The following is a 461,373-nucleotide window of genomic DNA, read 5'->3' on the forward strand; positions in this document are numbered from 1 at the left end:
TGCGTAGAGCTGAGCCGTACTAATGACCCCGGGAGCGTGTGCTGGGGCTTATAGGTCCGTCGTTGAGCGGGGCTGGTTGGTTTAGCCGCTGGGGTTAGCGGGCTGGGTCTGGGTAAAGGAAGTCTCTCTCTGTGGGGTTCAAAGCAGGAACAGGTCTTGATGGCCCTGCGGTTGCGCGGGGTTGTCGTTGAGCTTCAGTCAGGTTGGTGCCGTCAAGGCGGGTGTGCACCTCTCTTCCATTTCGAACAGAGCCGTTAAGCCCCGTACTGCCGATGGTACTGCTGTCACAAGCGGGAGAGTAGGCAGGTGCCACCTGAGTGATATTGCAGCGGAAGCTGGCCGTGAGCCGTTCTTCGAGAGAGGAACGGCTTCTGTGCGTCTAAACGGGTAGATACTCTGTTGAATAGAGTTATATAGATTCCCAAAACTCGCTTATCATCCGCAAAACCTCATCCACTGAATTTGCCACCAGCAAAAGAATGCGGTTTTCAGCTTTCAGAAACCCGTCATCTACCATACGGTCAAGTTGTTTGAGCATAAGGTCGTAATAACCGTTTGTATTCACGATGGCAATGGGCCCTTCGTAAAGTTTAAGTTGTCGCCACGCCAAAATTTCAAATAATTCGTCCATCGTTCCATAACCGCCAGGTAAGGCAATTACACCTTTTGCCAATTGCACCATTTTAAACTTTCGTTCGTGCATAGTTTCTACAAAATGTAATTCCGTTAAGGTGCGGTGAGCTACTTCAAGGTCAGCTAAAAAATTTGGAATCACCCCAGTTACTTCGCCCCCATTTTGCAAAACAGCATTAGCTACATTGCCCATCAACCCAAAACCGCCACCGCCATAAATAAGACGAATATTACGGGCCGCCATTTTCTCACCAAGCTCAACAGCGACTTCATTATAAACTGGATTTGTGCCGAGGCTTGACGCACAGTAAACAACAATACTTTGCATAGATAATGTGGGCTTGAAACTCGTCGCTTATTTATAAAAAACTGTCTGAAAAATTATTCTCAGACAGTCTCTAAGGAATTAATAGTTTGGTTATTGCTTTCAGATCCAATCCCCCGAAGGTTCCGGAACTCATCAGCAAAAATACCTGGGCTGCATTGCGTTGTTCTAATAGGTAATCCTGTAAGGCAATAACGTCAGTGAAAACGCGCAAATCTGGCCTATCGAAAGCTGCCATAATATCGTTTGGCGTGATTGAGATCTGGTGATTTTCTGTTAACGGTTGAACTTCAGCAAAGACTATGGCTTTATCAGCGGCATCCATTGTATCTTTATACTGCTCCAGAAAGGCTTTGTTCAGGCTGCTAACAGTGTGGAGTTCAACAGCAGCAAGGAGTTTCTTGTCGGAATATTGTTGCTTCACAGCTTCGGTTGTTGCTTCGACTTTAGCAGGCGAATGGGCGAAATCGCGAAAGAGAATTCGCCCATTATTTTCTGCAACTTTCTCTAATCGTTCGCTTACACCCTTAAAGCTCGGAATAGCTTCATAAAACTGGTCCTCAGTAATGCCAATACGGTCGCAGACAGTTATGGCTCCGGCGATATTTTTTAGATTATGCTGACCGAATAAGTTAATCGGTATGCGTTTATTAAGCTTGGTTATCAGATACGTATGGCCGTCGACAACCTCACTTGGATGCGGAAAATAAGGAATCTTCGTAATATCGGTGCGTTCCTTCTGGCCGATTACGTCAAGCATATCGTCCGATTCATCAAAAATCAGGATACCCGCTTTAGGCATAGCTTCGGCGAGTGACTCGAATTGGTCGACATATTCATCCCAGGTTGGGTAAAGATTTATATGGTCCCAGGCAATGCCACTAATAAGCGCAATATGAGGCTGATAGTGCAGAAATTTCGGGCGGGAGTCGATAGGTGACGATGCATATTCATCCCCTTCGATAATGATAAGGGGGGCCGTTGAGGATAATCGAACCGTTGTATCGAAGCCGTCAATGGGGTCCCCAATCCAATAATCGAATGTTCTGTTATGGTGCGTCAATACATGCAAAATTATAGCTGTAATGGTTGTTTTACCATGACTACCGGCTATCACCACGCGCTGTTTCTGCTGACTTTGCTGATAGATAAATTCAGGATAGGAATAAACAGGCAATCCCAGTTCCAGTGCCTTAACCAGCTCGGGGTTGTCTTTACCCGCGTGCATACCAACGATAACAGCATCTAAACCCGACTGACCATTCTTTAAATTAATTTTATCGGGAAACCAACCCGTTTCGGTAGGGAGCAAATTTTGTTGTTGCAGACGCGTCCGCGAAGGCTCGTAAATCGTTTCGTCGGAGCCAGTAACGATATGACCCTGTTGCTGAAGCGCCAGCGCAAGATTGTGCATGGCACTGCCGCCAATAGAAATGAAATGGATGGATTGAGGCATTCTATAAATCATCAATGTCGGGACACAAAAGTACAGCTTCTTTTCGGTTTGATGGACTACCTTAAGTCAATGGCTGACCCGGCATGTTTTTCTACTATTAAATTTCTGCAATTCCCGAATCAAACCCTCCACTTTTTCGTTAACTACCTTGCGAATACTCTTCACTTGCAAACCCCGACTTTCGGGGCCAAATTCGCGCCTGTTTTTGGAATAACAACCGCAGCAGCGGGCCACCGGAGTGCCGGACCACCTTTTTTATGGCCGAATGTAGGGATGAAGACATACTATGACCTGATTGACCAAACGTTTGAGTTTCCTACACGGGAATTCAACGTGGAGAACAACGAACTGATGTTCAACAATGTCCCGTTGATGGATATTGTCAATGAGTACGGTACACCGCTGAAACTAACGTACTTACCGAAAATTACGGAGCATATAGAGCATGCTAAACTGTTGTTTAGGAACGCCCTGAAGCGGTATAATTACAAAGGAAATTATACCTACTGCTATTGCACAAAGTCATCCCACTTTCGGTTTGTGCTCGATGAGGTGCTTAAAAATAACGTTCACCTCGAAACCTCATCGGCCTACGACATGCCCATTTTGCGGGAGTTGTATAAGGCCAATAAGATAAATAAGAGTACGTACATTATCTGCAACGGTTATAAACGGCCCCTGTACACCCAATACATTAGCGAGCTCATCAATGAAGGGTTCACGAACTGTATTCCCGTACTCGACAACCTGAAGGAAATTGAGGCTTACGAAAACTCTATAACCGCCGATACGGTCAACTTCGGTCTCCGAATCGCGACGGACGAGGAACCTAATTTTGCGTTCTATACCTCACGTCTGGGGATTCGCTACAGCGATGTGAATGAACTGTACCGAAGCAAAATTCAGCCGAATGAGAAGTTTAAGCTGAAAATGCTTCACTTCTTCATCAACACAGGTATTAAAGACAGTGCCTATTACTGGAGCGAACTCAGCCGCTTTATGTATAAGTACTGTGAGCTGCGGAAAATGTGCCCCGACCTCGATTCGATTGATATTGGGGGCGGTATGCCAATCCAAACATCGTTTCAGTTCACGTATGACTACCAGGCCATGATTGACCAGATTGTGGAGAGTATTCAGTGGATTTGTAATAAGAGTAATGTGCCGGTGCCGCATATCTTCACCGAATTTGGTTCGTACACAGTTGGCGAAAGTGGCGCAGTGATTTACAAGGTGATTGACCAGAAGTTGCAGAACGACAAGGAGTTATGGTATATGATTGATGGCTCGTTTATTACGCAACTGCCCGATTCGTGGGGTTTGGGTCAGAAATACATTATGCTGTCGGTCAATAACTGGGATAACCCCTACCAAAAAGTAAACCTCGGCGGGCTAACCTGCGACTCGCACGATTTCTATAATACCGAGGCCCACAGTGCCGATTTATACCTGCCAATTTTTGATCAGGAGGCCGAAGACCAGTACATCGGCCTGTTTCATACTGGTGCGTATCAGGAATCACTGGGCGGTTATGGGGGCATTCAGCATTGCCTGATTCCGGCCCCGCAACACGTTATTGTGGACAAAGACGCAGAAGGCAATCTGCGAACCCGGCTATTTGCCCCCGAACAAAACAGCGAAGTAATGCTCAAAATTCTGGGTTATGGCGGTGCCGAACCCGGCATGACAGAACTCGAAGCAACCGAAGCCGCCGAAGAACGCGAAGAGGAAGCGGAGCTGGTGAAGGAAGAAAATTAATTTCTTTGTCAGGCTGGTGTTGGTCCAGCCTGACAAAGAAATTAATAACTGTACAGTTTTTGGTATTATTTTCGTTTAACAATCTGACGCGTTAACAAAATAAACGACGAGATCTTCATGAAAAAACTACTGATTTTTGGGGCTGTGCTGGCAACACTTTCGCTTAGTTCCTGTGCACGCAAAGCGAATTGTCCGGCCTATGGCAGCGTGCAGAAGCCCGCATCAGCGCAGGTACGGGCGTAGGGAAAAGAAGTTATTTGATGAAATGTCTCCGAAATTTTTAAAATCTGGAGACATTTTGTGTTTCACGCGTAGGTTAGCACCAACCGCGACGCTTCCAGCAGGTTTGGCGCGTAGCCATCACACTCCGCCGAAAGTTGGGCTTGCGGTGCAATACGGACCGTTCGAACGCCAACGCGCTTACCCGCCTGCATATCACGCAGTGCATCGCCAATCATCCAGGATCCGTCGGGTTTAATGTTATACTTAGCCATTGCCTTTTCGAGCAGCAACGAACCAGGCTTGCGGGTAAGCGATTCTGTCGTGTATTTGGGGTGATGAGGAGAATAGTAGATGTCATCGATGAGCTGGCCGCACTGCTCCTGCAAATAATTATAACAGATCATCACATCGTTGCGGGTATAGAGTCCCTTAGCAATACCCGCCTGGTTCGTAATAACGATAAGCAGATAGCCCGCATCTTTCAATAAGCGCAATGCTTCGGGCACGCCATCGGGAATGATAAAATCTTCAACGCGATAGACGTAGTCAGTTCGGTCTTCGTTCAAAACACCGTCGCGGTCCAGAAAAATGCACTTGTTCATTGACGAGGATGAATGGTATAGAAAGCAATAATACAATTATTTGACCAAATAATTGTATTATTGCTTTAGAAAACAGCGTTAATTTTTACAGATAGCTGGCATAACGTTCATAATCAGGCAATAAACATGATGAAAACGGATAGGTGGCTACGCACTTAAGTCCTGTAGTCGCTGTTCCAGAGCCTGAATTTTAGCCTCAGCATCAGCGAGTTTCTGGCGTTCACGGTCAATAATTTCGGGTTTAGCATTAGCAACGAACTTCTCATTCGCTAATTTTTTCAGGATGGAGTCGCGGAAGCCGATGTAATAATCGAGTTCCTTTTGGGTATTGGTAATTTCCTGGTCTATATCAACCTCTCCCGCTATGTCGACGAAAAATTCATTGCTCTTAATCAGGAAAGAAAGCCCATCGGCTTTTTCCTGAACATAACTGATGGCGGACACATTGGCCATTTTCTTCAGTAGCCATGCAAGCTTCTCAAAGCGTTCCGCTGATTGGGTTTTGATAGCCAGTGGTAAGGCAATCTTCGGTGAAATCTGTTTAGAGTTACGAATGTTGCGAACGTTGGAAATTACCTCAAACAATAGCTCAAAATCAGTTAGCCTCTGGTCGTCAACGGCACCAGCTTCTGGGAAGGGGGCAATACAAATGCTGTCGCCCGGTTGCCGTTCGCGAATATCCTGCCAGATTTCTTCGGTAATGAACGGCATGAACGGATGCGCTAAGCACATAAGCCGGTCGAAAAAATTAATCGTTGATTCGTAAGTCCTTTGATCAATAGGCTGTGAAGTGCCTGTCGCTGCGTCAAACGCAGGCTTGATTAACTCCAGATACTGCGAGCAGAAATCATCCCAAATGAGTTTATAAACTGCCTGCAGTGCATCTGAAATGCGAAACTTACTAAAATCATCGTCAATCTGAATCAGAGTAGCATTCAGTTTCGATTCAAACCATTGGATAGCTAATGAATTACTGTCATTCCCCGTCAATTTTTTATAAACCCGATCAGCAATAGCCGCATCGCTAACCGTCCACCCCTTCACCAATCGAAACGCATTCCAGATTTTGTTGCTGAAATTACGCCCCTGTTCCACCAATTTTTCGTCGAACATCAGGTCGTTGCCAGCCGCCGAACTGAACAGCATCCCTGTTCGCACGCCATCGGCTCCGTATTGCTCGATGAGGTCAAGCGGGTCGGGCGAGTTACCCAGCGATTTCGACATCTTACGACCCAATTTGTCGCGGACGATACCCGTCAGGTACACGTTTTTGAAGGGTGCTTCGCCCCGGTATTCGTAGCCGGCAATAATCATTCGGGCAACCCAGAAAAACAGGATTTCAGGGGCTGTAACGAGGTCGTTTGTTGGATAGTAATAAGAAATGTCTTTATTATTCGGGTCTTTCAACCCATCGAACACCGACATAGGCCAAAGCCACGACGAGAACCACGTGTCCAGCACGTCTTCATCCTGCGTCAAATCGGCCTCAGTCATGGCAAAGAGCAGCCTTTCGTGCTGCACTTTTTCCAATGCCTCGTGCTTGTTTTTGGCCACGATGATGGTTCCATCCTGCATGTAAAACGCCGGAATTCGCTGGCCCCACCACAATTGACGGCTGATGCACCAATCATGCACGTTCTCCATCCAGACCCGGTACATGTTTTTGAACTTGGGTGGAAGAAGCTGGATGGTATCGTCCATGACGTTCTTAAGCGCGGGCTTCGACAGTTCCTCCATTTTCAGGAACCATTGCAGAGAAAGTTTCGGCTCAATAACAGCCCCCGTCCGCTCCGAAGTACCAACGTTCGATTTATAATCTTCCGTTTTTACCAGATTTCCCGACTCTTCCAGCAGTTTGATAATCGCCTTCCGGGCCGCAAATCGGTCCATGCCGACCAGAATCTGCGCTTTCTCGTTTAGTGTACCATCGTCATTCAGCGTATCAATCACCGGTAAGTTGTGCTTAATGCCCAGCGCGTAATCGTTCGGGTCGTGAGCGGGCGTAACCTTCAGCCCACCTGTTCCAAAATCCATGGTCACATATTCGTCCGTGATAATGGGAATTTGGCGGTTGATGAGCGGAATCAGCGCTTTTTTGCCGTGCAGATGTTTGTAGCGCTCGTCATTCGGATTAACCGCGATCGCTGCATCGGCCATAATCGTCTCTGGCCGAACGGTAGCGATAGTAATATAGCTTGGAGCGGAGGGCACGGGGCTGGGCGCTTGCTCATTCCCTGCTCCGTGCTCCGTGCTCCCGGCAATCTCATACCGAATATAAACCAGCTTTTGCTGAATTTCTTTCGTGATAACTTCCTCGTCAGACACGGCCGTTTGGCCCTGCGGGTCCCAGTTGACCATGCGAACACCCCGATAAATCTGGCCTTTGTTGTAGAGATCGACAAAGACGTCGATAACGGAGTCGTGCAGCGCCGGTTCCATCGTAAAGCGGGTACGGTTCCAATCGCAGGACGCGCCGAGTTTACGGAGTTGCTGGAGAATAATACCACCGTATTTATGGGTCCACTCCCAGGCATATTCTATAAATTCTTCGCGGGTTAAGTCTTTCTTACTGATGCCCTTTTCTTTCAGCATGGCTACTACTTTGGCTTCGGTAGCAATGCTGGCATGGTCGGTACCCGGTACCCAGCAGGCGTTTTTGCCTTCCATGCGGGCCTTGCGGACCAGCACGTCCTGGATGGTATTGTTGAGCATGTGGCCCATGTGCAGCACCCCCGTTACGTTTGGGGGTGGAATAACGACCGTGTACGGTTCGCGGTTGTCGGGAATAGAGGTAAAAAATTGGTTATCAAGCCAGTATTGATACCATTTCGCTTCAATTTCCTGGGGGGCGTATGTTTTTGAAATCATAATCTATGGAAACCCTACGTCTTGTTGCTTACAGCAGCGAATGCTACATGGCAAAAATCGGCTGGGGAATTACGGATAAAAAGCAAAATTAGCTAAATTGGATAGGGCGAAAAAACGAAAGCAGGTCTTTGCCCGTTTTACGGCTATACTTCCGCTTCGGGGCGGCCCGTGCCGTCCGACTCAACTCAGCTATGGAATTTGGAAAACTACAGAACCCTGATGCCGTAAATTTCAACCTGCCACCCGGTTCGGCGTTCAACGCCCGCATCTGGGCGGCTGTTGAACCGGCCCATAGATCGACCGTGTTCATTGGTGGGCCAATATGGGCCAATAAAGATTACGTCGGCAAAGTCTATCCGTCCACGGCGAAGGAACGTGATTTTCTGCATTACTATACCCGGCAATTCAACACGATTGAATTAAATCTGACCCACTACCAGATTCCGACGTCGGGCATGATTGCCAAATGGAAAGCTGAAGCGTCAACGGGTTTTACCTACTGCCCTAAGTTTCCCCAGATTATCAGCCATGAACGGCAATTAGTCGCTTCGGAAGGATTAACTGAGGAATTTGTCAATGCGGTGTTGAGTTTGGAAGAGTTTCTGGGCATGACCTTCCTGCAACTGCCCCCAACCTTTGGCCCTAATAAGTGGCCTGTTCTGGAAACTTACCTTAAAAGTCTTCCCGACGAACTTGATGTAGCCGTAGAATTTCGCCATCCCGACTGGTTCAGTAAAGCCATTATATGGCAGCAAACCCTCGAACGATTGTACTTACTTCGTCGGCATGTCGTCATCACCGACGTTGCAGGCCGACGCGATGTGCTGCATATGGGCCTGAGCAGCCCCGTGCTGACACTCCGCTTTATTGCCAACGAAGGTCACCCAACTGATTACAGCCGCACTGATGCCTGGGTGCAGCGGCTAAAAACGTGGTTTGAGAAAGGCCTGCAAACGGCGTATCTATTCATTCACGGCGGGGGCGACAACGATACGGCCCCTGAACTGATTCTGTACTGGGTTCGGGAACTGAACAAGCATTGTGGCCTGAATTTACGCGAACCAGTACTACAGCCTAAAGTGGTGCAGGGGAGTTTGTTTTGATTTGCAGCCGTAAGCCTATACCTTTGCTATATGATTTTAATTACATCCAACCATCGGCATCACCCTTCTGAGCGGTAACGCAGCAGAACGAGATGCGCTTGGTTGTGAGTTCGGAGAGATAATCCTGATGTCCACAATAAAAAAAGCCCGGTTCTGCGAAGGAGCCGGGCTTTTTTACTGAATAATGGATACTGTAGAGTGTCGCCTGCTGCACTATTCATTATCCATTCTACATTATCCATTCTATCATGAAAACCGTCATTATCAAATACAACGCGGGCAATGTTCAGTCGGTTATGTACGCACTGGAACGCATAGGAGCCAATTACCTGCTCACGGACGACGAAACTGAAATCCGCTCGGCAGATAAAGTCATTTTTCCGGGTGTAGGTGAGGCCAGTACGACAATGGCTTATCTGCGGGAGCGTGGCCTGGATAAGCTGATTCCGTCCCTAAAACAGCCCGTGCTGGGGACCTGCGTGGGCATGCAACTCATGTGCCGCTATTCAGAAGAAAATAACACGACCTGCATGGGCATTTTCGATATTGACGTTCGGCGTTTTCCATCTCAACCTGGTTTTAAAGTGCCGCACACGGGCTGGAACAATATCCATACGTTACGTGGTCCGCTGACAGAAGGCTTGCCCGAAAATGCTTACGTCTATTTCGTTCATAGTTATGCCGCCGATGTTTGCTCCGAAACAACCGCCATTTGTGATTACGTCAGGCCCTTCAGTGCCATGTTGCACCGCGATAACTTCTATGCGGCTCAGTTTCACGCTGAAATCAGCGGGAATGCCGGGCAGCGAATTCTGGAGAATTTTCTGAAATTGTAGGTTAAACCCGGAGGTTTCACGGAGAACACCGAGTTCTCGATGTTCTCCGTGAAACCTCCGTTTACTCTGTCTTTAAAACATGCATATCATCCCCGCAATCGACATCATCGAAGGCAAAGCCGTCCGACTAACGCAGGGCGACTATCGGCAAAAGAAAGAATACAATGCCCGACCGCTCGAAGTAGCCCAGCTATTTGAAGGGGCGGGTATGACACGCCTGCATCTTGTTGACCTCGACGGGGCGAAAGAGAAGCGCGTTATCAACTGGAAGGTACTTGAACTAATTGCGTCCAAAACCACCCTGCACGTTGACTTTGGCGGGGGCGTTCAGTCCGACGAGGATTTGCGGATGGTGTTCGAGTGCGGTGCCAAACAGGTTACGGGCGGAAGCATTGCCGTGAAGCAACCCGATGTGCTGGAACGGTGGCTCTCTCGACACGGTTCGGAAAAGATTATTTTGGGAGCTGATGCCAAAAACGAGAAAATTGCCGTTAGCGGCTGGGAAGAAGGCACCGATGTCTGGATTTATGATTTCGTGGAGAAATGGGCTGAAAAAGGTATTCGTCACGTTATCAGCACCGACGTCGCGAAGGACGGCCTGTTGCAAGGTCCATCATTCGACTTATACAGAAATTTACAGGATCGTTTCCCAAAACTGAACATTATTGCCAGTGGGGGGGTCAGCAGCATGTCTGATATTGAGATGCTGGCCGACATGGACCTTTTCGGCGTAATCGTTGGCAAGGCGATTTACGAGGGACGGGTGACATTGAAGGAATTACAACTCGTAAATGGATAAAGTAAAATGAATAATGGCTACATCATCAGTACAGATAAAACCAAACTCAATCTTGCGGTTATTCAGCAATTTCTGAGCCAGGAATCGTATTGGAGCCGAAATATTCCGGTTGATATTGTCCAGCGTGCCATAGAGAACTCGGTTTGCTTTGGTGTTTATCAGGCTGAAGATCAGATTGGTTTTGCCCGAGTCATAACTGATTATGCCACATTCGGGTATCTGGCCGATGTATTTATTCTGCCAGAACACCGGGGTCAGGGGTTGTCGAAACAACTTATGGCCTTCATTATGAGTTATCCGCCGTTGCAGGGTTTACGCCGAATCATGCTCGTTACGCAGGATGCTCATGGCTTATATGCCCAATTTGGTTTTAAACCCATTGAAACCCCCGAAAATACGATGTCCATTAAAGCTTTTACCGCCTACTAATGCTTACAAAACGCATTATACCCTGCCTTGACATTAAGGACGGTCGCACCGTGAAAGGAACCAACTTCGTCAACCTGCGCGACGCGGGCGACCCGGTTGCTCTTGCTGCCATATATGCAGAGCAGGGAGCCGACGAACTCGTTTTTCTGGACATCACGGCCACAGTCGATAAGCGAAAAACCCTGATTGACCTCGTCCGAAACGTGGCTCAAACCATCAACATTCCATTTACGGTTGGGGGTGGCATTTCGTCGGTAGCGGACGTTTCGGTATTGCTGAATGCGGGTGCCGATAAAATTTCGATTAATTCCTCCGCCGTTCGCAACCCCGATTTAGTTAACGAGCTGGCTTTAGAGTTTGGGAGTCAATGCGTAGTGGTGGCGATTGATACGCGCTGGATTAGCACGGAGCAAGGTGCCTGGTGCGCGGGGCAGGGAGAGCCTCCGGCTTTGGCCCGTATTCCGCGCTCGGGGCCCTATGCTCACATTGTCCATACGCACGGCGGGCGCAAGCCTACGGCGTTACGTACCAGTACCTGGGCGAAAGAAGTGGAAGACCGGGGCGCAGGCGAGATTTTGCTGACCTCAATGGACACCGACGGCACCAAAGCGGGCTTTGCAATTGAGTTAACTGCCCAAATTTCGGGCATGGCTACTATTCCCGTCATTGCATCGGGCGGGGCGGGTTCGATGGCGCATTTCGTGGACGTATTCACCACAGGTAAAGCCGACGCTGGGCTGGCCGCCAGTATTTTTCACTTCAAGAAAATTGAGATTCCCGCTTTGAAGAGTTATCTGCGGGAAAGGGGAATTGAAATGCGGATTTAGCTTGTGGTATAGACGGCCACGTCCGCGATACTCAAAACTTAAATCCTAATTCCAGGGAGACGACCCGATTTTTAGACGTCAGGTTATTGGCTCGCACAACGTTGATTAAGCCGCGCTGATAGCTCAGACCAATATTGAAGGCGTTAGTCTGATTGATTTTATACTGAACTCCCGTTCCAAGAAGTAACTCAATATCGCCAAAACCATATTGCCGCCGGTCGCCCGCGCCTTCAGCCGTGTACAGGCCATTGCGTGCCTGATCCAGGGCTTTTTCGGCCAACTTCAGACTTAACAATCCGCCCGTCTGCAAATACAGCCGGATGTTGGGGGCGATGTTGTTGGCAAGCAGTTTCACCGTCACCGGAACTTGTAAATACTGTAAATTATAGAGCGATTCTTTTTCGGGCGAACCCGGATTCCAGCGCGTTACGCCGAACGAACCAGGCATCTGAAAACCCGACCGCTTGATGGTGTACCAAAGCCCCGTACTCAGCGCATAACGGTCTTTAAAGAAAAAATAATCCAGCGACGGCCCAACGCTCATCCGAACACCCGCCCCGTTGTTACGGAAGCCCGCGTAAGTACCAACGCCTTCAGCCGTGTTGAGGTCGAGCGAAGGCGCGAACCGGATGCTCATTTCGATGAGACGACTTGGCGAAGCATAATCCGGGCCAGACCCGTATCCATTGTTTTCAGTGGATTCATTCGTAGTCTGTTGTTGCTTCTTCCGGCGACGTTTGCGGTCATCGTCATAATCCCGGCGGTTCTGGTCCTGCCCATCGTAGTTTTCGCCCAGAATTTTGCGGAATCGCTTCTCCGTCACGCTCGACTCTTTGGTTCGCATCTGGTAGAGCGCGGGTGTTTTAGACTGCGCCCAACTGATGCTCATGGTCAGCATGACCAAAATCAAACCCAACCCTGCAACTTTTTTCATAATTTTGCACGTTTTCTATATCGAAAACCTGTGATTTTCATGCGACTACACTGGGCCTTCCTGGGGCTATTTTGTTTGTATTTATTGACTTCGTGCAAGAAGAACGAAGATATTACGCTTCTCCGATTAGACCAGCAACTTTTTTCCGGCAAATCGCCTGATAAAATCCAGGCTTTTCTGAACCGAAATTCGGCTGTGTCTCAATTGTACTTTAACGCGAATGGAGCCGTAAATGATACAGCCCTCGTTCGGGAATTGACTAACCGGGTAAACAATCCAGCCCTCAACCAACTCAACACGCAGATTCAGGCCGAGTTTAGCGATATGGCCGACCTGAAAAAGCAATTGGCCGACGCGTTCACGAATATTAAAAAAGATTTTCCAGACTTTCATTCGCCTAAAGTTGCTACCATTGTGACGGGCTTCCTCGGGCCGGATTTGGTCGTTACGGATAGTCTCATCATTATCGGTCTCGACTATTTTGCCGGTCCGAAAGCCAAATACCGCCCACCAAGACAAGAGTTTCCGGAATACATCCTTCGGCGGTATGCAAAAGAATACATTGTTCCGGCTATCGTCTTTGCCATCTCTGACAAATACAATGCCACGAACCACCAGGACCAAACGATGCTGGCCGATATGATCTATTATGGCAAAGGATACATCTTTACTAAAACGATGCTACCCGACATGGGTGGCGAACCGGTAGCGGATAGCTTAGTCATCGGCTATTCAGACAAGCAACTGACTCAAACGTTTAACGCACAGGATATTGTCTGGGCGCATTTTATTGATAATCAGTTGCTGTATCAAACGAATCCGGCCGTAAAACAGCGATATTTGAACGAACGGCCCTTTACGGCTGAAATTGGGCAGGCTTGCCCCGGCGCCATTGGACGCTGGTTAGGCTGGCGAATGGTTGGCATGTATCACGATGAACATAGCAGCGTTAGCCTGGCCGACCTGATGCGTAATTCGGATGCCCGGCAGATTTTTGAGCAGTCGGGGTATAAAGGACAAAAAGAATAAGACGTGTGGTGTCGGGTTCTCAAACCCGACGCGCTACTAATGTCGGGTTTGAGAACCCGACACCACTAAAAAATGGCAAAACGGGGACGAAGTTTTGGCGAAGAAGCCAAAGAAGAGGATAAAAAGAAGCTGAGCAGCGAGGGCTTAAAAAAAGCCCTGAGCATATTCCGGTTTATCAGGCCTTACCGGGTTCAGTACACAATTGGGTTTGTGTTTCTGATTTTATCGACGGGAACGACAATGAGCTTCGGGTTGCTGATTGGGCAAATCACGAGCGTTATTCAGGGCAAGTCGGCGTTTACGCTCAACCAGGTGACGCTGTTTTTTGTGGGCGTGTTAATCGCACAGGCCATTTTCTCCTTCTGCCGCATTTACTTTTTCTCGCAGGTAAGTGAGCGGGCGATGGCTGATGTTCGCCGGGCAACCTACAGCAAAATCATTACCCTGCCGATTCCGTTTTTTGAGCAACGGCGCGTGGGCGAATTAACCAGTCGCATCTCGTCCGATATCTCTCAATTACAGGATGTTCTGACGCTTACTGTAGCGGAGTTATTCCGGCAAATAGGCACGCTCACTATCGGCACGGCTATTATTTTTTATGTATCCTGGAAGCTGACCTTGTTCATGCTGGCGACCTTCCCGGTTATGATTGTGGCGGCTATGTTCTTCGGTCGGTTCATCCGACGACTGTCGAAGAAGGCGCAGGACTTGTTGGCGCAGGCAAATGTCATTGTTGAGGAAACCTTACAGTCTATAAATGTGGTGAAGGCGTTTACCAACGAGAAATTAGAAATTAATCGGTATGGAACGGCCTTACAGCGGGTGGTTGAGACCGCTCTGTACGCAGTTAAGTATCGGGGTATATTCGTCTCCTTCATCATCTTCACGCTTTTCGGCGGCATTATTGGCGTGGTTTGGTATGGCGGTTCCTTGGTGATGGCCAACGAAATGCCTTTTGCTGACTTGCTGACATTCATTGTTTACACCACCTTTATTGGCGGCTCAGTGGCCGGTATGGGCGATTTGTATGCTCAATTGCAGAAAACAATCGGCTCGTCGGAGCGTATTCTGGAAATTCTGGAGGAGCCATCGGAAGTAAATGCCACCGAAGAGTTGCCGCTGTTTGTACCGGTGCAGGGCAACGTTAAATTTGATACTATCCGCTTCGCCTATCCGTCGCGTCCTGATATCCAGGTGTTAAAAGGCATTTCGTTTGATGTAGCTGCCGGACGCAAAATTGCGCTGGTTGGCCAGAGTGGGGCTGGCAAATCGACCATCGTGCAATTGCTCATGCGCTATTATCCCCTCGGCGGTGGCCAGATAACCATCGATGGCCGCGATTTGGCCGGTTTTAACGTTACCGAACTACGCAAAAATATTGCCGTTGTGCCGCAGGAAGTGATGCTGTTTGGCGGTACGATTCTGGAGAATATCCAATACGGCAAGCCTGGTGCTACGGAAACTGACGTTCGCGAAGCGGCCCGAAAAGCCAATGCTCTGCAATTTATCGATTCCTTTCCCGAAGGGTTGCAAACCATTGTGGGCGAGCGGGGCGTTAAATTATCGGGTGGACAGCGGCAGCGGATTGCCATTGCCCGCGCCATCCTAAAAGACCCGGCTATCCTGATTCTGGACGAAGCCACGAGTTCGCTCGATGCCGAGTCGGAGAGGTTAGTGCAGGAAGCCCTGGATGAACTGATGCAAAACCGCACCACGATTATTATTGCCCACCGGCTGGCAACCATTCGCAAAGTCGACATGATTTACGTCATGCGCGAAGGTCAGATTGCCGAGTCGGGCACCCACGATGAACTGGCTATGCAGGAAGACGGCATCTACGCGAATCTGGTTAAATTGCAGTTTGAAACGATAGAATAAAAAGCGTCGTTAGTTATCAGTCGATAGATTTTAGTAAGTAGCAGGCAATCGACTGACCGCCACGGCGGACCGTGACTATTGACTAAAAACCATGACTCCCGCTTCTAAAACCCTGAAAGAGTTCAGCCTCCGGCACACGAATGGCCGCGAGGAAGTCCTGGATTTGTTTCTAAACGCTGGTCATGCCCTGGCGCACCACGATGTGGAAAACGGCCTTGGACCCGACCACGACCGCGTAACGATTTATCGAACACTTCGGACGTTTCTGGACAAGGGACTGCTTCACAAAGTACTTGACGATGAGGGTGGGACAAAATACGCCCTGTGCCGAGAAACCTGCACCGATGGCCACCATCACCACGACCACGTCCATTTTAAATGCGAAACCTGCGGCCAGACGACCTGCTTAGATAACGTTAACATCCCTGCCATTGCGCTGCCTGAAGGGTACAATCGCAAAGAAATGAATCTGCTGATTCAGGGCGTTTGCCAGGATTGCAATAAGTAACGCGGGCGGTCGGGATGCCGCACCACCGCCGTTGCGCGGGGCCGCCCATGCGGTGGAACCCCACTACTATGTTTAAAATCGCGGGGTTTCACCCGCGTTACCGTATGCCCCCCGAAACTCTTTTCCACGAACGTCAACAAAAATTTAGTCAGGCCGAACAAGCTGCCCAGCGTCGGTACAACCAACTGGCTTTCTGGCGGCTTGTCTTGTTTATAGCCAGTGTAACCACCGTTTGGGTATGTATCCGGCTTAATGAGCAGCTCTATGCTATAATTGTCCTGATAATCGGTGTAGCAGTTTTTTTAATACTGCTGAAAAAGCACCAGAGTGTCCGGCGTGAGCGCGATTTGAATCACCAGTTGGTCTTTATTAATCAGGATGAAGCCGCCCGGCTTAAACGGCAGTACCTGCGTCCCGAAACAGGCGAAGAATTTGCCAGCCCAACCCATTATTATTCCGGCGATTTAGACGTTTTTGGTAAACATTCTCTCTTTCGGCTGCTTAATCGGACACATTCTTACAAAGGTCAGAACCGGCTGGCTACCTGGCTCAAGGTGCCGTCAAACCCCGATGCCATCCGACTCCGTCAGCAGGCCATTGCCGAACTGAACCCGCAAACTGAGTGGCGGCAACAGGTTGAAGCATTGGCGTATCTGGAAGAAACCGTTGGTTGCTCACCCGATGCATTAGTCAACTGGGCCACTGCCAGTGTTTCACCCTTGCCGGGCTATTTACCTGTTGTTCGATTTTTGTTTCCGGCTATTACGTTAAGTTTGTTTATTGCCTGGCTGCTGGGCTATTTACCAGGTGGTTCTGTTCTGTTAGGGCTGGCTGTTCATGGGTTAGTCCTCAGCCAAACATCAGTACGGGCTAAAGACGTGAGTGAACAAACGTTCGAGATTTCGGCAGCACTACGGGCGTTTCAGGCCTTGTTTCAGCAGGCCGAAACAGTGAAAGGTGAGACCGTTCGCCTACGGGCTATTCAGCAGGCATTAACGTCGCACGACCGGTTGGCATCGGAGGCCATTAGCCAGCTTAGTCAGTTGACTGAGGGATTAAATTACCGGCGTAATCCATATTTCTACCTGTTATTCGGCATCGCGACGCTCTGGGATGTTCACTACCTGTTCCGGCTCGAACGCTGGCGAAAACAGCACGGACCTGACCTTAACCAGTGGTTTGACGCATTGGGCGAACTGGAAGCGCTCAATAGCCTGGCCGGATTTGCCTATGCCCACCCAACCTACGCAACGCCCGATATTGTTGATGACCAACTGCTGATCGACATCCAATCGGCAGCGCACCCTTTATTGCCAGCCGCCCGGTCTGTTAGCAACTCCCTCACGCTAACCGGCACAGGTCAAACAGTTTTGATTACGGGGTCCAACATGTCGGGGAAAAGCACATTTCTGCGGACAGTAGGTGCTAATGTGGTGCTGGCGCTGGCGGGAGCCGTTGTGAGTGCTGAACGATTCTCGTGCTCACCCGTGCGGGTATTCACCAGTATGCGAACGCAGGACTCGCTCGAAGAGAGCACCTCCTCATTCTACGCCGAACTAAAGCGGCTTCAAACGCTTATTGGCCTGACAAAACAACCAACTGCCGTTCCGCAGGAACGCCTGCCGCAGGGTCGCCTGCCAGTCTTATATTTTCTGGATGAAATTCTGAAAGGTACAAACTCGGCTGACCGCCACCGGGGAGCCGAAGCCCTGATTCGGCAACTACACCAGACCACAGCTTCAGGCTTTGTTTCGACCCACGACCTCGAATTAGGCCAACTCACCGACGCCGATGGGTTTGTGCGAAACTTCCATTTTCAATCTGACCTGCAAAACGGTGAGTTGGTATTTGATTACAGGCTCCGGGATGGTATTTGCGAGAGTTTCAACGCCAGCCAACTCATGCAGGCAATTGGTATTGAGATGGACGCAGTTCAGAAATAAAACCAGTGCCAGCGCAGTTTCGGGCCAATCTGTAAAGTCGGGGCTGGAATTTTGATGTACTTCAACGCGCACAAAATTGCCTTTGCCACCGAACTTCGTGGTTTCAACAGTTTAATTAAATTGATGTCTGGCGAAATATACCACTCGTGCCGACCGCCCAGGCCGTCGTGATGCTGGCTCCAGGTTTCCGCTTCGAGTCCCACACCCACCGACAGTTGCAGCCAGTCGGGACAGGTACGCTGCCAGCGTTGGCCACCCAATCGTTCCGGCGAAAACGAAAACCAGTACGTTTGATTAATGTAATCGTCAATGGAAAATCGTTGTGCTGGAATTCCCCGTTCCGTAAAGTATTTAGGCGTCTGTTGCCAATAACTTACTTTCCATTGGGCATCGCGCAGAAAACCCGACCGATGTTGTGCCATTGGCCAGAAACCCCCCAGCGTTCCGGCGGCAACATCGCGCCAGCTAAAGCCATATGTTGGGGAATAGGCGTCTTTCAACTCAATCCCTATTTCAACAAAAGCCGCTGAACCAAGCGCCAGCCATTCTGCCTTCCGCTCCGAAACGCCCGCCCACCGAAAGGCCTTGTCGTAAGTTTCCGATACAAAAACTCCGCCCGCCAGGTGCGCCACTTTGTCTAAACCACCGGCGTAGGTCAAATCCCGGCCTGCATCAAAATGAAACGGAACCCCTTTTCCGTGCCACCAGGTTCGGTCAAGGTATACATACGTAGAGCCAAGCGTAAGCAGGGAGGTAGCCCCAACGGTCCGTATCCGACCTTTTTGTCGAACAGGCTTTTGAGATGAGATGCTATCCCGGCAAATTGGTAACGAATCTGCCAAAACATCGCCATTCAGGAAATGCAACAAAACGAGGAGTTTTAAACCCATGCGTTCTTTGACTCATTGAGTCAAAACAAGTTACATCACGAAGGCCGAAAATAATCCCAACCAGGCGCTGTCACCACTTGTTAGATATACTGAAAGCAGTATATTTGCTGATATAAAAATAGTATGCTTGCATACTGTTAATGCAGCTTGATAAATAGAGGAATCGGGTTTTGACTCAGGAAACAATAAAAAAAGCCCTCCCAATTGGGAAGGCTTACGTTAAGGTGGTGGTGATGGACGGAATCGAACCGCCGACACAAGGATTTTCAGTCCTTTGCTCTACCAACTGAGCTACATCACCGAAACGTGGGTGCAAAACTACGCCATTGATTAGCTTTTTACAACATATCGACCGGAATATTTTCAAATCAGCTATGGTCTTTGCTCCCATTTAGTTGATAGTCAGACTCAAAAAGCCCAGTACTTTATGGAGATTTTCCAGCAAATTTTGTTCGTTACAGCCCTTGCTCTAACAGCCTGGTACATCACGAAACGCGTTAAACTCATTGCCCGCGCTATCAATCTGGGCCGACATGAGAACCGCTCGGACCATGCCGGCGAGCGATTGAAAACAATGTTGTTGGTTGCGTTCGGCCAGAAAAAAATGTTTACCAATCCGTTCGTTGGCATACTTCACTTTGTTATCTACGCGGGTTTCCTAATTATCAATATCGAAATTCTCGAAATTATTCTGGATGGCATTTTAGGGACGCACCGTTTGTTTGCGCCCTATATTACGCCCGTCTACCCAATTCTGATTACTATTTTTGAACTGCTGGCGTTCGGTGTTCTAACCGTCTGCGTAGTGTTTTTATGCCGCCGGTTTGTTGCCCGCGTGAGTCGTCTGCAAGCCGAACATCACCGTGAATTACGGGGCTGGCCAGTTTCTGATGCTACAATTATTCTGACCGCCGAGATTCTGTTGATGATTGCCTTCCTGACCTGGAATGCGTCTGACAGCGTTCTGCGCGACCGGGGCGTTGGGCATTATGGCGACTTGCAGGGCGTTGTGCCTGATTTCCTCATCAGCCAGTTTCTGAAACCGCTCTTCATCAATTTCAGCGATACAACCTTAGTTGCGTATGAGCGAACAGCCTGGTGGCTGCACATTCTGGGTATTCTGGCGTTTGCGGTCTATGTAACTTACTCTAAACACCTGCATATTGCCCTCGGCTTTCCAAACGTCTATTTTTCCGACCTCCAGCCAAAGGGTGAAATGCAGAACATGCCCGAAATCACGAAAGAGGTGCAACTCGCCCTTGGCTTACCCGTAACAACGGAACCTGACGACTCTCAAACGAATGACAATGGTGGGCAACCCCCTGAAGTTGGCCGGTTTGGGGCGAAAGATGTCCAGGATTTGACCTGGATTAACCTCATGAATGCCTATAGTTGTACCGAATGTGGGCGTTGCACGGCGGCTTGCCCGGCCAACATTACGGGCAAAAAACTGTCGCCCCGTAAAATCATGATGGATACCCGCGACCGGCTCGAAGAAATTCAGCAGGGTTGGAAAGCCAATGGCAACGACTATCAGGACGATAAATCCCTATTAGGCGATTACATTACCGCCGAGGAGTTAAACGCCTGTACAACTTGTCAGGCGTGCATAAATGCCTGCCCAATCAACATCAATCCGCTGGATATTATTCTGCAACTGCGCCGGTATCGGGTCATGGAAGAGTCGCAGGCACCGGCCTCCTGGAATGCCATGTTCAGCAATATCGAGAATAATATGGCTCCCTGGAAGTTCTCACCCAGCGACCGCTTCAACTGGGCCGAACAGGTAAATGAATAATTGGTTCAGGTTCAACGTTTCATTCAGCAATATCGAACGTTGAACCTGAAGCCTGAAACAGATAAATATGTCAACTACTAAAGCATACACCGTACCGATAATGGCCGATATGGCCGCATCGGGCGAAGAACCGGAGATTTTGTTTTGGGTCGGTTGCGCTGGCTCATTCGATGATCGGTACAAACGCGTGACGATTGCCTTCGTGCGTATCCTAAACCATGTTGGCATCAAGTTCGCCGTGTTGGGACCCGAAGAAGCCTGTACAGGCGACCCGGCGCGTCGGGCTGGCAACGAGTTTTTGTTTCAGATGCAGGCAATGGCAAACATTCAGGTGCTGAACGGTTATAACATAAAGAAAATCGTGACAGCCTGCCCACACTGTTTCAACACGCTCAAGAACGAATATCCTGAATTAGGAGGTACTTACGAAGTTATTCACCATTCGCAGTTTTTGCAGGGCCTTATCAACGAGGGGCGCGTTCGGGTTAAAGACGGACAGTCGTTTAAAGGGCGACGAATAACCTTCCATGATTCGTGCTATCTGGGCCGTGCGAACAAAATTTATGAAGCTCCTCGCGAAGTGCTGGCCGCACTGGATGCTGATTTGGTCGAAATGAAGCGTGTTCGGGCGAATGGCCTCTGTTGCGGAGCCGGTGGCGGGCAATATTTTAAAGAACCAGAGCCGGGCAAAAAAGATGTGAACGTTGAGCGGGTCGAAGAAGCCCTTAGTACAGGCGCAGATACCATTGCCGTGGCCTGCCCCTTTTGCATGACCATGATGTCTGACGGAGTGAAAAACAAAAACCGTGAAGATTCCGTCCGGGTCTACGACATTTCGGAACTCATCGCACAGAGGCAGGGGTTGTGATGTTAATGAATACTGTCTAATGAACAGTAGGTGAACCTGCCCGATTTTATCATTCTACAGTATTCATTGTACATTTTACATTAATCTTATGTACGTTGACTTCGATAAACTGCCTGATAACGCCCGCGTGTGGGTGTATCAGGCGAACCGCTCACTCACTGAAAGTGAAGTAAAAACGATTGAGAAGTCTCTGCAACCGGCTCTGAGCCAATGGGTTGCCCATGGGCAACCATTGCTGGCATCGGCGCAGGTAATTGACAATCGATTTGTGGTCGTTGGTGTCGACGAAGGATATAACTTACCCAGCGGCTGCTCAATTGATGCCTCGGTGCGGACGATACGAGAGATTGGCAATCAGGCAACTATTGATTTTTTCGACCGCTCGGCAGCTATTCAGCTAGTCGATGGGTCTGTGCAGACGTTTGCTTTGCCAGCAATTAAAGCCGCCGTAACTGAGGGAGTTATAACCCCCGACACAACTGTCCTGAATACTTTAGTGAAAACTAAATCGGAGTTTCTGGCACATTGGCATATCCGGGCCGCCGATTCGTGGTTGAAGCGCTATTTTAAATCTATAACGGTTTAAACACGCATTGTAACGTTAAAAGCCGACTGATTTACTACTCATGAGTAGTAAATCAGTCGGCTTTTAACGTTGTCAGGTGGGGAAACGTTCACTGCCAAATAGTCATATTCGACTGATTTTAAACCTTCTTTTTGAACAAAGGATTAATTTTTGCAGTGAAGTAGAATACAACTCAGCGATTTGGTCGGCTATCTTATCGAATTCGTTGGGTATTGCCAACGGTAAACGGCAATAAACGCTTACTTTTATGGCGACTATACACCAAGTTATGTCAGATACGCCAACTCGCGATGACCGGGACCGCCCCGGCGGACCGGCCGGACCGGACCAATTATTACCCGAAGGCGAGGCTATTGAACAGCCCTCGGAAGACACACCTGCCCGCCGATATACGGAAGAGCAGAAGTATCAGGTATTTAATAAGGAGTTTATGCCTCACATCGACTCCATGTACAACTTTGCCTTTCGGCTAACCATGGACGAGGACGATGCCAACGACCTCGTGCAGGATACCTATTTAAAGGCATTCCGGTTTATTTCGTCATTTGAGCAAGGAACTAACGCCAAAGCCTGGCTGTTTCGGATCCTGAAGAACAGCTTCATTAATGATTATCGGAAAAAAAGTAAAGAACCGGCAAAAGTAGATTATCAGGACGTTGAGACGACGTATAATTCTGAAGATGCCGAATCTGAACATACAGTCGACCTCCGGGCCGAATCTGTTTCTGATTTAATTGGCGATGAAGTAGCGAATGCTCTGAATTCGCTGCCCGTTGATTTTCGAACCGTTATTATTCTCTGCGACATCGAAGGATTCACGTATGAGGAAATGGCGAAGATTCTGGATATTCCAATTGGTACTGTTCGGTCCCGCTTGCATCGCGCCCGTAACCTGTTGAAAGAAAAATTGCGTGATTATGCTTCTTCGATGGGATATAATGATGAAAATGATGACTAAAGCCGAACTTTTTCTATCTGTATATTGGTTCTCCTGATAACTTAATGTTATTATTATTCTTGGAATAAATACAATTTTTCCAATGCAGACCTCGTTACCATCATCTTCATCCAGCGCTAAGCCTGAGATGAAAGAGCATTGCAGTCACCGGGCCGACTGCCTGAAGATGATTCAGTTAATTCTGGATGGAGAAGCTACCGACCAGCAACTCGCCAAATTGAAAGTCAATCTTGAATCCTGTCAACCCTGTATCGAGATGTATCACCTTGAAAAGGAAGTTAAGGAACTATTGACGAAGCGTATGGAAAAGCGTTGCTGTCCCGACCAGTTAGTCGCAACGATCAAAGCTAAGATTTTGACATTTAGTTAAGCATAAAATTCTACGATTGGGGTAACTGAGGACGAGGCAACGGCCTACCTTAGTTACCCCAATTCAGTTTAAGTGGTTTATAGTTTATGGTTAACTGACGCGAGCGGTCTTAATACGTCAGCTAACCATAAACCGCTCCGGCGGCCCGGCAAAAACTGTAAACCAAAAACCACAAATTCTTTTGGACGGCAAACTCATCATTTTTTCGGCCCCCTCTGGTTCAGGCAAGACCACCATTGTCAGGCATCTGCTGGCCGAGAATACCAATCTCGGCTTTTCTATTTCCGCCTGCACCCGCGACCGCCGGGGCCGAACCGAACAAAACGGCAAAGACTACTACTTTCTGACTCCCGAAGAATTCAAGCAGAAAATTGACAACGACGAATTTGTCGAATGGGAAGAGGTATATACCGGTGCCTTCTACGGCACGTTAAAATCGGAAATTCAGCGGCTTTGGGACAATGGGCAACATGTGCTGTTCGACGTAGATGTGCAGGGTGGTCTGAAATTGAAAGAATTCTATGGCGACAAAGCGTTAGCCGTTTTTGTGAAGGTGCCGGATGAAGAAACACTCCGCCAACGCTTGATTGGACGTGGTTCTGAAACGGAGGAAAGCCTGTCGAAACGACTCTTTAAAGTTCACTTTGAAATGAGTTTTCAAAATCGCTTTGATGTAGTTTTAGTGAACGATGATTTGGAAACGTCGCTTCAGAAAGCGCAGAAATTAGTGGATGATTTTGTGCTGGGCAACAACGTACCAGCAAAGGCAACGGTAGTATGAGTGGTCAGTCGTTAGTGGGCAGCTAAGAACGGTACCACTAACAACTGACCACTAATGACTAATCATGAAAATCGGCTTATTCTTCGGTTCCTTCAATCCTATTCACGTCGGGCATCTGATCGTTGCTAATATAATAGCCACTACGACCGACCTCGAACAGGTGTGGTTTGTGGTGTCACCCCAGAATCCGTTCAAGAAGACCAAAAGCTTACTGCATGAGTTCGACCGGCTCGACATGGTAGAACGGGCTATTGCCGACAATAGTCATCTGAAAGCTACGAATATTGAGTTCTCGATGCCGAAACCCAGCTACACAATTGATACGCTGACACGCCTGAGCGAGAAGTTTCCGCAGCACACCTTCAACCTTATTATGGGCGAGGACAATCTGGAGCAGTTTGCCAACTGGAAAAACCACGATAAAATTCTGGAGTATTATGGCTTGTATGTGTATCCGCGTCCGCGCTCGGCCGAAAGTTCGTTCAGAACGCACCCCAGTGTTCGCCTGGTTGAAGCGCCGTTGTTAGATATTTCGGCGACATTTATTCGGGATAGTATTCGGGCCAACCGCTCCATCCGTTATATGGTGCCGGAGGTTGTAGAGGAAATGATTGAACGGAAGAAGTTTTACATATGAGTGTAGCCTGGACGGTCACGTCCGGATGAGTAATAGTTTACCACTTCATATCCGGACGTGGCCGTTCAGGCTACGATTATTCACGGAATGCCATTCTGAAACGTAATCTCTGTTGCCAAACCAATCGCGCTCATCCGAATCGCCACCGACCGGCTCTGCGACTTAATGCCCGATTGATTACACTGAGCCCCTTTTTCTAAAAAATAAATATAGAATTTCTGGTTTCGGTCGGCAATTTGATTCACATCGGGCCGGCCGAGCAACTCACCGATGGTATTGGCTGTTTTGCCTTTAAGGTTCTGAATTTCGGCCCTAAAACCGGGTACCAGCGTAGCCCGAATGCCATTACAGCCGCCCCGGTCGCTTCGCCATTTTTTCAGGTCAAGCTGGCCGAACTGGTCAGGTGCCGGGCTACAGCCAGCTAACAAGATGCATAAAACACTACTGAAAAAGAGTATTCGAGAACTCCATTCGGTTCGGCCTTTCTTCGCTCGTTCACTCGTTCGCTCTCTCACTTTTTCACTCATTATAAAGCACCTGCAACAGCGTTTGTCCTACGGCTTTGAGGGTTCCCCGGTCAATGTTACTCATATCGTCCTCAGCCGTGTGCCAGGCCGGAAAGAAACCACCCGTGCCAATGTTGGTATGAATTATATCAATCATTGGAATTTTGGCAATGGTATTTGGCGCAACATGGTCGTCGGTGATTTGGTTACCGGGCGTATCGACAAAATACTGGCTATAGCCACTCCGGCTGGCCGTTTGCCAGACCGTATTGACAACTGTAGGGGCAAACTGCATCGAAAGCCCTTCTCTCGTAAATGTAGCCCCTTTAGCACCGACCATGTCTAATAAAATACCGTAATAGGCCGAATAGCCGGGCTTATGAAGGTGTTTAGCCCAGTAGCGCGAACCTAAACAGAACCCAATATAATCATACTGATTACCAGTAGCCTGCTCAAAGTCACCGGACGCTTTTTCGCCATTACCCCAGTCTTCAGCATCGAAGAAAATAATGTCGACACCAATGGTTGGTTTTTGCTGACTCTGTTGAATCGTGCGGGCCAGTTCCAGCAAAACGCCAACGCCACTGGCTCCATCGTTGGCTGCCGTAACGGCCTTCTTTTGGTCGGCTTTATCCGGGTCATTGTCGGCATACGGGCGCGAATCCCAGTGGGCCGCCAGCAAAACTCGTTTGGTTGCCTGTGGATTAATGCTGCCAATGATATTACGGGCATTTAATTTCTTGCCATCCCAGGTGTTTCCCACAAACGATTGCTCCGTAACCTCACAGCCAAATTGCTTTAACTTAGCGGCCAGATAGTTGCCGGTCTGCACATGGGCGGGGGTATTAGGGACTCGTGGGCCAAACTTCACCTGCCGGTCAATGTAATCGTAGGCAGAGTCAGCATTGAATGCTGGAGCCGAGACTGTAGCTGGCTGTTTAGCGGTTTGGGTAGCTTCACCTTGTTTAGGCTTCTCTTTGCAGGAAAACAGGCTTAGCGTAAGGGCGAGAAGAAATAAGGTGGATTTGCTCATAGCTGTACGTTACTCTTCATAAGCCCAGTCAATCTGGTGTTTCATGTCTTTGATGGCCAAACCCTGCGCTTTGAAATACGAACGAATTTGGTCCACTTTGTCGTATTGACGCTGTTCTTTATACTCGCGGTAGAGCGTGAGCAGCCCTTCCAGAACGGGTTGGTTGTCAGTTCCTTCTTCGTGCAGGCCAAGCACATCCTGCAGAAAGGTCACGAATGATTCTTTCAGCAACTTGAAGACCTCTTCGCCCAGTACCGACGCCTGAAGCTGGTTCAGGTAAATCATGTTTATGTATTTGAGCAGGGTGAACAATTGAGCAATTCCAACGGCCGTATTCAGATCGTCGTTCATCGCTTCGTAAAACTGCTGCACAGCCAGCCGGATGTCCTGTTGCCTGTCTTCACTGACAGTTGCACTTTCGTCCGCCTGGTAAGTCAGTAGTTTCACAATACGCAATCCATTGGCTAATCGCCGATAGCCTTTCTGGGCCGCTTTAAGGGCATCGTTCGAGAAGTCGAGGGTGCTCCGATAATGCGACTGAAGCATGAAAAATCGGACCGTCATGGGGCTATACGGTTGTTCGAGCAGTTGGTGGCTACCCGCAAACAGTTCGACGGGCAGGAAAGAATTACCCAGCGACTTCGACATTTTCTGTCCATTAACGGTCAGCATATTCGAGTGCATCCAGTAGCGCACGGGGTCGTGGCCAGTCAATCCGTCGCCCTGGGCGATTTCGCATTCGTGGTGCGGGAATTTCAAATCCATACCCCCCCCATGAATATCGAATTGTTTGCCTAAGTATTTGGTACTCATGCAACTGCACTCTAAATGCCAGCCCGGAAAGCCTTCGCCCCAGGGGGAGTTCCAGCGCATCAGATGGTCGGGAGAGGCCCGCTTCCAGATGGCGAAATCGAGCGGGTTTCGTTTTTCGGATTGCCCGTCTAATTCGCGGGTTTCATTCAGCAGGTCGTCCAGAATCCGGCCCGATAATTTGCCGTAATTTCCGCCCCGTTTATTATACGTCTCAATGTCGAAATATACCGAGCCGTTCGATTCGTAGGCCAGATCTTTTGCCAGCAATGCCTGCACTGCTTCGATTTGCTCAACCATGTGGCCCGTTGCCGTTGGCTCAATACTGGGCGGAATGGCGTTGAACTGCGTCATTACCGTATGGAAATCGTTGGTGAACCGCTGCACAATTTCCATGGGCTCCACCTTCTCCAGCTTGGCCATCCGGCCAATTTTGTCCTCGCCCTCATCGCCATCGCCAACCAAGTGGCCAACATCAGTCAGATTACGAACATAGCGCACTTTATAACCGATAAACGTTAGGTAGCGGTAGAGGGTGTCGAAAGTCAGAAACGTGCGGACGTTGCCGAGGTGGACGTAGTTGTAAACCGTTGGACCACACACATACATGCCTACGTAAGGCGGGTTGATGGGTTCAAACAGTTCTTTTTTGCGGGAAAGCGTATTGTATAAATGAAGCGGTTGCATCGGTTGATTAACTAATTCTGGACACTGATAAAGGAAGCGGACTGCCAGGTGGCATCGGTAGGGTAAGGTTAATCGGTCAGCGACAACAGGGTGCTCGTAGACCGTAAATTTCCTTCATCAGCATGACAATAGGGTCCTGTTTGTGAGAGCGAAGTTACGGATTGTTCAGCGTAAAACGGTAGGTCGGCAAAGCGGCTCCGTCACTTTTGTCTATATTCGCATTTTGTTTTCAGATTTGACCCGCTTCGGTTCCGTAATGCAGGTAGTTGACGTAGGCGAAAACGCCCGATACCAAAAAGAATTTATCCAGTTTCCCGTGCGGCTCTATAAACATGACCCGTGCTGGATTCGCCCGTTGGATGCCGATGTGGAGGAGGTTTTCGACCCAGCCCGCAACAAACGGTTTGAGCATGGCGAATGCGTTCGGTTTTTGCTGTTGACTGATAAAAGCGAAACCATTGGACGAATGGCGGCCTTTATCGACCACGAAATCGCCAATCTCGACAACGACCAGCCAACGGGTGGAATCGGGTTTTTCGAGTGCATTAACGAGCAGTCAGCCGCTTTCCTGCTTTTTGACGCGGGCAAAGCGTGGCTTCAGCAACGGGGTATGGAAGCCATGGACGGCCCTATTAACTTCGGTGACCGCGACCGCTGGTGGGGTTTGCTGGTCGATGGGTTCGACCGCGAGCCTAATTATTGTATGCCCTATACCAAGTCCTACTACATTTCTTTTTTTGAGCAGTACGGCTTTCAGAATTATTTTAAACAGTTTACGTTTGGCATTCCAACAACCTGGGCTAAACTGACCGATATGTCGCAGGCGGTGAAAGACCGCGCCCAGCGTATTTTTCAGAACCCGGATTATAGTTTTCGGACGATTGATAAGAAACATCTACCTGCAGCCGCCGAGCAGTTTCGGCATATTTATAACGCGGCCTGGGCCGGACATAGTGGCGTAAAAGAGATGTCGACGGGGCAGGCACAACTGCTCATGCAGAAGTTGAAGCCGGTCATTGACGAAAAAATTATCTACTTCGCTTATTACCTCGATGAGCCAGTTGCTTTTTTTGTCTGCCTGCCCGAACTGAACCAGGTTTTCAAGCACGTAAACGGCAAACTTGATTTGATTGGCAAGCTGAAATTTTTGTGGCACATGCTGCTGAAAACCAACCACAAAGCCTTTGGCGTCGTGTTTGGCGTAGCACCCGAACATCAGGGAAAAGGCGTTGAAGCGGCCATTGCCCTCCGAATGCCACACGAAGCAGACCACAACCCCAACTTTCAATACACCGAACTGGAAATGAACTGGGTTGGTGATTTTAACCCAATTATGGTGCGGTTTGTGAGTCAGTTAGGGTCGCGCATCGTCAAAACGCATAGTACGTACCGGTACTTATTTGACCAGACCAAACCCTTTAAACGCTGCCCGGTCATTGGACGGAAGAAGTAAAAATTGTTTCATGTTTCAAGTTCCACGTTTCAACCGGCACTTGAACATGGAACCTGAAACTTGAAACCTGAAATAAACTAATGAGCTTACTTACAATCGGTTCCGTAGCGTTCGACGCGCTGGAAACCCCGTTCGGCAAGACCGACAAGATTATCGGTGGTGCTGCTACCTACATCACGCTTTCGGCATCCTACTTTACTAAAGAGAATAACCTGGTGGCCGTGGTGGGGGATGATTTCCCACAAACTATGATCGACGACCTCAATCAGCACGGGGTCAATACCGAAGGGCTGCAGGTTCGGGTGGGTGAGAAGACCTTCTTCTGGTCGGGTAAGTACCATAACGACATGAACACCCGCGACACGGTGGAGGTGCAGTTGAACGTGATGGAAGATTTTGACCCGGTCATTCCTGATTCGTATCAGGATTGCCAGTACTTAATGCTGGGCAATTGCGCCCCTGCCCTTCAGCAAATGGTTGTTGAGCGGTTGCACCAGCGACCCAAACTGATTGTGCTCGACACAATGAATCTATGGATTGAAATTGCCAATCCTGATCTGATGAACCTGCTCAAACTGGTTGATGTGTTGGTGGTGAACGACGAGGAGGCTCGCCAATTGACCCACGAGTATTCGATAGTGAGAGCGGCTGCCAAAATCCGAACGATGGGGCCCAAGACGGTTATTATTAAGAAAGGAGAGCATGGAGCACTTCTGTTTAGTGAGGATCAAATCTTCTTTGCGCCCGCTCTGCCGCTCGAAGAAGTATTTGACCCAACCGGCGCGGGTGATACCTTCGCAGGGGGCTTTATCGGCTACTTAGCCAAAACCGGCGATAGTTCGTTCGACAATATGAAGCGTGCCATTATTTACGGCTCGGCGATGGCCTCATTCTGCGTCGAAAAGTTTGGGGCCGAGCGAATCATGAACCTAACGCAGGAGGAAATCAAGGCGCGGGTGGGCGAGTTCGTGACGCTGTCGGCGTTTGGGTTAGTCTAAAAAATACAGCAGCTATTTATGCAACAAGCCGTTGGTCATGACCAACGGCTTGTTTGTTTGTTGACAAATTTACGCGTAATCGTTAGGCAAAGAAGGGTGCCACAGCATCCAACACCTGTTGTTTGGTTAGCGGTTCGTCGAAGGATTCGGTAATCATATCCATGGTTATAGGAATTTTAAACGAATTCCCAACCAGTCCACCCAAATTGTTGGTGTTCTCTTCTCCGGCATAATTGGCATTCACAGCGGCAGGAACGCCTGACATCATTGCGGTACCGCCCGTAATCCAGCCCTTCTGACCACGCAGGTAGCGTACATTAGCCGCGTGGGCTGCTTCAGTGGCATGGATCTGTAATGCAACCTCCAGAATAGCTGGTGCATTCATCAGATTTGCTGCCTGGCCTTTATAAGCCCGAACACCGGTGTCTTCAAACGTTTGTGAAACAGCCAAAAACGTTTGGAAATTGCTGAACGTATCGTTAAAGAGTCCTTTCGCTGAGAAATCGAACTTCGGTTCGGGAACGGCCTGTGGACCAATTACCCCTTTTAACAACCGAACGTGTACCTGTTCGTGCCGACGGATCACCTCGAATGCCTCTTTGTACTGAGCCGGAATCATAGTCAGGTTGTTGGCATTATCGTAAAAGCGATACTCCAAATGTTCCAGCGTAAGGGCAAAATTCAGTACATCAATCACATTCTGTGGCAAGGCCTGGCCATATGCTTTAGTAAAAGCAGATGCCATAATGGCTGGTGCTGCAACAGCTATCGTTTTCTTGGTCAGCGAGCTAAATAAGCCCCGACGGGAGACGTGGGCCAGACGATCAAAAATTTCGCCATCCACTTTCTCAATTTCGCTGAATAAGTTCTGTAAGTTCATTGGAGTTAAGTGGTTTATGCTGCCTTTAGGCTGGCTACTAATGCGCTGGCATCAATTGTTTCTAAAATAAATTTCTGTACGATAGGCAACACGAACGTTGGTTCGTAAGCTTTATGCAACCCTGTATCGCTGGTGACGATAGTTGGACCCGCAAACGCATCCGAACGTGGATATTGCAATTCACGGATAATGGAGTGGTGACGAGCTTCAACCGATACAATTTTGCCAGCCACCGTCAAAAGACCACCATCCTTGAAGTACTTACCGGCGCCGTTATAAGCGCCAACACCTGTTAGTTCGAAGTCAGCCGCTGCCTGCATCACTGATCCCTTGTCATTAAAATCAATACCTGCGAAGTTAAATGTCAGGTTAGGTACCTGGCCCCCAACAACTGATCTGAAAAATTCGCGGTGAATAATTTCATGACCGCCAATATCTGTAAAAATTTGTTTTTGTCCCGCAGTCATACCCATGAAAGGTTTGGCCACCACCAGCTCATAGAAAGCGGCTTCAAGTTGTTCCAGCACATAGGCGTAAGCCAATATACCGGTATCACCGGTTGGTAGTTTGACGACGTCGCCAGCAGCACGGGCGCTACCAGTAGGCATAACAGAAGTTTCGTCCGCGTTGGAGCAGGCTGTTAACAGACCACCGGTTACGGCTGCTGCCCCCGCTACTCGCAGAAACGACCGGCGGCTGGCTGCCGCTTCCGACGTCGTTTCGGGTCGATTCGTAACGTTTTTCATTGAGTGAAATAGTTAAGTTATTTAATTTAATGTCAGCTATTTGGCGGCTGAGGTAACGTACATACGCTGTCTAACGGAGAAATAGATTTTACTGTTTACTAAAAAAAGTGTAAATGCAAATCGTTCTGCACTGAATCGCCTGATAGATAGCGTTATAAGCTATTTTTTAATTAAAAAAATGTTGAAAAAACATAATTAATCTCTATGCTAACACACTGACTAATACATTAGTGAACATCGCCTTATCTGGTACCTTTTTTTTGTGCACGCTTAGTTGTCGGCGCGAATTTTACGTTCATAAGGTTTTTCGCTACTTAATCGCTTATTTTTAGTCTACATATCTGAACCCTATACGACAGTAAATTATGCCAGATTTTAGTAATCAGATTGCCTTCATCACGGGCGCCGGGTCAGGCATTGGCCGGGCAACAGCGATGGCCTTTGCCAAACATAAGGCGCGCATTATTGTGGCTGAAATTAACGAAGCATCCGGTCGAGAAACGGTTGAGCAAATCAGGCAGAAGGGTGGCGAAGCGTTATTTATTGCCTGCAATGTTGCCGACCAAGAGCACATTGAAGCCGCCGTTCGGCAAACGGTTGCCATCTATGGTCGATTAGATATTGGCATCAACAATGCCGGTATCGGGGGTAAATATGGGCGGCTGCTCGACCAAACACCGGCGGATTTTGACCAGATGATGGCTGTCAACGTTGGCAGCGTATTTTATGGAATGCAAGCCCAGATCCGGCAGATGCTGATGCAAAATCCGGCGGGAGGCAAAATCGTAAACGTATCGAGTATTGCCGGTGTTCGGGGTATGCCGATGGGCGCCCCATACAGCGCATCAAAACATGCCGTAATTGGCCTGACAAAAACAGCCGCCTTAGAGTATGTTCGCCAGAACATTCGCATCAACGCCATTTGTCCGGTCTATACGCATTCGACAATGGTCGATGAGTTAATCAATACGGCTCCTGCTATGGAGGAGCGGATGCGCCGGTTGATTCCGATGGGCAGATTTGGCCAGCCCGAAGAAATTGCTCAGGCAATTCTGTGGCTCTGTTCTGACGAAAACAGCTTCTGTACGGGTCAGGCGCTTCAGATGGATGGCGGAATGACAGCAGGGTGAGCCTATAATTTTCGGTTGGCCAGTTCCTCTATCGGGGCCGGAACTTCGGGTTCGCCCCTAAAAAACGCACCTTTTTTTCCTTGCGTCAACGCCCAGCGGTGCAGCCACGATATGCCTCCTTTACCAACGTATTGGTCTTTGGAACGATAGGCGTTATCGGTCAGGGCTTCCTTTAAGGAAACAAAGGCATACCCGCGTTGCTTTAGCCTTGCCAGGAGTTTATGAAGAAAATCCGCGTTGATGGCGTTGGCATGTATGAGTAGCGTGTGCGAAATCGGCCGCCCGAAAAGTGAATCGCTTTGAGCTTCGTAATACACAATGCAATCGTTCATGTAGCTTACATAACGGTCGCCCACGCTGGCTGAAAGGGCCGTGTCGCCCAATAAAAGAGCGTTGTCATAAGCCCGCGAAAACACCCAATCCGAATTGTCGACCGTAACGGGAGCTTCCTGATAGCCCTGCTGCTGTAGAAAGGCTTCCAGCGAATCTTTTTTGGCCTGCGTATTGCCTTTATGGAGGTACGGATGCCTGAAATAGCGGAAAAGGTTGCCCCGTTGCTGCACAAAGTTTTTCACGGCAAGTTCGCCCGCCAGCACATCCGCTTTCAACTCCCCGAAGGAGACAACACTGTAATCTTTGTGGGCAGATGTGTGGTTACCCAGTTCCAGACCGGCGTTTAACCACTTGGTTAACAAGGCGAACTGAGCCGAATCGGGTTGGCCATTTGTTTGTAATAAATTGCCGATAACGAACCCAATAGCCGGAACCTGATAGGCTTTGCAGTGCGAAAGGAGTTGTTGCGTGATGTGTAAACGACCGGCGGCTGTAGCGTAATAGCGCGACGACGTTGGCAAGTCGTCGATGGTAATGGCTATTTTTTTCTGAGCGAGCGCGGTCGTCAGTAGCAGAGACAGGAAAACGACCAGGCGCATCATCCGTAGTGTTGGTTAAGAACTATAATTAGTTAGCCATTCTTCTTCTTTTGCCCGCATGTGCGCGGCCTGTTCATCCGTTTTGTCGCCATAACCGCAGAGGTGGAGCAGTCCGTGCGCCAGTACCCGACGCATTTCCTGTTCTGCCGATATGTTTACCTGGATTGCATTGTCGGCTACGCGCTCAACGCTGACGAAAATATCCCCCTCGATTTTTCCCTCCGTTTCGCTCTGGTCGAATGTGATAATGTCGGTATAATAGTCGTGCTGAAGGTAATCCCGATTGACTTCCAGCACGTATTCGTCGGAGCAGAAAATATAATTTAACTCACCCACGGCGTAACCTTCCTGCGCGGCCTGCTGTTTAAGCCACTGGCGAAGAGCTTGCTTTTGCGGAAGTTTGTAGGGTACGTCTTCGTTGAAAAACCGAATCATCTACTCGTTTTTACGGACAAATATACACGATGAAAGCCGCCCTGCTTGCCGAAACCCATAAACCTGTTCAACTTATCGACGCGCCCATGCCTGTTGCCGGACCGGGTCAGGTGCTACTAAAAGTGGAAGCTGCTGCCCTGAATCACCGCGATATATTTATTCAGCAGGGCTTATATCCAGGCATTAAATTGCCTGCTATTTTAGGTTCTGATGGAGCCGGCGTTGTGGCTGATGTTGGCGAAGGTGTTGACCCTGTATGGCGAGGTCAGGCTGTTGTTATCAATCCTGCCTTGCATTGGGGAAATAATCCGAAGTTTTACGGTTCCGACTTCCGAATTCTGGGCATGCCTGACAACGGCACGTTTGCCGAGTATATAGCCATTGATGCGACAAATATCTACCACAAACCCGCTCACCTATCGTTTGAGCAGGCGGCTGCCCTGCCGTTGGTTGGGCTGACGGTCTGGCGGGCACTCGTAACACGCGCGGGTTTACACACAGGTGGCACACCCGAAAAAGTATTGATTACGGGCATTGGCGGAGGGGCTGCTTTAGTGGCTTTGCAAATTGCTGTTGCCGCCGGTTCTGAGGTATGGGTAACGTCGGGTTCGGATGATAAAGTAGCAAAGGCAATGGAATTAGGCGCGACGGGTGGTGTTAACTACCGGGAGCCTGACTGGCATAAAACACTGATGGCCCGGACCGGGGCCGGACGACCTGGCTATTTCGATGTGATTATCGACAGTGCAGGCGGACCAGGCTTTGCCAGGCTGATTGATCTGGCCGCACCCGGTGGCCGTATTGCCTTCTTTGGCGGTACGACGGGTACGATCACCGACATCAGCCCGCCGAAAGTATTTTTCAAACAACTTTCCATTTTCGGCTCGACGATGGGTACCGAAAAAGAATTTGCCAGCCTGATGACCTTCGTTGCCGATAACCAGCTTGTACCTGTTATAGACGAAATTTTACCATTGACCAGCATCGAGCAGGCTATGCAACGAATGGACGCTGGCAAGCAGTTTGGTAAGATTATACTTAAGATTGCCTAAAACTATGTCTATAGTTGTAATTTTTTCATTTATCCAGTTAATTTTAGGATAATTAGTTGCTTACCTTAAAGTTATCCACAATCGGTTTGTGGATAAGTAGGTACTTACGCACATTTTCTCGTTTGATGGTATCAGCGTGTGACTCATTTCAGTTGACCCTGCTACCTTTGTTACTATGCCTACAGCAACACAGCAGGTAACAGACACCTTGGCAAAGCGATTAACCGCTTATCGGCAAAACGGTCTGTTGCGCCAACTCAATACAGCAGATGAGTTGGTTGATTTCTGCTCGAACGACTATCTGGGGTTTGCCCGTTCGGCTGCACTCAAAGCGAGCATTCAACGGGCCGATAGTGACAGGATCACCCTACGCACCGGCGCAACTGGTTCCCGGCTTCTGGCTGGTCAGACACAACTTGCCGATGCTGTGGAACAGGAACTGTCTCTGTTTTATAAAACAGAGTCGGCTTTGATCTTCAACTCAGGGTACGATGCCAATCTTGGTCTTCTGGCCTGTTTGCCGAAAGCGGGTGACACCCTCCTCACGGATGAGCTGGTTCATGCCAGCATGATTGACGGCGCCCGGTTGAGTTACGCCAGTCGGTATCGGTTTCAGCACAATGATCTGAGCGATTTAGAAACCAAATTACAGGAAGCAGCCAACAGAAACAGCGGGCAAATTTTTGTGGGTGTCGAGTCGGTTTATTCAATGGATGGCGATGTTGCGCCCTTAGCCGAACTGGCCGACCTCTGCGAACGCTTCGGCGCGGCTCTGCTGGTCGATGAAGCGCATGCAACGGGGTTGTATGGCCCGAAGGGGGAAGGCTTAGTGGTGGCTCTGAATTTGCAGGATCGGGTACTGGCCCGCGTGCATACCTTTGGCAAAGGGTTGGGCGTTCATGGCGCGGCTGTTGCTGGCCCGGCCATACTGCGTCAATACCTCATCAATTTTGCCCGTCCGTTCATTTATACGACTGCCCTGCCACCCCATATCCTGCTGGCCATTCGCTGCGCCCACGAACATATGCAGGCACAGCCCGAGGCCCGGCGACGGCTTTATGAACAGCTTGCCTACTTTCGTCTACAGCGCGAGGAACGTTTGCCCAATACCCACTGGACCGATAGCGAGTCGCCCATTCAATGCCTGATTATAGCGGGCAACGAACAGGCGCGTTATGTGGCTGCTCAAGCGCAGCGAACAGGCCTGGATGTACGGGCCATCCTTAGTCCAACGGTTCCGGCGGGGCAGGAGCGTCTACGGCTGTGTATTCATGCGTTTAACACAACCGACGAAATAGACCAGTTGGTCAGCATTTTGCAGATTGCTTTAGCCAGCCGACTCAGCGTATGAATCAGCATCGACTGCCCATCCAACTAATTGTGGCCGGAATCGGTACCGAAGTGGGTAAAACCATTGCATCGGCGGTGTTGGTCGAAGCGTTGCAGGCTGACTACTGGAAGCCCGTGCAGTCGGGTGCATTGGAGGACTCCGATACAAATACAGTACGCCAACTTGTGAGCAATCGAACGTCGGTTTTCCACCCGGAAGCTTACCGACTGAAACAGCCGCTTTCGCCCCACGCAGCGGCTGAATTGGAAGGGGTTGTGATTGAACTGGAAAAACTGACGTTGCCACAAACAGCCAATTCATTAGTCGTTGAACTGGCTGGCGGGCTTATGGTGCCGCTGAATCAGAATGACCTGAACATCGACCTGGTGCAGCAACTGAAGCTGCCGGTCGTGCTGGTATCACGCAATTACTTAGGCAGTATTAACCACACGTTGTTGTCCGTCGAAGCATGCCGCAGCCGGAATATTCAACTTGCGGGTCTGTTGTTTAACGGGCCGACCGTTCCAGCAACAGAGACGTTAATCTTAAACTATACGGGTCTGCCCTGCCTTGGCCGAATAGGGCAGGAGGAGAGTATCACAAAGGAAGTGATTCGAAAATACACGCAACTTATAGACCTAAAAAGTTTCTGAAACCGCTCCGGCGGCCCGGCTTTTAGGTCTTGTCATCTACCAGGCCTCAACTAAATCATCAAATCGCTCTAAGAGAAATTTCGATGTAGGGCCAACATGCCCGTCGCCAATGGTGAGGTCGCCAATTTGGGTAATGGGCAGCACTTTTTTGGTCGAGCTGGTAGTAAAAGCTTCGTCGGCATCGTAGAGTTCAGAAAGCAAAACGGGCCGTTCTTCCACCTGAAAATCGCTTTGGGCTAACTGCAGTATGGTTCTGCGGGTAATACCGTGCAAAATATGCCGGTCTGGGGTGATTAAGCGCGCGCTCTTCACAATAAAGAAATTGCTTCGGCTCAGTTCACTGATTTCCCCACCTTTCTGGTACAGCAAATCTGATGCTCTGGCGGACCGAATGGCCTGGGCCATTAAAATAACGCGCTTGTAATCCGTGCTCTTTACTTCGGCCATTTCCCGGACATATTCATCCAGAATGACCTTTATACCCTGTTCATACTGAATTGGCGGCACAGGGTGAATGGGTTCGGTTAAAATGAGCAGGTTCGGTTTTTCGATGCTGATGCTATCGGCCGAGTAGCCACCTGTTAAGACAAACCGGAAACCTACGTCACCCAGCCCCCCCGACTCGGCGTGCCGCTCCACCAACGCCATCACAATCGCATGGACTTCGTCTTTACCAAGTGGTAGTGACAGGTGCATGCGCGAGGCCGAGTTCTGAAAACGTTCCCAATACCAGTCCCACTGAAACGGTTTGCCGTTATAGGTCAGGAAATAATCGAAAAGGCCGTAACCCCGCAACAGGCCGAGGTCCATGACGCCGACGGCAAGCTGGTCGACGGGGGCACTGGTGCCGTTGAAATAGCCGTAGTACATGAAAAAAATGATTTTGCCTGACTCAAAGATACAGAAAAGAGACTCGATGCCCGATACGGAGCAAACGCTTACCCCAAATCTTTAACGACCAATTGCACCGTGTTGCGACTTTTCTGCTCCAGCAATAACCGCTTGTTTACCAGAACGCGGTCAATTGTGCTCTGGTCGTAATAGCGAATCGTGATAAGTTCCAGCCCATCGTTGTAACTAACCCGAAAATCCTGTTTTAACTGAACCAGCAAAGCAGGTACACGGTCGGGATTATTGTCGACCACTACCGAAAAACTGATGGCGGTATTTTGCATCAGGTTGATTTTTACCCCCGCCTGCGAAAAACGGCCGAAAATCCGGCTTAGGTTATCCTCCGCAATAAACGAAAAATCGTTAGGGCGAAGCGAAATCAGTACCTGATTTATCTTGAAGATAAACGACGGTATCAGGAGGGATTGTTCATAATTGCCAATGGCCGTTCCGGGCGCATCAGGTTGCAAAAACGATCGAACATACAGCGGTATGCCTTTGTTTTGGAGGGGCTTGATCGTTTTTGGGTGAATTACCGTCGCCCCGTAATAAGCCAGTTCAATGGCATCCTGATACGTTATTTTCTTTAAGAGCACAGTGTCATCAAACCATTTTGGGTCGGCATTCAGTACGCCCGGTACGTCTTTCCAGATGGTAACGCCTTCGGCATTGAGACAATAGGCAAAAATAGCGGCTGTATAATCGGAGCCTTCGCGCCCAAGCGTTGTTGTGCGCTGATCCGGGCGATCTGTCGTAACGGCCTGACCAATAAACCCCTGCGTTATTTTTACCCCTGTTTCCGTCACGGCAAGGCTGATCCGTCGGTTCGTTTCGTCCCAGTCAACCCGGCCTTCGCGAAATGTGGCGTCGGTGCAGATCAACTCGCGGGCATCGAGCCAGTGAACGGGTAAGCCGGTTTGCTGTAAATAGGCCGCAATAATTTGCGTCGACAAGATCTCCCCCAGCGAAACGACTTGGTCATAAATTTCATCGTAAGAGCCCGTTGGCGGTTGCTCCAGATAGCTTTCAAGATAGGCAATCGTCCGCTGTACCTGGTCGAAGTTGCCGGTTAAGTCAGCCATGATACCCGCATGGTAGGCTGTTATGGTTGCCAGTGTTTCCTGAACGGCATTGACTTGCTGGTTTACATAAGCCCGGACAAGCGTCTCCAGCGCATTCGTCGTTTTCCCCATGGCCGACACAACAACCACGGCATTCTGGCCCTGAACCTGAACAATTTGGGCCATATTCCGAACACCAGCCGCATCTCTAACCGAGGCACCCCCAAACTTGAAAACGTGCATAATCACTAAAAAATAGACAGGATTACAGGATTAACAGGGTTTATCCGGATGATAATCCTGCAATTCTATAATCCTGTCAGAAACAGAAAATTAAACAGGGATGGCCCGTCCTGTAAATAGCAATTCACGAACAGCATCAGCAATGCCCGCCGGATCAAATCCACATTCGCGGTGAAGTTCGATTTGTTCGCCGTGTTCAATTACCGCATCGGGGATGCCGAGTCGTTTGACACGAGCCAAATAGCCATGATTAGCCATAAATTCCAGCACGGCACTGCCAAACCCACCCATCACACAGCCGTCCTCAACGGTCAGAATGCGGTCAAACCGGCTGAAAATCTGGTGAAGTAATACCTCATCGAGGGGCTTCACATAGCGCATATCAAAATGAGCAGGCCGGATGCCTTCTTTTGTCAATAGCGCTGTAGCCTGAACAGCATAATTACCAATATGACCAATGGTTAGAATGGCTACTTCCTGCCCATCAGCAATCATGCGGCCTTTGCCAATCTCCTGCTTTTCAAATGGCGTTTGCCAGTTGGGCATTACACCCTCACCGCGTGGGTAGCGAATCGTGAATGCCTGTTTGCCATGCTGTACCTCATCTGACTGAGCGGTGAACATCATGTTTCGCAGTTCCTGCTCATTCATGGGCGCGGCCACAATCATGTTTGGAATGCAGCGCATGTAGGCCAAATCGTAAGCGCCATGATGGGTAGGTCCATCGGCGCCGGCAAAGCCCGCCCGGTCGAGGCAAAAAATAACGGGAAGTTCCTGAATACAAACGTCATGAATGACCTGATCATAGGCCCGCTGCATGAACGTTGAATAAATGTTACAGAAAACAACTTCGCCCTGCGTGGCCATCCCGGCAGAGAACGTTACCGCATGTTGCTCAGCAATACCCACATCGAAGGCCCGTTTTGGCATTGCCTTCATCATGATATTCATTGACGAGCCAGAGGGCATGGCGGGGGTAACGCCCACGATGCGGGCATTTTGCCTGGCCAGCTCAACCAACGTATTGCCAAATACATCCTGATACTTTGGTGGCTGAGGTGTATCATAAATCTTTTTCTGAATGACTCCCGTCACTTTATCGAACAAACCAGGCGCATGCCATTTGGTCTGGTCTTTTTCTGCGGGAGCATATCCTTTTCCTTTTACGGTTAGAATATGCAGCAACTTGGGACCCGGAATGTGTTTAAGGTCGTCTAAAACACTAACTAAATGGTCGATGTCATGCCCATCGATGGGGCCAAAGTAGCGCAGATGCAACGATTCAAATAAGTTGCTCTGCTCCAGCAATGAACTTTTAATGCCCGACTGCACCTGTGATACCAGGTCCTGGGCGGTCTTGCCCAGTTTATCCATCTTACCGAGCAAATTCCAGACTTCGTCTTTAACTTTATTATACGTTTGCGAGGTAGTAATATCGGTCAGGTATTCGCGCAGAGCACCCACGTTGGGGTCGATGCTCATGCAGTTGTCGTTCAGCACAATGAGCAGGTTGCTGTCCGTTGCACCGGCATGATTCATGCCTTCAAAGGCTTCGCCGGCAGTCATGGCTCCATCGCCGATAACCGCAATGTGATTGCGCCGTGTATTACCCTGTAATTGTGAGGCTACAGCCATACCTAAAGCCGCCGAGATTGACGTGGATGAATGCCCAACGCCAAAAGCATCGTAAGTACTTTCTTTTCGTTTCGGAAACCCCGACAGGCCTTTGTAGAAACGATTGGTATGAAACTGCTCCCGCCGACCGGTCAGAATTTTGTGACCGTAAGCCTGATGACCCACGTCCCAAACTAATTGATCATCGGGCGTATTGAAAACGTAATGCAGGGCAACGGTCAATTCAACAACGCCGAGGCTGGCACCGAAGTGACCCCCATACACGGAAACATCGTCAATAATAAACTGACGTAATTCGTCGGCAACCTGAGGCAGGAAAGATTTATCGAGTTTACGAAGATCGTCGGGGGTATTGATGGTGGCCAGTAGACTGCCAGGGGTAATCAGCATGGTGGTAGCAGATAAACGTATGTCTTACAACATACGTATAGACTACAATGTTCTATAGGTGTAATGCCTGTTCAATAAAGCAACGAAGCTACTATATTTTTTACTAATTATAAAAAATCTAAGTCTCTGGGCGTCCGTATATATACGTGGGCACCAGAGACTTAGATTTTACAGGGAATTCGCGTTGCTGATAAGGTGGCCCACCAACGCCTTAAACGTGGTTTTTAACACATGAATGGGTCGCTGCATGACCATCCAGGAGTTTATCAGTTCCGCTGACTGGCCCGGAAAAGTTTTTGTTTTTCTTCGCGGGTCAGACTCTCGTAGCCTGATCGCGAGATTTTATCCAGAATCATATCTACTTCGTCCTGATCGGGCGTAGATATGGACGACGAGGAACCCGTTGTGGATGCATATGAACTGGCTTGTGTATTGGCACTGCTCCGCTGCCGGTACGAGACTTTAACGGCGGGTTTAGGCTTCAGTAAATTGCTCCAGCCATCGGCTATCCAGTAGATGGGCCGCCCTAAATCCGTACCGTTCTGCAATAACTTGACATAGAAAAATCCCATGACTGCACCGCCGATGTGGGCCAGATTACCGCCTGCATTTGTGCCAGCCGTCTGAGCTATCGACAAAATGATAAAGAAGAAGACAATGTATTTGATGCGTACCGGGCCAAAAAACAAGAGATGAAACGTGTAGTTTGGCAATAAAGTAGCTGCACCAACGGCTACAGAAAAGGCGGCTGCCGATGCCCCCAGCAACCGGGCCGTTTCGACCTGATTATGAAAGTACGGAACCAGATTATAAACGATTAAATAAAGCAGGCCTCCTGCCAGGCCGCCCATAATATAGAGACCAATTAATCGGCGGTTGCCCAGATACTCATCAATTAACCGGCCAAACCAGTACAAAAACAGCATGTTGTAGAGAATGTGAAAAATCTCATCATGCGCGAAGAAATACGTGAGCAGTGTCCAGGGTTTACGTAAAAAGGCGTTAATACCACCGGGCAGCATGAGCTGCTCCCGCATGAAATGATAAATGCCTGTTTCCTCGGCCATTGTCAGGCTTACTTTAGCCAGCAACAGCACCAGAAAGACGACTGTATTAATAAGAATTAACTGCACCAACGTGTTGTTGGGCTTATTGAATTCGCTTCGAAAATCCTCGAACAACCCGCTCATCACTAATAAAACGTTTTTCGTTGGGAACCCCAGTATTTCACCAGTATGTATGCAAACAACATGCCGCCTATATGGGCGAAATGAGCAACGTTGTCGGCCTGCGCTTGATAAACACCCGAGTAAAGCTCAAAGGCTCCGTAGAAGATAACGAGGTATTTTGCTTTAATCGGTATAGGTGGGAACAATAAAAACAGTTGAGTGTTCGGAAATAATAGCCCGAACCCCATTATCACCCCAAAAATCGCACCAGAAGCACCTACCATGGGTTGATCGACCTGATTCACCCCAATCTTATTGACAATAGCCAGGCTATCCTGGATGTTTTTGCTATCGTCTGGATAGCTTTTAAACTTGTCGATAAATGGCACTAATTGATCATAATAAGAACCCGCATGTTGATCGATAAAGACCGAAAACGTTTCGTAGCCGGGATCAGTCTTATACGTCTGAACTGCCTGATATACGTCTCGCATTTCAAAATAGTTTATGCCTGAGAATAATAACGCAGCTCCTAAGCCGGTGAAAAAGTAAAAGAACGTAAATCGGCGAGGGCCCCAGAATCGTTCCAGCATCGGTCCAAAAACGACTAAGCCGATCATGTTGCTGAACAGGTGGTTGAATCCACCATGCAGAAACATGTGCGTAAGTAGCTGAATTGGGTTAAACGCATCCGATAAAAATGAGTGCAGCCCAAACCGCTCAATAACAGCTTCATTCGTTACCAAAAATACTAATACATTGATTACTAACAGAACGCGAACTACCGGCGAAAGATTAAACATCCTGATGTACAATTTATGCTAATAAACGCAATTATCAGCGAAAAAGTCCTGTAATTTTATCCAACGTCAGAACAACCGTTACTGGTTCACCAGCAGGCGTATAACTGGGATTGCTTGAGGCAAATAGTTGATTTACCAGTGCCCTGCGTTCTGGCAGGCCTAAACGCGTCGCATGCCGCATTGCCGCCCGCCGGGCCAGCGACCTCGCCATCGACTCAATCTTATCTAATTTTAACCGTCCCGTATCGGCCCTCAATTGCGCCAGCAAGTTTGCAAATAATTCTTCTTCATTTTCGCCCATCGTTAAGGTGGGGATGCCGCGTATAACAAAGGTATTCGCGCCCAATTCATCGAATTCAAACCCCAGATTAATCAGGTCGCTGCGTAGGTCGAGCGCCAGTTGAAAATCAATGGGCATCAGCGTAATTGTTTTAGGAAACAACAACTGCTGCGAGGCACCATTCTTGGTCGTAAGTGCGGTGTGGAACTGGTCATACAGAATTCGCTCATACGCCCGACGCTGGTCAATCAGTATCATTCCTGACTTAATAGGCGCCAAAAGGTAACGATTCTGCACTTGCAGGATAGTGTCATCATCAACCAGTACAGGCTCATTCTGTTCCTCGGAGTCCGCAGGTACCTGCAACTGATTGGCCCGACTTCCCAGCGTGATTGGTTTATTATCGCCGAAAGGCTCACCGGCAGGTACCGGCTCTTGCTTTGTCGGCCCTAACCAATCGTTTTCTTCATCGGTGTTACCCTTTTGTCTGGAGAGGTTATCCGCCCCGGCAGCGCCCTCCTGCAGGGTTTGCCAGTTGTTTACTGATGGCTTTGGCAAACTGGTAAAACTGCTTCCGGCAGCATTGTCTAACGCATTGTTTCGCACCGCACCTCGTTCATTGACCGGTGTTGCGCCACCCCATGCCCATGAGGGCGTAACGGGCCGAGCCACTGGATTTGGTTCGGTTGCCGGTTTTGAGGCTACGGGCCGCCGAGTGCCGGAAAGAAAATTAACATCCGATTCAAAATCAAGCGACGGGGAAAGGTTATAAAGGCCAACGGCTTTCCGCACAGCCGCCATCATAATAGCATAAACGGAGCGTTCATCGTCAAATTTTATCTCGGTTTTAGTAGGGTGAATATTAATGTCGATATGCGACGGGTCAATGTCGATAAACAGCACATAAAATGGGTGGCTGCCCTCGGGCAGGGTGCCTTCGTAAGCGCCCACTACGGCATGATGCAGGTAGTTATGTTTGATGTATCGGTTATTGACAAAGAAAAACTGTTCATTTCGGGCCTTTTTCGCCGACTCTGGCTTGCCGATGTACCCATGCACGGTCACGTAAGGCGTTTGCTCGTCGCAGAAATTCAACTGTTCGCGATAACTCTTGCCAAACATGTCGACAATTCGGCGGCTGAGTTTTCCGGCAGGCAGGTTATAGATCTCCTGGTCGTTATGAAACAATGAAAACGCTACTTCGGGATTGGCCAGTGACACCCGCTGAAATTCGTCAAGGATATGGCGCATCTCCACCGAATTGGATTTGAGGAAGTTGCGCCGGGCGGGCACATTGAAGAAGAGATTTTTAATGAGCAGGTTTGTTCCCGGCAGACACGAAATGGACTCCTGCGCCTTGATGTCGGACCCTTCAATTCGAATCAGTGTACCTAACTCTTCTTCGGCCCGGCGGGTCCGCATTTCGATTTGAGCCACAGCCGCAATAGAGGCTAATGCCTCGCCCCGGAAGCCCATCGTGCGGATACGAAATAAATCGTCGGACGAACGGATTTTAGAGGTAGCGTGGCGTTCAAAACTCATGCGGGCGTCGGTCTCGGTCATGCCAACGCCATCATCCACAATCTGAATCAGGTTACGACCCGCTTCCCGGATGATGACCTGTACGGATTTCGCTTTGGCATCGACTGAGTTTTCGAGTAACTCTTTCACCACCGACGCAGGCCGCTGCACCACCTCCCCGGCTGCAATCTGGTTCGCTATTGAGTCGGGCAGTAGCTGAATAACATTTAACATAGTGAAGAAAATCTCCCGGCACGGCTGTTTACTGTGACGTACAAGATACAAAAATAACAGGCAGGCGCGTCTTATAATTCAGATAAAATAGAGAAGAGTTCCCTGTTCCTGGGTTCACGTTTCAGGGTCAACGTTATCGAATCTGAAACGTGAACCCAGGAACAGAGAACAATAAAAAAGCCGCAAGTCCGAACCACTTAGGTTTCGGGCTTGCGGCTTTTACTGCCTTAGAATAATTGTCGTTAGACTTTAATTTCTACGTCGACACCACTGGGCAGTTCGAGTTTCATTAGCGCATCGACCGTTTTAGCGCTGCTGCTATAGATGTCCACTAACCGCTTATAGGTGCAAAGCTGGAATTGTTCCCGTGCCTTCTTATTGACGTGGGGCGACCGCAACACCGTGTAGATTTCTTTGTTGGTTGGCAGTGGGATGGGGCCGCTTACGATGGCACCCGTCGACTTAACCGCTTTCACGATTTTCTCCGCCGACTTGTCAACCAGCATGTGGTCGAAGGACTTCAGTTTAATCCGAATTTTTTGGCTCATTGTGTTGTGGTTCGTTATCTGTTAACACCCGCCGAAAGAACCATTTACTCCGGTCGGGTGGGCAAATGCGGGTGCAAAGGTACGGAGAATTGTGTAGGTAGAAAAGCTATAACTGTGATTTTGTGGAAATTACTTTATAGGTCATTTAATAAGTTATCCAATTCACCCGGTTCCAGGTCGGCTTTGTCTTTCTTGTTGTAGATAGTCAGCAAAATAACTTATTCATCGTCTTTAACAACATAGGTGACGACTCGTGAGCCACCCCGTTTGCCGGTTCCTTTACTTCGAATGGCAAGCCGGATTTTATAGCAATTTTGGCCGAGTGAAGTACCTTGCGTGGGATTTTCTTCAAGCGAGTTAATCAATTCCGCTAACTCATTCTTTAACGACTTATATTTCTTTGCCAACTTTTTGATGTCCCGGTCAAATCGGCCAGAGGCTTCCACTTTATAGTTCATCAAGAAGTTCTCTCGCCGATTCTAATTTAATTTTCCCCTGCTTATACAATTTAACTTCCTCCAACGCTTCCTTTACATCGGCCAGCAAGGCGGCTTTGGTCAGCGGCAGCCCATCCTCGTCCCTTTCCTCTCGGTCGTCGGGCAGGTCAAGTTGTGCCTTTATTTTATTCCACTCTTTAATGGGAAGCACAACGGCAGTGCGTTTTCCTTTTCGGTTAGAAATATATTGCACGTTCATGTTCGCCTTACTTTATGTATGCTACTAAACTATGAAAACTATCTCGAAAGTTCAAGCACTCCTAAACAACAAAAGGACACCCGGTTAGCCGAATGTCCTTTTGTTGTACTCTATTTCTATCCGGCTCTTACGCCTTCACGGTACCTTTTTCTTTGGCTACAACCGTATCCGCAAGGTTCTGCGGAACAACTTCGTAGTGAGCAAACGTCAGGTTAGCCGTAGCACGACCCGACGACATCGTCCGCAGGTCGGTTACATACCCGAACAGTTCCGATAGGGGAACGTCGGCCCGAATTACCTGCGACCCCGCTTTCGTATCCATGCCTTTCATGACACCCCGGCGACGGTTCAAATCACCAGTTATGGGGCCGGTATATTCTTCCGGTGTCAGCACTTCAACGGCCATGATGGGTTCGAGCAGTTTTGGCCCGGCCTGACGAGCTGCTTCGCGGAAGCCCAGACGGGCCGCCATTTCGAACGACAGCGAATCGGAGTCAACGTCGTGGTACGAACCGTGAAACAACCGGACTTTCATACTTTGGAGCGGAAAGCCAGCCAATGGACCGTTCTTCAACGATTCATCAAAGCCTTTCTGTACGGCGGGGATAAATTCCCGGGGAATTACCCCACCTACAATACCATTTACGAATTCCAAACCTGGCTGTATAACGCCGGTTTCGTCTTCGCCACGTGGTCCGAGTTCAAATACGATGTCGGCAAACTTACCACGACCACCCGTTTGTTTTTTGTAAACCTCGCGGTGTTCGACGTTTTTGGTCAGTTTTTCTTTGTAAGCCACCTGTGGCGCACCCTGGTTCACTTCTACCTTGAACTCCCGACGCATCCGGTCGATGATGATTTCGAGGTGAAGTTCGCCCATACCCCGAATGATGGTTTGGCCGGTTTCTTCGTTCGACTCAACTTTGAGGGTTGGGTCTTCTTCAATCAGTTTGCCAATCGCCTTTGAGAAGTTATCCTGGTCAGCAGATTTCTTCGGCTCAATGGCATACCCAATAACCGGTTCCGGGAATACCATCGACTCCAGCACAATTGGGTGCTTTTCATCCGACAGTGTATCACCGGTTTTGATGTCTTTGAAACCAACGACAGCACCAATGTCGCCTGCTTCCAGCCGATCAATCTGGTTCTGCTTGTTGGCGTGCATCTGGAAAATCCGCGAAATTCGCTCCTTGTTGCCCGAACGGTTGTTAAGGACATAGGAACCTGACTCAAGCACACCCGAGTAGGAGCGCACAAAACACAGGCGACCAACGTAAGGGTCGGTTGCAATTTTGAATGCCAGCGCCGAGAACGGTTCCAGCGATGAGGGCTTTCGCGAAATCTCTTCGCCCGTATTTGGGTTGGTTCCTTTGATGCTCTCTTTGTCCATTGGCGATGGCAACAGGGCCATCACGTAGTCGAGCATGGTTTGCACACCCTTATTTTTGAACGATGAACCGCACAGCATCGGCACGATTTTCATGGCAACGGTTGCTTTACGCAAGGCGGCTATAATTTCGGCTTCCGAAATAGAGGTTGGGTCGTCGAAATACTTCTCCATCAGATGGTCGTCGAATTCGGCAACCGCTTCAAGGAGTTTCTCGCGCCATTCGGTCGCTTCTTCCACCATATCGGCTGGAATCGGCACTTCCCGAAAGGTCATACCTTTGTCGTCTTCATTCCACTCGATGCCCCGGAAGTTAACGAGGTCAACGACACCTTTGAAGTTATCTTCTTCGCCAATGGGCAACTGAAGCGGAACGGCATAGCTACCCAGCATTTCCTTCACCTGCTTGCACACGTTGAGGAAATCGGCACCGGAGCGGTCCATCTTGTTCACGAAGCCCAAACGGGCTACGTTGTAGTTGTTGGCCAGACGCCAGTTGGTTTCCGACTGCGGCTCAACACCATCGACGGCACTGAACAAAAACACCAGCCCATCGAGTACACGCAGGGAGCGGTTTACTTCAACTGTGAAGTCAACGTGGCCAGGCGTGTCGATGATGTTGATGTGGTATTTTTGATCCCGGTAGGTCCAGTCAACAGTCGTAGCGGCCGAGGTGATGGTAATACCCCGTTCCTGCTCTTGCTCCATCCAGTCCATGGTAGCGGCACCGTCGTGTACCTCACCAATCTTGTGACTTACGCCGGCGTAATAGAGAATGCGTTCGGTTGTGGTCGTCTTACCCGCATCAATGTGGGCAGCGATACCGATGTTTCTCGTGAAATTTAAATCGCGAGCCATTAGCTTGTTATACTGAAAGTTATATTATTCTAAAATCGAAGGAAGGGGCTGCTACAGTTAGTAGACGGCCTCTCTGCAAATCAGGTCGCAAAATTACTGAAAGTCAATCACAAAACCAACCTATGGGCAAAGAATGTAGGGAAAAGCCTTCACCTTTTTTGTCAACTTTGCGCCCGGAATTCGTTCTGGAAATGAGGCCGTAACTTAGAATCTTACAAAATCCATACACAGCCTTACTGCGTATGGCCTGGACTTATGTCCGGCATGAAAAACGGCAGTATGTGTTGGTCGATTTTCTGTTTATCCGGGCGTATATACCCTTGTCCAACTATAGTAATATCAGGTAAAATAGTAAGATTGTCAGCGCAGCGTTATTTTGGGGAAATGTGGCTGCAAAAGAAATAGGTAACGGAAGAAAGCGAAGACGTTGTGACGATGTAAATGGGTAAAGAAATAGAACGCAGATTCTTATGATTGATATGATGTTAAATGATTTTAATCAGCATGAATCATATTAATCATAAAAATCCGCGTTCTATCTTACGCTTACATTTCACTCAACCGGTGCTTCCACAATCGTCACAATTTTCCAGATGCCCCGAATATCCTGCAATGGCACCGTCACGTTGCCGCCATTAGGATTGTCAGAGTGAAGCGTGAGGTATTTGCGGGTAATGAGTTCATTATCGCGAATGCGCTTAACGACGAAATAATCCCGGTACATAACGGCATACACACCACCTGACTGGTATTCCCAGTTACTTTCGTTAACCGGCACCGCCAGCACTTTGGCCCCGTGCGCCAGTTGCGGACTCATGCTGTTTCCTGAAATTTCCAGCACAACCGCATTCTTATGCCCTTTTGTAACGGGTTTGCGGACGCGAAACAATTCGCCATCCGTTGTGCTGCTCCCTTCTGCATAACTCTCGACAAAACTGGCGTAGAATTTAACCGGCACGAAAGGAACTTCAACCGTATCGTCATCCGATATCATCAACCGAACGTTTGTTTCGGTCGTGTTCAGCACAGGTGTGATGCCCCGAATCAGGTAGTCGGCACTGATTTGAGGATAGCAGGCCAGCAAACTCATGATTGTGTCATACGATGGTTTGGCCCGACCGTTCAAAATGTTGTAAAACTTCGATGGATTTTCGCCTAACTCTTTGGCAATCTGATAGATAGTTATGCCTAAAGCGTCGAAAATATGCTTGAGTCGGTCCTGGATAGTCACAGCATTATCAATTTTTTTTGAACAATTTTCTGCCATTGGGGGATAGATTAGTAGCAGATATAATATAAGTAAAATATATTGCACTTGTATTATAGCAAATATACTACAAATACAGACGAATACCTTCACCAAAGGCCACTTTATTATCTGAAAATTGATGAACCGGAACCGACTCACGACGCATATCCTTCCTACTGTGCTGTTTGTTGACATGAACAGTTTCTTTGCCTCCTGCGAACAGCAGGATAATTATTGGCTGCGTGGCAGGCCGGTGGGCGTGTGCGTCTATACAGGCCGGCATGGTTGTGTGATAGCGCCCTCCGTAGAAGCCAAGTTGCGGGGGGTGAAAACAGGGATGCGATTAGATGAAGCTATCGTCCTGTGCCCCGACCTGGTACCTGTAGAAACGCATCCGGGTCGCTATCGGGAATACCATGTCAAAATCATTAACGTACTCCGTACTTTTTCGGATGATGTGCTGCCCAAAAGTATCGACGAAGCCGTTGTGGATTTGACGAACTATCAGTTGGCTTATAAAGACATGCAGCAAACGGCCCGGGCTATTAAACAAGCCATCAGGCACAAGGTTGGCGACTGGCTATGCTGTTCCATTGGCATTGCACCTAATGTGTTCCTGGCCAAATTAGCGTCGGATATTCAGAAACCCGATGGCCTGACGGTTATTACGCCCGAGACGATTGACGATGTGCTGAAAACGCTGACCCTTACCGACCTGCCCGGTATTGGCTATCGAATGGCCAGTCGTTTGCAGGCAGGTGGGGTGCATACGCCCCTCGATCTGCGTTATGCGTCGCCAACTCATTTGCGGGCCGTGTGCAAAAGCATTGTGGGCTGGCACTGGCATCTACGGCTCAATTTTGGTGGCGAAGTCGATCTGGACGCCAACGAAGACAACAAGAGTATGTCAGCCATGCGGACAATCTCGGCCGAGCAGAGGCACACCCCCGACCGCCTGGATGAACTGTTGCAATCGCTTTGCCTGACTCTCGAACGCCGGATGGTTCAAAAGGGGCTGTTCTGTCAGGATATGTCATTTTCCTGCCGCTATCATACTGGCAAGATCTATAACTACGAAGCGCATTTCTCAGAACCTAAGCAGGATGGCCCCGAACTATACCAGATTATTAAGGAGCGATTAGAAAAGTTTCAGCGAGCGCATGGCTGCGAACCCGTACTGAATGAACACCTGCGGAGCATGTGCGTGGCGGTTTTTCGGTTCATCCCCGCCGAGGTAGTGCCGCTAAGCCTGTTTAGCCGGGACACCCGCAAAAGCAAACTCCGACAGACCTTATATGACCTGAAAACAAAATTTGGCGCTGATAAACTTATCCGGGCAACCGAACTGCACGATAACCCGGTTTACAAAGATGTGATTGGGTTTGGGAACATTAAGGATTTGTGAAGTGTCTCAGCTAACCTGGTGGACCAGCAGGTTAGCTGAGACAATCCGATTTAAGTTAATACACCCATTCGCCCGGCCTCAAAATCACTGAAGGCTTCAATGAGTTCTTCGCGGGTGTTCATCACAAATGGGCCATAAACGGCCAGCGGCTCCCGAATGGGTTCACCAGCCAGAATCAGCAATTTGGCATTGACACTGGCTGAAAAGGTTAGCGCATCGCCATCGTTAGCCATGAGCGCAATTTGCCCACGGACTAACTCATCACCAGAAAGCGTTACAGAACCACTTAGCACATAAGCCATTGCGGTATAGCTGGCTGGCATGGCAAGCGTTTCTATCTGGCCACTTGTGAGCGTCAGGTCGGCTACGACAACGGGGCTAAACGTGTTCGCCGGACCGCGAACGCCTGCCAGTTCACCCGCTATCACGCGTAGATGTCCACCACCAGGCAAAACAGTTGCCGGAATCCGCGACGAGGAAATGTCCTGGTAGCGGGGTGGATTCATTTTGTCTTTAGCGGGTAGGTTAACCCACAACTGCACAAAATCCAGATCGCCACCCCGACGCGAAAACTCCCGCTCGTGTTTTTCTTCGTGGATGATGCCCGACGCGGCTGTCATCCATTGCACATCCCCCGCAAAAAGTTTACCGTAGTTTCCTGCCGAATCGCGGTGTTCCAGAGCGCCTTCATAAACAATTGTTACCGTCTCGAAGCCCCGGTGGGGGTGCTGGTCAACACCTTTTGGCTTCGTGGAGGGCGGCACCTTCATGGGGCCATGATGGTCCAGGAGCAAAAACGGATTGAAGGGCCTTGATCCCTGCGGATGAAAGGCATTCAACCCAACGAACCCGTCGCCCACATTGTTCGGGGTAGCGGTCCGTATATCGGAAATAGTGCGTTGTGTTACCATAATTCATGTATCTACATGTAATTTCAAAACCAACTGAATTATTGATAAGTTCATGACTAATCAGGCCGACGTTTTGGACTTATGTTATCAGCGAAGTTCCTGTTCTTTTGGACAGAAGAAGGTGGTGCGGCCACCAACTATAGAGCGTTCGATGCGGGTACGGCAACGGGGGCAGAATTTGTGGGCTTCAACATCATCATACGGCGAATCGTCCCATTCCCGAACGTGAATCAGAAAACTGTTCGGAAAATCCCGGTAGGTGGCTTCGTAGCGGATAGCCGTTTCAAGAACGAGCTGAATTGCCTGGTGGAGTTCACGCATCTGCCAATCAGTAAGTGAATCAGCCCGCTGTTTGGGGTGAATATGGGCCTGAAACAGCACCTCATCGACAATCCAGTTGCCTAAGCCAGCGACAATATTCTGGTCCAGTAAAACGGGTTTTATAAATGCTTTTTTGCGCTGAACTCGTTCACATAGTTCAGCCAGTGAAATTGCCAGGCCATCGGGGCCAATTTTCTTTCGTTGTAGAAACGCATTGATATCCTCTACCAGACCGACACGCTCAAACTTACGCGGACACAGAAAACCCAGATTAAAGCCGTTCGTAAACTCAAACACAATTCGGGCAAAGCGCGGGCGGTCGAGCGACGAGTGATAATAGTCAAGGTCGCCCGTCATGCCGAAGTGCATATGAACAATCACTCCGGGCGAGTCGGTCAGGACAAACAGATTTTTTCCAATCCGGCGTGTTCCGGTAAATTGCCGTCCGGTCAGGGTGTTCAGCAGGGTGGTATAATCCGTTGTGAGCAATTTCCTATCTTCAACCTCAATGTGATGGATAGGCTGGAAGAGCGAGGAGGTTTCGAGGTACTGCCGTCTTATTTCAACTTCAGGAAGTTCGGGCATGGGGGCTGCTTATTTGCACCATAACCAGCCGTGGTATTTGGTTGTTATATACGTAGCTGTTTCTACTACTAAGCCTATAGTTTGCTTATGTCAAAACAATATATTTATTTTGCGGTATAGAAGGTTGATAATCAGCAAGCTTTGTTGCCGCTTTTACTGGGTAAATAAAAAACCTTTTTTACCGGCAATCAGTTGTGCGTTACAATAGGTTGATGGAAATAGTCGTTCCGATACTATTGGGCGGGGAAATTTGTCTGGGAATGTCGTACCCGTTTATCTAATAATAAGTAGCCAATGGAGTAACCTCTACACAACCGCACTAGCGGCTTTTTTAAAATTTGTGCATGTTTAATTCTTAAACTGAAATTTTTTATGGAAAATACTCCGCAAAAATCCAGAACAAACGGCGCTCTACTGGCTGGCCTGATTATTATGACCGGCCTGGCAGGGGTTTCGAGTTATCTGTATTTCGATCAGAAGAAAGTGTCTGAAAATCAGGAAGTGACCATTTCTGAACGGGTTGAAGAACTGTCGACCACCCGTGTTAAACTGGATTCGATATCGACGGCCCTGGATGCCAAAATCGCTGAAGTACAAAAACTGGGTGGCGACGTTTCTGAACTGGAGAAAGTGAAAGCGCAGTTAGAACTGGACAAAGCATCGCTCAAAAAAGGAAATCGTATATCAATTGCCAAGTACGATGCTAAAATCAAGCAATATGAAGCGTTCTTAATTGAAAAAGACACGCTCATTTCCAACCTACAGCGCGAAAACGTAACACTGGCTACTAATGTTAAGGTGCTTGACGAAGAGAACACCGGCTTAAAAACCGAGAAACAAAAGTTAACGGATTCTGTCACCACTGTGGTTAGCCAGAATCAGGAACTGTCAACGAAAGTTACCCGCGCTGCTGCTCTGAAAGCGCAGAACGTGAAAGTTTTTGCGGTTAATGCGAAAGGGAAAGTTAAAGAAGATGACGCGTATAAAGCCAAGCGTTTAGACAAAATTAAACTGGTTTATACCCTCCTGGACAATCCGCTGACGAAAGAAGAGCCTAAAGATGTGTTTGTGCGGGTACTTGACCCCACTGGCGCTGTTGTATCCGATATGGCCAATGGCTCGGGTACCTTTACCGTGGATGGCAACGAAACCATCTACACAACAAAGCAAACTGTCAACTACACCAGCAACGGGCAAAATGTAGAACTGCTCTATACACGGGGTATTCCTTACAAACCAGGGAAATATACCATTGAACTCTATTCGGAAGGCTTCCGCATCGGTTCGGGTGAGTTTGCCGTTCGGTAAGCACTGACAAAAATACGCTATCCATAAAAAAAGCGCAATGCCCAACGGCATTGCGCTTTTTTTATGGATGTCTATTTCTACCTGAAACCAGCGAAATAAAGCGGGTTTTTCGAATCATTCTGGAGATTTACCCGGAGTAGCTTCCCTTCTTTTTCCATGCCGTTGTTCGTGAAAATACGATCGGTCTGGAGCATGCCGATGCTCGAATCGGCCAGGCGTAGCCGAACCCCGTCGGTCTGTCGGCTTACGTGTACATGCTGTATGGTACGCTGCGTTTTGGTTGGATAAAGCCGGGTGTAAATGAAGCTTACCGTGCTGTCAGACTCGGCCTGCAGTTCGGCAAAGGGCATCTGGTCGGCGGGGATGGCCACGCAGGAAGGGTCGAGATAGAAATTCGTGCGATAGGTGCCAACGACCTCCGCTGCCAGCGTGGCCGAATTGGGTTGTACGTCACCCTCGTGCTGACAGGCTGTTAGTGCGCTTATCAACGAGCAGAAAAGCAGTCGTTTCTTCATGGTGCCTTATCTATTTGTTGGTCAGAAGACCCTACCGAAGCTGAAAGGGTTGGAGCGTCATCCGCTTTTTTTTCGCTTTCGTTCGCATCGGTCTGCGCCATTTCGACCCACACCTTCATTTCGTTAAGTTGCATAGGTCCAAATTGCGTTGTGAACGCTACGTCGGCGGCATCCCGCCCATAAGCCACCGTGATTCGATTTCCACGCGGCTTCTCCTGGGTGGCATCGAACGTAAACCAGCGGCCGTCTACGTAGGCTTCAAACCAGGCGTGTAAATCCATCGGGTCGAGCTGGTGTAAATACCCAACAACCATTCGGGCCGGAATATTTAACGCCCGGCAAAGAGAAATGCCCAAATGCGTAAAATCGCGGCACACACCGACTCGTTTGTCAGCCGTATCAACTGCCGAAGTGCTGGCATCGCTGGTGCCATACTGGTACTTGACGTTCTCGTGAATCCACTTCCGGATGGCCTCGGCCTGGTCGTAGCCGGGTTCGGCGGTTTTAGTAATTTCAGCGGCTAAATTACCTAACTGATCAGACTGGCAGTATCGGCTTGGCAATGTGTAGTGCAAGACGTCGTCGGGCAGGTCTTCAACGGGCGTATAAGGCGCACCGGGGGAAACATCGATCAGATCGGCCGTTTGAACGGTAGCCGAAAAATGAATCGAAAACAGACCTTCGGGCGCTACAACACGCTGGCAAAGGTTACCATACATGTCGGTAAATTCAGTTACATTAACTGCTGGTAAAATCTGGTATTCTTCCCGGATAATCCACTGACCGGCCCCTGAACGTGGGCGAAGCATGAGTATTAATGGAGTCGGTGTTTCTGCCTCAAAAGAGAGTTCGCAGCCAGCATCGAGTTGCATAAGGTAGGTGAGAGAGTGGTTGATTAAGGTAAAAGGTTAACTCAAACGGCTTCGTATGGTTGACAGATTCACAAATAAATCGTTGACGGGCCAGTTATTTCTTCACGATAACGAACTCTACCCGCCGGTTTTGTTGCCGTCCTTCATCGGTATCATTGGTGGCAACGGGTTTTGTTGAGGCAAAGCCTTTGCTGGCAACGCGGTCGGGTTCAATACCTTTGCTGACAAAATATTCGCGAACGGCATCGGCGCGATCCTGCGAGAGTTTGGTGTTGATTTCGCTGGAACCCGTATTGTCGGTATGCCCACGCACTTCGATAACTATTTTCGGGGCTTCGTTCAGGGTGGTAACCAGTCGATCCAGTTCGGGACCAGATTCGGGCCTGAGCTCAGATTTGCCGGTATCGAAAAAGATGTTGTTCAACCGAACCGACCGGCCTACTTCAATGGGCACTAATTTGAGGTCATTGCCTTTGATTTCCTGAAAACCTTTGGGTTGAGTCAGATCCACATTGCCACCTTCCGCGATGAAATCTTTAGCAATGGCCCGCATGGTGTATTTCTGGCCATACGGAAGCACAATTTTGTATTCGCCCGTGATGGGATCGGAATTGGCCTCACCGGCTTCGGCCCCATCGGGCAGAGTTTGATAAATGATGCGGGCTTCAATCGGTTTTCCGGTAGTCTGGTCAATCACTTTTCCGCTGATGAGCGCAACCGGATCGGGGCGGGTTATAGCGGGTTTAGCTGCTACATCATCGCCACCACCCACTTTACCCGGTTCGTTGGCCGGGCGGTCATCCGTAAGTTTAACCCGCACGATGTCGCCTTTGCCGAAGGTATTTTTGAAGGTAGTCAGGTACGCATAATCGCCCGAAGCCGACAGGGTGTAGTAGGCATCGTAGCCATCCGTATTGACGTTCGGACCAAGATTGACCGGCTTCGACCAATGCTTCCAGGTTTTATCGACCCGCTTACAGACGTAGATATCGTTATTGCCTAAGCCTCCTTCACGATTACTCGAAAAATACAGCGTAGCGCCATCGGGGGCCAGAAAGGGCGTTGTTTCCGTAAATTTGGTGTTTACTTCCGGGCCGAGGTCCATTGGCTTTGTCCACGAGCCGTCTTTCTGCCGGAAGCTGACGTAGATGTCATCTTCTTTGCTGTTTTTCTTTTCACTGAACGCCATCAGTAACACTTTCCCGTCGGCCGACATAAACCCACAGTCGAACTGCCCCTTGCTCATGCTGACGTAGTTAGGAATGTCCATTTTCTGCGGTGGCGACCAGCCGGTGGCGGTTTTCTTACTCAATGAAAACCCGCGCGTCTCATAATTGCCATTCGCGTACTGACCTTTAATCAGCATTGTATTCCCATCGGGCGTAATGCTGTAGGCACAGTTGTATTCGTCTTTGTTAAGCGGAAAGCCCATGCGTCGGGCGGGCCCCCATTTGCTGCCATCGAGTTCGGAGTACCAGATATCCTGACTGCCTTTAACACCGTGGGTATTGTTGGGATGGCTGATTCGGGCAAAATAGAGCATCCTGCCATCGGGCGAAATCATCGGATTAATCTCATTATATTCCGAATTGACCTGAATACCAAGATTTTCGACTCGCGGATTTGCTGTTCCGGCAGAGTCAGGCTTAGGCTGTCCCTGGGTAGCAATAGGAAGTAAAAGAAAAATCAGGCTGGCGGCAATGGCCCCAATAGCATTCATAAAACAAGGTAACGGATAGTGGGATACTGTATATAGAAAACGACGGGAAGGAGCAGTTTTGTATTTTAAATCTGGTACCCTTTTATCTTAATCAATTATCAATCCAGATTCGATGTGTCGATGCCAGCGTCTTTGAAAACCCCCATAAACGTGCCTTTTTTCATGTCCTTAGCGTGAAGAGGCACCGGAACTGTAGATTTTCAAATCAGGATTGTAATAGATTTGATGGCTCCCGTTACCCATCCGCTTTAGATAGAACCCGTTCGCTTCCAGGGTTTTAATCAACCGCTTTAGCGATAAATTCATGCCAATTCGGTGGTCATACTAAGTGAATAGTCAAGCGTTTGGCTGTCATCGGGCGGGATTGGTTGTCCTTACTCCTTTAACACTTCCAGACAACCTTCAATAGCATCCCTCGCCATAGCATTTGCTTCTTCAATCGTTTCGCCATACGTAATACACCCACGAATGGCCGGTACGTTCACAGTGTAACCTCCTTGGGGTTCGGGTGTTAAAATTAAACGGTATTGTAACGTTTTCATACGTTAAGATTATTAAACCAGTTTATTGATGCACTTAATATAAAATTGGCCCGAGCCAAAGATACCAAAATAGCCAGCCCAGGCTACCCGCCATTGCACCCGCTGTAAATATATGCTTGCGGAATGCAGGAGGCCAGTAGTAAAAAACGACTCGGTAAGCCAAAGCGCATAACAACAAGAGACTAATCCAGTCAATACAGAAAGAGAACCATTGAAATACATACAAATTACCGAAAACTGGTACGGCTCTTTGCTCAGCATAAGCTTTGCGATTTATGAACCAAAGCGGATTCCACTGATTGATTAGATGCAAAACAATCAGAATACATCGATCAGCAATTGGATATAGCAACGCAGCACTGGCTGTCAATTTGGCAAAAGAATACTTTGGTTGTTCTTTCCCATTGAGCAGCCAATAACCACACCCGGCAAACAGTGCCGTTATGAACTGATTGGCAAAGAACGTTACGGGTTGCATCCAGGTTTGGGGCAAACAACCAAAAAGCGTCCAGTACGTAATTTTAGCTGGTGTAAACTCAATTAGTCGATACACAGATACCATACAAGCCAGCCAAAGATTTATCCACACGGCAGGAGCCAGAAAACACACTATTGCGATAACCTGTGAATGGCTTTTTAACGAATATTGATTTAAGCGTTGCGTATTCACGGTGATTACTGTCTCTAATTTTGTTCAGTAAAGAAACAGTAATTCACTCTCTTTAATAATTATTTTTAATTTTTTAATATACTTATGGAGAGTTTGCACTTCACACGACCACCCGCAATTTCGCGAAACTCAGCAGCAGCGTTTTCTCGCCCACGCCCGTTGCTTCAAACTGAATCGTAGCCTTACGGTCAGTGCCGTTAATATCGACCACTTTAACCGTGCCAAAACCAAATTTTGCGTGTTCGACGCGCTGCCCGACGGCAAGTTCTGCCGTGCTGGTTGGCGCAAAGTCGGGCGAGGGTGTGTGTGAGACGGTAGGTTGGGGAGCCTGCCGCTGTGCCGTTTTCTGCGCCAGCGACCGAACAAACGCCATCGAACCGGTCGAAGTCGTTTCACTTTTGTCGCGTTCGGGTCGGTCGAAGTCCATCCGGCTGGGTGCCGAACGCAACGTTGATATCTTCAGAAACCGCTGGTCGATTTCCAGCAGAAACCGGCTTGGTTCGCACATCTTCAGCCGACCATAGTGATAGCGCGTCTCGGCATATGACATGGTCAGGCGTTTTTCGGCGCGGGTGATGGCCACGTAGAACAGCCGACGTTCTTCTTCCAGGTCGTTGCGGCTTTCGAGCATCATCTGGCTGGGAAACAGGTCTTCCTCCAGCCCAACGATATGCACATTCTTGAATTCCAGCCCTTTGGCGGCATGGATGGTCATCAGTGTTACTTTGTCATTATCGCCATCGTCCTCTTTTTCGTCGGCGGTGGTCAGCAGCGAAACCGATTGCAGGAACGCCCCAAGACTTTTTTCTTCGTTATCGGGGTTATCGACAAACTCCTTGATGGCGTTCAGCAATTCCTGCACGTTTTCGTAGCGGGCCAGCCCTTCAACGGTCTTGTCGTCATACAACTCCTTCAGCAAACCCGACGCTTTGGCAATATGGGAAGCTACTTCAAAGGCATCTTTCTGGTCCAGCAGGAGTTTAAAGCTCTTAATTAAATCGGCAAATCCTTCGATGGCGATGGCCGCACGCCCAGCTACGTGTTTGCTGATTTCGGCCACAATTTCCCAAACCGAGTCTTCTTTTTCAGCCGCAATCACGCTGATTTTGGCAACGGTTGTGTCGCCAATACCGCGTTTGGGCAGGTTGATAATGCGCTTGAAGGCTTCTTCGTCCTGCTGGTTAACCGTGAAGCGCAGATACGCAATGAGGTCCTTGATTTCCTTCCGCTGATAAAACGAGAGGCCACCAATAATCCGGTACTTGATGCTCACCCTCCGCAGGGCTTCTTCAAACGCCCGCGACTGGGCGTTGGTGCGGTACAAAATGGCGAAGTCGTTATTAACCAGCGACTCGTTCATCTTGGTCTCAAAAATAGCCGAAGCCACCAGGCGTCCTTCTTCGTTATCCGACGACGCTTTGATTACGTCAATTAGCGGACCCGCTTCGTTATCGGTGAAGACGTGCTTCTCCAACTGATTTTTGTTGCGGGCAATAACCGAATTGGCAGCCTCAACAATGGTTTTGGTGGAGCGGTAATTCTGCTCCAGCTTCACGATTTTGACGTTTTCCTTACCGTAATCACGCTGAAAATTCAGAATATTTTCGATGTTGGCGCCCCGGAACGCGTAAATACTCTGAGCATCGTCGCCCACGATGCAGATGTTCTGGTGAACAGCCGCCAGTTTGCGTGTGATGAGGTACTGCGAGACGTTGGTATCCTGAAACTCATCGACCATGACGTGCTGAAACTTGTGCTGGTACTTATTCAGAATGTCTAAATGGTCGCGGAAGAGAACGTTTGTGTTGAAGAGCAGGTCGTCGAAGTCCATCGCATTGGCCGCAAAGCACCGCAGACTATACTGCTTGTAAATTCGGCCAATGTGCGGCATCCGGGCCGATTCGTCATCGGCCAGAATAACGGCGTTATTGAGATAATCATCCGGGCCAATGAGCCGGTTTTTGGCGCCCGAAATTCGCCCAAAAACACTATTGACCCGATAAACTTTATCGTCCAGCCCCATTTCTTTGATGATGCTCCGCAGCAATGACTTCGAATCGTCGGTATCGTAGATGGAGAAGTTGCTGGTGTAGCCAATGGCTTTGGCTTCGATGCGTAGAATCTTGGCAAACACCGAGTGAAAGGTGCCCATCCAGATGTTGCGGGCCTCCAGGCCAACCACCTTTTCGATGCGGCTCCGCATCTCGCCAGCGGCTTTGTTGGTAAACGTCAGCGACAGAATCCGAAACGGGTCAATGCCATTTTCAATCAGGTAAGCAATGCGGTAGGTCAATACACGGGTTTTACCCGAACCGGCACCGGCTATAATCATCAACGGGCCGTCGCCGTGCATGACGGCTTCCCGCTGGGGGTCATTCAATCCAGAAATATAATCAACCATTAACGTCGCTTCTATCCTTGTATAACAAGTAAAAGTAGGAAAAAATTTGGTCGGGGCCGTGCCAGAAATGGGTATCTTTGGTAACGGTAATATCCTCTCGGATTCGGAGTCTGAGGAAAATGTACAGGGATACTTCGATGCGGGCGCTCAGATCGACTGGTACGTTCCTCTGAATAGACAACGAATTGGCGCGTATTCGTGACCCGACGGATTGAACGCTTATAAAGCAATAGATGTCATTTCAGCCGCGCCATAGGTGCCCAATTTTCGATTCACCTACTGGATTTAGTTGCTTAAGCGAAAGCCACAAATTCTGAACAGGCCCGAACCGAACAAATAGAATAAATTAATTAGGCAAACGCCCCGATGCCCTTATCGCAAGGGTATCGGGGCGTCTCGTATGGTTGCCAGCTACTACCTATTTTTTACTGTTCCCGGGACACAGTTTGCAGGTGCCCGTTCAGAATGCGCTGCATGTGCTCCCAGGTATTTTTCCAGGATTGCTCGCGCAGGAAGCGGTCCAGTTCGGGGTGGTCGACTCCCACCGAGTTATTCAGTACTACCGATAGGCCATTTTCAAACGCTGAAACCGAATCGGCAATGACAACGCGGTCCCAACTGCCATAAGTACGCAGGACGTCGCGAATGGGCGTTGATACCACCGGCAGGCCAGCCGCTAAATATTCTGGCGTTTTGGTGGGGCTGATGTACCGGGTAGCCTCGTTAATGGCAAAGGGCATCATGGCTGCCTGCCAGTTGCTAAAATAAGCGGGGAGGTCGTTGTAGGCTTTCATGCCCAGATAGTGCAGGTTCGGTCCCTTCGGCAAGTCATTTGGATTGATCTTGACGACTGGGCCCAGAAAAACGAACTGCCAGTCGGGCCGACGGTGAGCTAATTCAGAAATGAGGGTCAGGTCCAGCCGCTCATCAAGAACGCCACTATACCCAATTCGTGGCCCCTGAATGGCTTGCTGGTCTGTTGGGTTAGGCAGGCCAGGCTGTTGGTCTGTTGAGGGACCCAGGCCAGACTTATTCTGGATTGACCGGGCCTGAGCGAAATGCTCGTAATCAATGCAGCTCGGAAACGCATAGACTTCCGGGTGGCGTTTTTGCTTTGCCTCGTAGAGACTGTAGCCCCCCGTGAAGATGACATCAGCCCGATTTATCAACCGACGTTCCTGCTCAATGAGCAATGGGGGCGCGCCCAGAAAAGCCGACAGTTCATCCATGCAGTCAAATACCGTTAGCCGGGGCTGGAGGTGGTCGCTGAAGGACAGGGCCATCGGTGTGTAATACCACAACGCGTAGTTATGAATGCGTTGTTCGGAGAGGAGTTGGTCGACCATTGCCCGTTGTTGCCGAATGGCTTCATCCGGGCCGGTGCCATGGGACAGGTGGGGAACCACCACCGAAAGCTGGTGGCTTACCTGACGTACCACTAAGCCAGGGGTATCGCTCCAGACCGGTTCCTCGATGTACCACACCCGCCAGCGCCGGGCGGCCCGGCTAAGCAGGTGCTGTGGCCTCTGGTAAACAAAGTTCCAGCGCAGGTGCGAGAAGCAAACCAGATCATTGAGTTCATTGAGGGTACCTGGCTTAATAAGCCGGTCTGTTGGTCTTGCCGTTGAGGATAAACCGCTGCCTAAGTTTATGTGTGGAGTTGCTGTTGATGAAGGGGATTCGAGTAATTCGTTTAAGTCATCCATAATTGTTTTGGGTCGTTGAGTGTTGCTTACTTTAGGGCCAACGAAGCAGAAACCATCAGGCTCCGTTGATGAAGCGTTCTTTTTCAGTAAACACCAGAGGCAGGATCAGGTAATTGACCTCCGATAAAAAGTGAGGGAACGGTTACTACCCTATCATTTTTATATGCTAATTATCGTGTACATTTGTTATAATAACCTGCTTCGTCAGATGAATGTTTTGCAGATACTTTTATGATCGCAACGAGCCGCGAAAATTTTAAAAATGCCACATTACTTATTATTGACGATAGCTCTGACCATAGGGTTATTATTGCTAATGCCGCCCGGCAGTGTTTGCCCGAGGTGAGGATTATATTAGTTGCCAGCGAAGAAGAAGCCGTTGCGTATTTTGATACATGCCGACTGGAAGAGTGGGACGTGCCCAAATTAATTCTGCTTGATCTGTATTTACCTGACCGGACGACCGGCTGGCGATTGCTGGAGCAAATTAAGGCTATTCCGACCGCTTTAGGGAAAATACCGGTGGTGTTGCTGAGCAATTCAACCAGCCCCGCCGATATTGCCGAAGCGTATGAACGGGGCTGCTCGTCGTACATAATCAAGCCGGGTAATTTCGATAATTGGCTGGAGTATTTTCGGACACTTCGCAGCTACTGGTGGGAAACCGTTACGCTGCCCAAAGCCGGGGTTTCCTTGTTTTAACTTCCTGCTTAGCTGCGTTCCGGTGGGAGTTGAACCAGCATAAGCCAGTAGCGGCAGAGTTGTTCGATGGCCTGCACGAATGATTCCGGTTCATTGGGAACCACCACCACGGAGTTAGCCTGTAGCGTATAAGCCTGCATCGTATCGTCGCCGGGAGAGGTCAGCCAAACTACCGGAATGGCCCGCAATCTGGCGTGGCTTTTGAGCGCCCGCAGCGTCAGAATTCGATCTGGCCAGTTCATTCGGGCATCCAGCAGAATCAGGGCGGGCCGATCCTGAGCCGGATTGAGCAGCAAGGCGTTGGCCAGTTCAACGCCCCATTCGAGATGATGCAGCCGAAAGGGCAGACCAAAGGCTTCGATGCATTGGCGGGTTATCCGAAGGCTATTGCTCTCCATAACTGCCAGCACCGCCAGCGGGGGCGTCGTATAGGGAATGCCCATGTTTAGATCCCGCTCACCGTCAGTCAGTTCGTTGGGCGAAACCAAGTCTGGGCTGGCTTCCTCTACATTACTTTGCAGCAATCGGCTTACATCGTTCCAGCGCCGACGGCTCACCGGCAGCTCGGTTCCGTCCTGCATCTCTACAGTGCCGGGCATCTTAGGATGGGGTGGATGCTGTAGACGGCCGACACAGGCCGGGTTAATGAGCGCTGTTTTATGAATCCTGACAAATTCAGGTAAGCGTTCTTCAAAATACGTCAACGGCTTAGACAGCAGTCGCCGTTCGCCATTTCGGAACCGAAGCCACGTATAATTATTCGCGCCGGCGAAGTAAGCAATTAACGATGGATGTTCGAGAAGTTGGCTGATAGCGGGCACCCGACGGTTTAGTTTTTGTTTTCAACATTCTTAGCGACGACCACTCCAACTTCATCAGGCATAAATGGGCTGGTTCGTATCTAACCAACAATGAACCTATTCACGCTTACAGAAAGCGAGGGAGAGGTGTTCTGGGCCAGGCCATGGAACTTCTATTTAACCAACGAGTCGCCGGTTAGTTTAAGCGACTTGCCTGTAATCGTGGCGAACGTGGAAACTAAGCCTGTATGACTACCTGATTGATGCGTTTATGTACTCTTTCAAGGAAGCACTCAGTCAGGCCATAGTTGCTAAGGACAAGACACGCCTAACTGCTGAACCCTACTCTACCGCCCCCCGCTTTGCAAAAAAGCTGCCATTTCCATGCCCCAGGCAATGCCAACGTGAATGAGCAGGCCACCCCAGATGCTGCGCGTGCTGAGGGCCAGCACTCCCAGTAAATACCCGCCGAATAAGGACGAAACGGCCTCGCCTAAGGGTCGGCCAAAGTGAATGGCGCAATACCAAATCACCATGGGCAGTACTGCTCCACCCCCCAGGACCCGGCTCATGCCAATCACCAGAAAACCCCGGAACATCAACTCGGTAGGTACAAAGTCCCAGCCGTAGCAAAGTTCATAAACGAGGGCGGTTACCCACTCTGGCACACCGAAGAATTCATTGGCGTTAGTGTCGCGGTAGGTCGGGTAGGATTGCAGAAAATCGGGCTGGAAGGAGGCCAGCGTAATCAACGGAATCATCAGGGCCAGCAGAATTGCATAGAGCACTAAGCCTTTCCGTTTGGGCGCAATGCCATAGAAATTACTCGGATACGGGTCTGCCAGTTTATAAAACAGATACAGCGGCAACACAATGGTTAACACCGATTGCAGGTTGTGCAGGCAGTAGTAGGCAAAGACGTAAATCTGCCCGTCAAACAATTGTCGACTCCATTCGCTGTGCCCCCAAAAGCCAGCATAGATGGAATAGCTCAGTAAGGCAACCCCGGAGCGGAGCCAGAAGTCGCGGTTTCGCCAGATGCCGGGCCGTCGGTGATAATGCGTCCAGAGCCAAACGCTGACGTAATAGGCTGTAGCATACAGTAGGAAATAGAGCACCGGCCAGAGGGGTTTCCCCTGAAACGAGTCGATGTAGCGGTCTTCGAGGTCGACGTAAAAATTTACGGTGAGCAGCAGTGCGGCCCAGAGTGCCGTTGCCGCGTAAAGGTCGGGCCGGAAATCAGTACGGAGATGCAGGCGCAGGTCTTGCCAGAGGGATTTCACGGTAGTATGAGCTAACTGCTCCCCGTGTCTGTGTCCTCACAGACACCTTACCGGTAGGGAATGCATTCAGCACAGACAAAGTAAACCGAATATTTATGACAAATAAACAGAAATCAGAACCCTTCTTTCTCGGCTTCCTTGTCTTTTTTCTTCTCGTCTTTCTTTTTCTCGTCTTTCACAACCTTCTGGCCCCGCGTGGATTCGCCTGGGAGTACTTTCGGTTTTGGGGCGGGTTTGGCTTTGGTTTTGTACTGGTCGAGATAGCGGTCAACAAAAATCGTTTTCTCGTCAGCCGTAGCCGCCACCACGTCGAGTGCGGTTTTTGCACTGTTTTTGCTGCTGGCCAGCAATCGGTCGTTGATATCCTGTTCGGAGGTCACGATGGCCAACTGGCCGCGCGAGGTGGGCGTGCTGCCCGGCCTGTAATCGTAGAACACCCACACATCGGGCGACGATTCGAGGTAAATGCTGGCTTCATCGCCATTGCCCGTCTTCCTGATTTCGATAAAGCCGTCCAGTTGGGCGTTAATGTCGGTTGCCATAATATTCGATACGCCGAGCCGCCCGGTGCTGTAAAACGAATTAAACTTGTCGGACCAGCGGAGATTGGCATTCGCCAGCACGAGCATGGCGTTCAGCTTTGGCGACGCCTGACTTAACGGAGCGTGCTGATTCTGCGCCTTAACCCGATAACTATCCACCGCCTGCTGGCCAATCAGCGGCACCAATTTATCCGAAAGCCGGTTCAGGTCGTCATCTGCGGCTTCGTCATTCTTTTCCTCGAGGTTCGTTTTGACCAGCTTATCGGAAATAAGCGCGTTTATCGGGTCCGGCACCGGAAACGCAAACGCAAGCAGTGTGTTGAACCGATACTGGCTGCTGTCGATGTTAATCCGCGCCGATCCCGCCGATAGCAGGTATTCGTTGGGGGCCGTGTTCATCAGGTTTATTTTGCCCTTAAACGTCATCAGTCCGCGTGCATCGTTGAACATGAAGGCGTTCTCTACCTCGTCGGTACTTTCGGTTGTGGCCAGGGTCGCCGTGCTGTCGACCTTCATACTATCGGTCTTAGCGATGCTGGTCTTTGCGCTATCCGTCTTCGCGCTATTGGTGGTTGTTGGTGCCGGAGCGGCTGCGAGGGCTGTCGGTTCGGTGGGCAGGTCACTGGCTTTCGAGGTAATCCGGTATACTTTGTCTTTCTCGTCGTAGCGCATGATGCCCGTTGCCGAAAAAAGGTCATCATCCCGTGAGTCTTCTTTTGGCGAAAGGAATGTTGGATACAGGCCCGCGTTGCCGACCCGAAAATGAATACCGGCGACCAACTGCCGCCCTCCTTCGTTTTTGAGGGCTTTATCCACCTTTATTTCAAGCCGTTCGGCGACTTTCTCTTTGAATGGAATCCAGCCGCCCACGAGGTCCCGGCGTTTTTTCAGGGCGGGCTTGATAAAGCCTTCCATCGCTAAATCGGGCGAGGGAGCCTGCATGGATATGTTCCCTTTAAACAGCATTTTCGGGGCTAATTGCAGGTTATCAGTCTCGTCAACCTCGGCACGGGCAATGGTGAAATAGGTTTTTGCTGCTTTCGGAGCAGCAGCCCGCTTGCTGCGGGCCGATTTCTTAGTGTCCGCCGTCAGTGAGGTTGGTTCAGGCTTCGTCACGGCTACGGCTGGCGCTTCTTTCAACTCGAAACTGCCCATTTTAATACTGGCCGTGTCGCCTTTGGCCGTGGCGAACTGATAGGTCGCATCACCGGCGAAGCGCGTCCGGGAGAGAATCTGGATATTTCCGTTCCTGAGCCGGTGGAACAGGTTGATGGTGTCTAACTCCAGCCGGGCATTTTTCAGGGGCATCATCTCTCCGTTCCGGCGAATGGCCACTAAACCTTTATCGGGATAAATGCGGGCATCCGCCGAAATCACATACGGTACGCCGGTAATATTCAGCGTTCGTTTTTCGGTGTCATACATCGCCCCCGATGCGTTGAACGTCATGCCCTCCTGCTCTTCTGCCATGGCCGTGAACGTGGAGGTTTTTACGTCCCCTTTCATGGCTATAGTCTTGGCGTTTATGTTCCACTGCGCCCGGTTGATGTTGGTTTTGTAGGCGGCAAAGGGGAATTCCATACTTGCCTGCACGGTATCGCCGAGGCTTTCTTTTTTATTGATTGACAACCCCACAAGTCCTTTTACCTGATTGAAATCTACGTCGATGCCATTTCCCAGCAGGATTGGTTTACCGACGGGTGTGCCGGGAATTTCTTTGTCTGCCAGGATTTTATACTGAGCGTTGCTGGCGATAAATCCCTCTTTGTTAAACTTGATGCTGCTGGAGATGGCTTCTGAATCTTTCCGGCGCAGGGTGCCGTTGCCAAACAGCCCCAATGAGCGCAGCACCAGCCCGCCTTCGAGGTTGGTGGTGGCATTGTAGAAGTTGAACTTATTTTTCTGAGTCGTAATGACCATGCTGTCGGCTTTGGGCCACCATTTGAGGCTGAAATTGTTCAACTGCACCTGCGGAAAATAGACCTGCGAAGCCCCCACTTTTCCCAGCGCGCCTTCTTTAATCTCGCCCTTGTCGCCGGAGGCCAGCAGCGAATCGGTCATGAACACCATGCCCGTTGTGTTCAGGCTGGCTGTCAGGTGGTTAAGAACGCCCTCAGCGTGCAGGCCACTCTTGTCCATCGTCAGTTCGCCGGTAAACTTCACGTTCGACGGGGCGGCTCCTTTCCGGCCACTGTACACGGGGTAGCCGGTAGCGGGGGCCTTATGCACAAACCCGAGCGTATTGTCGGGCATGGTTTTGAGTTCGGCTTTGAAGGGCGGAAAAATACCGTCGGAGTAAAACGTGCCGATAAAAGCGATGTCGCCTTTGCCGAGGCTGTCGTTGTCGATGGCCGGGATTTTGAAATAGACTTTCTGATTGTAGGTAAGGTTGCCGCGAACGGGCTGATTGAAATAAACGGTCATGCCTTCGGGCATAACCAGGCGCTGCGTGGTTTTTTTGCCCGCTATCCGCCCGGATTTATTATCGGCGCTGCCCAGATAAACTGTTCCTGAGTTTTCGTATTTTATGTCGCCCCCAATCTCCCCCTCTTTGCCCTCAGCCGCCAGTTTCTGCGACGAGAAGGTAATGGAATCAATCTTGTTGAGGCTCATGCCGAACTTATCGTAGTCGAATTTAAGGTCGCGGCCCGCGTAGCGCTGATTGCCCGCCTTAAGCTGACCGTTTAGCGTAAACGACCGGCCCTTGCCCACCCGAAGCATCTTGTCGGAGGGGAAGCCAACGATTTTCAGCGAGTCGGACAGGGTAAACCGGTCTACTCCCCGAATCGTCAGAATTTTGTCGTCGAGGTTAATGCTTGCATTTTTGATGCTGTCATTCGACGCAAACAGCGACTGAACCTGGAAATTATCATAATCGCGTTTCTGGGTGTAGGCCAACACATACAGATACCCTTTTCGGCTCAGGCGCATCTGAGCAGTAACCGGGTCGCGGTCGAGGTAGCCTTCCAGCACCATACGGCCCAATGCACCCCGCAGGGCCACCGGACTAACCGTTTTGGCCGACTGCGTAATATCGTCGTCATAAAAGGTTTGCTGCTTTGTGGTCGAGATGTAGTTAGCGACGATTTGCAGCGGGTGAAAACCATAGTCGACCGTCAGGTCGGTATAACGCTGCGGCTGGAAATAATCGAACGACTCGAAGCGCACCGGCACTTCCCGCTTGGCGCCAACCTGATAAAAATCCACTTTTCGGCGGGGTAAATCCCAACGCACTACTTCGGGCATAATGTAGAATTTATGGTACGAGTCGGCATACGGAACGCGGGCGTACTCGGTGCGCTGCTGACGGTCGAGCCAGGCAATGCGCTGGTTTTTGTCGTAGCGGAACGTCACCGACGGGTGTGTAATGGAGTCTGTATCAACATAGCCTACGAACGCGACCGAACTGGCCGTAATCATCGGGCGGGAACCGGCAGATTTTGCAGACTTTACTGGCTCTGTCGTGTTGAAGCCACCCTGAGCCGGGCCTACCTGCGTTGAATCTGTCGGCTTGCCGCCAAACCCGGTTGAATCGCTCACGCTGAAATCGAACCGGCGGCTACTGGCCTTAAAGGCAGGCTTGCCATTGTACTTCACCGTTATCTGCGCGGGTTGTCCGCTGGCCGATGCGCCAACCACCTGCGTTCCCGACAGGGCCAAACCGCCCCGATAGTCCACATCTGGGCCTAAGTCCGGCAGTTTTACGTCATTTTGCCACGACATAAAGCGCGGGTAGGTAACTGGCCCCCCTTTCTTCCTGCTAACGTATTCAAATACGCCTTTGATGGGTTTGGCCGATGCGCCCGCCTGCGTCGCATAGGTTAGCGTCACGTCGTCGGCCTGCAAACGCGGGCTTATGATCGGGAAGGCATACTCGCTCAGGGTCACAAAAATATCGGGCCGACCGGCTGTTGCCCAGGTGAATTTGCCGCCCTGCCCAACCAGAACGCCTTCTTTAAGCATCAAATCGCCGTTGGTATTGGCTAAAACTGCCGAATCACCGTTGGCAATCATGGCCAGCGTTACGTCCTTCAGGCTGATAACCGCCCCCGAAACCGCCGGAATTGGACGGCGCTGTGGAATGTATTGAACACCCAGCGAACGCGGCTGCGTAGAGTCGGAGGTGGCTGGCGTATCCCAGCCATCGAAGCGAGACCGTTCGGCAGCCGCTTTAGCCGCGGCAATGGAGTCGGCGGGGGTTTGAACTGCACCCGGTTGAAGTGGCTGCATCCGTTCGACGAAGCGAAACTCAAATGAGCCACCCAGGGCGTAGAGTTTATTGTAGGTGCTGGCGTAGAGTTCATGCCGCTCCAGGAATCGCCGGGTGGTTTCCAAACTGCGGGCAAGCGTTTTGGGGTCGTTGGCCTCAACCAGTTTTTCGGCCACGGTAAGCAGGCCGTCGATGTTGGTGGCGGGTTGTTGCTGGGCCGCGAGGTAAAGGGATTCGTAGAAGGGAACAAAGTACGTAGCTGCCTGAAGTCGTTTCTGGTTCATTTTTCGACTCAGGGTCATCACGCGCTCCTGCTGTTGGGCCGACAAGCGGTTTTCAGTCCAGAGCGACTGCAGGTTTGTGCCCGCCCGAACGCCCGCCGGTCCGCCGGTTGCCATCAGCTTTTGTAGCTCGTCCATAAACTGCTCAGGCTTATCGGAAAGCCGAACCGCCTGACCGAACGTAGACGATACTGTTAAAAAAAATAACAGTGCCACCGAGGTCTGTGTCCTCACAGACCTTGCAAACGATTGCTGACGCGAATGAGGTCTGTGAGGACACAACCCCCGGACAAGTGTAAGAATCAGAGTACAATAAATACGATTCATAGTCGATGGCTGATGGGAACACGGATTGACTATTCCATCAACGTTTATAAAATGACAACGAAGTCCATTGGTTCATAGTTGCCCGATTGGTCACGACCAGTCCGGCGTCAACTGCTTTTTGCTCGATGTCGGGCGCATCGTGTTCATAAAAACCACTAACGACAAGATGCCCATTTTGTCTCAACAACGTCGCATAGGTGGGAATTTCAGCCAGCAGCACGTTCCGGTTGATGTTAGCAAGCACGATGTCGTACTGATTAGCCGGGTTAACATCGTTAATCGTTCCCTGAAACACAGTAACCTGTGGGCAGGTATTTACGTCAGCGTTTTCGCGGGCGTTTTCAACGGCCCATTCCTCAATGTCGAAGGCCAGCACGGCGGTGGCCCCCATTTTGGCCGCCAGGATCGCCAGGATGCCCGTACCGCTGCCTACATCGAGCACTGTTTTCCGGGAAAAATCGAGGCTAAGCTCCTGTTCCAGCATCATGGCTGTTGTTTCGTGATGCCCCGTCCCGAACGACATTTTCGGGTTGACAATAATGTCATAACGAAACCGGGCATCCGACTGATGGAAGGATGCCCGGACCCGGACTTGACCCGCCACGTCTATCGGCTCATATTCGCGTTCCCACTCGGCGTTCCAGTTTCGTTTCTCTAACGAACTGACTTGATAGGCTATTGCGGTCTGCGGTTCGTATTTCGTAATCAATTCCTGGATGGCTTTCTCATCGAAATCAGGTTCGGTGATGTAGGCGTTCAGGCCTTCGTCGGTATCAACAAATGACTCGAAGCCAAGCTCGGCCAGTTCGGCGGTGAGGATGTCGGTATAGTCGGGCGACACGCTCAGTTGGAGTTCAATGTAATTCATGGGTCAAAGTAACAAAAAAGGGATAAGTTCATTTTAGATTCTGTTTCGGCCCCGGTTAACTAACGCCGTATCCTCATTTTACGAAAACCCCTGGCTCACTCATTCAGTTAGGGTGCAAAAAAATACTCCACGTATATGAGTCAACTCCACGTAAAACAAAAAGGGAACCTTCGCTGGCTCCGCCCGGTGGCCGCATGTTTCGTCACCTTAGCTCTCATCTCCTGCGAAGACCACCGCGCACCGCTGCCGGGGCAGTCGATCCAGTCCAACAGCCCAAAGCCCGATTGGGGGCCGACCATCACCCCGCAGAATCTGGCTGTTATTGAGGAACTGGGGCGACTTAGCCCAACCCCACTCAATTTGCTGCCTCCGCCAGAGGCTCGGAAACAGCCCTCGTTTAAGGATGCGGTCAACTCGCTACTCGACAAGAACAAAATTCCACGTCCAACGGCCAACGTCACGGTGAGCCAGCGCATGATTCCAGGGGCTGGGGGTGTTCCCATTCGGATTGTGGTTTATACGCCCAACAACGCACCGGCGGGTCCGTTGCCGGTTATCGTTTACTACCATGGGGGGGGCTGGGTTATTGGCAGCCCGGAGGTGTATGAATACTCAACGCTGGCCCTGGCCGAAGAAGTCAACGCTGTCGTCGTTTCGGTCGATTACCGGCTCGCGCCCGAGAACAAGTTTCCGACGGCGCATAATGACGCTTTTGCGGCTTATCAGTGGGTGAAAAACAACGCGGCAACCATCAACGGCAACCCCGCTAAAGTAGCCGTGGCCGGCGAAAGCGCCGGGGGCAATATGGCCATTACAGTTGCTATGATGGCTCGCGATCAGGGCATACCACCCGTGCATATTCTGTCGGTATTCCCGGTGGCCAACAATTACCTGTTCACAGACTCTTATAACAAGTATGCGAATGCTAAACCGCTCAATCGCCCATTGGTGGAGTATTTCACGGCGAATTATTTTAACACACCTGCCGATGGCGACAGTCCGCTGATTTCGTTGGTAGACGACCCACTTAAGCCCAGCACGGCTAATTTGAGTGGGCTGGCCCCCACAACAATCATCGCTGCCGAAATTGACCCGTTACAGACCGAAGGGATGCAGTTGCGTGATAAGTTGCAGGCGCTTAATGTACCCGTTACGTACCGGCTCTACGCGGGTGTTACGCATGAGTTTTTTGGTATGTATGCCATTTTGCCGGAAGCGCAGCAGGCGCAGGAACTGGCCGCTACGCAACTGCGTCAGGCATTTAAATAACCACTCGCTTTGTTATAAACTTCTCCCCAACGGCCTGTCTATATCTACGGGCGGGCCGTTGGGCTGCTGGCAAGCCCAGGCAGCAGTCGGCTAACTCCATCCGTTGAATTAGTTTAGTAAACCAATCGAATCATTGGCCGTTAGAGGTAGTGTTCATTACCTGATTTACTCAATTCATTCATTTTCTTTTCTCCTCATGAAGGCAGCCGTATTTCACAAAGTGGGCGACATCCGTTATGAACACGTTGATGATCCCAAAATTGAAGACTCCCGCGACGCCATTATTCGCATTACGTCCACCGCCATCTGTGGCTCTGACCTTCACATTTACAACGGGTTTTTGCCACAACTCCGCCCGGAAGTGCTCGGTCACGAGTTTATGGGCATCGTGGAAGATGTTGGTTCAGGCGTGACGAATCTCAGGAAAGGCGACCGCGTGGTGGTGCCTTTTACCATCTCCTGTGGCAAGTGTTACTTCTGTGAGCATAACCTCCAGATGCACTGCGAAAACTCCAATCATGAGGCCTACGGGCCGGACGGTGGTTTGCTATCCGAAAAAGGCGGGGCGCTCTTTGGGTATTCCGACCTGTATGGCGGCTACAATGGCGGGCAGGCCGAAGCGGTGCGGGTGCCCTATGCCGACTATGGCCTGCGCCACGTACCCGAACAACTCAAAGATGAGCAGGTGCTGTTTCTGAGTGATATTTTCCCAACCGGCTGGAGTTCCATCGAATGGGGCGAACTGAAAGGGGGCGAAACGGTCGCTATTTTCGGATCGGGCCCGGTGGGTCTTATGGCGCAGAAATCGGCCTGGATACAGGGCGCTGGTCGGGTCATTGCCATCGATACGGTCAACTACCGGCTGGAACGGGCCAAACGGGTAAACAACGTGGAAACGCTCAACCCGAATGACGTCGACATTGTCGAGGCTATTCGCAGCATGACTGAAGGGCGCGGGGCCGACCTCTGCGTAGATGCGGTGGGTATGGAGGCCGACCGGTCTCTGCTCGACCGGGCTAAAGCCGTCATCAATCTCGAAAAAGGCACAATCAGCGTTCTGGAAACATGCTTTCGGGCGGTGCGTCGGGGCGGTGTTGTGTCGGTAGTTGGCGTTTATGGTACTCCGTTTGACAACTTCCCGATTGGCCGGATGTTCGACAAGGGCATAACGATGCGAATGGGACAGTCGTTTGTTCACAAGAACATTGATCACCTGCTGGATTTGGTCGTACAGGGCAAAGTGGTGCTCGATGATATTGTCTCGCATGTGCTGCCCTTAACCGAGATTTCGCGGGCCTACGACATCTTCAAGAAAAAAGAAGACGACTGCACGAAAGTAGTTCTCAAACCTTAAAAAAATTTAGACTTAGCTGGCACAAAGGCAACCCAGCGTCAGCTAACCCAAACAGCTTTTAAATCATAAACTTTAGTCATACACTGAACAAATGGAAACCCAACAAAATGCTAAAACAGCCCTTATCACGGGCGCATCCAGTGGCATTGGTCGTGAATTAACCCGGCTCTTTGCCAAAGATGGCTATAATTTAGTGCTCGTTGGCCGCGATGAAGATACCCTGGAGCAACAAGCCGGTAATTTTCAGAATCAGTACGGCACCCAGACAACCATTCTAAGTAAAGACCTGTCGGACCCCAAAGCGCCCGACGAAATCTATGCTGAGACCAATGAAAAAGGGTTGCAAATTGATGTTTTAGTTAATGATGCAGGTTTCGGTGAGTACGGCCAATTTGCCACGGAAACCGACCTGCAACGCGAGCTGGATATTGTTCAGACCAACGCCACGGCGCTGATGCATCTGACCAAGCTATATCTGAAAGACATGGTCGCCCGCAACGATGGCAAGATTCTGATGCTGGGGTCGGAGGTGTCGGTTGCGCCCAGTCCGATGATGGCCGTGTATGGAGCAACGAAAGCGTTTATTAAGTCCTTTGGGGAGTCAATTCGCAGCGAACTGAAAGGCAACGGTTCCAACGTCACCATTACGGTACTCATGCCGGGGGCAACAAACACCAACTTCTTTAAAACGGCTGGAGCTGCTCATGTTAAAGGAGCCGATCCAAATAAAACGGCCAACCCCGCCGACGTTGCAAAAGTTGGCTACGACGCCCTGATGGCAGGCGATGACCATGTTGTGGCGGGTTGGATGAACAAAGCACGGGTAGCGATGGCGCATATTCTGCCCGACCCGTTGGTGGCAGCCAACGCCCGGCGGGATATGATGCCTAAAGAAGAAGCCGATCAGCAGCAAAAACAAGCCACCATGGCCATTGTGGTGGGCGCATTGGTGCTCACGGGCATCTGGCTATTGGCCCGTAATCGTTCGTCGGTCATACCCATCAGCACCTACGACAAAGCCCGGTATCGCTATAAGGCCTACAACGCGGGCAAATCGGCGAAAAAGGCAATGGCGTCGGTAGGCGATTCGGTGAAAGGCGTTTATCAAAACGCTAAAGAAACCGTTGAGGATGCGCTGGCTTAATCGCTGCGAATGGCGAATGGTTCTTACGTAGCTTTTTCATGGGCTGGGTAAGAACTATTTTTTTTGTGTTCGTTTACGCCAGGCCAAGCCAAAACTACGGCTTAGCTTCAGCCGTGGAGTTCACTACATTTGGGGCGTGAATTAACTGCATCAATGGCTCACTTTGCCCCATGACAAACGCTTTTTTGATTATCGACGCCCAGTTTGACTTCTGCCAACGGGATGGCTCCCTGTTCGTGCCGGGAGCGGAGCAGGACATTGCCCGCATCGCCAGGCTTATTCAACAACATACCGACCAGATTGACCATATCGTCGTTACACTCGATACGCATCAGATGCTCGATATTGCTCATCCGCTGTTCTGGCAGGATGCAGGTGGTAATCACCCTGACCCGTTCACGCGCATCACCACCGAAGATGTCGATGCTGAACGCTGGATTCCCCGGTTTTCGCCCGATAAGGCCCGTCAGTACCTTCATGATCTTGACGCTGATGGTCAATTCGCGCACCTTATCTGGCCCGAACACTGCCTGATAGGCTCCAGAGGGGCTGCTTTGCACGACACCCTGCTCGATGCGCTGAAAGACTGGTCGCGCCAGCGTAATCGGGATTATATCGCCCTACAAAAAGGGTTATATCCCTTATCGGAACACTTTGGCATTTTTCGGGCGCAGGTTCCGGACCCCGCCATACCCGAAACGCAGCTCAACACAACGTTGATCGCCGATTTGAACCGATTCGATACCGTTTATCTGATGGGAGAAGCCAAATCGCACTGCGTGGCCAATAGTCTTAAACAGATGCTGGATTTTGCGCCGGAACTGATTCCAAAACTATCCGTTGTAACTGATTGTATGTCGGATGTGACAGGTCTGGGGCACCTCGCCGACCCGATTTATGCCGAAGCCCGCGCCAGGAAAGTTCGTTTTAGGGAGTCGGAAGCAGTTTTCGATTAAAAACCGTACCTTTTGGGCGTTATGGAAAAGACGCTTGCCCTGTTTCCCCTCAGTCTGATTGTTTATCCCGGCGAGGATTTGAATCTGCATATTTTTGAACCGCGCTATCGCCAGCTTATCAACGAATGCATCGAAGAAGAGCGGACCTTTGGCATTCCCGCCTTCATCAATAATAAATTGCCCGGCTACGGTACTGAGATGCACGTGACAACGCTGCACAAGCGTTACCCCGATGGCCGGATGGACATCAAATCGAAAGGCTTGGGCGTGTTTCGGTTGGTAAATTTTGAGAATCCTGTAGCCGGAAAACTCTATGCTGGTGGTCAGGTAGAATTAGTTGAACCCGGCGACGGTTTCAGCGCGCATGCATCAGCCCTGACGGAACGTCTCGAAAAACTTTATAGTCTCCTGCAAATCGAAACGGACTATACCCCACAGGCCGAAAATTTCTCGTATCGGGTAGCACATAAAGTTGGCTTGTCGGTCGAGCAGGAGTATGATTTATTGACACTCGACAGTGAAGCCGAACGCCAGCTTTTTTTGATCCAGCACCTCAACAATGTCCTGCCCGTGGTGTCGGACATGGAGCGCACCAAGCAGCGTATCCGCATGAACGGCCATTTCAAGAACCTCGACCCGCTCAATTTTTAAAGAGCGAAAAGCTGACGCGGAAGTCACTCTTTCACTCTTTCACTCTTTGTACCTTTCTCCTCCATCTTCCCGACTTTTTTCACCCGTTTGGGAAGTTGGTCGGCTAACTCCTGTAGGTTTTTTATGGGCGGTCGTGGTTTTTCGGCCTCACCAATCAAAAACCCATACGGCTTGAGTGGGCCAACTGAATCGAAAATAACCTTCAGAATAGCGGTCATGGGCAGGGCCAGCACGAGGCCGGGTAAACCCCAGACGTTTTCCCACAGAATCAGCACAATAATGGCCGCCAGCGGATTGATACTGACCTTCGAGCCGACAATGTAGGGCGTGATAAAATTACCCTCCAGGGCCTGAACAAACAGAAAAACGCCAATGACTCCCAGCGCCTTGAGCGGATTGTCCTGCGTAATGAGCGTATACGCTGCCGGTAACAGAGACCCCAGCGAAATACCAAAATAAGGTATCAGCACTAAGCAGGCCCCCAGAAACCCAAAGAACACGGCATAATCGACGCCCAGAATAAGTAGGCCGATGGTCATCAGCGTACCAATAATCAAAATGACCAGCACCAGCCCGGCCAGGTAGTCTTTCACCACGTCATAAATGCCCGCAAGTACACGATCGACCTTCGACCGACGGGTGTTACTAAATACTTTGTAGAAGAATGACCGGAAAAAATCGCGGTAGAGCAGGAAAAAAAAGCCAAATAGTAGAATTAGAAACGCGTTGGAGAGCAGACTGGTGGTGGCCAGTAATGTGCTTGTCAGAATGGCGCCACCCTCGGTTAATGCCTGATTCAGGTATTTGCGAATTTCGTCGACCTGGCGTTTGCGGTCAATATTCAGTTGTTCGTCGGCAAATGTCCGAATGCTGTTAATGTACTCATTTGCCCGTTTCGCAAATTGCGGAAACACCTCAGCAAAGCTGCTGATTTGCACCGAAATCGCCCAGAATAAGACGGTCAGCACACCCAGGGCCAGCAATAAGCAGAGCATAATAGCCAGCACTCTGGGCACCCGCCAGTTTTCGAGCCGCTGCACTAACGGAAACAGTAACACAGAAAATAAGATGGCAAACACTAATGGAATCAGCAGCCCGGCCAGTGCGTGCAGGCTGTAGGCAATAATGACCAGAGAAATTAGTGTGCAGGCTAACTTAACATAAGAAGGAAGCTGCACTTCCGTTGTGCGATTATCCATAATGGTCGATAACAACCGATGATGCGTCTGCCCGGCTGGCCGTTGGTAGGATTACCTGCGTCGCCAGCGCAATGCTTTTCAGCTTTGTTCAGTGGCAATATGAGGTTTAATTGCGAATTTGTGATCTCGGCTTCCGATAAAATCCCTGTGCCGGTTACTGAGCGGGCTGTTAAGTTTTTGTTAAGTATTCGGTTTGCATTGGTAACGTTGCGGATAACCCACGTAACTTCGGGCTGCCAATACACCGGCAAGCTACTAACAAGTAGTTCATTCTCACCAACTTTACTTCGTATGAGTGCTGCCAAAGCTGCTCAATCTCTACACCGGATTTTAGTCGTCGACGACGACGCCGACATCGTTGAAATGCTCGAATACAACCTCGCCAAAGAGGGGTATGATGTCCGAACGGCCACCGACGGCCGAAAAGCACTCGAAGTTGCCAAAACCTATTTGCCCGAATTAGTTTTGCTCGACATTATGATGCCCCATCTGGATGGCATTGAAGCTGGCCGGCAACTGCGCGATATTCCTGAACTGCGCCAGACCTATATTCTCTACCTGACGGCCCGCTCGGAAGAATATTCTGAAGTGGCCGCTTTCGACGTGGGAGCCGATGATTACATCATGAAGCCGATTAAGCCCCGCGCCCTGATGAGCCGTATCAACGCCCTGTTTCGGCGCGAAGCGCAGAAAGCCGATCCGGGCGAACAGATTAATATTAGTGAACTGATAATCAACCGAAAAAATTATTCGGTGAGTCAGAATGACAAATCGGTCATTTTGCCAAAAAAAGAATTTGAATTGCTGTTTTTTCTTGCCCAGCACCCCAACAAAGTGTTCAGCCGCGAAGAACTGCTTCAGAAAATTTGGGGGGCCGACATCTACGTGCTCGAACGAACGGTAGACGTTCACATCCGTAAACTCCGCGAAAAAATAGGCGACACGCACATCCGAACCCTCAAAGGCGTGGGCTATATGTTTACCGACCAAAATGAATGAGTGAATTAGTGAATGAGCGAATTAATTTTACGATACGTTGTGCGCCTGAGTGTTCTATTCACTCATTCACTCATTCGCTCATTCACTCATTGACCTGATGTCCCTCAGTCCCCGCGTTATTGCGCTTTTGCTGGCCTGCCTGATTTCGGCGCTCACGCTGGCATTTTTGTCATTTGTGGACGGCGTAACCAGCAGCATTTTATTTGTGGCGGGGGCTTCTTCATTTGTCATCTCGTTTTTTCTGGTGCTGTATGCCATCGAACTCCTGGTGTTTCGCGAGGTGAATAAAATGTATAAAACCATTCACAAACTGAAGATTCGCGACTTTACCATTACCCGTAAATCCATCATCAAGAACACCAATCCGTTCAAGAAGCTGAACGACGAAATTTTCGTTTATGTAGCCCGGAAACAAAAAGAAATCGACGAACTGAAGCGTTTAGAGCAGTTTCGGCGCGAGTTTCTGGCCGATGTGTCGCACGAATTGAAAACGCCCATTTTTGCAGCGCAGGGGTTCATTCATACCCTCATCGACGGTGCTGTTGACGACGAGCGCGTTCGCGACAAGTTTCTGGCCAAAGCAGCCAAAAGTCTGGATGGACTCGACGCCTTAGTGAAGGATTTGGTCGCTCTTTCGCAGTTGGAAACCGGCGAAGTGCGAATGAGTTTTGAGCGGGTAGACATCGCCCATATTACCCAGGAGGTTTTCGACCAGTTAGAAACCATTACGCGCACGAAACACATAGTACTTCAGCTAAGAAGGCCACAGCCTGGCCCGGTTTGGGTAAAAGCCGACGCGCAGCGTATCATGCAGGTAATGACCAATTTAATTGAGAACGCCGTAAAATATGGTAACGAAAACGGGCGGGTTCAGGTCAATTTGGAAGAGGATAAAAAACATATACTCATCTCCGTTCGCGATAATGGCCCCGGTATTCCGCCGGAGCATCTGAGCCGAATTTTTGAGCGATTCTACCGCGTCGAGAAAAGCCGTTCTAAAGATCGGGGCGGCACGGGCCTGGGGCTGGCTATTGTGAAGCACATTCTGAACGCACACAAAGCCAAAATTTCGGTAATGAGTAAAGTAGAAAAGGGAACTACGTTCCGGTTTAAACTGGAACGGATGGAGTAAACCGTTCAACGGTTCAAGTTCCAGGTTGGTGTACCTAATGGAACCTTAAACTTGAAATTTTGCCCTCAGATAAGTCGTTTCAATACAAAATGCGCGATAAGAATCTGTCCGTTTCGGCGGGCCAATACGGAGACTTCTTTCCCCTCACCCCGCTGAAGCATTTTGTAGATCTCACTGATGGTGAGGTCTTTGGTCGAGTTGTTATTAACGAACAGCACTTCGTCGCCTTCTTCTAAGCCCGCAATAGCGGCTGGCGACCCATCAACTATTTTATCGACATAATAATTGCGATACTGTTCGCCCCTTGCCCGAAGTTCAAGCCCGCTCATGTCGTGTTCAAAACTCTCCCGCATGAGCCGTTTAATGGGCTTCATGACAATGTATTGGTCGGGGTAGTTAAAGGTGACATCAAATCGGCGCAGTAACTCGCAGCCCACATTTCCCTGCCGTTCGGGCATGTTCACCAGCTTCATGCCGAACGCCATGCTGTCGGGAAAGGAAGCCAGAATATTGTCGAGTTCGTAGCGGCCAAAGCGAATTTTCTGAATCCGGCCTAAGCAACCGTTAATGACGCCATTCAGGCCCCGGCCCAACTGCGCCCGAATGCTTTTTTCGGGCATCGGCATCGCCACCGTACTGCGCGACCGGTCAAGCAGCAGCGCGTGCCCGGCTCCCGTGTCTAAAACTACCCGCAGAGGCAATACCTTTTCGCCATCAAACACCGATATGGCATCGGTATAGGCTTTCGTATCCTGAATTGTAATGGGATACCGGTCGCCCTTCCGTTTGCGGTATTTGTATTTATCGGGCCGCGTAATCGTAATTTCATGCCGTTGGAAATCAACATTTACGACGAAGTTGGCAAAGATTTCGTACCCAAAAATCCCATGTACGGGTGTTCCGACATACTCTGAGAGTTTCAGAATGTCTTCGTCCAGGATAACCAGATTATGGTGAGACGCCCGCAATCCACCCAGGTTCAGGTTATTGTCGATAGCAATGGACGCCGTTAAGTTGCCGCCTTCACCTGCGCCACTCAGTTTAACTTTACGGGTGAGCGTCAGAGGTTTCTTTTTAAAGGCTGACGGGTCGGTGATGATGGTGTTACTGACGCCGGTATCTAAAATAAAATGCAGCGTATCGGACCCATTGATTTGAACCGGAACGATAATCAGATTGGAATGAAGCTGAAACGGGATGCGTGTCCAGGTACGATTGCCCGTAATAAAAAAACCGTAGCGGTCTTTATCGGGTATGCGCTGATTATCATCTCCCCGCGCAGCTATGCCCGCACAGACCAGTCCGATTATCAACAGCAGCGTTTTCATACCTAAACGTCTTTACAGACATTGAATTTACGCATTTATTATCCGAATAACACAAAAAAAATGTAGTTAGTTTATGGGTTTGGCATACAGTTATTTCTACTTAGTGCTGAGTCAACAAAATTTAGACCAACTGTAGCGAACTCGTTCGGTTGAAAAGCTCTAATTTCGCCCGGAATTAGGGAACAAGTGGCCTGCTCATTTAATTCAGACAATTGATTTTGACCTCATTACTTACTAATTTATTATGCGTACGAAAATTGTTGCCGGTAATTGGAAAATGAACAAGACCGCCGACGAAGCCAAAGCGCTACTGTCGGAGGTAGTGAATATGATTAAAGATGAGGTTGTCGGTGAGGTTGAAGTGGTTCTTTGCCCACCGGCTCTTTATCTGACAACGGCGCGACAGTATGTAACGCCCGGTGGCCGAATTTTCCTGGGAGCGCAGAACTGCCACGAGAAAGCATCGGGTGCCTATACCGGCGAAATTTCTGCGGCTATGCTACAGTCCATTGGGGTTGAGTATGTTATTCTGGGTCATAGCGAACGGCGGCAATATTATGAAGAAACCAACGCGCAATTAGCCGAAAAAGTAAACAGTGCGCTCGAAAGCGGCCTGGTACCCATTTTTTGCTGTGGCGAATCGCGCGACTTACGCGAAAACGGTGATTTCATTGGCTTTGTAAAAAAGCAGCTCACCGAAAGCCTGTTCCATCTTTCCGCCGAGTCATTTGGCAAGGTGGTGATTGCCTACGAACCCATCTGGGCCATTGGCACGGGCCTAACGGCGTCATCGGCACAGGCCCAGGATATGCACTTTGAACTACGTCGGCACATTGCCGGTCATTACGGCGATGAGGTAGCCCAGGCTACCCGTATTCTGTATGGCGGCAGTGCCAATGCCCAAAACGCTGCTGAACTCTTTGCCCAACCCGACGTCGACGGCGGGTTAATTGGCGGAGCCTCCCTCAAATCGCGCGATTTCACAACGGTGGTAAAAGCGGCACAATAATTAATGAGTGAATGGTAGAATGAGTGAATAGCTGGCGTAAAATCTATTCACTCATTCTACCATTCACTCATTCAACATTAATCATGACCGCAGCGTATTACGTCCAAACCCTCCACATGCAGCCTCACCCGGAGGGCGGCTACTTTGCGGAAACCTATCGCTCGGCCGAGGTCATTCCGCAGTTGGCTTTGCCTGAACGGTTTCGTGGCTCGCGGCCGTTCGGAACGGCCATTTATTTTTTGCTGGAAAAGCATCACGTTTCGGCGTTCCACCGCATCCACTCCGACGAAATATGGCATTTCTACGCCGGTGGCCCTCTGGAGATTTTCGTTATCAAGCCAGACAGCACATTAACCGTTATTCGGCTGGGTACTAATCTCGACCGGGGCGAGGTATTTCAGGCAGTTGTTCCGGCGGGGTGCTGGTTCGGCGCCAGGCCCGTCGTGGATTCGACCGTCGTGGATTCGACCGTTACTGGCACTGCTTTCTCATTAGTTGGCTGCACCGTTGCGCCGGGTTTCGATTTCGCCGATTTCGACATGGCCGACCGGGCTATGCTACTGGAAGAGTTTCCGCAGCACCGGGAGGTGGTTGAGGTGTTGACCCTTTAATAGTTACTGAAAATTCACATTGCCAAATTTCGATACGACCCGTACTTTGGTGCCGGCGCCATTGCCAACTTTGCCAACGTACTGCTTGATTAGGCGGGCACCACGGTTGTTATTATCACTCGGCTGGCTCTTGAAGTGCATGGTTGAGCCAGACCCATAATTGAAATTGCCATAACTGACCGTGACGTCGAAATCGCAGTCGCTATCATGGTCCATTGGTAAAGCGACCGACGAATAAGCCGCCTGAATATCAACGTTATCGGCTGTTTTGGGCAGTTGCTCGATGCGAAATCCACCGGAGAAATCAAGTTTAATTCGACCAGACTCGCGCAGTGTGCCGATTTTAGCCCCTGAATAATTGATATCGGCATCTAATTTGCCGACATCACCAATGTTCATTTTACCAAATTTATTGTTGAGTATCAGCACATTCGCCCGCACTAATTCCAGCGTGGCGTAGGCAATATCCAGTTTGCCCTGGCCGAGGGTGCGAATATCCGCTTTGCCATACGCTACGTCGATATCATTCTGATTCCCAGTGAGTTGGTCGGCGCTAAAGTTGCCATAGCGGCAATGCACCGTCAATGGAGCGTAGAAAGCCGGAATGCTGGTGTTACCAAACTTATTCTTTACCGACAGCGCGTTTTGTTTGGGCATCATCACGTCGTAGTTGATTTTAACGAAATTACGCTCACCACCCTCCTTCCATTTTCCTAAACTCCAGTTCGAGAGGCTGCTCTGGCTAAAATTCGTGCGAACACTAATCTGATTTCCAGTCCGCTTTTCTTCAATCGAAACGGCGTCGAAGAACTTCTGTACCCGTTCGTCGGAATCAGAATTTGCTATAATCGTAATCTGAACGCGGATTTCTTTCTTCTCCCACAGCCCTACCGTTACTTGCCCAAATTGATTATCGATAACCAGATTATCCGTATCGACTACATCGAAAAGTTTGATAATCGTCTTTTTCTTTTCAACGGTAACATCAGGCATGGGATCCTCTGCCCAGGTAATTAGTGGGCTGAGGCAAAGTAATAGGCTATACAGGATTCGTTTCATTGGTTTGTTGTTTAATTCGCTCAATCACGCGTAGCTGTTCATTAAGTAAGTTGATCTGGAGTTGCAGATTCTGAATCATCGCCTGGATCAACACTTCCTGATTCGGGTTTTGGGGCAGTTCGCCTTTCAATGACTGGTACGACCGTTCGAGTCGGTCCAGGTCGGTTGCAAACTCCTCATATAACGCTGGATTGCCTTCGGCCATTTGTTTTAACTCAGCCCGTTTGTCGTCAATCAACTGCGTGTACTGCACCACTTCTTTCGCATAGGTTGGGTTTGCCGCCACAATCTCCGGCTGCTTTGTCACGCCGTATTGCCGGTTCATATACAGAAAACAACCGGCCAGCAACAGCACGGCAATAGAAGCCGCAACACGCCAGTCTAACGTTGGCCAGCCGATTTGTCGGCTTCCAGCCAGTGCGGGATTTTTATATACCTGTAAGAAAGGTGATGCCATGTCGGAACGGGGCTGGTCAGGTTGTTGCCTGTTGAGACCGGTTTCCAGTTTGTTCCACAAGTCAACCGGTGGTTCTTTGTCGTCAAAGGCTTCACGGTTATCCCGCACAAAACGTTCAAGATTATCCTTTTTCATAATTGTGTCGACTTCTTAGCAGGTCGTCGTTCGTGTTTGTTGTTCGTGTTTTCTTCGTTGGGCTTAGCGGCCCGATTTTATAATAACTCTAACAACCGCTTTTTGCCCCGTAAATATTGTGTTCTTGATGTTGTTTCACTGATGTTCAGTACATTCCCAATTTCTTCGTGGTCGTATCCCTCAAATAAATAGAGCGAAAGCACCACCCGGTAGCCTTCTGGCAGTTGCTGCATGGCCCGCCGAACCCGCTCAACTTCCAACTGAATGCCTTCCTCATCATATGGCTCGGCATCGGCAAAGTCGGGACCATCGTCTTCGCCGAGTCGGTGCGATTCTAAATCGACCAGTTCTAACCGACGACTGCGGAGATGGTTAATCGCCCGATTCACGACAATCTGCTTCAGCCATGCCCCAAACGTACTCTGCCCGCGAAATGACCCAATATGACTAAACGCGTCCATAAAGGCTTCCTGCAGCACATCTTCGGCTTCGGCCTCATGATTCAGAATACGAAGGCAAACGTTGTACATTGCCTTAACGTAATGCTGGTAAAGGTCATACTGCGCCCGTCGCTCACCCTGTTGGCAGCGTTTGACCAGCTCAGCATGACGGTCTGGGTAGGGCGGTCCGACGCTTCGGTTGGATTCCAACAGGTTCAGATACGGGTGATTAAGAATGATATCGGTAGAAAGATGCAGGAAAATTGGAGATGTTGCACAATAATTCAGAAAAAGTGATCGTTTCTGGCTGCACGGCTATTTATGGCCTGTTTTCTGTGTATCTAGCCTGATAAGTAGCTTTTTACACCCAATGAGTAAGCGACCAGTATGCAGGTCCCTTATTTTGGCAGGGTAAACCAGACTTCCATGGATTCAGAACCTAACCTGAAACGATTTTTAGACGCCCAGGACGCGGCCTACTCTAATGCATTAGCCGAACTAAAGAATGGGCGGAAACAAAGCCATTGGATGTGGTATATCTTCCCACAGATTGCCGGGTTAGGTTTTAGCGAGACAGCAAAATTTTATGCCATCAAAGACCTGTCTGAAGCCCGTGCCTATTTAGCCCATCCCGTTTTGGGTAGCCGGCTCATTGAGATAACGACCGCTCTACTTGCCATAACGACTAAAACGGCTAATCAACTAATGGGCAGTCCCGATGACTTGAAATTAAGATCCAGCATGACCTTATTTAGTTTACTGGACAACGCGGACCCGGTCTTTCAAACAGTTTTAGCCCGGTATTTTGATGGTGTGCCCGACCAGCGAACACTGGCTATTGTCAAAAATGGTCTATAGCCACAGGAACTTGTCGGCGGCTAAGCGTTGATCCTCGATGTGCTACTTTTTGGGTAATCTGGGTGTAGGCATGCTTATGCAGCTTCCACGCAGGACATTTAGCGTTGCTCCTGCAGACGAAGCATATCCCGGTAGCAAAGTTTGACCGCTTCGACAACTCGATAAAAACCGGCAGAGCTAACCGGCTTAACCATATAGAGATGAATTCCCTGCTCGTAGGCCCGTTGCTTGAGCGGCTCAGCCATTGAGGAGGTCAGCATCACTACAGGCATGTAAGGCAGCACACTCATGTCGCCTAACAATTGCAGGGTTTCCAGGCCTGTAAGTTTAGGCATGTGCATATCCAGTAAAATAATGGTCATTGTTGACGGGTCTTTCTCCGACTCACCCGATGGTAGACTTCGCTGCTGTTCGAGCCAGGTAATTAACTCCTGACCTGATGTCATTTCCTCAATAATGACTTGTGGTAGAGCATCGGTCAATGCCCAGCGAATCAGTTGCCGATCTTCCTCGTCATCATCTACCAGCAATACTCGTAAAGACAGCGTATTCATAACGAACTGGTCGTAGATATAAGCTACCCTATCAGTACAAAAATATAAAAGAATTGTTCTATAAAAATGTTTTTTTTGACTTAAAAATAAGATTTTGGGCGGAAACAGATTTTTATGGTTACATGGTTAATTGGCCACTGAATAGTTTAGCCAGTTAGTAAAGTCGTCGGACACACTCGTCACCGATTAAAACCCAGCCTCCCACACTACATTTGTATAAAACAGCCCACCCACTGCCGGGCCACCAATAAAGGTATAATAGGGCTGATTGGTGATATTGGTGCCGCCCACTTTTACCAGGAGATTAATCTTCTTAAGCCGGTAACTCACCTGAACATCCAGCGTGTTGATGGCCGATACGTTGCCCGTGGCCAACTCCGACTGCCACAAAAAAGCGTCCTGATGTTTGTAGTTGACGGAGAAGCCAACGCCCTGCCACAGATTGCCATTCGAGACAGTCAGGTTCGTAATCCAACGCGGGGTATTAAATGAACTCTCCAGGCCGTCGCCGTTTTCGGCCCGGTCAAGTCGGGCAAACGAGGCATTGCCGCCAACCGACCAGTTTTGGGTCAGGCTATAGCGAAGGCCTAAGCTAGCCCCGTAAGTATAGACCTGAGTTTGCGAGTTGGTCCAGAGCCGGTATCGGTCCTGGGTAGGCGATGCCGAGAAATAATAAGCCAGAGAGTCCACATTCCTGCCTTTAGCCAGGTTGGCATTTACCTGGGCAATGAAGTCCTGATAATTCGTGTAGTACACGTCGGCGTCCGCATAAAGCCGACCCGCCAAAAACAACCCTTTATAGCCTAATTCTACACTCTTTACCTGTTCGGGTTTCAGATAGGTGTAGGGGCTTTGCTTTAGGATCCCTTTGTTTTTCTGGATAGCCTGATCGGTGGTGAGTTTGCTGGTGTTGACATCGGTGGTGATGGCCGCCTGAAACGCGTTGATGGAGGTGACCAGGTACGCGTTTTCGTAAATGCCCTGCGACATGATCGGTAAGCCACCAACTCGTTTGACCCCGCCCGAGTTGATGTTGGTGAAACCCTCGAACAACGAGGGGAACCGGTAGCCATTCTGGTACGAAAGGCGAAGGTTATGCGCGTCTGCAGGCGAATACACCACCGACAGCCGGGGGTTCAGCCGGGCGGCAAAGTAGGTGTTTTTATCGAGTCGCAACGAGCCAGCCACCTTTAGCTTATTATCCAGAAACTGGCGACTAAACTGCACAAAACCCCCGGTTTTGCCATAAACCAGATTCTGGCCCGGCTCGGTAGGATTGATGAAATAATTGCCATCGGGGAAGACTACGTACCGCCGAAAGTCGAACCCCGCCTGAATCGTCAGGCCCGTCTGCTGACGAAACCGCTGCCAGAGCACCCGCGTTGGTTCAACTTGTCCTTCGACGTGGTACATCCAGGATTGCACCCGAAGGGCCGCGCCAATGTCCCAGTTGTTGATGTCGCGGAGTTTAGCAATCAAGTCGTTAAAGCCGGGTGTACCCGGTACCGGGCGGCCTTTGTCGGCTGTGGAGCGGGCATTACGTAAGGCATCGGGCACGGCTAAACCTGCCCTGGTATCGGCGTTAAACTGGTTGGTAAAATCGGTAAACCACTGGTTATCGGTTTTGACCGACTTGTCGATGTTTTCGGCCATGGACCGGATATTGTAGGAATCACCCGTGTTTTCATGGGTTCGGTAGGCCCGGATTTGCAGGGAGGGTGTGGTTAAGGCCAGACTGTGCTGGTCGAGTTGGTAGTTGTCGAGCCGAAAGCGGTTAGTGCGCTGATAAACATTGTCTGAGGTAGCCCCCTGATAGGTATAGGCCAGTTCGACCGTTGGTGAGAACCGGTAATGCAACGAGAAATCACCCCGCAGGTTCTGCAAACGGTAGTCCGTGGCCTCGGCTTCGTAGTAGCCCGTTCGGCCAATGCTATAGCGTTTGCCGCCCAGCATCAGCGTTCGTCGGTTAGCCGCTTCGTTGCCATAGCCGTTCACCGGATCGTAGGCCGGGTTATCGGCCCCAAACAAACTGAGCGATGCATTACCATTGGGGTTCAGGTCATTGCGGTTGCCAGCTATCCAGTCGTAGCCCCGCTGATACACCAGGTTCACTTTGAGGGCGAAACGGTTGCCAAGCCGATGGGCATACCGGAGGCTGGTTTCGGAATAAAGCCTGGACGAGAGGGCCGCATCCCCTACGTGGTTGAGTCCGGTTTTTTGCCCCACACTGAGTCCTTCCGAATCGAAGGGATTGCGCGTCAAAATATTGACCAGGCCGTTCAGCGCGTTCAGGCCGTATAGCGCCGAAGCAACTCCCGGCACCAGCTCGACTTGTCGAATGTCTAAGTCCGAGGGGGCCAGGGCGCTGGCAATCGGAGCACCGATATGGGGAGCCTGATTATCGCGGCCATCGACAAGTTGAACAAAGCGGACGTTGGTGGTGGCGGCAAAGCCGCGCGTGTTATAGACTTTGAAGCCCAGGCTGGAGGTAAGCAACTGAACGCCTTTGATAGTTTCGATGGCATCAAAATACGACGGCTGGGCGGAGAGCCGGATGCGCCGGGTATCAATTATGTCAATGCTGACGGGCGATTTTAAGATGCTTTCCGCTACTCGGGATGCGGAGATAACCACTTCAGCCAGTTCAATTTTGGGCAGCGAATCGGTTGGTGTTATCGTGCTGTCGGGCTGAACAGCCGCCTGCAGGCCTGAACTAAGCAGGAGCAAAACCAGGAAGATGTTGTTCATAAAAGCGCTATTTCTGAACAAATATAACGAATCGTTCTATTCATACAGACATAACGCTTGGCGAGTGTGCAGCAAGGGATGCTACCGCTTGTTCCCTACAGAGGCTGATGTTCAACTTCTATAAAATCGGTTTATGGTCATAGACAGATTCTACTAAGACTGGTCGATACCCTAATTTGTTGGTATTGACTAATCTCCTGCTTGATATTTCCTATTGACGCTGTTCATATTTGTTTTTGCAACCCAATAACCTGTTAACTTAACGGCACCGGCCGCCGGTGCCGTTAAGTTAACAGGTTAAACAACTTCATTCTTAACTCAGGGCATTGCGGCAAAAACTCACACATTTTTTCACTTCGGCGACTGCGCTTGAGCCAGCCGGTATCTGGTATTCCAACTCGACCGTAGCCGGAAAATTATATTTCTGATCACGCATTAACTTTAGCACCTGGAGCAAAGGGGTGTCGCCCTGGCCCCAGGGTAAATTGCCTTTGCCGTGGTCGGGCGTTTGGCGATCCTTGATGTGCATACTGGCGATGCGGTCATGCTTCTGCTTCAGGAAGACCAGCGGGTCGGGGTTCCCGGCCGCTACGTAGTGGCCCAGGTCGAAGTTGATGGCATTACCTGCTGATTGGGCGAGAGCGGTATCCCAGAACGTAGGCGTTTGCTGCTCATGCCCATGATAGCCTACGCGTAAACCCTGTTTGTGGGCCATCGTGCCTAACTTAAGGGTATGGGTGTCATTGCCCGGATGTTCTACCGTGACCTGACTGGCGCCCACCAGTTTAGCTGCCTTCAGGCCGTATTCAATTTCGGCGTCCGAACGCTGCATACCAAACGTATCGGGCTTAAACCCATAAATTTTTACCCCCGCCTGATTGTATAGTTTACGCACCTGCTCAAACTTGGCCATGGGTGCCGAGAGCCGCCATTTGGTCATTTCCTCCTGGTAAGCTTTCATCTGAGCATCTGCATCGGCCAGCGTTTTCTTCTCATCGTCGGTAAGGTCCTGTTTCTCGCGTCGTTTCCGCATCAACGGGAAGATGGACTTCATATCGACCGAATTTTTTGGAGCGCCGACAAACGATTCGGCTGGGCCACCCATCAGCTCAATGGCGCTGACTCCAGAATCCAGGACGTATTGCAGGGTGGCTTCGGCGCTTTGGTCGGGCATATCCCGAAAGGAATAAGTAATGACGCCAATCTGGACCCCGTCGATCAACGAATTCGGTTTATCCCCCAGACTACGGATAAGGGCGGGTGCGCCAAACAGTTTGTGGCTACCAACCACGGCTGTTGACACAAGAGCAGCCGTAGTTCCCAAAAACTGACGGCGGGTAGGTTGGTTTTTCATGGTTCTACAGGCTATCTAATTGATTGGATTATAGGGACGTAAAGCACTTAGTTCTGAGTAAATACTTTTAGCCGGCCCATCGACCCCGTAACATCATCCGGCTCATCCACTAAATTCTGGTCATAAGGCACTATACATGAACAAGGCTACGTAAAAATCCTAAACCTATCATGAGCCAGCAACCCACATTCGTCGAGTCACCGATCCCGTCAGGCAAAAATTCGATACGATTGTCGTCGGGTCGGGCCTTAGCGGAGATTGGTCGGCAAAAGAACGGTGCGAAAAAGGACTGAATGTGCTGCTTCCTGAACGGGGCGTATGATTGAGCACGTCACCGACTATCACACGGCGACCATGTATCCCTGGGAGTTTGAGCACCATGACCAGGTTATGCCGATTGACTTGCTATAACGGTATCCCATGCAGAACCGAACGGGCTTTGCCATCACTGCCAGAATCCATCACTAACCCACATGGCGCTCTCGGCGCGGGCGGCTGATTATGCCGTAAAAGCACTGAAACAGAGCGATATTCCACGATAAGACGAATTTTGTGGGCGCATCCGGCCAACCTATGGAGTAAGAGTTTACGAACGCCATCTTTTGGTAGTAGTTGACACTCACGCGGATGAAACGAACGCTTTGGCTATCGGGCCTGCTCACTTTTTCGGTATTGACAATTGCGGCAATCCCGGATAGCCTTGCCCAACCCAATCCTGACCGCCCTGATTTATGCCAGGGAGCCTACTTCACGGAGGAGCAGGGCGCTAAGGCGTTGCAGATGTTCGCCGGTACGTACCACGACCGTGCCAGTTGGGAAACCCGCGCTTCGCTGATTCGGAGGGGACTGCGGGAGGGAATGAACCTGCCCTCAACACCAAAATTTGCCCTGCTTCAACCCATTCGGCACAGTCTGCGGAAACTGAGTGGTTATACGGTCGAGAATGTGGCGTTTGAAAGTTTGCCGGGGCTTTTTGTGACGGGCAATCTCTATCGCCCACTAAATCTGGCCGGTAAATCAGCGGGGGTTCTTTGTCCGCATGGACACACGGCGAATTCAGATGCTCGCTTTGTGGAGCAAACCCAGCAACGGTGTGCAACGATGGCCCGCCTGGGAGCCGTCGTGTTTGTGTATGACATGCTCGGCTATGGCGACTCAAAACAATCCGATCACAAACTGGCGAAGGCCCTGACTCTGCAAACCTTAAATGGCATCCGGGCACTGGACTTTCTGACGAGTTTGCCAGACGTAGACACCAGCCGGATTGCGATGTCGGGGGAGTCGGGTGGGGGAACGCAGACATTTCTACTTACCGCGCTCGATTCGCGGATAAAAGTATCGGTGCCGGTTGTGATGGTGTCCGCTCACTTTTTCGGCGGGTGCGTCTGCGAAAGTGGTATGCCAATTCATAAACGGCCTACCCACCAAACCAGCAACGTAGACATTGCGGCCCTGGCGGCTCCCCGGCCTATGTTGCTGGTATCGGACGGGAAGGACTGGACGAAAAATACGCCCAATGTGGAATACCCATACATTCAGAAAATTTATGGGTATTATAACGCACAAAATCGGGTCGAAAATGTTCATCTACCCACCGAGGGCCACGATTACGGTCCCAGCAAACGCGCAGCCGCTTACCGGTTCCTGGCCAGGCACCTGAAACTTAATTTGAACCGTGTTCTCAAAGATGGTCAAATCGACGAAGCGCCAAATACCTTACTCCCTGCAACTGATTTACAGGTATTTACTGCTGAACACCCGCGTCCGGCTCGTGCCGTTGTAGGCGACGAGGCTGTGACAGCGCTTCTAAACTAAAAATTTCACCTAAACCACTGGCTTTGCTGCCTGAAACCCCCAATTCGAATGGAACTCTTTAACATTAACCGCCGTCGTTTTATACAAGGCACCACGGCTTCGCTCGCTCTTTCGGCTTTTGGCGCCAGGGGTATGGATTTGATTAACCCGCCCCAGGCCTATCGGGTCGCCTTGATTGGTACTGGCTGGTATGGTAAAAGCGATCTATTGCGCCTGATTCAGGTTGCTCCTGTCGACGTAGTGGCCCTGTGCGATGTCGATAAAAATATGCTGGCCGGAGCGGCCAAATTGGTAAGCCAGCGACAAAAGTCGGGTAAAACCCCTAAACTCTACGGCGACTACCAAAAAATGCTGGCCGAAAACCAACTGGATATTATTCTTATCGGCACTCCCGACCACTGGCACGCCCTGCAAATGATTGACTGCGTGAAAGCAGGCTCACATGTGTATGTGCAAAAGCCGATCAGTGTGGATGTTATGGAAGGTGAAGCGATGGTGGCGGCTGCCCGGAAATACAATAAGGTTGTGCAGGTGGGCACGCAGCGCAAAAGCACGCCACACCTGATTGAGGCCAAGAAAACGATTGTCGATGCCGGTTTGCTCGGTAAAATATCGCACGTTGAGATGTCGTGCGATCTGCACATGCGTAACAACGGCAATCCGCCCGTACAGGCCGTTCCTGATTTTCTGGATTACAACATGTGGACCGGCCCCGCTCCATTGCGCCCTTACGATGGCCTGCCTCATGTGCGCTGGTGGCGGACATTCATGGAGTATGGCAACGGCATTACGGGCGATATGTGCGTTCACATGCTCGATACGGTTCGCTGGATGCTAAAACTGGGCTGGCCGAAGCGCATTAGCTCACATGGCGGCATTTATGTTCAGAAAGAAGGTAAGTCGAACATCTCCGATACGCAATCGGCTCTGTTCGAATATGATGAACTGAATTGTGTCTGGCATCATAAAACATGGGGCACGGCCAACAATCCTGATTACCCCTGGTCGTTTACGCTATACGGCGAAAAAGGAACGTTGTGGGGTAGCACGATGCAATGTGATTTTATTCCGGATGATAAAAATGGCAAGAAAATCCACTTGGATGTGGTCTATGAAAAGGAGAAATATCCGGAGGATGTGACGGAAGATACAACCCCCAAAATTGAATTGAATGCGGCTCCGGCAACTCGCCTGCATATGCTCAATTTCCTGGATGCCATCGACAAAAAATCCCGGCCCGTTGCCGACATCGAGGAAGGACACATCTCAACCTCCAGTTGCATTCTGGCAAACATGGCTATGAAAACAGGCCGCCCTATGGTCTATGACCCGGTTAAGCGGGAAGTTGTTGGCGACAAAGAGGCTACCAAAATGCTCGCAAGAGACTACCGGAGTCCGTATGTGCATCCCGACCCGAAGAAGGTGTAATTTCACGGGTCAACGTATAAGAACAAAAGCAGGTAATCATTCTTTTTGGAGAAAGAATGATTACCTGCTTTTGTTTACCCCAAACTCACCAGTTCCTTCAACTCGGCATCGCTCAGGTCTCCCAACCAGGTTTCGCCGGTTTTAATGGCGAGGTCGGCCAGTTCGCGCTTGGAACGGATCATGGCGTCAATTTTCTCTTCGAGCGTTCCCTGATTCATGAGTCGATACACCAGCACGTTTTTGGTCTGCCCAATACGAAACGCCCGGTCAGTAGCCTGCGACTCAACCGCCGGGTTCCACCATAAATCGTAGTGAATGACGTGGTTCGCCTGCGTCAGATTCAGGCCTGTACCGCCTGCTTTGAGCGACAGAATAAACGTGTGGTCGCTGCGGTTGCGCTGAAACTGCTCCACCATCCGGTCGCGCTCGGGCCGGGACGTGCCGCCATGCAGAAACAACGGTTGCTGACCGAATGCCTCCTGAATAAACCTGGCTAACAACTCACCCATTTCGCGGTACTGCGTGAAAATGAGCACTTTCTCGTGACTGGCGTAAATATTTTCGAGCAGGTTGAGCAACAGTATGGCTTTGCCCGACAGGGCGGCCGTGTGATTACCCCGTTTAAGATACTGATGCGGGTGATTGCCAATTTGCTTGAGAGCAGTCATGAGTTTAAGCACCAGACCCCGGCGGGCAATACCGTCTTTTTGCTCGATGGCGCGTAGACTTTCCTGTACCACACTTTCGTAGAGAGCCGCCTGCTCGGTAGTAAGTGTACAGAACTGATTAGTCTCGATTTTGTCTGGCAAGTCGCTAATGATGCTGCGGTCGGTTTTGACCCGCCGAAGCAGAAACGGGCTGGTGATACGCCGAAACTGGTCGAGTTTCTGATGGTCGCGTTCTTGCTGAATGGGCTTGCCAAATTCCTCATTGAACTTGCTCAACCCACCCAGATACCCCTTGTTAACGAAGTCCATGATGCTCCAGAACTCCGACAGCCGGTTTTCGACGGGCGTACCACTCAGCGCAATCCGAATTGGGGCTTTCAGGGCCTTAACGGCTTTCGTCTGCTCGGTATCCGAGTTTTTGATGTTCTGCGCTTCGTCGATAACCACAACCGCCCAGGTCGTTTTTTTGAGCGTATCCAGGTCAGAGCGCACAACGCCATACGTGGTTAACAGCAGATCATATTTGTCTGCTTCGGCCGGAAGTTTACGATTTGGGCCGTGATAGACCCGTTCCTGCAATTCCGGGGCGAATCGGGCAATTTCTTTTTGCCAGTTCGTAAGCAGCGTTGTTGGGAGCACAACCAGCCCCTTCTGCTTCGTAAACCGTCCCTCCTGCTTAAATTTTAGCAGTAATGTGATGATTTGCAGCGTTTTACCCAAGCCCATGTCATCGGCCAGCAGACTGCCCATGCCGAGGGCTGTGTTCTTAATGAGCCAGTCATACCCGCGATGCTGGTAAGGACGAAGGATGGCGTTCAGGGCATCGGGCAGGGGTTGAGCAGCACTTTCGGTAAACTGTTTTAGTAATTTCCGTACCTCCGCCGATAACCCTAACCGGCCACCCTTGTATTCTTCTGACAGGGCCGCTTTGAGCAGTTCAGAGCCGGTTAGTTCGGGTGGATTTTCGAGTTGTTTGTAGAGTTTGGTAAGGTCGTTCGGGTCGATCAACACGTATTGGTCTTTAATTTTAACCAACCCGGTTGTGCGGCCAACCAGTTTTTGAAATTCTTTCACGCTCACCATCTCGTCGCCGAGGGCCACCTGCCAGTCGAAAGTAAGCATGTCGTCCAATCGCATAAAGGCATTGTTCGCCGTGACTTTGGCCTTGAGCCGCCCGCCCACCTGCGGACGAACCCAGTGCTGGAGCGACTTGGGCAGCCAGAGCGCAATGCCCAGTAATTGCATCCGGGGCAATGTGTCGAGCAGGATTTGTACAAAGGCCGTGGGTGAATACGAAAGGTAAGGCGGGCCACCCGTCTTCGTTAGTTTCGCTAAATCCGGAAAATGCCGCGATAGCACCAGCAAATCCTGCAAAACTGCCATTCGGATACGTTCATGTCTTTTTTTGGACAGCAGTTCGGGCAAGGGAATGGGAGCGGTGGGCGTGCCGGCTGTTTCGGTCGTTTGGCGGTCGCGGATGAGCAAACTCAGGCGAAACTCATCGCCAAATTCAGTATCCTCGACCGCCAGAATGGGCACGAATCGTTTGTGAGACAGGAAAAAATCACTGAGCCAAAGCTGCATGGCGAATGGCATTTCCTTGCGGCCAAAGCCCTCAAAGCGCAGCGTTTCAACCCCAAAAAAGAGCCGGTCGGCGTCTTCCAGTGGCCAGCGTTCCCAGAGTTCGATGGTTGTTGGTTTGATAATCCGGCGCAGGAACAGCGAACAGAGTGTCAGCGTCAGTTGATTGTCGGGCAGGGCCAGCCATTCTTTTTGCCAGCGCACCGTCAGTAGCGTTGGCGGAATCTGACTGGTTAACAAATCAGTGAGGTGTTTGACCTGTTCGTTAAGCGTTGCGGGGAGCCACCGCACCCGATACTGGTCTTCGGCAGGGCCAACGCGCAGGAGTTGAGGCACCACCGCTCCCCGGCGCAGCAAAGCCGCCGAAAACTGATGCGTCAGGTACAAGGCGCGCACGGAATCGCTCATTTCAGGCCAGTCGGCTTCGGTAAGCTGACCAATCCAGCCGACTAAGTCGCTCATTTTGAAATTCGTGAGCGGGCGGGGTTCGCCATGTTCGCTGAAAAGGCCGATTTTCTTCACCGACATTACCTCGTCCAATTGCAGTTCAATGCTGTCGCTGAAGTCGGGCCGTTGCGTGTGAGAAAATGGGTTTTCGTCGGCGATGGGTTTACTGAACAGTTTATACGCTTTCGTCAATGACTTATGGAAATCACCCTTCGCAAACGTAACCTCCGTTGAAAGTAACCCCAGCAGTTGCTCCGAAAGGGGTGGTATGGTGGCAAAGTCCAGGTTGGCGCGGGCTTTTTCGTCGGCCTGCCAGTCGTCATCATCGGGCAGGTCGTCGGTGCAGAGTTCTCTGAACGACAGTACGTTTCCCAGGCTGCCGCCCACCATGCCAGCCTGATCTTTCTGAACATCAGCCAGAATATCTAAGCCTTTTAACTGAAAAACTAAGAACGGATTTCGGTCGATTTCGTTGGCGATAACATAAACAACAGCCGCGAGGTGTTTGCAGGGAACGGCAAAATCGGGGCAGGAACAGCCCATACTTAAATCCCGGAAGGAGCGCGGAAAGAGTTGAATTCCCCGTCGGTTGGTAAATTCGGTCAGTTCGGGTGGAAGCTGGCGATTCAGGAGTTGAGCCAGTGTGGACGGATTCTCGCGGATTTCGGTCAGCAGCCAGTCTTTTTCCTGTCCGGTAAACAACGGCACTGATAGTTTGGCTTTATAGGGCCGGGGCGCCGACCCTTTGATCGACGCGCTAATCTGATTATTGGCAATAGTTAGCCCCTGAACGGCTCCTTTATTGGCGTAGGTTTTTCCGCGCGGCAGACGGTTGGCCATGTCAATGCTTGTCAGGGCATTGAGCCACTGTTGCCCCCACCACGTTTTACCGTAACTGACACGTTCCGCCATGTATACCAAAATCAATAGATTCAGGTGCAAAAATAAAGGATTCGCCATTCAGCAACGCATAGTGCTTAATTTGGCAGGCTTAGGTTCAGCAATTCGTTTTTCGACAGGATTACAGGATTTTCAGGGTAAATTCAAAAAACCTGAAATCCTGTAATCCTGTCGAAAATCACCAAATTCCATTCGACTCACGCCTGGTTAATTGGTTGACAAATGCGGACCTGTCATCTACAAAAAAGGCGAATCGGGAAACCCCTTTTTTTAGTCCATAAGGTCCCAGGAAAGACACCGGCTTGCTGAAGGTTAGCAATACATTCGGCGTAGTCAGAAAAGCCCCATTTAAAAGGTCCGGTTGTTTCACGGGTTTCTCATGAAGCAGCGAGACCTGAGCAATAGCAGAGCGGGGAATAATGGCTCGCCAGCGAATTCCCAACCGAATACGTACCTGATTATCCGTTAGATACGAAGGGCGTTTAACGGTCGCTATGGCATCGGCTACAAAAAATAACAGGCCGTACCCACTGAGTATTGTGACCCAGAAGGCGGCTGTCGGACTCCAGCGGCTTAACAGCAAATGAACCGCAACACCCTCAATTGCCCCAACTAAGAGTAACCCCACGAGTAGAGCTGTCTGCCCCGATTGCCGGTGAATAGTAACGGTTTTAGCCCCGGCTGGAACGTCGGAACTAAGCCACCAGCCCAACAGTGCATAATACAGTGTCAGAATTTCCCCAAGAACGGCCCCGGCCATTCGTTCGCCGAAAACAGTTGCCAGACTTTCGTGCAGGGCGGTTTCTGCATCGGTCCTCTGGCGCAAACGCTGATACGTTCGTATAAGGGTACGAATGCGTACTCCGGCAATAATCAGCATCGTACCCTCGGCGAAAAGCAACAACAGAGGCCAGAGTTGGTTAGGTAGAAACGACCCTTGTGGTGAAATCAATAAGGCCACCCGCACCATTAGCAGCGCTACTAACCCTAAGCGACTGATCGCCAAGCGAAGCGGACGGGCTACAAGCCAGTAAAACAGGGCTGTCGGTACGAAAACCAAATCGAAAAGCACGGCCAGCGATAAGCCCACCGGCTGTCGGCTAAAGGCTGATGTATGCGTAATGACGACTTCTACCCAAATGAGCAGAGCGGTGAGAAGTACAAAAGCAACGACTCGGAGCGAGGTGTAGGAACGGAGTAAAGCCATACGGCAAAAATATTCACAAAAAGCTCATTCGGGCCAAGATACTCATTCATAAGCAGGACTTTTTTGCGTACTTTTACTTACTCCGCATGGTCAACTAACCCGTCTGTTTGTATGGTTCTGAACACCCCCGCCACCGATACGCCCCTCGGCCGAGGCATTAAACATATTGGTATCGGTAAGTACGGCAGTAAGCCGCTCACGCCCGAATTACTAATCGAGTGCCGGGCCGCCCTGATCGACCCAAGCACGCATCCGCTTCAGAAAGGGGCATTCCTGGGAGCATTGCTGGCAAAGGGGCCAACGCCCGACGAAAAAACGCTGGAAGAAGTTATCGGTAAAGGAGCGTTCTCGCACCCGACATTTTTTGTCAATAAGATTTGCCCCGACTTACCCCTCGGTATGCACCCAATTGCTACGAAACTGGTTCGGGGGGCAAACCTGCAGGTAACGGAGGCTGAGCAATTGGGCGATTATTTATTTAGCAATCATCCCTGCGAAGTTTTCCGGGGGCTGGCCGCCAGTATCATGCGCGTTCGGCACGAGACCAACGAAGAATACCAGGGTCTGATGCGGGCTGCCGAGCGCACATTTACGCCGGGTTTTGGACCAATAAGCTGCGCCGACCGGCCGTTGGTGCAACTGGCCGAGCCGTTCGACGGCGTCGAGAATAGTTATTTGATTACGCCCTTGCTGGGCCGGTTTTTTCAGAAGCGGGGCTACGGAGCCGTGTCGCTCGTCGGGCGGTCGGGCGGGCCAAAGTTTACGCTCAATGCGCTGGATGTCTACATGCACCTCGGTTGTCAGTTTCTGCTGGGTAATCACGAACTCGACACGCCCTTAAACGCCTTTGGCTGGGTACTCGACCAGAAGGCACTTTCCCCCGCCCTTCATCGCTGGGTCGACCGGCGGCAGATAATCATTAAACGCCCTTTTCTGGCTACGCTCGAGAAGGTGTTGAATCCCTGCCATGCGCGTATTCTGGTTACGTCGGTATTTCACATTACCTATCAGATGAAAATGGCTGAACTGGCGATGATGGCTGGTTTTGACGGGGTCATCGTGCTCAAGCGGGGGCTGGAGGGCAGCCTGGCACCCTCAACGAGCCGGGCATGTGGGATTTTGTGCGCCGTCAGAACACCACGCGGGCATTTGTTCTACCAACACTTTGAGGGTGACACGCCCGCCTTTGCGTCGTTCCGCACCGAAGTCGAACCCGAGTACGAGCAGCCCCAGGCCCGCGATAATGCCCGGCTTATCCGCCAGTTTATGACTGACGGGTCTACCTCAACTGCCGACTTCGACAACCGGGTACGGTTTGCCCATGCGCTCTATGGCCGGGGACTCGACTGGATTGAAGGGCAACTGCGGTAACGTCTGACCCGAAAGCCGTACCTTTGCGATTAGGATTTAGTCAGGATGGCATGACAGACGTAGTGATTATTGGCGGGGGCATTGTTGGCTTAGCCACCGCCCTGCAATTAAAACAGCAACGACCTGACCTCAGGGTCGTTTTGATTGAGAAAGAACCGGCCGTTGCCCGGCATCAGACCGGCCACAACAGCGGTGTTATTCATTCGGGTTTATACTACAGACCCGGAAGCCTGAAAGCCACCAACTGCATTCGGGGTTACCGGATGCTCATCGACTTCTGCGATGCTGAGGGAATCCCCTACGACCTCTGCGGCAAAATTGTTGTGGCAACCAAAGCCGACGAGTTGCCTCAGTTAGAAACACTTTACGAACGTGGTCAGCAGAATGGATTGAGTGGCCTGAAAAAGCTCTCGCTTACCGAAATGCACGAGATTGAACCACACGTTAATGGCGTGGCCGGGATGTTCGTGCCGCAAACGGGCATTATTGATTATAAGCAGGTTAGCGATAAATACGCTGAGAAATTTGAGGCATTGGGGGGCGAAATTCGGCTGGCCGAGCGAGTTGAGCAGGTAACGCCAGGCACAAGCATCAGTATTGTTGTGACGGATAAAGGCCGCTACGAAACTAAACTCGTCGTTAATTGCGCTGGGCTGTATTCTGACAAAATTGCCCAACTAACCCAGCGCGAAGCCGTTGACGTCAGGATTGTACCGTTTCGGGGGGAGTATTTCAAGATACGCCCCGAAAAACAGTATTTGGTTAAAAACCTGATTTATCCCGTTCCGGATCCGAATTTTCCGTTCCTCGGTGTTCATTTTACCCGCATGATTCACGGCGGGATAGAAGCCGGTCCGAACGCAGTGTTGGCATTTCAGCGGGAAGGCTATACCAAATCGGACATCAATTTAAAAGAGTTATTTGAAACGCTTTCGTGGCCGGGCTTTCAGAAAGTAGCCGCCAAATACTGGCAAACGGGCTTAGGCGAAATGTATCGCTCGTTCTCGAAGTCGGCATTTACAAAAGCCCTGCAGAACTTAATCCCTGCTATTCAGGAGGCCGACCTCGAAGATGGGGGGGCAGGGGTGCGGGCGCAGGCCTGCGACCGTTCGGGTGGACTACTCGACGATTTTGCGATTCTGGAAACTGACAAAGCCATCAACGTCGTCAATGCACCGTCGCCAGCCGCTACTTCGTCATTATCCATCGGTAAAACCGTATCAGAGAAGGTGTTAGCCCGTTTTTGAGTCAGTTTAGCCAAACAAAATCAGGTACATCACGTTTGTCTGTGAAAGAAACCTTTGGCTCACTAACTGATTACTCACATGAAAGCTCTCAATCCAATAGAAGCATTAGATACACCGTCTGACCTGAAGGAGAAAAGCCGGGAGAAAGTAGCTGATGCGCTGAATTGCTTGGTTGCCGATGCCTTTGGCTTGTATATCAAGACGAAAAACTTCCATTGGCATGTGTCTGGCCGGCATTTCCGCGATTATCATTTGCTGTTAGACGAACAGGCCGACCAGATTTTCGCCACCATTGATCCCCTGGCTGAACGTGTACGAAAAATTGGCGCAAACACAATCCGGTCGGTGGCGCACATCGCCCAGTTGCAGCGGGTAAAAGACAACGACGAGGATTTTGTGGCTCCCAAAGATATGCTGCTGGAACTCATCGCCGAAAACAAAAAGATGGCCCAGAACATGCGCGATGCCCACAAAATTGCGGATGATGCCGATGATGTAGCCACCGCCAGCTTACTTGAAGTTTATATTGACGAGACCGAACGGCGCATCTGGTTCCTGTTTGAAACCACGCGGGAATTGAATTAACGTAGAGGTGGTGTCGGGTTTGAGAACCCGACACCATAATGAGACTTAGTTAACGAACATTATTTATGTAAGCAGGTCAATTAGAAAGTGCCTTTGTACTGGCCTTAACTTTGAAAAATAATACATATCCCATGTTATTTCTATATGTTGAACTGAAGTATAGTCTTCGCTCTCCGTAATTTGCAGAAACAGTTTTTGTTGATATTCACCTTTGTACTCAAACTCAGCTAATACATAAGCAAATATTTTTTGGTCAAAAGAATTATCTTTAGCATTTACAGGAATTTCATTCTCGTCTAGCCGAAAAGACTGCAAAATTCTAGTGCAACCTATAAATTTATGAATGTCTGATATCATGACCTTTTCACGCCAGTGTATAAATTGTATGAGAGAGGGATCGGTAGAAGGCTTAAATATATTCTTAAGAATTGAAAAGGTGGTATTTCGATTGACTAAAACAGTTACATAGTCAGTTGAGGAAATTACAGTATTTGCCACTATTCCCTTTATACTATGTCTAAGTCTATCGAAGCTATTTAAATTATTTAAATACGTATGGTCATGGATTAGGTCATTAAGCAAATAATAGCTTTGGTATTTTTCACTTTTCAAAACAGTGAATTGCTGCTTAAAATAATAATCCTCTAAAACGCCTATCTTGGTGAATGTATCGTTCATATCCCTTACAATATTAAAAATTTAACTATATATGATGTAACTTGTACTACGTACTGCTTCTCTATTTCGAACTCTCCAATTAGATTCACTAAATTAATAAATATCTCATATGCTCTTCGAAGGTGGCGGAGTTTGATGTTATTAATAGTCTAAGAATAGTCATCAGCATATCATAAACTGGAAAAACTGACCGCTTTTTTTGTAAGTTGGCTGCATGAAAGTTCGACCCTCTGCGCTGATCTGGCGGCAAAACGCCAATCAAACGGAAGTGCTGCTCATGCGCTACTCATATGGCGGGCAGGACGTATTTGCCCTGCCCGGCGGCAGCCCCGACCGGGGAGAAATACTCACCGAAACCATCGTGCGGGAAATTCGGGAAGAATTAGGCGTATCGGTCGAGGTTGGGGAGATGATTCTGGCGGGCGAAATGCTGCTAACCCAGCGCAACGACGATGTGCTGCATGTTGTCTTTGCGGCCCGCAACCTCAAAGGCGAACCAACCCTGAATCCGGCCGAAACAACTGCCCTTGAGTTGGTCTGGAAACCCATTTCAGAAGTAGATAAACTCAACTTATACCCAAACATTGGCGCGAGAATCCAGCCCTGGTTCAGCAGCGCTACCTATCTGGGCTACATCGGCCGCATCGAGCAGCAGTATTTTGGGTAATGACCCAATAGTCTCCAGCTTCGGTTTGCATATTCGCTAAATATGTAACTCATTTACAGTTAGTTCGAATAATCCTCTTTTTTCTACCAATGCGACTAAGTAGGGGCATCTACTTTCTACTGCTGTGCCTGGGGACCCTGCTCCAGACCAGTTGGGCGCAGTCGGTGTCGTTGGCGAACACGGCGGTTTTTCGGGTCGATCACATCGGCGTAAGTGACGGATTAACGCAGGGATCGGTTTATTCGATGCTGAAAGATAGCCGGGGGTTTCTTTGGTTTGGCACCCAGGACGGGCTGAATCGCTACGATGGGCACCGGTTCCGAACTTATCGCCCGGCCATTGGGGCGCGTGGATCCATTCAGCCCGGCACCATTCGGGGCGTTAATGTTTTCGGGATTGTCGAAGACCCGGCTGGTAATTTGTGGGTTGGCACCGAAGAGGGGTTAAATCGCTATGACCGGCAACGCGATCGCTTCGACTGCTTTTTTGCGAGAGGACCCGGCAAAAAGCCACTCACCAGCCGTAACATGCCCTTTTTTGCTGACCAGAATGAAGTACTTTACCTTAGCGATTCGGAAGGTTTAGTGCGATTCGAGTACAAAAAACGGCATAAAACGATTCTGGCGGCTACTTTGCGCTTACCCAATGCGTATGATTTACAAAGCTCAACGGTCAGGACGCCGACGGGGGATGTATGGCTACAGGCGCCAATGGGCCTGATGCGCTACAGTCCCCGTACCAATACAATCGCTCATTATTTCAGTGATGATCCAACCAACCGGTTTGGCCCGGCACAGAGTGTCCTTTCCTTCTGGATTGATGCCGACGAAATTGCCTGGATCGGCACCGACACCGGCCTGATTCGGTTTGATTATCGGCACAATACGTATGAAACGTATGCAACCGTTGGTCGCACGCCTATCAGCGCCATTTATAGCATTGCGCCTGATCAGCGCGGTCGGCTGTGGCTCGGCACACAGCGAAATGGTGTTCTTTATTTCGATAAGCGGTCACGGATGTTTGGTCAGGCAACTGACTTCATAACTAATACGCAGCGACTGAGTGAGTTTAAGATCAGCAAGGTCTATGTCGATAATACGGGTATTGTGTGGGCCAATACTGACCCCGATGGCTTAGCCCGCATTATTCCCGACGCTTTTTTGTTCGGTGGCCTGGTCAAACGGCTGGGTGTCGATACACTACCCGCTAATCAACGGTTAAGCAACTACACCGTTCGGGGGTTTCTGGAGGAACGATTCGACCGGCTCTGGGTGCTTACCGAAAATGGTATCAATGTTATTGACCCACGTACCAACCGCGTTACTGAACGGTTTCTGACCCGGTCGTCAGCAGCCAAAGGACCGAACCAACCTCTCATTAAAAGCCTGTACCGCGATCCACAACGTCGCATCTGGGTTGGTCGAACGGGGGGTGTGCTGGCCTATGAGCCGTTAACCAAAACGTTTGATCCCATCTTATTCACCGCTTCCTCAGGCAGTTTAAGCACGCCCAATTATGTTCGTAATTTGGTCAGCATCACCGACACGCTATTGATTGCGGCAACCGAAGATGGCCTGTATGCGCTGAATACCCTTCGCCGTCAGTGGCGAAAGGTGCCGGTTCTGAACCATCAGAATATTTTTAGCGTCTGGTATGAGGCCACTACCCGGCAACTTTGGGTGGGTACGTATCTGAATGGGTATTACAGCTACCGGCTACCTCAAACTGCATGGCCTGCCGCAGGCAATCGGAAGCCGTCAGTGTGGCCGTTGGTTAAATCCGGTTTGAAAGGCTATACTATACTGCATATCCGGCCCGATGCCAGCGGTCAGCACCTGTGGCTTTCCTGCGACCGGGGATTAGTGGCTCTGAATGCGTCGACAAGCAGGTTTCGCTTATACGCTGAGCGTCAGGGGTTAGCTAATTCATTTGTTTACGGCTCGTTCATCGATGCCCGGAATAACATCTGGATGAGCACAAACCGGGGCGTGTCCCGCTTAGACCCGGTTACCCAAACCCTAAAAAACTTCACGCCGGATGATGGGCTTCAGGGTTATGAATTTAACGGGAATGCCTTTCTACACGCTGCGAATGGCGAGTTATACTTTGGTGGTGTCAATGGCTTCAATCGTTTTCGGCCCGATGACTTTCGAATAAGTTCGGTTAACCCATACGCTCACATCTATTCGCTGACCATCAATGAAGAGCCGTTCAGCACGGAAACCTACATTGGCGAAGCCCGTCAGATTGACCTGGACCATACGCAAACTACGCTGGCCTTAGAGTTCGCTGCCCTCGACTTCACCAGCAATGGTCACAACGCCTACCAGTATCAACTCATGAATTACGATGAGCAGTGGGTAGATGCCGGTGAGCGTAACTACGTTCGGTATGCAAACCTTCCTCCTGGCAACTACGTTTTTCAGGTGAGAGCCGCTAATCGGGATGGCCATTGGAGCACGCATCTTCGGAAGCTATTCATTCATATTGAGCCGCCCTTCTGGCAAAAAATACCGTTTATCCTGCTGGTCATTCTGAGCTGTATCGGTGCCGTCTGGGTGTGGATAAAACAGCGGGAGAATGCCATTCGGCGGCAGCAGGCCGACCGGGTGCGGTTAGCCTATGACATTCAGGAGCAGGTAAAAAAAGACATTGCCCGCGATATACACGATGAAATAGGCACCCGGCTGGCAACCATCAAACTCTATACCACCCAACTCACTCAGCAGGCGGGCGAAACACCAACGATTCTATCCCTTAAAAACACAATATTCCAGCTAATCAATGATACCATCGGCGATGTACGGAATCTGCTCCGGAAGCTGAACCCGCAAACCTTAGAGCGGCATGGCTATGTGGCTGCCGTTGACGAATTATTCTCGCGGATTGATGCAACCGGCGTTATAAATGCCCATTTCGAGCCGAGTGATCCCGCCGAGCCCATCGACCGGTTACCGGCTGATATGGAGGTAATGCTGTATCGTATTACGCAGGAGTTGGTCAACAATTCACTCAAACACGCCAATGCTCACCAAATAGACTTACACATAAGCCAACAAACCGATCAGCTCTTGCTGACGTATCAGGACGACGGGCAGGGATTCAACTACGAACAGACCCAGAAAAAATCGAGCGGTTTAGGTATCGGCAATATCGAATCGCGGGTCGCTATTTTAGGCGGACAAATTTCCTGGCAAAGTGGGCCGGGCCAGGGGTTGCAGGCCACGATTAAAGTCCCACTTGGTCTGAGTAGCAAACGACATTTTTTCGACCCGACCCCTCGTCAGCCCCTGTCGACTTAAGTAGTGAGTAGCGCTCAATAGGGTTGCTCGATCTGAGAACTCACGCGCGGAATTAGTCCCTTTGAGTCATGGCGGAGCAACATTTCAAATAACAAAACTGTAGCGGCAGCATCGCCCTGAGCGCGGTGGCGCCCATGCAGGGGAATATCGAGCGAGCGGCAAAGTTTACCCAAACTGTAGGACGGATACCCCGGAATCAGCTTACGGCTCGTTCTGACAGTGCAGAGGGTTCGCCGGAAATACTCATGGCCCAACCAGTTCAGTTCTTTCTGGATAAAATTAAAATCGAACCCAACATTATGCGCTACAAAAACAGCGTCCTGGGTAATACGCAACACGTGGTGGGCCACTTCGGCAAAGGTTGGCGCGTCCCGAACCAGTTCGTCCGAAATGCCGGTCAGGTGCCGGATAAAGGGCGGGATGGGGCAGCCGGGATTAAGCAGTGAATGAAAGGAGTCAACAACTCGCTGCCCATCATGACGAAAGATGGCAATTTCAGTAAGGCGGGTGGGCCCTTTTACGCCCCCGGTCGTTTCAACGTCAACAATACAATACACACGATAAAGGTAAGGGTATTTTGTGAAAAAGTCAGCGCGATGCCTGCAAAGGCCAGGTTTGCATAGGCTGGCGGGCCACAACGCCTTCTCGAATGAGCCGCAGTGCATAATCCAGCACATAATCCCGATTGCTCATCAGGTCTTCATAGCTGCGCGAAACAATGAAATCGGGTTCTACCGTGAATCCGTTGGCCCGCTCGGCCACCACCGAATGGGTCATTTTTTTGAGCGGTATCCGAATCTGAAGCCTTGAGTTGGGTAAGGTTATGGTTTTAAAATGGCCGGCAAAGTCACCCCAATAGGCACTGCCGCTTGCCTCGCCCACATACGTACCCAAACCCGCATCGAGGGTTTTGGCCAGCACCGTTGTGGCCGCCGAAAACGAAGCGCCATTCATAAGAAAATACAAATTTCCGTTGAATCCCCGTTGTCTGTACGGTCGATAGCGATGGTGCGATGAGCGGCTGGCAAAACCACCCGCCTTGTTGGCTTTGTATTGCAGACTAAAATTTAGTGCCGAGATGGGATTCCAGCGCGTTACCAGTTCAGCACGGGCGGCCCGCTTCATTTCCTCATGCTCCATCATTCGGAACGACTTCGGCATCCAGTAGCGCAGCAATCGGGCGGAGTTTAAAACAATTCCTCCACCGTTGCCCTGCAAATCGACTACCAGGTTTTTCACGTTTTCCTGCCGCAACTCCCTGAACGCACGTTTCAGCCGACGATTGAAAGCCCACTGAAACGGATCTGTTTTTTTGAGACCCATGAACGACGAAACCCGCAGCACGGCCGTATGGGTGAGCGTATCGATGACCCGCACCGAGAGATTGGCACGCCGGTCAATTTCGACTCCATACCGACGCTGAATCGTAGCCCGGAACGCCTGTAACGTTGGGCAGCGCAGGCGCGTGTGCCGAACAAGTGTGTCGCCCGTCAGCCGGTAGGTTATCCGGATGGAATCTGCCGAACCATACCAGGCCGCATAATAATCGGCAAACTGCACTAAACTCCATTGCCGGCGGCCTGTCAGGTTATCTCCGTCGGAGCCGGAGTGGTCGGCGCTCATCAGTTCCTGGTGAAGGTCGGCCACGCAACGATCGTTAATCGCGAGCAGTTCGGTCCCGCGCTGCAGGCTTGTATCGGCCGACACGTTGTGGCTGATGTAGTACTGCGACCCAACGGGCCGGATGTAAAACGGAATAAACCGGGTTTGCCGGCTAATAAAATTCCGGCGATGATTCAGGTTCGTGTGTCCATCTTTAAGCGCACTTACGAACGGACTGACGTGATGGAAAAACGCCAGGTAGTCCATAGGTGCTGTCAATCGGTTGTAAAGCGAATCATAGAGTTGCTCCATGCGGGGTTGGGGGGTATAATAGCCCATGCCCGGATGGAGCAAATCCAGCCTGCGTTTCAGGTAAGTTAAATCGGTGCGGGCTTGCTCGGGCGTTAGGCGCTGAGCTTCGGCATTCAGGCAGACCAGACCCATCAACAGGCTGGATATCAGCAGCATTTGACCAATCTTCATCTTCACACGTTACGGTAGTAACCGCCCTTCGAGGTAGCAGGCAGTATTCGTTCGGTGAAGATACAAATCGGCGTAACTATAATCAATGAAAATTGTTCACAACTTCCTGAAAATTTTGTTTTCGGTACTTTACTCAGATTTTCTGCCTGATACCGCAGCCCGATTATCAGCTATCTTTTCGGTGCGGAATGACCGTCCAGTGTTTGGCATCAGACAAATGTTCGGCAACGATGCTGGCTGCAACCTGTTCCAGATTTTCATCGTTCGTCGTGAAAAACAGGCTCTTGGGCTGCCCGTCCGTCTGTGTGGTCCGTACTTCATAGTATTCGTTATGATGCTCAATGGCGTGCTTTTCGACAAGTTGGTAGTGTCCCATACTGGAGAAGTGGTTAAGTAACGATAACCGGATTCCGGGCCAATGGTTATTCCGGCTCACCGATCCATACCACCCCGGCAACCCTGAAGTGGCCGGGGTAGGATAACGCATGAACCATACAGGCTGCATTAACTGACAAACTGCCGCCTGAATTCCTGCGGATTTACTCCCTTCACTGATCGGAATTGGCGGTTGAAATTTGACAGGTTGTTAAACCCACTATCGTAGGCAATCTCCGAAATAGTTTTCCCCGATTGCATCAGTAACGAGCAGGCCCGGCTAATTTTCAGTTCATTGATGAATTCAATCGGCGTTTTGCGCGTCCGCTTTTTGAAAAACCGGCATACCGACGGCACGGACATACTTACTTCAGATGCCAGTTCATCGAGCGTAATTTGACGTTTGGCGTGCTTTGAAATAAACGTCATGATCCGAGTCAATTTCTCATCTTCCTCTGGATTGTTCCCTTCAATTGGTTGCGTTGAAAGAGGCATCAGGTCATTGGAAAGCGCTATGCTGCGCTCGGCGAGCAACGTCATAATGGTTAAGAAACCCACTAATCGCTGCATTCCGTGCTGCTCAAACAACCCGACCAACTGTTGGGCAACCGTATCGCGGGTTGCACCCGTAATGGATAAACCAACGGCTGCCCGCTGCACCAAAGCCCGAACGGGAGCCATTTCGGGGCTTTGCCAAAATGGTTCTCCCAGAAAGTGAGGCAAAAAATGAATCACTATCGACTCTGCTACCAACGTTGAATCAGGCTCATAATAGACTTCATCGTTCCGATAAATGTGTGGCAGGCTGGGGCCAATGAGCGCCAGGTCGCCATTCGTGAAATCGGTGATGTGGTTACCAATAATTCGCTTGCCACTACTTTTGGTTACCAAAACCAGCTCAATATCAGGATGATAATGCCAGGGCGTTGGATAATACCGATAGCTGAACTGGTATAATTTGAACGAACTATCGTCAGAAGGGGCCAACTTCTCCAGTAGTGCTTTCATTGGGTTAAAATAGTATGCGTGATTGATGAGGTAAAGATAATTTCCTGCCTGTTTTACCCGTCAAATTGAGTTACCAATAACTTTTTAACCGATGACTACTACAAAATTAACACATCAGCAAGTCATGCAATGTCGTGCCGGAGATTACCTGATAGGCCGGATTGCTTTCAGCCCGAAGAAACAAACGGGCTACATGCAGTAGCACCCCTAATCGTTGACTGACAACTGCCGACTTTTTTTCGCTACCACTTTCCTGATTCACAAATGTTTCGTACCTTTGCGGTCTTATTTTTGAGGAGGAGATACGGGGTGAATCCATTACGCGCATACGACATCCACATTGTTGGACTTGACAACAAACGGTATGAATACGATTTCACATCGGACAATTCGTTTTTTGCCGCGCTGGAGCAGGAATTAATCAGGAAAGGCACTGTCAGCACACACTTAGTGCTCGACAAGTCGGAAACGATGATTCGGCTGGATTTTCACATCGTTGGCACGGTTGAACAAACTTGCGACCGGAGCCTCGATGACTATGATGAGCCAGTGGACACCCAGCAGACGATGCTGCTGAAATTTGGCGACCACAACGAGGAGTTGAGCGACGAAATTGAACTCATTGAACGGAATACGTCGACTGTCAATGTAGCCCGTTATATTTTTGAGTTTATCGGCCTCTCGCTCCCCATGAAGCGGCTTCACCCCCGGTTTCGGGATGAAGATGATTCAGAAGATGATGGACAGAATGGTAAACTCATTTATCGCTCTGATGCTGAACCGAATGAAGACGTAGACGACCAGCCGGCCATTGACCCGCGCTGGGAAGCTCTGCGAAAATTGAACGACAATTAAAGTAAGTTGTAGAGTTACAGAGTAGTAGGGCTATCGAGTTTATAGCCCCTGCACCAACAAACTCTACTACTTTATAACACTACAACTGTATAACTTAAGACAATGGCACACCCCAAACGACGCCACTCTAAAACACGGCGCGATAAACGCAGAACCCATTACAAGGCTGTACCTGTGACCCTCTCGACCGATGCCCAAACCGGCGAAGTTCATGAGCGGCACCATGCCCACATTTTTGAAGGGAATCTGTTCTACAAAGGACAAATGATTGTTGAGAATTACGCGAAAACCGCCTAAATCTCCGCCCTTTCCTGAAAGTATTTCGCCGACGTCTCTCCGAAGATGAACGTGAAATACTTTTTTATTGCCTGCCACCTCCCTATTTTTACGCGTATTTTTTTTGCAGTCAAGCCTGACTGGGAGGTATTGAACACACAGAGTCAATGAAAATTGCAGTAGACGCAATGGGTGGCGATTTTGCTCCCGAAGCTATTGTAGAAGGTGTACTAATGGCCGCTGCTGAATTGCCGGAACATGTGTCTATTGTATTGGTTGGCAAACTGGTGGTAATGCAGGCATTAATTAAGAAACATAGTACGCAGACCTTTACCAATATCGAACTGGTAAATGCTGATGACGTGATTGATATGAATGAGCACCCCACCAAGGCGCTCTCTCAAAAACCCAACTCCAGTATTGGAGTTGGGTTTAAGCTTTTGAAGGATGGTCAGGTTCAGGCGTTTTGTAGTGCCGGTAATACTGGTGCGATGCACGTAGGAGCCTTATTTAGTATCAAGGCAATTGAGGGCATTTTTCGGCCATGCATTGCCGGTTTTGTTCCGCAAATCACCGGCGGCCATGCAATCATGCTCGATATTGGGGCCAATGCCGACTGCAAGCCCGAAATGCTGGCTCAATTTGGCGAAATCGGCTCTATTTACGCTCAATACACGTTCCAGCTCGAACGCCCCCGCGTTGCTTTAATGAACATCGGTACCGAAGATCAAAAAGGATCGCTCATAGCCCAGGCGGCTCATCAACAGCTAAAAGAAAACCGACGGATTAATTTTGTTGGTAATGTTGAAGGTGGAGACTTTTTCCTGGGTAAAGCCGATGTTATTGTGACAGACGGCTTCACGGGGAACGCCATGTTCAAATTGGGTGAGTCATTTTATAACGTAGCTGACCAGCGGGGAATCAGCGATGAGTTCTTAGGTAAAACCAACTACGAATCGGTAGGGGGCAGTCCCATTCTGGGCGTTAACGGGAATGTGATTATCGCGCATGGTATCTCCTCGCCATTAGCCATAAGAAATATGATTAACCTGGCTATCCGGCAGGTCGAGTCCAACGCGTTCACTAAAATTGCACAGGCACTGAGTTAGTTTACCGTTTTCAGTTTTCAGTTGGCTGATGCAGCAGCTATCTCTACGTTAGCCAACTGAAAACTGTGAACTGAAAACTGTAAACTTTTTATTTCATTATGAGTAAAGCTGCCATAACTGGAATCCACGGCTACGTTCCCGACTATGTGCTAACCAATGCGGAGTTGGAGCGTATGGTGGATACGAACGATGAATGGATTACGAGCCGCACCGGTATTAAAGAACGGCATATTCTGAAAGGCGAGGGCCTGGGATCCTCCCACATGGGAGCCAAAGCGGTGGCAGGCTTACTTACTAAATTGACGATTAAGCCCGAAGAAATTGATCTGCTGATTTGCGCGACCACCACGCCTGATTATGTGTTTCCATGCACCGCTAATTTAATTTGCGACATGGTCGGTATTCGTAATGTTGGGAGTTTCGATATTCAGGCGGCCTGCTCCGGATTTTTGTATGCGCTTACGGTTGGTTCACAGTTTATCGAAACCGGTAAATACAAAAAAGTGGTCGTCGTTGGAGCGGATAAAATGTCGGCCATTGTTGATTATACAGACCGAACCACCTGTATTTTATTTGGCGATGGAGCCGGCGCCGTCCTGCTCGAACCCAATCCAGAGGGCTTAGGCGTCCTCGACTCGATTATTAAATCAGATGGAACGGGGCAAAATCACTTACTCCAGAAAGCAGGCGGCAGCCGATACCCGCCCACCCATGAAACCGTGGAGAAGCGCTGGCATTACGTGTATCAGGACGGCCCGTCTGTATTTAAATTTGCTGTGAAAAACATGGCCGACGTATCCGCCGAAATCATGGAACGGAATCACCTTTCAGGCAATGATGTCGCCTGGTTGGTGCCGCATCAGGCTAATAAACGCATTATTGATGCCACCGCCAATCGAATGGGTATTGATTCGGAGAAGGTCATGCTGAACATTCATAAATATGGCAACACCACAGCCGCGACCATTCCGCTCTGTTTGTTCGACTATGAGCCGCAACTGAAAAAGGGCGATAACCTGATACTGGCTGCCTTTGGCGGAGGCTTCACATGGGGAGCCGCTTACGTGAAGTGGGCGTACTAATTTTTAGAATAAATAATGTAGAATGGATAATGGCTCCACACCAAGAAGAGCAACTGTCATTTTCATTATTCATTTTACATTAACCATTATACATTAAAACCAATGGCAACGACCGCAGATATCCGGAACGGACTGGTCCTTAACTTCAACAACGACCTTTTTCAAATTACTGAATTTCAACACGTAAAGCCTGGCAAAGGCGCGGCTTTTGTTCGCACCAAGTTGAAAAGCCTCACAACAGGCCGCGTCATCGACAATACATTCAACTCGGGCGTAACAATTTATCCAGTTCGGGTTGAACGCCGGAAATTCCAATACCTTTACAAAGACGAAGCAGGCTATAACTTTATGGACCAGGAGTCGTTCGACCAGATAAACATCGATGAAAAACTCGTGGATGGGGCCGACCTGATGAAGGAGGGCCAGGAAGTCGAAATTCTGATTAATGCCGAAAGTGACACGCCCCTGTCGTGCGAATTACCACCCTTTGTTGAACTGGAAGTAACCTATGCCGAACCAGGTATCAAGGGAGATACCGCCAACAGCCCCAAAAAGCGGGTTGAAGTAGAGTCGGGTGCTAAAATTATGGTGCCTCTTTTCATTGAGTCAGGTCAGAAAATTCGGGTTGATACCCGCACACGCGATTACGTAGAACGAGTGAAGTAATTATGAGCACACAAGACATTCAGCAACTTATCGACTTCATCTCGCAATCGGGTTTAGATGAAGTAAACATTGAAACGACCGACCTGAAAATCAGCGTCAGGCGATACGGTCAGGGTGCTTCGGCACCCCTACTGGCTGCACCGGCTCCTATGGCGGTTCAGGCGCCACAACTGCAGGCCACCGCACCAATGGCCCCAGCAGCTTCGATGCCAGCGATGGCCCCTAAAGCCGAGACCTCTACTTATATTACCATCAAGTCGCCTATGATTGGCACGTTCTATCGGTCGGCCAATCCGGAAACGCCGATGCTCGTTGAAGTGGGCGATAGTGTAAGCGAGGGAAAAGTTGTTTGCATTATCGAAGCCATGAAATTGTTCAACGAAATCGAATCAGAAGTGTCCGGTCGAATCGTGAAAGTGCTCGTTGAGAACGCTACCCCCGTCGAATACGATCAGCCGCTGTTTTTGGTAGAACCCATTTAATTGGTGAATGAGCGAATGAGTGAATGAGTGAATGATTTCCGAGAAACTATTCACTCATTCGCTCATTCGCTCATTCGCTCATTTTGACTATGTTCAAGAAAATATTAATTGCTAACCGGGGCGAAATTGCACTGCGGATTATCCGTACCTGCCGTGAGATGGGCATTAAAACGGTTGCCGTTTATTCAACTGCCGACCGCGACAGTCTGCACGTGCGCTTTGCCGACGAGGCCGTTTGCATTGGCCCGCCCATCAGCAAGCTATCCTACCTGAGTATTCCCAGCATCATCTCGGCTGCCGAAGTAACCGGCGCCGATGCCATTCATCCCGGTTACGGGTTTTTGTCGGAGAACGCCGAGTTTTCGCAAATCTGTGCTGACTATGGCATCAAGTTTATTGGCGCGACGGCCGAGCAAATCAATGGCATGGGCGACAAAGCGACGGCCAAAGCGACCATGAGAGCTGCTGGTGTGCCGGTCATTCCCGGTTCGGAGGGCCTGCTCGAGTCGGTGGAGCAGGGTAAGAAATTATCGGCTGGCATGGGCTATCCGGTCATTGTGAAAGCCACAGCCGGTGGGGGTGGTCGCGGCATGCGAATTGTTCGGGCCGAAGAAGAGTTCGAGAAAGCCTGGAACGATGCCCGTACCGAAGCCGGTGCTGCCTTTGGCAACGACGGCTTATATCTGGAGAAGTATGTGGAGGAACCCCGCCACATCGAAATTCAGATTGTGGGCGACCAGTTTGGCACGGTTTGTCATCTTTCTGAACGCGACTGCTCGATTCAGCGCCGGCACCAGAAATTGATCGAAGAAACCCCTTCACCCATTGTCTCTGCCGAACTGCGGGAACGAATGGGCGAAGCAGCCATTAAAGGCGCTCAGGCAATCGGCTACGAAGGGGCCGGAACGGTCGAGTTTCTGGTCGATAAGCACGGGGACTTCTATTTCATGGAAATGAATACCCGGATTCAGGTAGAGCACCCAATTACGGAAGAAGTAACTGACTTTGACCTGATTAAAGAGCAAATTAAAGTGGCAGCCGGCGCTGAAATCTCAGGCCGCAACTACACGCCCAAACTCTTTGCGATGGAGTGTCGTATCAATGCCGAAGACCCGGCCAATGGGTTTCGGCCATCACCCGGTAAGATCACGAACCTGCATTTCCCCGGCGGGCATGGCATTCGGATCGACAGCCACGTGTATAGCGGCTACACCATTCCACCTAACTACGACTCCATGATTGCCAAACTAATCGTGTCGGGGCAGTCGCGGGAGGAAGTCATTACGCGCATGAAGCGAGCACTTCAGGAGTTTGTTATCGAGGGCATTAAAACCACGATTCCGTTTCATATCAAACTGATGGATGATGCCAAATTCCGCTCTGGTCAGTTTACTACAGCGTTTTTAGAGACGTTTGATTTCAGTAAGTTGTAGCCTTGTACGGCTACAACTTACAATAGAAAAACGGGGTGTCTTGCTTTAGTGACAAGACGCCCCGTTTTTCTATATTGCCCGCATGAATCATCTCGCAACTGCCGATTACATCGTTTTCTTCGTTTATTTCATCATTGTCGTCGGGTATGGCTATTGGGTTTATCAGCGGAAACGCGCTGCCCAAATGAACACAACCGACTTTTTCCTGGCCGAGGGGTCGCTGACGTGGTGGGCCATCGGAGCCTCCCTGATTGCCTCGAATATCTCGGCAGAGCATTTTATTGGCATGGCCGGGTCGGGCTTTGCCATGGGGTTGGCCATTTCGTCCTACGAATGGTTCGCTGCCGCAACGCTGGTCATTGTAGCCATATTTTTCATTCCCATTTACCTCCGAAACCATATCTATACCATGCCGCAATTTCTGGCACAACGGTATAGCGATACCGTTAGCACAATTCTGGCGGTGTTCTGGTTAGTGGTGTATGTGCTGGTTAACCTCACGTCGATTTTGTATCTGGGGGCCATTGCCATCGAGTCGTTGGTAGGAATCCCGTTCACCACCTGCACCATTGGGCTGGCAATTTTCGCTATCTTCATTACGCTTGGTGGAATGAAAGTTATCGGCTACACCGATGTCATTCAGGTAGTTGTTCTGATTTTTGGCGGCCTGGTTGTCACGTATCTGGCCCTGCAGTTAGTCGCTCAGGAATCAAATGGTCCGGGCATCTGGAATGGCTTGTTGTCGATTCGTGAACGGGCCGACGACCATTTTCACATGTTCTTTGCCAAAGGTCATCCGCATTATGAAGTGCTGCCGGGCATGGCCTTAGTAACGGGCGGTATGTGGCTTAATAATCTTTACTATTGGGGCTGTAATCAATACATTGTGCAGCGGGCGCTGGGCGCTGACCTTAAAACAGCCCGCAGCGGAATACTATTTGCCGCTTTTCTAAAGTTAATAATCCCGTTAATTGTGGTTATTCCCGGTATTGCGGCTTATGTACTTTACCAGAGTGGCCCGTTTCGCCAGGCGATGACCGATGCGTCGGGCGTGGTAAAACCCGATTATGCGTATCCCGTGCTGATGAATCTCCTCCCTGTTGGCATGAAAGGCCTGGCATTTGCCGCGCTGACAGCCGCTATTGTGGCGTCGCTGGCGGGCAAGTGTAATTCTATTTCAACCATTTTTACGCTTGACCTCTACAAGAAATACGTGGATAAAACCGCATCAGAACAGAAATTAGTCAATGTCGGGCGGTGGGCAATAATTGTATCATTTATGGTTGCCATTGCCATTGCGCCCATGTTGCGGTCACTGGATCAGGTGTATCAATACATTCAGGAATATACCAACTTCATTACGCCGGGTATTTTTGCCATTTTTCTGCTGGGATTCTTCTGGAAACGTGCCACAAATAGGGCCGCGCTAACAGTGGCTATTTTGACGCTGCCCTTATCGTTGTTGCTTAAATTCTGGCCGGATGTGATGAACGCGGTAGGTGTTCAGGCCGAATCTATTCCGTTTCTTCACCGGACAACCTGGGTATTTTGCATTGACATACTGCTGATGATACTTGTGTCGCTAACGGACCCCGCCGGATATATAAACAACAAAAGCGTTATTGTTGAGCGGCAGATGTTCCGCGTGTCGCCTTCGTTTGTGGTGGGTTCAGTAGGAATTTTTGGTATTCTGGCTGTCTTGTACACGGTATTTTGGTAACACAAAAAAATGCAAACGTTTGCGTGGCTATATCCAGTGATTTTGTCGGCGAACGCGTGCTCTATCTTGCTGATAAACAGCGATAAGGTTGTAGATTTACCGCTTAAACGTTCAGTTGACCATGATTAGCGAAACTGCCCCTCTTGCCAGTCTCGATCAGTGGGAAGACGACTTGCTCAGCCGCTACCCTGAACCCGACCATAAAGCCAAAGAAGACTATCGGAACTACGACGCCCCGGAGCGTGATACCGTTCGGGAGTTTTACCGGCTGAATCATACCTGCCAGACTTACGATTTCGTGCGCGAAAAAGAACGCGAATTTCTGGCGTTCGACAAAAAAGAATTGCCCGTCTGGGGAGCAATGGAGTTTTTGAATACCCTCGTTGACGACTCCGACCCCGATACCGACCTCGACCAACTTCAACACCTGCTGCAAACTGCCGAAGCCATCCGTGCCGACGGGCACCCCGACTGGTTCGTACTGACGGGCTTCCTGCACGACATGGGCAAGGTATTATGCCTGTTTGGCGAACCCCAATGGGCCGTTGTGGGCGATACTTTCCCGGTCGGTTGCCAGCATTCGGACAAGATTGTCTATCCCGAATTTTTCGTGAACAATCCCGATAGTTACGATGAACGGTACAACACCAAATACGGTGTGTACGATCCCAACTGTGGCTTACGGAATGTGCATATGTCCTGGGGCCACGACGAGTATCTGTACCAAATCATGAAGAAGTATATGCCCGAACCGGCTCTCTACATGATGCGTTACCACTCGTTTTATTCGCAGCACCGCGAGGAAGCCTATAATCACCTCATGGACGGCCATGACCACGAGATGTTTAAGTGGGTACGGAAATTCAATCCATATGATTTGTACTCGAAAAGCCCGAAACCCCCGGTTGTGAGCGAGTTGAAGCCGTATTATGAGGATTTAATTGCGAAATATTTACCCGCTACGCTGCGGTTGTAATTGTTTTAAACACGGAGATAACGGAGATTGGCACGGAGAACACGGAAGTTTATAAACTCTCCGTGTTCTCCGTGCCAATCTCCGTTATCTCCGTGTTTAACCGTTTTTTATGCTCCTTTTCTTCATCGCTCTTTATCTCCTCTTCAACGTTGCCGTCGGAGCCTGGGCGGCCCGGCGCGTTACCACGTCGCAGGATTTTGTGCTGGCGGGTCGGCGGTTGCCCCTATTTCTGGCAGCATCAGTAACGTTCGCTACCTGGTTTGGCTCCGAAACGATTATGGGCGCACCTGCCATGTTTGTAGAAGGTGGCCTTCTGGCCGTTATTGAGGAGCCGTTTGGGTCGGCGCTGTGTTTATTTCTGGTCGGTGCTTTTTTTGCGCGGCCACTCTACCGACTCAACATCACCACCTTTTGCGATTATTTCCGTATTCGATTTGGGCGGTCGGCAGAATTGCTATCGGCGGTGATGGTAATTCCCTCGTACTTTAGCTGGATTTCGGCGCAACTCGTAGCTATCGGTATTGTACTAAGTGTTGTAACCGACGTTCCCCGCGAATACTGCATCATTGCCAGTGCAGCTATTGTCATGATTTACACCCTGCTGGGCGGCATGTGGTCTATCTCCATCACCGATTTCTTTCATAACCTCATCATCATTCTGGCCCTGGCCGTGCTGGGCGTTCTTCTGTGGAACGATGTGGGCGGTTGGGAAACCATTGAGAAGCGTACTCCGGCGGGATTTTTCCGGATCCTGCCCAATTCGACCGGTAAAGACTGGCTGGCCTACATTGCCGCCTGGATAACCATCGGGCTGGGGTCTATTCCACAGCAGGACGTTTTTCAGCGCGTGATGGCCGCTAAAACGGAGAAGACAGCGGTGCAGGCTTCGTTTTTAGCATCGGGTATGTATCTGACAATAGCCCTGCTACCGCTCTTTATCGCTCTCAGTGCCAAACTGCTTCACCCCGATTTGCCGAAAGATAATCAGCTTATTATTCCAAACATGGTGATGCGGCACGGAAGTTTACCGTTGCAGGTGTTGTTTTTCGGGGCCGTCACGTCGGCTATTTTAAGTGTGTCGAGTGGGGCGATTCTGGCCCCTTCGACAGTCTTCGGGGAGAACGTGGTGAAATTTTTCCGGCCCGATATCAGCGATAGAGATCTGCTTAAAACCATCCGCTGGGCCGTTGTTATCATCACCGTCATTTGTGTGCTTATGAGCACCACCCGCGACACGAACATTTTCGACCTTGTGGGCGAATCGTCGGCATTCAGTCTGGTGTCGCTGTTTGTGCCATTAACGGCTGGTATCTACTGGAAACAGGCTAACTTAACGGGCTGCCTGTGTTCAATGACCATTGGATTTGGGGTATGGCTACTGTGTTTATGGCTCGAAACGGAGCATTCACCCATGTTATGGGGCCTGCTGGCGAGTGCGCTTGGGATGATAGTCGGTAGTTTATTTAGTCATGAATCCAGCAATCGCCGGTGATAGTTTACCTGCCCTAAATGATAAGTCAAGTGGGTGGCTAAATGCACTAAAAAATAGCCTGTCGACGTCTTTTCGGTAAAAACCAACAGGGGGTATTCAGCATCAAGCTGTGCGTCGGTCACGTTGGTAAGGGATTTATCGACAACATCAATGGTTGCGTCGACTTTCTCAAGAAGTTCCTCTCTGGGAACATCTTTTAAAGAAAATTCGAGTTCGCGATGCCTGATGTAGCCCGTCTTGCCCAATTCTGCGCCAATGTAGGTGTTCAGGTTGCCAATTAAATGCAGGCATAGGTTTCCGGCAGAGTTGGCAATACCTTTATCAACATACCAAATTATTTTCTCGTCCCGATACAGGGTAATTTCATTCTTTAGTCGCTCAAGGTCCCGGTGAAACAGAACTTTTAGGGTTTGTATGATCATGTTGGGCTTGCCAGGAAATAGCGTGTAGAATATGATGAAAAACTGTAAACAATAGGTCAGTAGAGAGTTAAACCGAATTAGGCTAAAGCGGCTCCAGTTCGGTTATATTTTCGTCGATAATCCTGTGGTGTAAGGCCGGTAATTTGTTTGAAAACTTTACGAAATGTTTTCACATCATTATAGCCGGTATTATACATTATTGAGCTTAAATCGGCTGCATTTTTTTCGAGCGCTTTTTTTGCAGATTCTACCTTCACCCGTTGCAGGTATTCTAACGGTGTGTTTTGGGTGGCATTTTTAAATCGCCGAATAAAATTTCGTTTACTCATATTGCTTTGCTCAGCAATTTGTTCCACTGAAATCGGTAGGTGATAATTCTTTTCAATAAACGCCTGTGCTCTTAAAATATCCTCGTCTTCGTGTTTCCGCTGGCCTTCAAATACCACAAAATGCGACTGGCTAACCCGATCCAGGTCGATATTGAACATTCGGCTTACGCTGATACAGACGTCCCGGCCACAGAATTTCTCAATCAGGTATAAAATCAAATTCCAGGATAGTAAGGCTCCTCCGCTTGTATAAATTCCATCCTTATCGGTCATAACACTATCGGTAAGTACGTTAACATCCGTATACCGGCGCTGCATATCATCCATAGCCATCCAGTGTGATGTGCAGGATTTTCCCGCCAGTAACCCTGCTTCGGCCAGGAAATAACTACCCAAACACAAACTGGCGATTTCGGTACCATTTGCTTTCATTATTTTAAGCCAGTCGACTATCGCTCTGTTTTTGGCCAACGCCTGGTCGGGGCTTACGTAGAATGCAGGAACAATAATCAAATCCGTATGGGTAACCTCTTCCAGTGTTTTGGAACAGCTAAACTGAGCGGGCACATTCAATTGAATATTTTTTTCTTTTTCACTAATCAATTCAATCGTAAACGCTGCTGGTTTCCCTTGTTGTACCAAATATCCATTGGTTGCCATTAGCAAGTCGATAACGCCCGATACTGAAGCTAAAACGGCATCCTCATAGATAAGTAAAGAGATAGTTTTCATCGGATTTTTGTTAAACGTTTATAAGTCAAATATACAGTTTTTTATGGCATAAAATCACCTTAATTTAGGCATTTATACACCCTGTTTATATGAATTTTTTTTTCGAAATTTATACAAATAAACCTAAAGAATAGAGCAGATAAATTTTCACGCCAATGTTAAGAAATCAGTAGCTTGGTGTGCCTGTCTTTCATCACCAGCCTGTCAACTAATCCCGAAGAGAACTATGGTTGAGGTTTTCAAAACAAACGTTCTGTGCCGCGAACAGGCATCGACGATTCTGTTAATTCTGGCGGAGCAGTTTCCCCGGTTTAAACTAAATTTTGATTTAGAGGATTGCGACAAAATTCTGCGGGTAGAGGGGAGGGATATTTTATCCCACCAAATAATCCTTTTAGTAAACGCAACCGGTTATCACTGCGAGGTGCTGGTATAGTTGAACGAACAGCAAAAAAAAAGGCTATCCTAACATCAGGATAGCCTTTTTTTTGAACGAATAACCTACTTAAAACTTGAACGTAACGCCTAACATAGCCGGAGAAACGCCTGTGCCCAATTCAAGAAAAGCGCCTACGCTTTCGGTGAAGAAATAGCGTCCGCCGAGGTGAATAGGTACGTAAATGCCACTGCCGAACGTGTTAAAGCCTGTACCATAGCTGTCACTGTATGAAACACTTTGATAGCCAAGACCCAGGCCAGCATAAATATCAGCTTTATCCGTGCCCAGATTTAATAATTCGTTGAAGTGGTATGACCCACGAGCGGCAAAATAGAGGTAATTGATTTTATCATTAAAGCCGAGATAGCCATAGCTAAAGCTGCGGTAGGCTATCTGCCCACCTACTGTGATATTAGGCGCAACACCAAAGTCAGCCGAACCGCCAAAGGCTATTCCGCTTGTGCCACTGTAACCGCCAACGCCGATGCCGAGGTTGATAAGTTTGGTTCCTTTGTCAATCGACAACTGAGCAAATGATTGGGTACCCGCTAACAGACCAATAGCCAGCAAAATAGAAAAGTGGATTTTTTTCATGTGATTCAACTGATTTATGTTAAAATTTGAGACAAAGTAAATGCGAATCTGTGGCCCTACCAAGTACAAAGGTAAACCTCTTATTATTCGGTCATATACTGGAATACGGCACAAACATAATAAACCCGTATTAATAGGTCTATATATTCAGCACTGACAACTAAATTTAATGTTTATGGACCGGTGATAGACAACGGGTTAACAGTTAACGTACTGATATAAAGCAACAAAAAAGACTCCTCAAACTGAGGAGCCTTTTTTGTTGCCAGTCATGAAACGGAGGATTAATGAGCCGCTTCGGCCTTTAATTTCTCTTTAAAGACTTTTTTGAACTTGTCGAGCTTCGGGGCAATCACAAACGCGCAATAGCCCTGATTCGGATTAGTCGCAAAATAACTCTGATGATAAGCCTCCGCTTCGTAGAACGTTTCGGCTGGACTGATCTCCGTTACGATGGGATCAGCGTAAGCTCCCGACTTATTTAATTCATTTTTAGCCGTTTCGGCTAACCGCTTCTGCTCATCCGTATGATAAAAAATTACGGAGCGATACTGGGTGCCCACATCAGCCCCCTGCCGGTTCAGCGTGGTTGGGTCATGGCTGCGGAAAAACGCTTCCAGCAACTCCTGATAGGTGATTTTCGTTGGGTCGTAGGTCACTTCAACGCATTCGGCATGGCCCGTTGTGCCAGTGCATACCTCATTATACGTCGGATTCGGCTTTTGGCCGCCTTCATAGCCCGATACCGCCGAAAGAACACCGTCGAGTGATTCATAAAGCGCTTCCGTACACCAGAAGCAGCCCGTTCCAAACGTCGCTTTGGCCAGGTTGGCCGGTTGATTTGTGGTCATAGGGATTGATTTAGTTTGAGTTGCCGATTGCGCGTACCCAGCCAGACCAAAGGCCGAAATGACTATCGTTGTCAGCGCAGTAAGTTGTTTCTGAAAGGTCATCGCAACCATTCGGTAGGTTTGTGGTTGTTAAGTCAACTAAAGAACATAACTGACTTGCGTAAAGTTTGCGCCCTATGCCTGTGAATGACTTCGACATCGACCAGTTCCGCTACGACGGAAACAAATCGATAAAGCTGAAAAAAGTGCCTACCAAAGTAAACGATTTTTACACGGATGAGGCTCATTACGAAGCACTTCTGCGCCAGCAGGCTGCTGAAATCGACAAGTGGCAGGAGCGAATGTATACCCATAACCGCTATGGCTTCCTAACCGTCTTTCAGGCGTTGGATGCCGCTGGTAAGGATGGTACCATTCAGCATGTGTTTACCGGGACCAACCCTGCCGGAGTGCGCGTTTATTCGTTCAAACGGCCGACTGAGCAGGAACTTGACCACGATTTTTTGTGGCGTAGCTGGCGCGAACTGCCTGAACGGGGCACTATCGGCATTTTTAACCGCTCCTATTACGAGGAGGTGCTGGTGACCAAAGTTCACCCGGAAATTCTGACGCAAAGCCAGCGACTGCCCGAAAAACTAACGGAGGACTTCGATAAACTCTTCAAACACCGCTACGAGGCTATCCGGCAAATGGAAACATTTTTATACCGGAATGGCTTCCCAACCGTGAAATTCTACCTGCACGTATCCAAAGAGGAACAGGCTGACCGGCTCATTGCCCGGATTGAGGATACTGAAAAAAACTGGAAATTTGAGGAAGGCGATGTAAAAGAACGTGATTTCTGGGACAATTATCAGGAGGCATACGAGACCTGTATTAATGAAACCGCCACCGATAAATGTCCCTGGTATGTGATTCCCGCCGACGATAAGAAGAATATGCGGTTACTTGTAGGCCGAATCATTATTGAGGAGCTTAAAAAACTGCCCATCGCCGAACCCGAGCCCGATGAGAAACGATTTAAGGCCCTCCAGAAACTTATCCCCATCATTCGGGCGCAATAGTAACGCGGCCGGAAAGCCGCTTTTTTAGTTACAGGCTCTCCAGCCGCAGTACATCTATGAAAAAACCAACTGCCAGTGCGTTTCGATACGACGGTCAGAGATCCTTCTCAAGCACAGAGACCCCAACCTTAATCGAACCGTTCTATACAGACGAAGCCGATCAAAATCGCCAGGTCGACGCGTTGGCTGCCCGAATGGATCAGGCCCAGAACCGGATGCACGCCGATGAGCAGTATGGAATCTTAGTGATTTTTCAGGCGATGGATGCCGCCGGGAAAGACAGCAGCATCCGGCGGGTTTTTAAGGGCGTAAACCCGTCGCGGTTTCAGATGGCGCCGTTCAAAAAACCGGAAAAGGAAGACCTGAAACACGACTTTCTGTGGCGGTTCTGGCAGGAGTTGCCCGAACGGGGGAACATTGGCGTCTTCAACCGGTCGTACTACGAAGAAGTGCTGGCCCTGCGTGTTCATCCGGAGCGACTACAGGAGCAATCAATTCCACCAGAGCTGCTGCCTAAAAATGACACAACCCTTTGGAAACAGCGTTTTGGTGATATTGTCCATTTTGAAGATTACCTGTTTCGAAATGGCTTTCCAGTTGTGAAATTCTATCTCCACGTAGCCAGGCAGGAGCAGGGAAAGCGGCTTATCGCCCGCCTGGAAGACACCGAAAAGCAATGGAAGTTCAGCGAAAATGACTTGGAAGAGCGGGAGTTCTGGCTTGCCTATATGCAGGCATACGAAGACACCATCAACGCAACGGCCACCAAACAAAATCCCTGGTACGTTATTCCAAGTGACGACCGGCCTAATCAGCAACTCATTATCGCCCATATTCTGACCGAGTTTCTGGAGTCGCTGCCGACACATTTCCCCAAAACAGACAAAAAAGAAGCCCAGGCCCTAATCCGGCAGATTAAGAAGCAGGATGGGAAGCTTTAATTCGACTTTATAGACATATCTTGTTTATTGATTTTGTCCAATGTCTAATGCCGTTCAACGCATAAATTAGCGGGTTCATCTATTTTTTAACTAATCGTAAGTTAAGCAGAAGTACGTTTGCATAAACAACCTGAAGCCGCCACTAAACGGGTAGGCAACTAATTAATAATGCAATGAAAATCAACGTACTTCCCTGGCTATTCGGCCTGCTTACGGCCCTGCTACCCTTGAGTGAAAGCAGAGCGCAGAATTCACCAACCGTTAACACCATTGGTAACTCACCGACGACTGCTACCCGCGCCGGGCTAACGGTTAGCGGCTATATAAAAGATGCCGCTAATGGTGAAGGGCTAATCGGCGTCTCCATCTACGTTAAAGAAACGGCCACCGGAGCCGTAACGAACAGCTACGGTTTCTATGCTGTAACGATTCCGCCGGGCAGCTATAACCTCATTATCAGCTACGTTGGTTATGGCAAACAAAGCAAAACGGTTGACCTCACCGACCGGAATGTGCGCCTTGACCTTGAGTTAAGTCAGGAAGGAAAACAACTTCAGGAAGTTACGGTTTCGACCAAACGAGAGGACGATAATGTCAAGAACATCGAAATGAGCGTGAACCGCATCGACGTGAAAACGCTACAGCGGATTCCGGCTCTGCTTGGCGAAGTCGATGTGATTCGGAGTATTCAACTGTTGCCGGGTGTTTCGACGGTGGGCGAGGGAGCCACCGGCTTCAACGTTCGGGGCGGCAGCATCGACCAGAATCTGGTGCTCTTAGACGAAGCCCCGGTGTATAATTCCTCCCATTTGTTTGGCTTCTTTTCGGTATTTAACCCCGATGCCGTAAAGGACGTGAAACTCATCAAAGGAGGTATTCCGTCGAATTACGGCGGACGGATTGCCTCCATTTTAGACGTTCGTCTGAAAGAAGGCAACGCCAAAAAGCCCGAACTAAACGGCGGTATTGGTCTGATTTTTAGCCGACTATCCTATGAGCGGCCTCTGTTTAACGGAAAGGGTTCGTTTATTGTGGCCGCCCGGCGCTCGTATGCCGACATTCTGGCACAACCGTTTTTGAACGGCGATTTGAAAGGCTCTAAATTTTACTTTTACGACCTGACAGCGAAGGGTAATTACCGCATCAACGAGAAGAATACAGTGTTTTTGTCGGGCTATCTGGGCCGCGACGTGTTCGGGTCTGATTTTGGGTTCAATTGGGGTAACACCACACTGTCGGCCCGCTGGAATCACGTTTTTAGCGACCGGCTGTTTTTGAACACAACGGCTTACTACAGCAACTATGATTACTCGCTGAATACGGACCTGAAACAAAAAACACCGAACGATTATTTCCGCACCGACTCCCGCATCGTCGACTACAGCCTGAAGCCGGATTTCTCGCTGTTTCTGGGTAAAAACACCATCACCTTTGGTGGCCAGGCTATTATCCACAATTTTCAGCCCGGAACCGCCACAGCTGCCAGTGCGGGGAGTGTGCTCACATTTGGCTTAGAAAGCAAGTATGCGCTCGAAAACGCGCTTTACGTGGGGAATGAACAGCAGGTAACCCCCAAATTGCAGCTTCAGTATGGGCTGCGCTACTCCTTGTTCAACTACATCGGGCCGGGCGAAGCTTATTCCTTTCAGACAGAAGTTCCACTCGGAAGCCGGCGCGAAGTAATCCGAACGATAGCGTATCGTGGCGGGAAGAATATACAAACCTATGGCAACCTTGAACCCCGTTTTGCGGCCAAATATGAACTGAATGACAACAGTTCACTTAAATTGAGCTACAACCGGCTGGCGCAGTATATCCACCTGATTTCCAACACAACCGCGTCGACACCGCTGGATATCTGGACCCCGTCGACCAACAACATCAAACCTCAGATTGGTGATCAGCTTGCCGGAGGCTATTTCAAAAATTTCGGAAACACGGGCCGCGAGTTTGAGGTATCGGTGGAGGTGTATTACAAATGGCTTCAGAATCAGATTGATTACATCGACGGGGCCAGTCTGATTCTAAACAAATACCTCGAAGGCGATTTGATAAATGGAAAAGGCCGGGCCTACGGAGCCGAATTTTTCATCAAACGCAATACGGGCGTGGTCAATGGCTGGGTTAGCTACACGCTGGCCAAAACCGAACGGCAGGTGGCCGGTATCAACAACGACAACTGGTATCCGACCCGCTTCGACAAACGGCACACACTGACCTCGGTGTTATTGATCGATCCACCACAGGCAAAGCGATGGAATTTCTCGGCCACCTTCACCCTTGCCAGTGGCACGCCCGGCACCTTCCCAACCAACCGGTTTGAGTATGGCGGATTTGTAATACCGCATAACACTGAGAATTCCCGGAATAATTACCGCGTTCCGGCTTATCATCGGCTTGACCTGGCAGCCACGTTGCAGGGCCGCAAACGGCCGGGCAAGCGCAAAGAGGATAACTGGGTCTTTTCGGTGTATAATGTGTATGCCCGGAAGAATGCGTTCTCGGTGTATTTCCAGCCGAACGAAGATAACCCTCGTGTGACGGAAGCCATTCGCTACTCAGTTTTTGCAACCATCATCCCCTCCGTGACCTACAACTTTAAATTCTAAGAGCCTGATGACTAATCGGCTGAATTGACGATATATCTGCCATGAAACCAACTCATACTATCTTACTACTTGCCTGTGTCGGGATGTGCGCCCTAACCAGTTGCGAGACGGTTATTGATGCAAAACTCGATACAGGGCCAATCCAGCTTTCGGTAGACGCCAACCTGACCGATCAGCCCGGCCCACAAACAATCCGGCTAACGCAAACAGCCGCTTATTTTAATAACAGCGCGCCACCGGCAGTAATCAGCGCGACGGTTACCGTAACCGACGATGCCGGGAAAACCTACCCATTTCTGGACCCCGATATGGACGGATATTACGTCTGGCAACCCACCGGGAAAGATACGCTGGGGCATATCGGGCGGGCGTATCAACTCAACGTCTCATTCAATGGGGAAACCTACCGGGCTAGCTCAAAAATGAACCGGGTTCCCCTTGTCGATTCGCTTATTTTCGTGAAACGAAAAATCACGCCAATCTCAACAACGGAAGGATACAGGGGTGAGTTTTATGCCCGCGACATTTCCGGTGCAGCCGACTATTACCGGGTTAAGTTTTTTCGGAACGGCGAGTTGCAGAATAAGCCTGGCAACATTATTATTTCGCAGGATGGCGTGTTTCGGAGTAATGCGTCTGTGGCCGACGGGCTGGTCTTTATCGTGCCCATTCGCCAGGCTATCAATCCTGACAGTTTATACAAGTTAAACGACGTGGTGAAGGTTGAAGTCCATTCCTTAACGCCCGAAGCCTATGACTTCTGGGAGCAGGTGCAGTCGCAGATAACCAATGGCGGGTTGTTTGCCACCCCCCCAAACAATGTACCGACCAACATCACGAACCTGAATGCCAGCGGGCGGAAAGCAACGGGATTTTTTATTACGTCGGCCGTTCGCAGCCGGAGTGCTACCGTTTCGGAAGCCAATATTCGGGTTCGGGAAGATTGATTTACAGAAGGTTGCTGTGGGGTCGGGTTCTCAAACCCGACCCCCATAATGTCAGTTATTTCTTAACAATCACTTCCCCAGGCAATAACCATACGCCCCGCGCCGACTGTGAATAGAACGATGTACCAAACGGAATTTCCTGCCGTCGGGTGCGCCCGTTTTTCAGACGAACCGTAACCGCCGTGGTGCGGGCATCGACCGGGCTGAACGTTTGCGGCTGCTGAACAGCAAAAACACGCAGCGGTCCCCGGTTTTCGGTGGCCGCAATCTGCAGGCGGCCCTTTGGGTCGGGGAAGCTAACCAGGGCTTTGGCATTGCCGGGAACGTAAAACCCGGTTTGAGACATCGGCAGCGGTACGAATTCGCCCTTCCCGTTTCCTTTGAGCACCAGTCCATTAAAAGCGTCCATCCGTCCCGCAACCAAATCGCTGCCGTGTTCGTTGCCCAACAATATGGCATCTTCGTTCCCGTCGCCATCGACATCCTGCGCCAGCATACCAAATATGGGGGCGGCCTGCGCCACGACCGGCAATGGCTTAACCTCAAATTGCGGAGCGCCGGAACGTCCATTACCTTTATTTTCAATAAAACTGCTCATCAGGTAATTAGCCGATAATTTCAGGGCCTGGCCACGTTCGTCTTCGGTCAGAACCTGACTCATCGTGGCTTCGCCGAAGGGACCGTATTTAAGGTACCGTCGTTTGATCCCAATTAATTGCTTCACCATGTCATCCCAGCCGAAGTATGGATATTCGTCGTACTGCCCGTTGGCGTTTTTGAAGTAAACTGACGGAAACGCATCATAAAAGCCGTTGTTGTCGAAGTCGCCCGCATATATCCGCACGGGCCGTTCGGTGGTGGCCCGAAGCAGATTGTTTTGCCCCAGATTGCCCGCCAGGTAATCAATGTCGCCGTCATTGTCGAAATCGCCGGGCGTCAGGCTGTTCCAGAATCCTGCTTTATCGGCCAGCCCACTGTTGTCGAGTAGCTGCAGACGTCCTTTTGCATTCCGGAGCATGGTTAACGGCGCCCACTCGCTGGCCAGCAGCAAATCAGCATAGCCATCGTTGTCGTAGTCGGTCCAGAGCGCGTCGCAGGTAAGGCCAGCTTTGGTAAGGGCGGGCGCCAACTGGGCCGTAACGTCCGCAAAGCGGGGTTTCCCGGCCGTACTTTCATTGCGAAGTAAATAACTCGGTACGCCCATTGGATACTTGTAGGGCTCTACCCGGCCTCCAACAAACAAATCGAGGTCGCCGTCGCGGTCGAAGTCGGCGGCTTTTACACATGAGCCATTCACCCGGAAGTTCGGCAGCGCGTTCGGGTCTAGGGTAAAATTGCCTTTACCGTCATTTACGTAAAGCCGGTGGCGCATAGCTTCGGGCATCTGTTCGGGCGAAAATTCCGGGCTTCCGCTGGCAGCATATAAATCCAAATCACCGTCGGCGTCAGCATCGAACAACAGCAGGCCAGTATCTTCGGCGAGCTTGGTCGGCAGTGATTTTAAGATAAACCGGCCCGTTGGCTGTTGCAGGAGCAGTTCCGTTGCATAGTTTGAACTTCCTCCAACAACCATGTCGGTCAGGCCATCGCCGTTTACGTCGCCCACGGCCAGGGCCGGGCCAAATTCGGTGAGTTTGTGCAGGAGGGTTTTCTGCCCATTAAAATCAATGATGTCGGTCTCTTCGTGCCGGTAAGTAATGCCAAGAGCCGCCGTTACATCCTGCAATAAGACTTTTTGAGTGAGATTACCCGGTACCGACGTGGCCGGGCGGGCATCGGTGGCCCTAAGGGTAATGGTTTGGTCAGCGTTAACACTCGGCACTACCTGCACCTGCCCACCGGGCCAGGTGACTTTCAGGTTTTTAATGACGTTAATCTTGCCTAACCCTAAATGGGCTATCGGCTCAACACTCGACAGAAAGCCCCGATAGGGCGTATGCTCGTAAAACTCCTTCCGACCATCAGTCAACTCATACTCTACCAGAGCACCCAGACCCATCCGGTTGGCTCCATTGCCCTCAAACCGAATGCGGAGGTAATGGGCATTCTCCGATTTTTTGTCAGTCAGGTTGTTGCGGTAGACAAAGGCCTCGTCGTTGATGTTGTTGACAACATAATCCAAATCGCCATCACCGTCGAAATCGGCGTATGCCGCACCGTTCGAGAAACTGGCCTCGGTCATACCCCAGCGGTCAGTAACGTTCTCAAACGCCGGGCCACCAGGGGCGCTGCCTTCCGACCGTATAGTGCCCTTGTTTCGGAAGGCATAGTTACTCACTTTAACCTGGGGCATTTTGTCGGTTAACCCTTTCCGCAGTTCGTCACTTAGGTATGTATTGACCGAACTATAATAAGCCATAAAGTCCCGGTCGGTTACGTCGCGCGGGAAACCGTTGGTAATCAACAGGTCACGATACCCATCATGGTCGAAATCGGCCAGCAAAGGCGACCAGCTCCACTCGGTTTCAGCTACGCCCGCCAGCATACTAATCTCGCTGAAAACCGGCATTCGGGCACCTGAGGTGTCGGTAGGCCGCGCCCCCTGATTTAGCTGCAGCGTGTTTCGGGCATACTGGTGTTCATAACCCAGCCGGTCCCACTCCTGATAGGCAAAATAATTGCCACTACCCATGAGACTCTTCTTGCGGAGGTTATCTTCGGGCAGCATATCCACCGCCATAATGTCGGCCAGACCATCGTTATTGATGTCGGCCACGTCACTACCCATCGCGGAGTAACTGGTGTGCTTGAGCGACTCATGGGCCCGGTTAGTGAAGGTCGGTCCGTCGCCACGGTCGTTGTGGTTATTCACATACAGCACGTCGTTGGTCGAGAAATCGTTGGTCACATAAATATCCTTCCAGCCGTCACGGTTAATGTCGCAGATGTTCACGCCCAGGCCAAAACCATCGGCCAGTATACCCGCCTGTCTGGTCACATCGGTGAAGTAAGCGTGGCCGCGTTTGGAGTCAAAATCGTTGCGGTAGAGCCGGTCGGTGTTGGGCGAGGTGCCATCCGTTATCCGAACGTTGAGGTTGGTTGGGCTGCGCGGGTCGGCGATTTGATCGACAAGCACAAAGAGGTCTAAATCACCGTCGTTGTCGTAGTCGAAAAAGGCGGAATGCGTCGTGTACGTCGTATCGGCGATACCATACTCAGTGGCCATTTCGCGGAATTTGGGTGAGCCATTGGCATCATTTCCCTGATTGACATACAGCAAATTTGCCCGTTGCGCGGCCTTTTTATGCAGCGTGTTCGATACATACACGTCTAATTTGCCGTCGGCGTTGATGTCTACCACCGACACGCCCGAACACCACCGCCCGCCCCCGCCAACTCCTGCTGACGGGGTTACGTCGTTGAAATGTAGCTGGCTGCTGCCGGTTTCAGTTTCATTGATATACAGCCGATTAGACACCTGGTTGCCCGCGAAAAATACATCGGGTTTCTGGTCGCCGTTGAAATCGCCGATACCGACTCCGCCCCCGTTGTAGATGTACTGGTAATTCAGAATATTAAGCGTATCGCTGTCGGTGATGGTGTTGGCAAACGTAATCCCGGTTTCTGACGAGTCGAGCCGCTCGAACAGGGGTTTTTCACGGCAGGCGGAGAGGAAAAACAGAAACGCGACAGGCAGGAGCCATACACCATTTTGAAAATGCAGTTTCATACAGTAAGAACGTACCGTTTCCGGGGGCAGTATTAACAGATTTGGTCAAATTTATCCATAAAAAATGCCCTAACCATAGGGCCGCTATTTTTTATAGGGATGAGTTTTTGGCTGGCTGCTGTGTGACGTTGGCCGGTCGCTGGCTACGGGCGATTTAGGTTTCCGAAACCGTCGTACCATGGGCCGGATCGTGTCGCGTTCAACAAAGAGCACGACGAAGATAAACAACCCGAAAAGTGCCATGTGAATAGGGACGCCAATCCATAAATCAGCGATGGGGAACTGCCAGGATGCCCAGATCAAAAGCCCGGCTCCAACAAGATACCCCACGGCTGACAGCACGTTATAAGGAACCGGATAATACTTGTTGCCCAAGGCATAGCAAAGCACCAGCATGACAAAACTGGAAGCCAGAAATGCCACAGCACACCCCATATAGCCTATAATGGGAATCAGAACGATGTTGCCGACAATGGTAATGGCGGCTCCCACGACGGTGAAAAATGTTCCGAATTTGGTTTTGTCGGTCAGTTTAAACCAGAGACCGATGTTTTGGTAAACGCCCAAAAATAAGTTGCCAAGCAACAGAAGCGGCACAATAACTAAACCCTGCCGGTAAGCTGGCGCCAGCATAACCACCCCAATAATATCGGCGTTCAGGCTCACACCGACCCAAATCAGGACGCAAACAATCGTAAACCACTTGTTGACGAGTGCCAGCAAATCGGGCGAATTTTTGTCTTCGGCGCGGGAAAAGAAAAACGGGTCGGCGGCAAACCGAAACGACTGAGTGGCCAGGGCCATAAACACCGATAATTTAAAGCAGTTGCCATAAATACCCAGCGCATCCTCGTTTGTCAGCGGGAGACCATTAAGCCCTGTATAAAATCCTTCGGGCAGATAACGACGCAGAAAAACCCTATCCGTTACGATGTTAACCACATTGGCTAATCCCGTCAGCATAATCGGGTAAGCATATACGTAGAGCAGTTGCACATCGGGCCAGATGAGCCGAAACCGGAATCCCCGAAACGCATCCCGCAGCAGTAAAAAGTAAAAGGCATTGCCCAGTAAATTGGCTAAGAAAATATAGCCAGGACCAATCGTCGGGCCATACACAAGCCGGATAAGTGGCTGTAGGCCAGTAAGGTAATTGCCCCGGTCAATGTCGGGGCAGATGACTAAAAAGAACACATTAAAGAGTACGACCAGCCCAACGTTGAGCATTTTGATTTGTACAAACTGCCGCGCCTTGTTTTCAACCCGCAGCCGGGCAAATGGAATGGCCACGATAGCATCGATAGCGACAATCAATGCCGACCACCGGATGAACGTCGTTTGACCCGGATAATTAAGCCAGACGGCGATATTGGGTGCTAAGTAGAGCAGCAGGGCCGTGCCGATACCCGTAATAACCAGGATCAGGCTTAGCGTGTCGCTTAAGGTTTTGGTCAGAATTTCGGGCTTGCGGGCTGAAAACCGAAAGAAAGCAGTTTCTAAACCAAAGGTATAAATGACCAAAAGCAGGCCGATGTAACTGTAAAACTCAACGTTTGAGGAGAGTTCTCTGGGCTTCGCAAACGCATAGGTCTGAATGGGTACCAGCACATAATTGAGCAACCGACCCAGAATTGTACTAACACCATAGAGGGCTGTGTCGCCAGCTAATTTTTTGAACGTACTCATTTGAGCGAAAGAAGCCCCAACACGGTTGACTTACCAGGTTGGGCAGACAAAGTTAAGACCTTTGGTTATCTTTGCCCTTTGTCTATTAGAAACCTTCTGCGGATGGTTTCACGTAACTTGTTCAATCCATTTCAGAAGCAGCCAGGGAAACTGGCTCGCCACCCATTATGTCGCTGAACATTTCCTCTGCCTTAATCTCTGTTTTCTACAAAGACGGCCTCGAACCTTTAGTTCGGCTGTTGCACCAGCAACACGTCAACCTGTACTCGACCGGTGGTACACAGGCGTTCATTGAACAGTTAGGCATTCCGGTTACCGCCGTTGAAGACCTCACGGGTTATCCGTCCATTTTCGGAGGGCGGGTCAAAACGCTCCACCCCGCCGTTATGGGGGGCATTCTTTACCGTCGGGAATTGCCCGAAGACCTCGCCCAGGCGGAACGGCATCGGATTCCGCCCATCGATCTGGTTGTGGTAGACCTTTATCCATTTGAGGAGACAGTTGCATCGGGCGCGTCGGATGAGGACGTTATTGAGAAAATTGATATTGGCGGTATTTCGCTCATTCGGGCGGCTGCCAAAAATTATAATGATGTGTTGATTGTTTCTTCGCGGAGCCAATATGCCGACGTAGTGGAGTTGCTGACCCGGAAAAATGGCAGAACCGATTTGAGCGACCGCCGACAGTATGCGGGTGAAGCGTTCGCCATTACGTCGCACTACGACATGGCGATTCAGTCTTATTTTAGGAATAGGAATGACCCAAAACCGGAATCTACCGGGGTTATTTATGACTTTAAAACCCTCACCGGCAATCATCTGCGGTATGGCGAAAATCCGCATCAGCAGGCCACGTTCTACGGCGATCTGGACGCCATGTTCGACAAACTGCATGGCAAGGAATTGTCGTATAACAACTTAGTTGACGTGGATGCCTGTGTAAATCTGATTGATGAATTCCCACTGGCTGATGGCTCTGCGTTTGCCATTATCAAGCATACCAATGCCTGCGGAATTGCCATGTCGTCAACGCCCAAAGAAGCCTATCTGGATGCTCTTGCCTGCGATCCGGTTTCGGCATTTGGGGGCGTTGTAATTACGAACGCGCCGGTTGATTTGGCAACCGCCGAAGAACTGAACAAACTGTTCATGGAAATCCTGATTGCGCCCGATTACGCGCCCGAAGCCCTGGCATTACTGAAGTCGAAAAAGAACCGGATTTTATTAAAACGTAATCGGGTTGCCCTGCCAACAGTGATGTTCAAAACCATTCTGAACGGCGTATTGGAGCAGGACAAAGATAACCAGACCGAAACGGCTGCTGAGTTCAAAACCGTGACGCAAAAAACACCGACCGACAGCGAATTGCGGGCACTGGAGTTTGCGCTGAAGGTTTGCAAGCACACCAAATCGAATACCATTGTATTGACCAACGAACATCAGCTATTGGCCAGTGGGGTAGGGCAAACTTCGCGCGTGGATGCGTTGCGGCAGGCTATCGAAAAAGCGCATGCTTTCGGGTTTGATCTGAACGGAGCGGTCATGGCATCGGACGCGTTTTTCCCATTCTCCGACTGTGTTGAAATTGCGGGGAAAGCCGGTATTACGGCGGTGGTGCAGCCGGGAGGCTCCATCCGTGATCAGGATTCCATCGACTACTGCAATCAGCACGGCCTGGCCATGGTTATAACGGGCGTGCGCCACTTTAAACACTAATTATTTTGTCATGCTGACGAAGCCGGGCCGCCGGAGCGGAAGCATCTTAACATTTCTTTGCTAATTGTTGGGAAACGTATAAGATGCTTCCGCTCCGTCGGCCCGGCTTCGTCAGCATGACAAAAGCTACATGTATGAGGCTGCTTTACACAATCTGGTGTTGCGTTTATTTCGTGGCGTTATACCTCGTCCTGTTTCCTATCCAGTTTGTGTTTTTGCAACGCGAAGCCTGGAAACCCATCGCGCACAAAATCAATTACCTGTGGGGATCGCTGTTTTTCATCGGGGCCGGTATTCCCGTTCGGGTGGCGCAACGGTTCCGGCCTGATCCGAACCAGACCTATGTGTTTTGCGCGAACCATTTTTCGTACTTAGACATTGCCGCCATGGGCGTGATTGTGACAAATTACTACGCCTTCGTTGGTAAAAGTGACGTGAAGAATATTCCATTGCTGGGCTACATGTTTGCGAAACTGCACGTTCAGGTGGACCGTAACCAGCCCAATAGCCGGGCGTATTCGTTAGCCAAATCCATTCGGACACTGGCGTCGGGGCGAAGTATCATGATCTTCCCGGAAGGTGGCATTCGGGCTACGGAGCCACCCCAGATGGTGCCCTTTAAAGATGGCGCTTTCACGATGGCCATTCAGCAGCAGGTGCCTATTGTGCCGGTTACGCTCCTGAATACGTACCAGATTTTGCCTGATAAAAGCCCAATACGGTTCCATTGGCATCCGTTGCGGGCAATCATCCATCCGCCTATTGAAACCAAAGGCATGACCCAGGATGATGTCGAACGATTAAAACAGGAAACGTACCGAGTTATAAATTCAGAGTTGATGAGCGAAAAGAAGGTCGTTGTATAAAACCAACTATTCACTCATTCGCTCTTTCGCGTTGAATTATGAAAGTAGATCAGGAAACGCTGCATAAAATTGCTCATTTGGCCCGACTCGACGTCCGGCCCGAAGAAGAAGCCGACTTGCTCAATAGCCTGAATGGTGTGTTGACCTGGATGGAGCAACTCAATGAAGTTGATACGACCGGCGTTGAACCATTAACCCATATCTCCGCCGAAACCAATGTCCTTCGCGATGATGTGGCTGGCAATCACCTCCCGCGCGAACAGGCGCTCGCCAATGCGCCCCAGCACGACGAGCAGTTTTTTGAAGTTCCTAAAGTGCTGGAATAGAGCGGGTCGGGCGAGAAATAGACTACTTGCTCACTGGCACTTTACCCGTTCGGTGCAGGGCTACTCGGCAGGGCCAGTTAGTTTCAGGCCAACAATACCGATGGCGATAAGCAGAATAAAAAACAGCTCCGCCCATGACCAGCTAATCTTCAGCCACAAAACATCGGCCGCTTTAAGGAATACCAGCGACAGGGCCGTCCAGACAGCAAAAGCGGTTGTGGTTGGAATGACACGCATGGCAATGGCCAACAGTACCGTATTGACAACTCCGAAAACGACATAGGCTACCCAGGGAAGAAGGGCGGGCAACCCTCCGTCGAGTCGGTAAAATGTTGCCCAGCGAAGCGTTTTTAACGCATCCCAACTCAGGTATTTGAGTGAGTATGTCCAGGCCATCATACAAACTGCCGCACCAATCAGGTACAGCCAGGAGAGCGTTGTTTGAGAAAGCATGGCCTTTACGCCAAAATGGGCTTCACAATCTTACCCGCCACATCGGTCAGCCGGAACGGGCGACCCTGAAACTGGTAGGTTAGTTTCAGGTGGTCGAAGCCCAGCAGATGCAGAATGGTGGCCTGCAAGTCGTGAACATGAACTTTATCCTTCACGCCATAATAGCCAATGTCGTCGGTTTCGCCATACGAAAAGCCGCGCTTAACCCCACCACCGGCCATCCAGACCGTGAATGCTTCGAGGTGGTGGTCGCGCCCCATGAACGGCAACACCTGGCCATCGCGGTTCTCCTGCATGGGTGTCCGGCCAAATTCGCCACCCCAAACCACCAGCGTATCGTCTAACAAGCCCCGTTGTTTGAGGTCTTTCAGCAACGCCGTAACGGCCTGATCAGATTCCTTACACTTATTCTTGAGACCAATCTCAATGGCCCCATCGGCACTGGTGCCGTGGGTATCCCAGCCCCAGTCGAATAACTGAATGAAGCGAACCCCGCGTTCGGCCAACCGGCGGGCCAGCAGGCAGTTGCGGGCAAAGGACCCTTTGTTGGGGTCAACGCCGTAGCTGTCTAAAATATACTGCGGTTCGCTCTTGATGTCCATCGCGTCGGGAACGGACATCTGCATCCGAAAGGCCAGTTCATACTGGGCGATACGGGTCAGAATTTCTGGGTCTTTTACGTCGTCGTACTGTTGCTGATTGATCTGGCTGATGGCCTCTATCGTCTGTTTTCGAACGTCGCGGCTAATACCCGACGGGTCTGATGCATAGAGAACCGGGTCGCCATCCGTGCGGCACTGAACGCCCTGATAAACCGTTGGCAGAAAGCCGCTTCCCCACACTGACTTCCCCGCATCGGGCGATTTCCCGCCCGACGCCAATACGATGAAACCCGGCAGATTGTCGTTTTCGGTACCGAGTCCATACGTCACCCACGACCCAATGCTGGGTCGGCCTAAGCGGGCGCTTCCCGTGTGCATGAGCAACTGCGCGGGCGCGTGGTTGAACTGGTCGGTGTGCATCGCTTTCAGGAACGAAATGTCATCCGCTACCCCCTGTAAGTGAGGCAGGTAGTCCGATATCCACGCGCCCGACTTTCCATGCTGGGCGAACTTGCCCTGTGGCCCCAGCATTTTGGGAACCCCCCGGATAAAGGCGAATTTCTTTCCTTCCAGCAGGGCTTGCGGGCAGTCTTTGCCGTTGTATTTCGCCAGTTCGGGTTTATAGTCGAACAACTCCAACTGACTCGGCGAACCGGCCATGTGGATGTAAATAATTCGCTTGGCTTTCGGCAGATACTGCGACGGGTGCGGGGCGGTGGCCGGGCCGTCGCTATGGGCCCCTGATTGGAAAGACGCAGCGCCAACCTCGTTGCTTTGCGAGTTTTCTTTATCGAAAAAGCCGCAGCTTCCTAAAACCGAGCTGAGTGCCATAGCCCCCAGACCGGATGAGCAGGTATGCAGAAAATGCCGCCGGGTTTCACGTTCGGCGGCTGCCTGTTGGAGTTCTTGCCGGAGTTTGTTCATGTCGTTTACTCTTTCGTGATCACTTCATCCAGATTCAACATCGTATTCGCCGTTACCGTTAGTGCCGCCAACTGGGGCGAAATAGTGGCACAGTCGATGCCGGGCCTATCCAGTAAATTCTCTGCTTCGCCGGGCTTCCGCCGATAATAGGTTTCGGTTGTTTGGTAGAGACGAACCAGTACCGCCAGCTTTTTCGGGGGCAGGTCGCGCAGCATGATTTGCCGGAAACCAGCCTGAATCTGACGTTCGGGCGATTGGCCGTGTCCGCGCATGTAGTCGGCTAACTGCTGAGCGGCTTCTACGTATACCGGATCGTTGAGAGTCACCAAAGCCTGCAAGGGCGTGTTGGTGCGGAGTCGGCGCAGTTGACAGAACTCCCGGCTGGGGCTGTCAAATGTCACCATCGACGGGTAGGGCGCCGTTCGTTTCCAGTAGGTGTATAAAGCGCGTCGATGAAGGTCTTCGCCAGTGCTTTGTTTCCAGGTGTCGCCATCGTAGGGCGACTGCCAGATACCGCTGGGCTGGATGGGCATCACACTGGGGCCGTACATCTTCTGACTCAACAAGCCACTCACTGCCAGTGCCTGGTCGTGTACAGCCTCGGCCGATAAGCGAACGCGTGGCCCGCGAGCCAGCCATTTGTTAAACGGGTCTTTGGCTACTAACTCCGGTGAGACACTGGACTGCTGACGATACGTTGCCGACATAACCATCCGTTTCAGGAGTTTCTTGATGCTCCACTGGTCGGTTTCCATGAACTCAACGGCCAGATAGTCGAGCAGTTCGCGATGAGTGGGCTGAATGCCCTGCGTGCCCATGTCCTCGACGGTCTCAACAATACCCGTACCGAACAACTGCTCCCAGAAGCGATTGACTGCCACGCGCGCCGTCAGCGGGTGTTCCCGACTGACCATCCACTGCGCCAGACCGAGCCGGTTTTTGGGTAGTTTGGGGTCCATTTCGGGGAACGATTTTGGTACATCGGGTAACACACGCTTCCCTTTCACCAGCCAGTTCCCCCGCTCAAACACATGCGTTTTCCGGGCCAGGTCGCCTGACCCATCGACCATAATGGGCGTTTGCTCGGCCTCGGCGTTCAGCACATCGAGCAGGAGTTTATCCTGCTCCCCAAGGGCGTTCACGGGTTGGCCCGGCAGCGTGGGCTGAAACGACACCCATTTAATGAGCACCCAGTCTTTTGGCGTTTTCGGGCTGTTCAGGGACAGGTATAGATTATGTTTACCCTGCACCTGGGGCAAGGGAAACATTTGAATGGAATCGTTCCACTGATTTCCGGTTTTGGGAACGGGCAGCGTGGCCAATACCGGCCCGTCGGGCTTATCCTGACGGACTGTAACGGTTGCGTTGTCGGCTTTTGTTCCCCAGGAAACCAACAGCCGGGGGCGGCCCGTCATGGTCACGTTTTTGATGAGGGCCAGCCCCTTATCCTGAAAGCCGAAATATTTGGCGTCTAATAGGGACGCATTGGCAAGCTGGTCGAAATCGTGCGAGTTAATTTTTGGCTCAATGGTCCTGGCAAATTTTGTAACGTAGTCAGCTTCTCTACGAGCCTGCTGTCGATTTGGAATACGGGCAGCAATAAACTGCCGGAGGGTCAGCATTTTCAGCGAATCGGCGGGTTTAAAAAAGCGAAGGGTGGGCGTATCGCTGGTTACATCTTCATCACGGGCATTGTTGAAAAATGCGACGTATTTGTAATACTCTTCGTTGACGAACGGGTCATAGGGATGGCTATGGCATTGCACACAGGAGAACGTTGTTCCCTGCCAGACATCCCAGGTCGTATTAACCCGGTCGAGCACGGCAGCTATCCGAAACTCTTCGTCCTGGGTGCCGCCCTCGTCATTATTCATCGTGTTGCGGTGAAAACCAGTGGCTACGAGCTGGTCATCAGTAGGCGACCCGCCGTTGCGGTCAGGAAGCAAATCGCCGGCTAACTGCTCGATGGTGAACTGATTGAAGGGTTTATCCGCGTTGAAGGCTTTGATTAGCCAATCGCGGTAACGCCAGATTTTACGGCCGGGGTCGCGCTCGTAGCCTTTCGTGTCGGCATACCGGGCGAGATCGAGCCACATTCCCGTCCATCGTTCGCCATAAGCAGGCGATTTCAGCAGCCGGTCTACTACTTTTTCATAAGCCTCCGCCAATGTATCGTTCACAAATTCAGTCACTTCGATTTCCGTCGGTGGCAGTCCCGTCAGATCGAGCGATACCCGGCGAATGAGGGTAATGCGGTCGGCTTCAGGCGAAGGCTTCAGGTTCTCGGCCTTCAGCCTGTCAAGAATAAACGGGTCGATCTCATTTTTGGCCCACTTGGTCCCCTCATCTTCAGTCAGACCCAGACGGCTCCAGAAGGATCCTATCTGCGGAACTTCGGGCTTCCGGACCGTCTGATAAGCCCAGTGATCGCCCCATTCGGCCCCCTGGTCAATCCAGTTACGAAGCAGTTCGATCTCGTCCGGTTTGAGGGGCGGGTGGTCGAGGGGCATTCGTTCGTCGGTGTCGGTTAGCGTCAGTCGGCGAATCAGTTCGCTGCCATCGGCGTCGCCCGGAATGATTGCCAGTTTTCCTGATTTAGCCGGAGCAAGGGCCTCATGCCTGAACAGCAGCGAAAAATTCGCTGCTTTTTTGACCCCGCCATGGCAGACAATGCAATTCTTGTTGAGCAACGGTTTGATCTGGGTATTATAGTCTACCCGGCTCCCGAAAATACCGGGAAATGATGAAAGCAGTAACGTTAGAGCGACAACGCCGGTACTGATAAGAATCCACTGAGTTTTCATGAAACAACCACTAATAAACAGTATATCAATCAATAAAAGCAACGAGTCAGATTATTGTACTATAAAAATTACGGATATATGTATTTTCAACAGAACGGAAGCCTAAACCGTTCAGGATGAGTAGGTACTCTAAGCTATCGGCCCGGAAACGCAGACCCCTGCAGTCGTCTGCGTTTCCGGCCAGCCTTATCGGACTCTTACGTCAACCCGGCCGGTATCGTCTTCGCCGTTACTAACGCCGTTGCCGGGCGTAGAGTCGGGGTCGGGGCTACTGGCGGCTGTTACCTGAGCCATGCAAATTCCCCGGCCCGTTGCCGTTGCGGTAGTCCGAAAGCGCAAGTCAATGCTGCTGCCAGCCGCCAGGTTGCTGATACCACTCACCAGATTTCCCCCCGACAGGCCAAAATCATCGCCCGGAACGAAACTCTGACCGGCGGGCAGGTAAGCGGTGATGCTTAGGCCCGTTGCTGATTGGCCACCTGCATTGCTGATCGTCACTGTATAGATTAACATGTCGTTTAGGCGGGGGGCCAGGTTGTTAACTACCAGGCACAGACTCACGTCGGCTTTATTGGGGTCGGGCGAAGGCTGGTTGCTGCTGACGGGCGGCAACGGCACCTGATTGGGGTTTGGTGAACTAAAAACGGCTGAACTGCTCTGGCGGGTCCGAAAATCAACCTGGGCTGTATCATCCTGCCCATCGCCCGTACCCGAATTGGGTTGACTATCGGGGTCAATGGTTGTTGCCGAGGCAATTTCAGCAGCGTTTTGGAACGTGCCAGCGGCTGTTGGCTGAGCCACAAAACTCAACAGTTGGGTGGCTCCCGGCTCGATATCAGTGGCTGTACTGGTCAGCACATTTCCACTGATAGAGAAATTAGCCGACGAAACGAAAGCAAGATTACCGGGCAGTCGATTTCGGACAATTATGCCTTTTGCCTGAAGGGGTCCCTCGTTATGAACCAGCAGACGAATGCTGATGGGCGTATTTACGTCGGGCACTCTTTGGTTAATCGTTATGGCCAGATTCACATCGGCCTGAGTCGTAATCTGGAAAAGGTTTGAAGGCACGGCGGGTATGGCAGGCGACGTGGCCACCACCCGAATTTGAAAACGGCCACTTTGCAGCGAGCCGGGAAGCGTTACGGTTATAGGACTGGCCGAGCCGCTGCCCAGAACGCTCTTATACTGCCCCAGGGAATCGAGCAACTGCACCTGCCATTGGTTGCCCGCATTGAAGGTGCCGAGGGTAGCAAACGATACGCTTAGGGTAGCGCCGGGCGATACATAATTGGCCAGATTGCCCGTTACGGCAAATTGCGTGGGGGTTATAGGCTGAGCATTCTGAAAAAAAGTGTCAGTCAGGCTGTTGTTCCAGTTGCGGGCAAAACGCGACAGGCCCATATCCTGCGGAATAGCGCCTGGGTTCTGGTAGTATTGGGGGTGGGGCAATGGGCGCAAGACATTGCGGAAGTGGACATCGGTCGTTCCGGCATTCCGGTTGATAATCGTGTCGTTCAGCGGCCCCTGGAAAACGTTTAAGCCCGCTGTATTGATCACCTGTTGTTGAGCAGTAATGACATCAGGACGTGTTGTTGTACCATCAAACGAGGCCCGCGCGACCATCCAGGCCAGGTTGCGCCCGCCGAAATCCTGCCGCGACTTCTGGATAAGGTTCGTCAGATTGCTCGCATAAGCGGGAATACTGCCGGATGACGCATCGCCAAATTCTGCTTCACCCTGATGCCATAGCACCGCCCGAACTCCGGCAACGGACAGGTAATACTGCATCACGTTTTTGAGATTGGTGTAGGGTTGCAGATTAGGCCAGTTTTCTACGCAGTAGTAGCGGTTGCAGGCTGGAATGCCATTCGCCGAATTAATCCAGTTCTCCACGGTTGCGCCGTCCCAGCCGGTTACATAGAAAGCTACGGGCACGTTGTAGCGGTTAACCACATAGTCACCCAGTTCACCCCAACCCCACGAACTCTCGGCCATGGGGAAGATGCGCCGGGTAGCGGTCAAGGCGTTGAAAACGGGCACCGGTGACGGGTCGCCCGAAGACACAAGTGCCTGAGCACCGGGTGGATACGAATGGTTAATAGAGTCAATCGCGTTGACGCGGTCGGTGTTAGTACCCAGGTCGTTATCGCCAATGCCCAAACCGCGTGCATTCGACTGACCTGCCGTGACGAAGACCTCACCAATGCCAACCGGCTGCAGGGTAGCCTGCGCGGTGACGGTGGCGCCTACCATTGTTCGCACCGTGAGGACATACCAGCCGCCCGCGCCGGTCACATACCCCAGAAAAAGATCATTCGTCGGATTGGTTTGTACCGTTTGCCAGCCCGTTGCTACACCCTGCCCCACCGACACGGGCGTTAGTTGGGCCTCCACCCGATCAGCCGCGCCCGTGAACCGCCCTGACACATAAAGTTGTCCATTGCCATCGGCTCCGCGCTGTACCACAAACCGGGCCATCGGGTGCGAAATCTGGAGTTGTGCCTGAGCAAACAAAGGCCAGATGACGAATAAAAAAAGCCATTTTGTCGATGTGGACATGGGAACACCACTTTGGTGGACTTTGCTCTAATCGGTAAATAACGCCACCAACGTAGTGCAAACAAGCTGGCTGTCCGGATAATATCAGCGATGTGTAAGCTTACCGTAAAGATAAGCAGAAGTTAGTTTGAGTGGCTAATTTTAGTTATGGTTGTCTTTATCACCTTACGGCAAAATCCATATAATATGTTTCGTCGTCCACCTTATAAAATGATACATCTGTCCGACCGTATTTTAGCAAATCTTCAACATAAACCTTTGCGCCGTTTGGCAGCCCTAACCGATTACGAAAATACTCCCCCAGTAAGGAGTTGTTTAATGTTGAATGCAATGCTTTCCCACTATCCTGCGCTCGTACCAGCACTAATTGTTTGTCGTCATCTGTTTGGATAGTGAAAGGAAGGTAGCGTTCGGGGAAGAAACCCGAACGGCCAATGTCAGCAGGAACGGATATATAAGCCTGATTCGGTTCTCTGCCCGGACGTTGTCCCCAATTTAAACCAGACCGATCCGGCACGACACCATACCGGTCGATTAATGGAAGATTTACGTTTTCTGCATCAATAATCGCTGGTAATGCGGCTACTCCAGACTCTGATTCAACAACATCCTGCTCAGTCTGAATAACAACCCGTTCAATGTCCTTGCGCTTATATATTTCGAGTAGCTGTGGTACATGTTCGTCGGCGCAGTTGATGGTTTCGCCAAGCAATTGCTGATAATAATTGTAGCATTCTGTCGGGTCAACTGGCGAAAGCACTTCCCGCATAGATGTACTAAACGCATTAAGCGTATAGTTCGCCGACCCTATAAAGCCTGCATCTGGATCACTCCCCTGATACCACGCATAAACTTTCGAGTGGACTGGTGGGCGATTTTGAATGTAATCACATTTGAAATCGACATCATAAACCGGTGACTGTAACTTCTTGAACTGATTGTGGTTGTTGACTTCAATTCCATCCTGCGGACACATGCCGTATAACCATTGCCGCCTTAGCATGGCCCGCCACCACATACAAAGTAGTATAGCCTCCTGCTCAACTAACCTTATAATTAAATACCAATAATGAATGCAACAGCGTATATTTAGTAGATTAAAGTAGAGCAAAATGAAACATGACAATTACGAAATATTGAATTTGATTGGTTATGGCTTAGCCAAGTTTGATACAGCTTTTGTATATAGTTTTGGATATAAATCTAAGGCCGAATTCTTCAACCAATTGGTAAAAGATGGCTTGGCAGAAACAACTGGAGTTATTAAAAATAGGCAAGATTTATTCGACCCCTTTTTCGAAAATGGGAGAAAGGGATGGTGGCAGAAAGGAGATGCGTATATTCACCGTAAACAACTCATAGATAGTTTATTTGGTGACTTAGGCGTTAGGGATTATACTGATATTATTAAATTATATCTGCATACTATGAAACCGGAAGAACCGCTTCAGGAAAATCTTCAACCAATTATTAAGTCTAAATTTAGAAGATTACAAGAAACGGGATTGGAAGCAGAGTTATATTTTATAAGTAATTACTCATCTACTAATCTTCTCAATGGTGGTCTAATATCAGATGCAAGGCTCTTTGGTGATGGTTATGATTTTCAAATTCAAGTAGATTCATACTTTTATTTAGTGGAGGTAAAAGGAGTAAAGTCAAAAACGGGTGGTTTACGACTCACATCCAATGAGTTTAAAAAAGCTGAAACTTACCAAGAGAAATTCGTCTTGGCTGTAGTAAGTAACTTGGTTGATTTGCCTAAGTTAACGCTCATTCAAAATCCACTCAACGTCTTTAACTTTGAGCGCCGAGAACAGATAGTTTCCCAAACGTTTCACTATACACAATTAATAAAATGGTAGATAAACAGCCACGCAATATCTTCGAAGAATTTAAGCGTTCACTACGTAACTCAGTACCATTTACTGGGAGTGATGAATCATGGCAAAGTTACCATGGCGATAAATGGCAAGAGGCAAAAGAACAATACCTTAAAGAGCTTAGGGACAGGACCGATAAATTGCGAAGGAAGTATTTGTAGGAATTCTATATCACTTATAAAACCAAAGTCCATTTGCATGGAGAAATCGCCTTACAATCATCTCAGGTTTTGTGTCCTTCGAGCGAATGCGGCTCATATTGTATCTGCGAACTTCCTTTGTCAGATTGTCAGCCATAGCAAACTGAATACATGAATCTTATTTACTTTGTTTAACAAAAAGGCGGATATTACTATCCGCCTTTCCCATGTACGTTGCATAAACATTATACCTTTCCTTTCAGATACTCTGCCGTATAATTCCCATCGGTTAGTTTCACCATGTCTTCGGGGGTGCCGGTGAAGGTCACGTAGCCGCCGGTTTCGCCACCTTCGGGGCCGAGGTCGATGATGTGGTCGGCATTCTTGATAACTTCCATGTTGTGCTCGATAATAATGACCGAATCGCCCTGATCGACCAGCGCGTTGATGGCCGAGAGCAGTTTACGGATGTCGTGGAAGTGCAGGCCCGTTGTGGGTTCATCGAAGATAAACAGTGTGCTGCCTTTGTTAGTGTTACCCTTACCCAGAAACGAAGCCAGCTTTACCCGTTGGGCCTCTCCCCCCGATAGCGTATTGGCCGACTGCCCCAGCCCAATATAGCCTAAGCCCACATCCTGCAGAGGCTGGAGTTTATCCGCCATTTTGGGGTCGGCTTTGCGGAAAAAGCCGATGGCTTCATCGACGGTCATGTCTAAGATTTCCGAGATGTTTTTGTCGTTCATGGTCACTTCCAGCACTTCCTGCTTGAAGCGTTTACCCCCACACCCTTCGCATTTGAGGTAAATATCGGCCATGAACTGCATCTCTATTTTCACCTCGCCCTCACCCTGGCATACCTCGCAACGCCCCCCGTCGACGTTGAACGAGAAATGACTCGGTTTGTAGCCACGCGATTTGGCAACTGCCTGATCAGCCATTGCCTGCCGCAGATAATCGTAGGCTTTGATGTAGGTGACCGGGTTCGACCGGCTCGACTTGCCGATGGGATTCTGGTCAATCATCTCAATGGCTGAAATTCGGTCAATTGAGCCGCTAATGCTGGTGTACTTCCCGGCTTCTTCGGCGGCATCGCCTTTCTGGCGCATCAGCGCCGGGTACAGCACTTTCCGAATCAGCGTACTCTTGCCCGATCCCGACACGCCCGTTACGACGGTCAGCGTGTTGAGCGGAAACCGAACATCCACATCTTTCAGGTTATTCTCCCGCGCGCCGGTCAGCTCAATGAAATTAGTTGCTTTCCGCCGAAACGAAGGTACAGGAACGGTTTCCCGGCCCGTCAGGAAGTCGAGGGTGTGAGAAGGCAGGGCGCGGGGCGCGGGGAGCAGGGAGTTAATGTGCAGATTGGCAAATTCTTCGGCATTCGTGCTCCGCGCTCCCTGCCCCATGCCTTCTGCAATTTCCGCCCATGTTCCCTGAAACACCAGATGCCCACCCAGCGAACCGGCGTCGGGACCGATGTCGATGAGCTGATCGGCGGCCCGCATCACTTCTTCTTCGTGTTCAACCACAATAACGGTGTTGCCCATGTCGCGTAGAGATTCCAGCACGCTCACCAACCGTTTTGTGTCGCGCGGGTGCAGGCCAATGCTCGGCTCATCCAAAATATACATTGAGCCAACCAACGCCGAACCGAGGGATGTAGCCAGCTTAATCCGCTGATACTCACCACCTGATAACGAATTGGTCAGTCGATTGAGTGTCAGATAGCCTAAGCCGACCCGCTCCATATAATCTAAGCGATTCCGAATTTCAATCAGTATCCGGTTGGCCACCTGCTGTTGGGCGTCGGGTAGTTCAAGGTCATGGAAAAAAGCTGTCACCTTCGTAAGCGGCATCAATACCAAATCCGTGATCGACTTGCCGCCCACTTTCACATAGCCCGCATCTTTTCGAAGCCTCGACCCGCGACACTCCGGGCAGGTCGTTTTGCCCCGGTAGCGCGAAAGCATCACGCGGTATTGTACTTTAAACGTCTGGCTCTCAACATAATCGAAAAAGGCGTTCAGCCCATCGAAGTAGGTATTGCCCGTCCAGAGCAATTCCTGTTCAGCAGGCGTCAGGTCTTTGTGGGGCCGATGAATGGGGAAGTCGAACCGGATGCCATTTTTGAGCAGGGGTTTCAAAAACTCCTCACTCATTTTCTCGCTTCGCCAGGGGGCAATGGCTCCCTCAAATACGGACAGACTCTTGTCGGGGACAACCAAATCCGGGTCGATGCCCAGCACTTTGCCGAAGCCATCGCACCGACGGCAGGCACCGTAAGGATTATTGAACGTAAACAGATTCACACTCGGCTCCTCGAAAACAATACCATCCAACTCAAATTTATCGGAGAAAACGCGCGATTCCCGACCCACAATATCGACCCGGCAGGTGCCCTCTCCCTCGCTGAACGCGGTCTGAACGGAATCCGAAAGCCGGTACTGATTATCCTCATCCGGCTCACCGGTTTCACTGTAAAGGACTGTACCCCGGTCAACAAGGATTTCCAGCCCCCCACCGGCAGCAGCCGACCGCCCCAGAGGGGACTTTTGGTCTGGCGCCAGCAACGCCCCCTCTGGGGCGGTCGGCCGCTGCCGGTGGGGGGCCTCCAGCATATCTTCAATCTGCAGCACCTGCTCATCGGCCACAATGCGTGTATAGCCTTTCTGGAGCAGGATGTTCAGTTCGTAGGCTAAGGTTCGCCCTTCGCGGATGTGCAGCGGAGCCATAATCAGTACCCGCTGTGGAGCGCCACCCGGACCAGCCTCAAAGCCGTACATGTAGTTGACAACATCGGTAACGGTATCTTTACGGACTTCATGACCCGAAACCGGCGAGTAAGTAATGCCCACCCGTCCGAAAAGCAGTTTCAGGTAGTCGTATATTTCGGTGGAGGTGCCAACGGTTGAGCGGGGATTGCGGGTCGAAACTTTTTGTTCGATGGCAATTGCGGGCGAAACCCCCTTGATGTATTCGACTTCGGGTTTTTCCATCCGCCCCAGAAACTGCCGGGCGTAGCTGCTCAAGCTTTCGACGTACATGCGCTGTCCCTCCGCAAACAAGGTATCGAAAGCCAGTGATGATTTGCCCGAACCGGACAAACCCGTCAAAACCACCAGCTTGTTGCGGGGTATGGCAACGTCAATTCCTTTAAGATTATGTACTTTCGCCCCTTTGATGATGATGAACTGCCGGGGGTCGAGTTGGTCAACCGAACGAAGCGGTCCGGCGTTCCGGGGTTCGGTTTCTGGGGTGTGCGTCATTCTAAATCAATGAGGGTAAACTCTATCTAAATTTTAACGGTTTATTCACTAAGATGGTTTCTCCCGCCTGCTAATCTTAACTGGTGAATGCAACGGGATGAAGGCTGCCTTCGTAGTAGTTAATCAGGGAAATGGATTTTGCACAGGAAGATATTATTCGGCTGAGTATTGCGCTGGTAATTGGCGGGCTGATTGGCGCCGAACGCGAGTATCATGGCAAAGCGGCTGGGTTTCGCACCATGATTATGATTTGTGTCGGGTCAACGCTGTTTACGATGGTGTCGGCCCGGATCGGCAACTCCGACGACCGAATCGCGGCCAATATTGTGAACGGCATTGGTTTTCTGGGCGCGGGCATCATCTTTCGCGACGACAACCGGATTAAGGGCCTGACAACGGCTGCCACTGTTTGGGCTGTATCGGCCTTAGGTATGTGCGTTGGGTCGGGTCACTACGACATTGCCATTGTTGGGTTTGTCTTTATTCTGGGATCATTGCTGCTGTTGGTCGGCTTTGCGAATCGAATTCAGAAATTCAACCAAACCCGCAACTATAAAATCGTAACGGCTTTTCATAACAAGACCCTGAATCAGTATGAGAAATTCTTTGTAGAGTGCGGCCTGTCGCCAACGCGAAGCCAGCAACAGCGGATTGGTACGGAGATTATTGGTCACTGGCAGGTAGATGGGGCCGAAAAGAATCATGAAAAGTGCATCAAACGGTTGCTGAACGACCCAAACGTAAAAGAATTTACCTTTTGATTTCGTTATGTAGAATGAGTTTTTATTTTGTATCAATCAACATGAATCATATCCAGAAGTTACTGTTTCTCACGGCTTTATTGAGTAGTAGCCTTGCCTTCGGTCAACTTACCGAAGACCCCGACGAGCGCCGGGACCAGGGCCGCGATCCACTACGAACGCAAACGCCCGAAGGCCGCCCGTTGCCGTTTGGTCAGCGGCTGCGGTTTGGGGGTGGCATCAACGGGTTTCGCTTCGGCAATCCGTTTAGTTTAGGCGTTTCGCCGGTCATTGCTTATCAGGCTACCGAGCGCCTGATTGTGGGCCTTGGCGGAACCTACACCTACACCCGCTATAAAGGCTACACGAGTACGGGCACAACGGTGCCGCTGCAAACGTATAACCAATATGGTGGCCGGGCCTTTGTGATGTATGAGTTTATTCCGTCGATTTTGGCGAACCTGTATCTGCACGGTGAGATAGAAAACACCTCAATATCGGTCAAGTACGATCAAACAGGCCAGAAGGCGACCGATGGGCTAACGTCTCCGCTGGTTGGCATAACCTATTCGCAGCCCATTTCCCGCCGGTTTGGTGTTAACCTGACGGCGTTGTATAATCTGAATTACAGTGACAATAGCCTGGCGCGCACAATTTATGGCAGCCCCTTTGTGCTTCGCTTATCCTTCTTTTAATTTACCTGCGCTTGTCTAACAAAACAAGGCGTTTCCAGACTGGAAACGCCTTGTTTTGTTAGACAAGGGTTATCACTGAATTTTGTCCCAGATTAAATCAGCAATCTTCTGCATACCCGCGTCATTCGGGTGAGCTGCAACGCCCGGATTTGCATACTGACTGGCAAAATACGGCCCTTGCCCCACTAAGCAACTTAAATCAACGAGCGAATAGCCTCTTTCATTAATTACTTTACGGATAACCGCATCCGTCTTTGGTCGTTCCCAGACACTGGTTGTGCTGACGATTTTGACCCGTTGGCCAGCGTTGGCCAGCCGCTCTAAAAGTTGCCGAAACTGCATTTCAAACTGACGCCCCTGCACATCGCCATCCTCTACGTTTTCCCCAATCCGAATAAGTATCAAATCCGGCTTAAATTCCTGAAGGACCTGATTAAATTCATCAAGGCTGTAGTTGGGTTTGCCAAAATCACGTTCAAAACCTCCGCCCGACTGGAGCTTAACGGTCGTGGGCGGGTGAAGCAGTTGCAAACGGCTGGTTAGAAGATGAACGAAGTCTTTTTCGGGGGCTGACGCAGCCATGCCATTGAAGTTAAACCAACCCAGGTCGGGGGCTGGTCCATGGCTCATAATACTGTTGCCAATCACTAACATCCGCTGGTAATAAAGACTAAACGAAGCCGCGCGACTTCGGGAGGTTTTATCGCCAACGCGAAAGCGTGTTAATACCTTCCCGCCAGTTGTCAAGGTAACTTGTTGACCTGTCCGCCAACTTTGCCCATTGTCCAGCGAGTATTCATAGACTGCCTGAGCAGGTAACGTATCGGTTGTAAGCTGGATCGTTGTGCTGAAATAAAAATTCCCGCCATTCGGGTTAAACTGTGGGGGCGATGCGGCCAACGTGTCGACCCTGGGCGGATCAACGACCGGGCTGGCCGTTGATGACGAAACGGGCGTTGTTGTGGCGCTACCGGGCGTAGTGCTAACTGGCACTGAAGTTGTAGTGCTATTGGTAGGTGAGGTGGTGCAGGAGCAAACCGATGTCGACGTAGCTGGCTTCGATGACTTGTCGGGCGGACTTTTGGAGCCAATAAGTGCCGGATAGTCTTTAACGCAACTACTTAGGCCAAGTAGGATGACCAGAAAAGGAAGGATCACTGTATGGCTTTCCAAAGACAAGACAATACGTCTGCGCTGAAGATGCATCAGGTAAGGTCAGTTAAACTTGCTATATATTTTACCCTGTAAAGTAAATGAAAATTCGATTGTTTGGTTCAACAGGATAATTTCTGCTAAATCAATTTACGTGATGCGTAGACCGGAAGTTCTATCTGGATTTATTATCGCTTATGTAGAATAAGCGATTGCGTATGGGTTTCATTATCAACTATAATGAGAATATAGAACAATTTTTTTATAAAATTAGTAGTTTTGCAATCATTTATTTCCCAGGCACTATGCTGTTTAGTTCAGCAATTTTTTTGTTTCTCTATCTGCCATCTTTTTTACTTGTTTATTATTTATTACCCAAACGATGGCATAATGCGTTTCTGTTTGCCGCAAGCCTGCTTTTTTATGCGTGGGGTGAAGGACTTGTCGTGTTGGTATTGTTGTTGTCCGCCTTTATTAATTTTGTTGCCGGTCGGCTGGTGGAAAAAGGCCAGCGAAAGGCTGGTTTATTGTTGTCTTTGAGCGGCAGTTTATCACTTCTGTTTTATTATAAGTACACCAACTTTCTTGTTAATTCGCTCCAGGGTTTTGCCGAATCATTTGGACTGCCAATTGCTGAAAATTTAACAATAACGCAAATTGCATTGCCTATTGGTATCAGTTTCTATACGTTTCAGGGTATTTCCTACACACTTGATATTTATTGGGGACGCATTCGGGCAAATCGTAGCTTTCTGGATTATGGAACGTATGTGGCCATGTTTCCGCATCAGATTGCCGGGCCAATTGTTCGCTATGCCGATATTGCTCCCGAACTCGCAGACCGCACAACTACGATTGAGCGATTTGGCATTGGCGCTGAGCGGTTTATTATCGGACTTGCTAAGAAAATACTCCTGGCTAATACATTTGCCAGTTTAGCTGATACAATTTTCAATGCACCTTCCGACAGCTATTCCTGGGAAACTGCCTGGCTTGGCATCATAGCCTATGCCCTGCAAATTTATTTTGACTTCTCTGGCTACTCCGACATGGCTATTGGTTTAGGCAAAATGGTTGGTTTTGATTTTAAGGAAAACTTCAACTACCCCTATATTTCCACGTCCATTCAGGACTTCTGGCGACGCTGGCATATATCGCTATCGAGCTGGTTCCGCGATTATGTATACATTCCACTGGGGGGTAATCGGGGCAGCAAAGCGCGCACCTATCGTAATCTTCTGATTGTATTTTTTGTGACAGGGTTATGGCACGGAGCCAGTTGGAATTTCATTGTCTGGGGCCTGTATCATGGTGTGTTTCTGCTTGTTGAACGGGCTGGCTTTGGCAAACGTCTGGACCGCATCTGGTCACCTTTTGCACACGGATATACGATTTTGGTCGTGCTGATAGGCTGGGTATTTTTTCGGGCTGAAACCTTGACGTCGGCCCTAACTTATCTGCAAAAAATGATAGGTTTTGGCAGCCATACATCAGCTCAATTACTTTATCCGGTAGCCTATTTCCTGAACACAGAAAACAGTATCTCATTACTTATTGGAGTCGTACTGGCAACGCCGGTTTATCATCATTTTCAGCGGGCTTTGCTGCGGTTGGACGCACGATTGGTCTACCCACTAATGCGCCATCTTGTAAGCACTTTATACGTTGTCAGTCTGTTTAGTTTATTTATTATGGCTGTTATGTATTTAGCCGCTGACACATATAATCCATTCATTTATTTTCGGTTTTAATAAAACAGTTAATTAGTTGTTTTATTAAAATCAATTTTTGTGAAAAAATATGGAAATAAATTATCAAAACCAGCTTAATAAAGAGCCGAAGCCAAATCGGTATCGTGTTCTTCTTACCGGCATTGGCTTTGCAATTAGTATGCTCTTGCCTGCCTTTGACCAGTGGGTTGGTTTTTCGTCCAGTTTCAAAAGTACCGAGAAACGAATTTTAACCCCCTTTCCAACATTTAATTTCCCCCACGTAAAAACGTATATTCACGAATTTAATCAATATTATAGAGAAAATTTTGGCTGGCGAAATGCGCTGTTTTATCAGTATAGCCAGCTAAAATACCGGCTGATGGACGTTTCGCCATTGCCCCAAAAAGTTATTCTTGGCAAACACAACTGGTTTTATCCCGGAAACAGTTTAAATAACGTAGCAAATCAACATCAGGGATTATTACCAATAACCCCCGCTACGCTGCAGGCAATTGCCAGCCGATTGACAACTCACCAGCAGGAACTGGCTACGCTGGGCATTCATTTTTACGTAATGGTTGCGCCGGACTCCTACACGATATACCCTGAGAATTTGCCAGCCTATATACGGCGGAATCCCCTAAACTCTAACTTTGACTGTTTAAAGCGGCACCTGGCAAAATACACAACCATTCCGCTTATTGACGTTCGGGTGGCCTTGCGGAATGCTAAATCCACCCACCTGACCTATTGCCAAACGGATACTCATTGGAATGATTATGGTGCGCTGATTGCAAGCCTGACCGCCATCAGGCGGGTGCGGCAGGACTTTCCCTGCATGCCGATGCCTATCCTACAGGACTATAAAATTCGGGCTGAAGAAGGCGCTGGCGGAGATTTAGTTACCATGCTGGCCCTGAATCGGGAAATTACAGATTCGGTCAACTACAGCATACAGCCTCCCTGCTATTTAAAATCCCGGCAAACAGAAAGTAGGGAAAGCAGTCCGATGAAACTTCCATCGCAACGGTTTGTTAGTATAAATAAAAATTTACCCAACTTATTGTTAGTGGGCGATTCATTCGGTTTCGCCATGGCTAAATTTGTGCCAGGCTATTTCTCAGAATCTTATTTTGTATATACCAACTCCCTTAAAAAAGAATTAATTCGTTCCGAAAAACCAGATGCTGTAGTCATTGTGATTGTTGAGCGGAATTTAACTGATCTGGCCAGGTTATAATACAGAATAACGATACTTGCTAAACAGTAAGTTACTCCATCTCGTTAGCACTATAAATGAATAATACTATTACCCGTATTACGGCCATCCTCTTCGCTATCATGATGCTTTTACCCACGTTTGGTCAAGTATCAGGGCTGTCGGCGGGATTTAGCAGTACCGAGAATCGACAATTGAAAGAAATGCCCGCGTTGAATTTCCCGCACGTTCGAAATTTTTCCCATCAGTTTGACCAGTATTACAAGGAGAGTTTTGGCTGGCGAAATGCGCTGTTTTATGTCTATAGCCGCTGGAAATTTAAGGTGCTGCGCCAATCGCCGTTGCCCGAAAAAGTAGTCATCGGTAAAAACGGCTGGCTTTATCTGGGCAATAGCTATAATCGGGTAGTCGACCAGCACCGGGGTTTTTTGCCGCTCTCTGCCGACTCGGCCCGGATCATGGCTACCCATCTGGCATCCCTCCAACAGGAATTAGCCCGGCAGGGTACCCGCCTGTACGTATTCGTTGCCCCTGATTCGCATAGCATTTATCCCGAATACCTGCCCAACCAGTTGCAGGCGTCTACAGGTCCATCCCGTTTGGATGTGCTTAAAGCGGCAATGCAACACACGAATGTGCCCTTTGTGGATATTCGCGATACGTTACGGGCTGCTAAAAAAGACAATGTCGTTTATTACCAAACCGATACACATTGGAACGATTATGGAACCCTGGTCGGTTGTGCGGCCCTGTTGAACCGGATTCGGCAGGACCTGCCCATGATGCCGCCTGTTCGCCAGTCAGATTTTCACATCGAAAAGCAGCGCGGGTTAAGTGGCGATCTGAGCACAATGCTTATGCTTCAGGAGCAGATGAGCGACCCGGTTTATTATTACATTAAACCCATTGCCAGCCGGGCGGGAAAACAGACTGCCGTTGAGAAGAGTCCTAAGTTAGATTTCCCATCCACCCGTTTCGCAGGCCCGGCTACCGACCGGCTGCTGTTCATTGGCGATTCATTCAGTCACAGCATGATGGCGTTCCTGCCGGGTTATTTTCGGGAATCTTATTTTATTCGGGACAGTAAACTGGACCCTGCCGTACTCAGAGTCCAACAACCGGCTGTAGTGGTTATCGAAATTGTCGAACGAAACATCGACAAACTGGCCACTTTCTGATGACGAAGTAAGTAACGGACTGAGACAGTCGACTTGGTTTACCCATTCCACTGCGTTCGCTTACTTCCATATACCGACTATTTCCTCCCCAGGATTGAATCAGCCGCTTTCTCGGCAATCATAATAACGGGCGCGTTGGTATTACCAGCCACAATGGTCGGCATGATAGAGGCATCGACCACGCGTAACCCCTCGATCCCATGCACCCGAAGATTGGCATCAACCACAGCCATGTTGTCAGATGCCGGCCCCATTTTGCACGTACCAACCGGGTGATACACCGTTTCGAGTACGGCCAGAATATGGTGCCACAGGTCGTCGTCGGACTGGTGAACGAGTGGCAAATTGATTCCCTGGCTAAACGACCCGAATGCGTCGGCCTGCATCACTTCAATTGCTTTCCGAAGGCCGCTAATCAGCACCAGCCGGTCGGCTTCGTCGGCTAAGTAGTTGGGTTGAATAACGGGCGCATCGAGTGGATTAGCCGACCGCAGGCCAATATGCCCCCGGCTTTGGGGTTTCAATAATGTGGGCAGAATGGTATAGCCGTCGGAGCGTGGATAGGTTTTGTCGTCGTAAAAATCTGCTTTTCCGTCATTGCCAAAATGAACCGGTGCAAAATGAAACTGCATGTCGATTCGGTCCTGGAGAGGAACGGCTGAATTGCTCTCCGTAATCCCGCTTCCCGTTTTCAGAAACGCAACGGCTTCGAGCGGGCTTGTGGTCAAGGGGCCCTTCCGGTTTATGAAAAACTGCGCCAGCCCTTTTAGTTGATTCAGCGGCTTGAGATAGGAATTTGCCGATACACCTCGCTGCGAACTTAAACTGCTAACGCCCGTAAAGACATGATCCTGTAAATTCTGACCCACACCGGGTAACTCTTTTTTCACCTGGATTCCTGCCGAACGGAGTGCGTCGACCGGCCCAATGCCCGACAGCATCAGGAGTTGTGGTGATTGAAACGCACCCGCCGACAAAATAACGTCCCGGCGGGCCGTAGCTTGCTGGGTTTGGTTTTTGCCGATAATAAACTCGACACCCGTTACACGGTCAGTTTGGAGTAAAAGCTGCGTTGTATGGGCGTGCGTAAGGACGGTTAGGTTTGAACGGTTCAGCACCGGTTTTAGGAATGCCGATGCCACACTGTGCCGACGCCCGTTTTTGATTGTAAACTGGAACAAACCCGCGCCTTCCTGTGTGGCCCCATTATAATCTGTGTTAGACCGAATGCCCGACTCAGCGCAAGCCTCGACAAACGCATTCGCCAAAGGCGTTTGAAATCGAGTGGCAAAGGTAACGTTCAAGGGGCCGCTCCGGCCATGATAGCGCGAATCGAGCTGGTCATATTGCTCGTTGTGCTCCGACCGAATGAAATATGGTAGTACTTCCTGATAACTCCAGCCTGGATTACCCAGGGCAGCCCAGTTGTCGTAATCGAGAGGATTGCCACGAACATAGGCCATGGCGTTGGTCGACGAACAGCCGCCAAGTGTTTTACCACGAGGCTGGTACATTCGACGGCCCTGCAAGGCGGATTGTGGCTCGGTCCAGAAGCCCCAGTCGACCGTCGATTTATGAAGCTTGGCGTAAGCTGCCGGAATATGGATTTCCATTTTTGTATCTGGTCCGCCCGCTTCGAGCAGCAACACCGACGTGGCGGGGTCGGCAGAGAGCCGGTTCGCCAGCACACAGCCCGCTGATCCGGCACCAATAATGATATAGTCGAAAACCATAATCAAAAGTTAAGCGTAAACGCATTATGCACAAAAGAATAGCAAACGTGTAAGGCGTCGATGAAGGAGTTGCTCTGGAACTTATCGCTTTGCACCCTAACGTTTATAAACAAAAGACGGGCTTTTTTATTTAACTACTACGGCGTGTTTATTCAAATGGTGTTGTCAGGGTGTGTGTGATGAATAAAATACAGCTACTGAAATGGATGATGTACGTGTATTAGCCAAAGGATTGCGCTTTCCCGAAGGGCCAGCGTTTGATATAGACGGTAATCTCTGGTGTGTGGAGCAGGAGGGTGGCAGCTTGTTTTGCCGATCGAAACAGGGTGATACAAAACGTGTTCATACAGGCGGGCGACCCAACGGGATGGTTTGCCATCAAGGTCTGCTTTGGTTCTGCGATTCGGGTGAAAACAGCATCCGTCGTCTGAATATTCACACGGGTCGTATTGATACTGTCGTAAGCCACATCAGCGGACAACCGCTTGATCACCCCAACGATTTACTCTTCGATAGCCATAACAACCTGATCATCACCTGCCCCGGTCCACCCGATGGGCAGCAATCAGGCTATGTGGCAGTGTATACGGCTAACGGCTCTATTGATGTGATTGCCGAAGGGCTAACCTATCCCAACGGGCTTGAATTCTACCCCGATCGGCAAACGCTGTTGATTGCCGAAACGCATGAGCAACGAATTTGGGGGGGCTATTGGGATCCGGAAGCGTTGAGTTGGGAGACGTTGCACGTCTGGGCGACAGTAACGGATGCTCCAGCCGGAGCGAAGATGCCCGGCCCGGACGGTATGGTTGTTGGTCCTGACAAAAACCTGTATGTAGCGGTATTTGGAGAGGGTATTATTCGGGTGTTTTCAGCAGATGGTCAGCCGATTCGCGACATTCATTTACCCGGCCAGAATCCGTCCAACTGTTTTTTCGACCCAACAGGCGAACTGGGTCTTATCGTCACCGAGACCGAACGGGGAGAGTTGCTAAGCATACTTGTGTAGCTGCTGAAATAAAGAAAGTAGCGCAGCAGGTGCGTTTACAGAGACTATGCTACTTTCACTTTGTACTATTCCTTCAGTTCGGCTATTACGGTTACGCCCCCTTTGGTCACGTCGCCGATTTTAACTTTTATAGCAGCATCTAACGGCAGAAAAACATCTACCCGCGAGCCGAATTTTATAAAGCCAAACTCGTCGCCCTGCTTAACCGGCTGGCCCTCTTTCACATACCATATTATGCGCCGGGCCACTGCCCCGGCAATCTGTCGAAACAGAACCTGCACACCACTCGCCAGTTCAATGACCACTGTTGTCCGTTCGTTCTCGGTGCTTGATTTAGGATGCCAGGCTACTAAATACTTACCCGGAAAATACTTAAAATACCGAACAATGCCCGATACGGGGTTTCGATTGACGTGAACATTGAGGGGCGACATGAAAATGGAAATCTGCCGCCGGCGGTCCTTAAAATATTCGCTTTCTTCTGTTTCTTCAATAACAACAACTTTACCATCGGCGGGGGCAATAACCTGAGTGTCGCCCGTAGTGAGCACACGGGTTGGAATGCGAAAAAACTGAACGACCAGCACCAACAAAACCAGGCTAATGATCGCCAGCAATGTAGTTGCGGTCGGATTATCCGAAAAAAGATAAATATAAGCGAGCAGATTCAGAGCCAGCAGAACCAGCCCGGTTGTCAGCATTATCGTGGTGCCTTCGCGATGTAAGCGCATGAATATGGATGAGATATGATGTACGATGTATTAATGGCGTGGCCAGTATGGGCAAAATTATACACCATACATCATACATCATACATATTGGCGTAAATCAGTAGCCGCCCCGGTATTTATAGGTGCTGGCTACTTTATCAATAGCCACAATATAAGCGGCTAAGCGCATAGGTACCTGATAGCGCTGCGAGGTTTCAAAAACCCGGTCGAATGCATCTTTCATCACACGGTCGGCCCGGCGGTTAATTCGGTCAAGTGTCCACTTATACCCAATTCGGTTTTGCACCCATTCAAAATAGGAGACTGTTACGCCACCTGCGTTAGCCAGGATATCAGGTACAACTAAAATTCCTTTGCCATTAATAATCTCATCGGCGCTGGCTGATGTTGGTCCGTTGGCGCCTTCCACAATCATTTTGGCCTGAATCGACCCCGCATTGTCGTCAGTAATCACGTCTTCCTTTGCGGCCGGTACCAGCACATCGACGGCCAGCGATAACAATTCTTCATTGGTAATTTTTTCGGCGCCCGCAAAGCCTTCCAGGGTTCCTTTGTTGGCGTTCCGGTAGCTGACGGCAGCGGTAATGTCAATACCGCTTTTGTTGTAATAACCGCCCGAAATATCGCTCACCGCCACCACCGTAACCCCCCGCTCATGGAGCAGTTCAGCCGCAAACGACCCTACGTTGCCAAATCCCTGGATGGCCGCCGTAGCGCGGTAGGGGTTCATCCGCAATTTATCCATGGCTGCCAGAGCGGCCACCGTAACTCCTCGACCTGTGGCCTCTGTGCGTCCCAGGGATCCGCCCAGCACAAGCGGTTTGCCCGTTACCACATTGTTGACCGTCATTCCTTTTGCCTTCGAGTACTCGTCCACAATCCAGGCCATCTCGCGCGGGCCGGTGCCCATATCCGGGGCCGGAATATCCCGGTCAGGTCCAATAACGTCGAGCATGGCAACGGTGTACTGGCGAATAAGTCGCTCAATTTCGCCCGCCGACATGTCGCGCGGGTTGCAGGCGATCCCCCCTTTCGCACCGCCATACGGAATATCGACAACAGCGCACTTCCAGGTCATCCAGGCGGCCAATGCCCGAACTTCGTCGAGGTGTACTGCCGGATCGAGCCGTATGCCGCCTTTGGCGGGTCCCAGAATATTGGAGTGAATAACCCGGTAGCCTTCAAAAACTTTGATGGCTCCATTATCCATCGTAACGGGCAGACCAACAATCACTTGCCGGGCTGGTACTTTTAGAATGTCGTACATCTCGTCGGAGATGCCCACCAGTTTGGCTGCAGCATCGAAACGAGACATCATCGACTCAAGTGGATTCTCTTTATCTTTTATCGGAGCTGGTTCAATATATCCCATGACTTTAGCTAAATGCCTGTTTTAAAAACAAAATTTGTTGTGAAGTGTGTTGCAAACTTAGCGAATCAACCAATTACATGCTGAAAAGTATATTTTTTCTTTGATTATTATAATTATCCAAATTCAGTAGAATTGTTAAATATTTGTTTTCTAATCCAAAGAGTTTTTCATGATTAGTGCAGGGAACCGAATATTAATCTGCTAAATGCGAGAAAGGCAGATGGATAAATTCTAAAAAAAAGTACTTATAGTTTATAGGTTCATTGATAAACCAATCATAAACCATTAATTTTGTGCCCAAAACAATAGCACACCATTAAACGACTATACATGCTATGGTTCAGGAAGAGAAAAAACGATACTCAGAAGAAGATCTAAAGGAATTCGAAGAGCTGATTGGCCAGAAACTCGACGGCACCCGCTCTGAGTTGAACTATATTAAAGAAACGCTCAGTAAACGCAACGACAGCGGCACCGACAATACATCCGGTAATTCTAAATTGCTGGAAGATGGCGCCGATACCAGCGAACGCGAAAATTTGAGCCAATTAGCCGCCCGACTACAAAAATTTATTCAGCAGTTGGATGCAGCTATGGTACGCATTAAAAACGGTACATACGGCATCTGCAAAGATACGGGCAAGCTAATACCGAAAGAGCGGCTTCGGGCGGTGCCACACACACAGCAGACAATAGAAGCTAAATTGCGTCAGTCAAGGTAGGACAAGCGCTCACTCAACATAGCGTACTATCAATTAGGATAATTGATGTAGTATTTGCCTATGCATAAAAAAGCAGCTTTGGGAAGCCCCAAAGCTGCTTTTTTATGCATAGGCAAGACATTTCGATGAAAATGGAGTTATCTTGATAGAGCCGGAGCCAAAACCTACATTTCTTAAACAAAATACCTGTTTTTTTGTCATTACGGCAAGCAAAGTTTAACTATCAATTATTATGCTGGAACGCCTGGAAGAAATTCGGGAAAATATATTTCGCTATCTGGAAGCCCGCATCGAACTATTTACACTGGAGAGCCGTGGCAAACTTGAAGAAGGTGTCGTTGTTGGTGTTCACGGCATTGTTTTAGGGTTGCTGAGCACACTGACTATGGTGTTTTTGTTTAGTTTGCTGGCGGCTTACCTAAACGAAGTAACTGAGAGTCGGTATGTCGGTTTTTTAATCGTAGCTGCTTTCTTTCTGCTGTTAACAATTTTGTGGGTAGCCGCTAAAGATTTCTTTAAATCGAAAATCCGTGGAGCAGCTTATAGCGCCATGAAAAAAAGTCAGGAGAAAAAACACGAAGAGAAGTCGGAGGCTGTTGAAGAATTAATGGCCCAGGCTCGCTCGACCATGAATGAGCCTGGGAACTAACCAAAAGCGTTTATTAACCCTGTAAGGCTTTGATAAAGAGTCTACTAAGCTATCAGTATTTGATTGACTATTTTAAAAATTAGCAGGACAAATGGAAGACCCCAAGATATTATTCGCTGATACGACGGCCCGCCGTGCTCAGTTAATGGCTGCTACTGAGCGGTTCAAAACCTCAATTTCTGATAGTGTAGACTCTATCAAAGATGATGCTACTGAAGTTGGTAAAACAACTGCATTTGTCGCAGGTGCCGCTTTAGCCGTATATTTGGTTATAAATGCCATTTTGCCAAAATCCGATGAATACCGATATGCCGAGAAATACGGCGAACGCGACGATCTGGATGACGATGATTTTGATGACTATGCGGATGAAGCTAATGAGGATGACGAAGTTGCTCCCCATCCGTCCAATCGCAAAGTTGCCAGGCAGCAGGCCAATAAAATGCAGAAGTCGGCAGCCGCGAGCGGTCTCATTGGTGGAATTGTTACATCGGTTTTAACCAACATTGCTCGTGAGCAGCTAACTGGATTCTTAGCCCGCATTCGTACTAATAATGCCATCAACCCAACTGCCGAACCAACCGAATACCACGAACAGGCACCAACCCAGCCTGTTGACTACACTTCGTGATTACAAGCTATCTGGCCGAAAGGCCTTCGCCGTCCTGCTCGATCCTGACAAAATCGAGCAGGACGTATTGGCTAACTTATTAATTCGCACTACTGACTATCCTGTCGATTTTTTTCTGGTTGGGGGTAGTCTGGTAACCCAATATGCTCATAAAGAAGTCATTACCACACTTCGTCACTATACAAATACGCCCATCATTCTATTCCCCGGCAATCCGCTGCATATTGAGCCATCAGCTGATGCTATCTTCTTTTTATCACTCATTTCAGGCCGAAATCCAGAGTTTCTTATTGGTCAGCATGTAATTGCGGCTCCTTTGCTCAGGAAAAGTAACCTCGAAATTCTGCCAACAGGGTACATGCTTGTTGATAGTGGCATGCAAACAACCGTCTCCTACGTTAGCGGGACGATGCCCCTTCCCTACGATAAGCCCGGTGTGGCTGCCTGTACGGCTATGGCTGGCGAAATGCTGGGTCTCCAATTGATGTATTTAGATGCGGGCAGTGGTGCACGCCGGGCCGTATCGCCCGAAATGATTGCTGCCGTCCGGGCCGTAGTTGACCTGCCCATTATCGTTGGGGGAGGTATCAACTCAGGTGAAAAAGCGTATGCGGCCCTAAAAGCGGGTGCCGATATGATTGTCATCGGGAACGGCATTGAACAGGACCCCGACCTGTTGCCGCAATTGTCGACTGTGGTTCGGGCGTTTAATCAATCTGTCCTACAAGCCTAATCTTATGAAAAGTTTTGCCCGTGTATGGCTACAATTAATTCTGGTAGCGTTCACCTGTCTGTTTGTTCAGCATAAGGCTGGTGCTCAATCGACCAGCCGAAAAGTTTATACCGTTGTTGAACAGGACCCTGAATTTCCAGGTGGAAAAGCAGCTCTAAGCCGTTATTTAGCGGAAAATATACAGGTTACGGGTTCGATGATACGTAAGAATTACAATGCCGGTCCAATAGCCGCTAAATTTATTATTGACGAACTCGGCTATATACACGATGTTCGGGTTACGACCAAACCGCTTGACAAAAAAACATTTAAACGACTGGAAGGTTTTATGGCCACCATCATTGCGGCAATCGAAAAAATGCCCCGATGGGTACCGGGTGAGGTGGGTGGCAAAGCCGTTCCCGTATTCTATACGCTACCCATTGAAGTGAATATTTAATAAGTGATAAGTGGCTGACGCAGAGGTTTTATTCCGCTCCAGCCACTTACTACTTATTACTGATTTTACACATTCATCAGCGATTCCCGACGGCGCATTTTACCGGCTGGAATACCAAACATCATCTTAAATCGACGGCAAAAGTAAGCGGTATCTTTGTAACCCACTTCGGCACCGATAGCCCGGATGCTCTTTTTGCTCGTTCTGAGTAAGCCTACTGCCGCTTCCATGCGCTGGTACTCAATATAATCCTGCGGATTAATACCGGTTAGCATTTTAAAGTACTGCCCAACATAATCTTCAGAAACGTTCGCTACGTTAGCCAGCACTTTGTTCGACAGGTCGCCCCCAAGATTTTCTTTGATATAGGCGAAAATGTCAATCAGGCGCGGGTCTTTAAAATAGGTGCTATTGGTAACTAACTGCTCGACAAACAGGTGATTTTTGAGAATGTACCGAACAACTTCAATAACAATCTCCTCCGTTTTAATCTTAATAATTCGCCCTTTACCCGCCAGATCGGTCATGTCCTCGGCCAAAATCTGGTCGATGGTGGTGGCTAAATGTTCCTGCCGCTTTATAATAAATGGCGGTACATCGAGCGAGTTAAAGAAATTAACCGAATCAAATACTTTGGCTTCAAACGACACGTAGCCGAATGAGTTGGGCAGGTGACTGATTAATTTGGGGTCATGGTTACCTTCCCAATAGGATTCCCGATGAGTCATAAACTCCTCATTCGAGACAGTTTTTGGATTTGACGGGTCGCCATAGGTAACCGTAACGTGTTTGCCGCCCGGAATAAATAGCATATCACCTACCTCTACCTTTATTTTTTCATCACCGATGGACACATCACCATTGTATAAAATCAATAGCGTATTCTCGACATCGTAAAAATTTTTTATCGTAATCGGCTGCAAAATCCGAATATTGCGGGCTTTGATGAACTTCACGCCCAACGATTCGATTATTTTATTATAATCTTCCATAGCTGAAAGGAGTAGGTGCGTAAATCAGAACTTCACTAAATTTGCACAAAACTAATAATTTGTACAAAACTAATACAAGTATAAATATTTCCAAAAAAATCAAAAAAATAATGCGTATTCAGTATGAACACGCATTATCTGATTGGAAAAATTCTATTTTAGGCTGAAATAGGCTATCGTATAATCTCCCGAGCAATCACTAATTTTTGGATTTCAGATGTACCCTCGTAAATCTGAGTGATTTTTGCGTCGCGCATGAGCCGCTCAACATGAAATTCTTTTACATACCCATAGCCACCATGAATCTGCACGGCCTCGGTGGTGGCCCACATGGCCACATCCGACGCGAATAACTTGGCCATTGCGGCAGCCTGTACGTAATCTTTGTGCTCATCTTTAAGCCGGGCAGCTTTATAAACCAGTAACCGGGCGGCTTCTATCTTCGTCGCCATTTCTGCTAATTTGAACTGAATCGCCTGATGCTCAAAAATTTGCTTACCGAATGATTTGCGCTCCTGGCTGTATTTCAATGCGAGTTCATAGGCTCCGGCGGCAATACCCAACGCCTGAGCCGCAATGCCAATACGGCCCCCGTTCAGGGTCGTCATCGCAAATTTGAAGCCAAAGCCGTCTTCGCCAATGCGGTTTTCTTTGGGCACGTTCACGTCGGTGAAGAGCAGCGAATGGGTGTCAGATGCCCGAATACCCATTTTATCTTCTTTTTTACCCACCACAAAACCAGACGTTCCTTTCTCAATAATCAGACAATTGATGCCCCGGTGTTTTTTCTCGCGGTCGGTTTGGGCAATGACCAGACAAATGCCTGACGAGTTGCCGTTTGTAATCCAGTTTTTTGTCCCGTTCACGACATAGTAATCTCCTTTATCGTCGGCGGTGGTAGCCTGGGAAGTAGCATCAGAGCCTGCTTCAGGCTCCGACAGGCAAAAGGCGCCGATAGTTTCGCCAGTAGCCAAGCGAGTTAGGTATTTCTGTTTTTGATCCTCGGTACCGTAGGCGTCAAGACCGTAACAAACAAGCGAGTTATTAACCGACATGATTACTGACGCCGACGCATCAATCTTGGAAATCTCCTCCATCGCCAGTACGTAGGACACGGTATCCATGCCACCTCCGCCATAGTCCGGCGAAACCATCATGCCCAAGAACCCCAGTTCGCCCATACGCTTGACTTGCTCTGCCGGGAAGCGGGCTTCATTGTCGCGCTCAACTATGCCGGGTAAAAGTTCGCTTTGGGCAAAATCGCGGGCCGCTTCCTGCACGGCAAGATGCTCCTCCGATAAATTAAAGTTCAGTCCCTGTAGCTCTGCTGCTGCCGTTGCCATCATTAAATGTGTTAATTGGATGCGTCTGCCGATTATATGGTAAAGGTAGGAAATTGTTGGATTAATGGTATGCGTGCATACTACTCAACAAACAAGGTAATTAACTCAGCTATGCAGGCGGGTTTGTGATTTCCCTCCACTTCAAACACGCATTCGACAATAACTCGTGTAGTATTTCCTTGAGGTTCAACGTGATGCACCCATGCTTTCATACGCAAACGGCTACCCACCGGAACCGCGTTTGTAAACCGGATTTTATTCGCTCCGTAGTTTATGCCCATCTTCACCGACTCAATCCGGTAGAGTTCGGCCAGTAGTTTGGGGGCCAACGAAAGCGTCAGAAAGCCATGAGCGATTGGCGTTTTATAGGGTGATTCGCGAGTAGCCCGTTCGGGGTCAGTATGAATCCACTGGTGGTCGCCGGTGGCTTGGGCAAAAAGATTGACCATTTCCTGGGTGATGGTCGTGTATTCAGTTTCGCCGAGTGACTGTCCGGCATGGGCCGAAAATTCAGCCAGATTGGTAAAGGTTAGCATGAGTGTTCGGGTTTTATGAACTTTGCTGGTATGAATGCAACCAAAGTTCACACGTTTACTGTAGAAGGTAATCAACTGGGCTATCAAAAGTTTGGGAGTGGTCCTGCTATATTACTGGCCTTTCATGGGTTTGGGCAGAGTAATCGGATATTTATGCCCCTGGAGCCATCGCTGGGAGCACAATTCACTATCTTTTCCATTGATTTATTCTTTCACGGACGGAGCCGTTACGCCACGAATCAACTCCTTACAAAAGCCAATTGGCAACGGTATATCACCGCTTTTTTACAGACCCAAAATATAGAACGCTTTTCGCTAATGGGGTTTAGCCTCGGTGGGCGATTTACTTTGGTCACGGCAGAAGCTTTCGCAGACCGGCTTGACCAACTTTTTCTCATTGCCCCCGATGGCATTACGCACATTCCCTGGTATCGGCTGGCAACGAGTTCAGGCGTGGGGCGGTGGTTGTTTGGTTATGTGCTGCATCATTTGCCCATATTAATAACAGCGGGTCATGCGCTGACTCGCTTAGGCTTACTCAATCGAATGGCTATGCGCTTTGCCGAAATTTCGTTGGCCACCTCCGAACAACGCGCCTTGGTCTACCAAACCTGGACGCAATTTCGGTTGATAGATCCAGAGTTGACGAAACTCGCCAATGTGTTGAATGCCAATCCAGTACGCGTGCGTTTTTTCACCGGTGCGTTCGACAAAATTGTACCAGGCTCTTTTATTCTTCCCCTCACAAAACGGCTGCGGCACTATGAACTAACGGTGTTGCAAACCGGGCATAATCACCTGATTGAACTCCTGGACACTACTTTAACGACTTTTTGATAACCTGCCAAAGCCCGATAATTGAGGCCATAATCAGGCCGACGACAATCACCTGCGTCCAGGTACTTTGGTTTGGGTTTTCTAACAACGTTTTGATTTCGCGGGCTTCGTGCCCCGACCAGATAGCCAGTAAGGTGCGGGGCGTCATGCCCAGAAACCCACCCAGTAAAATATTTCTGAGTTTCGCGCCCGACAGCGCGAACAGCAAATTTGTTAGCCCGAAAGGGAGGATAGGCGAGAGTTTGGCAAAAAAGATGACCTGTAATTCGTTGGTCAGAATCCGGTCAAGCACCGATTGAGCTTTTGGATTTCGGCGAATATAAGCCAGAAAGCGATCGTGGTCGATCCAGCGAACAAGGAGATTGATGAACAGAATGCCGCCAAAGTTGATGACAAACATGGGTAAAATGGCCTGCCAGCCCAGAAAATACCCAAAAATCAAAGCCAGCATGGTTGGCGGAGTCAATCCTGCCGACGTGATGGCGCAGGCAATTGTAATGCCTACCCATTGCCAGACCGTAAAGCCTGAAATGGTAGCTTCCTGAACCACCGCAACGTAAGTAAGCACAGACGTAAAAACGATGGGTGTCGCTGATAAAATGATGCCGATAAAGGCCGGTCCGGCAACTGTTTTTAACTGAGTTGATTCCACAAGTAATCAAACGGGGAAAGGGTGGCTGTGGTTTGATTTCCACAGGTATGCCAGCCCGGCCACGTTACATTATTCGCTACTTTTGAGCATGAAATTCGGAACCAAAGCCATCCATGCCGGTATTGAGCCGGACCCCACAACGGGCGCCATCATGACACCCATCTACCAAACCTCAACCTACGTGCAGGAATCGCCGGGCAAGCATAAAGGCTACGAATACGCCCGGACACAGAACCCTACCCGAACGGTGCTGCAAAATAACCTCGCTGCGCTTGAAAACGGTAAACATGGCATCTGCTACGCATCGGGCCTCGGCGCAACAGACGCTATTCTGAAACTGTTCAAGCCCGGCGACGAGATTATTGCCAGCAATGACCTCTACGGCGGCACCTACCGCATTATGGTGCGCGTATTTCAGGAATTTGGCCTCAAATTCAAATTTGTCGATTTGTCGGATTCAGACAATCTGGAAGCGTTGATTACGCCCACCACCAAAATGGTCTGGATTGAAACGCCGACGAATCCGCTGCTTCGGTTGGTGGATATTGCTACCATTGCCGCCATTACGAAACAGCATACCATTCAACTCGTCGTCGATAATACGTTTGCATCGCCCTATCTGCAAAACCCGCTCGATTTAGGGGCCGACATGGTAATGCACTCGGTTACGAAATACCTCGGCGGCCACTCCGATACAGTGATGGGAGCCATTGTCCTGAACGACGACGAAACCGCCCAGCGGTTAGCTTTCATTCAAAACGCCTGTGGGGCCGTGCCGGGACCACAGGACTGTTTTCTGGTGTTGCGTGGCATTAAAACCCTGCACGTTCGAATGCAACGACACTGCGAGAATGCCATGAAGGTTGCTCAGTATCTGCAACAGCACCCTAAGGTAAGCCAGGTATATTATCCTGGTCTGGAGTCGCACGCTGGTCATGACCTGGCTAAAAAGCAAATGCGTGACTTCGGCGGTATGCTTTCCTTTGAACTCAAAGGCGATTCGATGCCCGAAGCCGTGCGCGTGATGGAAAGTTTTGAGGTGTTTTCGCTGGGCGAGTCGCTGGGGGGCGTCGAGTCGCTTTGCACGCACCCGGCCAGCATGACCCACGCCAGCATTCCCAAAGAAGAACGTCAGCGTAACGGACTGAAAGACACGCTCATCCGGCTTAGCGTTGGCATTGAAGATGTAGAGGATTTAATTCAGGATTTGGAGCGGGCGATTGGCTGAGGACTTTGACAAAGTTTTGAACTTTGTCAAAGTCCTCAGCTATTAGAATCTCACCCGAATCCCCGCCAGAAAATTCCGCCCGGCCTGCGGATAATAGCCGTTGTCGGCAGCTATTTTTCCTTCGGAGATATACGCATACGTGTAGCCGTTCGACTCGTAGCGTTCGTTCAGAATATTGTTGAACAGCAGCGTAAACGCGATTTCCTGAGCGAATTTTGTTTTTAGACTGTAAATCAAACGGATGTCATTTGTGAAATACGGATTCAGTTTCCGGCTGTCATTCGAGGTGTTGTCCAGGTACTGCTTGCCCACATATTTCGAGAGTAAGGCGAGTTCTAGCCCCTTCGCGGGCGTAAACAGCAACTGCGACCCAGCGATGACATTCGGAGAAAATGAAATATCGGTCTGGCTGTATTGACGGCTTTCCTGAGTGCCGTTGTCAAAATTGTCTACATACTCCGTAAAGTTCCTGACTTTGTTCTGACTAACCGTTGCATTCACGTTCCAGCGCAGTTGTTTGGCTAACCGGACACCTGCTTCGAGTTCCAGCCCGGCACGGTAACTGACTGGAATATTCACCCGATTGTAGGCCCCAACATCGTTTAACTGCCCTGAAAGCACCAACTGATTCTGATAATTCATGTAATAGGCATTGGCCGTGAAAGCAATTTTCTCGGTCTGCACTTTATAACCCGCTTCATAGTCAATCAGTCGTTCGGCTTTTGGGCGGCTCTCCGGCGTCGATTGGGTGTAATCGTTGCGGTTCGGTTCGCGACGCCCAACACCGACCGATGCGTAGAGCGTACTCCGGTCATTGAGTGTATAGGTTAAGCCAGCTTTCGGATTGAAAAACGTCAATGTGGCATTCTGCTGCACATTCTGTAATTGGCTGTTAAAACCCAGGAACGAATAACTTATTCTCCGCACCTGCAAATCCAGAAAGCCGTTGAGCGATTTACTTACCTGATAAAAAGCTTTGGCGTACAGGTTGAAATCCTTTTTGGCGGCCTTATCGGTATAATACCGGTCGCGAATGTTGGTAGGTCCGGCTACCCGCGCCCAGATAAGTTCGCCAAAGTGCTCACCCTTATACTGATTCCACCCCCCACCAATATTGGCCGTTAGTTTACCGAAACTCGTATAGTCGAACGAGAAAACGGTGCCATAGAAGTGATTATCTAACCACAACCGCCGAATGAAATCGGTCTGCGTTAGTATCGAATCACCGATTACAACATTGGGCAGGCCATAGTTACTATATAGGTCGCCCCCCTTAAATTCTTCATAATAGCCACGACCTTTCGTGTAAAAGAAAGACAAATTCGTCCGCCAGTTCTTACTTAACTCATGCGAACTGATTAGTTGATAATTATCCTGTTGGTAGTTATCAGTCTGGTTATCATAAGTAAACGAATTGTAGGTCCGATTCGTCGTTAGCAGATTTTCCGGTACGCCGTTCCAGGCCTGGTAGGTTTTCTCCTGACCCGAAAAGATGTTTAGCCGCACAAAACTTCTCTTCGCATAATACCCTCCTGATACATAAAACGATTTCAGGTCCGAGAATGCCCGGTCGATGTAGCCATCTGAGTAAATTTTCGACAGGCGGGCATCCAGAACAAAATGATTGCTCAGCAAGCCCGTTCCAGCCAGCACGTTCACCTTGCGCGTACCAAACGACCCGGCAGCCAAGTTCGTTTCGGTATAAGGTTTCTCTTCCAGCTTGTTAGTTTGAATATTCACCGACGCGCCAAAAGCACCCGCGCCATTGGTCGATGTACCCACACCCCGCTGAATCTGCACACTACTCACCGATGAAGCAAAATCGGGCATGTTCACGAAAAACGTCCCCTGCGATTCGGCATCGTTGTAGGGAATGCCATTGAGCGTAACGTTCACCCGCGTGGCATCGGACCCACGAATGCGAATGCCCGTGTAGCCAACGCCCGCCCCGGCGTCGGAGGTGGTTACAATGGAGGGCGTGAAGTTGAGCAGTTGCGGAATATCCTGACCTAAATTTAATTTATCTAAGTCCCGGCGCGTAACATCGGTGTAGGCAATGGCTGATTTTTGATTCGCCCGCGTCGCACTAACGACAACTTCATCAACGGCCACCGCTGTTTTGGATAAAGTAAACATAAGTTTGACGGTGTGGACGGGGTCAACCGTCTGCGTCTGGGGTTCATAACCCAATAAGGATACCCGCAATGAAATCGGTCCCGCCTTTACATTCGTAAGTTGAAAGGCACCCTGAGCATCGGTAAACGTGCCTTTGTACGTGCCTTCGATAACGACAGCCGCACCAGGCAAGGTACCCCCATCAGCATCGTTGACTGTGCCCGAAATGGATAACTGCGCCCAGGCGGGCAGGGTCGATAGCCATAACATGGCCACGAGAAAAACAAGATAGATAGAATGCCCGCAATGGCGGGGACGCGGCCTTCCGACCGGTCCATTCGTCGGTTTTTTCATAACGAAAAAGCGTGACGATAGGCAAGGGGCCAAACCTATCTTTGATTAGGTATGATTTTTGTAAACACGCATAGACACCATCTGTGCGTACATTTCCCTTCGCGGCATTACCCGCGCAGGTTCAATGGGTATAATCTCAGCCCGTTGTTATAAGGCACCCCTTAGAAGATTAGCAGAACAAAGTTAACGCAATTTTAACAAAACAAGAGGCCGAGTCCGTCGTTTCTCTTTTGAACCAGTGCATTTTACCCATGAGTGAGTTTGATTTAGTAGTGCTCCAGGAAGACGTGGCCGACGGAAGGCTAAGGGCCGGTGACGTTGGCACGATTTTGACAGTTTATAATGAAGGCCGTGCTTTTGAAGTCGAATTTGTGACGCTTACCGGCGAAGCTGTAGCCATAGAGACCCTGTTGCCCCATCAAATTCGGGAAGTGCGGCCATCTGAAGTGATGGCCGTTCGTGATATGGCCTTACAGGAAGAAAGCAATTCGTAAACTTTTGAGGTTTACGCTTTTCCGCAATGGTAAATATTCCTAATTTTGCACTCCAAATTGCAAAAGCATGAGCAAGAAGAATCCCGGACTGGACTTTTTAGAAGACCCAGACGCATTAGAAGGAAAGTTAGAGGACGTTGGCGATTACTTCCAACAGAATAAAAATATTGTGTTGGGTGTACTTGGCGGCATTTTGTTACTCGTTGCCGGTTTCTTTGGCTATCGGTATTACGTGAGCAGCCAGGACGAGACAGCGCAAATCGAATTGTTTCCATCAGTTTATCAACTTGAAGCCGATTCGCTGAAAAAAGCCCTGAACGGCGATGGGAAAACGCCCGGTTTGCTGGCTGTTGCCAATAATTATGGCTCGACACCGGGCGGTAATCTGGCCGAGTTTTATGCGGGCCTCGGTTTGCTGAAACAAGGCAAATACGACGAAGCCATCGCGCATTTGAACAACTTCAGTTCGTCGGACCTGCTGGTTCAGGCGCGGGCCTACGCCCTCACCGGTGATGCCTACATGGAGAAGAAAAGCTACGACGAAGCGGCTGACTACTACCGGAAAGCGGCTGATTATAAAGCAAATAAGTTTTTTACGCCGGGCTATTTACTGAAGCTGGCCATTGCTTATGAGCAGGCTAAGCAGACTGATAAAGCAATGGAGACTTACAACGAGATCATTGAGAAGTACGGCCAATCGGCTGAAGCTGGGAGTGCTAAAAAGTACAAATCCGTACTGGAAGCAACCATCGGTGAGTCGTAAGCGTACTTGAACAGTCAATACAGCAAAGGACAAAGCCGAGGCCGGTTTTGTCCTTTTTTGTTGGTTTTTATCATGCTGGTGAACCGGCATAAAAAAGCGAAAAATGGCATCTGACTTAAAAAACCTTAGCGTCTTTTCAACAGACGAACTACCTGACATTAGCCACCGCCGATTCGCAATTCTGGTTTCGGAGTGGAACACCGACGTGACCGAGGCCCTCTTTGAGGGAGCTTATCAAACACTTCTGCAACATGGCGCGAAATCCGAACACATTATTCGGGGCAACGTACCGGGGAGTTATGAGTTGAGTTTAGGGGCACAGTGGTTCGCCCAGCGCGATGATATTGACGCGGTGATTGCACTTGGTTGCGTCATACAGGGCGAAACCAAACACAATGATTACATCAATCATGCTGTTGCCCAGGGCTTAACGAACGTTGGCCTGAAAACCGGTAAGCCCGTTATTTTTGGCGTTCTAACTCCCAACGACCAGCAACAGGCCCTCGACCGGGCAGGCGGCAAGCACGGGAACAAAGGCGATGAAGCCGCCATCACAGCTATTAAAATGCTTGGATTACAGGAACAGGTTTACAGTAAGTTTTAATGACTGAATTAATGAATGAGCGAATGAGCGAATAGTATCTCGCCATAGCCATTCACTCATTCGCTCATTCATTAATTCACCATTAATTATGCACGTCTGGAAATTTGGCGGCACGTCGGTCGGGAAGCCCGAGCGTATGCAGTCCATCCGCCACCTGATTACGAAAGACAACACCCGCAAAATTGTCGTCCTGTCGGCCTTGTCCGGCTCAACCAACGCCTTGTTAGCCATCGGCGAATCGTTCAAAGCAAATGACGATGATGAGGCAAATGCTAAAATCGATGCCCTCAAGGCGCATTATGACCGCTTTATTAGCGAACTCTATAAAACGACTGAAGGTAAAGCTGCCGGATTGAAAATTATCGACGATGAGTTTTCGTTTATCCGGTCGCTGAAGGGCATTAAACCTTTCACGCTAAAGCAGGAAAAGGAGTTAGTTGCCGAAGGCGAACTGCTGAGTACGCAGCTTTTTCAGGCGTATCTGGTTGAGGAAGGCGTTTCATCTACGCTGTTGCCCGCGCTGGAATTCATGCGGATTGATGCCGATAATGAGCCGGAAATTCAGTACACAGAGGAGAAATTAGCTGGAATGTTGCCCCAGCACGCTGACAAACAGATTATCGTTACGCAGGGCTTTATCTGCCGGAATCCACATGGCGAGGTCGACAATCTCAAACGTGGTGGTTCCGATTATACGGCATCATTAATTGGCGGAGCTATCCGCGCCGAGGAAATCCAGATTTGGACTGACATCGACGGGATGCACAACAACGACCCACGCATTGTGAAAAACACCTTTCCCGTCCGCGAACTGACGTTCGATGAAGCGGCTGAGTTGGCGTATTTCGGCGCGAAAATTCTGCATCCGTCCACCATTACCCCTGCCCGGATGTTTGGCGTGCCAGTACGGCTAAAAAATACAATGGAACCCAGCGCACCCGGTACGCTCATCGCCGACCGAACTTCGAGCGAGGTATTCAAGGCCATTGCGGCTAAAGACGGCATTACGGCCTTGTATATTCACTCAACTCGTATGCTGAATGCATATGGGTTTCTGCGTCGGATTTTTGAGATTTTCGAGAAATACAAAACCCCCGTCGATATGCTGGCTACGTCGGAAGTGTCTGTGTCGGTTACGATTGACAATACGGAGCGTATTCAGGAAATTACCGACGAACTCAGCACCTTTTGCAGTCTCGAAGAGCCTGACTACGACCAGACCATCATCTGCATTGTCGGGAATTTCAGCGCCGATAACGAAGGCGTAGCAGTTCGGGTATTCAACGCCATGAAAAACATCCCTATTCGGATGATTTCCTACGGCGGCACCGAAAGTAATCTGTCGCTGCTGGTTCATGGCAAATACAAAGCCGATGCACTGAATGCGTTGAACGATGGGTTGTTTTCGGTGTAACTTTGCTGTTTATCAAACCTAAAAGGTTTCAAAAACCTTTTAGGTTTGAACGAAATTTTCAAAACATGACCGACGAACTATTCTTACAGGAAGTTAAGCGGTACGTCCACGAGATTGACCCGCAGGCGGAAGTGTGGCTGTTCGGGTCGCGGGCGCGGGGAGATGCACGCGAGGATTCGGATTGGGATTTTTTAGTCCTTACGGAGCAGTCAGCTAACTGGGCATTCAAAAGTCGATTACGATATCACCTGTATGATGTTGGCTTTAAGGCGAATCATATAATAAGCACAGTCATTCAGTCTAAGAAAGACGTGCCGTTTCTAACGGTTACTGAGTTATATCGGAACGTAATGGATGAAGGTAAAAGACTATGAATGACGACAAACAGGCTTTGATTTCCTACCGACTTGAATGCTCAAACGAAATGATGAGCGATGCCCGGTCACTTATCGCAGAAGGAAGGTGGAAATCAGCCGTTAATCGTTTGTATTATGCTGTCTTCCAAGCCGTATCAGCGCTAATGATTCAGGAGAGTATCCGAATCAAATCACACTCTGGTGCCAAAGCGATGCTTGAACTACATTTTATAAAAACTGAGCGTATAGATAAGAAATGGAGTAAATTTTACATCAACTTATCCGACAGCCGTGAAGAAAGTGATTATGGTGCATTTGTCGAGTTCACACAGGAAGACGTGCTGCCTTTACTCCCACAAACCGAAGAATTTATCGACGTCATCAAACGTCTTATCAACACCAACTAATGCTTCAACTCAATTTCATCCGCGAGAATAAAGAAACTGTCCTGGCGGGGCTTCGTAAGCGTCATTTTGCCAGTGCTGAGAATACCGTTGAGCAGGTACTTAGACTTGACCAGCAACGGCGCGATACCCAGCGCGAACTCGACGACGTACTTTCTCAGTCCAATGCCAAAGCGGGGCAGATTGGCGCTTTGATGAAAGCGGGCGACAAAACGGCTGCCGAAGCCGCTAAAGTTGAAACTGCCGAGTTGAAAACCCGCTCGAAAGACCTCGCCGACGCGCTTCGCCAACTCGAATCGGATTTGCAAACAGTGCTGGTAACAATTCCCAACATTCCTCACAGCAGCGTTCCCGAGGGCCGAACACCCGACGATAACGAGGTTGTACTCGAACATGGCCAGAAACCGACACTTCATGACAAAGCGCAGCCGCACTGGGAATTGATTAAGAAATACGACATTATCGACTTCGAGTTGGGTGTCAAAATCGCAGGGGCGGGGTTTCCGGTGTATAAGGGGAAAGGCGCGCGGATTCAGCGGGCAATGATTAATTTCTTTCTGGACGAAGCCCTGAAAGCCGGGTACGTTGAAGTGCAGCCGCCCATTGTCGTCAATGAAAATTCGGGTTTTGGAACGGGAAACCTGCCTGATAAAGAAGGGCAGATGTATTATGTGACCGAAGACAAACTCTATCTGATTCCAACCGCCGAAGTGCCCATTACGAACATTTATCGGGATGTTATTCTGCCCGAAAATCAACTTCCGGTTAAAAATGTGGGCTACACACCCTGCTTCCGGCGGGAAGCTGGTTCGTGGGGGGCGCACGTCCGGGGGTTGAACCGGCTGCATCAGTTCGATAAGATCGAAATCGTCCGAATCGAGAAGCCCGAAAATTCGTATGCGGCTCTGGAAGAAATGAGTCTGCATGTGCAGAGCCTACTGCAAAAGCTCGAATTGCCTTACCGCGTCCTGCGGCTTTGCGGGGGCGATATGGGCTTTACGTCGGCGTTGACGTATGACATGGAAGTCTGGTCGGCCGCCCAACAACGTTGGTTAGAGGTTAGTTCGGTCTCAAATTTTGAAACCTATCAGGCTAACCGGCTCAAACTCCGCTCGAAGATTGACCGTGGCGACGGACCGGGGAAAATGGAGCTTATGCACACGCTAAACGGCTCTGCCTTAGCGTTGCCGCGCGTTTTGGCGTCTATTCTGGAAAATAACCAAACGCCGGAGGGCATCCGAATGCCAGACGTATTAGTGCCGTACTGCGGGTTTGATAGGATTGATTAACAATCGCATGAGTAGTTGCCGTAGCCGGGGTAGCGGGGTGACAGTTTGCCCGAAACGCTTACTACACGGTCGAGCGGGACAACCTCGCCGGTCGCTAATTCGAGCCAGTCGGCGCCGTCCTTACGAACGAGTTGCTTAATCATTACGTCGGCTTTGATGAACTCATTCAGGTCAGTCAAATACTCAAGCCGAACGAATTTACCGGGAACAATGGCCGACCGAAAATCGGTATCGGCCGTAAGAAAGTCAGGTTGATGTAGGTTCGTTTCCATAGTATCAGAACAATCCTGAAATGCGAAACGTGCCACCGTTCTGAACGGTGGCACGTTTCGCATTTACTCTATCATCCTAACGAAAAGCCTTAATAGCCTGCGGTTTCCAATTGCTTCTGCAACTCACGCAGGATCGTTTCTTTCATGGCGATTTTGCGCTTTTGGGTATTGATTTTGTTCAGGATTTGTTTGTCTTCGTCCTTATAGGGGTCGAGACCGTCGGCATCCTGCAAGGCAAACTGAAGGTCGTTTTTCTCGCGCTTAACAAGGTATTCCATCTCCCGAATCTTCGTCCGAATCTGCTCCGACTGACTTTTGAGTTCAAACGCCGGATACTTGCGTGATAGCACGCGACCGAGGTAGCTCAATTCAAAAATTTTGTCGCAGGCTGCCCGGAAGCGTTCGTTAACAGCTTTATCCTGTAGTTTGAAGGGCACCCGAATTTCTTTCCAGCTATTCAGCAGTACTTTCGCCCGCTCGGCAGCCGCAAAAATATCGGACTGTTTCGACAACTTCTCGGCTTCGTCGGCCATTTTCATCTGAGCCTCGATGCGCGGGTCAACCTTCGGCACGATAACGATACCTTTGGCATCGTTATACTTCGTGTAGAACATCGTCGTGGCTTTCTTAAACTGCTTATACAGCTTGCCACTTTTCTTGATTGGCACTTCGCCAACGGCCTTCCAGGCATTATTGAGTTTCCTGACCTCCTGAAAAGCCGCATCCAGATCGCCTAAGCGATTGGCCCGGAACGCCAGCCGGATCAGTTCGTCGTACTTATCCAACCGCTCCTGAATAACCTTATTCTGTTCGTTGAAAAACTCGCGCCGACGCTGAAAGAACCCATCCAGCAGGGCCTGAAAGCGACCCTCCACATCGGCATCGTCGGCTTTATCGACTGGTCCGGTTTTAATCCATTTGGTCTTGATTTCCTGTAGGGCATCTGCCGTTGTGCGCCAGTCGGTGCTGTCGGCAATGGCTTCGGCTTCGGCAATCAAGGCCCGCTTGATGTCGTGGTTTTTCCGCTGATTAACCGTGATTAAATCAGCCAGCAGCTTCTCCTGAGCATCCAGACGGTCGAGCAGGGGCGGAAAATCGCCCAGCGCATCGAAGCCGATAAGCTTTTTGCGAAGTTGAACCAATTTTGTCAGATACGAGCCTTTATTCTGGGCTTCGTCAATATCTTTCTCTAACTGACCGACTTTGTTCTCCGCAATGATGAAGCGATTTTTGAAATAATCGAGCGCTTCCTGCTCGGTGCGTTTGACTTCGCCAATCTGGCGGTCTTCGTAATTCAGGTAGCCTTTCAAAAATACCTTTCCGTCTTTGACGTAACCGTATTCATCTACCAGTGAAGCGTTTTCCATTACTGTGCTTGGTTAAGGCTGCGCTGTGGGTTAAATTTGAGGAATCTTGCCAACCACAAATCTATTAGAAATTAATGAGTCAGGAAACCATAATTTTCTCTATGGCCGGCGTGAGTAAAAATATTCCGCCCAACCGACAAATCCTAAAGAACATTTACCTTTCCTTTTTTTATGGGGCTAAAATTGGCGTTTTGGGACTGAATGGTTCCGGGAAATCAACCTTACTCCGCATCATTGCAGGTATAGACAAAAATTATACCGGAGAAGTTGTTTTCTCGCCCGGTTACTCAGTAGGGATGCTCGAACAGGAACCAAAATTCGAAGTGGGCAAGACTGTTCGGGAGGTTGTGGAGGAAGGTGTTCAGGAAGTGGTGAGACTCCTGAAAGAGTTTGATGAGATAAATGAAGCCTTTGGTGACCCCGATGCGGACTTCGATAAATTGATTGCCCGGCAGGGTGAGGTGCAGGAAAAACTTGACCACTACAACGCCTGGGAACTCGACCAAAAACTCGAGCGGGCTATGGATGCCCTGCGTTGCCCGCCCTCCGACGCGCTGATTGACAACCTATCCGGGGGCGAAAGGCGTCGGGTTGCACTCTGCCGCCTGCTGCTACAACAACCGGATGTGTTGCTGCTCGATGAGCCGACCAATCACCTCGATGCCGAGTCGGTGTTGTGGCTGGAAGAACATTTACGGCAATACACCGGCACCGTTATTGCTGTAACCCACGACCGCTATTTTTTAGACAATGTTGCCGGGTGGATTCTCGAACTCGACCGGGGCGAAGGTATTCCCTGGAAAGGCAATTATTCGTCGTGGCTCGACCAGAAACAACAACGGTTAGCCAAAGAAGAAAAGACCGAATCGAAGCGGCAAAAGACGCTCCAACGCGAATTGGAATGGGTTCGGATGGCCCCAAAAGCCCGGCAGGCTAAATCCAGAGCAAGGCTTGGCGCCTACGAGCGGCTGTTGGACGAAGACAATCGACAGAAGGAAGAACGGCTCGAAATCTTTATTCCATCGGGACCTCGGTTAGGTGCAAAAGTTATTGAGGCTGACGATGTGGCCAAAGCCTTCGGCGACCGGCTGCTGTTCGAGCATCTGGGTTTCCGGCTGCCGCAGGGTGGTATTGTCGGCATTATCGGACCAAACGGCGCCGGGAAAACCACACTTTTTAAGCTCATTACGGGTCGCGACAAGCCGGATTCCGGTACGTTCGATGTAGGCGATACGGTGAAAGTAGCTTATGTTGACCAGGAACATGACGGGTTGGACCCCAATAAGTCTGTTTATGAAACCATTTCGGGTGGTAATGACTGGATTATGATGGGCGGAAAGCAATCAAACGCCCGCGCCTACGTAAGCCGGTTTAATTTTGCCGGTGCCGACCAGGAAAAGAAAATCGGGACGTTGTCGGGTGGTGAGCGCAACCGCGTTCATTTAGCCATGACCCTTAAGGAGGGCGCCAATTTGCTGTTGCTGGATGAGCCAACGAATGACTTGGACATCAATACGTTACGGGCATTGGAGGAAGGTCTGGAAAACTTCGCGGGCTGCGCCGTTGTCATCAGCCACGACCGGTGGTTTCTGGACCGCATTGCCACCCACATTCTGGCCTTTGAGGGCGATTCGCAGGTGTACTGGTTCGAGGGCAATTTTTCGGACTACGAGGAAAACCGGCGCAAACGATTGGGCAGCGATGCAACACCGACAAGGATTCGGTATAAGAAGCTGGGATGACTATGTCTCGAAATATCCGCCGAGCGCATCACTCGGAAACTGTGAAGTACATTCGGGTCGTTGATGCGGTATATGAAGGAGACTATACTGTTCGGGTGTTATTTAGTGATGACACCTCGCAAGTAATCAATTTTGGCCCTTTTTTAATGGAAAATCCGCATCCTCAATATAATAAACACCGCGATATTGAGCCGTTTAAGACGTTTTCAGTTGAAATGGGAACCTGGTTTGGGGGAGAACTGGGATTTGATTTTTCCGGTAGAGCAATTGTACAGTGGCTATATTTATAACTGACAGGATTAGAAAATAAACCAATAATTCGGTTCACTTCGCAAATCCCAACCTCTGAAAAGCAGGCATTTTCCGTCCGCCCTCCTCGGCTGAAAAAATTCGGTACGTTACCTCAAAATCAGCAGGATGTGCAAATAGTTCTGAATAAGGAATATGCATTACAAAATCACATTCTTCGACCGCAACAATGGATTTAACTGAAAACTACAGCCTGGCATAACCTCCACTGTATCGTCCCAATCAGTCAGAATCCAGCGGTCGTTCGGTACTGCAATTAAGGTTCGGCGGGTTTTGGTTAGTATCCAGATGACTTTATGGACGCCGAAGTCAAGCATTTTTTGGGTTTTATCGTAAACGTATTCGGTTTCGCTGAGGTTAGCAGGCAGGTCAATCTTGACATCAACCTCGATCACGACCTTAGGCGGTACCGAAAAGTATTTGTCGTCTAAAGGCGTGGGTAAACTGCTTTGGTCAAAAATAGCAATATCGTTGGAAAGATTGCTTCCTGTAGCTAAGTGAAGGCCCGGCTCGTTCGTCGCAATCAGATAATCATCGAATGGGAGGTATTTGTATAAAACATGAATAATCAGCGAAACAACCGCTGATTGCAACGCACTGGCCCCCATAATATCTTCTTTGGTTTTTTGCCGCGACAATACCGACCGATACCCCCGGTAATAATAGGGAACACCGTCGATTTCTTCGTACACCAACGAAGCCGGTATCTTACGGGCTGTCGGCGAGTTTCGCGACTCTGTTCGGGGCGTTACGCTCATTTACCGGGTCTTTATAGTTCAGTAAAGATAAACCTTTTGACCGTATGCCGGATTTTACTGCTGTCAGGAGCGGTCAGCAAGCTCCACTAAAACTTCGGGCAGGGCAATTTTTTATTCCGCTTTTTCACGCCGGGCCGCCTACCTTCGGGTTTGTCAAAGATGTAGGAGAGCGATAATTCGTGCGAGCCTCCGCTGTTACCCAGGGTAGATATGGTAAAGTCGTAGCTATAGCCAATCGAAAATTTTTCCATCCGCCAGCCCGCCAGCAGCGCAATGGCATCGTGGTTGTTAATCGTCTGATCGTATTTTTTGAAGGGAATTCCACGGTAATAAGCGCCTACCGTCAACGGCGAATACGTCAGGTAAGCACCCAAATCTAACTGGTCGTACTTGCCCTGGTGTTTGTACATGATCACCGGCGAGAAACTTATTTCACGGTCCTGTTCATCGGCCAGCCCCGTGAAGCCGCCGAGGGGAATCCGTAAACCGGCATGAATGCTGGTTTTCATGGGCAGTCGCTCGCGTCCGGTAACGAAAAACCCCTGGTCGGGCCGGTTAAGATGGCTCACCGCAGCCCCAATCCAGAACCAGTCGGAGTAAAACAGACCGCCTGTGGAGAAGTCGAGGTACTTGTTTCGGGGCGAACCGCCTTGTAAGGTTGGGTCGCCCGAGACGCTGCCGGTGATGAAGCCGCGATCTGTGAACTGATCGCCGGTGGTCAGGCCAAAATAATTAATATTCCGGTTTACATAAGAGCCTTGTAGCCCTAATCGCACAAATGACTCCTGACCCACCTGAAATTGGTATGAGTATTGCAACCCAATGTCGGTGGACTGAATCCGTCCCTGCCCCTGGTTGTCGCTTTGAATCATCAGGCCTAAGCCACTATTGAATTTCTCGAAGAAATGATCGACCGACACCATCGTTGTCACATAATTCGTGATGGCGGGCCATTGGTTGCGGTAATTGGCCGTAATGCGCGGTGCCAGCGCCGACCCCGCAAAGGCAGGGTTCAGATAGAGGGGAGCCGCATAAAACTGAGTGAATTGGGGGTCCTGCGCGAAGGCCATCCGGCTAAGGGCCAGGGTTAACATCGTCAGTACATAGTTCTTGATCATAATGGCAAAATCATGGCAAAGACTGGGCCAATTTTATTGTTGCAACGTTAGCCGGGTAAATGAAGTATCTACCAGTGTAGTAACCTATAAAATTAAATGGATTTTAGGTGCTTTTACGACTATCTGTTAATAAAATTTTAACTAAGCACCTTCGTTTATACTAACGTAATGCACCCGTTGATGTTATGTGAGCAGAGAATTTGCGGGGGTGACTTTATTCAGCGTTTCTCCATGTTAACGTTTCGCAGTAGTATACGAATAATTGGCCTTTGGACGGTGCTGTTCCTGTTGGCAGGCGTGAGCATGTCCTGGGCGCAGTCAATTAAAATCAGAGGTAAAGCCTGCATCCCCGATCAGGAGTGCCGGGCTGACTCGCTGACATTTACGGATAGTGTACAGACCGGCGTAACGACACGAGTCTGGGATTTTGGCGATGGCACAACCATTACGAAGCAAAATGACTCGACAGCCCGCCATGTATATCAGAATCCGGGTACTTATAGAATCACGCTGACTCGAACTGTTAATGGTATTACGCGGATCGACCAACGGCCAATTGATATCAGAGTTCCCCCGCAGCCCTTTGCAAACTGGCGGACCGATACGACCATTTGCAAAGGCGAAACCATCACGCTTGATCCCTATCAGGGAAGTCCCCAGTCTGGCTATAAATTTATCTGGTATCCAAAGGGCGACACCACCCAGAGTATACAGGTCGATAGTTCGGGTTGTTATTCGGTTGAAGCCATCAGTCCCAATGGTTGTTCCTATCAGGACCGAATCAATGTGGATGTGTGCGGAGAGAAAAAAGAATCGCAGGGCGTGAAGTGGTATTTTGGTGGCAATGCCGGGCTTGATTTTAGCGGAGGAGGCACACCCAAACCCATCACGGATGGCAAACTGAACACCATTGAAGGATCGTCGTCGATAGCAAATACAAAGGGTATTCTACTGTTTTATACCGACGGAATCACGATCTACGATAAAGATGGGAAGCCTCTCAAATCGCTCGATCCACGCGACTCAGCCGCTACCGCGACCCCAATTCCGCTGGGCGGTAACAGCCATTCAACGCAATCGGCCCTGATTGTGCCGAAACCTACCTGCCGGGGCTGCGAATATCTCTACTACGTTTACACGACCTCTGAAATCCGGGGACGGAAAACCCTGACGTATAGTGTCGTCGATATGCGCCAGAATGGGGGTAAAGGAGCTATTGTTGAGAAAAATATTCCGGTATCGACGCAGGGAACTGAGCAATCCGTATCGGTTGCCAACGAACGGGATTCGACCTACTGGGTTATTTCGCGGGTGTATGGCACCAACCGCTTTGAAATCAGGCACCTCACGCGGGCCGAAACGCCAACGCTGACAACCTACGAAGGAGGCCAGAAAATTGACTCGCTGGCACAGGCCGAAGGGTACATTAAGATCGGCCCTGCCGATACAACGGGCGGTAATGAAGGCAATCGACCAATGGCCGTTGTGATTCCCGGCCCGCCCAAAAACTCGGTTGATCTATATACGTTTAATGACTCAACGGGGCAAATGACCTTTAATCGAACGCTCGATTTGGGGCCTGCTCCGCCCAAAGCCTATGGGGTGGAGTTTTCGCCCGATGGCAAGAGTTTATACGTAACCATGCTGGCCGATACCAATGCCGATGGCAGTCAGAAAGGGGCGTCCTACATTCTGAAATACGACCTGAATCAAAAAGATTCGCTGCTAACAAGGTCAAAAACGGTTGTCGACAGCAGTACAACCCGGCAATACGGCTCCATACAGATCGGGCCGGATGGACGGCTATACGTAGCCATTGAAGGCAGCAAGTCGCTGGGCACTATCGAAAATCCGAATGGTGGACTGCTCGACAGTTTGATTTACAATCCGTCGGGCCAAACGCTGGGCGGGCAAACCAGTCAGTTAGGCTTACCCAATTTAGTTGCTAATTTCAACGATAATTCAAGCGGGCCGGGGCTAACCTACGCCGATACGTGCGTTAACGCGCCAACAGTGTTCCAGATTGGCCCAAACTGTCCTAAATTAAAAGAGGCATATACACTGGACTATGGCGATGGAAGCCGCCCCTATTCAACAACGTCCGCCCAACCCGTTACCCACGCTTATACGAAGCCCGGTCAATACTCAGTTAGCCTGCGTATAGTTACCAGAACCAGTGCGGGAGGAATCTGCAAAGACACGCTGATAAAAGATACGCTCACCATTCTGGAAACGCCCCCCGACATAAAATTGGGAGCCGATACGGCCATTTGTAACAAGAAAGGCATTACCCTTGATTTGAAAGTGCAGGCAAAAGTCTATGTCTGGCTCGTTAACGGGGCCGTTGCAGGCAGGCAAAAGACGATAAATCTTGTCAGGCCGGGTTATTATTTTGTGGTTGGCCTGGCAGCCAATGGCGAGTGTTTCAAAAGCGACACCATCGAAGTGCAGATTAAACCAACACCATCACTCGACCTGGGGCCCGACACACTTTTCTGTTATCGCTCGTCGGTTACGCTAACAGTGCCGCAGCGAACCTGGACCCAGTTTCAGTGGAGCAACGGAGAAACTACCCGCGATGTGTCGATAGCGAAAGCAGGAACGTATACCGTTACCGCGCAGGCAACGGTCAACGGAACCACCTGCGAAAACTCCGACACCATCAAGGTGGCCGAACTGCCTCAGTTGCGCCTGGCGGCAGCGCTGACCGGGCCTACAACCTGTACCTCAGCCGACGGGTCAATTGTGCTGACGCCTACGCCCATGGGCATCTACCGGTACGACTGGACCCGCACCGATGGGGGAGTGTTGCCCAACGCCGGGAACCAGCAAACCAACCTGGCCGAAGGAGGCTACACAATCAGCGTGACGGATACTGTGTATTCGTGCAACGCCGATACGGCCTTCACCCTGAAATCGCCTGCTAACCAACTGAAACTTGCGCCAAACGTTAGGGACGCGTTATGCAGCATTCCCAACAGTGGAACCATCAACGTAACCGTTTCGGGTGGTATGCCCGCGAGTTACATCTGGTTAGATGTGAACAACAACCCATTAGCCACAACGCCCGCGTTTGGGCAGGCTTCGCCAGGGCTGTATGGCGTTCAGGTGACCGATAATCTGGGTTGTAAGGCATTAATAGACAGCATTAACGTTGGTTTAGATAGTACGGGGTTTGCCCGCCTGGCACCGGATACGCTCAAGTGCGTCGGCCTTGCGGTTGTGCTGGCTCCCCGAACCGGCGATCAACCCGGCAACGTGTATCAGTGGAGTACCGGCGCGTCATCGCCTACGATTTCGGTCGATCAGCCGGGATCATACAGTCTCATTGTTAGAAATACCGTAACGGGCTGCGTGGGGCGGAGTAGCACGCGCGTTGGCGACCGACCACCCCCTCAGTTTTCACTAACGCAGCAGGCGTCACTTTGCGAGGGCGATTTGGGGAAAGCCCAACTGTCGGCGAATGGCGCGGCCGGGCTACGGTATTTGTGGATAAACCGGAATGATACCACAAAGTCCATAACGGTCGACCGGGCGGGCAACTACCAGGTGCGCGTAACGGATCCGCAGGGCTGCACGGCCACTGGTTTGGCGCGGGTGCTTAATTTATGTGAACCGCGGGTCAACGTACCCGACGCCTTCACGCCCAACAGTGACGGCATGAACGATGTGCTCCAAATTTTCACGGCCTATATTACCGACTACGAATTCAGAGTGTATAACCGGTGGGGTGAGGTGATTTTTTTGAGCAATAACCCGGAGCAGAAATGGGACGGCACCTATAAGGGATCTACCTATCCGTCTATGTTGTATCCCTATGTTGTGGTCTTCAAAAGCGAGTCATTTCCCGAGCGCGGACAGTCCGTAAAACACGGCTCTGTCTTGCTGATTCGATAGCGATTTTGTGCGGTTTTTTTCGTAAATTTGACCTAAACGACCCGGTCAAAATAGCCTCCTGTTGACTTGAAATCTGACCGGGTTTGCACGAATCAAAACCATGCGAAACGACTTTTTGAAAGGTTCAAACGACGGTATGACGGCTACCGACAAAGAAATTGAACGGGCGTTGCGGCCGCTCTCATTCGATGATTTCACGGGGCAGGCTAAAATACTCGAAAACCTCGAAGTGTTTGTCCGGGCAACCATGCAGCGGGGTGAGGCACTCGACCATGTGCTGCTTCACGGACCGCCGGGCTTAGGCAAAACAACGCTCTCGCACATCATCTCGAACGAGCTGAATGCCAGCATCAAAATGACCTCCGGGCCGGTGTTGGATAAGCCCAGCGATTTGGCTGGTTTGCTAACAAACCTACAGCCAAACGATGTGCTCTTTATCGACGAAATTCACCGGCTCAACCCCATTGTGGAAGAGTACCTGTATTCGGCCATGGAGGATTACAAGATTGACATCATGCTCGACTCCGGCCCCAACGCCCGGACTGTGCAGATAAAACTCAATCCATTCACGCTGATTGGCGCCACGACCCGTGCCGGTATGCTGACATCACCCCTGCGGGCACGTTTTGGTATTAGCTGTCGATTAGAGTATTATGATGCTAAACTACTAACCACCATTGTACAGCGCTCTGCTGCCATTCTGGGAACCGCAATTGATGAAACGGGTGCGTATGAAATAGCACGCCGGAGCCGGGGAACACCCCGCATTGCCAACAATCTCCTGCGCCGAACCCGCGATTTCGCTCAGGTGAAAGGCAACGGCTACATCAATGTGGAAATTGCAGAAATTGCCCTGAGTGCGCTGGAAGTGGATCAGAATGGCTTAGATGATATGGATATCCGCATTCTATCCACAATTATCGAAAAGTTCAAGGGGGGACCCGTGGGCCTGACAACCATTGCGACCGCCTGTGGCGAAGAAGCCGAAACGATTGAGGAAGTTTACGAACCATTCCTGATTCAGGAAGGGTTTTTAATGCGAACCGCTCGTGGCCGGGAAGCTACCCACAGAGCCTATATGCACCTCGGAATTGTTCCCCCAAACCGAAATGGTGAATTGTTTGGGTAGGCATTTAAAACCAAACCGCCGAGCCGCCGGAAGAATGCCTTCCGGCGGCTCGGCGGTTTGGTGCTGCCCGCATTAATTCAGAATCTTACTTTTATAGATACAGTCGATAATCTCCGACACCGCCGTATCGACCAGAAAATAATAGATGTTTTTACCACTCCGGCGAATGTCCAGAATGCCTTTGTCGCGCATATTAATTAAGTGGTGTGAAATAAGCGACTGCTCGGCATTGAGGTTTTTATAAATCGCTGACACGTTCAGTTCTTTATTTTCATTCAGCATCTGAATGATTTTGATTCGCAGAGGGTGCGCTACCGCTTTAAGCACATAGGCAGCCTTATCGATGCGTTTTTCGTCGTCTAAAACTATATCGGTAGCCATAATAGGAATGGTAAATAAGGAGTTAAGAGTGAGAACCAGACTGTAAATTGGTATAAATTAATGACTAACAGGCTGAATGTGAGTGCGAATTTATTTAATGGTTGTTTTCCCAATCCTATTATACCATGAAAAGACGTTTATGTATTAAAGCGGTTACTTGTACGTAAGTATTGACTGTTTTGATATACTTATTTGGTTGTCCTAACCCTTGATTATGCAATCTGTTGGCAACCACGACAACCAATCAGAAAGATACCTGCCAGCACAAAGAACGTCCCTGTAATCTGCCCGACACTTATGGTCTCCCGCAAAACAGTTGTTGATAAAACAATCGTAAAAATGGGGCCGTACTTGAGTTGATGGATGCATTGCCAGACTCCACCGTTTTATGCCTTCGGCAATCAAAAACGTCGGGATTACCGTCACAAAAATACCCATGCCAGGCCCTAAGCCAACTTGAACATTTTATTTTTGCCGGAAGAACAATGTGAGCGGCACCCCCGTAAAATCGAAGTGTTCGCGCAGTCGGTTCTCCAGAAACCGCGTGTAGGATTCCTGGACGTATTGCGGCAGGTTGCAGAAAAACACAAACGTTGGCGAAGGAGTTGGCACCTGGAGCATGTACTTAATTTTAATATGCTTCCCTTTCAGAGCGGGTGGTGGGTATTTTTCGATTTCGGGTTGCATAGCCTCGTTTAATTTGGAGGTCGTCACCCGCTTGGTCTTGTTTTCATACACCTCCATTGCCTTCTCCATCACCTGAAAAATGCGTTGCTTTTCGTGAACCGATGCGAAAATTATGGGCAGGTAATCAATGGGCATCATCCGCTGAATCATTTCTTTCCGCAACACATCGGCGGTATGTTGATCTTTTTCAACGGCGTCCCACTTATTAACCATGATCACAACGCCCTTTCTGGCTTTGATAGCCTGGCCGATAATAGTCAGGTCCTGGGCTTCGAGGCCCCGCGTGGCATCGAGCAGAATAATGCACACATCCGAATCTTCCATGGCTTTAATCGATCGCAGGGTAGAATAAAACTCAATGTTGTCCTGAATGCGGGCTTTGCGCCGGAGACCGGCCGTATCGGTCAGAATAAAATCTTTACCGTAAGCTCTATAGCGGGTATCGATCGCATCGCGGGTGGTGCCGGCAATGTCGGTAACAATGCTGCGCTCCTGCCCGGTCAGTACATTCAGGAACGATGATTTTCCAACGTTTGGCCGACCCAAGATCGCAATGCGCGGAATCCCCGCATCGGGATTCTCGACACCTGCGTTCGGGAAGTGTTTAATCACTTCATCGAGCAGATCGCCCGTGCCCGTGCCGGTTTGCGATGAAATTGGGTATGGGTCGCCAAGCCCAAGCCCGTAAAATTCGGTAGCCGCGTGGGCCCGTTCCCCCGTTTCGGCCTTATTGGCCACCACATATACTGGCTTTTTCGTCCGGCGCAGCACGTTGGCAAAATCTTCATCCAGGCCCGTAATGCCCGTTTGCGTATCGACCACAAAGAGAAGCACCGTCGATTCCTGAATGGCAATTTCGACCTGTTCGCGAATGGATTCCTCAAACACATCTTCGGAGCCAACCACATAACCGCCGGTATCAATGACTGTGAAGTAGCTGTTGTTCCACTCCGCCGTGCCATAGTGCCGGTCACGCGTAACCCCACTTTGGTTATCCATAATCGCCTGCCGCTGTTCGGTCAGGCGGTTAAATAGCGTTGACTTGCCTACATTCGGGCGTCCAACGATTGCAACAATGTTTGCCATAATTTAGTGGCAATGATGACTGATGACTGATGAATGTTCGCGTCAGCCCACCCATCAGTCATCAGTCATCATTGCATTTTATTCATCATATCCCAACCGCTTGAGCATGCGCTCTTTCTGCCGCCAGTCGGGTTCTACTTTGACGAATTGTTCTAAGTATACTTTTTTACCAAAGAACCGTTCGAGTTCTTCGCGGGCCATAATGCCCGTTTTTTTAATCATTTTTCCCCCTTCACCCAGCAGAATAGCCCGCTGCGTAGCTCGTTCGACCAGAATTTCGGCCTGAATAACAATGATGTCTTCTTTTTCTTTGAAACCCGTTACAACCACCTCCGTGCTATAGGGTACCTCACGTTTGTAGTTCAGGAAAATCTTCTCCCGAATAATCTCCGACGCGAAAAACCGCTCGGGTTTATCGGTCAGTTCATCTTTCGGGAAATAGGGCGGATGCTGGGGCAGCCGGCTAATGATTCCTTCAAATACCCGGTCGATGTTGAAGTTGTTAAGGGCCGAAAGCGGAATGATTTCCTGCGCGTTAATGAAGTGCTCCTGCCAGTAAGTGATTTTCTCGTTAACCTGCTCCTGGGTGGCCTGGTCAATTTTGTTAATGAGCAGCAGAACCGGCACGTCCGATTTTTTCAGCCGGTCAATCACGTCGTTTTCGTCGTGCTGCTCGAAGATGTCCGTCACGAACAGAACCACGTCGGCATCTTCAATTGAGCCACGCACAAAACTCATCATTGACTCATGAAGTTTGTACATTGGCTTGATGATGCCGGGCGTGTCGGAGTAAACAAGCTGGAATTCCTGGCCGTTATGAGTCCCGTTCAGGATACCCATGATACGGTGGCGGGTGGTCTGGGCTTTTGCGGTGATGATCGACAGCCGCTGCCCTACGAGTTGATTCATCAGGGTGGACTTGCCGACATTGGGCTTTCCAACAATACTGACGAAACCGGCTTTATGGTCAGCCGGGAAATCCTGGATAATTTCCGTATTCATTTTTGAGGTGATCCCGCTGGCTGATTACCAGTGGCTTTCATGAAACAACTCCCTCCTGAACGAAAACGTTTCGAGAGACAGTAAAACTTTTTTTAACAAAGGTACTTGTTTTTTCAGAGAATCGCCGTACTTTTGCAGTCCAAACATCGCGGGATGGAGCAGTTGGTAGCTCGTTGGGCTCATAACCCAAAGGTCGCTGGTTCGAGTCCAGCTCCCGCTACTAAGTAAAGGCCACTGAATTTCAGTGGCCTTTTTGTTTTGGTAAGATTCACTCTATTTTTCCTGAAGAATAACAAAGCTAAAAGGAGATATTGCCGAACAGGCCGTTATTCTACAAGCTTTACGCTTAGGCTGGGGCGTTTGTAAGCCAGGTGGGGACGGCTGCCTTATGATTCGGAGATTCACATCGTTGAAGCCGACAAGTGGCAGCGCAAGCCAAAATCACTTCTTTCCGGGAGGCATGGCAATTTGTTGCAGGCAATGGTACCGGAACGCGTTTTGCCGCTCAGTAAGTACCCCATCCTTCAGTTTACAACATAATCCCTCAAAACTCGGTTTATTGAATCTGATTCATGACTTATCGCGTTAATCTGTAAGTGACCAGACTTCGACAAACGTTTATTGGCCTGTGTTTCGCCCTTGGAGGGCTGGTGTCGGCAATACCAATCGCTGAGGCACAGACGGCAAAAACCGTGCGTGACCAGCAGCGACGTCGGAGTGCTTTTTTGTTCCGGCTTGGTCGGCAGCGGGATAGCCTGCGGGCGAAGCGCGAAAAACCCGAACAACCCTGCATTTATTTTCCGCAGGCACCCGCTCCTAACGAGTGGCGCAGGTCCATCGGTTTGGTATTCACCTCAACGCCCCCGGAAATCACTGAAGAAGTCAGGATTTCAATTCCTGCCATTGACCTCAACCTTCAGCGCGGGTTAACGAAGCGTTTGTATGTTGTAGGCCGATTACAGACCCAACTTATTCAGAGCAACTTAACGGTAGGCGTGCGATGGGCAAAACCCCTCAATGAGAAATTCTTTATCTCGGTGGGTGATGATATGAGTGGGTGGTTTGGTGCGCTGAAAGTGAAAGATGTGTTTAATAGCCAGGCGTATGGATTCACCAATACGCCGAACATATCGGTTGGATACAGGCTTACGCGAACGCTTCAGTTGATGGCAAAAACCGAAGCTATTTTCGATTTTTATGACCGGTCGCAGGTGGGCACTCTGGCGGTTATTTACAACCAGAATCAGCTCAATGGTATGGCCTTTACTTTTGTGTTAGAACAGCCATTCTACAACAAACAGCACGTATCCCTGGGTTTGCGGGCAGCCTATTCGCAACGCAACTGGCAGTTCTGGTCGCTCTACGAAACGTTTGATCAGCCCTTGTTTTATCCACAACTTATCTTTGGTTTTATCTTATGAAACGGCCCTGCTATTGGCTGCTTACGCTGGCGTGTCTGCTGGGGTCAGGATGCCGGAGAGAATACGAAGCCCCTGTCCCCTATGAGTTCCTCAACGCTCCGGGGTCAGGGCGATTTTCGGCCCTCATCCGGAAGTCAATGGAGGGTGTATATGCTGTTTCAGAAGGTAAGGCAGAGTTTGGCGACCTGATGGTACTGAAATGGACTTATCTCAGGCAGGGTACTGACACGACGCACTACCTGTCGATGTTTTCTGCTCAGGATGCTACTTTTTTTTCGTTGGAAAGCCAGCCCAAGACCGACAGTCTGGCCTTAACGGGCTATTGGCGTAAATTAGCCAGTACCGAAACCGGCCTGGCTCAATTCACTATCCGAACCCAAAACAGAGGCCGCCTGAAACCTTATACAGGTCGATTAACCGATGGCGACACGCTGGTGCTGGATGGGCTGTTCGATGACAATAAAGACCAGCCGAGCCGTGTCTTACGGTTGACTTATCGTCGGCCACTGAATCCAGAACCCTTTGCTGTTCTGGCCCACCGTGGCGGGGGCCGCACATCCGATTTACTGCCTGCGTCAGAAAATTCAGTCGAAATTATTAAACTCGCATCCCGGTTAGGAGCAACTGGTGTTGAGATCGATGTTCGCTATACGAAAGATGGAGTTCCCATTCTCTACCATGACAATACGCTGAATTTGCGATTGATTAAGAAGAACGGTTTGTCGGGCCCGATTGAAAATTATACCTATAAGCAACTAACCGCAATGGTAGAGCTTATCAATGGTGAAAAAGTGCCAACGTTAGAGCAGGCCCTGGACGTTGTGGTTGCCAATACGTCGTTAACGTTCGTCTGGCTCGATACGAAATACATTGGTCCGATGGACGAGATACAGGCTATCCAGCGTAAATACCGACAAAAAGCTGCCCAGGCTGGCCGTAAACTCGACATTGTTATTGGGTTACCCACTGAGGACGCCCTGGCTTCTTATAACGCATTGACCGATAAGCGCGATACGCCAATTCTTTGTGAGCTGGACACGGCCATCACGCGCAGCATAAACGCCCGGATATGGGCGCCACGCTGGACACTTGGCCCATTAACAGACGAAGTAAAAGCCATGCGGGAAATGGGTAATACCGTATACGTCTGGACGCTCGATGAACCTCAGTTTATCCGGGAATTTATCAACGAGGGCCAGTTCGATGGTATTTTATCAAACTACTCGACATTAGTGGCCTACTATCATTATACGAAGCAATGACCTCAATGAAAACCTGGATCAACTCGCTAATCTGGCTGGGCATTCTGAGCATTAGCTGGCTGGAAAGCTGGGCACAGCCTGTACTTTTTCCTGATTCTTTATTGGAGCGTCGTACACCCTATGCCATAGTTGTAACGGCTGGCGGGGGGCTGTCGTATTATTCAACAAACCTCGGCGTGCCGCCCACACTTGAGGGAGCACGAATTAGTCGGTTTGGTTTTCCGGCCTCGCTGCGTGTCATGTGGCATCCTGATCATCGGTTGCGGGTAGGGCTGGAAACGGGCTGGACAACGATATACAGTTATCGGGGTTTTGTTGGGGGCGAACGTTCTCAGGTGTATGTATCGGGCGTGCCAATTTTGTTGGTATTTTCGATGCCGCTGGCCTGGCTAAGCGGTACGGACCGCAGTTTGTTCCGGCGGTTGGCGTTAACGGGCGGAACTGGCGCTTATGTTATCCAGTCGCGGTTAAATTATGACGGCATAGTCAAGGCTACTACCGTTAGCATCGGCTGGATGGCCGCCGGATCATACACCTATCCAATTGGCCGACGGTTTAGAGTGGCGGCTGAACTCAAATGGTTTGACGCCGTTGCCGCTGAGAACGCGGTTTTTGCTGCACAGCTTCAGGTAGTCTGGCGGGCATTTTCGTGGTGAATAAGTTTGTTCACCTATCCATAAACAAGTATGGAACAAGAGAGAGACAAGTCGGATATTTTGTTTTTAAGCGATACCCAGGCCCCGATGCTGGTTGAGCGATTGGTGCTGAAAGCCCATCAGAACACAAAAGCAACGACGACCATTTTTAACGAAATTATCCGGCGAAAACCGCCCGTACTCTATTGGTTAGGCGACATTGTGTCGTTGGGCTATCGCAATAACAAGTGGCGGGTAATCGACCAGTTTCTGCTGAAATGTACCGACGTGAGGACAGCCGTATATGCCATTATGGGTAATCACGACGTGATGGGACGCCCACGAAAAGGAGCCAAAAATTTTCAGCAGCGTTTTCCTGAACATAGCCCTACGGGTTATGTTCACATAACCGATGCCATTGCCGTCGTGATGCTGAACTCCAATTTTAGTATTCTGTCGGTTGCTGATTTGGTTAAACAGCAAACCTGGTACGAGCAAATCTTAACCGACTTGGATGCTGACCCGGCCGTGAAAGTCGTTATCGTAACCTGCCACCACGCACCTTACTCGAACAGCAAATTAGTCGGTTCCTCTAAATTAGTTCAGCAACGCTTTGTGCCGGCGTATGTACGTTCGCATAAAGCACGATTGTTCATTACCGGCCATTCGCACGCCTTTGAGCGGTATGAATTTGAAGGTAAAACGTTTTTGGTTATTGGCGGGGGCGGGGGGTTGCGTCAGCCACTAAACACCTCGCCGAGCCGCCTGCCCGATTTGGCAACCAACTACAAACCCATGTTCCACTACCTCGCTGTTCGGCGCGAAGGCGAAGGGTTGGCGTTGACATCCTATTGCCTGAAAAATGATTTTTCAGGCTTCGAGGTGGGCTATCAGTTTGCCATTCCGGCAAGCGCCGAGGTATCTGTGTCCTAAATACGCCTACTCCTCGGTCACCGTTCCTACGCCCAGTTCCGCAAACAACGTCTGCCAGTATTGCGTCACGGCGGGGTTATTTTCCTTAACCGATGCGTTCGGCTCAAAAGGAAGAATCATAGCAATCTCCGGGCTGCCAAGGGTGTAGCGTTTCAGTTGTTTGGCGTCGGTTTTAGCCCATTCATCGGCCTGAGCATTATCTTTGGGCGGCTTCACCTGAAAATCCCGCCGGCCGTTGCCTTTTACACTCTCAACCATGTCGCTGAGGTAATAGACCTTCACGGTCGCGCCGGTTTCGTTGGCTTTGGTAATCACGGGCAGGCTGGCCCAAATGTCGGTTTCCTGACTCGATGCGCCCAAATTCTGCGCGACCAACTGCTGGAGTACCCGCTGGCGAATCAGGGCTTTTTCGCGGGTCAGCATCAAGTTGAATTCCGTTTCGGCGGCTTCGCGGTCGGTGGGGCTGGCGGCCGAAACGTCCTCCATTTCAGAGCGAACGGTCAGGTTCAGGGCGCGGGCTTTGGATGTGTTTTCATGGATAAAATAAACTTCCAGTCGGTCGCCTTTTTGCCGGATGTTCTGCTCGATAATGTCGGTTAATGCCTGCTGGTATTTTTGGCCGATAAACGCTTTGTCAACATTGACACTTCGGGTCTTATCCAGGAAAATCAGCGTGTAGACTGGCTCATCGGTGCTGGTTTTGGCTTTATCGGCAGCGGGTGAGCAGGAAAAGAAAAGGCTGTGCCACAGAGATACACAGAGAAGACACAGAGATGCACAGAATTTTCTTTGTGTTGGGCTGAATGATTGCATAGGATTATTTCATTAATTCTGCCCGTAACGTGCTGTCGGCGGGGGCGTTGTGGTTCCGGTAATCCAGTTGAATCGTATTGGTTAAAACGGCTCTGGAGGTCAGAAGGTTGTCTTTGCTGTCGTAGGTTTCTTCCCAGCCCACGATTTTATGCGGAAACTGGCTCTCAAAAATGATGACCAACGTTCGGTCGTCGGTTGGGTATTCAATCGTATAGGCTTTCAGGAATTTGCCAGGGAACAGAATGCCTTCGTAGGGGGCCAGGCTCAGGTTAGCTGCCAGCGGCTGTAGCGATTTGTGGCGCAAACGGGCGGTCATTGTGCCGGGAATCAGTTGAACATCACCCGCAGGCAATTTATCGGGATTCAGTCGAATGCGGTTCCAGATTTCATCTTCCAACATAACTTTTGCAATCGTGTAATCCTCATCCATTTCCTTCTCAAGATACGACCTGCCACTAACCTGATACCCATTATTCCGGTAGTTCACCTGCCGATAGCTGTGTCCTTGCCAATTTTGCACCGATGTGCTTACCTTCAGTGTATTTGGAAAAAGGGGGTTATTAACGGGCGTGAAAACTGAGGTGAAAAGGGAGTAGTCAGACATACTTGTTACAAACTTCGTTGTGGTGGTTGTTTTCAGCACCGGCACCGACTTGTCGCGACCGATTCCCGTATCGGCTTCCACCTGCTTATCTGCCCGAAAATCTTTGGTTTCAAAAATCAGTACTACCTCGCCGGGGTTCAATGCACCAGCGTACGCCTGTTCGAGCCGATACCTGTTGAGTTCAGCTTTACCCCCAAACCAGTATCTGTTGAAATTAGCCGGGAGCGTCTCTGCCGGTTTGGTTTTAGTATCCGGCTGCTTCTGAAAAATGGTCGCTTTCATGGCAAAAGCAAAGGCAACCGCGAGGATAAGAACAACCAGCAGAAAGTTTTTGATGATGACCTGTTTCATAAGGATGGTAGCCCGGCTACGCTGCAAAAGTCCGGTAGTTTCGCTTATCTTACAACTCTTTATCAAACGAACTCCTCATCATGAAGCGCTTTTACGCACGCTCCCTCCTCATTGTTCATTGTACATTCTTCATTGGGTCCGTCCTCACGGTTCATTCTTTACTGGCCCAAGTCGAAAAAGCCCCGGCCCGTCAGGAAGGCGATGGCCCGTTTGGCAAACTTATCATTCGGGGCGTCACGCTGGTCAACAGCACGGGCGCACCACCAATTGGGCCGGTTGACATTGTGGTGGAGAAGAATCGGATTACGCAGATTAAGCAGGTTGGCTATCCCGGCGTTCCCATTGACTCAAAAAGCCGCCCGAAAGCCGATGCGGGCGACAAAGAGTTGAACTGCGAAGGCATGTATCTGATGCCCGGCTTTGTGGACATGCACGGCCACATTGGCGGGCAGGCGCAGGGAGCCAATGCCGAATATGTTTTCAAACTCTGGCTCGGTCACGGTATCACCACCATCCGCGACCCGTCGTGCGGCAACGGCCTCGATTGGGTGCTGGAACACCGCGCCAAAAGCGAGCGCAACGAAATTACGGCCCCGCGCATTAAAGCCTATACCGTGTTTGGGCAGGGAGCAAAAGACCCCATCAGCACGCCCGAACAGGCCCGCGCCTGGGTGCAGCAGAACGCCAAACGCGGAGCCGATGGGATTAAATTTTTTGGGGCCGAACCGAACATCTTCCGGGCGGCACTGGAGGAGAATAAGAAACTCGGCTTGCGGTCGGCCTGCCACCACGCGCAGTTGGAAGTGGCCCGGATGAATGCCTTAGCCACCGCCAAAGCGGGCCTGACCTCGCTCGAACACTGGTATGGCCTGCCCGAAGCCTTATTTGATGATAAAACTGTTCAGAATTACCCCGCCGATTACAATTACAACAACGAGCAGAACCGCTTTACCGAAGCCGGTAATCTCTGGCAACAAGCTGCTAAACCCGGCACCGACCGCTGGAACAAGGTCATGGACGAACTCATTGCCCTGGACTTTACCCTCGACCCGACGTTCAATATCTACGAAGCCAACCGCGAACTGATGCTGGCCCGGCGGGCCGAGTGGCATGAGGACTACACCCTGCCGAGCCTGTGGCGGTTCTACGGCCCCAGCCGGATTTCGCACGGGTCATACTGGCACTCGTGGGGAACCGAGCAGGAAGTGGCATGGAAGAAAAATTACCAACTTTGGATGGCGTTCATCAACGAGTACAAAAACCGGGGTGGGCGCGTCACGACGGGGTCCGATTCGGGCTTTATTTACCAACTGTACGGCTTTGCCTACATCCGGGAACTCGAACTCCTGCGCGAGGCCGGTTTCCACCCGCTCGAAGTGATCCGGGCCGCTACCCTGAAAGGAGCCGAAGCCCTCGGCATGGCCGACCAGATTGGCTCGGTAGAAGTCGGCAAACTGGCTGATTTCGTGATTGTTGACCAAAATCCACTCGCGAATCTGAAAGTGCTTTACGGCACTGGCGCCATTCATCTGAACGACAAAAACGAGGTTGAGCGGGTTGGGGGTGTCACTTATACCGTGAAAGATGGCGTAGTCTACGACGCCAAAAAACTTTTAGCCGATGTGCGGAAACTGGTAGCCGACGCCAAGCAAAAAGAGAATTTCGAGATTACCCAACCGGGTGTTCCACCCAAAGCGGGAAAAGTTGGCGGAGGGAAAAACTAAGCAACTGGCTTCTCCACTTGTTTCGACCGCTGCCGAAGCAGAAACGGTACAATTAGAAAACTGGCACTGCTTAGTATCAGGTTAATTCCAACGCCCACGGCGTGCAAAAACGTAGCCACTACGGCCCCCTCCGCCGGGGTGAAGCCGTAGAGTACCAGCACCCGGCTGACCAGAAAGTGATACGTGCCAATACCGCCCTGCGTTGGTACAGCCAGCCCGCCAAGTGAACTGACGGTCAGAATCGTTAGCGCGGCTGTGAGCGGTAGGGCAACCGTACTGGCTGTGGCGAAAAACAGCAGGTAGGTAGTCAGAAAAGCCAGGACGTAGCCAGCTACCGTCAGGCCAATAAATAAGCCGGGGTGTTCGAGTTGCCGGATGGCCATAAACCCCCGGCCAGTATCCCGGCCAATCCGTAAAATCCGAATCATAAACGGGTGCTGCCGAACTGCCTGATTTCGGAAAAGTACATAAGAAAGGCCCAGCAAAAGCAACCCGAAAATCAGTAAACCTACAAGTACAAGAGTTGACTGGCCATTCGGAGCGATGCGCGTTAGTAGGGGCGTTAGCAGCGCGATAATGTACTGCCCCACCCGTTTAAACTCAAAAACGAGCGTCAGCCCAATCAAAACAACCAGCATTACTAAATCAACAACGCGTTCGGCCACAACGGAACCCAAACTCTGGGCCAGCGGAATGCCATCGGTTCGCTGGAGGGTGCCGCAGCGGGTTAGTTCGCCCGCACCGGGGATGAGCATACTGGCTAAGGACCCGGCCAGCAGCGCCACCGCCGTTCGGAACAGCGACGGATGATAACCGAGGGCCTGTAGCGTAAGTTGCCAGCGGGCGGCACGGGTGAGGTGGTATAGCCCGGCAACCAGCCCCACAACGGCCAGCCATCGGTAGTCGGCCCGGCTAAACTGCAACGCCAGTTCAGCAAGCGGAACGTCTTTGAGAACGTACCACAGTAAGCCAATAGCCAGGATAACTGGCACTACCTGCCGTACAAACGCTTTATTCATACGGGCAAATTAGCTATTTTGAGAAAGACAACACGGGGTCTTAGAAAATTTGGCACGGTATTAGTAAGTTTGATAAGGTATTAGCAAATACCAGTCCAAGCCCATAAATCGATCGAATCGAGTCGAAACTCATGTCGAAAAAAAGAAAAGGCTCGCCTGCCGTTGCTTCCTCTGGCCCGGTGAGTAGGCAAGCTAAACCGCAACCCAACATTGACCCGTATCAGCCGGTTAAGCTTCCCAAGCCTGCCGTTTCTGAAATCGAGCCGGAAGAGCGGCCGTTTGAATTAATCCGGTTCGACAGGCGGGTGAAATGGTTTCTGGGTATTTGTATCGGGTTGTTTATCCTGCTAACACTGGCCAAGATTAACTACTCGTCGATAGGCATGTGGAATACCGTCATTCCTGACGGTTCGGATGCCCGGCGGGGCATTATTTCCGGAACGCCCAAACCCATACGGATGGATGAATGGGCGATTCTGGCTCCGTTCATGCTCTCGCAGGCGAATCAGGGTTTTCCGCTGGAGAACCCCGCCATTGGTGGCGAAAAAGTGGCGCTGGTCGGCTATTTTCCCATCAATCACTTTGTCTCGTTTTTTCGTCCCGACTATTGGGGATTTTATCTGTTCGATGTAGAGCATGGGTTTGCCTGGCGCTGGAATTTCATTCTTTGTTTCGGGCTAATCTCGGTTATGCTGGCGTTTATGCTTCTGACCCGAAACCAGTTCTGGCTATCGGTGTTGGGCGCATTCTGGTTGGTTTTTTCGCCGGGTCTGGCGTGGTGGTCATTTTTCTTCCTGACCAGTATTTACGCTGGGTTTGGAATGCTGGTGGCGTCGGCGTATATGTTCTTTTCGACAAAAAGCCGAACGATAGCCATTGCGGGGGTGCTGTTCTTCTGGTGCTTTGCCATGTTTGCCCTAACGCTGTATCCGCCCTACCAGGTACCATTGGGCTATCTACTCCTGTTCCTGCTGGTTGGCTACACCTGGCGGCACTACAACAAACAATTGCTACTGAGTAAGGTATGGTTAAAATTAGGTGTGTTTGCGCTGGCTTTTGCCCTGATGGGAGCGATTTTTTACACCTATTATGTGGACGCCAAGTCAACCATCGACGTGATGTCCAACACGGTGTATCCGGGCAAACGGAGCGAAACGGGCGGCACGGGCTTTATCGCCAACTGGTTCTCCGAATATTTTGCCGGTTGGCTGCTTACCGACCAGTTATTTCCGAAAAGCTGGCTCAATATCTGCGAGTTTTCGCACTTCATCACGTTCACGCCCGTCATCGCCGTTTGCACGCTGATCTATTTTGCCCGTACCAAAAAAGTTGACCCGTTGCTGGCGATTATTCTGGGCTATGTGGTGATTTTATTGCTTTGGATTGAAGTCGGCTTTCCGCCTTTTCTGGCCAAAGCAACCTTGCTTGATGTAAGCCCCACCCGCCGGACACAAATCCCGTTTGGCATCGGCAATGTGGTGTTGGCGGTGTTGTACTTCAGCTACATCCATGCGAAGAAAATTACCGTTAGCGGTTCAGTAGCTACGCTGCTTTCGGTTGGCGTAGTTGGTTTTATGATTTATGCTGCCTGGCTGAATCTGGACGACGCCCAGGGCATCTACAAGTCGCATCAGCTCTTTTTGCCCACGCTCTTTTTCATGGGGCTTAATTTTTTGCTGCTGCCCATTGCCACGTTTCGCTACAAAGAACTGGTCGTTGTGGGGGCTATTGCTCTCTTCACGCTGCCTAACCTGAAAATTAACCCCGTTAGTAAAGGCATGGTGCCCATTACCGAAAATGCGTTGTATCAGAAAGTGCGGGAACTCCACCTACAGGAGCCTAAAGCCCGGTGGGTTGTGCTTGGCAGTCAATACATTACGTACTTAGTGACCGCTACGGGCGTTAATCAGTTAAGCGGAGTGAAAAACCAGCCTGATTTTAAAACCATGCGGGTGCTGGACCCAACCGCCAAACGCGACTCGGCCTATAACCGATACGCTCACGCAGTATATGGCAGCTATATCGACCCGGCTCACCCCGATACGGTTATCATTCAGAACGGGTATGAAGATGGCTATCAGGTGGCGATTGACCCCTGTTCGGCTAAACTCAGGAAACTCGATGTGCGCTACATTATTTTCGACCGGGTTCCACAACCCGTAGAAATTCGGTGCATGAAGCAAGTGGCAAAAATGGGTAACATTGAAATCTACCGGACTAATGACTGACCAGGTATTTATTGTAATTCCGTCGTACAACGAAGGCAAAGTAATTCGGCAGTCGATCCGTTCGCTGGGCAGTCAGTACCATATTGTGCTGGTCGATGATGCCTCCACCGACGATACGGCCAGCATTGTCCGTGACTTGCCAATTTACTACCTGCGTCATGACATTAATCTTGGTCAGGGGGCCGCTTTGCAAACGGGCATGGACTTTGCCCGGCAGCAGGGGGCCGACGTAGTTGTTCACTTCGATGCCGACGGGCAACACAATCCGGCGGATATTGACCGGTTTATCGACGTACTGAAGACGCAAAAGGTCGATGTGGTGCTGGGGTCACGCTTTCTTCGGCAGGATGATTTAATGGCCATTCCCCGGCTTCGGCGTTTGCTGCTGCGGGTGGCCCGTGTTATTAACGGGTTGCTGACCGGCCTATGGCTGTCCGATGCCCACAATGGTTTCCGGGTTATGAACCGGAAGTGCCTGACAGCCATTCAACTCAAGGAGAATCGGATGGCTCATGCCAGTGAGATTCTGATGCAGATTCGACGCCAGGAACTGCGGTATGTAGAGATGCCCACCCACATTATCTACACGGATTATTCGCAGGTGAAAGGGCAACGCTGGCAGGGCGCTCTTGATATTTTAATCGACGTATTTATCAATAAATATTTCCGCTAATGAACGCCGACATTCAACTTACGTTAACGCCCATTCAGTTACTGCTGTCAGCGTTGTTGCTGGTTGTGGCAGTAGCATCGCTACGACTCTTCAGAAACCGCCTGCTCTACCGATTATTCTTTATCGCCATTGTGATGACGGGCATTCTGTTCGTAGCCGTCCCCCAATTACCGTATTATATAGCCAATCGGCTTGGCGTAGGCCGGGGCGTTGACCTGGTATTTTACCTGTTGTTCACCGGGTTTCTCTTGCTGATTGCCGTATTGTACCGTCGGTTACTTCAGCACGATACCATTTTAACTCAGATTATCCGGCAAAACGCCATCAAGAATCACCGCTCCCCGGTTACAGCCCACAAAGTGAGAGCTTAGTCAAGCATAGTCTGGCTAAATCAGAATCCAGTCAGGAGGAACGACGGCAGGGTAAACTGACTTATCGGCGGCAAACCACCGCTGAGGAGCCACAACAATACGATTTGTCTGACTGTTCAGCCAGGCACCCCACCAGCTAAACGAACTGTTCGCCACAATGGCGTGGCGGCACAAACGCATCAGATACATATCCTGCCAGCTATCAGCTCCTGTGTTGTGCTCGACAAAGGTGGCCGGGCCAAGTAACGCCCCTAACTCCCGTTTAACCCAATTCTGGTCGTCGGAAAAGACAAAAAAATGAGCGTCGGACACCCGTTCGCGCAGATACGCAACCGAATGATGATAATACGCTTCATCACAAACGCCATGATGCTGATTGGCGTTGGCATTGGTTACGTAGTCGCCCCGGCGAATGTGGACAAACGTGGCATTCTGCCCTGACCGTATGATTTCGGCGACACGCAGAGTTTTGTCGGAAGGGCATTTTTGGAAAACTAACTGCTTCCGCAGGGCGTCGGCTTCTGGTTTAAAATAAACTTCAGACTGCCAATAGCCGAAGCACAGCGCGTGCTGAGTTCGGGCAGTAGGCTGGGTTAACGTATGTAAGCTTGTAGGGTCAGATTCGCGCAAAAGAACGGCCTGATGGCCCGGCAACAGCGTTCGGCTCAGGCAGCGCAGCGTGTCAGACAACGATGCGTCCATCTGCTCTATTCCAAAAACATTCAGTTCATATTGCCGGGGCGTGTAGTTTCGTAGCCGGGCCAGGGTTCGGCTCTCCAGCAGGTGGCGTTCCAGCCGGAGGTCGGTCTGAAGTTGCCGGGCCAGCCGGAAGCCAAACGCGTATTGAAATAGCTGATTGCCTAACCCGCCCGCAAGAACAGAGATAACCATACTTATCGGCTGCTTGAAAACAGGCTTCTCATTTACGTTCGGCCAGAAAATTGACGGTCACGAATATTTCCAGAAATTCGGAGTAGGCATCAATCCGGCGCAAGCCGTTTCCGACAATTCGATACAGGGTGTAATTTGGCGAGAGCAGGTTCCAGAAATCCCGGAAGTAGGTTCGTGAATCAAGGCTGGTGCCGCCAAATTCAAATTGAATGAATCGGATTCGCTGCTCCTCAATCATTCGGCTGGCTCCTTTCAGCACGGCTAATTCATGCCCTTCTACGTCAATTTTCAATAAATCAATCTGCCGGATGTTCTGATTGGCCGAAAACTCATCGACCGTACTGAAGGTGGCTACTTCCTGCTGGGCAAACGCCACGTTGATGTGTTGCAAATCGCGCTCATACACCGAGGTCATGCCCGACTGTTCGGCATCGGTGTATAGGGCCAGTTCGCCAGCCTGATCACTCAGGCCGATGTTGTGTTTTCTGACGTTTGGTTCGGGAACGTTTGCTTTCAGGGTTTGATAGGTAGCCTGCGAAGGTTCAAAACAATGAATAATGGCTCTGTCGCCCAGGCCGTTCAGCAGCATCCGGGCATAACTCCCGACGTTGGCCCCCACATCGAAGATCGAGACGGGATTGGGTTGTTGCGCCGTTTTACGTGCCACATACCGAACAACGTGCTGCTCACCGCTATCGTCCGTAAACGAGCCTCCGCCATAATTCATGGCGTAAAGCGTGAACATGTACAGTTTTTCGTAAAAAGGCTGTAGCTGCGTGATGCGGATAGGCGCCAGCAGCCATTGCAGAAATTTCTTCATACGGTTAAGTCGATTCGTCGGGTCATCTCAAAAATACCACAGCCGTAACTACAGCCAAAATTGGTCTGGGCGGCATCCGAACGCCAATCAGCATTTTCGACAAACTGCTCAGTATCATCAATATATGAAAACCGTTCGATGGTGTAATGCGGCTCGAACAACTTGACGAGATAGCTGATCGCAAACACCCGGTGGGCATTGTAAACGATTCCCTGCGGACCAATGGGCGACGAAAAATAGAAGGTTCCCCCCGGCTTGATAATCTGCCGAATATTATCCAGCGCTTTAATATGCCCATCGGCATCAATCGGGTCGCCATAACGACCTAAGCCAAAGTGTTCAATGGCGTGCAGGGCCGAAATTGAGTCGGTCGAATGGATCAGGTCAGCGGGTAAGTTCATTAAATCGGCCTGCCGGAAACTGACGTTGGGAATGGGTCGGGTCAGTGGCCGGATATCAATGATTTCGATGGGTCGGTAAGCCGCCACATGCCCCACAAATCCGTCGATGCGGGAGCCAATATCCATGTGCCGAACGGGATTCTTTTTGAAGATACGCTGGGCCACATACAGGTCCTGAAGGAAATAATGCTTTACCAACTCACCACTCTCCGCATATCGGTCGAAAATGGCCGGATAATAACTGCGAATCGGAAAGTCCGAATGGCCATTAAGCTGCCTTTTTAGCGTAAAATAATCGTTTATGTAGGCGGGCGTGGCTTTCACCCCACCCCAAACGATTTGCGAACCGATTTTCAGGATGCGTCCGATCATGGTCGATTAGGCGTTGATTAACTGGCGGGCTTTGTTCATTGACTTAATGAGAATCTGTTCAGGAAACAGGTTAATTACACGGGTAATAGCCGCTATTTTAACCCGGTGTGTCCAGGGAGCCGAATAGCCAAACTCCCGAACAAACGTTTGTTTGATGGCTACATTACTGCGCCATTTGGCCCTCAGATTCGTAAATACGGTATTCGTTGTATGAATTCGGTAGGCTGTCAGGGCTTCGGGCAGGTTATGCAGTCGGTACCCTGCCTGGATTAACCGAAACAGACTATAGTAATCGTTAAAATGAGCGAATCGTATCTGGTACAAATCGTCTTTCAGGCAATTCCGATAGAGCACTGCTGGGTTCGCTATTGGAAACCGAAGGTAAAATTCGTTATAGATTTCCTCGTGCGTAAGCGGATAAGCCCGCCTACCCGTAACCCGGCCCGACTCGTCGATAATCGTCAACTGACTACCAACCAGAAATACATCTGGATGGGCTGTCAGGTAGCTGACCTGCTTAGTCAACCGGTCGGGCATGGCCACGTCATCGGCATCGAGTTTGGCAATAAATTCCCCCTTTGCCTGACGAGCCGCTATATTACTCGCCACTTCGCCCCCATACCCCAGCGGTTTTGGTTCGTGCAGTAACCGAATCCGCCTGTCGAGTTGGGCAAACCGGGCCAGTAGGTCAGGTGTTCCATCGGTTGACCCATTATCCAGAATCAGCAGTTCGAGATTCGTGTACTGTTGGCTCAAAATACTCTCCACCGCTTCCGTAATGTAGCGCTCACCGTTATAAACCGGCATCACAACCGACACTAAAGGTACATTATTTTGAGGCATCAGTTTAAGGGCTGGCAATTATCGGGCCACAATATTCAGGAGTTATACTGGAGTTTGCACCTTCTGCCGTAAATTTGAGTTTCTACTAAAACGAAAACGTGGGCGATCCCGGCATGAAATTAACTCTTCAGCAAACAGACCTATTTGAAGACCGTCATCACGGCCAGACAGACGCGGCTCAGGCCGAAATGCTTCAAACACTTGGGGTAGACTCGATTGACGAACTAATTGGCCAGACTATACCCGATGCCATCCGGCTGACAAAGCCTCTCAACTTACCGGCTGCTAAATCAGAAATGCAGTTTCTGGCTGATTTTAAAAAAATAGCCGGGCAAAATAAAGTCTTTAAATCGTATATCGGCACGGGCTACTACGACACGCTCACGCCGAACGTTATTCTTCGTAATATTCTGGAAAATCCAGCCTGGTATACCGCTTATACGCCCTACCAGGCCGAAATTGCCCAGGGACGGCTCGAAGCCCTGTTGAATTTCCAGACGGTTGTGTCGGATCTGACGGGCATGGACTTAGCCAACGCATCGCTGTTGGACGAAGCAACCGCTGCCGCCGAAGCCATGACGATGCTGCACGCTACGCGACCAGTCACCCGCAAAAGTGCCAGCACCTTTTTTGTGTCGCAGCAGTGCCACCCCCAAACGATTGATGTTGTACTGACACGGGCTACCCCTTTGAATATCAGCGTATTGGTAGGTGATCACCGCACAATGGACCTAACCACCGGTGACATTTTTGGTATGCTGCTGCAGTATCCTGCTTCGGACGGTGACGTGTTCGATTATACCGATTTGATTTCGGCCGCTCACGAACTGGGTATCACGGTTGCCGTGGCGTCCGATTTGCTGGCCCTGACGTTGCTAACGTCTCCCGGCGAAATGGGGGCTGATGTGGTCGTCGGTTCGTCGCAGCGGTTTGGCGTACCAATGGGCTACGGTGGCCCTCACGCGGCTTTTTTTGCCACCCGCGATTCGTTCAGGCGGCATATTCCGGGTCGTATTATCGGCGTGTCGCAGGATGCTGAGGGGAAGCCTGCCCTGCGTATGGCCCTGCAAACCCGTGAGCAGCACATTCGTCGCGAGAAAGCTACCAGCAACATCTGCACGGCGCAGGTGTTGCTGGCCGTTATGGCTGGAAGTTATGCGGTTTATCACGGCCCCCAACGGCTCCGGGCCATTGCTGAGCAGGTTCATGCCCTGACCAAAGTCTTCGCGACGGCCCTGCGCTGGAGTGGCTATGAGGTGAACACCGATCAGTATTTCGATACCATCACCGTTCGGGTTGATGATATTGAATCGCTCAGGAAATCGGCGCGGGCGGCTCAGATCAACCTGCGTTACCTCGCTGATGACGAACACGTTGGTGTTTCCTTTGACGAAGCCAAAACGCTGCACGACGTAACTGAACTGCTGACCGTTTTTGGCATAAAAGCCGATATAGAGTCTATTCTCGACGGGCTGGAGATTACGTGGCCTGATTCATTGATTCGTCAGTCGGATTATCTAACGCATCCGGTCTTCAACACCCATCACACAGAGCATGAGATGCTGCGGTACCTGAAATCGTTGGAAGAAAAAGACCTGTCGCTGGTGCATTCGATGATTCCGCTGGGGAGTTGCACTATGAAGTTGAACGCCACTGCCGAGATGATTCCGGTTACGTGGCCTGAGTTTGGTAAACTGCACCCGTTTGCCCCGAAGGACCAGACGATTGGCTATCAGCAGCTATTTGCCGACCTGAATGAATCGCTCTGTGAGATTACGGGCTTTGCTGCCATGTCGCTGCAACCCAATTCCGGGGCGCAGGGCGAATATGCCGGGCTGATGGTCATTCGGGCGTATCACGAAAGCCGGGGCGACCATCACCGCAACATCGCTCTGATTCCGCAGTCGGCGCACGGCACCAACCCGGCCAGCGCAGTCATGGCGGGTATGAAAGTCGTGATTGTGAAGTGCGATGAGCGCGGCAACATCGACGTAGCCGATCTGAAAGCCAAGGCCGAACAATATAGCCCTGACCTCTCGTGCCTGATGGTAACCTATCCCTCAACCCACGGTGTTTTTGAAGAAAGTATCAAGGAAATCTGTGAAACCATTCACCAGCATGGCGGGCAGGTGTATATGGATGGTGCGAACATGAATGCTCAGGTTGGGCTGACCTCACCAGCCACAATTGGCGCGGACGTTTGCCACCTGAATCTGCACAAAACTTTTTGTATACCGCACGGCGGGGGCGGGCCGGGCATGGGACCGATTGGCGTGGCATCGCAGTTAGTTCCATTTTTACCAGGACATGTTTCCCTCACCCCACGGCCCTCTCTCCCAGGGGGAGAAGGGGAGCAGATAGACTCCCCTCGCTCTTTGGGAGAGGGGTTGGGGCGGTCCGACGGGTCGGTGAGGGGCGCCGTTTCGGCGGCTCCGTATGGTTCGGCCAGCATCCTGACCATTTCCTATGCCTACATTGCTATGATGGGTGGCGATGGGCTGAGCAATGCAACCAAACGGGCCATTCTGAACGCCAACTATATCAAAGCGCGGTTAAAGGGTCATTATGAAACGCTCTACACCGGCACAAATGGCCGCTGCGCGCACGAAATGATTATTGATTGTCGTCCGTTCAAATTGGCGGTGGGGGTTGAGGTCGAGGACATTGCCAAGCGGTTGATGGACTACGGTTTCCACGCGCCAACGGTGTCGTTTCCGGTAGCGGGCACGATGATGATTGAGCCAACCGAATCCGAATCGAAAGCCGAACTCGACCGTTTCTGCGACGCGTTGATTGCCATCCGTAACGAAATCCGCGAAATCGAAACCGGCGAAGCTGATCGGGCATCGAACGTCCTGAAACACGCACCCCATACAGCTACGGTTGTTTTGTCTGACAATTGGAACCGGCCTTACAGTCGTGAAAAGGCTGTTTACCCACTGCCCCAGGTTCGTGCCCGCAAATTCTGGCCAAGTGTCAGCCGTATCGATTCGGCCTATGGCGACCGGAATCTGGTTTGCTCCTGCGTACCGACAGATGCGTATGCGACGGAGGTGGCCGAAGAGGTGAGTGTGGCGCAGCAGTTGTAATCAGTAAATTTATGATTAGAGGCCACTCGTTTAGAAAAAACGGGTGGCCTTTTTATGCGTTTTATGTCCTGAATTAACCTCAATAAAAAGCCACGTATATTCGTTAAAAGTAAGACCCGTCCAACTTTGCAGTATCTTGGGCGCAAAATACTGATTTGCTTTTTTACCTATATGAGAATCAATACGTTATCTGGGCTGCTCGTGATGTCGTGTCTGGCCCTTGGACTAACGGGCTGCAATTCGGCCATGCAGGCGTATAAAAAAGGTGTCCGTCATTACGATGCCGGGGAATATAACCTGGCCCTCAACCAGTTTCAGAAGGCCTCAAAGGGGACCATTGACCCCGCCCGCCTAAATTATTACATGGCGGAATCCTACCGGCTGTCGAACCGCTTTGGTGAAGCTGCGCCCTTTTATCAGAAAGCCATTGCCGCAAATACCACCGAACCCGATGCCCGGTTCAATTATGCCTATGCGCTGAAATCGCAGGGGCAGTATGGTGATGCGCTGGAGCAGTTACAAAGCTACGTAGCCAATGCGCCAAAAACGGTCGCCAAAACCACGCTCGACAAGGCTCGACGGGAGGTGGAAACCCTGCGGGCGATTGATGTCATCTCAAAAAATAAGTTGCTCATCAACCTGCGGAACATGAACAACCTAAACTCGCCGGGGGCCGAATTTGCGCCCGTTGTGCGGGGCGAAGAGTTGATTTTCACGTCTTCGCGGAAGGAACAGGTGTACAAGAACAACGGTCAGCAAATGCTGGGTCTGTATAAGGCAAAACTTAATCAAAATCCCGACGAAACAGGCACGACGCCCGCCCCTGAGTTGTTCAGCACAACTATTTTTCAGGGTGATGTAAACGAAGGCACGCCCGCGTTCTCGAAAGATGGTAAAACGATGGTGCTGGCGCGGGGCAATAATGGTAAGCGCAAGGGTGGTTTGGATGTTGACCTGTATATCAGCCGGTTAGGTGAAGCAAATGCCTGGAGTCAGCCGCTCCGGTTGCCCATCAGCGATTCGACCGCCTGGGATGGTTCGCCCGCCTTTTCGGGGGATGGCAAAACCCTTTACTTTGCTTCCAACCGGGCGGGTGGCGCCGGTGGCATTGACCTCTATCGCACCAGCATTGATGCATCGGGCCGGTTTAGCCGCCCGGTCAATATGGGCCGCGACATCAATACGCCCGGCGATGAAATGTTTCCGTATGTAGCACCGAACGCCAAACTGTACTTTGCCTCAGATGGGCATCCGGGTTTGGGTAAATTAGACGTTTTCGTAGCTACGCGCTCCGGGGGCGTTACGCGGGTCGAAAACATGGGCCAGCCAATTAACTCGTCCGCCGACGATTTCGGTCTGATTTATACCGACGCTACAAAGGGTTTCCTGGCCTCAAACCGAACGGGGGGCAAAGGCGACGACGATATTTATTTCTTCCAGGAAGGCCCAGCCACCGATACATCGACCATTGCGAAAAATCCACCCGCCGACGCGCCCAAAACGGTGCGGTACTTCATTGCCGGAACGGTTTCGGCCAATGAAACGCCAATTGCTCCGCTCGATTCGGCGCGGGTCAGAATTCTGGATGATGCCACCGGCCAACCCATTGCCGAAGTGACAACCGGGCAACCCGGCACGTTTGGTAAATACCCATTGCAGGAAGGGAAAGATTATACCCTTCTGGCCGAACGCCGGGGCTATTTAACGCGCCGGGAAGCGTTTACGATGCAGGGAAAAAGTATTCCACCCGTTTTCCTGACGAAGGCTCAAACCGATACGACCTTCAACGTGGCAATTCTGCTCGACAAAGCAACACTGAACAAGACGTTCGTGCTGGAGAACATTTACTATGATCTCGACAAATACAACATCCGTACCGATGCGGCTGAAGAACTCGATAAATTGGTGACGATTCTAAAAGACAATCCAACCCTGAAAATTGAGTTGGGGTCGCATACCGATACGCGGGCTAGCAATGCCTATAACAATACGCTCTCGCAGAATCGGGCAAAGTCGGCCGTAGAATACATCGTTTCGAAAGGCATCGACGCCAGCCGCATGGTGGCAAAGGGCTATGGCGAAACCGTATTGATTGTTAAAAACGCCCAAACCGAAGAAGAGCACCAGCGTAACCGCCGAACCGAGTTTAAGATTCTGGAGTTGTAAAGAGCAAAAACCTAAAAGGTCTTTTGGAGACCTTTCAGGTTTGGTCACGCAAACACAATACATCTGGGGTTGGTTGATAGCCATATCAACCAACCCTTTTTTATGCAAAATGACAAACTCCGGCAGGTCATGGTCGTGCTCAGCATTGTTGCCATGATTGCCCTGAACTACCTGTCCAATGCCGGGATGTTTGGCGGCAAAACCAACGGCGAAATTTCAGACAAATACCATACGCTGATAACTCCGGCTGGATACGCCTTTTCGATATGGGGACTTATTTTTCTGGGCCTGCTGGCCTTTGCCGTTTATCAGGCGTTACCGGCACAGCAAACAACCCCGCGTTTTCGGGCAATTGGCTGGTGGGTGGTCCTCAATGCGGTGTGCAATGGCATCTGGAGTCCATTGTTCAACAACGAGCGCATTGGTATTGCCCTGCTTGTTATTCTGGTCATGCTGTTCTCCTTAGTCGTTATTGAGCAGCGATTGCTGGAGAAGCCCCACGTTCCGCTCATCCCAACCGACCGCGACGCCACCCTGCCCGAATCGGCGACTTCCGCAACGCAAACCTGGCTCGCCCGGATTCCGTTTTCTATCTATTTTGGCTGGTTAACCGTTGCGACTATTCTGAATACAGCCGTTTTTTTGAAAGCCACCGAATTTAGCCTGATGGAACTATCTGAGCAAACCTGGGCAACTGCTATCCTGATTGTGGGGCTACTGGTTGGCGCTATTGTGTTTAACCGCTTTCGGTCGGTGGCGTATATTCTGGTGTTTGCCTGGGCTTACGCGGCTATTGCGGTGGAGCAGGAAGGGTATGGGCAAATTCCATTGGTTGCCGGGGCCGGTGCAATTGTAGCAGTGTTGCTGGCCATCACGGGTTTAATCTCCCGGAAAACACCGGTTTACAGTTAAGTAACGCGGTGGTGCGGCATACCGACGGAAGCCCGTGAAGCCGCAGGCTAAGTTGTAATTAGCTTGTCACTACAACTTAGCCTGCGGCTTCACGGGCTTCCGTCGGTATGCCGCACCACCGCGTTACGATTACTCTTCCAGAATGGTGATACTCTTTATTTTATCGCCCTGGCGGATTTCATCAATTATATCTAACCCATCGACAACTTTGCCAAAAACCGTATGGTTGCGGTCGAGGTGAGCTGTGTTCTGGCGGTTATGACAAATGAAAAACTGGGAGCCGCCCGTATTCCGACCCCGGTGGGCCATCGATAAAACGCCCCGGTCGTGGTATTGATTCTCGCCCGTCAGTTCGCAATCAATGGTGTAGCCCGGCCCGCCCGACCCCGTGCCGGTGGGGTCGCCACCCTGAATCATAAAATTTGGAATAACCCGGTGGAAGGCAACTCCATCGTAAAATCCCTTTTTCGCAAGTGAAATAAAATTAGTAACCGCTTTAGGCGCATCTTTCTCATAGAATTCAATGAGCATAGTGCCTTTATCGGTGTTCATTTGTGCGGTTGGCATGACTGAATCAATTTTTGTTGTGACGACAAAATTACAATGATTTCCGCGTAAAGTTGATTTACCGCCCAACGGTTCTATACAACAAGGACAATTACGAATCAGGACAAGTTGTTCTTTGAATAAGTCAATTGTATGAGTATATATTTTAGAAAAATACAATTAGATTGCCTACTATTTAGTTGGAAGCAGAATCGATTCATTAAGAAGTTCCTGCTTTTGTGCAATTCTACTTACCCTGGTTCGCGTCTTTGAGTAGTATTACATCCGCAGTTTCCGCTATTTCCTCGTTTTTGCCCGACTCGTCATGTGGATTGTCCGATTAGCCTTAGAAAAAAAATACACCATCGCCGTTATGGCGTTGCTGATTATGATTATGGGCGGGCTGGCTGTAACGCAGATGCCCACCGATATTTTTCCGCGCATCAACATCCCCGTCGTATCGGTTATTTGGGGCTATAGCGGCCTGTCGACGAATGAAATGGAGAAGATGATTACTAACTTCTCCGAAACATCACTTATCAACAACGTCAGCGATATTCAGCGGCTCGAATCGCAAACCTACAATGGCACGGCGGTACTAAAAATCTTTTTTCAGCCAACGGTAAAAATTGAAGAAGCACTGGCTCAGGTAACGGCTATTTCCCAGACGATACTGGTCCGAATGCCGCCTGGCACGCAGCCCCCGCTGATTGTGCGTTACAACGCCACCGATGTGCCAGTGCTGCAATTAGGCCTCTCGTCGGACAGTCTGACCGAATCCCAGATTACTGATTATGCCCAGACGCGCGTTCGTCCGCAGATTTCGACGGTGCCGGGCAGTCGGCTCTCGCAGGCATTTGGTGGCAAAACCCGGCAAATTGCGGTAGACCTGGAGCCTGACCAGTTGGTGGCCTACAATGTTACGCCCGAAGAGGTCCTGAACGCGGTTTCTGTTCAGAACCTGACCCTGCCCGGTGGCTCACTGCGGCTGGCCGAACGCGAATATAACGTCCGGCTTAACTCAAAGCCCGATGTCATTACAACCCTCAACGACATTCCGATCAAGAATGTCGGCGGCACAACGGTTCACATGCGCGACGTGGCGAATGTGCATGACGGGTCGGCGGTGCAGTCAAACATTGTGAAACAGGACGGCAGTAAGGGAATCCTGATGCGGATTGTGAAGACGGGGAATGCCTCCACAACGGAGATTGTCGATAAAATTCGGAACCAGATTCTGCCAACTGTGCGGGCGGCTGCACCGGCTAATCTTCGCATCGAAGCCCTCTTCGACCAGTCGTTGTTTGTACGGGCATCTATCAAAGGCGTTCTAATTGAAGGCATGATTGCCGCCCTGCTAACGGCCGCTTTGATTCTGCTTTTTCTGGGGAGCTGGCGGAGTACGCTTATTGTGGCTATTTCGATTCCCCTGTCGATTCTGGCATCGCTCATTGTGCTCTATCTGCTGGGCGAAACCCTTAATATTCAAACGCTTGGCGGGCTGGCCCTGGCTATCGGTATTCTGGTCGATGATGCGACCGTAACCATCGAAAATATTCACCGCAATGAAGAATTAGGGATGCCCCTGCGGCAGGCTATTCTGGAAGGAGCACAGCAAATTGCCACCCCAACGCTGGTGTCAACCCTGACGATTTGTATCGTTTTCACGTCCGTACTTTTCCTCGAAGGCCCGGCCCGTTTCCTGTTTGGGCCATTGGCCGAAGCAGTCGTGTTTGCCATGCTGGCCTCTTATGTGCTTTCCCGGACGCTGGTTCCGGCCCTGGCAGACATGATGCTCAAAGGGGAAAAGGGGCATGGGGCCGGGAATGCGGAGCCGTCAGCGGGGAGCCTGGAGCAGGGGACAGAGCGTGCAGAGGTGGAAAACCATTCCATGCCTCATGCGCCCCGCTTCCTTCCCCCCGCTCCGCGTCCTCTGCCCCATGCCTTAATTTATGACCGGTTTAACGCAGGCTTCGAGCGTTTTCAGGGCCGCTATATTCGGGCGCTGGAATGGGTGCTTACCAATCGCCGTACGGTGCTGGGCGTATTTTTAACCGTACTTATTTTTACGGGTCTATTGCTGCCTTTTGTTGGGCGGGATTTCTTTCCACAGGTCGATGGGGGGCAAATGCGGCTTCACCTGCGTGCTCCCGCCGGAACCAGACTCGAAGCCACAGAGATCGTTGCCGCCAAAACGGCTGAAATTGTCCGTGAGGTGATCCCGGAAGATGAAGTTGGCTCGATAATCACGAACATCGGTCTGACATCCGAGCGGTATAATTTCTTTTTCTCGGATAACTCTACGGCCAGCGCTGCCGATGCGGAACTGCTGATTTCGCTCAGCGAAGAGCGGTCTGGCTTAACCCTTGACTATGTACGCGAACTGCGGGCGCGGCTACGCGAGGAAATGCCCGACGTAACGTATTTCTTCCTGCCCGCCGACATTGTGAGTCAGATTCTGAATTTCGGCCTGACGGCTCCCATCGACGTACAGGTGTCGGGATTCGACCGGGCAAATAATCTGAAAGTAGCCCACGAACTACAGGATAAAATCGCGCAGATTCCCGGCGCGGTTGATGTACACCTGCACCAGGTTCTCGACGCCCCCGAATTGTTTCTGAATGTGGACCGGGAACGCGCCGGGCAATTTGGCCTGACCGAGCAGCGCGTGGCGACAAATCTCAATATCTCGCTCAGCGGTACCGGGCAAACCCGCCCCAACTTCTGGCCCGACCCAAACACGGGGTTTCCCTACATCATTGCCGTACAAACACCACCCTACAAGCTGGATTCCTACGAAAAATTGCTGCGGACGCCGGTCATTCCTGGCCAGCAGGTAAATGCAACTCCTCAGTTGCTGAGCAACGTGATGACCATGAAGCGCACGACGGCGCCCGTCATCATCAACCGGGTGAATACCCAGCCAAGTTATGATGTGTATGCGTCGGTCGAAAAAACGGATTTAGGCTCAGTGGCAAAAGCCCTGAACGAACTGGCTGCCGACTACAGAACGCAACTCAAGCCCGGCAACGTGATTTCAATCCGGGGGCAGGTCGAGAGCATGGAAAGTGCGTTTAACCGGCTGGGATTGGGTATCGTCTTTGCTGCGTTGCTGGTTTATCTGCTCATGGTGGTCAACTTCCAGTCGTTTCGGTATCCGTTTATTATCATTACGGCCCTGCCGGGAGCCTTATGCGGCATGGTTTGGATGCTGTTTCTGACCGGCACAACGTTCAGCATTCCGTCGCTGATGGGGGCCATTATGAGCGTAGGCGTGGCAACGGCAAACAGTATTTTGTTAGTTAGTTTTGCCAAAGATCACCTTCCCGAAGTGGCCGGAAATGCCTACGAAGCCGCGCTCGAAGCGGGCCGGACGCGCCTGCGGCCTATTCTGATGACCGCCATTGCCATGATTATCGGGATGTTGCCGATGTCGCTGGGCCTGGGTGAAGGAGGTGAACAGAACGCGCCCTTAGGCCGGGCAGTTATTGGCGGTTTGCTAATGGCCACCTTCACGACGTTGTTGTTTGTACCGGTTGTCTTTAGCTACCTGGCACGGAAACTTAAAACAGTTGCCTGATGAACCTACTTTACCACATTGTTCCGGCCAGCGACTGGGTTGAGCAGGAAAAAAAATCAACCTACACGGCTGCGAGTTTAGGGTCTGAAGGTTTCATTCATTTGTCTGAAAAAGAGCAGGTTGCCGGTGTGCTGGATCGCTATTATCAGGGCATAACCAACTTATTGATACTACATATTGACTCAACCAGGTTAGCCCATGAACTACGATACGAAGCTTCCGCAACTAACGAATTATTTCCGCACCTCTACGGCCCACTCAACAAAGAGGCTGTCGTGAATATTGAGCGGTTGACTTAACGTCATTATCAATGAAAGCATTAAGAATTTTCCTACTTCTACTCCTGTTGATTACGGTATTCGTCGTGTTCGGCGTGCTACCTCGTTTAAAAAATAATCAGGCACTGAAAGCGGAGGCTAATGAAGGCAGGAACCGCGAGCCAATCGTTACTGCCGTGCTATTGAAACAAACCTCCGACACGACGGGACTGACACTACCCGGTCAGATTCAGCCTTATCGGCAAACTCCGTTATATGCACGAACGCAGGGTTTTTTGCGTCGGTGGTATGTCGATATTGGCGGGCAGGTAAAACAAGGGCAGCTTTTAGCCACCATTGACGCGCCCGAACTCGACCAGGATATTGCCCGCGCCAAAGCCGACCAGCAATTGGCTCAGGCCAACCTCGACCGCCTGCTAAGTGTTCAACTGCCCGGTGCCATTGCCAAACAGGATGTCGATACCCGGCGGTCGGCGGTGACGGTTGCTCAAGCCAACCTGGGACGGCTCGAAGCGCTAAAGAACCTACAGCAGATTCGGGCGCCCTTCGGCGGAGTCATCACCAGCCGAACGGCTGAGAATGGCACACTCGTGTCGCCGGGTGTGGGGCAACCTTTATTCACCCTTTCAGAATTGGGCACGCTGCGGGTGTTCGTTGATGTGCCACAAACATACTTTCAGTACGTAAAGGTTGGCCTTCCCGCAACGGTGATTATACCTGAACTGAAGAATCGAACCTTTAAAGGCAAAGTCGTGCGAACATCGGGGGCGTTGCGAAACGAGTCCCGCACGCTGCTGGCCGAAGTGGTGATTCCAAACCCAAAGCAGGAACTGCCATCGGGATTATACAGCCAGGTAAAATTTGACATGATCACAGCAAAAGCACCCGTGCTGATTCCGGCGAATGCCCTGCAAATAACGCCCGAAGGCCCTCGGGTAGTTGTCGTTGGCACCGATTTACGGGTCCGGTTTGTGCCCATCACGCTGGGCCGCGACTATGGCACAACGCTGGAAGCCATCGGTGGGCTGACGGGGCAGGAGCGGGTTGTAACCAACCCCAACGACCGCCTGCGCGATGGGCAGAAAGTTCGATTTCGGAAAACCGTAGCCGAAAAAACGGTAGCGCAACGATGAACAAATCTACTGTTTATGGTGTATGGTGTATGGTTTGTGGCTATGCAGCGCAGGCCCAAACGACGCCTGTTAATCCAACCGGGGGTGCCGTGACTGTTCAGCCGGGTACCCTACCGGCCGGAACCACCGGTACTGCTCAGCCGCAGCCGCCAACTACTACATCGACGTTAACTCTACCCACAGCAGCTTCCAACGCTAACGGATCAACACCTTTAGTGGCAATCAGCGGTTTTCGCCGATTTGCGGATCCGTTGCTTAATTCGCTCATTGAGTTAGGTTTAGCGAACAGCCCCAATCTGCGGGCGGCTCTGAGCCGATTGGAGGAAGCCCGGATTCGGGTGAAAGTGGCGCAGTCGTTTCAATCGCCATCGCTTCGAAGTTCAGCCCTGATTACCACGCAAAGCCTGTCGGAGCGCCGGCCGCTTGCCATTCCCAACCCGGCCGACCAGTTGCCGCGTTCTCAGTTAAGCACGTTTCAGTTGCTGCCCATCGATGCCAGTTACGAGCTGGATTTATTCCGGCGCATTCGGGCTGGAATAACGGTGGCTGATTTACAGGCCCAGTCCAGTGATGCCGATTATCAGGCATTCCGGCTGTCGCTGGCTGCCGACATTGCCCGAACCTATTTGCTCATTCGGGGAAACGATGCTGAGCAGGCCGTTTTTCGCCGGAATATGCAATCGCGCGATACGACGCTTTCCATCCTGCGCGAACGGTTCCGGGTTGGCTTAATCAACCAGATTGATATCCAACGGGCCGAAACCGATTATGCTGGCCTACAGGTCACGCTGAAAGGGCTTGAGCGCCTTCGCGTCGAGCTGGTAAACAGCTTGGCCCAACTTTGCGGACAGAATCCAACTGAATTTTCAGTACCCGTGGGCGCTATGCCAACCGCTGTGCCGACCTATCCGTATGCCAGTGTCTCGGCTGAGCAGTTGCAGCGTCGTCCCGATTTGCTGCAATTTAGTCGGCTGAATCAGCTTGCAGATGCTCAGATAACGCTTCAGCAGAACAGTACCCTGCCTCGGGTCACATTAATCGCGACGGGTGGTTTATTGTCGGGCCGGATTGGCCCCTGGTTCACACCAGGCAGTGCAACCTATTTAGTGGGCATTAATGCATCGGTGCCGCTCTACGAAGGGCATCGCGCCCGTCAGAATGTTGCGTTGGCGAAGCAACAGGCGCAAACGAACCAGCAGACCTATCAGCAGGCGCTACAACTGGCGCAACGCGATGCCGAAACGGCTTTAGATAACCTGACGATCCTACGCCAGCAACTTGATTTGCAGACGCAAACACTGGTATTGGCCCGACGAACTGAACAGTACAATCGGGAACTTTATGTTCGGGGCCTGGCAACTTACCTGGAAGTTCTCGACGCCCAGCGAACAATTCTGGCTGCTGAACAGCAACTGGTTCAACTTCGCAATCAGGAGGTGCAGTTCGCGGTGGCTTTGCTTCGGGCCATTGGCGGGAACTATTAGAATTTACAAACTATAAAGCAGGCTTTAGGGACTAGGCGTTCGTTCAAGTGTAAAATCAGGATGACCGCTAAATCGTAAAATGGTCCTTCGTGCTTCGTAAATCAGTTCGTTAGTGGCAACTTTGCCCTAAAATCACTAAACATATCCATGAGCCATACCTATGTTATTATTATGGCGGGAGGAGTTGGAACCCGGTTCTGGCCCTTCAGCCGGACGAGTTACCCGAAGCAGTTTCACGATGTGCTGGGCACGGGCCGGACACTGCTTCAACAAACTGCCGACCGTTTTGAGGGGGTTTGCCCGCCCGAAAACATATTTATTGTTACCAGTTCACTCTACAAAGACCTTTGCCAGCAGCAACTTCCGTCTCTCTCCGACGATCAGGTGCTTTGCGAACCCATTGCCCGCAATACGGCTCCCTGCATTGCCTATGCCTGCTATAAAATTGCACAGAAAGACCCGGAAGCCAATATTGTGGTGGCTCCTGCCGATCATATTATCCTGAAAGAAGAGGAGTTTAAACGCACCATACAGGCCGCGCTCGATGCGACAGCACAACAGGATATTCTGGTGACGCTGGGTATTCAGCCAAGCCGCCCCGATACCGGATACGGCTATATTCAATACATTCCTGAAGCGGGCAAGGCAATTAACCGGGTAAAAACATTCACCGAGAAGCCACACCTCGAGCTGGCGCAACAGTTTCTGGAAAGTGGCGAATTCGTCTGGAATGCGGGCATTTTTGTTTGGAACGTGCAAGCCATCATCAACGCGTTTGAGACCTGCCTGCCCGAAATTGCCGAGATTTTTGAGGAAGGTAAAGAAGCTTATTATACGGACCGTGAAGAACCGTTCATCAATAAAGCCTATTCACTCACCAAAAGCATTTCGATTGACAATGGCGTAATGGAAAAAGCTGGTAATGTGTACGTTGTTTTGAGCGACTTCGGCTGGTCGGACCTCGGTACGTGGAAATCATTGTATGAAGTATCTGATAAGAACGATGACCTGAACGTGATTGACGGCCACATTATGCTCTATGACACCAAAAACTGCATTATCAAAACGCCGAAGGATCGGCTGGTTGTGGTTAATGGGCTGGATGGCTATATCGTGGCCGAGTATGATAACGTATTAATGATTTGCCGGAAGGAAGAAGAGCAGAAGGTAAAGAACTTTGTGGCCGACGCCAAAGAACAAGGCATGGAGTTTGTGTAGTGTTTCGTGGAGGCCCTCACCCCAACCCCTCTCCCAAAAGGCGAGGGGCTTTTCAATCTCCCGTTTAGCCACTCGCCTTTGAGAGCGGGGTGAGGGTGACATAGCACCTATCTGCCAAGGCAATGGCTGTATCACTCTGTTCGTTACCCATACGACCCGCCGACTAATCCGTGAGAAAAGTTTTATATTTAAGTTTGACACTGCTGTTAACCACTCTGCTTATGGAGTGTGCCGATAAAACGACTGGGTTCTCACCCGGCGCGGGCGATATGCGTATAACCGGTGTTTGGCAATTGGTCGAACGGGGTTTTGTCAGGGATTCCATTAAGTCTGTGCCAACCGAAACGTTTATCACCCGGCGCGATTCGGTAAAGGTGCAGGTGGGTGGTCAGACCATCCTGAAAGACACGTTGATTACTGAACGGGTTATCGTTAATATTCGACGCGACACCTCCTTTTACCGAACGCAGCGTTATCCGGCCAGCCCACCACAAACGCTCGCCTTTGAAACTGATGGCAAACTAATCGCCAACGGCCCCGAAATGACGTATTACAGCTCCATTAAACATTACCGGGTCGATACTACATACCCCGACAGCCTTGGCATTAATTTTTTTATAGGCACCAACGGAGCTACCGTTGCTTTTCGGCAGGGATTGGCGTTCCGGCGCGACACCTTGCTTCTGCTGCCCCGCTGCGAGCAGAAATGTTACTCAAAATTTGTGCGGGTAAAGTGAACATACTTACGATTTCTATTGGGCCATTTTGTCCCACCCCTGCGCCCGAATCGGTGTCTGCTGACCGGCTTTCGTGGAGAGCACAATCTGCGATGGGTCGGCGGTGAGATAGCCAATAGCCGTAATGCGGGCGTTGTTCGCCAGCTTCTCAAATTCCTGCGGTCGGACAGTAAACAGCAGTTCATAATCTTCGCCCCCGTTCAGGGCAGCCGTTATGGGGCTAATCTTAAACTCGTCGGCGGCTAAATGCGTCTGGTCATCAATCGGTACGTTTTCGTCAAAAATCACTGCGCCCGTGCCCGATTGGCGGCACAAATGTAACAATTCGGAAGCCAGCCCGTCCGAGATGTCAATCATTGCGGAGGGCCGGATACCGAGGTCGCGGAGTTCGTGGACAATGTCGGTGCGGGCATCGGGGCGCAGTTGCCGCTGCACCAGATAGGCCCGCTCCTCAGACAGACTTGGCTGCATATTCGGGTCGGCCAGGAACACCTGCTTTTCCCGCTCCAGCAATTGTAAACCCAAATAAGCTGCGCCGAGGTCGCCCGTTACGCAAACCACATCGCTGGGTTGAGCCGTAGTTCGGTACGTAATCAGGTCTTTTGGCACTTTGCCCAGGACCGATACGGAGATAAGTAAACCTGAGCGTGAAGCCGTTGTGTCGCCACCAACCAAATCTACGGAGTACGCTTCGCAGGCGGCCCGAATACCTTCATACAACTCATCGACGGCCTCAACGGGGAAGCGGCTGCTCAGCCCGATGCTCACAGTTACCTGCACCGGCAACCCATTCATGGCGGCAATATCCGAAACTCCGAAGGTTATGGCTTTATAGCCGAGGTGCTTCAGGGGCACATACGTTAAGTCAAAATGAATACCTTCTACGAGTAAATCGGTTGCCAGCAGGCCATAATTATCACCCCAGTCGAATACGGCCGCATCGTCGCCAATGCCAAGGACGGTTTCGGGATGAGTGGGCAGTGGCGTTGCCTGCCGGATTCGGTCAATCAGCCCAATTTCGCCAAGTTTGTTTAAGTCGGTCATAATAATGGATAATGGATAATGGATAATGGGAGCGGTTAAGTAAGCATTGTTCATTATCCATTATTCATTAAAAAAGCCGCTCCGGGTTTAAACGGAACGGCTTTCTGGTAAGATTGGTTTGCTCCAAATTTATGGGTTGGTCAGCGTATAGGCATTCGTTGTATTGCCGGTTTTCTGGCTGGCCGTTGTGCGGGTAAGTTTCAGATTTGTATCGTCGATGGAGTCAATCCTAAATTCGATGGTGCCATTGGCAACCCCTGTCGGCGAGGGACTTAAATTGGTCAGAACAAGCTTGTCGTCAGACGGAACGGAATACTGACCGGTAAAGGTGTTGCCGTCGAACTCGGTATACGTAACGGTTGGCGCTTTACTGAGGTCGAGTTTAAAGCTGGCGTAGTTACGAACATTGGCCGTGCCACCCCGCGAATAAACCGTTGTGCTGTTTTCATCCACTTTGCTGGCCGTCCAGACTTTGGCAATCCGTTCCGAAACGGGAGCAACCTTACTACCACCACAGCCCATCAACAGGCTAAATAACGTTACTACGGAAAGAAAAGCGATAAAATGGGTCTTTCTCATGGTTAATCGGATGCAGGATAATCTGAAGTGGCTAAAGTACGCTATTTTTGTTATTACTCGCAAAAGTTATGCCTAATTATTGGCCTGATTGACTTAACGGACGTATGTTGCCCACCAACGCTCACCAGTTACCCACCTACACGCAGTCGCAGTTGGCCTTAAGGAACGGACAGGACCGCGACGAAATCTGGTGCGCTTATGAAGGCGTCATCTACGACCTGTCGGCCTCGCGATTGTGGCGCAATGGCAAACACTACGAACATTGGGCCGGGCAGGACCTCACCGACGAACTGGCCGATGCCCCCCATACGAAACGCGTTTTTGAACGATTTTCGGCAGTTGGGAAATTAGTTTAATGGTTCAGGTTCCCTATTTCGTAACCAACATGGAACTTGAAACATAGAACGTGAAACACGGAACGTTAACCCTGAAACCTGATTTTATGCTGCTTATTGCCGACAGTGGCTCCACAAAAACTGACTGGCGACTCGTTTCTGCCGATGGTCAGGCCCGTGTTATACAAACGGATGGATTCAGCCCATATTATCAAACTGCCGACCAAATGGCGACTGTTTTGCGGGGGCAACTGTTGCCAGAGCTAGCCGATGTGCCGGTTACGCAGGTATTTTTCTATGGAGCGGGTTGCACCGGTCCGCCAGTCAATGATGGGGTAGCCAATGCGTTGCAGGTGGTCTTGCCCGGTTTACAAACGGTTTCAGTGAACAGCGATATGCTGGGGGCGGCACGGGGAGCGGCCGGGCATCAACCGGGCATTGTTTGTATTCTGGGTACCGGCTCGAATGCCTGCTGCTACGATGGTCAGGCTATTACGCGGGGCATTCAGTCGCTGGGTTTCTGGCTGGGCGACGAAGGCAGCGGAGGCTACTTAGGTAAAACACTCGTTCGCGATTTTTTTCAGGAACGTCTGCCCGCCGACCTGCGCGTAGCCTTCCAGAATCGTTACGCCCTTGCCCGCCCGGCACTGCTGGAAAACGCCTACCAAAAACCGTTTCCAAACCGATATTTCGCTTCATTTACGCCTTTTCTGGCCGAGCATCTCGCGCATCCGTATATAGCGGGTCTGGTGATCGACGCTTTCTCCCTCTTTCTGACAACCTACGTTAGCCGGTTTCCCGAAGCCGCTCAATGGCTGGTTCACTTTGTGGGGTCAATTGCTCATTATTTCGCTCCGCAGTTGAGTCTGGCTGTCGAAAAAACGGGACTAACGATGGGCCGGATTGTGAAGGCACCCGCCGAACGGTTAGTCGAATTTCATCAATCAGCCACTTGATGTACCTTTGTAAAATGATTTCTACCACAGAGAAACACAGAAGAATAGCAATAATTGCAGAATTTCTGGCTGTTCTTCGTCCTTTTCTCCGTTCCTCTGTGTTTAGAAGATAACAACCTGAGAATAGGAATGGCAAATCGGTATTTTTTGAAAATAAAAGATGTCGTTCGGGAAACGCCCGACGCTGTGACAATAAGTTTCTGGCACCCCATCAACGAAGAAATTCGCTATCAACCTGGTCAGTTTCTGACGTTTTTACTGACTATAAACGGGCAGAAAATACGCCGGTCGTACTCGATGGCGTCGTCGCCCCACGTCGATGTATCGCTGGCGGTATCGGTGAAGAGGGTTCCGGGCGGACTGGCCTCTAATTACCTTTGCGACCGGGTGCGATCCGGCGATATTCTCGAAACGCTGGAGCCAATGGGCACCTTTGTTCCAAAACTCGACCCGCAGAATCGCCGGACGCTGGTGCTGATTGGGGCCGGCAGCGGCATCACGCCCCTGTTTTCGATGGCAAAATCAATTCTGCACGTCGAGCCAAACAGCCGCGTGTGGCTTGTCTATGGCAACCGCAATCAGGCGTCGATTATCTACAAAGCACATGTAGACGCGATGGAGCAGGCATACGGCCGCTCACGCTTTCAGGTGACGCATATTCTGAGCCAGCCTACGGGAAACTGGTCAGGTGCCGAAGGCCGGTTGAACCAACACACGCTAACGAAACTGCTCGATCAGTTGCCGCCTGCCGAACGTCAGAATGCGAGTTTTTACCTGTGTGGCCCGGATGGTATGATGGCCGAAGCCCGCTCGGCGTTGGCGCTGGTGGGTGTTGCGGCTGAGCGCGTACACAAGGAGAGTTATGCCCATGCGCCCGTTGCTGCCGGCGACGTGGTGGAAGAGCCATTCACGGCTGCCGACAGTAGTTCCCCCGAAGTGACGGTACTCTATGAAGGCAGCGAATACAAATTTGCCGTAGCTCCCCACCAGACCATTCTGGAAGCGGCTTTAGACTCAGACATCGATTTGCCCTATTCATGTCAGGCGGGTATGTGTACGGCCTGTTTGGGCAGGTGTATTTCCGGCAAGGTGAAATTAGACGAAGAAGACGGTCTCTCCGAATCTGAATTGAAGGCCGGGTATGTACTCACCTGTGTCGCCCACCCCGTTGGAAATGATGTGGTGATTGAAATTGAGTAAGTAATCGTAAAGTAATCTTTGACAAAGCTGATAACTCTGATAATCAATGGAATGTAGTATCAGCTTTGTCAAAGATTTTTGATTAGGGCCTGGGTGGTGTTGGGGCAATAACCGGCTTAGGCTTTGGTTCAGAACGTGGAGTAGCAGGCACTACTGGTGTAGGGGCAAGCGCGGGCGTAGCACGTATTCTTGCCGGTGCGGGTGGTGCTGGCGGATGAATCACATTAGGTGCTATGACGGGCCGGATGGTGCGGTAAGGACGTGAAGCACGGGCTGGGTACGGGGGACGCGCCGGACGAATTCTCCGCACCGCATTTTCATAATTAAGCTTTGCCTCTTCCATCGGAATCATGCGGGCCATACCCTCATCGTGTTTGCTCATTTCTCTCGATAATTCCTCCACCTGCTCATTCAGTTGCTCGGCTTCCCGCTCCAATTTTTCGAGGGGTTGCTGACTACTTTTAATTTTTGCCTCTGCCTCTTCAAGTTGCCTGTTCAGCGCATCGATGCTGGTTTCCTGCTTCTTGATTTCTGGCTCAAGGGCAGCTAACTGTTTTTCGACCTCAGTCAGGTTTAGTTTTTGTTTACCATCATTGTGCATCAACTGCTGATGTTTCTCAATCAGTGTATGACGTTGCTCCTCCAGCTTTTCTTTGCGCCATTCCAGAACCTGCTGGCTCCGTTCGGCCTCTTCAACCGGAAACCGGAGATTTTCCATTTGGCGATGCAGTGCCTCAACCTGTTGCGCCCGCTGGTCAATAAGTCTGGTAAGGCTGTCCATCTGGCGTTGGTGGAAAGCGCGCTGGCGGTCGAGGGTGTCATTAGGGATACGAAGATGAGAGACAGAGGCCATCGCCCCATTGATGATGTTGTTATAGTCAATCTTCTCTACTTCTTTCAAGACTTCATCTACGTTAACCGGAAATGTGCCAGCCGCATTGGCGGCATCCATGCCAGTCTTTATAATTGTGTTGTAATCAAGATGCGCCAACCCATCCGACAGCGATTCCATGCCCTCATCAAACGACTCATTTTTTTCAATGATGGTCAGCAGAATATCGCGGTCAGCCTGCGGAACATCGTCGAGGGAAAGTTGTCCGGTCATCACCTGATCGAGTTGACGTTGTAGTTTAGCGACCCGAGCAGTAGGTAATTTTTGCCCTTTCCAGACAATGTAGCTAACTTTTTTGTTGCCCGCCATCCCGTATTCCGAATTGCCATCGACTTTATGGCGTCGCGTAGGCTTCGGCTGAGTCGTTTTTCGCTTCGGCTCATCCTGCTTTTGAACGGCATACACCGACACACTCATCAAGAGTAAGGTTGCCAGCGTTAGCCCCGCCAAACTGCCATTGGACACAAAAGGCCGGGTCGGAACGCCCAGCATCCGCCGAACCCGATGCAGTAAATGCTGACGTTTTGAGGCAAAAGCCATTGCCAGCGCGGGCGTCTGGTCCATCTGTGCCAGCCGCAATTCCTCCACACGGGCGAGGGCCTGCGCCAGAATATGCCCATCGCCCCCACATACCTGCACGGCCAGATCGTCGCAGCAATGTTCGCGCTCTTCGCGGACCCGCGCCGACAGCCACCAGAGTGCCGGGTGGAAAAAATACAGCACCTCAACTACCGATTGAAGCAGGTTCACGGCATAATCATGCCGTTTGATATGCGCCAGCTCGTGCGCCAGAACGGCTTCGATTTCACGCATGGACAAACTCGTGGCCAGCCCAATGGGTAGGAGTAAAACTGGTTTCAGGACGCCTACCACCATTGGCACGGCAATCCGGGCCGACTCGCGCACCTGAACGACAGCCCGAATCGCTAACGCCGACCGAAGGCGATCGGTCAATTGACCCCAGCCTTTATTGACAGGTGGTGTGGCGGTCCGGCTTAAGCGTTGCAGATAAACCCAGCCACCCGCCAGCCGCAACCCAAACAGAGCCACGCCGATCAGGTAAATCAGCACAAACTGACTTAGGTGCTCTTCCAGAAAATAGTGTGTCTGTTGGTGCCACGGCAGCGTTTGAGTTACGGTTTGCCAACTGATTTGTGTCGCAAAACGAACACTGACAGACGGCAGTAGTGGCTGGTTTGTAACGGTCGGCTGGTAACACCAGATAAACGTTGCGGCTGATACGACTAATTGGGTCAGTAAGGTCAGTACACCAACGCGATAACGCAGCGCACTCGCCTGATTTCGGAACAGATGCAACGTTGCGGCTATGGGCAAGACCAGGGCAAAGCCCTGCCAGATGGCATGAAGTAACGTCCAGCCTAACGCATCTGCCACCGGACTTGACAGGAAATTAATAGCGTTCATGAGGTATAGGAAATCGTTAAGTTTGAGCAAAATGAGTGACTGATAAACGCAGAGAAATTCATTAATCTGTTAATCCAGCCGGGCCACCGGAGCGATTCAGATTATTCAGCAGGGTTTTGATCTCGTCTAATTCTTCGCGCGACGCTTTATGCTGCCCCAACACCTGCATAATCAGCTTTGAGGCTGAGCCCCGAAAGGCCGTTTCAACGAACCGATCCACTAAGTTTCGTTGTGTATCTTCCTGGCCAACAGCCGCCGTGTAGGTGTGCGAACGAGCATCTTCCAGACGGGAAAGTAACCCTTTCTCGTACATGATCTGCATGAGTTTCAGTGCCGTTGTGTAGCCAATGTCGCGGGTCTGGCTCAACGTCTCGTGTACATGCCGCACCGTGCTGGGGCCATTAGCCCAAAGCACATGCAGGATTTCCAGTTCAGCGTCGGTTGGTTTCATATTTTTTGTTCTACGAATAATTTCGTAGTAAACATATACGAAGATTTTCGTAGATGCAAATTTGTGAACAAAAAAGTTTTAGAATGGCTTATATAGCTTGGTGATAAGGCATTCCGGCGGCCACGTCCGGGCGAAAAATACTAATTCACTATATACTCCATTCCCGGACGTGGCCGTCCAGGTTACGCTATATCAATGACCGCCAACGAATCCTTAGTTATTCCTACCCGTCCCGCCCGCCCGTTTATTGGCGAAACACTCGAACTGACAAGCTGGGATGATGTGAAGCCACTTTTCGATGATTTGCGCGAACGGCCTATCCACAACGCCGACGACCTTCGGCAGTGGCTGCTCGACCGAAGCGAACTGGAATCTTATCTGTCCGAAAACTTTGCCTGGCGGTACATCCGCATGACCTGCGACACCGCCAGCGAAGACTTAGTGAATCAACTCAATTTTTTCATTGCCGAGATTCAGCCGCCCATGACGGCCTACAGCAACGACCTCGACCTGAAAGCCGTGAACAGCCCGTATTTGAGCCAGTTAACTGACGATGGCTACGAGGTGATGGTGCGGGGCATGAAGAAGGCCATTGAGATTTTTCGGGACGAAAACATTCCGCTCCAGACCGAGCTTCAGACCGAAGAGCGGAAGTACGGGGCTATTGCCGGGGCTATGATGGTAACCATCGATGGCCGCGAAATGACCCTGCCTGAAGCCAGTGACCGGCTCCAGTCGACCGACCGGGCCGTGCGTGAAGAAGCCTGGCGAAAAATCTGGGAACGGCGCTATAAAGACCATGAAGCCCTCGACCAATTGTTTGACCGGCTGCGGACTCTACGGCATCAGATAGCCGTGAACGCCGGATTTGCCAACTTCCGCGATTATTCATTTGCCGCCCTGGGCCGGTTCGACTACACGCCCGATGATTGCGTCAACTTTCATGAATCGGTGGCCGAGGCTGTAGTACCGCTGCTGAACGAACTGGCTCAGGAACGTAAAGCAAAGTTAGTGGTGGAGCCGCTTCGCCCGTGGGATGCTAAAGTCGATGTTGAAGGCCGTCCTGCCCTGAAACCTTTTAGCACCGGCGAAGAACTCATCGAAAAAACCATCCTCTGCTTCGATCAGCTTGATAAAGAATTAGGGGATGACCTGCGGATTATGCAGGCTATGGGCCATGTCGATTTGGCCTCGCGGAAAGGCAAAGCGCCCGGCGGCTATAATTACCCGCTGGAAGAAATTGGCGTGCCGTTTATTTTCATGAATGCCACCTCAAGCCTGCGCGACCTGGTCACGATGGTGCATGAGGGTGGCCATGCGGTGCATTCCTTCCTGACGCGCGACTTGTCACTGAAAGCCTTCCGCAACCCGCCCATGGAAGTGGCCGAACTGGCCTCCATGAGCATGGAACTGCTGTCGATGGATCATTGGGACGTATTTTTCGAGAATCCCGATGAGTTGCGCCGGGCTAAGCTACAGCACCTCGAATCCATTATCGAAACCTTACCCTGGGTGGCTACCATCGACAAATTTCAACACTGGATCTACGAGAACCCTACGCATACTGACGCGGAACGGCGGGAAAACTGGCTGCGTATTTATCGGGAGTTTGCCGACTCGGTCACGAATTGGGATGGCTTTGCTTTTTATCAGGAATACCTCTGGCAGCGGCAGTTGCACTTGTACGAAGTTCCTTTTTATTATATCGAGTATGGTATTGCCCAGTTAGGTGCTATTGGCGTGTGGCGCAACTACCGGCACGACCCAGCAGCAGGGCTGGCAGGCTACAAAAAAGCCCTGAGCCTGGGTTATAAGGCGCCTATGCGGGAGATTTATGCAGCCGCCAATGTACCGTTTGATTTTTCCCGGGAGCACATCCGTGAACTGATGGCGTTTGTTTGGGCCGAAATCGATATCCTTAGAAGGTAGTAGTTGGTCGCAAAAAAAAACAGCTACTAACCACTAACTGCTGAGCACTAATCACTAATTTTGCCGAATCAATTCGTAATCAAGTAGCTATGAAGCGCGTAGTTAATATAGGTTTGTTTGCCGTAGTGGTGATGACAATGGCATCCTGCGACTATCAGAAATACAATACAATCCGTCAGAATGATTACCGGTCCGACGATTACCGGGACGATTACCGGGCGGGAGATGCTGAAGTATACGGAAAGGGTCGGGACTCGGCGGCTGTGCAATCAAACTATAAATACACCCCCAATCCGGCACTGGAAGAACGCACACAAAAAATTCGCGAGAAACTATTCGGCGCCAGTGCATCGAGCCAGGGCGCTTAACCTACGTAGTAATTGAAGGAATAAAGGCGATGAATGAGCAAATAGCCGCTGATTCATCGCTTTTATTTTTCCTGCCAGCTCAAACCCATCTGCCTGGTTAGTTCCTAACCAGGACATAAGAAACTGTACATGTAGATTTTTTACGTTACTTTGTCTATTCAAACGGATTAGTTAAGTAGTACTATTTGGTGAAGCGAGCTGCTTTACACACTGAAAATCATATGAAAATTGCATTAGTTACGGGTTCAGCCGGATTGATAGGCAGCGAAGCGGTTGCCTTTTTTGCTGACAAATTCGACCTCATTGTTGGGATAGACAACAACATGCGACAGTATTTCTTTGGGGCCGATGGCTCCACCGAATGGAATCGCAATCGGTTGGCAGACACCTACACGAATTATCAACACCGCACCGCCGATATTCGGGAAGTGCCGCAGTTGGAAGCGATTTTTACCGAATTTGGCTCCGACATCAAATTAGTACTCCATACCGCAGCCCAGCCAAGCCACGACTGGGCCGCCCGTGAACCATTTACTGATTTCGGCGTCAATGCGGTTGGCACCCTGAATATGCTCGAAATGACCCGGCTGCACTGTCCTGAAGCCGTGTTTATTTTCACCTCGACCAACAAAGTGTACGGCGACAATCCAAATTTCCTGCCGCTGATCGAAACCGAAACACGCTGGGAAATCGATCAGAACCACCCGTATTTCCAGAATGGCATCGATGAGCACATGAGCCTCGACCATACCAAGCACTCTGTTTTCGGGGCCTCAAAAGTAGCCGCCGACATAATGGTGCAGGAGTATGGCCGCTATTTCGGCATGAACACGGGCGTGTTCCGGGGTGGGTGCCTGACGGGACCAAATCATTCGGGTGCACAACTGCACGGGTTTTTATCGTATCTCATGAAATGTGCTATTACGGGCAATCAGTACACTATTTTTGGGTATAAAGGCAAACAGGTTCGCGATAATATTCATAGCTGGGATTTAGTGAACATGTTCTGGCATTTTTATCAGAACCCGCGCCCCGGCGAAGTTTATAACGCGGGTGGTGGTCGTTACGCCAACTGCTCCATGCTGGAAGCCATTGCCCTTTGCGAAGAAATTTCGGGCAATAAAATGAACTATCAGTATTCGGAAACTAACCGTAGCGGTGACCATATCTGGTACATCTCGGACCTGACAAAGTTCAAACAGCATTACCCCGGCTGGAACTGGACCTACGATTTGAAAGAAACAATGGTGCAAATCCACGACAGCATGGTTGCGCGCTTATTACCGACAACCTGACAGGACAACTTTTCATGACGGGGTGACGCAATTTTCGATCAACTAAAATCCCGCCACCCCATCAAAACAAGAGCAAAATCTGGATTTGATGACCTGGATAAAAAAGAATTTAATTTATAAACCCGACGGCTCGCTACCGTTTAGCCGCACCCACGCACAGGTGCCCTTTGGTTACCCCATAGCCGATAAGCTGCGCGTTTACTTCTCAACCCGTGATGAAAATAGCTCGTCGGCAGTCTCGTTTGTTGAACTCAATCCCGATAACCTGTCGGAAGTAACCTACGTTCACAACAAACCCTGCCTGAGCAAAGGTGCAGTGGGCATGTTCGACGAAACCGGCACCATGCCCTCCTGGTTTTTACCGGTTCGGTCTGCCGATGGAGGGGACGAAATCTGGCTGTACTACACCGGCTGGAACAAAAGCGAAACGGCCAGCTATCGGTTGGGAATTGGGTTGGCAATTAGCCGCGACGGTGGGCTGACGTTCGAACGTAAGTTTACAGGGCCACTGCTCGACCGATACATATTCGACCAGGTTTGGGTGGCACAGCCGTGCGTTATGCGCGAGGAGCAGCCCGATGGGTCTGTTCGCTGGCGGATGTGGTACCTATCCTGCACCAAAATTGAGGTCATTAATGGCCACCCCGAACCGTTTTATGACGTAAAGTACGCTGAATCGACGGATGGCATCCATTGGGAGCGCACAGGCCATGTTTGCGTGGGCTACGATGAGTTTACGGATGCCATTGGCCGGCCAACGGTTTATAAGGACGGAAATTTGTACAAAATGTATTTTTCGTACCGGAACGCCCTGAACTACCGCACCGATGTTGAGCGGAGCTACCGAATTGGCTATGCCGAATCGACAGATGGTATAACGTGGGAGCGGAAAGACGAACTGGCCGGTATTGAGCGGTCGGTGGCGGGCTGGGATTCACTAATGATGGATTATTGCCATATTTTTTCGCACCGAGGGGAATGGGTTATGTTCTACAACGGCAACGGTTTTGGCGCATCAGGATTTGGGTATGCCACGCAGCCGTCCGCAAACTAAATCAACGTCCGCAAATTTGTATTTTAAAAGGATACAGCCCTATTTTGTAGTAAATTAGTTCGTGCATAACCATGAAAGAAGCAGCAAAATACATTATAAAAGTTGATGCCGAATTTAGGGGCGGGCAGATAGTGCCGGAGATTCCGTATGAGGAAGTGATGCGATTGGTGAATGAGCCGAACATTGTTATCATTAAAACGGGTCTTCCGGCAACGACACTTCGTGGGGTGATCGATGCCACGCTTGCCTGGGCCGCTACGGTTCCACTGGCCGAAGGACCTGACCCTTTCGACAACAACCAGCACAAGCAGCGATTGCACATTGCCAAGATTCAGCAGGCTCCGCAGTTATTCCACGATCATACATTCGACGCCATTCTTGACCTCGGCGAACCGACCAGGAAATCATTGCTGGAGGTGTTTACTCCCATGCGTCAGTTCTGGAATAGTTTGACGGGCAATAATGAAGAATACGGCATCCGCAAAGGCCAGCCATTTTTCCATCCTCAGGTCACTCATTATCCGCTGGGTGGCAGCTTCTTTGGGCGGCACTGGCATCCACTCAATCCGCAAAAGGTAGGCACCATTCTTGCCCTGAATCAATACGGAGAAGACTATAATTCGGGCGGCACAGGCTACGTCATTAACGACCATATTGTTGAAACGGAGGGTTATCAGGATATGGGCGACCTGATTTTATTTCGATATGACCTCCCGCATTGGGTTAGTCCGTCGAGTTTTGCCGACCGTTTCAGTTGGGATGATCCCGCAGGGCGCTGGGTGGCCATTCTGCCCTTTTATGACCCCTGGGCAAAACCCGCCGATAAAGACGAGCCGCAGGGCTGGAAAGCTCAGATTCAGCCAGCTAAAGAAGTAACTGTGTAAGTCTTCGGTTTTTGAGTTTACGGTTTTCAGTTGGTTAGTACAGGCATACGTGTATTACGAATCAATCGGCTGAAAACTGTAAACCGAAAGCTGTAAATGCTATATCATGCCAAAAGTTAGTGTTCTGATTATCACCTACAATCAGCAGAAATTCATCCGCCAGGCCATCGACAGCGTACTGGCTCAGCAGACGACATTTCCGTTTGAGATACTGGTTGGTGATGATTTTTCGAGCGATGGCACGCGGGAAATTATTCAGGAGTACGAGCAACAGCATCCTGGCCTGGTTGTTGGTGTTCTGCACCCGCGAAATCTGGGTAAAAATGGCGGCATTAACTTTTTGGAGACGCTGAAACGGGCTACAGGGGAATACTATGCCTTGATCGATGGCGATGATTATTTGACCGACCCGCTTAAATTACAAAAGCAGGCCGACATGCTGGATGCCCATCCCGATTATTCCATGGTGTTTCATAATGCCCTAATCACCTACGAAGATGGCAGCCCTTCCTACATCCTCAATGGGGAGAATATGAAGCCGTTTTATACGGTTGAAGATTTGATTGGCGAGGATGAAATCTGGTTTATGGCGACATCGAGTACCATGTACCGAAATACTATCAGCGAGTATCCCGCCTGGTTTCGGGAGTCGATGAGTGGCGACATTCCGCGCCTGATTCTAAAAGCTAAGCTGGGCAAAATTGGCTATCTCCCCGATGTCATGTCGGTATATCGGAAAAACAGGAATGGCGCGAGTTTTCATGATCGCTACGATGATGCCGGTTTTCTGCAAAACCGGATTGATATGTACAGTAACATCAATCGTGAACTGAACTATCAATATGATCGCCTGCTGAAGAAAAATATAGCCCGGTATTATCGGATGATGATGAACAGTCATCAACACCGTAATTCATATCTGGCGAAACTGCGGTTGGTTGCCCAGTATTATTCCTTAGCGAAACCGAATTGGGGCGACCTGAAATCGGTTGTCTACGACCACTTGACCCCTCCCGCTGTACAACGCCTTTACGGAGCCGTCGCGATTGGTCTGCACCGAATCCTCAATAATTAGATTCCTTTGCTTATTGGTGTGCTTATCTGGCCAACGCCCGCTGCCTGAGCAGTTTTTTAAATTGTTTTGTTAACCTACTGGTTTCCGCCCTGAATTCTCTCTAAAAAGCAGTTAAGTTCTGTTCCAAATAGAATTCAGGGTGGAGCGCAGTTGGAAAAATGGAATCCTAAATAGGCTTACCGTGTCGTTTGATGGCTATGCGGCCAAATGTTTACGTGCAGAAGTACATCAGTTTAAACTAATTTTGTTAATTCTTTAGTTTCTACTGACTTAGCCCCAATAGTACAGACTTAAAAAGTCATCTTAAGATTTACCCTGCCTGCATTTTGTATGAAATTAAGCGTTGTTATACCAGCCTATAATGAAGAGGAGTCGTTGCCGCCCACACTGCGAGCACTTTACCAGTCGTTAGCCAAACACGGGATTCCGCATGAAATCTGCGTTACGAACGACAATTCAAAAGATGGCACCCTGCACGTGCTGGAGCAGTTGGCGGCTACCGAAATTCCGACGTTAGTCTATTATACGAATCCTGGCCCTAACGGATTTGGCTATGCCGTTCGCTATGGTCTGGAACGGTTTTCGGGCGATTGCGTAGCGGTGTTCATGGCGGATTTGTCGGACGACCCCGAAGATTTGGTGCGGTACTATACTAAAATGCAGGAAACGGGTGTCGACGCTGTTTTTGGGTCGCGTTGGGGGAAAGGCGGGAAAGTGGTTGACTATCCGCCCCTCAAAAAATTTATTAACCGAATTGCCAACTTCATTGTGAAGATGGTAATGGGTATTAACTACAATGATACCACAAATGCCTTCAAACTCTATAAACGGGAAACCATCGAAGGTATCAAACCTTTTCTGGCACCTCATTTCAACCTAACAGTTGAACTCCCTTTAAAAGCTATCGTGCGTGGCTATAGCTTTGCGGTTGTACCCAACAGTTGGACAAATCGCAAATACGGGGAGTCAAAACTGAAGATCAAGGAAATGGGCAGCCGGTACTTTTTTATTCTGATGTATTGCCTAATCGAAAAATACTTCTCGCAGGGCGATTATCATAAGAAACCGGCCTCTGCAGTTCAGTCGACCGTGAGCCGGTGACCCCAGATCGTATAGCAGGCTATAAAAATGCAGATGACTGTGACCTCATTGGCCGATAAGGCCGTGTAAGCCGGGAATCTGATACAAGGCAAGTGTCTGGATAGCTGCCCAAAAAACCGCGCTAATGAGCATGTAAAGGAGTAATGTCCCTTTACCCACCCGAAAAGAGACCGCCAGCACAGTGCCACCAATGGGGGTAAGCAGCAGGGGCGTTAAGAATGCGATACCAGCCATACCGGCTCGTTTCCAAATACGAACAGCCAGGCGAGTGCGTTTGGTGAACCGTTTGGGCGGCTCTTTCCGATATCGCTGCACTAAAGCCTGTAAGGCAGCACCGGCAAATGTAATTACAATGACACTCAGCATCATACCAATGACTGTGCATATGGCAGTTTCGATCCAGGACAGGCCAAGCGCAGCCCCTGTTAGTGGCCCACCAACGAACTTTAGCGTACTGGCCAACAGAACAGAAGCATATTTAGCGAATTGCATGAGGCATTTGAGTCTGAAATACAGCTTAAAAGTAGTTGTTTTTTAATTTTATGCCGCTCATTTCTTCCGCTTATCCGGGGCCACCGGCCTATCAATATAATGGGCATCTGCAAACGATCATTCCGGGCCTTACCCGTCATGTTGCTAACCTGAGTTACGAACGCGAACGGCTTACACTGGCCGATGGCGATTTTGTTGACCTCGATTGGGTCGATACGGGCCGAAAGCGGCTGGTCTTACTGACGCATGGGTTAGAGGGTGACAGTAACCGACAATACATTCGGGGAACAGCTAAGCTTTTCGCCCGGCACCACTACGATATATTGGCCTGGAACTGTCGCTCGTGCAGCGGTGAAATGAATCGGGCGTTCCGGTTGTATAATCATGGTGAAATTGGCGATTTTGGTGAAGTCATTGCCCACGCGCTACAGACAAAACAGTATGAAGAAGTTGTGCTGATTGGCTACAGCATGGGTGGTAACATAACCTTGAAATACCTCGGCGTTCACGGGAAAACCCTTCCCGACGTTATCAAACGTGGTATGGCTATCTCGGCTCCAACCGATTTGGGAGCCAGTGCAGGACTGCTTGACCGGCCTGCAAACCGCTTTTACCGGAATCGGTTTATGAAAAAACTTGTTGCTAAACTGAGCTACAAAGCAAAGCAGTTTCCGGGGCGGTTAGATATGAGTAAGCTAAAGCAGGTGAATCTATGGCGCGATTTCGATGAATTTTTCTCGGCGCCGGTGAATAATTACCGCGATGCCGAGGATTTTTACACCCAGGCATCGGCCGTTAATTTTATGTCCGGCATTGCTGTGCCGACACTCTTGCTAAATGCACAAAACGACCCGCTGCTGTCGCCGGAGTGTTCGCCGGGGTGGCTGGCCAAAACGCACCCGCATATTTTTCTGGAAACACCCCGGCTGGGTGGGCATGTTGGTTTTCAACTCACCCGCGATACCCACACCTATGCCGAACGGCGGGCATTGGCTTTCGCTCAAAACCTGATTTAACCACCTGACCAAATGACTATTGTTTACACGGATGCTTACACGCTTAACCCCGGCGATCTGGATTGGGCACCCATTCAGTCGCTCGGTCAGGTAACATTTTATGATCGAACTGCGCCTAACCAACTACTGGGGCGGCTTCAGCAGGTCGATGCCGTGCTGGTTAATAAAGTTAAACTCACCCGCGAAACCCTGGCCCAACTTCCTAACCTGCGTTACATTGGGGTAACCGCTACTGGCTATGACATTGTCGATGTGGCAGCCGCTCATGAGCAGGGTATTGTGGTAACAAACGTGAAGGGATATAGCACCGACTCGGTAGCGCAGCTAACCTTTGCCTTGCTGCTGGAACTGACCCATCAGGTTGGCCGTCATGACCAGAGCGCTCACGCAGGCGATTGGGTGCGGTCGCTGGATTTCAGTTATTCAAAAAGTCCACTTATCGAATTGGCAGGTAAAACGCTCGGCCTGGTCGGTTACGGCGACATTGGCCGAAAAGTAGCCGCTATTGGGCAGGCGTTCGGGATGCGGGTGCTGGTAAATCGGCGGACGACCGACAAAGTAGCCGAGTCGGGCGTCATCTTTGTTGACCGTCAGACGCTGTTCGCCCAGAGTGATGTGGTATCGTTACACTGCCCAGCCACACCCGATACGATTGGTTTTGTCAATAAGGAACTACTGGCTTCTATGAAACCAGCGGCATATCTCCTGAATACCAGCCGGGGGAGTCTACTGAATGAGCGCGACGTGGCCGACGCGCTAAGTAAAGGTCAACTGGCGGGTGCCGGGCTGGATGTGTTATCGGTTGAACCACCAACCGCTGATAACCCCTTGCTCACTGCCCGAAATTGTGTCATTACCCCTCATATTGCCTGGGCCAGCTTTGAGGCTCGCCGTCGATTGATGCACGAGGTAGCCAGTAACCTGCGGGCTTTTCTGGCCGGACACCCGATAAATACAGTCTGATTAATTACTAATCAAGCGTACTAAATCGCTTATTTGATTGATAATCACCGTATTTTCGTGTGTCTCAATATCCTGGCCAACTACCTGGTAGCCCGTTAATAGTATGGTTGCTTTAGGAAACGAGTTGGCCAACTGATTAACATAAGGCTGGACTTCGTGGTTGGCTGGCACTGTGGTCAGAACCGTAAAAATACAGTCGGGTTGGTGGCGTGCGTAAGCAAATGTTAATTCAGGAAAGGGTAAACTTTGCCCCAGATAAATCACTTTGTTAGCGCGGGCCCGGATAATATAGTTGGCAAACAGCAGACTAATTTCGTGAAATTCACCTTCGGGCAAAAACAGCATATACTTTTTGCTATTGGTGCGGTAATTAGTTGCCAGCCCGTCGATAGCCACGATGATTTTTTGTCGAATCAGGCTCGTAATGAAATGCTCCTGGGCTGGCCCAATCGACCCCGTTACCCATAACATACCAATGCGGCTTAAAAACGGATAAACGATATTAATCATCGTGTTTTCAAATCCGAACTGGTGGCTATTCGCACTGATAATTTTTTCAAATCGTTCTTCATCCAAATCAATCATCGAGAGCGTAAGTGCCTGAATTTGATCGGGGTAGTTAAGTTGTTTATCGGATAGTTTAACTACTTCGCGGGACAATTCCTCTGCTGGCAGTTTGGCTATCTCTGAAATCTTGTAACCGTGATCTTTCAACAGCGAAATATTCAGTACTAAGCGCAGATCGCGGTCGTCGTAGGACCTGATGTTGGTGTCGGTCCGTTGCGGAGCAAGGATAGCATAACGTTGCTCCCAAATTCGCAGGGTGTGCGCCTTTATCCCCGAAAGCTGCTCTAAATCTCGAATGGAATAAGTACTCATGATATAAGTTGGCGATAAGCAGTTGGCTTGGTACGTATGAAACTGGTTTCAGGGAATTGTGATTACTCAGTTCCTATGAAACCTTGTTTCCAGGTAAATTTTTTACACAACAAGTTAATAAATAGTATTAACCTAATAACGCAGAAATTTGTGTTTTGTTTAAGCTTGTTGCTAAAAACTTAAACAAAATTCGGTAATACAAATTACTAAACGACTACTCGACCACAATAGATTTTGTGGATTCTATTGTCCTGATTGTCAGATACAATAGCATCAACAGAATCGATAGTAGCTAAACGGGACGAGGATTACTGGATCATGTTGCTAATCAGTTTCTAAATTAGAAAAAGGTATAAACAAAAAAGGCCCTGCCGTAAGCAGGACCTTTTCTAAGCAGGGTGAAAGACGGGGCTCGAACCCGCGACCTCCGGAACCACAATCCGGCGCTCTAACCGACTGAGCTACAATCACCGTTTTTAGAAGTGCAAAAGTAATGAATAATGTAGAATGTACAATGAAAATTAGCGTCAGCCATTCTACATTCTACATTATTACGCCTGCTTTCCCTGCTGGTAGCGCTTGTCGGCAGCGTTCCAGTCAACAACATTAAAGTAAGCGGCAATGTAATCGGGTCGACGGTTTTGATATTTTAGGTAATAAGCGTGCTCCCACACATCAAGTCCAATAATTGGAAATCCTTTTACTTCGGCAATATCCATCAGCGGATTATCCTGATTAGGGCTTGACGTTAAGGCTAACTCGCCTTCCGGGGTGACAATTAGCCAGGCCCAGCCCGAACCAAAACGTGTGGTGGCGGCTTTTGTAAACTCTTCTTTAAAGGCGTCGAACGAGCCAAACGTCTGCGTAATGGCATCGGCTAATTTACCGGTTGGCTGGCCACCTCCACTACCCGAAATCGTGTTCCAGAATAATGTATGATTATAGTGACCTCCTCCGTTGTTCCGAACGGCAACAGGTGCTTTGCTTACGCCGGTCAGCAGGTCTTCAATGGATTTATTTTCCATATCAGTACCGGCAATAGCGTTATTTAGGTTGGTCACGTAGGCGTTGTGATGCTTGCCATGGTGAATTTCCATTGTCTGCTTATCAATATTCGGTTCGAGCGAATCGCTCGGGTAGGGAAGTGGGTCTAATACAAAAGCCATTTTACTTGGTTAGTTAAAATGTAACATGATTCGGTTCAGTTAACAAGCCTGTGTCAAATTATGTTCTTAGGCGGAAAAAAAACTTCGCCAGTAAGGTCTGGCTTTCCTCGGCGAGCAAACCCGTTTCGAGCCGTGTTTTCGGATGCAGCACCAACGGTTCGACCCGACTGTACCCGCGCTTTGGATCAGGAGCGCCAATTACTAAGCGCCCCAGTTGCGCCCAGAACAGGGCACCCGCGCACATCACACAGGGTTCCAGCGTCACATACAGGGTGCAGTCTGTCAGGTATTTACTGCCGAGGTATTGAGTAGCAGCCGTGATGGCTAAAATTTCGGCATGGGCCGTCACGTCGGTTAATTGTTCGGTCTGGTTAGCCGCTTTCGCAATAATCCGGTTGCGGCAAACAACAACAGCACCCACTGGTATTTCGCCGTTTGCAGCCGCTTCTTCAGCCAGCCCAAGCGCAATTTCCATGAAATAGTCGTCAGGCATAAAGGTCGATAGTCGTCAGTTGTCAGTCGATAGTCATTAGCATCTACAACTATTGGCTAATAACCATCGGCTAATGACTCTTTTACTGTTTCAATACTTTCCGAACCGTTTGCCGGTCACCGACTTGTATCCGCAGTATATACACGCCGTTAGGTTGCGTAGTCAGATCAAGTTCATTGAGCGGTTTGCGGGTTTTTTGCTGCATTACCGGTCGGCCCTGGGCATCTGTCAGCGATAGGATTGCTGGCTCGCGCGTTAAGGGCATCCTTACTTCAACGACAAGCGTTGTTTGGGTTGGTACAGGATAAGCCTTTACGAATGGATCAAGCGAACCATCATCCGTTCCCAGTACGGTCAGGACGGTGACGGTGGCCGTACCAGCAAATGATCCGGTGCCACAATTATTCGTCACACCTGTCAGCCGATACGTGGTTGTGCGGATAGGTCTCATCTCAACCACATAAGGACTGGTAGCTGTTGTGGCTGAGTAGCTCGTCAAACTATCGGCATAAGCAACGGTCCATGGGCCATCACCCCCAAACGTAAAGGTTAAACTGGCGGGTATACCGTCGGCAATTTCCTGCGTGCCCGTTAAAGTAGCTACCGGCAATGAGCGCACCGTTAGCAGCGTAGGACTATTACTACCCAGAACGCCTATTGCTGGATTGTTGGCTTTCACATGCACAAAGTACTGCCCGCTGGCCAGGGTGAGTGGCAATGGGCCAGTTATAGGGGAACTGGCGGCTATTGCCGAAATCTCATATTTTTTCGATGTGTCTGCCACACTCACCACCTCAATACCAAACGTATTTCCCTGGTTAAACTCCCCTGTTGTTGTGAAGGGTACAGTAAGCGACGCACCGGCACATAAGGTTGACGTTGGCAGTGAACTCGTAACCACGGTTGGTGTCCGAACCAGGATGGTTGCTGTTGCCGGATTACCGGGCAAGCCCAGCCCACAGGCATTGGTAACGGCCGCTACCTGATAGGTCGTGTTGCCACGGGGCAGTACGGCAATGGTTGTATCGGAGGTACGTGAGGTACCAGCATATCCCCCCGTAAGGCTATAGCTGTAAGGGCCGGAACCCGTAAATTTGAGTCGTAAAGGCGCATTTTGTCCGAGATTTACACTGGCTGTAGGCGCCAGCAGACCCAGTGTTGGTACGGTATTTACGATGGCTCTGATCGTTGAACGGGCGCTATAACAACCGCTGGTGCCGATTTGATAGACATAAAATTCGTCACCCTCGGGCTTAACGTTTGTATTGAGCGTCGACGGGGTAGGAGCTTCGTTTGTCACTCGTCCGTAGGGGTCAATCCATTTCAGTTGGCTGCCCGTCTCGCCAACGGCCTCCAGCGGAACCGCGTTTTGGTTGATGCAGTACACAACTAATGACTTTGGCAGCAACGGGGTGGCTGGTGTTGTAACCGTCACCTGAATGATGGCTTTCTGGCTTTCGCAAGTATTAACAGTCTGGGTAACCTGATAGGATTGGGTACCCGCTCTGTCAATTGACGGCAGGGGCGCATTACCGAGTGGTTTGTTATCGCCCGTGTACCATTTCAGGCTCTGTCCACTGGCAGTTAAGGGCGACAAATTCTGCGGTGGCTGATCCTGCTGAGTCTGGCAATACGTAAGATTCGACACCAGCGGCCGATCAGGCGACGGGTTGACACTAACCGTCAAACTTGCTTTTGGCCCTTCGCAATTCTCGTTGGATGTCTGCGATACTTTAAATACCTGACTACCCACCGTACCGGTATTTGGCGTTGGGGGGCCACCAAGAGGACTATCCGACGATGTATACCATTTCAGATTTGAGCCGGTAGCACTTAAGGGTTGAGCCGGACCGTTGCTACAAAAACTAACTGGGCTTACAACCGGAGCGCCTGGAATTGCCTTCACACGAACGCTCAGGCTGGCACGGGGACTTTCGCAACCTGCCAATACCTGGCTGACATAATACGTAGTTGTGCCGACCGTAGTATTCGTCGGCACGGGAGCATTGGCTGTTGCTGTGCCTCCACTGACATTGGCGCCATACCATTTTGGCGTAGCACTCGCCACCAGCGTAACGGTTAAGGCTGGTACAGAGCTGCCCAGGCAAAATTCAACTCCGGGGGCACCCGGTGCATTGGGCGTATCGTTTACCTGTACCGGGATGGCGGCCCGGTCGCTTTCGCAGCCGTTAATAGTCTGCGTTACATAATAATTGGTTATGCCGACGAGATTCGTCTTCGGAACTGTTGGTGTTCCCGATGAACTTCCTGCTGTTGCATTTGTTCCGTACCATTTCAGGCTCTGCCCCGCGGCTGATAGGGCCTGGGCTATGGCCCCTTCGCAATAAGCACCGGGGGCTCCCGTCGATGGTAAGGCAGGTACAGCATTAATAGTAACCGTTAGGGCCGCACGAGGTCCTTCGCACCCATTAACTAACTGGCTAACATAGTATGTAGCTGAGCCTAATGTGCTGGTTGAGAGCGCTGCCGGTGCAGGCGTGGCGGTTCCACCGGTGGCGGCTGTTCCATACCACTTCAAGGTGCCGCCGACAGTGGGAGTTGCCGTCAGGGCATAACCGGTTCGATTCTGGCAAGCAATAAGTGGACTGGCAACCGATGGCGCTGCAGGCGTTGGTTTCACCGTAATGGCAATTGCAGTGCGTTCGCTTTCGCATTCGTTAAGCGTTTGACTTACGTAATAATTAACCGTTCCTGCCGAAACGGTGCTGGGGGTAGTAGCTGTTGCGGAGGCTACTCCGCCGGTGGCTGCCGTACCGTACCAGTTAAGGGTTGCGCCGGTCGAAGGTGTTGCGGCCAAAACAGTAGCTGGCTGATTTGGGCAGTATAACGTAGTGGGCGCGGTAGTTGGTGCCGCAGGCGTTGGTTTTACCGTGACGGCAATCGCAGTGCGTGCGCTTTCGCAGCCGCCAACGGTCTGACTCACGTAATAAGTAGCTGTTCCCAGAGTATTTGTATTGACTGAGGTTGGGGTAGATGATCCGATTCCACCCATAGCACTGGTGCCGTACCATTTTAAATTCTGCCCGATAGCCGAGAGTGGGGGTGCCACAACGCCTTCACAATAAGGCGGAGGTGCGGTGGCGGTGGGCGCGGCTGGCATTGCGCTAACGGTAACGACAAGGCTGGCGCGTAGGCTTTCGCAGCCATCAACCGTTTGGCTGACATAATAAACTGCCGTTCCGACACCTGTCGTCGCTGGCGTAGGAGCGACTGAGGAAGCGGTACCGCCCGTTGCATTCGTGCCATACCAATTCAGTGTGCCTCCTGTTGCTGGGGTTGCCGTTAAGGCGGTGGCCGGTTTTCCCACACAAAAATTTGCAGGGCTGGTACCGGGCGCATTAGGCTTATCTTTGACTAAAACAAATATAGCTACCCGCGGACTTTCGCACCCGCCTATGGTTTGACTCACATAATAGGGCGTGTTGCCAACAATAGTTGTATTTGGTACTGTTGGCATAGCTGAGGCCGACCCACCCATTGCATTCGTGCCATACCAATTCAGTGTGCCCCCGGCCGCTGGTGTGGCTGCTAAGGCCAATGCTGACGCTCCTTCGCAATAGAGCGGAGCCGGAGTCGGGCTGGGGGCAGCAGGGGTATTGACCGTCAGCGCTGCTAAACTTGTTGAGCCGGTTCTGGCTGGATTGCTGGACGAAACCCGGATGCGATAACCGGTACCACCTACAGTTGATGCAGGAATTGTTGCGTTGATGGCTCCACCCGTTACTCTGGAAACGGTGCCTATAACTGGCGAACTGGCCGAAAAGGCGCCGGTAACATCTGAAAGTTGCGCTGAGAATACATTTGACGCTGCGAACGATCCTGACACCGTATAGGAAATGGCTACGGCTCCACCAGAGCAGACGCTGGCTGGAGTAATGGTCCCGGTCGTAATGGTTTGAGCAACGCCACGAATCGGTAGCCCCGCAATACATAGGCAGGCTATCAAACAGGTGTGAAAAATACGTTCCTTCATAAAGTTGTAGCAAGAATGCTGTTATGGGTCCTTAAAGTTAACGCATTTATACACGATCCAACGACACTTAAAGGCCGTTGCATTGGTCTGTTAAACCTGCTTACTTAACTGATTTACTAAGAAATGTCTTGATTTTCAATAGATTAAATATAGTTTTTTCTTGAAAACTGTACTTAACCAAAAACACATAGCAATAAAAATGCCACTTCCTGTATGAAGTGGCATTTAATGACGCAACAACCGTAGGTAACCTGATGATACTATACCGTTTAATAAAGAAATCTTATTGAACGGCACTATAGATTACTTCATGAATCCGTCGACGGAGTTTCGTTGTGTTGATGGCGTTGTTGCCAGCGGTGGGGTAAATTCGGTTGGAAAGGAAAACAAAAATTAATTCCTGGTCGGGGTCAACCCAAACAACGTTTCCAGTAAAGCCCGTATGCCCAAACGAACGGGGCGAGGCCTGAGCGGCCATGTAAACGCTGCTGGCACTCTCTGGATTCGGCTTGTCCCAGCCCAGCGCCCGGTGGCTGCGGTTACTGAGGGTCTGGGTAAAATAGGGAACGGTCATTGGGTTAAGAATACGCTGGTTCCCATACAATCCTTTCTGAAGGTTCATTTGCAGTAGGGTTGCAATGTCGCGGGCATTGCCAAACAGACCGGCATGGCCTGAAACTCCCCCCTGCACAGCCGCCATCTGGTCGTGAACCGTGCCCACTAAAAGCTGATTTCGATAATACGTGTCCTGTTCCGTTGGTGCACAGATCGGGTGTGGCAGTCGTTGCAATGGCGTAAAGCCTAATTGATGCAGCCCTAAGGGTTTATACACAAGTTCGGTAACGAACTTGTCTAATGGCTGTTTGCTAACCCGCTCCACAAGCTTCTGCAATGTCAGAAAGTTAAGGTCGCTATACACAAAAGGCGGTTTACCTGATTCACCCGTTTTGCGCGACATTGGCGACTGGACCACCCATTTCCAGACAGAATCTTTCAGGGCTGGCACCCCCCAAAGGGTGGGAGCAATCTGAAGCGTGTGCAGACTATCGGGTGTTGCGTTGTAATACTCGGCTTTCAGCCCGCCACCGGGCATCCGGGTACGATCCCAGGTGGTTGGGTAAAACGAAACCATGCCGGACTGATGCCAGAGTAAATCCTGAATGGTAATGTTCTGTTTGTTGCTGCCCCGCAGTTCGGGCAGATAGGCCGATGCTTTCTGGCTTAGGTCGATCAGTTTCTGATCATACAGGACCATCACGGCCTGTAGGGTAGCCAATACCTTCGTCAGCGACGCCAGATCGTAAAGCGTTTCGTCGGTAACTTTCTCGGCGCCGGGTAAATACGTAAGCGCACCAAAGTTTTTGCTGTACACAACTTTACCTTTGCGAGCCACCAGAATCTCGCATCCGGGCACAACACGACTTTTTACGGCTCCCTGGGCAATGGCATCAATCTGACTTAATACGGTCGATTTCATGCCAACGCTTTCCGGCGAACCAACGGATAACCGTCCTTCAGGGTTTAGGGAGAGGCCCGTGCCCATCTGTAGATCGCCAATCGAAATGGGCAGCATACCCCGCGCGCCAAGTCCGCCAAATAGTATTTGCGGAACGACCCGCTGCATGTCGTCAAGTTCCTGATAAGCGCAGACAAGTGCATCGGCACCGGCAAATTGCGGCAGGCTATACGGCGACCCGAAGGCGGTAACAATCACATTGGCTCCGCGCTGCTTCAGGCGGGTGATTAAATCAAGTGAAGGCTTCGTGATGCCGTATTTTCGGGCAGTTGACTCGCTCATCCGGTGAAAACTCACTACCACGGTATTCGCGTCGCCTACCTGGGTCAGAATGTTGGTTAGGTCGGCTTCTGAAATGGGTTTATCGGGAAAAGCTACGGTCTGAAAGGGAGCGTATTGGTTCAGGGTTTTCTGAAATACATTACCCGGTTCGGCGCCAATGGCAACGGAAGCCAGCCGCAGCGTATCTAACCGGTTTAGCGGCAGTAGACTGTTGCGATTCTCGACCACCGTAACGGAGTGTTCGCAAAGTTCCTGTTTTAGCAGTTTCGCTTCGGCTGAGTTAAGATCGGCCGCTAAACCGCTCAGATTGACTGGTTTGTAATGATGAAGACCTGCCCAGTACTTGGCCCGCAGAATTTTTTTGACTTTCTCATCAATAAATTCCTGCGAAATAATGCCCTGCTGAACGGCATCCTGAATGTGGGTTATGGCATCGCGAACATTCTCCGGGTACAGTAAAATATCGTTTCCGGCAATCAAAGCCCGCAAATTAATATCCATGGCTTTCGGCGACCGGCTAATGCCTCCCATATTCAACGCATCGGTAAAAACCAGCCCCCGGAAGCCTAACTCTTTTTTGAGCAGTTCGGTAACGATCTTTTCCGACAGGGTTGCTGCCAGGGCGGGCGTATTATCCATAACGGGTACGTGCAAATGGCCCGTCACAACGCCCATCAAACTGTCGGCAATGAGTTTACGGAATGGATACAGGTCAATGTCGCGCATCTCCTCCGACGACCGGCTGACCGTTGGCAGCGTGTGGTGCGAGTCGGCATTGGTATCGCCATGACCAGGAAAGTGTTTAGCCGTTGCAATGACGCGGGTTTGCTGTAGCCCACGCATATATGCCGACGCTTTCAGGGCTACATTTTCTTTCGATCCACCAAACGATCGGACACCAATAACCGGGTTGGACGGATTACTGTTGATGTCAGATACAGGGGCAAAATTGATGTGAATACCCAATCGCTGACATTGTCGCCCAATTTCGGCTCCCATTCGATAAATCAACTCGTTATCCCGAATGGCGCCGAGGGACATCTGCTTCGGGAAGTCCATGGCACTGTCTAACCGCATTCCCAGCCCCCATTCGCCGTCGATTCCCACCAGCAGCGGCACTTTCGATTGCGCCTGATAGCGGTTAGTCAGAATTGCCTGCCGATAGGGACCGCCCTGAAAGAAGATTAAGCCGCCAATATGATTCGACTGGATGAGGTGATCAATGTACTGATAATGATTCTCATGGCGGTTCGAAAATGTAGCTACCATGAAAAACTGCCCAATTTTTTGTTCAGGCGACAGCGTCTGGAAAACACTATCGACCCAATGCTGACCGCTATCCGACATGACAAATACCTCGACCGGGCGGGCGGCCGGGCCGAATTTGTACGAAGAAATAGCTTTATTTATAGACGCTACCGGCCGTTTAATGACTGGTTTGTAGATCGCCGTGTGAGAGAGTCGAGTCCAAAAACCGCGTCCTGGCTTCATTAAGCCGAATGCCGTTAACAAACTGACGAACAGGAGGCCGACAAGCAAAATTGGTCGTACAACAATGTTCCGCATGGGTACTCGAGAAGTAAAAAGTTACAGTCAGTGCCGAAGGTTTTTGGCTAAACCATAAAAATAGCCAAAGCCTATCGAAAATCAGCACTAATCACTGAATTATCTAAGTTTTTAACGAAATAATATCCATTAGTTGTCTTTTGCAACGGATTAATACAAAATTAAAAATAGAGAAATGCGCCTGTTTATTGATAACCTCTTTATTCATCGGCAATTAGCAATGAAATTAGTCTGTATGTACGGGAAAAGAAGAGGATGGTATTTGGCTGACAGAAATGCAGACAAGGAACAAATCCCGGTAATTACACCTGAACCGTGCCCAGACTTGGAAAAAGAAGGCAAAAATTATGCCGTTGGGTAAACTTAACGAAGTAGAAAAGAAGGAGTGTACTGCCCTGCTGAGATAGCCAGGTGAGGGAAAATAAAGGGGCAGTAAAAAATCTGACGAGTATGTATGCAGTAGTAAGGCGCGTTACTGTGTGTAGGCCAGCCAATCAGCGCAGAGCGTAAATGTAAGTATATATTAATTAGATTGTGCCGGACGTACCTGCTTCAGTGCCGTCATCAGCCGTTCACTAAGCGTAGCTTTGCTTAGTTTCACCATTTGCTGTAGGGAAACGGATGACGTTACCTTACATTTTGTGACAGATGCCGACGTTTTAGCCTTCATTTGCTTGCGGGCCGCGAATACGTTGTGCGGATGCCCCATACTAAACGACTGACCGCTAACGCCCAACAGTAAAATACCAGCAACAAGGATAGTCTTCATGGCCTTTAGTTTTCTTATGACTATGCAAAGATATAGGTTTAGTTTGGTATCTTGCAATACATAGTACTAAATTTCTTTAATTATTTTTTGTCTTAAGCGTAAAGGAGCGATTGAGCGATTTATTATTAATACGCTCAATCGCTCCTTTACTCGGTTCTTATTCAATAACAATCCGTTTAACAGCCCCGTCTTCGTTTTGTGTGACGGTAATAAAGTAGATTCCCTCCGCTTTTTTTCCGAGATCAATCTGCCCAACAAACTCGCCGGAGAAGTCTTTAAGCTCGCGCTTGGCTACCTCTTTTCCCTTTGGGTTCGTCACAATAATGCTGACATCGCCTTTGGCAGGAGCCATGAAACGAACGTTCAGTTGGTCACGGTCTGGATTGTTGGGATAGGCATCCAGGCTGCGAATGGTGGATGGTTTACCGTTGAAATTTTTGGCCCAATTTTCAAACGGACGGGCAAACTGACGGTCGAAGTCTCTGGGAAATTCAAATTTAAACCGGTTCATCCGGTCGGCTAATGAATCGAAACCCTGCCGAAACTCATACTTCCAGGCATTGTTGTCCCAAAAGTCACGGTCGGTCTTGGGTGATTTACCCCGGTACACATAGGCATCGCCCGGCATACGTTTTTTGCCGGAGTTCATCCGTTCACGCGTGACAGTGTGGTCGCCGTCGTTGTCTTCCACAATAATGGTCATCTGTCGACTACTGCCATCTTTCCGCGAGGCTTTGAGCGAGTCAACTAATTTCGTTACCAGCTTATCCCGCTCTGAATCACTCATGCCATCGACATGATACGTGCGTTTAATTTCCCGAACATCATCGCCATTGCGATCGATGATTCGGACGTTCACCTCATTTTTCTCTGATTTTTTCGACGGGGCCGCAGGCTTTTGGGCGAAGGCAGCGCCACTAAAGGCAACCACCAGCAGCAGGGCCGGAACGAACCGGGAGACTGCTAAAACTGTTTTTTTCATAGTAGAAAATAGGTACAACGAAGGAACAATAAGTTGTCGAACCGATTGATAACGCGGGTGTTAAAGTTTGTTAATGAGCCAATGAGGAGTCAATAGGGTTCGTACTTTTACTGAGTGCCCCACCGGTTTCTAATAGATGAAAAAAGCGGTTAAAGGTTGCATGAGGAAGCAAAAAAATGTCTAAACAACGCATACAGTGGATTGTTGCTCTAATGGCCATCGCGCTGCTGGGTCTGGTGGGCCTGCAGTTGTACTGGAATAGCAGCGCCCTGCGGTTGCAGAAAGAACAGTTTGCGTATAAAGTAACTGACGCGTTGCAGGAAGTCGTCCGAACACTCGAACGCCAGGAAATCGCCTACCTCACCAAACAGCATATTCAAGCCCGGGAGCAGCAAAATCGGTTGATGGCCATTGCCAAAAAAGAAGGTAAGTCCGTAACGAAAAGAGCCGATGGGCAGCTTATTGTCTCGGCTAAACCTGCAGAACCAGTTCAGCCAATACGGTCGAATCGCTCGGCCAATGGGCAAATAGCCATGCGGCAACGAATCTTGTCTGACAGGGCGCCCTCCGGTGCGATGGTTGTGCAGTCCGATGTATTGCAACCCACAGTACACCCGCTTTCAGCCGAGCAAATGGCTGTTGTGGAGGAGTTTTTCCGTCAGCAGGACGAACTGATGGCGGTTGGTGACTGGCAAACGCAACTAGCGCAGCAACAGCAGTTTGATCAGTGGGTTGAGAATGTGCTGAATACTGAAATGAGCCGCCTGAACAGCCAGGTAAAGCGTGACTCACTAATGCGGGTTAATAAAAATAGAATTCGGCGAACGATTAAACAACGTAAAGAGCAACTGGGTAATCGCATAGGGTTAGCGAATTCGGGCTTAGCTACTCGCCCGGCGAGTATGAGCCATACTAAGTCGGATGAGCAATCGCACATGATTAAAGACGTACTTAAGAGTCTGCTCATGTCCGACCGGCCTCTTGAAGACCGAATCAATCGACTGGCGCTCGATACGCTGCTTCGGCAGGCACTCGATGAGCGGGGAATCAGTATCCCGTTTGCCTATGCCGTTCGGACGAGCCAACAACCCCGTTTTCTGTTTGCTTCGGCCAATATGGATGTTCAACAGCTCACTGCGGAGGGCTACAAAGTCGCTTTGTTTCCGAATAATTTGCTTGAAAGGGGGAATTACATGTACGTGTATTTCCCAACTCAGCAGCAGTTTATATTGAGTCGGCTGGGCTTCACATTTGCCGCATCGGTGGTATTGATTCTGGTGATTCTGGCGTGTTTTTACATTGCCATCAGCACAATTGTTCGACAGAAAAAATTAGCCGACATCAAGAACGACTTCATTAACAACATGACTCATGAGTTCAAAACGCCTATTTCAACCATTTCACTGGCGGTTGAAATGGCGCAGGAACAACTACAGTCAGCAGGAACGATCCCTGCCAGGGTGTCTTCAGGCGGCCATGATTTACCTGATGATTCTGAACCTGCCGGGCAAGTCGACTCGCGGCTAAACCGCTACATGAGCATCATCCGCGATGAAACCCGGCGGCTTGGTTCGCATGTCGAAAAGGTATTGCAGATGGCTCTGTTAGACCGGGGTGAAATTAAACTCAACCTGTCGCCGGTGAACGTGCATGATGTTATCGAAAAAGTTCTGAACAATCTTAGTCTCCAGATTGAGCAGCGCGGGGGCGAGGTTGATTTGCACTTCGATGCCGACCAGGAAGTTGTTGAAGCTGATGAACTCCATTTGACCAACATCGTCTATAATTTATTAGACAACGCGCTTAAATATTCACCTGAAAGCCCACACATTACCCTCAGTACCCGCAGCCTGCCCGAAGCCGTAAGCATCACCGTTGCCGACCAGGGTGTTGGCATGACCAAAGACCAGACGAGCCGGATTTTTGAGAAATTCTACCGGGTACCGACCGGCAACCGACACGATGTAAAAGGATTTGGGCTGGGACTTAGTTATGTCAAAAAAATAATTGACCAGCATCAGGGGCAGATTCTGGTCGAAAGCCACCCTGGTAAAGGCAGTTCATTTGAGATTATTTTACCCTATACTAGTAGAGAAAGAGAGAAAGAATGAAAGAGCGAAATCCACCGGATGGATTTCGCTCTTTCATTCTTTCTCTCTTTCTCTCTTTCTCTCTTTCGCTTATGCCAAGCATTCTACTTGTTGAAGACGACCCCAACCTGGGTCTATTGGTGCAGGAATACCTGACCATGAAAGGCTACACTACCGACCGGGCGACCGATGGTAATGAGGGTCTAAAACTATTTATGGCGGGCGAATACGACCTCTGTCTTTTCGATGTGATGATGCCCAGGAAAGATGGATTTACGCTCGCTAAAGAAGTTCGGATGGACAGCCGCGATGTACCCATTATTTTCCTCACGGCCAAATCCATGCAGGAAGACACTATCCAGGGGTTTAAGGTCGGGGCCGACGATTACGTCACCAAGCCTTTCAGCATGGAGGAATTATTGCTACGAATCCAGGCTATTCTTCGCCGATACCAGCGTTCGACTGATTTGGCCGAACAAACCACGTTTCAGATCGGCTCATTTTCATTCGATTATCCCCATCAATTGCTCTCCCGAATCGCCAATGATTCAGCCGAAGCGCAGGCGCAGAAACTGACCAGTAAAGAGTCGGAATTATTAAAATTGCTGGCACAGAACCTCAATCAGCCCGTCAGTCGTAGTTTTGCCTTGAAAATGGTTTGGGGCGACGATTCGTACTTTAACGCCCGAAGCATGGACGTGTACGTGACCAAACTGCGGAAGTACCTCAAAGAAGACCCTGCCGTTCAGTTAGTTAATGTACATGGTGAGGGATTTAAACTGATTGTTTGAAAAGAGTCGTAAAATCATAGTACGGTCCGCCGTAGCGGTTATAAGGTTGTAAAGTTAGCTGACGCCCCGAACAATAGTTAACTCTATAACTCTACGACTTCATAACTTTATAACTTAATGAACCTAACTCGTCGTCCGCGCCGGAACCGTCAGTCGGCGGTTATCCGCGACATGGTGCAGGAAACCCGCCTGTCGGTCACTGATTTTATATTGCCGCTCTTCGTCATGGAAGGGCAACACGTTCGGTCAGCAGTAACCTCTATGCCCGGTATTTACCGCTTATCGCTCGACTTAGTGCTGGACGAGATTCAGGAATGCGTAGACCTCGGTATTCAAACATTCGACCTGTTTCCAAACCTGCCCGAATCGAAGAAAGACAAATACGCTACGGAGAGCTACAATCCTGATGGGCTGTATCTGCAAACCGTTCGCGCCATCAAAGACCGCTTCCCTGATGTGGTAATCATGACCGATGTCGCGATGGACCCGTACAGTTCCGATGGGCACGATGGCGTTGTCGAAAATGGTAAAATCCTGAATGACCCCACGCTGGAAGTTCTGGGAAAAATGGCGCTTGCACAGGCGCAGGCCGGAGCCAATATCATTGGCCCGTCAGACATGATGGACGGGCGGGTGGGCTACCTCCGTCAGGTACTTGATGCGGGCAGTTTTCAGGACGTGGCTATCATGTCCTACGCAGCTAAATACGCCAGTGCATTTTATGGGCCTTTCCGTGACGCACTGGACTCAGCCCCGAAATTTGGCGATAAGAAAACATATCAGATGAATCCGGCCAATAGCCGTGAGGCCCTCATCGAAGCCCAGCTTGACTACGACGAAGGAGCCGATTTCCTGATGGTAAAACCGGCTCTGGCCTATCTGGATATCATTAAACTGTTGCGGGATAACTTTCATTTACCCATCGCTGCCTACAACGTTAGTGGCGAATATGCCATGATTAAAGCAGCCGCCCAAAATGGCTGGCTCGACGGCGAGCGTGCCATGATGGAATCATTAATGTCCATCAAACGGGCCGGGGCTACGGTGATTTTGACGTACTTTGCCAAAGAAGCCGCCCGAATTTTATGAGTAAACTCCTGATTCGCAACGCCCGGTTAGTGAATGAAGGGTATATTGTTGAGACTGATGTACTGCTCGAAAACGGATTCATTGCCCAAATCCAGCCGGGCCTGTCTGACACCGCTATCAACCAGATTATTGACGCTAATGGACAGTATCTGTTGCCGGGCGTTATTGATGATCAGGTGCATTTTCGCGAGCCGGGGCTAACCCATAAAGCCACCATTCAGTCCGAATCGCGGGCGGCTGTGGCGGGGGGCGTCACCTCGTTTATGGAGATGCCCAACACCGTTCCCAATGCCCTAACGCAGGCATTGCTGGCCGATAAGTATACGATTGCCGCCCGGACATCGCTGGCAAACTACTCGTTTTTCATGGGTGCGTCGAACGATAATCTCGACGAGGTGCTGCGTACTGACCCGCTCACTGTCTGCGGCATCAAAGTATTCATGGGGTCATCGACCGGTAATATGCTCGTCGATAAGGAAGAGGTTCTGGATGCCCTGTTCCGGCAAAGCCCTATGCTCATTGCCACCCACTGCGAAGACGAAGCCTCTATCCGCGCCAACACTGAGCGTTACAAAGCCGAGTACGGCGACACCGCAACTGCCGAACTGCATCCGCTGATTCGCAATGAGGAAGCCTGCCTGAAGTCGTCGTCGCTGGCTGTTGAACTGGCCCGGCGGCATAACGCTCGTTTGCATGTTCTGCATATCTCGACTGCCGACGAACTGGTCCTGTTCGAGAATAAACTGCCGCTTTCGGAGAAGCGGATTACGGCGGAAGTGTGTGTACATCACCTTTGGTTTGACAGCCATGACTATGCAACGCTGGGCAACCAAATCAAATGCAACCCGGCCATTAAAGCCCCGCGTCACAGAGCAGCACTACTTGCCGCCCTGGTAGACGACCGCTTAGACATCATCGCTACCGATCATGCTCCGCACACCTGGGCTGAAAAGCAACAAGACTATTGGCAGGCTCCATCGGGCCTGCCGTTGGTGCAACATCCGTTGTTGATGATGCTCGAATTTGTGAAGCAGGGCAAGCTCTCGCTCGAAACGGTCGTGCGTAAAATGAGCCATGCCCCCGCCGACTGTTTTCAGATTAATCGGCGTGGCTATGTTCGTGAGGGCTACTGGGCCGACCTTGTATTAGTAGACATGAACCAGCCAGCAACGGTTTCCAAACAAAATATTATCTATCAGTGTGCCTGGTCGCCTTTAGAAGGGCGGACATTCGGGTCTGCCGTGACGCATACGCTCATATCAGGCGAACTGGTTTATCAAAATGGTAAATTCCTGACTGAGCAACCGGGGAAGCGGTTACTATTTAACCGGTAACCACGAAAAAATTTAGTGAAAAGCCTTGCGTGTACGGCAGGGTGAACCGTATCTTTGCAATCCCAATCCGGAGAACAAACTGCCGAAGTGGTGAAATTGGTAGACACGCACGTTTCAGGGGCGTGTGTCTTTACGGACATGCGAGTTCGAGTCTCGCCTTCGGCACATTACAACAGCCTGTAAGTCAAGTACTTACAGGCTGTTTCTTTGTCGTTTCGGCGGCAATGGCAAGAAAATGGCAGATTCGACTGTCAAAATCAATTACTCAAGTTACGGTGAAATACCCCTTTAAAGAGCCATTCATCTCCCGGCCCGCTGACGATGATCTAAAAAAGCAGTGGGTAGTCGAATACGGAATCTGGTCTGAGCGGGAGCAGAAACTTAAGCGCAAGCGGGTTGTTCTCAAAGGAGTCAGCGTTGCCGAGCGCATAGCCGACGGGCGGGAGGTTATCGCTGAATTAAAAAAAGTACTTAAAGAGGGTGCCTGCGTGGATGCCCTAAAGAAAGCACCCGTCCGGGCGTTTGAGGTAGAATCCGTTCAGCTTCATACGCCGATTAGAAAGGCAATTGATGTTTACTTGGACTATAAGAAGAAAACGACCAAACACAACTCCTGGCGAACTTACCGCTCCAGTTTGGGCACCTTCCGCCAATACCTGCTCGACACGCCTGGGCTAAAAAATGCCGCCCTTAGCAACTTTCATGCTGGCGATGCAATTGACTTTTTAGATCAGGCCATTATGAAGTACGGCCTGACGAACCGGGGCCATAATAACGTGAAAGACAATGCGGGTATGTTCTTTCGGCACTGGTGTAAGCGGTTGAACCGGCCCAATGCCAGCCTGTTACTGGTTAATCCGTTTGAAGACATTCCCGACAAGCGCACGACCTCGAATAAACACACGGCCTACACTGACGATCAACGAATTGACTTTAAACACGTGGCCAGGCAGCAGGGTGAAGATCAACTGTTGCTATTTGTCCAATTTATGTACTATACGTTCCTGCGGCCCAGGATAGAATTACGCCTGCTACGGGTATATGACCTGAAGGAAAATACCATTTACATCAATGGGACCAATGCTAAAGATAACGCAGGTGAACACATTGAAATAGCGCCCGCATTGGCCCGGCTGATTGATGAGCAGAAGCTACGCGCCTATCCAGCTTCTTATTATCTCTTTTCACCTACCGGCGTGCCTGGTCCTGACCCGGTCGGGCCGGATTACTTTTATCACCATCACCGGCGCATACTGGAAAAGATGGGCCTGCCTCTTAATGCAGGCTACGATATGTATAGCTGGAAACATACGGGCGTGATTGCTCTATGGAGTGCGACCCAGAACATTCGGCTCATTCAGCAGCAGTGCCGGCACTCAACAGCCGCCCAGACGGAAGACTACCTGCGCGACCTGGGCATCATCGTTCGCCACACTCAAATTCAGGATTTCCCGGAATTTTAGCAGGAACAAATAAGCCTGACCCGTTTGGTCAGGCTTCTTAATTAGGCGGCTTCCCGCACCGTCACGGCTTGAAACGCATCCTCCATTGAGTGTAGGTCACGATACAGATCCGCTATGTGTTTAACGGGAGATACATCCTGATCGTGGACCGTGACATTGAGCGTCCGAATCGTTCGGTGAAGCACATCACTGACCCCCGCGCAGGGGTGAGAATTAGGCGGGGCATCTAACTCGTCAAGCAACAAAATCAACGGAGCAACATTGATCTCTTTGCCACTTGTCGGATGTTTGACCCAAATTGTAGAAGTAGGCACCATAAATCTGTGGTTGATGAGAATGTGGTTTTAGAATGAATAATTTGAATTCCATAATCTAAAGGTAAATAAGAGGGACTGTAAACCGCTAATAAGTCACCAATTGTTCATTAATTTATTTTTTTAGAAACTCTGTTTACCTGATTATCAATTTGTTTAACATTAAGCTTACTAAAAATATCATATTAGGCTACTTCATATATACTCGATTTTTGTTTAATGGCTATTACACAGGTTGTTTCAGGTTAATCAAAAAGTTACTACCTCCTGCTACCCAGGTCTTCAAAAAATTAGTGACCTCGTTGCATTTTTCAAAGCTGGCCGGTTGCCCGCAGGCTTTAGCATTTTGCTAACATATATGACAAAATTCACATAACATAACATTGGTTATAAAACACCCCTCGGAATAGTGCTATGATTTTCACTATTCCGGGGGGTATCCTGTTTGTTGTACTTTTCTTCTTTGGCCCTTAAAATTCCCCCGTTATCTCAAAAATCTGTTTGGCCTGCGGGAAACCGACCCACTTGCCGGTTTGGTCACAGCCCCGTCCGGCCAGCGCGATTTGCGCCATGCGCTGGTAGTCGATTTCTCCGCTGGCGATGCAGGCCAGCAGGTCATTGCTCATCAGGCCCGTCAGGTTATCGTCGGAGCGGAAGTGGTCGAGGGTGGCTTGCTTGGTTTTCATACGGTATATAGGAAGTTAGTAGGCCCGGTCAGTACTGACCGGGCCAGTGGATTAGGCAATGCTCAACACAACGCTGTCGGCTCCGCTTTTGGCCGGTGGGTAAGCCCGGTATTCTTCGCCCGTCGTTTCATCCATCATCATGCGCCCACCATAGGGCAGGCTCTTTAGAATTTCCTCCTGCTCTTTGCGTTTGGCAGTGGCCTCGCTTACGGCTTGATTGAGTTCGACCCAGACCGGGTCAAGGCTATAGTCATTGGTAACACCCACCGCTTTGATAGTCATCGAAACCCCTAACCTGGCAACGCCCTCGCGCCCGTAGGTGCTGACTTCATTCAGGCTAACCGCTTTGGCCTTCTCTTTGATGCGGGCCGCGAGCAGTTCAAGTTTGGCCGCTTCAGCCATCAAATTCAGCAGGTCATACCCTTCTCCATCGTAGGTGTTCACCAGCGTATCTGCATAGGCGAAAAGTTCTTTTTTAGTCGAGTTGGTCAGCGAGTGAACAGGTACGGTAATGGTGGCGGTAATCGTGTTCATAAGGCTTTTTGCTGTTTGTTTACCCTATAAAGATAGTAATTGTTTAACAGTTAAACAAATAATAAGGCAAGAAATATTTGCTCTAATTTTTCTTAAAAAAAGATGTAAAATACTTGCCTTATAATTTGTTTAACTCATAAACAAATGTGATATTTGTAAGGTCATCACGGGGATGGCACTTAATCCTTATCGCACATGAGCAAATTTGTAGAAGGTCACATCAAAGAGCAGGAAGCGAACCTAAACGCGGTTCGGGACTTGATAACCGACAAAGGGGAAACCACCCCGAAGGTTCAGGAAGTCATCGACAAAGCACTTGACAAATTAGAAGGCTGGTACGGAATGAGAGATATGTTTAAATAGACCACCGGGGGCCGAAAGGCCCCCACAAATCAAAACTGATATGACTGATGACGAACTGATTGCCCGCATTCAGGCCATTGCCAATTCGGAGGATATGGCCTGCGTCTCCGCCCTGATCCGGGAGCAGCCTGGCAAGATGGCTCCCGCCGTGCAGGACGCGCTCTTGGATAAATTGTCGGAACTGACTGATAAAAGCGAAGCTGCCCGGCAGGACGCGATTTCGGTGCTGAAGGTACACGGGGTCGAATATCCCCTGACGGACTGGCTCACGCCCGCCAACTATGCCCGCAGCTTCCATATTGCGAACGTAGCAACAGTGACGAACTGGATTAACCGGGGTATCATTCCGGCAGACAACGTAAAAGAAATACCTGAACTGGGTCTGCGCCTTGTGAAGGCAGTGGAATATAGCCCCCGGCCTTATACTGCCCCGGCAGGTGAGGAGAAAGACGCTGCTTAGGGCGTGACGCACGACCTTAAGCACATTTGCGATAAGGCAAATACCCCGACTGGTTTCCGGTCGGGGTATTTTTATAGCTATGAAAAAGTGATGCTGCCTGACATCCTGCTCAATAATATTCTCACCAGCGAGTAACTTCGGTTTTACTTAATCATATATTTATCACACACTTAGTAACTAACTTGTGCCAGAACTATCCCTAATTATGAGGCCCTCCGACAAATTTCTAATTCTAATAGTTGATGATGATACCTCGCTGGTTGAGGTATTAAACCATGCGTCACAGTTTGGATTTCCCGAAGCCACGTACATTCAGGTAACTAACTCGGCTGACGCCAAAACCTACATTAAAAACCTGCATGGGTATGGGCCAAAATTAGTTCTGCTGGATATCAATTTAGGAGAACAGGTAGACGGATTAGACTTTCTGGTGTTCCTGCGCGATTATCCGCAAACCCATGCCTTACCCGTCATTATGCTTACGGTCAGTGAATTACCCGCACACATTGAGAGGGCATACTCAATCGGTGCTTCTTCTTTTACCAACAAACCCAATAATTTTGAGGAGTGGGTTAGCTATCTAAGCCGCTTACGAATCTTTTGGTTTGAAACGGCTACTCTTCCATCTATCCTGTTTTATAAAGCTAACGAGTAAATACGAGCGATGCTGATGGATACGAAAAAGCCCGGTCGAGGAATGGACCGGGCTTTTATTATTTATTTCCGAAAAGGGGGTGCTGCCTGACCCGTTGCTCAAGTTTCCCCGCCTACAGGACAAACCTACTTACACCATTACAATGCAAGTACGGGAGAACAGCACCGCCTACTCGACAAGGCGGCACCATTCTCCTGTAAGCGTACAAACTGAAACTTGAGCAGGGCAAAATTACAAAAAAGCCCGGCCAATATGACTGGGCTTTCACTTATATAGGAAAGATTTACTAAATGATGTACATGGCCAGTAACATGTCCAAAAATGAGTGGGGTTTTTTTATAGCTTTGGTAGGCTATTAAACAACTTTCCTTTTATGAAGCATATTCTATTCGCTTTCCTTCTTACCACTACAGTTAGTGTTGCCCAAACAAGTATCGAACCTGTCTACTTGCCAATCGACAGCACTACTGGCAATGTTCAGTTTCGGGAAGTTATCTCCTTAAGTCCCGATTTAGACACAAAAGCAATTGCACAGAAGGCCCGAACGTGGGTGGCCGTTGCTTATCGCAATGCAAAAGATGTCGTTCAGCAATACGATCCTGAAGCTGGTATCATTATCGTGAAGGGGCAATTTGCGAATAGAGTCTTTTATAAAGGGGTTGCTCAGTCTACCAGCGTTACCGTCCATCATATGCTTACAATTGAAGCCAAGCCTGGACGCTACAGAGTAACTATGAATAATCTTGAGCAGGAGGCAGGAGGCATGAAGGCATTCATTAAAGCCAATCATGGCTCAATGAGTGAGCAAGAGTATTTAGCAGAAGTTCAAAAATATTCGTCCGGTAAGGGTATGGAAAAAATGGTCATGCGCTCCGCTCAGAAAAACGTTACTACGACGCTAACGGACAATCGGCTGTACACATCTGAATTCAAAAAAAATGCTACAGCCTTGTTAGAAAGCCTAAAACAGTATATGCAGAAGAAGGGTGAGAAAGACTGGTAATAAGCCTTTTCCTATATGCAATAAAGAAGCCTGGTCAATTGACCAGGCTTCTTTATTGCATATAGGAAAACTACAGTGAGGTATCTTCATTAATCTCATCGACATAGTCTCGCTGCTCCCGAACCTTGAAATAATTGTAGTTCACTGGCCGCTGGGCAATCGCTTCCATCTTAACATTATTGGCCTGAAGTTGCTGATAAATTTGCACAAGAATTTGATCGCTCAACCCGGAACCGACGGAGCCAGCCTGGTTAGCCGAGGCCGCACCAGGCTGATTCTGAAACGACAGGTTACGCCAGCCACCCGATGCCTGGAGTGCCTGAAGCGCACCGGCCAGATTCGCCATAACCGGGTTCTGAAGCATCGGGGAAGACATAATCCACTCCCGTCCGGCTTCTCCGGCAACGTAGCTGCGGCCACCCTGATTGTACAGCGTTGGCCCACTGGTAAAGCCCGATGGATTTCCGCCGTACAATTCCCGCATACCCGTAAACCCACCATCTGCTTTTTGGGCAAGTTCGCCAATACCCTGCGCGGCAATCGAGGCAATGCTGATACCCGCCCGAACCTTTGCGGCTGTCGCATTGGTCGTCTTCAGGGTCAGCCCTCCGTCGGGCAATAGTGACCAGGTGGGGTTGGCATAAATCTGGGCAATTTCCCGGTTCATATCCACAATCACCTGCGCGATGGCGAAGGCTTTTTGTCCGGCAATGGCCAGTTTATACGCCGTTGAGCCTTGTTTGAGGAATCCTTTGAGCACATTGATACCTTCCGACATGGCCGAACGCTTGGCATCCTGAAGGGCGTATTCAGCCTGCTTCATCTGCTCAGCATAGGCGTGCTCGGTGGTTGCTCTCAGCTTAACCTGCTCGTTCCAGTTCTCCGTAAGCTGACGCTGGGTATCTGCCGATTCCTGGGCGAAGGTCTGCTCTAGCAAGAGCTTCTGGGTCAGGTAGGCTTCATCCGCCTGCAACTTTAGCTGTTGCACCTCCGCATCCCCAATGGCAGTCGGGGCTGCAGCCTGACTGCGCTCGATACCACCCATCTCATCGGTGCGCTGTTGATCAGCCGCATTCATGGCCGCGTCGAGCCCTACCTTATTGTCGTTTTCAGCCTGCTTCCGCCTGCGCTCATCCTCTTTTTCATCAGCCGCCTGTTGGATAGCCGCCATCTCCAGCAGACTTAACCGCTCGATCTCCTTAATTTTTTCGGTGTTATTTTTAGCCAGTTCATACATTTTGGTGTACTTCTCGGCAAAGGCAAACACGGCCTTGTCGTAATCCGACTGCTCCGCTTTTAGGGCATCCTGCCGGGCATCAGCCAGCATCTTTTCCAACTCATCGGCATCGTGCTTCGCATCGGTCTGCCGTTTCTTGGCAGCCTTCTTTTGCTCCTCCGATAGTCCCCCACCCCCTCCAGTTATTGTAGCGGTTGGACTTTCGTGACTCATCACCTGCCGCAGAAGGTTATCGTAGTTTTTCAAATCACTTTCCGCCTGACTAATACCGGCTGCATACTGCTCACGAATAGCCATTGCATTCTGTACGCCTTGTTCGACCAATGCGGTAGGAATGGCCGCAGCATTACCTCCTGATTTAATCACCGCCCAGAGTTTCTGCCATAAACTCGGTTCCAACGCCAGCATCTCCAGGTGTTTCTCCTTCGCTTTCAGGAGCGCAAGGTTGCTTTCGATTTCATAGCGACGAACGGCTATATTCTTCACGTACTCAGCCCGCTCCTGCTGATTCATTGCGTTATAATCCTGAAGCTGCCTCGTAAATCCCTCCAGCAATTGGGTGTGCTTTTCGGTCAATTTTTGCAAATCCCGCTGCAACCGAAGCTTTTCCCGCTCCAGTCGTAGGGCTTGCTCTGTGTTGTCGGAGTAGGTTTTTACGGCAAAGGCCAGAGCCGACAGGCCAGCCACCACAACACCAATCGGATTGGCTAACATAATGGCACTCAGAGCCGCCCATGCACCCCTGGCCAGCGTGACCGCTGCCGTTTGCAGACTTATCTGACCTGTTAAGACCCCCGTTGCCAGGGCGTATGCTTTAGTTGCTACTTCCGTTACAACCAGCATCCGAAAGCCCAACTCGTAGGCGGCTTTCCGGGCCAGTTCAGCGGCTGTATTGGCAATGGTCGAAATGGTCGCTTTAATGGTGGCTCCGGAGTAGGCCACGACTGCCAGACCCACTGCATAAAAGTAGGTGGCATTCTTGCTCAGCCAGCCCCCCAACTGCGGTAAGGCTGTAAGTAGGTCAGTGCCCACTTTGACCACCTGCGTGAAGGCCGGGGCCAACTTTGTACCCAGCGATACGGCCAACCCATCCACTTTCGCCCAGAACATTTCTGTTTGATGCTCCAGGGTCGCATTATTTTTAGCAGCCATGTCATAGGCCGCTGAGGTGCCGGTTAGCCCTTTGGTAAATTCCGCAACCCGGTCCCGGTGGTTAATCAGGGATAGGGCTGCCGTTACGTTTTCTTTCCCAAATAGTTTAGTTGCCTCTGCCGAACTCAGGTTCTTTTTGGCCAAGTTCTCAAGCGCCTTCTCCAACCCGACAACTCGCGGATTCGTATCATCTGCGCCCTTCTGAAGGTCAAGCAAAATATTACGAAACATCGTACCCGCCTGCTCCCCTTTCAGCGATTCTTTGGAAAGGCTCTGGAGCGCACCATTGGTTACCTCGAATGATAACCCAGCCTGATGAGCTACAATCCCGGATGCTTTGAGGGCCATTGCCATATCGCCAATTTCGGCTGAGCCGACCTGAGCACCACCTGCCATAACATTGATAAAGCGGGTGGACTGTTCGGCACCGGCGTCGAACTGATTCATCGAACCAACCAGCGAGGCCGTCGCATCAGCCAGTGTCATTTTGGATGCCTGGCTAAGCGTCACCGCCTGCCTGGTAACATCCGCCAATAATTCAGGCGTTTTGATTAAATCTGAATTAGCCGAACCGACGAGTTTGAATCCCTCAAGCATTTCAGCGGCACTTTTGCCCAACGCTGGCCCCATCGCTTCGGCCTGCTTATTGAAGTAGGCAACATCCTTAGCCGCCAAGCCCAGGTTAGCCGACATATCAGCCGAGGCTGAATTGAAGCTCTGATAAGCATCCTTAAGTTTAACAGGCAGGGAAAGGAGCGTTTGAAGGCCCGCCGTGACCACATTGCCACCAATCACGCCAGCCATGACCCCGCTACCCAGCGACTTGAATTTCTCCCAGGCAGTTTTTTCCTCATGAATCCGGACGATGCGCTGTTGCTGCGCCCGCATCAGGGATTCCAGTTCAGCCTTCTGCCGTTTGTAACCCGGATCGGTCTCCGACAGCGAATACAGAGCTTTGCGCTGATTGATGGTAGCCGCCGTGAGGGTCTTCATGGTGACCTCACTCTGTTTGCCGTTAATGACTAAATCAATAACCGCCCGTTCGTTCTGGGTACCCATAGTACAAGTTACAAGTTGAGGTGGACGCTGAGGCTCAGGGCCGTTTCCAGGCTGTCGAGCATCAGGTGAATATTCTGTTCGGCCAGGATTTCCCGAAGCCGTTTGATTTCGTAGGATTTGCGCTTCGAATACCAGGGCTTGCGGGTTCGGCCCACCTGCCCGATTTTCAACTGACGAGCCACTAAGCGATCCGTATGGCTGGTCCCCCGGCCCACACCCATGTCCAGAAAGCGGCCATACAGCAGGAATTGAATCATTACTTTATCAATTCCAGCCCCTTCGGATACGGACTGATACCAGGTGCGACGCAGGGCGTTGGTGCGGCTCTTTTTGGTGCCAAACCGGTAGTTGCCGAGCGAGCTGCGCTGCACCCCTTTTTTAGTGGTGCGGAGGCCATACACTTTCTTGTCGAGGTCGGCCTGAAAGTGCTGGATGCTGTAGGTCAGCCAGGCCCGAATAGCCGCTTTGGTTTGAATTTTCTGGTTAATATCCAGTTCGGCGTAGGTCATCAGGTCAGGATGTTATAGCCCTCACCCGGATCGAGGGAAATGCCCAGCTTATAATCCAGCAGCGTGATGTCGCGCACGTGATTGATCAGTCTGGTTTCAACCAGCAGGTTCGGCTCCAGCACCACACTGGCACTGGGCAGCGTGTAGTAGTCGACCGATTCCACATAGGTCGTATCGGCCACGGTCGCCAGGTTAACCAGCGTTGATTTACCCTGTTGTTTCTTTCGTAAACTGAGCAGTAACCCGGCTACCGTGGCCGGAGCCGACCGCTGGGCATCAGTCCACGCCAGTAGCGTCAGGGTTGAATACACCTCATAACCCGATACGTTCTGATTGCCAATGGGCTGCTGAGCAGTCGTGACCCGCTTTAACTCAATCCAGACAACTGGCTCATCATTATCGGCAGCCTGGTCGAGGCCATCGGGTAAGCTCAGGGCAAACAGCTTGCAGGGCATAATCCCGGATGGACCGGGACTCTCAGCCTGTAGTTTGTCGATGAGGTAGGTGCGCCGGGCCTGCCCGTCGAGTTTGAGGGCAATCGGTTCGTGCAGCTTCAGCCCGGCAGCGATGCCCACCGGCAAATCCAGCGGTACCGTCACAGAGCGGGTCTGATCCCGAAAGTAATAAAAAGCCCGCAGCACACGCCGGAATTCACCCCTGCGCCCACCCAGCATGGCGGCTTTCGTGCCCACCTGCACCTGCCTGCCGTCGTTCACATCGGGCGTTCCCAGCGGATACAGGCTCCCGTTTGAACTCTGAACCATGCCCCGGTAGGAGATAATCCGCAGGGCCGTCTGGTACTTGAGCGTAACCTGCGTTTCGCCCGGTTTGGGCGACTCCGGGTAGCGGTCGGTATCTTTATAGGCAAGGTCGAGGATATTGCCTGCCTGACGAAGCGTGGGCACCATCCAGTTGCCACCGCTCATCCCCGATGGCTCGTACATTAACTGGGTGGCACACACGCCCAGCTTCACCTCGTCCCGCTCGGCACCAATGGCGCCACCGCCAACCGCCAACCCCACCGGCACGAGACTGGCTCCGGTGCTGTCTTTATACAATTCATCGGCGGCATCAATGCCATCAACGATGGAAAAGCCACGACTGGCAGGGGATTCGATGCCCCACTTTCCGGCAATGTAGGGCGTCAGGTCACGCGCCGGTGTGCGAACCACATCGGTGAACCGGCGAATGGTGACGGTCTGTAAATTGCCATCAAAATCATACAGCAGGCCGTACCGCTGCCGGATGATTTTCAGAAAATCACCCACATTAAGTTTGGGGACGTGCTGACCCGCAATGACCGAACTGACCACGCCCGAAAACAGACCCGGACTTTTACTGGAGATGGCCGTCTGATTGAGAATAACCAGCCGCTGCACCTCCTCATCGGCAATCCAGTCGCCATCGATGCGATAGCCCGCGCGGGCGAAAATGCGCTGGAGCACCCACGTCAAATAAAACTGGGGACTGATTGGATAGCCCTTTATGGTGTCCGAATCCAGTAGAAAGCCGTATCCGCCACCAGGCAGCGGGCCCCATGCATTCACATACGGCTGACGCACAAAACCGGGTAGTTTGGTGGCATCGAGTTCAGGCTCAAAAAAGCCCTCGTTGCGAATGGGAAAGAACGTGCAGGGAAATTCACCGGGTGCCATCGCTGCAATGGCCTTCAGCTTCAGCACGAGCGGGTCCAGAAAGAAACTCGTCAGCACCACCTCATCGGGCAGCGCATCGGCCAGGCTCAGTTTTTTAAGCTGACTGAAGACCTCTCCCCCATCAATCTTGAGGTAGCCGGTGCCTTTGCCCTCGGTAATCCGATAGTTGAGCAGGCACCTCCTATACAGCACCCCAGCCAGCCGAACCGTGACCGGAAACTCCATGCGGGGCCGGGCGTGACCGGGCCGGTAGCCTGACTGAAGAAAGGCTTCATTGGGTTGAACCGGAAATTCAATCGGGTAGCTCTTGGCACCGGGTAATACGTCATCGGCCATCCAGCCCGCCGACCGCTCCAGGGTCATCGACTGGTCGGCGGGTAGGGTAAGCCGGAGACCCTGATCGTTGGTGATGGCAATCATGATTAGTTAGCGGCTCCCCGCGCGATAGCCGCAATAGCAGCCAGGATGATGATGCCCCAGAAACGGGCTTCTTTGCTCTGTAGCCGTTCATTTTGCTCATGGAGCAGCGTGTTCTCCGAAGCGGACTGGAGGAACTGTTTCCGTTCAGCATTCAGCGTATCCCGAACGGCCATCACGTTTTCGGCGGGTGGTGGCCAGTAGGTGCTATCCGTTTGGGCCAGCACGGGAGCCGACAGCAATAGGAATAAACAAAGGAGTCGTTTCATGGCGCTAAGGCGTTGGTGACTGCATTCGGAATGTTGGGTCAAAAGAGCATGGAGACCTACCTGCCCACGCTTGTAGCCTTGCCCCTGCTGCTCTTCCTCTACTTTTTGCCCAGGATATGGCGAAAAATCAAACAAGCCCGAAAGGAGCGAAAGGACAATTCGTGGCCCGAACGGGGGCTGGATTAATCCCCTGCCAGCATGAGAACTGACAGGGGAGTGAGGGTTAATTTTCTTTAACGTGCGATGTGCTGGTGACGAGAGTAGCGGCTAAGTTGACCCCCGTAATGCTTAAGTGAGTACCGTCCGAAGTACAGCCTGAACAGGGAACACACGAGTTAGAGAACGCAGGGGTTTCCGTTTTGCCGCCTACGTCATATACGCCCGTCACGAGCGGTGTGCCATCGGCCCGAAACAGCGTTGGCGCGGTCGCCTGCAACCTGATCCAATCGTTAAGCTGACCCCGTAGTGTTATCTGGGTCGAGTTAGCCGCTGTGGAGGGTGAAATGGTCGTTACCCAGAGATCGGCCCCGTTGAGGGCTGCCAATTTTGTCCACCAGGCGGTCAGCGCGGCCTGGGCCTGGGCAAGCGTCGTCCAGCTAAACGAGTTGTTGTTGCCAATATCGGTGATGATGACCTTGTACTTGGCAACCTGATTGAGTACGAAGGCTGTGTTGTTATTATCGAAGGTGCCAATCACCGACGAACCAACCGCGTACCGCGCCCAGGGGATACCATTATCATCCAACCCCTTGCGAATCCAGCCCATTTCGGAGCCTTCGACCCCGATGCCCTGGGAGTCAAAGACCAGCGCCACCGACTCTTTAGCGGGCGTCGCTGTGGGTTTCACCAGCAGTTCCAGCGGGGCATACCCCGACACGACCGTTGTGGTCATCGTGCCCGATGGCACCGCATCAGTGATACTGAACTGGTTCGTTTGAGTGCCCACAACGACCTTGTCAGACGAGCCTTTCAGAATATGGACGCGAAGGTTGGCCGTTGCTGTCGTGTAGAGAGGAAGGGGTAAGGGGTCGTTTAGAACCGTTGCCCCTGGCTGAATGGTTACGGTTGTGGAGCCGTTCCAGGTCAACTGCTGGGTGGCCGTGCCGTTCGAGACCGACGCTTCAATGGTAAGCGGATTAAGTCCGGCGGCTTCTAAGGGTGCGCCACTGACCCACAGCGTCCAGTTAGGCCAGCTAAAGCGCAGGCCGGTGCTATTGACGTTGGGCGTGAAATTGTAGCCATACGTTAAGTCCGTTTCGGTGCCAGCATAGGCATTCTGGTTGGGTGCGGAAAATCGACCCGTACCCAGAATTGCCGTTCCAGCAGACCGGGCCAGGCGTTTGGTTGCCTTCAGTAAGTCCGAAAGAACTTTCCCCTGTGCCGCATCGAGAGCCGTTCCGGTCGCGGTCGTTGTCAGGTTGTTGGTAAGGCTGGTTGAGGTGCCACCGCTGACGCCACTCACGGCTGCGTCTACATACGCCTTTACCCCGCCCGATGTGACCGGGTTTATACTCGACGTGGTTGGCGTTGAATCGAAGGTCAGCGCGGCTTGCTTGGCATTCCACGTATTTTTTTCGGTATCGGTAACAAACCGATTGGACGCATCCTGCGAAATCTTACTGGCTGCTAAAGCCGTCAGCCAGCTTGGATTGCTGTAGCTGCCCGAAAGCGCAACATACAGGGCGTTGTTTGCCGTTGTGGTCGAGTAAGCCGATAACGCATTGGTAATCGCCTGAGCGGTTCTGAGTGAACTCATGTAGGCCGAGTTATCGGTACCCCCTGTGGCCTGAGCCTGCGTCGCTAAGGCAGGTCCACTTCCGGCAGTTGCATTCCAGGCCGCTCGTTCAGCATCGGTAATGAACCGGTGCGATGCATCTTCAGTAATTTTTGTAGCGGCTAACGCGGTTAGCCAGCTTGGGTTAGAATAACTCCCGGATAGAGCCACATACAGGGCGTTATTGGCGGTAGTAGTCGAATAGCCGGACAAGGCGTTGTTAATCGCCTGCGTCGTGCGAAGCGCACTCATGTAGGCTGAATTGTCCGTTCCGGTTGTTGCCTGCGACTGGGTCGCTAAGGTCAGGTTGCCCGCATTCCACGCGGTTCGCTCGGCATCCGTCAGGAATCGGTGCGTGGCATCCTCGGTAATTTTGGCCGCTGCCAGTGCCGATAGCCAGCTCGGATTCGAGTACGTGCCGGTGGTCTGCACAACGGTCGACCCATAGCGGGCTGTTGGAATTGTGCCACTGGTCAGCCCGGCTGCATTGCCGTCGAAGGAAGAACCGCCCGATACGTTGTTGCTCGGCAGGCCACTGAGCAGGAAGCCACTCAGCGCGTCAGAGACAGTGGCCCCGTAAGCCGCTCCGGAGCCATCCCGGAATTTGGCCGGAATGTAGTATTTGTACGGTCTCGACAGGCCAACCTCGATGAGCACCCCACTTGCTCTGGCATAGATGGGTGAATAGGCAAACGATTTTAGATTGCCCCCCACCGAATCGGCGGTGAAGAGCTGTTCGCCCACCCGGTAAATGCGGAGGGGTTCAGGAGTTGGCGTCTGGGCCTGGCCACTGAAGCTGGCCAGCAGCAACAGCGAAAGAAGGAACTGTCTCATTTTGGAATTATTGGATTACGGTGAATACGTGATTAAGAAATGGACTACGATGCCGGGCGGGTCAGCTCAATCCAGTCGTGCATGTAGACGGTGCCATCTTTCCAGCGGAACTCGATGGTGTTGGCTCCAGCTACCAATTGAATCGTGGTCGAGAGCGTGGTGGTACGTACCCCCCCATCGGCTCCTTCGAGGTTGAAGTCAACCCATCCACCCGAATTGACACGATACTGACCTGTACCCGTCTGAGCCGTGTTGGTCTGGTACTTATGCTTCAGGCTTACTCCTGAAATGGTCACCCCGTTGGGATTGGTCGCCGTATATGCCAGTGCAGTCAACGAACCGCCCTGACCGATTGGCCCTCTTTGGGTTCCATCCAACGGAATGCTGCCAGTCGCGTTCTCCGCTTCGAGGTGCAGGTTCAGGGCCGGAATTGAGCTACCCCCGCCCGGCGCGGCTGGCTTCACCAGAGGGGGCACGGTATTGGCCGGAATGATGGCCCCATTATCGACCGTCAGCGGACCAGCGTAGGTGCCGCCCTTGACCGCATTTTTAAAGGCATTCTTCCCCGTCGTCGTGAGCGGGTAGGTAGCCGTATTGACCTCAGCGGTCACTCCGTAGAGCAGTACATTGTCCGAATTCCTTCGGATGTTAGCGTGTTTGGTTTCGATTGCCATGGTTAATCAGGATTTGTCGACCCGATGTAGGTCGGAATGAATTTTTCGGTACCAGAATAGTTCGTTGGGAATGGATAGACGTTCTGAATGCGAATCGTGCCAATCATGCCATTCCAGTTTGCTACACCCGACATCGGTATTTGAATGGTGCGCTCAACGCCGTCGAAGGTGGCCTGAAAGGTGGTGTTGTTATTCTGAGCCGCCGATGACTCGGTATCCCCCGGCTTTTTCCATTGCAGGTTGAGCGTGCGCGTCTGGCCGTTTCCGATCCATCTTCCCTTGACGTAAGTGACCGGAATCTCACTGGCCTTCCAGCGACCATGTGGCGAATTGAACGCCCCATTGGGATCACCGCCCGAACTCTTTCCGCCTATCGAGAACTCGTATTTATTATCCGAGTTGAATTTTGCCGGTTGATTGCCTGACCACCAGCCGCCCGTCGTGCCGGTTCTAAAGGTCCAGTCGAAACCAACGTGCGTGATGTTCTTGGCATTATACCAGGGGCGAAAGCTCGACAGCAGATTGCCCACGTAGATATAGCCGGAAACCGCCGTTGCCACGTTGACATCGTAGTTCATCATCACCGCACTGTTGATGTAACTGGTGGCGTTGCTGAACTCATCGCCAGAGCGCGAAAGCACCTGACGGGCCACGACGCGGGTGTTATGCTGCGGTACCAGAATCACCCCATTGCCCGCATCGTTGGTTGAAGAAATCCAGCCTTCCGTAGCAATGAGTGCGTCCGTGACTTTATCATTTTCAGGACATCCACACTCCTGCGGCTCATCGGGGCCGATGTCGGTTATTGAGCCATTGGTACCGGGCGAATTGCCATCGTAAATGTGGTGGTGCCACAGGTCGGCGGTGGTGAAGATGAAGGGGAACTCATTCTCCCGGCCTTCATAAATGCGCTGGTTATCGTCGCGCCCATTTTCAACGATGTAGAAATAGCGAATGGCGTTCTGACTGTCGAACCAATACCACATGTGATGGATCGTTTTCGACAATACGCCGTTCAACGCCCACATATAGGGTTTTGACTCAAAGTAGACTACCTCGCCGAATCCGGGTACCGTCCGACGTTCGTACCACTGAAGCGGGCTGTAGTTTCGATAAGCTGACCCGCCGACAACCGGGTTATAGCCTGTATCGTAATAGACGCTCGTGCTCTGGCCAGCCTCCTGATAATCGTGGCCCGGTGTGCCGTACATGGAGGGGCCACCCGACCGACCGGGGTCGGGAGCAGCAATACCGTCATAGTTGCCCTGATAGCCGTCCGCGTTGGTGTTTACCCAGTTTTTCCCGCCATTCAGTGATAAGTGGGTAATGGCCCCGCCCAACGCTTTGAGAAAGCCAATCTTTACGGTGCCATTGTCAAGGTACTGACTTGAGATGCCTCCACTGCCATTACTGGAATTCCACGAACTAAGCTGGTTTGTCTGGGGCACAAACGGAGCCGAGTTGACGAGTTGCGCGTAAGTACCCTCGCCGAAGCCATCCGCGAAATAAGCGGTCGTGGCCGGAATACCACCGCCCCCGCTGGTTGTCGTTGAACTGGGTGGCGTGGTGGTTGTTGAACTGGGCGGGGAGGTATTGCTGCCCGTCAGCACTATCCGATTGGCAGCCGTAGTGGGCGTCAGGGTATAACTGTAGGTGGCCGTCGCACTGGCCTGCTGCGCGGTTATTCTGAGCGCGGGGCCGGTATAATTCAGCGTCCATTCCTTGTCATAGACTCCCTGGCCGCTGAGCGTTCCGGGATTGTAGTAGTTGCCGGAAGTGATGGTGACACCCCCCGGATTGTTGGTGGTGAACGACTGCCCATCGATGCGCTCGAATTTGAGTTTACCAATTCCGCCAGCCCCTTCAAACGTTAAGAGCGGAGACGCGTAGGAATACCGAAACCCGCCGACCCACGAGGGAGCGGCCACCGTCTGGCTGCACGTCGGAGCCACTAAGGGTGGTATCGTTCCGGCGGCAATGACGCAGCCCGAATTGACCACCGTCAGGTTGAAGGCACCCGATGCGATGGCGGCTGTCCAGGAGTTCAGCCCCGACGTGGTGGGCGGGTAGGTGTTCCAGTTGCGAATTGACCAAACGGTGTAGCTGGTACCCGTTTTGCCTGGCTTCGGGGCGATGGTCGCCGTTTTGGAGGTGATGCTGGTTGTCGTCTGGGCCTGCGCGGTAAAGCTGGCCAGTGCCCAGACTGATAAGAGGAGACTGAGGAACTTCTTCATTAGGCTAATTCGGGGGGTGTTGGGTGATTGGTAATTTTTGCTTCACGGTAGTCGCCCCGCCACGTAATGGTCTCATCGAGCAGACTGGGAAATTGGGCATACACGTCTTTGCCGTCGAAGTCGGGGAAGTCGTCAGGCAGATGGAAATAATCGAGGTAGGTCCGCCGACCGGCTAAGCGGATTTTGTAGCCTGGTGAGCGCGTACCCGCTTTATCGACCCACAGGATGACATCGGTGTTGCGGTCTTCATCCTGACAGGGCCATTCTCCCCGCAGCCAGATGGTTCGTTTGCCCTGATGGGTGGCAATGCCTCCGCGCAGGATCGGTTTACGCCCAAAATGTTCATCCGGTTCGGCGTTGGAGACAATGCCCTGATTCTTCAGCCACAGCTTGAATTCAATCGGTTTGTAGACCGTATCGAATAGCCAGTTGAGGTTAGCCGCCCGCTGAAAGCCCTTCTGATACAGCTCGACACTGGCGCGGGCTTTGGACCCTTTGTTGTTATTGGCACCCAGGTCCGTGCGGTTCTGGGTTTCCATCCAGCCCCGCACGTAGCTTGAATTGAGGTACATCCGAATGGCATTGCCTTCCACCCAGTTGGGGTAAAGGGGCCGCTCATTGAGCATATTAAATTCAGCCTGGCTGAGACCGTTATAGCCCGGTGCCAATTCCGTATTACCGGTGTCGGATTCGGTATCGAGCCGGAATTGCGCCGAAAACTGAATGTTTTCATAGCCAGCCCCCCGCACATTCGACGCGGCCAGGTGGACGCTGCCCGCCCGCAGGAAATAGTTGGCGTAGTCACTGGCTTCGTAACCATAGCGTTTAATCATGGCCATGAAATTGTCGTCTTTGTAGACCACGCTGGCCTGGCCGCAAATCGTCGCGGCCCGTTTGTCGGTACGCCACACGGGATTTCCGGAGACGACCTTCATCGACCCATCCGGGTTTTTCTCGAACATGCTCTGCCCGTCGTGGGTGTGCTGCATGTAGCGACCCACGCCCACGAAGGCTTTGCCTGCCAGCACCAGTGCGCCCAAATCCGACGGTGCGCCCAGGGGATTGCTCTGGCTGGTGCCCCGGTAGGGTTCCATCACCTGGCCAAAACTCATGTAGCGGGGATAGCCGGTATCCCCGTCCGTATCATCCCGGAAATGGGGAGCCACGAACGAGAGGTTGCCCCAGTCGGTCATACCCGACTTCAGGTCAGGCCCATCCGGGTCAGCCTCACTTTCGGCGATGATGTGCTTGGTAATCCAGCCCACGTGCCGGTACCACTGCATGTAGGGATCGGAACCCGCACGCGCCTGCCAGACTTCGTGGTTAACACTGAAGTATTCCACCCCACCGCCTTTCCAGTCACTCTGTTTGAAAAGCTGATACCATTTTTTGGCATATAAAATGGCGGCTGCTTCGGTCTGAAGGAAAATATGGGTACCCTCGAAGGCGGGGTTCGTTGTGGACCACTCCAGTAATTCCTGCCGCAGGTTTGCCGGGCAGTCTGGCTCATCAGCCGCTTGTTTGGCAGCCGCGTAATTAGCCAGTTCGAGGGCACGTTTGAGGGTAGTGGGATACGGCTCGCCTGGTGTCCATTTGGCCGATTCAGAGGTGTGTGTCCAGCCCCGCCCCATCAGATCGTCATCCTGCTCGTCGGTGTACAAGCCACCGGGATAAATCAGGATTTTTGAGGGATGAATCGTAAACGTGGGGATGCGCTTGAACAGGGCCGTATTGAGGGCGGGTTGCGCTGTAAACGCAAAGTTGTTACCCAGCAGCCGGGGTTTGGCCTGGCTGACGGCGGTCAATCGGGGAGCCGGAGTACTCACAAAGGCATTGCCCGCAAAGTCGGCACCGACTCGGGCGAAGGCGTAGGAGGTATCGAAGCCATCGCCCGTGATAACCTCCTCCCCCGGATAGTCCGTATTATCCCCAATAACCAGAATATCACCATCCCCAGGATAACCTGAATTATCCGCGATGACGATAATATCACCGTCATCACAGATACGGACAACCCAGTGCTTGCCGGCAGCGGCATTGGGGGCTGCGGTGATACACTGCGCCCGGAGGACCAGTGCAGCCTCAGTGGTCAGGTTCGCAAACAGAGCCTCCGCCTGGGCGCAGGTGTACGTGTTTTCGTTATAGACCAGATAGACCGTCTCGCTGATGTCAACCGCGATGAGGCCGCTCACTAATTTATACGTCCTGAATCGTGTGCGTAAGTAGGCCATGTCGGTTAGGGGGTTGGGGCGGTGTAGACAATCGTGCCAGCATCAACGGGGTTGCTGGCCATTGCAGGCATTTCGTAATCGAGGTGAATGGCATTACTGCCATCCACTGACAGAGAAAATTCGATGCTGAAGGAGAAGGCAGCTCCGCTTTCCTGGTAGTACTGGCCGTAACTCAAATGATGGTAGCCGTCGTCGTAGGCAGAAGGATCGAAAATAAATGCGTCCGGATCGGTCCCATTCGGCCCCAGGGTGTAGAGTTCACTCCAGGCGTTATAGCCGGTAGTGCCTTCTTCGTCGGTGATCGTGCTTCGGTAATAAATGCTGGTGAAATTCCCCGTTGCGAACGTTTCGGGTGAGGTGCGGACGTAAAACATGATGTTACTGTTCCGTACTTCCCGTAAAATGCTCTCAATAATCAGGGCGGGCGGGCTGGCCACGTTTACGGCCGTAATAATTCCCTCAATAAATTCATTATCGGGGAAGGTAAACCGGTACGTTACGGGGACGTTGGCGGTAATGCTGTCTTCGGCAACGTGAGCAACGGCGGTGGCATTTGCCCCCGCCGTCAGGGTCATATCATCGGGGTACGGGGCGGTCAGGGAATAATCACCAGCCCCGGTGTATTGGGTCGAGGAACCATCCGAGAAATGCGCCGTTACCTGAATTTCGGGGCTGCTATCGCCCTCCGAAACGTCTATGTCAGGCAGGCTGTAGCCGGTCAGGGTTGGGGGTCCATTCAGAATGATTAAGGTGTTGCCAATGATACCCCCGCCCACCTCGGATGGGAATGTGAAGCGAATCACGAGTTCGGTGTCTGCGTTGACTACATCGTCTCCGACCGTTATCGCGCCTTCGGCATTGGGTTCAGTGGTTACACCAACTCCGGCTAAGGGGATAGGGAAACCATACGTTCCGCCCCCGGTGTACTGCTGTTCAGAACCATCCGAATATTCCTGGATGACTTTTGCGAGGGCCGTTCCGCCTTCGGCAATCGTAAGCGATGGTGTGACGTCAAGCCGGGAATCAGTAATGGTTGGAGCAATGGGCGTCCATTCGCTGTCGACCACTTCCACGTCGATGCTGTCAGCCACGATAACCGGCTCCCATTCACTGTCAACGACCTCGACATCAATCGAATCGACCACCACGACGGGTGTCCACTCGCTATCGACCACCTCAACATCAATGCTGTCGACCACAACCACCACGTCAGGCACTTCGATGTAGTGAATGAACATATCGAAGGTGGGTGCAGGAATAACCGGGTCAGGATCGGGGTCAACCGGGCAGGAACGAAGAATAGCACACAGGATGGCCTTCGATACCGGGTCGCTGTCGACCGCCTGCAGCATGAGCAGGAATGCCGCCCGGCGTTCAGCCAGCGTTGCCGATTTAGTCAGATTGGGCAGCGTATCGTCATTGGTCGACTCCCCAAAAATGATGGTCGAAATCGCCACCGCATTCTGAGGAATGTTGCGGCAGTACACCAGATAGGCTGTATCGACCACAAAGGCAGCGCCACCCGGCTGGGTCGTAAAGACCCGGCTGGCCTGCCAGTCGACCTGATTTAAGCTGTATTCCCAGCCATCGCCCCTGGGCGTATTTACACGGATACCTGCCATAGTTTAAAGGGGTTCTGCCGGAATGTCGGTGCCTGTCCAGGAGGAGAGGTGCGGTTTGATTTTGATCAGTGAAAACAGGTCCCGGCGCGTGGGCACGTCGAGCAGGCCAGCGCCATCGCGCGTGGTTGGGGTGTTGGCTATCTCGCTATAATTGACGGGCTGGTCTTTGCGCCGAAACAGACTGCTGGCTGAAGTCTGGGTCAGGAAGCCGAGCGTTTCGGGGTTAGGCCGGGCAGCGGCCATCTTGAAGCCCTGAATGTCGGCGTTGGTCAGTTCGCGCACAGCGGCAGGAATGCTGGGGTCGAACACCGGCGTAATGACCAGCGGACTCACCACCACCGTGCCCGCAGGAGCCACGATAGCGGGCAGGGCTTCCTGACCGTCGGGCGTATCGGTATCGGTGTAGAATTCATCCCGGTGCAGGTACGCATACGAGAAGGCATGAGCGAACTGAGATGCTCCATCTTTGGCCTGCTTGATGCTTTTGCTGGTCAGCCCAATAGCGTAGATTTTAGGGCCGACCACCTGAAGCCGCAGCGGGGAGCAATAGAAGTCATTCCACTGCACCAGCTCCGTTTCCTGTTGCCAGCCCGAAGCCACCTCAACCTGCTGCTGGAGGCTGATGTTGTAGTCCAGGAATTGCCCGGCTGTCGGCTCGTACCCACTGGGCAGCATCCGTTCCGATTGCTCATAGAAGCGTTGCAGTTCAGCACTGCCCTTGCCATAGGTCATCAGGCTGCTGAAAGCTCCCAGCGAATTGAGATAAACAAAGTAGCGCCGGTAGGTCGGCAGGTCATACTCGACAATGAAGCGATAGACCCGGCTGCGTAAGCCAGTTTGACCCCGAAGCTGCACGCTGTATTCTTTGAGAAACTTGCCTTCGGGTACCTGGCTGAGTAAATCCAGAATGGCTACGCCTACCGGAAAGCCGACTTTAGCCCCCACCGCAAAGGGAACGACAGCCTGAATGCCCGTCCGCTCCACCGTTGCCTCGTCATCGAAGGTGAGCATCACCTCCAGCGAGACCGAATCGGCATCGTCGCGCAAATTGACAAACGTCAGGAATTGCGGCTCATCGATGCGTACCGCCCGCGCGGACGAACCAAACCGCAGGGCGCGGTCGGTAGCGGGGGTTGCCCCCAGCAAAAAGGTTTGCAGATTAAACCCGGCTTCCGCCCGGTGACGGAAATCGGCTCCGCCCAGGTACGCGTGGCGGGTGATGTCGGTCACGATGGTACCGGGCCGCAGGGGTTGTCCCCAGGCTTCGCCGTAGGCTACGTAATAAGCCCGGTGGGAGTCCTGAGCGAGTTGACCACCCTGCGCCGTAAAATCAGGTACGTCAGCCGATAAATACCCATGCAGCACTTCGCCGACATCGTAGTCGGCAACTCCGTCCGCATCGCATTCCACGTGTGCCGAATCGACCAGGTCAAAGTCGTCTTCAGTTAGGGAGTCACTATCCGCTTTCTGTAAATACAGTTCCAGATAAACCCCGTAGCGTTCGCGCAGCAGCGCATCGGCTCCGGCCGTATCGACGCCCAGAGTGATGGGGGGTGTGGGTGGCGGCAGTGCCCCGATGCCCGGCGTCAGAATGGCCGAGAGGGTATAGGCAGCACCGGGTTTGCGGGCCGTTAGAATGACTAAGGGGAGCTGGCCGAAATTGACCCGCGACACCACAAAATCAGCCCGGAACGGAAAATAACTCCTGAAGTAAGCGGCCAGTGCATCGGCATACCCCGGTGAGCCATCGCCAGCCGGGAACTCGGTCGGAAGCTGGGGCGTGGTGCGGGCCGTGAGCACCTGCGTCTGCCCATTCCAGCGTAAACGCAGGATGGTGCCATCGGGCACCGGCGCGGTAACATTCAGCCCAACAATGGCTTTCACCCCGGTCGTTTCGTAGCGGCCTGAACCGGAAAACCGGTATAGCATACGGCCCCCTTTGGTCAGCGCATAGAAGTCAGGAGTCAGAACAGGAAGGACGGCCATGCCGCGAAATTGCCCCAGCTTTGCCCCCCAATACAGGACAACAATCAGTCGGGCAACGCCAGCACGTCGGCCTCACCCAGCGTCAGGTTAATTGGCACCATCCAGCTAAACTGAACCCCGTAGCCGTACCACTGAGCCGACACGGGTCCGACTTTCTCCAGTGGCAGTTGCCGAAGCTCCATCTGAATGCTCTCCGCATAGAGCGCACCCTGCTCGGCATCCTGAATCATAATCGCCAGGGCATTGAGCACAATGGCCCGGCCAACCCGGTAGGCGGTCGCCCTGCCCGGATTGTCAAGGGCTTTAAGCAGCACGGAGAACGAACATTTCAACTGAGAATGGTAATTATCCCGCCCGCCCGTATCGAGGTCTTCATCGAAATTATCCCAAACCAGAATCGGCTGGCCAGCCGGTGCCTTGCCATTGCTGGTGAACTCCAGCACTTCTTTCGGATTGTCCATCTCCTCGACAAAGACGAACGCACGGTGCTCAGCCGAGTGGGCAATGCCGGGCAGTCGGCTGGCCAGCCGTTCGCCGTAGGTTCGGTAAAAGTCGTGCAGGTTATCCATTCTCCAGTTTGGCTTTTAGCTCGGCGTTTTCGTTCATGAGAGCGTCGAGCGTGGTCAGCACTAAAAATAATTCTGTTTTCTCCAGATCCGCAAATGTCCCCAGTGCTCCAGTCTGCCGGGCTAAGCTGAGACCCACGTCGAGCCAGCTACCGCCCTCAGAGCCGCCCGGATTGCGGGTGAACAGATGCGTGAACTGCGCCGGAAACTCCGCCAGACAGCCTTCAAAATTGAGCAGGATGCCCTGTTGCACCGACGCAGGTAGTTCCGCCATCCGGTTCGCCTGCTCCGCGTGGGTACGGGCATCAAAAAGGCTGCGCCGGGCCTCCCCCGATTTTTGCCAGAACCGGGCCTTCGGGCGATACAGGGCCGCTGCCAGGTCAGCTAAGTAGTTGGCGGTTCCGGTTTCCCGGTAGCGGTCGCGGGCGGCCTGCGCGTACATAAACTCACCAAAGGTCAGGAAGTCCAACCCGTCGCCTGGACCAATGTAGGCACGTGCCCGGAGCTTTAGTGAAGGCAACAGCCACCGTTCCGGCAGGGTATCCAGAAAATCCAGCAGGGCCAGTACATCCAGGCGCTGTTCGTCATCGAGGAGCCGGAATGTCGTGTACCTGATACCGTACCAAAGCTGGAGCAGGGCGAAGCGGCCCGATGGATCGCCCCCGAAGCGAATCTGCCAGTTTAAGAACTGAAGAAACTGCTTCGGGGTGATTTCATCCCAACTGGCTGGGCCGGTGAACTTTTTCAGGCCGATGACGATGACGTTCATGCTATGCAGCCGGTGCGGGGTGGGGTGCGGTGGGCAGACGACGGGTGGCGCCATTCCTGGGCAACCGGGCGTCGATATCCTCCAGCTTCGCCGAAATATGATCCTTAAAATCGCCCAGGGCGAGCGATAGCTGCCGGTTGGCATCGGCAATTTGCCGGTTGGCATCCGCCGAATTATTCTGCGCCATAATGCTTTCCTTTTGCATCTGAAGCTGCTGTGCCTGGTGGTCTTTCATGGTGGCCGTCAGCGCATCGTCTTTCTTCTGCATCGAATTCCAGACCGTGAACAGAAAATACAACAGGGCCGCAACGAACGGCGAAAGTTCCAATACCCGGATGAATAAGTTTGAAAATTCCATTTGTTTACGAGTTTACAATTGTGATATAAATAGCCTGATTGTCTTTGTCGGCCTGCGTCAGTACGTCCATCAGCAGTTTCATGGCCGCTATCGACCCCTTGAGCGTATTGCCTTCCCGCTTCAGACCAACCAGAATGCAGCCGTCGGTGTCGGCGGTCCAGTTGCCCACGTGAATGCGGATACCGGCGAAAAACAGCACACCCAGCAGCAGAGGAAGCACTTTGCCAAACCGCTCCGAAAAGGTGAGTTTGACCCGGTAACGCCCCGCTAAAATGGCCGTGTTGCCCTTTATTTTGCCTTCACCAGCAGGCCCCAGTTCCCGGATAGGATCTTCCAGCGTGGAGCACAGTGGCACCCATTTGCCCGCTTTTTGAACCGACAGAATGCCCCCGGTATAGGTAGCGGCCCGGTCGATACGACTAAGCCGCAGTTCCATTGCCTCGCTTGGATATAGACACGCTCAGGAGCAACCTATGGGCAAACAGGTAAGCCAGTACGCCCGCCAGAATTATACCGAGCAGTACCTTTATGATGGCCAGTCGGGTGTTAGCCTGATCCTTGTAGGCCGGATCGACCCCCCAGACCTGTTTCGTAACGTAAACCGGCACCCGCTTCTCGATGACCACCGAATCACACTCCGCTTTAATAATGGTCATCTTCGGGTCACGCTGGTAGATAATTTTGGCCCGGCCCTGGCGAATCTCATGCACGACCGTCGTGGTATCGGTTACTATCCGCAGAACGGCTGAATCTTTGGGTACCACCGTCGTGATGGTAGTAAAGGTGGTATCAGCCACATTGGTGGCAAACTTGCGCTGGGCTTTCTGAAAGGTCATGCAGCCCTGCAACAGGAGCATGGCCGTCAGCATGACCAGCATCGTGGAGAGCGTGGCCAGCACCGACCAGAAAAAACGTTTTACGCGTGGGTTGGGAAACATAGGCTATACAGATTACGGTTAGAAAGCGACGATTTTCGTTCCGGCGATGGGCAGTCCCCGTGGAGCCGGTTCGGGAGAGGTGGGCGTGAGCACCGTCAGCAGGTCGGCCACAAAGCCCGCTGCCTGCTCATCGAAGTAGCGAATGCTGGTTTCGAGTTGTTTATCCGAGGCCGGTTGTTTGTAGTTGAGCGTACCGAAGTTGGAGATGCCACAGACCTGCACCCCCGTATCGGAGATGGTCACCAGCTTCTCCCGAAGAGCGCGGGCAATGGTCAGGTAAGCCAGCGCACGCCGGGCGGCATCGAGTTGAGCGGCCTGCGTTTCGGTGAGGTTGCTCCCCGCCAGCAGATCGGGCAGGGCATTACCCAGCACTTTTTGAACCGACAGTGCTGCCGTCCGCATCGAGGCCGACAGCGTTTGCAGTATCAACCGGCTCCCGCCAATATCGTAATACGTCGAGAACACCTCCGCTGATTCAATCAAACTGCCTTTCTGGGCCTTGTATTCGGCAGAATCGGCATAGGCGGTAAACGTGGTTAGGTTGCCCCCTAAATAGCGCAGCAGGGCTTCAATGCCCTCAAAGGCTTCAGCCTTCAGCGTGAGCACTACCCGCTCTAACTGCCACTCGAAGGCATCCTGCGAATCGCCCGTTTTGGTCCGCATCACGCCCAAATCGGTAATGCGAACATTGCCCGCATTGACAAACTTCAGCAGGGCTAAAGCCGCAATCGGAGCCTTGACATACGGCAGCAGGGCGGTCTGATCGGCGCTGGGCGTCTGGGTCTCCAGTTGGGTCAGCAACACCGGGCCAACGTAGCGGCTCAGAAACACCTGCGCCGAGCGGAGGGCGGGCTTCAAACTGTCGTACTCCAGATCACCGCTGAAGCTGACGTACTGCCGAAGGTCGGCAATGGAGGTTAGGAGCAGGCTCATTAAGCAGCGGTGGGGGTTTGTTTGGTGGAACCGCCCGTATCGAGCGTCGTCAGTTCGGTATCCCGGAATTTGAAGGTGAGCCGGGGGTAGCGTTTTTTCCAGCCATTGTACTCGGCGATGAACTTCAGCGGAGCCAGGATGCGGGACCGGTAGGGTGCTGATTTAGCCAGAAAAATATTGAAGGCCTGCACTTTGTCGGAGCCTCCGGAGCGTTGAATATCCTTGCTCTGAAAGCCAAATAAGGACGGGTCAGTCCCCAGAGCATACAGCAGATTAGCTTGCCCATCGGAGTAGTCTTCGTTGTATTTATTATCCTTTTCCTTATCCTCCAGGACGATAATTTTAATGCCTAACTCATTGCCCTGGTCATCGACCCATTTGTCGGTCATGATGGCCTTATTCGCATTCTCGACGTTGGTCAGGCTTTCGGTCAGAGCGGTCAGGAATTCATTGCGGATGGCCAGCCTGCCGTCGTAATTGGCATTGAGCCAGCGGTCTTCGTAGACACGCTCCCAGTACTCGGCAGGCACTTCGATGTGATAGCGCAGGGCCATTTTATTGACCATGCCGAACTTCTTGAACTGGGGAATGGCCGCTAAATAATCCAGCCAGCCACTGGAGCGCACCGCATCCCAGGGGGCCAGTTGCATGTAGCTCTTGCCGGGCGAGGGGAAACTCAGGGGATAGATGTACTTAAACTCGGTACCGCTCCGCAGCAAATCAAACCGATCCGACCGGTAGGTATTGATGGCGGTAAAAATCTGCGTGTCCTTATCCTGCGCGTTGGCTTCCGGCCAGTTGGCATTCAGATACACTTTATCGAGCGAGCCGGTCTTCTCATTCATCCGACCCCAGCGGCAGTACGCCGTTTCGTTGTTGTGGATCTGGTTAATCCGTTCCCGGTTACGGCTGACAATCAGTTCGGGAAAGGCGTTCCACCACCACGACACATCCGAGGCCGACTCAATCAGGTAGCTTTCAAAGGTGGTATCGTTGAGAAAATCCCAGATCTCTTGATCGTCCACCTCCTCGTCGGAGTTCTTATCGAGCGTAGCAATCACACCCCCGGCTACCCATAACGCAGCTTTGTCGGCCAGCGCCTGGGGAATGATGGTCGACTTAGCCGCCAGGTCAATTATCTTCTGCGGGTAATCGTTGTTTTCGCCCCAGAAGCTAATGAGGTCATTGCCGGGCGTGAGCATCCGACGAACCACCGGTGAGGTGGGCAAGGCTCCCAGGTCTGCCGGGCCGGTGGGCGTTCCCTTAACCGTTGGGAAGCCTTTCATGACCACCGTCGCCTGCGCGATGGGCAGATAAGCGACGTTTCCCGATTCGTTCACTGTGAAGTCTTTCATCGTACCGGCTGACCGTTGATTTCTAAGATGAGGTGGAGGTGGATCTGGCGGGGCTGATCGGTATCGAAGCCCCGGATGAGCCGGGTCCAATTTGACTTTGGTGTTTTGGTGCGAACCGGCTTGCCACCCACGCGCTCGAAGGATTCCGTTTTCTGAACCCGGCCACCAGCCACGTGCCAGACGGCTTTGTCGTAGCGGATGATCTCCCCCCCGGTATGGCGGGATTCGTCGCAGGTACAAAAAGCGATAGCGAAGGGTATGGGAACCCCTCGCTCATCGCAGCCTTCCAGAATTGCCAGTGCCTCCTGCCAGGAGAGTAGTGCCGTTGCACGGGGGACAGAGTTACGGTTTACATGGCGCATCGCGTTAAAATGAACCTACATGGCTTTATTAGCTCTAAGTGGGCAGCAAGTTGCGACCCGGACGGCCCCCAATTCAGGACAACAATCAGTCGGCTACGCTCGCAAATTTGAAATGTGTATCTTTGGGTATGGCAAAACTCACCACGCACCTCGCCTTACGGATGCTGCTGACCCATGAGGAATTTCTACTGCGCTGGCTCCGGGCAGGTTACAGCAAAGAAGACCGGAGCCGGATGAAGTATCGGCTCGACCATGAGCAGTTGACGCTGGATAAGATGGAAGAAGTACTGGAGAAGTGCGGCTTTACAGTCGCCATCGAGAAGCAATGGAATACACCAACTACTTAATCAGATGGCAGAACAACCACTAAGTACAAATGAATTACACGAATTGCTTGAAGAGCAATTTTCATTTTTAATTGAGAGTTGCCATTCATTTGATAAGGGGAATACGAAAGAGGCCAAGCGATTAGCTACTACGATACGCCTACTGGTACATCAAACTCGGAATTCACACTCCTTACTTGGACAACTTGGGTTACAGACTACTTTTTATGAGTCAAGTGAAAATGCACCTGAAATCCAGAATACAGTATATAGTTCTTGGGCGCAAGTATCACTGGCAGGTAGATTGTCAGATAACAAAATTCATTTTTACGGCCCGAATTTTGGAAGACGTAAGCCAGAAAGAATGGTCGACTTCAACACATGGTGGGATAGGCGGGTGATTGTTGATAAAGAAGGCGCTGAATTTTCTCGAAAAAGGATTGTTTTATCAATGGCTGATCAAGATGGTGGAGCCCATGTAGACCCTAAATTATCGGAGGACTACTACAAGCTAACTCGTCTTAATTCAGTGCAGGACTATTATACGACGATAAAAGCTACTCCTGGTCTTAGCCCAAGTTAAATGATTGAACGTATGAGAGAAGCTGTCCGTATGATTCCTCCAGTGTCTCCTGCATTTTATACAGTCAGACAAATTGCCCATGAAATATTGGTAAGTAAACTGCCAGAAGTAAACCCAAAAACGCCATTGAATTATGACCAGGACGTTATATATAGTGGCAGGGCAACAGGGTATATGACTTATTATGCGGGGGATGAAACCGAACAAAAAGATTATATGGTAACGTACAGTAAATTTTCTCTCGATAGTTTATCAGAGGAAGAGCGAGCTTACCTTGAGCGGATGTTCGGTCGAAAAATATAGACAGTTGAAAGACTACTGCCCATTCGCCTGACGATACTCCAGCCAGGCTTGTTTGAAGGATTCCTCAGCCGCCCAGAGCGGCATGTGTTCCTGAATAGCGATGTCGATAATGGTCTCCAGTGCTTCGTAATTCTGCACCCGGTACCAGAGTTGCACCAGCTCCTCCCACACGAGTGGTTTTCCCTCCCGAATGAAGTGCAACACGCCGTAATCAGGCTCTCTTGGTTCCATAATGCCTATGCAATTTACAAAACAGGGCTAAAAAGCGTCAATCGACGATTCGCGCTTTTTTGGGCGTAACCGTCCGTAATTCAGACGAGTAGCCGTAAAAGCTATTTCAAATTTGACACGATAATTTTGCCCCATTTTTCAACGTTTTCGGCCTAAATCCCTGTTTTTCAGGGGTGCATTGTTGAGCAACCGAAAAATCAACTGCTTGCTCACGCTGCCGACCCAGCCACGCACTGCCGGCAGGGTGCAGTTGCACCCCCGCCGAGGCCATGCATATATGATTTGTGATTTGTATCACAACGAAAAGCCCCGCTGGTGGGCAGGGCTTCAACGAAGAGCAATAAGGGTAGCTATCCTCCGAATACAGTAGGCAACAGGTTCAGCTTGTTAGGCTCCACAAAGGTGAGGTACCAGAACACGGTATCCAGGCCATCGGTATAGTGCGTGGCCTCCTCCTGGGGTACGTTGTCATCCTGCTCAGGGAGTTTGTTCTTTTCAAATCCATTCTTACCCTCCTTCACTTCAGCATTCCCCATTGCTTTGACCACTAAGCGCATGTTCTCCCGGTTGAAGCGTTGCCTGGCAAAGCGGTTATCCATTTCACTCAGGCAAACGCCCCAGCCTAAGTACCGGTGATGGTGAGCAGGAACTTTGGATAGATACTTAACCTTTACCCTCCAGCGTGCTGCCTTCAGTGCTTTGATAACCTCATCGGCATAGGTCATTGTGCTCTTACCATCCTTACCCACCGCAGTCGGGTCATAGACATACATCACTTCTTTCTTGTAGAAATAGCGATAGTACTCTACAAATTGAGCGACTACATCCTGAATCTTATCCGGGTATTTAACGTGGAAGGCTTTCAGGTAATGCACCTCGTCATAGCCCGACGTGTTCTTCAGGTGTAGCCGACTGAAGCGTTGCCCGACAATTAAACAGTTAAAGCTGGAGCCATAGTCTCCACCAATGGTCAGGGGCTGATCCGCATCAAGGTCATCGTCTTTACGGCAATCATTGTAGGGGATGTTGGCAAAAATCTTAGGATCGATTACCCCGTAATTCGTTGCATCATACTGGTGACGCTGGCTATCGAAATCCGGATAAAATTTATTTTCAACCCCGTCCTGCTCGATGTTTAAGATAAACGCTTCGAAAGCGCTCTTCTTAAACGTGCGTAGCTTCTCCCGAAAGTAAGCCAGGCCCAGAACGTGCGCGTTGGCAAAGGAGGAGGCAGCCGCGTAATGGACCAGGCCGCGACGCAGTTCATCCAGCACCTGCTCGTATTTAGCGATGCGAACCAACCGGGCCTGATTTCGGACGTGGGTTTGCAACCGCTGCCGTTCTTTGTAAACCTCAAGCTGAATGCTTAGAATTAGCTCAATGGCCCGCTGATGGTGAGGCTTCAGGCATTCCTCTTTATCCTTCAGTATCCATTTGGCCCCGCTTTCGGTCGGCATATCGGTCGTGAAGGTCACCGAATGGTGTTCTGCAATATCACCATACCGATGATGGCCACCCCGGTTAATGGCCATCACCTCACTATCGAGTTTATCCTTATTGAACGTCTTGGCCTCATCGCCAATAATGGCCGAGACCGACATACCGTTGGCAGAGCCGGGCCTATCCTGACTCACCATCCGCAGCACAGACACCGAATCCGTGCCCGGATTTCGCATAAAAATGGAGTGGTGGGGATCAATCGGTGAATTATAAGGCAGCTTCATGTTAAACTTCTTATCGGGAAACCGACGTAGCCAGTAATCCTGATTAACGACGTAACCCAGCGCATCCATGCCCTCCATCAGTTCCGGTAGCGTCCGCTCGGTGAGTTGCACATACGTAGCACCCACGACCACAATTGACGAGCGGTGTAATCGTTTGAGTAGCTGGTGCAGTTTGGGAGCCAATACACCTCTGGTTTTACCGGTGCCCCGACCGGCCACGACGGTGGTGTATTGAGCACCAATGAGTAAGCAAATCAACTGGAGGTAGTTGAAGTGCATTTGTTTTAGCTCTTTTTCGGGCTGACGCTCCGTCAGTTCAATGGTAGCGGGTAGCTGACTATGTTTGATGATCTGCGTTCCCATTGCTTAGAGTTCGTTTTCTTCCGCAATCATCAGTTCACGGCGGGCTGCTTCCTCGCCAATAAATTTAGTGGCGACCTGGAGGAGATTCGGGATTTCTTTGGCCCCCAGCAGTTTGGGATTGAAGCTGATGTGCAGTTCAATCGATTTACCCGCGTTCGTATCTTCCTGAACCTCTTCCCCGACGCCTAATTTGGCTAACGTTGCGTCACATTGAGCCGCTACTTTGAACTGCCCGGCATCTTCCGCTTTGGCTCTCAGGTCGCGGATTTGCGCCACCAGCATGATGCGGTCATACTCCTTATTGGTTTTTTCCATCGAGGCAAAAAACCGTTTGCAGTCCCGGACATCCCGCCAGGCCTGTGGCTCGGAGAGTGGCTGATGGGTCTGAAGCAGGAAATTGACCGTCTGTGTATCGGTTAAAGGCCGGGCCGTTAACATCCACTCACGAGCAGACTTCCAACGTTTTAACCGTTGCTGGAGCGATTCAGAAAGCGGGTACCGGGTTTCATCCCGGTACCAGCGCATGATTTTATCGAAATCGTCCTCGAAGCGGGCGTCTTCATTTTTCATCGTCTGAAGCCGCTGTGAACGGCCTAATAATTGGTGATAAGAATCTCCATTCGGCGATTCTTCATGTTTTGCCGTTCGCCAATTTCGAGCAGGGCAAGTTTGCGTTCAGAAGCCAGCTCCAGCAAATACGGATGGTCGAATTCAGACACCGCAAACCGGCAATCGGATTCCTCCAGGCAGTTGAATAAATCCGTTGTATCCCGGATGCTGAAGCTATCATAGTTGCCGCCTTTGGTACCTAAATACGGGGGGTCAGCATAGATAAAGGCTCCTTTGTTACCGCCAGAGCGGAGGGCTATCCGGGGTAGTACATTCCTGAAATCGGAGTTCATCAGTTGCACACCCTGAAGCTGCTGCTGCACCTCATCGATGCGCTGGAGCACCAATGCCCAGGTATTACTTCTATCGAATTTCATGGTGGCCATACGGCCCATGAAACTGAAGTTGGAAAACAACAGGAACCGGGCTGCCTTGCGAATGGGGTCGCCTTCCTGATTGGCTCTCCAGTATTTCCACAAATCCTCGTGCAGGGGCATTATCTGCCAGAAATCAGCCAGGTCCTGCTTGCGGTCGACAATGACCCTGAACAGGTTATACACCTCTGAATCATAGTCATTGACGATGTTGTGTTTGGCTTTGGGCTTACTGAAGAACATGCCACCGGCTCCGAAAAAGGGTTCGATGTACAAATCATGCTCCGGAAAGTGGGGGAGAATGGATTGGGCGATCCGTCGTTTGTTGCCCGGTCGAGTGAGAATCATTGGAATTGGGTTTGCTCAGTTTTCGTTCTAATCGGTCTTTTTCCTCCGAATACTGCCGCAGGAGGGCTTCGGCGGCCTGACGCTGCTCAGGCGTCAGGGTCTTCTTTAATTTGGCTTTGTAGCGTGATACGTAACTCCGCGCGTTGAGCAGGGCCGCCTGGTCATCCACGATGACAGCCGGGTCATTGGCCGAGGGCGGCAAATAGCCGTGCTGGTTAAAGAAATCCAGTCGACTGTACAATTCATCAATCTGACGGGTAATGGTCTTGATTCGGATGGCGTGGGGCAACCGCTCGGCAGCCGCTTCATCGGTATTGCCCAGCTCCGCTTTCGCCCGCAGCCATGCTTTGGCTTCAGCCCGCTCATCCATCAACTGATAAATCTGGGTGCGGATGGCCGCGACCGCCACTGGCTCCGTCGCCGGTGTCGGAATTTCTGGAATTTCGGGTGCAGCCAGGGCGGGTATTGTCGGATTTACCGGAACCGAATTATCTTTTGGATAGCAGCTCTGCGCAGATGCGATCGGCGAAACATTCTTCTGTCCATCCACCCATTTACGCAATTCTGTTTCTAACCGGCGACGTGTGTAGGCATCCTCACCCATCGACAGAGCCGTGAGCGCGATGCCGGTAAACCCTGTTTGTCTCAGTAGCTCCAGACCCGCCTGATACTCGTCGGAAGCCAGAAGCCAGGTGTTAATGTTCTCGGTTAGCATACGCAGAAAGGGTATAAAAATAGCGGCTTAGTCAGGCCGCTATTTTTTGGTGAATGGGTTAGTTCTTCTCGATATGCGGCCAGCCCATAGTGTGTAGCAACACGGCTAAATCGGGGCGCAGCAATTCGGCTTTTGTATAGCTTCGCTGCAACTGCACGACATAAACGTTTTGAGCGGCTTCATCCAGTCCGACCAGCCGGAAGGTGGCTGGTGTCAGTTCAGAACTCGATTGTGAGTTCTGAACTGACGGCGTTGTTTCTTTTGGCATCTTTTATGCGTCAACCGCCATTGTAATGGTGGCAGCTTTGTACTTGATGAAGTCAGCCGCAAACGCCGTGAATTTAAAGAGGAAGCCCCGGCCATCGCCTGAGTTCTTGGTGGCATCGTAGCTTGGCTCGATTTGCACCTGAAACTCCTTGTTACCAGCCTGAATCAACTCGGACGAGCCGGGCAGTGGTGCCAGCACAATGAACCGGTCATTCTTACACAGGTTGACGAAATTGACGATCTCGTCGGCTTCACCCGGATGGTAGAATTCACCCTCGATCATAAAGCTGTTGCGGTCAGGACCACCCAGGGGCGAGAATTTAATCGTGCCGGTATCCTTCGTTACGTACAACTCCAAAAAGCCTTTGCCCACCGGGAAGGTGTGGGCTTCGGTGATGTTGTAGGTATTGGCAGCGGGTTCCTTCAGCAAGGTGAAATCACCGAAGGGTGCCACCAGAATGCGCTGCTGAAGACCGCCCTGGCGGTTCGCCTTACCGGGGTCTTTTATTGATTTATAGCCCATTGCTTAGCCCTCCTTTTTGATTAAAAAGCCCACACCCTTACCGACCAATTCTTTCTGAAGCACCTTATTGGCGATCAGTTGCTCCACTGTATAGGTCTCCCCCTTGTATTTGAAGGATTTAACCTGCACTTCGTATTTTACCTTGCCCACCTCGATGACGGGAAAGGCCGCTGGGGAGGTCTGCATCTCGACAATACGCCGTTCCAGTTCGTCGATGGCCTCTTTCTGACCTTCAATGACCTGAGTGGCTTCGAGTTTGGTGGCCTCGTGCGCGTTGCGCTCGTTCACTAACTGAGCCTGAAGTGACTCAAGGGTCTCCTTCTGGGTTTCGATGGTAGCCCCATGAGCAGCCTGCTCATCGGCTAATTGAGCCTGAAGCGACTCGATGATCGCTTCAGGCTGGTTTTCGTTGTCTGCCATTGCTGGTTTGCTTATCGCGGGGGTTAGGACGCAGGCTTAGACCTGGTCGTTGCAGAATACCAATTCGGGCAGGATGAACCCAACGCCGTAATACCAGTCGGTCAGCACGTTGACCTGACGCTTATCAATCTGCACATCAAAGCGCTTCTGATTCTCGGTCTTCTTTTTGAGACAGATGGCGTTCTCTTTGGGCGTGCAGAAGATGCGGTTCCGGCCCTTCATCGAATCCCGGCCCACCAACGTGAGGTTGGTATCTTTGATTTTCATTGTCAGACTGTTATCAACCGTATCCTTGCCATACTTCTTCCGCAGGCCCCGGCTGTAACGACGAACCAGTTGCTGATTGGTGTTGAGGTCCATCGCCTGATTCCAGTACTTGTCGTCAATCTGGTCGGCGAAGTCTTCAAAATAATCCACCAGGTCCTCATCATCCGTTGGGATAGCGCCCATCGTAATCAGCCCGGCCCGGCCAGCCGTCACGTGTTGACCAATGATGGTCAAAAAGCCATCCATGCCCGCACCGGCAGCCCCGGCAGCGCCAACGGTCGGCTCGACGCGAACGCCTTTGCCAATCTCCAGCGTCTCCATGTCGTCCTCAATCTGAGGGGAGATCTGGGCTTCCAGCCACCAGCGGATAAACGGCCACTCTTTGGGGCTGACGTTGTTATCGGCCAGAAAACCCAGCCAGGTCGCTTCCAGATCGTGCGGGGTCTCCGAGGTGTCCACTTTGTGGTGGAACATCTTGATGACGACCGGATCGAAGGCCAGCGGGTTGATGGGCGTGAAGCCTTTCTGATACGCCTGCACCAGCCGACCGAAGGTGGTTTTGCCCGCTTCCCAGATGGTGTCATCGGTCAGGCGGGTGCTAAAAATCGCTTCAGAGGCCAGCTTTTTGCGGACCACCTGAAAGAGTCGGGAGACGTTCTGACCACGATCCTGGTAGTACGCCTTATACTCAGTTACTATATCAACTACATCCATTGGTAATAAGAAGTTACAGGTTACAGCGGTGAAACTTTCGGTTACTTAAAAAGACTGACTACTTTTTCTCGGCAGCCTGATTGTAGAGCCAGGAGCCTTCTAAGGCTTTGTTGTGGGGCAGGTTGGCAATGACCTTGTCGGCATCGTCCTGACCCGCATCAGCCTGCGTTTCGTTGGGTTTGGCGACCAATGTCTTCTCGGCTCCGTTGAGTCCACCTAACCGGGTCACTTCGTTTTTCTGCGTGGTCAGGTCATTGGTCAGCGTCGTCACTTTGCTGTTGGCAGTGGTCAGCTCGGTAGTCAACCGGGTTACTTCAGCCTGAGCCGCTGCCAGGGCTGTGCTATCGCCCTGCGCGTTGATGGCTTCGACCGCTTTTTCGTAGTCGGCTTCCGTGCACATGACAATGCCTTTGAAACCAGCCGCCACCAACTCTTTATTGACGGCATCCATCTGCTCCGGGGTGAGGGCTGATGCCTCAACACCTTTAATGGCCAGCAGTGCGGCCAGTTTAATAAATCCTAACATACTCGTTCGGGGGGTTGTGTTTGACGATAAATTCTTAGTGGAGACTGCCGAAACAGCTTCCTTGAGGGTGCCAATGCTGTCAATCAGGCCGATGTTCAGCGCATCTTTCGCGCTGAACACCTTGCCTTTAAAGGGGTCTTGTTTATCGGTCTCAAGACCCGGTCGGCGGGATTTCACGTAGTCAATGAACGCCTGGGCTTCCTGACTGACGTAGGCTTGCAGGGGTTTGAAATTGCCCTTCGCGGCCTCCCGCCCTTCGATGTTTTTTTCACTGGATTGCTCGGCATACACGTCTTTGGAGACGATACCCAGCTTTTCATAATATTTACTCCAGTCCTGGTAGGAGATGTAGGTACCGATGCTGCCCACCCGGTCATTGACTCGGCTGGCCGACATGCTGTCACACGAGCAGCCAATCAGATAGCCAGCGCTGCTGGCCTGCCCGTAGTCAACATGGCAGTGGGTGGGAAACGGTAAATTCACCACCGCATCGGCAATCCGGTAGCCAGCGTCGGCGGAGCCACCGGGTGAGTTCATCTTGATGACCGCGCCAATCAGGTTTTTGTCAGCGGCCATTAGTGCCAGTTTACCCACCAGATAGTCCGCGTAGTAATCGTAAATCACCCCTTTGATGGTGATGACGGCCACGCTATTGGGCTGGCTGGCCTCCACGTAATACGCCCAGTTGTAATCCGTATAGTGGATGGGCGTTTCATCGAGGGTAAAGACGATTTGCCCTTTCTCGACTAATTGAGCCAGCAGCAAATCCCGGATTTCGGGATCGATAAGCCAGGTCTGAATGGCGGAAAAGGCGGTAATGTCAAGGATGTGCTGCTTATTCATAGCCGGGGCGGAGGGTGAGTGTGCCTTTCAGCGTAAGCGAGTAACCCCGCTGGCCAGCCACCTGGTCATCGGTACCAAGCTGGTAGTTCAGTTCGAGGGCTTCCACCGGCGTTCCGGCCAAGCGAATCAGACCACTATTATCGCAGAAGCGTACCAGGCATTTTTCACGCTGAAAGAGCGTGTCCAGAGCCTGGGCTTTTTGGGCATTGTCGTCGGGCGAAAAGCCTTTGATTTCCAGCGTAAAGAGTGGGCCGTTATCGGTAAAGTCGCTGCTGAGCCGGTACTGGAGGGATTGGGGCGAGCAGTAGATGCGCGTCCAGGAAGCACCGGATTTGAGGGTAATAACCGGCGTACTGGTGGCGGAGGCACGGCTGTAGGCACTGACTAAGGCAGCGGGTACTACCTCAAGCCACCTGCCCCCACCGGGATTCCATTTGCCAGTCCGTGCAATCTCCATGCGGCAAGATTACGGACGAAAGCGACCCTGAATCAGGACAACAATCAGTCGGGCGGAGGGGGGATAGCATCCGGCGACGGTAGCGGGCGTAGTAGCGCAGGACGGTATCTAAACTCAGTTCTTCTTCGGTAATGCCGTAGCGGTCCAGAAAGCGTTGAACGGAGGCCTTCAGACCCGCCCCAAACTCCATCCGCATGGCGACTTCGGCGGTCAGTTTCTCGAAAAACAACTGGCTCACAAAATCATTGAAGACGCTGATTTTCTGGGGGGTGAGTTTGGCCCCCGCTCCGTAGCGGCTGACCCAGTGGGGAACGCCCACCGTCAGGGTTGCCGTCAGGCGATGGTACTTTCGGGGCAATTTGGCATCCATATGGCCGTACCGTTCCAGACTGGCATAAAGGAACCCGGCGTAGGGGTTGCTGTTGGCCGTCAGCATGAACGGCTGGGTATCGTACTGAGCCGAGAGGAACTTCTCGACAAGCGGATACACGGGAATAACATACGTCTTGGGCGTTACGGAGGTCATTGAGCAGGAGCAATTGGCTATCGAAACTAAGAAGCTGGCTCCTATTGGATTAGGACAACAATCAGTCTGGCGCAATCTGCCTTTAAGATACGCACAAACTACATATGTAGGTAGAACTACCTATTACCTTATGGGCCAATCCGGTAACTTATTTACTGGAAGGTATTTTTTAACATATATTCAGGTACAAAAAAATTAGACCCCTGCCCAGCGTGAAAAAGAAAACGCCACTGGCCTAAAGTGCCCATGCGTTTGTATTTCTGTATAATAGTATTATCACTTGATTATCAGCTTTTTACATTACTTTAAAAACCCTCTCCGATACAATTATTTTTGTATCACTGTTTTTTTGTAACTGCCCCCCCCTTTCTTTTTATTAGTTGATACAATGTTTTGTATCAATTGATACAGAATCACTTAAAAATTGTATCACTATATACTATTGATTCTCAACAGTTTGCGCCTTTATAACCCTTCGGTGATACAGAAATACAGAAATACAATATTTTTTAAGTTGTTAAGTGAAAGAGTACAGAGAATCAAGGCCAAAGCCGGGCAGGAAGGGTAAGGCAACAAAAAAGCCCCAGTTGAGGGGCTTTCTGTATCGTTGTGGCGATGTAGTAGGATTTGTTAAAGTGATTTAAACTATACCTATCGTTATAGTTATACGTAAATTAAAAAGGGTTCATGCGGTGAGTAAAGGACTGCACCAGCGGGGCCGTATTGACGAAGGACACCTGCACTAATTTGCCCTGGTGAATCAACTCGCTAAACTTCTGATATGGGACGCGCTTCTTAGCCATGATGCCCACCTCCACGATGGCCACCTCCGTGTTGACAAAGTCATTGCCCTGGCCACGTCCGTGCACCTCGATGACGCACATGAGCCTGGTGCCGTCTGATGACTTCCACCAGCTAAACTCCGGCACCAGGCTAAACTGAATGGTTGAGGTCCGTGCGACTTTCTGGCTCATGGTTGATTCTTCCATTGTTTGTACCCGTCCGTGTACTGAAAATAACCACCATTCTCGAAGTCCACGTAGAGTATTTTACTGCCGTGCAGGAACATCTCCTTTGGTTCTCCATGAACCCAAATCCGGTAGTAGCCACTGCTCAGGCGCATTAGTCCTGTACATACATGAGTAGGTTCGCTTGAGGCTGATTTCAACCGAAAAGTTCGGTACTTCACAAGCTGCCTGGCTTTTATCTTCACGAAGGGCATAGTGCTTAGGTTCCAGAGTGTACAACAAAGTGCCGGTCCATTGGCGCGATGGCGTAGCCGAGTTGCCACAGAGCCAGCGTGAAGTCCCGCATTTCAGAATTTAGTGCAAGGTAGCCAGCCGCATCTAAGGCAGTGTGCAAGGCTGAATCAAAGGGCATGACCGGGTGGTCAACCGTTATGCTATCGCTCTGATAGTGTTTATCGTGGGCAATAATCTCGTTCTCAGACATACTATTCGTAGTTTTGACCCGACATCGAGTGGGATGTCGAACAGTTAATTGTAGACCGCCCGGCGCACGATGATGCCGGGCGGTTTTGGTTGTTGGATGATTACGGTTTTAAATCGGTTCACCAAATAAGTCTTCACCTGTCTCTTGAACAGATTGGATACTAATGGCTTCTTCATCAGACGTAGGAGAGTCGTCCCACTCTTGTTCGTCTTCGATTTGCTGAAAGGCGCGTTCAGCGGCTTCATTGTAGCTAAGGTGATTATCTCGTTCAGAAATTGCCATGACACTTGTTGGTTACGTGAGAATATTAAAACAGTTGAGGTGCATGAGCGATAAACGCCTTACCATATTTGCGACGTCGGGCGTTATCCTGCCGGTCATGATTGAGGTGGCACCGTTGGCACCAGGCGCGTAGATTGGTAAAGCGGTTATTGGTCACATCGTGGTCGTAATGTGCCACCGTCAGCACAATCCGCATAGGCGACTTCTTAGCAGCAATGGCCAGAAGTCGATCCGCCGTTTGAAATTCCCCATCGATGCGGAAACCAACCTCGTAATTCGGCACTCCGCACTGTTCACATTTGTGCTCAGCCCGCTTGAGCACCAGCCGCCGAATCAGGCTCCACTTGGGATGGTAGTCGTCGTAATTAATTGGCATAGCGGAAGCAGGCTTTCAGAGTGAGCACCACCAGCAAACCTGCAATCAGGAAGATGAGGGTCCAGGGGCCGGGTATAAGTGATTTCTTAGCCATTATCGCACGGGAATCAGTAAGCTGTCCTGAATTTCCATCACGTCCACCTCTTGGGCCGTCATCAGCGTAAGTGTAGCTGATATGCTTCCTTCAGCCGAGCCAATTAGAATAGAATCGGTGTTCATACCATCCTGATTGGTTCGCATGATGCGGATGCTGGTGACCCGCGCGGTTTTATTCTGGTCACAATAGAGCGACTTTTCCCGCTGGAGGGCGTTGTACACCGCATCAAGGGTGTCAAGCAATTGCGAGGTTTTACCCGTCGACCAGGCTTTGGCTACGTGGAGCAGGTGAGCTTCGAGTTTACTGGCGGGTTTGCGGCCAGTGGTGATTTTGAATTTCATAATTCGGGTTCAGTTAATCGGCTGACAGGCCGGTTTTGTGATTTGAATACTTCATCGACGTGCGGGTCTACTTTGGCATCGACGGCCTCGACATTACAACCCGGCATGTACAGCCGATGCAGGTGATAGCGGGCTTCAGTCAGGCTCTGGTTCGTCCGCTCGGCGTACTGCTCGACGCGGGCGCGGTCCCATTCGGTGCGGTTCATTGGACACCTCCTTCATGCGGCACTAATGATAGCCTCACCTCGTACCCAGTGGTTTGCTGAATGGCGTCTTTAACGGCTTCAGTAAAATCGACCGTAATCTCAGTCGACTGAATTGCTGACTCTGGTATGACCAACTCGGCCTTAAATTGGGGCCGCTTAAATACCTCGTTCGGTACCGATAGTTTGATCTCCATACTGATCTCGTCCCAGCCCAGATTTGGCTTGCTTTTGAGTACCCGAACGCTCCCGTTCTGAGTAATCACTAAGTGAAAATTGACAATCATTGATGAATTGATTTAAGGAGTTACTTAAAAAAGTCGGCGGGTGTAAGGGTCACTTTAGCTAAGGTGGCCGTGTTGTTGCACATCGAGAGCAGCTTCAGTTTAGCGGCTTTGTAGTCGGTTTCGTGAATGCTGAAAAAATCGTCAATATCGACCCGGCTGCTGCGCTCATTGCCCGCCGTAATGCCGACGTAACAATCCCGATTAGCCAGGCGAACACCATCCCAGATGTGCATCGAATCCCGGTACATAATCAGCTTATTGAAGAGCTGCTGCCCGATGGCATCGAAGATATCGCCCATCACAAACTCAATGTCATTAGTGACCGATTTCGCGCCTTCCTCATCCTGAATCCAAAGAATATGCCCATCCACTCCCCAACTGTACTCAGCGCGATGGGCGAAGAGGTTGCCAGTTTTATCAGCATGTTCGGAGCGTTTGTACTTGCCCGCGCATTCGGGGCCAATGCCCCGCTCGACCGACACGGGGTCAGTTAGCAGCTTGCCGCAGATCCGGCAGCGTGAGTCTGATTTACCTGATAACATAGACGTACTTATTTATGGTGAACAGTTAATTGATTACTCGTTTAGTTGATTCGGTGGACGGCATCACCCCGGCCATGCTTGATCATGAAGTGTTCGGCTCCCTGCTGACAGACCAGTTCGATGGCGATGTCGGGCGTTACGATGCATGACATCGTTAAGGCCGTAATCTGACGACGTGCCGAGCAGCTACAGCCATGATATTCGCATGGAATCGTGCCGCCATTGGCCATACCATCCATTCGTTTGAAGCATTCCTGCTGCGCGTCTATAAATTTTTTCTCGTCTGAAGTCATATGTAGTCCGTTAGTTAAAAGCAGTTCCTAAATCGACCTCCAGCCCCCGCTCGGTCAGCTCAGCCATGCCGATGCCACTGGGGGAATGGGTCTGAATGTAGACGTACTCCAGCATTGGCCTCTCCCCGGTTTTGGTCCAGGCATTGTTCTGCCAGACCTCTTTGGTGCCCCGCCACGTAATGCGCCCATCTTCCCGGTAGCCTTTTAACTCAGCCGGATTGAGCACGTACCCTTTATAGAGACACCAGTACTCCAGCTTGCTGTGCCACTTCTGGGGGGTTGTCTGGCTGCTGACCTCCCGCTTATAAATCTCGAAGGCTTTAATGCGCTGCACGTAAGCGTTGGTGTGGTCCTCATCGAAGAAGACATCCGCCCAGGCCGCAAACTCAGAGCCTACTTTATTGCGGTAGGCATTGGCCATCATCTGCTCTAAGGGCGGATTGACCTTGCCCAGACTCAGCCAGGCCTGCACGCTCCGGGCCATCAGGTTCAGAAAGTGATTCCACTCCTCAGCCCCGAAATCTTCCTTAAAAAAGCGTTTGTTAAACTCATCAATGGGCCGACGTTCTTCCCGGTATTCCCCGCCCGGATTGTAGTGGAAATAGTCACTGTAGGCCATAAACCAGATGCGCCGGAGCGTAGACGTGTCGGCCTTCAGGGGCGGGAAATTACTGGTGATGTGCAGCTTGGGAGCCAGTTCCTGCGGGATGGTGAAGCCCTTCTTTCCTTTCGGGTTCACCTTCATAAAGCTGGTAATGAGCGAGAAGAAGAACTCAAATTCAATGTATTTCTGGGCATCATCCAGCAGAATCTGATCCGTATGCTCGGTGACGTTCTCAAAGACGTGCGGGTTCTGGGTCAGCCGGGGATTGCGCCCGTCGAGCGTTTCGGTCTGCATCAGGTTAATCATGGCGTTAGCGGCCAAACTCTTACCCGTACCCCCATGCGACTCATCCAAATCCCGAACCGTGTAATCCGTCGACCAGACGCAGTAGGCATTGGCCGGGTCTTTATAGCGGTGCAACAGGTAGCCAAACGCGCAGAGTTTATTGAGCAGGTGCTGCTGCTGTTCGCGCTGCTCGAGTTCACTCAACAGCGGCCCCGATAAATCGTAACGGTGAAGTTCTCGATACGCCGGGCGCAGGGCTTCGGAGGTGGCATCTAATTTCTCCTCCAGTTCTTTGCGCCAGTAGACCCGGCTGGCCAGAATGAGGTAGCGCAGGAAGGTGCCTTCGGTATTGGTGAGCGTCAGGTTATACTGATCCTCATCCGAACGGTTAGCCGTAAACGCAGGGTCTAACAGCTTCACCTGGTGGGGAATCACCTCGTTTTCCCAAACGTAGCGACCGGCCTTTTCAGGTTTATGCTCCACAATCGAATCCTTCCGAATCTCCCAGCAGACATTCTGGAAAAACATCCACTGACTATTCGGGCAAAAGTCCTGAAAGTCTAATTTCCGCTCCGGAAGCTGCTCCAGCATACCGTCGGATAAATCCGTGGTTCGGGCGAAGGCGGAGCGCAAATCCCAATCGAGGTGGCGGCTTTCCAGAAACTGCCGGATAAAGGCCCGGACGTCCTTCGTTTCGACTTTGCGGACAATGTTGCCGGTCACGAAAATAAACGTCGTTTCGGGGTTGGAAGGGGCGTGGAGCCGGGCGAAGCCATTGCGGTACAGGAAGTTCATCACCAGCACCGGGTGGGGTGTGTACTTCATCACCGGCTTGCCTTTCCGGTAAATGGGTTTCTCGCCCTTGCCCATTTTCTGAGACTCCTCCCAGAATTTGTAGGGGTAGGCATTGGCCACCAGCCCGTCAAAGTCCTTCCGTTTGGCATAGCGCAGGTAGTCGCGCACATCCTTGCAGGCGTTGCCCCGCCAGTCGCGTTTCTGATTCAGCCAGTCAGGTAGCCAGATGGTTCGCAGGTCTAAGTGCTCCATTGCCAGCCGGTGGGCACTGGCCACGCCGGTCGGGTCCAGGTCGGGCAATTGATACAGCGTCTCTGCCATGCCCTCCATTGTTTTGTAATCCCGCTCATTCAGGGTATCAGTCTCCGAGTTCTTCCACACCACGTGATAGCCAAGAGCCGCTACGTTCAGCGCATCCGAGCCACCCGATAACAGCATCAATTCGGGTAGCTTGAATTCCTCCGAGCGTTTCTTCTTTTTCTCTTCGTCGGTTAACGAATCATACTTTTTATCCGCTTCGGCGTTGGTCTCGGCAATCTTACGCTGGTGCTGAGCCAGGCCGTGCAGGAAGGTGGTGGGCTTGGTTCCGAAGTAGCGAAAGCGAAACTCCAGCTTCGGCTCTTTGGGTTTGTAGATTTTCTTGAACTCCTGCTCATCGAAGCAGAAAATGGGGTAGTTCTCCGTGCTGCGAAATTCATGCACGACTAAACTCTGGGTCTCTTTATCGCGGCCAATGTATTTAAAGCTGGCCAGGCTGCGGAAGTGATAATAGATGCAGAGCTTCTGGGCTTCCAAAATGCCAACCTCATCGCTGGTCTGTTTGGTCTTCGAGTCATAGCTCAGCCGCTTCCAGACTTCATTGCTGAAGACGCCTTTTAGTTCAGCCAGGCTAAAGTCTTTGAACTCTAACTCGAACCACTTCTCGTCCACACCTGCCGGTGCCGGTGTTTTGCGATACTCAGCCCGCACTCCCGCCACGTCTTTGTCATCGGCTTTCAGACCGAAATCCTGGGCGATGGTCTTGACGGCCGTACTGAAGTCGCAGTTGTTGAGCTTCATGACCACCTCGATGGCGTTCATGGCCGGGTCGGATTCGCCGTGATTCTTGACCCAATACAAGCCCCCATGCTCATAAATCGAACAGGAGGGCTTGGTATCGTACACATCGAAGCGAAACGTTTTCTTCTTCCCCACGCAGTCAGCGGCATCGGGAATGTAGCGGGTAATCACGTCGAGACCGCCTTGCGTGGCCTCGTAAATGTCCTGTGCTTTGAGAAAAGCCATAGGGATACTGAAAGAAAAGGGTAGGTATTAACGTGGGTTACGGTAGGTACTTCTGAGTGGGTAGGCTCAGCTATGAATCGGAGCGGCCAGTCGCTTTCGGAACTCGGTCAGCTTCTCATAGAGTCGCTCTGCTTTCTTCATGGCAATGGCTCCCCCGATGGTCAATTCATCAATGGGCGTGGCCAGATCAGCTAAGAACTGGTCCATCCACTGCACCCACCGGCGAAGCAGGTAGATATCGGATTCCTTCAGGCGAAAGCTTAGCTCGGTGCAACAGTTCTCCGGAGCGGTGGCGGGTAACTGTGCATCGAGGCACTCGATGATGGCTAAGCACTGACGCGGCTCCAGCGGGAATTCCTTGTAGCTGGGCACCTTTTTTAATAGATACTGGAGGTCGCAGCTCAAATGGCTCTTTAGCTCCAGTGCCTGGCAATGCTTCAGGCTAATCCAGCGGGCGGCTTCGGCATAACCGACGAAGGGCGTCGGCCTGCATTCATGTTTGGGTAAGGTTTTGCAAGGTCTCATGGTTGAACGGGGGTCATGCCGTCGAGTCCACGACGGCGGTTAAGGAGCGTATTAGCCTGGTCGATAGCATCCTGCGTCCGGGCGATGGTTTCGGCAAGGCAGGGCCGGTTGCAGTCGGCACTTTCGCGCAGCAGGGCTACCTGCGGAGTGGCTTTGGCGACGAATTCTTCGAGCACGTCGGTCGATTCAGTTTCATCGACGTGGCCGCTGTTGAGAATGGTTTGAAGGCTCATAGGGCGGATACGGGTTTAGTGGTTCATGCCTGCCCACCAGCCCCGGCTGATGCGCTTTTGGATGGATTGAGGAAGAAACGCATACACGAGCAAGGCCAGGCAGACCGCGATCAGCACCAGCAGGAGGGCCAGAAGTTTTATCGGATTCATCAGCAGATAATCGGTTAGGGGTTCGAGGTTCATAGCAGAAAAGTGATCTCAGTCAGGTCGAGTAAATGGTCCAGGAATTGGCCATACACCCACATCAGTTTGGAGTTCTCCACCTCACAGGCCAGGTTGTAGTAGTTATTGCAGTACTGAGCCAGGAGCCGGGACTGGTTCCTGAACATGACCCGGTTGCAGGTCTCATCCGGCAGGAGCCGCTCAATCTCCAGCAGTTCAAACAGGGTGAAGGGGAGCGGTCGCCAGCCTAAGCCTTTGGCCGTAATGTCACGCTCGACCTGTTCCCGCAGGTAGTCAGCGCCATCGCAGCCCATGAAGACCGAGACCAGCGTATCCGTTGCCAGAAGCAGGGCCACCGGCGAGGGGAATGGGAGGGTATTTTTCATTTTATCGAACAGTTAATTGATTGCAGGGGATAGCCGTAGGCTTGGGTCGGGCAGATTACAGTGACCGGCGAGAAAAAAATCGGTCAAAAAACCTGATTGAATCGTCAGGAAACGCTGGCAAGTTTTTGGCGGGCCAAGCGGGAGGGGGGGTGATGTACTTCGGGACGTAGCTGTTCCATAAGGCGCACAGCTTTAGCCGTTAGCTGAAGACCTGCCTTATCTCGCTTGATGTTCTCAAGACGCTTATAGCCTGATATGCCCGCGAATTCGGAGTCAATTTCGGCCAGTTCCTCAGCTACTTGAACTAAATTTTTGAACCGACCAAAAACGGCAGGAAAACGCCCACGCCAATATTTAACCGTTAATTCCTCCTCTTTGACCGTAGGCTCAATGGGTTGCTTTTTCATGCGATTTTCTACTATTTTTACGGAGTAACTATTACGGAGTAATATCTACGGCGTAAAAGTAATAGAAAAATATCACTTGTCAAGTATTTGTAATAAAAATAAATCTATATGGATAGTTTGATTACCTCTTTTGCGGAACGATTGACCTTTGCGCGGAAAAGAAAAAACCTAACACAGAGCTTATTAGCAGACCTTATAGCCAGTAAAAGCGGCAAGCAAACTATTTCCAGTTGGGAGCGCGGGCAGGGCGAGCCGTCACTGTCTCAACTCGTTCGACTGGCCGAAGTGTTGGGGACTAATGTGGAGTGGCTGGCCAGTGGCACCATCAATGCTACACCTGAAGCACTAACTACCCAGGAGCAGCCAGGCTATACATTATTGCCTACAAATGAGGTCATTGCTATGCAACGTGAATTACTTCAGTATAAGGAAAAAGAACTTCGGGAAAAGCCTCAATAATGGGCTAAAATATGGCAAACGAATTAGTCAAAATGGCCTTACTCTTATACGCAAAAAACGCCCTTCTGAGCCATTCAGGGGCGTTTTTTGCTCTTTTTAGAGCTACTTCGAGTCTCGCCTTCGGCACATTTGTGAACCGCAATCAATTGTTAATCAGTTGGTTGCGGTTTTTGTTTTAGTGTCTGTGCACGAATTTGAGTCCGGAACCTGTTAAACCATATACCTTTAATCATAGCAGGGCTATTTCTTAGATGGCTTTAGTTGATTTTTCCCAGGTCGTTTACAGTCAACTCATTCTATCAACTTGCTGTGGACTACTTCCTTAGAAATCAACAGTATAGATTTCATAGAACGGAGTAAGGACCTTAACGCAGTTGAGAACGTGGTAGTAGTAAACGAACTGGTTTCTGAGAGCAATGCGTTGACGTACTACAAGCTAACCGCTCAGATATCTGATTTTGGTACCAGTTTCAAACTGATTTGAACGGTAAGGTGACAATTCGCCCTGTCGTATCGATAATAGTATGGGATAAGGATTATGATGAGCTTTCCAAACAGCTATGCTTTATAGCCTGGGCGGGTTCATATTTACCGTTACAATTGCACTCGTGGTTCCATTCTACCATAAAAGCCCCGTCGCTACTGACGGGGCTTTTATGGTAGAATAGGCTGGATCAGAAACGTGTGGGTTAGGCGAAACGCCGTTTTATGGGTAGAGCTAAGCAACTTTCTTGCCAGGGGATAAACTAACAGCCCGTTACTTAAAAACGCCGACTCTACAAGAATCGGCGTTTAACCTAACCCATAAATGTGCTTTCAGGTTGAGCCAGTCAACCTTCAATCAGAGTGATTTTTAGCAAATATCAGGCCAGAACGGACCTAAACGACTATTTGCAAAAAATGTTGGCTCCAATGGAGCCAGCATTTCAATTGTGTATCTATTTGGTGTTTTATAGGTGTATATTGTCAACAAAATAGGCTTGAATTAAGCATATCGGTAACTTAATTAAATGGTCTGTATAGCCTATGATGTATAAAAATTGATTAGGCCATTATGATGTCAGCTTCCACTAAACTGTGTTTTACTAAATATTCAGCAATCTGTACGGCATTGGTCGCGGCCCCTTTCCGGAGGTTATCGGCCACAATCCACATGTTCAGCGTTTTAGGCTGGCTCTCGTCGCGTCGAATACGGCCAACAAATACGTCGTCTTTACCATGTGCCGTCAGCGGCATAGGATACACTTTGTTTTGTGGGTCATCCTGTACAACAACGCCTTCGGCATGGCTCAGTAGTTCAACGACTTCACTTAGCTCAAATTCGTTCTCAAATTCGATATTCACGGCTTCGGAGTGGCCGCCGATGGTTGGAATACGTACCGTGGTAGCCGTGACCTGGATTGAGTCGTCGCCCATGATTTTCTTGGTCTCATTCACCATCTTCATCTCCTCTTTCGTATAGCCATTGTCGAGGAAAACATCAATATGGGGCAATACATTGAGATCAATTTGGTGCGGATATACTTTCTGAACATCTTGATTTCCTGAACGTTCGGCGAAAAGCTGGTCAACGGCAGCTTTGCCGGTTCCCGTAACGGACTGATAGGTCGAGACCACCACGCGCCTGATTTTGTACCGATCGTGCAGAGGTTTCAGGGCTACCACCATCTGAATGGTTGAGCAGTTTGGGTTGGCAATAATTCTGTCATCAGCCGTCAGCACATCCGCATTTACTTCGGGTACGACAAGTTTCTTAGTCGGGTCCATACGCCAGGCCGACGAGTTGTCGACAACAATGATACCCGCTTCGGCAAATTTGGGCGCCAGCGCCAGCGACGTGCTGCCACCCGCCGAAAAAATCGCAATGGCCGGTTTGGCGGCAATGGCATCCTCGAAGCTAACCACCGTGTGGGGTTTACCCTTAAACTCAACCTGTTTACCAACTGACCGTTCGGAAGCAACGGGAATGAGTTCGGATACAGGGAAGTTACGTTCTTCCAGAACCTTCAGGATTTCGCTACCGACCAAGCCAGTAGCCCCAACGACTGCTATTTTCATTTTAGTAATGCGGACGGTCGGCCAATGCCGGGGAAACCCGCTTTTGATTGGTTAATAAAAAACTGACTCTCGCGGGATTATCTAACGGACCCGTACAGAATTGGCCGCAAAATTACGCCAAAAGTTTGACGCACAGCTAACTTATTTCGAAAAATGCCAGATCCGTGTTGGTGTTATGCAAACATCCAGTGGAACATCGGTTGGCTCAATATCGTCAATTTCCTCAACCGGATCAAAGAGTGACAGGCCGATTTTTCGGCTGTTGGGCACCCTCTCGGAGCCGAAACGGTCGTAGTAACCACCGCCATAGCCCACTCGGTGGCCGCGTTTGTCGAATGCCAGCAACGGCACAATCACGGCGATTATGTACTTGAGGTCAGTCTCATATCGACTGTCAACTGCCGGTTCGGGTATGCCTATGCTATTCTCGACTATCAGTGTGTCAGGAAAAATAGTGCAATGCCTCATTTGGCGGGTTGCCTGGTCTGTTACGGGAACGCTAATGGCCATGTGGTCGAACGTTGTCCAGATACCCTTAATAATAGGCCATGTATCGACTTCGTTATATCGCCGAATAGGCAGGAACGAGTGAACAAACGAGGGGATGTCGGCAAGTCTTTCGGCCTTAAAATACGTGAAAAACTGTTCCGCAATTAGTTGACTCCGGCGTTCGACATCACCAACAGGCAAGGCTATTCGCTGGGCAAGAAACGCCCGGCGTAACTCAACTTTTGTCATAGGCAGTCAATATTAATCCAGTTGGGTGGGTACTACTCTAAACAAAGCTGCATCCGGTAGTCGAACGGGTCGAAGGCGGCCAGCATTTTTTGTAAAAATTGACGGTCGCTGAGGTAAAACGTCAGGAAGTTTTCGCTACGTTCCTGCAAGCCGCCGTTCGGGAAGAGTTCGTTTTTAATGGCCAGCAACTGCCGCACACCTGTTTCCTGATTGCGTTCTTCAGCGCGTCGCATTTTCTTTTCGAGTCGGGCAACGGCGTTGGCAAACCGCTTGGTTTCGGCCAGAACAGCTTTTTCAAGCGTTGGATCAACCATCTGCGCTTTGTGCAGAATGTTATCCAACGCTTTATTAACCGTCTTATTCTCGTTGTCGAACTTCAGAATGTGGCGGGTGTGATGCTCAACGTATTGGCGTTTGAGCGTGAGCGTATCCTGGAAGAGTTCTTCCGGGGTCAGGCCCAGTTTGCAGATACGTTTTGCCGCCACCGATGGCACATACATGGCAAAATTACGCGGCATCAGAATGGGGAATGTCGTCTGGAAGTGGGTAAAAACACCTTTCAACTGCAACCAGTAGGGTACTTCAGACGGACCGCCAATATAAGCCAGATTGGGTAGAATCGTCTCCTGATATAGGGGACGCAACACGACATTTGGGCTGAACTGTTCAGGGTGCTCATCCAATAATTTTAGCAACTCGCTTTCCGAAAATTTCAGTTTGGTGTGAACCACGCTATAGGTTCCATCTTCCCGGCGCTCGATGCGCTCCCGAAGCTGCTCGTCTAAGTAAAACAGGTTGATGTCGCGGGGGGTAATAACCGTTTTATAACCCAGAGATTCTATCTGTTCAGTTTGTTTTTGCACTAACTCACCCGCCTGCTGATGCACAAGTTCCTCGCGCATGATGGGAGCAAAAACGCGCTTGAGGTTGGCGTCATCCGCATCTAAACAAACCAAACCCTCGGCCCCAAATAACTCGTTGACGTAATGTCGGGCGGCATCGGCCAGCGTATCATGGTTTAAGTAAGCTTCTTCAAACAGGGCCAGTTTTTCAGGAATCTGGTGGAAGAGCGTTTGTAATTCTTTTGGATTCATGCGGCCAACGGCCCCGCGCTGATCAGTTTGCCAGGCATAATCATTGCCGAACATTGAGAAATGATTGATTTCAGCAAAGTCGTGGTCTTCGGTCGCCAGCCAGTAAAGCGGCACGAAATTATAACTGGGGTAGGCTGCTTTTAGCTTCCGGGCCAGGTTAATGGTCGTGATGAGTTTATAAACGATGTATAGCGGTCCTGTGAAAATGTTCAGTTGGTGGCCCGTTGTGACCGTGAACGTGTTGGGCTGGAGGAGTACCGAAAAATCAGGTTTTTTGTCGATGGCCTGATACTGTCGCTCAAGCACATCAACTAAGATCTGTCGCTTTGCGTCGTTGAAGGCTTTGTCTTTTAGCTGTTCGCCGAAAGCAGCTATGTCAGGAAAACGGCTGTAAAATGGGGTCAGGCCTTCTTTTTTGGTGATGTAATCGAGGAAGAGTGACGAAAACTGGCCGGTTGAGGTAAGCGGCAGGTACTGACAGTCCATGCAGTGGGCGGGGTTGCGGTTACCGGATTTTAACAACGAAAAAACCCGCAAGGTTCGGTGCCTGCGGGTTTGGAATCGTAATTCACATATCCAGTACTATATCATTCAATTGACTTTTCAACTGAGGCAGATTATTCTGAATAACATCCCAGACAAGAGCTGCATCGACGCCAAAATATTCATGTATTAGAAAGTTTCTAAGACCAACAATCTTACGCCATTCTACGTCTGAATAAGTAGCTATAGTCTCAACATCAATATGATTACAGGCTTCACCAATAATTTCAAGCTGCTTGATGCAGGCAAACCGCATCATTGAATTTCCCAGAAACTGAGCAAATGTTTGCTCTGCTATATAGTCTTCAATTTCTGCAATCGCATCAAGGGCATGCTCTATGCGTTATTTATTACCGAATCGACCTTTCGTAAATGAGTTGTTTGTCCTGGTCAACGAACGGGCGAATCCGGGGTGATAACCCATTCGCAGATACTAAATCGACCGCTTTATTAAGCCTTTCTTCCAGGTCAAATTTCATTCCCACAAATTGTAAACCTATGGATTGGGTATCATCCAGTTCTAATAGTAAATCAAGGTCACTTTGTAAGTTGGCTTCGCCCCGTGCATAAGAGCCAAAGACGTATGCCCGCACTACGGGCATACCCTATAGGTATTGGGTAATGGTTTCTAACTCATTTGTTGTCAGTTTCATTAGGCTATTTTACACAACCTCTCCGTACAAATCAAACTCCTCCGCCCGGTTAATCCGAACATTGGCAAAATCCCCGATTCGAACATACTGGCTGGCCGACACCAGCACTTCGTTGTCTACTTCAGGCGAATCGGCTTCGGTGCGGCCAATGAAATAACCACCTTCTTTCCGGTCGAACAACACGTTATAGGTTTTGCCAACTTTCTGCTGGTTCAACTCCTGCGAAATGCCCTGCTGCAACTCCATTAACTCGTCGGCGCGTTCCTGTTTTATATCGGCCGGAATATCGTCGGGCATGGAAAACGAATGCGTATTTTCTTCGTGCGAGTAGGTAAACACACCCAGCCGGTCGAAGCGCATCCGCTCCACAAAGTCGTAGGTTTCCTGAAACATCGCTTCGGTTTCGCCGGGGTGGCCCACAATCAGGGTAGTACGGAGCGTGATGTCCGGCACTTTCTCGCGAATCGTTTGAATCAGCCCTTCGGTTTTTTCGCGGGTGATGCCCCGGCGCATGAGTTTCAGCAACTCGGTTGAGCCAGTTTGCAGGGGCATGTCTAAGTAGTTACAAACGTTTGGGCGGTCTTGCATTACGTCGAGCACTTCCAGCGGAAAACCTGACGGGTAGGCGTATTGCAAGCGAATCCAGTCGATGCCCTCAACATCGGCGAGTTGATTGATGAGGTCGGCGAGGTTGCGTTTTTTATAGAGGTCGAGACCGTAGTACGTCAAATCCTGAGCAATCAGAATCAGTTCTTTAGTTCCCCGCCGGGCCAGCGACCGGGCTTCGCTTACTAACTCGTCCATCGGGCGCGATGCATGAATCCCGCGCATGAGTGGGATGGCGCAGAACGAGCAGGGACGGTCGCAGCCTTCGGCAATTTTGAGGTAAGCGAAATGAGCGGGGGTTGTCAGGAGCCGTTCGCCTACAAGTTCGTGTTTGTAATCGGCACGAAGGGTTTTCAGCAGGCGGGGCAGTTCGTTGGTGCCAAACCACGCATCGACGGTTGGCATTTCGACTTCGAGTTCGTCTTTGTAGCGGTGCGACAGACAACCAGTCACATACACTTTATCGACAATGCCCGCGTCTTTGGCATCCACATAACGCAGAATGGTGTTAATGGATTCTTCTTTGGCGTTGTCGATGAAGCCACACGTATTGATAACCACAATGTTGGCATCATCGCGTTTCGATTCGTGCGTCACGGCCATGCCGTTGCCCCTGAGTTGCGTAAACAGCACCTCCGAATCCACTAAGTTCTTTGAGCAACCGAGCGTGACGATGTTAATTTTATTGGTACGTATTCCTTTGGTTTTCAAAACAGAGATAAATTTCAGACTATTAAGACTAACGCTGATTTCAAGCGGCAAAGTTCTCTAAGGGTGAGTTTTGGCGGATTCGATACGTATTGGCCAGGCCAGTAGGCGATGCCAGACAATTGTTTTAGGGATTTTTTGGAAAAAACGCTCAATGAATTCTACATGACCAATATGGCTAAAAAAAATATTGTTTATCTGTACGATTTGCCCATCTGTTGTGTAAAATAAAATATATCCATACCTATCAAATACATATTTACTGTTGCTCGATTTAGTTAAATGCTCTTCAATACGTGACAGATTATCAGTCGTTAGACAAATAGATCCCTTGAGAGAGTGGATAGTAAGGCTTGATTGAAATGGGTTAAACGTAATGGATATATTTCGGGTAATAATCCAGTAGAGCCAATCGACGTAAAAGAAAAACGTGAGGAAAAGAACGAAGACACTAAAGAAAAACGCAAAGAGAAGTCCTATAAATTGATCTTGTTGAATGGCAACTTTGATCATTACATAAACCAGAATCGGCATTCCTATTATTAGAAAAGCCAATAATAACTTGGTGAATTGACCAAAATACTGAGAAGCTGAAAACTGATACGTTCGCTCCCGATATACTGGAGAATCTTCGCCAACGGTCTCATTCGTGAACCGCAACATACGGAGCATGAACCATCCAAAAGGAAGAAAAACAAGCACCATCAACATGAAAAACGTTTCCACTTGCTTAGAATACAGCCTGATGCGTAATCTCGACGTTCACATTGGCCCGGCGATTTTTCTGGACGTTGACAGGGAAAATATTATTCTCAATATCAAATAGGTTCGCGTACAAACCTTTCGGTTCCCGCACGATTACCGAGTATCGGCCAGCAGGCAAACGCACGCAAAATTTGCCGTCTTTCCCCGATTTTGTGGTTTTAACGGGTTTTACGCCCCGAACCGAATGAATAAACCCGTTCTCGCCCACATCGACCTGCCCTATATTCAACAACGGGAAAATAAGTACTTCGCGCACAGCAGGTGTGCCGTTGGGATTCTTTTGGGGGGCGTCAGGGCTGGGCATCTGGTTACCGCTCCTGATCAGAACAGTTCCACAAATACCCTGAAAAACAGCCGGTTTAGTCGCTTTCCGATGTTGCGTTTTTTGGGCACACGCAATGAATGAGAGGCCCAGAAGAAGAGTCAGAAAGAGGAAAGTGTTACGCATACTTTTCTTTAACAAAAGCCAGAAAGTTTTCTGCCAACTCAATCAAGCGGTTGATATCGTCAAGAGAGAAATCACCGTCTAAGTCATAGTCAGCTATTTTCCGACGATCAAAAAGAAGCCCGAAATCATCTTTGTATCTTTCCGGTATCTCACCAGATTTTATGTAATGCAGTGAAAACATCTCACGAGCCGCTGAATGTCGTTTCGTAACAATGTCTTTTATCGGCAAGAAGCCCACGCACAAGCCAGAAAAAGCAATAGTGACTTGACGTAATTGCCCCATTAGGGAACTCCTTGACTAACAGCGTTTTAGTATTAGCTAAGTACGCTTCTGCTTTCCCGATACAATGGCTCAAGTCCTCGCTCACAAATACTTTTTCCATCTTTTCTTACCTGTCGGTAGAAAATACGATTTGATGTCAAAAATTGGTTAAGAGATACCACAATGGCCGATATAGAAATAAACGTTTCAAGGTAGTATGCATTTCGGTCTGCAATTGTAGTGGATACTTCCCTAAACGGCGACACATTTTCTTCAGCCAGAACCACTAAGTAATCCACATCCGATTCTTTATGGAAATCGCCACGTGCATAGGAGCCGAACAGTACAATTTTAGCTAATCGGTCGCCGTAATGCCGTTTCATCATGTCGATCACGTCCCGATTTACGCGCTCTAAATCCGTTACGATTGCCATAATTGCCGTTTACTTCTTGAAAAATGAATCCACGAATTCCATCTTATTGAACGTCTGCAGGTCGTCAATCTTCTCGCCCACGCCAATATACTTAACCGGAATCTTAAACTGGTCGGATATGCCAATGACGACTCCGCCTTTTGCTGTGCCATCTAACTTGGTAATCGCTAAGGCAGTAACTTCTGTTGCCTTCGTAAATTCGGTTGCCTGAATGAACGCGTTCTGACCAGTCGATCCGTCGAGTACCAGCAGTACCTCGTGGGGGGCGTCGGGCGTGAATTTCTGCATCACGCGCTTAATTTTGGTCAGCTCGTTCATCAGATTAATCTTCGTGTGCAATCGTCCGGCGGTGTCGATAATCACTACATCGGCGCCAATTTCGGTGGCTTTCTTCACCGCGTCGAACGCAACTGCCGAGGGGTCGGTGTTCATGCCGTGCGAAATGACCGGCACGCCCACGCGGTCGCCCCAGAGTTTAAGCTGGTCGACAGCAGCCGCCCGGAACGTGTCGCCCGCGCCCAGCACGACCTTCTTGCCGCGTTTGTGGAATTGGGCGGCCAACTTGCCAATCGTAGTGGTTTTGCCTACGCCATTAACACCAACGACCATAATTACATAGGGCTTCTGTCCAGCGGGTAGGTCAAAGTCGTCAGCTACATCAGACGTGTTGTTATCGGAGAGCAGGCCCGCAATTTCTTCGCGCAGAATCCGGTCTAACTCATCAGTGCCCATGTATTTATCGCGGGCCACGCGTTCCTCGATTCGCCGAATGATTTTGACGGTGGTCTCAACGCCTACGTCCGAAGAAATTAAAACGTTTTCGACTTCATCAAGCACCTCCTCGTCAACGGTTGATTTACCAACAACCGCCCGGCCCAGCTTGGAAAAAAAACTGTCTTTGGTTTTCTCTAACCCTTTGTCGAGAGTTTCCTTCTTTTCTTTCGAGAATAAGCCGAATAAAGCCATAGTAATTACCAATGAGTTAGTCAGGTGTTAGTCAGAGAGTCTTCCGGTTGCAAATTATTCACCGCCTGTCTGACTAACCCACTGACCTAACTGATTTTTAATAAAAAAAGTCCCACAGAACCCGTTAGAGGCTGTGGGACAAATGTCTTTTCGCAGGAAATGGCCTGTGATAGAGGCCGTTTGCCGAAGCATCAGGCCATCGCTACGCTGGGCCGTCGCTACGGTTGATGGAAACAAACCACCTTAGCTTTTCAGTGCGGCCTGCACTTCGTCAACCGGAACCATTTCTTCCTTAAACGTGTACGCGCCGGTTTTAGGCGACTTTACGGCTCTGATAACTTTAGCAAATGCCTTGCCGTTATCTTTCGTTTTCAGGGTTGCAACTACCTTTTTTGCCATGACTTTATAGTCGTTAATAGTCAGTCGCCAGTCGTTAGTGCTGTATAGACTAATGACTAACCACTATAGACTGATTACTTTATTTCTTTATGCAGTGTTACTTTCTTGAGGAACGGATTGTATTTCTTCCGCTCAATACGCGCCGGTGTATTCTTCCGGTTTTTCGTAGTAATATACCGGGACATGCCGGGAACACCGCTGTCTTTCTGCTCGGTGCATTCCAGAATAACCTGGATTCTATTGGCGCCTTTCTTTGCCATCGCTAAAGTCTGTTTTCTCGATAAGGAGCGCAAAGGTACGAAATCAGTTTTACTTAGCCAATAGCTTCTTAAGAAAAACCGATGATTTGTAGTGGATTACGGCAGAAAAAAGCCGTAATCGTTTGGTTTCGACGTTCGGCTTTCGACCTTTGATACCGCTATGGACCAACCCGCTTCTGGGCGTTTGCGCCAAATGATGACTACACAAACGATTCAATACGAATACGCCCCCGGTCATCTTCGGGCTTCGGAGCCAAATGTTTACCGGCCCGATAGGCTCGGCGAGGGCGAAATGATTCTGAATATGGGGCCGCAACACCCGTCCACACATGGTGTGTTGCGGCTCGAAGTCGTAACCGATGGCGAAATCATTGTCGACGTTGTGCCGCACGTAGGTTATCTGCACCGCTGTTTTGAGAAACATGCCCAATCGCTGCCATTCAATCAGACTATTCCGTTTGTGGACCGACTCGATTATTTGGCCGCCATGAACTGCGAACACGCCTTTGTGATGGGGGTTGAGCGGATGCTGGGTATTCAGAACGATATGCCAAAACGAACCGAATATATCCGGGTGCTGGTGGCCGAACTCAACCGGATTTCGGCTCACTTCGTTGGGATTGGTACGTATGCGCTCGACATTGGCGCCTACACGCCCTTTCTGTGGCTCATGCGCGACCGGGAGCACATTCAACGGTTACTTGAATGGGTAAGTGGCGCCCGAATGCTCTACAATTACATTTGGGTTGGTGGCCTGTTCTATGACCTTCCGGTGGGTTTTGAGGAACGCTGCCGGGAGTTTATAACCTACGTGAAACCCAAATTAGTGGAGTTGCAGCAGGTAGTTATCGAAAACGAGATTTTCGTGAAACGAACGGCCAATGTCGGTGTGTTGCCCCTGCCGGTGGCTATTAGCTACGGCTGCACGGGCCCCATGCTGCGCGGTTCGGGCTTGCGATACGACCTTCGGCGGGTAGATGCCTATTCGGTTTATCCCGAATTGGACTTTGACATCCCGATTGGCGAAGGCAAAATGGGCACCGTTGGCGACTGCTGGGACCGCAACAACGTGCGGGTACAGGAGTGCCATGAGTCGATTCGGATTGTGGAGCAGTGTCTCGACCAACTTATGGGCACGCACAAACGTACCCGCGACTACGACCCGCAAGCCGTCGTGCCGAAGAAAATCCGGCCTAAAGCCATGGACTTCTACGCTCGTGCCGAAAGTGCAAAAGGCGAACTGGGTTTCTTCTTCCGAACGGATGGAAAATCCGACGTACCGGTTCGCTGCAAAGCCCGTTCGTGCTGCTTTCACAACCTGTCAGTCATCAGCGAAATTAGCCGGGGAGCTATGCTGGCCGATTTGGTTGCCGTAATTGGCTCAATCGATGTCGTAATGGGCGAGGTGGACCGGTAGTGAATTGGTAGCGCGGAGCAATGAGCAGGGAATTGCTAAAGAATCATTTATTTGCCTTTGCAATTCCCTGCTCATTGCTCCGCGCCCCCTGCTTCCAGCACCAGAATATCGGCTGTATTCCGGCCCAGGCCGTCATAATCGAGGCCATAACCCAGCACGAAACGATTTTCGATTTCAAAACCTACATACTGTAAATCGAGCGGCTTTTTAAGCGCAGCCGGTTTGAATAATAGGGTGACAATAGCCAACGAGGCCGGTTGCTGGGCCTCAAGTTGATTGCGAACCTCACAAATTGTCAGGCCGGTATCAACAATGTCTTCAACCAGAATCAGGTCGCGGCCCGCAATATCATCCGTCAATCCCAAAATCTGTTTTACCTGCCCACTCGATTCGGTGGCTGTGTACGAAGCTACCCGGATAAAAGTAATTTCGCACGGAATGGTCAGGTTTTTGATTAAATCGGCCGCAAACACAAATGCCCCGTTCAGTACGACCACAATGAGCGGCTGTTTATTGGCATACTCCTGATTTATCTGGCTCGCCAGCTCCTTAATGCGGGCCTGAATGGTATCGGCCGCAATAAATGGGACGAACGTTTTGTCTTTAATCGTTAGCATAGTGGCGTCAGCAAGAGTCAAAGATACGCGTGACGCGGTATAGCGGACAAAAAAACACCGAAAAATAAACGCAGGTAAACGGACTGAGGATGAATTGCGTTCTTTAGTGTAACGCGGGTTTCCAACTGCAACGGCGCACTGCCCGCGTTACAATAAGTCTACTAAATATGGGTTGATGCCCGAAAATATAACGTTAACGAGATGAAGACATTAGTGTTGACGGTGTGGCTGGCGGGGCTGGCGGTTTTGACGCAGGCCCAACTCTATGACCCGTCGGCGTTTGATAAAAAATATGATGGCCTGCTCAAACACCCCGGCGTTCAGATTGAGTCGGCGGAGGCTATCAACCAAATGTATAACTATAAGTTCTACGATGCCGAGAAGGAGTTTCGCTGGTTGCGGCTACGGTACCCGAATCATCCAATGCCGACGTTTCTGATGGGACTGTCCGAGTGGTGGAAAATCGTACCCAATACGGATATAACCGACTACGACGACCGCTGCCTGATGTATATGGATTCGACAATTACACTGGCCGAGGAAATGTATGACAACAACGAGAATAAACTCGAACCGTCGTTTTTTCTGGCTGCAGCCTATGCTTTCAAAAGTCGGCTTTACTCGGAACGGAAAAAATGGACAAAGGCTACGTTCGCTGGAAAAAGTGCGCTGAAGTATTTCGAGAAGTGTAAAGGCAATGCCGATTTCAGTCCCGAACTGCTCTTTGGCGATGGAATGTACAATTATTATGCCCAGTGGATTCCAGAAAATTACCCGTTGCTGAAGCCAATTCTGGTGTTTTTCCCGAAAGGAAATAAAGTTAGTGGTATTAAGGAATTGGAGAAAACGGCCAATAGTGCTTTTTACACCCGTGTGGAAGCCCGTTATTTTCTAGTGCAGATTTACAGCATGGAAAATCAGTACGACAAGGCTTACCAGATGTCGAAGTACATGAATGAGCAATATCCGGATAATCCATTCTTCGAGCGGTATTATGCCCGGTCGGCGTTTGTGACCGGTCGCTTAAACGAAGCCGAGAAGATTTCAAAGGATATTCTGGCTAAAATTGAGCGGTCTCAGTCGGGTTATGAGGGCGTAGGCGGCCGAACAGCGGCTTATATTCTGGCGTATGTAAACCACCAGTTTTATAAGAACTCGCCCGAAGCAAAAAAGTATTACCAGCAATCGATTGACTTTGCTAAACAAACCAATTCAACCAATGCAGGCTATTACTGGTCGTCGGTGCTGGGGTTGGCGAAGATTGCTACCGAGGAAAAAAACTACGACCTGGCGCAAACCTACTTTAATGAAGTGGTGGATAAAGCCGAGCGAAAATCCAGCCAATTCAAAGAAGCAAAAAAAGCTGTTGACGACGCCAAGAAGTCAAGGCGGGAAGAGCGCCGGAAGCGAAAGGGATAGGTTTAATGAATAATGAACAATGCCTGTTCGCTGACAATTATTCATTGTTCATTACTCATTAAACATTATTCATTCTTTAGGGAATTGGCAGCACCTTGCTTTCTTTAAAGGTGGACATGATAACCATCGTTTGGGTGCTGGCCACTTCGTCGATTTCGTTGATCACATCGAGCATTAGTCCCTGATACGACGAAATATCTTTTGCAATCACTTTCAGGAGAAAATCGCCTGAACCGGTAATGTGGTGGCACTCAATGATTTCAGCAATTTCACTAACCCGGTCAACAAACGACATGGTTGTTTCTTTCTTATGGCCGACAAGCGTAACCATGACGAAGGTTGTAACACCCAAACCAATTTTTTCGCGGTTTAGCTGGGCGTGGTAACTCTGAATAATACCTGATGTTTCGAGTTTTTTGACGCGCTCCAGGGTGGGGGCGGGCGAAAGGCCAATTTCTTTGGAAAGCTGAGCATTGGTGATTTTAGCGTTGCCTTGCAGAATCTCTAACACATTTCGATCTATCTGATCTAATTTTTGGCTTGACATAAACGAAGTAATCAGTTGACACTTGATGGTAAGACGGCGCAAAGCTACTATGTTTTGCAATAGAAAATTCTTAAAAGATGTTGGATTTTTGCAAAAAGCAAAACAAATGTTGCCTATTACTCTTTTAAGCGGCACAAAATTAAGTAAATTCCAGCGAGTGCCAAATGTGGCTTTTATCGTTTGGAAATCTTGTTCATGGATATACTCCGTTGCTGAATAGCTTTAAATTGGGCGTTATCAACCGCCGACAGAGCCTTGTGTTTGGTTGAACGCCCTTGTACACGCGCCCGCCACAGGCGCCACGACGATCCTTTCAACTCCCGGCGCATAACCCGTATTACGTCCTGCTCCGAAAGTCCAAACTGAGTTTCGATGGCGTCAAACGGAGTACGGTCTTCCCAGGCCATTTCGATAATACGATCAATGTCAGCGGCTGTGAAACGGGTTAATTTAGTGGCTATATTCATGACAATTAAACTTACTGAATCGGATAAGGTTCTGGATATATGAAAATGCGTAAAAAATCAGACCTGCCCACCAAAGTCTGCCCTGCTTGCACTCGTCCGTTTAGCTGGCGTAAAAAATGGGCAGCTAACTGGGATAGTGTCATATATTGCAGCGACGCTTGCCGCACAAATGCCAAACAACAAAAAAGGCTCTCCAGCGTAGGTATGATAGTCTATCGTTAATTTTGCCGGATAACCTGCCGTACTTGATGCGTTCTGTCGCTTATATTTTCCTGTTTCTTGTTGCCTCTTTCTGGATGAGCTGTCGCCAGGCCAAGCCTGTAACAACAACCAAAAAGCCGTCTCCCAGGCCAATCGTTAGTAAGCCGCCCGCCCAGAAACCGGTAACCGCTAAGACAACAACCCCTCAGCCAGCAACAGCCGTGTTGGCGGCCTCTGCTGATTCACTGGAAACGGATGACGTTGCCGGGCAGACGCCACCGCCCCCCAAGCGTGAGTTTCGGGCGGTTTGGATTGCAACGGTCGATAATATTGACTGGCCAAGCAAAAAAGGAATTCCTGTGGCCGACCAGCAGCGTGAACTCGTAGAGATGTTTGACCAGCAGCAGCAAATGGGGCTAAATGCAGTCGTGGTGCAGATTCGGTCGGCTGCCGATGCTTTCTATGCAAAGAGTTCCGAACCGTGGTCGGAATGGCTGACGGGACAGCAGGGCCTGGCGCCGGAGCCATTTTATGACCCGCTGGAATTTATGATTGATCAGGCCCACCAGCGCGGTCTGGAGTTCCATGCGTGGTTTAACCTCGACCGGGCAACCTTCAGCAAAACAGCCAGCATAGCCCCAACCAACATTGTTTACCGCAAGCCGGAGTGGATGCTGACCTACGGTGGGCGAAAACTGTTTAACCTCGGCCTGCCGGCTGTTCGCTCCTATATTGCCAGCATCGTAGCGAATGTAGTGCGCGAATACGACGTCGATGGCATCCATTTCGACGATTATTTTTATCCTTACGCCGAGGCTGGACAGACCTTACGCGACGATAGTACCTATCAGGCCAATTACAACGGCATGAAAAAAGCTGACTGGCGACGTGATAATGTCAACAAATTAGTCGTTGAACTTCGCGACTCGATTCGGGCCAATAAACCCTGGGTGAAGTTTGGCATAAGTCCATTTGGTATTTGGAAAAACCAGAGTAACGACCCCGACGGATCGGCTACCAACGGCGGGCAATCGTACTATGACATTTATGCCGACTCCCGCAAATGGGTACGCGAGGGTCTGGTTGACTACATTGTGCCGCAAGTGTACTTTAGCTCGGAATTTGGACGGGTGCCCTATAAAACGCTGGTAGAATGGTGGACGCGCAACACGGGAAGGTGCCATCTTTATATTGGCCAGGGAGCCTACCGGGTTGGGCGGGGTTCGGAACGTGACCCAGGCTGGTGGCGAGCCACGGAATTTCCAGACCAAATTCGCTATAACCGACAGCAACAGGCCGTACAGGGGAGTGTGTTTTTTAGCGCTAAAAATTTGAAGACCAATCCGCTGGCTATCCGGGATTCGTTGCAAACCAATTTCTATCGCTACCCGGCCCTTATTCCAGCCATGCCCTGGTTGGATAGTATTCCACCGTTGCCACCTCGTGATTTGAAAGCGGCCCAGACTCCGGAGGGAATTGAACTGTTCTGGCAGCAGCCGGCACAGGCTCTCGATGGCGACGGCGCCAACGCCTACATCGTTTATCGCTTCGAGGGACGACGCCCACGCCTTCGTTTAGACGATACCCGAACGATTGTGGCACAGTGCATCGGCGAATCCACCACTCGGTTTGTAGACAAAACCGCCGACCCGAAAAAGAAGTATGTCTACGCAGTAACGGCTTTGGACCGGCTTCAGAATGAGAGCCGTGAAGTTGTCATAAAAGTACCCTGACGTTATCAGGAAAAATCGTGCATTACCTCCTCAATAGGACGGGCATTCGGAAAAAAACGAATCAGTTTTAGCAGAATACCTTCCACGACCGCATCGGGGCAGGAGGCTCCACAGGTAAGTAGTACCGTTACGGGCCGATTGGCTGTGCCATCCGATTGGAGACTGTCTAGTCGGGGAATGAAGTTTTCGGTTACGATCTCCTGTTTAGTATGGTTATCGAAATGGCGAATTAGCTTCTCAGACAAAATTTTCTGCTCTGATTCAATAAAATAAGTGGGCAGTTTTTCCTCGCAGAGTTCAACAATGTGCGAGGTGTTAGACGAGTTATAGCCACCGGCAACTATGGCAAAATCGGCCCGGTCCGGACTGATCCGGTCCTGACGAGGCACCGCCGGATTGGCCGGGTCGGACGAGAATGGATAGGCAAGGAGCGCATAGGTGGCATCCTGGTTATCGTTGGTAGCGTAGCAAAGCGTGTCCCGCGTATTGGCGAAATGAGCGTCAACATCATCTCCGGTCAGCGCATATTTCAGAATCATCACCTGCTTCAGGTAGTCGGCAATGCCTTGTGTATCAGAGGCAAGCATTGTAGTCTGGTTCACGACGCCAATGCGTTCCAGATCGCGGGCAGGGTCGAAACCAACCGAATATTGCCCGGCAAATTCCCTGTAAAATTCGTCGGCGGCCAGTTCACCCATAACGTATTTCGCCAGCCGCTGCGCCTGTGCCATGTCTTCCACAACCACGGTTGGGGCCGCTTCTTTGCTGTGCGAGAAGGTTGCGCGGGTTTCTTCGTGGCTGGGTTTGCCGTGTACAATTACGGTATAATTTTTCTGCCCAATCTGGCCTGCTTTGTTCCAGACTTTCTCGACAAACGGGCAGGTGGTATCATATTTTGCAACATCTAATCCTAAGGCCGATAACTGATGTTGCGTTTCCAGCGTAGTGCCGAACGCCGGAATAATCACCACGTCATCGGGGGTCAACTCAGACCAGGGAATGAGTTGCTGCCCGCTTGTATCCATAATAAAGCGCACGCCCCGGTCCTGCAAATCAGCGTTAACATCGGGGTTGTGAATCATCTCACTAAGCAGGTAGATTCGTTTGCCTAGATTTTCGGCAATAGCCTTGTAGGCAATTTCGACCGCGTTTTCGACCCCGTAGCAAAAGCCAAAATGCCGGGCTATGTACACGCGGATTGGACCAAAATCAAGTAAAGTGGGGGTGAAATCACGCTTAAGTTTATCGTGCTTCCGCCGAAATTCTTTCAGCGGGGTGATAATGCTGCTGCGGTAATACTCAGGTATGTCGAAGGATTTCATTGGCTCAACGAGCGAGCGAGAGAGTGAACGAACGAACCACTACGCAGGAATGTCTTTCACCGTCAGCTCAATGATAATAGGTTCTGCCTATGAAACAGAAACGCAAAATGCTTCGTTCGATTAAGGCTACCGGTCAACGGTTAATTGCCCCAGAATGTCGTCCAGATACTCCCGCGAATTAGCCAGACGTGGCACTTTGTGCTGCCCGCCTACTTTGCCGCGTTGTTTCATCCAGGCATAAAACGTGCCGGGCGGAACAACATGAACGCGGGGCCGTTTCAGCACCATGTCGTTGTAGCGTTTGGCGTCGTAGTCGGAGTTGACCTGCCGGAGGGTTTCATCCAGGATCTGATTGAAATACGGTTGGCTACGTGGCTCGTGGGCAAATTCGATGACCCATTCGTGGCAGCCGTTTTTGCCATTGCCCATGTAGGATGGCCCGGCGGTATAGTCAGTTATAACGGCTCCGGTGGCTTCACAGGCACGAGTGATGGCCGTCTCAGCATTTTCAACAATGACCTCTTCGCCAAACGCATTGATAAAATGCTTGGTCCGGCCACTCACTTTCAGCCGGTGCGGATAGACCGATGTGAACCGGACGGTATCGCCCACTTTATAGCGCCACAGGCCGCCATTGGTCGAAACAACGAGGGCATAGTTTTTGTCGACCTCAACTTCGTCGATGGTCAATGCTTTGGGGAACGGTTGGTCGGCCTCGTGTATGGGCACAAATTCATAGAAAATGCCATAGTCGAGCATGAGCAGCATTTCGCCCACCCGCGTGAGGTCGTCCTGAATGGCAAAAAATCCTTCCGATGCGTTGTAAACTTCCTGATAACGAACTGATTTGGACGGAAATACCTGCTGTTCAAACAACTCCCGGTATGGCTGAAAGTTAACCGCTCCGTGCATCATCACCTCGAAATTTGGCCAGACTTCCAGAATATTCGATTTGCCCGTTCGGGCCAGAATTTTATCAATCAGAACTAATCCCCAGGTGGGCACACCCAGCATACTGGTTACGTTCTCCTGCGATGTGATGTCGGCCATTCGTTCCAGCTTCATCTCCCACTCGTCCATGAGGGCAACCTGAATGGAAGGCGTGCGGATATACTGCGCCCAACTGGGCAGGTTTTTCATAACCACTGCCGACACATCACCCGCTGCACTATTGGAACTGTATGGATTGGCATGAAGACTGCCGCCAATGGAAAGTCCTTTTCCCTCAAACGCCCGGCTGTCGGGATTGTTGGCAATGTAGAGAGCCATCATGTCTTTGCCGCCCTTCAGGTGGCTTTCGTCCAGCGACTCCATCGTAACGGGAATGAACTTGCTGCGGGCGTTGGTTGTGCCGGACGATTTGGAAAACCAGCGAACCGGCGAGGGCCACAATACCTTGCTTTCTCCCTTCATCACCCGCTCGATGTAGGGAAACAGGTCTTCGTAGCTCGAAAGGGGCACCTGTTGTTGAAAATCCCGGATGTTTTGAATGGATTTATACTGATGTTCCCGACCCCACTCCGTTCGGCGACCGGCCCGGATAAGCTGGGTAAACACTTTCTGCTGCACGAATCCGGGCTGCTGCATCATTGCCTCAATGCGGGGCAATCGTCGTTGTAGCAGCCATTTAAGTGTGGTATTGAGGAACGTCATGCGGCTAAAAATAACATAAACTAACCAAATTGAACTGGTTAGCAATAAACGCAAATTTACATGCTTCGGTTTACAACCCGATTGCCCGGTTGGGAAAGTCGGTAATAATCCCATCGACGCCCCAGGCTTTCAGGCGAGTCATATCGTCGCGCTGATTCACCGTCCAGGGAATAACGTTTATGCCCTGCTCGTGCAGCCGGGTAATTTTATCCTGACTGATAAGTTTAAAATAAGGACTATAAATATTGGGTTTAAAGCCAAGTTCTTCCAGATTCTTTTCCGGGCTGCGAAGGTTTTCGACCAAAGCCGCCAGCCGAACATTAAGGTATTGGCCTTTGTCGACCCCCTGCTTCCACTGCTTCAATACAGCAAAGTCAAAACTCTGAATAACTACCCGGCCTGGATTGGCCCGGCCTGGATTGGCCCGGCCTGGATTGGCCCGTTCGGGCGACAATTGCTTTTTTATAACCGCCTGCACCAGGTCGCAGAAAGCCGCCGGTTCGGGCTGGCTTTTGTTGTATTCTGAGGGGTCGCTCTTGATTTCAATATTATACGAAAAAAGGGGAAGGTTTTTTGCTTTTCGATACGCTTCGGCCTGGTCAATGACTTCGCTCAACAGCGGCTTGTAGGTTTTGATTTTCTGCTGTTCGGGGTAAGCCGGGTTCCCGTTTGACCCCACATCATAGCGTTTAATGTCGGCATAGTTCATTTGATAAAGCACCAGATCTTTCTGGGCCTTTTTATCCACCGGTTTCCCATCGGGGGCAATACTAAAGGCTGCGTTGAAGTACGGCTCATGGGAAACAACCACCTGGTTGTCTTTGCTGATGACAACGTCCAGTTCCAGCGTTGTAACACCGAGGTCGAGTGCTTTCAGAAAGGCCGGTATGGTATTTTCGGGCATCAGGCCCCGGCAACCCCGATGGCCCTGTATATCCAATGCTGGTGGTGGAAGCTGAGTAGAGGCAGTTGCAATCATGCAAGTGAGAAACAGACTGACGCGCATACGGTGTGGCTGAAACGTAGGCTCAAAAGTACATTTTCTTTTTTAGTTACCCTTTGTTTCTACCGACCTTAACGGGATAACCCGCGAGGACTGCGACAGGTAGCCACTGCCCCAGTTAAATTCGGTCTTACGTTTTCGCCCACCACCTGATGGTTGGGTTATCTGTTGAGTAGTTGGTTTTACCCGCGCGTATTTTTGGCCGGAAACTTCGCTGAATATCTGCAAAGGGCCATTCGTCTGCGTTGCTACGTAAGCCAATTGTCCAGTTGCCAACAGCACCGACGCCAATGCTTTCGCGTCGCCATCCACCACAAAGCCAGACTGCGCCGGAGACAGCGTCTTAAAATGACCTCGTCCATCACCTAACAAACATAAGCCCAGCCCGGCGTCCTGCCAGCCCGACAGCACTTCGGTGGCGTAGTCATTGCCGGTCAGGAGTATATCCAGATTGCCATCCTGATTGACGTCGGTAGCCAGGGTGCCAAAAACGGGGGAAAACTGCGCTTCGATGGGCAGTTCGTGCAGCACCAGCGTCCCGTCTTTGTTTTCAAGATAAGCCGATGATAGATAAGTTACCCGTCGGATGAGCCCCTGTTGCTGCTCATTGGCGGATAGCAAATCACTCAATTTCATTTTTCCGTAGGCCGCATACGACGTCATTTTACGCTTGAAGGACGGAATCTGATCGGTCAGCACGTCGCGCGGGTGAACCGGGTATTCGGTCTCGCCGTTGAAAAAACTTAAAATTGGGTCCAACGTGCCGTTTTTGTCATAATCAGCCGCATAGACTGACACTGGATGGTCGGCTGAAGCTTGAAAACGACTGTTTAGGCCTGAATTTCCGGCTACGTAATCCAGATCACCGTCATTGTCGAAGTCGCCCGGAGTGAGGCTATTCCAGAAACCAGCGGCCTTTGCCAGCGTGGGCATGGGCAGTGGAGCCAGCCGCCGACCCGCCTGATTTTTGAACACCGTAATGGGCATAAACTCACCGGCCAGCATCAGGTCGGGCCAGCTATCATTGTCAACATCGGTCCAGAGGGCTGTGCATACTAACCCCGCCTGACCAAGGCCCGGCGCAAACTGGTCGGTAATGTCAGTGAAACGAATTTGCCCAATTCGGCTATCGTTTCGCAGCAAATAACTCCTTGCCGGTTCGGGAAACCGCTGCGGCACCACGCGCCCACCGACGAACAAATCCAAATCGCCATCGTGGTCAACATCGGTGGCAAGAACGCAGGAGCCACTGGCCATTGTGTTGGGCAGGGCATTTGGTGCGGCCCGAAAGTTGCCCCGGCCATCGTTCAGGTAAAGGCTATCCTGATAGCGGCTCTGGTTGCGGCCAAATTCGGTGCTGCCATGAACGGCGTAGAGGTCAAGGTCGCTGTCGTTGTCGGCATCGAACAACAGGACGCCGGTTTCTTCTGGTTCTTTAGCGGGTCGGTCTTTCCGGCGAAATGTGCCTGACCCGGTCTTCCTGTTGGCTTCCTGAAAAAAAAACGTGCCGCCCTGGTGCGCTGACCCCGCTATGTAGATATCGTCCAGCCCGTTGCCATCCACATCGCCAACGGCCAGCCCCGGTCCAATCTGCGAATGTTTATGTGCCAACAGCGTTTGCTGGGCTTTGTAGTCCACAAAATCAGCTTCCCGATGCTGAAACGTCAGGCCCGCCTGGTCGGAAACGTCGTGCAGGAGGGGTCGGGCAGGGGACTGTAACTGCAGGAATGGGCTGGACTGAGGGGTTGCGTTGCGTTCGTTCAGCGTTAAGGTCTTGTTTGTCGTTACGTTATAAATGGCCTGACCGTTACCATCCGGCCACTGAATTTTCAGCGAATCAATACGTTGAACCTTGCCTAAACCGATGTGCATACCGGATTCCATCGTGGATTGGTAGCCCCGCTGTCGGGTGTATTCGGTGTAATGAATGGTGCCATTCGCCCAAATCTGGATTTTCGATCCTAAGCCTTCGAGGTTTCCCGGCTTTCCCGACAGGTTTATCTTTAGAAAGTGATTTGCTGTCGAATCTACGGCCTGCTCAATCGTCAGGTTTTTATAGATGAAAGCCGGATCGTTGATATTGTTCATGACTAAATCCAGATCGCCGTCATTGTCAAAATCGGCGTAGGCGGTGCCGTTCGTAAACGACGGTTCGGTTAACCCCCAGTCGTTAGCGACGTTGGCGAAGCGCAGATCGCCCTTATTGTGGAGCAAAAAGTTTGGCTTATAAACTGGCTCGAGGTCGTCAATTCGTTTGAGTAACCCCGTTCGCCGGTCGGCGTCGGAGCCGAAAGTGCCGGCGTCGCGGTTGTAGCTGGTGAAATCCAGGTCGGTAATATCCCTGCGGTAGCCATTGGTAATCAGCAAGTCGCGTAAACCGTCATTGTCTACGTCGGCGAAGAGGGCGCTCCAGCTCCAGTCGGTTGCGGCTGTTCCGGCTAAGTAGCCAATGTCGGAGAACAAGGGCAGGGGTGGTCCGGCATTCCGGCGGGGAGCACGGAGCAGGGAATCTTCCTGCCTCGCTCCGTGCTCCCCGCCCCATGCTCCCTGTGCGAATCCCCGGTTCAATTGCAGCACATTCCGAACGTATTGCGGCTGGTAACCAAGTCGCCGGGCCATCTCAAAGCGGTCATACGGTACGTTGGCGAACATGGTTTTCTGCCGCAGATTATCGTCGGGCAGCATATCCACAACGGCGAGGTCATTGAGGCCGTCGTTGTTCATGTCGGCCATGTCAACGCCCATGCTGTTGTGGCTCTGATGTTTAAGTGTCTCGGCAATGCGATTTGTAAACGACGGTCCGGCGCTCCGGCCATTCTGATTATTGATTAGCCAGACATCATTGGACTGAAAATCATTGGCCACGTAAATATCCGGCCAGCCATCCTGATTCACATCATTAACGACCACGCCCAATCCCCAGCCTTCGTGCAACAGACCGGCCTGAGCGGACACGTCGGTGAAATGGGGGAGAGGAGCGTGGGGCATGGAGCGCGGGTGGTCCGGCATTCCGACCGCAGACCGTGTTGCCTGCGCCTTGCTCCCCGCCCCCCGCCCGTCATTCCGAAAGAGCTTGTCCCGGCTCTTTGCCGAACCATCGTTGCGCGGACCGGTAACGGCGTTACGGTTATAGGCCTCCAGGGCATTGGTGAGCAGAAAAACGTCCAGATCGCCATCGCGGTCATAATCAAGAAACGTAGCCTGTGTCGAATAGCTGGAGTCGGCCAGCCCAGCGGCCTGTGCGGATTCCTCAAAGCGGGGAATGCCATTTTTATCGTTCCCCTGATTAATGAACAGAAGATTGGGAACCGCCCGATTGCGGTCGGGATGAATGGTTGAGACGTAGATGTCCTGTCGCCCGTCCTGGTTGATGTCGGCTACGGCAACGCCCGTACACCAGAAGTTAGTGCGGACACCGGCCGAATCGGTCACATCCCGAAAGGTAAATCCGCCGTTGTTCAGATACAATCGACTCGATACCTGATTGCCCGCCAAGAATATATCCTGTTGGCCATCACCGTTAAAATCGCCGACACCAACGCCCCCGCCGTTGTAGAGGTACTCAAACTCCAGTACATTCAGTGAGTCGCTTTGGGTGATGGTATTGGCAAAGTCGATACCCGTCTGATCGGCGGTCAGCCGCTCAAATCGGGTGGGATGGTGAGTGCAGCCGACCAGGATGAGGAATACTAAACGGGTTAGCCTGAAGGGGTAACGCATAGTTGAAAGATAAACAAAATCCCCGGCTTGGCAACGCTGGCCAGCCGGGGATTTACCCCACACTTAAATAGGCCTTATACTACTAATAGCCTGGATTCTGGTCTTTTTGACTCAGTTTGCTGTTACTATCCAGTTCCTGCTGTGGAATGGGCAACAACTCCTGCTTGCCTTTGACAAAGTAGGTGATTGGCTCAGTTTTGAGCTTACCCTGTGCCCGCCAGCGCAGAAGATCGCGGTTGCGAACCTGTTCGCCGGGTTGCTCCACCCGCTTCTCGTGAACAATGGCCCGAAACACCTCGTCTTTGCTGTTGACGGGGTAGTTTTTGGTAGGGTAGGCGGGCATAGCTACACTTTTGCGCGCCCGAATCTGATTGAGCAGGGCTATGGCGTTAGCAGAATTACCGGTTTCGTTCTCGGCTTCGGCCATCATGAGTAGCACTTCGGCGTAGCGAATCAGACGCATGTTGATGCCCGACGTGTAAAAGGTTTCATTGTTTTTATACATCGCCGTGTATTTTCTCCAGCTAATTTTCTGGGTTACTCCATTCAGAACCGACGTATTTCCCTGCACTTGAGACTCGCCCAGGGTGTTTTTACCGCTGTTGTAGGCATCGCCGATAAAGTAAAAATTATAGGTCAAACGCGGATCAACTTTAGCGTCGCCTTTGGCCGTGTGTTCATAATCGGCCAGGAGGGCATTTGACGGGATCAGGTTTCGCCAGCCAATGGCCGAATATTCCTGACTTCGGGTCATGGTTTCATTGGCACCGCCATCGTTGCCATCGCCATCCCAGTTAAAGTCGCCGATTTTAGAGAAACCGATCTCAAAAACCGACTCGGAGTTGAACTCTGCCTCTTCGGTGAAATTGTCGATATATTCGTCCGTCAGCTTATACGTTCCGGCGGTGATAATCTGCTGAAGCTGGGTTTTGGCATTGGCATAATCACCTTTTTGCATGTAAATCCGGGCCAGCAGGGCCTGAGCCGCTCCCTTGGTGGCCCGTCCGAGGTCAGCACCGCTGAAGGTAGCCGGAAGGTCGGCCTGAATTGCCTGTAAATCAGCGATCAGCAACGCATAAATTTCATCGGCCGACGACTTTACTTTAGACCCATCAACTGCCGTTACGAAGGCGGTATAGAGAGGCACTCCCCCCCAATTCGTTACCAGATCGAAGTAGGCCAACGCCCGTAGAAATTTGGCTTCGCCGATAACCCGCTTCGCCAGGGTTGGGTTATCGGTAACGGCGGCTCCCTTGTCGATAACTACGTTGGCCCGGTGTATGGAGCGATACAGGCCATTCCAGACCGAAAGGGCCACCGAGTTGCCAGGGTTTTGTGCGCCAATCAGGATTTGGTTGCGGGGGGCTTCCAACTGACCCCCACCCGAGGCCACATCGTCGGAACGCAAATCCTGGAGGAACCACCACTCGCGGCCCGTGAGGTTAAAACTCTGCCAGATGGCGTATACTGAGTTAACTCCCTTCACTAATTCGGCGCTGTTCTTAAAATAATTATCGGTGATAACCTGATTGGGATTCACCTTGTCGAGGCTGCTGGTGCTGCATCCGAAGAACAGCCCCATTGCCACTATACCTGTTGTCCAGTGTGTCGATTTCATGATTGATTCGTTTGTTTCTGTTTCGTTAAAAACCAAGTTGCAGCCCTACCAGGAATGTGCGGGCTTGTGGAAACTGACCATAATCTACGCCATTGGTAAGCGTTCCGTTATACCGCGAGCCGACTTCCGGATCGTAGCCGGTGTACTTCGTGAACGTCAGCAGGTTGGTGGAGGCCACGTAGAGCCGCACCCGGCTGAGTGTTCCGCGTGAGAACGATTGCAGGGTGGCCGCCGGTATAGAATACCCAACGCTCAGGTTTTTCAACCGCAGGTACGATCCATCTTCAATGAACCGATCCGATGTGCGCGAGTTGGCATTGGGGTCTCCGTCAACAGCACGGGGAACGTCGGTGTTGGTATTGGTGGGCGTCCAGGCCCGAAGCACGTCGGTACCCGCGTTAAACAACCGCAACATGCCCTGTTCCAGCACTTTAACGCCGTTGTAAATTTTGTTTCCCTGCACACCCTGAAAAAATAGCGACGCATCGAAGCCTGCATAATTGGCGGTCAGGTTCAAGCCATACGTGAACTTTGGCAGGAAATTACCCAGATTTACCCGGTCGTCAGCGTTGATTGTTCCGTCGTTATTGGCATCCACGAACCGGATATCGCCCGGTTTGGCGTTGGCCTGGGCAGGAGCCGCTTTGACCTCATCGGCGTTCTGGAAAATACCGGCTACTTTCCAGCCGTAGAAATACTGAATCGGCTGGCCTGCTTCAGTGCGGGTAATGTCGAACCCACCATAATCGGCATTTGAGCCATTCAGCAGGGGCGAAACCGTTGGTCCCAGACTCAGCACCTTGTTGCTCACGAACCCGATGTTGCCCGAGGCATTGAACCGCAGCGCCCCATTCGTTTTGTTATAGCCCAGTTGCAGTTCTACGCCGTTGTTCTGCATACTGCCCACGTTCACAATGGGCGACTGCGAGTACCCGATGGAGGGCGCAATGGGCTGATTCAGAATTAACCCGTCCGTATTGCGCTGGTAGACTTCAGCCGACAGGGTGATGCTGTTGTTGAGTAGCCCCAGGTCTAACCCTACGTTCGTCATTTTAGTGACCTCCCAGCGCAGATTACTATTGCCTAAGCGGTCGAAATAAGTCCCCTGTGCGCGGTCGCTGCCCAGAATGGAGTTGGTGTTTTGAGAAACGGCCACTTGCCACGAATAATCGCCAATGCCGTTGAAACCCATCGTGCCATAGCTGGCGCGGAGTTTTAACTCAGAAATGGCAGGTATATTTTTCATGAACCCTTCTTCGCTGATGCGCCACCCCGCCGACACGGACGGGAAATCGCCCCATTTGTTGCCCGGTGCAAACCGCGATGAGCCATCGCGCCGGAACGACGCGCCCAGCAGGTACTTACCCGCATATTCGTAGTTGACACGGCCTAAGTAGGAAATCAGTACGTTCTCCGACCGCGTGCCGGTCAGGCCCACACTTGTACCGATCAGCGCACTCAGTTCCCGAATATCGTTGGAAGCGGCCTGCCCCGACCCATTAATGTCGAGAAGCGTACCCGCCTGCCGCTCGGCCACGGCCACCGCGTTGATGCTGTGTTTGCCAAACGTTTTCTCGTAACTCAATTGATTGGAAATCAACGGCGACGTGAACGTATAGCGGTTGTCGGTCAGGTTGGCCAGTGAACGGGCATTGAAACTTTCGTTGTAAATAGGCAAAAACGAATAGGTGCGGGCTGTTACATAGTCGATGCCGCCCCGAAGCCGGTAAGTCAACCCGTCGATGATTTTCACGTCGATATAGGCGCTGCCGAGAATTTTCATCCGCTGTGTATCACTTTGGTCCTGAAGAGCTGCCCGCACGGGATTTTGCGGGTCAGACGCGTCGGAGCCATCGGGCCCGCGATAACCACCTACCCTCGTGGGGTCCTCAACGGGCATGTAGGGCGTCATGCGAATCATGTTCTGAATCTGCGTGCGGCCACCGGCGTTAACTTCGTTGAGTTTGTCGTCATACGAAATGGTGAGCGTTTGCCCGAACGAAAAACGCTTGCTGATGGTATGGTCGGAGTTAATGCGGAAGTTGCCGCGTTTATAGCCCGTGCCAACCATAATGCCCTGCTGGTCGAAGTAGCCGACCGACGCATAAAACCGCGACCGCTCGTTCCCCCCCGACAGTTGAACACTGTGCTGCGTGATCGGCGCACTCCTGAACACGGCCTTCTGCCAGTCGGTATCGGTTTGCGCGTAGGTTTGCGTCGCACCGGTATAAATAGGCTGATTCAGATTGGCGAAACGGGTGGGCACCGGCTGACCGGCATTGGTACGCAGGGCCGTGCCGTACTGGATATACTCATCCCGGTTCAGCAGGTCGAGTTGTCGCCAGGCGCTTTGCGTACCAACGTACCCGTCGTAACTGACGTGCAGCTTACCGTCGCCGGTTCCTTTTTTGGTGGTAATGATAATGACGCCATTGGCCGCCCGCGACCCATAAATAGCGGCTGCTGAGGCATCTTTCAGGACATCGACCGATTCAACATCGCGGGTATCGAAGTTATTCAGGTCGCTGGTCGGAAAGCCGTCGATTACGTAGAGCGGATTTGCCGAATAGTTGATGGAGCCAATGCCCCGAATCCGTACAATTGGCGATTCGCCGGGCGATCCGTTGGCTACCACCGTAACGCCTGGCACCCGGCCCTGAATGGCCTGCTCTACACTCGGAACGGGTAGTTGCGTCACTTCCTGAGACGAGACCGACGAGATAGCGCCCGTAACCGACGCCCGTTTCTGGGTTCCATACCCCACCACGACCACTTCACTGAGCGCCTTCACATCGTCGAGTAAGGTAACGTTAAGCCGACTTCGGTTCGACACCGGAATTTCCTGTGATGCGTAACCCACGAAACTAAATACGAGCACTGCATTATTGGGTGCATTGAGACTATAGTCGCCGGATACGTTCGTGGTTGTGCCCCGGTTGGTGCCTTTTACGATGACACTGACGCCCGGAATGCCCTGTCCGTTTTTATCGGATACTTTCCCGCTAATGTCGGCCAATGGTTGTGCCGAGGTCATCGACCAGCCGATGTGCTCCAGCTTGTCGACCATACGGTTGGGCAAACTTACGGGTTCGGCTGTTTGGTCTGCACTGGTTTTGGTTTGGATCTGCTCGATTTTACGAAAAAACCGTGGGCTTTTTTCATTTACCGGCACGATGGCGTAGAAATTAGTCTGTACTTTTTTATAGGTCAACCCTTTGTTAACCAAGAGGTTGGTTAACTCCGTTTCCACATTCTGCTGATGCTGATTAATCAGCATTACTTTAGTATCGACCAGGTTCGTTGGGTAGATAAATGAAACGCCGTAATGCCGTTCCAGTTCGTTCAGGGCACTTCGTAGCGTAACCAGTCGGGTATCGCTTTCCCGGTTCTGGTAGATTGCATATCGATTGCCGGAGGCCAGAAGCTGCGCCCGAACGGGCAAAATTCCGGCCAGTAGCAGCGTTACAAGGACAAATAGTTTTCGGTTCATGGTCGAGGTTAATTGGTTCGTTGAATTGTTATCCGATTGCCCTGCTGTGTAATCCGCAAATCGAACAGGGTTGACAGGCCGTCGAGAATGGTTTGCATCGACTGGTTTGGAATGGTGCCGGAAAGCGTCTGTTTGCGTAACTCAGGGTCGGCAATTGCCACCGTTACGCCATAGGTATCTTCCAGCATATTGGCCACTTCCTGCAAACTGGTTCCGTCGAATTTCAGCCTTCCCGTTTGCCAGGCCGACTGGGCAGCCGCGTCGACCCGCTTGCGGTAGTATTCTTTTGTTTTTACGTCGGCATAAATCAAATCGCCCGGCAGCATAATCAGCTTCTCTTTCGCCTGTTCGCCCACGTCGAGCCGTATTTTTCCGTTGTTCAGGACGACTTTTGCCCGGCTCTCACGGGCTACCACATTGAACTGGGTTCCCAATACTTCAATTTTTAGCTTGTTGGGCAAATGCACGACAAACCGTTCGTGATTTTGCTGATGCGTCACCTGGAAGAACCCTTCCCCGTCAAGCCAAACTTCGCGGGTTTGGTGGCTGGCCCACTGAGGAGCATACCGCAGGCGGCTGTTGCCATTGAGCGTAACAATCGACCCATCGGGCAGCGTTAGCGTCGATGTCTTCCCAAAGGCTGTTTGCCGAATCAAGTCGTCTGGGTTTAGGTACCGATTCCCGAAATAGCCGCCCGTCGCCAGCAGGAGCGCACCGACCAGAACAGCCGCCCAGCGCATGGGCTGCTGCCACCAGTTGACCGGACGAATGACTGTCATTGGCGCCCTGGTCGAATCGGTTGGTATACGCTGGCGGATGGCAGCCAGCATCCGTTCGGCATCGGGCATGGGATTGTTTGGAGGGGCGTGCCAGTCGGCCTGGCCGAGCTGGGTGTCGAGCCGGTTCATCAGGTAGCTTCGGCCCGCTTCGGTATCGAACCAACTCAGCACACTCCGGGCTTGGTCGGGCGTTACCTGATTGGCAAAATACCGCTGTAACAGGTGTTCGGTCATAGGAATAGGAAAGCCAGTATACTCCCTATACACCACCCGCTGCCTTGAGTATTATTGGAAAGAAAAAAATAATTCGTGTTTAATTGCAAAACGTAGCCATCAGCACCAGCATGGCTTCAATGCCGGCATGTTGGCGGAGGTAATCGCGGAGGAAGCGGCAGGCGTGGTAGTATTGCACCTTGACCGTGTTGATCGAAATCTGGAGTTGGGCCGCCACCTCTTCATTGGTAAGCCCTTTCTCGGAGCGGAGTATAAACACTAACCGACGCTGGGCGGAAAGCTGGCGCAGGCCATTCTGGAAAACCGAACCATATTCATTGAGTATGAGGGTTTCCTCGGTGGAGGTATCGGTATCTGGCTGGGTTGTCTGGTGGTTCAAGTGACGCAGAATAGCCCTTTTTTCGTTGCGGATGGCGTTCAGGACCTGGTGACGCATGGCCGTAGCGAGATAACTCTTGATCGACCGGGTTTCGTCTACCTGTTCCCGATTCGTCCATAATTTCAGATAAACCTCCTGGAGCGCATCTTCTGCTAAAGCAGGGTCTTTGACGTACTGAATGGCTACGCTGTATAGATACCGGTAGTACCGCCGAAACAAGGTCTCGAACGCAGCTTCGTCGTGTTGTTTTAGTCGAAGGGCTAATTCCGTATCCGTCAGTTCCATCCTGTTCTTTGTCGCCTACCTCGAATAAAGGTATTCAAAACGCAATCCTTGAATAATCACAGTCAGCAAATGTAAAAAAGAATTGCCCCCGTTAGGAAAAGAATACTTTTTATTTGATGGGTGCAATCGTAAACTTGCGTTTGTAATAGTCCCGCCCACGTTTACTTCACCATGCGCTACACAAAAGCAATTGTTGTTTCTCTGCTTACTATCGTTCTTGTCTGGGCACTAAACCGCCCCTGGGGCAGTGTTCCGGCCTTTGGGCCATTGCTAAGTCCGTTTGTGGGTTTCTGGCAAAATGCGGAAGCCGTGAACACTACTGACGAAGAAATCACGCTCAAGGGTACCACCGCTCCCGTCACGGTTGTGTTCGATGACAAAGCGGTGCCGCATGTATTTGCCCAAAACGACCAGGACCTCTATTTCGCTCAGGGCTACCTGACCGCCCGCGACCGGCTCTGGCAAATGGAATTTCAGACGCACGCCGCCGCCGGACGGATTTCTGAATTAGTGGGTGAGCGAGCGGTAGAACTGGACCGGTTCAGTCGTAATCTGGGCATGGTATACGGAGCCGAACAAACGCTGAAAGGAATGCAGGACGACCCAACCACCCGCGATGCCCTCAATGCGTATTCGGCAGGGGTAAATGCCTGGATCAGTAAGCTGACGCCCGCCAATTATCCCATCGAATACAAACTGCTGGGCTATGCGCCCGAACCCTGGTCACCTTTGAAGTGTGCGCTCCTGCTCAAGCAAATGACCAGCACCTTAGCCAGTGGAGCCGATGACCTGCTGATGACCAATGTGCTGCGAAAATATGGCGCGGCTGTCACGGCTGACCTGTTTCCCGACTACCCCACCCGCGAAGACCCGATTATTCCGCCCGGCACAAAATGGGATTTCGAGCCTTTGCCAATTCCCGCTGCCCCCAAAGACACTACCATCAACGACCTGATTGCGAAATTTGACGCGGGCCTTCGTCGGCCTACGCCCGAAATTGGTTCGAATAACTGGGCTGTTGGGGCGCAGAAATCGGCAACCGGCTATCCTATCTTAGCCAACGACCCCCACCTAAGTTTAAGTTTGCCGTCAATCTGGTACCAGATGCAACTCGTCTCGCCAACGGTGAACGTTTATGGCGCAACGTTGCCCGGTGCGCCGAACGTCATTATTGGGTTCAATAAAGATGTAGCCTGGGGTGTTACTAACGTTGGGGCCGATGTGCTGGATTTTTATGCAATCCGTTTCAAAGACAACACGCGCCGGGAGTATTGGCACGATAACCAATGGAAGCCCGTTCGCACACGAATCGAAATGATTAAAGTGAAAGGCAAACCCGATGTTGTCGATTCGGTACTCTACACGCATCATGGTCCAGTTGTGTATAAACCAGGTGCTAAAGCGTTCAGGAAAAATATTCCAGTGGGGTATGCCGCCCGCTGGATTGCTCACGAGCCATCAAACGAAATGGCCTGTTTTTACCGACTCAACCGGGCTAAAAATTTCGCCGATTATCGAAAGGCATTGGCCTACTACGTCGCTCCGGCACAGAATTTCGTGTTTGCCAGCAACCAGAACGACATTGCCATTTCGCCCAATGGTCGCTACCCGCTCAAGTGGAAGGGACAGGGCAAGTTTTTACTGGATGGGACCGACCCCGCCGACGATTGGCATGGCTTCGTTCCGGCTGACCAGAACCCATTGGTCAAAAATCCACCCCGAGGATTTGTCAGTTCAGCAAATCAGTCGTCTACCGACCCGACCTATCCCTATTACATTAACTGGGCCTTTGCACCGTATGAACGGGGGCGACGCATCAACCAGCGCCTGACAACTATGCAGAGGGCCACGCCCGATAGCCTGCGTACTTTGCAAAACGATAATTTTAATCTGCGGGCTGCCGATGCGTTGCCCGTCATGCTGTCCAATGTGACTGTGAGCCAGTTGAGTCAGGCCCAGAAAAAAGCCTTTGACACGCTGAAAGCCTGGAAATTCAACAACGATACATCGGAAGTAGGGGCAACCATTTTTACCGTCTGGAACCAACGACTTATGGAAACCGTCTGGGCCGACGAGTTTAACATGGGCGATACGTTACCCATGCGTAACCCATCCTTCGACCGGACGCTAACCCTCATGCAGCGCGACCCCAACGCGCGTTGGTTCGACAACGTGAAGACCCCCGCCCGCGAACGCCTGACTGATGTGCTGACCCAAAGTTTCCGGGCCACCTGCGACACGCTCACTAAAAATCATGGCCCTGTGAGTTCGGGCTGGGCCTGGGGACCTCATAAAAATACGTCCATTCGGCATTTATTGCCCGGTGTTGATGCATTTAGCGTATTGAATTTGCAAATAGGTGGCGGCAATGTGATGGTGAACGCGACTAACGAGCGTCATGGTCCTTCCTGGCGGATGGTCGTGGCGTTAGGGCCGCAACCCAAAGCGTATGGTATCTATCCGGGCGGGCAGTCGGGAAACCCCGGCAGCCCGTATTATCAGGATATGATTGAAACCTGGCGAACGGGACAATTGAATGAGTTGCTCTATCTGCAATCGGCGCAGGATAAACATCCGAGAATTAAACGAACGATTGTTATAAAATAGATTCTAAGTTCCAGGTTTCAGGTTCAAAGTTGTCTGATGCAGAATTAACCTTGAACCTGGAATGCCCAATTAAATGACACATGATTCAACCTCTTCTCATTGCTGTTCTGAGCCTGCTGGCTCAATTTGTTCTTCCCTGGTGGAGCGTGGCTATTATTGCCTTCCTGGTTTGCTTTTGGCGAAGTCCCGGAGCAGGTCGGGCGTTTGTGTTTGGTTTTGCAGGCGTTGCGCTGGTGTGGCTGGCCTACGCGCTGCTTATCCATTTACAAACCGACGGAATCTTCACCGGGAGAATGGGCGAATTGCTCTTTAAATCCAATAATGCGGCTATTCCGATGGTTGTCACCACAATTTTAGGGGGTTTGGTCGGCGGGCTGGCTGGGCTGTCGGGATCCTTAGTGAGGCAGGCAACTGGAAATCAACTGGCAAATCGTACCTCATAACTTATAAATCCTCTACCTTTGTCGGATAAACCGATAACTAACTGATTCATTTCCTGTGAAGAATGCCTCGTTGATTCTAAACGTCATCCTGACGATTGCCGTAGCTATACTCTACTACCTGCATTTTAAAGATCGTCAACCCCAGACGGCACCCGAAGTTAAAGCGCCCATCGAAGCCAAAGGCAAATCTATTGTGTATGTGAATGTTGATTCACTGCTGACTAAGTACGAGTATTTCAAAGACACGCAGAAAGTTCTCGAAAGCAAGCGGTTCCAGTTAGAAAACGACCTGGCCGCCAAAGGCCGGAACCTGCAAAATAAAGTGGCTTTCTTTCAGCAGCGTGCCCCAACCATGACTCAGGAACAGGGCCGGGCCACCGAAGCATCGCTTCAGAAAGAACAGCAGGATATTCTGGCCTATCGGGAACGGGCCGCGCAAAATCTGGCTGCTGATGAACAAAGCAAAAACAAGCAGTTATACGACCAGATTTACGAGTATCTGAAGAAGATAAACGCGCAAAACAACTATGAGTTTGTGCTGGGCTATACCAAAGGCGGAGGCATTCTGTTCGCCGACCCATCTGCCGACCAGACAAAAACAATTCTGGCTGGACTCAACAAGGAATATCAGGCTAAGCAGACAGCGAAAAAATAGTGTAAACTACTAATTAGCGAACCCGGCCCGTTGGACACTATCGTCGCAACGGGTCGGGTTTGTCTATTTTCGCTGTCTAAATTATAAACCACTCGTTAATTTCCGGTGTTGTTGGTCTTACCCGCTTACGTTGTAGGCGTTCAATACACCAACATCCTATATTAGTAGTGCATGGCTTCTGCTTCAATCGTTAAACAAGTTGATATTCGGAACCGTCGGGCTTCGTTTGAGTATGCGTTTTTAGAAACGTACACCGCCGGTATTGTCCTGACCGGCACCGAAATTAAGTCAGTTCGGCAGGGAAAAGTGAATTTGCAGGATGCTTACTGCCTCATTCACAATGATGAACTTTTCATCCGGCAGATGAGCATATCGGTGTATACCGAAGGTACGCATTACAATCATGAACCCCTGCGCGACCGTAAACTCCTGCTCACGAAGCGTGAGATTAAACGCCTGAACGAAAAACTAAAAGACCAGGGGCTGACTATCGTGCCAACTCGCCTGTTTACAAACGAACGTGGTTTTGCCAAAGTCGAAATCGCCCTGGCCAAAGGCAAAAAACTCTATGATAAACGCGACAGCATCAAAGAGCGCGAGGTAGAACGGGATATGCAGCGGGAGCGATACTAAATTTTTCGCAATTCTTGCCCTTATGTGGATAACTCTGTAACTTGCTACCGCACAGAGGCATCTAAACGCGATATGGGTAGGAAAGTATTAGTCTTAAATCAAGATTACAGTGCCCTCAGCATCTGCTCCGTTCCTAAAGCATTCCTGCTGGTATACTTAGACAAAGCCGAACTCGTTGCCGAATCCGAGCAATTTAAGCTTCGAACCATCTCTGCCGAGTTCCCGATGCCGTCGGTTATCCGGCTTCATCGGTACGTAAATCTGCCCTACAAAGGCGTGATGCTCACCCGACAGAATATTTTCAAGCGCGACGGTCACCATTGTCAATATTGTGGCACCACGGATGACCTGACGCTCGACCATGTTCTGCCAAAATCGCGGGGTGGCAAAACCAGTTGGGATAACCTCACCACTGCCTGCAAACGCTGCAACTCGCGAAAAGGCGACTATACCCCCGAAGAAGCGAATCTGAAATTACGCCAGAGACCCTTTAAGCCAACATTTCTGGTTTTTCTACGCGAGTTTTCCGGTTCCATTGAGCAAAGCTGGATGCCGTTCTTGGCCAAGAAAGAAAAAGCGTTTCAATAAAAATGAGGAGCGGCCCGCCGTTGCGGAAAAGGAGAGAGAATTCCACAACAGGTCCTCTCTCCTTTCCGCAACGGCGGGCCGCTCCTTAGTTCCAAAGACTTTTTCCCATTCCGAAACTTTTCCGACAGCATTTGCTATCTTTGCAGTCCTTTTTTGAAGGCAAAAAAGGACTGCAACTAAAAGTCAGCCTCGATTGACCTACGGGCTGATGTACTGAGTGGGTCAGGAAACTATTTTTTATGAGCAAAACGCAGCAACGCGAACTGCCGGCATTTGATTGGGACCGGGCAGACAACAAAGGGTTTGGAAGTGGCTATTCGGTTGAAGAACATAACCGGATGTTGGAACTGTACGACAATACGTTGTCGGAGGTTAAAGAGAAAGAAGTAGTAATGGGAACCGTCGTTGGGATAACAGACCGGGAAGTATTACTCAACATTGGGTTTAAATCGGATGGCTTAGTACCAGCTTCTGAATTCCGCGATATGCCGGACCTGAAGATGGGGGATGAAATTGAAGTTTACGTAGAAAATCAGGAAGACCCTAACGGTCAGCTGGTGCTCTCGCGCAAGAAAGCGAAAGTGATTACTGCCTGGCAGAAAATTCAGAAGGCATTGGACGAAGACCTCGTTATCGACGGTTTCGTGAAACGCCGGACGAAAGGGGGCCTGATTGTCGATATTTTTAGTATAGAAGCGTTCTTGCCCGGTTCGCAAATCGATGTGAAGCCGATTCGTGACTTCGACATCTTTGTTGGCAAGAAAATGGAGGTTAAAGTTGTCAAGATTAATTATGCCAACGACAATGTTGTCGTTTCGCACAAAGTCCTGATTGAGAAAGACCTCGAAGCACAACGCGCTCAAATCCTGAACAACCTCGAAAAAGGGCAGGTTCTGGAAGGTGTTATCAAGAACATGACCAACTTCGGCGTGTTCATCGACCTCGGCGGTGTCGATGGTCTGCTGCACATTACGGATATTTCGTGGGGCCGCATCAGCCACCCATCGGAAGTACTGCATCTCGACCAGAAGGTCAACGTGGTTGTTCTCGACTTCGACGAAGACAAGAAGCGTATCTCGCTGGGTATGAAGCAACTCCAGGCTCACCCCTGGGATGCGCTGGCCGAAGACCTGCAGCTTGGCTCGAAAGTGAAAGGCAAAATCGTGAACGTAGCCGATTACGGTGCGTTCCTCGAATTAATGCCAGGCGTAGAAGGGCTGATTCACGTCTCGGAAATGTCGTGGTCGCAGCACCTGCGTAACCCACAGGAATTTCTGAAAGTTGGCGATGAAGTAGAAGCACAAGTGCTGACGCTCGACCGCAACGACCGTAAAATGTCGCTGGGTATCAAACAACTGACCGAAGACCCCTGGACGCGCCCCGAACTGCGGGCGAAGTATGCCGTTGGCACCAAGCACAAAGGCTTAGTTCGTAACCTGACGAACTTCGGCCTGTTCCTCGAACTGGAAGAAGGTATCGACGGGCTGGTACACGTATCTGACCTGTCGTGGACGAAAAAAATCAAACATCCTTCGGATTTCATTAAGGTTGGCGACGACCTTGAAGTTGTTGTTCTGGAACTTGATGTCGACAATCGCCGTCTGGCTTTGGGCCATAAGCAACTCGAAGAAAACCCCTGGGATACGTTCGAGACCGTTTTCGCCGTTGGCACCATTCATCGTTCTACCGTTCAGAGCAAAAATGATAAAATGGCAACCCTCGAATTGCCGTATGGTATCGAAGGTTTCTCGTCGCTCAAGAATTTGGGCAAAGAAGATGGTACATTAGCGGAAGCTGGTGAAACGCTTGATTTTAAAGTAACGGAGTTCTCGAAAGAGGAGAAGCGGATTATGCTGTCGCATACGAAAACGTGGCAGGAGAAAAGCGAGCCTGCCAAAGAGCAAAAAGCACCCAAAGCGGCTGCAACCAAAACGACCGCTCCGGCTCAGGCCGAACGTGGCGCTACGTTGGGCGATATTGATGCATTAGCTGCGTTGAAAGAGCAACTTGAAGGTCGCAACTAAGTTAGTTGCCTTATATCGTAGTGGAATACCCCCAGGCGTTAACGTTTGGGGGTATTTTTTTAGAATGACTTTATCGCCGTAACGGATAAAATTGTATGTTTGCAGTCCCGATTGCAGGACCTGTCATGTATTCGGATTCTTCAGGGTTCCGTGGCCGAGTGGCTAGGCAGAGGTCTGCAAAACCTCGTACAGCGGTTCGAATCCGCTCGGAACCTCACATTTACCGGCTTAGACAGCCGAATCGACCACTTAATTCGTCTCTTAAAAGGTTACGAACTAAGTGGTTTTTTTATGTTCAACTCTTTGCAAAAGCTTATCTATCAGTCATTTAAAAACGATACATCTCTTTAATTAGAATATGTATAAATAAAAAAAAGGCCTAAAAATAACTAAACATCAATTTTTGCCTATCCGCAATCGTATCGTACTTTTGTGGACCTATGAAAGTCAGTAGTAGTTATGAGAACCAAGCAAATTAATACATATCCCAACATGAGTCGCTTGTTTACGTTTTTTGGGCCTTTAGCTCTGTTGTTAACCTTGTTGTTGAACGCAGGTCAGCTAAACGCACAGGACGCGACTGCTCAAGGTGGCCAAGCTTCAACACCAGCAGCTCCGGCAGCCGGGGGGGATGTTGAAAAGGGAAAGTCGATCTTTACTGGTAACTGCGCCCAATGCCATGCAGTAACTGATGAGAAAGTTGTTGGTCCTGGCCTGAGAGGCATTCGGGAGCGAGCGCCGGGTGTTGATTGGCTGCACAAATGGATTAAGAACTCGTCGGCGTTAATTGCGACCGGCGATGCCTATGCGAACCAGGTGTTCAACGCTAACGGCAAAGTGCAGATGCCGCCTTACCAAAATTTGTCGGATGCCGACATCGATGGTATTCTGGCCTACATCGACCAGGCCAGTAAACCGGCTCAGGCTGCTGTAGCACCTGCCGGTGGGGGCCAAACACCAGCCTCCGGAGGTACTGCTACTTCCGGTCCATCAGAGTTATTTACTGTCGTACTGGTTGCCTTGCTGGTAGTTATGCTGTTGGTGCTGGGCGTTTTGCTGGTTATCGTAACGATTCTGTCGAAGGCAGTTACGCCTGTAATGGCGGCTGACGGAACTGTAACCGCTGCTCCGCTCGGCCAACGGCTTAAAACGGGTTTGTCAAATGCGTTCAATAACTCAACGCTCCGGTCAATCGTCATCTGGTTATTTATCTTAGTTGCTACCAAAGAGACACTCGATGGAGCCTATAGCGTAGGTGTTCAACAGGGTTACGCGCCCAAACAACCCATTGCCTACTCGCACAAGCTGCACGCTGGTCAATACAAAATTGACTGTAACTACTGCCATACAGGGGTTAATAAAGGGAAAAACGCCACCATTCCAGCGGCTAACATTTGCATGAATTGCCACGGCGTTATTAAAAAGGAATCGCCGGAGATTCAAAAGATTTATACCGCCATCGAAAATAATCAACCGATTGAGTGGATTCGGGTTCACAACCTGCCCGATTTGGCGTACTTCAACCACGCACAGCACGTAAACGTGGGTAATGTTCAGTGCCAGACCTGCCACGGCGAAATCGAGAAGATGGAAGTTGTGGAGCAGCGGGCATCGCTGACGATGGGTTGGTGTATCGACTGTCACCGTCGTACTGATGTCAATACCAAGGATAACGCCTATTACGACAAACTCGTCGCGCTTCACCGGAAAGAAAACAAAGAACCGCTCAAAGTTGCCAACATCGGCGGTCTGGAATGTTCTAAATGTCACTATTAACTAATGAATACTGAATCGCCAGGCGGGCAGCCCCGAATGTATGATGAGTTTCTGCGAGAGCAATTAATTCATTCGGGGCCGCCCGGCGGTTTATTATTCATTCTACATTATTCATTTACAAAGACCACGCATGGAAAATACATCTAAACGGTATTGGAAAGGGGTTGAGGAGTTACGCAACGACGCTACGTTTGTAAAGAACGCCAATAGCGAGTTTGCTATCCCTAACCTGAGCGAATCCTCGAATGACCTCGAAGGTCTGCTCGGTGGTTCGAATACCCAACGCCGTGACTTTTTGAAAGTAATGGGCTTTGGCATGGCTGCTGTATCCCTGGCTGCCTGCGAAACGCCCGTCCATAAAGCTATTCCGTATATCAATAAGCCGGAATTTACATTCCCCTCTATTTCAGATTATTACGCGTCTACCTATAGCGAAGGGGGCGATTATGTAGCTATTCTGGTAGAGACTCGTGAAGGTCGGCCCATTAAAATAGAAGGCAATCCGTCGTCGAGTGTATCGAAAGGTGGAACAACCGCCCGTTCTCAGGCATCGGTATTGTCGCTGTACGATATTGACAAACTAAAAGGCCCAAAACGGGGAGATAAGGATATTGACTGGGCCACTGCTGACCGGGAGATCATTAATCAACTGAATTCGGCCGCAGGAAAAGGCATCCGTATCATTACATCAACTATACTTAGCCCGGCCACCAAAGCAGTTGTTGCTGAGTTCATTGCGAAATATCCAACTGCCCGCCACATTACATACGATGCCAACTCAGTTTTTGGACTGGTGCAGGCGAATCAGGCCTCGTTTGGTAAGGCGGTTATCCCATCCTATGATTTCAGCAAGGCACAAACCATTGTTAGCGTCAACGCTGATTTTCTGGGTACGTGGATAGCACCTATCGAGTACATGGGGCCTTATGCAAAGGGTCGTAAAATTGGCGCCATTGGCGGTGGTAAGAAAACTATGTCGCGGCATTATCAATTTGAGACAGGGCTTTCGATGACGGGTTCCAATGCTGACTATCGAACGCCGATTAAGCCTTCGCAGGAAGGTTTAATTGTGACTGCACTCTATAATAAGGTAGCGGCAAAATTAGGTGGCGCTGCTGTTAGTACGCCATCAATTACGGTAGCTCATTTAGATAAAGCAGCTACTGACTTAGCCAATTCACGTGGTAAGGCGCTGGTTGTTTCGGGTTCTAACGATCCGAACGTACAGATTGTGGTTAATGCACTGAACAATCTGTTGGGTAGCTACGGGACAACAATTGATATGAACACGCCAGTCAATTACCGTCAGGGTAATGACCAGCAGATGAACGCATTTATCAACGAAGCCAAAGCGGGTCAGGTTGGGGCTGTTCTGTTTTTCTGTTCTAATCCGGTTTACGACCATCCCCGTGGTGCTGAACTGGCTGAAGCATTGCCGAAAATCGCTCTGTCGGTTTCCTTTGCTGACCGAGCTGATGAAACGGCTTCATTATCAAAATACATCGCTCCGGCACCGCATTATTTAGAGTGCTGGGATGATGCTGAGCCTAAACAGGGCTTTTATAGCCTGACTCAACCCGCTATTACCCCCATCTTCAAAACGCGCCAGTTTCAGTCGAGTTTGCTAACGTGGATGGGCAAGCCAAACGATTTTCAAGCATACCTGAAAAACCATTGGCGGACAACGCAATATCCGAAAGCGTCGGGCTTTGATTCGTTCGATGCCTTTTGGATAAAATGCCTGAACGATGGCGTGTTTGAGCCGAACGCTGGGCAAGCTGTTGCTGGAGGTGCTGCCTTCGCTGGTAATGTCGCGCAGGCGTCTGCGAGTATTGCTCAACGGTATAAGCCAACTACTGGTATGGAACTGGCTCTGTACGAAAAAGTTGGTTTAGGAACGGGTGCGATGGCTAATAACCCGTGGTTGCAGGAGTTGCCTGACCCCGTTACGAAAGCTTGCTGGGATAACTACGCGGCCATTTCACAGAAAACTGCCAAAGACATGGGCCTTGCTCAAAATGATTTGGTGACGGTTTCAGTGAATGGTAAGTCGATGGAATTGCCCATACTCATTCAGCCGGGTCAGGCTGACAATACCGTATCGGTAGCAATCGGCTACGGTCGGGAGAAAGCGGGTAAATCGGCAAATGGCGTGGGTAAGAATGCGTTCCCATTTGTGAGCCTTATGGGTGGCTATGCTACCTACTCAGCAATGAATGCGAAAGTGGAGAAAGCAAGTGGCACACGCGAAATTGCTCAAACACAGACGCACGACACCGTAATGGGCCGGCGGGCTGTGTTGCAGGAAGCCCGGTTAGCTTCCTATCAGAAGAATCCGAAAGCAGGTCGCTACGAGCCTAAAGTACAAACGTCTGTAGGCCCAACTGACCCGACCGATATTACACTCTGGAACGGTTATGGCAAGCCGAATCACTCGTGGGGAATGGTCATAGACCTCAACTCCTGCATCGGCTGCGGAACGTGTATTGTCGCCTGTAACGCTGAAAACAACATTCAGGTGGTTGGTCGCCAGGAAGTCATCAACCGGCGCGAGATGCATTGGATGCGGATTGACCGCTACTACAGCAGCGACGGCGAAGCCGAGGACTATTCAGCTATGGAAGTAGCTTCGGCTAATCCAGAAGTAACGTTCCAGCCGATGCTTTGCCAGCATTGCAGCAATGCCCCGTGCGAAACGGTTTGCCCGGTATTGGCTACAACTCACAGCACGGAGGGACTGAACCAGATGACCTATAATCGTTGCGTTGGCACCCGTTATTGCGCGAACAACTGTCCGTATAAAGTGCGCCGGTTTAACTGGTTCAAATACCATGACAACGATAATTACGATTATCACTTCAATAATGACCTTGGCAAGATGGTCATTAACCCGGATGTAACGGTTCGGTCGCGTGGGGTAATTGAAAAATGTTCGTTCTGCGTACAGCGGATTCAGGAAAGTAAGCTGACAGCCAAGAAAGAACGTCGTCGGTTAGAGCCTGATGAAGTACAGACGGCCTGTTCGCAGGCTTGTCCAACCAACGCTATTATTTTCGGCGATTTGAATAATCCTGAAAGTACGGTTAGTAAGTTGACAACGTCGGAACAGGAAGGTCGTGCTTTTCACGTACTGGAAGAAATCAACGTGAGACCGCAAATCTCGTACCTGACCAAAATTCGCAACAAGGACGAAGAGCCGAAGCAGAATCAAAACGCAGTTCAGGAGTCACAAGCTTAAATTTACTATGGGTTATGAAAGTCAATGCCTGATTTGTTTAAACAATAAGGCAAACATTTCGTAACTCGTATATCATAAATCATACATCGTAAATAAGTAAGATATATGTCGCATGTTACATCAGCCGTAAGAACTCCCCTTGTTACCGGTGGCAAAACCTACGCCGACGTGACGGAGGATATTAGCAGACAGGTTGAAGGTGCTCCCACTCGCGAGTGGACTATTGCCTTCACCATTGCGGTGGTTGTGCTCATCTACGGAACCGCCTGTGTGTTCTGGACCTGGTGGGAAGGGCTGGGTGTTTGGGGATTGAACAAAACCGTTGGCTGGGCGTGGGATATTACTAACTTCGTTTGGTGGGTCGGTATTGGTCACGCCGGTACGCTTATCTCGGCCATCCTTCTTCTGTTCCGTCAGAAATGGCGGACGGCGGTTAACCGGGCGGCTGAGGCCATGACCATTTTCGCTGTATTATGTGCGGCCAGTTTTATTCTGATGCACATGGGCCGCCCCTGGCTGGCCTACTGGGCATTGCCGCTTCCGAATACGTTTGGGTCACTCTGGGTAAACTTTAAGTCTCCGCTTGTTTGGGACGTATTTGCCATCAGTACGTATTTCACTGTATCGCTGGTGTTCTGGTACATGGGTCTTATCCCTGACCTGGCTACGATTCGTGACCGGGCGCGGAGCAAAGTATCACGTTACATCTACGGTGCGTTTGCGATGGGCTGGAATGGGTCGGCTAAAACCTGGGCGCGGTATGAATACATGAGTTTGATTCTCGCTGGTTTATCTACTCCGCTTGTCCTTTCAGTACATACGATTGTAAGTATGGACTTTGCTACGTCGGTCATTCCAGGCTGGCACACAACTATTTTCCCTCCCTACTTCGTGGCTGGTGCCATTTTCTCCGGCTTCGCCATGGTGCAAAACTTAGTTCTGATTATCCGGGTCGTATTTAAACTCGAAGATTACATCACCATCGAGCACATTGAGTCAATGAACAAAGTGATTACGCTGACCGGCTCTATTGTCGGTGTAGCGTACCTGACCGAGTTCTTTATTGCCTGGTATTCAGGCGTTGAGTTTGAAAGTTACGCCTTTATCAACCGGGCAACCGGGCCTTATTGGTGGGCCTACTGGGCAATGATGACCTGTAACGTAATTACTCCGCAACTTTTTTGGTCGCGGGCTATTCGTCGGAGTATCGTCTGGACGTTCGTGTTGTCGGTTATTGTAAACATTGGTATGTGGTTTGAGCGGTTCGTGATTATCGTAACCTCGCTTCATCGCGATTACCTACCATCGAGCTGGGCCATGTTTCACCCAACGCTGTTCGACATTAGCGATTACATTTTCTCGTTTGGGTTCTTTTTCACCCTGTTCCTGTTGTTCTCGAAGTTTCTGCCGGTGGTGAATATGGCCGAAGTGAAAGCGATTATTAAGTCGTCGTCGGAGAAGCTTCCTGTTTCAGTATCTGGCGTTGCCAAAGGCGAGCGTGTTGCTAATCCAACGTTCAATAAAGACGTAGAATCAAAATAGGTCACTTGTTCAGGTTCCACTTCGTTGTGTGGAATTTGAAATCTGAAACTTGAAACAGCAAAAGTATGTCAGACGTAACTGGTAACGGTAAATTCTTAGTTGGCATCTATGATGATGACGACGTAGTATTGAATGCCGTTAAAGATGTAAAAAAAGCAGGCGTTCGGATTCACGAAGTCTATACGCCATTTCCGATTCACGGGTTAGATATTGCCCTGGGCCATCCACGCAGTCGGTTGGGCATTGCAGCTTTTATGTTCGCTCTATCTGGTACCTTAACGGCTCTTGCTATAACCTATTACATGGAGGGGTATGACTGGCCAATGATTGTGGGTGGTAAAGATTCATACTCGCTGATTGTTTACGTTCCCATTATATTTGAGCTGACTGTTCTTTTTTGTGCGTTGGGTATGGTCGCTACATTTCTTGTTTCAAACGGAATGGGACCAACAGTAAAGCCTCTGATGTATGACCTCAGAACAACCGACAACAAATTTGCGATGGCTATTGACCTGAGCAAAAACAACATCGGCGAGATTGATATTGAGCAGATTCTGAAAAGATCAGGTGCTGCTGAAGTAAATGTTAAGCAGTTCTAATGTTCGGACCAAGAATGATTACTAAACATACGAGCGTAACAGCATTGGCTATTATTGGTCTTTTGTTAACAGGAACGTCCTGTAAAAAAGGCCACGATAGTACCGGCGTAGAGTATGCCCCGCAAATGTATCGTCCTGTAGGGTATGAACCTTATCGTCAGGTGCGGCCTAATACAATAAACGTTGCCGAAAAAGGCTTGAATATGCGTCTTCCGGCTCGTGGCACAGTTTCACGGCCAAACTACCATACAAAATTTGGCGAAGGTAGCAACGCGAAGACCGACCTGATGCAGTATAATATCCCGGCCGATAGCATCGGAATCGCTGAGCGGGTTTTAACCAACCCAATTCCAGAGACCGAGCAGTCGCTGGCTGAAGGCAAAATACTCTACACGCGTTACTGTAGCCATTGTCATGGTGAGGGTGGCAAAGGCGACGGACTGGTAGGAAAAGAATACAAAGGGGTTCCAAGCTATTCCGCCGATGCCTATAAAACCATGAACGATGGCCATATTTTCCATGTGATTACGCATGGCAAAGGACGGATGTGGCCACATGGATCGCAAGTGACACCCGAGGACCGGTGGAAAATTGTCCAGTATGTGCATAAACTTCAACAAGGATAAATTAATAAGGAAGTGATTGGTTGGTAACGGGAAACGAGTCTTCACTTGTTTCTTTACTGGCTCTCACTACTAACTCTATAAATAAGAATGGCATCGGCTCACGCAATAACGTCCTTAGACGAAGAATTTGAATTTACTGCGGAATCCAAGCGTAACCTGCTGATTGGCATTGGGGCTGGGATTGTTCTGGTAGCCATTGGTGCTTTTCTGTTGGCATCGGGTGCTGGTTCGCATGAAACGCACGCGGTGGCTCATGGCGCTGGCGCTCAGGAAGCACATGGGGCTGGGCATCATGAATATAAGTGGACAAACCGCTTGTGGGCGAACGTTTGGCTTAATGCAATTTATTTCACAGGCGCGTCAGTTATCGGCATGTTTTTTATGTCCTACAACTATCTGGCGCAGGCTGGCTGGTCTGTTGCCTTTAAACGCGTTTCAGAAGCGCTACCTGCTTATTTGCCCTTTATGGGAATTATTATGGTGGCTGTGTTTTTTATCGCGGGTCATGACCTTTTTCACTGGACAAATCCCGGTCTATATGTTAAAGGTGGTCCCGAATACGACCCAATTATCGCTGGTAAATCGGGATTTCTGAATACGCCGTTTTACCTGACCCGTATCATTCTGTATTTTGTTCTGTGGTACATGCTCTGGCGTGTGCTACGGAACTTCTCGTTACAGGAAGACTTACATGGCGGCACCGAGTACTATGACAAAAGCATTAAATTCGGTACCGCATTTTTATTAATATTTGGCGTAACCTCCTCAACATCGGCCTGGGATTTCGTCATGTCCATTGACACACACTGGTTTAGCACCATGTTTGGCTGGTATACGCTGGCAAGCTGGCACGTAACGGGTCTGGCAATCATTACCCTCACCGTTGTTACCTTAAAAGAACGTGGCTATATGCAGTGGGTTAACGAAAGTCATCTTCACGACCTCGGTAAATTCATGTTCGCCTTTACTATTTTCTGGACGTATGTGTGGTTTGCCCAGTTTATGCTCATTTACTACGCCAACTTACCCGAAGAAACTATCTACTATCGCGAGCGTTTTAGTGGATTTGGCGGGATTTATAAAGCCCCATTTTTTGTTAATTTATTGTTGTGTTTCGTTTTCCCATTCCTGATCCTGATGACCAGAGATGCAAAACGGACGCACATTATTCTGAAGGTAGCGGCCTGGTGTATAATCATTGGTCATTACTTTGATTTTTACGTAAACATTATGCCCGGAACTGTCGGTGAGCATGGTGGTTTTGGTCCGATGGAGTTTGGTATGATTCTGATTTTTGCCTGTGGTTTTATCTGGTCTGTCTATTCACAGTTGACGAAAGCTAATTTGATTCCAAAGAATCACCCGATGCTGGAGGAGACACTGCACCACGATATTTAATTCATTAACCCGTACAGAACAATGGTTTATATAATCGCTTTGTTGGCAGCACTATTTCTGGGCCTGGCCGCATTAGTTGTCTCCCGGATGGCTACCGTTGCGAAGAACGCAGGTGGCCCGGTTGAAGAGGGCCGTATCGGGATGAGCAACCGGATTAACGGTGTTCTATTCGTGGTTTTCTTCGTGGTTGGTTTGATTGCCGCTGTCTGGTCATTCATCTATGCAAAGCAGTTCTTCCTGCCTGAAGCCTCTTCGCCACACGGTCGCCGGACGGATTTTCTCTTCTGGCTTTCCATGGGCATTATTACACTGGCTTTTGTTATCACGAACGCTTTGTTGTTTGTTTTCGCCTGGCTTTATCAGCATAAGGAGGGCCGTAAGGCAGCTTATTACCCGGAAAACCATAAGTTAGAATTGATCTGGACGGTCGTTCCGGCAGTCGTTATGGCGGTGATGGTGTTTACGGGTTGGCGCGAATGGCGCGACATAATGGCCGAAGCTCCTGAAAATGCACAGGTTTTTGAGATTGTTGGAAAGCAGTTTAACTGGATTATACGCTATCCGGGCGTCGATAATAACAAGCTGGGTGCGTTTAATTACAAACTTATTGACAACAATAACGATACAGGAATTGATTATACAGATGAAGCTTCATTTGATGATTTTACCTCAACATCGGAACTACATATACCCGTTAATAAGCCTATTCTGCTGAAAATCCGTGCTCGTGACGTACTGCACAGCGTGTTCATTCCTCACCTTCGAGTGAAAATGGATGCAGTACCGGGTATGCCCACTCGTTTCCAGTTCATGGCCGATAAGACAACGGATGAAATGCGGAACATCACAGGCAATCCAAATTTTGGTTACGAGATTGCCTGTACAGAAGTTTGTGGACAGGGCCACTTTTCCATGCGGATACGCCTGATTGTTGAAGATGAAGCGTCCTGGTTAGCCTGGTCGAAAGAGCAGAAACCTTTGTTGACATCGACACCGGAGCTAGCTACCCGTATTCCGGCAAATTTAAAGGCGAAAGCGGCTAAGTATCTGCCTGCTGACGCTGCAACTGCTCCTGCAGATAGTTCAACGGCCTCTAAATTGCCTGCTGTTGGTATATCAGTAGCCAGCAATCCTTAAATCTAAACTTACAACAAACTACATACAATGGCGACTGTATCAGCTAACCCGGCAATTGTGGCTCATGAAGCAGAGCATGAACACCACGAGCCGCAAAGTTTTTGGCGCAAGTATATCTTCTCGGAAGACCATAAAACGATTGCCAAGCAATACTTAATATCAGGTATTATCTGGTCGATTATTGGAATCAGCTTATCAGTAATGTTTCGGCTTCAGTTAGGATTTCCTAATATGAAGTTAGGTTTTCTACGCCCTATTCTGGGTGGATGGATAAACGAAACGGATAAACTCGACCCCGATTTTTATCTGGCTTTAGTAACCATGCACGGAACCATTATGGTGTTTTTCGTGCTAACGGCTGGTTTAAGCGGCACCTTCTCTAACTTCCTGATTCCTCTGCAAGTCGGTGCTCGTGACATGGCATCTGGCTTTCTGAATATGCTGTCCTACTGGTTCTTCTTCGTTGCCAGTATGCTCATGTTGGGGTCGTTATTTATTGAAACGGGCCCAGCTTCGGGAGGTTGGGTAATTTACCCGCCGTTAAGTGCGCTGCCACAGGCACATAAAGGTTCAGAATTTGGAATGACGTTGTGGTTGCTCAGTATGGCCTTGTTTATAGTATCGCAGTTGCTGGGGGGTATTAACTATATCACAACCGTAGTCAACCTTCGGACACGCGGTATGTCGTTTAGCAAACTACCATTGACAATCTGGGCGTTCTTCCTGACTGCCGTACTTGGTCTGATTTCATTTCCGGTGCTATTATCGGCCGCGTTGCTGCTCATTTTCGACCGGAGTTTCGGCACCAGTTTCTATTTGTCTGAAATTTATATCAAAGGTGAGGCTTTACCAAATGTAGGCGGTAGCCCGATTTTGTTTCAGCACTTGTTTTGGTTTTTGGGTCACCCAGAGGTGTATATCGTATTGCTACCCGCCTTGGGAATGACTTCAGAAATCATCGCAACCAATGCCCGTAAGCCGATTTTTGGCTATCGTGCCATGATTGCGTCGATGATGGGTATTGCCTTCCTTGCGTTCATTGTGTGGGCGCACCACATGTTTGTGACGGGAATGAACCCATTCCTGGGGTCAATATTCATGTTCCTGACGTTAATTATCGCTGTTCCATCGGCGGTGAAAGCGTTTAACTACATTACAACCCTGTGGCGCGGGAATATTCGTTTTACGCCCGCTATGTTGTTCTCTATTGGCCTGGTATCCTTCTTTATTTCGGGCGGTCTAACGGGCCTGATTTTGGGTAATTCGGCTTTAGATATTCAACTGCATGACACCTATTTTGTGGTTGCTCACTTTCACCTGGTAATGGGTGCTGCATCGGCATTTGGTCTGTTAGCAGGTGTATACCACTGGTTCCCGAAAATGTTTGGCCGACTTATGAACGAAAAGCTTGGCTACATCCACTTTTGGCTAACCTTTATTGGTATCTATCTGGTATTTTTCCCGATGCACTACATTGGCATTGCCGGCTTCCCACGCCGATATTATGCGTTTACCAGCTATGACTTCACTAAGAATATCTTCGCTGATATGAATGCCTTCATCAGTTTGGCGGCCATTTTCACCTTTACGGCGCAGTGGATATTCATCTATAACTTCGTACATAGCCTGATTAAGGGCCGTAAATCTCCACAAAACCCGTGGAAGTCGAATACGTTAGAGTGGACGGCGCCCATAAGTCCGGGGCATGGTAACTGGGTTGGCGAAATTCCGCCTGTTTACCGCTGGCCTTACGATTATAGCAAGCCAGGTGCGAAGGATGATTTCATTCCTCAAAATGTACCTTATTCCCAAACACCAGAATCCAATCTGCCTCATGAGAATGAGTTGATTGGCCTGGAAAAAGAGATTGAGGCACAAAACCTGAATGACCAGTTCAAACAGCCTCATTAATAAACCGCAACAGCGATTCCAGAGCCTTGCCTATCTGACAGTAATTATTGTCTACCTACTTATTTTAGCGGGAGGTATTGTCAGAAGCAGCGGCTCTGGAATGGGCTGTCCTGATTGGCCAAGATGCTTTGGCCGCTGGATTCCTCCCACTGAGTTAGCGCAGCTACCGGCAAACTACCAGAAAATTTACGGGGCTAAACTGAAAGGGGAAGTTGAGTTCAACGCCGTAAAAACCTGGATAGAATACGTCAATCGTTTGTTAGGCGTGTTATCTGGGTTTTTCGTTTTCACTACGCTGCTGACCTCTTTTTCGTATTGGAAAAAAGATAAGGCAATTGTTTGGGGGAGCCTTGTTGCTTTTCTGCTCATTGGTGCAAATGGCTGGCTTGGTTCGCGGGTAGTTGCTACCGAACTCGCCCAGTACATGATTACGCTGCATCTTCTATTGGCAATTCTGGTTGTTCTGGCATTGCTGTTCGTTTTAGTGCGTTCCACTACAGGGCAGTGGCTCAACAACCAACCAGCTACAGGAAGTGAAAAACTACGCTGGCTGCTGGTAGCCATTATGGCTTTAACGCTTGGGCAAATTGTGCTGGGAGCGCAGGTTCGGGATGCACTCGACACAGTGGTAAAGCGAATTGGCTATAATCAGCGTGAGAACTGGATTGGCAGCTTAGACTGGCGTTTTTATGTCCATCGTTCGTTTTCACTGGTCGTATTAGCTTTTCATTTAGTTGTGATTTACCAGCTTCGTAATGCAAATCGAACGGGCTGGCTAAGGTGGATATCAGGATGTCTGCTGGTAATTACACTGCTTGAGGTAGCAACCGGGGTTATAATGGCTTATCTAAGCGTTCCTGCCATCGCTCAACCCATTCACCTGTTGCTGGCTATCCTGATGATTGGCTTACAATTTGTGGCCCTGCTGATGGTGTCGACAGGAATAGGCAGGCTTAACTGGACGACAAAAGCGTCCCAATTTGTAGAAATTTAGTATGGAAAAAATAGTAGCACTCAGTGGGCTTAACATAAAAGCAAAAGCCTATATTGAGTTGGTAAAATTGAAACTTACACTGGCGGTCGTTTTTTCTGGCGTATTTGGTTATTGTCTTGCCGTTGACCAGATTAGCTGGTGGAAACTGGCCGTGCTGATTATTGCTTCTATCTGCATGACGGGTGCTGCCAATATCATTAACCAGATTATTGAAAAAGATTCAGATAAAGTAATGAAGCGAACGGCTTCCCGGCCCTTGCCAACAGGGCGGCTGACAGTTCGTGAAGCTGCAACCTTTGCGTTTATCCAATTTAGTGTTGCCTGTTTTCTTTATGTTGAATTCTTTAACCTACGAGCCGCTGCCCTGGCTGTTTTATCGTTGTTGCTGTATGGCTTTGTGTATACGCCACTGAAACGCAAAGGCCAAATTGCCGTATTTGTAGGTGCTCTTCCAGGAGCTTTTCCGCCGATGATTGGCTGGGTAGCCGCTACCAACCACTTTGGCTGGGCACCTGGTATTTTGTTTGCTATTCAGTTTTTCTGGCAATTTCCGCATTTTTGGGCCATTGGCTGGCTGGCTTTCGATGAGTACAAAAAAGCAGGGATTCAAATGATGCCGGGGAGCGGTAAAACGACCGAAACAGCCTTCCGCATCATGCTTTATACACTGTTTTTGATTCCAGTGGGTTGGCTACCCTATCTGCTTGGTATGACGGGCATTAATTCTGCCCTGGTAGCTATGCTTGGCGGAATCTTGTTTCTGGCCCAAACGTTTCACTTAATGAGAACCTGTACCGATAAAGCCGCTTTGCAAATGATGTTTGGCTCGCTGCTTTATTTGCCAATTGTACAGATTGTTTACCTCTTGGATAAAGTATAACAACAAATCATGAGTGACGTAATAAATGATATATCAATTATCGAAGAGCCGCAGGAAACGCTCTCAATGAACCCCCGTAAATTCATTTTATGGTTGTTCATTGTAAGCATCATCATGCTCTTTGCAGCCATGACCAGTGCCTATTTAGTCCGGCGGGCCGAGGGTAACTGGTTAGAGTATGACATTCCGCCCATTTTCAGTTATAGCTCGATTGTATTGATAGTGAGTAGCCTGACGATGCACTGGGCGTATCTGGGTGCAAAAAAAGACAACTTTGGCAGTTTGAGAATTGCGATAACTGTTACTTTTGTGCTCGGCATGATTTTTTTATACATGCAGTTCCAGGGTTGGGTAGCTTTAGTGAACCAAAATGTATTTTTTGTTGGCAACCCTGCCGGTTCATTCATGTACATTTTCACGGGCCTGCACGGATTTCACCTGATCTCTGGCCTGGTTGTCCTGGTTGTTGCCCTGATTGCTGCTTTTCGGCTTAAAATTCATGCCACAAGCCTGAATCAGATTGAGATTGCCGCTACATACTGGCATTTTTTAGACATTTTGTGGTTGTATTTGTTTCTATTTTTAGTGTATTTTCATTGATAATCTCTTAGACGCATGGCGGCTACTGTAACACACGATACCCTAACCACCGAATCGGACCAAGCGTTCGACAAGAAAACCTGGATGGGTGGTGTCTCGCCTATGAAGGTGAGCTACGGCAAACTGATGATGTGGTTCTTCCTGATTTCTGATACGTTTACGTTCTCAGCCTTGCTGGTAACCTACGGTCTGATTCGGTACAGCTACCCCGCCTGGGACCCGGCCATTTACGGTGAAGTATTCAAATTCTCCAATCTCTACTGGCCAACTCCTGAGAAAGTCTACAACTCGTTGCCCTTTCTGCATGGGCTTGACCTGCCGCTGATTTTCGTCGGCATCATGACGTTTATCCTTATCTTCAGTAGCGTTACAATGGTGTTAGCTGTTGAGGCTGGCCACCGTATGGACCGGGCCGATGTTGAAAAATACATGCTCTGGACTATTTTGGGTGGACTCACGTTTTTAGGTAGTCAGGCGTGGGAATGGAGTCACTTTATTCATGGCACTGAAACGGGCACAACAATCAGCGAGTTAGTGAACGGGCAGACCATTCAGCGCACTATTTTTGGGGCTAATTTAGTGGAGAATCAATATGGCCCACCTGCCTTTGCGGATTTGTTTTTCTTTATTACGGGCTTCCATGGAACACACGTATTTAGTGGCGTAGTCCTTAATATTCTGATTTTCTATCGGTCAGCTACGGGATTATATGACCGCCGGGGTCATTATGAGATGGTTGAGAAAGTAGGTTTATACTGGCACTTTGTCGACCTCGTCTGGGTATTTGTCTTTACATTCTTCTATCTGGTTTAATCATTTTTCACTATGTCTGATCATACACACGGAACACATGAGGCTGGCGAAATTCCACCCGCAAATACAGGCATCATCTGGCGGACTTTTGTTATTCTCTCCGTCATTACTGCCTTTGAATTCACGCTGGCTTACTTTATGAAGGCTGGCGGCTTCAGAACGTCGATATTTGTGATAATGACCCTGGTAAAGGCGTTTTACATCGTTGGCGAATTCATGCACCTGAAGCATGAAGTTAAAAGCCTGATTTGGGCTATTGTGCTCCCTGTCATTTTTATTGTCTGGTTACTCCTTGCATTACTGACCGAAGGCGGTTCAATTTTTGAATTACGTTAATCCATGACGGCCACTCGAAAAGCCGGGATTCTGCTCACTACGCTGCTGGTCCCGGCTTTGCTGTATCTATTTCTCAGGTTTGGAACGCAGAACCACTACGTTCTGCCGCGTTATCTGCCTAAAATCGACTCCACGAAAGGTGAACCGTTGATGGGTAAAGTTACGTTGCCGGATGGCCGCGAACTAACCGATACAATTTATAATCACATTCCACCGTTCAGCCTGATTGACCAGGACGGCAAAACAGTTAATCAGGCCATTGTAAAAAATAAGATTTACGTGGCTGACTTCTTCTTTACCCGTTGCATCACCATTTGCCCACGTATTTCGTCACAACTAACGCGGGTGCAGGACATTTTTCGGAACAATCCTGACCTGATTTTCCTGTCGCACACAGTCGACCCCGAGCACGACCAACCAGCGCAACTGAAAGCCTATTCCCGGAAATATGAAGCTATTCCGGGGAAATGGTACTTTCTGACCGGTAGCAAAGCCACTATTTACGACCTGGCGATGCACGGATATTACCTGCCAACCGTGGATGCAGGTGTGAAAGAAGGCAAACCCGACGAAACTTTTATCCACAGTGAAAAGTTGGTATTAGTAGACAAAGACGGTATTGTTAGAGGGTTTTACGATGGGACAAATAAGGAAGATGTCGACCGTTTAGTGCTCGAAATTCGGGTGCTTATAGATATCTATAGTAAAGAAATAAGGTAGCGCTCTGGCGTTTACACCATGTATACTTCTTGGGTAGTTGCTAACCCGGAAGCCTAAAACGTTGATTAGCAACCCACTCGCTATGAAAACGCTTCAATCACCTGTTCAGGGACATAAAGCCAGCCGGGTTATCAATGTCCTGTCAATTGCTATTCCTGTTGCAGTGGCAGTGCTGCTGGGTATCCGGCAAAAAGTTGACCTGGGTGCATGGACAACCTATTTGCCTCACATTAATGGCACTATCAATTCGCTGACATCAGTTCTGCTGCTGATGGGACTCTATTATATCAGACAGAAAAATGTGATAGCTCACAAGCGCACTATGCTGGCTGCTTTTACATTAGGTTCGTTGTTTTTAGTCAGTTATGTGCTTTATCATTTAACCAATGAATCGACTCCTTTTGGCGGGCAGGGATGGATTCGCCCCGTGTATTATTTTCTTTTGGTGTCACATATTGTCCTGTCGGTAGTGGTGGTCTGGTTTGTTTTGCGGGCGGTTTATTTTGCCCTAAGCGGCCAAATCAGTAAGCATAAGCAGACTGTAAAGTATGCGTTTCCTATCTGGCTATACGTCAGTATTACCGGGGTGATTGTTTATCTACTAATTAAGCCTTACTACATCCATTAAGCCGAAGCTGTTATGAGGACCTGGAAAGTGTTGTTGATAATAGTTGTTTTAATAACCGTTGCGCCAGACTTGTTTGCCCAGTGTGCTATGTGCCGGGGAACGGTCGAAAGTACGGTCAGTAATGGCCGAAGCATAATTGCTTCCGACTTGAATCTGGGTATTCTGTATTTATTAGTTGCACCTTACCTTATTGTTGCATCTATCGGGTATTTCTGGTACCGGCAAAGTAAACGTGAGCATGGAAAACGTCTCGAAATTGCAGGCCGCGTTAAACGGGCTATGTCCCAGATGTAGACAAGGCAAAATTTTTAAAAAGCCGTTTTACTCGCCCGGAGGATTCGACGAGATGTACGAATTATGTCCTCACTGTGGGCTTCGCTACGAAATTGAACCAGGCTACTTCATTGGGGCTATGTACGTAAGCTACGCCGTTTCGGGCGGGGTAGCGCTGGTGCTGGGTTTTCTGCTTTTTCACCTGGCAAATGACCCGGATGGCTGGGTGTATGCCGTTGTTGTAGCGCCTGTAATGGTATTAATTGCACCAATCAATTTTCGAATATCAAGAGTAGTCTGGTTGCATTACGTAGCGGGTATTAAGTATGTTAAAGGGCTGTAAAAAGCCCTTTTTTTGTGCTCAATTAATGACCAGTTGATAGTTCACAAAAAAGTAGCTTCTTCATGCAACCTTCTCCCAACTGTTTTGCATCTTGTCGATGAACCTAAACAACTATGCTCAAACTTATACCGTTTTTCACAACTGAGAGGCAGCTCATTACTGCCTTAAAGCAGGGCGAAAGTCGTGCTCATAAGGTTGTGTATGAACGGTTTGCAGGTAAAATGCTCGCTGTTTGCACACGCTATTGCGCCAACAAAGCAGATGCCGAGGAAGTAATGCTGGATGGCTTCATGCGTGTGTTCGAGAAGATTGGGCAGTTTCGGGAAGATGGCAGTTTTGAGGGCTGGTTACGGCGCATTATGGTAACGGAGTCATTGATGTTTCTACGGAAAAACAAACAGTGGCGGCAGGAAATACCAATTGAGGATGTAGTTGTTGAGCCAGATTATCAATGGGCCGATACGGCCGTGAATGAAAATGACCTCCTGCGAATCGTGAATCAGTTGCCCGATGGCTATCGGACGGTGTTTAACCTGTATGCCATTGAAGGCTACAGTCATGCCGAAATTGCTGATATGCTGGGTATTTCTGAGGGTACGTCAAAATCACAGTTAAGCCGGGCACGGATGCTGCTCCAGGCGAATTTGAAAAAAATAGAACAGGAGTCGGGCGCGCATCGTCGGGTCGGTCAAAATGAATACTATGAAAAAACAGCCAGAAAATCAGCTAATTGACGACCTGTTTGCCCGTAAATTGGGCAATATGTCGCTGCCACCAAGCCCTGATGGGTTCGAGCGGTTACAGGCGCGTATGGGACAGATTACGCCAGAAACGCGGCTTGTCTTCTGGCGTAATCCCACAATGCAACGCTACATGGCTGTTGCCGCCTGTCTACTGCTGGTAGGGTCATTTGGCTGGCTTTATTGGCCACCTGCAACGATACAAAGACCAGATGGGCAACAGGTAGCTGCCAATCAGAAGAGACTGCCACATCCGAAAGTGCCGACGCAACGCCGGTTAAATAAGCTACCAAAGAAGTCAACCCTGGATGTGACATCGCCCAATCGCCCGACGAATGAAATAAACACGGACCAACTGGCAGATATGGGGCAACCATCAGCCAAAAACCGGGAACTGAATCGACTGAGAAGTCAACCCGATGCTTCAGAAAAGACGCCGATGATGGCCCTGGCACCTGAACGTAATGAACAGCCTGTCGTAGCCCAAATAAAACCGATTGGCGGAAAAAATAATCCCGTGATGTCTGGTGTCGATGCGCCTGCTAACCTGCCAACACCAGAGCAATTGGCCGAAAATACAGTCAGGCCCGCTTCCGCAACTGAGCGGGTTTTGGTGGTAACGATTGCCGAACCTCAGGCATTGGTAGCGGCCCGACAAGCAGCCACCACTGTTGAGGAAAACACGGCGGTTGCTCTCGCCGAAAATCCTCAAAAAGAAACCAAAAGCGGGGGGTTATGGAACCAGATAAAACGGATTAAACAGGGAGACGTATTTGCTCAGCGTAATCGGGCTGATGACGAGCGGGGGTTGATCGGTAGGGCCTATAGTGGCCTGAAACAAAGCTTGGATAAGGATAAATCAACAAAGCAATGAATAAGATAGTAACTGCAATTGCAATGGCAGTTGTATTGATGATAGCGCTAACGGCACGGGCGAAACCCGGAAGCCCTACGGATTCGTTAGTGATTCGGTTTGCCAATCGCACCCGCTTAGTTATCTATGCCCCCGATAAGGCTGGTATTCAGTCCTTATCGAATTACGACCTCAACAAAATTGTGCGCGAGATGGGCATGAAACTCGACTCCGTTCCGGGTGGACCAACGGTAATCTCGCAGGATGGTGGCCGTTTTCTGAAAGACACCGTACTGGTTGTGACAAAGAAAAAAGAGGGGGTAACGATAACCATCAGTAGCTCCGGCGACACAACGGTTACAACCGATTCGCGGGGGAATACTACTGATAACGACCGTGATTATCAGCGGGCAAAACGCAGAAAACGAAATAATGGCTGGGATTTCGACTATGGCGTAAGCTTTGGCCTGAATACCCTGATTCAGGAGAACGTTATGCCGATCTATCCCGAGGAGAGTTATGATTTGCGCCCATTGGGATCGCGCTATGTAGCCGTGTCGGTGGGGGGCATACCCACGCTGATCCGGGGTAAATACGTATCGCTGAAACTGTATTATGGCGTTGAAGTGGCCTGGAATAATTTCATGTTTGAAGGGAACAATGTGGCCGAAAAAACACCCACGGCTATCGCATTCCCCGATGCGGGCCGCGACCTGCAAAAAAGCAAATTGACGGTTTGTACGGTTGGTATTCCGGTGGTGCCGCGCCTTACCTTCTACAACGGCGATGGCCGGAAAATGGGCCACTTCGGTGTAGGTGGATACATCAATTACCGGCTCGATAGCTACCGAAAAATTAAAGAAGCAGATGGCAGCCGAGACCGTCGCCATTCCGATTTTTACCTCAATGATTTTCGCTATGGGCTAATGGCCCACGTAGGGGTAAGAAGTTTCGATTTTTTCGTGAAATACGACCTTAGTCCCTTATTTGTGACAGATAAAGGCCCTGATGTTCGGACACTTACGTTTGGTATTGGCTTTTGATATATGCCCGATAAAACAGTTTCAATTATTGGATTAGGTTGGTTAGGCTTACCACTGGCAAATCGCCTGTCGGCAAAGGAATTTGGCGTAAAAGGCAGCACAACATCAGCCGAAAATATTTCTGCCCTTCAACAGCAAGGTATTGACGTATTTACGCTTCAACTAAACCCGGAGCCAATCGGTAATCTTTTGGCCTTGCTACAGGCCGATACATTAGTGATCAATATTCCGCCGAAAGCCGGGAAGGTGGGTGCCGATTTTCATCCGGAGCAACTTCGGCACCTGACTGATGCCATTGGGCAATCACCAATTCGTCACGTCATTTATGTTAGCTCCACATCAGTCTATCCAGAGTTAAGCCGGGAGGTAATTGAAGAAGACGTGACAACGCCCGATGGCTCAGCCGCGCCCGCACTCGTTCAGGCCGAGCGGTTAGTTCAAAGGCTGTCGCCTGCTAAACTCGTGACAATTCTTCGTTGTGGCGGCTTGATGGGCTACAATCGCATTCCGGGTAAATACGTGGCCGGGAAAAGAGTCGACAGTGGCCTGGTGCCGGTTAACTACCTTCACCGCGATGATGCCGTCGAAATTTTAGTTGGATTCATTCAGGAGCCTGTCGCCGGAACGTTCAATGCTGTTTCGCCCGAACACCCGACGCGTGAAGCCATTTACCGAAAAAGCTGCGCTGATTTTGCTTACCAACTGCCCTATTTCATTGCTCCAGCGCAAGCGATTCCGTTTAAAGTTATCAGCCCCGCGAAGTTAATCGAGCGCACAAATTATCAGTTTCGCTATCCCGACCCATTGCAGTTCTTCTACGAATTATGACCGGAGCAGATGCCGCATTCGTGATCGGAAAAAGCCCCGCGAAGGTCTGCTCGTTGGTGTAATGGCCCGGTTTAAGGCGGCCAGAAACATAAAATACCCCTGTGCGTACCACGACCGGAATTGCTCACTCACCTGCGAATTGTGCCTGGGTAGGTAGGCCAGCAGTTGTTCTAAGTCAAAATTATCGGATGCAATGCCAACACCCGCCCGTTGCCCGTCGATGGCATTGCAGGCTTGTTCAAAATGGTTCGACTGCGGAATCATCAGGGCTGGTTTTCCTAAATAAGCTGCTTCGCAAACCGACTCAAACCCTGCTGTTGTCACAATGGCCTTACAGCGGGCCATAAAGTCCAGAAAACGCCTGCCGTCAATAGCATGAAAGGTTAGCGTTTCGTCAATAACCTGGTCAGCAACCGTCACGCCCGAGTGGAACCCATCCATCCGGATATCGGGATGTTGCTCGTGTGCCTTCAGCAATTCGACCTTCAAACCGGGTTGCGTAACGTAGGCCAGCATAAAATCGCCCTCAGTTGGTTTCAACTGCGTTACTTCCTGCCGAAGCAGGGGGGGCACGATACGCAACCGCCGGCGAGGTACATCAGGCTGTTTATCAAACGACAGGGCGAGTAACTCGTGGGCCCCAAAGCAGGTTAGTTTTGTATTGAGTTTGAACGCCTGCCGATATAACCACTGACCATCTGGTCGCTGAAAATTCGGGTGAAAGGCCATGTACTGATGTGCAACACACACCATAGGAACCGACGGGCGCAACAAAGCATACGTTAATCCGCCAAGCATTTCATAGAAATTAACGACAACATCGGGCTGCCGGGTTTCGATAGCATCGCGTACCAGCTTCAGACTGCGCCAGAATGGGCGAGCATAGCGAATAGCCTGCACCGTCGTTTTAAAGGGTTCGAGTGCGTTTGTTCCGGCATTATACACTAACCCCGGACTAAAAACGGGCGTAATGGGCGCGGTGAAGTTCTCGCTGAAAAAGGCTGGAACAGAGCGATCGGCGGTTACGCCAACCAGCGCGCCAATAACTTCATGCCCAGCCATTCGTAAAATTTGGGCCAGTGAGAGCGCCTGCGTTAAATGGCCACGACCTTCGCCCTGTATTAAAAACAAAACGCGCATAATCAGATTGAGTTAGACTTACCTTAGAATCAATTCGGATGCTATACGGGATTCCTGTTGCGCCGACACGGGTGGGGTACTGTAAGGCTTATCATCGCCTATATCAGACGTATAGTAGAGTAGGCTCCAGTTACCATCATGATCTTCCACTAAAGCGCTCAGCGATTCGACCCAGTCGCCTGAATTCATGTAGATGATTCCCTCGAAGTTGCGAATGGCGGGTTGGTGGATATGGCCGCAGATGACGCCGTCGCAATCGCGGGCGCGGGCCAACTCGGTCAACTTCTGTTCGTAATCGGAGATGTAGCTAACCGCTTGTTTGATACGGTTTTTAACCTGCTGTGAAAGCGAATAGTAGGGCAACCCACGCCAGGCCCGGTATTGATTGTAAAACTTGTTTACCCAAAGCAGGAACGTATAGCCCATATCGCCCAGATAAGCTAGCCACTTCAGTTGCGAGGTGATCGAGTCGAATACATCGCCGTGCGTCACATAGAATTTTTTGGTCCCGGAGGTGAGCTTATAATCTTTACGGATGGAAAAATTTTTACCTACTTTCAGGGGCATTATCTGGTCCAGAAAGTCGTCGTGATTGCCGCGCAGATAAATGACTTTCGTATTGTAGTGAACGATTTGTTTTAAAACCGTTTTAAAAAAAGCAGTGTGTTTCTTTTTCCAGGTACCGTACTGTTTCAATTGCCAGCCGTCGATGATGTCGCCGTTAAGGATGAGTTTCTGACAGGAATACGTCCGTAGAAAATCAGTAACTTCTTTGGCCTTCGACCCGGCAGTTCCCAAATGAATATCAGAGAGGACAATTGTTCGGAATTGTGTACTTGATTTCATGGACGAATATAAAGTCCATAAATGAACCAGGATTTATCATAATGTTACTAAATCGACATTATTATAGGCATAAAAGCTGAATCGTTCACGTTGACTTAATAAAACAACATATATGGAGAATCCCGTGCTTATTTTGGGAGCAGGCAGTTTAGGTATGACAGTCCTGGACCTATTCCAGCGTAATAATGTCGTGGTCTATGGGTTGTTAGACGATAATAAGGATCTGCACGGTAAAGAGTTTGGCGACGTGTCGGTGCTGGGTGAGACCGACGATGATGGTTTCCTGAAACTTATTGGTCACAAATGCGAAGCCTTCGTCGCTATCGGCGATGGCCGGGTGCGGAAACGATTGGTGAAGATGCTTAACGAACGGCGTAAAGTGCAGCCTATAAATGCGATTCACGATACCGCTACCGTGTCAATAATGGCTACGATTGGGCATGGCAACCTGATTGCCGCCCGTGCCATTGTCAATGCGTTTGCCGAAATTGGGCAGCATTGCCTTATTCAATCGGGTGCTATTATCGAAAGTGGAGCGAAACTCGGCGACTATGTGCAGGTCGGGACGGGTAGTATTCTAAACAGTGGTGTGGTTGTTGAAGAGGGGGCGTTTATTGGCAGTGGTGTGACCATTGTAGCCGGGGTTACGATCGGCAAAAACGCCCGCATCGGGGCGGGATCGGTTGTAGTTGAGAACGTAGATGCCGGGGCAACGGTTTTCGGAAATCCAGCCAGGAAATTGTAGAGACGCAATATCTTGCGTCTCGTGACCAGACGGTTTTGCTGACGCACAGGAGACGCAAGGTATTGCGTCTCTACTCGACGTACAATACCTCGTTGGCCAGGAAATCCTGATACGTTCGCTCAAGACCCGCTTTTAATTCGGTTGTGTGCGTCCAGCCCAGCGCATGGAGCCTCGACACGTCCATCAACTTGCGGGGGGTGCCGTCGGGTTTGTCGGTATTCCAGCGCAGTTCGCCCTCGAAGCCAACGGTTTCCTGAACCATTTCGGCCAGTTGGCGAATCGTAACGTCTTCGCCCGTACCGATGTTGATAAAGAGCTGATCGTTATAGGTTTCCATCAGGAAATAACACGCATCGGCCAGGTCGTCGGCATGAAGAAATTCGCGCATAGGCGCTCCCGTTCCCCAAACCTCAACAAAAGGCTGACTATTGATTTTTGCCTCATGAAACTTCCGAATCAGAGCAGGCAGTACGTGCGAACCCTGGAGGTCATAATTATCATTAGGGCCGTAAAGGTTGGTGGGCATAGCCGAAATGAAATTGCAGCCATACTGACTCTGGTAAGCTTCGCAAAGCTTGATACCCGTGATCTTCGCAATGGCATACGGCTCGTTTGTCGACTCCAGAAAACCACTTAACAGATATTCTTCTTTGAGCGGCTGGGGAGCTAATTTTGGATAAATACAGGATGAGCCAAGAAACAATAGTTTTTTTACGCCCGATTGATAGGCACTGTGAATAATGTTCGACTCAATCATCAGATTGTCATACAAAAACTCGGCTCGATAGCTATTATTCGCCAGAATACCCCCTACTTTCGCAGCCGCCAGAAACACATAGTCGGGGTGTTCCTGGTCAAAAAAATCGGTTACAGCCGCCTGATTACGCAGGTCTAATTCCGACGAGGTACGGGTAATGATATTAAGGTAGCCTTCTGTTTGAAGTTTACGTACAATAGCCGAACCAACCATGCCCCGGTGCCCGGCAACGTAAATACGATCCTCTCTTTTCACGATAAAGCAGTATAATGAACTGTTCGATTTATAAGCAGGCGATTTGACAAAATAATACAGCTTCGTAAAGCGTTGCAAAACTAACAAACTTAAGGCATCAATCGTTTGCCCCCACTATGTTTGCTTTTAACTTAAACTCACCAGTCTTATCTATTCTTCTAATAGTTATACTGGTGCCCGCCGTGCGGGCACAGACGAATTCTGTATCGGCGCCTGCATCGCTAACAACCGCGTCGAAGCCGGTATTAGCGCCTTCTGGGGCATCCAATCCCGCTTCCCTAACGACGCTCGGATTGCCGAGCATGTCGTCGCTGAAAGAGCAGAAAGATGCCTATATAGCTGGTATCGTGCCAGACTTAGGCTTGAAAGTGAAGCAGTTGAAAAAACTGAAGGCCAGTCGGAAAAGTAAAAACAAATTATCGAAAACAGAATATGAAGGTTTATCGATGGTTAAGGCCTATACCAAATTCGGCAGTGGCGACCGCACCATTGTGGAGGAGTTTTATATTCTGCGCGACAACGATGCGGCCAAACCTCTGTCTTATGTTCGGGATATAGTTCGCTATTACCAAAAATCGGCCCGTGTAACGAGTTCAATCGTTCGGGACGAAGGCGCGGGTTTGTTGTTGCATGGCCCTTACAAACGGTACCAAAACGGCGATTTAGTGGAAGAGGGGACCTATTATGCCGGTATGAAAGATGGCCGTTGGGAGAAATACGACGCCAATTTTATGCTCATCGATAAAACCCGATGGTACCGGGGGGTTCCCGCTGAGTCGCGTTTAGTGTTCTATGACTCAACGCACCATAAAATCAAGGAAATCATACCAATAGAATACGGCAAAGTGAAGGGCACCTATATGGCTTTTCATGAAAACGGCTTGCTGGCCGAAGAAGGTAAGTACGATAACGGCGTGAAAGTTGGTCGCTGGACGGAGTTCTACCCCGTTAACCCAAGTGGTCGCCGAATGCGTCGTAAACTCACGCAGTATGCCAGCGATCAGTGGGATGCTGGCTTTGAGCCATATACAATAACCGAATGGGATGAAAAAGGCAAAGTGACCTTTGAACGGGCGAAGGAAAAAGTTGTACAGGAAGACGAAACGGATAATTAAGTCGTAAGCCAGTTACTGACAAGTTTTTCATTTAAACACGCCCTTCGGGTCGGGTTGCCTGGCCAGTAAATCACTGAGGTAGCCTAAGTCCAGTCCGGAAACATCCAGGCTGCTGGCCTGGTGCAGGTAATCCCAGGCTTTGGTATAATCAGCTTTCAGATAATTGACAACCGATAGTTTTTGATAAGATATTGCATTGGGGTTGAGGGCAAGTGCACGCTGTAGATGCTTTTCGGCTTCAGCCAGTAAATCAGTGTTTGGCTTTTCCTGAAAGTGTTTAATCTCTACGGTTGCTAAGTCGGTCATTAGTACCGTGTTGCTGTCATCCACTGCAAGTCCTCTTCTCAGCATTCGGATGGCATCGGGCAGGTGATTTTTTTGATAACATACTACGCCTAACCCCCAATACGCATCGGCGTTCCGGTTATTGAGTAACCACGACAGGTTAAAGCGGTGGGCGGCTGTGTCTAATTTGCCATCGGCAACGTAATCCCAGCCGCGAGCGGCAAAAAAATTACTGGCGTCGGGACGGCTGGCAAAATTGCGGTCGCAATCGTTCAAAAAATGAATTTCCTGGTCGATTTGCGCTACCGTTTTCGCCCGTTCGCCAAAGAGCGGGAGCGTATTGATGAAGCCACCACTTGCATCAGTTCCCTCAGCAACCAATTCGGTGGGGCGAGCGATCCCTTCGGTCAGCTCGCGGGTGGGTTTTGATTGCCGAACTGAATCGCCCGAACGCGCCGACGTGATGAACTGCTTAGGTTGAGCTGCCGATAAAAACGGTAACGCAACTAAAGTCCACTGTATCAGATTCATCCGAACGCTCATAGAAATCAATACACGCTGTGTATGTGCTTTGGTAAAACGACAGGAGGATCTAAATTAGTGCATTCTCTCTAAATTACCGACTGCCGCCACGCGGTCCCGACCGCTTACTGCCACCGGCTCTACTCCCAGCCGAACGACCTGGTTTTGGGCTTGTTCTGAGTGTAGGGCCACTGGCAACTCTGGAGACTGGTTTCTTTGCACTACCAGGTTTTGCCTTCGTTTTTAACCCGCTTTTAGGCCTGTGCGAATTCTTTGCTTTTTTCTCATGAAAAGCGCCCAGAAAGGTTGGGTCTTCTTTCCGGCGCTGGTCGTCAATCTCGCGCAGCATAGCCTGCTGCTCATCGACAGGGGTTTCAGTTACCTCAACAGCAGGTGGCAGGGGTTTGCGGGGAATACTCATGCGAATAATTCGCTCAATTTTCTGCACATGATAGTCCTCCGCTATCGTCAGAAACGTAATAGCCTCGCCCGAGTGGTTGGCACGACCGGTGCGGCCAATGCGGTGCACATAATCTTCGTAGATGAGCGGCAAATCAAAGTTGATAACATGGCTTACCTCAGCAACATCAATACCACGGGCGGCAACATCCGTTGCAACCAGCACCTGCACATTGCCTTCTTTAAAGGCGTCCATGGCATTGATCCGGGTATTCTGGCCTTTATTGGCGTGAATGACCCGAATCTTGTCCGTCTCAACCACTTTTCGGGCCAGAAATTTATAAATATTATCGGCATTGCCTTTCGTGCGGGCAAAGATGATGACCCGCTGGAACGTGTCCTTATTAATGAGATAGTCCAGCAGATTAATCTTCGTGCGAAAGTTGGGCACTTCGTAAATCACCTGACTAACCATCTCGGCGGTTGATGCCTGGGGAGTCACTTCTACTTTAATCGGAGCCTCCAGGAATTCACCCGATAGTCGCTCAACCCGCCCGCCAAACGTGGCCGAAAACAGCAGGTTTTGGCGTTTCGTCGGAATGACTTCCAGAATTGACCGAATTTGAGGCATGAAGCCCATGTCCATCATTTTGTCGGCCTCATCGAGCACCATTGTGCGAATATCTTTCGTCACGATTTCACCCATCCGATACAGATCCATGAACCGGCCTGGAGTGGCAACGAGAATATCCACGCCTTTCCGGAGCGTTTCAATCTGTGTTTTGGGGCCAAGACCACCATATAAGGCCAAATGGCGCAGGTCGGTATACTTGCCTAACTCGCCGACAGCCTGATTAATCTGCATAGCCAATTCACGCGTCGGAGCCAGAATCAGCGCACGCGGGTTGGTTCCCTGTGCGTATTTGATTTTCATGAGAATTGGCAGCAGATAGGCGGCTGTTTTGCCGGTGCCGGTTTGGGCAATGCCCAGCACGTCGTGATTGCCCAAACTCAGCGGAATGGTCTGTTTCTGAATTGGCGTTGGCTCCGTGTAGCCCAGGTCGGCCACAGCGTTGAGTAACTGCCGGTTCAGCTCAAATTGGTCAAAAGAAGTGATTTCCATAGATGGTAGCCGCCAGTCGATGGTCAATAGATGTTAGTTACTACGGCTAATATCTATTGACCATCGACTGGCGACTTATTAAAACTGTTTCAGTACACGCTCTACGCCACTAACGTAGCCTGAGCCAAACAGATTCACATGAACGAGCAATGGGTAGAGGTTATAAATGGCCACTCGCTCATCGAATCCGCTGTAGAGCGGAAAGGCTTCGTCATAAGCCTCATAAAAACGTTCGTCGAAGCCTGCGAATAGTTTGGTGAACGCAAGGTCGGCTTCGCGGAAACCATAATAAACTGCCGGGTCGATAAGGGCCGGGTTTCCGTCTTCATTGACCAACACATTGCCCGTCCACAAATCGCCGTGAAGCAGGGCAGGCCGTTCGTTCGGAAGCAGGTCGGGCAGGCGGTCGCGGAGTCTAAACAGGGCGTCGTAGGCCTGTTTAGGTAATAATTCCTTATATAAGGCTAAACCAGCCTGGGGCAGGAGCCGATGGGCGAAAAAAAAATCGAACCCGTCGGCGGTAGGCGTGTTTATCTGGGGCAGTGAGCCAATGTAGTTGGTAAAATGTAGCCCAAATTTGGACTGCGTATGGGAATGGAGAGATGCCATCGACTGACCGAGGGTTTCCCAATAGGTTTTGGTGGGCTTTCCGGGGTCAATGTATTCCAGAATGATGAACGACTTGTCCAGATGGCGCCCGTGCCCGACAACGTGCGGAATTGTCAATGAATTGGTCTGGCGAAGAAGGTCAAGCCCTTTTGCCTCTGCATCGAACATGTCGGGCAATTCAGGGGATGAAAGTTCTGTTTGATTCCATTTGACGAAGAAAACTCCTTCCGACGAAAACACCTGCGCTGCTGTGTTGATGTCGCCACCGGATAAAAACTGCATATCAAACACGTCGACTGAGTGGCCTACTGCTGAAAATAGAATGCTTTCAAAAAAAGAGAATTGCTCGTCGCCCCAGAAATCCATGCGTAATTTGCGTAGCGGCTGTATCTACAAATGCCATTCCTCTAAGGTATCGTATTTTAGAGCACAACCGTATAATCAACATCATTTTTATGAACGCACAAATTCAGCATCTCTACGACATTGCCCGAAAACCCGAACGACGCATTATTGGCCTGATGTCGGGGACTTCGCTCGATGGCCTCGATGTGGCCCTTTGCCGAATTTCGGGCTGCGGTTCTGATACGCATGTTTCTCTGGAACGTTTTGCTACCGTGCCATATGCCGATGACCTGAAGAACAGTATCCGTACTGTTTTTGCCAAACAAACCATTGACTTTGAGCAGCTTTGCCTGCTTAATCCGTATATCGGGCGGCTGCATGGTCAAATCATTATCGACTGTTTGCAGGCGTGGCAGATTGCGCCCAATGCGGTGGACCTTGTAGCCAGCCACGGCCAGACGGTTTATCACGCCCCCAAAAGCCAGCACCAGCAGGACAAGTTTCCCAATGCCACCCTGCAAATTGGGGATGGCGACCATGTGGCCGCCATAACGGGGATCATTACGCTCAGCGATTTTCGGCAAAAACACGTAGCACACGGGGGCGAGGGCGCTCCCCTGGCTGTTTATGGCGATTATTTTATGTTCTCAACGCCCGGCGAAAACCGCATTCTGCTAAACATGGGTGGTATTGCCAACTTTACCTATTTACCTGCTGATGGTGATGCTACCCATGTATTCACAACCGACACCGGGCCGGGCAACACGCTCCTGGATGCCTACGCCCGAAAACTGCTGGGTAAAGCTTACGACGAAGACGGTAAACTGGCAGCTCAGGGGCAGGTTAATAAAAATCTGCTCCATGAACTAAAAAGAAATGCTTTTTTCGATGCCCCATTTCCCAAAACAACCGGGCCTGAAGTCTTTAACGAGCCTTATGTTGAGGACGCTCAGACCCGTAGCCAAACGACCCAATTGTCTCCCGCCGACCTAATGGCTACGCTTGTTCAATTCAGTGCCGAAACCATTGTCGAGGCTATCAGGCGCGTGATGCGTGAAGGAGAAACGTACCGCAACGCCGGACCGCATATCTACATGAGCGGGGGCGGAATGCATAATCCTGTACTCACGGGCGCCCTTCAACAACTCCTACCCAACTGCGTTTTTGGCCACACCAATGAACTTGGCATCAATGGCGATGCGAAAGAAGCGGTTTTGTTTGCCGTGCTGGCCAACGAGAGCATAGCCGGAGGAAATACCTCGTTTGGAGACCGGCAAGGCGTTCCAACAGTTTCGATGGGAAAAGTAAGTTTTCCGGGGTAGTTCCAGGTTAACCTGAAAGATTGAACATGAAACCTGGAACTAACTTTTTGGCCTGAACACCTTCATCTTTCCCTCGTTTGTTGTTAGAAATGGTCCGCCAATGAGGTCGATGCAATAGGGAATGGCTGGAAAAACAGCGGACAGGCATTCCCCAATCGCTTTGGGTCTTCCTGGCAAGTTCAGAATAAGCGTTTGATTGCGGATGCCAGCCGTTTGGCGGGATAAGATAGCCGTTGGCACATAGTTAAGACTCTCCTGGCGCATCAGTTCTCCAAAGCCGGGCAGCATTTTCTGGCAAACGGCTTCGGTCGCTTCGGGGGTTACGTCGCGGAGGGCCGGGCCGGTGCCGCCCGTTGTGACAACTAAGCAGCAACCTTTCCCATCAGCTAACTCAATCATAGTCGCTTCGAGCTGGTCCTGCTCGTCGGGAATAACACGGTAAATGGGCTCCCAGGGGCAGGTCAGCCAGTCGGTTAACAAACTAACAACGGCTTTACCCGGAGTGTCTTCGTAAACCCCCGCGCTGGCCCGGTCGGAAACGTTTATAATGCCGATACGAATCATAGCCTAAAATGGTTACTGTAGAATGTTAGCATTGACCAATCATTCTACAGTAACCAGTATAGAGTAACCATTAATTCAAAACTTCTTCCGTTTCAACGCCAAATCATGGGCGGTGTCGTAGTAGGAGCGTAGGCTGCTCCAGTCGAAAACGTCGGCGATGCTTTCCACACGGTTGCGTTGCTGGATGCGGTCGCGCTGAGCCATTCTAACAAACCGGTAAAGTACGTCGGCTAACTGATCGGCCGCTTCGTTGAAATTCTGCGTCCGTCGGTTAATGACATAAATGCCCCGGTTTTCGTAGTCACGCATGATTTGCATGATAAAATCGCCAAAGCCCGACTGGTCGCTCGTGACAGTTGGAATACCCCGCACCACGCATTCTAAAGGGGTATAGCCCCAGGGTTCGTAATAACTGGGAAAAACGCCGAGGTGACAACCCCGCACAAACTGGCTGTAGTCAAGCCCAAACAGAGGATTCGTAGAGGCAATAAAATCGGGGTGGTACACGATTTTAACCCGGTCATACTCATTGTTGACTAAGTTGGCCTGCCGGATAAACCGCGTCATATCGTCTTCCTGCACCAGATTATGCGTTACAAAGGGCGGCAGGTGTTTGGTTTTCCAGCTTTGCACTGTCCGCCGGAGCCGGAGTCGCCAGTATTCATCCACGAAATTGTTCAGATCAGGCAGGGTTGTGCCCTGCGGGTCGGAAGCAGCCGCCTGGAAGAGCCGCTCACCCACTTGTTTTTCGATGCTCTCGCAGGTTTCCTGAATTTCATCGAGCAGGGCACGCGAGTGCAACACATCGGGATTGATGGACGTATACGGCTGTTTCGTCACCATGAACATCACGATGGTCATGTCCATGTTGGCTTCCCGCATTCGGACGTTCAGTCGGGAGAGGGCCTCAAGCGTTAGGTCGTAGCCTTTGTTGGAGAATTCAAAACGACCCGATGTGAAGAAATAAAGCGTTTTTTCCAGATCGAATGAATAACTCTGGAAAAAATGGCCCATCACGAATTCGTGAATCTTCTGCTTGTATCGAACGTGCAGGTTTTGAAATTCGTGGACAGCCGCAAACCGAGTGACGTTCAGGCCGTTGGGCAGAACAAGGTCGGGATTTCGGCCCAGAAAAACTTCGCATTCCCGCGCCGTTACGTCGCTAACCGTTGTGAATACGTGCGATTGCAGGGCGGCTAATCGCTCAATGGTTGCCTGGGTTTCAATGCCGTAATGCTGGGCTTCGCGTTTCCAGTCGAAAAAGGGGAGTTTGCCATAAAAGCCTGGTTCGTTCTGAGCCAGATACCGCCCAAGCATGGTGGCATGGGTCGTGAATACCGTAGCGACTTTTACATTATTCTTACGTAAATCGGGTAAGCCCGTGCTGGCCATCCACTCGTGAAAATGAGCTACGAAATCAACGCGTTTGGCATGACCTTCGGCTAACAGGGTGATGAACACCCGAACCATTTCACCAAACGCAATAGTCTGATTAACAAGGTCCTCAACGTTCAGGGTAGATAACTGATGATTGATCCAAAGCTGCGTTTTTATTTCGTTGAGTTGGGGAACGCTGATGCTGCTGATGTCAAACAGGACTACGCGCGGACGACCTGTAACGAGCCAGTAGCCATATTCGACGCGATGTCCCAACTCCCGCATCTTACGAACGGTTTGGCCGATCTCGGTCTCATCGGAGTCAGTGATAGGCTCAAACTCGGCGGCTGCCCGTTGTGGAAAATAGGGGCCTAAGGCAACGTAGTTATCGTCCCACTTTTCGACCATTGCCGGCACTTTCGACCGAATAACCGTGTAAATCCCACCTACCTGATTACACACCTCCCAGGCAATCTCAAGTAGTAACTTCCGCTTCGATGTTGAAAATACCGCTTCCAAATTAGTTAATTGTTTTAGCAAAAAGGTAACTTAAGTTGACGTGGCCCGTCTTTGTCCTGCAAGTAAATGATATAAACAAGAAAAGATAAATTTGTTTATTTTAAATAAGACCTGGCGTCGGTCACCTGCGTTTGTTGATTAGCGGACAGCGTGTAATTAAAGCCTGGCTGAATACTGAATGCACCGTGTTCACCTTGCTTGTTTACGGCCAGAAAGCCAACCTGTATGTCGTTGAATTCCTGCTTCTTAACAATTCGCAGGGCGGCTTCTTCACAGGCTTGCTGAGGTGTTCGGCCCTGGCGCATCAGCTCCACCACCAAAAAAGAACCACAAGTACGCATCACCAATTCACCTAAACCGGTTGCACAGGCACCACCAATTTCATTATCAACAAAAAGACCAGCCCCAATAATCGGTGAATCGCCTACACGACCATGCATCTTGTAAGCCAGCCCACTGGTTGTGCAGGCCCCCGACAGATTCCCCTGACTGTCGATGGCCAACATGCCGATAGTGTCGTGCCGCTCGATGTTGGCAATGGGTTTGTACTTAGCCGTTCTGAGCCATTCACGCCATTCCTGTTCAGCTTTCTTAGTGAGCAGATTTTCTTTTTTAAACCCCTGAGCGAGCGCAAAGCGGAAGGCTCCCTCGCCACTGAGCAGAACGTGGGGCGTTTTTTCCATAACGGCCCGCGCTACGGAAATAGGGTGCATAATGTGTTCCAGAAATGTCACCGAACCTGCGTTGCCTTTCTCATCCATAATGCAGGCGTCGAGGGTAACGTGGCCATCGCGGTCGGGTCGGCCACCGTAGCCCACGCTCATGTCTTCGGGATCGGCTTCGGGTACGCGAACACCCGCTTCAACAGCGTCTAAAGCACGTCCTCCCCGGTCCAGAACGGCCTGAGCAGCCGCATTCGCTTTGGGTTGTTTCCAGGTCGAAAGTACCAGAGGACCGGGGATGGGTGGGCTGGCAACCAGGGAATTCGTAGCGGAACTGGCTACGGGCCGGACAGTACTGAATGAGAAGGAGGGAAGCAGCCCGGCCAGCGAACTCAAAGTCAGGAAACGGCGTCGATTTACCATAGATAGGAAGCTTATGGCCCAAAATAAAGGAATTAACGGTTGGCATTTACTACTTTTAGCCAATTTATTCAAAAGCTGACATGACCCTGCCCGACAAACATATATTACTCATGGATGGCCCCGACAGCAAGGGCTTGATTTATCAGGTGACGGGTGTGCTTTATGGGCATAACCTTAACATTATTCATAATGATGAGTACGTTAGTCCGTCGGGTCAGTTCTTTATGCGGACCGAGTTTGAGGCCGGAGTCGCGCCCGACGAGTTCGACAACGAGGCCCTGCTAACCGAGTTGCAGACGACCATTCGTGGTCCTGGAATTACCTTCCGACTGAATCCGAAACGCAGGAAAAACATTGTCGTGATGGTCACTAAGGAGCATCACTGTTTGGGAGAGTTGCTGATTCGCTACGCTTTCGATGAGTTGGATGCTGATATTCTGGCGGTTGTGAGCAATTATAACACTCTGCAGCCTTTAGTCAGTAAATTCGGTATTCCGTTTCATTATGTGTCGCATGAGGGCAAAACCCGCGAAGAGCATGAAGAAGCCATTTTACGGACGCTGGCGCTCTATGATCCGGAATATGTAGTACTGGCCAAATACATGCGCGTGCTGACGCCGGATTTTGTCAATTACTTTCCGAATCGGATTATCAATATTCACCATTCCTTCCTGCCCGCCTTTGTGGGAGCCAATCCCTATCGGCAAGCCTACGAACGTGGCGTAAAAATCATTGGCGCAACAGCCCATTTCGTTAACAATGAACTGGATGAAGGACCGATTATTGCCCAGAATGTGAAAGAAGTAGACCACCGGCACACAGCCGCCGACATGGCAACAGAGGGCAAAGACGTCGAAAAAATCGTGTTGTCGCAGGCGTTGAAATTAGTCTTCAACGATCGCGTCTTTATTGCCGGAAACCGGGCCATAGTGTTGTAGCGCGGGTTTCCACGGCAGCCGCCGACCGTCCGCGCTACAACGCAGCTTGCCTAACAACCGCCCGAATTTTCTCCTCATTCGCTTCTGTATATTCGTATTCGCCGGGAACGGCAGACGCCATCGAAACTGACGGCTGACGGTAGTTCATTCGGCTATCCCGTTTTTGACTGCCACTCAGGTGCAGCGCATCAACCCCCGCCTTAATCAATTGTCTGGCGTTTTGGGCATTTACGCCCGCTCCGGCCATTAGCTCGATTCGTCCGGCTGCCTGTCTGGCTAATTGATTTAATACGGAAACGCCCGCTTCGGCCGTCTGATGCTGGCCTGACGATAGAATTCGGACGGCACCCGTGCGGATTATGGCTTCGAGGGCTTCGAGCGGGTTGCGGGTCATGTCGAAGGCCCGGTGGAAGGTAACGGGCAATGGCTCAGCTAATTCGACTAATTCCCGTGTTCGATGTTCATCGACGGTACCGTCGGCCTGTAATAAGCCCAGTACAACGCCATCGGCGCCCAATTCTTTAGCCAGCGCAATATCTGCTTTCATAACGGCTAACTCACTGTCGGTGTACAGGAAATCGCCCCCGCGAGGCCGAATCATCACATAAAACGGGATAGTCAGGTGCTGGCGGACCAGATTAATCAATCCCGCACTGGGCGTTGTACCACCATCGGCCATGCCACCGCATAGCTCAATCCGGCTGGCCCCGGCTTGTTGGGCTATCAGGCAGGAGTCGAGTGAATAGGCACAAACTTCGATTGTCATCAGTAGCGGACAGGGGGACAGGGCGAACAAAACATACACGAAATGAAATAAGTAAAAGCAAGTCTAAAGTTTCATCGTTAAAAATATATTCACATTACCACAAACAAACATCGGTTTTGTGCGTTAATCGCCTAAATCCCGGCAAACGAATCGCTGATAAACATTTTTGCTAAAAATAGCTTGGATATTAACTGTTTTTTTACTTTTGCACCCTCATTAAGAAAATAGCCATTAAAATACGGACACACTATGTACTGGACACTCGAACTGGCATCTTACTTAGAAGATGCCCCCTGGCCCGCCACCAAAGACGAACTGATTGACTATTCGATTCGCTCCGGTGCCCCCCTCGAAGTTGTCGAGAACCTACAGGAACTCGAAGACGATGGGCAACCCTACGAAAGTATTGAAGAAATTTGGCCGGATTATCCAACCAAAGATGACTTCTTTTTCAACGAAGATGAATATTGAGCCTTTGGGCGGTTGCCTTACAAAAAAGGCGTAATCCTAAACGAATGGATTACGCCTTTTTTATGTGGTGCGAGCAGAAGCCCGCAAAGCCGCAGGCTAAGCCATACGGATAAAATACTATACACCTTAGCCTACGCGGACCAGCGGTCCATGCTACAAGGGCTTCGATGTTGTCTCGTGCTTTTTGCTCTTCACCGCCCGATCATATTTTTTAGGAGCGTACAGAAAGCCGAATACTTCGGCTCCTTCCCTCGTATGCACTTTATGGTGGATGTAATGCGCCCGCATAATGCGTTGCATGTAGCGGCCGCTGGTATCAATTTTCAGCTTCACCCGCCGATGAACGATTACGTCGTGGAAAATAAAATAAAAGACCCCGTAGAGAGTAACACCCGCCCCGATCCAGGCCAGAAACTGCCACTCAGGAAATTCAACACCGATAAGAATCAGACTGATGGCGGTCATGCTGAACACAACGGCGAATAAATCATTCATCTCAAAAAAACCGTTGTGATGATTGTGGTGGTCGCGGTGCCAATGCCACAAAAAACCGTGCATTACGTATTTATGGGTGAACCAGGCAATGCCCTCCATGAAGCCAAAAGTCCCTAAAACCAACGCAACGTTTACCAGCATTTTAGTGTTTCTATAAAATAAATAAATGATGTAAACTGGATAATGAACAATGCTTTTCTTAGCGAATATTCAGTCTATATAGTTCATTATTCATTCACTTGGTAACGGTTTGTTTTGACGAAAAGTTAACGCAAACTAACAGAGTTTTTCAACGTAAAAGAGAGATACTGCCCGAACACTTGCAAGTTTGTTGAAAAGCAGTATCTTTATCCCAATTCAGTGCTCAACCAGATGAACCCATCGGTTATGGACTATCAGGCACTCAAAAACCTGGTCAGACGGGGAGAGGGTAGCAATTTAGAGTTCAAGCTGAAAACAAATCATCCCGAGAAAATAATTCGGGGCGTGGTCGCCTTCGCGAATACAAATGGCGGTATCATGCTTATCGGTGTCGGCGACGACAAGAAAATTCCGGGGCTGAAATACGCCGATGAGGACGAATATCTGCTCGTCCGGGCCATCAACAAATACTGTTTTCCGCGCATCTCCTACACCATCGACCGGGTGCAACTCTACGACGAACGTGAAGTTCTCGTGATTCGGGTACCCCGCAGCCCCACTCGCCCACATTACATCATTCCTGACCCGGACAATCCGGATGACAAAAAGGCTTACGTGCGCGTGGGCGACAAATCGGTGCAGGCCAGCCGCGAAGTGCGCGAGATTCTGAAAGGCGAACAGGCCGAGCGCGGCATTCGCTTCAGCTACGGCGAGAAAGAGAAAAAACTCATGCAGCATCTCGGCGAGCATAACAGCATCACCGTCGATTTATTCGCGTCTGTCGCTGGCATTTCGCGCCGGATTGCCTCCCGAACGCTCGTCTTGCTGGTTTTGGCCAATGTGCTGGAGATTCACCCCAGCGATGTAATGGACCAATACACGACGCGGGCCATGCAGTAAAATTGGGTATATGTTGGGAAAGTCTTACTTTGTGATGCTCAGTTAAGCGTATCGCAAAATCAACGACTATGTCCAAAACCGCCATCGCCCATAAGCCGTTTATCCCCGCCACCGAGTCGCCAGCGGAGTTCACCCTCAAGGCCATTATTACGGGGGCCGTATTTGGCATTTTGTTCGGGGCCGCCACCGTCTACTTATCCCTTAAAGCGGGCTTATCGGTATCGGCATCTATTCCGATTGCCGTACTGGCCATTTCGCTCGGTCGTCGGTTTCTGAACACGACCATCCTCGAAAACAACATTATTCAAACGACGGGTTCAGCGGGCGAGAGTATTGCGTCGGGGGTGGTGTTCACCATGCCGGGTTTTCTGTTCCTGACCAACGGCAGCGGGGCTGATTTCTTCAACTACTGGACAATTCTGACACTGGCAATTCTGGGCGGGCTGATTGGCACGCTCATGATGATTCCGCTGCGTCGGTCGCTGATCGTGCAGGAACATGGCACCTTACCCTACCCCGAAGGAACGGCGTGTGCATCGGTGCTGATTGCGGGCGAGAAAGGGGGCGATTTTGCGAAAACGGCCTATCAGGGCCTGGGCGTTGCGCTGTTGTATGCGTTGCTGCAGAAAGTGCTGCACGTTATCGCCGAAGTGCCGGTCTGGGCAACTAAACAAACAAACCGGTATTTTCCGTCAGCGCAGGTTGCCGGTGAGATTACGCCGGAGTATCTGGGTGTTGGCTACATCATCGGCTTTAAGATTTCGGCGGTGTTGGTTGGCGGTGGTATTCTGGCCTGGCTGGGGCTGATTCCGCTGCTGGCGTCGGTTGTTCCCGGCGATACGATTGCCCTGCAATTGCAGAAACTTGGCTACCTCGCTAATCTGCAAACGGCGGGCGGACCGGGCGGCTGGAATCCAGCAACGCATACCTTTACGGATACGGCTGCGGCTATTTATCGGGCCTACATCCGGCAGATTGGCGCGGGAGCCGTTACGGCGGGTGGGTTCATGACGCTTCTTAAAACCATTCCGACGATTGTCTCCTCCTTTAAACAAAGTTTTACCCGATCGTCTATCAACGCCATTGAAAAAGAAGATGCGTTGAGTGGAAGTAACCGGGTGCCGCGTACCGAGCAGGATTTGAGCGTTCGTATTGTTATTATCGGAAGTATTGCGCTGACTGCCTTGATGGTTATTCTTCCGCAAATTCCCGGCGATTCGCTGCTGACTAAGTTATTGATTGCCGTACTGGTGATTGTTTTCGGCTTCTTTTTTGTGACCGTTGCCAGCCGGATTGTAGGCCTGATTGGGTCGAGTTCGTCGCCGGTGTCGGGCATGACCATTGCCACCATCATGGGAACATCGCTCGTGTTCATTGGTTTTGGGCTGACGGGTAAAGTGTATGAACCCGCCGTTTTGGTCGTGGGCAGCATGATTTGCGTAGCGGCTGCCAACGCGGGGGGCACGTCGCAGGATTTGAAGACAGGTTATTTAGTTGGCGCAACGCCCAAATACCAGCAAATGGCCCTGTTTATTGGGGTCATCGTCTCGTCGTTAGTGGTGGGCGCGACCGTGAAGGTTCTCGATACACCTACGCCCGATTTGCTGGCGCAGGGCATCACCCACGCCATCGGCTCCGACAAGTTTCCGGCCCCGCAGGGAACGCTTATGGCTACGCTCATCAAAGGCCTCCTCTCCTTCAACCTCGACTGGCAGTTTGTGCTGGTTGGGGCCTTCATTGCCTTTGTGTTCGAGTTAGTTGGTGTCAGTGCGCTGGCGTTTGCCGTTGGACTCTACCTGCCGCTGTCAACCACGCTGCCGATTTTTATTGGCGGACTCGTTAAGGCCATCGCCGAGTGGAACGCGAAACGGAAGGGCACCGTCGAAGAAGACCCTGATCTGGGCAAAGGCAACCTGTTCGCAACCGGGTTGGTTGCCGGGGGTGCCCTTGCGGGCGTCGTGGTAGCCCTGCTGTCGGTCAATGAGTCAATTTACAATGGCCTGACAGCGATGACGCTGGAGCCTGCACTGGAAGGGGCTTTGGGCGAAGGCGGGTATATGCTCCTGGGTGCCCTCGCGTTTGCCGGACTGGCTTTTATTTTATGGCGCATTGCAGAGAGCAGGCGTTGATTGATTGTTTTTGTTCACTCCTTCCAACCGTTCTCAATCATGCTGAATGCGCTCTCGTCCTCCTTATACCGTATTGCCTCCTGGAAAACGCTGCTACTGGCTATTGTGCTGTATATACCATTTAATACCTACTTCCTGAAAAATCTGGAAGCGCGGATGAACGCCTTAGCCGGAAAAGAGATTGGCCCAATCGACCTATTGTTCGACTATAATCCGGCTAAAATCAGTCAGATGGTAGCCGACTATGGACCTGAAGGGCGGGCTGTATATGCTCAGGGAGCAATGGTCGTTGATACAGCTTATCCACTTGTTTACACGTTCCTATTCTGCATCGTTCTCTCACTGCTATTCCGAAATCGGTCTTACGCGCCGTTTCAGTTGGTTAACGTGCTGCCCGTTGGGATTTTATTATTCGACCTGCTCGAAAACGCCTGCATTGTCTATTTGCTTAAAAGCTATCCAAGTTCGTCAGCGGGGATGGCATCGCTATGCTCGATATTCACCAACCTAAAATGGGTTATGACGGCGGTCTTTTTGGTACTGGTCATATATGGCGTGCTGCGGTTGGTTGTGGGTAGAAGGGAAACTGTGCTGGAGAAAGACTACTAACATTCTATGTCAACTGCCCAACGGCTCATAGAAAATTAACCGATTCTGAAGCTGAGTTACTTGATGCTGAAGGTTCTCAACCCGTTCCAGCAATTCACTTACCACGTCTAAGTCGTCGGGATGAATCGACAAATCCTGGTGCAGCCGAACAAATTTTTCTAAAAGCGGCAGTTGTTCGGGCTGCACATAGACTGCCTGTTCAACAGTAATTGTTTCGACAAGGCCGCGTTCTTCCAGCGTCTGGATGAAAGCAATTCCGACATGATGATAGACGCAGAATTCGCTGATGGATATTAAATTAGGTTGCATGGGAGATAAGGTCAAAGGCTGGCTAATTTTCGGAATAGTTCTTTCTGCTCATCGGTCAGGTTAGTTGGCAGTTTGATTTGCCACTGCACGTAGAGGTCGCCAAACGAGCCTTCCTGTTTATATACAGGAAACCCTTTGCCCTTCAGCCGGACTTTGGTGCCGTTCTGGGTTTCGGGCGGTATAGTGACTTTCACTTTACCGTCCAGCGTGTCAATGATTTTTTCGCCCCCAAGCAGGGCCGTGTACAGATCAATCGCTTCATCGACGTATAAATCATTGCCTTTGCGTTTGTACCGGCTATCGTCGGCAATAACGAACGTAATGTACAAGTCGCCATTGGGACCGCCGTTCATACCCGGCGAACCGTAGCCTGCCAATTTAATTTTCTGCCCATTCTCGATGCCTGACGGGACCGTAATGCGAATATTTTTCCCATCGACGGTCAGCGTTTGCTTATGCGTTGTATAAGCATCGCGCAGGTTCAGATGCAGCTCAGCCTGGTAATCCTGCCCCCGGAACGTGGCCTGTTGCCGATTACTTTTAGGGCCGCCCTCCTGCCCAAACATAGACGAAAGAAAATCCGAGAAACCGGCCCCGCCAAACCCATCCGAAAAGTCATAGTCGCCGGTGTTGCCGGAGGTGGATTGCGGGCGTTGCTGCTGTTGCTGTGCATCTCTATGCCGGGCCTGCTCAAACTGCTCGGCATGTTGCCAGTCTTTGCCGTACTGGTCATATTTTTTGCGCTTTTCGGCGTCACTCAGCACTTCGTTAGCTTCGTTAAGCTGCTGAAATTTCTTATTGGCCTCCGCGTCGTTCGGATTCAGGTCGGGGTGATGTTTGCGGGCCAGTTTTCGGTAGGCTTTCCGAATGTCGTCGTCCGAAGCTGTTTTCGGAACGCCCAGAAGGCTGTAGTAGTCGATAAAGTCCATACGGGGTGGGGGCTGGCTGTAGTGGTATCCGGTCTTATAAACTCGGAAGGGGAGGGGAAGGTTGTGTTGAAGAGTAGATAGGGAGACTGCTCTAACGGAAAAAGCTGTGCTTAGCTAACAGCACTTACTCGTTTCGGCATGACTCGCTACCTTCCAAAACCGTTCTCAAATAGAAAGTTTAAACAGCTTCTATCGTATCTTGCAATCCAACAAAATCATTTCCCTAAACCCTATGAAAACCGCTCGTCTGCCCCTCCTTTTCTTCGGCTGCGCCCTTACCTGTTTCAGTCTGTTTGCCCAAACTACGGCCAAAACCGGCTCACTATCCGATGTTGGTTTTATGGAAGGGCGTTGGCTGGGTACGTTTAATGGCGGCCCCATCGAAGCGGCCTGGATAGCGCCCGCTGGGGATAACCTCGCCGGGTTTATGCGGATGATGCGCGACAACAAAGTGACGATGTACGAAATGCTGATTTTTGAACAAACCGAACAGGGGCCGGTGGTGCTGGTAAAGCATTTCAAACCTGGCCTGATCGAGCAGGAAGAAAAAGACAAATCGGATCGCTACAAATTCATCGAAGCGAGTACCAACCGCGCCCTGTTTGAAAAAGAAGATGGCTCCATCCGCATCATCTACGAAAAACGGTCTGCTGATCAATTAGTCATTCAGCGGGGCCAGCAAAAAGCGGGCAAGTGGGACTTTACCGACTTGTTTGTGTTCAACCGCGTTCGGTAGACCGTGAATAAACAAAGGCTTATTGCCGTTCAAATTGATACGTTTTGCCCGGCTCCAGCAACGGATGCGGCCCTTCGAGGCTGTTATCAGAAAGCGTATAAGCGGCATTCTCGAAAAATACCTCGGCAATCCAGGGTTCAAACCGAAATTCGAAGTCGTTATGGGCTTTGTTCGTAATAGGAAAAACAGAATAGCGGTCCGGGCAAAGTTCAAACCGTAATGAAATCGCTTCGGCGGGTTGTTTCGCAAAATGGGCCTGCCCGTCGGCGTTGGTCATTCCCCGGCGGATGTCGGTGCCGTTTTTAACCGCGCAGTCAACATAACGCAGGATTTGTTTGTTCGGATCGGCAATACGGACGGTGATCGTAGTGCCCGGAACGGTTCGGCTGGAAACTAAGGCAAAATCTTTTGGCGGACGTGGGCGGCTGGTCAGCATAACTTGATTACCCTGCTGTTTCCAGGTGCCGCGCCCCATTCGGTCGAGTGCGCCGTAAGCGAAAAAGAACTCAAACGTAGAATCGGCGTTGAGTCTGATGCCTGACCCTACTTCCCGAACGCCCAATAGAGAGTATTCTCCGGTTATTGGCTTTTGGGTGGATTGAGCGTTTGAAGAAGTCATAATGAGGCAAACGAGTAGTGAAACGACTGGTATAGGAACAGGTAGTACCATGGCTTGTCTATTTTGTATTCAAAGCTACAGCCCCTGGAAGGTGACCAAAAGGGCCACTTGCTACCTGGAGGTGAATCGCTAATAAACAGAGGAGAATTACTCTTAACTCACAGTTCTTAAGGAATATAGTATGAATCAGGCTCCCTACACCATTCCCGACCAAACCCGCATTGGTCATGTTCACCTGAAAGTAGCCGACCTCGACCGTGCCCTGGCTTTCTATCGCGACTTGCTGGGTTTCTCGCTCATAACCCTATATGGCAAAGAAGCCGCGTTTATTTCGGCTGGGGGCTACCATCATCACATCGGGTTGAATACGTGGTACAGCAAAGACGCGCCACCGGCCCCGGTTCGGTCGGCGGGGCTTTTTCATACGGCCATTGTCTACCCGACCCGCCGGGATTTGGCGGTGGCATTGCAGCGACTCATCGACGCAAAATATCCCATTACAGGCGCGTCGGACCATGGCGTATCGGAAGCGATCTATCTCAACGACCCGGATAAAAACGGTGTTGAACTCTACTGGGACCGCCCGCGGGAACAATGGCCGCATAAACCCGATGGCTCCGTCGAGATGTTCACGCATTCGCTGAATTTGGAGGGGTTGCTGGCGGAGTTGGCGTAATTTTTTGCAGCGACTCTACCGGAGCAGTTCAGCCGGTAGCTGACGGATGTGGCGAACCTGGATATTCCGATAAAAGACTTCGGCTCCTTCTGACTGAAGCTGAATTTTACCTTTTGTAAGCGGTACTACCTGCCCATCAATCAGATGCCGCGTATGAGTCAGCATCAGGTTGACCTTGCCATTCAGAACATGCAGGCACGTATCGCCCACACAATAGAGGTCAACCACATTCCATTGGCCCGATGGTTTTTCGTTGTCCGGCTGTTTGAGGCATGAACGCCCGACCGGCGTTTTATCCTGAAAGGTGATGGGTGTGGCATCGGGCTGATAGACGTACTTTCCGTTGTCGTCTTTGCGGGCGGCAATATCGGCCAGCACATTCATCACTCCCCAGTAGTCACCACAATCCCCTTCCTGAATCTGAAGCTCAAACGATTCCATCCAGAGCATAGGCGTTCCGTGCGGCCCGACGCTGTGGTACAGCAGTCCACTATCGCGGGGCTGGTCGAGTTTAGGCGGCCATTTTTTATTTCCCCACTTAAATTCCAACCGAAGATGGTAGTTCTCAAACTCAGCCAGTGTATTGATGCCGCCGAAGGTTTCGCCCGATATTCGTAATGCGGATTTGCCATCTACCTTCGTCACCGAAAAAACGTGGTTTGGATCGTTGTCCAGACCAATCGGCGAAGCTTGTTTATCCTGGCTGCCAGCAATGTATGGCCGATCAAGATACGTTTCCCAGCCGTCGAAGTCTTTTCCGTTGAATAATGACTGCCACTTACCCGAATTCGAGGTAGATTGCGCGTTCAGCAACGCAAGGGGAAACAGACTGAGACATCCGGATAGGAAGAGCAATTTCATGATCATTCGATGTGTAGCAAAGAGAAATTAAGGGGATACTAAACTCTTAAAACAGAATGCCCTAATCACAAGCGATTAGGGCATTCTGTTTTTTAAAGGGATTGCAGTTTTAAATTCCGCCAGCGGACTTTGATGCCACCACCATCATGGATTTGCAGGGCAACCGAACCGTTGCCCTGACCAATCTTCTCATCGTGAAAATCGACCATCGGCTGCCCGTTGAGGAACGTCTGTACATGGTCGCCTTCTACCCGAATGCGAAGCGTATTCCACTCGCCGGGCTTCAGAATAGTCTCCTTTTCGTCGGGAATTTGAACCAGCCAGTTCCGGCCATAGGATTCGTAGATTCCGCCCGTATCGTGGTTTGGTGGCGCCACTTCGACCTGCCAGCCGCTAATTTTCGTTCCGTCGATGGTCGAGCGGAAAAAGACGCCACTGTTGCCATTGGCTTCCTGCCTGAACTCCAGCGAGAGGTCGAAGTTTTTGTAGAATTTCTCGGTGGCCAAATACCCATACTTCTTATCGGGACCGCTTTCGCAGACGAGTTCGCCGTTGTCGACGTACCATTTTTCGGTACCGTATATTTTCCAGCCCTTGAGGTTTTTACCGTTGAACAGGTTTTTCGTTTTGGTCGGAGCCGCCATCACAAACAACGCGAGCAGCAACACGGCAGTGATTGATTTCATCATGTGTTGTAAAACGATTAATAAAGAGTTTAACGTGAGGCCATAATTAGGCAAACCGGTGCCGGAACGCTTACCGACTGGCCCGTATAGGTCAGCTTGCCCGTTTTCTGGTCGCGCCTGAAAATAGTGATCGTATCACTATCCTGATTGGCTACGAACACAAAGTCGCCTTTGGGGTCGATCAGGAAATTGCGCGGGGTTTTTCCTTCGGTTGATTGGTTGCCAATTTTGGTTAATTTACCATCCGTACTAATGGCGAAAATAGCCAGCGAATTGTGCCCCCGGTTCGATTGATAGAGAAACTTACCATTCGGATCAACGTGAATGTCGGCGCTGGTGTTTTTCCCGGTAAAATCGGCAGGCAAGGTGCTTACGTTATCGGTAAGCAGCGTCAGAGCGCCGGTTTTGGCATCGCGCGAAAACACCGCTACCGCCGACGTCAGTTCTTCAACTAAATACGCGAATTTCCCATTTGGATGAAACGTAAAATGGCGCGGCCCTGAACCGGGTTTTACAGTTGCAAACGGCATTTGAGCCGGTTTTACTTTGCTGGCTTTTACATCGGCTTCGTAAATATGGAGTTTGTCGGTACCCAGATCGGCCACGTAGACGAAGCGATTATCAGGCGCAAGCGTGACCGAATGAACATGCGCTTTTTCCTGCCGTTCCGGGTCGGGTCCGGTCCCGGAATGTTGAACGCTATCGGTGGGTGCACCCAGCGTGCCGTTGGCGTTGATGGGCAATACCGCCAGGCTTCCTCCACCATAATTAGCGACAAAAGCTGTTTTGCCGGTTTGGTCGACACTAATGTGACAGGGCCCCCGTCCTACTGACGACTGGTCATTCAAAAATTTTAGTTTACCGGTAGCCTGGTCTACGGCATAAGCGCTAACACCCGTTGGGGCACCGCCTGCTTCATTCACCGAATACAAGAACTTTCCGGTGGGATGAAGGGCCAGAAAGGATGGACTTTTGGCGTTGGAGACGGATTGCAGCGGCTTCATGGTGCCTGCCTTCCGGTCAAATTCAAACACGTAAACCCCCTCGCTGCCCCGAACCGAATAGGTACCAACATACATAATTTCTTTACCCGATTGTGCCTGTGCTGTCATACCTGCTCCAATCAAAACAGCCAATAGTAGCTTGTTCATAAAAACAATGATGAGACGCGCTAAGAAGCACAATTACGATGCAAACTACCGATATGGCTTGTAGGTAGAGTACAGTCTATTTCCAACTTTTAGCAGAATAATAAGGAAAAAATGCAACTATTATTGTTTTAGATGAAGAACTCTATGAAAAACCATTAACCAGAATCGTTTACTTTTGCGAAACGATTCACCCCAGTACCGACGGGGATCAATAAAACCTAACTTTTCGTTACTCTTTACTATTTTTCATTTAGTAGTATGAAACAAATTCTGATTGTTTTCGCAGCTATCGTGATGCTCGCTTCCTGCAACAGCAAGAAGCGGCTGGCTGAAATCAAAGCGTTGCAGGAAGCCCGTGATAAAGCCGTTACATCGTTGAATGATTGTGACCAGCGCACGGCTGATTTACGTTCCCAACTGTCGGCTAAAGACACGGACCTACAAGGGAAAGATAAACAAATGACCGACTTGCAGTCGCAGATCGACTACCTCAAGAAAACAAATACGAACCTACTGGACCGGATGTCGGATTTGTCGATTGTGAGCAAGTCGGGTGCCGAGAGCATTAAGAAATCGCTCGAAACGCTGAATGAGCAGACGAAATACACCAACAACCTGAACTCGTCTATTCAGCGGAAAGATTCGCTAAATCTGGCCTTAGTCATGAGCCTGAAACGGTCGCTCGACGACATCAACGATCAGGACGTACAGGTTGAAGTGAAAAAAGGGGTCGTGTATGTCTCAATTTCTGACAAACTACTGTTTAAATCGGGTAGCTATGACATCACGCCAAAGGCTGAAACTGTGCTGGGCAAAGTGGCGAAAGTTGTAAATGACCATAAGGAACTGGATATTCTGGTAGAAGGCCATACGGACGTTGTGCCCATTTCAACTGCGTCGATCAAAGACAACTGGGATTTGAGCGCTTTGCGGGCTACGTCGGTTGTGCGAACGCTCCAAACCAAATTCGGGGTAATGCCTGAGCGCATGACCGCCGGTGGCCGGTCCGAATTTGCGCCGAAAGATGATAACACAACCCCATCCGGTCGTCAGCAAAACCGCCGGACGGAAATCATCATTACGCCAAAACTCGATCAGTTCTTCAACCTCATGTCGAGCGGTCAGGCGGGTGGAAGCAAGTAGTAGGTCAACTTTAATAAAGTTTACTAAAAAAGACCCGTCCGAAATTCGGACGGGTCTTTTTTTAATATGCCTATCAACTAATCCACACGTTTCGATTCGTCGGGTAAAACCGATTCGGATTCAGAGTCAGTTTGCCGGTCGTTGTCCGCAGGTAATTCGCTTCTGTCATCATGCTCATGCGGGGCCGGCTCCTCGTCGTCATGAACAAATTCAGCAGCGGGCAGCACAGACGCTTCAACTGGGTCAGGTCCCGAAACCGGCAATAAGCTGTCTTCAACGTGTTGATCGCCGAAGAACCGACGCTGAAAAAATAAAATCAGGCAGACGCCAATGAAAATACACGAATCGGCAATATTAAAAATGGGTGTCGAATAATATTGACCGCCCCAGACCGGGACCCAGTCTGGAATAAATCCCTCCCATGCATCCACGAAAATCATGTCGATCACCTGCCCATGAAACCAGGGCGTTGGCGAGCCGTAGGGTGCATTATTCAGGAAGACACCATAAAACGTACTGTCGATAACATTCCCAACGGCCCCGGCCAGAATCATGGCCATTGCCCACAGCAGGCCATTGGGCGCCCCCCGATGCGCCAGGTTTACTAAATAATAGCCGATGCCGACCATAGCGAATAGCCGAAAAACGCTAAGCAGCAGTTTACCGTACTCATAGCCCAACTGCATCCCGAAGGCCATACCGGGGTTTAACACATAATGCAATTTGAGCCAATCGCCAGCAACCTTAATCTGGCCCGCAAAACCAGGAGCCATATAGGTGTGTACCGCCAGCTTAACACCCTGATCGAGCGCAATGAGGATCAGCGTCAGCAAAAAAAATTTGAGGGGATTTTTTCGAATCATAATAAAAAAGTTGGCACAGCATGGCCCCGGATCGCCCGGCTTGCATGGCTGTGCCAGTCATTTAGACAAAAAAACGCAGCCAACCCAATCGTAGGTACTGACTGCATTAGACCACTTAATGCCGACAACTTTTCCGGCGTTTCAACTCATCGCTAACCAGTGTGAACTCCCGGCTGCTCTGTCCGGCTATAGATTTATTCTCCTCTGCCCGACGGAACAAATACGGCATGACGGTTTCGACGGGACCATAGGGCACATATTTAGCCACATTATAACCTGCCTCGGCTAAGTTATAGGAAATATTATCGCTCATTCCCAAAAGCTGGGCAAAATAAATATGCGGGTCGCCCGGCTCAATGCCTAACTGCTTCATGTGGTCTATGCAGTACTGGCAACTAAACTCATTATGGGTTCCGAGGCAGATCGAAATGATGTCGCGGTTTTCCAAGCAGAAATCAATGGCGTCGTTAAAGGCCCGGTCGGTGTCTTCTTTCGTTGCCTGAATCGGGTCCTGATACTCCTCTTCGTGTGCCCGAAGCCGCTCTTTTTCGAGGTAGGCTCCACGCACCAGTTTCACGCCTAAATAATACCCTTTAGCGTGTGCTTCAGCCGTGTCGCGCCGGAGATGATCGAGACTTTCCCAGCGATACATCTGATACGTATTATAGACAACGGGCTGCTCATGGTTGTAGCGGTCCATCATCTCATAGGCCAGCGTATCGATGGTGTCCTGAATCCAGCTTTCCTCGGCATCAATAAAAATACGCACCTTCCGTTCGTGGGCACGCCGACAAAGTGTATCGACCCGTTTCATCACCCGGTCGAACTCCGCCTTTTGATCTTTATTGAGCGAATCACCAATCTGAACCGCTTCGAGCAGGTCGGTCGAGGCAATGCCGGTCACTTTAAAGACGGAGAAGGGAATATCAGCCGATTGGCTGGCGCGTTCGATGGTACGCAGTATTTCGAGGGCTGTTTCGTCGAAACTTTTTTCGGTTTCCTCGCCTTCAACCGAGTAGTCGAGGATAGTTCCAACGTGCGAATTGTGCAGATGCTGAATGGCTTTTTCGCAATCGCGAATACTTTCGCCCCCACAGAATTGCTCAAAAATTGTGTTTTTAATCAGGAATTTTATGGGAAGATTCAGGCGCAGGGCAATCTTTATAAAAAAAGTCCCTAAATTTACCAGCCATCCCTGATTCATCAACGCAAATAACCAGTAGGTCTTTCGGAGTTTGAAATCCGACTGGGATGAGAAAGCAATCGAAGTGTCTTCAAATGAAACGGGGCTGGGCCCTTTTTTTACATCTGTAAGGCTCTGGACTGTCTCCGGCATTAGATTACTTCGGTTCGACATATCAGTGCTCCTGTTGGGCAGTGCTATTTGCATAGCTGTAAGTGCGCGTCGGTTAATCCGACCGAAATATATAACGAAATTTCGGTCAATCGGTTAAAATGTACCTGCGCGTCTTGTTTCAACAAGCTAAAACAGTTTTAGACAAATGAAGGAACCAGCTTGAAATACAGCTAATTCCCTCTGCAAATATACCATAAAATCAGATTAAAAGTTCCCTATAGAGTAAGCCGTATTACTCGCTTATTACGCGTAGATTATGAAAGTAGAATTAGCTGTAGAGCCGCTTGGGTCGTGGATTGAGACCAACGGCAAACCCCTGATCATTGCCGGGCCTTGTAGTGCCGAGACTGAGGATCAGTTAGTAGAAACCGCTCGCCAACTGAAAGCATTAAATGCGGTTCATGTTATTCGTGCGGGCGTCTGGAAGCCCCGTACCCGTCCGGGTAGTTTTGAAGGCATGGGCGAAGCAGCCCTTCCCTGGATTCAGCGCGCCAAAGCCGAAACGGGTTTGCCATTTGCGGTGGAAGTGGCCACACCCCAGCACATTGAGTTGGCGCTGAAATATGGCGTGGATATTCTGTGGATTGGCGCCCGCACAACCGTGAATCCGTTTAACGTCCAGGAAATTGCCGATGCCCTGCGGGGTGTTGATGTGCCGGTGTTGGTAAAAAACCCGGTAAATCCTGATCTGGCCCTGTGGGTTGGTGCGTTTGAGCGCATTGCCGGTGCCGGTGTTACCAAGCTGGGCGCTATTCACCGGGGGTTTGCTACGGGCGAAGCCAGCAAATATCGCAACATACCCATGTGGCAGATGGCGATTGAACTGAAGTCAATTTTTCCGCAGTTGCCGCTCATTGGCGACCCAAGTCATATGGCCGGTAAACGAGCCTATCTGAACGAACTGGCGCAGATGGCTTTAGACCTAAACTACGATGGTCTGATTGTCGAATCGCACATCGACCCCGACAAAGCCTGGAGTGATGCCGCTCAGCAATTGACACCGGCGGCTTTTGGCGACATGCTCGATCATCTGCAGATTCGGCAGGTTGAGTCGCAAAATATAGAGTTTCAGAGTTTTATGGAGCAGTCACGGCGCAGCATCGACAATGTTGACCGTCAGATTGTTGAAATGCTGGGCGCCCGCATGGCGCTTGTGGAGCGGCTGGCCGAATACAAACGCGACAATAACGTGACGCTGTTTCAGCCCGACCGGTGGAAAGAAATCCTGAAAACCCGCGTCGAACTGGGGCAAAAGCTGAATCTGTATCCTGAATTAGTGGAGGAAATCTACAAAATCATCCACATGGAGTCGATTCGGAAACAAACGGAAATTATCCATAGCGCAACCCAAAGCGTGTAGTTTTTGAGTCATTGGCAACGTGGGTGGTGTAAGGGAAAGGTGTATAGAGCTTCTATACACCTTTCCCTTACACCACCCACGTTGCGTTTTGCTACTTTAGCATTACGGTGAGGGATGCGCTGTTATAGCCCGCAAAACAGCCTAACCCGCCTTCGATATTGCCTGGAATTGGGACCGGTTCGGCAAAGGGATTATTACGCGACCGCCTTTGTCGAATGATAGCCTCCTGATAGCGGTAAAGAGTTTGCTCAAGACTCAATAGGTTGACCGTCACAGAAGCCGTCTTGTATTGGTCATAAAAACCGGTCTGCTGACCGCCGGTTGATGAGGACGAGGTCATATAGCCCCGTCCGGAAAGCATCAGCGTACCATCAACGCCACTATCAGAAAGCAGGTCCCGGTTATCGTCCTGGAAGGATAAAGGGACATTTCCAGATTGGTCGGCCTGACAGGTTGAACACCGGGTTGTATAGCGAAAATTGCCCGTAATCTGGTAATAATTAGTCTGTTCGGGGGGGTCCTGCCAGAGACTCCGGATAAAATAACGGCGGACCTGATTACGGCCCTGGTTGTCCATTAACGAATCGAAGGAGAGAACTGAAGGGGCAACCGGCCGGGGTATGGTGCAGGTGCTCCTGGCTCGCTGCCCGTTGGGGGTCGTTACCGTAAGGGTATAAGTTCGACTGGCAAGGATGGGAAAAAATCGGGTGCTGGCTTTATAATAGAGCTGATTTGGGTTGCCGGATGGGCTGCTGTTGTAGGGCAGAACAAGGGTTCGGTCTCCATCCGTGAGCGTGACCGTGGCGTCAGGAACATTATTGCCGGTTTGCAGGAGACTAACGCTATCCCCAACTACAGTAGCCGAACGGGTTACTTTTACGGCCAGCACCGTATCCTGTGGCGATAAAAAGCAGGTCACTACTAATTTAGACGATTCCAGCCCTAATTGACCGGGATTAACTTCGTTTCGCAGGCTGCTGCATCCGAAGAAAAGCGGTGATAACGCACACAGTATCAGGAAAAATGAAACGGGTTTCATAGGCCGGTCAGAATTTGAAATTATAGCTTACCGCCGGAACAATCGGGAAAACAGAGTACCGAAACAAAGCCGTCCGACTGGGTTCAGTTCTCGTAGCGGTTACCGACTCGAGCCTATAGAAAAATGGATTTCGGCGATTGTATAGATTATAAAAACTAATTTCCCAGGTGCGTTCGTGGTGTTTTTTCTGTTTATGAAACTGAATGCTGGCATCAAAGCGGTGGTAGGCTTCGGCCCGAAAGCTGTTTTTTTGGGTTCCATAATCGTCGACGGTTCGGTTTTGCTGGAATAGTTGACTAATCTGGCCCGTGTTGCTGAACGTTGTACCCCCTAACCGGTAGGTATCATACCGCCCAACGGGCACCGTCAGTGCGTTGCCGGTGCCATACACCCAGGTTGCCGAGAGGGTAATCCGTTTGCTGAGTTCATAGATGCCAACCAACGAGAAGTCGTGCCGCCGGTCATAGCGCGGGTAGTAGGGTTGGCCGCCGTTAAGTTCGGCAAATTGCCACTGTGTCGAGGAGAGGGTGTAGCCTAACCACCCCGAAAGTCGGCCAACTTTCTTTTGCAGCAGCACTTCCGCGCCATACGACCAGCCCCGCCCGGTTGTTACGTTGTCTTCCCAGCGCACGCTGTTGGCCGCCGTCGGGTCATTGATAAGCAGAAAACTGGCGCCTTCTTTATAGTTGATGATGTTGTCCATGGTCTTGTAATACCCTTCTACCGTCAGGGTTAACCCTTTGTCAATGAAGTCTTTCGCCATACCAACTGCCACCTGCTGCGATTGCTGGGGTTTCACCCGGTCGGTGGTGGGTACCCACAAATCGGTGGGCAGGCCAATGCCGGTGTTCGATAGCAGATGCACATACTGGTTCATGAGCGCGTAGGAAGCTTTCACGGATAAATTGGGTTTGAGCGTATAAGCCGCCGAAATGCGGGGTTCGGGCCGAACGTAACCCACGTCTTTCTGCTGGAAATAACTAAGCCGAAGCCCGCCATTCACGCGCCAGCGGCTCGATGGTCGCCAGGTATCTTCGGCATAAATGCCCGACTCAACTACGTCAATGTTATTGATGTTGTCGATAGCCTGATTGATCGTCGCATTTTGCAGCACAACCGCGCTGGGCGTAAAGCGGTGATAGGTACTCTGAATCCCGGCCCGCACCGAATGGGTAGGTGTTGGGTAATAATCGAAATCGTATTTCAGCGAGAAATCCCGAATGCCGGAATTGTACCGAAGTGAATACGTTTCGGTGTCCTGCAAACTCTTCTCCACCGCCGAAATCTGGAATTTATAATCGCTGAAAATCAGGGATAGGTTGGCGAATACCTTTTGGTTGAAGAGGTGATTCCAGCGGAGGGTGCCCGTTGCATTACCCCAGCTCAGCGCGGTTTCGGTCCGGTTAACCCGCTCATCAGCATAGAAGCGGTCGCGGCCGAAGTAGCCGCTGAGATACAGCTTGTTCTTCGGCCCGAAGTCGTAGTTGGCTTTGGCATTGAGGTCGTAGAAATAATAACCTGCATTGGTCGTCCCGCCCGACTCCGCCCGAATCAGGGGAGCGGCCAGCACGTCCAAATACGTCCGCCGACCCGAAATTAGAAACGACGCCGAACGCGGCCCGGCTTTTTTGTTTTTTGTCAACGGCCCTTCGAGCATCAGCCGGGAGGCAATCAGGCCAATGCCGCCCTCGCCATGCAGTTTTTCTTTATTGCCATCCTTCATGTTCAGGTCGATAACCGACGAAAGCCGCCCGCCGTAGCGCGCCGGAAACCCACCTTTTATCAACTCGACGCTTTTGATGGCATCGCCGTTAAACACCGAAAAGAAGCCAAACAGGTGATTCGCATTATAGACGACGGCATCATCTAAGATGATGAGGTTCTGATCGGGACCACCCCCGCGCACGTAAATACCCGTTTGTCCCTCCGAGCCTTTTTGAACGCCCGGCATCAGTTGCAGCACTTTCAGCACGTCTTTTTCACCCAGAAACGCGGGTATCTTTTTTATCTGCGACACAGGAATGTCGATTACACTCATTTGGGCGCTTTCGCTTACCTTCTCACCCGTTGCGCCCGCCTTCACGTCTACCTCCGCCAGCGCCTGACCGGGTGTGAGCAGCACGTTCTGCGTCCGATTATTCCGAAGGGCAAGGGTGCGGGAAATGGTGGTGTATCCCACAAACGAATAAGCCAGCCGGACACTATCCTGAGCGGGCAGCGTCAGCGAATAAAAGCCATAGGTGTTGGTGGTGGTGCCGGTCGTTGTGCCGGGCAGGTAAACATTCACGCCAATTAGAGCCTCCAGGCTGCCTGTTTCCCGAACGTAGCCGCTCACAGTAAATCGGCCAGGCGAACTTTGCGCCCATAAGCTATGGATAGACAGGGCAAAAGCGAAGAGGATTTGTAAACGAAAGTGCATAAAGTGAACTGATTCTGGATAAGAGGAGCACAAATGAAGCGGTAGGATTGGAACAAGGCCACCAGTTGCCAGCCCAATCGCTTTTTTTTCCAGCGAAGAAATCATAAAACAAAACGACGAAGCCGGTTATCAATTGTTCACTTTTGGTGTTATAATCCAAACAAAACATCTGATTACAAGGTCTATAGTAACGGAAATAATGGGTGTTTCAATCCTCAAAAATTATGCTTCAATTCGATAAACTTTCGCTCAATATACCCGAAACAACCAAACCCCGCGTCGTCATTATCGGCGGGGGATTCGGGGGGATGAACTTAGCCAAATCCCTGCGCGATACGGATGTACAGATTGTGCTGTTCGACAAGCAAAACTACAATGGATTCTGGCCGCTGCTGTATCAGGTGGCCACGGCTGGCCTGGAGGCTGACGCCATCGCCGAACCCTTTCGCAAAATGTTCGATGGCTACGAGGATTTTCATTACCGCATGGTACGGGTTAGTAAAATTGACCCGGCAACCAAAACCATCACAACCCTGATTGGGAACTTGCACTACGATTATTTAGTGATTGCCAGTGGCACAAAATCGAACTTCTTCGGTAATGAGCAGATACAGAAATATGCATTTCCACTCAAAACCATTCCCGAAGCCCTGAACGTCAGAAGTCAGTTTTTGCAGTGTTTTGAACAGGCCAGCGTTACGACCGACCCCAGCGAGCGCCGAAGCCTGCTCACGTTTGTGATTGCCGGAGCTGGCCCGACGGGCGTAGAAATGGCCGGGTCGCTCGCCGAAATGCGGAAACACGTACTTCCGGCCGATTATCCGGGCCTGGATTTCAGCGAGATGTGCATCTATATTGTTGAAGGATTGGGCAAAGTGTTGCCCCCGATGTCGGACGAAGCCGGTCAGAAAGCGCAGCAGTACCTCGAAGACCTCGGCGTGATTATTAAACTAAACACCTTTGTTGAGTCGTATGACGGGCAGACCGTAACGTTCAAGGGGGGCGAGCAGATTAGAACCCAAACGCTGGTGTGGGGTGCGGGCGTAACGGGTGCGCTCATCGAAGGAATTCCGGCAGAAGCCATCGAAAAAGGACGTGTTTTAGTCGACCCCATCAATCGCGTACAGGGCCTGAGCGATGTATTTGCCATCGGCGATATTGCCCTGATGAAACTGGAGGACTATCCAAAAGGGCATCCCGGTGTAGCGCAGCCCGCCATTCAGCAGGGCGTTCATCTGGCCAAAAACCTCCGCCATATACTGAAAAGCGAGCCAACCAAGCCTTTTAGTTACTTCGATAAGGGGTCATTGGCCATTGTTGGCCGGAGCCGGGCCGTTGCCGATTTGCCGGGTAATGTTCACCTGAGCGGGTTCATTGCCTGGATGGCGTGGCTGTTCGTCCATATCTGGTATTTAGTGGGCTTCCGTAGTAAGTTGATAGTGTTCAGCAACTGGATGTATCGACTATTCACCTACCAGCGCGGCACCCGCATCATCATCCGCCCGTTTGTTCGGAAAGACGATAAAGTCGGGCAGGAAATTGCCGAGCAGAACGCAATCGGGTAATTCTTTCAGCCCACTGCTTTAGCGGTGGGTTTAGTTATTTTTGTTTTTCTATCAATTTCGTTTTCCCTGATGATACGAATCCTTCTCCGCCCGGCCGCGCTGTCGGCGATGCTCATTATTGCTTTTACGAGCCTCGTGTTGGCTCAGCCAATGCCGACCACTACCGACACTACCCAGGGCGGGCCGCTCGATTTGGGCAAGATGTGGACGTTTGATAATCCGCCATCAGCCTATTTCCAGAAGACCTACAACTTCACACCCGACGAGAAATGGTTTGAAGAAGCCCGCTTAGCCTCCCTGCGGTTTGCCGATTATTGCTCGGCTTCGTTCGTGTCGGCTAATGGGCTGGTTATGACGAATCACCACTGCGCCCGCGAATCAGGGACGGGTGTTGCCCGCAAAGGTGAAGACCTGAACGCTACTGGTTTCTTTGCCAAAACAGCCGCCGAAGAACGGAAAGTAAGCGGACTATTTGTCGATCAGTTGGTAAAGGTTGAGGATATCACCAAACGGGTTCAGGATGCCATGACGAGTGGTGGTTCGGAACAGGCTCAATTGCAGGCCCGCGAACAGGCGTTTTCGACCATTAAGCAGGAATATGGGCAAAAAGAAGGCTGGAAAGGGCTTGAACTACAGACCATCGTGTTTTATAATGGGGGTCGGTATTCGATTTACGGCTTCAAACGCTACACCGATGTTCGGTTAGTGTTTATGCCCGAACTGCAGCTTGGTTTTTTCGGGGGTGATTATGACAATTTCACGTATCCACGCTATGCCCTCGATTGCTCGTTTTTTCGGGTATACGATAACGGCAAGCCCTTGAAAACCAGTCATTTTTTTAAGTTTAATCCCAACGGTATTCGTGAGGGCGAACCGATTTTCGTGATTGGCAACCCCGGACATACCGAACGGCTTAAAACCGTAGCCGAACTCGAATTTGATCGCGATTTTCAAACACCTGCCACGATTCAACTCCTGCGGAATCGTTCCAGCGCGTTGCAGGCTTACAATGCAACGGCGAAAAACGACAGCATTCTGAACGAGATTTTTAGCTACGAAAATAGCCTGAAAGCCTACGGGGGCCAGCTCAACGGACTACGCGATGCCAGTTTACTGGCCCGGAAAGCCGTTTTTGAGAATCAGTTTAAAGCAGCCGCCAAAGCCAAAAACCTCGCTGCCGACCAACTTAAAACCTGGGACGATATTGCTGCTAATACAACCCAGCTACGAACCCTGTTCAATGATGCTAATTATCTGGGACCCAGCGAACGCACGATGGGCGAGTTGATGACCTTCGCCAATGTGGTTACGCAGTTTAGCGAGTTGCTGGCTTCCCGCCCGCAGGATGCTGAACGGGCCCGTTCGCTCATGGTGGTGCCGAATGTGAAAAACCTCGCCCTCGATGAAGCGTACCTGGCGGCTCACCTCACCGAAGCTCAGGCCGGATTAGGCAATAATGACCCTTATGTGCAGGCGGCATTAACCGGCCCCGATGGTAAAGTCAGGACCCCTAAAGAAGCCGCTGCCTACCTCATTAAAAACACCAAACTCACCGACCCAGCCTTCGTGAGCGAACTGGCTACGCGCCCGAATGCGGCCAGTTCGTCCACTGATCCAATGCTGGTTTTGGCCCGGATTGGTTTTCCGCGTTATGTAGCAGCCGCCCGGCAGGCCCGGCAACTGAGTCAGCGGCAGGAGGTGTTGCGCGGTCAGTTAGGCCGGATGCTGTACGACGTGTATGGAAATGCCGTGCCGCCGGATGCTACGTTTTCGCTGCGAATCAATGATGGCGTCGTGAAATCATACGACTACAACGGTACGAAAGCTCCTATATTGACTACGTTTGCTGGCTTATACGACCGCAACTATTCCTTTGCCGACAAAGCTCCCTGGAACCTGCCCGCCCGCTGGAAAAATCCGCCAGCCGCCCTGCTGAAAGAACCCATGTGCTTCATCTCAACCAACGACATCATTGGCGGAAACTCCGGCAGCCCGATGATTAACAAAAACCGCGAAGCTGTCGGGCTGGCCTTTGATGGAAACATGGAAAGTTTGCCGGGTGAGTTCATTTTCGTGCCCGATGCCAACCGGACAATCTCCGTGCATACCGGCGGAATCATTGCCGCCATGCGGTATATTTACAAAGCCGACCGGTTGGTGAATGAACTAATTGGGGTACAGAAAAAATAACCGATGGGAACGCTTTGGGCTGGCGTTCCCATCCACCACCTTCTTATGACTAAATCCGAAATTCCGGTAATGCCGAAGTTTTTCGACCGATATATCAATCTGGCCGAAAACAACCTGTTGCTCATTGATGCGCTGACACAAAATGCTTCCTTTGACAAACTAATTCCTCTCCAGACAGTGGAAGCACTTGGCGATCTCCGGTATGCACCCACTAAATGGACGGTGAAGGATATTGTGCAGCATGTTATTGATAACGAGCGGATTATGAGCTACCGGGCACTGCGTTTCGCCCGCAATGATCAGAGTTCGCTGCCGGGCTACGACGAAGAGTTGTTTGGTCAGTTTGCCACCGCATCACGCCGGAGCATTGCTGATTTATACGATGAATACGCCGATGTTCGGCAATCGAGTCTGCATCTGTTTCGTAGTTTTGACGACGAGATGCTGCTGCGAAGTGGTATCTGCTTTAATCAGACTATCTCGGTGCTGGCGCTTGGCTTTGTGCTGGTTGGCCATACTACGCATCACGTCAATATCATCCGGGAACGCTACCTGCCGCTACTTACTCCCATTAACTGAGGTATCTTCGCCAGCATCCCGGTTCAGGGCTGCCCATACCCCCAAATGACACGTGCCTACTTCGCCAATGCGCTGGTAAGGATGCTTAAGCCTATGGTTTAAGGTTTTTAGGGGTTGCCATTTCGAGCAGAGCAGGCTGGTTGTGAAGTAGTGGGGCCACCCGCGTACCGATCAATTCAATGGACTGCATTAGTTTCTCGTGCGGCAGGGCGGCATTATCCATCTGGAACGTGACCCGGTCAATGCCGCCGAGTGCTTCGCTGTGACGGGCGATTTTTTGGGCTACTTCATCGGGATTACCCACCAGCAGAGCGCCCCTGGGGCCAAGCAGTGCATTGAAGTGCTCCCGCGTAACTGGCGGCCATCCCCGCTCCCGACCGATTCGGGTAAAGGTTTCGGCGTAGCCGGGGTAGTAATCAGCGATGGCTTCCTGAGTGGTGTTGGCCACGTAGCCCAGCGAGTGCAGACCCACCCGCAATTGCTCTGGTGCGTGCCCCGCCCGGCGGCCAGCTTCCCGGTACAAATCGACAAGCGGACGGAAACGGTGAGTTTCTCCTCCAATAATCGCAACCATCAGCGGCAGACCCAGCGCACCGGCCCGAACAAACGATTGGGGTGTGCCGCCTACGCCTAACCAGATGGGCAGCGATTCCTGCATTGGTCTGGGGTAGATGCCCTGACCAGTTAGTGCGGGCCGGAAATTACCCGACCAATGAACATACTCGTTCTCCCGAATGGTCAGTAGAAGATCGAGTTTCTCAGAGAAAATCGCGTCGTAGTCAGCGAGTTTCAAACCAAAAAGGGGAAATGACTCAGTAAACGAGCCGCGCCCAACGACCATTTCGGCCCGCCCCGAGGAAATCAGGTCGAGGGTGGCGAAGTTCTGAAACACGCGCACCGGATCGGCAGCACTCAGCACGGTTACGGCGCTGGTTAGCCGAATCTGGCTGGTACGGGCTGCGGCTGCCGCCAGAATGACAGCAGGGGCGGAGTCGAGAAACTCCCGACGGTGGTGTTCGCCAATGCCAAAAACGGCTAAACCAACCCGGTCGGCCTGCTCGATTCGGTCGAGCAACTGCTGCATCGCTTTTGTGCCCCCCAGAGAAAGGTCGGCGCCGTTGTCAGGGGATACGGCCGCAAAACTATCAATACCAACTTGCATACGAATATCTATTAAGTGAAACGACCCGACTAACCGGTCTGCCAGCGTTAATGGGGTTAATACACCCGGCCGATCCAGCTTTGCTGCCTGACCTGCCCAACTATGCTACCCCGTTTGAACACCCCCTATGCCGGTGATGGTTCACGATGCGGGAAGACGTCGATCGGCTTCAGGCCAACTGAATTGGTCAGCCGTGTTTTATGTAGCAGAAGCGTTGATCTATGTAACTCCGGGTGACGCCACCCTCCCGACCTTTGTTCCGGAAAACAATCAACTTCGTTCAGGATAATAGACGTATTGTGAATACGATCAAAAAAGTGTCCTTAGCAGGGGTACCGGCACGTTCGATGGTATTTTGTCTGAATCAAGTGTGTTCGATAACATCAGGCGGTATCTGGCCGTGACCACTGTTTGTTGTTCAGGCCGAAGCAAACCAGAGTCAGACTCTTACACGACTTGGTTTAAGCAGTTCGGTAACCAAATCGGGGAGGCCGGAAAACGGACCGAATGAAGCAATTTTCAAGGTGGCCATGGCGGCTCCAAATTCGCCGGCCTCCTCCACGCCAGCGCCTTTCACGCGTTTTGACAGGTAGCCTGCCATGTAGGTATCTCCACAACCGGTAGCGTCAACAACGGCTTTTGGGGTGAAGGCCGGAATCTGATAAAAGGTGCCCTGCGTGAAAATCAGTGATCCTTCGCTGCCCAGAGTTATGATCACCTCCGGTACGCCCAGGTCAGCCAGATAGCGGGCACCCTCGTGTGCATTCTGCTGGCCCGTAAGCACTTCCATTTCAACTTTATTTGCCTTAAGAATGCCTATTTTAGGCAGCACAGCTTTTTTTTCGGCCCAGTCCCGATACACTACTTTCCGGTTGATAACATGCCTCAGATAGCCCTGAATATCGACGGAAACCAAGCCTTTCTCAGCCAAATCCGCAAGGAGCGCCGTGGGTATATCATCGGCCAGCAATGGCCCTAAATGGAATAGTTTAGCCGTTATATCAGGCAGTTGAGCCGTACTGAACGGGGCTGCTTTTGCCAGAACATTCTGGTCCCGGTGGTCCTGGTCAGCCGCATAGATGTTTTCAAAATAAACGGTATGGCGGCTTGGCAGCGTGTAGATCGTGATTCCTTCCGCCCGCAAATCATCAACAATTTGGTGTTCCTGGGGGGCCAGTGCCGTTATTAATCCATACGATACCGCTGAATGTACCAGCGCTTTGGAGAAATAAAAGGAGGTGCCACCGGGCATGTATTTTACGGATTGTGGCGTCACAACCTTGTCTAATGATATGTGGCCGATGGTACAGATGTCGAGCATGATGACTATTTGTTGGCAGTTGAACTTAAAAAATTACGCAGATGAGGTAAGACCCCAGTGTGTGTTGATTAACCCGCTTTACCGGGTGCCCTGGCTTCTTAACAGAAAACAGAAAAAAAGGTGTCAATTTTAGTTAATTATTTAACTAATTCTATCAGCTTTGCGTTTCTTCTTTACGTAACAGCCATGAACGACGATAAGTCTATGAGGACTGCTGAATCAATTGAAGTACAAAAAGAATTTGCCCATATAGCCAGTCAGGTCAATGTCGCCTTTCGGCAGTTTGTTCAACAAAAGCTGAAAGAACATAAAATCGATTTGACTTTCGAAATGCTGCAGATTATGAAATATCTGTGGGAAAATGACGGGGCTAATCAACAGGAAATTGCCAATGCAACGCTAAAAGATAAAGCAAGCCTGACCTGCCTGATTGACAATTTAACCCGGCGTGAATTGGTATACCGGCAGGAAGACAGTAGTGACCGACGCAATAAACTCATCTTTTTAACCGATCACGGCTGGCAACTTCAGGCGTTGATTCTTCCCTGGGTGAAAGAGATGTATGCGGCCGCTAATGCAGACATACCCGCCTGTGAGTTTACGAAGGCTATGCAAATATTGCGTCAGGTGATTACTAATTTAAAATGCCCCAAATGAGCAGTCACCTCAAAATAGGTTAATTCTTTATGGAAATAGTTAAATATTTAACTGTAGAGGATTAAATTATTTCCATTGTGACTGTCAGGAATTAATTAGTCTTAAGGACACTCAAAAACAGCCTGATGGATCAAAATGTTGTTTATCAAGTGGTTAAATATGATTACAGGCAATGGGGAGAAAATCTATTTTTAGTCGACACGCACCTACCCGCCCGACCACCGGTTTAGCCGTCCATAAGTTAATAGCGACGGCTCTTGGTATTGGCTACATCCGTAAAGGTGGTGGCACCGTAGCCTCCGTTTTGTGCTGTGGTGTCTGGTATATGGCTTGGTCTGGTATAGGGCAGTCTGGGGCGTCTCAGACCGGTGATTACCCATTTTTTGCACCTATCCTAATAACGAGCCTGATTATAGCCGTGGGCATCTGGTCGGCTACGGTGGTTGAGCAGCCGTGGGGGAAAGACAGCTACCGGGTGGTTATTGACGAAATAGCGGGAATGAGTCTCAGTTTGCTATTCGTCCCGATTCATCTGAAAAGCCTGCTGGCAGGGTTGTTTCTGTTTCGCCTGTTCGACATCCTGAAACCGCTTGGCATTCGCAGGCTGGAAAAGCTGGGCGGGGGATGGGGCGTTATGCTGGACGATTTGCTGGCTGGCCTTTACACCAATTTAGTGTTACAGAGCGCCCTGGCGTTCGATATTCTATAAAACCAATGCACCCATTCGTCAAAGTTCAGGCTACTTCATTACTGGCATCAGCCGTTGACTTTCTGATAACCATTGTTGGTGTCAGTCTGTGGCATAGCTGGTATTTGTCGGCCAGTTTGACCGGGGCAGTTTGCGGAGGGCTGGTTAATTTCGTTATCGCCAGAGCGTGGACCTTCACGGCCAGCAATCAACCCGTTGGCCTACAGTTCTGGCGGTTTGTTTTAGTCTGGCTGGGAAACACCGGGCTTAATGCCAGCGGGCTTTTTGTGGCTACTCAGGTGCTGGGCGTCCAGTACCTGCTGGCCAAATTAATCATATCTATTTTGGTGGGCGTGAGCTACAATTACTTTTTTCAAAAAGACTTTGTCTTTAGTTTGTCATGAACCAGTTTCTACATCACGCAGCTATCCGAACAGCACTGCTTTTTAGCGGATTGTTTTTTTTAGGTTGTCGATTAACCCTCGCGCAAACCACCACCGTTACCGGAACCATTATCGACGGGGCTACTAAACAGCCCTTACAATTCGCCAACATTGTTTTCGTTGGCACGACCATTGGGACAACGGCGAACGAACGAGGGGCATATACGTTAACGGCAACCGGAAGTTTCAAAAAAGTTGCTGTTTCGTTTATTGGCTATAAAACAAGTATCAGACCCATTCTGCCTGAGGCTACCCAGGAGCTGCGAATCAGCCTGGAAGCAGATTCACAGCTCCTGAATGAAGTGGTGATTCGCTCGGGCAAACGGGAGCGCTACCGCAATAAAAACAATCCGGCAGTCGAACTGATTCGGAACGTCATCAGCCACAAAGATCAAAATCAGATCGGAAGCTACGCCTACGCGGCTTATGAGGAATATGACAAACTGCAGTTTTCGCTGAGCAGTTTATCGACTAAAGTAGCCGAGCGTAAAATCTTTCAGAAATACCGGTTTCTGCTCGATAATCGGGATACAACGACGTTGCCCGGAAAATCACTCTTACCCGTGTATCTGGAGGAAAAGATAGCCGAACACTATTACCGGAAAAGTCCTCAGAAGGAAAAAATTATTCTTAAAGGAAACAAACGGGTCGATTTTGGTCAGTATTTCGACACCAACGGGCTGAGTCTGTATTTAAACCGGATGTATTCAAAAGTCGATATTTATCAGAATTCGATCTTTTTGATGACTAACCAGTTTCTAAGCCCTATTGCTGGCAGTGCGCCCACCTTTTATCAATATTTCCTGGCTGATACCATCACGGTGGGCAACACCAGACTGGTTGGCCTGAACTTCGTGCCGCGCAACACAACCGACATGCTGTTTGAAGGCAAGATGTATGTGACGCTGGACAGTAATTATGCCGTGCAGAAGATTAACCTGTCGGTGAACCCAAAAATCAACCTGAACTGGGTGCGCGATATGCAGATTCGTCTGCAATTTGAGCAGAACACCGATGGCCGGTATTTCCTGAGCAAAAGTGACCTGCTGGCCGACTTTGGCATTACTAAAGGCAAAGGGGGTGGCCTCTTCGGTCAGCGAACCCTGTCGTACCGGAACTACAAAACGGACGATGCCCGGCCGAATGATTTTTATGAAGGAAAGGCGGAAATAGCGCAGGCTGATGCGGCCAACAGGCCCGACCAGTTCTGGCAAATTAACCGCCACGATACCCTCTCGGCCGCTGAATCGAAGGTGTATACCAATATTGATAGTTTAAAACGAATGCCCTCGTTTCGGCGTACAATGGAAGCCTTTACGTTCGTGTTCGCCGGCTACAAGTCGTTTGGTCCGTTTGAGGTAGGCCCGGCCAATACGTTCTACAGCTTTAACCCGATCGAAGGCTTTCGGTTGCGGCTGGGTGGACGCACAACGCCGGAGCTAAGCAAGCGTTACTACGCCGAAACGTATGCGGCTTATGGCTTTAAAGACGACCGGTGGAAGTATTTCCTGAGCGGAACGTACTCCATTAATGACAAATCCATCTACCAGTTTCCGCAAAACTACGTGCGGGCCAGTTTCCAGCGCGACACAAAGATTCCGGGTCAGGAACTTCAGTTTGTGCAGGAAGACAACTTCTTACTTTCCTTTAAGCGGGGCGTCAACGACAAGTGGTTGTATAACGATACGTGGCGAATTGACTACGTTCATGAATTTGAAAACCACTTTTCCTACAGTCTGGGCTTTAAAAACTGGCAGCAGTCGCCCGCCGGGACGTTGCAGTTTAAGCGGATTGGCGACAACGAAAACACACCGACCCCAACGCTGACCACCTCCGAGTTTTCAGTGGAAACCCGCTGGGCACCCAATGAGCAGTTCTTTCAGGGCAAGATTTACCGGGTACCGATTGCGGGTCGTTATCCAGTCTATACGCTGCGCTTTACCGCTGGCATCAAGGGGCTGCTCAACGGGGGGTATACTTACCAGAACCTGATGGGTACTATCAGCAAGCGGTTTTTAGTGTCTCAATTAGGGTACTCAAACGTGACGTTGCAGGGCGGCTACATTTTTGGGCAGGCGCCGTTTCCTCTATTAACCATTCACCGGGCCAACCAAACCTATGCCTATCAGTTGAATTCGTATAATCTCATGAACTTCCTGGAATTTGTCAGTGATCATTATGCCAGCCTCAGCATTGATCATTCGTTTAACGGGTTTTTCTTTAACAAAATCCCCTTGCTCAAAAAGCTAAAATGGCGGGAAGCCGTTTCTGTCAAAGCGCTCTATGGTGGTTTGCGTAGTGAGAATGATCCCCGTCAGAATCCTGCTCTATACCAGTTTCCGGTCGATGCGCTGGGCATTCCCTATACATACACATTAACCAAAACCCCTTACATCGAAGCCAGTGTAGGCGTAGCCAACGTGCTGAAGTTCTTCAGGATTGACTTAGTCAAACGGCTTAATTATTTAGATCATCCCAATGTATCGCAATGGGGTATCCGCACCCGCGCCACGTTTGATTTTTAATTTTTACGCCTACACGTATGCAACAGGCCTTACCACTTCGCACAAAAATTCAACTGGGGATTTATAGCCTTATCAATCCCTTCGTCCGGTTGTTGATCCGGCTGGGGCTAACGCCGAACATGGTTACTACCATCGGATTAGCCCTGAATATAGGGGTCGCTTTAATTTTCATCATCGGGGCTCAGCAAGGCAACCGGGGCGATTTAAGCTATGTTGGCTGGGCGGGCGCGCTGGTGCTGTTTGCGGGTCTGTTCGATATGCTGGATGGCCAGGTAGCCCGGCTGGGCAAAATGAGTTCGCTCTATGGGGCGCTCTTCGATTCGGTTCTGGACCGTTATAGCGAACTGATTATGTTTCTGGGTATTTGTTATTACCTGATTGCCCATCACTATTTTTTCGGTTCGCTGTTTGCCTTTATTGCGCTAATCGGCTCGATGATGGTTAGCTACACCCGGGCGCGGGCCGAAGGGTTAGGCATAGAGTCCAAAGGGGGGCTTATGCAACGGCCCGAACGGGTCATTACAATTGGCATATCGGCGCTGGCGTGCGGTTGTTTTGCCCCCCTGCTCGGCCCCGGTTTTAAAGTGTATGTGCCAGGGATTCCCATGCACGTCTTTGAGACGATGTCGATTTTTACCCTGCCGCTGACGATTATGGCCTTTATGACGAATGTAACGGCGTATAACCGGTTGATGGATGCCAAAAAAGCCCTTGCCCAAAAAGAAAAGCCTCTTTCTCCGCCCAGGGTGCTGATGTTGGCGTTTCTGCTGCTGTCCAGCCTGTTGATCCAATCGGGCGAAGCAAAGACGATGCCCGCTGGTTTCCGGCAGGATAAGGTCAAGCTACTTTTTCCGGTGCCTAAAAACATTCCAAACCAGTTGTTTTATCTCCAGCGGGACCCCAATCCCAACACCATTATCTGTACGCTGAATCTGAAAAATGGGCAATTGGACAAACAGGAGCCGGTGCATGTTTTCTGGATCCGCTACACCGAACAAAGCCAGCCTAAGGAGCTTTCCTATATTCAGCGCACATTTGCCTATGGCATCAAAGCGCGGGCGCTGTCGAATGAGGAATTCGAATTACACTTTGTCTCATACAAGAAATTTTTACTCCGTCTGGTCAAATCGGAGCGGGAGACCGGCTATCATGTCTATGCGAATGTGAATCAGAAAAAAGTGATTCTGAGACGTCTTTATATTCATATCGAGGGGGGTACGATGTGGAAGCCTAATGTAAAATACATCCAGGTAGAAGGCATCAACGCATCTACCGGTGAGAGTACGGTTGAACGTCTTATGGTCTGAATTAGGGCCTGAATAGTATTTCTTCGTCAGCCTGAAGTTCCTTCAGTGAATTTCAGGCCGCTTCTAAACTAAACCGCAGATCAGTAGAGTCAGCCACAACATGATTCCAGATTCACCGCTTGCCCCACCCGCCCTTCCTAAACAGGCCCTGTTACTCAGTGTTCTCTCACTGGGTTATCTGCTGCTGTCCGTTATACTGGTTGGGTTTAAGCCGGATCAATTGTTTCTGGTTGGGTTAGTCAACGGATTGTACTTTGCCTCAACCCAAACCCGTAAGTTCGTTACGGGGTTCTCGATATTCCTGTTGTACTGGATCGTTTTCGATTACATGAAAGCATTTCCAAATTATCAGTATGCGTCCGTACACATTGAGTCGTTGTATTTGCTGGAAAAAAAGCTGTTTGGTATCCCTTATGACCAAACGATGCTGACCCCCAATGAATACTGGCTCATCCATCGAACAACGCTGCTGGATATAGCAACCGGTTTGTTCTATTTAACCTGGATTCCTATACCGCTGCTGTTTGCTGCCTATCTTTTTTTCAAAAACCGACCGGCATTTTATCCGTTTGCGCTGACGTTTGTGCTGGTTAATTTCCTGGGTTTCCTGGGGTACTATTTCTATCCAGCGGCTCCACCCTGGTATATACAGATGCATGGGTTTGCCTTTGAGCCGCACACGCCGGGGAATACGGCGGGCTTAGCCAATTTCGACCGGCTGGCTGGTGTGCCCATTTTTGCCTCTATTTATGCGAAAAGCTCAAATGTTTTTGCGGCCATGCCCTCGCTCCACTCGTCCTATCCGGTACTTGTTCTCTATTACGGCGTAAAAAACCGATTGGGGCTGGTCAATTTGTTTTTTGCCATCGTGATGGCTGGCATTTGGTTTTCGGCCGTCTATACCAGCCATCATTATGTGCTGGACGTTACGGGGGGGGTGTTCTGTGCCGTGGCCGGCATTACCCTCTTCCATCAGTTACGCAAAACAAGCTGGCTTACCGCCTTTATGAACTGGCTGGTAACGCTAACAGCCTGATCGTAGCTGTCAATAGTAAGACAAACATTCATGAATGAGTCCTGCCCGGAAAAGCAGGGTAAGCAGGAAGTGTTCACCTGATGTACTTCTGGCCGGCCATAGGAGGGAATAATTAACAGAAATTCTATACATTAGCCAGGTGTTATAAGCAAGGTGTCATTTTTGGCTTTTCATAGAGTCCTCTAAATCTGTTAATCCATGAAAAAATCACTCCTCACTCTACTCAGTAGTTTAGTAGCCTTCAGCCTGACTACCGTCCTTCAGGCCCAGACAATCGCGTTAAAACCCGTATGGGAAACCGATACGACGTTACGCACCCCCGAATGTGTTTTGGTGGACCCAGTCAAAAATGTCCTCTATGTTGCCTGTATCAATGGAAATCCCTCCCTGGAGAACAAAGCCAGTTACCTGGCTAAAGTGGGTATGGATGGAAAAGTGATCCAGCTAAAATTTACCGAAAACCTCAATTCCACCAAAGGCATGGGTATTCTGGGCGACAAATTATACGTTACCGAGATGACGCAGGTTGCGGAAATAGCGCTGGCTACGGGCAAGATACTCAACCGCTATCCGATTGAAGGGGCCAAGTTTCTCAATGACATTGCCATTGACAGCCAGCGGGGCGTCGTGTACATCACTGATTCGGGCGACAGTAAAGTGTGGGCTCTAACCCAGGGGAAAGCCAGTATGATTCTGGCAGGTGATCCGCTCAAGGGACCTAATGGTCTTTTAGTTGAAAAGAATCAACTACTGATTGGCAACGGCGATGGCTCACTGCTGAGTATGGATACCGCAACGAGAAAACTTAGCACGGTAGCGAAGGGCATGGGCGGTATTGATGGCATTGTGGCATTGGGCAATAAAACATATGTAGTTACCGAGTGGGGCGGCAAGATTTGGCATGTCCATGCAGACGGCACTACTGAACTAAAGCTGGACACGTCCAGCCAGAAAATCAACTCAGCCGACATTGGGTATAATCCCGGCACCCAGATGCTGTTTGTACCTACTTTTTTCCACAATACCGTAAAGGCCTACTCCCTCAAATAAGTCGTATTTTCGGGTTTTCAGGATGAACACGAGCAGCAAAAACCCAGCGCCGAATGATTACTACGGGGTAATCTATCAGGGCGGTCTGATTGTCCCTATTGTAGGAATTGTGCTGGCAGTCGCCCTTTGGTGGTTCCTAAAGAAACGCAGGTAAACAACAAAAGTCAGCCGCTTTTATGGACACTGGAGCCTAATGACTATGGTTAGGGAAAAGGGGCAGGGAAAAATCAGTTTGTCAGCCGCTGCTTATCGTTCAGCAGCACGGCCTGCAGCTTGGCATAAGGCAACCGTTGAGGACTTACTTTATTGTCAATGGACAGGACGGCCGCAGTGGCCGCCGACTGACCCAGAATCATAAACACCGGCTCCATCCGAATCGACCCAAAGGCAATGTGTGTGCTCGACACGCACACGGGTACCAGCAGGTTATTGCATTCCGTCTCCTTCGGCAAAATAGAACCGTATGCAATGGAGTATGGTTTGTCGGGGTGAACGCCAATGTCGCCCTCATTCTGCACGAAGCCATCGGCTTTCACGTACCGCTGCGCCTGGTGGGCATCGAGTGTATAGGAACCCATACCAATGGGATAGGGAACGCTGGTTTTGCCGAGGGCGTCGTCTTCTTTCATCACAAACTCGCCAATCATTCGCCGGGCTTCCCGAATGTAAAGCTGGTGCGGCCAGCCGCCATTATCCTTAAATTCATCTTTGGGCAGGCCCCACTGCTTCATTTTCGCCTGTATGTCGGCTGGCACGCGCGAATCATTTTGCAGAAAATACATCAGGCCCTTCTGATACAGTTCATGATCCCGGATAATCTGGCGTCGACGTTCGTAGGTGGCTTCGGGGTAGTCGTAGTTTTTGCCGATGTAGTCGGTGCTGAACGGGCCGTGATTGTTGGTGTCGGTTTTTCGATTTGGAATCGGGTCAAACTTGTCAAAACTTTCGCGCCAGCCAGCGGCAAACACGCGGGCCAGTAGTTCGTACCGGGCTGGGTTATATCCCTCGGGTTTAGAAAACGGAATCCGGTTGTCGGGGTGGCTACTCAGGCACATTCGGAAACAGTACGCCTGAATTTTAGTGTCACCCTCGCCAAACGTACCCGGTGGCTGATCCGACACTTCGGGTAGCAGGCCGCTTTTCGCATCGTTCGCAATGGTAAACGGACTGACGTTCATCATAAAGTGATGGCGGTGATGAAAGACATCGGTTTGTACGCCATTGTGCGCTTCTCCATACACACGGTTAGCTTCGCGCCCAACGTGATAGCGAACACCCGCAGCCGCCATCAAATCGCCCTCATAGGTTGCGTCGATAAACATTTTGCCTTCGTAGACTGTGCCGCTCAGCGTCCGAAACGATTGCAGGGTTCCGCCCTTTTTCTGGACTCCTTTTGCCGAACGGTCGAGCCACTCATCGCGGTAGAGGGTGATGTTGTTCTCCCGGACAAACTCTTCAAAAATTTGCTCGGCGGCATGGGGTTCAAAAATCCACATCGTGCGCGAAGTACCGTCGATGGCGGGCGTCCCCTGGCCTTTATTGCCATAGTCTTCCCGCTTCTGCCAGGCCCATGACGCGTCTTTCCGGTAATGCTGATACAGCCGCTGGTAAAACTCGCGCGACAGTCCGCCAATGACTTCTTTATTGCCCGTGTCGGTAAAGCCCAACCCACCCGCCGACAAGCCGCCGAGGTGTTTGTCGGGCGAGACGATAATGACCGACTTGCCCATTTTTTTTACCTGTACGGCGGCTGTGATGGCCCCCGATGTCCCGCCGTACACAATCACGTCGGCCCGGCGCACGGCAGCTTTATGGCCAGTAGGTGGCGTTGTGTAGGCTGTTGAAAAAAGAGCAGCGAACGTGAACAGGCAGCTAAAAATCTTCATAAGATACGTTCAGGTAAAGGATGTACAGAATTTCCACGGCAACGGCGGCCGCATTACAAGTTACATGTCATAATTCCGGGGGCTGGATCAGCTAAAGACCCTGCTTCTACAGAATTACCTGTGCTGGTTCAATAGCCTGGATTTTGGTCCAGCGAGGGGTTCACATCGCGCTCGGTTTGCGGAATGGGAAACAAATAATGGCGTTCCTGTACCGTAATGGTTGGATTCTGTACGTTCATGGCGCTGATGAGCCGTTTTGTACGTGCCAGATCGTACCAGCGATGACCCTCAAAGGCCAGTTCGAGCCGCCGTTCGAGCAGGAGGGCGTCGCGCAGCTGTTCCTGTGTCAGACCCGCCAGGTCGGTCAGTCCCGCCCGCTTTCGCAGTCGGTTAACAGCCGTGTAGGCTTCGGCGTTTCCAGCTCCCTGCTCATTGAGGGCTTCGGCATACATGAGCAGCACATCGGCGTAGCGAATGATGGGGTAATTATTGGCGCCATCGTTATTGCCCGTAGCGGTAGGATCCAGGTATTTATTGACATAGCCGGGAAACACCACGCTGGCAGGAGCCGCCGGTGTGGTAGTTGCCGAGTACAATTTAATCGTCACTTCGCGCCGTTTGTCGGTTGGGCTGTAGGCTCTGTACAGGTTATCCGTCACCGGGTCGTCGCCGAAGCCCGCCACGCCATTAACGCGGTCGAAGTTGGGGCGCATGTATCCCTGCATCAGACTGCCTTCGCCAACGCCCCCACCCAGCGCCTGCATTTCGAAGACGGCTTCTTTGCCATTTTTATTGGCCAGCAGAAACGCTTCGCCGAACGTGGCCCAGAGGTCATACACGCCCAGATCCATCACTTCTTTTGCCTTCGCCGATGCCTTCGCCCACTCTTGCCGGGTTAGGTAAACCTTCGCCAGAAACGCTTTGGCCGCTCCCTTCGTAGCCCGACCCCGGTCGATGCCGGTGTATGAAATGGGTAGCACAGTTTCGGCCTCCGTAAAATCCTGAATCACCTGTTTATAGACCTCCCCGACCGACGCCCTCGGTACGTTCAGGTTTTCTAACGACGTGGTTTCAGCCAGTTGCAGCGGTACGCCCCCGAACAACCGGACGAGCGTGAAGTAATAGAACCCACGCAGAAACGTAGCCTCGGCAATATAGCGGGCTTTCAGGGCCTCGTCCATAGAAATGGCGGGTACCCTGGCAATGACCGTATTGGCCCGGTTAATGGCCTGATAAACTGTTGTCCACAGAGACTGGAACGTGCTGGTAGCGGGCGTAAATGTGTATTTATCGAGGTCGTTTTTAGGCTGATTGGCCGTTGATCGACCATTGCCCCACTCGGCATCGTCGGTAGCCTGATCCTGAATAATCCACATAATCTGCCCATACATATTGGCCGAGTTCAGTGGATCATACACGGTGCTGAGCGCAGCTTTGGCATCATCGGTGTTTCGGTAAAAGTTGATGGGCGTAAAACTGGCTTCAGGGGTTTGTTCCAGTACCTCACACGCGGTCAGGCTACCAAGCAACAGGAGTGTAGTTAGGGTCTTCTTCATGGCGTTATTGGGAACAGGCATCAGTATTAAAATCCAGCGTTCAGGCCGAACAGGATCGTTTTGGCCGCCGGGTAACTGGCATAATCGAAGCCCTGGCTGCGGCTATCCTGCCCAAACCGGTTCACTTCGGGGTCGTAGCCCGAATAGTTAGTGATGGTCAGGTAGTTCTGGGCAGCGGCATACACGCGCAGGGACTGAATTTTCAGCGTCCGCAGAGCCGACTGGGGCAGGCTGTAGGCCAGTTGGATGTTCTTCAGCCGAAGGTACGAACCGCTTTCAATCTGCCGGGTCGATATGCGGTTAGCCGGGCGTGTTGTCGATGCGCGCGGAATGTCGCTGTTGGTGTTGGTTGGGGTCCAGCGGTTCAGAATGTCGCGGGTCTGGTTGGTTGTGGCGTTCAGGTATTCCAGCTCGAAGCGGTTGGCGTTCAGAATGTCGTTGCCATAAACTCCCTGAAAAAACGCGGTCAGTTCCAACCCTTTATACGAAAATGTATTGTTCAGTCCACCCACGAGTTTAGGCTGTGCCCGGCCAATAATCGCCCGGTCGTTATCATCGATCTTTTTATCCCCATTCAGGTCGGCATACCGACGGTCGCCGGGTTTGCGGGCCTGCGGGTCGGCCACCGCCACCAATTCATCGGCGGTCTGGTACAGGCCATTGGTGACGTATCCGTAGAACGACCCCAGCGGCTCGCCAATGCGGATGATACCCGACGTGAGGTTTTGCCCGATATTGGCCACCTGCCCGGCAAAAATCTGCGGGGCACCACCAATGTCCAGCACGTTATTGCGGTTGGCGGCCAGGTTTAGATCGGTTGTCCAGTTAAAGGCTTTGCCCGAACGCGACCCCGGCACATTGCGCGACGAAAGGCTCAACTCAATACCCCGGTTCTCAACGCGTCCAAGGTTTTTGATGGCGCTCGAATAGCCCGATGTACTCGGAATAGTCACGTTCAGCAGTAAATCTTTCGTCCGTTTCAGATACACATCGGCCGTGATGGTGATTCGGTTGTTGAACAACCCGAGGTCGACCCCCAAATCGGCCTGTGTCGTTGTTTCCCACGACAGGTCAGGGTTGGCAATCTGGGCGGGGCCAATACCCGTCGAAACGACATTGCCGAAGACGTAGTTCTGCGTGCCGAGCAGCGAGTAAGCCGGGTAGTTGCCGATGCCGTCCTGGTTGCCCGTCGACCCGTAGGTAGCCCGAAGTTTTAGGTCGTTAATGACCCGTGCATTTTTCAGGAATCCTTCCTCACTTATGCGCCAGGCAAACGCTGCTGAGGGAAAATAGCCGTAGCGTTTGTTGGACCCGAAGCGCGACGAGCCATCGGTGCGAAACGAGGCCGTGAGCAGGTACTTGTCTTTGTAGCCGTAATTGACCCGCGCTAAGTAGGACTGTAAGCCCCAGGCGCCAACGCCTGATGAGGGACTAAGCGGCACCGAAGCCGACCCGAGGTTGCTCGATCCTAAGTTATCGTTGACGAAGTTGCGGGCTTCGGCCCGGACAGTCTCGTTGCGATTGGCCTGCTGGGTGAAACCAATCAGCGCGCCAATGGTGTGTATTGTGCCAAAGGTGCGGTTGTAGGTCAGTAAATTCTCGTTCAGCCAGGTAAGCGACTGCCCGTTGAAAACGGATGCCGCTCCACCCTGGGCCAGTCCGCTCGACACGCTGCGGGGTAAGTAGCTATCCTGTTTTTGCAGCACGGCATCAACACCGAGCAAAACGCGCAGATTCAGCCCGTCGCTGATCTGATAGTCGCCGAATACGTTGCCGAAGGCGCGGAAGGCAGTGTTGCGGTTCTTGCTTTCGCGGGCCAGTGCCGCCGGATTGTCGGCCGTAAAGGGCAGTGCCGGGCTGGTTAGCAAATACGTTCCATCGGGGTTATAAATGGGAACGATAGGCGGAAATTGCAGGGCCGCAATCGTTACCAGACCTGCACTACCCAGATCGCCGTCGGTACGCGACTGATTCGTGACGGTACGGTTGACGGTACGGTTGACGGTCAGGCTGTTCCCAATTTTTATACGATTGGTTAGTTTACGGTCTAAATTGATGCGAAAAGAATAGCGGTCAAAGTCGGAATTCGTGACGATACCGCCCTGCCGGAAGTAGCCGCCCCCAATGGCATACTGCGTTCGCTCGTCGCCCCCACTCAGGGAAAGCTGGTAGTTCTGGATGGGTGCCTGCCGGAAAATTTCGTTCTGCCAGTCGACGCCTTCGCCAAAGGCGTCGACCTGCGCCTGGGTGTACACTGCGGCCCGGCCTTCGTTGGTGTTGGCATCGTTGACAAACTGCGCGTATTCGCGGCCATTCAGGACAGGGTATTTGCGCCGGACATCCTGAATGCCATAATAAGCGTCAAAATTGATGGTGGACTTGCCAGCCTTGCCGCGTTTGGTGGTAATGATAACTACACCGTTGGCTCCGCGTGATCCATAAATGGCTGTGGAACTGGCATCCTTCAGGATCGAGATTGACTCAATATCGCCCGGATTGAGGGTACTCAGCACGTTGAAACTCGATCCGCTGCCCGCCCCATCGTTCTTAAATGGAATGCCGTCGATGACGTACAGCGGCTCATTATCGCCCTGAATGGAGTTGCCGCCCCGGATGCGGATGGTGGTAGCTCCTCCCGGCGCACCGGAGTTTTGGGTGATTTGTACGCCGGCAGCCCGGCCCTGCAACTGCTGGTCGAGCGACGTAACGGCTACTTTACGGATTTCTTCGATGGGCACTGTCGATACCGAACCTGTCAGGTCGCTTTTCTTTACCTGCCCGTACCCTACCACAACCACTTCGTTCAGGGTTTTGTCGTCGGGCAGCAGGGTGATATTTAGTGTACTGCGTTTGCCTACGGCGATCTCCTGCGACAGATATCCGACGAAGCTAAACACCAGCAGGGCTTCGGGGCCCGGCACAGCAAGTCGGTAGCTGCCGTTTTGATCGGTTGTTGTGCCGCGCTGGGTTCCTTTCACCACCACGCTTACACCGGGCAGCCCTTCACCGGTTTCACTCGTAACGCGCCCGGTCACGGTTTCATCGACCGACGCCTGCGGTTGTGCCAGCAACGTTGGCTGTAGCGATGCAACGGAGAGGGCTGTCGCATTAGTGAGAAGCCCACTATCGGAATCGTTCATGGTTTGATCGGGCGACACGTCCGCACTGGTTGTCAGCTTTCGGTCGGCCCGCTGGCCCGTGATCAGGTAGGTTCCGTTTTTGGCTTTGCGGTAGCGCAACCCCGTTTGTTTCAACACGGCCCGAAGATTCTGCTCCAGCGTGGCCGTTGGATTCAGCGCATCGCCCGGCACGGTCAGGCCCTGCACAAGCTGGTCGCCGTACAGAATATCGACACCATAGCGCTCTTTCAGTTCGGCGAGCACGTCGCTGAGCTGACGGGCCAGTCCAGGCCGGGTTGAGGGAAAGACTGTTAACGTGGCAGGGGTTCGGGTAGGTTGCGCGATGGTATCGGCCAACAGCCCGGCGGGTGGTCCAAGAAAGATCAGACTAACCAGCCCAATCGCTGGCAATCGGCGTAGTTTTCGTTGCATCGTGTACACTATTGAAGAGGGTTTTGCGTCAGGCGTAGTTTATTGTCTTTTCGGTCGATGGTAATGTTCAGCACCTCGGCAATGATCCGCAGGAGTTCGTCGGCGGTCTGGGCCGAGTAGGCGCCGGAGAGCGTCATCTGACCAAGGTCGGCATCCGCGATTTCGGCAGTCAGGCCGTAGTTTTCGCCCAGCATGGCAACAATTTCGGTCAGTGGCGTTTTGTCGAATACAAAGCGGTGTTCAGTCCAGGCGGGGTTGGTGGGTGGTTGCTGCGTTTGCCGATGCTGTACCTCACCCTTCGGGTTGAGCATAACGAAATCGCCGGGTTTCATGATCACCTGTTTTGGCTGATGATCGGGCTGCTGGTAATGCACTTCCACTTTCCCCCGATTCAGCACGACTTTCGTACCGCGTGGCCGGGCGAACACCGTAAACTCAGTGCCCAGTACCACAACTTCGGGGCCGTTGCCAGTTTTAACCACAAACCGCTGATTGGTAGCCGTATGCGTGACGGAAAATAAAGCCTCGCCTGTTAGCCGAACTTCGCGGGTGGGCAGGTTCCGGTGGCCATTCAGCAGCCCGGTAACAGCAAACCAGCGGCTGTTAAAGCCGAAACGAGGAAGTTGCAAGGATGAATTGGCGTTGAGCGTAACTGTACTGCCATCAGGCAGAGTTAGCTGGCGCGTTTCGCCATAACCCGTCGTGTAGGTGCGGGTCAGCAGTGGCTCCTGAAAGATGAACAGGCCCAGCACGATTGCAACCGACGCGGCTGCTGCCCATAGCCGCCAGTTATGGCGACTGAGTTGACTGATGGACCGGGTTGGTGCGTCTGTCAGTTGGCCCGGTGCCGGCTGGTCAGCGAACAAAAAATTTTTATACTGGCGTAAGGCCGTGGGCTGATCCGCCGTGTATTGCAGGTGAGTCTGTTCCCATTCGTCGAGCCAGCCATAAAACAGCTCCTCGTGGAGTGGGTCGCGGCTCCATTCGTCAATCTGTTGCTTTTCCAGGGCTGTTACCTTTCCGGCAAAATAATCGAAAAGCCGTTGTTTGTTGATGCGTTCGTTCATGTCAGGTCGTATGTTCAGGATGACACCAGACTCCGTTCAAAACCCTTATTGTTCGTCGATCAGGATAAATAGCGCGTAATGCTCCACAGCACGAGCAAAAGCCATTTGCCTTTCAGCAAATCGCGCAGGGTGTGGCTGGCTAAGCGAATCTGTACCTCCACCGTGCGAATGGACAAGCCCAGTTCGCCAGCGATTTCAGCGTATTTTTTCCCCTCAAAGCGGTGCATGAGGTAAATGCGCCGACGCTGTACGGGCAGCGTCTGGATGGCGGCCTCCACGTCCTGATAAAGTTCTTCGTAATGCGTGATGGCATCGGGCTGCTGGGTATCGGAAACGGGCTGATACTGCGCTTCTTCCAGCCCCGCGTCGCGCCGGAGTGTCTGGCGCAGGTAGTTGTATGCCCGATGCCGGACTGTCTTATAAAGATAGGCCCGGTAGGACGTGGTAATGGTTTGAAAAAGCTGGTCGGCATAGAACTGACAGAAGATTTCGGCGACCAAATCTTCGGCTATGGCTCGTGACGAAACAAACCGCACCGCATGGCTGCACAAGGCGTTGTAGTATCGCCGAAACAGCAGCTCGCAGCCCAACCGGGCATCCTGGTCGAAGGTCCGTCGGATAAACAGTTCGTTGTCTGGCGATGACTCGGAAAACTCCTCCGGCGACGGAGCGTCCATACCCTGAAACGCTACGGGACCAGCCGCCAGCGTAACTCCTGTGATGCCTGTTTGCCGCATAGTTTATGTCATTAACTACGGTCGCCGAAGTATATACCCATCGGCGTATGTTGATAGACACGGCAGTCGCCTGAAAACCCTTAAGCTGAAGTGGCTATTTTTTACAAAAATTCTTGTTAGATTTCTATTTCGGCACTTATCCGATAAGCGACAAAGGCAATACGATTCGTCTCAACACCAGCCGAAGTCGCTTTTACCGCCAGCTTTTTATTTTGTGTCCGTACACGGCGTAAAACAGCAGGTAGAGATAGCAGGGAATAAGTATCCAGTAGGCCTGTCGCAGTGAGAAGCTGTCGGCAAAATAACCGTATACCAGAGGCATGATGGCATTGCCGCACAGACCCATAATCATCAGCGATCCGCCAGCTTTGGTAAAACGACCTAACCGGGCCAGCGCCAGCGGCCAGATACCCGCCCATACCAGCGAATTGGGCAAGCCTAAACTTACCAGAAACCAAAGGGAAATATCGGAGCGGTGGCCAAACAGGGTTAGGGTTCCGTGCGAAAAAAGAATGCCCAGACTAAGCAATAAGCCCAGCCCGGTGCAAATGCGAAGGGCGTTGACCTGCCGTATAAACCGGGGAATGGTAAGGATACCGATGAGGTAACCGCAGATGGTGGCAAAGAGGATGTAAGCGGGAAACCCTTTCGCATTCAGCAGTGAAATGCCCATCGAACCGGCGTACCCGATAACGGTGTCGATTGCGATTACCTGCGAACCAACGTGAAAAAAAATGCCAAAAGCGCCTAACACCAAATGAGGGAACTGCAGGACACTGGTTTTACCCGAATTGGCGACCGATAGTTCGTCGCTTTCCTGCTCGGTATTGATGTCAGGCAGGGGTGAAAAGCGGATAAACAACCCCAATCCAAAGAGCACCGCACTGACGCAGGCATAGGGCACAATAACCCGCTGGATTAGTTCGTCCAGCGCCACAGTCCGGTCGCCGGAAGCCATCAGGGGTAATTGTTTAAAAAGTTCGGTATCCGATGTTTTCAGAATTACGGCGGCAAACAGGAGGGGCGCAACAATACCCGCCGTTTTGTTGCAGATGCCCATGATGCTAAACCGTTGGGCCGCCCGCTCGATTGGGCCTAAAATCGTAACGTATGGATTCGACGCCGTCTGGAGAACGGCCAGTCCGGTGCCAATCGTAAAAAGCCCGGCCAGAAACAGGCTGTACGTTCGGGTAAAAGCCGCTGGCACAAACAGTAAAGCCCCCAGCGACATGATGAAAAATCCGACCATCATCCCCTGCTTAAACCCTACCTTTTTCAACAGCAGCGAAGCGGGCACCGACATGACCAGATACGAAATATAAAAAGCAAAGGCAACCAGATACGACTGAAAATGAGTTAGTTCGCAGGCTATTTTGAAATACGGAATCAGGATGGCGTTGATCCAGGTGACAAAACCAAACACAAAAAACATGATGCCGACAATCACGATGGAGCCCGTTGTGCCCCGGTTCGTGGAGACATGGCTGCCGACTGCATCAGGTGTTACCATCGTCTATACTGTTTCGTGTTTTAGTTTAGATTCAATATTGGAACGCAGATTTTTATGATTGTTAAGATTTCAGAGGTGTTTCTGACAGGTTGAAAGCACCGCTAACCCCTTTACATCATAGGAATCATAAAAATCTGCGTTCCATTAGTCTCCGTAAGCATCCCGGTCTACATATAAAGTACAATCGGGATGACGCCGGAGAATAGACGCCGGACAAGCCGTTGAAACAGGCCCGGTCAACATGGTTTTTATAGCCTGATGCTTTGTTTTGCCCGGCACCACACAAAACAGATGCCGACCAGAAAGCAATGTCGGAATGGTCAGCGTCAGGGCCTCTTCCGGTACGTCGTTTAATGCCGAAAAACAACCATCATTGACCTGCTGCTGGCGGCAAACGGCATCCAGTTTCACCCGCTTTATGACCTCTGAATCGTTGAAATCGGCGACGGGTGGGTCGTTGAAGGCCAGGTGCCCATTTTCGCCAACGCCCAGACAAACGATGTCAATGCGATCCTGAGTTATCAACTGTTTATAGTGTTCACAAGCGGCTATAACCCCGGCCGAATCGTCGATTAAGTAGACATGGCGGGGCGATACGTTTGCGAATAAATGGGTGGTCAGAAAATAGGCGAACCGCTGTGGGGCGTCTGGAGCCAGCCCTACGTATTCATCCATGTGAAACACGTCAATCCGCGACCAGTCGATTCCCCCGGCGGTAGCCAGAAAAGACAGCATCTCGTTTTGGGAAGGGGCCGCTGCAAACACGATTCGGAGGCTTTCTTTTTCCTGCAACAAATCCCTTATTTTAGCTGCAATGTCCTGCCCGGCAGCAACACCCATTTCCTGTCGGGTAGCAAACACGCGCACCTGTAGTTCGTCAATCTGCTCAATTTCTGACTTCATTGTATCATTCGTTCTGGTTCAGGTTGGGTATTAGCTGGCAAAGGGGTCTCCCGCAGATTTCCACAGATGTAAAGCAGATTATCGCAGAAATCACCTGGCGCTGGCGGGTTGTCTTTTTGAATAGACAACTTTTCCGTTGACAATAGTGGTATCGACGGTTATGGTCTCGTTGAAAATCACCAGGTCAGCATCTTTACCCGGCGCCAGTAGTCCTTTCCGGGCCTCAACACCCATAATTCGGGCAGGCGTCGTGCTGGCCATTCGGACGGCATCCAGCAGCGATACATCGGCCAACTGCACCATGTTACGCACGAGTTGATTCGTCGTTGCCACACTTCCCGCGAAGGCTGTTCGATCCGGCAGTTTCGCGACGCCATCTTCGACAAGAACGGGCAGGCCATTTTTCAGCGACCCCAGTGTGCTCATGCCTTCGGGCATCCCGGCGGCCCGCATGGCATCCGTAATCAGCGCTGTCCGGTCGGGGCCTTTGATCTTATAAACCAGCTTGAGCAACGGCGGTGGCAGGTGGATACCATCGGCGATGATTTCGACATCCATATCCAGAAGAAAGGCGCTTTCGATGACCCCGGCATAGCGGTAGGCGTTTCGGCGGGTTACGCCCGACATACATGAATACAGATGAGTCGCGAGCGAATAGCCATTTTCATAGGCCAGGAGAACCTCTTCATAAACGGCATCGGTATGGGCTACGGCAGCCAGAATCCCTTTTTGGCGTAGTCGGCGACCAAACGGAATCGCACCCTCCAGTTCCGGCGCGGCACTCCACCGAACAATGGATGACGAATAGGCGAGTATTTCTTCATACTCCTCTGGGTCTGGATTACGAATATAGCGCGGGTCCTGCGCCCCCCGCTGACTCAGGGCAAAATAAGGGCCTTCCAGGTGGATACCCAGAAAAGCAGCACCCCGGCTATTTTTCAGTTTTGCCCGTTCATATACATCCAGCGTTTGCAGCAGGTCTGCTTTTTCGGCCGTTAGGGTAGTAGGCACCAGCGACGTGGTGCCATATTGGGCGTGCAGTTCGGCAATGGCCAGGAACGCTTCTTCCGTTCCATCCATAAAATCATGCCCCCCGCCCCCATGCACATGAATGTCAATAAAGCCGGGAGCAACATACCGACCGCCAGCATCCAGTTCGGTGGCACCCGGAACATCGACATCGCGCTCATGAACCCCCACAATAACGCCATCCTGAATGACCACCGTGCCACCCCGAATGCAGCGGTAGGGGGTCAGGAGCGTCCCGTTGATTATCTTCAGAATGTCCATTTACGCAGCCGATAACCTGTTTACACGCCCTTCCGATTAAACAGTTGGTTCCCAGCCTTTCTGGTATTCCCGCTGCCAAAGTTTTTCGGCTTCTTTGTTGTTTTTAATATGCCCGTTCGTCGGGTCGATTGTGAGCATATCACCCGACCGAAGCGCGATATTGCCTAACTGGCAAAGCAGCGTGCTTTTGTGCCCACCGACAATATCGGAGGCAAGGGCCGTTCCTTTTTTGATACCATCGAAGAAGTTTTGAATATGGATGGCATCCAGCGCCTGCGAGGGGTCCATCCTGTTGCGGGGATCAATCTGGAGGTCATTTTTGACGTCTTTAACCAGTTTATTGTCCAGGTCAAAAATTTTATAGGAATTGCCTGATTCAATCAGCAATGAGCCTTTTTCTCCATAAAACAGGACACCCACACTGGTTCCTTCAACGGTTCGTCCGTTGCAGCTTCTCCCTTCCCAGGTCATGGCGGTATTATTGGCGAACTCTAACGTAATCACCTGGGTATCCGGTGTTTCCCAGTCATCTTTGTACCGATACCGCCCACCCAACGAGGTTACTTTTGTTGGAAAATCGACACCCAGTCCCCAGCGCATCAGGTCGAGCATGTGGGTGCCGTTGTTGAGGGCCTCACCGGTGCCCCAATGCCAAAACCAGTGCCAATTGTAGTGAATGAGGTTGTCTTTGTAGGGTCGCCGGGGAGCAGGTCCCTGCCATAAGTCATAGTTCAGCCAGGCAGGAACCGGCACTTCTTTGCCAATGCCAATAGAGGCCCGGTTGTTGGTGTACCAGCCTTTAGCAAAATAAGGCCGGCCAATAACGCCTTCCTGTAGCTCCCGGATACCCGTTGCTACGTTGGGCCACGACCGGCGCTGATTACCCATCTGAATAATATTTTTGTACTTCCGGGCGGCTGCCAGCAGCAGTTCTCCTTCGTGTGGGTTATGGCTGCACGGTTTTTCGAGATAAACGTGTTTTCCGGCTTTGGAGGCCAGTATGGCCGCCGGAGCGTGCCAGTGGTCGGGCGCGGCTATAATCAGCGCATCTACGTCTTTGTCGTCCAGCGCCTTCCGAAAATCGGGCTGGTTTTTCGGCTTTGCCTGTTGAATGCCTTCGACCGTAGCCAGACACTTGCTGGCGGCTCGCGCATCCACATCCGATACGGAGATTACCTCGCAATTCGGCTGGAGGGCAAAATTGCCAGCCAGCGCCAGTCCCCGGCTATTTACCCCCATCATGCCCACCCGTATTTTTTCGTTGGCTCCCAGAATTCGGGCGTAGCTTTGGGCACTGAAACCGGGTAAAATACCACCCACCGTTAAGGCTGTGGTGCCCGTGATGGTCTGCCGAATGAAGTTTCTACGTGAATCGTCAGAAAAGGTATTTTCCGTAAGTTTCATGCCGATACGTCAGGTTTAGGTATAAGAAGCAGCCGAGCGGCATTTTATCACTTTGCGAATAGTTTCTTTTTTGCTTTTTCCAGTACCTCGTCCAGACTGACGGCTGTGCCGCCCCGGCGTTTGCTTTCGTCGGCGGCCTCCATAAACGCAACTAGTTCAATGGTTTCCGTTGGCAGCACGGGTGCCCTGCCGGTTTCAAAATAGTGAATAATTTCGTTCAGTAAAGGCTCGTAGCCACCATAAGGCCCCAGGGTAACATTGCCGGTCTTCGTATAAACGGTTCCGCCGTAGTCGTGCTTGCCGGTACGGGTGCCCCGGAATGTACCGATGCGCCCATCGGCCCAGGTGCCAATCACCACATCAGTTCCTTCTGAATGAACCCGTATCACCTGCTTACAACCGGTTCCCATAACGGTGTACAGGGTTTCTACGCCATGAATCCCGTACCAGAACAAATCAGGATGTGTTTTTTCCAGTACGGCCGGACTAAACGTGTCGGCCCCCAATACCTGGCTTTTGTCGATACTGTCGATGCCGTTGATATACCGTAACGAGGAGGCTGAGAAAATCGGAATAGAGTATGTGCGTGAAAGCTCAAAAATAGCCAGCACATCGGCCAGGGAAGCCGCTATTGGCTTGTCGACAAAAACACGCTTTCCTGCTTTAAGCACCTCGGTTACCTGCTCAAGGTGCAGCCGTCCGTCGTTGGTTTCCAGCAGAACGACATCCACCTGTCTGAGCAGTTCGCCAATTGAGTCAACAATGGCTACGTTCAGTTTACTGACTTCGTCGGTGTAGCCCGGAATGCGTTTTGTGCTGCTGTCAATATCCTTACTCCCAAACGGATAAGCCGCCACCACCCGATAACCCGCATAGGCTGAACCAGCATCGGGAGCGTTCAATGCTTTGGTAAACGCTACGCTGTGGGAGGTATCCAACCCAATAATGCCAACCCGTTTCCCCTGTTCTGACCGGCTATTGATTGGCCAGGCCGAATTGGTCAGGCATAGGACAACGCTCCCCAGAGTGGCCTTATGCAAAAAATACCTGCGGTTTTGATTTACTGTGCTCATCTATTGATCGAAAAGAATCCTGGTTAATGTAGTCATAGCAAACCTACAACGCTATACCTCCTAATACCCGGCCAAAGCAATGTGCTTCTACGCCGATAAACTTTTCTAAACGTCAATCGGCTGCGCTACCTTTACGTCGTCGAACAGGTTCATTGTCAGCTTAACGACGTACTTATTTTATCGCTACTGCCAGCATGAGTAAACAAGTTGAGCGCCTTGAGGATGCGCCTAAGTTTCGTTTCTGGAAAAGCCAGATGGAAGCGAACGGGCTGAAAATTAATGCGATAAAAGATTTCTACATTCGGCGCAGGCATAATGGCGAGGTGCTGTTTGCCATGCTCGAAGTGGATGCTGATACGCCCGAAGGCGATAAAATTCCGCCCGCGCTGTTTCTGAAAGGCCACGCAGCGTCGATACTGGTTTGCCTGATTGATAAAGATAGCCAGGAGAAATTTGTGGTCTTGGTGAAGCAACGACGTATTTCGGATGGGTCGCATACCTACGAGCACCCCGCCGGAATGGTCGACGCCAGCGATGCGCCCGACGAGGTAGCCGCCCGCGAATTAGGCGAAGAGATAGGCCTTACTGTTGCTCCGGATGAGCTGACCAAACTCAATCCGAAACTATGGTTCCCCAGCACCGGCACCAGCGACGAAGCCATGCACTATTTCTACATTGAGCAGGAGATGACCCGTAAGGAGATTATGGCGTTTCACCTGAAAAACATGGGCAACCAGGCGGAGTTTGAGCGGATTACGAGCGTAGTAGCTACCCTGCCCGAGGCCCATAAACTCGTCACAAACGTCAACGGCCTGCTGATTCATTTTTTATACCTGAAGCATGTCGGCGATTACGAAACGATGAAATTGTTGTAACGATAATTCCTAAACATCATGGACGAATTCATGCAGGAGGCCATTCGCCAGGCCCGTAAAAGTCTGAGCGAAGGTGGCATACCCATTGGCTCGGCGCTCATCAAAAACGGTGCGTTGGTGGCATCGGGCCATAACAAGCGCGTGCAGGAAAATAATCCGATTCTGCACGGCGAAATGGACTGCCTCAACAACGCCGGTCGGGTTGGTTCATTCCGAAATACGGTTATTTATTCTACATTGATGCCGTGCTACATGTGCGCGGGTACCATCGTGCAGTTTAAAATCCCGAAAGTGATTGTTGGCGAATCGCGGACATTTGCCGGGGCACGGGAATTCATGGAGCAGCATGGCGTTGAAGTCATTGACCTCGACCTGCCCGAATGTGTCGATATGATGAATCAGTTCATCGCCGAAAAGCCGACGCTCTGGAACGAAGATATTGGTGAGTTGTGAGGGCGGGTCTATGTTACCTTCCCTTCGCGGATGCGTCACATAGGCCTGGCTTTCACTAAACTGACCGTGTGAAATTTTTCTGGATTCTCCTTGTTGGTACACAACTCCTGACAGTTCCCGCATTCGGCCAGTCGCAACGTTCGGAAGTATGGCGGGAATATCCGGGCACCTGGCTGTTAAATGTTGGGCTTGGACCAACGCGCTACCTCGGTGATCTGAACGAACGATTCGATGTTGCCCACGCCCGGTTAGGAGCAGCCCTGAACCTGGCAATTGCTTACCGGTACTCGCCACAGCTTACCTTCCGGGCCGAAACGCAGGTGTATTACCTTCGGGGTAGTCATCAGCATACACATCTGGCCTATAATAATCTCTCATTTTATAGCCTGAATCCTGACGTTTGGGCGGGCATTCAGTGGGATTTCTGGCGGGCCGACGACCGAAACCATATCATTATTCCCTATGTGCTGGCTGGCGTGGGCTTGACCTGGCTAACTCCCAAAACGACATACAAAGGGCAGGCGGTGAGTTTAGCGCCGTTGCAGACAGAAGGCGTAGGGTATAATCGCCTGCCCTTTATGGCTCGATATGGGCTTGGGGGTGCCTGTTGCCGCATCTGAGCGGTTTAAGTTGCATCTGGAGGGGGCATATACACACGTATTCAGCGATTACGTGGACGATGTCAGCACGGTTTACCCTGACCGGGGCCGCATGAACCCACTGGCGGCTGCGCTCTCCGACCGTCGGGCCGAGTTAGGCCAACCGCTCAATCCGGCTGGCGCCAAACGGGGCAATCCGGGCTGGCGGGATGGCTATTTCGTGGTGTCGGCCCGGCTTCTCTTCACTATTATTACCACAAATCAGCGAAGTTACCGCCGGTCACGCGGTCGTTAGGGTTTTGGGGGCTTTTGCCTTATTTTTGGGCTAAAACCCCGGCAGATACGCCTGCCCCAGCCGAATGAGTCCAGCTATTTTTATTGATGCCCTTCAAAACGAACTTCAATGTATTCAGTATGGGCAGCACCCCCCCGAATTATATGACCCAATTCGGTACATTATGAGCCTTGGCGGCAAGCGGATGCGCCCGTTAATGACGCTCATGGCCGCTTACCTCTTCACCGACGACTGGCAGAAGGCCGTTCGGCCCGCACTGGGCGTCGAGGTCTTTCATAACTTCACCCTCATGCACGACGACATCATGGACCAGGCACCACTGCGCCGGGGCCAGCCAACGGTGCATGAAAAGTGGAATGGGAACATCGCTATTCTATCGGGCGATGTGATGCTCGTCAATGCCTATCAACTCTTGCTGAATGTAGAAGCCGACAAATTAAAGCGGGCTTTGGAGCGATTTAGCCGAACGGCTGCCGAGGTTTGCGAAGGCCAGCAGATGGACATGAATTTTGAAACCCGCTGGGATGTTACCGAAGCTGAATACATTGACATGATTCGGTTGAAAACGTCGGTTCTGCTGGGATACGCGCTTGAACTCGGTGGGCTGATTGCCGGAGCCGACAGCGAAACGACCCGCCATCTGTACGAAGGCGGAATGAACATCGGCATTGGGTTTCAGTTGAAAGACGATTTGCTGGATGTTTACGGCGACCCCGTTAAGTTTGGTAAGCAGGTTGGCGGGGATATTATTGCTAACAAAAAAACGTTTCTCCTTATTGAAGCCCTGCAACAGGCCACCGGTACCCTGCGTGATGAACTAACTGACTGGCTTAACAGGACACGCTTCGACAAAGCGGAAAAAGTGCGGGCCGTCACCACTATTTACGATCAGTTAACGATTCGGCAACTTACCGAAGCCCGTATTAACGACTACTTTGACCGTGGATTCGCCTGCTTCGATTTGGTTGAAGCCGACCAGGGCCGTAAAAAAATACTTATTCAATTTGCCCGGCAGTTGGTCGAACGGGAAAGCTGAAGGAATTACGAATTACGATGTACGATTTACTTCCGGCATCAGTAATAAATCGTACATCGTACATTATAAACCAACCTACATGATCATCACCCTTATTATTGTCGTTACGGTTATCATCAGCGTTGCCGCCTGGAATAATTATGGCCTGATGAACCGCTGGATTATGAATCCGTATCAGGTGGCCGAACGGGGGCAATATTACCGGCTAATCACATCGGGATTCCTCCACGCCGACTGGGGACACCTGATTTTCAACATGATAAGTCTGTACGTTTTCGGCGCGTTTATCGAGCAGGTCTTCGGCATGTTATTCGGCGCCGGTGGTCCGCCCTATCTGATTGGCTTTTATCTGGTCGCCATTCTGGTATCGGATATTCCAACGTTTTTGAAGCACCGCACCAATCCGGGCTACAATTCGCTGGGAGCATCGGGGGGGGTGGCGGCCATTATTTTTGCAACGATTCTGTTTCGCCCGTTAACACCAATTTATCTGTTCTTTATTCCGATTGGCATTCCCGGTTTTATTTTCGGGGGCTTGTACTTAGCGTATTCATACTACGAAGCTCAACGCGGTGCAGGCAATGTTAACCACGATGCCCACTTCTACGGGGCTTTGTTTGGCGTTCTGTTTATGATCATCGTTTATCCGCCGGTATTGTCCAGCTTTTTCGAGCAAATTGCCGGTTGGCGCCTGTTCTGATGCTCAACGTACTCAACCAGCCCTATCCAACCGAAGAGTCGGCATCGTCGAACGTGACGAAGGCGGTCGGGACGGGTCTGTTTGTTGGGTTGTTTCTACTGGTCTTTCAGCCGTTTGGTTTGGATGATTGGCAAACATCCGCCAAAACAGGTAAAATTCTGGGTTTTGGCGTTGTTACGCTGGTTGTTATGCTGGCCAATTACTTTATAGCGCCCGCGCTGTTTCCGCATTATTTCTCCGATAAACGCTGGACAGTTGCCAAAGAAATCAGCCGTATACTGGTCTTCATTACGGTTATTGCGTTTGGCAACCGGCTCTATTTAGGCTGGTTAACCAATGAGTCGGAGGTAATGGGCGGCTGGCTTTGGGCCATCGGTATCACGTTCCTCATTGGCCTGTTCCCAACGGCAGGGTTTGTGGTGCTCAATTACATTAATCAACTGAAAAAATACAGTCGGGCGGCTGGTAAATTGCCAGTTCATTCGCCCATGCTAACCCCTGCACCAAATGGCAAGGAACTGGCCGATGCTATGTTGACACTCATAGCCGAAAATGAAAAAGATAGTTTAACTATTGTAGCCAGCGATTTACTTTTTATTGAATCGAGCGACAATTACTGCACGGTTTTTTACCTTAAAAACGAACAGGTAACGAAGCCGCTGTTTCGTAGTAGTTTAAGCCGGCTGGAAAAGCAAATCAGGAAGGCCCACATTGTCCGGTGCCATCGTTCCTATGTCGTTAACCTCGACCGGGTCGAGCGTGTAACAGGCAACGCACAAGGCTACAAACTTCATGTAGTAGGCGGGCAGTTTCAACTACCCGTAGCGCGGCAATACAATGAGACGTTGGTGGCCCAACTGAAAGCGTTGTAAATCAGCCCACCATTCGTCCCAGCTATCCTTTTGGGTTACCAAACGTCCCTAACCTTACTGAATGACCCTTTTTATTGTACCAGGCCACCCGGTCGGTGTAGGTTTGCTTCGTCAAAAAAGCAAACCAAAAAACGGCCATGAAAACGCTGATTACCTTACTGCTCGTTACCCACATTGCCACCGGCATAACGGCCCTGCTGGTTGGACTGATTCCGATGTTCTCGAAGAAAGGAAGCCCGGTGCATAACCGCGCCGGACGAATTTATGTCTATTGCATGATTACCGTTGCCATCACGGCCCTGCTGCTTTGCGGATTACAACCGTTCAAAATGATGCGTCTGTTCCTGACGGGCATTGCCATTTTTAGCTTTTACCTGTGCATCACCGGCTGGCGAGCCACCAAACAAAAAAAGTCCGGGCCAGCAACAGCCGACAAGTTTCTCACCTGCTTAACGCTGGGCATAAGTGTGCTGATGGTTGGGTTTGGGGTGTATCTGCTGGTGCTGAACGGCGCATCGTTCTTTCCCGTTCTATTCTCTTTTTTCGGTGTATTAACTGGCGTTTTCGCCATGCAGGATGTCCGGCGATTTAGCCAGCCATCCGAAAAAATGCACTGGTTTTTTCAGCATTTCACCCGCATGGGCGGCTCGTATATTGCCACATTTACGGCCGCTTTAGTGACAAATTTCGACCGGATTCTACCCAAAAATGCGCCCGAATGGGCGGCTACTGCGGGCTGGATTGTTCCATCTATTCTTGGCGGAATACTGATTGGCCGAACAGTCCGGTATTATAAGCAGAAGTTCAATTTATCGAAGACGACGACTGCTTAGAAACTAAATTCGCCGGGTTTTGATCCAGCGAATGAGCCCATTAGTTGAGCAATTGCTTCGCTACCGGCAAGGCTTTCTCCGCCCACTGCTGCATTTGTTTGCCCGAATAATGCAGGCCATCCGAAGCAAACTGGGAATTGTCGCCGGCTGCCGACCGGGTTAACGGCGTAATATCCACATAAGCGATGCCTGCTTTCTGGCATTCCTCCTGGGCAATGGCGTTGAACTGGTCGATCTCACGGGTAATTTTGGCCTTGTCGCGTCCACCCGCAAAGGGCGAACTGCCCCAATCGGGAATGGACAGGACAAAAACGTGAGCGGCCTTGCCGCCTGCGAACTTGATGGCTGTTTGCAGCAGTTCCCGGAATTCGGTTCGGTAGCGGTCCTGGCTCTGGCCCCGATACTGGTTATTCACGCCAATCAGCAGCGAGACTAAGCTATAAGTTTTCTGATTACGGCTGGCCTTGATGGCCTCCTGCAACTCTGCTGTTGTCCAGCCGGTGCGGGCAACAATGTCCGGGTCAGCTACGTCCAGGCCATCTTTTCGGAGCATTCCGGCCAGTTGAACGCTCCACCGTTCATACTCCGACACGCTCTCGCCAATGGTGTAGGAATCGCCGAGGGATAGAAAGCTGTATGTAGACGCGCTGGTGTTTGGATTTATGACCATAGCAGGGTCTGGCGTTCGCTGGGTGCAGGCGAGTAGGAGGGTAGCAAGAAAAAGCGCGAGTTTCATGGTGTTGTTGAGTGGCTACGGGTTTATGTACGTCCAGAATTTCCTGATGGATTGTTCATAAACCCGTAGCCACTCAACATCTGAAAATTACTCCTGCTCCAGCAAAAACGCTTTGATGAAGGGGTCGATGTCGCCATCCAGCACGGCTTCGGTGTTGGAGGTCTGGTAGCCCGTGCGGTGGTCTTTCACGCGCCGGTCGTCGAGCACATAGGAGCGAATCTGCGATCCCCACTCAATTTTCTGCTTGCTGGCTTCTACTTCGGCGCGGGCTGCGTTGCGCTTCTGAACTTCAATTTCGTAGAGTTTGGATTTTAACAGCCGCATGGCCACCTCTTTGTTCTGCAACTGACTCCGTTCCTGCTGGCATTCGATAATGAGTCCTGATGGCCGGTGCTTTAGCCGAACTGCCGTCTCCACTTTGTTTACATTCTGGCCCCCGGCTCCGCCCGACCGGAACGTGTCCCAATCAATATCAGCCGGATTGACGTCAATCGTGATTGTATCGTCAATCAATGGGTAGGCATATACCGACGCGAACGACGTGTGCCGCCGGGCATTGGAATCGAACGGGGAAATACGTACTAACCGATGAACGCCGTTTTCGGATTTCAGAAAACCGTAGGCCAGGGCCCCATCGACCTCAATCGTAGCCGATTTGATGCCCGCCGTATCACCTTCCTGATAATCAACCTGTTTCAGGCCGTAACCGTGTTTTTCGGCCCAGCGCATATACATTCGGTAGAGCATATCGGCCCAGTCCTGGCTTTCGGTACCACCCGCTCCGGCATTAATTTCAAGAACGGCGCTGAGTTGGTCTTCCTCATTGCCAAGCATTTTTTTGAGTTCGAGGTCATCGAGCGTTTCCGAAACCTTGCCGCCTTCTTCGTCTACTTCTTCTTCGGTTACGTCGCCTGCTTCGTAAAATTCAAACAGCGTCTCAAGGTCGCCGAACTGGCTGTTTAGTTTTTCATAACCAGACGTCCAGCCCTTCAGGGCACGAACCTGCTTCATAACGCCTTCGGCACGGGCGGCATCGGTCCAGAATTCGGGCTGGAAGGTCTGCTGTTCGAGTTCAGCTAATTGTTCTTTCTTGGCATCGTAGTCAAAGATACCCCCTTAGAGCCTCTACTCTGGCCCTCAAGTCGGTCAACTGGTCAGTTGTCATGAACTTGTCGTATTGATTTGTCTATTTTTAATCCGCAAAGATAGAACAAAAGAAGGCGAGGCCGTGGTTTACTTCCGGTATCAACTTTTCAAACTACCTTTGCGTTCTCTCCGAAAGAGGTATTCATTTTACATTTTACATTATTCATTAACTAATGGCTTCACAGTACGATATAATCGTTGTGGGTAGCGGGCCGGGCGGCTATGTGGCTGCTATCCGGGCCTCGCAACTGGGTCTTAAAACCGCCGTTATCGAGCGCGAAAGTCTCGGTGGGATTTGTCTGAACTGGGGCTGTATTCCAACCAAAGCCCTGCTGAAATCAGCGCAGGTTTTTGAGTATATCAAACACGCTGCCGATTACGGAATTACGGTTTCGGGCGAATCGAAGGCAGACTTTGGAGCCGTTATCAAGCGGAGCCGGGGCGTTGCCGACAGCATGAGCAAGGGCGTTCAGTTCCTGATGAAAAAGAATAAAATTGACGTCATCAATGGGGTAGGCAAGGTAAAACCCGGTAAAAAAGTTGACGTGACCGGCTCCGATGGCAACGTCACTGAATACGAAGCGAAACATATCATCATCGCTACCGGAGGCCGCGCCCGCCAATTGCCAAGTGTGCCCATTGACGGCAACAAGGTGATTGAATACCGCAAGGCCATGTCGCTCGAAAAGCGGCCCGATTCCATGCTTGTCATTGGCTCCGGGGCCATTGGCGTCGAGTTCGCCTACGTCTATGCCAGCATGGGCACGAAGGTGACCATCGTCGAGTTTCTGCCCAACGTAGTGCCCGTAGAAGATGAAGACATCTCTAAAGAACTGGCCAAACAGTACAAGAAAATGGGCATAGACATTTATACGAAGTCGGAGGTGACGAAAGTTGACACCACTGGCAACGGCTGCAAGGTGTTCGTGAAAACACCCGATGGCGAAAAAACTTTCGATGTTGACATTGTGCTGTCGGCAGCGGGGGTAGTGGCTAACATTGAAAACATTGGTCTGGAAGAAGTGAGCATTGCCGTTGACCGGGGCAAAATCGTAACGGACGATTATTACCGCACGAATGTTGAGGGCTATTATGCCATTGGCGACTGCACCAAAGGGCAGGCACTGGCCCACGTAGCCTCTGCCGAAGCCATCATTTGCATTGAGAAAATTGCCGGGTTGCCGCACGTTGAGCCGCTTAACTACAACAACATCCCCGGTTGTACGTATTGCACCCCCGAAATTGCGTCGGTAGGATATACTGAGAAAGCTGCCCGCGAAGCGGGTTACGAACTTAAAGTAGGCAAATTTCCGTTCTCGGCCTCGGGCAAAGCGAAGGCTTCCGGTACACCCGAGGGCTTCGTGAAAGTAATTTTCGATGCCAAATACGGCGAATTTTTAGGCGCTCACTTCATTGGCAACAATGTCACCGAGATGATTGCTGAAGTGGTTACTGCCCGGAAATTAGAAACCACCGGCGAAGAAATTCTGAAGGCCGTTCACCCGCATCCAACCATGTCGGAGGCCATCAAAGATGCCACCGAAGCGGCCTACGGCGAAGCCATTCATTTGTAGAATAATGGCTAATGGATAATGTACAATGAATAATGAGTTGCCGCTTCATTATTCATTGTACATTATCCATTAGCCATTATTCTTTTACGTTAAAATCTTCCAGCGCATCAGGCCCAGTTTCGTGAAGCAATAAAGCACTGATGTCCGCAAAACTCCCAGACCGTAAATTGAACTTCGCCGAAAGTTGATCGACGAGGCTTCGTCAAAATACTTGGTAGGGCAGGTAACTTCACCAATTTCGTAACCCTTGTAGAAAATCTGGGCAATCATTTCGTTATCGAAGATAAAATCGTCGGAGTTGTGCGTAAAGTCTAAACTACGAAGCACCTCGCCCGAAAATGCCCGATAACCGGTATGATACTCAGATAGTTTCTGATTCATAAGCAGATTCTGCGTGAACGTCAGAAACCGGTTGGCAATGTATTTATACATCGGCATTCCGCCTTTTAGCGCCCCTTTGCCCAGAATTCTTGATGCAAACACAACCGGATACAGACCATTGCCAATAATCGAAATCATGGCTGGCAACAACAACGGTGTATATTGATAATCGGGGTGAAGCATAACCACAATATCGGCCCCAAGTTCAATAGCTTTAGCGTAGCAGGTTTTCTGATTACCGCCGTAGCCTCTGTTTTTATCGTGGCGAATGACGTGGCGAATGCCCAGTTGGCGGGCTACCTCAACCGTATTGTCGGGGCTGGCATCATCGACTAAAATAATATCATCGACTAAATCAAGTGGAATTTCACGGTAGGTACGCTCCAGGGTCAGGGCTGCCCGATAGGCAGGCATGACCACAATTACTTTTTTGTTGTTAAACATATGGGCAAAATTAAGCAGTGCGTATTACTCTGCCAATAATTTTGACAATTGAAGCCTTTCCCTTTGGCGTATTGGGCGTAGCTTTGTCTGCTTACCTGCAATGTTACCGAATCAAAGGCTATACTTGCCTGTTTTTGTAGTAGTTATGTTATCCAGCGAAATAATCTTTTTTCTTGCGTTTGCCGCTTTTGTTCTCTTCGTTATGGCATTGGACCTGGGCGCATTCTCAAAACGCCAGAGTCACATTGTTCAATTTAAAGAAGCCGCTATCTGGAGTGCCATTTGGGTTGCTCTCTCCGCTGCTTTTTACTTCTTCCTGAAGAATTTTGGCTATTTAGTTCATGGCATTGACACGTTTGCCCGCCTTCAGGAGGTGATCGGGCTTTATGCCGACCACGTTCAACTGGTTCCCGGCAATTTTCCGGCCAGTTTAGCCCGTTTTCAGAATAATATGTCACTGGAATACATTACGGGCTATTTGGTCGAATATTCACTCTCTGCCGATAACATCTTTGTCTTCATCCTGATCTTCAGTTCGTTTGGCGTTCGGGAGCGGTATTATAAGAAGATTCTGGTCTGGGGAATTTTGGGAGCCATTGTCCTGCGGTTTATTTTTATCTTCTTAGGTTCAGCCCTTATTCAGCGGTTTGAGTGGATTATGTATTTGTTCGGGGCTTTTCTGGTGTACACGGGAATCCGGCTGTTCTTCCAGAAAGAGGAGGAGGAGAAGATCGAGCCATCTAAGCACCCGGTCGTGCGGTTTGCCAGCAAATACCTGAACGTTTATCACCGCAACGTAACCGACAATTTCTTCATCCGCCGGAAATCAGATCGAAAGTTGTTTGTTACTCCCCTGTTTCTGATAGTTATTGTGGTGGCGTTCACCGACCTGGTTTTTGCTGTCGACTCGATTCCCGCTATTTTCTCAATTACGAAAGACCCCTATATCGTCTTCTTCTCGAACGTGTTTGCCATTATGGGTTTGCGGTCGATGTTCTTCTTCCTGTCGAGCATCATGAGCCAGTTCCGTTTTCTGAAGGTGGGTTTGGCGGTGTTGCTGACCTTTATTGGCGCTAAGATGCTGACCGAACACTGGCTGGCCGAACAGGGTTTTAAGCCCGTTTATTCACTTTACATTATCATCGGCATACTAACGGTTAGCATCCTGGCATCGTGGCTGATACCCGAAAAAAGAACCGCTCAGAATTCGTAAGGCCTACATCTTAGCGATTCTTTTTTCGAGAGGATTCCAGAATTACTCCGGATTTTACCAGGCGAATCCTGAAATCCTCTCGAAAAAAGAACCGCCCGAATAGTCGATTTAAAAGATTTTCGGGATTTTGCGTTCTACTTCTGTGAATCAGCAAATCTTGTGGAGATCCCAGGCCAGTCTATACTTAAAACCTTTCGTCGGCGCTTAACTAATCTCAGCAGCCGAAATCGGTCGCTCCTGCTTACAAGCCTGCCCGCCGGTCAGTTTCTGGATCTTCACGAAACGGATTTTCTGCTCAATAAATCATCATTTACTCTACTTGCTGATTTGATTGGTCGCAAGCCATCAGTAGCCTTGTGTGAGGTGCTCGATGCCCGGCAGGAACGCAGCAACGAGGTCAGCCGCAAACTTCGGCGCATTGCCCGCACCGCCCGATTTATTGAAGAAGAACGCGGAACCGAAGATTTATACGTGGGCTGGCCCTTTGTGAAGGGGAAATTTCTGGACGATACCGTTATTCATGGGCCACTGCTATACTTCCCCGTGCAGATTGAGCAGCAGGGAAAATTCTGGAAACTCACGCGCCGGGGCGATGAACTGGCTTTTCTGAACCCTACGCTGGCGCTGGCGTATGGGCAATTCAACCAGGTAAAACTGCCCGATGAGGTTGTCGAAAAAACAATGGACGACTTCGACCGCGACCCGCTGGCGTTTCGCACCCAACTCTACGAATGGCTTAAAACCAGCCCGCTCGAAATCAATTTCAATCCCGATTTATTCACCGATAAACTTCAGTTTTTCAACAAACAAACGGCTAAAGACCTTGCTCAACTCGAACGAACCGGCGAGCTAAAACTTTATTCGGAGGCTGTGTTGGGTATTTTTCCACAAGCGGGTTCGTTCCTGGTACCGGATTATGATGCGCTTTTGGCGGGTAGCGTGGAGCAGGGAGTAGGGGTGGTACGGCATTCCGGCGCGAAGCAAGATGTATCGGCGGAGACTAATTTTCTTGCCCCTTTCTCTTTGTTCCCTGCCGGAATGCCGTACCCCCCCCACTCCCTGCCCCCTGCCTCTTCTCTCCCAGAAAAATTCATCCATACGCCCCTCCCCATGGATGCATCGCAGGAAGCGGCTGTGCGGGCGGTGAAAGCCGGGCAATCGCTGGTGGTGCAGGGGCCGCCCGGCACGGGCAAATCACAACTGATTGCCAACCTGATGGCCGATGCGGCTGCCGGTGGCAAGCGCGTGCTGCTGGTCTGTCAGAAACGGGCCGCACTCGATGTTGTGCAGGAACGGCTTCGGCAAGTGGGGATGGCCCCGTTTCTGGCCCTGATTCACGATTTTCAGGATGATCGCCGGTCGCTCTATGTCCAAATTGCCGGACAGATTGAACAGGTCGACGCCTATCGCCAGCAGAACAATAGCTTAAATGCCGTGCTGCTTGAACGCGATTTTGACCTCGAGAGTCGCCGGATCGATGAAACTGTCGCTGATCTTAAGGTAGTTAAAGACACCTTATTTGATACGACGGTGTGTGGCGCTTCGGCCAAAGATCTCTATCTGACCAGTAATCCTGCCGCGCCCGTAATTTCGTTGAGCGGAAGTTATACACATTTTCGTGTTGATGGTGTGGATAACTTTGTTCGTCGGTTGACGGATTTTGCGGCTTATCAGGAACGGTTAGGGTTGGATCACCTTTGGAGTGAACGCGTTAGCTTTTCTGCCTTTACCAACGCCGACTTGGCAAAAACCGATCAGGCCATTACGCGCTGGCAGCAACTCCGCACGATGACGAATGAACAAACAGCTCAGTTGCTCGGCCGTTCGTTGTCAATCAGTGAATTAGCTAACTGGCAGAGCCATGACTGGGCAATAACAGCCTTGCTGGCCCTACTGAATACGCCCGATGTCGAGACGCTATGGGCAGTTATCAATCAGCTACGAAACAAGTCCAATCACCCTGCTTTGACGACTGAAGAAAGTCGTCTTGAGCAGGTAGCCGAGGCCTGGGATGAAACCCTCACGGCTCCTGGCCCGGAAACTACGCTCCCAACAACCGAACTGCGGGCATTTCGCGATTTACTCACCGACGCTCTGGCGAACCGTTCGTCGTGGGTGCGCTGGAATTGGTGGCAATTGACCCATTCTGGGAAAGCACAACTTCAGGCAGTGACCTCGGCCAATGGCCTAACACTATCGGTGCAGGATTTGCAAACACTGCTGACTAAAATAAATCAGCGCATTCGGCTGGAAGCGACACGACACGAAGCGCAACCGTTGCTGGCAGGCTTGTCGCTTGCTGATTCGCCCGAAAGCGTTCGGCTTCTGCGCCGGGCTAAACACCTGCTTGAACGGGTCAATGATCTAACGCCCATTCGCCAATTACCTGCTCCATTGTGGCTGACACATAGCCAATTCGCCGAAGCGTTAACCGCTTTGCTCCGAATGGCTGGTGGAGTGGCGCAGCAACAGACCGACGCTCAAACGTATCTGACAACCAATCAATTTGTTCAACTCTGGGAAGATGAAACCTTTGGCATTCAACTTCGTCAGGCGCTTCGACGTGATTTTGACCTGTTGGTTGAATCTGACCGGATTCGTGCGGGCTTTTCGGAGATAGAGCAAACGGTTATAAGGCAACTGGCGGGTAGCAACCCGACCGCTTGGGTAGCCACGTTTCAGAATTCTTTGCGCTTAGCCTGGCTCGATCATCTGGAACGGCAACACCCGGAATTATGCAGTGTCTCGTCGCTGAAGATGGCCCAGATGGAGCAAGCCCTACAGGAAAGTGTTCAACGCAAACAAGCCCTTAGTCGTGATATTCTGCTGGTAAAATTGCGCGACCAAACCTATCGGAACCTGACCGTCAATCGCCTGAACAACGTAGTTACCTACCGTGATTTACTCCATCAGACGACCAAAAAACGAAACGTCTGGCCGGTTCGTAAGTTGATGGAATCGTTTGCCGATGAGGTTTTCAAACTGGTTCCGTGCTGGCTGGCCTCGCCTGAATCGGTGTCGGCCATGTTTCCCCTGCGCGATGGCTTGTTCGACCTGGTCATTTTCGATGAAGCCTCCCAATGTTTTGCTGAAAACGGGATTCCCGCCATGTTCCGGGCCAGGCAGGTGGTGGTGACGGGCGATAATCAGCAACTGCGCCCCAGCGATCTATACCGGATTCAGTTGGCCGATCAAGAAGTCGAAGGTGATATCATTCCAACCGCGCTTGAAGTCGAATCGCTGCTCGAACTGGCCGCCCAGCAACTCCCGCAGGTCTCACTCACCGAACACTACCGAAGCCGTTCACTTGACCTAATCACCTTCTCGAACGCGCATTTTTACGGGAATAAACTCCAACTTCTCCCTTATTTCGACGTAATCAATCGCCACGAACCCGCTATTCGGTATTTGAACGTTAAAGGCGTATGGAAACAGAATACGAATCTTGCTGAAGCCGAAGCCGTGCTGCAACTTCTCGATCAGATAGCCACCGAGTTACCCGACCGTTCGGTAGGTATAGTCACGTTCAACTACCCGCAACAGCAGTTAATTCAGGAATTGCTGGAAAATTCACTCACCCCCAGTACTTCTCCCGGAAGTGAAGAGGAGGGGAAAGGTACCATAAGTACTCCTCTCGCCCTTTCTGGGAAAGGGGCCGGGAGTGAGGGGGTTTTCGTCAAGAATATTGAAAACGTGCAGGGCGACGAGCGGGATGTTATTATTTTTTCAATTGGCTACGCTCCCGATGAGCGGGGGCGCTTGTCGATGCAATTTGGGAGCCTGAATGCACGTGGGGGCGAAAATCGCCTGAATGTCGCCGTTACGCGCGCACGAGAGCGAGTGTACGTAGTGACGAGCCTGTGGCCCGACCAGTTAACGGTAGAAGGGGCTGCTAATGGCGGTCCGGCTCTGCTTAAATCGTATCTGAGCTATGCACTAAGTGTAGCACAGAAGCAATTTCGACCAGAGCCACAAACCAATCAGGTGCTTCCGGGTAGTTCGCTGCTGAAAGACAAATTAGCGGCTCAACATTCTAACTGGAAACCTGAACTCCCCTTTGCCGACCTGACTGTCAAAACAGACGATACCTACCAGTCCCTCATCCTAACCGATGATGACAGCTATTATCAGCAATCGCCCAAGCACGCTCATGCCTATTTACCCGTTGCATTACGTGCCCGAAACTGGCCGTTTCAGCGGATTTGGAGCCGGGAGTTCTGGCGGAGTAAGTAAGGTGGTGATGCGGCATTCCGATGGAAAGCCGAATTACTGCCCAATGCCTTCCAACTTTACTCCTTCATCATGCCCACAAACTGGTCGAACAAGTACCGCGAGTCGTGTGGACCCGGCGATGATTCGGGGTGGTACTGCACCGAAAACGCAGGTTTGTCTTTCCTCCGGATACCCTCAATAGTATTATCGTTGAGGTTGATATGCGTTAGTTCAACGTTTGCATGATCCATTACTTCTTCGGCCTTTACCGCAAAACCGTGATTTTGTGATGTTATTTCACAAAGGCCGGTAATCAAATTCTTAACCGGATGGTTCAGCCCCCGATGGCCATTGTGCATTTTATAGGTCGAAATGCCGCTGGCTAATGACAGAATCTGGTGACCTAAACAAATACCGAATAAAGGCGTTTCAGTGGCCAATGCCTGCCTGACTGTTTCAACTGCGTAGGGCATAGCCGCCGGGTCGCCGGGGCCATTGGCAATGAAATAACCATTGGGCTTCCAGGCGGCTAATTCAGTATAGGGTGTTTTGGCCGGAAAAACTTTGCAGAAGACACCTCGTTCGTTAAAATTGCTGAGGATGCTGCGTTTAACACCCAAATCCAGTACAGCTACACGCAGATTCGCTTCGGGATTGCCCTGCTCGTAGGCTTCTTTGGTGCAAACCTCCGACGACAGTTCCAGCCCGGCCATGTCGGGTACGTTGTTTAATTGCGTCAGCAATAGGGCGGGGTCCAGTGTTTCCGACGAAATGATGCAGTTCATGACGCCCTTCGAGCGGATGTATCGCACCAATTGCCGGGTGTCAACCCCGTGAATCCCGACGATGTTTGCCTTCTCGAAATAGGCCTGCAAGGAGCCGTCAGCCGTGTGACGCGAGTGAATATTGGAGAAGAAATTGCAGACCATCGCCCGAATTTTCACCCCATTTGATTCCTGTTCGGCCTCGTTCAGCACCCCGTAATTCCCAATATGCGATGTGGTATTGATGATGACCTGACCATAGTAGGAGGGATCGGTGTAAATCTCCTGATAACCGGTCATACCGGTGTTAAAGCAAATTTCTCCCCCAGCGGTGCCGATTTTGCCGAGAGCCAGACCCCGATAAACGGTTCCATCCTGCAAAACTAATAGCGCTTCGGGCTGCTGCGTATGTTTCATGTATGCGTTTTGGCTTGAAAGACTAAAAAAAAGGGCTAACCAGCACGGTTAACCCATTTCTATATGACGTGTTTCGTAAGTCACTGCGTTATTCTTCTTTACCACCTTTTAACCTAGCCTGCAATTCGTTCAGTTCGTCTAATTTACCATCACGGGCAAGAACAGCCTGTTCATTCCAGGTCGTTGCGTCGTGGATGTTGAACCGAGGGCCAGCCTCTGCCAGCACCTGCTGAACCGTTTCATCTTCTGCATCGGCCAACTGAGCAAAGGTAGTAATACCCGCGTTGTTGAGCAACTCGGCAATTTTCGGACCGATGCCTTCAATCAACGTCAGGTCGTCAGCGGCAGCAGTGTCTGCAACAACTTCAGCGGTCGTTTCTACCACATCGGCGGCAACCGGTGCGTCAACTGGTTTAGCCGTGGCAACCGGTGCAGACCCATCAGCAGCCTGACGAGCCGAACCACTACCCCGACGGCTCCGGCGCGTTTTAGTTGCCGCAGTTGCTTTCTCGGCAACGGCCGCAATCAGCAATTCGTTGAAGTCAACCAATTCAATCAGGCAGGTTTCGGCGTTATCACCTAAGCGGTTGCCCAACTTGATGATGCGCGTATAACCGCCGGGACGACTGGCGATTTTGTCGGCCACCGTACCAAACAACTCTTTCATCGTCTCCTTGTCGTTCAGCGACTGGAATACAATACGACGATTCTGGAAGGTGTCATCTTTTGCCTTCGTTAGAATGGGTTCCACAAATTTGCGGAGTTCTTTCGCTTTCGCCACCGTCGTTTCGATGCGTTTGTGCAGGATAAGCGACGAGGCCATGTTCTGCAGCATCGCTTCGCGGTGCGAGTGCGTCCGGCTTAGGTGATTATCTTTTTTACCGTGTCTCATTATTTCTTATTTGTTTCAAGTTTCAAGTTTCATGTTCCATGCTCGATAACGTGGAACATGAAACTTGAAACTTAGAACAACTTTTTTTAATCTTCGTCTAATCTGTACTTAGCGACATCCATACCGAACGTCAGGTTCTTTTCAGCAACTAATTGCTCAAGCTCCGTCAGCGACTTCTTACCAAAGTTGCGAAACTTCATCATGTCCGAAATCTCTAACCGAACCAAATCGCCCAGCGTCCTAACATCCGCCGACTTGAGGCAGTTGTAGGCCCGAACCGACAGGTCGAGGTCGGCCAGCGAGGTTTTCAGGAGTTTCCGCATGTGCAGAACTTCTTCGTCCACGACGTTTTCCTCTTCCGGCTTGGCCGTTTCAAACGTCATCGTCTGATCAGAGAACAGCATAAAGTGCTGAATCAGAATCTTGGCGGCTTCCTGCAACGCAATTTCAGGATGCACCGAGCCATCCGTTTCGATGTCTAAAAGCAGGCGCTCATAATCGGTTTTCTGCTCAACCCGTGTGTTATCCACGCCATATTTCACGTTTTTGATTGGCGTGAAAATGGCATCGATTGGGATATGGCCGAACGGTAATTCGTTCGCGCGGGGTTCATCCGCCGGCACATAACCCCGACCTTTCTCCACAAAAATTTCCATCTCTAAATCCCGCGTATCGTCGATATGGCAGATTTCCAGTTCAGGATTCAGCACCTCGAACGATGGCGAAAATTTAGATATATCACCAGCCCGCAAGACTGATTGCTTTTTAATATGGACCGTGATTTTGTTGTCGACCATGTCATTGATCTTTTTAAACCGAACCATTTTTAGGTTCAGAATGATCTCTGTCACATCTTCAACAACGCCCTCTATAGAAGAGAATTCGTGCAACACACCGGGGAACTTTACGCTTGTAATGGCGTACCCTTCCAGCGATGACAGCAGGATGCGACGGAGCGCGTTGCCGATTGTTACACCATATCCTTTTTCAAGGGGTTTGAATTCAAACACCCCGTGAAAGTCGTCAGCTTTCTCCACTACGACTTTGTCGGGCATTTGGAACGCTAATATTGACATACGTTTCGTATTTTAGAGCAGTTCTCTGCCTTGGCGTGAAGACTGAAATTATATTTACGGTTTCAGCACTTCGGTTTTGGTTCTCTTCTGGACAAATGACCAGTTTTCCACCGAAAACCAATCAACTATGCACCGTAGACGATATGAAAATCCAGCAGAATCCGGGTTGAGTTCTGCCAGTAAGCTTACTTCGAATACAATTCGACGATAGCCTGCTCGTTGAAGTTTTCGGGAATTTGGTCGCGCTCAGGATAGCTGATGAATTTACCTGTTAGTTGCTGCGCGTCCCATTCAACCCAATTATAGCGCTTCGTATTGCGGGCGGCTACGCTTGTCGAAACGGCTTCCAGCGACTTCGATTTCTCCCGAACACCAATCAACTGGCCGGGTTTCAGCGAATAGGATGGAATGTTTACCACTTCGCCATCGACGATGATGTGTTTGTGCGATACCAACTGGCGAGCAGCCCGGCGAGATGTAGCGATACCCAAGCGATAAACTGTGTTATCCAAACGGGCTTCGCACAATTTGAGCAGGTTTTCGCCCGTAATTCCTTCCCGAACCTGCGCCCGGTGGAACAAGGCACGGAACTGACGTTCCAGAATGCCATACGTATACTTTACTTTTTGCTTTTCCAGCAATTGGAGCGCATATTCGGACTGTTTCCGTTTGCGACCCCGACCGTGCATACCCGGTCCGTAGTTTTTTTTCTGAAGCGCTTTGCTCGGTCCCATCACGGGTTCGCCGAACTTACGCGAAATTTTGGCCTTTGGGCCTGTGTAACGTGCCATTCGTTCAATGAATGAATAAGAGTGAAACATTGGACAGACACAACTAAATGTCGCCTGTCCCTATTCATTTTAGTTTAACGTATCAAATTTGATGTTCCAGGCTAGTAGAGCGAGTAAACTAACGTTGGAACGTGAAACATTAAACTCTTCTCCGTTTTGGCGGCCGGCATCCATTGTGCGGCAACGGGGTAATATCACGGATTGTCGTTACTTCGATACCTGAGTTCTGAATGGTACGGATAGCCGACTCACGGCCAGAACCCGGTCCTTTCACGAACACCTCTGCTTTCCGCATACCCAGGTCGTGGGCAACGGCAGCACAGTTTTGAGCGGCAGTTTGTGCAGCATACGGGGTGTTTTTCTTTGAGCCACGAAAGCCCATTTTACCCGCCGATGCCCAGGAAATAACCTGGCCGTTCATGTTGGTAATCGAAATGATGATGTTGTTAAACGTAGCCCGGATGTGTACCTGACCAACGGGTTCAACAACGACCACCCGCTTTTTCGCTTTGTCTTTGCGTTTTGCTTGAGCCATTTTGTTAGGTAATCGTCAATGTGCCACCGGTTATCATTACTTGCCATTTGTAAACAAAATGACGCTAAATGCTCCGTGTGACGATGAGCGACCGATTAATTATTTCGTTACTTTCTTCTTGTTAGCCACTGTCTTCCGCTTGCCTTTCCGGGTACGCGAGTTGTTTTTCGTATGCTGACCACGAACCGGCAGACCTTTCCGGTGACGCAGACCCCGATAGCAGCCAATATCCATCAATCGCTTGATGCTTAACTGAACTTCCGACCGCAACTGACCCTCAACTTTGTACTCGTTCGAGATCGCGTTACGCACAGCGCTCGCTTCATCGTCCGACCATTCGCTGGCTTTCTTGTCGACGCTGATGCCCGCGTCGGTCAGGATTTTCTTAGCCCGGCTACGACCAATGCCGTAGATATACGTCAGCGCAATTTCGCCACGCTTCTTGTCTGGAATATCAACACCTGCAATACGTGCCATGCTTAGCCTTGTCTTTGTTTGTAACGGGGATTCTTTTTGTTAATCACGTACAGCTTCCCTTTCCGACGGATTATCTTGCAGTCTTCGCTGCGCTTTTTGACGGACGCTTTAACTTTCATGTTCTTAAAAGTTTGCAGTTCGTAGTTTATAGTTTATAGTTATCAGACTTCCGCATCAAACTACAAACTACAAACCATAAACTTATTTGTATCGGTACACAATTCGCGCCTTGCTCAAATCGTAAGGCGACATTTCTAATTTTACGCGGTCTCCGGGCAAAATCTTGATGTAGTTCATCCGCATTTTGCCGGAGATGTGAGCGATTACCTCATGCTTGTTAGCCAACTCGACCCGGAACATTGCATTCGATAATGCCTCCAAAATTACACCGTCCTGTTCTATAGAATTCTGCTTTGCCATGTTCGCTTTAAGCCGCCATCAGTTCCTGTGTTTCAACCATCAGGCTTGTATTCGCGGTGACTGCTTCTATATATTCAAAGGTTGTCAGAATTTCGGGCTTCCCTTTTCGCACCGCGACCGTATGTTCAAAATGGGCCGATGGTTTACGGTCAACCGTCCGAATTGTCCAGCCGTCGCGCTCCTGAACTACGCCTTTCTTGCCGAAGTTAATCATTGGCTCAATCGCCAGAATCATTCCTTCACGCAGCTTAGGGCCTTGTCCGCGTTTGCCGTAATTTGGTACTTCGGGAGCTTCATGCAGGCTCTGACCAACGCCATGACCCACTAACTCCCGAACCACCGAATACCCGAATTTCTCCGTATATGTCTGAATCGCGTACCCAATATCGCCAACCCGATTCCCATCTACCGCCTTCTCAAGACCGACGTAGAGTGACTCCTTCGTGCGGGTTAACAACCGACGAACGGCCAGGCTAACTTCGCCAACAGGATACGTATAAGCACTATCGCTATGATAGCCATTCAGTTTAACACCGCAGTCAATCGAGATGATGTCCCCGTCTCGGAGTTCGTAGCGGCTCGGAAATCCGTGCACCACTACATCGTTGACAGAAATACAGAGCGAAGCCGGAAACTTGTTATACCCTAAGAATGATGGATAGCCTCCGTTATCCTTAATAAACGTTTCAGCAACTACATCCAGTTCCTTCGTGGTAATGCCGGGCCGGATTAGTTTCGCCACTTCAGCGTGCGCTTTTCCAAGTACCTGTGCACTAATTTTTATCAGAGTGATCTCTTCATCACTTCTGAAATAAATCATTTTATCCTTTTTGTCGGAACCAGCCATTTCGGTTAAGCCGCTACAGTCTCGCTGCTTGTTCGCCCTTGTACCCGACCTGATTTCATCAGCCCTTCGTACCGGCGCATAAGCAGATAACTTTCAACTTGCTGAAGCGTATCCAGTACTACTCCAACCATAATCAGCAGCGACGTACCCCCGAAGAATTGCGCGAAGCCACTGGTCATACCCAGCAGGTTGGCAATAGCCGGCAGGATGGCTACGATAGCCAGCATAATGGCGCCGGGTAACGTAATCCGGTCAAGCACGGTTCCTATGTACTCCGACGTCTGAAGTCCTGGTTTTACACCCGGAATGAAGCCACCACTACGTTTCATATCATCGGCAATCTGGACCGGGTTAACGGAAATGGCCGTGTAAAAGAAGGTAAAGATGATAATCAGCATGGCAAACAACAGGTTATACTGCCAGGTCGTGTAGCTCTGAAACGCGTTTTGTACACCAGCAGCAAAGTCGCTTTTCTCCGCAAAAAGTCCTGCTACATACGTTGGAATGAACATCAGCGCCTGGGCGAAAATAATCGGCATCACACCGGCTGCGTTCAGCTTCAGCGGCAGGTATTGCCGCTGTCCACCCACAACTTTGTTGCCAATGACCTGCTTGGCGTATTGAATCGGAATCCGACGGATAGCCTGCGTCAGAACAACCGCACCCATGACAACAAAATACAGGGCAACCAATTCCAGAACGAAGAGGAGAATACCGCCCGATCCTCTCGATTGTTGTTCCCCGATAATAGCACCCGGAAGCCGCGATACAATTCCAATCATAATAATCATGGAAATACCGTTGCCGATGCCTTTATCCGTAATCCGTTCACCGAGCCACATACAAAAGATGGTGCCCGACGTAAGGATAAAAACAGAGGCAATCGTAAACAAACCCCGGTCAATTAATAATGCATCTGCCGGAATCGTCGTATTCACGTAGGTGATGGCTTGTACAGCCGTTACCCCAATGGTCAATACGCGCGTAATCTGGTTCAGTCGCTTGCGGCCAGACTCACCTTCCTTCTGCATTTTCTGGAAGTAAGGCAGAGCCAGCGTGAGTAGCTGAATGGCAATCGATGCCGAGATATACGGCATAATGCCCAGAGCAAAAATCGAAGCCTTACTGAATGCACCACCCAAAAAGGTGTCCAACAAACCAAGCAATCCCTGCGGATTAAGATTCAGTTTGTTAGGGTCAACGCCAGGTAGCACAATGGCTGAACCCAGACGAAAGGCTGCAATGAACAGAATTGTGTTGAGGATTCGACCCCGCAACTCGTCAATTGCAAAAATATTCTTAAACGTGGTGATGAGTCGGTTCATAAAAGTAGGTCGGCGGTTGCCGTACACACAACTTAGTTAGCTGCTTCCTCTTTCGCTCCTTTAACAGGCACGATGGCCTTACCACCTGCTTTTTCAATTGCGTCTTTCGCGCTGGTCGAGAAAGCGTGGGCATGAATTTCAACGGCGGTTCTTAGCTCACCCCGGCTCAAAACTTTAACAAGATCTTTTTTGCTTACCAGGCCATGCTGGAGCATAAAGTCTATATCAACAACAGTCGCTTTAGTTTCATCAACTAACGCCTGAATGCTGTCTAAGTTGAGAGGTTTGTACTCGACGCGGTTGATATTCTTGAAGCCGAACTTCGGTACACGACGTTGCAGTGGCATCTGGCCACCCTCGAAGTGTGTTTTACGACTATAACCGGAACGTGACTGCGCTCCTTTATGGCCACGCGTAGACGTTCCGCCCATGCCTGACCCCTGCCCGCGTCCGACTCGCTTGCGCTCTCTGACGGAACCTTTTGCCGGTCTAAGGTTGCTTAAATTCATGTGATTTTTTGGAAGAAAGAGGGTCGATAGAAGAAAAAGACCATTGCTACCCGGCTCTTTCCTACGTCTTATCTCTTTTCTTAGTTTACAGATAAAAAGATGATTCTTTTGGCTCTTCAACACAACGACAACATAAAGTTGTTATGGTCTGAAAACCAAAAGAATCGCAAAGGTACTTAAATTTCTTCAACTTTCACCAAGTGTCCCACCTTATTGATGGCCCCTTTCAATGCATCGTTGTATTCCAGTTCGACACTACGGTTGATTTTGCCTAAGCCTAACGACTTTATAGCATTCTTCTGGGATAACGGTCGTTTGATGGTGCTGCTGACCTGTGTAATACGTACTCGTGCCATGGCTGTTGCTCCGTTTAAATTAACCGTTGAATACTTTCGCTAAACTCACCTGACGCTGAAACGCTACCTGATGCGGTAAGCGCATTTTCAACAGGGCAGTAATTGTCGCTTTTACTACATTATGCGGGTTCGATGAACCTTTCGATTTTGCCAGAATGTCGTGTATACCCGCCGATTCGAGAACGGCCCGCATAGCACCGCCAGCAATTACACCGGTACCCGGAGCGGCTGGTTTCAGCAGAACAAAACCACCGCTGAATTTACCTTCCATTTCGTGAGGAACTGTACGCTTCAGAAGTGGGATCTGTACCAGATTTTTCTTGGCATCTTCTACCCCTTTGGCAATAGCGTCGGTTACTTCATTGGCCTTGCCCAATCCGTAACCAACGACACCGTTACCGTCACCGACGACCACAATCGCCGAGAAACTGAACCGGCGACCACCTTTTACCACCTTCGCTACGCGGTTGATGGCGACCACCTTTTCTTTAAGGTCGGCCTCGTTAAACTTTGTCGGTCTTGCTGAATTTATATTCATTGCTACGCATTTAATGCTTAGAACTTAAGGCCTCCCTCACGGGCTGCATCGGCCAGTGCTTTTACTTTACCGTGATATAAGTAGCCGTTTCGGTCGAACACAGCCGCGCTGATGTTCTGGGAAACTGCTTTTTCGGCCAGGCGCTGACCTACTTTCTTCGCCGTTTCGATGGTATTACCTTCAGTTTCGCTTTTTAACTCAACCGATGATGCCGCTGCCAGTGTACGGCCAGCTACATCGTCAATCAGTTGGGCGTAAATCGCTTTGTTCGAGCGAAAAACTGACAGGCGCGGACGTTCTGCCGTACCCGATACTTTAGCCCGGATACCAAACTTAATCCGCTGCCTTCGTTCTTGTTTATTCGTTGTTGCCATGTTATTTGATTCCGACCAAATAGGCGTTTAAAATAAAGCCCCCTAACCCTCAAAGGGAAAATAGGCTTGCGCCAACAGTTTCCCCTTTGGGGGTTAGGGGGCTGTAAATATTATTTTTTCGACGAAGATTTACCTGCTTTCCGGCGAACCTGCTCACCAATAAAGCGGATACCTTTGCCTTTATACGGCTCAACTTTACGGAGCGAACGGATTTTAGCCGCTACGTCGCCGAGGAGTTGTTTGTCGGATCCTTCCAGATACACTTTTGGGTTCTGACCTTTCTCTGTAATAGCCGATACTTTAATCTCTTGTGGAACCGCTACATACACGTTGTGTGAGTAGCCAAGTTGCAATTCGAGAACGTTATTGACAACTGATGCTTTATAACCAACCCCGATCACTTCCAGATCGAGTTTGTAGCCTTCACTTACGCCCTGTACCATGTTGCTCACGAGTGAGCGGTAGAGACCGTGCAGCGCTTTATGGCGCTTTTGCTCCGTGGGGCGGGATATTTGAATCTGACCATCTTCAATGGCTACCGAAATATCCGGATTAACCGACTGGATCAGGGTGCCTTTAGGCCCTTTTACCGTCACGACGTTTTGCGCGTCGACGGACAACGTTACGTTGCTGGGTAGGGCAATTGGTTTCTTACCTATGCGTGACATTGTTCAGGTCGGATTAATATACGTAACACAACACCTCTCCACCGACGTTCAGCGTTTTGGCTTCTTTATCCGTCATCACGCCTTTCGAGGTCGAAATGATAGCGACACCCAAACCATTCAGGATACGCGGCAGATTATCGGCCCCCCGATACTGACGCAGACCTGGGCGGCTAATGCGTTGCAGATCAACGATAGCCGGTTGCTTCGTTGTTGGATTGTACTTCAGCGCAATTTTAATGCTGCCCTGGGGGGTGCTATCGTCGAACTTATAGTTCTGGATAAACCCTTTCTCATACAAAACTTTAGTGATTTCTTTCTTTATGTTGGAAGCAGGAATTTCCACGACCCGGTGCTTAGCCCGGATGGCATTTCTAACGCGAGTTAGATAATCTGCTATTGGATCTGTATTCATTCTTAGCGTTGCGTTACTTGCAAACCTCTGTTTTTGAGTAAGTTCACAAAATTACGGAAACTGAATTACAATGAGAAACGGCGTCTGGAACTACCAGCTTGCCTTGGTTACACCCGGAATTTTACCCGCCGATGCCATTTCCCGGAAGGTTACCCGCGAAATACCAAACTTACGCATATAGCCCCGGGGACGACCTGTTAATTTACACCGGTTGTGCAACCGAACAGGCGATGCGTTTTTAGGCAGCTTGTCCAGACCTATGTAGTCACCGGCAGCTTTCAGAGCGGCCCGTTTCACAGCATATTTGGCAACTAACGCTTCGCGTTTCCGTTCCCGTGCTTTAATTGATTCTTTTGCCATTATTTTAGCCTTTGTGTCGGTTGTTATTTACCACTTTTAGCAAACGGCATACCCATTGCTTTCAGCAACTCGTAACTTTCATTATCGGTGTTGGCGGTCGTCACGAAGGTGATGTCCATCCCCGAAATACGGGCTACTTTGTCAATGCTGATTTCGGGGAAGATAATCTGCTCCTGCACACCGAACGTATAATTGCCACGTCCGTCGAACCCTTTGTCACTGATACCTTTGAAGTCACGAACGCGGGGCAGCGATACAGACGTCAGCCGGTCCAGAAATTCGTACATCTTTACACCACGCAGCGTTACCTTCGCACCAATGGGCATTTTTTCCCGCAGTTTGAAGTTCGAAACGGCCTTCTTCGACATCGTCGGAATGGCTTTCTGACCCGTGATGGTCGTTAATTCTTCGACGCCTACGTCTACCAATTTTTTATCGGCGACAGCGGCTCCAATACCTTTATTGATGACGATTTTGCTCAGACGCGGCACTTGCATAACCGACTTATACTGAAACTTGTCCTTCAATTGAGGTACGATTTCGCTTAGATATTTTTCTTTCAGTCTTGGCGTTGCCATTTTCTTAGACCTTGTTTCGTGTTACTGCTTACGGAACGAGTCAGGAATAAAATTGCCCGTCTTCTTGGAGAAGCGTTGCAGTTTACCCTTCTCGTTCAACTTACGACCTGTGCGCGTGGGTTCGCCAGTAGCGGGGTCAACCAATTTCAAATTACTGATGTGAATTGATCCTTCCGTTTTCTCCAGGCTCCCCTGTGGGCTGGAAGCTGTAGGCTTCAAGTGCTTGGTAATCATCGCAACCCCCTCAACGCGGGCACGGTCTTTTTCTACGATTACTTCTTTCACGACTCCGCGCTGCCCTTTCGAGTTTCCACCAATCACGAGGACTGTATCGCCTGTCTTGATGTGGAATTTGTGTTTCGGTAGCGTTATTTTCTTCTCCATGGCTTACAATACCTCCGGGGCTAACGATACGATTTTCATAAACTGCTTCTCACGCAATTCACGGGCTACAGGACCGAAAATCCGAGTGCCACGCGGCTCATCATTGTTGTTGAGCAGTACGGCTGCATTGTCTTCAAAGCGGATGTACGACCCGTCTTTCCGGCGCACCTCTTTCTTAGTCCGAACAACAACGGCTTTCGACACTGTCCCTTTTTTCATACTACTGGACGACAGGGCTTGTTTCACGGTCACGACAATTTTGTCACCAACTGATGCATACCGCTTGCCCGTACCGCCCAGAACACGGATAACCAGCACTTCCTTTGCGCCACTGTTATCGGCTACGCCTAATCTTGATTCTTGCTGTACCATGGCTTACTTCGCTTTTTCGATGATTTCGATTAACCGCCAACGCTTATTCTTGCTCAATGGGCGGGTTTCCATCACACGAACCGTGTCGCCGATACCACACTCATTTTTCTCGTCATGGACCGTCAGTTTTTTCGTCTTGTTCATGAACTTGCCATACATCGGGTGCTTCACCTTACGGTCAATTGAAACTGTAATGGTCTTCTGCATTTTGTTGCTCGTTACCCGTCCAATCCGCTCTTTCCTGGCGTTGCGCTCCGATGCCGGTTTGGCTTCACTCGTTTTGGGAGCGGTTGCCGTCGGCTCTTCTTTTGTTGCTGCCACTGGAGTTAATACTTCCTCCTGTGGGGCTGTTTCTGCTACCGCTGGAGTTGTTACCTCCTCTTGCGGTGCTGGTGCTTGTTGCTCTTCCATCGTCGTGTCTTAGTGGGCTTGCCGCGATTTAGCTGTCAGTTCTGTGTTCAGGCGAGCAATCCGTTTGCGGCTCTCACGAATACGCATAGGGTTCTCAACCGGAGATACCGCATGAGCAAACTTCAGTTTCAGCAGGCGATCCTGTTCCGTACCGAGTTCAGTACGTAACTCATCAGCCGACAATCCTTTCAAATCTTCTTTTTTCATCTTGTTCGTCGCTTAGGGATACTATTCCTCAACTTGCTCCTGATAATCGCGCCGGACAACAAATTTGGTCCGAACGGGCAACTTCTGAGCAGCCAGACGTAGGGCTTCCATTCCCGTTGCCAAATCAACACCCGTTGCTTCGAACATAATCGTACCGGGCTTCACTACGGCTACCCAGTATTCGGGCGCGCCTTTACCTTTACCCATCCGTACTTCAGCCGGTTTTTTCGTAATCGGCTTGTCTGGGAAAATACGTATCCAAACCTGGCCTTCACGTTTCATGGCACGGGTTACAGAAATACGGGCGGCTTCAATCTGGCGGGCGGTAATCCGACCCGGCTCCAGCGATTTAATGCCGAACGTACCGAAAGAAATCTCGTGACCACGCGATGCGATACCCGGAATCCTTCCTTTATGTTGCTTACGGAATTTAGTTCTTTTTGGCTGTAACATTTTTCTGTTATCAGTTTATCGTTTCAGGTTTCAGGTTCCAAATTTAAAACTCCAGAACTGGAACTTGAAACCTGAAACTTTGAACTCGTTTATCGTCTTGGTCCTCCACCGCCACCGCGATTACCGCCCTGGCCTCCACCGCCACCACGATTACCGCCCTGGCCTCCACCGCCACCGCGATTACCGCCCTGACCTCCTCCACCGCCACCGCGATTACCGCCCTGACCTCCCCGGTCATTAGCACCGCGCTCACCGCGACCACGGCCACCCCGGTCGCCACCTTCACGGTCGCCACGAGGGCCCCGACGGTCGCCCCGGTCGTTAGATGATGTAGAACGCTCACCGGCTTGTGCCTGTGTCATCATGGCTGCTGGCGACAGATCGCGCTTGCCATAGACTTCACCTTTGAAAATCCACACCTTGATGCCGATTTTGCCGTAAACGGTTTGGGCTTCAGAAATGGCATAGTCGATGTCGGCACGGAGTGTATGGAGAGGCACACGCCCTTCTTTATACTGCTCCGAGCGGGCAATTTCAGCGCCACCCAAACGACCCGATACTTTTACTTTGATGCCCTGTGCGCCTACCCGAAGTGCCGACTGAATGGCTTGCTTCATGGCGCGACGGAACGAAATACGAGCCTGTAACTGTTGGGCGATAGCTTCGCCAACAAGTTTAGCGTCGATTTCAGGCCGTTTGATTTCGAAGATATTGATTTGAACATCTTTGCCCGTAATCTTCTTCAGCTCTTCTTTAATCTTATCAACTTCGCCACCACCTTTACCGATTACGATACCCGGACGGGCCGTGTGAATCGTAAGGGTAACGCGTTTCAGGGTACGCTCAATAACGACCCGTGCAATGGCGCCTTTCGGGATACGGGCTGCAACGTATTTACGGATTTTCTCGTCTTCAACGAGCTTGTCCGCAAATTCTTTACCACCGTACCAGCTCGATTCCCAGCCCCGAACAATACCAAGTCGAAAGCCAACTGGATTTATTTTTTGTCCCATTTCTTATTATTGTTCGTTTTCAGGGGTTTCTGCTTCTGCCGACTCCAACAGGGTTTGTGCTGCACTGTCAATCACAATTGTGATGTGATTTGACCGCTTCCGAATCCGGTGGCCACGACCTTGTGGAGCTGGTCGCAGACGCTTCAGCATCGGACCGCCATCGACAAAAATCGTTTTTACATAAAGGTCAGCGTCTTCGATACGCTCATCTTCATTTTTCTGCTGCCAGTTGGCAACTGCCGACAAAAGCACCTTCTGCAATATATCGGCACCAGCCTGTGGCTGATATTTTAACAGACCCAACGCCCGGCTAACGCGCTGACCACGAATCAGGTCGGCAATTAACCGCATCTTACGGGGCGACGTGGGCACATCTCTAAGTCTTGCTACTGCTTCCATGTTTTTTTATGGCTCGGAGCGCGAGGCAGGGAGCACGGGGTCATTACAATACCCTGCTCCCTGCTCCCTGCTCCCTGCTAATTTATCGTTTGCCCTTGTCTTTCTTTGCGGTGTGCCCCCGGAAGTTGCGCGTTGGCGAGAATTCGCCGAGCTTGTGGCCTACCATATTTTCCGTTACATAAACCGGAATAAACTTGTTGCCGTTATGCACAGCGAATGTGTGGCCTACAAAATCCGGCGAAATCATCGAACGACGCGACCAGGTTTTGATGACCGATTTCTTGCCCGAATCATTCTGCGTCTGCACTTTATTGTCCAGACGAAAATCAATATAGGGGCCTTTTTTGAGTGAACGTGCCATTATTATCTGTTACTTTTTGCGTCGGCTAATAATCATACTCTCAGATGGCTTATTCTTGTTGCGGGTCTTTTGACCTTTGGCATACTGGCCATTGCGTGACCGTGGGTGACCACCAGATGCCCGGCCTTCACCGCCACCCATTGGGTGATCGACGGGGTTCATAACCACCGCCCGAACGCGGGGACGAATACCCAACCAGCGATTCCGGCCAGCCTTACCCACAACAACGTTCATGTGGTCGGGGTTAGATACCGAACCCACTGTGGCCATACCCGCACTCAGAACCCGTCGGGTTTCGCCCGACGGCAACCGCAGGATAGCGTACTTATCTTCACGACCAACCAACTGAGCATACGTACCTGCTGAGCGGGCCATTGTACCCCCTTTACCCGGTGTCAGTTCGATGTTGTGAACGATAGTACCGATGGGCATAGCTGCCAGGGGCAGGGCATTACCAACATCGGGAGTAACACCTTCGCCCGACTGAATCGTCTGGCCAACGGTGATACCCTGTGGGGCGATGATGTAGCGTTTTTCGCCGTCGGCATATTGCACCAGCGAGATGCGGGCCGAACGGTTTGGGTCGTATTCTACAGTCAAAACTTCGGCGGGTTGGCCGACTTTATCGCGCTTAAAGTCAATAATACGGTATTTCCGCTTATGACCTCCACCAATGTAGCGCATAGTGCGGTGACCTTCGTTATTCCGGCCACCGGTTCTCTTGATGGGCTCCAGCAGGCTTTTTTCCGGCTTGGAGGCTGTTATTTCCGCAAAGTCGGGTGCCACGCGAAAACGTGTACTCGGCGTTATTGGTCTTAGTTTTTTAACTCCCATGACTGATTGGATGGTAGAGCAATGCTCGGTTTACAGGTCAGCGTAAATGTCAATGACTTCGCCCTCTGCAACCGTTACGATTGCTTTCTTAATGGTTGGGGTCTTGCCCGATACAACACGTCCGTTGATGTTCTTGCTGCGTTTTTTCCCGTATACCCGGAAGGTATTCACAGCCTCAACGTTTACGCCGTACATTTTCTCGATGGCTTTGCCGATTTCGAGTTTGTTGGCTTTCAATTCAACCTCAAAAGCATACTTCCCCTGCTTGTTAAGGCCCGTCATTTTTTCGGTGACGATTGGTCGTTTCAGTACGCTCATGTTATTTGTCGAACAACGTTTGAATGGTTGACAGAGCTTCTTCGCTAATGAGCAGTTGGTCGGCGTTCATCAGGTCATAGGTATTTACCTGCGAGGCTGTGGTCACTTTCGCTTTCTGCACATTCCGGCTCGACAGCACAACATTCGTGTTCACGTCTGGCAGAATCAGCAGCGTTTTGCGACCCGTTAGATTCAGATCGCTCAGGAACTGAATGTAATCTTTGGTGCGTGGCGCTTCCAGGGTGATGTTGTCGATAACCGAAATCTTTTCGGCCTTCGCTTTCACGGCATAAGCCGACTGGCGGGCGAGCGCTTTCACTTTTTTATTCAGCTTGAAGCTATAATCGCGGGGGCGGGGTCCGAAAATGGTACCACCACCTACAAATACCGGCGATTTGGCACTACCCGCACGCGCACCGCCCGTACCTTTTTGCTTCTTTAATTTACGAGTCGAGTGGGCGTTTTCAGCGCGCTCTTTCGCTTTGTGCGTTCCCTGCCGTTGGTTAGCCAGGTATTGCTTCACGTCGAGGTAGATCGCGTGCTGATTCGGTGTGATGCCGAAAATCTCTTCTGAAAGCGTGACCTTTTTGCCTGTGTCCTCGCCTTTGCTGTTATATACGATTACTTCCATGGCCTATTTCTCAATAATAACGTATGAATTTTTAGCTCCCGGAATCGAACCGCTAACAACGAGCAGATTTTGCTCAGGCAGAATACGCAGCACACGCAGGTTTTGAACCTTCACGCGGTTGCCGCCCATGCGACCACCCATACGAATACCTTTGAATACCCGCGATGGGAACGAGCAGGCACCAATCGAACCTGGGTGACGACCCCGGTTGTGCTGACCGTGCGTTTGACCGCCAACGCCAGCGAATCCGTGACGTTTTACAACGCCCTGGAAACCACGACCTTTCACCGTTCCGACTACGTCAACGAAGTCTTCTTCAGTAAATACATCGGCTACCGTGAGGGTTTGGCCTAAGTTCAGCTCGTTCACGAATTCTTTGAACTCAACGAGTTTGCGCTTAGGCGTGGTACCCGCTTTTTTGAAGTGGCCCATCTCCGGCTTGTTACTGTGCTTTTCTTTTTTGTCGCCGTAACCCAGTTGCACAGCCGTGTAGCCATCTTTCTCGATGCTACGGACTTGCGTTACGACACAGGGACCCGTCTCAATCACTGTACATGCCAGAGCCTGCCCGTCCGCATTGTACACGCTGGTCATCCCGATTTTCTTGCCAATTAAACCAGACATTTGTGTTTGTTTAAAGTAAGCAGGTAATTAAGATAATGATTTTCCCAACTCAGCCCTGCGAGACCGCGTCGGCGGACCGGCCTCACCGCCGAATCGGGCCGCAAAAGTAGGCAAACTTTCGGATGAATCCTATATCTACTTAACAATCAGGCCCGAAACCAACATAAAAAAGGTCGGGCGCGCTGCACCTGACCTTCAGTAGGCAGACAAAACCATGCAATGCAAAGCTTGTTTGCCGAAAAGTCAGATGTGGTTTCCTGAACGGACCTTCACCTTCGTATGTCGTTAACTCGTGTTCCGAGTTTGGGAGTGCAAAAGTAGGAAATAGTTGGGAGAAATGGAAAAATTATTTTAAAGAAGTTTGCGCGGGCGTTTTACGAAGCCAATCCATCCACTCTTTTGCCACATCGTCACCACGATATTCTTTGTCAATTATTTTGCCGGACACGTCTCGCTTCATTCTGAAAAACTGATGGTCATGGTCGAAATAAGGCTTTAGTGTTAAGTTTTTCTTTCCTCGTGCGATAAACTCCAACGGCAAATAATCCAAACTGGGCGCAATCTCTTTATCGGCTGTGCCATAGGCAATGTACAGGGGCGTGTTGATGCGTAGCAGATTGTCGAGGCTGTGGATTGAGAATGACTGCCAGGCGCGGTACGTATCGGCGGGCGCGTTTGTGAGCGCGGTGGGATGCTTCTGAATGTCGGCCCACCAGGCGTAGAGCGATTCAATCATTTCCTGTCCTTGCTTCGGTGTCATCTCACCCCGTTCTACCTGTTCGCGAATGCCATAAATATTCGTCTCGAACCGCCGACCAGCGTGGCCTGAAAGCAAAATTGTATGAGTCACGTAACGATTGTGATTTGCCACCAAGTCAGCACCGACCGTAAATCCTTCAGACCCGCCACAATACACGACCTTGCGGGCATTAATCCATGTTTGTTTCATCAGATAGTTAATCACCTGATTACACTGCGCTACGTAGCGTTCGCGGTAGTTGTTGGCTACGTATTTGTCCGACACAAACTTCTTCGGAGGATTCGCCCTGCTTATTGCCTGCTGATATTCGTTGAGAAATGATACATCAGCCACTAATTGAACGCCCGGCTTGCTAATCATGACGAAATGGTATTCATTCTTGTAATCTCTAAACTTGAAGGGTGCGCCTACGTAATATTTACCAGCGTCAACTTGAATAATTGGCATCGGCTGAGACCCTTGCCGAAATAAAAATAGTGGCTTTTTGATTTTCAAATCTTCTTTACTGCCAAAGACAATGAACGTCGTTGTGTCTTTGCCATCGGGCAGGTTGAAAATTTGACAGAGGTCTTCGAGTCGGGCGGCTTGAGAGAGGGCTTGAAAATTGGCCGAAAGCAGTGTAAGCAATAGTATCGTTTTCATTTGCCTGAATTTTGTGTCGGGTAAATCAGGCTTCTTTTTCCGGGAAGGG

Annotated in this window: 437 protein-coding genes, 5 tRNA genes and 1 rRNA gene; 199 read left to right on the top strand and 244 right to left on the bottom strand. The window is 50.4% G+C overall.

Annotated elements, in window-relative coordinates; all coding sequences use genetic code 11:
- The first annotated feature begins 202 nt into the window (after positions 1–202).
- Positions 203–315 (top strand): 5S ribosomal RNA (gene rrf, locus ACYVI1_RS10145).
- 94 nt (positions 316–409) lie between these two features.
- On the opposite strand, the gene ACYVI1_RS10150 is transcribed toward rrf, so the two are convergent.
- Together ACYVI1_RS10150 and ACYVI1_RS10155 are read right to left on the bottom strand one after the other, a co-directional pair.
- A complete protein-coding gene (locus tag ACYVI1_RS10150) occupies positions 410–961 on the bottom strand; it encodes an LOG family protein (RefSeq protein ID WP_460909509.1) in 552 nt (183 codons plus the stop codon).
- 70 nt (positions 962–1,031) lie between these two features.
- Positions 1,032–2,414: a UDP-N-acetylmuramate--L-alanine ligase gene (locus ACYVI1_RS10155; RefSeq protein WP_460909511.1), complete on the bottom strand. Its 1,383-nt coding sequence runs from the start codon at positions 2,412–2,414 to the stop codon at positions 1,032–1,034.
- Positions 2,415–2,687: 273 nt separating this feature from the next.
- Between ACYVI1_RS10155 and ACYVI1_RS10160 the strand changes: the two genes are divergently transcribed.
- Both ACYVI1_RS10160 and ACYVI1_RS10165 read left to right on the top strand, forming a co-directional pair.
- Entirely contained in the window at positions 2,688–4,172 is a 1,485-nt protein-coding gene (locus ACYVI1_RS10160; RefSeq protein ID WP_460909513.1) for a type III PLP-dependent enzyme domain-containing protein, read from the top strand.
- Between the two features lie 117 nt (positions 4,173–4,289).
- On the top strand, positions 4,290–4,415 hold the full coding sequence (locus ACYVI1_RS10165) for a hypothetical protein (RefSeq protein ID WP_460909515.1): 126 nt from the start codon (positions 4,290–4,292) through the stop codon (positions 4,413–4,415).
- A gap of 62 nt (positions 4,416–4,477) precedes the next feature.
- Here ACYVI1_RS10165 and ACYVI1_RS10170 read toward each other — a convergent pair whose 3' ends face one another.
- Both ACYVI1_RS10170 and ACYVI1_RS10175 read right to left on the bottom strand, forming a co-directional pair.
- Positions 4,478–4,996: a D-glycero-alpha-D-manno-heptose-1,7-bisphosphate 7-phosphatase gene (locus tag ACYVI1_RS10170; protein ID WP_460909518.1), complete on the bottom strand. Its 519-nt coding sequence runs from the start codon at positions 4,994–4,996 to the stop codon at positions 4,478–4,480.
- Between the two features lie 147 nt (positions 4,997–5,143).
- Positions 5,144–7,864, bottom strand: a complete 2,721-nt coding sequence (locus tag ACYVI1_RS10175; protein WP_460909520.1) for a valine--tRNA ligase — start codon at positions 7,862–7,864, stop codon at positions 5,144–5,146.
- A 191-nt stretch (positions 7,865–8,055) separates the two neighbouring features.
- Here ACYVI1_RS10175 and ACYVI1_RS10180 point away from each other — a divergent pair, with 191 nt between their 5' ends.
- The 5 genes from ACYVI1_RS10180 to hisF all read left to right on the top strand — a co-directional run bounded on the left by ACYVI1_RS10180 (position 8,056) and on the right by hisF (position 11,858).
- Positions 8,056–8,967 carry a DUF72 domain-containing protein gene (locus ACYVI1_RS10180; RefSeq protein WP_460909522.1) on the top strand — a complete coding sequence of 304 codons (912 nt, stop codon included), beginning with the start codon at positions 8,056–8,058 and terminating at the stop codon, positions 8,965–8,967.
- Positions 8,968–9,215: 248 nt separating this feature from the next.
- A complete protein-coding gene (gene hisH / locus ACYVI1_RS10185) occupies positions 9,216–9,803 on the top strand; it encodes an imidazole glycerol phosphate synthase subunit HisH (protein ID WP_460909524.1) in 588 nt (195 codons plus the stop codon).
- Between the two features lie 79 nt (positions 9,804–9,882).
- Positions 9,883–10,602, top strand: a complete 720-nt coding sequence (hisA, locus tag ACYVI1_RS10190; protein ID WP_460909526.1) for a 1-(5-phosphoribosyl)-5-[(5-phosphoribosylamino)methylideneamino]imidazole-4-carboxamide isomerase — start codon at positions 9,883–9,885, stop codon at positions 10,600–10,602.
- Positions 10,603–10,608: 6 nt separating this feature from the next.
- Positions 10,609–11,031 carry a GNAT family N-acetyltransferase gene (locus tag ACYVI1_RS10195; RefSeq protein WP_460909528.1) on the top strand — a complete coding sequence of 141 codons (423 nt, stop codon included), beginning with the start codon at positions 10,609–10,611 and terminating at the stop codon, positions 11,029–11,031.
- Entirely contained in the window at positions 11,031–11,858 is an 828-nt protein-coding gene (hisF, locus tag ACYVI1_RS10200) for an imidazole glycerol phosphate synthase subunit HisF (protein WP_460909530.1), read from the top strand. Before ACYVI1_RS10195 ends, hisF begins: the two co-directional genes overlap by 1 nt.
- 31 nt (positions 11,859–11,889) lie before the next feature.
- On the opposite strand, the gene ACYVI1_RS10205 is transcribed toward hisF, so the two are convergent.
- Positions 11,890–12,792, bottom strand: a complete 903-nt coding sequence (locus ACYVI1_RS10205) for an outer membrane beta-barrel protein (protein ID WP_460909532.1) — start codon at positions 12,790–12,792, stop codon at positions 11,890–11,892.
- A 39-nt stretch (positions 12,793–12,831) separates the two neighbouring features.
- Here ACYVI1_RS10205 and ACYVI1_RS10210 point away from each other — a divergent pair, with 39 nt between their 5' ends.
- The 4 genes from ACYVI1_RS10210 to ACYVI1_RS10225 all read left to right on the top strand — a co-directional run bounded on the left by ACYVI1_RS10210 (position 12,832) and on the right by ACYVI1_RS10225 (position 18,150).
- Positions 12,832–13,821 carry a gliding motility protein GldB-related protein gene (locus ACYVI1_RS10210; RefSeq protein WP_460909534.1) on the top strand — a complete coding sequence of 330 codons (990 nt, stop codon included), beginning with the start codon at positions 12,832–12,834 and terminating at the stop codon, positions 13,819–13,821.
- 72 nt (positions 13,822–13,893) lie between these two features.
- Positions 13,894–15,699: an ABC transporter ATP-binding protein gene (locus tag ACYVI1_RS10215; RefSeq protein WP_460909536.1), complete on the top strand. Its 1,806-nt coding sequence runs from the start codon at positions 13,894–13,896 to the stop codon at positions 15,697–15,699.
- 91 nt (positions 15,700–15,790) lie between these two features.
- Entirely contained in the window at positions 15,791–16,207 is a 417-nt protein-coding gene (locus ACYVI1_RS10220; RefSeq protein ID WP_460909539.1) for a Fur family transcriptional regulator, read from the top strand.
- A gap of 104 nt (positions 16,208–16,311) precedes the next feature.
- Positions 16,312–18,150, top strand: coding sequence for a MutS-related protein (locus ACYVI1_RS10225; protein WP_460909540.1), 1,839 nt, complete (start codon positions 16,312–16,314; stop codon positions 18,148–18,150).
- Here ACYVI1_RS10225 and ACYVI1_RS10230 read toward each other — a convergent pair.
- A complete protein-coding gene (locus ACYVI1_RS10230) occupies positions 18,141–19,040 on the bottom strand; it encodes a DUF2279 domain-containing protein (protein ID WP_460909542.1) in 900 nt (299 codons plus the stop codon). The two genes, ACYVI1_RS10225 and ACYVI1_RS10230, sit on opposite strands and share 10 nt — an antisense overlap.
- Positions 19,041–19,265: 225 nt before the next feature.
- Positions 19,266–19,341 (bottom strand) — tRNA-Phe (locus ACYVI1_RS10235).
- 126 nt (positions 19,342–19,467) lie between these two features.
- Here ACYVI1_RS10235 and ACYVI1_RS10240 point away from each other — a divergent pair.
- From ACYVI1_RS10240 to nadD, 7 genes are all read left to right on the top strand, one after another.
- Entirely contained in the window at positions 19,468–20,838 is a 1,371-nt protein-coding gene (locus tag ACYVI1_RS10240) for a 4Fe-4S dicluster domain-containing protein (RefSeq protein WP_460909545.1), read from the top strand.
- Between the two features lie 67 nt (positions 20,839–20,905).
- Positions 20,906–21,706 carry a (Fe-S)-binding protein gene (locus ACYVI1_RS10245; RefSeq protein WP_460909548.1) on the top strand — a complete coding sequence of 267 codons (801 nt, stop codon included), beginning with the start codon at positions 20,906–20,908 and terminating at the stop codon, positions 21,704–21,706.
- An 88-nt stretch (positions 21,707–21,794) separates the two neighbouring features.
- Positions 21,795–22,292: a hypothetical protein gene (locus tag ACYVI1_RS10250; RefSeq protein WP_460909550.1), complete on the top strand. Its 498-nt coding sequence runs from the start codon at positions 21,795–21,797 to the stop codon at positions 22,290–22,292.
- A 268-nt stretch (positions 22,293–22,560) separates the two neighbouring features.
- Positions 22,561–23,250, top strand: a complete 690-nt coding sequence (locus tag ACYVI1_RS10255; protein WP_460910501.1) for a sigma-70 family RNA polymerase sigma factor — start codon at positions 22,561–22,563, stop codon at positions 23,248–23,250.
- 127 nt (positions 23,251–23,377) lie between these two features.
- Positions 23,378–23,620, top strand: coding sequence for a hypothetical protein (locus ACYVI1_RS10260; RefSeq protein ID WP_460909553.1), 243 nt, complete (start codon positions 23,378–23,380; stop codon positions 23,618–23,620).
- A gap of 181 nt (positions 23,621–23,801) precedes the next feature.
- On the top strand, positions 23,802–24,401 hold the full coding sequence (gene gmk, locus ACYVI1_RS10265; protein ID WP_460909555.1) for a guanylate kinase: 600 nt from the start codon (positions 23,802–23,804) through the stop codon (positions 24,399–24,401).
- A 64-nt stretch (positions 24,402–24,465) separates the two neighbouring features.
- Positions 24,466–25,038, top strand: coding sequence for a nicotinate (nicotinamide) nucleotide adenylyltransferase (gene nadD, locus ACYVI1_RS10270; RefSeq protein ID WP_460909557.1), 573 nt, complete (start codon positions 24,466–24,468; stop codon positions 25,036–25,038).
- 80 nt (positions 25,039–25,118) lie between these two features.
- Here the strand turns inward: nadD and ACYVI1_RS10275 are convergent, their stop codons facing one another.
- The 3 genes from ACYVI1_RS10275 to cysS all read right to left on the bottom strand — a co-directional run bounded on the left by ACYVI1_RS10275 (position 25,119) and on the right by cysS (position 28,074).
- Entirely contained in the window at positions 25,119–25,466 is a 348-nt protein-coding gene (locus ACYVI1_RS10275; RefSeq protein WP_460909559.1) for a hypothetical protein, read from the bottom strand.
- 91 nt (positions 25,467–25,557) lie between these two features.
- Positions 25,558–26,577, bottom strand: coding sequence for a M28 family peptidase (locus ACYVI1_RS10280; RefSeq protein WP_460909562.1), 1,020 nt, complete (start codon positions 26,575–26,577; stop codon positions 25,558–25,560).
- Between the two features lie 9 nt (positions 26,578–26,586).
- The gene (cysS, locus tag ACYVI1_RS10285) at positions 26,587–28,074 is read right to left on the bottom strand and encodes a cysteine--tRNA ligase (RefSeq protein WP_460909564.1); all 1,488 of its coding nucleotides are present in this window, start codon (positions 28,072–28,074) and stop codon (positions 26,587–26,589) included.
- A gap of 256 nt (positions 28,075–28,330) precedes the next feature.
- Between cysS and ACYVI1_RS10290 the strand changes: the two genes are divergently transcribed.
- Together ACYVI1_RS10290 and ACYVI1_RS10295 are read left to right on the top strand one after the other, a co-directional pair.
- Positions 28,331–29,527 carry a hypothetical protein gene (locus ACYVI1_RS10290; protein ID WP_460910503.1) on the top strand — a complete coding sequence of 399 codons (1,197 nt, stop codon included), beginning with the start codon at positions 28,331–28,333 and terminating at the stop codon, positions 29,525–29,527.
- 80 nt (positions 29,528–29,607) lie between these two features.
- The gene (locus tag ACYVI1_RS10295) at positions 29,608–30,525 is read left to right on the top strand and encodes a PfkB family carbohydrate kinase (RefSeq protein WP_460909566.1); all 918 of its coding nucleotides are present in this window, start codon (positions 29,608–29,610) and stop codon (positions 30,523–30,525) included.
- 82 nt (positions 30,526–30,607) lie between these two features.
- Here the strand turns inward: ACYVI1_RS10295 and ACYVI1_RS10300 are convergent, their stop codons facing one another.
- A complete protein-coding gene (locus ACYVI1_RS10300) occupies positions 30,608–31,405 on the bottom strand; it encodes a ferritin-like domain-containing protein (RefSeq protein WP_460909568.1) in 798 nt (265 codons plus the stop codon).
- Positions 31,406–31,419: 14 nt separating this feature from the next.
- Positions 31,420–32,151 carry a ferritin-like domain-containing protein gene (locus ACYVI1_RS10305; RefSeq protein WP_460909570.1) on the bottom strand — a complete coding sequence of 244 codons (732 nt, stop codon included), beginning with the start codon at positions 32,149–32,151 and terminating at the stop codon, positions 31,420–31,422.
- Positions 32,152–32,516: 365 nt separating this feature from the next.
- Between ACYVI1_RS10305 and ACYVI1_RS10310 the strand changes: the two genes are divergently transcribed.
- Positions 32,517–33,281 (top strand): SDR family NAD(P)-dependent oxidoreductase, encoded by a 765-nt coding sequence (locus ACYVI1_RS10310; RefSeq protein WP_460909573.1) that lies wholly within the window; start codon positions 32,517–32,519, stop codon positions 33,279–33,281.
- Positions 33,282–33,283: 2 nt separating this feature from the next.
- On the opposite strand, the gene ACYVI1_RS10315 is transcribed toward ACYVI1_RS10310, so the two are convergent.
- Together ACYVI1_RS10315 and ybeY are read right to left on the bottom strand one after the other, a co-directional pair.
- The gene (locus ACYVI1_RS10315; protein WP_460909575.1) at positions 33,284–34,216 is read right to left on the bottom strand and encodes a polysaccharide deacetylase family protein; all 933 of its coding nucleotides are present in this window, start codon (positions 34,214–34,216) and stop codon (positions 33,284–33,286) included.
- A 12-nt stretch (positions 34,217–34,228) separates the two neighbouring features.
- Positions 34,229–34,648 carry an rRNA maturation RNase YbeY gene (gene ybeY, locus ACYVI1_RS10320; RefSeq protein ID WP_460909577.1) on the bottom strand — a complete coding sequence of 140 codons (420 nt, stop codon included), beginning with the start codon at positions 34,646–34,648 and terminating at the stop codon, positions 34,229–34,231.
- A 29-nt stretch (positions 34,649–34,677) separates the two neighbouring features.
- On the opposite strand from ybeY, the gene ACYVI1_RS10325 reads away from it, so the two are divergent.
- The 3 genes from ACYVI1_RS10325 (at position 34,678) to bioD (ending at position 37,683) form a co-directional block, all read left to right on the top strand.
- Positions 34,678–35,700 (top strand): zinc-binding dehydrogenase, encoded by a 1,023-nt coding sequence (locus ACYVI1_RS10325; RefSeq protein ID WP_460909579.1) that lies wholly within the window; start codon positions 34,678–34,680, stop codon positions 35,698–35,700.
- 175 nt (positions 35,701–35,875) lie between these two features.
- Entirely contained in the window at positions 35,876–37,051 is a 1,176-nt protein-coding gene (locus tag ACYVI1_RS10330; protein ID WP_460909581.1) for an aminotransferase class I/II-fold pyridoxal phosphate-dependent enzyme, read from the top strand.
- A complete protein-coding gene (gene bioD, locus ACYVI1_RS10335) occupies positions 37,048–37,683 on the top strand; it encodes a dethiobiotin synthase (RefSeq protein ID WP_460909583.1) in 636 nt (211 codons plus the stop codon). The genes ACYVI1_RS10330 and bioD overlap by 4 nt, the downstream gene beginning before the upstream one ends.
- A 36-nt stretch (positions 37,684–37,719) precedes the next feature.
- On the opposite strand, the gene ACYVI1_RS10340 is transcribed toward bioD, so the two are convergent.
- The 11 genes from ACYVI1_RS10340 to ACYVI1_RS10390 all read right to left on the bottom strand — a co-directional run bounded on the left by ACYVI1_RS10340 (position 37,720) and on the right by ACYVI1_RS10390 (position 50,666).
- Positions 37,720–38,553: an aminotransferase class IV gene (locus ACYVI1_RS10340; RefSeq protein ID WP_460909585.1), complete on the bottom strand. Its 834-nt coding sequence runs from the start codon at positions 38,551–38,553 to the stop codon at positions 37,720–37,722.
- Between the two features lie 68 nt (positions 38,554–38,621).
- On the bottom strand, positions 38,622–39,878 hold the full coding sequence (locus ACYVI1_RS10345; protein ID WP_460909587.1) for an aspartate kinase: 1,257 nt from the start codon (positions 39,876–39,878) through the stop codon (positions 38,622–38,624).
- Positions 39,879–39,968: 90 nt separating this feature from the next.
- The gene (gene dxs / locus ACYVI1_RS10350) at positions 39,969–41,903 is read right to left on the bottom strand and encodes a 1-deoxy-D-xylulose-5-phosphate synthase (protein ID WP_460909589.1); all 1,935 of its coding nucleotides are present in this window, start codon (positions 41,901–41,903) and stop codon (positions 39,969–39,971) included.
- Positions 41,904–42,169: 266 nt separating this feature from the next.
- Positions 42,170–43,093, bottom strand: coding sequence for a rhomboid family intramembrane serine protease (locus ACYVI1_RS10355; RefSeq protein WP_460909591.1), 924 nt, complete (start codon positions 43,091–43,093; stop codon positions 42,170–42,172).
- A 2-nt stretch (positions 43,094–43,095) separates the two neighbouring features.
- Positions 43,096–43,875, bottom strand: a complete 780-nt coding sequence (locus tag ACYVI1_RS10360; protein ID WP_460909593.1) for a rhomboid family intramembrane serine protease — start codon at positions 43,873–43,875, stop codon at positions 43,096–43,098.
- Positions 43,876–43,909: 34 nt separating this feature from the next.
- Entirely contained in the window at positions 43,910–45,910 is a 2,001-nt protein-coding gene (gene mutL, locus ACYVI1_RS10365) for a DNA mismatch repair endonuclease MutL (protein WP_460909595.1), read from the bottom strand.
- 242 nt (positions 45,911–46,152) lie between these two features.
- Positions 46,153–46,458 (bottom strand): 30S ribosomal protein S10, encoded by a 306-nt coding sequence (gene rpsJ, locus ACYVI1_RS10370; RefSeq protein ID WP_012930032.1) that lies wholly within the window; start codon positions 46,456–46,458, stop codon positions 46,153–46,155.
- Positions 46,459–46,676: 218 nt separating this feature from the next.
- Positions 46,677–46,916, bottom strand: a complete 240-nt coding sequence (locus ACYVI1_RS10375) for a type II toxin-antitoxin system RelE family toxin (RefSeq protein ID WP_460909597.1) — start codon at positions 46,914–46,916, stop codon at positions 46,677–46,679.
- A complete protein-coding gene (locus ACYVI1_RS10380) occupies positions 46,906–47,154 on the bottom strand; it encodes a hypothetical protein (protein WP_460909599.1) in 249 nt (82 codons plus the stop codon). The genes ACYVI1_RS10375 and ACYVI1_RS10380 overlap by 11 nt, the downstream gene beginning before the upstream one ends.
- 127 nt (positions 47,155–47,281) lie before the next feature.
- Positions 47,282–49,399 carry an elongation factor G gene (fusA, locus tag ACYVI1_RS10385; protein WP_460909601.1) on the bottom strand — a complete coding sequence of 706 codons (2,118 nt, stop codon included), beginning with the start codon at positions 49,397–49,399 and terminating at the stop codon, positions 47,282–47,284.
- Positions 49,400–49,952: 553 nt separating this feature from the next.
- The gene (locus ACYVI1_RS10390) at positions 49,953–50,666 is read right to left on the bottom strand and encodes a LexA family transcriptional regulator (RefSeq protein WP_460909603.1); all 714 of its coding nucleotides are present in this window, start codon (positions 50,664–50,666) and stop codon (positions 49,953–49,955) included.
- A gap of 121 nt (positions 50,667–50,787) precedes the next feature.
- Here ACYVI1_RS10390 and ACYVI1_RS10395 point away from each other — a divergent pair, with 121 nt between their 5' ends.
- Positions 50,788–52,053, top strand: coding sequence for a DNA polymerase Y family protein (locus tag ACYVI1_RS10395; protein ID WP_460909605.1), 1,266 nt, complete (start codon positions 50,788–50,790; stop codon positions 52,051–52,053).
- A gap of 50 nt (positions 52,054–52,103) precedes the next feature.
- Here ACYVI1_RS10395 and ACYVI1_RS10400 read toward each other — a convergent pair whose 3' ends face one another.
- Together ACYVI1_RS10400 and ACYVI1_RS10405 are read right to left on the bottom strand one after the other, a co-directional pair.
- The gene (locus tag ACYVI1_RS10400) at positions 52,104–52,964 is read right to left on the bottom strand and encodes a pirin family protein (protein WP_460909607.1); all 861 of its coding nucleotides are present in this window, start codon (positions 52,962–52,964) and stop codon (positions 52,104–52,106) included.
- Between the two features lie 87 nt (positions 52,965–53,051).
- Entirely contained in the window at positions 53,052–53,870 is an 819-nt protein-coding gene (locus tag ACYVI1_RS10405) for an Fpg/Nei family DNA glycosylase (protein WP_460909609.1), read from the bottom strand.
- Between the two features lie 372 nt (positions 53,871–54,242).
- On the opposite strand from ACYVI1_RS10405, the gene ACYVI1_RS10410 reads away from it, so the two are divergent.
- Positions 54,243–55,178, top strand: coding sequence for a hypothetical protein (locus tag ACYVI1_RS10410; RefSeq protein ID WP_460909611.1), 936 nt, complete (start codon positions 54,243–54,245; stop codon positions 55,176–55,178).
- A gap of 77 nt (positions 55,179–55,255) precedes the next feature.
- Here the strand turns inward: ACYVI1_RS10410 and ACYVI1_RS10415 are convergent, their stop codons facing one another.
- The 8 genes from ACYVI1_RS10415 to ACYVI1_RS10450 all read right to left on the bottom strand — a co-directional run bounded on the left by ACYVI1_RS10415 (position 55,256) and on the right by ACYVI1_RS10450 (position 63,604).
- Positions 55,256–55,693, bottom strand: a complete 438-nt coding sequence (locus tag ACYVI1_RS10415) for a hypothetical protein (RefSeq protein ID WP_460909613.1) — start codon at positions 55,691–55,693, stop codon at positions 55,256–55,258.
- Positions 55,690–56,565, bottom strand: a complete 876-nt coding sequence (locus ACYVI1_RS10420; RefSeq protein ID WP_460909615.1) for a transglutaminase-like domain-containing protein — start codon at positions 56,563–56,565, stop codon at positions 55,690–55,692. Before ACYVI1_RS10420 ends, ACYVI1_RS10415 begins: the two co-directional genes overlap by 4 nt.
- Positions 56,566–56,659: 94 nt before the next feature.
- Entirely contained in the window at positions 56,660–58,285 is a 1,626-nt protein-coding gene (locus ACYVI1_RS10425; protein ID WP_460909617.1) for an OmpA family protein, read from the bottom strand.
- Positions 58,286–58,453: 168 nt separating this feature from the next.
- Positions 58,454–58,591: a type II toxin-antitoxin system HicA family toxin gene (locus ACYVI1_RS10430; RefSeq protein WP_460909619.1), complete on the bottom strand. Its 138-nt coding sequence runs from the start codon at positions 58,589–58,591 to the stop codon at positions 58,454–58,456.
- A gap of 68 nt (positions 58,592–58,659) precedes the next feature.
- Positions 58,660–58,827, bottom strand: coding sequence for a type II toxin-antitoxin system HicB family antitoxin (locus ACYVI1_RS10435; RefSeq protein WP_460909621.1), 168 nt, complete (start codon positions 58,825–58,827; stop codon positions 58,660–58,662).
- 34 nt (positions 58,828–58,861) lie between these two features.
- Complete coding sequence (locus ACYVI1_RS10440) at positions 58,862–59,497, bottom strand: hypothetical protein (RefSeq protein WP_460909623.1); 636 nt, start codon at positions 59,495–59,497, stop codon at positions 58,862–58,864.
- Positions 59,498–59,597: 100 nt separating this feature from the next.
- Positions 59,598–61,898, bottom strand: coding sequence for an ATP-dependent helicase (locus tag ACYVI1_RS10445; RefSeq protein ID WP_460909625.1), 2,301 nt, complete (start codon positions 61,896–61,898; stop codon positions 59,598–59,600).
- 425 nt (positions 61,899–62,323) lie between these two features.
- Positions 62,324–63,604 (bottom strand): glycosyltransferase family 1 protein, encoded by a 1,281-nt coding sequence (locus ACYVI1_RS10450; protein ID WP_460909627.1) that lies wholly within the window; start codon positions 63,602–63,604, stop codon positions 62,324–62,326.
- A 231-nt stretch (positions 63,605–63,835) separates the two neighbouring features.
- On the opposite strand from ACYVI1_RS10450, the gene ACYVI1_RS10455 reads away from it, so the two are divergent.
- Complete coding sequence (locus ACYVI1_RS10455) at positions 63,836–64,306, top strand: response regulator (RefSeq protein WP_460909629.1); 471 nt, start codon at positions 63,836–63,838, stop codon at positions 64,304–64,306.
- Between the two features lie 8 nt (positions 64,307–64,314).
- Here ACYVI1_RS10455 and ACYVI1_RS10460 read toward each other — a convergent pair whose 3' ends face one another.
- The 4 genes from ACYVI1_RS10460 to prmA form a co-directional block, all read right to left on the bottom strand.
- Entirely contained in the window at positions 64,315–65,127 is an 813-nt protein-coding gene (locus tag ACYVI1_RS10460; protein WP_460909631.1) for a response regulator transcription factor, read from the bottom strand.
- A 326-nt stretch (positions 65,128–65,453) separates the two neighbouring features.
- Positions 65,454–66,389: a CPBP family intramembrane glutamic endopeptidase gene (locus tag ACYVI1_RS10465; protein WP_460909633.1), complete on the bottom strand. Its 936-nt coding sequence runs from the start codon at positions 66,387–66,389 to the stop codon at positions 65,454–65,456.
- Positions 66,390–66,502: 113 nt separating this feature from the next.
- Positions 66,503–71,560, bottom strand: coding sequence for a hypothetical protein (locus ACYVI1_RS10470; RefSeq protein ID WP_460909636.1), 5,058 nt, complete (start codon positions 71,558–71,560; stop codon positions 66,503–66,505).
- Positions 71,561–71,786: 226 nt separating this feature from the next.
- Positions 71,787–72,617: a 50S ribosomal protein L11 methyltransferase gene (gene prmA / locus ACYVI1_RS10475; protein WP_460909639.1), complete on the bottom strand. Its 831-nt coding sequence runs from the start codon at positions 72,615–72,617 to the stop codon at positions 71,787–71,789.
- Between the two features lie 135 nt (positions 72,618–72,752).
- Between prmA and ACYVI1_RS10480 the strand changes: the two genes are divergently transcribed.
- The 5 genes from ACYVI1_RS10480 (at position 72,753) to ACYVI1_RS10500 (ending at position 77,991) form a co-directional block, all read left to right on the top strand.
- On the top strand, positions 72,753–73,886 hold the full coding sequence (locus tag ACYVI1_RS10480) for an alpha/beta hydrolase (RefSeq protein WP_460909641.1): 1,134 nt from the start codon (positions 72,753–72,755) through the stop codon (positions 73,884–73,886).
- Positions 73,887–74,082: 196 nt separating this feature from the next.
- The gene (locus ACYVI1_RS10485; protein ID WP_460909643.1) at positions 74,083–75,240 is read left to right on the top strand and encodes a zinc-dependent alcohol dehydrogenase; all 1,158 of its coding nucleotides are present in this window, start codon (positions 74,083–74,085) and stop codon (positions 75,238–75,240) included.
- Between the two features lie 91 nt (positions 75,241–75,331).
- The gene (locus ACYVI1_RS10490; protein WP_460909645.1) at positions 75,332–76,384 is read left to right on the top strand and encodes an SDR family NAD(P)-dependent oxidoreductase; all 1,053 of its coding nucleotides are present in this window, start codon (positions 75,332–75,334) and stop codon (positions 76,382–76,384) included.
- Between the two features lie 170 nt (positions 76,385–76,554).
- A complete protein-coding gene (locus ACYVI1_RS10495) occupies positions 76,555–77,340 on the top strand; it encodes a cysteine hydrolase family protein (RefSeq protein WP_460909647.1) in 786 nt (261 codons plus the stop codon).
- 21 nt (positions 77,341–77,361) lie between these two features.
- Entirely contained in the window at positions 77,362–77,991 is a 630-nt protein-coding gene (locus ACYVI1_RS10500; protein ID WP_460909649.1) for an LON peptidase substrate-binding domain-containing protein, read from the top strand.
- 23 nt (positions 77,992–78,014) lie between these two features.
- On the opposite strand, the gene ACYVI1_RS10505 is transcribed toward ACYVI1_RS10500, so the two are convergent.
- Positions 78,015–79,190, bottom strand: a complete 1,176-nt coding sequence (locus tag ACYVI1_RS10505; RefSeq protein ID WP_460909650.1) for an AI-2E family transporter — start codon at positions 79,188–79,190, stop codon at positions 78,015–78,017.
- A 291-nt stretch (positions 79,191–79,481) separates the two neighbouring features.
- Between ACYVI1_RS10505 and ACYVI1_RS10510 the strand changes: the two genes are divergently transcribed.
- Both ACYVI1_RS10510 and ACYVI1_RS10515 read left to right on the top strand, forming a co-directional pair.
- Entirely contained in the window at positions 79,482–80,189 is a 708-nt protein-coding gene (locus ACYVI1_RS10510; protein WP_460909652.1) for a response regulator, read from the top strand.
- A 97-nt stretch (positions 80,190–80,286) separates the two neighbouring features.
- Positions 80,287–81,321 carry a sensor histidine kinase gene (locus ACYVI1_RS10515; RefSeq protein WP_460909654.1) on the top strand — a complete coding sequence of 345 codons (1,035 nt, stop codon included), beginning with the start codon at positions 80,287–80,289 and terminating at the stop codon, positions 81,319–81,321.
- Between the two features lie 65 nt (positions 81,322–81,386).
- Here ACYVI1_RS10515 and ACYVI1_RS10520 read toward each other — a convergent pair whose 3' ends face one another.
- Entirely contained in the window at positions 81,387–82,649 is a 1,263-nt protein-coding gene (locus ACYVI1_RS10520) for an aspartyl protease family protein (protein WP_460909656.1), read from the bottom strand.
- Positions 82,650–82,893: 244 nt separating this feature from the next.
- On the opposite strand from ACYVI1_RS10520, the gene tpiA reads away from it, so the two are divergent.
- Positions 82,894–83,658 carry a triose-phosphate isomerase gene (tpiA, locus tag ACYVI1_RS10525; protein ID WP_460909658.1) on the top strand — a complete coding sequence of 255 codons (765 nt, stop codon included), beginning with the start codon at positions 82,894–82,896 and terminating at the stop codon, positions 83,656–83,658.
- Between the two features lie 83 nt (positions 83,659–83,741).
- Positions 83,742–84,269 carry a cupin domain-containing protein gene (locus ACYVI1_RS10530; RefSeq protein WP_460909660.1) on the top strand — a complete coding sequence of 176 codons (528 nt, stop codon included), beginning with the start codon at positions 83,742–83,744 and terminating at the stop codon, positions 84,267–84,269.
- A gap of 3 nt (positions 84,270–84,272) precedes the next feature.
- Here the strand turns inward: ACYVI1_RS10530 and ACYVI1_RS10535 are convergent, their stop codons facing one another.
- The 3 genes from ACYVI1_RS10535 to ACYVI1_RS10545 form a co-directional block, all read right to left on the bottom strand.
- Positions 84,273–85,328, bottom strand: a complete 1,056-nt coding sequence (locus tag ACYVI1_RS10535) for a hypothetical protein (protein WP_460909662.1) — start codon at positions 85,326–85,328, stop codon at positions 84,273–84,275.
- On the bottom strand, positions 85,309–85,920 hold the full coding sequence (locus ACYVI1_RS10540; RefSeq protein ID WP_460909663.1) for a hypothetical protein: 612 nt from the start codon (positions 85,918–85,920) through the stop codon (positions 85,309–85,311). Before ACYVI1_RS10540 ends, ACYVI1_RS10535 begins: the two co-directional genes overlap by 20 nt.
- 77 nt (positions 85,921–85,997) lie before the next feature.
- Positions 85,998–86,570 (bottom strand): RNA polymerase sigma factor, encoded by a 573-nt coding sequence (locus ACYVI1_RS10545; RefSeq protein WP_460909665.1) that lies wholly within the window; start codon positions 86,568–86,570, stop codon positions 85,998–86,000.
- A gap of 216 nt (positions 86,571–86,786) precedes the next feature.
- Here ACYVI1_RS10545 and ACYVI1_RS10550 point away from each other — a divergent pair, with 216 nt between their 5' ends.
- The gene (locus tag ACYVI1_RS10550; protein WP_460909667.1) at positions 86,787–87,218 is read left to right on the top strand and encodes a DUF1810 domain-containing protein; all 432 of its coding nucleotides are present in this window, start codon (positions 86,787–86,789) and stop codon (positions 87,216–87,218) included.
- A 98-nt stretch (positions 87,219–87,316) separates the two neighbouring features.
- On the opposite strand, the gene ACYVI1_RS10555 is transcribed toward ACYVI1_RS10550, so the two are convergent.
- The 3 genes from ACYVI1_RS10555 to ACYVI1_RS10565 all read right to left on the bottom strand — a co-directional run bounded on the left by ACYVI1_RS10555 (position 87,317) and on the right by ACYVI1_RS10565 (position 91,874).
- Positions 87,317–87,772 (bottom strand): response regulator, encoded by a 456-nt coding sequence (locus ACYVI1_RS10555; protein WP_460909669.1) that lies wholly within the window; start codon positions 87,770–87,772, stop codon positions 87,317–87,319.
- A gap of 186 nt (positions 87,773–87,958) precedes the next feature.
- On the bottom strand, positions 87,959–90,520 hold the full coding sequence (locus tag ACYVI1_RS10560) for a TonB-dependent receptor (protein WP_460909671.1): 2,562 nt from the start codon (positions 90,518–90,520) through the stop codon (positions 87,959–87,961).
- 313 nt (positions 90,521–90,833) lie between these two features.
- Positions 90,834–91,874, bottom strand: a complete 1,041-nt coding sequence (locus tag ACYVI1_RS10565) for a sugar phosphate isomerase/epimerase family protein (protein ID WP_460909673.1) — start codon at positions 91,872–91,874, stop codon at positions 90,834–90,836.
- A 170-nt stretch (positions 91,875–92,044) separates the two neighbouring features.
- Here ACYVI1_RS10565 and ACYVI1_RS10570 point away from each other — a divergent pair, with 170 nt between their 5' ends.
- From ACYVI1_RS10570 to ACYVI1_RS10580, 3 genes are all read left to right on the top strand, one after another.
- Positions 92,045–92,167, top strand: coding sequence for a hypothetical protein (locus ACYVI1_RS10570; protein WP_460909675.1), 123 nt, complete (start codon positions 92,045–92,047; stop codon positions 92,165–92,167).
- A gap of 334 nt (positions 92,168–92,501) precedes the next feature.
- A complete protein-coding gene (locus ACYVI1_RS10575) occupies positions 92,502–93,689 on the top strand; it encodes an alpha/beta hydrolase family protein (RefSeq protein WP_460909676.1) in 1,188 nt (395 codons plus the stop codon).
- 48 nt (positions 93,690–93,737) lie between these two features.
- Entirely contained in the window at positions 93,738–95,117 is a 1,380-nt protein-coding gene (locus ACYVI1_RS10580) for a Gfo/Idh/MocA family protein (protein ID WP_460909679.1), read from the top strand.
- 74 nt (positions 95,118–95,191) lie between these two features.
- On the opposite strand, the gene ACYVI1_RS10585 is transcribed toward ACYVI1_RS10580, so the two are convergent.
- Entirely contained in the window at positions 95,192–98,725 is a 3,534-nt protein-coding gene (locus ACYVI1_RS10585; RefSeq protein ID WP_460910505.1) for an SNF2-related protein, read from the bottom strand.
- Between the two features lie 166 nt (positions 98,726–98,891).
- Entirely contained in the window at positions 98,892–99,920 is a 1,029-nt protein-coding gene (locus tag ACYVI1_RS10590) for a hypothetical protein (protein ID WP_460909680.1), read from the bottom strand.
- Between the two features lie 111 nt (positions 99,921–100,031).
- On the opposite strand from ACYVI1_RS10590, the gene ACYVI1_RS10595 reads away from it, so the two are divergent.
- The 3 genes from ACYVI1_RS10595 (at position 100,032) to ACYVI1_RS10605 (ending at position 103,123) form a co-directional block, all read left to right on the top strand.
- A complete protein-coding gene (locus ACYVI1_RS10595) occupies positions 100,032–101,291 on the top strand; it encodes an anthranilate phosphoribosyltransferase (protein ID WP_460909683.1) in 1,260 nt (419 codons plus the stop codon).
- 50 nt (positions 101,292–101,341) lie between these two features.
- Positions 101,342–102,538, top strand: a complete 1,197-nt coding sequence (gene lhgO / locus ACYVI1_RS10600) for an L-2-hydroxyglutarate oxidase (protein WP_460909686.1) — start codon at positions 101,342–101,344, stop codon at positions 102,536–102,538.
- Positions 102,539–102,616: 78 nt separating this feature from the next.
- The gene (locus ACYVI1_RS10605; RefSeq protein ID WP_460909688.1) at positions 102,617–103,123 is read left to right on the top strand and encodes a Dps family protein; all 507 of its coding nucleotides are present in this window, start codon (positions 102,617–102,619) and stop codon (positions 103,121–103,123) included.
- Between the two features lie 63 nt (positions 103,124–103,186).
- Here ACYVI1_RS10605 and ACYVI1_RS10610 read toward each other — a convergent pair whose 3' ends face one another.
- Positions 103,187–103,801, bottom strand: a complete 615-nt coding sequence (locus tag ACYVI1_RS10610; protein ID WP_460909690.1) for a hypothetical protein — start codon at positions 103,799–103,801, stop codon at positions 103,187–103,189.
- A 214-nt stretch (positions 103,802–104,015) separates the two neighbouring features.
- Between ACYVI1_RS10610 and ACYVI1_RS10615 the strand changes: the two genes are divergently transcribed.
- Together ACYVI1_RS10615 and ACYVI1_RS10620 are read left to right on the top strand one after the other, a co-directional pair.
- Positions 104,016–104,468: an NUDIX domain-containing protein gene (locus tag ACYVI1_RS10615; RefSeq protein WP_460909692.1), complete on the top strand. Its 453-nt coding sequence runs from the start codon at positions 104,016–104,018 to the stop codon at positions 104,466–104,468.
- Between the two features lie 89 nt (positions 104,469–104,557).
- On the top strand, positions 104,558–107,770 hold the full coding sequence (locus ACYVI1_RS10620; protein WP_460909694.1) for a sensor histidine kinase: 3,213 nt from the start codon (positions 104,558–104,560) through the stop codon (positions 107,768–107,770).
- A gap of 14 nt (positions 107,771–107,784) precedes the next feature.
- Here the strand turns inward: ACYVI1_RS10620 and ACYVI1_RS10625 are convergent, their stop codons facing one another.
- From ACYVI1_RS10625 to ACYVI1_RS10640, 4 genes are all read right to left on the bottom strand, one after another.
- The gene (locus ACYVI1_RS10625; protein WP_460909697.1) at positions 107,785–108,327 is read right to left on the bottom strand and encodes a 3'-5' exonuclease; all 543 of its coding nucleotides are present in this window, start codon (positions 108,325–108,327) and stop codon (positions 107,785–107,787) included.
- A 31-nt stretch (positions 108,328–108,358) separates the two neighbouring features.
- Entirely contained in the window at positions 108,359–109,855 is a 1,497-nt protein-coding gene (locus ACYVI1_RS10630; protein WP_460909698.1) for a S41 family peptidase, read from the bottom strand.
- Between the two features lie 166 nt (positions 109,856–110,021).
- On the bottom strand, positions 110,022–110,342 hold the full coding sequence (locus ACYVI1_RS10635) for a hypothetical protein (protein ID WP_460909700.1): 321 nt from the start codon (positions 110,340–110,342) through the stop codon (positions 110,022–110,024).
- A gap of 17 nt (positions 110,343–110,359) precedes the next feature.
- On the bottom strand, positions 110,360–111,238 hold the full coding sequence (locus ACYVI1_RS10640) for an AraC family transcriptional regulator (protein WP_460909703.1): 879 nt from the start codon (positions 111,236–111,238) through the stop codon (positions 110,360–110,362).
- Positions 111,239–111,547: 309 nt separating this feature from the next.
- Here ACYVI1_RS10640 and ACYVI1_RS10645 point away from each other — a divergent pair, with 309 nt between their 5' ends.
- From ACYVI1_RS10645 to ACYVI1_RS10690, 10 genes are all read left to right on the top strand, one after another.
- The gene (locus ACYVI1_RS10645) at positions 111,548–112,093 is read left to right on the top strand and encodes a YceD family protein (RefSeq protein ID WP_460909705.1); all 546 of its coding nucleotides are present in this window, start codon (positions 111,548–111,550) and stop codon (positions 112,091–112,093) included.
- Positions 112,094–112,195: 102 nt separating this feature from the next.
- A complete protein-coding gene (gene rpmF / locus ACYVI1_RS10650; protein ID WP_460909707.1) occupies positions 112,196–112,390 on the top strand; it encodes a 50S ribosomal protein L32 in 195 nt (64 codons plus the stop codon).
- Between the two features lie 146 nt (positions 112,391–112,536).
- Entirely contained in the window at positions 112,537–113,478 is a 942-nt protein-coding gene (gene plsX, locus ACYVI1_RS10655) for a phosphate acyltransferase PlsX (RefSeq protein ID WP_460909710.1), read from the top strand.
- Positions 113,479–113,576: 98 nt separating this feature from the next.
- Positions 113,577–114,560 (top strand): beta-ketoacyl-ACP synthase III, encoded by a 984-nt coding sequence (locus ACYVI1_RS10660; RefSeq protein WP_460909712.1) that lies wholly within the window; start codon positions 113,577–113,579, stop codon positions 114,558–114,560.
- A gap of 102 nt (positions 114,561–114,662) precedes the next feature.
- Positions 114,663–115,226, top strand: coding sequence for an elongation factor P (gene efp / locus ACYVI1_RS10665; protein WP_460909714.1), 564 nt, complete (start codon positions 114,663–114,665; stop codon positions 115,224–115,226).
- A gap of 2 nt (positions 115,227–115,228) precedes the next feature.
- Complete coding sequence (gene accB, locus ACYVI1_RS10670) at positions 115,229–115,708, top strand: acetyl-CoA carboxylase biotin carboxyl carrier protein (protein WP_460909716.1); 480 nt, start codon at positions 115,229–115,231, stop codon at positions 115,706–115,708.
- Between the two features lie 89 nt (positions 115,709–115,797).
- Positions 115,798–117,141, top strand: a complete 1,344-nt coding sequence (accC, locus tag ACYVI1_RS10675; protein ID WP_460909719.1) for an acetyl-CoA carboxylase biotin carboxylase subunit — start codon at positions 115,798–115,800, stop codon at positions 117,139–117,141.
- An 82-nt stretch (positions 117,142–117,223) separates the two neighbouring features.
- Positions 117,224–118,861, top strand: a complete 1,638-nt coding sequence (locus ACYVI1_RS10680; RefSeq protein ID WP_460909721.1) for a sodium/sugar symporter — start codon at positions 117,224–117,226, stop codon at positions 118,859–118,861.
- Positions 118,862–118,982: 121 nt separating this feature from the next.
- On the top strand, positions 118,983–119,837 hold the full coding sequence (locus tag ACYVI1_RS10685) for an inositol oxygenase family protein (protein WP_460909723.1): 855 nt from the start codon (positions 118,983–118,985) through the stop codon (positions 119,835–119,837).
- Positions 119,838–119,946: 109 nt separating this feature from the next.
- Positions 119,947–121,329 (top strand): high affinity choline transporter 1, encoded by a 1,383-nt coding sequence (locus ACYVI1_RS10690; protein ID WP_460909725.1) that lies wholly within the window; start codon positions 119,947–119,949, stop codon positions 121,327–121,329.
- Here ACYVI1_RS10690 and ACYVI1_RS10695 read toward each other — a convergent pair.
- Complete coding sequence (locus ACYVI1_RS10695; protein ID WP_460909728.1) at positions 121,305–121,751, bottom strand: DinB family protein; 447 nt, start codon at positions 121,749–121,751, stop codon at positions 121,305–121,307. The two genes, ACYVI1_RS10690 and ACYVI1_RS10695, sit on opposite strands and share 25 nt — an antisense overlap.
- Before the next feature lie 77 nt (positions 121,752–121,828).
- A complete protein-coding gene (locus ACYVI1_RS10700) occupies positions 121,829–122,812 on the bottom strand; it encodes a GlxA family transcriptional regulator (protein WP_460909731.1) in 984 nt (327 codons plus the stop codon).
- A 226-nt stretch (positions 122,813–123,038) separates the two neighbouring features.
- Between ACYVI1_RS10700 and ACYVI1_RS10705 the strand changes: the two genes are divergently transcribed.
- Entirely contained in the window at positions 123,039–123,248 is a 210-nt protein-coding gene (locus tag ACYVI1_RS10705; RefSeq protein ID WP_460909734.1) for a hypothetical protein, read from the top strand.
- 69 nt (positions 123,249–123,317) lie between these two features.
- Here the strand turns inward: ACYVI1_RS10705 and ACYVI1_RS10710 are convergent, their stop codons facing one another.
- Both ACYVI1_RS10710 and msrA read right to left on the bottom strand, forming a co-directional pair.
- Positions 123,318–123,845: a hypothetical protein gene (locus ACYVI1_RS10710; protein ID WP_460909737.1), complete on the bottom strand. Its 528-nt coding sequence runs from the start codon at positions 123,843–123,845 to the stop codon at positions 123,318–123,320.
- Positions 123,846–124,129: 284 nt separating this feature from the next.
- Positions 124,130–124,696, bottom strand: a complete 567-nt coding sequence (gene msrA, locus ACYVI1_RS10715) for a peptide-methionine (S)-S-oxide reductase MsrA (protein WP_460910507.1) — start codon at positions 124,694–124,696, stop codon at positions 124,130–124,132.
- 182 nt (positions 124,697–124,878) lie between these two features.
- On the opposite strand from msrA, the gene ACYVI1_RS10720 reads away from it, so the two are divergent.
- The 4 genes from ACYVI1_RS10720 (at position 124,879) to ACYVI1_RS10735 (ending at position 130,257) form a co-directional block, all read left to right on the top strand.
- A complete protein-coding gene (locus ACYVI1_RS10720) occupies positions 124,879–125,760 on the top strand; it encodes a PPK2 family polyphosphate kinase (protein ID WP_460910509.1) in 882 nt (293 codons plus the stop codon).
- Positions 125,761–125,816: 56 nt separating this feature from the next.
- A complete protein-coding gene (locus ACYVI1_RS10725; RefSeq protein ID WP_460909739.1) occupies positions 125,817–126,701 on the top strand; it encodes a PPK2 family polyphosphate kinase in 885 nt (294 codons plus the stop codon).
- Between the two features lie 173 nt (positions 126,702–126,874).
- Complete coding sequence (locus ACYVI1_RS10730) at positions 126,875–129,310, top strand: TonB-dependent receptor (RefSeq protein WP_460909741.1); 2,436 nt, start codon at positions 126,875–126,877, stop codon at positions 129,308–129,310.
- A 41-nt stretch (positions 129,311–129,351) separates the two neighbouring features.
- Positions 129,352–130,257 (top strand): DUF4249 domain-containing protein, encoded by a 906-nt coding sequence (locus ACYVI1_RS10735; RefSeq protein ID WP_460909743.1) that lies wholly within the window; start codon positions 129,352–129,354, stop codon positions 130,255–130,257.
- A gap of 55 nt (positions 130,258–130,312) precedes the next feature.
- On the opposite strand, the gene ACYVI1_RS10740 is transcribed toward ACYVI1_RS10735, so the two are convergent.
- Together ACYVI1_RS10740 and ACYVI1_RS10745 are read right to left on the bottom strand one after the other, a co-directional pair.
- Positions 130,313–133,927 (bottom strand): CRTAC1 family protein, encoded by a 3,615-nt coding sequence (locus ACYVI1_RS10740; RefSeq protein WP_460909746.1) that lies wholly within the window; start codon positions 133,925–133,927, stop codon positions 130,313–130,315.
- A gap of 84 nt (positions 133,928–134,011) precedes the next feature.
- Entirely contained in the window at positions 134,012–135,613 is a 1,602-nt protein-coding gene (locus ACYVI1_RS10745; RefSeq protein ID WP_460909748.1) for a polysaccharide biosynthesis protein, read from the bottom strand.
- Positions 135,614–135,780: 167 nt separating this feature from the next.
- On the opposite strand from ACYVI1_RS10745, the gene purH reads away from it, so the two are divergent.
- The 3 genes from purH to gatC all read left to right on the top strand — a co-directional run bounded on the left by purH (position 135,781) and on the right by gatC (position 138,520).
- Positions 135,781–137,328: a bifunctional phosphoribosylaminoimidazolecarboxamide formyltransferase/IMP cyclohydrolase gene (purH, locus tag ACYVI1_RS10750; RefSeq protein ID WP_460909751.1), complete on the top strand. Its 1,548-nt coding sequence runs from the start codon at positions 135,781–135,783 to the stop codon at positions 137,326–137,328.
- Positions 137,329–137,462: 134 nt separating this feature from the next.
- Positions 137,463–138,194: a lysophospholipid acyltransferase family protein gene (locus tag ACYVI1_RS10755; RefSeq protein WP_460909754.1), complete on the top strand. Its 732-nt coding sequence runs from the start codon at positions 137,463–137,465 to the stop codon at positions 138,192–138,194.
- Between the two features lie 38 nt (positions 138,195–138,232).
- The gene (gene gatC / locus ACYVI1_RS10760; RefSeq protein WP_460909757.1) at positions 138,233–138,520 is read left to right on the top strand and encodes an Asp-tRNA(Asn)/Glu-tRNA(Gln) amidotransferase subunit GatC; all 288 of its coding nucleotides are present in this window, start codon (positions 138,233–138,235) and stop codon (positions 138,518–138,520) included.
- Positions 138,521–138,580: 60 nt separating this feature from the next.
- On the opposite strand, the gene ACYVI1_RS10765 is transcribed toward gatC, so the two are convergent.
- From ACYVI1_RS10765 to ACYVI1_RS10785, 5 genes are all read right to left on the bottom strand, one after another.
- Complete coding sequence (locus ACYVI1_RS10765; RefSeq protein WP_460909759.1) at positions 138,581–138,973, bottom strand: DMT family transporter; 393 nt, start codon at positions 138,971–138,973, stop codon at positions 138,581–138,583.
- Between the two features lie 5 nt (positions 138,974–138,978).
- Complete coding sequence (locus ACYVI1_RS10770) at positions 138,979–140,499, bottom strand: DUF1501 domain-containing protein (RefSeq protein WP_460909761.1); 1,521 nt, start codon at positions 140,497–140,499, stop codon at positions 138,979–138,981.
- A 5-nt stretch (positions 140,500–140,504) separates the two neighbouring features.
- A complete protein-coding gene (locus tag ACYVI1_RS10775; protein ID WP_460909763.1) occupies positions 140,505–143,303 on the bottom strand; it encodes a DUF1553 domain-containing protein in 2,799 nt (932 codons plus the stop codon).
- A 186-nt stretch (positions 143,304–143,489) separates the two neighbouring features.
- Positions 143,490–145,865, bottom strand: a complete 2,376-nt coding sequence (locus tag ACYVI1_RS10780) for a sialate O-acetylesterase (protein WP_460909766.1) — start codon at positions 145,863–145,865, stop codon at positions 143,490–143,492.
- Positions 145,866–146,025: 160 nt separating this feature from the next.
- Positions 146,026–146,883 carry a restriction endonuclease PLD domain-containing protein gene (locus tag ACYVI1_RS10785; RefSeq protein ID WP_460909769.1) on the bottom strand — a complete coding sequence of 286 codons (858 nt, stop codon included), beginning with the start codon at positions 146,881–146,883 and terminating at the stop codon, positions 146,026–146,028.
- 94 nt (positions 146,884–146,977) lie between these two features.
- Here ACYVI1_RS10785 and ACYVI1_RS10790 point away from each other — a divergent pair, with 94 nt between their 5' ends.
- The gene (locus ACYVI1_RS10790; RefSeq protein WP_460909772.1) at positions 146,978–147,730 is read left to right on the top strand and encodes a protein NO VEIN domain-containing protein; all 753 of its coding nucleotides are present in this window, start codon (positions 146,978–146,980) and stop codon (positions 147,728–147,730) included.
- 189 nt (positions 147,731–147,919) lie between these two features.
- Here ACYVI1_RS10790 and ACYVI1_RS10795 read toward each other — a convergent pair whose 3' ends face one another.
- Together ACYVI1_RS10795 and ACYVI1_RS10800 are read right to left on the bottom strand one after the other, a co-directional pair.
- Positions 147,920–148,045 carry a hypothetical protein gene (locus ACYVI1_RS10795; RefSeq protein WP_460909775.1) on the bottom strand — a complete coding sequence of 42 codons (126 nt, stop codon included), beginning with the start codon at positions 148,043–148,045 and terminating at the stop codon, positions 147,920–147,922.
- Between the two features lie 88 nt (positions 148,046–148,133).
- Positions 148,134–151,154, bottom strand: coding sequence for an excinuclease ABC subunit UvrA (locus ACYVI1_RS10800; protein ID WP_460909778.1), 3,021 nt, complete (start codon positions 151,152–151,154; stop codon positions 148,134–148,136).
- 131 nt (positions 151,155–151,285) lie between these two features.
- Here ACYVI1_RS10800 and ACYVI1_RS10805 point away from each other — a divergent pair, with 131 nt between their 5' ends.
- Positions 151,286–151,915, top strand: coding sequence for an MgtC/SapB family protein (locus ACYVI1_RS10805; RefSeq protein WP_460909781.1), 630 nt, complete (start codon positions 151,286–151,288; stop codon positions 151,913–151,915).
- A 41-nt stretch (positions 151,916–151,956) separates the two neighbouring features.
- A complete protein-coding gene (locus ACYVI1_RS10810) occupies positions 151,957–152,589 on the top strand; it encodes a hypothetical protein (RefSeq protein WP_460909784.1) in 633 nt (210 codons plus the stop codon).
- Between the two features lie 72 nt (positions 152,590–152,661).
- On the opposite strand, the gene ACYVI1_RS10815 is transcribed toward ACYVI1_RS10810, so the two are convergent.
- Positions 152,662–153,747 carry an SGNH/GDSL hydrolase family protein gene (locus ACYVI1_RS10815; RefSeq protein ID WP_460909787.1) on the bottom strand — a complete coding sequence of 362 codons (1,086 nt, stop codon included), beginning with the start codon at positions 153,745–153,747 and terminating at the stop codon, positions 152,662–152,664.
- Positions 153,748–154,046: 299 nt separating this feature from the next.
- On the opposite strand from ACYVI1_RS10815, the gene ACYVI1_RS10820 reads away from it, so the two are divergent.
- The 3 genes from ACYVI1_RS10820 to ACYVI1_RS10830 are packed head-to-tail and all read left to right on the top strand — an operon-like array spanning position 154,047 to position 157,850.
- Positions 154,047–155,492: an MBOAT family O-acyltransferase gene (locus tag ACYVI1_RS10820; protein WP_460909790.1), complete on the top strand. Its 1,446-nt coding sequence runs from the start codon at positions 154,047–154,049 to the stop codon at positions 155,490–155,492.
- 49 nt (positions 155,493–155,541) lie between these two features.
- Positions 155,542–156,693 (top strand): alginate O-acetyltransferase AlgX-related protein, encoded by a 1,152-nt coding sequence (locus tag ACYVI1_RS10825; protein ID WP_460909793.1) that lies wholly within the window; start codon positions 155,542–155,544, stop codon positions 156,691–156,693.
- A gap of 56 nt (positions 156,694–156,749) precedes the next feature.
- Entirely contained in the window at positions 156,750–157,850 is a 1,101-nt protein-coding gene (locus tag ACYVI1_RS10830; protein ID WP_460909796.1) for an alginate O-acetyltransferase AlgX-related protein, read from the top strand.
- Positions 157,851–157,927: 77 nt separating this feature from the next.
- Here ACYVI1_RS10830 and ACYVI1_RS10835 read toward each other — a convergent pair whose 3' ends face one another.
- Positions 157,928–159,583: a GMC family oxidoreductase gene (locus tag ACYVI1_RS10835; RefSeq protein WP_460909799.1), complete on the bottom strand. Its 1,656-nt coding sequence runs from the start codon at positions 159,581–159,583 to the stop codon at positions 157,928–157,930.
- A 202-nt stretch (positions 159,584–159,785) separates the two neighbouring features.
- Here ACYVI1_RS10835 and ACYVI1_RS10840 point away from each other — a divergent pair, with 202 nt between their 5' ends.
- A complete protein-coding gene (locus ACYVI1_RS10840; RefSeq protein ID WP_460909802.1) occupies positions 159,786–160,592 on the top strand; it encodes an SMP-30/gluconolactonase/LRE family protein in 807 nt (268 codons plus the stop codon).
- A gap of 65 nt (positions 160,593–160,657) precedes the next feature.
- Here the strand turns inward: ACYVI1_RS10840 and ACYVI1_RS10845 are convergent, their stop codons facing one another.
- Complete coding sequence (locus ACYVI1_RS10845; protein ID WP_460909805.1) at positions 160,658–161,323, bottom strand: phosphatidylserine decarboxylase family protein; 666 nt, start codon at positions 161,321–161,323, stop codon at positions 160,658–160,660.
- A gap of 97 nt (positions 161,324–161,420) precedes the next feature.
- The gene (locus ACYVI1_RS10850) at positions 161,421–162,695 is read right to left on the bottom strand and encodes a Glu/Leu/Phe/Val family dehydrogenase (protein ID WP_460909808.1); all 1,275 of its coding nucleotides are present in this window, start codon (positions 162,693–162,695) and stop codon (positions 161,421–161,423) included.
- 335 nt (positions 162,696–163,030) lie between these two features.
- On the opposite strand from ACYVI1_RS10850, the gene ACYVI1_RS10855 reads away from it, so the two are divergent.
- From ACYVI1_RS10855 to ACYVI1_RS10875, 5 genes are all read left to right on the top strand, one after another.
- Positions 163,031–163,417 carry a TraR/DksA family transcriptional regulator gene (locus ACYVI1_RS10855; RefSeq protein WP_460909811.1) on the top strand — a complete coding sequence of 129 codons (387 nt, stop codon included), beginning with the start codon at positions 163,031–163,033 and terminating at the stop codon, positions 163,415–163,417.
- A gap of 232 nt (positions 163,418–163,649) precedes the next feature.
- Positions 163,650–164,066 carry a phage holin family protein gene (locus ACYVI1_RS10860; protein WP_460909814.1) on the top strand — a complete coding sequence of 139 codons (417 nt, stop codon included), beginning with the start codon at positions 163,650–163,652 and terminating at the stop codon, positions 164,064–164,066.
- Positions 164,067–164,157: 91 nt separating this feature from the next.
- Entirely contained in the window at positions 164,158–164,697 is a 540-nt protein-coding gene (locus ACYVI1_RS10865) for a hypothetical protein (protein ID WP_460909817.1), read from the top strand.
- On the top strand, positions 164,681–165,430 hold the full coding sequence (locus ACYVI1_RS10870; protein WP_460909820.1) for a phosphoglycerol geranylgeranyltransferase: 750 nt from the start codon (positions 164,681–164,683) through the stop codon (positions 165,428–165,430). Before ACYVI1_RS10865 ends, ACYVI1_RS10870 begins: the two co-directional genes overlap by 17 nt.
- 4 nt (positions 165,431–165,434) lie before the next feature.
- Positions 165,435–165,869 (top strand): energy transducer TonB, encoded by a 435-nt coding sequence (locus tag ACYVI1_RS10875; protein ID WP_460909823.1) that lies wholly within the window; start codon positions 165,435–165,437, stop codon positions 165,867–165,869.
- A gap of 65 nt (positions 165,870–165,934) precedes the next feature.
- Here ACYVI1_RS10875 and ACYVI1_RS10880 read toward each other — a convergent pair whose 3' ends face one another.
- From ACYVI1_RS10880 to ACYVI1_RS10890, 3 genes are all read right to left on the bottom strand, one after another.
- Positions 165,935–166,861 (bottom strand): AraC family transcriptional regulator, encoded by a 927-nt coding sequence (locus ACYVI1_RS10880; protein ID WP_460909826.1) that lies wholly within the window; start codon positions 166,859–166,861, stop codon positions 165,935–165,937.
- Positions 166,862–167,034: 173 nt separating this feature from the next.
- A complete protein-coding gene (locus tag ACYVI1_RS10885) occupies positions 167,035–168,204 on the bottom strand; it encodes an acyl-CoA dehydrogenase (RefSeq protein WP_460910511.1) in 1,170 nt (389 codons plus the stop codon).
- 80 nt (positions 168,205–168,284) lie between these two features.
- Positions 168,285–168,740, bottom strand: a complete 456-nt coding sequence (locus ACYVI1_RS10890; RefSeq protein WP_460909829.1) for a MaoC family dehydratase — start codon at positions 168,738–168,740, stop codon at positions 168,285–168,287.
- Between the two features lie 30 nt (positions 168,741–168,770).
- Between ACYVI1_RS10890 and ACYVI1_RS10895 the strand changes: the two genes are divergently transcribed.
- Positions 168,771–169,577, top strand: coding sequence for an alpha/beta hydrolase (locus ACYVI1_RS10895; protein ID WP_460909832.1), 807 nt, complete (start codon positions 168,771–168,773; stop codon positions 169,575–169,577).
- Here ACYVI1_RS10895 and ACYVI1_RS10900 read toward each other — a convergent pair.
- Complete coding sequence (locus ACYVI1_RS10900) at positions 169,558–170,229, bottom strand: TVP38/TMEM64 family protein (RefSeq protein WP_460909835.1); 672 nt, start codon at positions 170,227–170,229, stop codon at positions 169,558–169,560. The genes ACYVI1_RS10895 and ACYVI1_RS10900 overlap by 20 nt on opposite strands.
- An 88-nt stretch (positions 170,230–170,317) precedes the next feature.
- Here ACYVI1_RS10900 and ACYVI1_RS10905 point away from each other — a divergent pair, with 88 nt between their 5' ends.
- Positions 170,318–171,457 carry a cystathionine gamma-synthase gene (locus ACYVI1_RS10905; protein WP_460909839.1) on the top strand — a complete coding sequence of 380 codons (1,140 nt, stop codon included), beginning with the start codon at positions 170,318–170,320 and terminating at the stop codon, positions 171,455–171,457.
- Between the two features lie 42 nt (positions 171,458–171,499).
- Here the strand turns inward: ACYVI1_RS10905 and ACYVI1_RS10910 are convergent, their stop codons facing one another.
- On the bottom strand, positions 171,500–173,842 hold the full coding sequence (locus ACYVI1_RS10910; protein WP_460910513.1) for a TonB-dependent receptor: 2,343 nt from the start codon (positions 173,840–173,842) through the stop codon (positions 171,500–171,502).
- A 335-nt stretch (positions 173,843–174,177) separates the two neighbouring features.
- Here ACYVI1_RS10910 and ACYVI1_RS10915 point away from each other — a divergent pair, with 335 nt between their 5' ends.
- The 7 genes from ACYVI1_RS10915 to serS all read left to right on the top strand — a co-directional run bounded on the left by ACYVI1_RS10915 (position 174,178) and on the right by serS (position 179,250).
- Positions 174,178–174,420, top strand: coding sequence for a DUF4926 domain-containing protein (locus tag ACYVI1_RS10915; RefSeq protein WP_460909842.1), 243 nt, complete (start codon positions 174,178–174,180; stop codon positions 174,418–174,420).
- A gap of 67 nt (positions 174,421–174,487) precedes the next feature.
- Positions 174,488–175,183: a tetratricopeptide repeat protein gene (locus tag ACYVI1_RS10920; RefSeq protein WP_460909845.1), complete on the top strand. Its 696-nt coding sequence runs from the start codon at positions 174,488–174,490 to the stop codon at positions 175,181–175,183.
- 103 nt (positions 175,184–175,286) lie between these two features.
- A complete protein-coding gene (gene ribH / locus ACYVI1_RS10925) occupies positions 175,287–175,787 on the top strand; it encodes a 6,7-dimethyl-8-ribityllumazine synthase (RefSeq protein ID WP_460909848.1) in 501 nt (166 codons plus the stop codon).
- A gap of 88 nt (positions 175,788–175,875) precedes the next feature.
- Complete coding sequence (locus ACYVI1_RS10930; RefSeq protein ID WP_460909851.1) at positions 175,876–177,201, top strand: aspartate kinase; 1,326 nt, start codon at positions 175,876–175,878, stop codon at positions 177,199–177,201.
- Positions 177,202–177,266: 65 nt separating this feature from the next.
- Positions 177,267–177,575, top strand: a complete 309-nt coding sequence (locus tag ACYVI1_RS10935) for a nucleotidyltransferase family protein (RefSeq protein WP_460909854.1) — start codon at positions 177,267–177,269, stop codon at positions 177,573–177,575.
- Positions 177,572–177,964, top strand: coding sequence for a HEPN domain-containing protein (locus tag ACYVI1_RS10940; RefSeq protein WP_460909857.1), 393 nt, complete (start codon positions 177,572–177,574; stop codon positions 177,962–177,964). The genes ACYVI1_RS10935 and ACYVI1_RS10940 overlap by 4 nt, the downstream gene beginning before the upstream one ends.
- Complete coding sequence (gene serS / locus ACYVI1_RS10945; RefSeq protein WP_460909860.1) at positions 177,964–179,250, top strand: serine--tRNA ligase; 1,287 nt, start codon at positions 177,964–177,966, stop codon at positions 179,248–179,250. Before ACYVI1_RS10940 ends, serS begins: the two co-directional genes overlap by 1 nt.
- Here serS and ACYVI1_RS10950 read toward each other — a convergent pair.
- Both ACYVI1_RS10950 and ACYVI1_RS10955 read right to left on the bottom strand, forming a co-directional pair.
- Positions 179,247–179,522, bottom strand: coding sequence for a hypothetical protein (locus ACYVI1_RS10950; protein WP_460909863.1), 276 nt, complete (start codon positions 179,520–179,522; stop codon positions 179,247–179,249). The two genes, serS and ACYVI1_RS10950, sit on opposite strands and share 4 nt — an antisense overlap.
- An 89-nt stretch (positions 179,523–179,611) precedes the next feature.
- Positions 179,612–180,889: a DUF349 domain-containing protein gene (locus ACYVI1_RS10955; RefSeq protein ID WP_460909866.1), complete on the bottom strand. Its 1,278-nt coding sequence runs from the start codon at positions 180,887–180,889 to the stop codon at positions 179,612–179,614.
- A 74-nt stretch (positions 180,890–180,963) separates the two neighbouring features.
- On the opposite strand from ACYVI1_RS10955, the gene ettA reads away from it, so the two are divergent.
- Complete coding sequence (gene ettA / locus ACYVI1_RS10960) at positions 180,964–182,631, top strand: energy-dependent translational throttle protein EttA (protein ID WP_460909869.1); 1,668 nt, start codon at positions 180,964–180,966, stop codon at positions 182,629–182,631.
- Between the two features lie 2 nt (positions 182,632–182,633).
- On the top strand, positions 182,634–182,921 hold the full coding sequence (locus tag ACYVI1_RS10965; protein WP_460909872.1) for a DUF2442 domain-containing protein: 288 nt from the start codon (positions 182,634–182,636) through the stop codon (positions 182,919–182,921).
- A gap of 159 nt (positions 182,922–183,080) precedes the next feature.
- On the opposite strand, the gene ACYVI1_RS10970 is transcribed toward ACYVI1_RS10965, so the two are convergent.
- The gene (locus ACYVI1_RS10970; protein ID WP_460909875.1) at positions 183,081–183,698 is read right to left on the bottom strand and encodes a Uma2 family endonuclease; all 618 of its coding nucleotides are present in this window, start codon (positions 183,696–183,698) and stop codon (positions 183,081–183,083) included.
- A gap of 86 nt (positions 183,699–183,784) precedes the next feature.
- Positions 183,785–184,816 carry a PorP/SprF family type IX secretion system membrane protein gene (locus ACYVI1_RS10975; RefSeq protein ID WP_460909878.1) on the bottom strand — a complete coding sequence of 344 codons (1,032 nt, stop codon included), beginning with the start codon at positions 184,814–184,816 and terminating at the stop codon, positions 183,785–183,787.
- 231 nt (positions 184,817–185,047) lie between these two features.
- On the opposite strand from ACYVI1_RS10975, the gene ACYVI1_RS10980 reads away from it, so the two are divergent.
- Positions 185,048–188,713, top strand: coding sequence for a PKD domain-containing protein (locus tag ACYVI1_RS10980; protein WP_460909881.1), 3,666 nt, complete (start codon positions 185,048–185,050; stop codon positions 188,711–188,713).
- A gap of 100 nt (positions 188,714–188,813) precedes the next feature.
- Positions 188,814–189,842, top strand: a complete 1,029-nt coding sequence (gene ruvB / locus ACYVI1_RS10985; RefSeq protein WP_460909884.1) for a Holliday junction branch migration DNA helicase RuvB — start codon at positions 188,814–188,816, stop codon at positions 189,840–189,842.
- Positions 189,843–189,914: 72 nt separating this feature from the next.
- On the opposite strand, the gene ACYVI1_RS10990 is transcribed toward ruvB, so the two are convergent.
- From ACYVI1_RS10990 to era, 4 genes are all read right to left on the bottom strand, one after another.
- Positions 189,915–190,223, bottom strand: a complete 309-nt coding sequence (locus tag ACYVI1_RS10990) for an ArsR/SmtB family transcription factor (RefSeq protein ID WP_460909887.1) — start codon at positions 190,221–190,223, stop codon at positions 189,915–189,917.
- 212 nt (positions 190,224–190,435) lie between these two features.
- Positions 190,436–190,534 carry a hypothetical protein gene (locus ACYVI1_RS10995; protein ID WP_460909891.1) on the bottom strand — a complete coding sequence of 33 codons (99 nt, stop codon included), beginning with the start codon at positions 190,532–190,534 and terminating at the stop codon, positions 190,436–190,438.
- Positions 190,535–190,688: 154 nt separating this feature from the next.
- On the bottom strand, positions 190,689–191,996 hold the full coding sequence (gene der / locus ACYVI1_RS11000; RefSeq protein WP_460909894.1) for a ribosome biogenesis GTPase Der: 1,308 nt from the start codon (positions 191,994–191,996) through the stop codon (positions 190,689–190,691).
- 78 nt (positions 191,997–192,074) lie between these two features.
- Complete coding sequence (era, locus tag ACYVI1_RS11005; protein WP_460909897.1) at positions 192,075–192,998, bottom strand: GTPase Era; 924 nt, start codon at positions 192,996–192,998, stop codon at positions 192,075–192,077.
- A 147-nt stretch (positions 192,999–193,145) separates the two neighbouring features.
- Between era and ACYVI1_RS11010 the strand changes: the two genes are divergently transcribed.
- From ACYVI1_RS11010 to ACYVI1_RS11030, 5 genes are all read left to right on the top strand, one after another.
- A tRNA-Met gene (locus tag ACYVI1_RS11010) sits at positions 193,146–193,218 on the top strand.
- 376 nt (positions 193,219–193,594) lie between these two features.
- Positions 193,595–194,419 carry a hypothetical protein gene (locus ACYVI1_RS11015; RefSeq protein ID WP_460909900.1) on the top strand — a complete coding sequence of 275 codons (825 nt, stop codon included), beginning with the start codon at positions 193,595–193,597 and terminating at the stop codon, positions 194,417–194,419.
- Positions 194,416–195,681 carry a glycerophosphodiester phosphodiesterase gene (locus ACYVI1_RS11020; protein WP_460909903.1) on the top strand — a complete coding sequence of 422 codons (1,266 nt, stop codon included), beginning with the start codon at positions 194,416–194,418 and terminating at the stop codon, positions 195,679–195,681. Before ACYVI1_RS11015 ends, ACYVI1_RS11020 begins: the two co-directional genes overlap by 4 nt.
- A 5-nt stretch (positions 195,682–195,686) precedes the next feature.
- A complete protein-coding gene (locus ACYVI1_RS11025; RefSeq protein ID WP_460909906.1) occupies positions 195,687–196,337 on the top strand; it encodes a hypothetical protein in 651 nt (216 codons plus the stop codon).
- Between the two features lie 30 nt (positions 196,338–196,367).
- A complete protein-coding gene (locus tag ACYVI1_RS11030; RefSeq protein WP_460909909.1) occupies positions 196,368–197,249 on the top strand; it encodes a metallophosphoesterase family protein in 882 nt (293 codons plus the stop codon).
- A 6-nt stretch (positions 197,250–197,255) separates the two neighbouring features.
- On the opposite strand, the gene ACYVI1_RS11035 is transcribed toward ACYVI1_RS11030, so the two are convergent.
- Both ACYVI1_RS11035 and ACYVI1_RS11040 read right to left on the bottom strand, forming a co-directional pair.
- Entirely contained in the window at positions 197,256–198,062 is an 807-nt protein-coding gene (locus ACYVI1_RS11035) for a hypothetical protein (protein ID WP_460909912.1), read from the bottom strand.
- A 4-nt stretch (positions 198,063–198,066) separates the two neighbouring features.
- The gene (locus tag ACYVI1_RS11040; RefSeq protein WP_460909915.1) at positions 198,067–199,017 is read right to left on the bottom strand and encodes a hypothetical protein; all 951 of its coding nucleotides are present in this window, start codon (positions 199,015–199,017) and stop codon (positions 198,067–198,069) included.
- An 80-nt stretch (positions 199,018–199,097) separates the two neighbouring features.
- Here ACYVI1_RS11040 and ACYVI1_RS11045 point away from each other — a divergent pair, with 80 nt between their 5' ends.
- A complete protein-coding gene (locus ACYVI1_RS11045; RefSeq protein ID WP_460909918.1) occupies positions 199,098–200,741 on the top strand; it encodes an amidohydrolase family protein in 1,644 nt (547 codons plus the stop codon).
- Here ACYVI1_RS11045 and ACYVI1_RS11050 read toward each other — a convergent pair.
- The gene (locus tag ACYVI1_RS11050) at positions 200,738–201,760 is read right to left on the bottom strand and encodes a lysylphosphatidylglycerol synthase transmembrane domain-containing protein (protein WP_460909921.1); all 1,023 of its coding nucleotides are present in this window, start codon (positions 201,758–201,760) and stop codon (positions 200,738–200,740) included. The two genes, ACYVI1_RS11045 and ACYVI1_RS11050, sit on opposite strands and share 4 nt — an antisense overlap.
- Before the next feature lie 131 nt (positions 201,761–201,891).
- On the opposite strand from ACYVI1_RS11050, the gene ACYVI1_RS11055 reads away from it, so the two are divergent.
- From ACYVI1_RS11055 to ACYVI1_RS11065, 3 genes are read left to right on the top strand one after another with little or no spacing between them, the layout of a single operon-like run.
- Positions 201,892–203,988, top strand: a complete 2,097-nt coding sequence (locus ACYVI1_RS11055) for a DUF7657 domain-containing protein (protein ID WP_460909924.1) — start codon at positions 201,892–201,894, stop codon at positions 203,986–203,988.
- The gene (locus tag ACYVI1_RS11060) at positions 203,981–204,661 is read left to right on the top strand and encodes a glycosyltransferase family 2 protein (RefSeq protein ID WP_460909927.1); all 681 of its coding nucleotides are present in this window, start codon (positions 203,981–203,983) and stop codon (positions 204,659–204,661) included. Before ACYVI1_RS11055 ends, ACYVI1_RS11060 begins: the two co-directional genes overlap by 8 nt.
- Complete coding sequence (locus ACYVI1_RS11065) at positions 204,661–205,032, top strand: DUF2304 family protein (RefSeq protein ID WP_460909930.1); 372 nt, start codon at positions 204,661–204,663, stop codon at positions 205,030–205,032. Before ACYVI1_RS11060 ends, ACYVI1_RS11065 begins: the two co-directional genes overlap by 1 nt.
- 15 nt (positions 205,033–205,047) lie before the next feature.
- On the opposite strand, the gene ACYVI1_RS11070 is transcribed toward ACYVI1_RS11065, so the two are convergent.
- Genes ACYVI1_RS11070 through ACYVI1_RS11085 form a run of 4 tightly spaced genes read right to left on the bottom strand, consistent with a single transcriptional unit; the run spans position 205,048 to position 208,359 of the window.
- Positions 205,048–205,923, bottom strand: coding sequence for an alpha-1,2-fucosyltransferase (locus tag ACYVI1_RS11070; protein ID WP_460909933.1), 876 nt, complete (start codon positions 205,921–205,923; stop codon positions 205,048–205,050).
- Positions 205,924–205,951: 28 nt separating this feature from the next.
- Positions 205,952–206,743 carry an FkbM family methyltransferase gene (locus ACYVI1_RS11075; RefSeq protein ID WP_460909936.1) on the bottom strand — a complete coding sequence of 264 codons (792 nt, stop codon included), beginning with the start codon at positions 206,741–206,743 and terminating at the stop codon, positions 205,952–205,954.
- Positions 206,740–207,516 (bottom strand): DUF268 domain-containing protein, encoded by a 777-nt coding sequence (locus ACYVI1_RS11080; RefSeq protein WP_460909939.1) that lies wholly within the window; start codon positions 207,514–207,516, stop codon positions 206,740–206,742. The genes ACYVI1_RS11075 and ACYVI1_RS11080 overlap by 4 nt, the downstream gene beginning before the upstream one ends.
- A 6-nt stretch (positions 207,517–207,522) precedes the next feature.
- A complete protein-coding gene (locus ACYVI1_RS11085) occupies positions 207,523–208,359 on the bottom strand; it encodes a glycosyltransferase family 2 protein (protein WP_460909942.1) in 837 nt (278 codons plus the stop codon).
- A gap of 113 nt (positions 208,360–208,472) precedes the next feature.
- Here ACYVI1_RS11085 and gcvP point away from each other — a divergent pair, with 113 nt between their 5' ends.
- The 3 genes from gcvP to ACYVI1_RS11100 all read left to right on the top strand — a co-directional run bounded on the left by gcvP (position 208,473) and on the right by ACYVI1_RS11100 (position 214,526).
- Complete coding sequence (gene gcvP / locus ACYVI1_RS11090) at positions 208,473–211,448, top strand: aminomethyl-transferring glycine dehydrogenase (RefSeq protein WP_460909944.1); 2,976 nt, start codon at positions 208,473–208,475, stop codon at positions 211,446–211,448.
- 171 nt (positions 211,449–211,619) lie between these two features.
- Positions 211,620–213,614 (top strand): OmpA family protein, encoded by a 1,995-nt coding sequence (locus ACYVI1_RS11095; protein ID WP_460909945.1) that lies wholly within the window; start codon positions 211,620–211,622, stop codon positions 213,612–213,614.
- Between the two features lie 102 nt (positions 213,615–213,716).
- The gene (locus ACYVI1_RS11100) at positions 213,717–214,526 is read left to right on the top strand and encodes a tryptophan-rich sensory protein (protein WP_460909947.1); all 810 of its coding nucleotides are present in this window, start codon (positions 213,717–213,719) and stop codon (positions 214,524–214,526) included.
- A 129-nt stretch (positions 214,527–214,655) separates the two neighbouring features.
- On the opposite strand, the gene ACYVI1_RS11105 is transcribed toward ACYVI1_RS11100, so the two are convergent.
- Positions 214,656–215,093, bottom strand: coding sequence for a peptidylprolyl isomerase (locus ACYVI1_RS11105; RefSeq protein ID WP_460909949.1), 438 nt, complete (start codon positions 215,091–215,093; stop codon positions 214,656–214,658).
- Positions 215,094–215,397: 304 nt separating this feature from the next.
- Here ACYVI1_RS11105 and ACYVI1_RS11110 point away from each other — a divergent pair, with 304 nt between their 5' ends.
- From ACYVI1_RS11110 to ACYVI1_RS11135, 6 genes are all read left to right on the top strand, one after another.
- The gene (locus ACYVI1_RS11110; protein WP_460909951.1) at positions 215,398–218,652 is read left to right on the top strand and encodes an efflux RND transporter permease subunit; all 3,255 of its coding nucleotides are present in this window, start codon (positions 215,398–215,400) and stop codon (positions 218,650–218,652) included.
- Complete coding sequence (locus tag ACYVI1_RS11115; RefSeq protein WP_460909953.1) at positions 218,652–218,951, top strand: DUF952 domain-containing protein; 300 nt, start codon at positions 218,652–218,654, stop codon at positions 218,949–218,951. The genes ACYVI1_RS11110 and ACYVI1_RS11115 overlap by 1 nt, the downstream gene beginning before the upstream one ends.
- An 11-nt stretch (positions 218,952–218,962) precedes the next feature.
- A complete protein-coding gene (locus tag ACYVI1_RS11120) occupies positions 218,963–220,063 on the top strand; it encodes an efflux RND transporter periplasmic adaptor subunit (protein ID WP_460909955.1) in 1,101 nt (366 codons plus the stop codon).
- Entirely contained in the window at positions 220,060–221,547 is a 1,488-nt protein-coding gene (locus ACYVI1_RS11125) for an efflux transporter outer membrane subunit (protein WP_460909957.1), read from the top strand. The genes ACYVI1_RS11120 and ACYVI1_RS11125 overlap by 4 nt, the downstream gene beginning before the upstream one ends.
- Before the next feature lie 147 nt (positions 221,548–221,694).
- The gene (locus ACYVI1_RS11130) at positions 221,695–222,765 is read left to right on the top strand and encodes a mannose-1-phosphate guanylyltransferase (protein WP_460909959.1); all 1,071 of its coding nucleotides are present in this window, start codon (positions 221,695–221,697) and stop codon (positions 222,763–222,765) included.
- 221 nt (positions 222,766–222,986) lie between these two features.
- A complete protein-coding gene (locus ACYVI1_RS11135) occupies positions 222,987–223,502 on the top strand; it encodes a hypothetical protein (protein ID WP_460909961.1) in 516 nt (171 codons plus the stop codon).
- A 15-nt stretch (positions 223,503–223,517) separates the two neighbouring features.
- Here the strand turns inward: ACYVI1_RS11135 and thiL are convergent, their stop codons facing one another.
- Together thiL and ACYVI1_RS11145 are read right to left on the bottom strand one after the other, a co-directional pair.
- A complete protein-coding gene (thiL, locus tag ACYVI1_RS11140) occupies positions 223,518–224,546 on the bottom strand; it encodes a thiamine-phosphate kinase (protein ID WP_460909963.1) in 1,029 nt (342 codons plus the stop codon).
- A gap of 129 nt (positions 224,547–224,675) precedes the next feature.
- Positions 224,676–225,125 carry a hypothetical protein gene (locus tag ACYVI1_RS11145; RefSeq protein ID WP_460909965.1) on the bottom strand — a complete coding sequence of 150 codons (450 nt, stop codon included), beginning with the start codon at positions 225,123–225,125 and terminating at the stop codon, positions 224,676–224,678.
- 104 nt (positions 225,126–225,229) lie between these two features.
- On the opposite strand from ACYVI1_RS11145, the gene ACYVI1_RS11150 reads away from it, so the two are divergent.
- From ACYVI1_RS11150 to ACYVI1_RS11160, 3 genes are all read left to right on the top strand, one after another.
- On the top strand, positions 225,230–225,481 hold the full coding sequence (locus ACYVI1_RS11150) for a cytochrome b5 domain-containing protein (protein ID WP_460909967.1): 252 nt from the start codon (positions 225,230–225,232) through the stop codon (positions 225,479–225,481).
- An 86-nt stretch (positions 225,482–225,567) separates the two neighbouring features.
- A complete protein-coding gene (locus tag ACYVI1_RS11155; protein WP_460910515.1) occupies positions 225,568–226,416 on the top strand; it encodes an N-acetylglucosamine kinase in 849 nt (282 codons plus the stop codon).
- A gap of 129 nt (positions 226,417–226,545) precedes the next feature.
- On the top strand, positions 226,546–227,616 hold the full coding sequence (locus ACYVI1_RS11160) for a 2Fe-2S iron-sulfur cluster-binding protein (protein WP_460909969.1): 1,071 nt from the start codon (positions 226,546–226,548) through the stop codon (positions 227,614–227,616).
- An 82-nt stretch (positions 227,617–227,698) separates the two neighbouring features.
- Here the strand turns inward: ACYVI1_RS11160 and ACYVI1_RS11165 are convergent, their stop codons facing one another.
- Both ACYVI1_RS11165 and ACYVI1_RS11170 read right to left on the bottom strand, forming a co-directional pair.
- Complete coding sequence (locus ACYVI1_RS11165; RefSeq protein WP_460909971.1) at positions 227,699–229,933, bottom strand: M56 family metallopeptidase; 2,235 nt, start codon at positions 229,931–229,933, stop codon at positions 227,699–227,701.
- A gap of 61 nt (positions 229,934–229,994) precedes the next feature.
- On the bottom strand, positions 229,995–230,384 hold the full coding sequence (locus ACYVI1_RS11170; RefSeq protein WP_460909973.1) for a BlaI/MecI/CopY family transcriptional regulator: 390 nt from the start codon (positions 230,382–230,384) through the stop codon (positions 229,995–229,997).
- 195 nt (positions 230,385–230,579) lie between these two features.
- Here ACYVI1_RS11170 and ACYVI1_RS11175 point away from each other — a divergent pair, with 195 nt between their 5' ends.
- The 7 genes from ACYVI1_RS11175 to ACYVI1_RS11205 all read left to right on the top strand — a co-directional run bounded on the left by ACYVI1_RS11175 (position 230,580) and on the right by ACYVI1_RS11205 (position 238,090).
- Positions 230,580–232,313 carry a M3 family oligoendopeptidase gene (locus tag ACYVI1_RS11175; RefSeq protein ID WP_460909976.1) on the top strand — a complete coding sequence of 578 codons (1,734 nt, stop codon included), beginning with the start codon at positions 230,580–230,582 and terminating at the stop codon, positions 232,311–232,313.
- Between the two features lie 89 nt (positions 232,314–232,402).
- Complete coding sequence (locus ACYVI1_RS11180; protein WP_460909978.1) at positions 232,403–232,681, top strand: hypothetical protein; 279 nt, start codon at positions 232,403–232,405, stop codon at positions 232,679–232,681.
- Positions 232,682–232,902: 221 nt separating this feature from the next.
- Positions 232,903–233,976, top strand: coding sequence for an NAD-dependent epimerase/dehydratase family protein (locus ACYVI1_RS11185; RefSeq protein WP_460909980.1), 1,074 nt, complete (start codon positions 232,903–232,905; stop codon positions 233,974–233,976).
- Positions 233,977–234,064: 88 nt separating this feature from the next.
- Positions 234,065–235,030 carry a glycoside hydrolase family protein gene (locus ACYVI1_RS11190; RefSeq protein WP_460909982.1) on the top strand — a complete coding sequence of 322 codons (966 nt, stop codon included), beginning with the start codon at positions 234,065–234,067 and terminating at the stop codon, positions 235,028–235,030.
- Positions 235,031–235,101: 71 nt separating this feature from the next.
- Complete coding sequence (locus ACYVI1_RS11195; protein ID WP_460909984.1) at positions 235,102–235,914, top strand: hypothetical protein; 813 nt, start codon at positions 235,102–235,104, stop codon at positions 235,912–235,914.
- 106 nt (positions 235,915–236,020) lie between these two features.
- A complete protein-coding gene (locus tag ACYVI1_RS11200) occupies positions 236,021–236,989 on the top strand; it encodes a glycosyltransferase family 2 protein (RefSeq protein WP_460909986.1) in 969 nt (322 codons plus the stop codon).
- A 330-nt stretch (positions 236,990–237,319) separates the two neighbouring features.
- Positions 237,320–238,090, top strand: a complete 771-nt coding sequence (locus ACYVI1_RS11205; protein WP_460909988.1) for a glycosyltransferase family 2 protein — start codon at positions 237,320–237,322, stop codon at positions 238,088–238,090.
- Positions 238,091–238,135: 45 nt separating this feature from the next.
- Here ACYVI1_RS11205 and ACYVI1_RS11210 read toward each other — a convergent pair whose 3' ends face one another.
- Positions 238,136–238,582, bottom strand: a complete 447-nt coding sequence (locus ACYVI1_RS11210) for a hypothetical protein (protein WP_460909990.1) — start codon at positions 238,580–238,582, stop codon at positions 238,136–238,138.
- Positions 238,583–238,632: 50 nt separating this feature from the next.
- Here ACYVI1_RS11210 and ACYVI1_RS11215 point away from each other — a divergent pair, with 50 nt between their 5' ends.
- Both ACYVI1_RS11215 and ACYVI1_RS11220 read left to right on the top strand, forming a co-directional pair.
- The gene (locus ACYVI1_RS11215; protein WP_460909992.1) at positions 238,633–239,598 is read left to right on the top strand and encodes a YheT family hydrolase; all 966 of its coding nucleotides are present in this window, start codon (positions 238,633–238,635) and stop codon (positions 239,596–239,598) included.
- A gap of 12 nt (positions 239,599–239,610) precedes the next feature.
- Positions 239,611–240,561: a D-2-hydroxyacid dehydrogenase gene (locus tag ACYVI1_RS11220; RefSeq protein WP_460909994.1), complete on the top strand. Its 951-nt coding sequence runs from the start codon at positions 239,611–239,613 to the stop codon at positions 240,559–240,561.
- Here the strand turns inward: ACYVI1_RS11220 and ACYVI1_RS11225 are convergent, their stop codons facing one another.
- From ACYVI1_RS11225 to ACYVI1_RS11250, 6 genes are all read right to left on the bottom strand, one after another.
- A complete protein-coding gene (locus ACYVI1_RS11225; protein ID WP_460909996.1) occupies positions 240,562–241,440 on the bottom strand; it encodes a MerR family transcriptional regulator in 879 nt (292 codons plus the stop codon).
- Between the two features lie 396 nt (positions 241,441–241,836).
- Positions 241,837–241,912, bottom strand: a tRNA-His gene (locus ACYVI1_RS11230).
- A 79-nt stretch (positions 241,913–241,991) separates the two neighbouring features.
- Positions 241,992–242,606: a superoxide dismutase gene (locus ACYVI1_RS11235; RefSeq protein WP_460909998.1), complete on the bottom strand. Its 615-nt coding sequence runs from the start codon at positions 242,604–242,606 to the stop codon at positions 241,992–241,994.
- 58 nt (positions 242,607–242,664) lie between these two features.
- Positions 242,665–243,099 carry a nucleoside deaminase gene (locus tag ACYVI1_RS11240; protein WP_460910000.1) on the bottom strand — a complete coding sequence of 145 codons (435 nt, stop codon included), beginning with the start codon at positions 243,097–243,099 and terminating at the stop codon, positions 242,665–242,667.
- Between the two features lie 82 nt (positions 243,100–243,181).
- Positions 243,182–247,093, bottom strand: a complete 3,912-nt coding sequence (locus ACYVI1_RS11245) for an Ig-like domain-containing protein (RefSeq protein WP_460910002.1) — start codon at positions 247,091–247,093, stop codon at positions 243,182–243,184.
- Positions 247,094–247,376: 283 nt separating this feature from the next.
- Positions 247,377–250,457, bottom strand: coding sequence for a glycoside hydrolase family 3 N-terminal domain-containing protein (locus tag ACYVI1_RS11250; RefSeq protein ID WP_460910004.1), 3,081 nt, complete (start codon positions 250,455–250,457; stop codon positions 247,377–247,379).
- 175 nt (positions 250,458–250,632) lie between these two features.
- Between ACYVI1_RS11250 and ACYVI1_RS11255 the strand changes: the two genes are divergently transcribed.
- On the top strand, positions 250,633–250,818 hold the full coding sequence (locus ACYVI1_RS11255; protein WP_460910006.1) for a hypothetical protein: 186 nt from the start codon (positions 250,633–250,635) through the stop codon (positions 250,816–250,818).
- A 162-nt stretch (positions 250,819–250,980) separates the two neighbouring features.
- Here ACYVI1_RS11255 and ACYVI1_RS11260 read toward each other — a convergent pair whose 3' ends face one another.
- A complete protein-coding gene (locus ACYVI1_RS11260) occupies positions 250,981–251,226 on the bottom strand; it encodes a hypothetical protein (protein WP_460910008.1) in 246 nt (81 codons plus the stop codon).
- 157 nt (positions 251,227–251,383) lie between these two features.
- Entirely contained in the window at positions 251,384–252,208 is an 825-nt protein-coding gene (locus ACYVI1_RS11265) for a T9SS type A sorting domain-containing protein (protein WP_460910010.1), read from the bottom strand.
- Between the two features lie 176 nt (positions 252,209–252,384).
- Here ACYVI1_RS11265 and ACYVI1_RS11270 point away from each other — a divergent pair, with 176 nt between their 5' ends.
- The 6 genes from ACYVI1_RS11270 to ACYVI1_RS11295 all read left to right on the top strand — a co-directional run bounded on the left by ACYVI1_RS11270 (position 252,385) and on the right by ACYVI1_RS11295 (position 258,975).
- Complete coding sequence (locus ACYVI1_RS11270; RefSeq protein WP_460910012.1) at positions 252,385–254,319, top strand: sensor histidine kinase; 1,935 nt, start codon at positions 252,385–252,387, stop codon at positions 254,317–254,319.
- A gap of 71 nt (positions 254,320–254,390) precedes the next feature.
- Positions 254,391–255,089: a response regulator transcription factor gene (locus ACYVI1_RS11275; RefSeq protein ID WP_460910014.1), complete on the top strand. Its 699-nt coding sequence runs from the start codon at positions 254,391–254,393 to the stop codon at positions 255,087–255,089.
- 117 nt (positions 255,090–255,206) lie between these two features.
- Positions 255,207–256,178, top strand: a complete 972-nt coding sequence (hemB, locus tag ACYVI1_RS11280; RefSeq protein ID WP_460910016.1) for a porphobilinogen synthase — start codon at positions 255,207–255,209, stop codon at positions 256,176–256,178.
- The gene (locus ACYVI1_RS11285; protein WP_460910018.1) at positions 256,175–257,512 is read left to right on the top strand and encodes a dihydroorotase; all 1,338 of its coding nucleotides are present in this window, start codon (positions 256,175–256,177) and stop codon (positions 257,510–257,512) included. The genes hemB and ACYVI1_RS11285 overlap by 4 nt, the downstream gene beginning before the upstream one ends.
- A gap of 81 nt (positions 257,513–257,593) precedes the next feature.
- Positions 257,594–257,677: transfer RNA gene (locus ACYVI1_RS11290), tRNA-Leu, on the top strand.
- 110 nt (positions 257,678–257,787) lie between these two features.
- The gene (locus tag ACYVI1_RS11295; protein ID WP_460910020.1) at positions 257,788–258,975 is read left to right on the top strand and encodes a site-specific integrase; all 1,188 of its coding nucleotides are present in this window, start codon (positions 257,788–257,790) and stop codon (positions 258,973–258,975) included.
- Positions 258,976–259,016: 41 nt separating this feature from the next.
- Here ACYVI1_RS11295 and ACYVI1_RS11300 read toward each other — a convergent pair whose 3' ends face one another.
- From ACYVI1_RS11300 to ACYVI1_RS11310, 3 genes are all read right to left on the bottom strand, one after another.
- Positions 259,017–259,292, bottom strand: coding sequence for a hypothetical protein (locus ACYVI1_RS11300; RefSeq protein ID WP_460910022.1), 276 nt, complete (start codon positions 259,290–259,292; stop codon positions 259,017–259,019).
- 467 nt (positions 259,293–259,759) lie between these two features.
- A complete protein-coding gene (locus ACYVI1_RS11305) occupies positions 259,760–259,975 on the bottom strand; it encodes a hypothetical protein (protein ID WP_460910024.1) in 216 nt (71 codons plus the stop codon).
- Between the two features lie 51 nt (positions 259,976–260,026).
- Positions 260,027–260,509, bottom strand: a complete 483-nt coding sequence (locus tag ACYVI1_RS11310; protein WP_460910026.1) for a hypothetical protein — start codon at positions 260,507–260,509, stop codon at positions 260,027–260,029.
- A 195-nt stretch (positions 260,510–260,704) separates the two neighbouring features.
- Between ACYVI1_RS11310 and ACYVI1_RS11315 the strand changes: the two genes are divergently transcribed.
- The 4 genes from ACYVI1_RS11315 to ACYVI1_RS11330 all read left to right on the top strand — a co-directional run bounded on the left by ACYVI1_RS11315 (position 260,705) and on the right by ACYVI1_RS11330 (position 262,990).
- Positions 260,705–260,872: a hypothetical protein gene (locus ACYVI1_RS11315; RefSeq protein WP_460910027.1), complete on the top strand. Its 168-nt coding sequence runs from the start codon at positions 260,705–260,707 to the stop codon at positions 260,870–260,872.
- A gap of 40 nt (positions 260,873–260,912) precedes the next feature.
- The gene (locus tag ACYVI1_RS11320; protein WP_460910029.1) at positions 260,913–261,332 is read left to right on the top strand and encodes a hypothetical protein; all 420 of its coding nucleotides are present in this window, start codon (positions 260,913–260,915) and stop codon (positions 261,330–261,332) included.
- Between the two features lie 205 nt (positions 261,333–261,537).
- Positions 261,538–261,987, top strand: coding sequence for a response regulator (locus ACYVI1_RS11325; RefSeq protein ID WP_460910031.1), 450 nt, complete (start codon positions 261,538–261,540; stop codon positions 261,985–261,987).
- A gap of 373 nt (positions 261,988–262,360) precedes the next feature.
- A complete protein-coding gene (locus tag ACYVI1_RS11330) occupies positions 262,361–262,990 on the top strand; it encodes a DUF4468 domain-containing protein (RefSeq protein ID WP_460910033.1) in 630 nt (209 codons plus the stop codon).
- 70 nt (positions 262,991–263,060) lie between these two features.
- On the opposite strand, the gene ACYVI1_RS11335 is transcribed toward ACYVI1_RS11330, so the two are convergent.
- Genes ACYVI1_RS11335 through ACYVI1_RS11350 form a run of 4 tightly spaced genes read right to left on the bottom strand, consistent with a single transcriptional unit; the run spans position 263,061 to position 269,288 of the window.
- Positions 263,061–266,438 (bottom strand): phage tail tape measure protein, encoded by a 3,378-nt coding sequence (locus ACYVI1_RS11335; RefSeq protein WP_460910035.1) that lies wholly within the window; start codon positions 266,436–266,438, stop codon positions 263,061–263,063.
- An 8-nt stretch (positions 266,439–266,446) separates the two neighbouring features.
- A complete protein-coding gene (locus ACYVI1_RS11340) occupies positions 266,447–266,947 on the bottom strand; it encodes a hypothetical protein (RefSeq protein WP_460910037.1) in 501 nt (166 codons plus the stop codon).
- A complete protein-coding gene (locus ACYVI1_RS11345) occupies positions 266,947–269,022 on the bottom strand; it encodes a hypothetical protein (RefSeq protein ID WP_460910039.1) in 2,076 nt (691 codons plus the stop codon). The genes ACYVI1_RS11340 and ACYVI1_RS11345 overlap by 1 nt, the downstream gene beginning before the upstream one ends.
- 2 nt (positions 269,023–269,024) lie before the next feature.
- The gene (locus ACYVI1_RS11350; RefSeq protein WP_460910041.1) at positions 269,025–269,288 is read right to left on the bottom strand and encodes a hypothetical protein; all 264 of its coding nucleotides are present in this window, start codon (positions 269,286–269,288) and stop codon (positions 269,025–269,027) included.
- A gap of 48 nt (positions 269,289–269,336) precedes the next feature.
- Here ACYVI1_RS11350 and ACYVI1_RS11355 point away from each other — a divergent pair, with 48 nt between their 5' ends.
- Positions 269,337–269,474 (top strand): hypothetical protein, encoded by a 138-nt coding sequence (locus ACYVI1_RS11355; RefSeq protein WP_460910043.1) that lies wholly within the window; start codon positions 269,337–269,339, stop codon positions 269,472–269,474.
- Between the two features lie 37 nt (positions 269,475–269,511).
- Here ACYVI1_RS11355 and ACYVI1_RS11360 read toward each other — a convergent pair whose 3' ends face one another.
- Genes ACYVI1_RS11360 through ACYVI1_RS11425 form a run of 14 tightly spaced genes read right to left on the bottom strand, consistent with a single transcriptional unit; the run spans position 269,512 to position 285,924 of the window.
- Positions 269,512–271,896, bottom strand: coding sequence for a hypothetical protein (locus tag ACYVI1_RS11360; RefSeq protein WP_460910045.1), 2,385 nt, complete (start codon positions 271,894–271,896; stop codon positions 269,512–269,514).
- A 44-nt stretch (positions 271,897–271,940) separates the two neighbouring features.
- Positions 271,941–272,570, bottom strand: a complete 630-nt coding sequence (locus tag ACYVI1_RS11365; protein WP_460910047.1) for a hypothetical protein — start codon at positions 272,568–272,570, stop codon at positions 271,941–271,943.
- Positions 272,571–272,572: 2 nt separating this feature from the next.
- Positions 272,573–274,804, bottom strand: coding sequence for a hypothetical protein (locus tag ACYVI1_RS11370; protein WP_460910049.1), 2,232 nt, complete (start codon positions 274,802–274,804; stop codon positions 272,573–272,575).
- Positions 274,804–277,035 carry a hypothetical protein gene (locus tag ACYVI1_RS11375; RefSeq protein WP_460910051.1) on the bottom strand — a complete coding sequence of 744 codons (2,232 nt, stop codon included), beginning with the start codon at positions 277,033–277,035 and terminating at the stop codon, positions 274,804–274,806. Before ACYVI1_RS11375 ends, ACYVI1_RS11370 begins: the two co-directional genes overlap by 1 nt.
- A gap of 5 nt (positions 277,036–277,040) precedes the next feature.
- The gene (locus ACYVI1_RS11380) at positions 277,041–278,657 is read right to left on the bottom strand and encodes a hypothetical protein (RefSeq protein ID WP_460910053.1); all 1,617 of its coding nucleotides are present in this window, start codon (positions 278,655–278,657) and stop codon (positions 277,041–277,043) included.
- A 3-nt stretch (positions 278,658–278,660) separates the two neighbouring features.
- Positions 278,661–280,643 (bottom strand): hypothetical protein, encoded by a 1,983-nt coding sequence (locus tag ACYVI1_RS11385; RefSeq protein ID WP_460910055.1) that lies wholly within the window; start codon positions 280,641–280,643, stop codon positions 278,661–278,663.
- 44 nt (positions 280,644–280,687) lie between these two features.
- On the bottom strand, positions 280,688–281,212 hold the full coding sequence (locus tag ACYVI1_RS11390; protein WP_460910057.1) for a hypothetical protein: 525 nt from the start codon (positions 281,210–281,212) through the stop codon (positions 280,688–280,690).
- Positions 281,205–281,978 (bottom strand): hypothetical protein, encoded by a 774-nt coding sequence (locus ACYVI1_RS11395; RefSeq protein WP_460910059.1) that lies wholly within the window; start codon positions 281,976–281,978, stop codon positions 281,205–281,207. The genes ACYVI1_RS11390 and ACYVI1_RS11395 overlap by 8 nt, the downstream gene beginning before the upstream one ends.
- Position 281,979: 1 nt before the next feature.
- Positions 281,980–282,336, bottom strand: a complete 357-nt coding sequence (locus ACYVI1_RS11400; protein WP_460910061.1) for a hypothetical protein — start codon at positions 282,334–282,336, stop codon at positions 281,980–281,982.
- A gap of 4 nt (positions 282,337–282,340) precedes the next feature.
- Entirely contained in the window at positions 282,341–282,772 is a 432-nt protein-coding gene (locus ACYVI1_RS11405; protein ID WP_460910063.1) for a DUF5675 family protein, read from the bottom strand.
- Entirely contained in the window at positions 282,756–283,274 is a 519-nt protein-coding gene (locus tag ACYVI1_RS11410) for a hypothetical protein (protein ID WP_460910064.1), read from the bottom strand. Before ACYVI1_RS11410 ends, ACYVI1_RS11405 begins: the two co-directional genes overlap by 17 nt.
- An 18-nt stretch (positions 283,275–283,292) precedes the next feature.
- On the bottom strand, positions 283,293–284,207 hold the full coding sequence (locus tag ACYVI1_RS11415) for a DUF6712 family protein (RefSeq protein WP_460910066.1): 915 nt from the start codon (positions 284,205–284,207) through the stop codon (positions 283,293–283,295).
- The gene (locus ACYVI1_RS11420; RefSeq protein ID WP_460910068.1) at positions 284,207–285,562 is read right to left on the bottom strand and encodes a hypothetical protein; all 1,356 of its coding nucleotides are present in this window, start codon (positions 285,560–285,562) and stop codon (positions 284,207–284,209) included. Before ACYVI1_RS11420 ends, ACYVI1_RS11415 begins: the two co-directional genes overlap by 1 nt.
- Positions 285,559–285,924 (bottom strand): hypothetical protein, encoded by a 366-nt coding sequence (locus tag ACYVI1_RS11425; RefSeq protein WP_460910070.1) that lies wholly within the window; start codon positions 285,922–285,924, stop codon positions 285,559–285,561. The genes ACYVI1_RS11420 and ACYVI1_RS11425 overlap by 4 nt, the downstream gene beginning before the upstream one ends.
- A 128-nt stretch (positions 285,925–286,052) precedes the next feature.
- Here ACYVI1_RS11425 and ACYVI1_RS11430 point away from each other — a divergent pair, with 128 nt between their 5' ends.
- Genes ACYVI1_RS11430 through ACYVI1_RS11440 form a run of 3 tightly spaced genes read left to right on the top strand, consistent with a single transcriptional unit; the run spans position 286,053 to position 287,136 of the window.
- A complete protein-coding gene (locus ACYVI1_RS11430; RefSeq protein ID WP_460910072.1) occupies positions 286,053–286,271 on the top strand; it encodes a hypothetical protein in 219 nt (72 codons plus the stop codon).
- A gap of 4 nt (positions 286,272–286,275) precedes the next feature.
- Positions 286,276–286,833 (top strand): hypothetical protein, encoded by a 558-nt coding sequence (locus ACYVI1_RS11435; RefSeq protein WP_460910074.1) that lies wholly within the window; start codon positions 286,276–286,278, stop codon positions 286,831–286,833.
- Entirely contained in the window at positions 286,834–287,136 is a 303-nt protein-coding gene (locus ACYVI1_RS11440; protein WP_460910076.1) for a hypothetical protein, read from the top strand.
- A gap of 12 nt (positions 287,137–287,148) precedes the next feature.
- Here ACYVI1_RS11440 and ACYVI1_RS11445 read toward each other — a convergent pair whose 3' ends face one another.
- The 27 genes from ACYVI1_RS11445 to ACYVI1_RS11575 form a co-directional block, all read right to left on the bottom strand.
- Complete coding sequence (locus tag ACYVI1_RS11445) at positions 287,149–287,367, bottom strand: hypothetical protein (protein WP_460910078.1); 219 nt, start codon at positions 287,365–287,367, stop codon at positions 287,149–287,151.
- Positions 287,368–287,717: 350 nt separating this feature from the next.
- Positions 287,718–289,454, bottom strand: coding sequence for a hypothetical protein (locus ACYVI1_RS11450; protein WP_460910080.1), 1,737 nt, complete (start codon positions 289,452–289,454; stop codon positions 287,718–287,720).
- 3 nt (positions 289,455–289,457) lie between these two features.
- Positions 289,458–290,024, bottom strand: coding sequence for a hypothetical protein (locus ACYVI1_RS11455; RefSeq protein ID WP_460910082.1), 567 nt, complete (start codon positions 290,022–290,024; stop codon positions 289,458–289,460).
- A 23-nt stretch (positions 290,025–290,047) separates the two neighbouring features.
- Positions 290,048–290,785 (bottom strand): DNA adenine methylase, encoded by a 738-nt coding sequence (locus tag ACYVI1_RS11460; protein ID WP_460910084.1) that lies wholly within the window; start codon positions 290,783–290,785, stop codon positions 290,048–290,050.
- The gene (locus tag ACYVI1_RS11465; RefSeq protein ID WP_460910086.1) at positions 290,715–291,500 is read right to left on the bottom strand and encodes a hypothetical protein; all 786 of its coding nucleotides are present in this window, start codon (positions 291,498–291,500) and stop codon (positions 290,715–290,717) included. Before ACYVI1_RS11465 ends, ACYVI1_RS11460 begins: the two co-directional genes overlap by 71 nt.
- A gap of 58 nt (positions 291,501–291,558) precedes the next feature.
- Positions 291,559–291,768: a hypothetical protein gene (locus ACYVI1_RS11470; protein WP_460910088.1), complete on the bottom strand. Its 210-nt coding sequence runs from the start codon at positions 291,766–291,768 to the stop codon at positions 291,559–291,561.
- A 3-nt stretch (positions 291,769–291,771) separates the two neighbouring features.
- Positions 291,772–292,290, bottom strand: a complete 519-nt coding sequence (locus tag ACYVI1_RS11475; protein ID WP_460910090.1) for a hypothetical protein — start codon at positions 292,288–292,290, stop codon at positions 291,772–291,774.
- A gap of 3 nt (positions 292,291–292,293) precedes the next feature.
- A complete protein-coding gene (locus ACYVI1_RS11480) occupies positions 292,294–292,710 on the bottom strand; it encodes a hypothetical protein (RefSeq protein WP_460910092.1) in 417 nt (138 codons plus the stop codon).
- 36 nt (positions 292,711–292,746) lie between these two features.
- Positions 292,747–293,691, bottom strand: a complete 945-nt coding sequence (locus ACYVI1_RS11485) for a hypothetical protein (protein ID WP_460910094.1) — start codon at positions 293,689–293,691, stop codon at positions 292,747–292,749.
- A 58-nt stretch (positions 293,692–293,749) separates the two neighbouring features.
- Positions 293,750–295,060, bottom strand: a complete 1,311-nt coding sequence (locus tag ACYVI1_RS11490) for a S49 family peptidase (protein WP_460910095.1) — start codon at positions 295,058–295,060, stop codon at positions 293,750–293,752.
- Positions 295,053–295,517 carry a hypothetical protein gene (locus ACYVI1_RS11495; RefSeq protein WP_460910097.1) on the bottom strand — a complete coding sequence of 155 codons (465 nt, stop codon included), beginning with the start codon at positions 295,515–295,517 and terminating at the stop codon, positions 295,053–295,055. The genes ACYVI1_RS11490 and ACYVI1_RS11495 overlap by 8 nt, the downstream gene beginning before the upstream one ends.
- Positions 295,465–296,043, bottom strand: a complete 579-nt coding sequence (locus ACYVI1_RS11500) for a hypothetical protein (protein ID WP_460910099.1) — start codon at positions 296,041–296,043, stop codon at positions 295,465–295,467. Before ACYVI1_RS11500 ends, ACYVI1_RS11495 begins: the two co-directional genes overlap by 53 nt.
- 674 nt (positions 296,044–296,717) lie before the next feature.
- Positions 296,718–297,032 (bottom strand): hypothetical protein, encoded by a 315-nt coding sequence (locus tag ACYVI1_RS11505; RefSeq protein ID WP_460910101.1) that lies wholly within the window; start codon positions 297,030–297,032, stop codon positions 296,718–296,720.
- Positions 297,033–297,270: 238 nt separating this feature from the next.
- On the bottom strand, positions 297,271–297,495 hold the full coding sequence (locus ACYVI1_RS11510) for a hypothetical protein (protein WP_460910103.1): 225 nt from the start codon (positions 297,493–297,495) through the stop codon (positions 297,271–297,273).
- 108 nt (positions 297,496–297,603) lie between these two features.
- Positions 297,604–297,777 (bottom strand): hypothetical protein, encoded by a 174-nt coding sequence (locus tag ACYVI1_RS11515; RefSeq protein ID WP_460910105.1) that lies wholly within the window; start codon positions 297,775–297,777, stop codon positions 297,604–297,606.
- Between the two features lie 25 nt (positions 297,778–297,802).
- Complete coding sequence (locus ACYVI1_RS11520; protein WP_460910107.1) at positions 297,803–298,153, bottom strand: hypothetical protein; 351 nt, start codon at positions 298,151–298,153, stop codon at positions 297,803–297,805.
- A gap of 93 nt (positions 298,154–298,246) precedes the next feature.
- Positions 298,247–298,591: a hypothetical protein gene (locus tag ACYVI1_RS11525; RefSeq protein WP_460910108.1), complete on the bottom strand. Its 345-nt coding sequence runs from the start codon at positions 298,589–298,591 to the stop codon at positions 298,247–298,249.
- The gene (locus tag ACYVI1_RS11530) at positions 298,588–298,797 is read right to left on the bottom strand and encodes a hypothetical protein (protein WP_460910110.1); all 210 of its coding nucleotides are present in this window, start codon (positions 298,795–298,797) and stop codon (positions 298,588–298,590) included. Before ACYVI1_RS11530 ends, ACYVI1_RS11525 begins: the two co-directional genes overlap by 4 nt.
- Entirely contained in the window at positions 298,794–299,081 is a 288-nt protein-coding gene (locus ACYVI1_RS11535) for a hypothetical protein (RefSeq protein ID WP_460910112.1), read from the bottom strand. Before ACYVI1_RS11535 ends, ACYVI1_RS11530 begins: the two co-directional genes overlap by 4 nt.
- A 20-nt stretch (positions 299,082–299,101) precedes the next feature.
- A complete protein-coding gene (locus ACYVI1_RS11540) occupies positions 299,102–299,623 on the bottom strand; it encodes a DUF6011 domain-containing protein (RefSeq protein WP_460910114.1) in 522 nt (173 codons plus the stop codon).
- A 41-nt stretch (positions 299,624–299,664) separates the two neighbouring features.
- Complete coding sequence (locus ACYVI1_RS11545) at positions 299,665–299,916, bottom strand: hypothetical protein (RefSeq protein ID WP_460910116.1); 252 nt, start codon at positions 299,914–299,916, stop codon at positions 299,665–299,667.
- A 10-nt stretch (positions 299,917–299,926) separates the two neighbouring features.
- Positions 299,927–302,884: a primase-helicase family protein gene (locus tag ACYVI1_RS11550; RefSeq protein ID WP_460910118.1), complete on the bottom strand. Its 2,958-nt coding sequence runs from the start codon at positions 302,882–302,884 to the stop codon at positions 299,927–299,929.
- 66 nt (positions 302,885–302,950) lie between these two features.
- Positions 302,951–303,409 (bottom strand): hypothetical protein, encoded by a 459-nt coding sequence (locus ACYVI1_RS11555; RefSeq protein ID WP_460910120.1) that lies wholly within the window; start codon positions 303,407–303,409, stop codon positions 302,951–302,953.
- Positions 303,406–303,642 (bottom strand): hypothetical protein, encoded by a 237-nt coding sequence (locus tag ACYVI1_RS11560; protein ID WP_460910122.1) that lies wholly within the window; start codon positions 303,640–303,642, stop codon positions 303,406–303,408. The genes ACYVI1_RS11555 and ACYVI1_RS11560 overlap by 4 nt, the downstream gene beginning before the upstream one ends.
- Positions 303,643–303,657: 15 nt before the next feature.
- A complete protein-coding gene (locus tag ACYVI1_RS11565; RefSeq protein WP_460910124.1) occupies positions 303,658–303,825 on the bottom strand; it encodes a hypothetical protein in 168 nt (55 codons plus the stop codon).
- The gene (locus ACYVI1_RS11570) at positions 303,822–304,190 is read right to left on the bottom strand and encodes a hypothetical protein (RefSeq protein WP_460910126.1); all 369 of its coding nucleotides are present in this window, start codon (positions 304,188–304,190) and stop codon (positions 303,822–303,824) included. The genes ACYVI1_RS11565 and ACYVI1_RS11570 overlap by 4 nt, the downstream gene beginning before the upstream one ends.
- Positions 304,191–304,294: 104 nt before the next feature.
- A complete protein-coding gene (locus ACYVI1_RS11575; RefSeq protein ID WP_460910128.1) occupies positions 304,295–304,597 on the bottom strand; it encodes a hypothetical protein in 303 nt (100 codons plus the stop codon).
- 108 nt (positions 304,598–304,705) lie between these two features.
- Between ACYVI1_RS11575 and ACYVI1_RS11580 the strand changes: the two genes are divergently transcribed.
- On the top strand, positions 304,706–305,056 hold the full coding sequence (locus tag ACYVI1_RS11580; RefSeq protein WP_460910130.1) for a helix-turn-helix domain-containing protein: 351 nt from the start codon (positions 304,706–304,708) through the stop codon (positions 305,054–305,056).
- A gap of 1,044 nt (positions 305,057–306,100) precedes the next feature.
- Here the strand turns inward: ACYVI1_RS11580 and ACYVI1_RS11585 are convergent.
- The 13 genes from ACYVI1_RS11585 to rpmG all read right to left on the bottom strand — a co-directional run bounded on the left by ACYVI1_RS11585 (position 306,101) and on the right by rpmG (position 314,990).
- Entirely contained in the window at positions 306,101–307,114 is a 1,014-nt protein-coding gene (locus tag ACYVI1_RS11585; protein WP_460910132.1) for an aspartate-semialdehyde dehydrogenase, read from the bottom strand.
- Between the two features lie 141 nt (positions 307,115–307,255).
- Positions 307,256–307,852 carry a 5-formyltetrahydrofolate cyclo-ligase gene (locus ACYVI1_RS11590; RefSeq protein ID WP_460910134.1) on the bottom strand — a complete coding sequence of 199 codons (597 nt, stop codon included), beginning with the start codon at positions 307,850–307,852 and terminating at the stop codon, positions 307,256–307,258.
- 32 nt (positions 307,853–307,884) lie between these two features.
- Entirely contained in the window at positions 307,885–309,432 is a 1,548-nt protein-coding gene (gene bshC, locus ACYVI1_RS11595; RefSeq protein ID WP_460910136.1) for a bacillithiol biosynthesis cysteine-adding enzyme BshC, read from the bottom strand.
- Between the two features lie 82 nt (positions 309,433–309,514).
- Complete coding sequence (locus ACYVI1_RS11600) at positions 309,515–309,829, bottom strand: HepT-like ribonuclease domain-containing protein (protein WP_460910517.1); 315 nt, start codon at positions 309,827–309,829, stop codon at positions 309,515–309,517.
- A gap of 10 nt (positions 309,830–309,839) precedes the next feature.
- A complete protein-coding gene (locus tag ACYVI1_RS11605) occupies positions 309,840–310,091 on the bottom strand; it encodes a nucleotidyltransferase family protein (protein WP_460910138.1) in 252 nt (83 codons plus the stop codon).
- Between the two features lie 60 nt (positions 310,092–310,151).
- Entirely contained in the window at positions 310,152–311,459 is a 1,308-nt protein-coding gene (gene rimO / locus ACYVI1_RS11610) for a 30S ribosomal protein S12 methylthiotransferase RimO (RefSeq protein WP_460910140.1), read from the bottom strand.
- A gap of 57 nt (positions 311,460–311,516) precedes the next feature.
- Entirely contained in the window at positions 311,517–312,182 is a 666-nt protein-coding gene (locus ACYVI1_RS11615; RefSeq protein WP_460910142.1) for a hypothetical protein, read from the bottom strand.
- Positions 312,183–312,186: 4 nt separating this feature from the next.
- On the bottom strand, positions 312,187–312,669 hold the full coding sequence (locus ACYVI1_RS11620; RefSeq protein ID WP_460910143.1) for a hypothetical protein: 483 nt from the start codon (positions 312,667–312,669) through the stop codon (positions 312,187–312,189).
- On the bottom strand, positions 312,662–312,952 hold the full coding sequence (locus ACYVI1_RS11625) for a HEPN domain-containing protein (RefSeq protein ID WP_460910145.1): 291 nt from the start codon (positions 312,950–312,952) through the stop codon (positions 312,662–312,664). Before ACYVI1_RS11625 ends, ACYVI1_RS11620 begins: the two co-directional genes overlap by 8 nt.
- A 32-nt stretch (positions 312,953–312,984) precedes the next feature.
- Positions 312,985–313,365 carry a nucleotidyltransferase domain-containing protein gene (locus ACYVI1_RS11630; RefSeq protein WP_460910147.1) on the bottom strand — a complete coding sequence of 127 codons (381 nt, stop codon included), beginning with the start codon at positions 313,363–313,365 and terminating at the stop codon, positions 312,985–312,987.
- 9 nt (positions 313,366–313,374) lie between these two features.
- On the bottom strand, positions 313,375–314,331 hold the full coding sequence (ftsY, locus tag ACYVI1_RS11635; RefSeq protein WP_460910149.1) for a signal recognition particle-docking protein FtsY: 957 nt from the start codon (positions 314,329–314,331) through the stop codon (positions 313,375–313,377).
- 243 nt (positions 314,332–314,574) lie between these two features.
- Positions 314,575–314,730, bottom strand: a complete 156-nt coding sequence (locus tag ACYVI1_RS11640) for a DUF4295 domain-containing protein (RefSeq protein ID WP_460910151.1) — start codon at positions 314,728–314,730, stop codon at positions 314,575–314,577.
- 74 nt (positions 314,731–314,804) lie between these two features.
- Entirely contained in the window at positions 314,805–314,990 is a 186-nt protein-coding gene (gene rpmG, locus ACYVI1_RS11645) for a 50S ribosomal protein L33 (RefSeq protein WP_012929817.1), read from the bottom strand.
- A gap of 196 nt (positions 314,991–315,186) precedes the next feature.
- Here rpmG and ACYVI1_RS11650 point away from each other — a divergent pair, with 196 nt between their 5' ends.
- Positions 315,187–316,407 carry an NADH-quinone oxidoreductase subunit D gene (locus ACYVI1_RS11650; RefSeq protein WP_460910519.1) on the top strand — a complete coding sequence of 407 codons (1,221 nt, stop codon included), beginning with the start codon at positions 315,187–315,189 and terminating at the stop codon, positions 316,405–316,407.
- Positions 316,408–316,478: 71 nt separating this feature from the next.
- Here the strand turns inward: ACYVI1_RS11650 and hpt are convergent, their stop codons facing one another.
- Positions 316,479–317,024: a hypoxanthine phosphoribosyltransferase gene (gene hpt, locus ACYVI1_RS11655; protein WP_460910153.1), complete on the bottom strand. Its 546-nt coding sequence runs from the start codon at positions 317,022–317,024 to the stop codon at positions 316,479–316,481.
- A gap of 201 nt (positions 317,025–317,225) precedes the next feature.
- Between hpt and ACYVI1_RS11660 the strand changes: the two genes are divergently transcribed.
- On the top strand, positions 317,226–318,443 hold the full coding sequence (locus ACYVI1_RS11660; protein WP_460910155.1) for a tetratricopeptide repeat protein: 1,218 nt from the start codon (positions 317,226–317,228) through the stop codon (positions 318,441–318,443).
- Positions 318,444–318,519: 76 nt separating this feature from the next.
- On the opposite strand, the gene ACYVI1_RS11665 is transcribed toward ACYVI1_RS11660, so the two are convergent.
- Both ACYVI1_RS11665 and ACYVI1_RS11670 read right to left on the bottom strand, forming a co-directional pair.
- Positions 318,520–318,990 (bottom strand): Lrp/AsnC family transcriptional regulator, encoded by a 471-nt coding sequence (locus ACYVI1_RS11665; protein WP_460910157.1) that lies wholly within the window; start codon positions 318,988–318,990, stop codon positions 318,520–318,522.
- Between the two features lie 173 nt (positions 318,991–319,163).
- Positions 319,164–319,457, bottom strand: coding sequence for a TIGR03643 family protein (locus ACYVI1_RS11670; protein WP_460910159.1), 294 nt, complete (start codon positions 319,455–319,457; stop codon positions 319,164–319,166).
- A gap of 45 nt (positions 319,458–319,502) precedes the next feature.
- On the opposite strand from ACYVI1_RS11670, the gene ACYVI1_RS11675 reads away from it, so the two are divergent.
- Together ACYVI1_RS11675 and ACYVI1_RS11680 are read left to right on the top strand one after the other, a co-directional pair.
- Positions 319,503–319,679, top strand: a complete 177-nt coding sequence (locus ACYVI1_RS11675) for a DUF2256 domain-containing protein (protein ID WP_460910521.1) — start codon at positions 319,503–319,505, stop codon at positions 319,677–319,679.
- Positions 319,680–319,705: 26 nt separating this feature from the next.
- The gene (locus ACYVI1_RS11680) at positions 319,706–321,391 is read left to right on the top strand and encodes a glycoside hydrolase family 10 protein (RefSeq protein ID WP_460910161.1); all 1,686 of its coding nucleotides are present in this window, start codon (positions 319,706–319,708) and stop codon (positions 321,389–321,391) included.
- A 5-nt stretch (positions 321,392–321,396) separates the two neighbouring features.
- On the opposite strand, the gene ACYVI1_RS11685 is transcribed toward ACYVI1_RS11680, so the two are convergent.
- The 8 genes from ACYVI1_RS11685 to ACYVI1_RS11720 all read right to left on the bottom strand — a co-directional run bounded on the left by ACYVI1_RS11685 (position 321,397) and on the right by ACYVI1_RS11720 (position 335,874).
- Complete coding sequence (locus ACYVI1_RS11685) at positions 321,397–322,713, bottom strand: 4-hydroxy-3-methylbut-2-enyl diphosphate reductase (RefSeq protein WP_460910163.1); 1,317 nt, start codon at positions 322,711–322,713, stop codon at positions 321,397–321,399.
- 126 nt (positions 322,714–322,839) lie between these two features.
- Complete coding sequence (locus tag ACYVI1_RS11690) at positions 322,840–324,366, bottom strand: GH3 auxin-responsive promoter family protein (protein WP_460910165.1); 1,527 nt, start codon at positions 324,364–324,366, stop codon at positions 322,840–322,842.
- A 70-nt stretch (positions 324,367–324,436) separates the two neighbouring features.
- Positions 324,437–325,345 (bottom strand): glycerophosphodiester phosphodiesterase family protein, encoded by a 909-nt coding sequence (locus ACYVI1_RS11695; RefSeq protein ID WP_460910167.1) that lies wholly within the window; start codon positions 325,343–325,345, stop codon positions 324,437–324,439.
- A 69-nt stretch (positions 325,346–325,414) separates the two neighbouring features.
- Entirely contained in the window at positions 325,415–329,089 is a 3,675-nt protein-coding gene (locus ACYVI1_RS11700) for a VCBS repeat-containing protein (protein WP_460910169.1), read from the bottom strand.
- Between the two features lie 82 nt (positions 329,090–329,171).
- Positions 329,172–330,707: a RagB/SusD family nutrient uptake outer membrane protein gene (locus ACYVI1_RS11705; protein WP_460910171.1), complete on the bottom strand. Its 1,536-nt coding sequence runs from the start codon at positions 330,705–330,707 to the stop codon at positions 329,172–329,174.
- A gap of 25 nt (positions 330,708–330,732) precedes the next feature.
- On the bottom strand, positions 330,733–334,197 hold the full coding sequence (locus ACYVI1_RS11710; protein WP_460910172.1) for a SusC/RagA family TonB-linked outer membrane protein: 3,465 nt from the start codon (positions 334,195–334,197) through the stop codon (positions 330,733–330,735).
- Between the two features lie 8 nt (positions 334,198–334,205).
- Complete coding sequence (locus ACYVI1_RS11715; RefSeq protein ID WP_460910174.1) at positions 334,206–335,210, bottom strand: FecR family protein; 1,005 nt, start codon at positions 335,208–335,210, stop codon at positions 334,206–334,208.
- 79 nt (positions 335,211–335,289) lie between these two features.
- Positions 335,290–335,874, bottom strand: coding sequence for an RNA polymerase sigma factor (locus tag ACYVI1_RS11720; RefSeq protein ID WP_460910176.1), 585 nt, complete (start codon positions 335,872–335,874; stop codon positions 335,290–335,292).
- 171 nt (positions 335,875–336,045) lie between these two features.
- Between ACYVI1_RS11720 and ACYVI1_RS11725 the strand changes: the two genes are divergently transcribed.
- The 27 genes from ACYVI1_RS11725 to ACYVI1_RS11855 all read left to right on the top strand — a co-directional run bounded on the left by ACYVI1_RS11725 (position 336,046) and on the right by ACYVI1_RS11855 (position 364,102).
- Positions 336,046–338,481 carry a penicillin acylase family protein gene (locus tag ACYVI1_RS11725; RefSeq protein WP_460910178.1) on the top strand — a complete coding sequence of 812 codons (2,436 nt, stop codon included), beginning with the start codon at positions 336,046–336,048 and terminating at the stop codon, positions 338,479–338,481.
- Between the two features lie 80 nt (positions 338,482–338,561).
- Positions 338,562–338,924 (top strand): hypothetical protein, encoded by a 363-nt coding sequence (locus ACYVI1_RS11730; RefSeq protein WP_460910180.1) that lies wholly within the window; start codon positions 338,562–338,564, stop codon positions 338,922–338,924.
- Between the two features lie 55 nt (positions 338,925–338,979).
- On the top strand, positions 338,980–339,579 hold the full coding sequence (locus ACYVI1_RS11735) for an OmpH/Skp family outer membrane protein (protein WP_460910182.1): 600 nt from the start codon (positions 338,980–338,982) through the stop codon (positions 339,577–339,579).
- Between the two features lie 171 nt (positions 339,580–339,750).
- The gene (gene smpB / locus ACYVI1_RS11740) at positions 339,751–340,212 is read left to right on the top strand and encodes an SsrA-binding protein SmpB (RefSeq protein ID WP_460910184.1); all 462 of its coding nucleotides are present in this window, start codon (positions 339,751–339,753) and stop codon (positions 340,210–340,212) included.
- Between the two features lie 72 nt (positions 340,213–340,284).
- A complete protein-coding gene (locus ACYVI1_RS11745; RefSeq protein WP_460910186.1) occupies positions 340,285–340,800 on the top strand; it encodes an HNH endonuclease in 516 nt (171 codons plus the stop codon).
- A 239-nt stretch (positions 340,801–341,039) separates the two neighbouring features.
- A complete protein-coding gene (gene rpsA, locus ACYVI1_RS11750; RefSeq protein WP_460910188.1) occupies positions 341,040–342,824 on the top strand; it encodes a 30S ribosomal protein S1 in 1,785 nt (594 codons plus the stop codon).
- Between the two features lie 144 nt (positions 342,825–342,968).
- Positions 342,969–343,039, top strand: a tRNA-Cys gene (locus ACYVI1_RS11755).
- 277 nt (positions 343,040–343,316) lie between these two features.
- Positions 343,317–344,600, top strand: a complete 1,284-nt coding sequence (locus ACYVI1_RS11760; protein ID WP_460910190.1) for a c-type cytochrome — start codon at positions 343,317–343,319, stop codon at positions 344,598–344,600.
- A gap of 130 nt (positions 344,601–344,730) precedes the next feature.
- Positions 344,731–347,838 carry a TAT-variant-translocated molybdopterin oxidoreductase gene (locus ACYVI1_RS11765; protein WP_460910192.1) on the top strand — a complete coding sequence of 1,036 codons (3,108 nt, stop codon included), beginning with the start codon at positions 344,731–344,733 and terminating at the stop codon, positions 347,836–347,838.
- A gap of 105 nt (positions 347,839–347,943) precedes the next feature.
- A complete protein-coding gene (nrfD, locus tag ACYVI1_RS11770) occupies positions 347,944–349,380 on the top strand; it encodes an NrfD/PsrC family molybdoenzyme membrane anchor subunit (protein ID WP_460910194.1) in 1,437 nt (478 codons plus the stop codon).
- Positions 349,381–349,445: 65 nt separating this feature from the next.
- On the top strand, positions 349,446–349,979 hold the full coding sequence (locus ACYVI1_RS11775; protein WP_460910196.1) for a DUF3341 domain-containing protein: 534 nt from the start codon (positions 349,446–349,448) through the stop codon (positions 349,977–349,979).
- A gap of 14 nt (positions 349,980–349,993) precedes the next feature.
- Entirely contained in the window at positions 349,994–350,605 is a 612-nt protein-coding gene (locus tag ACYVI1_RS11780; protein WP_460910198.1) for a c-type cytochrome, read from the top strand.
- Positions 350,606–350,692: 87 nt separating this feature from the next.
- Positions 350,693–352,003, top strand: a complete 1,311-nt coding sequence (locus tag ACYVI1_RS11785; protein ID WP_460910200.1) for a quinol:cytochrome C oxidoreductase — start codon at positions 350,693–350,695, stop codon at positions 352,001–352,003.
- A gap of 21 nt (positions 352,004–352,024) precedes the next feature.
- Entirely contained in the window at positions 352,025–353,140 is a 1,116-nt protein-coding gene (locus tag ACYVI1_RS11790; RefSeq protein WP_460910201.1) for a cytochrome c oxidase subunit II, read from the top strand.
- A 27-nt stretch (positions 353,141–353,167) separates the two neighbouring features.
- Complete coding sequence (locus ACYVI1_RS11795; RefSeq protein ID WP_460910203.1) at positions 353,168–355,051, top strand: cytochrome c oxidase subunit I; 1,884 nt, start codon at positions 353,168–353,170, stop codon at positions 355,049–355,051.
- Positions 355,026–356,045, top strand: a complete 1,020-nt coding sequence (locus tag ACYVI1_RS11800) for a COX15/CtaA family protein (protein WP_460910205.1) — start codon at positions 355,026–355,028, stop codon at positions 356,043–356,045. The genes ACYVI1_RS11795 and ACYVI1_RS11800 overlap by 26 nt, the downstream gene beginning before the upstream one ends.
- 1 nt (position 356,046) lies before the next feature.
- Positions 356,047–356,925, top strand: coding sequence for a heme o synthase (gene cyoE, locus ACYVI1_RS11805; RefSeq protein ID WP_460910207.1), 879 nt, complete (start codon positions 356,047–356,049; stop codon positions 356,923–356,925).
- A gap of 9 nt (positions 356,926–356,934) precedes the next feature.
- Positions 356,935–357,525 carry a cytochrome c oxidase subunit 3 gene (locus ACYVI1_RS11810; RefSeq protein WP_460910209.1) on the top strand — a complete coding sequence of 197 codons (591 nt, stop codon included), beginning with the start codon at positions 356,935–356,937 and terminating at the stop codon, positions 357,523–357,525.
- A gap of 15 nt (positions 357,526–357,540) precedes the next feature.
- Complete coding sequence (locus tag ACYVI1_RS11815) at positions 357,541–358,338, top strand: cytochrome c oxidase subunit 3 (RefSeq protein WP_460910212.1); 798 nt, start codon at positions 357,541–357,543, stop codon at positions 358,336–358,338.
- Between the two features lie 12 nt (positions 358,339–358,350).
- Positions 358,351–358,674 (top strand): cytochrome C oxidase subunit IV family protein, encoded by a 324-nt coding sequence (locus tag ACYVI1_RS11820; RefSeq protein WP_460910214.1) that lies wholly within the window; start codon positions 358,351–358,353, stop codon positions 358,672–358,674.
- A 3-nt stretch (positions 358,675–358,677) separates the two neighbouring features.
- Positions 358,678–359,394 carry an SCO family protein gene (locus ACYVI1_RS11825; RefSeq protein ID WP_460910216.1) on the top strand — a complete coding sequence of 239 codons (717 nt, stop codon included), beginning with the start codon at positions 358,678–358,680 and terminating at the stop codon, positions 359,392–359,394.
- An 82-nt stretch (positions 359,395–359,476) separates the two neighbouring features.
- Positions 359,477–360,022: a DUF420 domain-containing protein gene (locus ACYVI1_RS11830; RefSeq protein WP_460910218.1), complete on the top strand. Its 546-nt coding sequence runs from the start codon at positions 359,477–359,479 to the stop codon at positions 360,020–360,022.
- A 238-nt stretch (positions 360,023–360,260) separates the two neighbouring features.
- Positions 360,261–360,638: a DUF983 domain-containing protein gene (locus ACYVI1_RS11835; protein ID WP_460910221.1), complete on the top strand. Its 378-nt coding sequence runs from the start codon at positions 360,261–360,263 to the stop codon at positions 360,636–360,638.
- A 113-nt stretch (positions 360,639–360,751) separates the two neighbouring features.
- The gene (locus tag ACYVI1_RS11840; RefSeq protein WP_460910223.1) at positions 360,752–361,372 is read left to right on the top strand and encodes an RNA polymerase sigma factor; all 621 of its coding nucleotides are present in this window, start codon (positions 360,752–360,754) and stop codon (positions 361,370–361,372) included.
- Entirely contained in the window at positions 361,341–362,252 is a 912-nt protein-coding gene (locus tag ACYVI1_RS11845; protein WP_460910225.1) for a hypothetical protein, read from the top strand. Before ACYVI1_RS11840 ends, ACYVI1_RS11845 begins: the two co-directional genes overlap by 32 nt.
- Positions 362,249–363,274, top strand: coding sequence for an outer membrane beta-barrel protein (locus ACYVI1_RS11850; RefSeq protein WP_460910227.1), 1,026 nt, complete (start codon positions 362,249–362,251; stop codon positions 363,272–363,274). Before ACYVI1_RS11845 ends, ACYVI1_RS11850 begins: the two co-directional genes overlap by 4 nt.
- A gap of 3 nt (positions 363,275–363,277) precedes the next feature.
- Positions 363,278–364,102, top strand: a complete 825-nt coding sequence (locus ACYVI1_RS11855) for a Rossmann-fold NAD(P)-binding domain-containing protein (protein WP_460910229.1) — start codon at positions 363,278–363,280, stop codon at positions 364,100–364,102.
- Here ACYVI1_RS11855 and ACYVI1_RS11860 read toward each other — a convergent pair.
- Positions 364,097–365,242: a glycosyltransferase family protein gene (locus tag ACYVI1_RS11860; protein ID WP_460910231.1), complete on the bottom strand. Its 1,146-nt coding sequence runs from the start codon at positions 365,240–365,242 to the stop codon at positions 364,097–364,099. The two genes, ACYVI1_RS11855 and ACYVI1_RS11860, sit on opposite strands and share 6 nt — an antisense overlap.
- 18 nt (positions 365,243–365,260) lie before the next feature.
- Positions 365,261–366,088 carry a UDP-2,3-diacylglucosamine diphosphatase gene (locus tag ACYVI1_RS11865; protein ID WP_460910233.1) on the bottom strand — a complete coding sequence of 276 codons (828 nt, stop codon included), beginning with the start codon at positions 366,086–366,088 and terminating at the stop codon, positions 365,261–365,263.
- Positions 366,089–366,200: 112 nt separating this feature from the next.
- Here ACYVI1_RS11865 and ACYVI1_RS11870 point away from each other — a divergent pair, with 112 nt between their 5' ends.
- Positions 366,201–366,833, top strand: a complete 633-nt coding sequence (locus tag ACYVI1_RS11870; RefSeq protein ID WP_460910235.1) for an acetyltransferase — start codon at positions 366,201–366,203, stop codon at positions 366,831–366,833.
- Positions 366,834–366,903: 70 nt separating this feature from the next.
- Here ACYVI1_RS11870 and fcl read toward each other — a convergent pair whose 3' ends face one another.
- Positions 366,904–367,845, bottom strand: coding sequence for a GDP-L-fucose synthase (gene fcl / locus ACYVI1_RS11875; RefSeq protein WP_460910237.1), 942 nt, complete (start codon positions 367,843–367,845; stop codon positions 366,904–366,906).
- 182 nt (positions 367,846–368,027) lie between these two features.
- Between fcl and ACYVI1_RS11880 the strand changes: the two genes are divergently transcribed.
- Positions 368,028–368,960, top strand: coding sequence for a toxin-antitoxin system YwqK family antitoxin (locus tag ACYVI1_RS11880; protein ID WP_460910239.1), 933 nt, complete (start codon positions 368,028–368,030; stop codon positions 368,958–368,960).
- Between the two features lie 27 nt (positions 368,961–368,987).
- Here ACYVI1_RS11880 and ACYVI1_RS11885 read toward each other — a convergent pair whose 3' ends face one another.
- The 3 genes from ACYVI1_RS11885 to ACYVI1_RS11895 form a co-directional block, all read right to left on the bottom strand.
- Positions 368,988–369,788 (bottom strand): tetratricopeptide repeat protein, encoded by an 801-nt coding sequence (locus tag ACYVI1_RS11885; protein WP_460910241.1) that lies wholly within the window; start codon positions 369,786–369,788, stop codon positions 368,988–368,990.
- Positions 369,789–369,861: 73 nt separating this feature from the next.
- Positions 369,862–371,289 carry a DEAD/DEAH box helicase gene (locus ACYVI1_RS11890; RefSeq protein ID WP_460910243.1) on the bottom strand — a complete coding sequence of 476 codons (1,428 nt, stop codon included), beginning with the start codon at positions 371,287–371,289 and terminating at the stop codon, positions 369,862–369,864.
- Between the two features lie 78 nt (positions 371,290–371,367).
- Positions 371,368–372,264, bottom strand: a complete 897-nt coding sequence (locus ACYVI1_RS11895; RefSeq protein ID WP_460910245.1) for a fructosamine kinase family protein — start codon at positions 372,262–372,264, stop codon at positions 371,368–371,370.
- A gap of 89 nt (positions 372,265–372,353) precedes the next feature.
- Here ACYVI1_RS11895 and ACYVI1_RS11900 point away from each other — a divergent pair, with 89 nt between their 5' ends.
- Positions 372,354–373,565 (top strand): anhydro-N-acetylmuramic acid kinase, encoded by a 1,212-nt coding sequence (locus ACYVI1_RS11900; protein WP_460910247.1) that lies wholly within the window; start codon positions 372,354–372,356, stop codon positions 373,563–373,565.
- 39 nt (positions 373,566–373,604) lie between these two features.
- Here the strand turns inward: ACYVI1_RS11900 and mog are convergent, their stop codons facing one another.
- The 3 genes from mog to ACYVI1_RS11915 all read right to left on the bottom strand — a co-directional run bounded on the left by mog (position 373,605) and on the right by ACYVI1_RS11915 (position 377,110).
- Positions 373,605–374,129 carry a molybdopterin adenylyltransferase gene (mog, locus tag ACYVI1_RS11905; protein ID WP_460910249.1) on the bottom strand — a complete coding sequence of 175 codons (525 nt, stop codon included), beginning with the start codon at positions 374,127–374,129 and terminating at the stop codon, positions 373,605–373,607.
- A gap of 75 nt (positions 374,130–374,204) precedes the next feature.
- Positions 374,205–376,025: a glycosyltransferase gene (locus tag ACYVI1_RS11910; protein WP_460910251.1), complete on the bottom strand. Its 1,821-nt coding sequence runs from the start codon at positions 376,023–376,025 to the stop codon at positions 374,205–374,207.
- A 95-nt stretch (positions 376,026–376,120) separates the two neighbouring features.
- A complete protein-coding gene (locus ACYVI1_RS11915) occupies positions 376,121–377,110 on the bottom strand; it encodes an isoaspartyl peptidase/L-asparaginase family protein (RefSeq protein WP_460910253.1) in 990 nt (329 codons plus the stop codon).
- An 80-nt stretch (positions 377,111–377,190) separates the two neighbouring features.
- Here ACYVI1_RS11915 and purU point away from each other — a divergent pair, with 80 nt between their 5' ends.
- A complete protein-coding gene (gene purU, locus ACYVI1_RS11920; RefSeq protein WP_460910254.1) occupies positions 377,191–378,048 on the top strand; it encodes a formyltetrahydrofolate deformylase in 858 nt (285 codons plus the stop codon).
- 34 nt (positions 378,049–378,082) lie between these two features.
- Here the strand turns inward: purU and ACYVI1_RS11925 are convergent, their stop codons facing one another.
- On the bottom strand, positions 378,083–378,814 hold the full coding sequence (locus tag ACYVI1_RS11925) for a copper homeostasis protein CutC (RefSeq protein WP_460910256.1): 732 nt from the start codon (positions 378,812–378,814) through the stop codon (positions 378,083–378,085).
- 249 nt (positions 378,815–379,063) lie between these two features.
- Here ACYVI1_RS11925 and ACYVI1_RS11930 point away from each other — a divergent pair, with 249 nt between their 5' ends.
- Positions 379,064–379,285, top strand: coding sequence for a DUF2795 domain-containing protein (locus ACYVI1_RS11930; protein ID WP_009284883.1), 222 nt, complete (start codon positions 379,064–379,066; stop codon positions 379,283–379,285).
- Between the two features lie 153 nt (positions 379,286–379,438).
- Here the strand turns inward: ACYVI1_RS11930 and ACYVI1_RS11935 are convergent, their stop codons facing one another.
- Positions 379,439–379,921, bottom strand: coding sequence for a sterol desaturase family protein (locus ACYVI1_RS11935; protein WP_460910258.1), 483 nt, complete (start codon positions 379,919–379,921; stop codon positions 379,439–379,441).
- 231 nt (positions 379,922–380,152) lie between these two features.
- On the opposite strand from ACYVI1_RS11935, the gene ACYVI1_RS11940 reads away from it, so the two are divergent.
- From ACYVI1_RS11940 to ACYVI1_RS11950, 3 genes are all read left to right on the top strand, one after another.
- On the top strand, positions 380,153–380,821 hold the full coding sequence (locus tag ACYVI1_RS11940) for an AlbA family DNA-binding domain-containing protein (protein WP_460910260.1): 669 nt from the start codon (positions 380,153–380,155) through the stop codon (positions 380,819–380,821).
- A gap of 68 nt (positions 380,822–380,889) precedes the next feature.
- Positions 380,890–382,950, top strand: a complete 2,061-nt coding sequence (locus tag ACYVI1_RS11945) for an OPT family oligopeptide transporter (RefSeq protein WP_460910262.1) — start codon at positions 380,890–380,892, stop codon at positions 382,948–382,950.
- A 39-nt stretch (positions 382,951–382,989) separates the two neighbouring features.
- Positions 382,990–383,559, top strand: a complete 570-nt coding sequence (locus tag ACYVI1_RS11950; RefSeq protein ID WP_460910264.1) for a hypothetical protein — start codon at positions 382,990–382,992, stop codon at positions 383,557–383,559.
- Positions 383,560–383,568: 9 nt separating this feature from the next.
- Here ACYVI1_RS11950 and ACYVI1_RS11955 read toward each other — a convergent pair whose 3' ends face one another.
- Positions 383,569–383,868, bottom strand: coding sequence for a chaperone modulator CbpM (locus ACYVI1_RS11955; RefSeq protein ID WP_460910266.1), 300 nt, complete (start codon positions 383,866–383,868; stop codon positions 383,569–383,571).
- An 11-nt stretch (positions 383,869–383,879) separates the two neighbouring features.
- Positions 383,880–384,797, bottom strand: coding sequence for a DnaJ C-terminal domain-containing protein (locus ACYVI1_RS11960; RefSeq protein ID WP_460910268.1), 918 nt, complete (start codon positions 384,795–384,797; stop codon positions 383,880–383,882).
- 232 nt (positions 384,798–385,029) lie between these two features.
- Here ACYVI1_RS11960 and ACYVI1_RS11965 point away from each other — a divergent pair, with 232 nt between their 5' ends.
- The gene (locus ACYVI1_RS11965; protein WP_460910270.1) at positions 385,030–385,533 is read left to right on the top strand and encodes a DUF6265 family protein; all 504 of its coding nucleotides are present in this window, start codon (positions 385,030–385,032) and stop codon (positions 385,531–385,533) included.
- A gap of 19 nt (positions 385,534–385,552) precedes the next feature.
- Here the strand turns inward: ACYVI1_RS11965 and ACYVI1_RS11970 are convergent, their stop codons facing one another.
- Positions 385,553–386,152, bottom strand: a complete 600-nt coding sequence (locus ACYVI1_RS11970) for a hypothetical protein (RefSeq protein WP_460910272.1) — start codon at positions 386,150–386,152, stop codon at positions 385,553–385,555.
- Between the two features lie 181 nt (positions 386,153–386,333).
- Between ACYVI1_RS11970 and ACYVI1_RS11975 the strand changes: the two genes are divergently transcribed.
- Positions 386,334–386,828 carry a VOC family protein gene (locus ACYVI1_RS11975; RefSeq protein ID WP_460910274.1) on the top strand — a complete coding sequence of 165 codons (495 nt, stop codon included), beginning with the start codon at positions 386,334–386,336 and terminating at the stop codon, positions 386,826–386,828.
- Positions 386,829–386,843: 15 nt separating this feature from the next.
- Here ACYVI1_RS11975 and ACYVI1_RS11980 read toward each other — a convergent pair whose 3' ends face one another.
- The 3 genes from ACYVI1_RS11980 to ACYVI1_RS11990 all read right to left on the bottom strand — a co-directional run bounded on the left by ACYVI1_RS11980 (position 386,844) and on the right by ACYVI1_RS11990 (position 389,526).
- Positions 386,844–387,689 carry a 3-keto-disaccharide hydrolase gene (locus tag ACYVI1_RS11980; RefSeq protein WP_460910276.1) on the bottom strand — a complete coding sequence of 282 codons (846 nt, stop codon included), beginning with the start codon at positions 387,687–387,689 and terminating at the stop codon, positions 386,844–386,846.
- A gap of 92 nt (positions 387,690–387,781) precedes the next feature.
- The gene (locus ACYVI1_RS11985) at positions 387,782–388,378 is read right to left on the bottom strand and encodes a 3-keto-disaccharide hydrolase (RefSeq protein ID WP_460910278.1); all 597 of its coding nucleotides are present in this window, start codon (positions 388,376–388,378) and stop codon (positions 387,782–387,784) included.
- A gap of 26 nt (positions 388,379–388,404) precedes the next feature.
- A complete protein-coding gene (locus tag ACYVI1_RS11990) occupies positions 388,405–389,526 on the bottom strand; it encodes a lactonase family protein (protein WP_460910280.1) in 1,122 nt (373 codons plus the stop codon).
- Positions 389,527–389,784: 258 nt separating this feature from the next.
- Here ACYVI1_RS11990 and ACYVI1_RS11995 point away from each other — a divergent pair, with 258 nt between their 5' ends.
- Positions 389,785–390,669: an OmpA/MotB family protein gene (locus ACYVI1_RS11995; RefSeq protein ID WP_460910282.1), complete on the top strand. Its 885-nt coding sequence runs from the start codon at positions 389,785–389,787 to the stop codon at positions 390,667–390,669.
- Between the two features lie 77 nt (positions 390,670–390,746).
- Here the strand turns inward: ACYVI1_RS11995 and ACYVI1_RS12000 are convergent, their stop codons facing one another.
- Positions 390,747–391,532 carry a lipoprotein signal peptidase gene (locus tag ACYVI1_RS12000; protein ID WP_460910284.1) on the bottom strand — a complete coding sequence of 262 codons (786 nt, stop codon included), beginning with the start codon at positions 391,530–391,532 and terminating at the stop codon, positions 390,747–390,749.
- A gap of 115 nt (positions 391,533–391,647) precedes the next feature.
- Complete coding sequence (locus ACYVI1_RS12005; RefSeq protein WP_460910286.1) at positions 391,648–392,868, bottom strand: proline dehydrogenase family protein; 1,221 nt, start codon at positions 392,866–392,868, stop codon at positions 391,648–391,650.
- A gap of 277 nt (positions 392,869–393,145) precedes the next feature.
- On the opposite strand from ACYVI1_RS12005, the gene ACYVI1_RS12010 reads away from it, so the two are divergent.
- Positions 393,146–394,249 (top strand): chorismate mutase, encoded by a 1,104-nt coding sequence (locus ACYVI1_RS12010; protein ID WP_460910288.1) that lies wholly within the window; start codon positions 393,146–393,148, stop codon positions 394,247–394,249.
- A 91-nt stretch (positions 394,250–394,340) separates the two neighbouring features.
- Here the strand turns inward: ACYVI1_RS12010 and ACYVI1_RS12015 are convergent, their stop codons facing one another.
- On the bottom strand, positions 394,341–395,288 hold the full coding sequence (locus tag ACYVI1_RS12015; protein WP_460910290.1) for a DUF4249 domain-containing protein: 948 nt from the start codon (positions 395,286–395,288) through the stop codon (positions 394,341–394,343).
- A 7-nt stretch (positions 395,289–395,295) separates the two neighbouring features.
- The gene (locus ACYVI1_RS12020; RefSeq protein ID WP_460910292.1) at positions 395,296–397,707 is read right to left on the bottom strand and encodes a TonB-dependent receptor; all 2,412 of its coding nucleotides are present in this window, start codon (positions 397,705–397,707) and stop codon (positions 395,296–395,298) included.
- Between the two features lie 224 nt (positions 397,708–397,931).
- On the opposite strand from ACYVI1_RS12020, the gene ACYVI1_RS12025 reads away from it, so the two are divergent.
- From ACYVI1_RS12025 to ACYVI1_RS12035, 3 genes are all read left to right on the top strand, one after another.
- The gene (locus ACYVI1_RS12025; RefSeq protein WP_460910294.1) at positions 397,932–399,272 is read left to right on the top strand and encodes an NAD(P)/FAD-dependent oxidoreductase; all 1,341 of its coding nucleotides are present in this window, start codon (positions 397,932–397,934) and stop codon (positions 399,270–399,272) included.
- A 69-nt stretch (positions 399,273–399,341) separates the two neighbouring features.
- Entirely contained in the window at positions 399,342–401,462 is a 2,121-nt protein-coding gene (locus ACYVI1_RS12030; RefSeq protein WP_460910296.1) for a S46 family peptidase, read from the top strand.
- A 45-nt stretch (positions 401,463–401,507) separates the two neighbouring features.
- The gene (locus tag ACYVI1_RS12035; RefSeq protein WP_460910298.1) at positions 401,508–402,041 is read left to right on the top strand and encodes a DinB family protein; all 534 of its coding nucleotides are present in this window, start codon (positions 401,508–401,510) and stop codon (positions 402,039–402,041) included.
- A gap of 91 nt (positions 402,042–402,132) precedes the next feature.
- Here the strand turns inward: ACYVI1_RS12035 and ACYVI1_RS12040 are convergent, their stop codons facing one another.
- Both ACYVI1_RS12040 and ACYVI1_RS12045 read right to left on the bottom strand, forming a co-directional pair.
- Positions 402,133–403,203, bottom strand: coding sequence for an LLM class flavin-dependent oxidoreductase (locus ACYVI1_RS12040; RefSeq protein ID WP_460910300.1), 1,071 nt, complete (start codon positions 403,201–403,203; stop codon positions 402,133–402,135).
- A 439-nt stretch (positions 403,204–403,642) separates the two neighbouring features.
- Positions 403,643–404,524, bottom strand: a complete 882-nt coding sequence (locus ACYVI1_RS12045; protein ID WP_460910301.1) for a PfkB family carbohydrate kinase — start codon at positions 404,522–404,524, stop codon at positions 403,643–403,645.
- A gap of 186 nt (positions 404,525–404,710) precedes the next feature.
- On the opposite strand from ACYVI1_RS12045, the gene ACYVI1_RS12050 reads away from it, so the two are divergent.
- The 7 genes from ACYVI1_RS12050 to ACYVI1_RS12080 all read left to right on the top strand — a co-directional run bounded on the left by ACYVI1_RS12050 (position 404,711) and on the right by ACYVI1_RS12080 (position 412,230).
- A complete protein-coding gene (locus tag ACYVI1_RS12050) occupies positions 404,711–405,181 on the top strand; it encodes a MarR family winged helix-turn-helix transcriptional regulator (RefSeq protein ID WP_460910303.1) in 471 nt (156 codons plus the stop codon).
- 172 nt (positions 405,182–405,353) lie between these two features.
- Positions 405,354–405,890, top strand: coding sequence for a phosphatidylglycerophosphatase A family protein (locus ACYVI1_RS12055; RefSeq protein WP_460910305.1), 537 nt, complete (start codon positions 405,354–405,356; stop codon positions 405,888–405,890).
- Between the two features lie 5 nt (positions 405,891–405,895).
- Positions 405,896–406,273: a GtrA family protein gene (locus ACYVI1_RS12060; RefSeq protein ID WP_460910307.1), complete on the top strand. Its 378-nt coding sequence runs from the start codon at positions 405,896–405,898 to the stop codon at positions 406,271–406,273.
- Positions 406,270–408,837, top strand: coding sequence for a DUF5686 and carboxypeptidase-like regulatory domain-containing protein (locus ACYVI1_RS12065; RefSeq protein WP_460910309.1), 2,568 nt, complete (start codon positions 406,270–406,272; stop codon positions 408,835–408,837). Before ACYVI1_RS12060 ends, ACYVI1_RS12065 begins: the two co-directional genes overlap by 4 nt.
- Before the next feature lie 17 nt (positions 408,838–408,854).
- The gene (locus tag ACYVI1_RS12070) at positions 408,855–410,144 is read left to right on the top strand and encodes a DUF4833 domain-containing protein (RefSeq protein WP_460910311.1); all 1,290 of its coding nucleotides are present in this window, start codon (positions 408,855–408,857) and stop codon (positions 410,142–410,144) included.
- A gap of 100 nt (positions 410,145–410,244) precedes the next feature.
- Entirely contained in the window at positions 410,245–411,180 is a 936-nt protein-coding gene (locus ACYVI1_RS12075) for a phosphatase PAP2 family protein (RefSeq protein WP_460910313.1), read from the top strand.
- A 198-nt stretch (positions 411,181–411,378) separates the two neighbouring features.
- Positions 411,379–412,230: an SMP-30/gluconolactonase/LRE family protein gene (locus ACYVI1_RS12080; protein WP_460910315.1), complete on the top strand. Its 852-nt coding sequence runs from the start codon at positions 411,379–411,381 to the stop codon at positions 412,228–412,230.
- A 227-nt stretch (positions 412,231–412,457) separates the two neighbouring features.
- On the opposite strand, the gene ACYVI1_RS12085 is transcribed toward ACYVI1_RS12080, so the two are convergent.
- From ACYVI1_RS12085 to ACYVI1_RS12130, 10 genes are all read right to left on the bottom strand, one after another.
- Positions 412,458–414,116 carry an FAD-dependent oxidoreductase gene (locus tag ACYVI1_RS12085; protein WP_460910317.1) on the bottom strand — a complete coding sequence of 553 codons (1,659 nt, stop codon included), beginning with the start codon at positions 414,114–414,116 and terminating at the stop codon, positions 412,458–412,460.
- A 128-nt stretch (positions 414,117–414,244) separates the two neighbouring features.
- A complete protein-coding gene (locus ACYVI1_RS12090; protein WP_460910319.1) occupies positions 414,245–415,672 on the bottom strand; it encodes a RagB/SusD family nutrient uptake outer membrane protein in 1,428 nt (475 codons plus the stop codon).
- 26 nt (positions 415,673–415,698) lie between these two features.
- Positions 415,699–419,223, bottom strand: a complete 3,525-nt coding sequence (locus ACYVI1_RS12095; RefSeq protein WP_460910321.1) for a SusC/RagA family TonB-linked outer membrane protein — start codon at positions 419,221–419,223, stop codon at positions 415,699–415,701.
- Positions 419,224–419,231: 8 nt separating this feature from the next.
- Positions 419,232–420,290, bottom strand: a complete 1,059-nt coding sequence (locus ACYVI1_RS12100) for a FecR family protein (protein WP_460910323.1) — start codon at positions 420,288–420,290, stop codon at positions 419,232–419,234.
- Between the two features lie 59 nt (positions 420,291–420,349).
- Positions 420,350–421,027 (bottom strand): RNA polymerase sigma-70 factor, encoded by a 678-nt coding sequence (locus ACYVI1_RS12105; protein WP_460910325.1) that lies wholly within the window; start codon positions 421,025–421,027, stop codon positions 420,350–420,352.
- A 193-nt stretch (positions 421,028–421,220) separates the two neighbouring features.
- A complete protein-coding gene (locus tag ACYVI1_RS12110) occupies positions 421,221–422,537 on the bottom strand; it encodes a sugar MFS transporter (RefSeq protein ID WP_460910327.1) in 1,317 nt (438 codons plus the stop codon).
- A 144-nt stretch (positions 422,538–422,681) separates the two neighbouring features.
- The gene (locus ACYVI1_RS12115; protein ID WP_460910329.1) at positions 422,682–423,440 is read right to left on the bottom strand and encodes a glucosamine-6-phosphate deaminase; all 759 of its coding nucleotides are present in this window, start codon (positions 423,438–423,440) and stop codon (positions 422,682–422,684) included.
- A 90-nt stretch (positions 423,441–423,530) separates the two neighbouring features.
- Positions 423,531–424,730 carry an N-acetylglucosamine-6-phosphate deacetylase gene (nagA, locus tag ACYVI1_RS12120; protein WP_460910331.1) on the bottom strand — a complete coding sequence of 400 codons (1,200 nt, stop codon included), beginning with the start codon at positions 424,728–424,730 and terminating at the stop codon, positions 423,531–423,533.
- A 36-nt stretch (positions 424,731–424,766) separates the two neighbouring features.
- Complete coding sequence (locus ACYVI1_RS12125) at positions 424,767–426,134, bottom strand: Gfo/Idh/MocA family protein (RefSeq protein WP_460910333.1); 1,368 nt, start codon at positions 426,132–426,134, stop codon at positions 424,767–424,769.
- A gap of 47 nt (positions 426,135–426,181) precedes the next feature.
- Positions 426,182–427,174, bottom strand: coding sequence for a Gfo/Idh/MocA family protein (locus tag ACYVI1_RS12130; RefSeq protein WP_460910335.1), 993 nt, complete (start codon positions 427,172–427,174; stop codon positions 426,182–426,184).
- A 227-nt stretch (positions 427,175–427,401) separates the two neighbouring features.
- Here ACYVI1_RS12130 and ACYVI1_RS12135 point away from each other — a divergent pair, with 227 nt between their 5' ends.
- The 8 genes from ACYVI1_RS12135 (at position 427,402) to ACYVI1_RS12170 (ending at position 432,870) form a co-directional block, all read left to right on the top strand.
- Entirely contained in the window at positions 427,402–428,082 is a 681-nt protein-coding gene (locus ACYVI1_RS12135) for an NUDIX hydrolase (protein WP_460910337.1), read from the top strand.
- Positions 428,083–428,100: 18 nt separating this feature from the next.
- Positions 428,101–428,535 (top strand): nucleoside deaminase, encoded by a 435-nt coding sequence (locus ACYVI1_RS12140; RefSeq protein ID WP_460910339.1) that lies wholly within the window; start codon positions 428,101–428,103, stop codon positions 428,533–428,535.
- Positions 428,536–428,603: 68 nt separating this feature from the next.
- Positions 428,604–429,155, top strand: coding sequence for a hypothetical protein (locus ACYVI1_RS12145; RefSeq protein ID WP_460910341.1), 552 nt, complete (start codon positions 428,604–428,606; stop codon positions 429,153–429,155).
- Complete coding sequence (locus ACYVI1_RS12150) at positions 429,136–429,429, top strand: hypothetical protein (RefSeq protein ID WP_460910343.1); 294 nt, start codon at positions 429,136–429,138, stop codon at positions 429,427–429,429. The genes ACYVI1_RS12145 and ACYVI1_RS12150 overlap by 20 nt, the downstream gene beginning before the upstream one ends.
- 64 nt (positions 429,430–429,493) lie before the next feature.
- Positions 429,494–430,465 (top strand): polyprenyl synthetase family protein, encoded by a 972-nt coding sequence (locus ACYVI1_RS12155; protein WP_460910345.1) that lies wholly within the window; start codon positions 429,494–429,496, stop codon positions 430,463–430,465.
- A 79-nt stretch (positions 430,466–430,544) separates the two neighbouring features.
- Positions 430,545–431,165: a rhomboid family intramembrane serine protease gene (locus tag ACYVI1_RS12160; protein ID WP_460910346.1), complete on the top strand. Its 621-nt coding sequence runs from the start codon at positions 430,545–430,547 to the stop codon at positions 431,163–431,165.
- Positions 431,165–432,037 (top strand): LytR/AlgR family response regulator transcription factor, encoded by an 873-nt coding sequence (locus tag ACYVI1_RS12165; RefSeq protein ID WP_460910348.1) that lies wholly within the window; start codon positions 431,165–431,167, stop codon positions 432,035–432,037. Before ACYVI1_RS12160 ends, ACYVI1_RS12165 begins: the two co-directional genes overlap by 1 nt.
- Positions 432,038–432,174: 137 nt before the next feature.
- Positions 432,175–432,870 (top strand): DUF2306 domain-containing protein, encoded by a 696-nt coding sequence (locus ACYVI1_RS12170; protein ID WP_460910350.1) that lies wholly within the window; start codon positions 432,175–432,177, stop codon positions 432,868–432,870.
- Between the two features lie 40 nt (positions 432,871–432,910).
- On the opposite strand, the gene ACYVI1_RS12175 is transcribed toward ACYVI1_RS12170, so the two are convergent.
- On the bottom strand, positions 432,911–433,606 hold the full coding sequence (locus ACYVI1_RS12175) for an SGNH/GDSL hydrolase family protein (RefSeq protein WP_460910352.1): 696 nt from the start codon (positions 433,604–433,606) through the stop codon (positions 432,911–432,913).
- Between the two features lie 87 nt (positions 433,607–433,693).
- Positions 433,694–434,771, bottom strand: a protein-coding gene (prfB, locus tag ACYVI1_RS12180) for a peptide chain release factor 2 (protein WP_460910354.1) whose coding sequence is annotated in 2 segments (ribosomal slippage) — positions 433,694–434,710 and positions 434,712–434,771 — 1,077 coding nt in all. Because the reading frame shifts where the segments join, the coding sequence is not laid out codon by codon here.
- A 154-nt stretch (positions 434,772–434,925) separates the two neighbouring features.
- Between prfB and lpdA the strand changes: the two genes are divergently transcribed.
- Positions 434,926–436,326, top strand: a complete 1,401-nt coding sequence (gene lpdA, locus ACYVI1_RS12185; RefSeq protein WP_460910355.1) for a dihydrolipoyl dehydrogenase — start codon at positions 434,926–434,928, stop codon at positions 436,324–436,326.
- An 84-nt stretch (positions 436,327–436,410) separates the two neighbouring features.
- On the opposite strand, the gene ACYVI1_RS12190 is transcribed toward lpdA, so the two are convergent.
- Positions 436,411–437,151, bottom strand: coding sequence for a glycosyltransferase family 2 protein (locus tag ACYVI1_RS12190; protein ID WP_460910357.1), 741 nt, complete (start codon positions 437,149–437,151; stop codon positions 436,411–436,413).
- 145 nt (positions 437,152–437,296) lie between these two features.
- On the opposite strand from ACYVI1_RS12190, the gene ACYVI1_RS12195 reads away from it, so the two are divergent.
- Both ACYVI1_RS12195 and ACYVI1_RS12200 read left to right on the top strand, forming a co-directional pair.
- Positions 437,297–438,364: a TerC/Alx family metal homeostasis membrane protein gene (locus ACYVI1_RS12195; protein ID WP_460910359.1), complete on the top strand. Its 1,068-nt coding sequence runs from the start codon at positions 437,297–437,299 to the stop codon at positions 438,362–438,364.
- A 159-nt stretch (positions 438,365–438,523) separates the two neighbouring features.
- A complete protein-coding gene (locus ACYVI1_RS12200) occupies positions 438,524–442,597 on the top strand; it encodes an AAA domain-containing protein (protein ID WP_460910361.1) in 4,074 nt (1,357 codons plus the stop codon).
- 56 nt (positions 442,598–442,653) lie between these two features.
- On the opposite strand, the gene carA is transcribed toward ACYVI1_RS12200, so the two are convergent.
- The 31 genes from carA to ACYVI1_RS12355 all read right to left on the bottom strand — a co-directional run bounded on the left by carA (position 442,654) and on the right by ACYVI1_RS12355 (position 461,324).
- Positions 442,654–443,757, bottom strand: coding sequence for a glutamine-hydrolyzing carbamoyl-phosphate synthase small subunit (carA, locus tag ACYVI1_RS12205; protein WP_460910363.1), 1,104 nt, complete (start codon positions 443,755–443,757; stop codon positions 442,654–442,656).
- A gap of 88 nt (positions 443,758–443,845) precedes the next feature.
- Complete coding sequence (gene rplQ, locus ACYVI1_RS12210; RefSeq protein ID WP_460910365.1) at positions 443,846–444,649, bottom strand: 50S ribosomal protein L17; 804 nt, start codon at positions 444,647–444,649, stop codon at positions 443,846–443,848.
- Positions 444,650–444,735: 86 nt separating this feature from the next.
- Positions 444,736–445,725 carry a DNA-directed RNA polymerase subunit alpha gene (locus ACYVI1_RS12215; protein WP_460910367.1) on the bottom strand — a complete coding sequence of 330 codons (990 nt, stop codon included), beginning with the start codon at positions 445,723–445,725 and terminating at the stop codon, positions 444,736–444,738.
- Between the two features lie 185 nt (positions 445,726–445,910).
- Positions 445,911–446,516 carry a 30S ribosomal protein S4 gene (gene rpsD, locus ACYVI1_RS12220; RefSeq protein ID WP_460910369.1) on the bottom strand — a complete coding sequence of 202 codons (606 nt, stop codon included), beginning with the start codon at positions 446,514–446,516 and terminating at the stop codon, positions 445,911–445,913.
- Positions 446,517–446,655: 139 nt separating this feature from the next.
- Positions 446,656–447,051 (bottom strand): 30S ribosomal protein S11, encoded by a 396-nt coding sequence (gene rpsK, locus ACYVI1_RS12225; protein ID WP_171737784.1) that lies wholly within the window; start codon positions 447,049–447,051, stop codon positions 446,656–446,658.
- Between the two features lie 99 nt (positions 447,052–447,150).
- Positions 447,151–447,528 (bottom strand): 30S ribosomal protein S13, encoded by a 378-nt coding sequence (rpsM, locus tag ACYVI1_RS12230; protein WP_020603978.1) that lies wholly within the window; start codon positions 447,526–447,528, stop codon positions 447,151–447,153.
- A gap of 2 nt (positions 447,529–447,530) precedes the next feature.
- Positions 447,531–447,647, bottom strand: coding sequence for a type B 50S ribosomal protein L36 (gene ykgO, locus ACYVI1_RS12235; protein WP_191040229.1), 117 nt, complete (start codon positions 447,645–447,647; stop codon positions 447,531–447,533).
- 82 nt (positions 447,648–447,729) lie between these two features.
- Positions 447,730–447,948, bottom strand: a complete 219-nt coding sequence (infA, locus tag ACYVI1_RS12240; RefSeq protein WP_009284801.1) for a translation initiation factor IF-1 — start codon at positions 447,946–447,948, stop codon at positions 447,730–447,732.
- A 7-nt stretch (positions 447,949–447,955) separates the two neighbouring features.
- Positions 447,956–448,768 carry a type I methionyl aminopeptidase gene (gene map, locus ACYVI1_RS12245; RefSeq protein WP_460910523.1) on the bottom strand — a complete coding sequence of 271 codons (813 nt, stop codon included), beginning with the start codon at positions 448,766–448,768 and terminating at the stop codon, positions 447,956–447,958.
- 32 nt (positions 448,769–448,800) lie between these two features.
- Entirely contained in the window at positions 448,801–450,120 is a 1,320-nt protein-coding gene (gene secY / locus ACYVI1_RS12250; protein ID WP_460910371.1) for a preprotein translocase subunit SecY, read from the bottom strand.
- Positions 450,121–450,152: 32 nt separating this feature from the next.
- Positions 450,153–450,629, bottom strand: coding sequence for a 50S ribosomal protein L15 (gene rplO, locus ACYVI1_RS12255; RefSeq protein ID WP_460910373.1), 477 nt, complete (start codon positions 450,627–450,629; stop codon positions 450,153–450,155).
- 176 nt (positions 450,630–450,805) lie between these two features.
- Positions 450,806–450,985: a 50S ribosomal protein L30 gene (gene rpmD / locus ACYVI1_RS12260; protein WP_460910375.1), complete on the bottom strand. Its 180-nt coding sequence runs from the start codon at positions 450,983–450,985 to the stop codon at positions 450,806–450,808.
- Positions 450,986–451,004: 19 nt separating this feature from the next.
- Positions 451,005–451,523, bottom strand: coding sequence for a 30S ribosomal protein S5 (rpsE, locus tag ACYVI1_RS12265; protein ID WP_460910376.1), 519 nt, complete (start codon positions 451,521–451,523; stop codon positions 451,005–451,007).
- Between the two features lie 17 nt (positions 451,524–451,540).
- Entirely contained in the window at positions 451,541–451,897 is a 357-nt protein-coding gene (rplR, locus tag ACYVI1_RS12270; protein ID WP_460910378.1) for a 50S ribosomal protein L18, read from the bottom strand.
- A gap of 110 nt (positions 451,898–452,007) precedes the next feature.
- Positions 452,008–452,565, bottom strand: coding sequence for a 50S ribosomal protein L6 (gene rplF, locus ACYVI1_RS12275; RefSeq protein WP_460910380.1), 558 nt, complete (start codon positions 452,563–452,565; stop codon positions 452,008–452,010).
- A gap of 13 nt (positions 452,566–452,578) precedes the next feature.
- Complete coding sequence (gene rpsH, locus ACYVI1_RS12280) at positions 452,579–452,977, bottom strand: 30S ribosomal protein S8 (RefSeq protein WP_460910382.1); 399 nt, start codon at positions 452,975–452,977, stop codon at positions 452,579–452,581.
- A 90-nt stretch (positions 452,978–453,067) separates the two neighbouring features.
- Positions 453,068–453,337 (bottom strand): 30S ribosomal protein S14, encoded by a 270-nt coding sequence (gene rpsN, locus ACYVI1_RS12285; protein WP_018618709.1) that lies wholly within the window; start codon positions 453,335–453,337, stop codon positions 453,068–453,070.
- A 23-nt stretch (positions 453,338–453,360) separates the two neighbouring features.
- Entirely contained in the window at positions 453,361–453,915 is a 555-nt protein-coding gene (gene rplE / locus ACYVI1_RS12290) for a 50S ribosomal protein L5 (RefSeq protein WP_460910384.1), read from the bottom strand.
- Between the two features lie 21 nt (positions 453,916–453,936).
- Positions 453,937–454,299 (bottom strand): 50S ribosomal protein L24, encoded by a 363-nt coding sequence (rplX, locus tag ACYVI1_RS12295; protein WP_460910386.1) that lies wholly within the window; start codon positions 454,297–454,299, stop codon positions 453,937–453,939.
- A gap of 3 nt (positions 454,300–454,302) precedes the next feature.
- Positions 454,303–454,671, bottom strand: coding sequence for a 50S ribosomal protein L14 (gene rplN / locus ACYVI1_RS12300; protein ID WP_018618706.1), 369 nt, complete (start codon positions 454,669–454,671; stop codon positions 454,303–454,305).
- 3 nt (positions 454,672–454,674) lie between these two features.
- Complete coding sequence (rpsQ, locus tag ACYVI1_RS12305) at positions 454,675–454,902, bottom strand: 30S ribosomal protein S17 (protein ID WP_460910525.1); 228 nt, start codon at positions 454,900–454,902, stop codon at positions 454,675–454,677.
- Positions 454,903–455,091: 189 nt separating this feature from the next.
- The gene (gene rpmC, locus ACYVI1_RS12310) at positions 455,092–455,289 is read right to left on the bottom strand and encodes a 50S ribosomal protein L29 (RefSeq protein WP_460910388.1); all 198 of its coding nucleotides are present in this window, start codon (positions 455,287–455,289) and stop codon (positions 455,092–455,094) included.
- Between the two features lie 21 nt (positions 455,290–455,310).
- Complete coding sequence (rplP, locus tag ACYVI1_RS12315) at positions 455,311–455,742, bottom strand: 50S ribosomal protein L16 (protein WP_191040219.1); 432 nt, start codon at positions 455,740–455,742, stop codon at positions 455,311–455,313.
- An 89-nt stretch (positions 455,743–455,831) separates the two neighbouring features.
- Positions 455,832–456,755 carry a 30S ribosomal protein S3 gene (gene rpsC / locus ACYVI1_RS12320; RefSeq protein WP_460910390.1) on the bottom strand — a complete coding sequence of 308 codons (924 nt, stop codon included), beginning with the start codon at positions 456,753–456,755 and terminating at the stop codon, positions 455,832–455,834.
- 6 nt (positions 456,756–456,761) lie between these two features.
- Positions 456,762–457,154 carry a 50S ribosomal protein L22 gene (gene rplV, locus ACYVI1_RS12325; protein ID WP_460910392.1) on the bottom strand — a complete coding sequence of 131 codons (393 nt, stop codon included), beginning with the start codon at positions 457,152–457,154 and terminating at the stop codon, positions 456,762–456,764.
- A gap of 82 nt (positions 457,155–457,236) precedes the next feature.
- Positions 457,237–457,515, bottom strand: coding sequence for a 30S ribosomal protein S19 (gene rpsS, locus ACYVI1_RS12330; RefSeq protein ID WP_018618700.1), 279 nt, complete (start codon positions 457,513–457,515; stop codon positions 457,237–457,239).
- Between the two features lie 9 nt (positions 457,516–457,524).
- The gene (gene rplB, locus ACYVI1_RS12335; RefSeq protein ID WP_460910394.1) at positions 457,525–458,349 is read right to left on the bottom strand and encodes a 50S ribosomal protein L2; all 825 of its coding nucleotides are present in this window, start codon (positions 458,347–458,349) and stop codon (positions 457,525–457,527) included.
- Between the two features lie 30 nt (positions 458,350–458,379).
- On the bottom strand, positions 458,380–458,667 hold the full coding sequence (rplW, locus tag ACYVI1_RS12340; protein WP_460910396.1) for a 50S ribosomal protein L23: 288 nt from the start codon (positions 458,665–458,667) through the stop codon (positions 458,380–458,382).
- Position 458,668: 1 nt separating this feature from the next.
- Positions 458,669–459,298 carry a 50S ribosomal protein L4 gene (rplD, locus tag ACYVI1_RS12345; protein ID WP_460910398.1) on the bottom strand — a complete coding sequence of 210 codons (630 nt, stop codon included), beginning with the start codon at positions 459,296–459,298 and terminating at the stop codon, positions 458,669–458,671.
- A 3-nt stretch (positions 459,299–459,301) separates the two neighbouring features.
- The gene (gene rplC, locus ACYVI1_RS12350) at positions 459,302–459,922 is read right to left on the bottom strand and encodes a 50S ribosomal protein L3 (protein ID WP_460910400.1); all 621 of its coding nucleotides are present in this window, start codon (positions 459,920–459,922) and stop codon (positions 459,302–459,304) included.
- A 346-nt stretch (positions 459,923–460,268) separates the two neighbouring features.
- The gene (locus ACYVI1_RS12355; RefSeq protein ID WP_460910402.1) at positions 460,269–461,324 is read right to left on the bottom strand and encodes a hypothetical protein; all 1,056 of its coding nucleotides are present in this window, start codon (positions 461,322–461,324) and stop codon (positions 460,269–460,271) included.
- Positions 461,325–461,373: the final 49 nt, after the last annotated feature.

The sequence above is a fragment of the Spirosoma areae genome, assembly GCF_054781775.1.

Coding starts and splice junctions, on each gene's coding strand:
- ACYVI1_RS10535 (WP_460909662.1), bottom strand. CDS start 85,328: ATGAAACGAATCCTGTATAGCCTATTACTTTGCCTCAGCCCACTAATT.
- ruvB (WP_460909884.1), top strand. CDS start 188,814: ATGCGAAACGACTTTTTGAAAGGTTCAAACGACGGTATGACGGCTACC.
- ACYVI1_RS10280 (WP_460909562.1), bottom strand. CDS start 26,577: ATGAGCAAATCCACCTTATTTCTTCTCGCCCTTACGCTAAGCCTGTTT.
- ACYVI1_RS10805 (WP_460909781.1), top strand. CDS start 151,286: ATGGATTTTGCACAGGAAGATATTATTCGGCTGAGTATTGCGCTGGTA.
- ACYVI1_RS10550 (WP_460909667.1), top strand. CDS start 86,787: ATGGATTCAGAACCTAACCTGAAACGATTTTTAGACGCCCAGGACGCG.
- rplX (WP_460910386.1), bottom strand. CDS start 454,299: ATGGAGAAGAAAATAACGCTACCGAAACACAAATTCCACATCAAGACA.
- ACYVI1_RS11835 (WP_460910221.1), top strand. CDS start 360,261: ATGGAAAACGTCTCGAAATTGCAGGCCGCGTTAAACGGGCTATGTCCC.
- ACYVI1_RS11215 (WP_460909992.1), top strand. CDS start 238,633: ATGCCGCTCATTTCTTCCGCTTATCCGGGGCCACCGGCCTATCAATAT.
- ACYVI1_RS11650 (WP_460910519.1), top strand. CDS start 315,187: ATGACTACACAAACGATTCAATACGAATACGCCCCCGGTCATCTTCGG.
- ACYVI1_RS11745 (WP_460910186.1), top strand. CDS start 340,285: ATGGGTAGGAAAGTATTAGTCTTAAATCAAGATTACAGTGCCCTCAGC.
- ACYVI1_RS12215 (WP_460910367.1), bottom strand. CDS start 445,725: ATGTCAATATTAGCGTTCCAAATGCCCGACAAAGTCGTAGTGGAGAAA.
- efp (WP_460909714.1), top strand. CDS start 114,663: ATGGCAACGACCGCAGATATCCGGAACGGACTGGTCCTTAACTTCAAC.
- hisF (WP_460909530.1), top strand. CDS start 11,031: ATGCTTACAAAACGCATTATACCCTGCCTTGACATTAAGGACGGTCGC.
- ACYVI1_RS10540 (WP_460909663.1), bottom strand. CDS start 85,920: ATGAAAAAGGATAATCTTGAACGTTTTGTGCGGGATAACCGTGAAGCC.
- ACYVI1_RS10415 (WP_460909613.1), bottom strand. CDS start 55,693: ATGAAGAAACGACTGCTTTTCTGCTCGTTGATAAGCGCACTAACAGCC.
- ACYVI1_RS10755 (WP_460909754.1), top strand. CDS start 137,463: ATGAGGCTGCTTTACACAATCTGGTGTTGCGTTTATTTCGTGGCGTTA.
- ACYVI1_RS10490 (WP_460909645.1), top strand. CDS start 75,332: ATGGAAACCCAACAAAATGCTAAAACAGCCCTTATCACGGGCGCATCC.
- ACYVI1_RS11960 (WP_460910268.1), bottom strand. CDS start 384,797: ATGGACTTTATCGACTACTACAGCCTTCTGGGCGTTCCGAAAACAGCT.
- ACYVI1_RS11210 (WP_460909990.1), bottom strand. CDS start 238,582: ATGCAATTCGCTAAATATGCTTCTGTTCTGTTGGCCAGTACGCTAAAG.
- ACYVI1_RS11430 (WP_460910072.1), top strand. CDS start 286,053: ATGGCAAAACTCACCACGCACCTCGCCTTACGGATGCTGCTGACCCAT.
- hisH (WP_460909524.1), top strand. CDS start 9,216: ATGAAAACCGTCATTATCAAATACAACGCGGGCAATGTTCAGTCGGTT.
- ACYVI1_RS11100 (WP_460909947.1), top strand. CDS start 213,717: ATGCAAAATGACAAACTCCGGCAGGTCATGGTCGTGCTCAGCATTGTT.
- ACYVI1_RS10380 (WP_460909599.1), bottom strand. CDS start 47,154: ATGAACGTGCAATATATTTCTAACCGAAAAGGAAAACGCACTGCCGTT.
- ACYVI1_RS10865 (WP_460909817.1), top strand. CDS start 164,158: ATGGAAGACCCCAAGATATTATTCGCTGATACGACGGCCCGCCGTGCT.
- ACYVI1_RS10315 (WP_460909575.1), bottom strand. CDS start 34,216: ATGATGCGCCTGGTCGTTTTCCTGTCTCTGCTACTGACGACCGCGCTC.
- ACYVI1_RS11095 (WP_460909945.1), top strand. CDS start 211,620: ATGAGAATCAATACGTTATCTGGGCTGCTCGTGATGTCGTGTCTGGCC.
- ACYVI1_RS11465 (WP_460910086.1), bottom strand. CDS start 291,500: ATGCTAACCGAGAACATTAACACCTGGCTTCTGGCTTCCGACGAGTAT.
- ACYVI1_RS12135 (WP_460910337.1), top strand. CDS start 427,402: ATGAGTAAACAAGTTGAGCGCCTTGAGGATGCGCCTAAGTTTCGTTTC.
- ACYVI1_RS11555 (WP_460910120.1), bottom strand. CDS start 303,409: ATGAGACCTTGCAAAACCTTACCCAAACATGAATGCAGGCCGACGCCC.
- ACYVI1_RS10825 (WP_460909793.1), top strand. CDS start 155,542: ATGGAAATAAATTATCAAAACCAGCTTAATAAAGAGCCGAAGCCAAAT.
- ACYVI1_RS10430 (WP_460909619.1), bottom strand. CDS start 58,591: ATGAATTTATCGCTAAAGCGGTTGATTAAAACCCTGGAAGCGAACGGG.
- ACYVI1_RS11700 (WP_460910169.1), bottom strand. CDS start 329,089: ATGCGTTACCCCTTCAGGCTAACCCGTTTAGTATTCCTCATCCTGGTC.
- ACYVI1_RS11070 (WP_460909933.1), bottom strand. CDS start 205,923: ATGGTTATCTCTGTTCTTGCGGGCGGGTTAGGCAATCAGCTATTTCAA.
- ACYVI1_RS10560 (WP_460909671.1), bottom strand. CDS start 90,520: ATGAACAACATCTTCCTGGTTTTGCTCCTGCTTAGTTCAGGCCTGCAG.
- ACYVI1_RS11025 (WP_460909906.1), top strand. CDS start 195,687: ATGAAAACCTGGATCAACTCGCTAATCTGGCTGGGCATTCTGAGCATT.
- ACYVI1_RS11155 (WP_460910515.1), top strand. CDS start 225,568: ATGCTGCTTATTGCCGACAGTGGCTCCACAAAAACTGACTGGCGACTC.
- ACYVI1_RS10940 (WP_460909857.1), top strand. CDS start 177,572: ATGAATGACGACAAACAGGCTTTGATTTCCTACCGACTTGAATGCTCA.
- ACYVI1_RS11205 (WP_460909988.1), top strand. CDS start 237,320: ATGAAATTAAGCGTTGTTATACCAGCCTATAATGAAGAGGAGTCGTTG.
- ACYVI1_RS11530 (WP_460910110.1), bottom strand. CDS start 298,797: ATGAACCGCACCGAATGGGACCGCGCCCGCGTCGAGCAGTACGCCGAG.
- ACYVI1_RS11115 (WP_460909953.1), top strand. CDS start 218,652: ATGAACCTACTTTACCACATTGTTCCGGCCAGCGACTGGGTTGAGCAG.
- ACYVI1_RS10530 (WP_460909660.1), top strand. CDS start 83,742: ATGACCGCAGCGTATTACGTCCAAACCCTCCACATGCAGCCTCACCCG.
- ACYVI1_RS11895 (WP_460910245.1), bottom strand. CDS start 372,264: ATGGATTTCTGGGGCGACGAGCAATTCTCTTTTTTTGAAAGCATTCTA.
- ACYVI1_RS10310 (WP_460909573.1), top strand. CDS start 32,517: ATGCCAGATTTTAGTAATCAGATTGCCTTCATCACGGGCGCCGGGTCA.
- ACYVI1_RS10990 (WP_460909887.1), bottom strand. CDS start 190,223: ATGGCTACCGATATAGTTTTAGACGACGAAAAACGCATCGATAAGGCT.
- ACYVI1_RS10890 (WP_460909829.1), bottom strand. CDS start 168,740: ATGCTAACCTTTACCAATCTGGCTGAATTTTCGGCCCATGCCGGACAG.
- ACYVI1_RS11175 (WP_460909976.1), top strand. CDS start 230,580: ATGACCGCCAACGAATCCTTAGTTATTCCTACCCGTCCCGCCCGCCCG.
- lpdA (WP_460910355.1), top strand. CDS start 434,926: ATGGCTTCACAGTACGATATAATCGTTGTGGGTAGCGGGCCGGGCGGC.
- ACYVI1_RS10290 (WP_460910503.1), top strand. CDS start 28,331: ATGCAGGTAGTTGACGTAGGCGAAAACGCCCGATACCAAAAAGAATTT.
- ACYVI1_RS11670 (WP_460910159.1), bottom strand. CDS start 319,457: ATGAATATAGCCACTAAATTAACCCGTTTCACAGCCGCTGACATTGAT.
- rpsH (WP_460910382.1), bottom strand. CDS start 452,977: ATGAATACAGATCCAATAGCAGATTATCTAACTCGCGTTAGAAATGCC.
- ACYVI1_RS11540 (WP_460910114.1), bottom strand. CDS start 299,623: ATGTTATCAGGTAAATCAGACTCACGCTGCCGGATCTGCGGCAAGCTG.
- ACYVI1_RS11050 (WP_460909921.1), bottom strand. CDS start 201,760: ATGAATAAAGCGTTTGTACGGCAGGTAGTGCCAGTTATCCTGGCTATT.
- ACYVI1_RS10425 (WP_460909617.1), bottom strand. CDS start 58,285: ATGAATGCTATTGGGGCCATTGCCGCCAGCCTGATTTTTCTTTTACTT.
- ACYVI1_RS10800 (WP_460909778.1), bottom strand. CDS start 151,154: ATGACGCACACCCCAGAAACCGAACCCCGGAACGCCGGACCGCTTCGT.
- ACYVI1_RS11630 (WP_460910147.1), bottom strand. CDS start 313,365: ATGGCAATCGTAACGGATTTAGAGCGCGTAAATCGGGACGTGATCGAC.
- ACYVI1_RS12105 (WP_460910325.1), bottom strand. CDS start 421,027: ATGCGGCAAACAGGCATCACAGGAGTTACGCTGGCGGCTGGTCCCGTA.
- rplD (WP_460910398.1), bottom strand. CDS start 459,298: ATGGAAGTAATCGTATATAACAGCAAAGGCGAGGACACAGGCAAAAAG.
- ACYVI1_RS10570 (WP_460909675.1), top strand. CDS start 92,045: ATGAGCCAGCAACCCACATTCGTCGAGTCACCGATCCCGTCAGGCAAA.
- ACYVI1_RS11940 (WP_460910260.1), top strand. CDS start 380,153: ATGAACCCATCGGTTATGGACTATCAGGCACTCAAAAACCTGGTCAGA.
- ACYVI1_RS10680 (WP_460909721.1), top strand. CDS start 117,224: ATGAATCATCTCGCAACTGCCGATTACATCGTTTTCTTCGTTTATTTC.
- ACYVI1_RS10225 (WP_460909540.1), top strand. CDS start 16,312: ATGCCCCCCGAAACTCTTTTCCACGAACGTCAACAAAAATTTAGTCAG.
- rpsE (WP_460910376.1), bottom strand. CDS start 451,523: ATGAATATAAATTCAGCAAGACCGACAAAGTTTAACGAGGCCGACCTT.
- ACYVI1_RS11450 (WP_460910080.1), bottom strand. CDS start 289,454: ATGGGAACGCAGATCATCAAACATAGTCAGCTACCCGCTACCATTGAA.
- mog (WP_460910249.1), bottom strand. CDS start 374,129: ATGATTCGTATCGGCATTATAAACGTTTCCGACCGGGCCAGCGCGGGG.
- ACYVI1_RS10955 (WP_460909866.1), bottom strand. CDS start 180,889: ATGGAAAACGCTTCACTGGTAGATGAATACGGTTACGTCAAAGACGGA.
- ACYVI1_RS11055 (WP_460909924.1), top strand. CDS start 201,892: ATGTCGAAAAAAAGAAAAGGCTCGCCTGCCGTTGCTTCCTCTGGCCCG.
- rplE (WP_460910384.1), bottom strand. CDS start 453,915: ATGGCAACGCCAAGACTGAAAGAAAAATATCTAAGCGAAATCGTACCT.
- rplQ (WP_460910365.1), bottom strand. CDS start 444,649: ATGAGACACGGTAAAAAAGATAATCACCTAAGCCGGACGCACTCGCAC.
- ACYVI1_RS10360 (WP_460909593.1), bottom strand. CDS start 43,875: ATGTTTAATCTTTCGCCGGTAGTTCGCGTTCTGTTAGTAATCAATGTA.
- rpsK (WP_171737784.1), bottom strand. CDS start 447,051: ATGGCTCAAGCAAAACGCAAAGACAAAGCGAAAAAGCGGGTGGTCGTT.
- ACYVI1_RS10515 (WP_460909654.1), top strand. CDS start 80,287: ATGTCCCTCAGTCCCCGCGTTATTGCGCTTTTGCTGGCCTGCCTGATT.
- plsX (WP_460909710.1), top strand. CDS start 112,537: ATGAAAATTGCAGTAGACGCAATGGGTGGCGATTTTGCTCCCGAAGCT.
- ACYVI1_RS12165 (WP_460910348.1), top strand. CDS start 431,165: ATGCTCAACGTACTCAACCAGCCCTATCCAACCGAAGAGTCGGCATCG.
- ACYVI1_RS11200 (WP_460909986.1), top strand. CDS start 236,021: ATGCCAAAAGTTAGTGTTCTGATTATCACCTACAATCAGCAGAAATTC.
- ACYVI1_RS11695 (WP_460910167.1), bottom strand. CDS start 325,345: ATGATTGCAACTGCCTCTACTCAGCTTCCACCACCAGCATTGGATATA.
- ACYVI1_RS11475 (WP_460910090.1), bottom strand. CDS start 292,290: ATGGGCTATAAATCAATAAAAGACCCCGGTAAGGCGAACCGCCAGGGC.
- ACYVI1_RS10705 (WP_460909734.1), top strand. CDS start 123,039: ATGGTTGAGGTTTTCAAAACAAACGTTCTGTGCCGCGAACAGGCATCG.
- ACYVI1_RS11360 (WP_460910045.1), bottom strand. CDS start 271,896: ATGAGACAGTTCCTTCTTTCGCTGTTGCTGCTGGCCAGCTTCAGTGGC.
- ACYVI1_RS12020 (WP_460910292.1), bottom strand. CDS start 397,707: ATGCACTTTCGTTTACAAATCCTCTTCGCTTTTGCCCTGTCTATCCAT.
- ACYVI1_RS12115 (WP_460910329.1), bottom strand. CDS start 423,440: ATGAAGTCAGAAATTGAGCAGATTGACGAACTACAGGTGCGCGTGTTT.
- nrfD (WP_460910194.1), top strand. CDS start 347,944: ATGTCGCATGTTACATCAGCCGTAAGAACTCCCCTTGTTACCGGTGGC.
- ACYVI1_RS11370 (WP_460910049.1), bottom strand. CDS start 274,804: ATGAAGAAGTTCCTCAGTCTCCTCTTATCAGTCTGGGCACTGGCCAGC.
- infA (WP_009284801.1), bottom strand. CDS start 447,948: ATGGCAAAGCAGAATTCTATAGAACAGGACGGTGTAATTTTGGAGGCA.
- rpsD (WP_460910369.1), bottom strand. CDS start 446,516: ATGGCACGTTACACAGGCCCAAAGGCCAAAATTTCGCGTAAGTTCGGC.
- smpB (WP_460910184.1), top strand. CDS start 339,751: ATGGCTTCTGCTTCAATCGTTAAACAAGTTGATATTCGGAACCGTCGG.
- ACYVI1_RS10195 (WP_460909528.1), top strand. CDS start 10,609: ATGAATAATGGCTACATCATCAGTACAGATAAAACCAAACTCAATCTT.
- ACYVI1_RS12080 (WP_460910315.1), top strand. CDS start 411,379: ATGAAAAAATCACTCCTCACTCTACTCAGTAGTTTAGTAGCCTTCAGC.
- ACYVI1_RS11845 (WP_460910225.1), top strand. CDS start 361,341: ATGAAAAAACAGCCAGAAAATCAGCTAATTGACGACCTGTTTGCCCGT.
- ACYVI1_RS10150 (WP_460909509.1), bottom strand. CDS start 961: ATGCAAAGTATTGTTGTTTACTGTGCGTCAAGCCTCGGCACAAATCCA.
- ACYVI1_RS11390 (WP_460910057.1), bottom strand. CDS start 281,212: ATGGATAACCTGCACGACTTTTACCGAACCTACGGCGAACGGCTGGCC.
- ACYVI1_RS11535 (WP_460910112.1), bottom strand. CDS start 299,081: ATGATTGTCAATTTTCACTTAGTGATTACTCAGAACGGGAGCGTTCGG.
- ACYVI1_RS10820 (WP_460909790.1), top strand. CDS start 154,047: ATGCTGTTTAGTTCAGCAATTTTTTTGTTTCTCTATCTGCCATCTTTT.
- ACYVI1_RS11955 (WP_460910266.1), bottom strand. CDS start 383,868: ATGCAACCTAATTTAATATCCATCAGCGAATTCTGCGTCTATCATCAT.
- ACYVI1_RS11925 (WP_460910256.1), bottom strand. CDS start 378,814: ATGACAATCGAAGTTTGTGCCTATTCACTCGACTCCTGCCTGATAGCC.
- ACYVI1_RS11970 (WP_460910272.1), bottom strand. CDS start 386,152: ATGACTTCTTCAAACGCTCAATCCACCCAAAAGCCAATAACCGGAGAA.
- ACYVI1_RS10580 (WP_460909679.1), top strand. CDS start 93,738: ATGGAACTCTTTAACATTAACCGCCGTCGTTTTATACAAGGCACCACG.
- rpsJ (WP_012930032.1), bottom strand. CDS start 46,458: ATGAGCCAAAAAATTCGGATTAAACTGAAGTCCTTCGACCACATGCTG.
- ACYVI1_RS11620 (WP_460910143.1), bottom strand. CDS start 312,669: ATGCGTAACACTTTCCTCTTTCTGACTCTTCTTCTGGGCCTCTCATTC.
- ACYVI1_RS10565 (WP_460909673.1), bottom strand. CDS start 91,874: ATGAAAAACCAACCTACCCGCCGTCAGTTTTTGGGAACTACGGCTGCT.
- ACYVI1_RS12110 (WP_460910327.1), bottom strand. CDS start 422,537: ATGGTAACACCTGATGCAGTCGGCAGCCATGTCTCCACGAACCGGGGC.
- ACYVI1_RS11765 (WP_460910192.1), top strand. CDS start 344,731: ATGGAAAATACATCTAAACGGTATTGGAAAGGGGTTGAGGAGTTACGC.
- gatC (WP_460909757.1), top strand. CDS start 138,233: ATGAAAGTAGATCAGGAAACGCTGCATAAAATTGCTCATTTGGCCCGA.
- ACYVI1_RS12125 (WP_460910333.1), bottom strand. CDS start 426,134: ATGAAACTTACGGAAAATACCTTTTCTGACGATTCACGTAGAAACTTC.
- ACYVI1_RS10230 (WP_460909542.1), bottom strand. CDS start 19,040: ATGGGTTTAAAACTCCTCGTTTTGTTGCATTTCCTGAATGGCGATGTT.
- nadD (WP_460909557.1), top strand. CDS start 24,466: ATGAAAATCGGCTTATTCTTCGGTTCCTTCAATCCTATTCACGTCGGG.
- ACYVI1_RS11785 (WP_460910200.1), top strand. CDS start 350,693: ATGGCATCGGCTCACGCAATAACGTCCTTAGACGAAGAATTTGAATTT.
- ACYVI1_RS10575 (WP_460909676.1), top strand. CDS start 92,502: ATGAAACGAACGCTTTGGCTATCGGGCCTGCTCACTTTTTCGGTATTG.
- ACYVI1_RS11395 (WP_460910059.1), bottom strand. CDS start 281,978: ATGAACGTCATCGTCATCGGCCTGAAAAAGTTCACCGGCCCAGCCAGT.
- rpsS (WP_018618700.1), bottom strand. CDS start 457,515: ATGGCACGTTCACTCAAAAAAGGCCCCTATATTGATTTTCGTCTGGAC.
- ACYVI1_RS11435 (WP_460910074.1), top strand. CDS start 286,276: ATGGCAGAACAACCACTAAGTACAAATGAATTACACGAATTGCTTGAA.
- ACYVI1_RS11035 (WP_460909912.1), bottom strand. CDS start 198,062: ATGCAATCATTCAGCCCAACACAAAGAAAATTCTGTGCATCTCTGTGT.
- ACYVI1_RS11085 (WP_460909942.1), bottom strand. CDS start 208,359: ATGCCTCAAAATAATGTACCTTTAGTGTCGGTTGTGATGCCGGTTTAT.
- ACYVI1_RS11130 (WP_460909959.1), top strand. CDS start 221,695: ATGAGCCATACCTATGTTATTATTATGGCGGGAGGAGTTGGAACCCGG.
- ACYVI1_RS11605 (WP_460910138.1), bottom strand. CDS start 310,091: ATGCCCGTAGTGCGGGCATACGTCTTTGGCTCTTATGCACGGGGCGAA.
- ACYVI1_RS11505 (WP_460910101.1), bottom strand. CDS start 297,032: ATGGAAGAATCAACCATGAGCCAGAAAGTCGCACGGACCTCAACCATT.
- ACYVI1_RS10905 (WP_460909839.1), top strand. CDS start 170,318: ATGAAATTCGGAACCAAAGCCATCCATGCCGGTATTGAGCCGGACCCC.
- ACYVI1_RS11760 (WP_460910190.1), top strand. CDS start 343,317: ATGAGTCGCTTGTTTACGTTTTTTGGGCCTTTAGCTCTGTTGTTAACC.
- ACYVI1_RS11915 (WP_460910253.1), bottom strand. CDS start 377,110: ATGGTAAATCGACGCCGTTTCCTGACTTTGAGTTCGCTGGCCGGGCTG.
- ACYVI1_RS12175 (WP_460910352.1), bottom strand. CDS start 433,606: ATGAAACTCGCGCTTTTTCTTGCTACCCTCCTACTCGCCTGCACCCAG.
- ACYVI1_RS11380 (WP_460910053.1), bottom strand. CDS start 278,657: ATGGCAGGTATCCGTGTAAATACGCCCAGGGGCGATGGCTGGGAATAC.
- ACYVI1_RS10695 (WP_460909728.1), bottom strand. CDS start 121,751: ATGATCATACAAACCCTAAAAGTTCTGTTTCACCGGGACCTTGAGCGA.
- ACYVI1_RS11715 (WP_460910174.1), bottom strand. CDS start 335,210: ATGACCGAACACCTGTTACAGCGGTATTTTGCCAATCAGGTAACGCCC.
- ACYVI1_RS10930 (WP_460909851.1), top strand. CDS start 175,876: ATGCACGTCTGGAAATTTGGCGGCACGTCGGTCGGGAAGCCCGAGCGT.
- rpmF (WP_460909707.1), top strand. CDS start 112,196: ATGGCACACCCCAAACGACGCCACTCTAAAACACGGCGCGATAAACGC.
- ACYVI1_RS11335 (WP_460910035.1), bottom strand. CDS start 266,438: ATGGGTACCCAGAACGAACGGGCGGTTATTGATTTAGTCATTAACGGC.
- ACYVI1_RS11455 (WP_460910082.1), bottom strand. CDS start 290,024: ATGAAAAATGAAGACGCCCGCTTCGAGGACGATTTCGATAAAATCATG.
- ACYVI1_RS11850 (WP_460910227.1), top strand. CDS start 362,249: ATGAATAAGATAGTAACTGCAATTGCAATGGCAGTTGTATTGATGATA.
- ACYVI1_RS11330 (WP_460910033.1), top strand. CDS start 262,361: ATGAAGCATATTCTATTCGCTTTCCTTCTTACCACTACAGTTAGTGTT.
- ACYVI1_RS10740 (WP_460909746.1), bottom strand. CDS start 133,927: ATGAAACTGCATTTTCAAAATGGTGTATGGCTCCTGCCTGTCGCGTTT.
- ACYVI1_RS10505 (WP_460909650.1), bottom strand. CDS start 79,190: ATGGATAATCGCACAACGGAAGTGCAGCTTCCTTCTTATGTTAAGTTA.
- ACYVI1_RS11885 (WP_460910241.1), bottom strand. CDS start 369,788: ATGAGCGTTCGGATGAATCTGATACAGTGGACTTTAGTTGCGTTACCG.
- ACYVI1_RS11260 (WP_460910008.1), bottom strand. CDS start 251,226: ATGAAGACTATCCTTGTTGCTGGTATTTTACTGTTGGGCGTTAGCGGT.
- ACYVI1_RS11590 (WP_460910134.1), bottom strand. CDS start 307,852: ATGACAAAAGTTGAGTTACGCCGGGCGTTTCTTGCCCAGCGAATAGCC.
- ACYVI1_RS12060 (WP_460910307.1), top strand. CDS start 405,896: ATGCACCCATTCGTCAAAGTTCAGGCTACTTCATTACTGGCATCAGCC.
- ACYVI1_RS11945 (WP_460910262.1), top strand. CDS start 380,890: ATGTCCAAAACCGCCATCGCCCATAAGCCGTTTATCCCCGCCACCGAG.
- ACYVI1_RS12025 (WP_460910294.1), top strand. CDS start 397,932: ATGCTTCAATTCGATAAACTTTCGCTCAATATACCCGAAACAACCAAA.
- ACYVI1_RS11950 (WP_460910264.1), top strand. CDS start 382,990: ATGCTGAATGCGCTCTCGTCCTCCTTATACCGTATTGCCTCCTGGAAA.
- ACYVI1_RS11030 (WP_460909909.1), top strand. CDS start 196,368: ATGGAACAAGAGAGAGACAAGTCGGATATTTTGTTTTTAAGCGATACC.
- rpsN (WP_018618709.1), bottom strand. CDS start 453,337: ATGGCAAAAGAATCAATTAAAGCACGGGAACGGAAACGCGAAGCGTTA.
- ACYVI1_RS10630 (WP_460909698.1), bottom strand. CDS start 109,855: ATGAAGATTGGTCAAATGCTGCTGATATCCAGCCTGTTGATGGGTCTG.
- ACYVI1_RS10725 (WP_460909739.1), top strand. CDS start 125,817: ATGAAAAAACCAACTGCCAGTGCGTTTCGATACGACGGTCAGAGATCC.
- ACYVI1_RS10635 (WP_460909700.1), bottom strand. CDS start 110,342: ATGCGTTATCCTACCCCGGCCACTTCAGGGTTGCCGGGGTGGTATGGA.
- ACYVI1_RS11325 (WP_460910031.1), top strand. CDS start 261,538: ATGAGGCCCTCCGACAAATTTCTAATTCTAATAGTTGATGATGATACC.
- ACYVI1_RS10495 (WP_460909647.1), top strand. CDS start 76,555: ATGACAAACGCTTTTTTGATTATCGACGCCCAGTTTGACTTCTGCCAA.
- ACYVI1_RS10700 (WP_460909731.1), bottom strand. CDS start 122,812: ATGAAAACTATCTCTTTACTTATCTATGAGGATGCCGTTTTAGCTTCA.
- ACYVI1_RS11995 (WP_460910282.1), top strand. CDS start 389,785: ATGAAACAAATTCTGATTGTTTTCGCAGCTATCGTGATGCTCGCTTCC.
- ACYVI1_RS11550 (WP_460910118.1), bottom strand. CDS start 302,884: ATGGCTTTTCTCAAAGCACAGGACATTTACGAGGCCACGCAAGGCGGT.
- ACYVI1_RS10735 (WP_460909743.1), top strand. CDS start 129,352: ATGAAACCAACTCATACTATCTTACTACTTGCCTGTGTCGGGATGTGC.
- ACYVI1_RS11110 (WP_460909951.1), top strand. CDS start 215,398: ATGTGGATTGTCCGATTAGCCTTAGAAAAAAAATACACCATCGCCGTT.
- ACYVI1_RS10250 (WP_460909550.1), top strand. CDS start 21,795: ATGTACGTTGACTTCGATAAACTGCCTGATAACGCCCGCGTGTGGGTG.
- ACYVI1_RS10860 (WP_460909814.1), top strand. CDS start 163,650: ATGCTGGAACGCCTGGAAGAAATTCGGGAAAATATATTTCGCTATCTG.
- lhgO (WP_460909686.1), top strand. CDS start 101,342: ATGACAGACGTAGTGATTATTGGCGGGGGCATTGTTGGCTTAGCCACC.
- ACYVI1_RS11265 (WP_460910010.1), bottom strand. CDS start 252,208: ATGAAAAAAACAGTTTTAGCAGTCTCCCGGTTCGTTCCGGCCCTGCTG.
- rplN (WP_018618706.1), bottom strand. CDS start 454,671: ATGGTACAGCAAGAATCAAGATTAGGCGTAGCCGATAACAGTGGCGCA.
- ACYVI1_RS11690 (WP_460910165.1), bottom strand. CDS start 324,366: ATGACGTTCCTCAATACCACACTTAAATGGCTGCTACAACGACGATTG.
- rplW (WP_460910396.1), bottom strand. CDS start 458,667: ATGAGCGTACTGAAACGACCAATCGTCACCGAAAAAATGACGGGCCTT.
- ACYVI1_RS12040 (WP_460910300.1), bottom strand. CDS start 403,203: ATGCAAGTTGGTATTGATAGTTTTGCGGCCGTATCCCCTGACAACGGC.
- ACYVI1_RS11125 (WP_460909957.1), top strand. CDS start 220,060: ATGAACAAATCTACTGTTTATGGTGTATGGTGTATGGTTTGTGGCTAT.
- ACYVI1_RS11340 (WP_460910037.1), bottom strand. CDS start 266,947: ATGACCTACGCCGAACTGGATATTAACCAGAAAATTCAAACCAAAGCG.
- ACYVI1_RS12075 (WP_460910313.1), top strand. CDS start 410,245: ATGATTCCAGATTCACCGCTTGCCCCACCCGCCCTTCCTAAACAGGCC.
- ACYVI1_RS11860 (WP_460910231.1), bottom strand. CDS start 365,242: ATGCGCGTTTTGTTTTTAATACAGGGCGAAGGTCGTGGCCATTTAACG.
- purU (WP_460910254.1), top strand. CDS start 377,191: ATGACCCTGCCCGACAAACATATATTACTCATGGATGGCCCCGACAGC.
- ACYVI1_RS10305 (WP_460909570.1), bottom strand. CDS start 32,151: ATGAAAAACGTTACGAATCGACCCGAAACGACGTCGGAAGCGGCAGCC.
- ACYVI1_RS10950 (WP_460909863.1), bottom strand. CDS start 179,522: ATGGAAACGAACCTACATCAACCTGACTTTCTTACGGCCGATACCGAT.
- ACYVI1_RS12095 (WP_460910321.1), bottom strand. CDS start 419,223: ATGCAACGAAAACTACGCCGATTGCCAGCGATTGGGCTGGTTAGTCTG.
- ACYVI1_RS11585 (WP_460910132.1), bottom strand. CDS start 307,114: ATGAAAATAGCAGTCGTTGGGGCTACTGGCTTGGTCGGTAGCGAAATC.
- ACYVI1_RS11275 (WP_460910014.1), top strand. CDS start 254,391: ATGCCAAGCATTCTACTTGTTGAAGACGACCCCAACCTGGGTCTATTG.
- ACYVI1_RS10435 (WP_460909621.1), bottom strand. CDS start 58,827: ATGAAAACGTTACAATACCGTTTAATTTTAACACCCGAACCCCAAGGA.
- rplO (WP_460910373.1), bottom strand. CDS start 450,629: ATGAATTTAAGCAACCTTAGACCGGCAAAAGGTTCCGTCAGAGAGCGC.
- ACYVI1_RS10410 (WP_460909611.1), top strand. CDS start 54,243: ATGGAAAATACTCCGCAAAAATCCAGAACAAACGGCGCTCTACTGGCT.
- ACYVI1_RS11710 (WP_460910172.1), bottom strand. CDS start 334,197: ATGAACCGAAAACTATTTGTCCTTGTAACGCTGCTACTGGCCGGAATT.
- ACYVI1_RS10775 (WP_460909763.1), bottom strand. CDS start 143,303: ATGAAAACTCAGTGGATTCTTATCAGTACCGGCGTTGTCGCTCTAACG.
- ACYVI1_RS10610 (WP_460909690.1), bottom strand. CDS start 103,801: ATGAACGATACATTCACCAAGATAGGCGTTTTAGAGGATTATTATTTT.
- ACYVI1_RS11980 (WP_460910276.1), bottom strand. CDS start 387,689: ATGAAATTGCTCTTCCTATCCGGATGTCTCAGTCTGTTTCCCCTTGCG.
- ACYVI1_RS11815 (WP_460910212.1), top strand. CDS start 357,541: ATGGCGGCTACTGTAACACACGATACCCTAACCACCGAATCGGACCAA.
- prmA (WP_460909639.1), bottom strand. CDS start 72,617: ATGAATTACATTGAACTCCAACTGAGCGTGTCGCCCGACTATACCGAC.
- rpmC (WP_460910388.1), bottom strand. CDS start 455,289: ATGAAAAAAGAAGATTTGAAAGGATTGTCGGCTGATGAGTTACGTACT.
- ACYVI1_RS11375 (WP_460910051.1), bottom strand. CDS start 277,035: ATGGCCTACTTACGCACACGATTCAGGACGTATAAATTAGTGAGCGGC.
- ACYVI1_RS11870 (WP_460910235.1), top strand. CDS start 366,201: ATGGAGAATCCCGTGCTTATTTTGGGAGCAGGCAGTTTAGGTATGACA.
- ACYVI1_RS10165 (WP_460909515.1), top strand. CDS start 4,290: ATGAAAAAACTACTGATTTTTGGGGCTGTGCTGGCAACACTTTCGCTT.
- ACYVI1_RS11525 (WP_460910108.1), bottom strand. CDS start 298,591: ATGAAATTCAAAATCACCACTGGCCGCAAACCCGCCAGTAAACTCGAA.
- rplV (WP_460910392.1), bottom strand. CDS start 457,154: ATGGAAGCAGTAGCAAGACTTAGAGATGTGCCCACGTCGCCCCGTAAG.
- ACYVI1_RS11165 (WP_460909971.1), bottom strand. CDS start 229,933: ATGAACGCTATTAATTTCCTGTCAAGTCCGGTGGCAGATGCGTTAGGC.
- ACYVI1_RS10220 (WP_460909539.1), top strand. CDS start 15,791: ATGACTCCCGCTTCTAAAACCCTGAAAGAGTTCAGCCTCCGGCACACG.
- ACYVI1_RS10845 (WP_460909805.1), bottom strand. CDS start 161,323: ATGCGCTTACATCGCGAAGGCACCACGATAATGCTGACAACCGGGCTG.
- ACYVI1_RS10875 (WP_460909823.1), top strand. CDS start 165,435: ATGAAAAGTTTTGCCCGTGTATGGCTACAATTAATTCTGGTAGCGTTC.
- ACYVI1_RS11075 (WP_460909936.1), bottom strand. CDS start 206,743: ATGAAGAAATTTCTGCAATGGCTGCTGGCGCCTATCCGCATCACGCAG.
- ACYVI1_RS10765 (WP_460909759.1), bottom strand. CDS start 138,973: ATGCTTTCTCAAACAACGCTCTCCTGGCTGTACCTGATTGGTGCGGCA.
- ACYVI1_RS10830 (WP_460909796.1), top strand. CDS start 156,750: ATGAATAATACTATTACCCGTATTACGGCCATCCTCTTCGCTATCATG.
- ACYVI1_RS11520 (WP_460910107.1), bottom strand. CDS start 298,153: ATGCCAATTAATTACGACGACTACCATCCCAAGTGGAGCCTGATTCGG.
- ACYVI1_RS11900 (WP_460910247.1), top strand. CDS start 372,354: ATGAACGCACAAATTCAGCATCTCTACGACATTGCCCGAAAACCCGAA.
- era (WP_460909897.1), bottom strand. CDS start 192,998: ATGAATACGGAAATTATCCAGGATTTCCCGGCTGACCATAAAGCCGGT.
- ACYVI1_RS11185 (WP_460909980.1), top strand. CDS start 232,903: ATGAAAATTGCATTAGTTACGGGTTCAGCCGGATTGATAGGCAGCGAA.
- ACYVI1_RS10795 (WP_460909775.1), bottom strand. CDS start 148,045: ATGGCTGACAATCTGACAAAGGAAGTTCGCAGATACAATATGAGCCGC.
- ACYVI1_RS12085 (WP_460910317.1), bottom strand. CDS start 414,116: ATGAAGATTTTTAGCTGCCTGTTCACGTTCGCTGCTCTTTTTTCAACA.
- ACYVI1_RS11935 (WP_460910258.1), bottom strand. CDS start 379,921: ATGCTGGTAAACGTTGCGTTGGTTTTAGGGACTTTTGGCTTCATGGAG.
- ACYVI1_RS11800 (WP_460910205.1), top strand. CDS start 355,026: ATGACCAGTTCAAACAGCCTCATTAATAAACCGCAACAGCGATTCCAG.
- ACYVI1_RS11135 (WP_460909961.1), top strand. CDS start 222,987: ATGGAGTGTGCCGATAAAACGACTGGGTTCTCACCCGGCGCGGGCGAT.
- rplB (WP_460910394.1), bottom strand. CDS start 458,349: ATGGGAGTTAAAAAACTAAGACCAATAACGCCGAGTACACGTTTTCGC.
- ACYVI1_RS11990 (WP_460910280.1), bottom strand. CDS start 389,526: ATGAACAAGCTACTATTGGCTGTTTTGATTGGAGCAGGTATGACAGCA.
- msrA (WP_460910507.1), bottom strand. CDS start 124,696: ATGACCACAAATCAACCGGCCAACCTGGCCAAAGCGACGTTTGGAACG.
- ACYVI1_RS12090 (WP_460910319.1), bottom strand. CDS start 415,672: ATGAAGAAGACCCTAACTACACTCCTGTTGCTTGGTAGCCTGACCGCG.
- ykgO (WP_191040229.1), bottom strand. CDS start 447,647: ATGAAAGTTAAAGCGTCCGTCAAAAAGCGCAGCGAAGACTGCAAGATA.
- ACYVI1_RS12100 (WP_460910323.1), bottom strand. CDS start 420,290: ATGAACGAACGCATCAACAAACAACGGCTTTTCGATTATTTTGCCGGA.
- ACYVI1_RS11020 (WP_460909903.1), top strand. CDS start 194,416: ATGAAACGGCCCTGCTATTGGCTGCTTACGCTGGCGTGTCTGCTGGGG.
- hemB (WP_460910016.1), top strand. CDS start 255,207: ATGAACCTAACTCGTCGTCCGCGCCGGAACCGTCAGTCGGCGGTTATC.
- rpmG (WP_012929817.1), bottom strand. CDS start 314,990: ATGGCAAAGAAAGGCGCCAATAGAATCCAGGTTATTCTGGAATGCACC.
- ACYVI1_RS10510 (WP_460909652.1), top strand. CDS start 79,482: ATGAGTGCTGCCAAAGCTGCTCAATCTCTACACCGGATTTTAGTCGTC.
- ACYVI1_RS10215 (WP_460909536.1), top strand. CDS start 13,894: ATGGCAAAACGGGGACGAAGTTTTGGCGAAGAAGCCAAAGAAGAGGAT.
- ACYVI1_RS10450 (WP_460909627.1), bottom strand. CDS start 63,604: ATGGATGACTTAAACGAATTACTCGAATCCCCTTCATCAACAGCAACT.
- accB (WP_460909716.1), top strand. CDS start 115,229: ATGAGCACACAAGACATTCAGCAACTTATCGACTTCATCTCGCAATCG.
- ACYVI1_RS11410 (WP_460910064.1), bottom strand. CDS start 283,274: ATGTTTCCCAACCCACGCGTAAAACGTTTTTTCTGGTCGGTGCTGGCC.
- ACYVI1_RS11890 (WP_460910243.1), bottom strand. CDS start 371,289: ATGGAAATCACTTCTTTTGACCAATTTGAGCTGAACCGGCAGTTACTC.
- ACYVI1_RS10245 (WP_460909548.1), top strand. CDS start 20,906: ATGTCAACTACTAAAGCATACACCGTACCGATAATGGCCGATATGGCC.
- ACYVI1_RS11240 (WP_460910000.1), bottom strand. CDS start 243,099: ATGCCTGACGACTATTTCATGGAAATTGCGCTTGGGCTGGCTGAAGAA.
- ACYVI1_RS10640 (WP_460909703.1), bottom strand. CDS start 111,238: ATGAAAGCACTACTGGAGAAGTTGGCCCCTTCTGACGATAGTTCGTTC.
- ACYVI1_RS11145 (WP_460909965.1), bottom strand. CDS start 225,125: ATGAGAAAGACCCATTTTATCGCTTTTCTTTCCGTAGTAACGTTATTT.
- nagA (WP_460910331.1), bottom strand. CDS start 424,730: ATGGACATTCTGAAGATAATCAACGGGACGCTCCTGACCCCCTACCGC.
- ACYVI1_RS10710 (WP_460909737.1), bottom strand. CDS start 123,845: ATGAAAAAAATCCACTTTTCTATTTTGCTGGCTATTGGTCTGTTAGCG.
- ACYVI1_RS10405 (WP_460909609.1), bottom strand. CDS start 53,870: ATGCCCGAACTTCCTGAAGTTGAAATAAGACGGCAGTACCTCGAAACC.
- ACYVI1_RS10685 (WP_460909723.1), top strand. CDS start 118,983: ATGATTAGCGAAACTGCCCCTCTTGCCAGTCTCGATCAGTGGGAAGAC.
- ACYVI1_RS11640 (WP_460910151.1), bottom strand. CDS start 314,730: ATGGCAAAAAAGGTAGTTGCAACCCTGAAAACGAAAGATAACGGCAAG.
- ACYVI1_RS11830 (WP_460910218.1), top strand. CDS start 359,477: ATGAAAACGCTTCAATCACCTGTTCAGGGACATAAAGCCAGCCGGGTT.
- ACYVI1_RS10920 (WP_460909845.1), top strand. CDS start 174,488: ATGAGCAAGAAGAATCCCGGACTGGACTTTTTAGAAGACCCAGACGCA.
- ACYVI1_RS11195 (WP_460909984.1), top strand. CDS start 235,102: ATGAAAGAAGCAGCAAAATACATTATAAAAGTTGATGCCGAATTTAGG.
- ACYVI1_RS11775 (WP_460910196.1), top strand. CDS start 349,446: ATGTCAGACGTAACTGGTAACGGTAAATTCTTAGTTGGCATCTATGAT.
- ACYVI1_RS11285 (WP_460910018.1), top strand. CDS start 256,175: ATGAGTAAACTCCTGATTCGCAACGCCCGGTTAGTGAATGAAGGGTAT.
- ACYVI1_RS11350 (WP_460910041.1), bottom strand. CDS start 269,288: ATGAAACGACTCCTTTGTTTATTCCTATTGCTGTCGGCTCCCGTGCTG.
- ACYVI1_RS11420 (WP_460910068.1), bottom strand. CDS start 285,562: ATGAAAGACTTCACAGTGAACGAATCGGGAAACGTCGCTTATCTGCCC.
- ACYVI1_RS10730 (WP_460909741.1), top strand. CDS start 126,875: ATGAAAATCAACGTACTTCCCTGGCTATTCGGCCTGCTTACGGCCCTG.
- ACYVI1_RS10585 (WP_460910505.1), bottom strand. CDS start 98,725: ATGGCGGAACGTGTCAGTTACGGTAAAACGTGGTGGGGGCAACAGTGG.
- ACYVI1_RS10500 (WP_460909649.1), top strand. CDS start 77,362: ATGGAAAAGACGCTTGCCCTGTTTCCCCTCAGTCTGATTGTTTATCCC.
- ACYVI1_RS12005 (WP_460910286.1), bottom strand. CDS start 392,868: ATGCCGGAGACAGTCCAGAGCCTTACAGATGTAAAAAAAGGGCCCAGC.
- ACYVI1_RS11040 (WP_460909915.1), bottom strand. CDS start 199,017: ATGAAACAGGTCATCATCAAAAACTTTCTGCTGGTTGTTCTTATCCTC.
- gcvP (WP_460909944.1), top strand. CDS start 208,473: ATGAAATTAACTCTTCAGCAAACAGACCTATTTGAAGACCGTCATCAC.
- ACYVI1_RS11720 (WP_460910176.1), bottom strand. CDS start 335,874: ATGGAACTGACGGATACGGAATTAGCCCTTCGACTAAAACAACACGAC.
- ACYVI1_RS11400 (WP_460910061.1), bottom strand. CDS start 282,336: ATGGAATTTTCAAACTTATTCATCCGGGTATTGGAACTTTCGCCGTTC.
- ACYVI1_RS11865 (WP_460910233.1), bottom strand. CDS start 366,088: ATGAAATCAAGTACACAATTCCGAACAATTGTCCTCTCTGATATTCAT.
- ACYVI1_RS11810 (WP_460910209.1), top strand. CDS start 356,935: ATGAGTGACGTAATAAATGATATATCAATTATCGAAGAGCCGCAGGAA.
- ACYVI1_RS12015 (WP_460910290.1), bottom strand. CDS start 395,288: ATGAAACCCGTTTCATTTTTCCTGATACTGTGTGCGTTATCACCGCTT.
- thiL (WP_460909963.1), bottom strand. CDS start 224,546: ATGACCGACTTAAACAAACTTGGCGAAATTGGGCTGATTGACCGAATC.
- ACYVI1_RS11250 (WP_460910004.1), bottom strand. CDS start 250,457: ATGCGGAACATTGTTGTACGACCAATTTTGCTTGTCGGCCTCCTGTTC.
- der (WP_460909894.1), bottom strand. CDS start 191,996: ATGGCAAACATTGTTGCAATCGTTGGACGCCCGAATGTAGGCAAGTCA.
- ACYVI1_RS11545 (WP_460910116.1), bottom strand. CDS start 299,916: ATGACTTCAGACGAGAAAAAATTTATAGACGCGCAGCAGGAATGCTTC.
- ACYVI1_RS11495 (WP_460910097.1), bottom strand. CDS start 295,517: ATGGAGATTGCACGGACTGGCAAATGGAATCCCGGTGGGGGCAGGTGG.
- ACYVI1_RS12170 (WP_460910350.1), top strand. CDS start 432,175: ATGAAAACGCTGATTACCTTACTGCTCGTTACCCACATTGCCACCGGC.
- serS (WP_460909860.1), top strand. CDS start 177,964: ATGCTTCAACTCAATTTCATCCGCGAGAATAAAGAAACTGTCCTGGCG.
- ACYVI1_RS11120 (WP_460909955.1), top strand. CDS start 218,963: ATGAAAGCATTAAGAATTTTCCTACTTCTACTCCTGTTGATTACGGTA.
- secY (WP_460910371.1), bottom strand. CDS start 450,120: ATGAACCGACTCATCACCACGTTTAAGAATATTTTTGCAATTGACGAG.
- ribH (WP_460909848.1), top strand. CDS start 175,287: ATGGCATCTGACTTAAAAAACCTTAGCGTCTTTTCAACAGACGAACTA.
- ACYVI1_RS11305 (WP_460910024.1), bottom strand. CDS start 259,975: ATGAAAACCAAGCAAGCCACCCTCGACCACTTCCGCTCCGACGATAAC.
- ACYVI1_RS11225 (WP_460909996.1), bottom strand. CDS start 241,440: ATGAGTACTTATTCCATTCGAGATTTAGAGCAGCTTTCGGGGATAAAG.
- ACYVI1_RS10255 (WP_460910501.1), top strand. CDS start 22,561: ATGTCAGATACGCCAACTCGCGATGACCGGGACCGCCCCGGCGGACCG.
- ACYVI1_RS10395 (WP_460909605.1), top strand. CDS start 50,788: ATGAACCGGAACCGACTCACGACGCATATCCTTCCTACTGTGCTGTTT.
- ACYVI1_RS11440 (WP_460910076.1), top strand. CDS start 286,834: ATGATTGAACGTATGAGAGAAGCTGTCCGTATGATTCCTCCAGTGTCT.
- ACYVI1_RS12030 (WP_460910296.1), top strand. CDS start 399,342: ATGATACGAATCCTTCTCCGCCCGGCCGCGCTGTCGGCGATGCTCATT.
- ACYVI1_RS12070 (WP_460910311.1), top strand. CDS start 408,855: ATGCAACAGGCCTTACCACTTCGCACAAAAATTCAACTGGGGATTTAT.
- ACYVI1_RS11625 (WP_460910145.1), bottom strand. CDS start 312,952: ATGGGGCAATTACGTCAAGTCACTATTGCTTTTTCTGGCTTGTGCGTG.
- ACYVI1_RS10855 (WP_460909811.1), top strand. CDS start 163,031: ATGGTTCAGGAAGAGAAAAAACGATACTCAGAAGAAGATCTAAAGGAA.
- ACYVI1_RS10160 (WP_460909513.1), top strand. CDS start 2,688: ATGAAGACATACTATGACCTGATTGACCAAACGTTTGAGTTTCCTACA.
- ACYVI1_RS10455 (WP_460909629.1), top strand. CDS start 63,836: ATGATCGCAACGAGCCGCGAAAATTTTAAAAATGCCACATTACTTATT.
- ACYVI1_RS11170 (WP_460909973.1), bottom strand. CDS start 230,384: ATGAAACCAACCGACGCTGAACTGGAAATCCTGCATGTGCTTTGGGCT.
- ACYVI1_RS10205 (WP_460909532.1), bottom strand. CDS start 12,792: ATGAAAAAAGTTGCAGGGTTGGGTTTGATTTTGGTCATGCTGACCATG.
- ACYVI1_RS11365 (WP_460910047.1), bottom strand. CDS start 272,570: ATGGCAATCGAAACCAAACACGCTAACATCCGAAGGAATTCGGACAAT.
- ACYVI1_RS11930 (WP_009284883.1), top strand. CDS start 379,064: ATGTACTGGACACTCGAACTGGCATCTTACTTAGAAGATGCCCCCTGG.
- ACYVI1_RS11790 (WP_460910201.1), top strand. CDS start 352,025: ATGGTTTATATAATCGCTTTGTTGGCAGCACTATTTCTGGGCCTGGCC.
- ACYVI1_RS10745 (WP_460909748.1), bottom strand. CDS start 135,613: ATGAGTACGTTCAAAAAATTAGCTGGCGACACAGCCCTCTATGGTGTT.
- ACYVI1_RS11680 (WP_460910161.1), top strand. CDS start 319,706: ATGCGTTCTGTCGCTTATATTTTCCTGTTTCTTGTTGCCTCTTTCTGG.
- hpt (WP_460910153.1), bottom strand. CDS start 317,024: ATGCTAACGATTAAAGACAAAACGTTCGTCCCATTTATTGCGGCCGAT.
- ACYVI1_RS10445 (WP_460909625.1), bottom strand. CDS start 61,898: ATGGTTGATTATATTTCTGGATTGAATGACCCCCAGCGGGAAGCCGTC.
- bioD (WP_460909583.1), top strand. CDS start 37,048: ATGAATCAGCATCGACTGCCCATCCAACTAATTGTGGCCGGAATCGGT.
- ACYVI1_RS11190 (WP_460909982.1), top strand. CDS start 234,065: ATGACCTGGATAAAAAAGAATTTAATTTATAAACCCGACGGCTCGCTA.
- ACYVI1_RS12000 (WP_460910284.1), bottom strand. CDS start 391,532: ATGATTCGAAAAAATCCCCTCAAATTTTTTTTGCTGACGCTGATCCTC.
- ACYVI1_RS11315 (WP_460910027.1), top strand. CDS start 260,705: ATGAGCAAATTTGTAGAAGGTCACATCAAAGAGCAGGAAGCGAACCTA.
- ACYVI1_RS10690 (WP_460909725.1), top strand. CDS start 119,947: ATGCTCCTTTTCTTCATCGCTCTTTATCTCCTCTTCAACGTTGCCGTC.
- ACYVI1_RS11060 (WP_460909927.1), top strand. CDS start 203,981: ATGACTGACCAGGTATTTATTGTAATTCCGTCGTACAACGAAGGCAAA.
- ACYVI1_RS10595 (WP_460909683.1), top strand. CDS start 100,032: ATGGTTCTGAACACCCCCGCCACCGATACGCCCCTCGGCCGAGGCATT.
- ACYVI1_RS11575 (WP_460910128.1), bottom strand. CDS start 304,597: ATGAAAAAGCAACCCATTGAGCCTACGGTCAAAGAGGAGGAATTAACG.
- cysS (WP_460909564.1), bottom strand. CDS start 28,074: ATGCAACCGCTTCATTTATACAATACGCTTTCCCGCAAAAAAGAACTG.
- ACYVI1_RS11965 (WP_460910270.1), top strand. CDS start 385,030: ATGAAAACCGCTCGTCTGCCCCTCCTTTTCTTCGGCTGCGCCCTTACC.
- ACYVI1_RS10325 (WP_460909579.1), top strand. CDS start 34,678: ATGAAAGCCGCCCTGCTTGCCGAAACCCATAAACCTGTTCAACTTATC.
- rpmD (WP_460910375.1), bottom strand. CDS start 450,985: ATGGCACGAGTACGTATTACACAGGTCAGCAGCACCATCAAACGACCG.
- rpsC (WP_460910390.1), bottom strand. CDS start 456,755: ATGGGACAAAAAATAAATCCAGTTGGCTTTCGACTTGGTATTGTTCGG.
- ACYVI1_RS11780 (WP_460910198.1), top strand. CDS start 349,994: ATGATTACTAAACATACGAGCGTAACAGCATTGGCTATTATTGGTCTT.
- bshC (WP_460910136.1), bottom strand. CDS start 309,432: ATGGACTGTCAGTACCTGCCGCTTACCTCAACCGGCCAGTTTTCGTCA.
- rplF (WP_460910380.1), bottom strand. CDS start 452,565: ATGTCACGCATAGGTAAGAAACCAATTGCCCTACCCAGCAACGTAACG.
- ACYVI1_RS10770 (WP_460909761.1), bottom strand. CDS start 140,499: ATGAACAAACTCCGGCAAGAACTCCAACAGGCAGCCGCCGAACGTGAA.
- ACYVI1_RS10555 (WP_460909669.1), bottom strand. CDS start 87,772: ATGAATACGCTGTCTTTACGAGTATTGCTGGTAGATGATGACGAGGAA.
- ACYVI1_RS10980 (WP_460909881.1), top strand. CDS start 185,048: ATGTTAACGTTTCGCAGTAGTATACGAATAATTGGCCTTTGGACGGTG.
- ACYVI1_RS10840 (WP_460909802.1), top strand. CDS start 159,786: ATGGATGATGTACGTGTATTAGCCAAAGGATTGCGCTTTCCCGAAGGG.
- ACYVI1_RS11665 (WP_460910157.1), bottom strand. CDS start 318,990: ATGTCAAGCCAAAAATTAGATCAGATAGATCGAAATGTGTTAGAGATT.
- ACYVI1_RS10355 (WP_460909591.1), bottom strand. CDS start 43,093: ATGAGCGGGTTGTTCGAGGATTTTCGAAGCGAATTCAATAAGCCCAAC.
- ettA (WP_460909869.1), top strand. CDS start 180,964: ATGAGTCAGGAAACCATAATTTTCTCTATGGCCGGCGTGAGTAAAAAT.
- ACYVI1_RS10330 (WP_460909581.1), top strand. CDS start 35,876: ATGCCTACAGCAACACAGCAGGTAACAGACACCTTGGCAAAGCGATTA.
- ACYVI1_RS12190 (WP_460910357.1), bottom strand. CDS start 437,151: ATGTTTAACAACAAAAAAGTAATTGTGGTCATGCCTGCCTATCGGGCA.
- ACYVI1_RS11480 (WP_460910092.1), bottom strand. CDS start 292,710: ATGGCAGACAACGAAAACCAGCCTGAAGCGATCATCGAGTCGCTTCAG.
- accC (WP_460909719.1), top strand. CDS start 115,798: ATGTTCAAGAAAATATTAATTGCTAACCGGGGCGAAATTGCACTGCGG.
- ftsY (WP_460910149.1), bottom strand. CDS start 314,331: ATGGCTTTATTCGGCTTATTCTCGAAAGAAAAGAAGGAAACTCTCGAC.
- ACYVI1_RS10810 (WP_460909784.1), top strand. CDS start 151,957: ATGAATCATATCCAGAAGTTACTGTTTCTCACGGCTTTATTGAGTAGT.
- ACYVI1_RS12140 (WP_460910339.1), top strand. CDS start 428,101: ATGGACGAATTCATGCAGGAGGCCATTCGCCAGGCCCGTAAAAGTCTG.
- ACYVI1_RS11730 (WP_460910180.1), top strand. CDS start 338,562: ATGATTCAACCTCTTCTCATTGCTGTTCTGAGCCTGCTGGCTCAATTT.
- ACYVI1_RS10835 (WP_460909799.1), bottom strand. CDS start 159,583: ATGGTTTTCGACTATATCATTATTGGTGCCGGATCAGCGGGCTGTGTG.
- ACYVI1_RS10615 (WP_460909692.1), top strand. CDS start 104,016: ATGAAAGTTCGACCCTCTGCGCTGATCTGGCGGCAAAACGCCAATCAA.
- ACYVI1_RS10780 (WP_460909766.1), bottom strand. CDS start 145,865: ATGTCCACATCGACAAAATGGCTTTTTTTATTCGTCATCTGGCCTTTG.
- ACYVI1_RS10915 (WP_460909842.1), top strand. CDS start 174,178: ATGAGTGAGTTTGATTTAGTAGTGCTCCAGGAAGACGTGGCCGACGGA.
- cyoE (WP_460910207.1), top strand. CDS start 356,047: ATGGAAAAAATAGTAGCACTCAGTGGGCTTAACATAAAAGCAAAAGCC.
- ACYVI1_RS11685 (WP_460910163.1), bottom strand. CDS start 322,713: ATGAAATCCTTCGACATACCTGAGTATTACCGCAGCAGCATTATCACC.
- rplP (WP_191040219.1), bottom strand. CDS start 455,742: ATGTTACAGCCAAAAAGAACTAAATTCCGTAAGCAACATAAAGGAAGG.
- ACYVI1_RS11560 (WP_460910122.1), bottom strand. CDS start 303,642: ATGAGCCTTCAAACCATTCTCAACAGCGGCCACGTCGATGAAACTGAA.
- ACYVI1_RS11300 (WP_460910022.1), bottom strand. CDS start 259,292: ATGGTGCCTACTTCTACAATTTGGGTCAAACATCCGACAAGTGGCAAA.
- ACYVI1_RS10240 (WP_460909545.1), top strand. CDS start 19,468: ATGGAGATTTTCCAGCAAATTTTGTTCGTTACAGCCCTTGCTCTAACA.
- ybeY (WP_460909577.1), bottom strand. CDS start 34,648: ATGATTCGGTTTTTCAACGAAGACGTACCCTACAAACTTCCGCAAAAG.
- hisA (WP_460909526.1), top strand. CDS start 9,883: ATGCATATCATCCCCGCAATCGACATCATCGAAGGCAAAGCCGTCCGA.
- mutL (WP_460909595.1), bottom strand. CDS start 45,910: ATGTTAAATGTTATTCAGCTACTGCCCGACTCAATAGCGAACCAGATT.
- ACYVI1_RS10390 (WP_460909603.1), bottom strand. CDS start 50,666: ATGGCAGAAAATTGTTCAAAAAAAATTGATAATGCTGTGACTATCCAG.
- ACYVI1_RS11345 (WP_460910039.1), bottom strand. CDS start 269,022: ATGATTGCCATCACCAACGATCAGGGTCTCCGGCTTACCCTACCCGCC.
- ACYVI1_RS10175 (WP_460909520.1), bottom strand. CDS start 7,864: ATGATTTCAAAAACATACGCCCCCCAGGAAATTGAAGCGAAATGGTAT.
- ACYVI1_RS11705 (WP_460910171.1), bottom strand. CDS start 330,707: ATGAAATCGACACACTGGACAACAGGTATAGTGGCAATGGGGCTGTTC.
- tpiA (WP_460909658.1), top strand. CDS start 82,894: ATGCGTACGAAAATTGTTGCCGGTAATTGGAAAATGAACAAGACCGCC.
- ACYVI1_RS12195 (WP_460910359.1), top strand. CDS start 437,297: ATGTTATCCAGCGAAATAATCTTTTTTCTTGCGTTTGCCGCTTTTGTT.
- dxs (WP_460909589.1), bottom strand. CDS start 41,903: ATGCTGATTACCCCTGGCAGTCTACTGGCCACCATCAATACCCCCGAC.
- ACYVI1_RS11245 (WP_460910002.1), bottom strand. CDS start 247,093: ATGAAGGAACGTATTTTTCACACCTGTTTGATAGCCTGCCTATGTATT.
- ACYVI1_RS11065 (WP_460909930.1), top strand. CDS start 204,661: ATGAACGCCGACATTCAACTTACGTTAACGCCCATTCAGTTACTGCTG.
- ACYVI1_RS10300 (WP_460909568.1), bottom strand. CDS start 31,405: ATGAACTTACAGAACTTATTCAGCGAAATTGAGAAAGTGGATGGCGAA.
- ACYVI1_RS11415 (WP_460910066.1), bottom strand. CDS start 284,207: ATGAGCCTGCTCCTAACCTCCATTGCCGACCTTCGGCAGTACGTCAGC.
- ACYVI1_RS12355 (WP_460910402.1), bottom strand. CDS start 461,324: ATGAAAACGATACTATTGCTTACACTGCTTTCGGCCAATTTTCAAGCC.
- ACYVI1_RS11150 (WP_460909967.1), top strand. CDS start 225,230: ATGTTGCCCACCAACGCTCACCAGTTACCCACCTACACGCAGTCGCAG.
- ACYVI1_RS10420 (WP_460909615.1), bottom strand. CDS start 56,565: ATGCAACTCGATGCTGGCTGCGAACTCTCTTTTGAGGCAGAAACACCG.
- ACYVI1_RS12160 (WP_460910346.1), top strand. CDS start 430,545: ATGATCATCACCCTTATTATTGTCGTTACGGTTATCATCAGCGTTGCC.
- ACYVI1_RS10470 (WP_460909636.1), bottom strand. CDS start 71,560: ATGGACGAGCTACAAAAGCTGATGGCAACCGGCGGACCGGCGGGCGTT.
- ACYVI1_RS12155 (WP_460910345.1), top strand. CDS start 429,494: ATGAGTCCAGCTATTTTTATTGATGCCCTTCAAAACGAACTTCAATGT.
- ACYVI1_RS11180 (WP_460909978.1), top strand. CDS start 232,403: ATGAAGCGCGTAGTTAATATAGGTTTGTTTGCCGTAGTGGTGATGACA.
- ACYVI1_RS11820 (WP_460910214.1), top strand. CDS start 358,351: ATGTCTGATCATACACACGGAACACATGAGGCTGGCGAAATTCCACCC.
- ACYVI1_RS11045 (WP_460909918.1), top strand. CDS start 199,098: ATGAAGCGCTTTTACGCACGCTCCCTCCTCATTGTTCATTGTACATTC.
- ACYVI1_RS11105 (WP_460909949.1), bottom strand. CDS start 215,093: ATGCCAACCGCACAAATGAACACCGATAAAGGCACTATGCTCATTGAA.
- ACYVI1_RS10260 (WP_460909553.1), top strand. CDS start 23,378: ATGAAAGAGCATTGCAGTCACCGGGCCGACTGCCTGAAGATGATTCAG.
- ACYVI1_RS10660 (WP_460909712.1), top strand. CDS start 113,577: ATGAGTAAAGCTGCCATAACTGGAATCCACGGCTACGTTCCCGACTAT.
- ACYVI1_RS11270 (WP_460910012.1), top strand. CDS start 252,385: ATGTCTAAACAACGCATACAGTGGATTGTTGCTCTAATGGCCATCGCG.
- ACYVI1_RS10620 (WP_460909694.1), top strand. CDS start 104,558: ATGCGACTAAGTAGGGGCATCTACTTTCTACTGCTGTGCCTGGGGACC.
- ACYVI1_RS10785 (WP_460909769.1), bottom strand. CDS start 146,883: ATGTGGTGGCGGGCCATGCTAAGGCGGCAATGGTTATACGGCATGTGT.
- ACYVI1_RS11580 (WP_460910130.1), top strand. CDS start 304,706: ATGGATAGTTTGATTACCTCTTTTGCGGAACGATTGACCTTTGCGCGG.
- ACYVI1_RS11460 (WP_460910084.1), bottom strand. CDS start 290,785: ATGATTCTCACTCGACCGGGCAACAAACGACGGATCGCCCAATCCATT.
- ACYVI1_RS11725 (WP_460910178.1), top strand. CDS start 336,046: ATGCGCTACACAAAAGCAATTGTTGTTTCTCTGCTTACTATCGTTCTT.
- ACYVI1_RS11515 (WP_460910105.1), bottom strand. CDS start 297,777: ATGGCAATTTCTGAACGAGATAATCACCTTAGCTACAATGAAGCCGCT.
- ACYVI1_RS10155 (WP_460909511.1), bottom strand. CDS start 2,414: ATGCCTCAATCCATCCATTTCATTTCTATTGGCGGCAGTGCCATGCAC.
- ACYVI1_RS11975 (WP_460910274.1), top strand. CDS start 386,334: ATGAATCAGGCTCCCTACACCATTCCCGACCAAACCCGCATTGGTCAT.
- ACYVI1_RS11355 (WP_460910043.1), top strand. CDS start 269,337: ATGGAGACCTACCTGCCCACGCTTGTAGCCTTGCCCCTGCTGCTCTTC.
- ACYVI1_RS10885 (WP_460910511.1), bottom strand. CDS start 168,204: ATGGCAACGGCAGCAGCAGAGCTACAGGGACTGAACTTTAATTTATCG.
- ACYVI1_RS11795 (WP_460910203.1), top strand. CDS start 353,168: ATGGCGACTGTATCAGCTAACCCGGCAATTGTGGCTCATGAAGCAGAG.
- ACYVI1_RS11675 (WP_460910521.1), top strand. CDS start 319,503: ATGCGTAAAAAATCAGACCTGCCCACCAAAGTCTGCCCTGCTTGCACT.
- ACYVI1_RS11310 (WP_460910026.1), bottom strand. CDS start 260,509: ATGAACACGATTACCGCCACCATTACCGTACCTGTTCACTCGCTGACC.
- ACYVI1_RS11405 (WP_460910063.1), bottom strand. CDS start 282,772: ATGGAACTGCGGCTTAGTCGTATCGACCGGGCCGCTACCTATACCGGG.
- ACYVI1_RS10880 (WP_460909826.1), bottom strand. CDS start 166,861: ATGGAAGATTATAATAAAATAATCGAATCGTTGGGCGTGAAGTTCATC.
- ACYVI1_RS11445 (WP_460910078.1), bottom strand. CDS start 287,367: ATGGAACCAAGAGAGCCTGATTACGGCGTGTTGCACTTCATTCGGGAG.
- ACYVI1_RS11570 (WP_460910126.1), bottom strand. CDS start 304,190: ATGAAAAATACCCTCCCATTCCCCTCGCCGGTGGCCCTGCTTCTGGCA.
- ACYVI1_RS11470 (WP_460910088.1), bottom strand. CDS start 291,768: ATGCCAAAAGAAACAACGCCGTCAGTTCAGAACTCACAATCGAGTTCT.
- ACYVI1_RS10895 (WP_460909832.1), top strand. CDS start 168,771: ATGAATGCAACCAAAGTTCACACGTTTACTGTAGAAGGTAATCAACTG.
- ACYVI1_RS11500 (WP_460910099.1), bottom strand. CDS start 296,043: ATGACCTCCGTAACGCCCAAGACGTATGTTATTCCCGTGTATCCGCTT.
- ACYVI1_RS12050 (WP_460910303.1), top strand. CDS start 404,711: ATGAACGACGATAAGTCTATGAGGACTGCTGAATCAATTGAAGTACAA.
- ACYVI1_RS11385 (WP_460910055.1), bottom strand. CDS start 280,643: ATGGCCGTCCTTCCTGTTCTGACTCCTGACTTCTATGCGCTGACCAAA.
- ACYVI1_RS11080 (WP_460909939.1), bottom strand. CDS start 207,516: ATGATCGGACGCATCCTGAAAATCGGTTCGCAAATCGTTTGGGGTGGG.
- ACYVI1_RS11485 (WP_460910094.1), bottom strand. CDS start 293,691: ATGGATGTAGTTGATATAGTAACTGAGTATAAGGCGTACTACCAGGAT.
- ACYVI1_RS11855 (WP_460910229.1), top strand. CDS start 363,278: ATGCCCGATAAAACAGTTTCAATTATTGGATTAGGTTGGTTAGGCTTA.
- ACYVI1_RS10910 (WP_460910513.1), bottom strand. CDS start 173,842: ATGTTATGGCTATCGACCCTGCCCGCCTGGGCGCAGTTATCCATTTCG.
- ACYVI1_RS10790 (WP_460909772.1), top strand. CDS start 146,978: ATGAAACATGACAATTACGAAATATTGAATTTGATTGGTTATGGCTTA.
- ACYVI1_RS10180 (WP_460909522.1), top strand. CDS start 8,056: ATGGAATTTGGAAAACTACAGAACCCTGATGCCGTAAATTTCAACCTG.
- ACYVI1_RS11565 (WP_460910124.1), bottom strand. CDS start 303,825: ATGAACCTCGAACCCCTAACCGATTATCTGCTGATGAATCCGATAAAA.
- ACYVI1_RS10480 (WP_460909641.1), top strand. CDS start 72,753: ATGAGTCAACTCCACGTAAAACAAAAAGGGAACCTTCGCTGGCTCCGC.
- rpsM (WP_020603978.1), bottom strand. CDS start 447,528: ATGGCACGTATTGCAGGTGTTGATATTCCAGACAAGAAGCGTGGCGAA.
- ACYVI1_RS10975 (WP_460909878.1), bottom strand. CDS start 184,816: ATGATCAAGAACTATGTACTGACGATGTTAACCCTGGCCCTTAGCCGG.
- ACYVI1_RS12055 (WP_460910305.1), top strand. CDS start 405,354: ATGGGGAGAAAATCTATTTTTAGTCGACACGCACCTACCCGCCCGACC.
- rplC (WP_460910400.1), bottom strand. CDS start 459,922: ATGTCTGGTTTAATTGGCAAGAAAATCGGGATGACCAGCGTGTACAAT.
- ACYVI1_RS10965 (WP_460909872.1), top strand. CDS start 182,634: ATGTCTCGAAATATCCGCCGAGCGCATCACTCGGAAACTGTGAAGTAC.
- purH (WP_460909751.1), top strand. CDS start 135,781: ATGTCGCTGAACATTTCCTCTGCCTTAATCTCTGTTTTCTACAAAGAC.
- ACYVI1_RS12010 (WP_460910288.1), top strand. CDS start 393,146: ATGAAAGTAGAATTAGCTGTAGAGCCGCTTGGGTCGTGGATTGAGACC.
- ACYVI1_RS12065 (WP_460910309.1), top strand. CDS start 406,270: ATGAACCAGTTTCTACATCACGCAGCTATCCGAACAGCACTGCTTTTT.
- ACYVI1_RS10210 (WP_460909534.1), top strand. CDS start 12,832: ATGCGACTACACTGGGCCTTCCTGGGGCTATTTTGTTTGTATTTATTG.
- ACYVI1_RS11510 (WP_460910103.1), bottom strand. CDS start 297,495: ATGTCTGAGAACGAGATTATTGCCCACGATAAACACTATCAGAGCGAT.
- ACYVI1_RS10400 (WP_460909607.1), bottom strand. CDS start 52,964: ATGGTAACACAACGCACTATTTCCGATATACGGACCGCTACCCCGAAC.
- ACYVI1_RS11160 (WP_460909969.1), top strand. CDS start 226,546: ATGGCAAATCGGTATTTTTTGAAAATAAAAGATGTCGTTCGGGAAACG.
- ACYVI1_RS10485 (WP_460909643.1), top strand. CDS start 74,083: ATGAAGGCAGCCGTATTTCACAAAGTGGGCGACATCCGTTATGAACAC.
- ACYVI1_RS11255 (WP_460910006.1), top strand. CDS start 250,633: ATGCGCCTGTTTATTGATAACCTCTTTATTCATCGGCAATTAGCAATG.
- ACYVI1_RS11425 (WP_460910070.1), bottom strand. CDS start 285,924: ATGCGCCATGTAAACCGTAACTCTGTCCCCCGTGCAACGGCACTACTC.
- ACYVI1_RS10170 (WP_460909518.1), bottom strand. CDS start 4,996: ATGAACAAGTGCATTTTTCTGGACCGCGACGGTGTTTTGAACGAAGAC.
- ACYVI1_RS10605 (WP_460909688.1), top strand. CDS start 102,617: ATGAAAGCTCTCAATCCAATAGAAGCATTAGATACACCGTCTGACCTG.
- ACYVI1_RS11220 (WP_460909994.1), top strand. CDS start 239,611: ATGACTATTGTTTACACGGATGCTTACACGCTTAACCCCGGCGATCTG.
- ACYVI1_RS11985 (WP_460910278.1), bottom strand. CDS start 388,378: ATGATGAAATCAATCACTGCCGTGTTGCTGCTCGCGTTGTTTGTGATG.
- ACYVI1_RS10970 (WP_460909875.1), bottom strand. CDS start 183,698: ATGAGCGTAACGCCCCGAACAGAGTCGCGAAACTCGCCGACAGCCCGT.
- ACYVI1_RS10850 (WP_460909808.1), bottom strand. CDS start 162,695: ATGGGATATATTGAACCAGCTCCGATAAAAGATAAAGAGAATCCACTT.
- ACYVI1_RS11660 (WP_460910155.1), top strand. CDS start 317,226: ATGAAGACATTAGTGTTGACGGTGTGGCTGGCGGGGCTGGCGGTTTTG.
- ACYVI1_RS10375 (WP_460909597.1), bottom strand. CDS start 46,916: ATGAACTATAAAGTGGAAGCCTCTGGCCGATTTGACCGGGACATCAAA.
- ACYVI1_RS12045 (WP_460910301.1), bottom strand. CDS start 404,524: ATGCTCGACATCTGTACCATCGGCCACATATCATTAGACAAGGTTGTG.
- ACYVI1_RS10935 (WP_460909854.1), top strand. CDS start 177,267: ATGACCGACGAACTATTCTTACAGGAAGTTAAGCGGTACGTCCACGAG.
- rplR (WP_460910378.1), bottom strand. CDS start 451,897: ATGGCAACAACGAATAAACAAGAACGAAGGCAGCGGATTAAGTTTGGT.
- ACYVI1_RS11490 (WP_460910095.1), bottom strand. CDS start 295,060: ATGAATAAGCAGCACATCCTTGACATTACCGCCTTTTCCGCCATTCAG.
- ACYVI1_RS10340 (WP_460909585.1), bottom strand. CDS start 38,553: ATGTACTACGGCTATTTCAACGGCACCAGTGCCCCCGTCGACCAGCTT.
- rpsA (WP_460910188.1), top strand. CDS start 341,040: ATGAGCAAAACGCAGCAACGCGAACTGCCGGCATTTGATTGGGACCGG.
- ACYVI1_RS11840 (WP_460910223.1), top strand. CDS start 360,752: ATGCTCAAACTTATACCGTTTTTCACAACTGAGAGGCAGCTCATTACT.
- ACYVI1_RS10295 (WP_460909566.1), top strand. CDS start 29,608: ATGAGCTTACTTACAATCGGTTCCGTAGCGTTCGACGCGCTGGAAACC.
- ACYVI1_RS11320 (WP_460910029.1), top strand. CDS start 260,913: ATGACTGATGACGAACTGATTGCCCGCATTCAGGCCATTGCCAATTCG.
- ACYVI1_RS10520 (WP_460909656.1), bottom strand. CDS start 82,649: ATGAAAACGCTGCTGTTGATAATCGGACTGGTCTGTGCGGGCATAGCT.
- ACYVI1_RS11235 (WP_460909998.1), bottom strand. CDS start 242,606: ATGGCTTTTGTATTAGACCCACTTCCCTACCCGAGCGATTCGCTCGAA.
- fusA (WP_460909601.1), bottom strand. CDS start 49,399: ATGGCTCGCGATTTAAATTTCACGAGAAACATCGGTATCGCTGCCCAC.
- ACYVI1_RS10345 (WP_460909587.1), bottom strand. CDS start 39,878: ATGCACGTTTTCAAGTTTGGGGGTGCCTCGGTTAGAGATGCGGCTGGT.
- ACYVI1_RS10590 (WP_460909680.1), bottom strand. CDS start 99,920: ATGGCTTTACTCCGTTCCTACACCTCGCTCCGAGTCGTTGCTTTTGTA.
- ACYVI1_RS12035 (WP_460910298.1), top strand. CDS start 401,508: ATGACTAAATCCGAAATTCCGGTAATGCCGAAGTTTTTCGACCGATAT.
- ACYVI1_RS11825 (WP_460910216.1), top strand. CDS start 358,678: ATGACGGCCACTCGAAAAGCCGGGATTCTGCTCACTACGCTGCTGGTC.
- map (WP_460910523.1), bottom strand. CDS start 448,768: ATGATTTATTTCAGAAGTGATGAAGAGATCACTCTGATAAAAATTAGT.
- carA (WP_460910363.1), bottom strand. CDS start 443,757: ATGAAACATACGCAGCAGCCCGAAGCGCTATTAGTTTTGCAGGATGGA.